The 460301-nt window shown below is 71.0% G+C and carries 400 protein-coding genes, 2 tRNA genes and 10 pseudogenes (2 of these 412 running past the window's edge); 172 read left to right on the forward strand and 240 right to left on the reverse strand.

Annotated features, from left to right (window positions below):
* The 3 genes in view from H4W31_RS00980 to ligD are tightly spaced (at most 31 nt apart) and all read left to right on the forward strand, a layout consistent with a single transcriptional unit that may run on beyond the window.
* Positions 1–1789, forward strand: the 3' portion of a protein-coding gene (locus H4W31_RS00980; protein ID WP_192764900.1) for an AfsR/SARP family transcriptional regulator. Its footprint begins 1445 nt before the window's first position; only the last 1789 of its 3234 coding nucleotides appear in the window; its start codon lies off the left edge, out of view; it ends in the stop codon at positions 1787–1789.
* Between the two features lie 9 nt (positions 1790–1798).
* Positions 1799–2299: a GNAT family N-acetyltransferase gene (locus tag H4W31_RS00985; protein WP_192764901.1), complete on the forward strand. Its 501-nt coding sequence runs from the start codon at positions 1799–1801 to the stop codon at positions 2297–2299.
* 31 nt (positions 2300–2330) lie between these two features.
* Positions 2331–3293, forward strand: a complete 963-nt coding sequence (gene ligD, locus H4W31_RS00990) for a non-homologous end-joining DNA ligase (protein WP_192764902.1) — start codon at positions 2331–2333, stop codon at positions 3291–3293.
* Positions 3294–3311: 18 nt separating this feature from the next.
* On the opposite strand, the gene H4W31_RS00995 is transcribed toward ligD, so the two are convergent.
* A complete protein-coding gene (locus H4W31_RS00995) occupies positions 3312–4025 on the reverse strand; it encodes a class I SAM-dependent methyltransferase (protein WP_192764903.1) in 714 nt (237 codons plus the stop codon).
* Positions 4026–4077: 52 nt separating this feature from the next.
* Positions 4078–5304, reverse strand: a complete 1227-nt coding sequence (locus H4W31_RS01000) for a DUF418 domain-containing protein (RefSeq protein WP_192764904.1) — start codon at positions 5302–5304, stop codon at positions 4078–4080.
* 96 nt (positions 5305–5400) lie between these two features.
* Here H4W31_RS01000 and H4W31_RS01005 point away from each other — a divergent pair, with 96 nt between their 5' ends.
* Entirely contained in the window at positions 5401–6027 is a 627-nt protein-coding gene (locus H4W31_RS01005; protein ID WP_192764905.1) for a TetR/AcrR family transcriptional regulator, read from the forward strand.
* Positions 6028–6173: 146 nt separating this feature from the next.
* Here the strand turns inward: H4W31_RS01005 and H4W31_RS01010 are convergent, their stop codons facing one another.
* From H4W31_RS01010 to H4W31_RS01030, 5 genes are all read right to left on the reverse strand, one after another.
* Positions 6174–7517 (reverse strand): extracellular catalytic domain type 1 short-chain-length polyhydroxyalkanoate depolymerase, encoded by a 1344-nt coding sequence (locus H4W31_RS01010; RefSeq protein ID WP_225945336.1) that lies wholly within the window; start codon positions 7515–7517, stop codon positions 6174–6176.
* Between the two features lie 208 nt (positions 7518–7725).
* A complete protein-coding gene (locus tag H4W31_RS01015) occupies positions 7726–8772 on the reverse strand; it encodes a LacI family DNA-binding transcriptional regulator (protein ID WP_192764907.1) in 1047 nt (348 codons plus the stop codon).
* Between the two features lie 92 nt (positions 8773–8864).
* Entirely contained in the window at positions 8865–9866 is a 1002-nt protein-coding gene (locus H4W31_RS01020) for an asparaginase (RefSeq protein WP_192764908.1), read from the reverse strand.
* Positions 9867–9980: 114 nt separating this feature from the next.
* Positions 9981–10754: a Clp protease N-terminal domain-containing protein gene (locus H4W31_RS01025; RefSeq protein WP_192764909.1), complete on the reverse strand. Its 774-nt coding sequence runs from the start codon at positions 10752–10754 to the stop codon at positions 9981–9983.
* Between the two features lie 81 nt (positions 10755–10835).
* Positions 10836–11252: a hypothetical protein gene (locus H4W31_RS01030; protein WP_192764910.1), complete on the reverse strand. Its 417-nt coding sequence runs from the start codon at positions 11250–11252 to the stop codon at positions 10836–10838.
* Between the two features lie 404 nt (positions 11253–11656).
* Between H4W31_RS01030 and alaS the strand changes: the two genes are divergently transcribed.
* A complete protein-coding gene (alaS, locus tag H4W31_RS01035) occupies positions 11657–14323 on the forward strand; it encodes an alanine--tRNA ligase (RefSeq protein ID WP_192764911.1) in 2667 nt (888 codons plus the stop codon).
* 84 nt (positions 14324–14407) lie between these two features.
* Here the strand turns inward: alaS and H4W31_RS01040 are convergent, their stop codons facing one another.
* Both H4W31_RS01040 and H4W31_RS01045 read right to left on the reverse strand, forming a co-directional pair.
* Positions 14408–16030: an ABC transporter permease gene (locus tag H4W31_RS01040; protein WP_192764912.1), complete on the reverse strand. Its 1623-nt coding sequence runs from the start codon at positions 16028–16030 to the stop codon at positions 14408–14410.
* Positions 16027–16920, reverse strand: coding sequence for an ABC transporter ATP-binding protein (locus H4W31_RS01045; RefSeq protein ID WP_192764913.1), 894 nt, complete (start codon positions 16918–16920; stop codon positions 16027–16029). The genes H4W31_RS01040 and H4W31_RS01045 overlap by 4 nt, the downstream gene beginning before the upstream one ends.
* Before the next feature lie 226 nt (positions 16921–17146).
* On the opposite strand from H4W31_RS01045, the gene H4W31_RS01050 reads away from it, so the two are divergent.
* Together H4W31_RS01050 and H4W31_RS01055 are read left to right on the forward strand one after the other, a co-directional pair.
* A complete protein-coding gene (locus H4W31_RS01050) occupies positions 17147–18484 on the forward strand; it encodes a sensor histidine kinase (protein ID WP_318782963.1) in 1338 nt (445 codons plus the stop codon).
* On the forward strand, positions 18463–19131 hold the full coding sequence (locus H4W31_RS01055) for a response regulator transcription factor (protein WP_192764915.1): 669 nt from the start codon (positions 18463–18465) through the stop codon (positions 19129–19131). The genes H4W31_RS01050 and H4W31_RS01055 overlap by 22 nt, the downstream gene beginning before the upstream one ends.
* Positions 19132–19149: 18 nt before the next feature.
* Here the strand turns inward: H4W31_RS01055 and H4W31_RS01060 are convergent, their stop codons facing one another.
* Together H4W31_RS01060 and H4W31_RS01065 are read right to left on the reverse strand one after the other, a co-directional pair.
* Positions 19150–19788, reverse strand: a complete 639-nt coding sequence (locus H4W31_RS01060) for a hemerythrin domain-containing protein (RefSeq protein WP_225945337.1) — start codon at positions 19786–19788, stop codon at positions 19150–19152.
* Between the two features lie 50 nt (positions 19789–19838).
* Complete coding sequence (locus H4W31_RS01065) at positions 19839–20186, reverse strand: DoxX family protein (RefSeq protein WP_192764917.1); 348 nt, start codon at positions 20184–20186, stop codon at positions 19839–19841.
* 109 nt (positions 20187–20295) lie between these two features.
* Here H4W31_RS01065 and H4W31_RS01070 point away from each other — a divergent pair, with 109 nt between their 5' ends.
* Together H4W31_RS01070 and H4W31_RS01075 are read left to right on the forward strand one after the other, a co-directional pair.
* Positions 20296–20757 (forward strand): MarR family winged helix-turn-helix transcriptional regulator, encoded by a 462-nt coding sequence (locus tag H4W31_RS01070; RefSeq protein ID WP_192764918.1) that lies wholly within the window; start codon positions 20296–20298, stop codon positions 20755–20757.
* 33 nt (positions 20758–20790) lie between these two features.
* Positions 20791–21252, forward strand: coding sequence for a pyridoxamine 5'-phosphate oxidase family protein (locus tag H4W31_RS01075; RefSeq protein ID WP_192764919.1), 462 nt, complete (start codon positions 20791–20793; stop codon positions 21250–21252).
* On the opposite strand, the gene H4W31_RS01080 is transcribed toward H4W31_RS01075, so the two are convergent.
* Both H4W31_RS01080 and H4W31_RS01085 read right to left on the reverse strand, forming a co-directional pair.
* Entirely contained in the window at positions 21249–21761 is a 513-nt protein-coding gene (locus H4W31_RS01080) for a hypothetical protein (RefSeq protein WP_192764920.1), read from the reverse strand. The genes H4W31_RS01075 and H4W31_RS01080 overlap by 4 nt on opposite strands.
* Positions 21762–21776: 15 nt before the next feature.
* Positions 21777–22133, reverse strand: coding sequence for a nuclear transport factor 2 family protein (locus H4W31_RS01085; RefSeq protein WP_192764921.1), 357 nt, complete (start codon positions 22131–22133; stop codon positions 21777–21779).
* 167 nt (positions 22134–22300) lie between these two features.
* On the opposite strand from H4W31_RS01085, the gene H4W31_RS01090 reads away from it, so the two are divergent.
* On the forward strand, positions 22301–23140 hold the full coding sequence (locus tag H4W31_RS01090) for an SDR family NAD(P)-dependent oxidoreductase (protein ID WP_192764922.1): 840 nt from the start codon (positions 22301–22303) through the stop codon (positions 23138–23140).
* A 92-nt stretch (positions 23141–23232) separates the two neighbouring features.
* On the opposite strand, the gene H4W31_RS01095 is transcribed toward H4W31_RS01090, so the two are convergent.
* On the reverse strand, positions 23233–24081 hold the full coding sequence (locus H4W31_RS01095; protein WP_192764923.1) for a hypothetical protein: 849 nt from the start codon (positions 24079–24081) through the stop codon (positions 23233–23235).
* Between the two features lie 76 nt (positions 24082–24157).
* Complete coding sequence (locus tag H4W31_RS01100) at positions 24158–24646, reverse strand: hypothetical protein (RefSeq protein WP_192764924.1); 489 nt, start codon at positions 24644–24646, stop codon at positions 24158–24160.
* Positions 24647–24943: 297 nt separating this feature from the next.
* On the opposite strand from H4W31_RS01100, the gene H4W31_RS01105 reads away from it, so the two are divergent.
* Positions 24944–25603, forward strand: coding sequence for an alpha/beta hydrolase (locus tag H4W31_RS01105; RefSeq protein WP_192764925.1), 660 nt, complete (start codon positions 24944–24946; stop codon positions 25601–25603).
* Between the two features lie 136 nt (positions 25604–25739).
* Here H4W31_RS01105 and H4W31_RS01110 read toward each other — a convergent pair whose 3' ends face one another.
* The 4 genes and pseudogenes from H4W31_RS01110 to H4W31_RS44995 all read right to left on the reverse strand — a co-directional run.
* A complete protein-coding gene (locus tag H4W31_RS01110; protein ID WP_192764926.1) occupies positions 25740–26858 on the reverse strand; it encodes a nucleotide disphospho-sugar-binding domain-containing protein in 1119 nt (372 codons plus the stop codon).
* Positions 26859–26862: 4 nt separating this feature from the next.
* On the reverse strand, positions 26863–28404 hold the full coding sequence (locus H4W31_RS01115; RefSeq protein ID WP_192764927.1) for a DUF6297 family protein: 1542 nt from the start codon (positions 28402–28404) through the stop codon (positions 26863–26865).
* Positions 28397–28603, reverse strand: coding sequence for an AAA family ATPase (locus H4W31_RS44990; RefSeq protein ID WP_450091429.1), 207 nt, complete (start codon positions 28601–28603; stop codon positions 28397–28399). The genes H4W31_RS01115 and H4W31_RS44990 overlap by 8 nt, the downstream gene beginning before the upstream one ends.
* A 9-nt stretch (positions 28604–28612) precedes the next feature.
* A pseudogene (locus H4W31_RS44995) lies at positions 28613–28966 on the reverse strand (ABC transporter ATP-binding protein); the annotation flags it as partial.
* 159 nt (positions 28967–29125) lie between these two features.
* On the opposite strand from H4W31_RS44995, the gene H4W31_RS01125 reads away from it, so the two are divergent.
* The 4 genes from H4W31_RS01125 to H4W31_RS01140 all read left to right on the forward strand — a co-directional run bounded on the left by H4W31_RS01125 (position 29126) and on the right by H4W31_RS01140 (position 32534).
* Positions 29126–29461, forward strand: coding sequence for a PadR family transcriptional regulator (locus H4W31_RS01125; protein WP_192764929.1), 336 nt, complete (start codon positions 29126–29128; stop codon positions 29459–29461).
* Positions 29458–30366 (forward strand): ATP-binding cassette domain-containing protein, encoded by a 909-nt coding sequence (locus tag H4W31_RS01130; RefSeq protein ID WP_225945338.1) that lies wholly within the window; start codon positions 29458–29460, stop codon positions 30364–30366. Before H4W31_RS01125 ends, H4W31_RS01130 begins: the two co-directional genes overlap by 4 nt.
* A 73-nt stretch (positions 30367–30439) precedes the next feature.
* The gene (locus H4W31_RS01135) at positions 30440–31123 is read left to right on the forward strand and encodes an ABC-2 transporter permease (protein ID WP_192764930.1); all 684 of its coding nucleotides are present in this window, start codon (positions 30440–30442) and stop codon (positions 31121–31123) included.
* A gap of 241 nt (positions 31124–31364) precedes the next feature.
* Positions 31365–32534 (forward strand): MFS transporter, encoded by a 1170-nt coding sequence (locus H4W31_RS01140; RefSeq protein ID WP_192764931.1) that lies wholly within the window; start codon positions 31365–31367, stop codon positions 32532–32534.
* Positions 32535–32700: 166 nt separating this feature from the next.
* Here H4W31_RS01140 and H4W31_RS01145 read toward each other — a convergent pair whose 3' ends face one another.
* From H4W31_RS01145 to H4W31_RS01175, 7 genes are all read right to left on the reverse strand, one after another.
* A complete protein-coding gene (locus H4W31_RS01145; protein ID WP_192764932.1) occupies positions 32701–33651 on the reverse strand; it encodes a hypothetical protein in 951 nt (316 codons plus the stop codon).
* 105 nt (positions 33652–33756) lie between these two features.
* A complete protein-coding gene (locus H4W31_RS01150; protein WP_192764933.1) occupies positions 33757–35787 on the reverse strand; it encodes an amylo-alpha-1,6-glucosidase in 2031 nt (676 codons plus the stop codon).
* Positions 35788–35792: 5 nt separating this feature from the next.
* Complete coding sequence (locus tag H4W31_RS01155) at positions 35793–36239, reverse strand: SCP2 sterol-binding domain-containing protein (protein ID WP_192764934.1); 447 nt, start codon at positions 36237–36239, stop codon at positions 35793–35795.
* A gap of 4 nt (positions 36240–36243) precedes the next feature.
* Positions 36244–38307: an amylo-alpha-1,6-glucosidase gene (locus H4W31_RS01160; protein ID WP_192764935.1), complete on the reverse strand. Its 2064-nt coding sequence runs from the start codon at positions 38305–38307 to the stop codon at positions 36244–36246.
* A complete protein-coding gene (locus tag H4W31_RS01165; RefSeq protein ID WP_192764936.1) occupies positions 38304–38675 on the reverse strand; it encodes an SCP2 sterol-binding domain-containing protein in 372 nt (123 codons plus the stop codon). The genes H4W31_RS01160 and H4W31_RS01165 overlap by 4 nt, the downstream gene beginning before the upstream one ends.
* 190 nt (positions 38676–38865) lie before the next feature.
* Positions 38866–39282, reverse strand: a complete 417-nt coding sequence (locus H4W31_RS01170) for a CBS domain-containing protein (RefSeq protein WP_192764937.1) — start codon at positions 39280–39282, stop codon at positions 38866–38868.
* Positions 39283–39433: 151 nt separating this feature from the next.
* Entirely contained in the window at positions 39434–39940 is a 507-nt protein-coding gene (locus H4W31_RS01175; protein WP_192764938.1) for a MarR family winged helix-turn-helix transcriptional regulator, read from the reverse strand.
* A gap of 36 nt (positions 39941–39976) precedes the next feature.
* Between H4W31_RS01175 and H4W31_RS01180 the strand changes: the two genes are divergently transcribed.
* Entirely contained in the window at positions 39977–41275 is a 1299-nt protein-coding gene (locus H4W31_RS01180) for a glycosyltransferase (protein WP_192764939.1), read from the forward strand.
* A gap of 37 nt (positions 41276–41312) precedes the next feature.
* Here H4W31_RS01180 and H4W31_RS01185 read toward each other — a convergent pair whose 3' ends face one another.
* From H4W31_RS01185 to H4W31_RS01195, 3 genes are all read right to left on the reverse strand, one after another.
* On the reverse strand, positions 41313–42341 hold the full coding sequence (locus H4W31_RS01185; protein WP_192764940.1) for an aspartate-semialdehyde dehydrogenase: 1029 nt from the start codon (positions 42339–42341) through the stop codon (positions 41313–41315).
* An 86-nt stretch (positions 42342–42427) separates the two neighbouring features.
* Positions 42428–43768, reverse strand: coding sequence for a M16 family metallopeptidase (locus tag H4W31_RS01190; RefSeq protein ID WP_192771757.1), 1341 nt, complete (start codon positions 43766–43768; stop codon positions 42428–42430).
* Between the two features lie 26 nt (positions 43769–43794).
* Complete coding sequence (locus tag H4W31_RS01195) at positions 43795–45090, reverse strand: M16 family metallopeptidase (protein ID WP_192764941.1); 1296 nt, start codon at positions 45088–45090, stop codon at positions 43795–43797.
* A 318-nt stretch (positions 45091–45408) separates the two neighbouring features.
* Here H4W31_RS01195 and H4W31_RS01200 point away from each other — a divergent pair, with 318 nt between their 5' ends.
* The gene (locus tag H4W31_RS01200) at positions 45409–49113 is read left to right on the forward strand and encodes a M12 family metallo-peptidase (RefSeq protein WP_225945339.1); all 3705 of its coding nucleotides are present in this window, start codon (positions 45409–45411) and stop codon (positions 49111–49113) included.
* 251 nt (positions 49114–49364) lie between these two features.
* Here H4W31_RS01200 and H4W31_RS01205 read toward each other — a convergent pair whose 3' ends face one another.
* From H4W31_RS01205 to H4W31_RS01220, 4 genes are all read right to left on the reverse strand, one after another.
* Complete coding sequence (locus tag H4W31_RS01205; protein WP_192764942.1) at positions 49365–50237, reverse strand: hypothetical protein; 873 nt, start codon at positions 50235–50237, stop codon at positions 49365–49367.
* The gene (locus tag H4W31_RS01210) at positions 50230–50808 is read right to left on the reverse strand and encodes an RNA polymerase sigma factor (protein ID WP_404825550.1); all 579 of its coding nucleotides are present in this window, start codon (positions 50806–50808) and stop codon (positions 50230–50232) included. The genes H4W31_RS01205 and H4W31_RS01210 overlap by 8 nt, the downstream gene beginning before the upstream one ends.
* A 261-nt stretch (positions 50809–51069) precedes the next feature.
* The gene (locus H4W31_RS01215; RefSeq protein WP_192764944.1) at positions 51070–51318 is read right to left on the reverse strand and encodes a flavin reductase; all 249 of its coding nucleotides are present in this window, start codon (positions 51316–51318) and stop codon (positions 51070–51072) included.
* Positions 51315–51698 (reverse strand): hypothetical protein, encoded by a 384-nt coding sequence (locus H4W31_RS01220; RefSeq protein WP_192764945.1) that lies wholly within the window; start codon positions 51696–51698, stop codon positions 51315–51317. Before H4W31_RS01220 ends, H4W31_RS01215 begins: the two co-directional genes overlap by 4 nt.
* Before the next feature lie 251 nt (positions 51699–51949).
* Here H4W31_RS01220 and H4W31_RS01225 point away from each other — a divergent pair, with 251 nt between their 5' ends.
* The 7 genes from H4W31_RS01225 to H4W31_RS01255 all read left to right on the forward strand — a co-directional run bounded on the left by H4W31_RS01225 (position 51950) and on the right by H4W31_RS01255 (position 58342).
* On the forward strand, positions 51950–52819 hold the full coding sequence (locus tag H4W31_RS01225; RefSeq protein ID WP_192764946.1) for a helix-turn-helix domain-containing protein: 870 nt from the start codon (positions 51950–51952) through the stop codon (positions 52817–52819).
* The gene (locus tag H4W31_RS01230; protein WP_192764947.1) at positions 52812–53012 is read left to right on the forward strand and encodes a DUF397 domain-containing protein; all 201 of its coding nucleotides are present in this window, start codon (positions 52812–52814) and stop codon (positions 53010–53012) included. Before H4W31_RS01225 ends, H4W31_RS01230 begins: the two co-directional genes overlap by 8 nt.
* Positions 53013–53208: 196 nt before the next feature.
* Entirely contained in the window at positions 53209–53355 is a 147-nt protein-coding gene (locus H4W31_RS01235) for a tryptophan-rich sensory protein (protein WP_264084056.1), read from the forward strand.
* A 274-nt stretch (positions 53356–53629) separates the two neighbouring features.
* Positions 53630–54724 (forward strand): 3-deoxy-7-phosphoheptulonate synthase, encoded by a 1095-nt coding sequence (locus H4W31_RS01240; protein ID WP_192764948.1) that lies wholly within the window; start codon positions 53630–53632, stop codon positions 54722–54724.
* Positions 54725–55024: 300 nt separating this feature from the next.
* Complete coding sequence (locus H4W31_RS01245; protein ID WP_192764949.1) at positions 55025–57457, forward strand: penicillin-binding protein; 2433 nt, start codon at positions 55025–55027, stop codon at positions 57455–57457.
* Positions 57458–57859: 402 nt separating this feature from the next.
* Positions 57860–58081 carry a hypothetical protein gene (locus tag H4W31_RS01250; RefSeq protein ID WP_192771759.1) on the forward strand — a complete coding sequence of 74 codons (222 nt, stop codon included), beginning with the start codon at positions 57860–57862 and terminating at the stop codon, positions 58079–58081.
* Between the two features lie 66 nt (positions 58082–58147).
* Positions 58148–58342, forward strand: a complete 195-nt coding sequence (locus H4W31_RS01255) for a hypothetical protein (RefSeq protein ID WP_192764950.1) — start codon at positions 58148–58150, stop codon at positions 58340–58342.
* 131 nt (positions 58343–58473) lie between these two features.
* Here H4W31_RS01255 and H4W31_RS01260 read toward each other — a convergent pair whose 3' ends face one another.
* The 3 genes from H4W31_RS01260 to H4W31_RS01270 all read right to left on the reverse strand — a co-directional run bounded on the left by H4W31_RS01260 (position 58474) and on the right by H4W31_RS01270 (position 59821).
* A complete protein-coding gene (locus tag H4W31_RS01260) occupies positions 58474–58992 on the reverse strand; it encodes a DUF1360 domain-containing protein (protein WP_192764951.1) in 519 nt (172 codons plus the stop codon).
* 131 nt (positions 58993–59123) lie between these two features.
* On the reverse strand, positions 59124–59459 hold the full coding sequence (locus tag H4W31_RS01265; RefSeq protein ID WP_192764952.1) for an SRPBCC family protein: 336 nt from the start codon (positions 59457–59459) through the stop codon (positions 59124–59126).
* On the reverse strand, positions 59459–59821 hold the full coding sequence (locus H4W31_RS01270; protein WP_225945340.1) for a DUF6158 family protein: 363 nt from the start codon (positions 59819–59821) through the stop codon (positions 59459–59461). The genes H4W31_RS01265 and H4W31_RS01270 overlap by 1 nt, the downstream gene beginning before the upstream one ends.
* A 135-nt stretch (positions 59822–59956) precedes the next feature.
* Here H4W31_RS01270 and H4W31_RS01275 point away from each other — a divergent pair, with 135 nt between their 5' ends.
* Both H4W31_RS01275 and H4W31_RS01280 read left to right on the forward strand, forming a co-directional pair.
* Positions 59957–60379 carry a hypothetical protein gene (locus tag H4W31_RS01275; protein WP_192764953.1) on the forward strand — a complete coding sequence of 141 codons (423 nt, stop codon included), beginning with the start codon at positions 59957–59959 and terminating at the stop codon, positions 60377–60379.
* A 2-nt stretch (positions 60380–60381) separates the two neighbouring features.
* Positions 60382–60699 (forward strand): DUF3817 domain-containing protein, encoded by a 318-nt coding sequence (locus tag H4W31_RS01280; protein WP_192764954.1) that lies wholly within the window; start codon positions 60382–60384, stop codon positions 60697–60699.
* A gap of 189 nt (positions 60700–60888) precedes the next feature.
* Here H4W31_RS01280 and H4W31_RS01285 read toward each other — a convergent pair whose 3' ends face one another.
* Positions 60889–61077, reverse strand: a complete 189-nt coding sequence (locus tag H4W31_RS01285) for a DUF397 domain-containing protein (protein ID WP_192764955.1) — start codon at positions 61075–61077, stop codon at positions 60889–60891.
* A gap of 335 nt (positions 61078–61412) precedes the next feature.
* On the opposite strand from H4W31_RS01285, the gene H4W31_RS01290 reads away from it, so the two are divergent.
* Entirely contained in the window at positions 61413–62276 is an 864-nt protein-coding gene (locus H4W31_RS01290; RefSeq protein WP_192764956.1) for a helix-turn-helix domain-containing protein, read from the forward strand.
* A 95-nt stretch (positions 62277–62371) separates the two neighbouring features.
* On the opposite strand, the gene H4W31_RS01295 is transcribed toward H4W31_RS01290, so the two are convergent.
* The gene (locus tag H4W31_RS01295) at positions 62372–62878 is read right to left on the reverse strand and encodes a DUF6232 family protein (protein WP_192764957.1); all 507 of its coding nucleotides are present in this window, start codon (positions 62876–62878) and stop codon (positions 62372–62374) included.
* A gap of 677 nt (positions 62879–63555) precedes the next feature.
* Between H4W31_RS01295 and H4W31_RS01300 the strand changes: the two genes are divergently transcribed.
* Entirely contained in the window at positions 63556–64521 is a 966-nt protein-coding gene (locus H4W31_RS01300; RefSeq protein WP_192764958.1) for a C40 family peptidase, read from the forward strand.
* A 14-nt stretch (positions 64522–64535) separates the two neighbouring features.
* Here H4W31_RS01300 and H4W31_RS01305 read toward each other — a convergent pair whose 3' ends face one another.
* Positions 64536–65573 (reverse strand): D-alanine--D-alanine ligase family protein, encoded by a 1038-nt coding sequence (locus H4W31_RS01305; RefSeq protein WP_192764959.1) that lies wholly within the window; start codon positions 65571–65573, stop codon positions 64536–64538.
* Entirely contained in the window at positions 65566–66744 is a 1179-nt protein-coding gene (alr, locus tag H4W31_RS01310; RefSeq protein WP_318782968.1) for an alanine racemase, read from the reverse strand. Before alr ends, H4W31_RS01305 begins: the two co-directional genes overlap by 8 nt.
* A gap of 89 nt (positions 66745–66833) precedes the next feature.
* Here alr and H4W31_RS01315 point away from each other — a divergent pair, with 89 nt between their 5' ends.
* Positions 66834–67574, forward strand: a complete 741-nt coding sequence (locus tag H4W31_RS01315; protein WP_192764960.1) for a hypothetical protein — start codon at positions 66834–66836, stop codon at positions 67572–67574.
* Positions 67575–67631: 57 nt separating this feature from the next.
* Here the strand turns inward: H4W31_RS01315 and H4W31_RS01320 are convergent, their stop codons facing one another.
* Genes H4W31_RS01320 through H4W31_RS01330 form a run of 3 tightly spaced genes read right to left on the reverse strand, consistent with a single transcriptional unit; the run spans position 67632 to position 69690 of the window.
* Positions 67632–68429, reverse strand: coding sequence for an ABC transporter permease (locus tag H4W31_RS01320; protein ID WP_192764961.1), 798 nt, complete (start codon positions 68427–68429; stop codon positions 67632–67634).
* Positions 68426–69217 carry an ABC transporter ATP-binding protein gene (locus H4W31_RS01325; RefSeq protein WP_192764962.1) on the reverse strand — a complete coding sequence of 264 codons (792 nt, stop codon included), beginning with the start codon at positions 69215–69217 and terminating at the stop codon, positions 68426–68428. The genes H4W31_RS01320 and H4W31_RS01325 overlap by 4 nt, the downstream gene beginning before the upstream one ends.
* Positions 69214–69690, reverse strand: coding sequence for a hypothetical protein (locus H4W31_RS01330; protein WP_225945342.1), 477 nt, complete (start codon positions 69688–69690; stop codon positions 69214–69216). The genes H4W31_RS01325 and H4W31_RS01330 overlap by 4 nt, the downstream gene beginning before the upstream one ends.
* Positions 69691–69880: 190 nt before the next feature.
* Here H4W31_RS01330 and H4W31_RS44075 point away from each other — a divergent pair, with 190 nt between their 5' ends.
* Together H4W31_RS44075 and H4W31_RS01340 are read left to right on the forward strand one after the other, a co-directional pair.
* Entirely contained in the window at positions 69881–70288 is a 408-nt protein-coding gene (locus H4W31_RS44075) for a GntR family transcriptional regulator (RefSeq protein ID WP_318782969.1), read from the forward strand.
* Positions 70288–71406 carry a DUF1648 domain-containing protein gene (locus H4W31_RS01340; protein WP_192764963.1) on the forward strand — a complete coding sequence of 373 codons (1119 nt, stop codon included), beginning with the start codon at positions 70288–70290 and terminating at the stop codon, positions 71404–71406. The genes H4W31_RS44075 and H4W31_RS01340 overlap by 1 nt, the downstream gene beginning before the upstream one ends.
* A 20-nt stretch (positions 71407–71426) precedes the next feature.
* Here the strand turns inward: H4W31_RS01340 and H4W31_RS01345 are convergent, their stop codons facing one another.
* The 5 genes from H4W31_RS01345 to H4W31_RS01365 form a co-directional block, all read right to left on the reverse strand.
* Entirely contained in the window at positions 71427–71633 is a 207-nt protein-coding gene (locus H4W31_RS01345; RefSeq protein ID WP_192764964.1) for a DUF397 domain-containing protein, read from the reverse strand.
* 13 nt (positions 71634–71646) lie between these two features.
* A complete protein-coding gene (locus H4W31_RS01350; RefSeq protein WP_192764965.1) occupies positions 71647–72501 on the reverse strand; it encodes a helix-turn-helix domain-containing protein in 855 nt (284 codons plus the stop codon).
* A gap of 207 nt (positions 72502–72708) precedes the next feature.
* Entirely contained in the window at positions 72709–73707 is a 999-nt protein-coding gene (locus H4W31_RS01355; RefSeq protein ID WP_225945344.1) for a sigma-70 family RNA polymerase sigma factor, read from the reverse strand.
* Positions 73708–74203: 496 nt separating this feature from the next.
* On the reverse strand, positions 74204–75262 hold the full coding sequence (gene murQ / locus H4W31_RS01360; RefSeq protein WP_192764967.1) for an N-acetylmuramic acid 6-phosphate etherase: 1059 nt from the start codon (positions 75260–75262) through the stop codon (positions 74204–74206).
* A 161-nt stretch (positions 75263–75423) separates the two neighbouring features.
* On the reverse strand, positions 75424–76332 hold the full coding sequence (locus tag H4W31_RS01365; protein ID WP_192764968.1) for a MurR/RpiR family transcriptional regulator: 909 nt from the start codon (positions 76330–76332) through the stop codon (positions 75424–75426).
* A gap of 314 nt (positions 76333–76646) precedes the next feature.
* Between H4W31_RS01365 and H4W31_RS01370 the strand changes: the two genes are divergently transcribed.
* On the forward strand, positions 76647–77357 hold the full coding sequence (locus tag H4W31_RS01370; protein WP_192764969.1) for an SDR family NAD(P)-dependent oxidoreductase: 711 nt from the start codon (positions 76647–76649) through the stop codon (positions 77355–77357).
* Positions 77358–77499: 142 nt separating this feature from the next.
* On the opposite strand, the pseudogene H4W31_RS01375 reads toward H4W31_RS01370, so the two are convergent.
* Positions 77500–78180, reverse strand: a pseudogene (locus tag H4W31_RS01375) (dTMP kinase); the annotation flags it as partial.
* Positions 78181–78422: 242 nt separating this feature from the next.
* Between H4W31_RS01375 and H4W31_RS01380 the strand changes: the two are divergent.
* Genes H4W31_RS01380 through H4W31_RS01395 form a run of 4 tightly spaced genes read left to right on the forward strand, consistent with a single transcriptional unit; the run spans position 78423 to position 80244 of the window.
* On the forward strand, positions 78423–79010 hold the full coding sequence (locus H4W31_RS01380) for a nucleotidyltransferase family protein (RefSeq protein ID WP_192764970.1): 588 nt from the start codon (positions 78423–78425) through the stop codon (positions 79008–79010).
* 27 nt (positions 79011–79037) lie between these two features.
* A complete protein-coding gene (locus H4W31_RS01385; RefSeq protein WP_192764971.1) occupies positions 79038–79316 on the forward strand; it encodes a hypothetical protein in 279 nt (92 codons plus the stop codon).
* Between the two features lie 10 nt (positions 79317–79326).
* Positions 79327–80100 carry a metallophosphoesterase family protein gene (locus H4W31_RS01390; protein ID WP_192764972.1) on the forward strand — a complete coding sequence of 258 codons (774 nt, stop codon included), beginning with the start codon at positions 79327–79329 and terminating at the stop codon, positions 80098–80100.
* Positions 80101–80103: 3 nt separating this feature from the next.
* Positions 80104–80244, forward strand: a complete 141-nt coding sequence (locus H4W31_RS01395; RefSeq protein WP_192764973.1) for a GPGG-motif small membrane protein — start codon at positions 80104–80106, stop codon at positions 80242–80244.
* Between the two features lie 164 nt (positions 80245–80408).
* On the opposite strand, the gene H4W31_RS01400 is transcribed toward H4W31_RS01395, so the two are convergent.
* Positions 80409–81194, reverse strand: coding sequence for a M23 family metallopeptidase (locus H4W31_RS01400; protein WP_192764974.1), 786 nt, complete (start codon positions 81192–81194; stop codon positions 80409–80411).
* Positions 81195–81322: 128 nt separating this feature from the next.
* On the opposite strand from H4W31_RS01400, the gene H4W31_RS01405 reads away from it, so the two are divergent.
* The 6 genes from H4W31_RS01405 to H4W31_RS01430 all read left to right on the forward strand — a co-directional run bounded on the left by H4W31_RS01405 (position 81323) and on the right by H4W31_RS01430 (position 88651).
* Complete coding sequence (locus tag H4W31_RS01405) at positions 81323–82078, forward strand: HD domain-containing protein (RefSeq protein ID WP_192771763.1); 756 nt, start codon at positions 81323–81325, stop codon at positions 82076–82078.
* Positions 82079–82319: 241 nt separating this feature from the next.
* Entirely contained in the window at positions 82320–83663 is a 1344-nt protein-coding gene (locus H4W31_RS01410; protein ID WP_192764975.1) for an ABC transporter substrate-binding protein, read from the forward strand.
* A 71-nt stretch (positions 83664–83734) separates the two neighbouring features.
* Complete coding sequence (locus tag H4W31_RS01415) at positions 83735–84805, forward strand: carbohydrate ABC transporter permease (protein WP_192764976.1); 1071 nt, start codon at positions 83735–83737, stop codon at positions 84803–84805.
* 2 nt (positions 84806–84807) lie between these two features.
* Positions 84808–85776: a carbohydrate ABC transporter permease gene (locus H4W31_RS01420; RefSeq protein ID WP_404825551.1), complete on the forward strand. Its 969-nt coding sequence runs from the start codon at positions 84808–84810 to the stop codon at positions 85774–85776.
* A gap of 75 nt (positions 85777–85851) precedes the next feature.
* A complete protein-coding gene (locus H4W31_RS01425) occupies positions 85852–86877 on the forward strand; it encodes a LacI family DNA-binding transcriptional regulator (protein WP_192764978.1) in 1026 nt (341 codons plus the stop codon).
* Between the two features lie 52 nt (positions 86878–86929).
* Positions 86930–88651 (forward strand): glycoside hydrolase family 13 protein, encoded by a 1722-nt coding sequence (locus tag H4W31_RS01430; RefSeq protein ID WP_192764979.1) that lies wholly within the window; start codon positions 86930–86932, stop codon positions 88649–88651.
* 118 nt (positions 88652–88769) lie between these two features.
* Here the strand turns inward: H4W31_RS01430 and H4W31_RS01435 are convergent, their stop codons facing one another.
* The gene (locus H4W31_RS01435; protein ID WP_192764980.1) at positions 88770–90239 is read right to left on the reverse strand and encodes an MFS transporter; all 1470 of its coding nucleotides are present in this window, start codon (positions 90237–90239) and stop codon (positions 88770–88772) included.
* A gap of 158 nt (positions 90240–90397) precedes the next feature.
* Positions 90398–91273 carry an NAD(P)-dependent oxidoreductase gene (locus tag H4W31_RS01440; RefSeq protein ID WP_192764981.1) on the reverse strand — a complete coding sequence of 292 codons (876 nt, stop codon included), beginning with the start codon at positions 91271–91273 and terminating at the stop codon, positions 90398–90400.
* Between the two features lie 120 nt (positions 91274–91393).
* Between H4W31_RS01440 and H4W31_RS01445 the strand changes: the two genes are divergently transcribed.
* The 4 genes from H4W31_RS01445 to H4W31_RS01460 are packed head-to-tail and all read left to right on the forward strand — an operon-like array spanning position 91394 to position 93085.
* On the forward strand, positions 91394–91798 hold the full coding sequence (locus H4W31_RS01445; protein ID WP_192764982.1) for a winged helix-turn-helix transcriptional regulator: 405 nt from the start codon (positions 91394–91396) through the stop codon (positions 91796–91798).
* A gap of 31 nt (positions 91799–91829) precedes the next feature.
* Complete coding sequence (locus tag H4W31_RS01450) at positions 91830–92162, forward strand: PadR family transcriptional regulator (RefSeq protein WP_225945345.1); 333 nt, start codon at positions 91830–91832, stop codon at positions 92160–92162.
* The gene (locus H4W31_RS01455; RefSeq protein ID WP_192764983.1) at positions 92159–92800 is read left to right on the forward strand and encodes a hypothetical protein; all 642 of its coding nucleotides are present in this window, start codon (positions 92159–92161) and stop codon (positions 92798–92800) included. The genes H4W31_RS01450 and H4W31_RS01455 overlap by 4 nt, the downstream gene beginning before the upstream one ends.
* A 3-nt stretch (positions 92801–92803) precedes the next feature.
* Complete coding sequence (locus H4W31_RS01460) at positions 92804–93085, forward strand: hypothetical protein (RefSeq protein WP_192764984.1); 282 nt, start codon at positions 92804–92806, stop codon at positions 93083–93085.
* 29 nt (positions 93086–93114) lie between these two features.
* Here the strand turns inward: H4W31_RS01460 and H4W31_RS01465 are convergent, their stop codons facing one another.
* The 4 genes from H4W31_RS01465 to H4W31_RS01480 all read right to left on the reverse strand — a co-directional run bounded on the left by H4W31_RS01465 (position 93115) and on the right by H4W31_RS01480 (position 97282).
* Positions 93115–93360, reverse strand: coding sequence for a DUF6458 family protein (locus tag H4W31_RS01465; RefSeq protein WP_192764985.1), 246 nt, complete (start codon positions 93358–93360; stop codon positions 93115–93117).
* Positions 93361–93567: 207 nt separating this feature from the next.
* Positions 93568–95190 carry an amidase family protein gene (locus tag H4W31_RS01470; protein ID WP_318782970.1) on the reverse strand — a complete coding sequence of 541 codons (1623 nt, stop codon included), beginning with the start codon at positions 95188–95190 and terminating at the stop codon, positions 93568–93570.
* 199 nt (positions 95191–95389) lie between these two features.
* Positions 95390–95674 (reverse strand): hypothetical protein, encoded by a 285-nt coding sequence (locus H4W31_RS01475; RefSeq protein WP_192764986.1) that lies wholly within the window; start codon positions 95672–95674, stop codon positions 95390–95392.
* 99 nt (positions 95675–95773) lie between these two features.
* Positions 95774–97282, reverse strand: coding sequence for a hypothetical protein (locus H4W31_RS01480; protein WP_192764987.1), 1509 nt, complete (start codon positions 97280–97282; stop codon positions 95774–95776).
* A 372-nt stretch (positions 97283–97654) separates the two neighbouring features.
* On the opposite strand from H4W31_RS01480, the gene H4W31_RS01485 reads away from it, so the two are divergent.
* Positions 97655–98332: a hypothetical protein gene (locus H4W31_RS01485; RefSeq protein WP_192764988.1), complete on the forward strand. Its 678-nt coding sequence runs from the start codon at positions 97655–97657 to the stop codon at positions 98330–98332.
* Positions 98333–98605: 273 nt separating this feature from the next.
* Positions 98606–98794: pseudogene (locus H4W31_RS42380) on the forward strand (alpha/beta hydrolase); the annotation flags it as partial.
* Positions 98795–98900: 106 nt separating this feature from the next.
* Here H4W31_RS42380 and H4W31_RS01490 read toward each other — a convergent pair.
* From H4W31_RS01490 to H4W31_RS01510, 6 genes and pseudogenes are all read right to left on the reverse strand, one after another.
* Positions 98901–99254, reverse strand: a complete 354-nt coding sequence (locus tag H4W31_RS01490) for a hypothetical protein (RefSeq protein WP_192764989.1) — start codon at positions 99252–99254, stop codon at positions 98901–98903.
* Positions 99255–99435: 181 nt separating this feature from the next.
* Positions 99436–99570 (reverse strand): annotated as a pseudogene (locus H4W31_RS42385) (IS701 family transposase); the annotation flags it as partial.
* 260 nt (positions 99571–99830) lie between these two features.
* The gene (locus tag H4W31_RS01495; protein ID WP_225945346.1) at positions 99831–100034 is read right to left on the reverse strand and encodes a helix-hairpin-helix domain-containing protein; all 204 of its coding nucleotides are present in this window, start codon (positions 100032–100034) and stop codon (positions 99831–99833) included.
* A 96-nt stretch (positions 100035–100130) separates the two neighbouring features.
* A complete protein-coding gene (locus tag H4W31_RS01500; protein WP_192764991.1) occupies positions 100131–100373 on the reverse strand; it encodes a hypothetical protein in 243 nt (80 codons plus the stop codon).
* Positions 100374–100648: 275 nt separating this feature from the next.
* Entirely contained in the window at positions 100649–101857 is a 1209-nt protein-coding gene (locus tag H4W31_RS01505) for a helix-turn-helix domain-containing protein (RefSeq protein ID WP_192764992.1), read from the reverse strand.
* Between the two features lie 337 nt (positions 101858–102194).
* The gene (locus H4W31_RS01510) at positions 102195–102851 is read right to left on the reverse strand and encodes a hypothetical protein (RefSeq protein WP_192764993.1); all 657 of its coding nucleotides are present in this window, start codon (positions 102849–102851) and stop codon (positions 102195–102197) included.
* A gap of 410 nt (positions 102852–103261) precedes the next feature.
* Here H4W31_RS01510 and H4W31_RS01515 point away from each other — a divergent pair, with 410 nt between their 5' ends.
* Both H4W31_RS01515 and H4W31_RS01520 read left to right on the forward strand, forming a co-directional pair.
* Positions 103262–103408, forward strand: coding sequence for a hypothetical protein (locus tag H4W31_RS01515; protein WP_318782971.1), 147 nt, complete (start codon positions 103262–103264; stop codon positions 103406–103408).
* Positions 103409–103465: 57 nt separating this feature from the next.
* Entirely contained in the window at positions 103466–104107 is a 642-nt protein-coding gene (locus tag H4W31_RS01520; RefSeq protein ID WP_192764995.1) for a hypothetical protein, read from the forward strand.
* Between the two features lie 31 nt (positions 104108–104138).
* Here H4W31_RS01520 and H4W31_RS01525 read toward each other — a convergent pair whose 3' ends face one another.
* The gene (locus H4W31_RS01525; protein ID WP_192764996.1) at positions 104139–105203 is read right to left on the reverse strand and encodes a tetratricopeptide repeat protein; all 1065 of its coding nucleotides are present in this window, start codon (positions 105201–105203) and stop codon (positions 104139–104141) included.
* Positions 105204–105507: 304 nt separating this feature from the next.
* On the opposite strand from H4W31_RS01525, the gene H4W31_RS01530 reads away from it, so the two are divergent.
* Complete coding sequence (locus H4W31_RS01530; protein WP_404825680.1) at positions 105508–108003, forward strand: acylase; 2496 nt, start codon at positions 105508–105510, stop codon at positions 108001–108003.
* Positions 108004–108097: 94 nt separating this feature from the next.
* Here the strand turns inward: H4W31_RS01530 and xylB are convergent, their stop codons facing one another.
* Together xylB and xylA are read right to left on the reverse strand one after the other, a co-directional pair.
* Positions 108098–109513, reverse strand: coding sequence for a xylulokinase (gene xylB, locus H4W31_RS01535; protein ID WP_192764998.1), 1416 nt, complete (start codon positions 109511–109513; stop codon positions 108098–108100).
* A 183-nt stretch (positions 109514–109696) separates the two neighbouring features.
* The gene (gene xylA / locus H4W31_RS01540) at positions 109697–110884 is read right to left on the reverse strand and encodes a xylose isomerase (protein ID WP_192764999.1); all 1188 of its coding nucleotides are present in this window, start codon (positions 110882–110884) and stop codon (positions 109697–109699) included.
* 133 nt (positions 110885–111017) lie between these two features.
* Here xylA and H4W31_RS01545 point away from each other — a divergent pair, with 133 nt between their 5' ends.
* Positions 111018–112229 (forward strand): ROK family transcriptional regulator, encoded by a 1212-nt coding sequence (locus H4W31_RS01545; RefSeq protein ID WP_192771766.1) that lies wholly within the window; start codon positions 111018–111020, stop codon positions 112227–112229.
* A gap of 291 nt (positions 112230–112520) precedes the next feature.
* On the opposite strand, the gene H4W31_RS01550 is transcribed toward H4W31_RS01545, so the two are convergent.
* A complete protein-coding gene (locus H4W31_RS01550) occupies positions 112521–112997 on the reverse strand; it encodes a MarR family winged helix-turn-helix transcriptional regulator (RefSeq protein ID WP_192765000.1) in 477 nt (158 codons plus the stop codon).
* A 50-nt stretch (positions 112998–113047) separates the two neighbouring features.
* On the opposite strand from H4W31_RS01550, the gene H4W31_RS01555 reads away from it, so the two are divergent.
* On the forward strand, positions 113048–114220 hold the full coding sequence (locus H4W31_RS01555) for a PP2C family protein-serine/threonine phosphatase (RefSeq protein ID WP_318782972.1): 1173 nt from the start codon (positions 113048–113050) through the stop codon (positions 114218–114220).
* A 31-nt stretch (positions 114221–114251) separates the two neighbouring features.
* Here H4W31_RS01555 and H4W31_RS01560 read toward each other — a convergent pair whose 3' ends face one another.
* The 3 genes from H4W31_RS01560 to H4W31_RS01570 all read right to left on the reverse strand — a co-directional run bounded on the left by H4W31_RS01560 (position 114252) and on the right by H4W31_RS01570 (position 118959).
* Positions 114252–115736, reverse strand: a complete 1485-nt coding sequence (locus H4W31_RS01560; RefSeq protein ID WP_404825552.1) for a sugar transferase — start codon at positions 115734–115736, stop codon at positions 114252–114254.
* Between the two features lie 219 nt (positions 115737–115955).
* Positions 115956–117671 carry a VWA domain-containing protein gene (locus H4W31_RS01565; RefSeq protein ID WP_192771769.1) on the reverse strand — a complete coding sequence of 572 codons (1716 nt, stop codon included), beginning with the start codon at positions 117669–117671 and terminating at the stop codon, positions 115956–115958.
* 235 nt (positions 117672–117906) lie between these two features.
* Complete coding sequence (locus H4W31_RS01570; RefSeq protein ID WP_192765001.1) at positions 117907–118959, reverse strand: lactonase family protein; 1053 nt, start codon at positions 118957–118959, stop codon at positions 117907–117909.
* A 220-nt stretch (positions 118960–119179) separates the two neighbouring features.
* On the opposite strand from H4W31_RS01570, the gene H4W31_RS01575 reads away from it, so the two are divergent.
* The 4 genes from H4W31_RS01575 to H4W31_RS44080 all read left to right on the forward strand — a co-directional run bounded on the left by H4W31_RS01575 (position 119180) and on the right by H4W31_RS44080 (position 122874).
* On the forward strand, positions 119180–119893 hold the full coding sequence (locus H4W31_RS01575) for a GntR family transcriptional regulator (protein WP_318782973.1): 714 nt from the start codon (positions 119180–119182) through the stop codon (positions 119891–119893).
* A 2-nt stretch (positions 119894–119895) separates the two neighbouring features.
* On the forward strand, positions 119896–120645 hold the full coding sequence (locus H4W31_RS01580; RefSeq protein WP_192765003.1) for a (Fe-S)-binding protein: 750 nt from the start codon (positions 119896–119898) through the stop codon (positions 120643–120645).
* A 73-nt stretch (positions 120646–120718) separates the two neighbouring features.
* A complete protein-coding gene (locus H4W31_RS01585) occupies positions 120719–122191 on the forward strand; it encodes a lactate utilization protein B (protein ID WP_192765004.1) in 1473 nt (490 codons plus the stop codon).
* Complete coding sequence (locus H4W31_RS44080; RefSeq protein ID WP_192765005.1) at positions 122188–122874, forward strand: LutC/YkgG family protein; 687 nt, start codon at positions 122188–122190, stop codon at positions 122872–122874. Before H4W31_RS01585 ends, H4W31_RS44080 begins: the two co-directional genes overlap by 4 nt.
* A gap of 41 nt (positions 122875–122915) precedes the next feature.
* Here H4W31_RS44080 and H4W31_RS01595 read toward each other — a convergent pair whose 3' ends face one another.
* The 5 genes and pseudogenes from H4W31_RS01595 to H4W31_RS01615 all read right to left on the reverse strand — a co-directional run bounded on the left by H4W31_RS01595 (position 122916) and on the right by H4W31_RS01615 (position 128901).
* Positions 122916–123518, reverse strand: coding sequence for a GTP-binding protein (locus tag H4W31_RS01595; protein ID WP_192765006.1), 603 nt, complete (start codon positions 123516–123518; stop codon positions 122916–122918).
* Entirely contained in the window at positions 123499–123888 is a 390-nt protein-coding gene (locus H4W31_RS01600) for a DUF742 domain-containing protein (RefSeq protein ID WP_192765007.1), read from the reverse strand. The genes H4W31_RS01595 and H4W31_RS01600 overlap by 20 nt, the downstream gene beginning before the upstream one ends.
* A complete protein-coding gene (locus H4W31_RS01605) occupies positions 123878–124300 on the reverse strand; it encodes a roadblock/LC7 domain-containing protein (protein WP_192765008.1) in 423 nt (140 codons plus the stop codon). Before H4W31_RS01605 ends, H4W31_RS01600 begins: the two co-directional genes overlap by 11 nt.
* Before the next feature lie 438 nt (positions 124301–124738).
* Positions 124739–127255 (reverse strand): annotated as a pseudogene (locus H4W31_RS42395) (nitrate- and nitrite sensing domain-containing protein); the annotation flags it as partial.
* Positions 127256–127632: 377 nt separating this feature from the next.
* Complete coding sequence (locus H4W31_RS01615) at positions 127633–128901, reverse strand: MFS transporter (RefSeq protein WP_192765009.1); 1269 nt, start codon at positions 128899–128901, stop codon at positions 127633–127635.
* 318 nt (positions 128902–129219) lie between these two features.
* Here H4W31_RS01615 and H4W31_RS01620 point away from each other — a divergent pair, with 318 nt between their 5' ends.
* From H4W31_RS01620 to H4W31_RS01640, 5 genes are all read left to right on the forward strand, one after another.
* Positions 129220–129813, forward strand: coding sequence for a hypothetical protein (locus tag H4W31_RS01620; RefSeq protein ID WP_192765010.1), 594 nt, complete (start codon positions 129220–129222; stop codon positions 129811–129813).
* A 13-nt stretch (positions 129814–129826) separates the two neighbouring features.
* Positions 129827–131176: a hypothetical protein gene (locus H4W31_RS01625; protein WP_192765011.1), complete on the forward strand. Its 1350-nt coding sequence runs from the start codon at positions 129827–129829 to the stop codon at positions 131174–131176.
* Positions 131177–131398: 222 nt separating this feature from the next.
* Complete coding sequence (locus H4W31_RS01630) at positions 131399–133030, forward strand: sodium:solute symporter family protein (protein WP_192771770.1); 1632 nt, start codon at positions 131399–131401, stop codon at positions 133028–133030.
* A 151-nt stretch (positions 133031–133181) separates the two neighbouring features.
* Positions 133182–133475: a hypothetical protein gene (locus H4W31_RS01635; RefSeq protein WP_192765012.1), complete on the forward strand. Its 294-nt coding sequence runs from the start codon at positions 133182–133184 to the stop codon at positions 133473–133475.
* A gap of 225 nt (positions 133476–133700) precedes the next feature.
* Positions 133701–134069, forward strand: a complete 369-nt coding sequence (locus H4W31_RS01640) for a hypothetical protein (protein ID WP_192765013.1) — start codon at positions 133701–133703, stop codon at positions 134067–134069.
* A 191-nt stretch (positions 134070–134260) separates the two neighbouring features.
* Here the strand turns inward: H4W31_RS01640 and H4W31_RS01645 are convergent, their stop codons facing one another.
* The gene (locus tag H4W31_RS01645) at positions 134261–136018 is read right to left on the reverse strand and encodes a glycoside hydrolase family 6 protein (RefSeq protein WP_192765014.1); all 1758 of its coding nucleotides are present in this window, start codon (positions 136016–136018) and stop codon (positions 134261–134263) included.
* An 833-nt stretch (positions 136019–136851) separates the two neighbouring features.
* Here H4W31_RS01645 and H4W31_RS01650 point away from each other — a divergent pair.
* The 4 genes from H4W31_RS01650 to H4W31_RS01665 all read left to right on the forward strand — a co-directional run bounded on the left by H4W31_RS01650 (position 136852) and on the right by H4W31_RS01665 (position 140684).
* The gene (locus tag H4W31_RS01650; RefSeq protein WP_192765015.1) at positions 136852–138036 is read left to right on the forward strand and encodes a hypothetical protein; all 1185 of its coding nucleotides are present in this window, start codon (positions 136852–136854) and stop codon (positions 138034–138036) included.
* Complete coding sequence (locus H4W31_RS01655) at positions 138020–138796, forward strand: class F sortase (RefSeq protein WP_192765016.1); 777 nt, start codon at positions 138020–138022, stop codon at positions 138794–138796. Before H4W31_RS01650 ends, H4W31_RS01655 begins: the two co-directional genes overlap by 17 nt.
* Positions 138797–139171: 375 nt before the next feature.
* Complete coding sequence (locus H4W31_RS01660; protein WP_192765017.1) at positions 139172–139930, forward strand: hypothetical protein; 759 nt, start codon at positions 139172–139174, stop codon at positions 139928–139930.
* Between the two features lies 1 nt (position 139931).
* Entirely contained in the window at positions 139932–140684 is a 753-nt protein-coding gene (locus H4W31_RS01665; RefSeq protein WP_192771771.1) for a class F sortase, read from the forward strand.
* A gap of 58 nt (positions 140685–140742) precedes the next feature.
* On the opposite strand, the gene H4W31_RS01670 is transcribed toward H4W31_RS01665, so the two are convergent.
* Positions 140743–145842, reverse strand: coding sequence for an NAD-glutamate dehydrogenase (locus H4W31_RS01670; protein ID WP_192765018.1), 5100 nt, complete (start codon positions 145840–145842; stop codon positions 140743–140745).
* Between the two features lie 389 nt (positions 145843–146231).
* Here H4W31_RS01670 and H4W31_RS01675 point away from each other — a divergent pair, with 389 nt between their 5' ends.
* Entirely contained in the window at positions 146232–148202 is a 1971-nt protein-coding gene (locus H4W31_RS01675) for a penicillin-binding transpeptidase domain-containing protein (RefSeq protein WP_192765019.1), read from the forward strand.
* A gap of 120 nt (positions 148203–148322) precedes the next feature.
* On the opposite strand, the gene H4W31_RS01680 is transcribed toward H4W31_RS01675, so the two are convergent.
* The 7 genes and pseudogenes from H4W31_RS01680 to H4W31_RS01710 form a co-directional block, all read right to left on the reverse strand.
* Positions 148323–148556, reverse strand: coding sequence for a TM2 domain-containing protein (locus tag H4W31_RS01680; protein ID WP_192765020.1), 234 nt, complete (start codon positions 148554–148556; stop codon positions 148323–148325).
* A 149-nt stretch (positions 148557–148705) separates the two neighbouring features.
* Complete coding sequence (locus H4W31_RS01685) at positions 148706–149281, reverse strand: TetR/AcrR family transcriptional regulator (protein ID WP_192765021.1); 576 nt, start codon at positions 149279–149281, stop codon at positions 148706–148708.
* A gap of 904 nt (positions 149282–150185) precedes the next feature.
* Positions 150186–151181: pseudogene (locus H4W31_RS42400) on the reverse strand (arginase family protein); the annotation flags it as partial.
* Positions 151182–151246: 65 nt separating this feature from the next.
* Positions 151247–152182: a tetratricopeptide repeat protein gene (locus H4W31_RS01695; protein ID WP_192765023.1), complete on the reverse strand. Its 936-nt coding sequence runs from the start codon at positions 152180–152182 to the stop codon at positions 151247–151249.
* A gap of 135 nt (positions 152183–152317) precedes the next feature.
* On the reverse strand, positions 152318–154006 hold the full coding sequence (locus tag H4W31_RS01700; protein ID WP_192765024.1) for an acyl-CoA mutase large subunit family protein: 1689 nt from the start codon (positions 154004–154006) through the stop codon (positions 152318–152320).
* Between the two features lie 180 nt (positions 154007–154186).
* Positions 154187–154627, reverse strand: a complete 441-nt coding sequence (locus H4W31_RS01705) for an Asp23/Gls24 family envelope stress response protein (RefSeq protein ID WP_192765025.1) — start codon at positions 154625–154627, stop codon at positions 154187–154189.
* A gap of 102 nt (positions 154628–154729) precedes the next feature.
* Entirely contained in the window at positions 154730–155605 is an 876-nt protein-coding gene (locus H4W31_RS01710) for a helix-turn-helix transcriptional regulator (protein ID WP_192765026.1), read from the reverse strand.
* 127 nt (positions 155606–155732) lie between these two features.
* Here H4W31_RS01710 and H4W31_RS01715 point away from each other — a divergent pair, with 127 nt between their 5' ends.
* The gene (locus tag H4W31_RS01715) at positions 155733–156185 is read left to right on the forward strand and encodes a DUF2000 domain-containing protein (protein WP_192765027.1); all 453 of its coding nucleotides are present in this window, start codon (positions 155733–155735) and stop codon (positions 156183–156185) included.
* Between the two features lie 56 nt (positions 156186–156241).
* Here H4W31_RS01715 and meaB read toward each other — a convergent pair whose 3' ends face one another.
* Together meaB and H4W31_RS01725 are read right to left on the reverse strand one after the other, a co-directional pair.
* Entirely contained in the window at positions 156242–157270 is a 1029-nt protein-coding gene (gene meaB / locus H4W31_RS01720) for a methylmalonyl Co-A mutase-associated GTPase MeaB (protein ID WP_318782975.1), read from the reverse strand.
* Positions 157267–158466 carry an acetyl-CoA C-acetyltransferase gene (locus H4W31_RS01725; protein WP_192765028.1) on the reverse strand — a complete coding sequence of 400 codons (1200 nt, stop codon included), beginning with the start codon at positions 158464–158466 and terminating at the stop codon, positions 157267–157269. Before H4W31_RS01725 ends, meaB begins: the two co-directional genes overlap by 4 nt.
* 63 nt (positions 158467–158529) lie before the next feature.
* Here H4W31_RS01725 and mce point away from each other — a divergent pair, with 63 nt between their 5' ends.
* On the forward strand, positions 158530–159006 hold the full coding sequence (mce, locus tag H4W31_RS01730; RefSeq protein ID WP_192765029.1) for a methylmalonyl-CoA epimerase: 477 nt from the start codon (positions 158530–158532) through the stop codon (positions 159004–159006).
* Positions 159007–159034: 28 nt separating this feature from the next.
* Here mce and H4W31_RS01735 read toward each other — a convergent pair whose 3' ends face one another.
* Positions 159035–159985: a phytanoyl-CoA dioxygenase family protein gene (locus H4W31_RS01735; protein ID WP_318782976.1), complete on the reverse strand. Its 951-nt coding sequence runs from the start codon at positions 159983–159985 to the stop codon at positions 159035–159037.
* Between the two features lie 136 nt (positions 159986–160121).
* On the opposite strand from H4W31_RS01735, the gene H4W31_RS01740 reads away from it, so the two are divergent.
* The 5 genes from H4W31_RS01740 (at position 160122) to H4W31_RS01760 (ending at position 167986) form a co-directional block, all read left to right on the forward strand.
* Positions 160122–161222 carry a TIGR03621 family F420-dependent LLM class oxidoreductase gene (locus H4W31_RS01740; protein WP_192765030.1) on the forward strand — a complete coding sequence of 367 codons (1101 nt, stop codon included), beginning with the start codon at positions 160122–160124 and terminating at the stop codon, positions 161220–161222.
* A gap of 155 nt (positions 161223–161377) precedes the next feature.
* A complete protein-coding gene (locus H4W31_RS01745) occupies positions 161378–162640 on the forward strand; it encodes a coiled-coil domain-containing protein (protein WP_192765031.1) in 1263 nt (420 codons plus the stop codon).
* A 192-nt stretch (positions 162641–162832) separates the two neighbouring features.
* A complete protein-coding gene (locus H4W31_RS01750; RefSeq protein ID WP_192765032.1) occupies positions 162833–165016 on the forward strand; it encodes a hypothetical protein in 2184 nt (727 codons plus the stop codon).
* A 296-nt stretch (positions 165017–165312) separates the two neighbouring features.
* Entirely contained in the window at positions 165313–166374 is a 1062-nt protein-coding gene (locus H4W31_RS01755) for an AI-2E family transporter (RefSeq protein WP_318783699.1), read from the forward strand.
* Between the two features lie 259 nt (positions 166375–166633).
* Positions 166634–167986, forward strand: coding sequence for a glycoside hydrolase family protein (locus H4W31_RS01760; RefSeq protein WP_192765033.1), 1353 nt, complete (start codon positions 166634–166636; stop codon positions 167984–167986).
* A gap of 51 nt (positions 167987–168037) precedes the next feature.
* On the opposite strand, the gene H4W31_RS01765 is transcribed toward H4W31_RS01760, so the two are convergent.
* The 5 genes from H4W31_RS01765 to H4W31_RS01785 all read right to left on the reverse strand — a co-directional run bounded on the left by H4W31_RS01765 (position 168038) and on the right by H4W31_RS01785 (position 173516).
* Positions 168038–169390 (reverse strand): Coenzyme F420 hydrogenase/dehydrogenase, beta subunit C-terminal domain, encoded by a 1353-nt coding sequence (locus tag H4W31_RS01765; RefSeq protein WP_192765034.1) that lies wholly within the window; start codon positions 169388–169390, stop codon positions 168038–168040.
* Positions 169390–170703: a polysaccharide pyruvyl transferase family protein gene (locus tag H4W31_RS01770; RefSeq protein WP_192765035.1), complete on the reverse strand. Its 1314-nt coding sequence runs from the start codon at positions 170701–170703 to the stop codon at positions 169390–169392. Before H4W31_RS01770 ends, H4W31_RS01765 begins: the two co-directional genes overlap by 1 nt.
* A gap of 73 nt (positions 170704–170776) precedes the next feature.
* Positions 170777–171412 carry a PIG-L deacetylase family protein gene (locus H4W31_RS01775; RefSeq protein WP_192765036.1) on the reverse strand — a complete coding sequence of 212 codons (636 nt, stop codon included), beginning with the start codon at positions 171410–171412 and terminating at the stop codon, positions 170777–170779.
* Entirely contained in the window at positions 171412–172287 is an 876-nt protein-coding gene (locus tag H4W31_RS01780; protein WP_192765037.1) for a glycosyltransferase family protein, read from the reverse strand. Before H4W31_RS01780 ends, H4W31_RS01775 begins: the two co-directional genes overlap by 1 nt.
* On the reverse strand, positions 172287–173516 hold the full coding sequence (locus H4W31_RS01785; protein ID WP_192765038.1) for a class I SAM-dependent methyltransferase: 1230 nt from the start codon (positions 173514–173516) through the stop codon (positions 172287–172289). Before H4W31_RS01785 ends, H4W31_RS01780 begins: the two co-directional genes overlap by 1 nt.
* 178 nt (positions 173517–173694) lie before the next feature.
* Between H4W31_RS01785 and H4W31_RS01790 the strand changes: the two genes are divergently transcribed.
* From H4W31_RS01790 to H4W31_RS01805, 4 genes are read left to right on the forward strand one after another with little or no spacing between them, the layout of a single operon-like run.
* Complete coding sequence (locus H4W31_RS01790) at positions 173695–174726, forward strand: NAD-dependent epimerase/dehydratase family protein (RefSeq protein ID WP_192765039.1); 1032 nt, start codon at positions 173695–173697, stop codon at positions 174724–174726.
* The gene (locus H4W31_RS01795; RefSeq protein WP_192765040.1) at positions 174723–175943 is read left to right on the forward strand and encodes a class I SAM-dependent methyltransferase; all 1221 of its coding nucleotides are present in this window, start codon (positions 174723–174725) and stop codon (positions 175941–175943) included. Before H4W31_RS01790 ends, H4W31_RS01795 begins: the two co-directional genes overlap by 4 nt.
* Positions 175944–175956: 13 nt before the next feature.
* Positions 175957–176871, forward strand: a complete 915-nt coding sequence (locus H4W31_RS01800; RefSeq protein ID WP_192765041.1) for a glycosyltransferase family 2 protein — start codon at positions 175957–175959, stop codon at positions 176869–176871.
* On the forward strand, positions 176872–178479 hold the full coding sequence (locus H4W31_RS01805; protein ID WP_192765042.1) for a lipopolysaccharide biosynthesis protein: 1608 nt from the start codon (positions 176872–176874) through the stop codon (positions 178477–178479).
* A 12-nt stretch (positions 178480–178491) separates the two neighbouring features.
* Here H4W31_RS01805 and H4W31_RS01810 read toward each other — a convergent pair whose 3' ends face one another.
* The 5 genes and pseudogenes from H4W31_RS01810 to H4W31_RS01825 all read right to left on the reverse strand — a co-directional run bounded on the left by H4W31_RS01810 (position 178492) and on the right by H4W31_RS01825 (position 185471).
* The gene (locus tag H4W31_RS01810; protein WP_192765043.1) at positions 178492–178677 is read right to left on the reverse strand and encodes a DUF397 domain-containing protein; all 186 of its coding nucleotides are present in this window, start codon (positions 178675–178677) and stop codon (positions 178492–178494) included.
* Positions 178668–179471 carry a helix-turn-helix domain-containing protein gene (locus tag H4W31_RS01815; protein WP_192765044.1) on the reverse strand — a complete coding sequence of 268 codons (804 nt, stop codon included), beginning with the start codon at positions 179469–179471 and terminating at the stop codon, positions 178668–178670. The genes H4W31_RS01810 and H4W31_RS01815 overlap by 10 nt, the downstream gene beginning before the upstream one ends.
* Positions 179472–179549: 78 nt before the next feature.
* A complete protein-coding gene (locus H4W31_RS44655) occupies positions 179550–181022 on the reverse strand; it encodes a PKD domain-containing protein (RefSeq protein WP_404825681.1) in 1473 nt (490 codons plus the stop codon).
* A 366-nt stretch (positions 181023–181388) separates the two neighbouring features.
* A pseudogene (locus tag H4W31_RS44660) lies at positions 181389–182396 on the reverse strand (PQQ-dependent sugar dehydrogenase); the annotation flags it as partial.
* A 282-nt stretch (positions 182397–182678) separates the two neighbouring features.
* Positions 182679–185471: a PQQ-dependent sugar dehydrogenase gene (locus H4W31_RS01825; RefSeq protein ID WP_318782977.1), complete on the reverse strand. Its 2793-nt coding sequence runs from the start codon at positions 185469–185471 to the stop codon at positions 182679–182681.
* 489 nt (positions 185472–185960) lie between these two features.
* Between H4W31_RS01825 and H4W31_RS42405 the strand changes: the two genes are divergently transcribed.
* The 6 genes from H4W31_RS42405 (at position 185961) to H4W31_RS01855 (ending at position 192726) form a co-directional block, all read left to right on the forward strand.
* Complete coding sequence (locus tag H4W31_RS42405; RefSeq protein WP_225945351.1) at positions 185961–187322, forward strand: glycosyltransferase family 4 protein; 1362 nt, start codon at positions 185961–185963, stop codon at positions 187320–187322.
* Positions 187323–187364: 42 nt separating this feature from the next.
* Positions 187365–188468: a hypothetical protein gene (locus H4W31_RS01835; protein ID WP_192765046.1), complete on the forward strand. Its 1104-nt coding sequence runs from the start codon at positions 187365–187367 to the stop codon at positions 188466–188468.
* 53 nt (positions 188469–188521) lie between these two features.
* On the forward strand, positions 188522–189925 hold the full coding sequence (locus H4W31_RS44085) for an O-antigen ligase family protein (RefSeq protein ID WP_192765047.1): 1404 nt from the start codon (positions 188522–188524) through the stop codon (positions 189923–189925).
* A gap of 136 nt (positions 189926–190061) precedes the next feature.
* Positions 190062–190913, forward strand: coding sequence for a glycosyltransferase family 2 protein (locus tag H4W31_RS01845; protein WP_192765048.1), 852 nt, complete (start codon positions 190062–190064; stop codon positions 190911–190913).
* The gene (locus H4W31_RS01850) at positions 190907–191746 is read left to right on the forward strand and encodes a glycosyltransferase (protein WP_318782978.1); all 840 of its coding nucleotides are present in this window, start codon (positions 190907–190909) and stop codon (positions 191744–191746) included. The genes H4W31_RS01845 and H4W31_RS01850 overlap by 7 nt, the downstream gene beginning before the upstream one ends.
* Complete coding sequence (locus H4W31_RS01855; protein ID WP_192765049.1) at positions 191743–192726, forward strand: glycosyltransferase family 2 protein; 984 nt, start codon at positions 191743–191745, stop codon at positions 192724–192726. The genes H4W31_RS01850 and H4W31_RS01855 overlap by 4 nt, the downstream gene beginning before the upstream one ends.
* Positions 192727–192771: 45 nt before the next feature.
* On the opposite strand, the gene H4W31_RS01860 is transcribed toward H4W31_RS01855, so the two are convergent.
* The 5 genes from H4W31_RS01860 to H4W31_RS01880 all read right to left on the reverse strand — a co-directional run bounded on the left by H4W31_RS01860 (position 192772) and on the right by H4W31_RS01880 (position 207315).
* Entirely contained in the window at positions 192772–193590 is an 819-nt protein-coding gene (locus H4W31_RS01860) for an alpha/beta hydrolase (RefSeq protein WP_192765050.1), read from the reverse strand.
* 172 nt (positions 193591–193762) lie between these two features.
* A complete protein-coding gene (locus tag H4W31_RS01865; protein WP_192765051.1) occupies positions 193763–194089 on the reverse strand; it encodes a hypothetical protein in 327 nt (108 codons plus the stop codon).
* A gap of 1 nt (position 194090) precedes the next feature.
* Positions 194091–194984 carry a COG1361 family protein gene (locus tag H4W31_RS01870; protein WP_192765052.1) on the reverse strand — a complete coding sequence of 298 codons (894 nt, stop codon included), beginning with the start codon at positions 194982–194984 and terminating at the stop codon, positions 194091–194093.
* A complete protein-coding gene (locus tag H4W31_RS01875) occupies positions 194984–195673 on the reverse strand; it encodes a DUF11 domain-containing protein (RefSeq protein WP_192765053.1) in 690 nt (229 codons plus the stop codon). Before H4W31_RS01875 ends, H4W31_RS01870 begins: the two co-directional genes overlap by 1 nt.
* 17 nt (positions 195674–195690) lie before the next feature.
* The gene (locus H4W31_RS01880) at positions 195691–207315 is read right to left on the reverse strand and encodes a DUF7927 domain-containing protein (protein WP_192765054.1); all 11625 of its coding nucleotides are present in this window, start codon (positions 207313–207315) and stop codon (positions 195691–195693) included.
* Between the two features lie 417 nt (positions 207316–207732).
* Here H4W31_RS01880 and H4W31_RS01885 point away from each other — a divergent pair, with 417 nt between their 5' ends.
* The 5 genes from H4W31_RS01885 to H4W31_RS01905 all read left to right on the forward strand — a co-directional run bounded on the left by H4W31_RS01885 (position 207733) and on the right by H4W31_RS01905 (position 213536).
* A complete protein-coding gene (locus tag H4W31_RS01885; RefSeq protein ID WP_192765055.1) occupies positions 207733–208851 on the forward strand; it encodes an Ig-like domain-containing protein in 1119 nt (372 codons plus the stop codon).
* Positions 208852–208887: 36 nt separating this feature from the next.
* Positions 208888–210012 carry an Ig-like domain-containing protein gene (locus H4W31_RS01890; RefSeq protein WP_192765056.1) on the forward strand — a complete coding sequence of 375 codons (1125 nt, stop codon included), beginning with the start codon at positions 208888–208890 and terminating at the stop codon, positions 210010–210012.
* A gap of 38 nt (positions 210013–210050) precedes the next feature.
* Positions 210051–211163, forward strand: coding sequence for an Ig-like domain-containing protein (locus tag H4W31_RS44090; protein WP_192765057.1), 1113 nt, complete (start codon positions 210051–210053; stop codon positions 211161–211163).
* A 45-nt stretch (positions 211164–211208) separates the two neighbouring features.
* Positions 211209–212309, forward strand: coding sequence for an Ig-like domain-containing protein (locus tag H4W31_RS01900; RefSeq protein WP_192765058.1), 1101 nt, complete (start codon positions 211209–211211; stop codon positions 212307–212309).
* Between the two features lie 135 nt (positions 212310–212444).
* The gene (locus tag H4W31_RS01905) at positions 212445–213536 is read left to right on the forward strand and encodes an FG-GAP repeat domain-containing protein (RefSeq protein WP_192765059.1); all 1092 of its coding nucleotides are present in this window, start codon (positions 212445–212447) and stop codon (positions 213534–213536) included.
* A 6-nt stretch (positions 213537–213542) separates the two neighbouring features.
* Here H4W31_RS01905 and H4W31_RS01910 read toward each other — a convergent pair whose 3' ends face one another.
* Both H4W31_RS01910 and H4W31_RS01915 read right to left on the reverse strand, forming a co-directional pair.
* Positions 213543–215237 carry a 3-hydroxyacyl-CoA dehydrogenase family protein gene (locus H4W31_RS01910; RefSeq protein WP_318782979.1) on the reverse strand — a complete coding sequence of 565 codons (1695 nt, stop codon included), beginning with the start codon at positions 215235–215237 and terminating at the stop codon, positions 213543–213545.
* Positions 215238–215394: 157 nt separating this feature from the next.
* A complete protein-coding gene (locus H4W31_RS01915) occupies positions 215395–216444 on the reverse strand; it encodes an alpha/beta hydrolase (RefSeq protein WP_192765060.1) in 1050 nt (349 codons plus the stop codon).
* 225 nt (positions 216445–216669) lie between these two features.
* Between H4W31_RS01915 and H4W31_RS01920 the strand changes: the two genes are divergently transcribed.
* Positions 216670–217797 carry an ice-binding family protein gene (locus H4W31_RS01920; RefSeq protein ID WP_318782980.1) on the forward strand — a complete coding sequence of 376 codons (1128 nt, stop codon included), beginning with the start codon at positions 216670–216672 and terminating at the stop codon, positions 217795–217797.
* A gap of 77 nt (positions 217798–217874) precedes the next feature.
* On the opposite strand, the gene H4W31_RS01925 is transcribed toward H4W31_RS01920, so the two are convergent.
* The gene (locus tag H4W31_RS01925) at positions 217875–218402 is read right to left on the reverse strand and encodes an FHA domain-containing protein (protein WP_192765061.1); all 528 of its coding nucleotides are present in this window, start codon (positions 218400–218402) and stop codon (positions 217875–217877) included.
* Between the two features lie 242 nt (positions 218403–218644).
* Here H4W31_RS01925 and H4W31_RS01930 point away from each other — a divergent pair, with 242 nt between their 5' ends.
* Both H4W31_RS01930 and H4W31_RS01935 read left to right on the forward strand, forming a co-directional pair.
* Positions 218645–220141 (forward strand): aldehyde dehydrogenase family protein, encoded by a 1497-nt coding sequence (locus H4W31_RS01930; RefSeq protein ID WP_192765062.1) that lies wholly within the window; start codon positions 218645–218647, stop codon positions 220139–220141.
* Between the two features lie 79 nt (positions 220142–220220).
* A complete protein-coding gene (locus tag H4W31_RS01935) occupies positions 220221–220883 on the forward strand; it encodes a class I SAM-dependent methyltransferase (protein ID WP_192765063.1) in 663 nt (220 codons plus the stop codon).
* A 75-nt stretch (positions 220884–220958) separates the two neighbouring features.
* Here the strand turns inward: H4W31_RS01935 and H4W31_RS01940 are convergent, their stop codons facing one another.
* The 4 genes from H4W31_RS01940 to H4W31_RS01955 form a co-directional block, all read right to left on the reverse strand.
* A complete protein-coding gene (locus H4W31_RS01940) occupies positions 220959–221822 on the reverse strand; it encodes a MauE/DoxX family redox-associated membrane protein (protein ID WP_192765064.1) in 864 nt (287 codons plus the stop codon).
* Between the two features lie 85 nt (positions 221823–221907).
* Positions 221908–222510 carry a cell wall protein gene (locus H4W31_RS01945; protein WP_192765065.1) on the reverse strand — a complete coding sequence of 201 codons (603 nt, stop codon included), beginning with the start codon at positions 222508–222510 and terminating at the stop codon, positions 221908–221910.
* A gap of 13 nt (positions 222511–222523) precedes the next feature.
* Positions 222524–222934: an RlpA-like double-psi beta-barrel domain-containing protein gene (locus tag H4W31_RS01950; protein ID WP_192765066.1), complete on the reverse strand. Its 411-nt coding sequence runs from the start codon at positions 222932–222934 to the stop codon at positions 222524–222526.
* Between the two features lie 140 nt (positions 222935–223074).
* Positions 223075–224043, reverse strand: a complete 969-nt coding sequence (locus H4W31_RS01955) for a helix-turn-helix transcriptional regulator (RefSeq protein ID WP_192765067.1) — start codon at positions 224041–224043, stop codon at positions 223075–223077.
* 63 nt (positions 224044–224106) lie between these two features.
* Between H4W31_RS01955 and H4W31_RS01960 the strand changes: the two genes are divergently transcribed.
* Together H4W31_RS01960 and H4W31_RS01965 are read left to right on the forward strand one after the other, a co-directional pair.
* Positions 224107–225228, forward strand: a complete 1122-nt coding sequence (locus tag H4W31_RS01960; RefSeq protein WP_192765068.1) for an epoxide hydrolase family protein — start codon at positions 224107–224109, stop codon at positions 225226–225228.
* The gene (locus H4W31_RS01965) at positions 225228–226358 is read left to right on the forward strand and encodes a winged helix DNA-binding domain-containing protein (RefSeq protein ID WP_192765069.1); all 1131 of its coding nucleotides are present in this window, start codon (positions 225228–225230) and stop codon (positions 226356–226358) included. Before H4W31_RS01960 ends, H4W31_RS01965 begins: the two co-directional genes overlap by 1 nt.
* A gap of 69 nt (positions 226359–226427) precedes the next feature.
* Here the strand turns inward: H4W31_RS01965 and H4W31_RS01970 are convergent, their stop codons facing one another.
* Positions 226428–228023 carry a hypothetical protein gene (locus H4W31_RS01970; RefSeq protein ID WP_192765070.1) on the reverse strand — a complete coding sequence of 532 codons (1596 nt, stop codon included), beginning with the start codon at positions 228021–228023 and terminating at the stop codon, positions 226428–226430.
* A 200-nt stretch (positions 228024–228223) separates the two neighbouring features.
* On the reverse strand, positions 228224–228883 hold the full coding sequence (nucS, locus tag H4W31_RS01975; protein WP_192765071.1) for an endonuclease NucS: 660 nt from the start codon (positions 228881–228883) through the stop codon (positions 228224–228226).
* A gap of 73 nt (positions 228884–228956) precedes the next feature.
* Between nucS and H4W31_RS01980 the strand changes: the two genes are divergently transcribed.
* The 5 genes from H4W31_RS01980 to H4W31_RS02000 all read left to right on the forward strand — a co-directional run bounded on the left by H4W31_RS01980 (position 228957) and on the right by H4W31_RS02000 (position 232759).
* On the forward strand, positions 228957–229589 hold the full coding sequence (locus tag H4W31_RS01980) for a DUF4126 domain-containing protein (protein WP_192765072.1): 633 nt from the start codon (positions 228957–228959) through the stop codon (positions 229587–229589).
* A 76-nt stretch (positions 229590–229665) separates the two neighbouring features.
* Positions 229666–230637 carry a polysaccharide deacetylase family protein gene (locus tag H4W31_RS01985; RefSeq protein ID WP_318782981.1) on the forward strand — a complete coding sequence of 324 codons (972 nt, stop codon included), beginning with the start codon at positions 229666–229668 and terminating at the stop codon, positions 230635–230637.
* A 51-nt stretch (positions 230638–230688) separates the two neighbouring features.
* The gene (locus tag H4W31_RS01990) at positions 230689–231537 is read left to right on the forward strand and encodes an ABC transporter ATP-binding protein (protein ID WP_192765073.1); all 849 of its coding nucleotides are present in this window, start codon (positions 230689–230691) and stop codon (positions 231535–231537) included.
* Positions 231534–232382, forward strand: a complete 849-nt coding sequence (locus H4W31_RS01995) for an ABC transporter permease (RefSeq protein WP_192765074.1) — start codon at positions 231534–231536, stop codon at positions 232380–232382. The genes H4W31_RS01990 and H4W31_RS01995 overlap by 4 nt, the downstream gene beginning before the upstream one ends.
* A gap of 227 nt (positions 232383–232609) precedes the next feature.
* Positions 232610–232759 (forward strand): hypothetical protein, encoded by a 150-nt coding sequence (locus H4W31_RS02000; protein WP_192765075.1) that lies wholly within the window; start codon positions 232610–232612, stop codon positions 232757–232759.
* Positions 232760–233047: 288 nt separating this feature from the next.
* On the opposite strand, the gene H4W31_RS02005 is transcribed toward H4W31_RS02000, so the two are convergent.
* The 3 genes from H4W31_RS02005 to H4W31_RS42420 are packed head-to-tail and all read right to left on the reverse strand — an operon-like array spanning position 233048 to position 235355.
* Positions 233048–234313 (reverse strand): glycosyltransferase, encoded by a 1266-nt coding sequence (locus H4W31_RS02005; protein ID WP_192765076.1) that lies wholly within the window; start codon positions 234311–234313, stop codon positions 233048–233050.
* Positions 234314–234321: 8 nt separating this feature from the next.
* Positions 234322–234954 carry a tetratricopeptide repeat protein gene (locus tag H4W31_RS02010; RefSeq protein WP_192765077.1) on the reverse strand — a complete coding sequence of 211 codons (633 nt, stop codon included), beginning with the start codon at positions 234952–234954 and terminating at the stop codon, positions 234322–234324.
* Positions 234951–235355, reverse strand: coding sequence for a hypothetical protein (locus H4W31_RS42420; protein ID WP_225945354.1), 405 nt, complete (start codon positions 235353–235355; stop codon positions 234951–234953). The genes H4W31_RS02010 and H4W31_RS42420 overlap by 4 nt, the downstream gene beginning before the upstream one ends.
* On the opposite strand from H4W31_RS42420, the gene H4W31_RS42425 reads away from it, so the two are divergent.
* Positions 235341–237623, forward strand: a complete 2283-nt coding sequence (locus H4W31_RS42425; protein ID WP_225945355.1) for a hypothetical protein — start codon at positions 235341–235343, stop codon at positions 237621–237623. The genes H4W31_RS42420 and H4W31_RS42425 overlap by 15 nt on opposite strands.
* A gap of 211 nt (positions 237624–237834) precedes the next feature.
* Here H4W31_RS42425 and H4W31_RS02020 read toward each other — a convergent pair whose 3' ends face one another.
* A complete protein-coding gene (locus H4W31_RS02020; RefSeq protein WP_192772821.1) occupies positions 237835–238131 on the reverse strand; it encodes a hypothetical protein in 297 nt (98 codons plus the stop codon).
* Between H4W31_RS02020 and H4W31_RS02025 the strand changes: the two genes are divergently transcribed.
* Entirely contained in the window at positions 238043–238303 is a 261-nt protein-coding gene (locus H4W31_RS02025) for a DUF397 domain-containing protein (protein ID WP_192765078.1), read from the forward strand. The genes H4W31_RS02020 and H4W31_RS02025 overlap by 89 nt on opposite strands.
* Here the strand turns inward: H4W31_RS02025 and H4W31_RS02030 are convergent.
* From H4W31_RS02030 to H4W31_RS02050, 5 genes are all read right to left on the reverse strand, one after another.
* The gene (locus tag H4W31_RS02030) at positions 238277–239458 is read right to left on the reverse strand and encodes an RNA polymerase sigma factor (RefSeq protein WP_192765079.1); all 1182 of its coding nucleotides are present in this window, start codon (positions 239456–239458) and stop codon (positions 238277–238279) included. The genes H4W31_RS02025 and H4W31_RS02030 overlap by 27 nt on opposite strands.
* Before the next feature lie 74 nt (positions 239459–239532).
* On the reverse strand, positions 239533–239883 hold the full coding sequence (locus tag H4W31_RS02035) for a YciI family protein (RefSeq protein WP_192765080.1): 351 nt from the start codon (positions 239881–239883) through the stop codon (positions 239533–239535).
* Positions 239883–240620 carry an SRPBCC family protein gene (locus H4W31_RS02040; protein WP_192765081.1) on the reverse strand — a complete coding sequence of 246 codons (738 nt, stop codon included), beginning with the start codon at positions 240618–240620 and terminating at the stop codon, positions 239883–239885. The genes H4W31_RS02035 and H4W31_RS02040 overlap by 1 nt, the downstream gene beginning before the upstream one ends.
* 113 nt (positions 240621–240733) lie before the next feature.
* Positions 240734–241582: a 3-hydroxyacyl-CoA dehydrogenase family protein gene (locus H4W31_RS02045; protein ID WP_192765082.1), complete on the reverse strand. Its 849-nt coding sequence runs from the start codon at positions 241580–241582 to the stop codon at positions 240734–240736.
* 131 nt (positions 241583–241713) lie between these two features.
* A complete protein-coding gene (locus H4W31_RS02050) occupies positions 241714–242277 on the reverse strand; it encodes an NADPH-dependent FMN reductase (RefSeq protein WP_192765083.1) in 564 nt (187 codons plus the stop codon).
* 106 nt (positions 242278–242383) lie between these two features.
* Between H4W31_RS02050 and H4W31_RS02055 the strand changes: the two genes are divergently transcribed.
* On the forward strand, positions 242384–242872 hold the full coding sequence (locus tag H4W31_RS02055) for a MarR family winged helix-turn-helix transcriptional regulator (RefSeq protein WP_192765084.1): 489 nt from the start codon (positions 242384–242386) through the stop codon (positions 242870–242872).
* A 20-nt stretch (positions 242873–242892) separates the two neighbouring features.
* On the opposite strand, the gene murA is transcribed toward H4W31_RS02055, so the two are convergent.
* On the reverse strand, positions 242893–244443 hold the full coding sequence (gene murA / locus H4W31_RS02060) for a UDP-N-acetylglucosamine 1-carboxyvinyltransferase (RefSeq protein WP_225945356.1): 1551 nt from the start codon (positions 244441–244443) through the stop codon (positions 242893–242895).
* On the opposite strand from murA, the gene H4W31_RS02065 reads away from it, so the two are divergent.
* Both H4W31_RS02065 and H4W31_RS02070 read left to right on the forward strand, forming a co-directional pair.
* Positions 244442–245014, forward strand: coding sequence for a cob(I)yrinic acid a,c-diamide adenosyltransferase (locus tag H4W31_RS02065; protein WP_192765085.1), 573 nt, complete (start codon positions 244442–244444; stop codon positions 245012–245014). The genes murA and H4W31_RS02065 overlap by 2 nt on opposite strands.
* Before the next feature lie 6 nt (positions 245015–245020).
* On the forward strand, positions 245021–245425 hold the full coding sequence (locus H4W31_RS02070; RefSeq protein ID WP_192765086.1) for a VOC family protein: 405 nt from the start codon (positions 245021–245023) through the stop codon (positions 245423–245425).
* Here H4W31_RS02070 and H4W31_RS02075 read toward each other — a convergent pair.
* The 3 genes from H4W31_RS02075 to H4W31_RS02085 all read right to left on the reverse strand — a co-directional run bounded on the left by H4W31_RS02075 (position 245402) and on the right by H4W31_RS02085 (position 247876).
* Positions 245402–245755 (reverse strand): hypothetical protein, encoded by a 354-nt coding sequence (locus tag H4W31_RS02075; protein WP_192765087.1) that lies wholly within the window; start codon positions 245753–245755, stop codon positions 245402–245404. The two genes, H4W31_RS02070 and H4W31_RS02075, sit on opposite strands and share 24 nt — an antisense overlap.
* 103 nt (positions 245756–245858) lie before the next feature.
* Positions 245859–246569 (reverse strand): response regulator, encoded by a 711-nt coding sequence (locus H4W31_RS02080; RefSeq protein WP_192765088.1) that lies wholly within the window; start codon positions 246567–246569, stop codon positions 245859–245861.
* Positions 246566–247876 (reverse strand): sensor histidine kinase, encoded by a 1311-nt coding sequence (locus H4W31_RS02085; protein WP_192765089.1) that lies wholly within the window; start codon positions 247874–247876, stop codon positions 246566–246568. Before H4W31_RS02085 ends, H4W31_RS02080 begins: the two co-directional genes overlap by 4 nt.
* 129 nt (positions 247877–248005) lie before the next feature.
* On the opposite strand from H4W31_RS02085, the gene H4W31_RS02090 reads away from it, so the two are divergent.
* The gene (locus tag H4W31_RS02090) at positions 248006–248686 is read left to right on the forward strand and encodes a class I SAM-dependent methyltransferase (protein WP_225945358.1); all 681 of its coding nucleotides are present in this window, start codon (positions 248006–248008) and stop codon (positions 248684–248686) included.
* A 14-nt stretch (positions 248687–248700) separates the two neighbouring features.
* Here the strand turns inward: H4W31_RS02090 and H4W31_RS02095 are convergent, their stop codons facing one another.
* The 18 genes from H4W31_RS02095 to H4W31_RS02180 all read right to left on the reverse strand — a co-directional run bounded on the left by H4W31_RS02095 (position 248701) and on the right by H4W31_RS02180 (position 266571).
* Positions 248701–249141 (reverse strand): DUF2550 domain-containing protein, encoded by a 441-nt coding sequence (locus H4W31_RS02095; RefSeq protein WP_192765090.1) that lies wholly within the window; start codon positions 249139–249141, stop codon positions 248701–248703.
* Positions 249142–249152: 11 nt separating this feature from the next.
* Positions 249153–249434, reverse strand: a complete 282-nt coding sequence (locus H4W31_RS02100; protein ID WP_192765091.1) for a F0F1 ATP synthase subunit epsilon — start codon at positions 249432–249434, stop codon at positions 249153–249155.
* 90 nt (positions 249435–249524) lie between these two features.
* The gene (locus tag H4W31_RS02105; RefSeq protein ID WP_192771783.1) at positions 249525–250670 is read right to left on the reverse strand and encodes an LCP family protein; all 1146 of its coding nucleotides are present in this window, start codon (positions 250668–250670) and stop codon (positions 249525–249527) included.
* A 379-nt stretch (positions 250671–251049) separates the two neighbouring features.
* Positions 251050–252135: an LCP family protein gene (locus tag H4W31_RS02110; RefSeq protein WP_318782982.1), complete on the reverse strand. Its 1086-nt coding sequence runs from the start codon at positions 252133–252135 to the stop codon at positions 251050–251052.
* Positions 252136–252555: 420 nt separating this feature from the next.
* The gene (gene atpD / locus H4W31_RS02115; RefSeq protein ID WP_192765093.1) at positions 252556–253992 is read right to left on the reverse strand and encodes a F0F1 ATP synthase subunit beta; all 1437 of its coding nucleotides are present in this window, start codon (positions 253990–253992) and stop codon (positions 252556–252558) included.
* Positions 253992–254924, reverse strand: coding sequence for a F0F1 ATP synthase subunit gamma (locus H4W31_RS02120; protein WP_192765094.1), 933 nt, complete (start codon positions 254922–254924; stop codon positions 253992–253994). The genes atpD and H4W31_RS02120 overlap by 1 nt, the downstream gene beginning before the upstream one ends.
* 9 nt (positions 254925–254933) lie before the next feature.
* Entirely contained in the window at positions 254934–256589 is a 1656-nt protein-coding gene (atpA, locus tag H4W31_RS02125) for a F0F1 ATP synthase subunit alpha (protein WP_192765095.1), read from the reverse strand.
* An 84-nt stretch (positions 256590–256673) separates the two neighbouring features.
* Entirely contained in the window at positions 256674–257495 is an 822-nt protein-coding gene (locus H4W31_RS02130; protein ID WP_192765096.1) for a F0F1 ATP synthase subunit delta, read from the reverse strand.
* Positions 257495–258070: a F0F1 ATP synthase subunit B gene (locus tag H4W31_RS02135; protein ID WP_192765097.1), complete on the reverse strand. Its 576-nt coding sequence runs from the start codon at positions 258068–258070 to the stop codon at positions 257495–257497. The genes H4W31_RS02130 and H4W31_RS02135 overlap by 1 nt, the downstream gene beginning before the upstream one ends.
* A gap of 26 nt (positions 258071–258096) precedes the next feature.
* Complete coding sequence (locus H4W31_RS02140; protein WP_192771784.1) at positions 258097–258330, reverse strand: ATP synthase subunit c family protein; 234 nt, start codon at positions 258328–258330, stop codon at positions 258097–258099.
* Between the two features lie 71 nt (positions 258331–258401).
* On the reverse strand, positions 258402–259202 hold the full coding sequence (gene atpB, locus H4W31_RS02145) for a F0F1 ATP synthase subunit A (RefSeq protein WP_192765098.1): 801 nt from the start codon (positions 259200–259202) through the stop codon (positions 258402–258404).
* 11 nt (positions 259203–259213) lie between these two features.
* Positions 259214–259444, reverse strand: coding sequence for an AtpZ/AtpI family protein (locus tag H4W31_RS02150; protein ID WP_192765099.1), 231 nt, complete (start codon positions 259442–259444; stop codon positions 259214–259216).
* A gap of 207 nt (positions 259445–259651) precedes the next feature.
* Complete coding sequence (locus tag H4W31_RS02155; protein WP_404825553.1) at positions 259652–260179, reverse strand: hypothetical protein; 528 nt, start codon at positions 260177–260179, stop codon at positions 259652–259654.
* The gene (locus H4W31_RS02160) at positions 260172–261470 is read right to left on the reverse strand and encodes a serine hydroxymethyltransferase (protein WP_192765100.1); all 1299 of its coding nucleotides are present in this window, start codon (positions 261468–261470) and stop codon (positions 260172–260174) included. Before H4W31_RS02160 ends, H4W31_RS02155 begins: the two co-directional genes overlap by 8 nt.
* Before the next feature lie 125 nt (positions 261471–261595).
* Positions 261596–263947, reverse strand: a complete 2352-nt coding sequence (locus H4W31_RS02165; RefSeq protein WP_192765101.1) for a transglycosylase domain-containing protein — start codon at positions 263945–263947, stop codon at positions 261596–261598.
* Between the two features lie 194 nt (positions 263948–264141).
* Entirely contained in the window at positions 264142–264774 is a 633-nt protein-coding gene (locus H4W31_RS02170) for an arsenate reductase/protein-tyrosine-phosphatase family protein (RefSeq protein ID WP_192765102.1), read from the reverse strand.
* Position 264775: 1 nt separating this feature from the next.
* Complete coding sequence (locus tag H4W31_RS02175) at positions 264776–265420, reverse strand: L-threonylcarbamoyladenylate synthase (protein WP_192771786.1); 645 nt, start codon at positions 265418–265420, stop codon at positions 264776–264778.
* Positions 265421–265527: 107 nt separating this feature from the next.
* Entirely contained in the window at positions 265528–266571 is a 1044-nt protein-coding gene (locus tag H4W31_RS02180; RefSeq protein ID WP_404825682.1) for a N5-glutamine methyltransferase family protein, read from the reverse strand.
* Positions 266572–266793: 222 nt separating this feature from the next.
* On the opposite strand from H4W31_RS02180, the gene H4W31_RS02185 reads away from it, so the two are divergent.
* Positions 266794–268353: a GGDEF domain-containing protein gene (locus H4W31_RS02185; protein WP_192765104.1), complete on the forward strand. Its 1560-nt coding sequence runs from the start codon at positions 266794–266796 to the stop codon at positions 268351–268353.
* 50 nt (positions 268354–268403) lie between these two features.
* Here H4W31_RS02185 and prfA read toward each other — a convergent pair whose 3' ends face one another.
* Positions 268404–269492, reverse strand: coding sequence for a peptide chain release factor 1 (gene prfA, locus H4W31_RS02190; protein WP_192765105.1), 1089 nt, complete (start codon positions 269490–269492; stop codon positions 268404–268406).
* A 199-nt stretch (positions 269493–269691) separates the two neighbouring features.
* Entirely contained in the window at positions 269692–269916 is a 225-nt protein-coding gene (rpmE, locus tag H4W31_RS02195) for a 50S ribosomal protein L31 (protein WP_192765106.1), read from the reverse strand.
* A 229-nt stretch (positions 269917–270145) separates the two neighbouring features.
* Here rpmE and H4W31_RS02200 point away from each other — a divergent pair, with 229 nt between their 5' ends.
* Genes H4W31_RS02200 through H4W31_RS02210 form a run of 3 tightly spaced genes read left to right on the forward strand, consistent with a single transcriptional unit; the run spans position 270146 to position 272351 of the window.
* Positions 270146–271297 carry an RNA ligase gene (locus H4W31_RS02200; RefSeq protein ID WP_318782983.1) on the forward strand — a complete coding sequence of 384 codons (1152 nt, stop codon included), beginning with the start codon at positions 270146–270148 and terminating at the stop codon, positions 271295–271297.
* The gene (locus tag H4W31_RS02205; protein WP_192765107.1) at positions 271294–271452 is read left to right on the forward strand and encodes a hypothetical protein; all 159 of its coding nucleotides are present in this window, start codon (positions 271294–271296) and stop codon (positions 271450–271452) included. Before H4W31_RS02200 ends, H4W31_RS02205 begins: the two co-directional genes overlap by 4 nt.
* Positions 271449–272351: a phosphatase domain-containing protein gene (locus H4W31_RS02210; protein WP_192765108.1), complete on the forward strand. Its 903-nt coding sequence runs from the start codon at positions 271449–271451 to the stop codon at positions 272349–272351. Before H4W31_RS02205 ends, H4W31_RS02210 begins: the two co-directional genes overlap by 4 nt.
* Before the next feature lie 75 nt (positions 272352–272426).
* On the opposite strand, the gene H4W31_RS02215 is transcribed toward H4W31_RS02210, so the two are convergent.
* Both H4W31_RS02215 and H4W31_RS02220 read right to left on the reverse strand, forming a co-directional pair.
* The gene (locus H4W31_RS02215; RefSeq protein WP_192765109.1) at positions 272427–275894 is read right to left on the reverse strand and encodes a phosphodiester glycosidase family protein; all 3468 of its coding nucleotides are present in this window, start codon (positions 275892–275894) and stop codon (positions 272427–272429) included.
* 82 nt (positions 275895–275976) lie between these two features.
* Complete coding sequence (locus H4W31_RS02220; RefSeq protein ID WP_192765110.1) at positions 275977–276318, reverse strand: winged helix-turn-helix transcriptional regulator; 342 nt, start codon at positions 276316–276318, stop codon at positions 275977–275979.
* A gap of 117 nt (positions 276319–276435) precedes the next feature.
* Here H4W31_RS02220 and H4W31_RS02225 point away from each other — a divergent pair, with 117 nt between their 5' ends.
* Positions 276436–277317 (forward strand): NAD(P)-dependent oxidoreductase, encoded by an 882-nt coding sequence (locus H4W31_RS02225; RefSeq protein ID WP_192765111.1) that lies wholly within the window; start codon positions 276436–276438, stop codon positions 277315–277317.
* Positions 277318–277429: 112 nt separating this feature from the next.
* Here the strand turns inward: H4W31_RS02225 and rho are convergent, their stop codons facing one another.
* The 11 genes from rho to argS form a co-directional block, all read right to left on the reverse strand.
* Entirely contained in the window at positions 277430–279517 is a 2088-nt protein-coding gene (rho, locus tag H4W31_RS02230) for a transcription termination factor Rho (protein WP_192765112.1), read from the reverse strand.
* 298 nt (positions 279518–279815) lie between these two features.
* Positions 279816–280763 (reverse strand): homoserine kinase, encoded by a 948-nt coding sequence (gene thrB / locus H4W31_RS02235; RefSeq protein ID WP_192765113.1) that lies wholly within the window; start codon positions 280761–280763, stop codon positions 279816–279818.
* A 10-nt stretch (positions 280764–280773) separates the two neighbouring features.
* The gene (locus H4W31_RS02240) at positions 280774–280983 is read right to left on the reverse strand and encodes a hypothetical protein (RefSeq protein ID WP_192765114.1); all 210 of its coding nucleotides are present in this window, start codon (positions 280981–280983) and stop codon (positions 280774–280776) included.
* A gap of 13 nt (positions 280984–280996) precedes the next feature.
* Entirely contained in the window at positions 280997–281863 is an 867-nt protein-coding gene (locus H4W31_RS02245) for an SPFH domain-containing protein (protein WP_192765115.1), read from the reverse strand.
* Positions 281864–281998: 135 nt separating this feature from the next.
* Positions 281999–282652 (reverse strand): phosphodiesterase, encoded by a 654-nt coding sequence (locus H4W31_RS02250; protein ID WP_192765116.1) that lies wholly within the window; start codon positions 282650–282652, stop codon positions 281999–282001.
* Between the two features lie 109 nt (positions 282653–282761).
* Entirely contained in the window at positions 282762–284006 is a 1245-nt protein-coding gene (locus H4W31_RS02255) for an MFS transporter (protein ID WP_192765117.1), read from the reverse strand.
* A 128-nt stretch (positions 284007–284134) separates the two neighbouring features.
* Positions 284135–287425, reverse strand: coding sequence for an efflux RND transporter permease subunit (locus H4W31_RS02260; protein WP_192765118.1), 3291 nt, complete (start codon positions 287423–287425; stop codon positions 284135–284137).
* A 366-nt stretch (positions 287426–287791) separates the two neighbouring features.
* Positions 287792–288841 (reverse strand): threonine synthase, encoded by a 1050-nt coding sequence (gene thrC / locus H4W31_RS02265; RefSeq protein ID WP_192765119.1) that lies wholly within the window; start codon positions 288839–288841, stop codon positions 287792–287794.
* Positions 288842–289016: 175 nt separating this feature from the next.
* On the reverse strand, positions 289017–290363 hold the full coding sequence (locus H4W31_RS02270) for a homoserine dehydrogenase (protein ID WP_192765120.1): 1347 nt from the start codon (positions 290361–290363) through the stop codon (positions 289017–289019).
* 112 nt (positions 290364–290475) lie between these two features.
* On the reverse strand, positions 290476–291861 hold the full coding sequence (gene lysA, locus H4W31_RS02275) for a diaminopimelate decarboxylase (RefSeq protein WP_192765121.1): 1386 nt from the start codon (positions 291859–291861) through the stop codon (positions 290476–290478).
* A gap of 149 nt (positions 291862–292010) precedes the next feature.
* The gene (gene argS / locus H4W31_RS02280; RefSeq protein WP_192765122.1) at positions 292011–293669 is read right to left on the reverse strand and encodes an arginine--tRNA ligase; all 1659 of its coding nucleotides are present in this window, start codon (positions 293667–293669) and stop codon (positions 292011–292013) included.
* Between the two features lie 95 nt (positions 293670–293764).
* Between argS and H4W31_RS02285 the strand changes: the two genes are divergently transcribed.
* From H4W31_RS02285 to H4W31_RS02300, 4 genes are all read left to right on the forward strand, one after another.
* The gene (locus H4W31_RS02285) at positions 293765–294673 is read left to right on the forward strand and encodes a DUF3105 domain-containing protein (protein WP_192765123.1); all 909 of its coding nucleotides are present in this window, start codon (positions 293765–293767) and stop codon (positions 294671–294673) included.
* Positions 294674–294678: 5 nt separating this feature from the next.
* Positions 294679–295350, forward strand: coding sequence for a DUF305 domain-containing protein (locus tag H4W31_RS02290; protein WP_225945360.1), 672 nt, complete (start codon positions 294679–294681; stop codon positions 295348–295350).
* A gap of 189 nt (positions 295351–295539) precedes the next feature.
* The gene (locus tag H4W31_RS02295) at positions 295540–296226 is read left to right on the forward strand and encodes a winged helix-turn-helix domain-containing protein (protein WP_192765124.1); all 687 of its coding nucleotides are present in this window, start codon (positions 295540–295542) and stop codon (positions 296224–296226) included.
* A 114-nt stretch (positions 296227–296340) separates the two neighbouring features.
* Positions 296341–296415, forward strand: a tRNA-Arg gene (locus tag H4W31_RS02300).
* A 139-nt stretch (positions 296416–296554) separates the two neighbouring features.
* Here the strand turns inward: H4W31_RS02300 and H4W31_RS02305 are convergent.
* Positions 296555–297046, reverse strand: a complete 492-nt coding sequence (locus H4W31_RS02305) for a hypothetical protein (protein WP_192765125.1) — start codon at positions 297044–297046, stop codon at positions 296555–296557.
* A 403-nt stretch (positions 297047–297449) separates the two neighbouring features.
* Between H4W31_RS02305 and H4W31_RS02310 the strand changes: the two genes are divergently transcribed.
* On the forward strand, positions 297450–298475 hold the full coding sequence (locus H4W31_RS02310; RefSeq protein ID WP_318782984.1) for an RNA polymerase subunit sigma-70: 1026 nt from the start codon (positions 297450–297452) through the stop codon (positions 298473–298475).
* Between the two features lie 208 nt (positions 298476–298683).
* Here H4W31_RS02310 and H4W31_RS02315 read toward each other — a convergent pair whose 3' ends face one another.
* Entirely contained in the window at positions 298684–299268 is a 585-nt protein-coding gene (locus H4W31_RS02315) for a dihydrofolate reductase family protein (protein WP_192765126.1), read from the reverse strand.
* A gap of 710 nt (positions 299269–299978) precedes the next feature.
* Here H4W31_RS02315 and H4W31_RS02320 point away from each other — a divergent pair.
* Complete coding sequence (locus tag H4W31_RS02320; RefSeq protein WP_192765127.1) at positions 299979–300479, forward strand: hypothetical protein; 501 nt, start codon at positions 299979–299981, stop codon at positions 300477–300479.
* Positions 300480–300529: 50 nt separating this feature from the next.
* Here the strand turns inward: H4W31_RS02320 and H4W31_RS02325 are convergent, their stop codons facing one another.
* Together H4W31_RS02325 and H4W31_RS02330 are read right to left on the reverse strand one after the other, a co-directional pair.
* Entirely contained in the window at positions 300530–301666 is a 1137-nt protein-coding gene (locus H4W31_RS02325; protein ID WP_192765128.1) for a trypsin-like serine peptidase, read from the reverse strand.
* A 214-nt stretch (positions 301667–301880) separates the two neighbouring features.
* On the reverse strand, positions 301881–302906 hold the full coding sequence (locus tag H4W31_RS02330; protein ID WP_225945361.1) for a DMT family transporter: 1026 nt from the start codon (positions 302904–302906) through the stop codon (positions 301881–301883).
* Between the two features lie 61 nt (positions 302907–302967).
* On the opposite strand from H4W31_RS02330, the gene H4W31_RS02335 reads away from it, so the two are divergent.
* On the forward strand, positions 302968–303906 hold the full coding sequence (locus H4W31_RS02335; RefSeq protein ID WP_192765129.1) for a LysR family transcriptional regulator: 939 nt from the start codon (positions 302968–302970) through the stop codon (positions 303904–303906).
* A gap of 48 nt (positions 303907–303954) precedes the next feature.
* Here the strand turns inward: H4W31_RS02335 and H4W31_RS02340 are convergent, their stop codons facing one another.
* The gene (locus H4W31_RS02340; protein WP_192765130.1) at positions 303955–307077 is read right to left on the reverse strand and encodes an AfsR/SARP family transcriptional regulator; all 3123 of its coding nucleotides are present in this window, start codon (positions 307075–307077) and stop codon (positions 303955–303957) included.
* A gap of 144 nt (positions 307078–307221) precedes the next feature.
* Here H4W31_RS02340 and H4W31_RS02345 point away from each other — a divergent pair, with 144 nt between their 5' ends.
* Both H4W31_RS02345 and H4W31_RS02350 read left to right on the forward strand, forming a co-directional pair.
* Positions 307222–308118: an NAD(P)-dependent oxidoreductase gene (locus H4W31_RS02345; protein WP_192765131.1), complete on the forward strand. Its 897-nt coding sequence runs from the start codon at positions 307222–307224 to the stop codon at positions 308116–308118.
* Between the two features lie 176 nt (positions 308119–308294).
* A complete protein-coding gene (locus tag H4W31_RS02350) occupies positions 308295–308954 on the forward strand; it encodes an acVLRF1 family peptidyl-tRNA hydrolase (RefSeq protein ID WP_192765132.1) in 660 nt (219 codons plus the stop codon).
* Between the two features lie 28 nt (positions 308955–308982).
* Here H4W31_RS02350 and H4W31_RS02355 read toward each other — a convergent pair whose 3' ends face one another.
* Positions 308983–309582 carry a TetR/AcrR family transcriptional regulator gene (locus H4W31_RS02355; RefSeq protein WP_192765133.1) on the reverse strand — a complete coding sequence of 200 codons (600 nt, stop codon included), beginning with the start codon at positions 309580–309582 and terminating at the stop codon, positions 308983–308985.
* Positions 309583–309695: 113 nt separating this feature from the next.
* Here H4W31_RS02355 and H4W31_RS02360 point away from each other — a divergent pair, with 113 nt between their 5' ends.
* The gene (locus H4W31_RS02360; RefSeq protein WP_192765134.1) at positions 309696–310910 is read left to right on the forward strand and encodes a macrolide family glycosyltransferase; all 1215 of its coding nucleotides are present in this window, start codon (positions 309696–309698) and stop codon (positions 310908–310910) included.
* Positions 310911–310985: 75 nt separating this feature from the next.
* On the opposite strand, the gene H4W31_RS02365 is transcribed toward H4W31_RS02360, so the two are convergent.
* Positions 310986–311831 (reverse strand): DUF4097 family beta strand repeat-containing protein, encoded by an 846-nt coding sequence (locus H4W31_RS02365; RefSeq protein WP_192765135.1) that lies wholly within the window; start codon positions 311829–311831, stop codon positions 310986–310988.
* A 100-nt stretch (positions 311832–311931) separates the two neighbouring features.
* Complete coding sequence (locus H4W31_RS02370) at positions 311932–312456, reverse strand: hypothetical protein (protein WP_192765136.1); 525 nt, start codon at positions 312454–312456, stop codon at positions 311932–311934.
* Positions 312457–312771: 315 nt separating this feature from the next.
* Between H4W31_RS02370 and abc-f the strand changes: the two genes are divergently transcribed.
* Complete coding sequence (gene abc-f, locus H4W31_RS02375; RefSeq protein WP_192765137.1) at positions 312772–314409, forward strand: ribosomal protection-like ABC-F family protein; 1638 nt, start codon at positions 312772–312774, stop codon at positions 314407–314409.
* Positions 314410–314553: 144 nt separating this feature from the next.
* Here the strand turns inward: abc-f and H4W31_RS02380 are convergent, their stop codons facing one another.
* Complete coding sequence (locus tag H4W31_RS02380) at positions 314554–315267, reverse strand: type 1 glutamine amidotransferase domain-containing protein (protein ID WP_192765138.1); 714 nt, start codon at positions 315265–315267, stop codon at positions 314554–314556.
* Positions 315268–315458: 191 nt separating this feature from the next.
* On the opposite strand from H4W31_RS02380, the gene H4W31_RS02385 reads away from it, so the two are divergent.
* Positions 315459–316037 (forward strand): CGNR zinc finger domain-containing protein, encoded by a 579-nt coding sequence (locus tag H4W31_RS02385; RefSeq protein WP_192765139.1) that lies wholly within the window; start codon positions 315459–315461, stop codon positions 316035–316037.
* Between the two features lie 93 nt (positions 316038–316130).
* Positions 316131–317297: a hypothetical protein gene (locus H4W31_RS02390; RefSeq protein ID WP_192765140.1), complete on the forward strand. Its 1167-nt coding sequence runs from the start codon at positions 316131–316133 to the stop codon at positions 317295–317297.
* Between the two features lie 25 nt (positions 317298–317322).
* Here H4W31_RS02390 and H4W31_RS02395 read toward each other — a convergent pair whose 3' ends face one another.
* From H4W31_RS02395 to H4W31_RS02405, 3 genes are all read right to left on the reverse strand, one after another.
* Entirely contained in the window at positions 317323–319929 is a 2607-nt protein-coding gene (locus tag H4W31_RS02395; protein WP_192765141.1) for a hypothetical protein, read from the reverse strand.
* Positions 319930–320153: 224 nt separating this feature from the next.
* Positions 320154–323258, reverse strand: coding sequence for a tetratricopeptide repeat protein (locus H4W31_RS02400; RefSeq protein WP_192765142.1), 3105 nt, complete (start codon positions 323256–323258; stop codon positions 320154–320156).
* A gap of 6 nt (positions 323259–323264) precedes the next feature.
* Positions 323265–323561, reverse strand: coding sequence for a trypco2 family protein (locus H4W31_RS02405; RefSeq protein WP_192765143.1), 297 nt, complete (start codon positions 323559–323561; stop codon positions 323265–323267).
* Positions 323562–323845: 284 nt separating this feature from the next.
* Between H4W31_RS02405 and H4W31_RS02410 the strand changes: the two genes are divergently transcribed.
* Together H4W31_RS02410 and H4W31_RS02415 are read left to right on the forward strand one after the other, a co-directional pair.
* Complete coding sequence (locus tag H4W31_RS02410; RefSeq protein WP_192765144.1) at positions 323846–324997, forward strand: hypothetical protein; 1152 nt, start codon at positions 323846–323848, stop codon at positions 324995–324997.
* A 91-nt stretch (positions 324998–325088) separates the two neighbouring features.
* Positions 325089–326102, forward strand: a complete 1014-nt coding sequence (locus tag H4W31_RS02415) for a UDP-N-acetylmuramate dehydrogenase (RefSeq protein WP_192765145.1) — start codon at positions 325089–325091, stop codon at positions 326100–326102.
* A gap of 57 nt (positions 326103–326159) precedes the next feature.
* On the opposite strand, the gene H4W31_RS02420 is transcribed toward H4W31_RS02415, so the two are convergent.
* Positions 326160–326990 (reverse strand): helix-turn-helix transcriptional regulator, encoded by an 831-nt coding sequence (locus tag H4W31_RS02420; RefSeq protein ID WP_192765146.1) that lies wholly within the window; start codon positions 326988–326990, stop codon positions 326160–326162.
* Between the two features lie 104 nt (positions 326991–327094).
* Here H4W31_RS02420 and H4W31_RS02425 point away from each other — a divergent pair, with 104 nt between their 5' ends.
* Both H4W31_RS02425 and H4W31_RS02430 read left to right on the forward strand, forming a co-directional pair.
* Entirely contained in the window at positions 327095–327811 is a 717-nt protein-coding gene (locus H4W31_RS02425; protein WP_192765147.1) for an SDR family oxidoreductase, read from the forward strand.
* A gap of 176 nt (positions 327812–327987) precedes the next feature.
* The gene (locus H4W31_RS02430) at positions 327988–328875 is read left to right on the forward strand and encodes an oxidoreductase (protein WP_192765148.1); all 888 of its coding nucleotides are present in this window, start codon (positions 327988–327990) and stop codon (positions 328873–328875) included.
* A 24-nt stretch (positions 328876–328899) separates the two neighbouring features.
* On the opposite strand, the gene H4W31_RS02435 is transcribed toward H4W31_RS02430, so the two are convergent.
* On the reverse strand, positions 328900–329565 hold the full coding sequence (locus H4W31_RS02435; protein ID WP_192765149.1) for a helix-turn-helix transcriptional regulator: 666 nt from the start codon (positions 329563–329565) through the stop codon (positions 328900–328902).
* A 166-nt stretch (positions 329566–329731) separates the two neighbouring features.
* Between H4W31_RS02435 and H4W31_RS02440 the strand changes: the two genes are divergently transcribed.
* The 4 genes from H4W31_RS02440 to H4W31_RS02455 all read left to right on the forward strand — a co-directional run bounded on the left by H4W31_RS02440 (position 329732) and on the right by H4W31_RS02455 (position 334119).
* Positions 329732–330625, forward strand: coding sequence for an oxidoreductase (locus tag H4W31_RS02440; RefSeq protein ID WP_192765150.1), 894 nt, complete (start codon positions 329732–329734; stop codon positions 330623–330625).
* A gap of 145 nt (positions 330626–330770) precedes the next feature.
* Entirely contained in the window at positions 330771–332699 is a 1929-nt protein-coding gene (locus tag H4W31_RS02445; protein WP_192765151.1) for a zinc metalloprotease, read from the forward strand.
* A gap of 150 nt (positions 332700–332849) precedes the next feature.
* The gene (locus tag H4W31_RS02450) at positions 332850–333647 is read left to right on the forward strand and encodes a TIGR02452 family protein (protein WP_192765152.1); all 798 of its coding nucleotides are present in this window, start codon (positions 332850–332852) and stop codon (positions 333645–333647) included.
* Between the two features lie 112 nt (positions 333648–333759).
* A complete protein-coding gene (locus H4W31_RS02455; protein ID WP_192765153.1) occupies positions 333760–334119 on the forward strand; it encodes an immunity 51 family protein in 360 nt (119 codons plus the stop codon).
* A 52-nt stretch (positions 334120–334171) separates the two neighbouring features.
* Here the strand turns inward: H4W31_RS02455 and H4W31_RS02460 are convergent, their stop codons facing one another.
* From H4W31_RS02460 to H4W31_RS02490, 7 genes are all read right to left on the reverse strand, one after another.
* Positions 334172–334846: an NAD-dependent epimerase/dehydratase family protein gene (locus H4W31_RS02460; protein ID WP_192765154.1), complete on the reverse strand. Its 675-nt coding sequence runs from the start codon at positions 334844–334846 to the stop codon at positions 334172–334174.
* A 164-nt stretch (positions 334847–335010) separates the two neighbouring features.
* Complete coding sequence (locus H4W31_RS02465) at positions 335011–336057, reverse strand: aldo/keto reductase family protein (RefSeq protein ID WP_192765155.1); 1047 nt, start codon at positions 336055–336057, stop codon at positions 335011–335013.
* 94 nt (positions 336058–336151) lie between these two features.
* Positions 336152–336961: an ABC transporter permease gene (locus H4W31_RS02470; protein ID WP_318782986.1), complete on the reverse strand. Its 810-nt coding sequence runs from the start codon at positions 336959–336961 to the stop codon at positions 336152–336154.
* 29 nt (positions 336962–336990) lie between these two features.
* Positions 336991–337899: an ABC transporter permease gene (locus tag H4W31_RS02475; RefSeq protein ID WP_318782987.1), complete on the reverse strand. Its 909-nt coding sequence runs from the start codon at positions 337897–337899 to the stop codon at positions 336991–336993.
* Positions 337900–337915: 16 nt separating this feature from the next.
* Complete coding sequence (locus H4W31_RS02480; RefSeq protein WP_318782988.1) at positions 337916–339226, reverse strand: ABC transporter ATP-binding protein; 1311 nt, start codon at positions 339224–339226, stop codon at positions 337916–337918.
* Positions 339227–339228: 2 nt separating this feature from the next.
* Positions 339229–340422, reverse strand: a complete 1194-nt coding sequence (locus H4W31_RS02485) for a polyamine ABC transporter substrate-binding protein (RefSeq protein ID WP_192765157.1) — start codon at positions 340420–340422, stop codon at positions 339229–339231.
* Between the two features lie 239 nt (positions 340423–340661).
* Positions 340662–341030 (reverse strand): DUF3499 domain-containing protein, encoded by a 369-nt coding sequence (locus tag H4W31_RS02490; protein ID WP_192765158.1) that lies wholly within the window; start codon positions 341028–341030, stop codon positions 340662–340664.
* A 185-nt stretch (positions 341031–341215) separates the two neighbouring features.
* On the opposite strand from H4W31_RS02490, the gene H4W31_RS02495 reads away from it, so the two are divergent.
* On the forward strand, positions 341216–341665 hold the full coding sequence (locus H4W31_RS02495; RefSeq protein ID WP_192771793.1) for a metallopeptidase family protein: 450 nt from the start codon (positions 341216–341218) through the stop codon (positions 341663–341665).
* Between the two features lie 33 nt (positions 341666–341698).
* Here H4W31_RS02495 and H4W31_RS02500 read toward each other — a convergent pair whose 3' ends face one another.
* From H4W31_RS02500 to H4W31_RS02510, 3 genes are all read right to left on the reverse strand, one after another.
* Positions 341699–341956, reverse strand: coding sequence for a WhiB family transcriptional regulator (locus tag H4W31_RS02500; RefSeq protein ID WP_192765159.1), 258 nt, complete (start codon positions 341954–341956; stop codon positions 341699–341701).
* A gap of 348 nt (positions 341957–342304) precedes the next feature.
* Positions 342305–344860, reverse strand: coding sequence for a bifunctional FO biosynthesis protein CofGH (locus tag H4W31_RS02505; protein ID WP_192765160.1), 2556 nt, complete (start codon positions 344858–344860; stop codon positions 342305–342307).
* A gap of 124 nt (positions 344861–344984) precedes the next feature.
* Positions 344985–346052, reverse strand: a complete 1068-nt coding sequence (locus tag H4W31_RS02510; RefSeq protein WP_192765161.1) for a polyadenylate binding domain-containing protein — start codon at positions 346050–346052, stop codon at positions 344985–344987.
* A gap of 99 nt (positions 346053–346151) precedes the next feature.
* Here H4W31_RS02510 and cofD point away from each other — a divergent pair, with 99 nt between their 5' ends.
* Together cofD and H4W31_RS02520 are read left to right on the forward strand one after the other, a co-directional pair.
* Positions 346152–347123, forward strand: a complete 972-nt coding sequence (gene cofD / locus H4W31_RS02515; protein WP_192765162.1) for a 2-phospho-L-lactate transferase — start codon at positions 346152–346154, stop codon at positions 347121–347123.
* Entirely contained in the window at positions 347120–348274 is a 1155-nt protein-coding gene (locus tag H4W31_RS02520) for a coenzyme F420-0:L-glutamate ligase (RefSeq protein ID WP_192765163.1), read from the forward strand. The genes cofD and H4W31_RS02520 overlap by 4 nt, the downstream gene beginning before the upstream one ends.
* 47 nt (positions 348275–348321) lie before the next feature.
* Here the strand turns inward: H4W31_RS02520 and H4W31_RS02525 are convergent, their stop codons facing one another.
* Both H4W31_RS02525 and H4W31_RS02530 read right to left on the reverse strand, forming a co-directional pair.
* Complete coding sequence (locus tag H4W31_RS02525; protein ID WP_192765164.1) at positions 348322–349341, reverse strand: ArsR/SmtB family transcription factor; 1020 nt, start codon at positions 349339–349341, stop codon at positions 348322–348324.
* Positions 349342–349584: 243 nt separating this feature from the next.
* Complete coding sequence (locus H4W31_RS02530) at positions 349585–350682, reverse strand: hypothetical protein (protein WP_192765165.1); 1098 nt, start codon at positions 350680–350682, stop codon at positions 349585–349587.
* 35 nt (positions 350683–350717) lie between these two features.
* Here H4W31_RS02530 and H4W31_RS02535 point away from each other — a divergent pair, with 35 nt between their 5' ends.
* On the forward strand, positions 350718–351287 hold the full coding sequence (locus H4W31_RS02535; RefSeq protein WP_192765166.1) for an NUDIX hydrolase: 570 nt from the start codon (positions 350718–350720) through the stop codon (positions 351285–351287).
* On the opposite strand, the gene H4W31_RS02540 is transcribed toward H4W31_RS02535, so the two are convergent.
* Both H4W31_RS02540 and H4W31_RS02545 read right to left on the reverse strand, forming a co-directional pair.
* Complete coding sequence (locus H4W31_RS02540; protein WP_192765167.1) at positions 351256–352356, reverse strand: mannose-1-phosphate guanylyltransferase; 1101 nt, start codon at positions 352354–352356, stop codon at positions 351256–351258. The genes H4W31_RS02535 and H4W31_RS02540 overlap by 32 nt on opposite strands.
* 111 nt (positions 352357–352467) lie before the next feature.
* Entirely contained in the window at positions 352468–353613 is a 1146-nt protein-coding gene (locus H4W31_RS02545) for a glycosyltransferase family 4 protein (protein WP_192765168.1), read from the reverse strand.
* 234 nt (positions 353614–353847) lie between these two features.
* Here H4W31_RS02545 and H4W31_RS02550 point away from each other — a divergent pair, with 234 nt between their 5' ends.
* The gene (locus H4W31_RS02550) at positions 353848–354555 is read left to right on the forward strand and encodes a TIGR03089 family protein (protein ID WP_192765169.1); all 708 of its coding nucleotides are present in this window, start codon (positions 353848–353850) and stop codon (positions 354553–354555) included.
* Between the two features lie 85 nt (positions 354556–354640).
* Here the strand turns inward: H4W31_RS02550 and H4W31_RS02555 are convergent, their stop codons facing one another.
* A complete protein-coding gene (locus H4W31_RS02555) occupies positions 354641–356644 on the reverse strand; it encodes an acetoacetate--CoA ligase (protein WP_192765170.1) in 2004 nt (667 codons plus the stop codon).
* Positions 356645–356862: 218 nt separating this feature from the next.
* On the reverse strand, positions 356863–357330 hold the full coding sequence (locus H4W31_RS02560) for an acyl-CoA thioesterase (protein ID WP_225946051.1): 468 nt from the start codon (positions 357328–357330) through the stop codon (positions 356863–356865).
* 310 nt (positions 357331–357640) lie between these two features.
* Here H4W31_RS02560 and H4W31_RS02565 point away from each other — a divergent pair, with 310 nt between their 5' ends.
* Both H4W31_RS02565 and H4W31_RS02570 read left to right on the forward strand, forming a co-directional pair.
* Positions 357641–358312 (forward strand): hypothetical protein, encoded by a 672-nt coding sequence (locus H4W31_RS02565; protein WP_192765172.1) that lies wholly within the window; start codon positions 357641–357643, stop codon positions 358310–358312.
* Positions 358313–358421: 109 nt separating this feature from the next.
* On the forward strand, positions 358422–359408 hold the full coding sequence (locus tag H4W31_RS02570) for a hypothetical protein (RefSeq protein ID WP_192765173.1): 987 nt from the start codon (positions 358422–358424) through the stop codon (positions 359406–359408).
* Positions 359409–359582: 174 nt separating this feature from the next.
* Here H4W31_RS02570 and H4W31_RS42430 read toward each other — a convergent pair whose 3' ends face one another.
* Entirely contained in the window at positions 359583–359831 is a 249-nt protein-coding gene (locus tag H4W31_RS42430) for a MerR family DNA-binding transcriptional regulator (protein ID WP_318782989.1), read from the reverse strand.
* Between H4W31_RS42430 and H4W31_RS44095 the strand changes: the two genes are divergently transcribed.
* The gene (locus tag H4W31_RS44095) at positions 359760–359933 is read left to right on the forward strand and encodes an aldo/keto reductase (RefSeq protein ID WP_404825554.1); all 174 of its coding nucleotides are present in this window, start codon (positions 359760–359762) and stop codon (positions 359931–359933) included. The two genes, H4W31_RS42430 and H4W31_RS44095, sit on opposite strands and share 72 nt — an antisense overlap.
* Here H4W31_RS44095 and H4W31_RS02585 read toward each other — a convergent pair.
* Positions 359930–361132 (reverse strand): MFS transporter, encoded by a 1203-nt coding sequence (locus tag H4W31_RS02585; protein WP_192765174.1) that lies wholly within the window; start codon positions 361130–361132, stop codon positions 359930–359932. The genes H4W31_RS44095 and H4W31_RS02585 overlap by 4 nt on opposite strands.
* Positions 361133–361228: 96 nt before the next feature.
* On the opposite strand from H4W31_RS02585, the gene H4W31_RS02590 reads away from it, so the two are divergent.
* Entirely contained in the window at positions 361229–361834 is a 606-nt protein-coding gene (locus tag H4W31_RS02590) for a TetR/AcrR family transcriptional regulator (protein ID WP_192765175.1), read from the forward strand.
* A 250-nt stretch (positions 361835–362084) separates the two neighbouring features.
* Here the strand turns inward: H4W31_RS02590 and H4W31_RS43630 are convergent, their stop codons facing one another.
* From H4W31_RS43630 to H4W31_RS02605, 4 genes are all read right to left on the reverse strand, one after another.
* The gene (locus tag H4W31_RS43630) at positions 362085–362219 is read right to left on the reverse strand and encodes a hypothetical protein (RefSeq protein ID WP_264084058.1); all 135 of its coding nucleotides are present in this window, start codon (positions 362217–362219) and stop codon (positions 362085–362087) included.
* Positions 362201–362644, reverse strand: a complete 444-nt coding sequence (locus H4W31_RS02595; protein WP_225945363.1) for a Uma2 family endonuclease — start codon at positions 362642–362644, stop codon at positions 362201–362203. Before H4W31_RS02595 ends, H4W31_RS43630 begins: the two co-directional genes overlap by 19 nt.
* Positions 362645–362711: 67 nt before the next feature.
* Entirely contained in the window at positions 362712–363875 is a 1164-nt protein-coding gene (locus H4W31_RS02600; RefSeq protein ID WP_192765176.1) for an acyl-CoA dehydrogenase family protein, read from the reverse strand.
* 390 nt (positions 363876–364265) lie between these two features.
* Positions 364266–364712: a winged helix-turn-helix transcriptional regulator gene (locus H4W31_RS02605; protein WP_192765177.1), complete on the reverse strand. Its 447-nt coding sequence runs from the start codon at positions 364710–364712 to the stop codon at positions 364266–364268.
* Positions 364713–364827: 115 nt separating this feature from the next.
* Here H4W31_RS02605 and H4W31_RS02610 point away from each other — a divergent pair, with 115 nt between their 5' ends.
* Positions 364828–365550 carry a DsbA family oxidoreductase gene (locus H4W31_RS02610; RefSeq protein ID WP_192765178.1) on the forward strand — a complete coding sequence of 241 codons (723 nt, stop codon included), beginning with the start codon at positions 364828–364830 and terminating at the stop codon, positions 365548–365550.
* Between the two features lie 259 nt (positions 365551–365809).
* Here H4W31_RS02610 and H4W31_RS02615 read toward each other — a convergent pair whose 3' ends face one another.
* The 4 genes from H4W31_RS02615 to H4W31_RS02630 all read right to left on the reverse strand — a co-directional run bounded on the left by H4W31_RS02615 (position 365810) and on the right by H4W31_RS02630 (position 370991).
* Positions 365810–367231: a hypothetical protein gene (locus H4W31_RS02615; protein ID WP_192765179.1), complete on the reverse strand. Its 1422-nt coding sequence runs from the start codon at positions 367229–367231 to the stop codon at positions 365810–365812.
* Positions 367228–367758: a SigE family RNA polymerase sigma factor gene (locus H4W31_RS02620; RefSeq protein ID WP_192765180.1), complete on the reverse strand. Its 531-nt coding sequence runs from the start codon at positions 367756–367758 to the stop codon at positions 367228–367230. Before H4W31_RS02620 ends, H4W31_RS02615 begins: the two co-directional genes overlap by 4 nt.
* A 179-nt stretch (positions 367759–367937) precedes the next feature.
* Complete coding sequence (locus H4W31_RS02625) at positions 367938–368117, reverse strand: DUF397 domain-containing protein (protein WP_192771794.1); 180 nt, start codon at positions 368115–368117, stop codon at positions 367938–367940.
* 24 nt (positions 368118–368141) lie between these two features.
* Entirely contained in the window at positions 368142–370991 is a 2850-nt protein-coding gene (locus H4W31_RS02630) for a M14 family zinc carboxypeptidase (protein WP_192765181.1), read from the reverse strand.
* Positions 370992–371441: 450 nt separating this feature from the next.
* Here H4W31_RS02630 and H4W31_RS02635 point away from each other — a divergent pair, with 450 nt between their 5' ends.
* Positions 371442–372869: a UDP-glucose dehydrogenase family protein gene (locus H4W31_RS02635; protein WP_192765182.1), complete on the forward strand. Its 1428-nt coding sequence runs from the start codon at positions 371442–371444 to the stop codon at positions 372867–372869.
* Positions 372870–373084: 215 nt separating this feature from the next.
* Entirely contained in the window at positions 373085–378193 is a 5109-nt protein-coding gene (locus tag H4W31_RS02640) for an SCO7613 C-terminal domain-containing membrane protein (RefSeq protein ID WP_192765183.1), read from the forward strand.
* A 72-nt stretch (positions 378194–378265) separates the two neighbouring features.
* Here the strand turns inward: H4W31_RS02640 and purE are convergent, their stop codons facing one another.
* The 6 genes from purE to mca form a co-directional block, all read right to left on the reverse strand.
* Positions 378266–378757: a 5-(carboxyamino)imidazole ribonucleotide mutase gene (purE, locus tag H4W31_RS02645; RefSeq protein ID WP_318783700.1), complete on the reverse strand. Its 492-nt coding sequence runs from the start codon at positions 378755–378757 to the stop codon at positions 378266–378268.
* Between the two features lie 5 nt (positions 378758–378762).
* Complete coding sequence (locus H4W31_RS02650; RefSeq protein WP_192765184.1) at positions 378763–379938, reverse strand: 5-(carboxyamino)imidazole ribonucleotide synthase; 1176 nt, start codon at positions 379936–379938, stop codon at positions 378763–378765.
* A 13-nt stretch (positions 379939–379951) separates the two neighbouring features.
* Positions 379952–381952 (reverse strand): thioredoxin domain-containing protein, encoded by a 2001-nt coding sequence (locus H4W31_RS02655; protein WP_192765185.1) that lies wholly within the window; start codon positions 381950–381952, stop codon positions 379952–379954.
* A gap of 115 nt (positions 381953–382067) precedes the next feature.
* Positions 382068–384659 carry a putative bifunctional diguanylate cyclase/phosphodiesterase gene (locus tag H4W31_RS02660; protein WP_450091430.1) on the reverse strand — a complete coding sequence of 864 codons (2592 nt, stop codon included), beginning with the start codon at positions 384657–384659 and terminating at the stop codon, positions 382068–382070.
* Positions 384660–384848: 189 nt separating this feature from the next.
* Positions 384849–385151 (reverse strand): hypothetical protein, encoded by a 303-nt coding sequence (locus H4W31_RS02665; protein WP_192765186.1) that lies wholly within the window; start codon positions 385149–385151, stop codon positions 384849–384851.
* 57 nt (positions 385152–385208) lie between these two features.
* Positions 385209–386090: a mycothiol conjugate amidase Mca gene (gene mca / locus H4W31_RS02670; RefSeq protein WP_192765187.1), complete on the reverse strand. Its 882-nt coding sequence runs from the start codon at positions 386088–386090 to the stop codon at positions 385209–385211.
* Positions 386091–386289: 199 nt separating this feature from the next.
* Between mca and H4W31_RS02675 the strand changes: the two genes are divergently transcribed.
* The gene (locus tag H4W31_RS02675; protein ID WP_318782990.1) at positions 386290–386724 is read left to right on the forward strand and encodes a DUF4307 domain-containing protein; all 435 of its coding nucleotides are present in this window, start codon (positions 386290–386292) and stop codon (positions 386722–386724) included.
* A gap of 200 nt (positions 386725–386924) precedes the next feature.
* Complete coding sequence (greA, locus tag H4W31_RS02680) at positions 386925–387422, forward strand: transcription elongation factor GreA (protein ID WP_192765189.1); 498 nt, start codon at positions 386925–386927, stop codon at positions 387420–387422.
* Positions 387423–387524: 102 nt separating this feature from the next.
* On the opposite strand, the gene ilvA is transcribed toward greA, so the two are convergent.
* Positions 387525–388745, reverse strand: a complete 1221-nt coding sequence (ilvA, locus tag H4W31_RS02685) for a threonine ammonia-lyase (RefSeq protein WP_192765190.1) — start codon at positions 388743–388745, stop codon at positions 387525–387527.
* Between the two features lie 200 nt (positions 388746–388945).
* Between ilvA and H4W31_RS02690 the strand changes: the two genes are divergently transcribed.
* The gene (locus H4W31_RS02690; RefSeq protein ID WP_192765191.1) at positions 388946–390985 is read left to right on the forward strand and encodes a hypothetical protein; all 2040 of its coding nucleotides are present in this window, start codon (positions 388946–388948) and stop codon (positions 390983–390985) included.
* A gap of 65 nt (positions 390986–391050) precedes the next feature.
* Here the strand turns inward: H4W31_RS02690 and H4W31_RS02695 are convergent, their stop codons facing one another.
* The gene (locus H4W31_RS02695; protein ID WP_192765192.1) at positions 391051–392451 is read right to left on the reverse strand and encodes an amidase; all 1401 of its coding nucleotides are present in this window, start codon (positions 392449–392451) and stop codon (positions 391051–391053) included.
* A gap of 119 nt (positions 392452–392570) precedes the next feature.
* Positions 392571–393713, reverse strand: a complete 1143-nt coding sequence (locus tag H4W31_RS02700; protein WP_192765193.1) for a cystathionine gamma-synthase — start codon at positions 393711–393713, stop codon at positions 392571–392573.
* A gap of 23 nt (positions 393714–393736) precedes the next feature.
* Between H4W31_RS02700 and H4W31_RS02705 the strand changes: the two genes are divergently transcribed.
* The 3 genes from H4W31_RS02705 to H4W31_RS02715 all read left to right on the forward strand — a co-directional run bounded on the left by H4W31_RS02705 (position 393737) and on the right by H4W31_RS02715 (position 396487).
* Complete coding sequence (locus H4W31_RS02705) at positions 393737–394156, forward strand: HIT family protein (protein ID WP_192765194.1); 420 nt, start codon at positions 393737–393739, stop codon at positions 394154–394156.
* A gap of 154 nt (positions 394157–394310) precedes the next feature.
* Positions 394311–394973 carry a peptide-methionine (S)-S-oxide reductase MsrA gene (gene msrA / locus H4W31_RS02710; RefSeq protein WP_192765195.1) on the forward strand — a complete coding sequence of 221 codons (663 nt, stop codon included), beginning with the start codon at positions 394311–394313 and terminating at the stop codon, positions 394971–394973.
* 461 nt (positions 394974–395434) lie between these two features.
* Positions 395435–396487: a ribonuclease Z gene (locus tag H4W31_RS02715; RefSeq protein WP_192765196.1), complete on the forward strand. Its 1053-nt coding sequence runs from the start codon at positions 395435–395437 to the stop codon at positions 396485–396487.
* Here H4W31_RS02715 and H4W31_RS02720 read toward each other — a convergent pair.
* On the reverse strand, positions 396447–396776 hold the full coding sequence (locus H4W31_RS02720; protein ID WP_225946062.1) for an MmcQ/YjbR family DNA-binding protein: 330 nt from the start codon (positions 396774–396776) through the stop codon (positions 396447–396449). The two genes, H4W31_RS02715 and H4W31_RS02720, sit on opposite strands and share 41 nt — an antisense overlap.
* Positions 396777–396802: 26 nt before the next feature.
* On the opposite strand from H4W31_RS02720, the gene H4W31_RS02725 reads away from it, so the two are divergent.
* Together H4W31_RS02725 and H4W31_RS02730 are read left to right on the forward strand one after the other, a co-directional pair.
* Complete coding sequence (locus H4W31_RS02725) at positions 396803–397330, forward strand: GNAT family N-acetyltransferase (RefSeq protein ID WP_192765198.1); 528 nt, start codon at positions 396803–396805, stop codon at positions 397328–397330.
* A gap of 207 nt (positions 397331–397537) precedes the next feature.
* Positions 397538–398494 (forward strand): S1C family serine protease, encoded by a 957-nt coding sequence (locus H4W31_RS02730; protein ID WP_192765199.1) that lies wholly within the window; start codon positions 397538–397540, stop codon positions 398492–398494.
* 79 nt (positions 398495–398573) lie between these two features.
* On the opposite strand, the gene H4W31_RS02735 is transcribed toward H4W31_RS02730, so the two are convergent.
* Complete coding sequence (locus H4W31_RS02735) at positions 398574–399950, reverse strand: cystathionine beta-synthase (RefSeq protein WP_192765200.1); 1377 nt, start codon at positions 399948–399950, stop codon at positions 398574–398576.
* Between the two features lie 216 nt (positions 399951–400166).
* Positions 400167–400523 carry a YkvA family protein gene (locus H4W31_RS02740; protein WP_192765201.1) on the reverse strand — a complete coding sequence of 119 codons (357 nt, stop codon included), beginning with the start codon at positions 400521–400523 and terminating at the stop codon, positions 400167–400169.
* 276 nt (positions 400524–400799) lie between these two features.
* Here H4W31_RS02740 and H4W31_RS02745 point away from each other — a divergent pair, with 276 nt between their 5' ends.
* A complete protein-coding gene (locus H4W31_RS02745; RefSeq protein WP_404825684.1) occupies positions 400800–401903 on the forward strand; it encodes an SGNH/GDSL hydrolase family protein in 1104 nt (367 codons plus the stop codon).
* Positions 401900–402730, forward strand: a complete 831-nt coding sequence (locus H4W31_RS02750) for an SGNH/GDSL hydrolase family protein (RefSeq protein WP_192765202.1) — start codon at positions 401900–401902, stop codon at positions 402728–402730. Before H4W31_RS02745 ends, H4W31_RS02750 begins: the two co-directional genes overlap by 4 nt.
* Positions 402731–402741: 11 nt before the next feature.
* Here H4W31_RS02750 and H4W31_RS02755 read toward each other — a convergent pair whose 3' ends face one another.
* Positions 402742–403416, reverse strand: coding sequence for an NAD(P)-dependent oxidoreductase (locus tag H4W31_RS02755; RefSeq protein ID WP_192765203.1), 675 nt, complete (start codon positions 403414–403416; stop codon positions 402742–402744).
* Between the two features lie 123 nt (positions 403417–403539).
* On the opposite strand from H4W31_RS02755, the gene H4W31_RS02760 reads away from it, so the two are divergent.
* Positions 403540–404199, forward strand: a complete 660-nt coding sequence (locus H4W31_RS02760) for a TetR/AcrR family transcriptional regulator (protein ID WP_192765204.1) — start codon at positions 403540–403542, stop codon at positions 404197–404199.
* Positions 404200–404230: 31 nt separating this feature from the next.
* Positions 404231–405493: an acetyl-CoA C-acetyltransferase gene (locus tag H4W31_RS02765; RefSeq protein WP_192765205.1), complete on the forward strand. Its 1263-nt coding sequence runs from the start codon at positions 404231–404233 to the stop codon at positions 405491–405493.
* Between the two features lie 22 nt (positions 405494–405515).
* Here H4W31_RS02765 and H4W31_RS02770 read toward each other — a convergent pair whose 3' ends face one another.
* The 4 genes from H4W31_RS02770 to H4W31_RS02785 all read right to left on the reverse strand — a co-directional run bounded on the left by H4W31_RS02770 (position 405516) and on the right by H4W31_RS02785 (position 407883).
* Positions 405516–405857: a hypothetical protein gene (locus H4W31_RS02770; RefSeq protein ID WP_192765206.1), complete on the reverse strand. Its 342-nt coding sequence runs from the start codon at positions 405855–405857 to the stop codon at positions 405516–405518.
* Positions 405858–405891: 34 nt separating this feature from the next.
* Positions 405892–406647: a Bax inhibitor-1/YccA family protein gene (locus H4W31_RS02775; protein ID WP_192765207.1), complete on the reverse strand. Its 756-nt coding sequence runs from the start codon at positions 406645–406647 to the stop codon at positions 405892–405894.
* A 197-nt stretch (positions 406648–406844) separates the two neighbouring features.
* Positions 406845–407669 carry a Bax inhibitor-1/YccA family protein gene (locus H4W31_RS02780; protein ID WP_192765208.1) on the reverse strand — a complete coding sequence of 275 codons (825 nt, stop codon included), beginning with the start codon at positions 407667–407669 and terminating at the stop codon, positions 406845–406847.
* A 133-nt stretch (positions 407670–407802) separates the two neighbouring features.
* Positions 407803–407883: transfer RNA gene (locus H4W31_RS02785), tRNA-Leu, on the reverse strand.
* Positions 407884–407983: 100 nt separating this feature from the next.
* Here H4W31_RS02785 and H4W31_RS02790 point away from each other — a divergent pair.
* Complete coding sequence (locus H4W31_RS02790) at positions 407984–409828, forward strand: hypothetical protein (protein ID WP_318782991.1); 1845 nt, start codon at positions 407984–407986, stop codon at positions 409826–409828.
* Here the strand turns inward: H4W31_RS02790 and H4W31_RS02795 are convergent.
* The 10 genes from H4W31_RS02795 to H4W31_RS02840 form a co-directional block, all read right to left on the reverse strand.
* Positions 409825–411168 (reverse strand): NAD(P)/FAD-dependent oxidoreductase, encoded by a 1344-nt coding sequence (locus tag H4W31_RS02795; RefSeq protein WP_192765209.1) that lies wholly within the window; start codon positions 411166–411168, stop codon positions 409825–409827. The two genes, H4W31_RS02790 and H4W31_RS02795, sit on opposite strands and share 4 nt — an antisense overlap.
* 126 nt (positions 411169–411294) lie before the next feature.
* Positions 411295–411834 carry a hypothetical protein gene (locus H4W31_RS02800; RefSeq protein ID WP_192771799.1) on the reverse strand — a complete coding sequence of 180 codons (540 nt, stop codon included), beginning with the start codon at positions 411832–411834 and terminating at the stop codon, positions 411295–411297.
* A 40-nt stretch (positions 411835–411874) separates the two neighbouring features.
* Positions 411875–413350, reverse strand: coding sequence for a DUF58 domain-containing protein (locus H4W31_RS02805; RefSeq protein WP_192765210.1), 1476 nt, complete (start codon positions 413348–413350; stop codon positions 411875–411877).
* Positions 413347–414360: an AAA family ATPase gene (locus tag H4W31_RS02810; RefSeq protein WP_192765211.1), complete on the reverse strand. Its 1014-nt coding sequence runs from the start codon at positions 414358–414360 to the stop codon at positions 413347–413349. Before H4W31_RS02810 ends, H4W31_RS02805 begins: the two co-directional genes overlap by 4 nt.
* The gene (locus H4W31_RS02815) at positions 414357–414956 is read right to left on the reverse strand and encodes a hypothetical protein (protein WP_192765212.1); all 600 of its coding nucleotides are present in this window, start codon (positions 414954–414956) and stop codon (positions 414357–414359) included. Before H4W31_RS02815 ends, H4W31_RS02810 begins: the two co-directional genes overlap by 4 nt.
* A 49-nt stretch (positions 414957–415005) precedes the next feature.
* A complete protein-coding gene (locus H4W31_RS02820) occupies positions 415006–415689 on the reverse strand; it encodes a DUF4129 domain-containing protein (protein WP_404825685.1) in 684 nt (227 codons plus the stop codon).
* 103 nt (positions 415690–415792) lie between these two features.
* On the reverse strand, positions 415793–416515 hold the full coding sequence (locus tag H4W31_RS02825) for a uracil-DNA glycosylase (protein ID WP_192771800.1): 723 nt from the start codon (positions 416513–416515) through the stop codon (positions 415793–415795).
* 10 nt (positions 416516–416525) lie between these two features.
* Positions 416526–417221 (reverse strand): dienelactone hydrolase family protein, encoded by a 696-nt coding sequence (locus H4W31_RS02830; protein WP_192765214.1) that lies wholly within the window; start codon positions 417219–417221, stop codon positions 416526–416528.
* 210 nt (positions 417222–417431) lie between these two features.
* Positions 417432–418481, reverse strand: a complete 1050-nt coding sequence (locus tag H4W31_RS02835) for an HAAS signaling domain-containing protein (RefSeq protein WP_192765215.1) — start codon at positions 418479–418481, stop codon at positions 417432–417434.
* Positions 418478–418807, reverse strand: coding sequence for a PadR family transcriptional regulator (locus tag H4W31_RS02840; protein WP_192765216.1), 330 nt, complete (start codon positions 418805–418807; stop codon positions 418478–418480). The genes H4W31_RS02835 and H4W31_RS02840 overlap by 4 nt, the downstream gene beginning before the upstream one ends.
* A 75-nt stretch (positions 418808–418882) precedes the next feature.
* Between H4W31_RS02840 and H4W31_RS02845 the strand changes: the two genes are divergently transcribed.
* Positions 418883–419314 (forward strand): hypothetical protein, encoded by a 432-nt coding sequence (locus H4W31_RS02845; protein ID WP_192765217.1) that lies wholly within the window; start codon positions 418883–418885, stop codon positions 419312–419314.
* A gap of 72 nt (positions 419315–419386) precedes the next feature.
* Here H4W31_RS02845 and H4W31_RS02850 read toward each other — a convergent pair whose 3' ends face one another.
* A complete protein-coding gene (locus tag H4W31_RS02850) occupies positions 419387–422473 on the reverse strand; it encodes an AfsR/SARP family transcriptional regulator (RefSeq protein WP_192765218.1) in 3087 nt (1028 codons plus the stop codon).
* A 614-nt stretch (positions 422474–423087) separates the two neighbouring features.
* Between H4W31_RS02850 and H4W31_RS02855 the strand changes: the two are divergent.
* From H4W31_RS02855 to H4W31_RS02870, 4 genes and pseudogenes are all read left to right on the forward strand, one after another.
* Positions 423088–423726: pseudogene (locus H4W31_RS02855) on the forward strand (hypothetical protein); the annotation flags it as partial.
* 1280 nt (positions 423727–425006) lie between these two features.
* Positions 425007–425549, forward strand: a complete 543-nt coding sequence (locus H4W31_RS02860; RefSeq protein WP_192765219.1) for a DUF3558 family protein — start codon at positions 425007–425009, stop codon at positions 425547–425549.
* A 17-nt stretch (positions 425550–425566) separates the two neighbouring features.
* Positions 425567–426499, forward strand: a complete 933-nt coding sequence (locus H4W31_RS02865) for a hypothetical protein (RefSeq protein ID WP_192765220.1) — start codon at positions 425567–425569, stop codon at positions 426497–426499.
* Between the two features lie 46 nt (positions 426500–426545).
* Positions 426546–427505, forward strand: coding sequence for an SDR family oxidoreductase (locus tag H4W31_RS02870; protein WP_192765221.1), 960 nt, complete (start codon positions 426546–426548; stop codon positions 427503–427505).
* 58 nt (positions 427506–427563) lie between these two features.
* Here the strand turns inward: H4W31_RS02870 and H4W31_RS02875 are convergent, their stop codons facing one another.
* From H4W31_RS02875 to eno, 5 genes are all read right to left on the reverse strand, one after another.
* Positions 427564–428541: a Ppx/GppA phosphatase family protein gene (locus tag H4W31_RS02875; protein WP_192765222.1), complete on the reverse strand. Its 978-nt coding sequence runs from the start codon at positions 428539–428541 to the stop codon at positions 427564–427566.
* Between the two features lie 91 nt (positions 428542–428632).
* Positions 428633–429190: an amino-acid N-acetyltransferase gene (locus H4W31_RS02880; protein ID WP_192765223.1), complete on the reverse strand. Its 558-nt coding sequence runs from the start codon at positions 429188–429190 to the stop codon at positions 428633–428635.
* A complete protein-coding gene (locus tag H4W31_RS02885) occupies positions 429187–429753 on the reverse strand; it encodes a DUF501 domain-containing protein (protein WP_192765224.1) in 567 nt (188 codons plus the stop codon). The genes H4W31_RS02880 and H4W31_RS02885 overlap by 4 nt, the downstream gene beginning before the upstream one ends.
* Positions 429750–430430: an FtsB family cell division protein gene (locus H4W31_RS02890; protein WP_192765225.1), complete on the reverse strand. Its 681-nt coding sequence runs from the start codon at positions 430428–430430 to the stop codon at positions 429750–429752. The genes H4W31_RS02885 and H4W31_RS02890 overlap by 4 nt, the downstream gene beginning before the upstream one ends.
* Before the next feature lie 30 nt (positions 430431–430460).
* On the reverse strand, positions 430461–431744 hold the full coding sequence (gene eno / locus H4W31_RS02895; RefSeq protein WP_192765226.1) for a phosphopyruvate hydratase: 1284 nt from the start codon (positions 431742–431744) through the stop codon (positions 430461–430463).
* Between the two features lie 343 nt (positions 431745–432087).
* Here eno and H4W31_RS02900 point away from each other — a divergent pair, with 343 nt between their 5' ends.
* On the forward strand, positions 432088–432792 hold the full coding sequence (locus H4W31_RS02900; RefSeq protein WP_192765227.1) for a hypothetical protein: 705 nt from the start codon (positions 432088–432090) through the stop codon (positions 432790–432792).
* A 425-nt stretch (positions 432793–433217) separates the two neighbouring features.
* Here the strand turns inward: H4W31_RS02900 and H4W31_RS02905 are convergent, their stop codons facing one another.
* Positions 433218–434840 carry a DUF885 domain-containing protein gene (locus tag H4W31_RS02905; protein ID WP_192765228.1) on the reverse strand — a complete coding sequence of 541 codons (1623 nt, stop codon included), beginning with the start codon at positions 434838–434840 and terminating at the stop codon, positions 433218–433220.
* A 9-nt stretch (positions 434841–434849) separates the two neighbouring features.
* Entirely contained in the window at positions 434850–436337 is a 1488-nt protein-coding gene (gene pdxR, locus H4W31_RS02910; protein ID WP_225945364.1) for a MocR-like pyridoxine biosynthesis transcription factor PdxR, read from the reverse strand.
* Here pdxR and H4W31_RS02915 point away from each other — a divergent pair.
* Positions 436330–437271 (forward strand): annotated as a pseudogene (locus H4W31_RS02915) (DMT family transporter); the annotation flags it as partial. The gene pdxR and the pseudogene H4W31_RS02915 overlap by 8 nt on opposite strands.
* A 43-nt stretch (positions 437272–437314) precedes the next feature.
* On the opposite strand, the gene H4W31_RS42435 reads toward H4W31_RS02915, so the two are convergent.
* From H4W31_RS42435 to mfd, 3 genes are all read right to left on the reverse strand, one after another.
* Positions 437315–438295 carry a nucleoside triphosphate pyrophosphohydrolase gene (locus tag H4W31_RS42435; protein ID WP_225945365.1) on the reverse strand — a complete coding sequence of 327 codons (981 nt, stop codon included), beginning with the start codon at positions 438293–438295 and terminating at the stop codon, positions 437315–437317.
* Between the two features lie 42 nt (positions 438296–438337).
* Positions 438338–439108 (reverse strand): hypothetical protein, encoded by a 771-nt coding sequence (locus H4W31_RS02920; protein WP_192765230.1) that lies wholly within the window; start codon positions 439106–439108, stop codon positions 438338–438340.
* A 215-nt stretch (positions 439109–439323) separates the two neighbouring features.
* Positions 439324–442935, reverse strand: coding sequence for a transcription-repair coupling factor (gene mfd / locus H4W31_RS02925; RefSeq protein WP_192771802.1), 3612 nt, complete (start codon positions 442933–442935; stop codon positions 439324–439326).
* A 429-nt stretch (positions 442936–443364) separates the two neighbouring features.
* Here mfd and H4W31_RS02930 point away from each other — a divergent pair, with 429 nt between their 5' ends.
* Positions 443365–444162 carry a TetR/AcrR family transcriptional regulator gene (locus H4W31_RS02930; RefSeq protein WP_192765231.1) on the forward strand — a complete coding sequence of 266 codons (798 nt, stop codon included), beginning with the start codon at positions 443365–443367 and terminating at the stop codon, positions 444160–444162.
* A gap of 41 nt (positions 444163–444203) precedes the next feature.
* Here H4W31_RS02930 and H4W31_RS02935 read toward each other — a convergent pair whose 3' ends face one another.
* Positions 444204–445259: a S66 family peptidase gene (locus H4W31_RS02935; protein WP_192765232.1), complete on the reverse strand. Its 1056-nt coding sequence runs from the start codon at positions 445257–445259 to the stop codon at positions 444204–444206.
* 99 nt (positions 445260–445358) lie between these two features.
* Here H4W31_RS02935 and H4W31_RS02940 point away from each other — a divergent pair, with 99 nt between their 5' ends.
* The 3 genes from H4W31_RS02940 to H4W31_RS02950 all read left to right on the forward strand — a co-directional run bounded on the left by H4W31_RS02940 (position 445359) and on the right by H4W31_RS02950 (position 449866).
* Positions 445359–446234, forward strand: a complete 876-nt coding sequence (locus tag H4W31_RS02940) for a hypothetical protein (protein WP_192765233.1) — start codon at positions 445359–445361, stop codon at positions 446232–446234.
* Between the two features lie 259 nt (positions 446235–446493).
* Entirely contained in the window at positions 446494–449280 is a 2787-nt protein-coding gene (gene ppc / locus H4W31_RS02945) for a phosphoenolpyruvate carboxylase (protein WP_192765234.1), read from the forward strand.
* 133 nt (positions 449281–449413) lie between these two features.
* A complete protein-coding gene (locus H4W31_RS02950) occupies positions 449414–449866 on the forward strand; it encodes a GNAT family N-acetyltransferase (protein ID WP_225945367.1) in 453 nt (150 codons plus the stop codon).
* A 66-nt stretch (positions 449867–449932) separates the two neighbouring features.
* On the opposite strand, the gene H4W31_RS02955 is transcribed toward H4W31_RS02950, so the two are convergent.
* The 5 genes and pseudogenes from H4W31_RS02955 to H4W31_RS02975 form a co-directional block, all read right to left on the reverse strand.
* Positions 449933–450412: a hypothetical protein gene (locus tag H4W31_RS02955; RefSeq protein WP_192765235.1), complete on the reverse strand. Its 480-nt coding sequence runs from the start codon at positions 450410–450412 to the stop codon at positions 449933–449935.
* Positions 450413–450562: 150 nt separating this feature from the next.
* Complete coding sequence (locus H4W31_RS02960) at positions 450563–451273, reverse strand: ABC transporter permease (RefSeq protein WP_192765236.1); 711 nt, start codon at positions 451271–451273, stop codon at positions 450563–450565.
* Positions 451274–451338: 65 nt separating this feature from the next.
* Positions 451339–452250, reverse strand: coding sequence for an ABC transporter ATP-binding protein (locus H4W31_RS02965; protein WP_192765237.1), 912 nt, complete (start codon positions 452248–452250; stop codon positions 451339–451341).
* 52 nt (positions 452251–452302) lie between these two features.
* Positions 452303–453187, reverse strand: a complete 885-nt coding sequence (locus H4W31_RS02970; protein WP_192765238.1) for an ABC transporter permease subunit — start codon at positions 453185–453187, stop codon at positions 452303–452305.
* A gap of 74 nt (positions 453188–453261) precedes the next feature.
* Positions 453262–454164, reverse strand: a pseudogene (locus H4W31_RS02975) (ABC transporter ATP-binding protein); the annotation flags it as partial.
* A 311-nt stretch (positions 454165–454475) separates the two neighbouring features.
* Between H4W31_RS02975 and cysC the strand changes: the two are divergent.
* From cysC to H4W31_RS03000, 5 genes are all read left to right on the forward strand, one after another.
* Positions 454476–456005 (forward strand): adenylyl-sulfate kinase, encoded by a 1530-nt coding sequence (gene cysC, locus H4W31_RS02980; RefSeq protein WP_192765240.1) that lies wholly within the window; start codon positions 454476–454478, stop codon positions 456003–456005.
* Positions 456006–456157: 152 nt separating this feature from the next.
* Positions 456158–458200, forward strand: coding sequence for a beta-galactosidase (locus H4W31_RS02985; RefSeq protein ID WP_318782994.1), 2043 nt, complete (start codon positions 456158–456160; stop codon positions 458198–458200).
* Complete coding sequence (locus H4W31_RS02990) at positions 458200–458979, forward strand: DeoR/GlpR family DNA-binding transcription regulator (protein ID WP_192765241.1); 780 nt, start codon at positions 458200–458202, stop codon at positions 458977–458979. Before H4W31_RS02985 ends, H4W31_RS02990 begins: the two co-directional genes overlap by 1 nt.
* 19 nt (positions 458980–458998) lie before the next feature.
* Entirely contained in the window at positions 458999–460078 is a 1080-nt protein-coding gene (galT, locus tag H4W31_RS02995; protein ID WP_192765242.1) for a galactose-1-phosphate uridylyltransferase, read from the forward strand.
* Positions 460079–460122: 44 nt separating this feature from the next.
* Positions 460123–460301, forward strand: the start of a protein-coding gene (locus tag H4W31_RS03000) for a serine hydrolase domain-containing protein (protein ID WP_192765243.1). The gene runs 1003 nt beyond the window's last position; 179 of the gene's 1182 nt are visible here — the first part of the coding sequence; the start codon lies at positions 460123–460125; the stop codon falls past the right edge of the window.

Here is a 460301-nt window from a genome sequence, read left to right on the forward strand (position 1 = left end):
GGACACGCTGGCCGGTCTGGTCGCGCTGCACGGTGCACGCCGGCTCGCCCTGGAACCGCTGCCACCGGCCGACGCCGTCGGGCTGCTCCGGCTCCTGGTCGGTCCCCGCGCCGAGGCCGAGCCGCAGGCCGTCACGGAGCTGGCCGAGCAGTGCGCCCGGCTGCCACTCGCGCTCCGGGTCGCCGCCGAACTCGCCGGCAGCCGGCCGGACGACCTGCTCGCGGATCTGGTCGGAGAGCTGGCCGACCATCGTCGGCGGGTACGGCTGCTGGACACCGGCGGGGATCCGCGCGGGGCGGTCCGTACCGTCTTCTCCTGGTCGTACCGGCATCTCGCGCCGGCCGACGCGGTGCTGTTCCGCCGGCTCGGCCTGCATCCGGGTGCCGACATCGGCACGTACGCCGCCGCGGCGCTCGCCGGCCTGGACGTGACCCGGGCGGAGCGGATACTCGCGGTGCTGGCCAGGGCGCATCTGATCCAGTCGACCGGGCGGTCCCGGTGGGTGATGCACGACCTGCTGCGGGCGTACGCGGCCGAGGTGTGCGGCGCCGAGGATCCGGAGCCGGAACGGGCGGTGGCGCTGACCCGGCTCCTCGACCACTACCTGGCGACCGCCGCGACGGCGATGGACGCGCTCTATCCGGCCGAGCGGCACCACCGGCCCGAGGTTCGCCGACCGGAGGCGGACGAACGGGTGCCGGTCCCGCCGATCGACGACCGTGACGCGGCGCGGAACTGGCTGGACACCGAACGGGCGGCACTGGTGGCGGTCTGCGGGTTCGCGGCGACCCAGGGCTGGCCGGGGCACGTGGTCTCGCTGGCCAACACCCTCTACCGCTATCTGGAGAGCGGCCACCACCTGGACGCGTTGGACATCCACACGCAGGCGCTGCACGCCGCCCGGCGCTCCGGCGACGAGGCAGGACAGGCACACGCCCTGACCAGCCTCGGCGCCGTACACCGGCTGCGCGGGCGGTACGCGGACGCGATCGAACACCACGAACGGGCGCTGGTGATGCACCACCGCGGTGGCGACCGGTACGGCCAGGCGCGGACCCGGTCCAACCTCGGCATCGTGTACGAGCGGCTGGGTCAGCGGGATCCGGCGATCGAGCACCAGCGCGAGGCCCTCGACCTCTACGGGCGACTCGGTGACCGGTACGGCGAGGCCGGCGCGCTGACCAACCTCGGCAACGTCTACAGCGAGTTGGGCCGGTACGACGAGGCGGCGGAACTCCTCAGCCGGTCACTGGACCTGTTCCGGGTGCTCGGTGACCGGGTCGGCGAGGCGATCGGGCTGTGCAACCTCGGCGACGTGCAACGCGAGTTGGGCCGGTACGACGAGGCGGCGGCCACCCTCCGGCGCTCCCTTGGCCTGTTCCGGGAGGCCGGGCACCGCAACGGCGAGGCGACCGCGCTGTCCAACCTGGGCCGGGTGCAGACCGGGCTGGGCCGGTACGACCTCGCCGCCGAGGAGTTGGGGCAGGCGCTGGCCTGGTTCCAGGAGACCGGCCACCGGTACGGGGAGGCGAGCGTCCTCAACAGTCTCGGCGACGCGCTGTACGCCGGCGACCACCTCGCCGAGGCGGGCGTCCGGTACCGGGCGGCGCTGGCGATCGCCGTCGAGACGGGCGACCGCGACGAGCAGGCCCGGGCGCACCTGGGACTCGCCCAGGTGGATCGCGCCGGGACCGCCGCCCCGCCCGGCCCACCCGGCCCGGCGGGTTGGCCGGGGCAGCCGCCGCTGAGCGGTGATTTCGGCTTGTCCGCCCCGGGGCGTCGCCACTAACCTCGCGACGTGCTGATTCGGAGCTTTGCCGAGGCCGACTGGCCCGAGGTGTGGCCGATCGTCCGGGAGGTCGTCCGGGCGGCGGACACGTTCACCTACGACCCACGGATGACCGCCGAGCAGGCACGCGAGATCTGGGTCGAGGCCGGCCCCGGGCTCACGGTCGTCGCGGTCGAGGACGGCCGGGTCTGCGGTACGGCCAAGATGGGCCCGAACCGTCCCGGTCCGGGCGCACACGTCTCGACCGCCAGCTTCATGGTCGCCGCCGACGCCCGGGGCCGGGGCGTGGGCGGCGCGCTGTGCCGGTTCGCGCTGGACTGGGCCGGGTCGCACGGGTACGCGGGCATGCAGTTCAACGCCGTCGCCGAGTCCAACCACCGCGCGGTCGGCCTCTACGAGCGGCTCGGCTTCGAGGTGGTCGGAACGGTTCCGGGTGCCTTCGCACATCCGACCCTGGGCCGGGTGGGCCTGCACGTGATGTACCGGGAACTGGAGAATCTTCGCGGTTGACCTCGGACCGGAGCACCGGGAAGGTGGTCGGATGACGGGTAAGGACGAGGTACGGGACGGCGTACCGCTGACCAACCTCGATCAACCGCTGTTCGACGGTGCCGATGCCACCAAGCGAGACCTGGTGGACTATCTGGACGCGGTCCACGACCGGCTGATCGGTCAACTGCGGGACCGGCCGCTCTCGGTGATCCGGGTGCTCCGGGGCCAGGCGCCGTTCATGCAGAAGAACGTGCCGAAGTACACCCCGGACTGGATATCGACGGTGCCGGTCTGGGCGGAGGCCTCGAAACGCGAGGTGTCGTACGCCCTCTGCAACGACCGGCGCACCCTGCTGTGGTTCGGCAACCAGCGCGCCGTCGAGTACCACCCCACGCTGGCCCAGATCGAGCAGCGGGAACATCCGACCCACCTGGTCCTCGATCTCGATCCGCCGGACTCCGACGCGTTCCCGCTGGTCGTCCGGGCGGCCCACCTCGTCCGTCAGGCCCTGACCGAGGCCGGGTTGACCGGTGTGGTCAAGACCAGCGGGGCGAAGGGCGTGCACATCTTCGTTCCCGTCGACCGGTCGGCGCCGATCGACGACATCGCCGCGGCCACCCGCGCACTCGCGGCCCGGGCGGAACGGCTCGATCCGGCGCTGGCGACCACCGCCTTCATCCGGGAGGACCGGGACGGGAAGGTCTTCCTCGACTCGACCCGGGCCGGCGGCGCGACGGTGGTGTCGACGTACAGCCCACGGATCAGGGCGGGGACGCCGGTGTCCTTCCCGGTGGACTGGGCCGATCTGGACCGGGTCACCCCGGGCGACTTCACCCTGCGTACCGTGCCGGGTCTGCTCGGCGACGGCGATCCGTGGGCCGACCGGATGCCCGCGCCGCAGCGGCTGGACGCCGACCTGATCGAACAGGGGCGGGCGATCCCGATCGCCCGGGTGCAGGCGATGCACGAGGGCAAGCGGCGGGCACGGGCCCGCCGCGAGGCGGCCGGCTGATCCACCGCTCCGCCCCGCTCACTCCGGCAGGTAGTAGGAGCTGACCGCGGGCTGACCGGTGTAGTTGGGTCCGGCGCGGTCGTCGGCACCGACATAGCGGTACGGCAACGCGCCCGTACCCGGTCCGGTCCGGCTGATCCGCCGCCGCCGCGCGTCGACGGTGAAGCCCGCCGCGCGCAGCTGAGCGTTCAGCCGGCGCCCGGCGGGTCGACCGTCGGCCAGCCGTACGGCCCGCAGGTCGAGATCGGCGACGAACCGGCCACCCTCGGCGAGCCAGCCGGCAACCCGGGTCAGCAGGCCGAGCTTGTCACCGACGTAGTGCAGCCCGTGCACGCAGGTGATCAGGTCGAATCGGCGCGTCGGTGCCCAGCCGCCGACCGGGGCGCAGATCAGTTGCGGCGGCGGGCCGGTACGGGGCGGCGGGTCGAAGTAGTCGACCAGGTCCACTCCGACGAGACTCACCCGGTCGCCCAGACCGGCCCGGTGCAGCCGCTCGGCGCTCTGCTGCAGGGCGCGGGCGCTGCCGCAGCACAGGTCGAGCCAGCCGATCGGAATCTCGCCCGCTGCTCCGGAGCCGGCTGGATCGAGTCGGGCGACGAGCCAGTCGAGCGGGTTGAACCCCAACTCCCGGGTGTAGCTGTTGACGCCGTCGAGCTGGCGTTCCCGGTTCATCGCCGAGTTGGCCACCACGGCCGACGACTCCAGCGTCTCGTCGTCGAGCAGTCCTCCCATGTCGCCGTACTCTTCCAGGTGCCCGCGCCCGCCAGCTGGCCCGGTACGACGGTCAGTTCGGGTCCCGGCGCCAGGCGGGGACTTCGGCGTTGGTGACGGCGCGGAGGCAGAACTCGGCGGGGCCGTAGCGGTACCTGCCGAGCCACACCGCGCTGACCAGCAACTGGGCCAGGAAGATCGCGACCGCGATGAGGACGGCGCCCAGCGGCGAGACGTGGCCGATCAGTCCGAAACCCCAGCCGGTGAAGATGATCGCGCAGATCAGTGACTGGCCGAGGTAGTTGCTCAGGGCCATCCGTCCGGCCGGCGCGAGTACGGCGACGAGGCGCTGACCGGACCGGCTGTGGAAGACCTGGAGCAGGGTGGCGATGTAGGCGGCGCCGAGCAGTGGTGCGGTCAGCGCGGTGACGGCCACGGCGAACATGTTCAGCTCGGTGGTGCCGCCGGTGGCGGCCAGCACCAGTCCACCGGTGAGACCGATCGGGTATCCCACGAGTTGCAGGGTCCGCAGGGCCCGGGGGTAGCGGGCGGCGTCGACGAGTACCCGGTGTTTGCCGGCGGCCAGGCCGACCAGGAACGCCGCCATCGCGAGCGGACCCTGGACCACGGCGAGAGCGCCCAGCATCTGCGGCATCGCGCGGAGGTGCTCGGCGATCACCGAGCCGGGGGTGTCCCGCAGGACCTCGGTGGACTGTTGGCCGGCGGCGATCGAAGCCGCCGCGTCCGGGGCGAAGACGCTACCGGAGAGCGCGGACATCAGCAGGAAGGTTGCGACGATCCCGGTCAGCACCCCGGCGGCGATCAGGGCGGTACGGGGGCGGATGCCGCGCACGGCCAGCAGGATCAGCCCGAGTACGGCGTACGTGGTGAGGATGTCGCCGTGGAACAGCAGTACGGCGTGCGCGGCGCCCAGTACGAAGAGGCCAGCCAGCCGGCGCAGGAACCGGGGTACGAAGGCCGCCCCCTGCCGGGCCGCGGAGTCGAACTGCAGCGTGAAGCTGTATCCGAACAGGAACGAGAAGAGCAGGTAGAACTTCATCTCGAACAGCATCGCCACGCCCCAGCGCACAACCTGGTCGAGCCCGCTGGAGAAGGCCGGGTCCTCGATGCCGTGCCACGGATACGCCGTGGCGAAGAAGGCGATGTTGATGATCAGGATGCCGAACAGCGCGAAGCTGCGCAGCGCGTCGACGTCGCCGAGGCGACGGTCGGTGGAAGCGGGCGAGGTGTCGGGAACGGTTGGTCGGACGGCGGCGGAGGCGTGCGCGAAGCTGCTCATGCCGGTGACTATACGAACGTCTTATACATCTGTCTATGACGTTCGTATAAGACGCTTGTATTGGACGTATGTATAGCAGCTGGCTACGATCACCGGATGGGTCACCGGGAACAGCTCCTCGAAGGCGCCAAACGCTGCCTGTACGAGCGCGGGTACGCCCGCACCACCGCGCGGGACATCGTCGCCGCGTCCGGCACCAACCTGGCCTCCATCGGCTACCACTTCGGATCGAAGGACGCCCTGCTCACCGCCGCGATGATCGAGGCCATGGACGAGTGGGGCGACGAGCTCGGGCGGGCCATCGTGGTCGACCCGGGCGCCACTCCGCCGGATCGACTGGCGGCGATCTGGACGGGCGTGGCCGAATCGGTGACCAACCACCGGCCACTGTGGGCCGCGTCGATCGACCTGCTGACCCAGATGGACCACCAGCCGGAGCTGCGGGAACGCCTTGCCGCCGCGATCGAGGCCGGACGGGTCAGCTTCACCTCGCTCGTCCTGGCCGGTGTCGAAGCCCCCGCCGACGCAGGTGGCGGGAACGGCGCCGGCGCCAACGGCAGTGCCGGCAAAACCCCGGCGGACGGCTCGGCGTCGGCGGTCGGCTCGCTGGTGATGGCCGTGATCACCGGCCTGACCGTGCAGTGCCTGCTCGATCCGGAGCGTGCCCCGTCCGGCTCGGACCTGGTCGCGGCGATCCGCACGATCGAGGAAGCTGCCGGGTAGCAGACCCGGCCGCGCCCGTACCCCGGAAAGCGGGCGGCGGGTTGCCGGCGGGGGATCAGCCGCCGGCAACCCGCTCGTCCCTCGCGGCCCGGCCCGTTCCCCGCGAGGGGGTTACTGCTGGCCGCGCCCGGACGTCCCGGGCGGGATCAGGTGAGGGTGCAGTTCGCGCCGTTCAGGGTGAACGAGGAGGGCCGGCCGGTGTTGCCGCTGTGGTTGGCCTGGAAGCCGATCCCGACCGAGGCGTTCGGGCCGATCGTGCCGTTGTAGCTGGCGTTACGGGCCGTCACGGCGCCGCTCGTGGGGCTGTAGGAGGCGTTCCATCCGGAGGTGATGGTCTGCCCGGACGGCAGCGTGAAGGACAGCGTCCAACCGTTGATGGCGCTGGTACCCCGATTCGTGATGGTGATCGCGGCGGTCAGGCCGGAGCTCCAGGCGTTGACGGTGTAGCCGACCGTGCAGCCACCGGCGGCCGGCGGGGTGGTGGTCGGCGGCGGCGGGGTCGTGGTCGGCGGGTTCCCGGTCGGCGGGGTGGTCGGCGGACGCGGGGTGGTGGTCGGCGGGTTCGTCGGAGAGTCGGTGTTCAGCCCGAAGAACCGGATCGCCTCGGCCGCGTTGACCGGCAGGTTGTGCGGTACGCCCTGCATGCTGATCGCCTCGACCGGCGCGGTACCGCCGCTGCCGCCGTAGCGGGTACGGGTGTAGCCGGACTGGGGCGTGTCGGTGAAGGTGGGCGTCTGGCTCAGCCCGTGGACGTTGGTCCACTGCTTGATCTCTTCACCGAAGTTCGGATACCGCAGGGTCTCGTCGTTCGTGCCGTGCCACAACTGCATCCGGGGCCGGCTGCCGCTGTACCCCGGATAGGCCCCCCGGACCAGGTCGCCCCACTGTTGCGCGGTCCGGATCACCTGGCCGTTGGCGCACTCGCTGTTCCAGGTCGAGCCTCCGGTGGTGGCGAAGCAGCTGTGCGGTACGCCCGCGAAGGCGGCACCGGCGGCGAATACGTCGGGATAGTTGCCGAGCAGGACGTTGGTCATCATGGCGCCGGAGGAGACGCCGGTGGCGAAGACCCGCGCCGGGTCGGTGTTGTACCGCTGCTGCACGTAACGGACCATCGACAGGATCGACACCGGGTCGCTGCCGCCGTCGCGGCGCAGCGCCTGCGGCGAGTAGACGTCGAAGCACTGGCCGCTGCGGGTCGCCGAGGGATAGATGACGATGTACCCGTACCGGTCCGCCAGCGAGGCGAACTGGGTGCCGGAATAGAAAGCCGGACCGGTGCCGGTGCAGTAGTGCACCGCTACCAGGATCGCGGGCCGCGCCGCGACCCGGTCCGGCACGTAGAGGTGCATCCGCAGATTGCTGGGGTTGGTGCCGAAGCTGGTCACCTCGGTGAGCGTCGCCGCCGAGGCCGGCGTGGCCACCGTGAGGCCCACCAGGGCCAGGGCCGCCGCGACCCCCGCCGCGCCGAGCACTTGTCCGAGCCGTCTCATTCCGATCCCCTTCCGATTCATCGGTACCCGGCGACGACAGCAGTCGTCGGGCGAGCCGGACACCGAAACATTCCGAAGTATCAATGGAAATATTTCGGCGCGCAATACATAGACGGGTTCTGATTTATCGGCGATCCGGCCAGCCGGGTGGGACTCGCTCCCCGGCACGGGGTTCTCGCAGCTCAAATGGGGACGCCACGGCTGGCGGTCAGCCGTGCCGGCCCGGCGGTGCGGTGCTCTCGCGTACGACGAGTTCGGTGGTCAACTCGATCCGGGGCTGCTCCAACGGCCGACCCTCCGCGAGATCGATGATCATCCGCGCGGCGGTCGCCCCCATCTGCTCCAGCGGCTGCCGCACGGTGGTCATCGGCGGGCCGGACCAACGGGTGAAGGAGAGATCGTCGAAGCCGACCACGCTCAACTCGTCCGGGATCCGTACCCCCGCCCGCCGGGCCGCCTCGTAGACGCCGAACGCCTGGAGGTCGTTGGCCGTGAAGATCGCCGTAGGCGGGTCCGGCAGGTCGAGCAGCTCGCGGCCGTCGGCCAGGCCACCCTCGACGTACAGCCGGCTGATCCGGACCAGGTCGGGATCCACCGGTACGCCGGCCGCGTCCATCGCCGCCCGGTAACCGTCCAACCGGGCCCGGCAGCACGGCCACTGCGTCGGACCACTGAGCATGGCGATCCGCCGGTGGCCGAGGTCGAGCAGATGGCGGGTGGCGGCCAGCCCACCGTTCCAGTTCGTCGCACCGACGGACGGGGTCTGGTGCAGCGGTTCACCGGTCGGATCCACCACGACGAGCGGAATCGACCGGGTGGCGAGCTGCGACTGCTGGGCGACGGTCAGCTCGGAGAAGACCGCGATCACCCCGGTCGGGCGCCGGGTCAGCACCTGCTCGGTCCAGGCCCGGCCCGGCGTCAGCCGACCCTGCATCTCGGTGAGTACGACGGCCAGGTCATGCTCCCGGGCCACCTTCTCCACACCCCGGATGATCTCCAACGCCCAGAGGCTCTCCAGGGCGTGGAAGACCAACTCCAGGATGGCGACCGAACTGGACGCGCCCGGCCGGCGGTACTCGTGCTCCCGGAGGATCTCCTCGACCCGCCTGCGGGTCTCCAGGGCCACCCCCGTCTGCCCGTTGATGACCCGGGAGACCGTCGGCGCGGACACTCCCGCCAGCCGGGCGATCTTGGCAACCGTGAGCACCCGGCCACGCCCGCCGCTCCGGGCGGGCTGCGAATCGGTGCCGGTCATCGCCGCAGCCTACGCGAAACATCGACGACGGTACCGGCCCGGAAACCGTTGTCCGGGGGTCAGCGCCCGGCGTGCTTCCCGCAGCGGCTGTCTCAGCCGTCCCCGCCGCCGGGGCGGCCGAGCCGGTCGAACCACTCCCGGGCCGCCACCACTCCGCCGTCCGTGCCGAGGGCCACCATCAGCGCCACCCGCGCCTTCTCCGGAGCCAGGCCACGCGCCCCGATCGCGCCGACCTTCGCGGCCAGCCCGGCCGGCGCCGGCAGCTCCGACAACCCGACCGGACGGGTACGGCACCGCGAGGCGACCACCACCGGGATGTCCCCATCGGTCAGGTCGCCGATCGCCACGAAGAGGTCGACCGGGACGTTGCCCAGCCCCGTGCCCTCCAGCACGACGCCCCGGGCACCGGCGTCGACGGCGGCGGTGAGCAGCACCGGATTCATCCCCGGGTAGGTCTTGATCAGGGCGACGTCGGACTCCGGTTCGCCGCCCGCCGCCGGGGGCCGGGGCGGCGGCGTACCCAGCATCTCGACCCGGGTACCGACGACCCGGCCGAGTACGCCGTCCGGCGCCGAGGAGAAGGCCCGCACGGTGGTGGCGTCCACCATGCTGACCCAGCGGGCGGCGTGCAGTTCGTCGTCCACACAGACCACGGCACCGGCTCCGGCCAGCGCCGGATCCGCGGCGGCGGCGATGGAGGAGGCCAGGTTGCGGGGGCCGTCGGTGGAGAGTTCGTCCCAGTGCCGGAGCGCACCGGTCAGCACGATCCCGCCCCGGGACGCGGCGGGGCCGGCCATCAGGTCGACGAGGAAGGCCGTCTCCGCCAGGGTGTCGGTGCCGTAGCTGATCACCACACCGTCGTACCCGTCGTCCGAGATCGCGGCACGGGCGCGTCGGCCCAACCCCAGCATCGTCGCCGACGAGACGTCCCAGCCCGGCTCGGCCAGTACGTCCTCGACCACCACCTCGGCGGCGAGCAGGTCCGGGGGAAGAGCGGCGAGCAGCTCCGCGCCGGACGCCACCGCCGCCCGACCCGGGCGGGTCGAGTAGGCGATGGTGTCCTTGGCCGCCAGCAGCAATACACGGCTGACCATCTCTGGCTTCTACTCCGATCTGGGATGGGACCGACCGGCTACGGCAGGTCGGTCAGCAACGGCAGCACGAACAGCAGCAGGAACGTCAACGTCGCCACGATGGCCGGCCCCGGATCAGTCCTCACCGGTCACGCCGGCCCGTTCCTCCAGCCGCTCGATCCGCGCGACGATCGGCTGGACCTCCCGGGCGACGGCGGCGGCCAACATGCTCGCGAGTTCCGTCGGCGTCCCGGCGGCACCGGCCGGCGGCTGGGCCTGTGCCTGGGCCCGCAGGTGAACGTAGCCGGCCAGCGCCGCCGCGACCGCCCGTCGGGTCAGCCGGAGTTCGGCTCCCCGGGACCGGAGCAACTGCCCGGCGACCCCGTCGGGCTCGGCGATCAACCCGAGCAGCAGGTGCTCACAGCCGACGTAGTTGTGGCCGAACGTGGTCGCCTCGGTGACCGCGAGTTCCAGCGCGTTGGCCGCCGGGCCGCTGAAGTGCTGGGACGGGCTGTCGGCGGCGACACCGGGTTCGGCCGCCGGCTGGCCGGCGAGGTCGCCGGCCAGCCGCTCGGTCTCGATCTCCTCCACCCGGAGCACGTGCAGGGCCAGGTTGCCGCCCTCGGCCAGGATGCCGTCGAGCAGGTGTGCCGTGCCGACACCCGCCGACCCGTCCGCCCGGGAACGCTCGATGCCGAGCCGGACCGCCGTCCGGGCTCTCGGCGTGAAGTGCGGCAGCCGGGCGAGCAGGTCGGCATCGTCGAGTTCACCGAGGGCGGTCTCCCGAATGGCGGTCACCCGGCGTACGGCCTGTTCGAGCGCGCGTTGGCAGACCGCCGAGACCGGTACGCCGTAGGCCCGCACCGCCTCGGCCAGCTCGTCGGGCAGATAGACGTTGATCTTTGGCATCACGGTCCTCCACGGCTCGATCCCAGCAGGAATACCTCCACTATAACCCCGCTGGGGTTATTGGGTACCCCCTAGGGCCGATCAGCGCAGGTCCGCCTCGTCGTCGGCCACCGGACCGCCCAGTTCCCCGGTCCCGTACGGGTCGAGGACGCCCAGCACCCGCCGGCCCCAGCGCTCGTGTGCGGCCTGCCGGCTGACCCCCGCCGCCCGCGCGATCAGCTCCCAGGTCACCCCCCAGCGCCGTAGGCCGACGACGCTGGGCAGCGGGTCGACCCCGGCGGACAGGATGATCCGGAAGTGCAGCAGTTGCGCCGCCACCTCACGCTGCCGACCCGCCTCGCCGTCCTGCTCCGCGAGCCACTCTGGACTTCCCGGCACGGGCCGCCCGCCGATCAGCAGGTCGGCCTGCCGACTCGCCTCGTTGACGGCGGCGTCGACGGACGCCGCGACGGCCCCGGCCACGTCGGTGGCGAGCGCGGTCTCCACGAATTGTTCCATGCTTGTCAGGGTAACCTTGACAAAATTCCCCGTCAAGGTTGGCTTGACAGCTCGCCGTCGTACCCAGGAAATTGCCTACCGCCGTCCGCCGGGCCGTGCGCTAAGGTCGTTCCACGGACCGGGGCCGAGCGACGCCGAGCAGCGGAGCGGGCCGCCAGGTTGGTCGAAACGATCGGGAGCGGGCGAATGGCCACGGTAGGGCGGCGAGCTAGCCACGCCGAGCTGGGGAACGAGGACAGCGTCCTCGCCTGACCCCCTCGGCCCAGCTCGGCGTACGCCATTAGGCCCGCCCATCCGTCTACCGCGCGAACGAGCTCTGGACGGACACCGCGAGGACCCGGCACGACCATCGGCCGTGCGGGTTCCGGTGCGCGTTCGCCACCCCGCCCGACAAGGCCAGTGCCATGCGATCTTCCGACATCCGCCGGACCTTCCTCGACTACTTCACCGACCGCGGCCACACCCGTACGCCGTCCAGCCCGCTGATCCCCGATGACCCGGGGCTGCTGCTCACCATCGCCGGGATGAACCAGTTCAAGCCGTACTACCTCGGCGAGCGCCAGCCGCCGCAACCGCGCCTGACCAGCGTGCAGAAGTGTGTCCGTACCTCCGACATCGACAACGTCGGGCGGACCACCCGGCACGCCACCTTCTTCGAGATGCTCGGCAACTTCTCGTTCGACGACTACTTCAAGGCCGACACCATCGCGTACGCCTGGGAGCTGTTCACCCGGCACTATCAGCTCGACCCCGACCGGATCTGGATCACGGTCTTCTCCGACGACGACGAGTCGGTACGACTGTGGCGCCGGATCGGCGTCCCGGAGTCCCGGATCCAGCGACTCGGGATGCGGGACAACTACTGGTCGATGGGCGTACCCGGCCCGTCCGGCCCGTCCTCCGAACTCTGCTACGACCGTGGTCCGAAGTTCGGCCCCGAGGGCGGTCCGGCGGTGAACGACGAGCGGTACGTCGAACTCTGGAACCTGGTGTTCATGCAGCACCTGCGGGGCGAGGGCGACGGCAAGGAGGACTTCCCGATCCTCGGTGACCTGCCCACCCGCAACATCGACACCGGGCTCGGCCTCGACCGGCTCGCCGCGATCCTCCAGGGCGTCGACACGATCTGCGAGACCGACCTGCTCGCGCCGACCCTCGACGTCGCCCAGGAACTCGCCGGACGGCAGTTCCCCGGTCACGACGGCAGCCCGGAGTCGGTGTCCTTCCAGGTCGTCACCGAGCACGCCCGGTCCGCCGCGTTCCTGCTCGCCGACGGCGTACTACCCGGCAACGAGGGGCGTGGCTACGTGCTGCGCCGGCTGCTGCGCCGGGTGGTCCGGCACGCGCGCACCCTCGGCATCGAGACGCCGGTGCTGGCGGCGGTGACCGGCAGCGTGGTGGAGAACCTCGGCGGAACCTGGCCCGAACTCGTCGCCGGACGCGCGCTCATCGAGGCGGTCACCACGCACGAGGAGGAGAGCTTCGGCGGCACCCTGCGCCAGGGCGGGCGCCTGCTCGACGCGGCGATCGGTCGGGTCCGCGGCACCGACACGACCCGGCTGTCCGGCGAGACGGCGTTCGAACTGCACGACACGTACGGCTTCCCGATCGACCTCACCATCGACGCGGCGCGGGCGGCCGGGCTCACCGTCGACGAGGAGCGGTACGCGGTGCTGCTGGACGAACAGCGCCGCCGGGCCAGGGGCGGTGGCCGGGGCCGGACGGCGGACCAGGAACGCCGCCTGGACACCTACCGGCGGTTGCTGACCCGGCACGGGCGTACCGACTTCGCCGGCTACACCGGGACCCTCGTCGAGACCGAACTCCTCGCCGTACTGCGGGACGGCCGGCCGGTGGAGACGGCAGGCGTCGGCGACCGGGTTGAACTGGTACTCGGCCGCAGCCCGTTCTACGCCGAGTCCGGTGGACAGGTGGGCGACCACGGCAGCGTCCGCACCGCCGACGGAACGATCGTCGAGATCACCGACACCCGGTACGGGGTCGACGGTCTCCACGTACACGAGGGTCTGGTGCGGGACGGTGAGGTCCGGCCCGGCCTGCGGGTCGAGGCCGGGGTCGACGGCGAGCGGCGGGCGGCCGTCGCCCGGTCCCACTCGGCCACCCACGTGCTGCACGCCATGCTGCGGCGGGTGCTGGGCGGCCACGCCCGGCAGCAGGGCTCCCTCGTCGCCCCCGGACGGCTGCGGTTCGACTTCGCCCACTTCTCCCCGGTCGACGAATCCGCACTCGACGTCATCGGCACCCTGGTCAACGACTACCTGCTGGACGATCCCGAGGTACGGGTCTGGCAGGCGAGCCGGGCCGAGGCCGAGGCGGCGGGCGCGACCGCCTTCTTCGGCGACCGGTACGGCGAGCAGGTCCGGATCGTCGACATCGGCGACGCCTCCCGGGAGCTGTGCGGTGGCACCCACGTCGGGCACGGTACCCAGGCCGGACCGGTCCGGATCGTCGGCGAATCCTCCGTCGGCGCCGGACTCCGCCGGATCGAGGCGCTCACCGGCCGGGACGCGCTCCGGTACGCCGACACCGAACGGCGGCTGCTCGCCGAGGTCGGTCGGCTCGTCGGTGCCCGACCGGACAACCTGCTCGTCACCCTCGCCCGGCGACTCGACGCGCTGGCCGAGGCGGAGGAGGCGCTACGCCGACACCGCCGGCACGAACTCGACACGATCGCCGGATCGCTGCTCGGACTCCGTCGGGCGGTCGGCACCGGCTGGCTGGTCAGCGCGCTCCGCGACGACCTGACCGGGCCCGAACTGCGGTCGGTCGTGCTCGACGTCCTGGCGCGCTGCCCGGTCGACGAGCCGACGGTCGTCGTACTCGCGGTCGCGGGCGAGGGGAAGGCGCAGCTCGTCGCCGGGCTCAGTTCCGCGTCGCTGAACCGGGGCGGCCGGGCCCGGGACGTACTCGTCGAGGCGGGTCGGGTGATCGGCGGCGGGGCCGGCGGCACCGGCAACCTGGCCAGTGCGGGCGGCCGGCACACCCACCGCATCCACGAGGCCCTGACCCAGGCCGAATCCGCGGCCGGAGAACTCCTGACCCGGCCCTGACGCGGCCACGATCACGTGAAGTCCGGCCGACCGGAGCCGGACTTCACGTGGTCGGTGGACTCCGGGCCGCCGCCCGGGTGGCGTTCAGCGGCGGGCGTGCCGGAGGGTGGTGACCAGGAAGGCGACGCCGAGCAGGGCCAGGGCGAGGGTGCCCACCAGGAGTGGCGCGGGCCCGACGGGGCGGTTGTCGACGCGTACCGCGCCCATGAAGTCGAGCGCGGCGATGCCGTTCAGCACCACGTACCAGAGCGCGAGGTAGCCGGCCTGGAAGAGCCGGTGGGTACGGCTCGACACCCCGGCCGCCAGCGCCAGCGCGGGTACGAAGAGCAGTCCGGCTGCCCACGCCGCCAGCCCGGCGGTGTCCTGGGCGAGCAGCATCCGGAGCATCGGCACGAGCCCGGTCAGCCCGGCGATGGCCACCCCGGCCCCCCATTCCGCCAGCATCCGCCGTCGGGCTCCGGGATAGGCGCCGAGCAGGGCGTCCACCCCGTACTCGTGGCGTTGGGTGCCCAGCCGGGACCAGAGCAGGACCGGCCAGATCCAGGCCAGCGGCAGGACCACCGCCGGTACGGCCGCGATCGGCGCGACCATCCCGGCCGCGCCGAGCAGTGCGGCGCCGAGCCACCACCACCGTGACCCGGACCGGCGCAGTACCCGCACCTCTCCGCCGAGAAGTCGACCGAACCCGCCCACGGCGGCGGGTTCCCGACCGTGGGGCACGTCCCGCGAGGGGGCCAACCAGGACGGCACCGCCGCGACCCTCGACGTCCGGGGCACCGCCACCGCCAGCGGGCCGGGCACACCCACCGCCAGCGGGCCGGCCGCCCCGGCGGCGGGGCGCAGTCGGGTACGCGCCGGATCGAACCGGCCGAACCACAGCACCGGCAGCACCGCTATCCCGGCCGCGACCAGTACCAGCAGCAGTCGCTGCGCGACGAACCCGCCGTCGGGCTCCAGGCCGGACCACTCGAACGTCCGCAGTGGATGGTCGAGGTACATCAGTCCCAGGCTGAACTCCCCGTTCTCCGACCCGGTCCGTGCGGCGGCGAGATCGGCACGCAGGGACCGGGCCACCCACTGCACACCGAGGCCGCCCAGCGGGGCGTCCGGCCCCTGACCGACGATCATCCCGACCATGGCCGCGAAGAACCAGACGATGTTGCCGAAGCCGCCGCGCAGCGGGCGTACCGAGTCGAACAGCAGCGCGATCGCGGCGGTCACCGCCAGCACGGGCACGGCGAGCAGGCCGAACGGCATCAGCAACGCGACCGGGTCCACCGCACGGACCTCGCCCCGGGCGAGCTGCATCACCAGTCCGGTCGCCGCGAGCACTCCCGCCATCGAGGTCAGCACCAGAAAATTGCTGAGGAACTTGCCGAACAGGTAGCCGGAGCCGCGCAGCGGGGTCGCGGCGAGAAGTTGGCCCACGCCGGTGCGCTCGTCCCGGGCGACGGTGCCGCGTACCACGTAGAAGCCGGTGACCGCCAACCAGAGCGCCCCGGCCAGCGCGGTCACCATGCCGACGTAGGCGCTGTTGTAGACGCTCCGGTACTCGCCGGTGTTCACGACCACCCAACGCGCGTCGACCTCCGGCACCGCCAGGTAGCCCAGGCCGACGGCGGCCGCCAGCACCACCGCGTACGCCGGTCGGCGTACCCGCTCCCGGAAGTCGGCCACGGCGATGGCGACCGGTGCACGTACCGTCATCGGGACACCGTCCACGGCGCACCACCGGTCGGCTGGTGGATCGCGTCGAGATAGGCGTCCTCCAGATCGGGCGGCACCACACTGGCACCCGGGCCGGGTGAGTCCGGCGCCAGCACCCGGACCCGTACCCCGGACGGCGTCCGCACCATCCGGCTGACCACGTGCCGCGCCTGGATCCGGGCGACCTCGGCGGGATCGATCAGCAGTTCCCACACCCGTCCCGCACTCGCCCGGAGCAGTTCCTCCGGGCTGCCCCGGCGGCGGATCCGCCCCTGGGCGACGATGGCGATGTCGGCGGCCACCGACTCGACGTCCGAGACGATGTGCGTGGAGAGTACGACCACCCGGTCGGTCGCCAGCTCGCCGAGCAGGTTACGGAACCGCACCCGCTCCTCGGGGTCCAGTCCGGCGGTCGGCTCGTCGACGATCAGCACCCGTGGATCGGCCAGCAGGGTCTGGGCGATGCCGACCCGGCGCAGCATTCCGCCGGAATACTTCCCCAACGGCCGTTTTCCGGCCCCGGTCAGGTTGACCAGCTCCAGCAGCTCGTCGATCCGGGCCCGGCTGGTCCGCGCCGACAGCCCCTTGGCGGCGGCGAGACAGCCCAGGAACTCCCGGGCCGTCAGGTTCGGATAGACCCCGAAGTCCTGCGGCAGGTAGCCGAGACACCGTCGCAGCGGGTCCGGTCGGGCCAGTACGTCGACGCCGTCGAACGTGACCTGCCCGCTGCTCGGCCGGGTCACGGTGGCGGCGATCCGGATCAGCGAGGACTTGCCCGCCCCGTTCGGCCCCAGCAATCCCAGCACGCCGGCGCCGAGTCGCAGCGTCACTCCGTCGACCGCCCGATGGCCGCCCCGGTAGATCTTCACGATGTCGCGCAGTTCGAACACGTCCCCGCTCCCCCATTCTTTCGGCCCCGGTCCGGACCGGCTTCCGGGCTCGGTCCCGGCGATCCGGACCGGGGTCCGGGCTCGGTTCCCGGCCGGACGAGCAGAGCATCGGCACCGGCTGGCGGGCACGGGGTGCAGGCACCGGAATCGGGGTAGGGCTGGGCATACCTCAGGACTATCTCCAGCCGGATGGGCCGGACCCAATGGGCCGGTTAGCGTGGTGACCGTGTCCCGGCGAAACCCTCGTACGCTGCTGGAATCGGTGACCCGACGCCGGTTTCTGCTGACCGGCTGGCCCTGGCGGGCGCTGGCGTACCTGCTGACCACCCCGCCGGTCGCGCTCGCCTGCGCGGTGCCGCTCGGGCTGCTGGGGCTGCCGTGGCTGTTCCTGCTGAGCCGGGGCACCGGGCTGGCCCGGCTGCCACTCGGCGTGCTGGCGTTCCTGCTGCTGCTCGGGGCCGTACTGCTCGGCGGGTTCGGGCCGCTGCTCGCGGTGCCGTTGGGCGGGCTGGAGCGGGCCCGGCTGCGGCTGGTCGACTCCCGCCCGGTCGCCGCCGGACACCGCACGCCGCCCGCCCGGGACCCGTGGTCCTGGTTCCGGACCCGTTACACCGAGCCGGCCACCTGGTTGGCGCTCGGCTACGCCGCCCTGTTGGCGACGGTGCTGCTGGTCCTCTCCGGCGCCGCCCTGGCGCTGCTGCTCCTGGTCGGTGTGCTCATCGCCGCTCCGCTGCTGGTGGTGAGCGGCGAGGGCGCGGTCTCCATCGGCGTTACCCAGGTCGCCACGGTCGGGGAGGCGCTGCCGTACACGCTGCTCGGACTGGTGCTGCTGGTCGTCGTGCCGTACCCGATGGCGTTGCTGGCCGGCACGCACGGCCTGCTGGCCCGGACGCTGCTGGCGGGCGGTACGCACGCGCGGCTGCGCACCGAACTGGTCGAGGTCTCCCGGTCCCGGGCCCGGCTGGTGGACGCCTTCGAGGCCGAGCGCCGCCGGATCGAGCGTGACCTGCACGACGGGGCCCAGCAACGGCTGGTCAGCCTCACCCTGCAACTCGGACTGGCCCGGGTGGAGATCCCCGCCGACTCCCCCGGTGCGGCGGCGGTGGCGGACGCCCACGAGCAGGCCAAGGTGTTCATGATGGAGCTGCGGGAGCTGATCCGGAACATCCATCCGAAGGTGCTCACCGATCGCGGCCTGCCGGCGGCGGTACGCGACCTGGCCGACCAGTCGGCGGTGCCGGTGACCGTCGACGCCGAGTTGCCCGGCCGGCTGCCGAACGCGGTGGAGGCGACGGCGTACTTCGTCGTCGCGGAGGCGCTGACCAACATCGCCAAGCACAGCGGCGGCACCGCCGCGCGGGTCTGGGCACGCCAGCGGGACGACCTGCTGACTCTGGAGGTCCGCGACGACGGGCGGGGCGGCGCCGATCCGGGCCGGGGCACCGGGTTGACCGGGTTGGCGGACCGGGTCGCGGTGATCGACGGCAGAATGCTGTTGTCCAGCCCGCCGGGCGGGCCGACCCTGCTACGCGTGGAGCTGCCGTGCAGCCGCAACGACCCGTGATCCGGGTGGTCCTCGCCGAGGACGGTGTGCTGCTCCGCGAAGGGCTCGTCGGCCTCCTCGGCCGGTTCGGTTTCGAGGTCGTGGCCGCCGTCGGGGACGCCGAAGCCCTCGGCAGGGCGGTCGCCGAACACGCCCCGGACCTGGTGCTGACCGACATCCGGATGCCGCCGGACTTCACCGACGAGGGGCTGCGGGCCGCCGTGGAGCTGCGCCGTGCCCATCCCGGGCTGGCCGTGGTCGCGCTGAGCCAGTACGTCGAGCAGAGCTACGCCGCCGACCTGCTCGACTCGGACGGTGGCCGCCGGGTGGGCTACCTGTTGAAGGACCGGGTGGTCGACGTGCCGGAGTTCGTCGGCGCGCTGCGTCAGGTCGTGGACGGCGGCACGATCGTCGACCCCGAGGTGGTACGCCGGCTGCTCCGCCGGCAGCGGGATCCACTGGCCCGGCTCTCCGCCCGGGAGCGCGAGGTGCTGGCGCTGGTCGCCGAGGGCCGCTCGAACGCCGCCATCGCCCGGGTGCTGGTGGTCTCCGAGGCGGCGGTGGGCAAGCACGTCGGCAACATTCTCGCCAAGCTCGACCTGCCACCGACCGAGGACACCAACCGCCGGGTGCTGGCCGTGCTGGCGTACCTCACCGGCCAGCGCTGACCTGCCGGCGGCGTCGGCTCAGAGCTGGCCGGGGTAGAAGCCGTGCCGGGACAGTGGGCCGATGAGCTGCTGTTCCTCGTAGGCGAAGTGCGACAGCAGGGTGTCGGTGAGCAGGTCGATCGCCTCGGTGATCGGGCCGTAGTCCGTGGGGTTGCGGGCGAGGTGCACGAGCGCGTCGTCGACCCCCTCCAGCACCTCGTGGATCGCCAGGTGTTCCTCGTGCAGCCGGTCCAGCACGGCCGACAGGTCGCGCTGGCTGCGCCGCAGGTGCGGGAAGATCCCCTCGCTCTCCATCGTGTGGTGGTTCGTCAGGGAGCGGCACTGCGCCTGGCAGACCCCGCCGAGGGTCCAGTCGTTGGCCCGGATCGTCATCATGTTGATCTGGCTGCGGGCGTCGCCGAGCTTCGCCGTACCCTCCGTCACCTGCTGGAGGATGTCCCGCACCTGGGCCAGCTCCGCCCGGTAGTGGTCATGTACGTCGACCAGGTGCCGGCCGGCGTACAGGCCGTGCCGGGTGAAGCTGACCTCCGGGGCCGGCTCGGCCGCCATCGGCCGGGTCGCCTCGTCCAGCACGCTCTTCGGGCTGTGCCGCTCGGTCGGGGCGGCGCTCGGCACGATGCCGGTACGCCGGGTCAGCCAGTCGTTCTCGGTGGTCATGTCCTGCCTTTGCGATCTTCCTGGAGGGGTGATCATCCTCCTACCACGGTCTAGGCGAGAATCCGCAGCACCAGGGCGGCGACGGCGAGCAGCAGCAGCGGGAGCGGCGCGTTCACGCCCTTGGCGTCGCCGGCCCGCAGGTGTGCGGCGACGGCCCCGAGGAAGTAGAGGACGACTCCGATCGCGGCGGCGATGCCGAGCGGCGCGAGCCAGATGCCGGCGACGAGCCCGACGGCTCCGGCGATCTCCAGGGCGGCCAGCGGCGGGAACCAGCTCAGCGGCACGTTGGCCCGTTGCAGGCTGGTGGTGATCCGCTCGTCCCGGGTCAGCTTGCCTCGGCCGGACATCAGGAGTACGGCCGCGAGCAGCGCCGCGACGATGATGTACCCGGTGAACATCGGGATCTCCTTCGGGGGTGGAGTGCGAGGGCCCGGCAACGGTACCAGATAGTCGTGAAGCCTCAACTGTTTAATCGTACCGACTATTTGCTACTGGTAGCATCCTGGCATGAGCCGAGGCAGGAGGCGGTCCGGGGAGACCGAGCGAACCGGCTTCCTGCTCGCCCGGCACGGCGGAATCGCCAACGCACGGTTGCGTCAGGCCCTCGGCCTGGCCGGGCTCAGCCCCCGGCACGGGATGACGCTGACCCGGCTCGCCGAGACCGGTTCGATGACCCAGCAGAGCCTGCTCGACATCCTCGGTGTCGACGCCAGCGTCCTGGTCACGCTGCTGAACGAGCTGGAGGACGAGGGCCTCGTCCAACGGCGCCGGGACCCGACGGACCGGCGCCGGCACATCGTCGAAATCACTCCCGCCGGTTCGGCCGCACTGGATAAGGTGGACGCCGCCGTCGACCAGGTCGAGCGCGACCTGTTCACGGCACTCAGCACCGAGCAGGTCGACCAGCTGCACGAACTGCTCACCCGGGTACGCACCTCGGTCAACGACCCGGCGTGCACGGAGGACTGACCACCCCGGGCACCGGATCAGCAGGAGGCGCGCATGGCAAGCTGGCGGAACATCGAGCAGGACGCTCCGGACTTCGCCAAGCGGGTCCAGGAACGGTTCGGGGCCGGCACCAACAAGACCATCGCCACGCTCCGCCGGGACGGATCGCCCCGGATCAGCGCCTCGGAACTCGAGTTCAGCGACGGGGAGATCACCCTCGGCATGATGGGCGGTTCGATGAAGCTGCTCGACGTCCGGCGTGATCCCCGGATCGCCGTACACAGCCCGACTCTCGAGCCGCCCGCGGACGACCCGACAAGCTGGCCGGGGGACGCGAAGCTCGCCGGTACGGTCGTCGCGATCGACCCGCCGGCCGACAGCCCGCACGAGGGCGCCGGGTTCTTCCGGATCGACATCACCGAACTGGTGCTCACCTACGTCGGCACCCCCGCCGACCACCTGGTGATCGAGTCGTGGCATCCCGACTCCGGCTGGCGACGCCGGACCCGCCTCTAGTACTGCTCCCGGCCCCGCAGGTCGGCGGCGATGTCACTCGCCAGCCTGTGGAGATCCTCGCGGAAGGCCGGGTCGGCCACCCCGCCGAGGTCGTATTCGAGGCGGTCGAGCAGCCGCAGTAGGCGACCGACGGCCTCGGAGTCGGCGTCGGGGTCGGCGTCGGCCAACTGCGCCAGGGTGCCCAACAGGCGGTGACCGCCCTCCGCCACCGACAGCGTGCCGTCGATGATCCGGGCACAGACGCAGGCCGTGGCCACCTGGGCGGCGCGGCCCGGTTCCGGCTCCGGGATGCCGACCTCGTCGAGCATGTCGCGGAGCATCCGCTCGGCGGCGTACGGCGCCAGGGAGCGTGTCGACGCGATGGCGAGCGCCACCGTCGCCTCCCCGTCCAGATCGGCCGCCAGCAGGTCACAGGCGAGCATCACCGCCTCGGCGGGGTCGACATCGTCGACGACCAGCTGGGCGTAGGCCAGTTCCGCACGCCGGTGCAGATCGGATCCCCGCTCCACGTTCCACGCTCCCCGTCAGGTGGCGAGATACGTCCCGTGTCCCCGTACGACGAGCGGGCCGTCGAAGACGAGGACCTCGTTGACCAGGCCACCCCTCTGGTTCCGGTAGTTGATGACCACCGTATCGACCCCGACGTAGGTGGCCAGCACCTCGAAGCGCAGATCCGGAAAGCGCCGGAGCCCTTCGGTCCAGTACGCCCGCAGCGCCGCCTTGCCCCGCACCACACCGTCGGAGCCCTCCACGAGCTGGGCCGCGACCGGGGAGGTGAAGACGACGTCGTCGGCATAGTGCGCCAACAGGCTCTCCAGGTCGTGGGCGTTCCAGTCCCTGACCCAGCCGTCGACGAAACCCTGGATGGCTGTGCTGTCCATGCTCCGATCATTCACCTGTCGGTCGCGCTTCGTCGTCCCCCACGGTCGGTGGCCGGACCGGCCGTCGGTCGGGGCCGCCGTCAGTGGCCGGATCGGCGTACCCCAGCGAGCCGCCGGTCCCGGTCCACCTCAGAGTGGGGTACGGCGCACCCCGGTACGTTGGGCTGATGCCGGATTTCCCTGTCATCGCAGTCGATCCCGGGGTCGGCGTCGACGAACGATCCTCCGATCCGGACCGGGGTCTGTCCTATGTGGTGACCGGCGGCGGCCGGGGCATCGGCCGGGCCGTGGTCGAACGTCTCCTCGGCGACACCGGTCACGTCGTGGTGATCGAGCGGGACCCCGCCGCGCTCGGCTGGCTGGCCGACCATCCCGCCGCCCACCGGCTGGTCGGGGTGACCGGCGACGCCGCCGACGAGGCCGTCACCGGGTACGCCGCCGATGCGGCGGGCACCGCTGGGCGGTTCAGCGGCTGGGTCAACAACGCCGCCGTCTTCCGGGACGCCTCGATCCACGACACACCGGCCCGGCAGGTGCTGGACCTGATCGCGGCCAACCTCGACGCGACGGTCGTCGGCTGCGGTACGGCGATCCGCCGTTTCCTCGCCGCCGGAACACCGGGCGCGATCGTCAACGTCTCCTCGCACCAGGCCCAGCGGCCGGTGCCGGGCTGCCTGCCGTACGCGACGGCGAAGGCGGCCATCGAGGGGCTGACCCGGGCACTCGCCGTGGAGTACGGCCGGTACGGCATCCGGGTCAACGCGGTCGCCCTGGGCTCGATCGAGACCGAGCGCTACGCCGACCTCCTGGCTCGGCAGGACCCGGCCGGTGCCGAACGGATCGAACACGACATGCGGCTGCTCCATCCGGTGGGCCGGGCGGGCCGACCCGCCGAGGTGGCCGCCACGATCGCGCACCTGCTCTCCGCCGAGGCGAGCTTCGTCAGCGGAGTCGTCCTGCCGGTGGACGGCGGCCGATCCGCACTGGGCCAGGATCCCGAGGCGTAATGTCCCGCCGGGACCCCGAGGCGGGGTGTCCCGCCGGGGATCGCGAGGCATAGCGTCCCGCCGGGGATCCCTGGGCGTAGTGCACCGCCGGGTCAGCCGGCGCGGGCCGCCCGCCAGCGCCGTACGGGTCGCGACCGCCGGACCGCCTGACTCGGCGTACCGGTCGACGAACCACTCGACGATCCGCCCGGCTTCCGTGCCGACGGCAGCCAGCGTCGTACCTGCGCCGTCCGGCTGGCGGCGGCGAACGCCTCCTCCCGGAGACTGCGGGCCGCAGCGGCGGCGACCTCGGCATCCCGCCACGTCGACCGCTCCCGCTCCGCCGCCACCGCGTGTGCGGCCAGCAGACTGTCCCGGGCCGCCCGGCGGAGCACGATCTCCTGCTCGGCCGGGTGCCGCCGGGGATCCCAGCCGTTGCGGTTCGCCAGCGCGTCGCTCAGTTGCAGCACCGACAGTTCCTGCCGGGTGGCTGCCGCCATCGCCGCGCGGTGCAGGTAGCGCTCCCGGTCGGCGTACTCGGCCGGGGTGCGCGGCGTACGCGGCTCGGGAAGTACCCCGGCGGCGGAGACCCGGCGCGCGGCGGCATCCGCGACCTCGTACGCCTGCCAGGCCGTCTCGGCCTGCTCCTGGGCCGCCACCCACTCGTCACGGCGTCGACGCGCGGTGACGGCCGACCGCTCGGCGGCCACCGTCACCTCCTCGGCATAGCGGTTGAGTTCGGCCGCCCGGACCGCCAGCCGCTCCCGGCGTCCCTCGGCGTCCCGGACCGCCACGTCGTAGCCGGTCCCGGCCTGGCGACCGGTCATCTCCCGGCCCGTGTCGTCCCGCCGTGGGCGCACGACGAGCGCGATACCTCCGGCCAGGGCGAGCCCGACCAGTACGAGCCAGATCGTGGTGGATTGGGGAATGTTGATCAGGGAGCTGTACAGCACCTTCTCCATCAGGAAACCTCACAGGGTGGCCGATGCGAACAGGGTCGACGGATCCGGACCGGACACGGTCAGGCGCGACCGGTCCTCACCCCAGTGGCGGTGCGCGCGGTCCGGTCGCTCGGGCGTACGCGTCGCGGGCCGGCCGCGGTTCCGCCCCGGTGCCGGGCCGGACCTCTGACGCCACCGGCTGCTGGAGCAGGGCGACAGCCACGGCCACGACCGCCGTGGTATCCGCGCTCTCCGTGGCCGGCGACTCGCCAGTGGCGGTAGCCGCCCGGCCGTCGAGCACGGTCGGATCTCCGGAACCCGCCGTCAGGTCCCCGGCGGCGTCGGTCGGCGCTCCGTCCGCCACCGCCGCCCGGTCTGTGGCGGACGCCTGGTCATCCACATCGGACGATGTCGCGGCGACCGCGGCCGCGTCGGACCGGAACTCGGTCGCTCCGGTCGCGCCCGGCAGGCCCGCGCGGGCCGCGCCGCCGCCCAGCAGCAACGCCATCAGCACCAACGCGGTCACGAACCGCACCGACCGGCACGCCACCCACCAGACGGGGCGGACCAGTGCGACGGGAACCACGACACCCAACCTACTCCTGGTCGGCCGGAACCGCTCGGCAAGCCCGACCACCTCCCCCGGCCGCCAGCCCCTGCGCGGCCCGTGCCGTCACCAAGCTCCGCGTCGCCTTTTGACGCCACCAGCCCCCGCGTGGCAGTGCCGTCGGCGGGGACCGGGCGGGCGTGACGCCGCCGGGGACGCGCGGGCATCCCCGGCCACCCGGACGGGCGTCCCCGGCCACCGGGCGGGCGTTACGCCCTCAGCGGAGTCGGCCCCGGGGGCTGGGCAGGCCCGTCGCGGGGCGCCCATGCTGAAGCCATGACGGAGCGGGGAATCGTACTGTGGCTGCCGGGTGGCGGCTGGCGCGGATGGTCGGCCGAGGACGGCTCGGCACTGGCCGGGCACGGACTGACCGTGGTGCAGGGCCGCTACCGACTGACCGACGAGGCCCGGTGGCCGGCACAACTGGCCGACATCCGGGCAGCCGCGCGGGAACCACTGGCACGGGCGCGGGCGGCGGGCCTGCCCTTCCTGGTGGCCGGCGACTCGGCCGGTGGTCACCTGGCGCTCCACCTCGGGCTGCGTGGCGTGGCCGAGCCCGGTGACGTGGACGCCGTACTGGCGTACTGGCCGCCGGTCGATCCACTGGCCGAGGACTGGCTCCTCGCTCTCCCGGCCCGGGCCGGGGACAATCCGTGGGTACCGCTGCTCGGCCACCCGCCGACGGCGGGCGACCCGACGACGGTGGACGCCATCCCGACCACCCACGTCGGCAACCGCGTACCGGTGCTGCTGGTGCACGGCGCCCAGGACGCGGCGGTGCCGGCGAGCCAGAGCGTGGCACTGGCCTCGGCCCTGCTCCGGGCGGGACATCCGGTGCAGGCGCTGGTCACCCACGGCGGTCACGCGCTGCCGTTGGACCGGCCGGACATCCGGGCCGTCACCGCCGCCTTCCTCGACGCCCACCTGCCCGGCTGAGACATCCCCACGGCCGAGCATCGCCCGGCCGAGCATCCGCCCCGGGTGAGACATCCGCCCGGGTGAGACATCCGCCCGGGTGAGACATCCGCCGGGGTGGGCATCCACCGACACCGGCCGCAGGGACGGCCGACGGTCAGCGGACCAGCGCTTCGAGCCGGGGCACCAGGTCCGCCGGGTCGGGCATCGCCGCCATCTCCCGACGTACCTCGTCGGCCGCGACCGCCAGCGCGCGGTCGGTGACCAGCCGGTCCAGCACTGCCGGGGTGATGTCCCGCTCGGCCACGGCGAGCCCGGCACCCCGGGCCGCCACCAGGGCGGCGTTGTGCCGGCGGTCGCCCGGTCCGGGCAGCGCGAGCTGCGGTACGCCGGCGGCCAGCGCGCCGAGCACCGTACCGGCCCCGCCGTGGTGTACCACCCCCGCGCAGTTCGGCAGCGCCGCGTTGATCGGAATCCAGCCGACCGTACGGACGTTGTCCGGCAGCGCCCCTCGACGGAGTACCCGACGGTCGGGGCGGACCAGTACGAACTCGGCGTCCACCCCGGCGGCGGCCCGGACGACGGCCGTCATCACGTCGCCGCCACCCGGCCCGGTGACCGTGCTGCGGCTGACCAGGATCCGGGGCCGGTCGCCGGGCTCGCGCAGCCAGTCCGGCAGCTCCCCGACCCCGCGCAACGGCACCGCGCGCATCGGATCGCCGATCCGCTCACCCACCACGCTGGGCGGGGCGATCGTCAGGGTGGCGGCGTTCGGTCGCAGGTCCCCGATTCCGCTGCGGTGCTGGGCCCGGACCAGCCGCGCGGCCGTGACCCGAACCAGCTCGGCACCGTCGAAGAGCGAGTTCTCGTGCAGCACCGCCGGTACGGCGCGACGGGCGGCGGCGAGCGCTCCGGCCACCGCCAGCGGCTCGTACACGACGAGGTCCGGCTGCCACCGGTCGGCCAGGGTGACCACGCCGTGGGTCAACTGGTCGTTGGCCGCGCCGAAGAGCAGCGCCACGCCCCGCGTACCGGCCCGGCCGGCCAACTCGGCCCGGGCGATCAACGGATGTCGCAGCATGACCCGGCGGGCGATGCGGTCGAACCGGAGCGCCGGGGCGACGTCGGCGACCGGCAGCCCGGTCCGGCGCACGTCGAGCCCGTCGCCGCCGGTGGCGAGCAGCACCTCGTGGCCTGCCGCGCGCAGTGCCTCGGCGAGCGGCACCATCGGGAACACGTGTCCGAGCAACGGCGCTGACGCGAAGAGCACCCGCATACGCTCAGCCTAGTGACCTTCGCGACCTCCGGCGCGCTCCCGCCACCGCGATGAACCCGGCGAGGCCGAGCAGCGACCCGGCCACCTGCGCCGGAACCGCTCCGGCCGGATTTCCGGCCGCGATGGCGAGCAGCGTCGGCAGTGTGCACAGCAGGCCGAGGTCCCATCCGGTGACCACCCGGTGCAGCGGTCCGGTCGGCATCATTCCCATCGGGGTGACCACCGGCGGCAGGTCGTGCCGGACCGCGCCGCGTCGGGCCGCCCGCAGCGCGCCGACGGCCAGCGCCGGCCCGGCCACGGCGCCGAGCAGCAACCAGTGCCCGGCGCCACCGGGCACCCGGCCGGCGACCAGCGCGAGCGAGCCGGCACCCCACGCCGTACCGATGACGACCGGCAGGATCGCCCGCGCGACCAGCAGCCCGCGCCCAGGCAGGCCGAGCAGCCGGGTCAGCGCGGGCAGGTCGCGGTCCCGCCGGGCGTTGTCGGTCACCGCGCCCACCGCGAGGAGTCCGGACAGCAGCCAGGCTCCGGCCAGCAGCGGCCCCGGGCCGATGACCCCGGCCAGCAGCGCGGGCGGCAGCGTCGCGACCGCGACCAGGGCCAGCCGGTCCGGCGACCGGCGCAGGGTCAGGACATCGTGCGCGAGTACGGCGAGCCGGGCCGGCAACCGGGGCAGTCCGGTACGTCCCGGCGAGCGGCGGGCCCATCGGCGCTCCTCGGCGACCCGGGCAGCGGTGCCGAGATCGAGCGTGACGACGCCGGACGAGAGCGTGCCGGCGAAGGCACCACCGTCAGCGAGGCCGGCCAGGCGTACCCGGTCGAGCCGGACGAGCGCGAGGGCGGCGATTCCGGCGGCCAGTGCCCCGGCGGCGATCAGCCAGTCGGTCGAGGCCCCGCCGGCCACCGCCTGCGGCCAGGCCCACGGCCCGGACCAGATTCCGACCACGATCCGGGCCGACGGGTCGAGTACGGCCAGTGCCGCCGCGGCGGCGCCGAGCAGCAGCGCGGACCGGTCGAGCAGCGCGGCCGACCCCTCGGTGAAGGTCTGCGCCAACGTGGCGAGCCCACCGACGAGGAGGCCGCCGATCCCGCCGGTCAGCACGACGAGCAGTCCCATCGGCGCGACCAGGGCCCAGGCCACGAACGCGCCGTGCAGCAGCCCGACGACCGTGGCCAGGCCGAGCACCGCGACCGCGGTGGGCCAGAGCAGGCCGCGCCGGCCGGTCGGACTGGGCAGCAGCCAGGACAGCCGGGCCGGTCCGGCGGCCAGCGGCCCGAACCGGGCTGCCCCGGCGAGGGCGGCGGCGTACCAGAGCAGCCCGAGGGCGAGCAGGGTGCCCGGCGCCGGACGGCCGAGTGGACCCACGGCGAACACGGCGGACATCCTGGGCAGGCTGCCGGCCAGAATCCCCCCACCGACCAGCAGGGCGAGCAGCAGCAGGTACGCCTGCTGGGCGTGGTCACCGGCGCGCGCCCGGCCCCGGGTACGCAGGTAGCCGCGAGCCGGCCCGGCAGAACTGGCGCCGCCCTGCCCGGCCCTAACCATGCCAGTCCGGTACGTCCAGCGGCTGCGCGCCGGCCGCGGCGATGAGCGTGGGGTCGTGGCTGGCCAGTACGACGGCTCCGGCCCGGCGGGCGTACTCGCGCAGCAGGGCGCCAACGGCCGTACGACCGGCCTCGTCGAGGTGGCGTTCGGGCTCGTCGAGCAGCAGCAGTCGACTGGGGCGGGCCAGTACCAGCGCCAGGGCGAGCCGCTGCCGCTGACCGGTGGAGAGCCGGCCCGGGAGCACGGAGGCGAACCGGGCGACGCCGAGCCGGGCGGCCAGCGCACCCGCCTCGAACCAGCCGGGCGGCACCGGACGGTTGACGAGTTGGACGAACTCCAGGTGTTCTCCGGCGGTCAGGTTCGGGTACCAGGCGGCGGTCTCCAGCAGGCTCGCCACCGTACGCCGGAACGCCGGGGACCGCTCGTCGGCCGGTGCGCCCTGGACGAGGATCCGGCCGCCCAGTGGCCGGCTCAGTCCGGCGAGGCAGCGCAGCAGAGTGGACTTGCCGACGCCGTTCGGCCCGGTGACCGCGAGGACGTCCCCGGCGTCCACGGCCAGCCGCAGCCCCCGGATCAGTACCCGGTCGCGGTAGCCGACGTCCAGTTCCTCGGTCCGCAGGATCATTCCGTGCTCCCCGTTTCCCCGCTCGCAACTCGTCGCAGGGTACGCCGGCCATCTAGATTGCTGCACCATCTAGATGGTTGTGCTAGCTTCTTCGCCGTGGATCAGGAACGTCGTGGCCAATGGCTACGCGGAGTGCTGGACCTGTGCGTACTGGCCCTGCTGCAACGCCGGGAGTCGTACGGGTACGAACTGGCCCAGTCGCTGGACGCGGCGGGCATCGGCCCGATCCAGGGCGGGACCCTCTATCCGGTGCTGCTGCGCCTGCAACGCACCGGTCAGGTCACCGCGCAGTGGCGGGAGGGGGCCGCCGGGCCGGCCCGCAAGTACTACCAGATCACCCCGGCCGGCAGCGAGACGCTACGCCGGACCACCGTCGACTGGGACGCCTTCGCCAGCGGTGTGGGGACGGTCCTGCGGGAGGTGCGGACATGATGAATCACGATGGATGGCTTCACGCGCTCACCGGTGAACTGCACCGGCGCGGCCTCGATCCGGAGCTGTCCCGGCACGTGGTCGCCGAGGCGGCCACCCACCTGCGGGACAGTGGCGAGGCGCCGCTGCGGGTCTTCGGCCCGCCCGAGACGTACGCGGCGGCGGTCGCCGAGAGCGTCGGAGTGCCCCGGCCACAGCCCGCGACGGCCTGGTCGCACCCGTCCGCCGGGGCCGCCGGAACCGCCGCGCCGGGTCGGGCCCACGGAACCGCCCGGCCACGCCAGCACCCGCCCGGACCGGTCCGGCTGGACGTACGCGGGATCAGCAAGCGGTACCGTCGGCGTCCGGTGCTGACCGGCGTGGACCTGACCGTACGGGCCGGCGAGATCGCCGCCGTGGTGGGCGCCAACGGCGCGGGGAAGAGCACCTTCCTCCGGATCTGCGCCGGCCTGATCAGCCCCGACCAGGGGCAGGTACGGGTGCACGGCACCCTCGGCTACTGCCCGCAGTCCGGTGGCACCAACGACTACCTCTATCCGGACGAGCACTTCGTGCTGGTCGGGGCGGGACGCGGGCTGCCCCGCGCCACGGCTCGGGCGGCCGGTCGGGAGCACGCGGCGGCGCTGGACTGGGATCCGGCCGGCCGTACCCAGGCCCGGCAGCTGTCCGGCGGCACCCGGCAGAAGCTCAACCTGGTGATGGCCTCCCTCGGCGAGCCGGACGTGCTGCTGCTCGACGAGCCGTACCAGGGCTTCGACCGGGGCACCTATCTGGACTTCTGGCAACAACTCTGGCAGTGGCGCTCGGCCGGCAAGGCGATAGTCGTGGTGACCCACCTGCTCAACCAACTCGACCGGGTCGACAACGTACTCGACCTGACCCCGACCCGGGAGATGTCGGCATGACCGAGCGCAGCGAGGGCATCAGTCAGCTCAGCCAACCAGGTCATGGGGGCGACGAGCGCAGCGAGGAGCAGCCATGACCAAGATCCTCACGGTGGCGGAACTGGCCCTGCGGGAGATCCTGCGCCGCCGCTCGGTACTGGTGATCCTGACCCTGTTGCCGCTGGCCTTCTACTTCAGTCGGCGCGGCGACCATCTCGGCCAGTCGATCCGGTTCGTCTGTCTGGGGATCGGCTGGGCGCTGAGCACCGCCGCCCTGTTCGCCGGCAGTGCCGCCCGGGGCATCGAACCGCGCCTGCGGTTGTCCGGCTACCGGCCGCACCATCTGCATCTCGGCCGGTTGCTCGCGCTCTGGACGATCGGCATCGGGCTCTCCGTGCCGTACTTCGCGCTGATCCGGTTCGACCAGCACGAGGTCCGGTACGGCGCCATCGCGCTGATCATGGTGCTGACCGTCGCCGTCGCCGCGCCGTTCGGGCTGGCCCTGAGCGCCGTCCTGCCCCGCGAACTCGAGGGCACCCTGGTGCTGCTGACCGTGGTCGGGCTACAGATGATCATGGATCCGGCGGGTACCGCGTCCCGGCTGCTCCCGTTCTGGTTCAGCCGGGAGATCGGCACGTACGCGATCGACCACACCGACGACGGGTACCTGACCCGGGGGCTGCTGCACGGCATCGTGCTGACCCTCGCGCTCACCGCGCTGGTGGCGGTGGCCTCCGGCATCCGGTTGCGTCAGCGCTCCCACCTGAGGTTCATGTAAGGAAGGGGCCCTTCCTATCGCTTTTTGTAGATGAAGGGCCCCTTCCTAACACCACGGCCGAGCGTCGTAGAGTCGTTCGGGTGATCTCACTGGAGGCGACCGCGACGGCGTACGCCCAATGGATCACGCCCTCCCTGCCGATCTACGGCAACGACCACGAGCGCGCCGACTTCGCTCCCTGACCGGCCCGGCACTCCTCCGCCACCGGCCCGTCCATCCCATCCCTCGGGAGCGATCCGTCATGTCGTCGACCGTCGACACCTCCGCACTCGTCGTACTGAAAACTCCACAAACCGCCCGGGTCCTGGCTGCCAGCCTGCTCGGGCGGATCCCGCTCGGCGCGGCACCGCTGGCCCTGCTGGTCTTCGCCCGGGAGACCATGACGCTGACCATGGCCGGGCTGCTGGTCGGCGCGTACACCGCCGGGATGGCGTTCGGTCAGCCCATGCTGGCCCGCCTCGCCGACCGCTGGCGCCAGCCGCCGGTGCTGTGGATCGCCGTCGCCGTCTCCACGGCCGGGTTCGCGCTGGTCGCCTCGCCACTGCCCGGTCCGCTGACCGTCTTCGCCGCCGTGCTGGCCGGGATCGGCGCGCCGCCGTTCGAGGCGTGTCTGCGGGTGCTGTGGCGGGACCTGCTGCCCGAGCGGCAGGTGCACACGGCGTACACATTGGACACCGCGACTCAGGAGATCATCTTCGTCGCCGGGCCGGTGCTCACCCTGGGCGCCGTCGCCCTGCTCGGCCCGGCCGGCGGGTTGGCCGCCGCCGCGCTCTGCCAGGCGGTCGGCACGGCCTGGTTCGGCACCGCACCGGCGGTCCGTCGATGGCGCGGTGTTCCGGCGGTACGTCACTGGGCCGGCCCGCTCCAGGCCGGCCCCCTGCGGGTGATCCTCGGCGCGCTGGTGTTGATCGGTGCCGGTGTCGGCAGCGTGGCGGTGGCCGCGACCGGCTACGCCGAGGCGTCCGGCGGGCGGTCCTGGGCCGGCTGGCTGCTGGCCGCGCAGGCGGTCGGGGCGCTCACCGGCGGCCTGCTCTACGTCCGGTCACCCACACTGCGCCGGTACGGCACCCTGCCCCGCGCGGCCGCGATACTGGCCGTCGGCTACCTGCCGCTGCTGTCGACCCCGGAACCGCCGGTCATGCTGGCGCTGATGGCGATCAGCGGACTGGCCCTGCCGCCGCTGCTGACCATCACCTTCGTCGGTATCGACGGTGTCGCGCCGAGCGGTACCGCCGCCGAGGCCTTCGCCTGGGCCGCGACCGCCTTCTCGGTGGGCAGCGCGCTCGGCGCGGCGCTCACCGGTCCGCTGCTCGACGGGACCGGCAACGTGACCGCCGGATTCGTGCTCGCGCCCGGCGCGATCGGGCTGGCCTACGGCATCCTGGCGCTGGCCGCGCGGCGCTCGGCATAGCCCCGTCTCCGGGCCGGCCGGCACACAGACCGGCCGTCCGGGCCGGCACACAGACCGGCCGTCCGGGCCGGCACGCGGACCGGCCGTCCGGGCCGGCACGCGGACCGGCCGTCCGGGCCGGCACGCGGACCGGCCGTCCGGGCCACCGCCCAGACCCGGCGTCCGGTCATTCGAGCGCCATGGCCAGCCGGTCCACGCTCAGCGCGCTGATCAGCAGCCGCTCCTTGCGGTTGCCGATCAGTCGCCGGGTCCAGTCGACGAAACCACCGTCACCGAACTCGATCCGCTCCCCGTGCAGCACCACGGCGATCTTGAAGCACCATCCGGTGTAGTAGCTCCGGCTGCCGGACCGGTCCGGATCGTCGCGTACCACCACCTTCGGCCGGTCGGCCAGGGCGGCGCGGGCCGCCTCGGCGACCGGTGCCGCCGCCGGGTCCAGCACCGTCATCGCGACCTCGATCGTGCTGAACCCGGCGGCCTCCAACGCCGTACAGAGGATGTTCAACTGCTCGCCGCAGTACCGCCGCTCGAAGCCCAGGCTGCCGGTGTCCCGGCCGGCGGTGACCAGGGCCAGGAGGCTGAAGTGGGCAAACCGGCCGGCACCGGCGAACCGCTGCGCCCGGATCACCCGTTGCAGCGTCGCCAGCCGCACCGGCGGCGCGGACCGACCGTCCCGGGCCAGCGACTCCCGGCGCCGGACCGCCGCCTCCAGCGCCAGCCCGTTGGTCGGATCGGCCGCCACCTCGCTGCCCCGGACCGTGGCCAGCACGTTGTTCTGGTTCACCCCGGCGACGGCCGAGTGGGTGCCCAGCGGCGCGACCGGGGCCAGGGCGAGCAACTCGTACGCCTCCGGGATCGCCGACAGCAGCAGGTCCTCGGCCCGGCGCAGTCGGCGGAACCCGGCCTCGGCCGGTGCGACGAACCTGTCCTCGGTGTAGCGGCGCAGCACGTCGGCCGGGGTCAGGAAGCCGGCCCGGGTCCGGAACGCGGCCAGCAGCAGCGTGACCAGATCCGAGCCGGACAGCCGTACGCCCAGGGTGTTGAGGATTTCGGCGCCGCCGGCCTGGCGCAGTACCCGGGCCAGAGCCGCGCCCTCGACCATCTCAGGATCCGCCATCGCATATCGCTATCACGGCGGATCGCCGACCACCAGCGGCATTTCCGTTCCGGAGAACTGCCGGCGCGGGCCTTCGACATCTCCGGCGAGCGTCCGAGGGCGGGCTCAGCCGTGCCGAAGATGCTCCCGGCCCCGGCCGAACGCGTCGGTACGACCCCACCGCCCCGGGATGTCGATCAGCTCGATCCGGCCCAGTTCCTCCGGTATCGCCGGATCGATTGTCAGGTGGTCCTCGTGCGGTCGCAGGCCGAGCAGGGTACGCAGCAGCACCAGCGGCGTACCGGCGGACGAGCAGTACGGGCTGCACGCCCGGGGGTACTGCACCGGGTACCTGGTCCGGGCCCGGTCGTAGCCGGCGAACGCCTCCGGCAGCCGGCCACCGAAGTAGCCCGACGCCTCGATCATCGTCATCGCCAGCCGGGCCGCCTCCTCCTCGAAGCCGTACCGGCGCAGTCCGAGCGCGATGATGGAGTTGTCGAACGGCCAGATCGCCCCGGTGTGGTAGCCGAGCGGGTTGTACCGGGCGTGGTCCCGGCTCAGCGTGCGTACTCCCCAGCCGGAGAAGAGCCGGTTCCCGAGCAGGTGCCCGGCCACCTGCCCAGCGCGGGAGTCGTCGACGATTCCGCTCCACAGTAGATGCCCCATGTTCGAGGCGAGGGTGTCGACCTGGCCGCCCTCGGCGTCGAGCGCGAGCGCGTAGAACTGGCCGTCGTCGACCCAGAAGTCCCGGTTGAACCGGACCCGGAGGTCGGCCGCCTCCTGCCGCAACCGGTCCGCGTACGCCGGGTCGTTCCAGAACGTCCGGGCCAGCCGGGCACCGCGCATCCGCGCGTCGTACGCGTAACCCTGTAGCTCGCAGGTGGCCCGGGGATTGCCGGGCAGCCGACCGTCGGCGTACGAGATCGCGTCCGAGGAGTCCTTCCAGCCCTGGTTGTCCAGCCCGCGCGGGCTGCGCCGCTCGTACCAGAGGTAGCCGTCCCCGGTCAGGTCGCCGTACGTGTCCAGCCAGGCGAGCGCCGACCGGGCCTCGAACTCCAGCATCCGTACCGTATCGACGTCACCGGTCCACCGCTCGTACTCGTCGAGCAGGATCACGAACAGCGCGGTGGTGTCCGCCGCGCCGTAGTACGTCGTGTGCGGCCGTTCCTCGAACCCGCCCAGCTCGCCGTAGCGGATCTCGTGCAGGATCTTGCCGGGCTCCTCGTCGCGGAAGTCGTCGATCCGGCCGCCCTGGAGCAGCGAGAGCACCCACAGCGTGCTGCGGGCGATCTCCGGGAGGAACGGCAGGGTCTGCAACCCGGTGATCATGCTGTGCCGGCCGAACAGCGTCATGTACCAGGGCAGTCCGGTCGCGGTCAGCTTCACCTGGCTGGTCAGCCCGACGTACTGCAATGCGGCCAGGTCGATCAGGCTCCGCTGGTACGAGTCCTCCAGTGCCTCCGAGTCGCAGGTGAGCCTGGGTGCCCTGGCCAGCCAGTCGCCGAGTTCCCGCCGCTTCACGGGCCGGTTCTGGGTGTAGCCGCGCAGGTTCTCCCGGACGTCCCGACCGCCGGCTCCCCGGATGACGCCGATCGCCTGGAGCGTGGTGGACCACTGGCCGTGCGCCCCGAGTTCGATCCGGAAGGTGAGCCCGCCCTCATCGACCTCGGCGGGCTCGCTGGACGAGACGATCGTCTCGGCCACGTGCCGGTTCCGCTGGTAGCAGAGCCGCAGCCGGCCGTCCTCGACCGTCGTCACCGCGCGCCCCCGCCTCGGCCGGGCCTCCCTGGCGTCGAACAGGTCGGCGAAGTCGCAGTCGATCTCCATCCGGATCGTCAGCACCACCGACTCGTCCCGGTGGTTGAGTACGGTCAGCCGCTCCTCGAACGAGCCGCTGAGCGACCGGTGCCGGATCACGGACGTCTTCGCGTCCACATAGTGGGTCGGCTCGCCGGGGACCAGGAAGAACCGCGACTCGAAGTACTGGAGGTCGTCGATGGAGAGCGCATGCAGCCGCTCGCCGTCGAGGGTGAGCACCCACTTGGAGAGCAGGCGGGTGTCCCAGGCGAAGAGTCCGGCCGGATAGTCCGGCGACGGGTCGACGTCGCCACGCGTGTCGCTGAGCATGAACGTGTTGCCGTCCAGGATGCTCACCATCTGCTTCACGGTCGGAACTCCCGCCCTCCGGGCCGTACCCGGTTGTCGGGCCGTACCCGGCCCTGGAGTTCGTTCCGGCGGCGCAGTCGTTCCCGGATCCGGTCCCGTGGGTCCTGGGTGCCCGGCGGCGCCGGAAAGGCCCGCCGGAACATCAGCAGCAGCGGCAGATTCCCCTGCACGGTCACGTCGTTGCGGTTGTACGCCGCGACCACCTGCGCCTCGCCGACCGCCAACCGGTCGAACAGCTCCTGGCCGGTGGCCACCACGCAGTCCGCCTCGCGGTTCTCGTGCGACACCAGGACGTTGCCCCGGTTGATCGAGACGAACCAGTGGTTCACCCCGCCGTCCGCCCCCTCCAGGTCGAACCGGATGGTGCCTCTGGCCTTCACCGGCAGGAGGTCCGGTCCGCGCTCTTCGAGGGCGGAGAAGAACTTGGCCGTCGGATCCGCCATCGGATCAGTCCGTCCAGCGCCGGGCCGTGCCGGTGTGCTCGGCGCGGCCCCGGCCGAAGGCGTCGATCAGGCCCCACCGGCCCGGGATGTCCAGCAGTTCCATCCGGCCCATTCCCTCCGGCATCGCCGGGTCGACGACCAGGTGCTCACCGTGCGGCTCCAGGCCGAGCAGCGTCCGGATCAGCAGCATCGGGGTCCCGGTCGACCAGGCCTGCGGGCTACAGGCCGTCGGGTACTGCACCGGATACTTCGTCAACGCCCGGTCGTAGCCGGCGAACGCCTCCGGCAGCCGCCCGTCGAAGTACCGTCCCGCGTCGACCATCGCCTCGGCGATCCGGCCGGACTCCTGCCGGAAGCCGTACCGACGCAGCCCCCAGGCGATCAACGAGTTGTCGAACGGCCAGACCGTGCCGACGTGGTAGCCGATCGGGTTGTAGCGCCCCTCCCCCTGGGCCAGGGTGCGTACCCCCCAGCCGGAGAAGAGCCGCGGTCCGAGCAGGTGCTCGGCCACACTCGCGGCCTTGTCGTCGTCGACGATCCCGCTCCAGAGCAGATGCCCCATGTTCGACGAGAGGGCGTCCACCTGGCCGCCCTCGGTGTCCAGGGCCAGCGCGTAGTACCCGCCGTCGGCTACCCAGAAATCCCGGTTGAACCGCTCCTTGAGCCCCGCCGCCTCCCGCTCCAGCCGGTCGGCGTAGTTCGGGTCGTTCCACACCAGCCGGGCCAGCCGGGCCCCGCGCATCTTCGCGTCGTACGCGTAGCCCTGTAGCTCACAGGTCGCCCGGGGGTACGACGGCAGCCGTCCGTCGGAGTACGAGATCGCGTCCCAGGAGTCCTTCCAGCACTGGTTCTCCAGGCCGTTGCGCAGGTTCCGCCGCTCGAACCAGACGTAACCGTTGCCCAGCAGGTCCCCGTACCGGTCGATCCAGGCCAGCGCGGCCCGTGCCTCGTGTTCCAGGTCGGAGACCAGCCCGACGTCCCCGGTCCAGCGCTCGTACTCGTCGAGCAGGATCACGAAGAGCGCGGTGGAGTCGGCGGAGCCGTAGTACGGCGAGTGGGGCTGCTCCTCGAACGCCGTGGACTCGCCGTACCGGACCTCGTGCATGATCTTCCCCGGCTCACGGTCCCGGAAGTCGTCGAGGGTTATCCCCTGGCTCATCGCGAGATACCGCAGCGTCGGCGCGGCGAGTTCCGGGGTGAACGGCAGGGACTGGAGGCAGGTGATCAGGCTGTCCCGGCCGAACAGGGTCATGAACCAGGGCAGACCGGCGGCCGGCAGCCGGTCCGAGGTGGCCAGCGGCGAGTACCGCAACGCGGCCAGGTCGATCAGACTGCGCTCGTACGTCTCCGTCAGCGGTTCGTTGTCGCTGGTGAGCTTCGGTGCGCGGGCGATCCAGTCATTCAGGTCCTGGCGCATCTCGTCGCTCGTCCGGCTCCGGTGGCGCTGGATGCTGAGCCGGATGTCCCGGCCACCGGCGCCCTCCACCAGGGTTTCCACCCGCAGCTTCGTCTCCCACTGCTGGTGCGCCTCGATCCGCAGCGCGAAGGTCAGCCCGTTCTCGTCGTACTCGGCGGGCGCGGTGGAGGTGATGATCGATTCGCGGCGGAAGGTCTCCCGCTGGTAGCAGAGCCGCAGCCGTCCCTCCTCCACCATCGCGGTGGTGGAGCCGACCTTCTCCTTCACGTCCTTGATCTCGAACAGGTCGGCGAAGTCGCTCTCCACGTTCAGCCGGACCATCACCTCGACCTGCTTGTCCTCGTGGTTGAGGATGGTCAACTCCTCCAGGAAGCTGCCGCCGACCGTACGGTGCCGGATGATCGAGAGCTTCGCGTCGACGTAGTGCGTCGGTTCGCCCGGTACGAGGAAGAACTGCGACTCGTAGTACTGGAGGTCGTCGACGGAGAGGGCGTTCAGCCGTTCCCCGTTGACGGTCAGCTCCCACTTCGACAGGAACCGGGTGTCGAACGAGAACAGCCCGGTCGGGAAGGTCGGCGACGGGTCGATGTCTCCCCGGCTGTCGCTGACCACGAAGGTGTTTCCGTCGAGGATGCTGACCAGGGACTTCATCGACGCCCCCGATCCCGTGCCCAGTGCCGGGGCTCGTGCGCGCCGGGCGGCCCGGGTACGAGGTGGTTCAGATAGCTGTACAAGGTCAGCTTCCCCTCCACGGTGAGCCGGTTGCGCAGCAGCGAGGCGAACGGGTTCGCCCGCCCGCTGGCGATCTCGTTGAAGACGTCCCGGGCGGCCCGGACCGTGCAGTCCGCCGACCGGTCGGTCTGGGTCGCGCTCACGCTTCCCGCGCTCAGCACCAGGAGCCAGGTCTCGACCTCACGCCCCTGCTCCAACTCGAACCGCACCGTCCCACGGATCTTGCCGAGCAGCGGGTCGGGCGGCCGGTGGTTGAGCCCCTCGAAGAACTCGGTGGTCGGATCCATTGCCCCGCCCTCCTCCCGCCGGCCCGGTCGGGCCCGGTCCTGCTGTCCGGAGCGTCCCTCACCAACAGGTGTTCCGGCCTCACCCTGGGCGGGTGAAATCGACCGGCTCGCGCCCGACGCGGTGGCGCCGTGGCCGAGGAACGCGACGGGCCCGGGAACGCCGACGGCGTCACCCGGGCCCGGGACCGAGTCAGTTGTTGGGTTCGTCCGCGCTGATGTCGGCGAGTACGGACTGCGGCTCCCGCTCGACCGCGAGGTCACCCAACGACACCAGGCCGATCAATTTGCCGTCTTCGACCACCGGTAGGCGCCGTACGCCGTACGTCCGCATCAGGTCGGCCGCCGCCACCGCGTCGTCGTACTGCGTCACGGTGACCACGTCCTGGGTCAGGATCTGGTTGAGGGTGGCGTTGGACGCGTCCATCTCCTCGGCCACCCCACGGACCGTGATGTCTCGGTCGGTGACGATACCGATCACGCTGTCCCCATTGGTGACGATCACGTCGCCGATGGCGCTGTCCCGCATCACCCGAGCGGCGGCGGTGAGCGTATCGCCGCCGTCCATGGTCACCAGACGGGTCGTCATGAACTCTCCGACGGTCGTCATCCTGCCTCCCTCTCCTGTCGGCCGCCGCGGTCTACCCGGCTGACATCGGGATAACCCGAACGAGAGGTAAAGACCGCCCGGAGGCGGAGAGCGTCCAGAGGCGGAGAGCGTCGTCCACCATCTCCACCCTCCTGCGCACGGTCGCCCCAACCTACTCCGGACCGGTCGGAGCGGGTGCCGGCCTCCGGTCGGCGAGATCGGCGAGTACCCGTTCGGCCAGGTCGCAGAGGGTGGCGATCTCGGCGGGACGCAGTGCGCCGAACCAGTCCGCGACCGCCGCATGGTCACCGTCGTCCCGGTTCCGCCAGTACTCCCCGTTCGCCTCGGTGGCGACGAGTCGACGGCGGCGCCGGTCGGCCGGATCGGACTCCACCCGGAGCAGGCCCTTGCGGGTGAGCGCGGCGACCAGTTGGGCGACGTTCTGATGGGTGCTGCCCAGTGCGGCGGCCGCCTCGGTCAGGGTCGGTCGGCCGAGCGCGAGGACGGCGGTGAGCAGCGCGGCCTGTTGGGTGGTGAGCCCGTCGGGGCGGAGCCGCTCGTCCATCAGGTAGCGCAGTCGCTGGCCGAGCAGCAGCACCAGCCGGAACGCCCGGACCGGCGGCTCCAGATCCGTGCTGCCGGCTCCGACGTCGAACAGGGGCTTCCCCGACGATGACATGGGCAATATATTACTCATCCAGAGAAGCCCAATATATTGCAGAACTCGGAGGGCATCGGCGTGATCTGCCTGCTTCCGCACTGTGCCTACCTGTCCCAGACCTCCCGGATGCTGGAGATCCATCGCGCGCTCACCGCCCGGGGCGTACCGGTCCGGGTCGCCACCCACGGCGGTACCCACGAACGCGTGCTCGCCCGGGCCGGAGTCGCGTACGACGTGATCGGTCCACCGATGAGCGCCGAGCGCTGTGCCCGCTTCGTACGCGAACAGCCCAGCTCCGGACCGGTGTGGCAGAGCGCCTACAGCGACGACGAACTCCGGGCGTACGTCCGCGCCGAGGTCGACTACTTCCGGGAACACCGGATCTCGGTCGCGGTCACCGGCTTCACCCTCAGCACCGTGCTCTCCACCGGGGCGGCCGGAATCCGACTGGTCACCGAGCACTCCGCCAGTTGGGTACCGCCGGTCCTCGAACGCGGCCTGCTCCCGGTCCCGACCCGGCCGGTCGTACCGGCACTCCGGTTCCTGCCCGGCCCGGTCGTTCGGCGGCTGCTGGGCGCCGCCCCGCCCCGGGTCAACTTCTACTGCGCCGGATTCAACCGGGTCGCCGCCGAACTGGGCCTACCGCCGGTGCCGAGCCTGGCCGCGCTGCTGCTCGGCGATCTCACCCTGGTCACCGAGGCGCCCGAGGTGCTCGGCGTACCGGCGGCGGAGATCGCCGACTGGTCTCCGGCGGGCCGCCGGGGCTACCGGCCGGAGACCCGGCTGCGCTGCACCGGCCCGCTCTTCGCCCACCTCGACATCCCGGTGCCGTCCCGGGTGGACCAGTTCCTGAACCGCCCCGGGCCGGTGGTCTACCTGGCCATCACCTCCAGCCCGGCCGAACTGGTCCGCGCGGTGGTCCGCGCCCTCGGCGTGCTGGATGCCCGGGTGCTGGTCGCCGCGACCGTGCACGACCTCGGCGATCTCGAAGGCCCCCGGGTCATGGTCGGCGGCGTGCTGCCCAGCCACCTGATCATGCCCCGGGTGGATCTCGCGATCACCGCAGGTGGGCAGGGCAGCGTGCAGACCGCGATGGCCGGCGGCACCCCGCTGCTCGGCCTGCCGCTCCAACTCGAACAGGAACTCAACATCAGCCTGGTCGAGCGCCTCGGCGCGGCACGCCGGGTGGCGCTGCGGCACGCCGGCACCGCCGAACTCGCCGACACCGCCCGCGCGATGCTGGCCGATCAGCGATACCGCAAGGCGGCGGAACGCATCCGGGACCGCTACGCCGGCATCGACGGCCCGGCCAACGCCGCCGAGGCCATCATCGAGTACGCCGGAGCCCGCTGAGTCGCACCGTTCCCCGATCCCGCCCACCGCCCACGGCCTACCGCCGAAGCTCGCCGGCCACCAGTTCGGCGATCTGTACCGCGTTCAGCGCCGCCCCCTTGCGGAGATTGTCGTTGGAGCAGAAGAACGACAGCCCGTGTTCCACCGTCTCGTCGGCGCGGACCCGGCCGACGTACGTCGGATCCTGGCCGGCCGCCAGCAGCGGGGTCGGTACGTCCGCCAGCGCCACCCCCGGCGCCCCGGCCCACAGCTCACGGGCCCGCTCCGGGCTCACCGACCGGGCGAACCGGGCGTTGACCTGCAACGAGTGCCCGGTGAACACCGGCACCCGGACACAGGTCCCGGAGACCCGCAGATCCGGAATCTCCAGGATCTTGCGGCTCTCGTTGCGGAGCTTCTGTTCCTCGTCGGTCTCGCCCGAGCCGTCGTCGACGATCGACCCGGCCAGCGGAAGGACGTTGAAGGCGATCGGTGCGGTGTACACCCGGGGGGCGGGGAACTCCACCGCCCGGCCGTCGAAGGCGAGCGCGCTGGCGCCGTCGGCCACCTTGCGGACCTGCTCGTCCAGCTCGGCCACCCCGGCCAGGCCGGACCCGGACACCGCCTGATAGGTCGTCACCACCATGCCGACCAGTCCGGCCTCGGCGTGCAACGGCCGCAGCACCGGCATCGCGGCCATCGTGGTGCAGTTGGGGTTGGCGATGATGCCCCGGGGACGTACGGCCGCCGCGTGCGGGTTGACCTCGGCGACCACCAGCGGCACCTCGGGGTCCATCCGCCAGGCCGACGAGTTGTCGATCACCACGGCGCCGGCCGCGGCGACCCGGGGGGCGAGGTCCCGGCTCGTGCCCTTTCCAGCCGAGAAGAGCGCGATGTCCAGGTCGCCGTAGTCAGCGGTCTCGGCGTCCTCCACCACGACCTCGCCGTCCCGCCACGGCAGCGCCCGACCCGCCGACCGCGCCGAGGCGAACAGCCGGAGCCGCTCGACCGGAAACTGGCGCTCGGCAAGTATCTGCCGCATCACGCCACCGACCTGGCCGGTGGCCCCCACAATGCCGATCCTCATACCCGCGAGGCTACCCAGCCTCCCGGACCGTCCCGCAACGAGATTCCCGGGTACCGGCCACCGTCCCTGCCGATCCGCGCGATCGGTCAGCGGGGAGCGTCGACGACCTCGCCGAGACCGGTGGCGGTCAACTCGTCCCGGATCATCGCCGCGTCGCCCTCGATCACCAAAGTCAGCCCCTGCGGATGCAGATGCGTCGCGGCCGCCGCCGACACCTCCGGCTCCTCGGCCGACAGGAACTGCTCGTGCAACGTCGCGTGGTAGTCGTCCGGCAGGTCGTGCACCACCAGCGTGGCCAGGGCGTTGGCGATGGCCCGGGGAGTCTGCAGGTCCACCGAGAGCTGCCCGGCCCGCCATGCGCGGGCGACCGCCAGCTCCGCCTCGGTCACTCCGCCGTCCTGGGTACGGGTGATCTCGCCGACCGCGTCCACCAGGGCCGGCGCGGTCACCGCGGTCTGCACCCCGGAGCTGACCACGAACCGCCCGAACCGCCGCGAGTGACCGAACTCGGACCTGATCCCGTACGTGTAGCCGCGTACCTCGCGGATCAGGTGGTTCAGTCGCGAGGTGAACGCACCGCCGAGAACCGTGGCGGCGAGCGTCATCGGTACGTAGTCAGGGTGCCCCCGGTGCGGTCCGACGTGCCCGAGCCGCAGGGTGGACTGCACCGAGCCGGGCCGGTCGACCAGGATGATCCGCCGCTGCGCGGGTACCTGCACGGCGAGGGTGCCACCGGCCGGCTCAGCCACCCCGGAGGTGCCGGCGAACGCCGTCGTACCGAGCACGTCGAGATCGATCCGGTCGAGGTCGCCGACGACGAGCAGGGTGCCCGGTCGGGTCAGCCAGTCGGCCTGGTAACCGGTCACGTCGTCCACGGTGATCGCGGCGACCGACTCGGGGTCACCGTCCATCGGCCGGCCGAACCGCTGATCGGCCCCGAACAGGTCGGCGCGGAGCGCCGCGTCGGCCCGTGGCCCCGGGTTGGCCCAGTACATCCGCAGCGCGGTGACCTCGTCGTCGCGTACCCGGATGACGTCGGCCGGATCGAACCGTGGGGTCCGGACGGCCTCCGTCAGCATCTCCACCGCGGCCGGCAGCCGGTCCACCGAGACCTGGACGCTGACCTGGAAGACGTCCCAGTCCGCGGCGATGGCGAGTTCGGTGCCCAGACCCTCCAACGCCAGCGCGTAGGCCGTGGAGTCGCGTCGGGTAGTCCCCTCCTCCAGCGCCTTCGCCACCACACCGGACAGTCCCTCCCGGCCGAGCGGCTCCCGTCCGGCGCCCGCTTCGAGCAGCAGCGCCGCGACGGCGAGATTCTGCCCGGGCAGGTGGGCGGCGACCACGTTCCCGCCGGCCACGGCCCGCCGGACAACCCGTGGGAAGAGGAACGGCCGGGCGATCCCGGTCGGCGGCCGCTCGGTGACCAGGACCGGACTTCCGTCGCGCTGCTCGCTCACGCCGTTCCCTCTTTCTCCGGCAGGTAGGTCAGGGTCGCCCGGTCCTCGGGACCGAGCAGCTCGGCGGCCAACTGGGTCACCTGGTCGGCGGTGACCGCGAGCCAGCCCGACAGCCGGTCCCCGGCCCGGCCCGGGTCACCGAGCTGGGTGGCGTGCCGGCCGAGAATGTCGGCCCGGCCGTCGACCGAGGCGAGCTGCCGCCACCAGGCGGTGGTGAGCAGCGCCCGGGCCCGGTCCAGCTCGGCGTCGGCCACCCCGTCGGCGACCTCGTCCAGCACCTCGGTCAGTCCCGCCTCCACCTGCTCGGCGGTGACACCGTCCCGGGCGGTGGCGGTGACGATCAACGGCGCGGGCGCGTGCGCCAGGTCGATCCCGAACGCGCTGATGCTGTCCGGCTGGACGAGCCGCGCGCCGTCGGCGAGCCGTTGGTAGAGCCGGCTGCCCCGGCCGCTGCCCAGGATCGTGGCCAGTACGGTCACCGCGTCGTAGCCCGGGCCGCCGAACGGATGGGTCCGGTGCGCCAGGTAGACCCTCGGCGCCGGTACGTCGGTGGTCACGGTCTCGCGGACCGGTACGCCGGTCGCCGGCACCACCCGCCCGTCCGGTGCCGCCGGGATGTCCGGCCGGGGCGGCAGACCGCCGAAGTACCGCTCGGCCAGCCCGAACACCTCCTGGGGCGAGGCGTCCCCGACCACGGTCAGCACCGCGTTGTTCGGCGCGTAGTAGGTGGTGTGGAACGCCTGGAAGGTGGCCAGGTCGGCGGCGTCCAGATCGGCCATCGAACCGATGGTCGCGTGGTGGTACGGATGCCCCGGTGGATAGAGCAGCGGAAGCAGCCGGAGCCACGCGTCGCCGTACGGCACGTTCTCGTACCGCTGGCGCCGCTCGTTCTTCACCACCTCGCGCTGGTTGTCCAGCGTCTCCTGGGTCAGCGCCGGCACCAGGCCACCCATCCGGTCCGCCTCCAGCCAGATGGCGAGGGCCAGGTGCTCGGACGGCAGCGTCTCGAAGTAGTTGGTCCGGTCCGGGTTGGTGGTGGCGTTCAGCGACCCGCCGGACCCCTGGACCAACCGCATGTGCTCGGTCTTGGCCACGTTGACCGAGCCCTCGAACATCAGGTGCTCGAACAGGTGGGCGAATCCCGTCTGGCCCTCGGGTTCGTGCCGTGAGCCGACGTCGTACCAGAGGTTGACCGCGACGACGGAGGCGCTGCGGTCCTCGCTGACCACCACGCGCAGGCCGTTGTCCAGCCGGGCGGTCTCGATCGGCCAGGGGTAACCGGTCTCGGGCATGGGCACGACGCTATCCGATCGACCGTCCGCGCCGGGGGTAACCCCGCCGGTCGGAGCGCCGGTTGTCATCCCCATGGCCGCCCGGCTCGACCGTCGTCCATCTCGGCAGGTGGCCCGGGAGGTCGCCGCGCCGACCCGGGGAGTCGGCACAGTGGCCGGTGTCAGATCCGCGATCAGCGGGGCGAAGAGGCTATCCACAGCCCCGTCCGGGCGCATATCGTTCGCCAGACCCCCGCAATTGATCAATGGTTTGCCTGGGTGACAGAGACGCGCCCGCGAGATCGGCCGGCGCGCAGGAGCAGTCCCAAGGAGACAGAGTTGACCATTCCCTCGTTACCCGCCGCCGAGGGCGGCCGGGTGGCGCCGCGCCGCCGCCTGGCCGCCATCGCGGTCGCCGCGCTGGCAGCCGGCGTACTGCCGGTGCTGACCACCCCCACACCCGCCGCCGCCGCACCCCCGTCCGGCAACTACTGGGCCAAGCTGGGCGAGAACTCGGCCGCCAGGGCCGCCGGTCCCACCGACATCCGGGCCAGCCGGTACACCGGTTACACCCTCGACCGGGCCGGCCTGGCCTCGGCGCTGGACCGGGCGCCACAGGAACGGATCGCGGCCGCCGACGCCGACGCGCTCGTCGTGTCGCTGCCCACTCCGGACGGCGAATTCCAGCGCTTCGAGCTGGTGGACTCGCCGGTGATGGCGCCCGGCCTCGCCGCCCGGCACCCGGAGATCCGGACGTACGCCGGCAAGGGGCTGGACGATCCGACCGCGAGGGTCCGGGCCGACCTCACCCCGCTGGGCTTCCACGCCTCGGTCCGCTCCGAGCACGGCGTCTGGTACGTCGACCCGTACAGCCGGCAGGACCAGAGCCGGTACGCCAGCTACTACGTCAAGGACAGCGTCAACCCGGACGCCCCGTTCGCGGAGCGTGAGGACGTCGCCAGTACCGCCGAGGCGCTCGCCGACGACGTCGGGTCCGCCCCGTCGACCACGGCCGGCGGAGACGTCCAACTGCGGACGTACCGGCTCGCCCTGGTGACCGACCCGTCCTACGCCACCTACTTCGGCCCGGAGAACGTCACCGCGGCCAAGGTGACGTTGGTGAACCGGGTCACCCAGATCTACGAGGACGAGACCGCGATCCGGCTGGTACTGGTCGACGAGACCGACAAGACCAACCTGAACACCTCGGCCGAGGCGATCGGCGCGAACGGCCCGTGCGGTATCGCCCCCTGTTACACGGCGGCACAGCTCACCTCCTGCGGCAGCGGCACGCTGAGCCGCAACCAGATCGTGCTCGGCCAGCTCGTCGGCGCCGGAAACTACGACGTCGGGCACATCGGCCTCGGCGTCAACGGCGGCGGGATCGCCGGGCTGGGCGTGGTCGGCGGGGCCAACAAGGCACGCGGCTGCACCGGCCTGCCGACCCCGGTCGGTGACTTCTTCGCCGTCGACTACGTGGCGCACGAGATCGGGCACCAGTTCGCCGGCAACCACACCTTCAACGGCACCCAGTGGAACTGCTCCGGCGGAAACCGCAGCGCCGCCAACTCGTACGAGCCGGGCAGCGGTTCGTCGATCATGGCGTACGCCGGGATCTGTCAGCAGGACAACCTGCAACCGCACAGCGACCCGTACTGGTCGCAGCGCAGCTACACCGAGATCACCAGTTACATCACGTCGAACCGTCCCGCGATCAACGAGGTGCAGAACGTCTCGCTGCGCGACTTCGACACCGCCGGTGACTCGTTCACGATCAGCTACGCGGGCGGGGAGTCCGCGCCGATCGTCCGGGGCGGCAACTACACCACCGGTGGGATCAAGGCCGCCATCGAGGCGATCCCGGGCTGGCCGGCCGGCGCCATGGTCGGCGTCGCGGCGTTCGGCGGCACCGGAGTACTCGACGACACCGGTTTCCAGGTCACCTTCGCCAGTGGACCGGTCGCGGCCACCAACGTCGGCGCGCTCGCCGTCACCGCCGGCACCGGCGCGTCCGGCTTCGTCGGCGAGACGGCCAAGGGCGGCGCGGTGGACAACGGTGGCTGGAAGGTCGAGGAGACCGCCAACCACGCCCCGGTGGTCACCGTTCCGGCCGCGTACACCATCCCGGTCCGTACGCCGTTCGCGCTGACCGGTGGCGCCACCGACGCGGACGGCGACACGCTGACGTACCTGTGGGAGCAGAACGACCGAGGGGCCGCCGCCGGAACCGCGCTGGTCAGCAACAGCAAGGTCAACGGTCCGCTGTTCCGCCAGTTCGGCACGGCGGCGATCGTCAGCCCGACCGACACCCTGGAGTACCACTCCCCCGGGTTGAACGCGGTGACCACCAACCCCACCCGGGTCTTCCCCGACCTGGTGCAGATCGCGAGGAACAACACCAACGCCAGGACCGGGACCTGCCCGGCCGCGCCGCCGGTTCCGCCGACCGGCGGAGCCAGCAACGTCCCGCCGGAGGTCGTCGACTGCTACTCGGAGTTCCTGCCCACCGCCGCCTGGACCGGCTTCACCGGTGACCGGACCCTGCACTTCCGGCTCACCGCCCGGGACGCCCGCCCCGGCGGCGGCGGCATCGGCAGCGCCGACACGGCACTGACCCTCGCCCCGGCCGCCGGCCCGTTCCTGGTCACCTCGCAGTCCTCCGGCGAGGCCGTCACCGGCGGCACCGCGCTACCGGTGAGCTGGGACGTGGCCGGCACCGACGCCGCACCGATCGGCGTCAGCGAGGTGAAGATCTCGCTCTCCGTCGACGGCGGAAACACCTTCCCGCACGTGCTGGCCGAACGGACCGCCAACGACGGCACCGAGACGGTGAGCCTGCCGAACGTCGGCGCGAAGGCGGCCCGGATCAAGGTGGAGGCGGTCGGCAACGTCTTCTTCGACCTGAACGACGCCGACTTCGCGCTCCGGGCCGGGCCGGAGGTCACCCTCGACCCACCGGCCCAGGTCGTGACGGTCCAGTACAGCGACCCCGTGGTACCGGAGGTCCAGGTCCGGGCGACCGACCCGGACGGCACCGCGGCCGGGCTCACCGCGACCGCCACCGGGCTTCCCACCGGCCTGGTCCTGGGCGGCGGCAAGGCACCGGACGAACCGGACACGGCCCCCGGTACCGCCGTCTGGGGCATCGTCGGGAACAACCGGGCGACCCCTGGCGACTACCCGGTGACGGTGACCGTCTCCGACGCCGACGGACTGACCGGGACCGTCTCGTTCCTGATCCGGGTCGTGCCGGAGCAGGCCGAGGTGACGTACACCGGCGACAGCCTGACGTCCGGCAAGACCGCCGCCGGCACGCCCGTCCTGCTCCAGGCCACCCTCCGGGAGGTCTCGCCGTACACCGGGCCCGAACCGTGGCCGGGTGACGTCGGCACCGCGACGGTGACCTTCGCGGCCGGCAGTCGCACGCTCTGCACGGACGTGCCGGCCCCGCTCGGTACGCCCGACTTCGCCGCCGTGGCCAGCTGTACGGCGACCCTGCCGACCGGCGGCCACGACGTCACCGTCACGCTCGGCGGCAACTACGCGGGCAGCACCTCGGCCCGGGTCGAGGTGGCCCGGCCGGACACCCGGGTGGTGCTCGGCGGCGGTTCGGTGACCCCGACCCGGTCCGCCGGGGCGTACCCGGTGGATCCGAAGTCCCGGGCCGACTTCACGGTGCTCGTCGCGCAGACCCCACTCGGCGGCACCGGTACGGCGACCCTGTCGTTCCGCTCCGAGGGCCGGAAGTACGAGATCCGCGGCGTCGGCCTCGACTCGTTCGGCGTACGGTCCAGCGGCGGCACCGACCGGCTGGACCTGCGTACCCGGGCCGGCCTGTACGACGTCACCGATCCCCGCCGCACGGTAACGGTGGCCACCGGACTCACCCTCCGGGTCACCGGCACCGACCGTGGCCTGCTCAGTGGGAAGGACGGCATCGGGGTCACCCTGACCGAGGGTGACCGGCTACTCCTCTCCACCGACTGGACCGGGCTGACCACGCAGGAGATCAACCTGACCGGCGGGACCCTCCTGGTCCTGTGAGTTATGGGAAGGGCCTCTCCCCGTCGGGTACGTGGTGGTTCTAGGGGTCGTTGCAACACGGTGGTTAGCCGGTGACGGCTAGGACTTTAGCGAGGCGCTCGGCTGGGCTGTCCCAGCCGAGCGTTTCTCTTGTTCCGGGTCGAGATCCGGTTGCGTCCTCGGTCGGGTATCCGTCACGGCCATGGCAGTCGCTCGCCAGGCAGCGTCAGTTGCCGGGGAGGCCGGACGGACGGTCCGGCCTCCCGGGTGCGTCAGTTGCCTTCGCCGGCGCCACCGCATTGGCCGAGGACCCAGCCAGCGCCACGGTGGCAGTTGGCGGGCGGGGAGGGTGCGGTGCCGTCCGGGGACGCCCAGATGACGATGCTGTTGTTCGTGCCGTAGGCGGCGTCGTAGATCTTCCACGTCCCGGGGACCTGGTCGGCCGGGGCGTCCAGAGACTTCCAGCCGACGCGGTACAGGAGAGTTTTGCCCTGCGCTGCGACGATCTTGCGGACCTCGGCGACGGTCTTGCCGCGCAGCGCGTCGGTCTCGGCGTCGCCGCCGGACGGGGTGCCGACCTCGTCTTGCTCGCCCGGCAGTGGAGTGCGGCCGAACGTGATCCGGGCGTACGTCTTGAAGTCGAGCGGAACCTTGACGCCGACGGTGCAGGAGCCGTTGGATGTGCAGTGGCCGGGGTCTTCGATGTAGGACAGCTTTCCGGACTCGCCGACCTCCTCGAAGACGACTTTGCCGACGTCCTCCGGCTGGACCGGGGCAAGGGTGATCTTGATGTCCAAGCCGCGACGCTTGAGCTCAGCCTCGTACCGGGCTGGGTCCGCGGCCGGATCCTTGATCGTGATGACCAGGTACCCGGCGTTCTCGGTGATCGACAATGCGTAGGCTGGCGGCGGTCCGCCGACGGGTGACGAGGACGGCAACGCAGCGAAGACGGCGAAGGCGGCCGCGGCAAGCCCGGCGACGACCGCGACGGCGACGAGCCCACGCTGTCGGGTGCGGACCCGCGCGGGCCGGCCCGCGGTGGCCATGATGCCGTGCATAAGGGTCTCGTCCGGGCTGGTCCGCAGGTGAACGGTAGGGGCAAGCAGACGGATCAGGTCGTCCTGCTTTTCGTCGACGTCATGCATCGGAACTCCTCAGCGGCGTGGTGACAGCGGTCAGGGTGAGCGCGTCGGCAAGACGCTTACGGGCCCGGTGCAACCGGATACGGGCCGCGTTGACGGAGCAGTCGAGCGTGACGGCGAGGTCCTCGGCGCTCAGGCCTTCCCAGGCAACGAGCCGCAACACCTCCCGATCACCCTCCGTCAGGGCGGCGAACGCCGCCCCGAGCGACGCCGGAACGTCCGGCTGCACCACTGTCGCCTGCGACAGCTCCTGCCGCAGCCGCTCCGCCAGGTCGGCCCGCCGACGATCCGCCCGATGCTGGTTGGCCATCACGTTGCGGGCCACCCCGAACAGCCACGGGCGAGCCCGATCAGGGGGAATCTCATCGATCCGCCGCCACGCCACGAGAAACGTGTCGGCGACAACATCGGCGGCGTCCTGCGGCCGGTCCACCCGGCGCAACGCGTATCCAAGCAGGTCCTGATAGCAACTGCGATAGAGGTCTTCGAACCGAGTGGCGCTGGAAGGTGCTCGTGCCAAGGCGTGGCTCCCGGGTCTCGGAGGGCGGTTGTCACCAGATACGTGTCCGCCCACGGCCGATCATTTCAACGCCCACTTCTCTGGCGCCGTGTCTTCGCACGCCGCCGTCCGTCCCGCCTCGCCGGAGTCCGTCGACCCGTCGAAATGACGGCGGTAGCGGACCTCGGTCAGCGGAAAAAGCCTCGAGCGCTGCCCGTCATGGTCGATGCGCCGGCACGCCAGATCTCGGCGATACCGCAGGAACCTGCCCCGAGCTGCCATGACCACGGGGAGGTCGGCAGCTCGGGGCAGGCATCGGGTGATGAGGGAGGTCAGTCAGCGGCGGCGGGGTACCCAGTGGAGGAACCGGCCGACGAGCAGCGTGGGGGGTACCTCGGGCAGCTCTTGCAGGGCGCGGGCAAGGTGGCTACCGAGGTACACCATCAGGCCCACCCGACTACCTCGGAAGCCGATCAGCAGCGCCAGCCGCCCGTCCGGGCACGGCCAGTCGAGGCCGCAGGCCCGGCACCGGTAGGAGGGACGCACCGGCACGTGCCGCCGCCAACGCTCCTCGCGGCCGATCATCTCGGCGCCGGTCGGGCTTCCTCGGCTCGGCCTGCCCGCGCGGCCTGCCCGGCTGTCAACGCACCGGCCCGGCCGATCTGGTGTCGCCCCGACGCCGAGTTCCACAGTGGATCGCGAACGTTACGCGCTCGGACCCGAGCCGGCGGCGGACTGTCCGCCGTTACGACCATGGGTGCCGAGGCGCGGACGGCCGCCTGGTACGTGGCCGGGGTGAGCGGCGGCACCTTCGGCGCGTACGGCATCGGGAGCAGTTCGATCGAGTCCGGGCACCGCCAGCGGAAGCCGCACCGGCAGTAGCGCCAGAGGCGGCGCCAGTCCCGCCGATGCCGCAACCGTGTGCCGACCAGGAAGTCGATCAACAACCGGTAGAGCCTCCTCATCACATGCCTCCTCGGGTAGTTGGCGGGAGCCGATCCCAGCGGAGTTGGGACCGGCTCCCGATGCGAGTTCCACCCGGGCGCTTGGCGGTCACCGAGCAGTCCTGCTGCTGCCACTCTCGGTGCCCCCACAACAGACATGCAACGGTCTAAGCTGATGCATCCCTCGCTAGTCGTTCCTTTTTCACTATTCATCGGAAACAGTCCCAGATTCGGTCGACTGATTGCTTCAATTTGAGACAGGAGGTCCGGCGATGACGGATGCGGGGTCGTCCATACCGCGCAGGCAACTCGGCCGAATCCTGCGGCAGGCTCGCGAACAGGCCGGGCTCTCCCTGGAGGCCGCCGGCTCCGACCTCGAATGGTCGCGCTCCACGATGTACCGGATCGAGGGTGGCCAGGCCGCCGTGAAGGCCCGGGACGTCGAGGCGATGTGCCGGCTCTACGGCACCTCCGCCGAAATGACCGAGGCGCTGAAGAAGCTCGCCGCCGAAACCAAGGCGAAGGGGTGGTGGCACGCCTACGGCGACACCCTGCCGGCCTGGTTCGAGCTGTACGTCGGCCTGGAAGCGGCTGCCTCACGCCTACGTCACTGGCAGCCCGCCGCACTGCCCGGGTTGCTCCAGACCAGGGAGTACGCCGAACACCTTCTGCGGTCGCACCCGGACATCCCGCCCCGCGAGGTCGGGCGGCTGGTCGAGGTCCGGATGGAACGCCAGAAGATTCTGACCCGGCACAAGCCCGAGCCACCGCGCCTGGAGGTCATCGTGGACGAGGGCGTGCTGCGCCGGCAGGCCCCCGGGATGGGTCGTCAACTCGCCCACCTCCAGGACCAGGCGACAGCCGGGGTGGCGAGCTTCCGGGTCGTCCCGCGATCCGTGGCGCCGAGCTTCGCCCTGACCGGCGGGCAGTTCATCATCCTGGAGTTCCCCCCGCTCGGGATCAGGACTCCCGAACCCACCACTGTCTACAGCGAGCTACTCACGGGCGCTCTCTACCTCGACAAGCCGGCGGAAGTTGCGACGTACGCTAAGGCATGGCGGGCGCTCGAAGAGGTGGCACTCGATCTGTCTCGGTCGGCCGACCTGATAGCGATGATCGGCAAGGAGATGAGCGATGACTGACCAGTCCGGCGCCGAATGGCGCAAGTCCCGCCGGAGCAACGGCTCGGGCGGCGAGTGCGTGGAAGTCGCCGGCAACCTGTCCGGCGTCGTTCTGGTACGCGACACCAAGGACCGCGACGGTGGCACATTGACGTTCGCCCCCACCCCCTGGCGAGCCTTCGTCGACTTCGCGAAGCAGATCCCGACCGGCTGACCCCGCCGACCCACTCGCCCCGCCCGCTCCGGGCACACCGTCGAGGGATGACCGGCGCCCGATCGGGTACGAGATTGGGATGAACAGCGCAGCCGGTTCCGGCGCACGTACGGGCTCAATCTCGCCCTGAACGCAGGCTGGAACGCACTCGATCTTCCGGGCCCGCCGACCACGGCTCGCCCTGGCCGAGCTGATCATGCTGAACGCGGCCAACGTGCTCCTGCTGCGCCGGGCCTGGCGGGCCGACCGGATGGCCGGGGTGGCCCTGCTGCCGTACCTCGGCTGGACCGGCTTCGCCACCGGGCTGAACGCCGCGATCGCCGCCCGGAACCCGGGTCGCTGACCCCGCCTGGTCCGGGTTTGCGGGCGTACCAGGAAATGGGCAGCGGCATCCGGTCCGGCCCGGCGTCGGGTATGGTTCTCTGCGTGACGCGCTCGTATCGATGGTTTAGTCAGCCGGCTTCGGAGCCGGTGACTCGGCCATGACCTGACGTCACCAAGATCCAGCAGAGCCGGCTGAAGCAGGGACATCGTCCCTGCTTTTTTCGTGGAAACAGCCGGCTCGGCTCCCGGGCGCCGGCCCCGGGGTGGCGGTCGGCAGAGAGGGAGCCTCGACGATGACCACCACCGGAATGGGTCGGGTAAGCGACCAGCGCATCGACCGGGTCGTGCCGCTGACCACACCGGCCCTGCTCAACCACGAACTGCCGCTCGAGGAAGCGCTGACCACGGCCGTGCTCGACGGTCGACGATCCGTCGCCCGGGTACTGGACCGGGAGGATGATCGGCTTCTCGTCGTGGTCGGCCCCTGCTCCGTCCATGATCCGGCGGCGGCACTCGAGTACGCCGAGCGGCTGCGGGTGGCGGCGGACCGGCACGCCGACGATCTGCTGGTCGTGATGCGGGTCTACTTCGAGAAACCCCGTTCGACCGTCGGCTGGAAGGGCCTGATCAACGATCCCGGGCTGGACGGTTCGGGCGACGTGAACGCCGGGCTGAAGGCCGCCCGCGCGCTGCTGCTGGACGTGCTCCGGCTCGGCCTGCCGGTCGGCTGTGAGTTCCTGGACCCGATCACCCCGCAGTACATCGCCGACACGGTCGCCTGGGGTGCGATCGGCGCCCGTACGGTGGAGAGCCAGGTGCACCGCCAGCTCTCGTCCGGCCTCTCCATGCCGATCGGGATGAAGAACCGCCCGGACGGCAGCGTGGGTACGGCGGTCGACGCGATCCGGGCCTCCGGGGTGCCGCACGTGTTTCCCGGTATCGACTTCTCCGGGGCGCCGGCCATCATGCACACCCGGGGCAACGCGGACTGCCACCTGGTCCTGCGTGGCGGCCGGGGCGAGCCGAACTACGACGCCGACTCGGTGGCGGAGTCGCTGGCCCTGCTCCGGGCGGCCGGGCTGCCCGAGCGGCTGGTGATCGACGCGAGCCACGACAACAGCGGCAAGGACCACCGCCGCCAGCCGGTGGTCGCCACCGAGGTCGGCCGGCAGTTGGCGGACGGCCAGCGGGGCATCGTCGGGGTGATGCTGGAGTCGTTCCTGGTGCCCGGTCGGCAGGACCTCGACCCGACCCGACCCCTGGTGTACGGGCAGTCGGTCACCGACGCCTGCCTCGGCTGGCCGGAAACCGAGCAGGTACTGGCGGACCTGGCCAGCTCGGTCCAGGCCCGACGGGTGTCGACGGCGGCCGGTACGGCGCTGGGCTGACCTCCCGCGAACCCTCCGTCGTCCGGCCGGGACGGCGACAACCCGCTGCCGCCATCCCGCGCACCGTCCGTCGTCCGGCCGGCGGCTGGCCGCTGCCGCCGCCCGCCGGCCGGACAACGGGGTCGGCGGGCTGGTGGGGCGCCGGGTGTGACGCAACAGTCATGTCGATGTCGGGCGACGACGCAACCGTGCGGTCGGGCGCCGCGTCTGGATCAATAGGGTAAAAGACGCGCGTACGGTTGTGCTCGCGCCCGCCCTCGCCCGCGACCTGTCCGCCCCACCCCGAGGTAATAACTGATCATGCCGAAGTCCCGTCCAGTGCGTCTGATCAAGGCCGCCACCCTGCTCACCTGTGCCCTGCTCGCCGGAGTGGTCGTCGCCGGGGCGGCCTTCCCGGCGCTGGCCATGTCCGGGTTGGCGGCCAAGGCCGGGGCCGACTCGTTCCAGGACCTGCCCTCCGAACTCACGGTGCCGCGGGTACCGGAGGCGAGCCAGGTGTACGCCGCCGACGGCAGGACGCTGATGGCGACGTTCTTCGACGAGAACCGGCAGGACGTACCGCTCGCGGACATCTCGCCTGCGATGCGCAAGGCGATGGTGGCGGCCGAGGACCACGCGTTCTACCAGCACAACGGGGTCGATCTCAAGGGCTTCATGCGGGCGCTGGTCTCCAACTTCACCGGCAACTCCCGGCAGGGCGCCTCGACCCTCACCATGCAGCTGGTCCGGATGTCGATCACGTACGGGGCGACGGATCCGAACGAGGTGGTGGCGGCGAGCGAGGACACCAACGGGCGGAAGCTGCGCGAGATGCGTCTCGCGGCGGCCCTGGAGAGCAAGCTCAGCAAGGACCAGATCCTGGAGCGCTACCTGAACATGGCGCCGTTCGGTCACGGCACCTACGGGGTGGCCGCGGCGAGCCGCTTCTACTTCGGCAAGGAGCCGCGCGCCCTGACCGTGCCGGAGGCCGCGATGATCGCCGGCCTGGTCAAGTCGCCGAGCTACTACGACGCGCTGGACAGCGAGGGCAAGGGCTTCGACCTGACGGTGGAGCGTCGCGACTGGGTGATCGGCCAGATGCAGGAGACCGGCGCCATCACCGCGCAGGAGAAGGCGGCGGCGCTGGCCGTACCGCTCAAGGTCGTGGGGAAGCGGCCGACCAACGGCTGCACCAGTGCGGTGCACAACGACTGGGGCTTCTTCTGCGACTTCTTCTACCGCTGGTGGATGGATCAGCCGGCGTTCGGCGCCACCTCGTACGACCGGGAGCGGCGGCTCAAGGGCGGTGGCTACCGGATCATCACCACCCTCACCCCGACCGTCCAGCAGGCGGCGCACAAGAACGTCGAGCAGTACCTGCCGACCGGGAAGAAGAACGCCCTGATGGTGGCCGCCGTCGAGCCGGGAACCGGACGGGTGCGCGCACTGGCAGCGAACCGGACGTTCGGGCTGGACGCCGCGGCGAATCCGAAGAACCCGATCTCCAGTAACCCGAAGCAGGCGGACGCCGGAATGCGGGCGACCTATCCGCGTACCACCAACCCGCTGCTCACCGGCGGTGGCGACATCGACGGCTACCAGGCCGGCTCGACGTTCAAGATGTTCACCATGGTGGCCGCGCTGGAGCAGGGCTACCCGCTCAGCTACGAGATCAACGCCCCGCAGCGGTACCAGTCGAAGTACACCGCCGCGGCCGGCACCGAATCGGCCTGCGCCGGTACCGAGCGGTGGTGCCCGAGCAACGACAACACCTCGATGGCCGGCAAGCACGACATGTGGACGGCCTTCGGCCGCTCGGTGAACACCTACTTCGTGCCGCTGGAGGAGCGGGTCGGCGCGGCCAAGGTCGTCGACGCCGCCGAGCGGCTCGGCATCCGGTTCCGGGCCGACAACGACGCGGCCACCGCGAAGGATCCGGCGGCGGCCGACGGATGGGGCTCGTTCACCCTCGGTGTCTCGGCGACGACCCCGCTCGACCTGGCCAACGCGTACGCCACGCTGGCGGCGGACGGCCGGCACTGCGAGCCGATCCCGGTGCAGGAGGTCCGTGACCACGACGGCAAGGTGCTCGCCGACGTGGTCAAGCCGAAGTGCGACCGGGCGGTGGATCCCGAGGTCGCCAGGGCCGCGCTCGACGCCGCACGGTGCCCGGTCGGCGACCAGTCCGCGTACGGCAAGTGCCACGGGGCCACGGAGGCGGACGCGTACCGGGTGATCGACCACCCGGTAGCCGGCAAGACCGGCACCACGGACGGCGACCGGACGGCGTCGCTGGTGACGACCACCACCACCCTCTCGGTCGCCGGCATCATGGCCAACCCGGACTGGCCGGAGACCACCGCGAACATGGACCACGACGTCGTCAACCCCGCCGTGTACGAGACGTTGGCGGACGCGATGAAGTCGAAGCCGAAGAAGGACTTCCCGAAGCCGAAGGACGGGCTGGTGTACGGCCAGCAGCGCTCGGTACCGTCGGTCGCCTGCAAGTCCGTCGACGATGCCCGCGCGGTGCTCCGGAACGCCGGCTTCGAGGTCGACGTCGACGAGAACCGGGTCGCCTCGAACTGCCCCGCCGGTACGGTCGCCCGGACCGATCCGGACGGCAGGACCGTCTCCGGCGGTGTGGTGGTGCTCCGGCTCAGCAGCGGTCAGTCCTCGACGGGGACCACGAACAACGGACCGGCGTCGACCGAGGGCGGCGCCGCCTCGGGGCAGTCCGGCCGACGCCGCTGACCACCCGCCCTGCTGGACAGCCGCTGACGACCCTCCCCGGAAAGCCGCTGACGACTCCCGGAAAGTTGTGCGCCGCCCATGGCTGGGCCATGGGCGGCGCGGGTGTCGGTGTGCAGGTCGCCTCTCGGCGAGTGGCACGACGCGGCTCCAGCCGAACGGTATTCCGCGAAGGCAATTAGGTGAGGCCCGGGGACACTGGACACACCGACAGTCGTTTCAACCTCGGACCCCGGTCCGGTGTTCCGGCCACCGTCGTGACGCACGTCACCCGGCCAACCCGGCCCTGACCCCGTCGAACAGGTGGGATCAGGGCCGGGCCGCGACCGAGCGGGTGGCCGAGGTGGCGAACCGGACGGCACGCCGGAGCACGCCGTGTTTGGCCCATTCGGGACCGGGTAGCCGATCTCCGTGACCGACGCCCGTGACGACCAGGCCAGCCCGGAACTCGACGGGCTGCTCGACGACCTCTACTTCGGCCAGGAGCGGGTCACCCAGGCGGAGATTCAGCGCCGGGCGGTCGCCGCCGAGGTACCCGCCGAACTGCTGACCCGGATCACCGCACTTCCCGAGGGCGAGTACGCGGTGGACGAGGTCGCCGAGCTGCTCGGCGGCACGCCCGGCTGAGCGCCGAGACGGTGGGGGGATCGCCGAGACGGTGGGGGGATCGCCGAGACGGTGGGGGGAGAGACGATGACCGAGCACGACGAGCGGGACCGCGCCAGGCTGGCGCCCCTCGGCCAGGCGCCCGGGGACACCGAGCCGGAGGACGAGCCGAACTTCGCGGCCGAGCACGACAAAACGGCGGTAGCCGAGGACATCATCACCGGTACGGACACCGACCGGGAGCCGGAGTCCCCGCGAGGCTGGTCCGGCATGCAGCGCTGAGCCGACCGGCGACGATTGCCGTGGCCCGAGCCCCGGTCCGCCGTCCCCGGGTACCGGTGTAGCCGGTCACCACCGGCCGGCTACAGCCCGCCGGGCTACAGCCAGCCCGTCTGCTGCCACAGCCCGCCGGGCTACGGCTTGGCGGCGGCCCGTTGGGCGACGGCGTATCCCATCTGGAGGAAGTCCGACGCGGCGACGGCGGTGAACGCGGTCGCCACCAGCCGGGTCAACCGGGGAGCCAGCACGAGCCCGCCGGTCAGCCCGGTGGCGACCCAGACGGCCAGACAGAACGGACAACTGAGCAGTTCACCGACGGCGTGCCGGGTGGAACTGCCCTGGTCGCGTACCTGTTCCATCACCTCGCCGCTGCCGATCGGCCGGTCGTACTGGGTGAACGGCGCCCGGAGCGGGCTGGTCACCGCGTCCTTGGACAGCAGCCGGCTCAGCTTGTGGGTGGCGATCGACAGCAGTACGACGTCGGCGGTGCTGGGTTTCTCCGGTGCCCGGCGCCCGGTCGTCTTCGCCGCCACCGCCAGGGCTGCCGCCACCCCCGCATAGGTGCCCATCGCCGCCAGGTAGCCGCCGAGGGGCCGATGCTCGTCCGGTGCGTACGCCTGTCGAAGTCGCGCGACCCTGTCCCGTACCTTCATTCCGCCTCGCTCCGCCCGCCGTCCAGTCGTCCCTGTGCCGTCGTTCCCGTCGATCCGCGGGGTCCTCTCCGTCCGCAGGACGTCGCCTCCCGTTCGTACCGCTGCGGTTGCTTCTTCCGCCCGTACCCGATTCAGCTGGCGCTGAGGTTGTCCGCGACCTCGCGGGCCAGGCTCGCCAACGACTCGTCGGCGATCTCGGCCAGTCGCCGGTCCGGCGGGTCCGCCTCCAGCTCCAGTCGTACGGTCGCACCGCCGGCATCGATCGCCGACACCTGCAACCGGGCCGACCAGTTGGGGCTGCCGGCGGTACGCCACCGGGCCCGCCACTGCGCGGCCGTCAACTCCGCCCCCGGTACGCCGTCCTGGCGCAGTGGCGAGGGCAGCCAGGCCGAGACCCGGTTCGGGTCGGTGGCAGTGTTGAACACCACCTCGGGTGGGGCGGAGATGCCCCGCTCGGCTCGGGCCATCACCAGGCGCCGTCCCGCAGCCGGCTCGGATCGACCTCCCGACCCGGATGCCGGGTGAGGTACTCGGTCTCGAGTTCGGCGGTGCGCCGCAGGTGGTTGCCGAGCGCGGTGTCGGCGGCGTGCCGGAGCGTGTCCAGCCTGGTCCGGTGCAGGCTGTGCATCTCCCGGATCAGGTCCTCGTCGCTCAGCTCGACCGGGTCGACCCCGAGGATCTCGTCCTCGGCGACCGCGAAGTCGGCAGCGGTGCCGCCGTGCCGTACCGGGTCACCGTCCCACTGTCCGACCCGCTGTTCGGGGCTGGCGTCGATCGGCACTCCGGCACCCGTCGGGGAGAACTCGTCGTGGCGTACTGATTCGTTCATCGTCGCCCCCGGAATCTCGTTTGGGTTGGCGACTAGACGGTTGCCCAAACCCCGTACCGCCAAACGTCGGCGGGGAGCGCGACACTACGACGCCGCGTCGGAGATCCGCCCGGGGCTGCCGGTACTCTCGTGGGCATGAAACGGCTGTGCACACCGACGTGGATCGTGCGTCACGTGCTCACCGTCGTACTCGTCGTCGGCTTTCTCGCCCTCGGCTGGTGGCAGGCCAGTCGGGCGCTCGCGGGCAACACCCTGAGCTGGGCGTACGCCTTCGAGTGGCCGATCTTCGCCGGGTTCACCATCTTCCTCTGGGTACGCGAGGCCCGGTACACGCTGCGCGGTGGGCCGAGCCCAGCCGCGCAGCCGGATCCGTCGGCGGACCGGCCGACCACCCCCGGGGTACGCCGACCGGTGCGCTCGGCCCGCCAACGGCTGGCGGCGGAGGTCGGGGAGGACCCGGCACTGACCGAGTACAACAACTACCTGGCGTGGCTGAACGCCAATCCGGGCGCTCGACCCGCCGACTATCCCGGCTCGGCCGGCAGCAGGAAGGACTGAACGTGGGCGCAGCCCTGACCCGATACCGTGTGGTCGCCAACATCGTCGGTGCCGTGTTGATCGTGCTCGTCGTGGTGGGCATGCCGCTCAAGTACATCTGGGACAACCCGGTCATCGTCGAGACGATCGGCCCGGCGCACGGCTTCCTCTACATGGTCTTCCTGTTGGCCGCGTTCGACCTGGGTCGTCGGGCGCACTGGCCGCTGAGCCGGATGGTGCTGGTCATGCTGGCCGGGACGGTCCCGTTCGTCTCGTTCTACGCAGAGCGGACGGTCACCCGGCAGGCTCGGCAGCCGGATCCCCAGCCGGTGGCCGGCTGAACCCGGGTGCCGAGCGGCCGGGCCGGCTTAGCCCGGGTGCCGAGCGGCGGGCTGGCCGGAACCGTACGGCCAGGCCCGCCCGTCAGCAATTCAAATTTCTCGTGATTTCCGCCGCCGAAAGAACCGTGGCGGGGACGCTCGCTGCCCGGTCGTCCCGAATGGCAGCAGGTTGCCGCAGGTCGTGGCGGGTTATCGGCCGGCGTGGAGCGTGTCCACAAATGCCCGCCAGGCTGCGGCGTTGAAGGTCACGAACTGCTCCGGGTTGACCGAGTCACGAACGGCCACGCCAACTCGGACCTGAGCCACCTCGACACAATGCTGCGATTCGCATCGAGTGCTCTTCCGCCAGATGAGCTCGGCGGAACCAGTCTGCGACATGCGCCCTCCTCGGCACTTATTCTCTGCGGCAGGCGCCGCGAAAACTTCTCTGCGGCAGGCGCCGCGACAACGCCAAGAGGCTACCCGCCGACTTCCTTTCCGAACAGCCCGGGGAATCGTAATTTGTGAGTTCCGTTGTTAATGGACACAAGCGGTGATCATGCCGTCGCGGGAAGCGTCGACGCTGGTGGATCATCGCCGCTCCGTGTAACCTGCTCGAAGGTCTGGCGATCTGGCAGGTAGCCGGTAGCCAGGTGGCAGGTTGACGGGGCCGGAATCAGCCGAATTGACCCCTCACTCCGCCGCCGGGGCGCCATTTGAAGGGAGCGTTCCGGATGACCGCCGCGTACGGCCCGACGGTGGGCCGCCGCAAGCTCCGCTCGGCGATTCGGCGGGCCCGTGAGGCTTCCGGGCTCACCCAGGAGCAGGTTGCCGTCGCGATGGACTGGTCGCTCTCCAAGCTGATCCGCATCGAGGCGGGATATGTCGCCATTTCCACCAACGACGTCAAGGCATTGCTCAATCACTATCAGGTGAACGATCCGAAGCGGGTCGAGGAGCTGGTGCAACTGGCGCGGGTGTCCCGGCAACGCAGCTGGTGGTCGCAATATCGGGAGACGATTCGACCCGCCTACTACTCGTACATCGGACTCGAGGCGGAGTCGTCGGAACTGTACTTCTACCAGTCGGTCGGCATGCCCGGTCTATTCCAGACGGAGGCGTACGCGCAGGCGGTCCTGCGCGCGGTCATTCCGAAACTGGAGGATTCGGCCGAGGCGCAGACTTCGGTCGCGCTTCGGCTCCGACGCCAACGGGAGGTACTCGACCGTCCCGATCCACCGGGCATCGTCGTGGTACTCGACGAGGCGGCACTTCACCGGCAGACCGGCGGGCCGGCGGTCATCCGGGAACAGCTCCTGCACCTGGTCGCCCTCGCCGACTCGGGCCAGATCACCGTCCAGGTGCTGCCGTTCACCTCCACCGTCTACACCCCGCTCGGCCAGTTCGTGATCGTGCGCTTTCCCCGGGGGGAGGACGCCGACGTCGTCTACCTGGAGAGCACCGGGCTGGAGGACGTCATCGACGATCCGGAGGCGGTGACCGCGCATCTGCGGACCTTCATCGGACTGCGGGAGGCCGCCCTGACCGCGGCCGAGTCGCTCCGGCGGATCTCGGAGATCGCCGCCGCTCTCGCCTGACCGTGCCGATGGCGGGATCGGGTGGCCCCGGGGTCGGCTCGACCCGCGACGGGCCGGTCCGGCAGCGCCAGCGGGGCCACCGGACCGGACCGGCGCTAGGACATCGGCTCGTAGGGGGTGTCCGAGGCCGGCGGATAGGCCATTCCACCGAGCCGGGCCGCCTCCCGGGCCCGGATCAACGCCCGGGTCACCTGTCCGAACTGCCGCTCGTGGTCGGAGCTGAACAGCATGACCATGGTTCCCTTGTACCGCCCCCACAGCTCGTACGCCGGAGGCCGCCAGCGGTGCCCGACCACCGCGAGGCCCACCGGCACGAACGCCGCGAGGCCGAGTCCCGCGTACGTCGCGGCGGGCAGCCGGTAGAGGTCACCGGTGTAGCCCAGGGCGACCCCGATGCCGATCAGCACCGCCGCGGTGACCGCCACCGCGCGCAGCGTCAGTCGGTCGTGCGGTCCTCGGGCCGTCTTGAGTTGCGTGAGTCCGGCGATCGTGAAGCGCCGGCCGGCGACGATGAATGCCTCACTGGTGACCCGTACGCCGGGTTGCCGATACAGATCGACCGGAGGACGCGTCCGGGTCGCCTCGGATACCTCGAATGACACATCTGGCAGGTGGACAGTGGGGCGAGTAGGCTCCATTCTTGCCTCCAACGGCTCCTGAGGCGGGCTGGCGTGGAAGGTTCGTAGAGACCGGCATCTGGTGGCAGCCGGATGCCGGTCGTCGTGCACACGGTGTCGATCTGCGAATCGCTCGCGATTACGGCTCGTTCATTGCACGCGGCCTCGCCCCCCTGTTGGCAACTACGCCCCGTTTCCTGCGTCGCTCCCCCCGGGAAGCCTTCCGGCTCCGCACCCATTGTGCGAAGCGCATGCCAGCAAGTGGAAGGGGCGCAGACAGCCACCTGGCAGATTTCCAGGCGGCAACCAGACCATTGGCAGTCTTCTGCCCGATCTCGTGGCGGTTTGCCCGCTGTCGACCCCGGCCGGTATCCGCCAAGACCGACCAAAGGGGCGAAGCGTGAGGCACGATCTCGACCACACCCATCCGATCGGCGAAGATCACGCTTCGATCCATCCTCGACACGAGCAGTGATCTCGACATTAGGGCTATCACTCGCTACTGCCGCACATCGCCCCGTGGCCACTGTCGGTAATCCCCGCCCCGGGCTACCTTGAGTCCGCCGGCCTGGTCGTCAGTCATCCCTCCGGGTGGCGCCGGTTGGTGTCGTCGCGGGCTACGCGGTGCGCGACGGCGTTGCGAAAGAAGGGCTCTGCACACGTTGTCTTCGGTGCGGATCCTGCTGCGGACCCTCGTCGTGGCCGGCCTATCGGCGGTGCTCGTCGCCCCGATGTCGGCGGCCCGGGCCGAACCCTCGGCCAGCGAGCTCACGCAGCAGATCAACAAGGCCTCGACCGAATTGGAAAAGGTCGTCGAGTCGTACAACAAACTCAACGAGGAGATCAAGGCCAGCAAGACGGCCGTCGCCGCCCTCAGTGCCCGGCTCGGCCCCCTGGAACAGCAGGCAGGGCAGGCCCGCACGGAGGCGGCCGAGCTCGCCAGCCGGGCGTACAAGTCCGGTGGTGGGTTGACCGCCGCCAACGTACTGCTCAGCCGGGGCGACGGTAGCAGTCTGGTGAACCGGCTCAGCGCCCTCGAACAGTTGGCCCGCGACCGTGATCGGCAGATCGCCGGGTTCGACGCGACACAGCGCCAGTACGTCGACGAGAAGTCCCGACTCGACGCCACACTGGCCCGGCAGACCGCCCAGGCGAAGCAGGTGGCCGCCGGAAAGAAGCGGATCGAGGGCGAGCTGTCCAAGCTCTACCAGATGCGCCGCGCGGCGTACGGCTCGGAGACCTCGTCCGGCAGCAAGTACAGCGGCAAGATCCCGGCGGTCTCCGGCAAGGCCGGTGTGGCCGTCCGGTACGCGTACAACGCGATCGGCAAGCCGTACGTGTACTCGGCCGAGGGGCCGAACGGTTACGACTGCTCCGGCCTCACCCTGGCCGCGTGGCGAGCGGCCGGGAAGTCACTGCCGCACAACGCCGCGATGCAGTGGGACAAGGTCGCGCACATCAGCCGAGGTTCGCTGCAACCGGGAGACCTGGTCTTCTACCGGAGCCTCGGCCACGTCGGCCTCTTCGTGGGCGGTGGCAAGATAATCCACTCCTCACGGGCGGGCGAACCCGTGAAGCTCGTCAGTGTGGACGTGATGCCCCCGTACGGGTACGGCCGGGTCCGCTAGGCGCTCAGCCTGACCTACCGGGTCGTCGCGCCGACACCCACCTCTCGCCCGCCGGACCGCTCGGTCCGGCGGGCGAGTGCGTTGGCCACCAGCACGTCCAGCAACGCCGGATAGTTCAGCCCGGCCGCCTGCCAGATCCGCGGGTACTGCGAGACCTGGGTGAAGCCCGGAAACGTGTTGATCTCGTTCAGCACCGGCGTCACGCCGTCCCGGAGGAAGAAGTCGATCCGGGCCAGCCCGGCGCAGCCGAGTGCCCGGAACGCCCGTACCGCGAGGTCGGCCAGCTCGGCCGTGACGGTGTCGTCCAGCCGGGCCGGGATCTCGAAAATCGTGTCGGGATCGTCGTACTTCGCGTCGAAGTCGAAGAACGAGCGTTCGCCGGCGACCTTGATCTCCAGCGGCGGACCGACCTCGAGCCGGCCGTCCGGGTGTTCGAGCACCGCAAGGTCGATCTCGCGACCGGGCACCGCCGCCTCGACCAGCACCTTCGGGTCGCTCGCCCGGGCCCATTCCAGCGCGGCCGGCAGGTCCTCCCAGCGCGTCACCCGGGTGACGCCGATGCTGGAGCCGGCCCGCGCGGGCTTCACGAAGACCGGCAGGCCGAGCCGGTGCAGATCCGCCTCGGCCGGTACGCCGTCCAGGTCCGTCGATCGCGACACCACGGCGTCGGCCACCGGTACGCCCTCGGCGGCGAGCAGCTTCTTGGTGAACTCCTTGTCCATCCCGGCGGCACTGGCCAGTACGCCGTTGCCGACGTACGGCACGCCGGTCAGTTCCAGTACGGACTGGAGCGTGCCGTCCTCGCCGTACGGGCCGTGCAGGGTCGGAAAGATCACGTCCACCGTACGGAGCCGGTCCACCGCCTCGAAGACGCTGACCGGTGCCTCGGTGCCGAAGACCCACTGTCCCGTCCTGGTGATCAGCACCGGCTCCGGCCGGTAGCGGGCCGGGTCCAGGTTCGCCAGCACGCTCGACGCGGACCGACGGGACACCTGGTGCTCGCCGCTGCGACCGCCGGAGATCACCGCCACCCTGATCGGTGAATCAGACATTTACCCGCTCCCGTCCGCTGTGCCGCTCCGATCGCACCGGCAGGTACCGCCGGGCCACCCGGGCGCCGATGCCCGTGAAGATCTCGTGGGGGTTCGTTCCGGCCCACCGCGCCCAGTCGGCGACGGTGGGCTCGCCCCGGTCGCCGCAGCCGAACAGCAGGACCTCGTCGCCGGTCCGGACCGGCAGGTCACCGACGTCGACGACGATCTGGTCCATGGTCACCCGGCCGGCGATCGGACACCGTCGACCGCCGATCCAGACCTCCGCCTGGCCCGCGGTGGCCCGGGGGATCCCGTCGGCGTACCCGATCGGCACCAGCGCCAGCGTGGTCCCGGTGGCGGTGGTGTAGTCGTGGCCATAGGAGACTCCGGCGCCGGCCGGTACCTGCTTGGTCAGGATGACCCGGGACCGCAGGGTCATCGCGGGCCGGATTCCGGCGACGCGGTCCGGCAGCGGCTCCGACCCGTACAGGGCGATGCCGACCCGGACCAGGTCGAAGTGCGCCTGGGGCAGGCCGACCAGTCCGGCCGAGTTCGCCAGGTGCACCACGTCGGGGCTCAGCCCGGCGGCCCGGGCCCACGCCAGCGCCCGGCCGAACCGGCGCAGCGCGGCCGTGTCCCGGGGATCGCCGGCCAGTTCCCCGCCGGCCAGGTGGGACCAGACGCCCCGGACCCGGATCCGCCCGGCGACCTCGAAGCGCCGCGCCAGGCGTACCAACTCGGGCCAGTCACCGTCGGTCGCGCCGTTGCGGGACAGCCCGGTGTCCACCTTCAGGTGTACGTCGGCCCGCGCCCCGGCCCGAGCGGCCCCGTCGGCGACTCCGCGCAGATGTCCGGTGGAGGCCACCGAGAGGTCGATCCGGGCCGCGACCACCGGGGCGAAGTCCTCGTCCTCGCCGTGCAGCCAACTCAACACCGGCGCGTCGATCCCGGCGGCGCGCAACGCCAGCGCCTCGGTCCGGGAGGTCACCCCCAGCCACCGGGCCCCGGCGGCCAGCGCGGTACGCGCCACCGGCAGGAACCCGTGCCCGAACGCGTCCGCCTTGACCACCGCCAGCAGCTCGGCACCGGTCAGACCGGCCAGGACCCGGGTGTTGTGCGCGATGGCGTCAAGATCGACAATCGCCTCGGCCAGCGGCGGCGAGTCGGCTTCTCCCCCGAGATCGATCACGTTGCGTGAGCCTAGGAGGTACCTGTGTGAATCTCGTGAAGCCGGGGTGCGGGAACGATGGAACCACCGGCAGCGGCTAACCTGCCTGGATGACCCCGTCGGAGTCCAGGGAACTGGCCGCTGTGGTGCTCGACCGCCTCGCCCCACGGCTGCCCGAGGCCGCCGCGCCGGACGCCGGCACACCGGGTACGCCGATCCGGCGGCTCTACGAACTGGTGGCGGACCGGCTGCGTACGCTCGGTGAACAGGACGCCCTGGCCGAACTGGTCCGGGACCCCCGAAACGACTCACTGGTGAAACGCCTGCTCGCCAGCGCGGCGACCGAGGACCCGACGTACGCCGGGGAACTCGCCGCCGCCGTCCAGGCGCTGCCCGCCACTGCCGTCCCCGAAGCAGCCCCACCGGCCGCCGGACCGCAGGGGCCCGACGGGCTGCCGACGCGGGGCGGGAAGGCGTCGCGGGCTGAAAAGGCGTCGCGGGCTGAAAAGGCGTCGCAGGCCGCCGCCGACCGGGCGGACGGCCGGCGGCCCCGCCGGTACGGCCCCTGGATCGGGGTGGTGGCGGTGGTCGTGCTCCTGCTGCTCGGCGCCATCGTCGCCCGGTCGGTCGTGGGCGGCCTGGACGGAGCCGGCGGGCTGACCGCCGACTCCGACTGTGCGGAGTACCGGCAGGCGCCACCGGAGGAGCGGGTGGCGGCGATCCGGCAGATCGGGCTGGCCAAGGGAATCTCCGGAGTGGACAGTCCGCTGGTGATGACGGCGGTGGACCAGCTCTGCGAGGCCCAGCCGTCGGCGAAGCTGGGCGACCTGGTCGCCCGGTTCGACGGCTGAGCCCCGACTCGCGCAGAGCCCGGTTCCGGCGCCCCGCCGGCTACCGGAGGGACCGGTTCAGGTGATGTCGCGGCGCATCGGGACGGCGATCGCGAGCACCGCGGCGACGACGGCGTACCCGAGGAGCAGCAGCCCTCCGCCCAGCGGTGACATCAGCTGGACCGGCGTGGTGCCGAGCCCCTCGGCCGCCGCATCGACGATGTAACTGAATCCGGTGAGCGAGGCGGTCGCTCCGGCGGGCAGGAACGGGTAGAGCCGGCTCACCCCGGGGATGATCGCGAGCAGTGGTTCGAGCAGGTAGAAGAACCCGCCGACCACGGCCAGCGCCGCCGTCTGGTTACGGATCAACGCACCGATCCCGACGCCGATCAGGGTGTACGCCGCCATGTTGAGGGCCAGTCGGGCGAACAGTTCGAGGATCAGTCCGGTGGACAGGCCGGGAACCACGCCCTGGGTCGCCGCACCGAGGAAGAACGCCGCCGCGCCGGAGCCGGTGAGCACCAGGCCGTACACCAGACCGGCGAGACCGTAGGTGACCAGTTTCGACAGCAGTACCTGCCAGCGTCGGGGCGCGAACAGGAAGGTGAAGTCGATCGTCCCGTGCCGGTGCTCGGCGGGGACGGCCAGCGCGCCCAGCAGCGCCGGAATGAACATCGTGTATCCGACCATGCCGAGGATGGCCCGTACCCCGGTCTCGGTGTCGATTCCCGGCATGGGTGGGTCGAAGTTCTCCGGGCCGACCAGGGTCAGCAGGCCGATCAGGCCGCCCCCGCACGCCACGGCGATCACCAGTGCCACCGGCCAGAGCCGGGCGGCCAGCAGCCGACGGAACTCGGCCCTGATCAAGCGGATCATCGCGCACCCTCCATACGGTCGGCGGCCGCCCTGCCGGTGGTCAGTCGATCGGTCGGCGGCCGGTCTGCCGCCGCCCTGCTGGAGGTCAGACGGAGAAAGAGCTGTTCCAGGCTGGCGGTCTCGCCGACCAGTTCGGTGAGCCGGCCGGCGACCACCTTCCGACCGTCCCGGATCACCACCACGTCGTCCACGATCTGCTGGACCTCGCTGAGCACGTGACTGGAGATGAGGACGGTGCGTCCCTCCCGGGCCAGCTCCCGCAGGAAGTCGCGCAGCCAGGCGATGCCCTCGGGATCGAGGCCGTTGCCCGGCTCGTCGAGCAGCAGTACCCGGGGATCACCGAGCAGCGCGGTGGCGAGATTGAGTCGCTGCCGCATCCCGGTCGAGAACGTCCTCGTCCTGCGGTGCGCCACCCGACCCAGGTCGAGCAGGTGGAGCACCTCCTCGACCCGGCTGTCCGGGTAGCCGCCCATCGCGGCGTACGTCCGCAGGTGGTTCCGGGCGGTGTGGCCCGGGTGGAAGGCGGACGCGTCGAAGACGGCGCCGACCGTACCGGACGGCCGGGGCAGGTCCCGGTAGCGCCGGCCGCCGATCCTCGCGCTGCCGGAGGTCGGGTTGACCAGTCCGAGGATCATCCGCATCGTGGTCGTCTTGCCCGCCCCGTTGGGTCCGAGGAACCCGGTGACGGCGCCGGGCCGGATGGTGAAGCTCAGGTCCTGCACGGCGGTGACCGTGTCGAACCGCTTGGTCAGGTTGGACACCTCGATCGAGAGCAGCTCGCCGGTCATGCCCGCTCTCCCGTCCTCGGGCCCGGCGCGGTGCCGGCCCGCCCGGTCGCCCTGCCGGCCCACTCTGTCGCCGGACCGTTCTGCCCTGGCGGCGCGCCATCCTGCTCCGTCGCCGCGATGCTCTGCGCGATGGTCCGGACCAGTCGCGCCGCGTCCCGGGTCGAGAAGACGACCTCGTCGAACCCGCCGTCCACGGTGGCGCTGTCGAGCCACAGGTGCAGTCCGGGAATGCCTCGGCGGGCGTACACCAGTTGCCGGGGGCCGGTGAGCAGTCCCCAGACGCCGATCTTGACAACCCCGCTGACCAGGTACCCCCGGCGCATGCCACGGGCCAGTCGCAACGGTCGGTCCGCGTACGCGACCTGGCGTACGGACCGCAGCGGCACGGTCAGCGTCCGACGACCGAGCCAGAACCGTTCCATGCCCTGGAACTCGAAGGTCAGTACCTCGTTGGAGATCCTCATCGTCGCCATCAGCTCACCTACGTTCGCCTCGGTGGTGCGCGATCGCGCCCCACGACGTTCCGCTTCCGGATCATCCGATCCGAGCGCGGCCATCTGTTCTATAAGTTGTATAGCAGACGACCAAGCCGATGGCGAGCCATCTACGGCAAGCTTGCCGAACCGGCCCATCTGTTCTATAACTTGTGGAACAGGTGGAGGGGTGGCCGACGTGATAATCGAGGTGGACCCGAACAGCGAGGTCCCGATCTACCAGCAGCTTCGTGATCGCGTGGTCGAGGCCATCGCCACCGGAGCACTCCGCGAGGGCAGTCCGTTGCCCTCCACCCGGGCCCTGGCCACCGACTTCGGCATCAACTTCCACACCGTCAACAAGGGGTACGACCTGCTACGCCAGCAGCGACTGCTCCGGATCAACCGCAAGTCCGGCGCGGTCGTGCTCCGGGACGGCAGCTCGGGTCCGCCCGCTCCGGAGTTCGCCGAGGAGTGGACCAGTCGGGCCAGGACACTGCTCGCCGAGGCCACCGCCCACGGCCTGGCCCGGGAAGAAGTGCTCGACATCTGCCGCAAGGTCCTCGAGACGTTCGGCGAGGGACAGGAGGAGTCGTGATGCTGACAGCCGTCGGATCGACCGCAGGTCTGCTGATGGTCGCCATCTCCGCCTGGGTGATGCCCTCGATCCAGCGACCGACGCTGCCGTTCGGCGTCCGGGTGCCCGCCCAGCGGGCCACAGACGCCGCGATCGTCGAACAGATCCGCGCCTTCCGGGCCCAGGTCACGGTGAGCGCCCTGCTCGGTCTGCTCGTCAGCGTCGTCCTCATCGCCACCGTCGGCACCGACGTCGACGAGACCGCCACGGCACTCGTCGCCGCCGTACCGATGGCGGCGCTACTGCTCCTGGTCGGGGCGTTCTACCTGCGGGCTCGCGGGACGATCCTGCGGGTCAAGGCCGACGACGGCTGGTACAGCGGGGTCGCCCAGCGGGTCGCCGTGGACACCTCGCTGCGTACCGGACCGGAACGGCTGCCCTGGGAGTGGGCGGTGGTGGCCATGCTGACCCCACTGGTCACGCTCGCCGCCGGAATCGCCCTCTACCCGGACATGCCGGCCCAGGTACCGATGCGGACCAACGGATCCACAGTGGAGGCGTGGCAGGCGAAGTCGCCGTGGGTGATCGTACTGCCGGTCGGCATCCAACTGCTCACCACGGCCCTCCTGATCGCCCTGCTCGCCTGGTCGTTCCGGTCCCGGGCCGATCTGGAGCCCTCGGCACCGAAGCGCTCGGCGGCGCAGCACCGGCTCTTCCTCCGCCGCATCTCCCGCGCCGTGCTGGTGCTGGCCACCTGCATGAACGCCGCGATCCTGTTCGCCGTGGTGCCGGTGTGGCAGGGTCGGGTGCCGGGCCCCTGGGCGACCACCGGCCTGATCCTGTTCTCCCTGCTCGGCGCCGGCTACCTGGTCGTCGTCACGGTGCGTACCGGCCAGGGCGGCAGCCGGATCGCCACCGACCGGGACGCGGCGGCGGAACGACCGGACAGCGCGCACACCGACGACGACCGGCACTGGCGGTTCGCGGGCTTCTGCTACGTCAACCGCGACGACCCGGCCATTCTGGTCCAGAAGCGCGTCGGCGTCGGCTGGACGCTGAACCTCGGCAACCCCCGGAGCATCGCCATCGTGGCGAGCGTGCTGGCCCTGGTGGCGGTCGGCGCGTTCCTGGCCCCCTGACGGCCGCGGCAGCCGGCCGGTCAGGTCCGACGCCGGGTGTCCGTCCCGAGGCCCGCGAGGAAGGTCACCCAGGCGGTCGGGGCGAACCGGAGTACGGCACCGGCCGTGTCCTTCGAGTCCCGTACCCCTACCCCGGGAGCAAGCCGGGCCACCTCGACACAGTTGCCTCCCTCGCCACCGGAGTGGCTGCTCTTCCACCAGATCGACGCACTTTCTTCCGGCAACATCCCGCCCGGTCCCTCATTTCCAGGAGGCCGCCGTCTCTCTGAGCAGCCGCGCCGATTCTTTCCGCGACAACGCTGCCGCAACCAGGTGGTCGAAAGCAAGCGCGAACGAGGCGATCTGGGCCGGCTCGTCGATGTAGAGCGCGCCGGTGCGGTGTTCGGTGTAGACCAACCCCGGTTCGGTGGGCTCGGTGAAGCCGAGCAGCACGAACGGCCGCCCGAAAGCGGTGTACGCCGGACTGCTGAACCGCACCACCCGCAGCTCGACGTTCGACCGCTCGGCCAGCGTGGCGAGGTAGCCGAGCTGCTCGCGCATCGTGCTGCCGTCGCCGACCCGGCAGCGCAGCACCGCCTCGCCGAGGACCACCCGCAGCCGTACCGGGCCGGGTTCGGTGAGCCGGCGTTGCCGGGCCAGCCGGAGTTCGACCTGCCGGGTCAGTTCCTCGGCCGGGGCGAGCGGCTGGGTGGCCCGGATCAGCGCGGCGGCGTACGCCTCGGTCTGCAACAGGCCGGGCACCAGATGCGTCTCGGCGGTACGGATCTCGGTCGCCTCGGACTCCAGTCCGACGTAGACCTCGAACCAGTCCGGGATCGCACCGCCGTACGTCACCCACCAGCCGCGCTGGGTCGACTGCTTGGCCAGCGTCGCCAGCACGTCGCGGGTGCGCTCGTCGGCCACGCCGTAGATGTCGAGCAGCCCGAGCACGTCCCGGGGGTGGGTGGAGTGCTTGCCCGCCTCGATCCGGGAGATCTTGGCATCCGAGCACTTCATCCGCTGCGCCACCTGCAGGAGGGTGAGCTGCTCCCGCTCGCGCAGCCGGCGAAGCTCGATGCCGAGCCGGCGGCGCCGCGCGGTCGGACTGATCGGCACAGAAGCCTCCCCAGGGGCACTCTCGGATGCGATACCCGCACCGCCGGGTCGGCGGTCCCGGCGACTGGCCCACCTTAGTTAGTTCTCGCCGCCACGGAAGCCGGAGGAGACGGTAGTGGCCGGCGCCCCGCTGGGGACGCCGGCCACTGTCCGGTCGATCAGAAAGCTCGCGCTCCTACATATTCAGGAGGCCACGAGGTGGGGCGGTCAGGCCGCTGCCAGTCCTTCGGCTCGGGCCAGCTCGCGCAGCCGGCCCAGGGCCTGGATCTCCAACTGCCGGATCCGCTCCCGGGAGAGCGAGAACCGGGACGCCACCTCGGTGAGCGAGTGCTCCCGACCGTCCTCCAGGCCGTACCGGGCCCGCATGATGCCGGCCGAACGGTCGTCGAGGTGGTTGAGCAGCCCCTCGATGCGCTGCCGCTCCAGGCCGGTCAGCACGATCTCCTCGGGCGACGGTGCGTCGCTGTCGGCGACCAGGTCACCGAGGTTGGTGTCCCCGTCGTCCCCGACCGGGGTGTCCAGCGACACCGTGTCCTGCGACCAGCGGACCAGCTCGTGGACCCGCTCCACCGGTACGCCCAACGCTGCCGCGATCTGCTCCGGCTCCGGGTCGGAACCCAGTTCACGGGTGAGCTGGCGGGCCACGTTGCGCATCCGGTTGACGTCTTCGACCAGGTGCACCGGCAGCCGTACGGTGCGCTCCTGCTGGGCGATGGCCCGGCTGATCGCCTGGCGGATCCACCAGGTGGCGTACGTCGAGAACTTGTAGCCGCGCTCGTAGTCGAACTTCTCGACCGCCCGGACCAGGCCGGTGTTGCCCTCCTGAATCAGGTCGAGCATCGGCATGCCGGACCGGACGTACCGGCGGGCGATCGACACCACCAGCCGGAGGTTCGCCCGGATGAACAGGTCCTTGGCCCGCTCGCCCTCGACCACCAGCCGCTCAAGCTCCGCGTGGCCCACGCCAACCGGCAGCTTGTCCTCGTCGATGAGATGTTCGGCGTAGAGGCCTGCCTCGATGGCTTTGGAGAGGTCGACCTCCGCGGCGGCGTCGAGCAGCGGTGTGCGGGAGATCTCGTGCAGGTACACGCCGACCAGGTCGCGCTCCTCGGCGACCTCGTCGGTTCGCATCACGATCTTCTTCTCCACGTTCCCCACGGTCCCCTCGTCGTTCCTCCCGGTGGCCCGGGTTCCTGCTCCTGCCATCCCCACGTCCATCAGCCCTCCCCGTAACTTCCGCTGTGCGCCGCGGTGCTGACACCTACACAACAGTTGAGACGCGTTGGGGATTCCATCTCGTGGGTCGAAAGTGTCACGAATGCCTGAGTAGTTGCTGAAAGCACGATCGACGTTTGCTGTCAGTCGTCCCTATCGGGGCATGTCGGAGCCGGCGACGCTGCAGCTACGGGGGCCTGCATCGGCTATCGCACCATCACCACACAACGACACACAGCGATCCAGGTCACTGGGTTGCTGCGATTCTCGTCACGCTGCGATATACGCAGGCCACGCCGAGTCGGTTCATCCCGCCGCCACGGAAGGGTTACCCCCTCCGGCTGGGTAACAATCCGCAGCCCGGCTAAAGTCCCCGCCGCTCGGGCAGGGCGAAACGATCTCCGTCGGGCCGCTCCGGGCGGTCCTGCACGGCTCCGGGGCTCGACGGCCAACTCGTCCCGGCGAATGGCCGAACCTGAGCCGGCTCTCAGCTGGCGAGCAGCGCGATGGCACCCCGGACCTGGTTGGCCGAGCGTTCCAGCGCGGCCCTGGCGTCCGCGACGGCCGCACCGGACAGCAACGACACCAGGGCGGCTTTCAGGTCACCGTCGGCCTCGGTCAATGCCCGCTGGGCGACCTCTTCGGCGCAACCGGTCGCTTCCACCAGAATCGAGATCATTCGGCCCCGCAACTTCGCGTTGGTGGCCACCATGTCAATCATCAGGTTTGAGTAGACCCGACCGAGCCGCACCATCACGGCCGTGGAAAAGCCGTTCAGGACCAGTTTCTGGGCCGTCGCGGCCTTCATCCGCGTGGAGCCGGTAACCACCTCGGGTCCGGTGTCCACCCCGATGAACACCGTCACCGATCGCGCCGCCGCGGCACTCGGATCGGCGCAGAACAGCACGGTATCGGCGCCCAGGTCGGTTGCGGCCCGGAGCGCGCCCAGCACGTACGGCGTACGTCCGCTGGCGGCCAGTCCGACCACCAGGTCGCCGGCCCGTACGCACTCGCGTGCCTCCGCGGCACCGCCGGCCTCGTCGTCCTCGGCATCCTCGACGGCCCGCCACATCGCCTCCGGCCCACCGGCGAGGTGGGCGCAGAACCAGCGGTCCGGCGCGTTGAAGGTGGGCGCCAGTTCGGCTGCGTCGAGCACGCCCAGCCGCCCCGAGGTACCGGCGCCGAAGTAGTGCACCCGACCTCCGCCGCGCAACGCCGTCACGGCCAGTTCGACCGCGACGGCGATCTCGTCGAGCACCGTGGCGACGGCGGCGGGAACCCGTCGGTCGTCGTCGTTGATCACCTTCAGCACGTCCCGGGTGGACATCAGGTCCAGTTCCGAACTGCGCGGATTCCGGCGCTCGGTCGGCGAACTGACCCGTACCACGGCGCGCGGATCCTGGTCACGGCCGCCCCGGTGGCCGGCGACCGGTCCCGGGTCGTCCGGCCGGTAGGCCGGCTCGGCCAGCGGGTAAGGCGACCCCGCGTCGGATTCCAAACGCGGGGTGGCGGCGAGCGAACCGGGCTCGACCCGTTCGGCCGTCATGTCCGCCCCCCACCGCGTCGACAACCGCCGAACCACTCGCTCATGCCCCCGCCCCACTCCGCCTGTTCATGCCCCCACGGCTCCGCTCGGTGATCGCCTGCGGCAGCGCCGCGCCGAGCCAGCCTGTCCGCCCGCTCATGCCCCTGCCCCGCTCCATCCGGTCATGACCGCCGCCCCTTGACCCGGTGCGGCTGCACCGCCTCGGCGGTGACTTCGAGCGCCTTCTTCGCCCTGGCCCGGTTGCGGGCCGCGACCCCGACGAAGAGGCAGTCGACCACCGTCAGCTGGGCCAGGCGGCTGGCCATCGCGCCGGACCGGTACGTCGTCTCCCGAGCCGCCGTGGTGAGCACGAAGTCGGCGACCTCGGTGATCGGCGAACGCGGGAAGTTCGTCAGCGCGACCGTGGTCGCCCCGCGCGCCCGCGCCTGTTCCAGCACCTCGACGGCGTCCAGCGTCGTACCGGTGTGCGAGATGCCCACCGCGACGTCGCCCTTGCCGAGCAGGGCCGCCGAGGTCAGTGCGACGTGCACGTCCGGGAAGTAGAACGCGGTCCGGCCGATCCGGTGCAGTTTCTGCTGGAAGTCGGAGGCTACGAAGCCACTCGCCGCGGCGCCGTAGATGTCGATCCGGCTGGCGCCATTGATCGCCTCGACCACCTGTTCGCAGACGGCCGGGTCGAGCTGCTCGGCCGTCTCCTCGACCGCGCGCGCGTCGCTGAACGCGATCGTCGCGATGATCTGCGCCATGTCGGCGCCGGGTGGGATGTCACCGCCGACGACCCGGGCGTCCGGCGGCTCGACCCGGCGGGCGGCCTCGGCCGCGAGCCGGATGCGCAGCTGCGGGTAGCCGTCCATGCCGACCGAACGGCAGAACCGGATGACGGTGGCCTCGGACGTCTCGGCCGCGGTCGCCAGATCGGTGATCGTACGGCGAGCCGCATCGGCGGGATCCGCCACGACGAGTCTCGCCACCCGTTGTTCGGCGGGCGACAACGACGGCAGCAGGCCGCTGATATGGACAATCAGCCCAGCCGTCTCATGACTCGCAGAAACCTTCGCAGACTTCACCACGGATGAAACTTACTTTCACGGAGGCGGGAGCGTCAACCGTGACGCGCTACACCTGCGAAAGTACGCCCAACGGGTGGGATATTGCGGCCGGTTAATCCGGCCGAGCGTGCCATTCCCACGACACGTTCGTCGCGGCGGAGGCGCCGAGACGCCGGACCGGACGGCGAGCGGGTGAATCGTCATCCATCGATAGGTCTGCCCAGGTCGACTTTACCACCGGCCGGTACACCGCCCGGCCGCCGGCAACTCGCGGTACGTCCTCGCCGTCGCGGCGACGGGACGGCGGGACCGGTGGTACCGATAGCGTGGCAGCCATGGCGGATCGAAGTGTGCTCATCACCGGTGGCCTGGGCGGCCTCGGCGGCGCGGTCACCGACGCGTTCGTCGCCGCCGGTTGGCGGGTGGTCCTGCCCGTACGGTCGGGTGCCACCGACCTCGGGTCGACGTCCGGCGGCACGGCGCAGGGCCCCGGGGTGCTCCGGTTGGCCGCCGATCTCACCGATCCTGAGCAGGTCGCCAGGACGGTCGACGCCGCCGCGAACGACGCCGACGCCCCGCTGCGGGCGGTGGTCAACCTGGCCGGCGGGTACGCCTCCGGCGGCCGGATACACGAAACCCCGGTCGCCGACTTCGAGCAGATGCTCGTCCGCAACCTGCGCCCGACGTACCTGGTCACCCGGGAGGCGTTGCCGTACCTGGTGGACGCGGGCGGCGGGGCGGTGGTCTGCGTCTCGTCCCGGGCGGCACTCGCGCCGTTCCCGGGTGCCGCCGGTTACGTCACGGCGAAGGCGGCCGTGCTCGCCTTCGCCTCGGCGGTCGCCGTCGAGTACCGGCAGTCCGGGGTCCGGTGCAACACGGTCGTCCCGAGCGTCATCGACACGCCGGCCAACCGGGCGGCTGCGCCCAACGCGGATCACTCACGTTGGGTGGCACCGGCGGAGATCGCCGGGGTGATTCGCTTTCTGGCCAGCGACGAGTCGGCGCCGACGAGCGGCGCGACCATACCGGTGTACGGCCGGGCCTGACCGCCCCCGCGTCCGCCGTCCTCGCCTCGGCCTGCGCGGACGGGCCGATGACCGGGTCCGGGGTACCGAGCGGGTCGGCGGCGACCGGCTCGTCCTGCCGGGGCGGTGCGGTCGGGTCGGTCGGGGTCGCCTCCGGCCGGTGGGGAACGGGCCGGCGGGTCGGTGTGGGATCCGGCGGGGTCACCTCGGCCGGCAGCCACTGCCGCAGCCCGGCCTGGATCGCCCGGGTCACCTCGTCCGGGCCGCGGTTGGCGTCGACGACCACGAACCCGGCGAACTCCGGCAGCGACCGGTACGCCGCCACCCCGGCGGCCAGGAAGTCGATGTTCTCGTGGTCGGTGCCCCGGGCCTCGATCCGCCGGTACGCCTCACCCGGCTCCACCGCGAGCAGAAACGTGACATCGGGCGGCGGAAAGAGCCGGTAGAGCACCCGGGCCAGCCCTTCCCAGCGCCGCCCGCCGCCGTGTGCCCGGATGCTGGCGTACTGGCAGACGGCGTACCGGTCCATCACGGCGACCCGCGAATGCAACCGGGACCGGAGCAGGGCCCGCGCGATGGCCATCCAGCGCAGCGCCGACTCGGCGAAGAGCATCCCGTCGCGGCCCAACAGGCGCTGCGCGTCCCGTCGGCCCAACTTGCGCGCCAGCCGGCTGAACCAGCGTCGTCCGCCGGCATTCTGCCAGTAGGTGGCCGGCACACCGGCCGAGGTCAGCGCGTCCGCCAACCGGTGCGCCTGGGTGGTCTTGCCCGAACCGTCGATCCCGACCAGGGCCACGGAACGCAGCCGTCCCCCGCCATGCCGCTCCTGCAGAGTTGGGGCCACGCTCAGCAACGGTACCTGGCGGGCGCCGCCCTCCGGCGGCGATAGCGCCGCCGGTACGCCCTTTCCGCCGTTGTGCCGGGCCTTCACGCAGGCCAGCCCGGGCCACCCGGAGGGAAGTAGCCGGATGTCCGGTTCCGTCCCCTGCCCCCGCTCCCCACCAGGTGTGAACGAACGAGGTGCCGGGTACCGGTAAATCCGGACCCACCGCCCAGATGCCCGACACCACCGACATGGGAGACCCGATGGATCACCGAGGCGACGAGACCCTCCTAGCCACCCTTAAACGGGTCGCCGCCGTCCTCAAGCAGTCCGAGATTCCGTTCGCCCTGGGCGGCAGTTTCGCCGTCTACGCCCACGGCGGCCATTCCAGCGACCACGACGTGGACTTCCTCATCCGGGAGCAGGACACCGAGCGCGCCCTGGAGGCGTTGGTCGAGGCCGGCTTCACCGCCGACCGCCCGCCGGAGGACTGGCTCGTCAAGGTCTGGGACAACGACCGGCTGGTGGACCTCATCCACCGGCCGATCGAGACCCCGGTGACCGACGAGACCTTCCGGGACACGGTCGTCCGGCCGGTCGACGCCATCCACATGCCGGTGCTCTCGGCGACCCACCTGATGGTGCACAAACTGCTGAGCTTCTCGCAGCACTACTGCGACTTCGCCCGAGGACTGCCCCTCGCCCGGTCGCTGCGCGAGCAGATCGACTGGGACCGGGTACGCAAGGAGACTGCGCATTCCCCCTATGCCGAGGCCTTCCTGGTACTGCTGGACCGGCTGGACGTGGTGTCCTACCGCCCGGTCGGCGAGGAGAAGGAGGTAACGGCGTGACGACGACGAACGCGGCGAGGAGGCGGCATGGGCCAGCGTGACGCGGAAGCGGGCACCGATCCGCCGGACGACTATCTGGAGGCGGCGATCCAGCGCCTGCTCACCGAGAACACCGAGATCGCCGAGCAGGGCATCACGGTGACCCGCCGGGACCACTCGGTGGTGCTCTGCGGCGAGGTGGAGAGCGCACAACGACGCGAGGAGATCCTCCGGCTGGTCCTGGAGCGCTTCCCGCAGGTGCCGGTGACGGTCGACATCGGACTGATCCGGACCCAGGCACCGACCGAGGTGGAGGAGTTGCGGTGAGGGAGACGACATGGTGATCCGGATCGCGGCCGTCGGCGACGTGCACCTGGACCAGGACGTGGTCGGACGGTTCCGGCCGGCGCTGGAGCAGTTGCCGGACAGCGCCGACGTACTGCTGCTGGCCGGTGACCTGACCCGGCACGGCACCGAGTCCGAGGCCCGGTGCGTGGCGACCGAGTTCGGTGGCCTGGGAGTGCCGGTGGTGGCGGTGCTGGGCAACCACGACTACCACTGCGACCAGGTACCGGCGGTGATCCGGATCCTGGAGGACGCCGGGATCCTGGTACTGGAGGGCACGAACGTGGTGCTGGACTGCACCGGGGTACGGCTCGGCATCGCCGGCGCCAAGGGGTTCGGCGGAGGCTTCGCCGGACGCTGTGCCAGCGAGTTCGGCGAGCCGGAGATGAAGGACTTCGTCCGGACCACCAGCGCCATCTCCGAGCAGCTCGGCGTGGCGCTACGGGAGATGGACTGCGACGTACGGGTGGCGCTGACGCACTACGCGCCGGTACCCGACACCCTGGTCGGCGAGCCGCCGGAGATCTATCCGTTCCTCGGGTCGTACCTGCTCGGTCAGGCCATCGACTCGGCGCCGACCGAGCTGGCCGTGCACGGGCACGCGCACGCGGGCAGCGAGCGGGGCACCACTCCGGGCGGGGTCCGGGTTCGCAACGTCGCCCACCCAGTGATCAAGCAGGCGTACAGCGTGTTTCACCTGCATGAGCCGTACGCCACAGCCACCGGCGGCAAGGTTTCCGCGATCAGCGGCTCGGGTAGTTCCTGAGACATGGAATTTTTGCTCTGGATTCTCGCGGTAGTACTCGTGGTCGCCGGCGTGTTCGCACTGTTCCGGCGGCAGATCCTCTGGGGCGTCGTGCTCATCGTCGTAGGGCTGATCGTCGGCCCCTTCGGCGTCAGCATCTTCTAGCTGGCCCGTCCAGCGGGCCGGTTCGATCAGCGCTCAGAGACAGCACCAACCTCTCCTCATCAGCCCACCGGGGTCGTCGGACCCGGGTCTTCGTCCTCCCCCTGAAGACCCGGACCCGACGACCCCGGTTTCACGTGTGTGCGGGGCCTACCGGCCGTACCCGCTCAGCAGCGGGGTACGCCCGGGATGTAGCCGTCGTAGCCGGTCAGGACGTACGTGTCGGAGATGAACCGCCCGGTGCCGATCCGGTCCCAGATGTTGCTGGTGCCGTAGGTGCCGGTCACGGTCGTACCGGCGGTCTGGCAGTGGATCGTGACGCCGGCTCCGTCGGCCACCGTGCCGACCGAGGCGTAGGTGGTGCCGGGGCCGGAGCGGACCGTGAGCGCGGTACCCGCGGTGTTCACCGTGCCCGAGCCGGTGCCGGTGCCCCCGCCGGAGCAGGCGTTGTCGCTGGTGTAGGTCCGGGTGCCCCAGTAGAGCGCCAGCGTCCCGTTGAACCGGACCTGGACCGCGCTGCCACCCGACCGCTGCTCGTAGTGCAGGTGCGGGCCGGTGGACCCGCCGGTCGTGCCGACGTACCCGATGACGGTGCCGTAGTCGACGGTCCGGCCGACGGCGGTGTTGAAGCCGTTCAGGTGGGCGTAGTACGTCGTGAAGCCGCCACCGTGGTTGATCCGGACGTACTTGCCGTAGCTGGTGCCGCCGAGGTCGGCGACCACGTCGACGGTGCCCGGCGCGCTGGCCACCACCGGGTCGCCCTGGTCGTCGGTCCGGTTGAAGTCGACGGCGTTGGTCGGGCTGTGGTTGGTCCGGGTCTGGCCGGACCAGGACTGGCCGCAGGGGAACGGAACCTTGAACGTTGGCGCGGCGGCGGCCGGCGAGGCCGGCACGAGCACCACGGCGGCCAGGAGCAGGCCGCTTCCGACGAGGGCAAACAGGCGCGAACGCATACAGGGACCTCCATGGCGAAAGTTTTCCATGTGTCGATTAATCCTGGCAGAAAACTTCAAACATGGAAAGGGCGCGTCCGGGCGCCACGGAGCCCTCCGGTTGGGGCGATCCGGTATACCTGGACGTCATGGCCTCGCCGACGTACCTGATGACCATGCCGTTGCACGCCGTGACCGAGGTGTACGGCGAAGCCGGCCTCCGGGACCGGTTCGGGCTGGAGACGGCGCGCTTCGATCCGGTGGAGCGGGACCGCCTGGCGGCGGCGCTGGACCTGGCCGGCACGCTGCACCGCGACGACCGCCGGGTACGCGAGCCGTACGTCAACCACCTGCTCCGGGTCGCGATCCGGATCATCTGCTACTACCACGTCACCGACGTGGACGTGATCGTCGCAGCCCTGCTGCACGACGCCGTGGAGGACCATCCGGCGGAACTGGCCGGGCTGCCCGCCGACACCTCCGGCCCGGTCGCCACCCCGGCCGCGCTGGCCGCCGTCGCGCAGCGGTTCAACCCCCGGGTCGCCCGACTCGTCGCGGCGGTGACCAATCCGGAGTACGACCCCGACCGCGACCGGAACGAGCAGTACCGGGCGCACCTGGCGGAGAGCCTCGACCGGGAGCCGTGGGCCCGGGTGATCAAGGTTTCCGACTTCACCGACAACGGCGTGGGGGTCATCCACACCACCGGCGACAAGGTGCACCGCTCGGCCCGGAAGTACCGGCCCCTGGTGCCGCTCTTCCGCGACCTGGTCAGCCGGCCGGACACGCCGTTGTCGGCCGAGGTGCGGACGCACATCTTCGGTCAACTCGACCTCGCCGAAGAGCGCTTCGCGGCCATTCTCGACGACCCGCAGGACGTGCCGGCGAGCCGGCCGGTGGGATAGCCGACCGCCTCCGCGACCAGGTTCCGGCGGGCCGCACGCCCGGCCGTCCGGGAGTTCCACAGGTGGATGCTGGCCGGCCGCGCCCAACGCCCGACCACCGCCGGGTTTCCGAATCGTTACGGCCTCGTGGCTCTGCGGGTCTGGACGCCTCTCCTTGCAAGCGCTTACATGTGGGAACGCCCACAGTCCGGCACGGGAGCCCCTCAGGGCGACCGGCACGCCGGCTCGAAAGGAGGACGGCATGGCGGTCAAGTCCAGACCACGCCAGGCCCTCGTTATCGCCAGCGTGTTGACCCTGGCACTCGGCGCCACCGCCTGTTCCGGCGAGAGCGACAGCGGGCTCGACCCGGACTCTCCGGAGTGCGCCCCGTACACGAACTACCAGGGTCACGATGGTGAGTCGGTCTCCATCTACGCGTCGATCCGGGACAAGGAGGCGGACCTGCTCCGCGAGTCCTGGAAGCAGTTCGAGGACTGCACCGGCATCGAGATCGATTACGACGGCAGCGGCGAGTTCGAGGCGCAGCTCCAGGTCCAGGTGGACGGCGGCAACCCGCCCGACCTGGCCTTCATCCCCCAGCCCGGTCTGCTGGCCCGGTTCGCCCAGGCGAACAAGCTCAAGCCGATGACGCCGGAGCTGAAGACCATCGCCGACGGCAACTACCCGGCGGACTGGCTCAAGTACGCCACCGTCGGCGGGCAGCTCTACGGCACCCCGCTCGGCGCCAACGTGAAGTCCTTCGTCTGGTACTCGCCGAAGATGTTCACCGAGAAGGGCTACCAGGTGCCCACCACCTGGCAGGACCTGATGACGCTCAGCGACAAGATCGCCGCCACCAACCAGAAGCCCTGGTGCGTCGGAATCGAGTCGGGTGAGGCCACCGGTTGGCCCGCGACCGACTGGGTCGAGGACCTGATGCTGCGTACGCAGACGCCGGAGGTCTACGACCAGTGGACCACCCACGGCATCCCGTTCAACGACCCCCGGGTGGCCCAGGCCTTCGAGCAGGTCGGCTCGGTGCTGAAGAACCCGAAGTACGTCAACGGCGGCTACGGTGACGTGAAGAGCCTGACCACCACCCCGTTCCAGGAGGGTGGCCTGCCGATCCTGCAGGGCCAGTGCACGCTGCACCGGCAGGCGAACATCTACGGCAACTACCTGCCGGCCGGCACCAAGGTCGCCCCGGACGGCGACATGTACGCCTTCTACCTGCCGACGATCGACCCGAGCAAGGGCAAGCCGGTGCTGGTTGCCGGCGAGTTCACCGTGGCGTTCACCGACACGGAGGCGACCAACGCGGTTCGCAGCTACCTCGCCTCCGGTGAGTACGCCAACTCACGGGCCAAGCTCGGCAACTGGATCACGCCGAACAACAAGCTGGACGTGAGCACCGTGACTCAGGAGGTCGACAAGCTCTCGATGCAGCTCCTGCTCGACAAGAGCGCGGTCTTCCGGTTCGACGGCTCCGACCTGATGCCCGCCGCCGTCGGCTCGGGCACCATGTGGAAGGGCATGGTCGACTGGATCAACGGTAAGGACACCAAGAGCACCCTCGACTTCATCGAAGGCTCCTGGCCGAAGTAGACACCCCCGGCGGTCCGGCCCCATCCAGGGGCCGGACCGCCGGCTTCCGCCCTATCGGCCTGGAGGCGCTGATGGAGTTCGCCGACGAGGCACCGAAGCTACTGATGCTGCTGTACGGCCTGATCGCGTTCGCGGTCGTGGTCGGCGGCCTGCTGGTGCTGCTGGACGTCGTACCCGCGTGGTTCGCCCGACGCCGCGAGGCCGCCCTGCTCGCGGCGGCAACGACCGGCGGGGCGGGAACCGCCGCGCCACCGCCGGCGCGTCGCCGCTCGGTGGCCAACCGCCGGGAGGGTGGTCTCGGGCTGTTCTTCCTGCTGCCCACCCTGCTGCTGCTGGCCGTCGGGCTGATCGTCCCGGCCATCCGGACCTTCCTGCTGTCCTTCATGGACGGAGGTAGCCGGAACTGGGTCGGGTTCAGCAACTACACCTGGATGTTCAGCCAGGACGAGATCTTCAGCGTGCTGACCAACACCCTCGTCTGGGTGATCCTGGTCCCGCTGGTGGCCACCGCGATCGGCCTGATCTACGCGGTCCTGGTCGACCGGGCCCGGTTCGAGTCGGTGGCCAAGGCCCTGATCTTCATGCCGATGGCCATCTCGTTCGTCGGCGCCAGCATCATCTGGAAGTTCGTCTACGCCTACCGGTCCGGCGAGTACGACCAGATCGGCCTGCTCAACCACGTCTGGAAGATGCTCGGCGGCGAGCCCCAGCAGTGGCTCTCCAACCCGCCGCTGAACACCCTGCTGCTGATCGTGATCATGATCTGGATCCAGGCCGGCTTCGCCATGGTGGTGCTCTCGGCGGCGATCAAGGCCATCCCGGGCGACGTCATCGAGGCCGCCCGGCTCGACGGGGTCAACCCCTGGCAGATGTTCTGGCAGATCACGATGCCGAGCATCCGGCCGGCGCTGATCGTCGTCGTGGTCACCGTCTCGATCGCCACGCTCAAGGTCTTCGACATCGTCCGGACCACGACCAACGGCAACTACGACACCGGTGTGATCGCCAACGAGATGTACAACCAGGCCTTCCGGTTCGGCCAGACCGGACAGGGCTCGGCCCTGGCCGTCTTCCTCTTCGTGCTGGTGATCCCGATCGTGATCTACCAGGTCCACAACCTGCGCAAGCAGCGGGAGGTATGAAGATGACCACCACGACCCCGCCCGCGCTGGCCAGTCCGCCCGTCAAGCCGACCGGACCGGAGACCCGGGCCGCCCGGGTACGTCGACGCCTGAACAACCCCGTCGCGACCGGCATCTCGATCGTCATCGCGGTGATCTGGACGATCCCCACCTTCGGCCTCTTCGTCTCCTCGTTCCGGCCCGAGGACGAGATCAAGACCACCGGCTGGTGGACGGCGTTCACCGACCCGCAGTTCACCCTCCAGAACTACCAGGAGGTGCTGTTCGGCCGGTCCGCGTCCTCGGGGCAGCTCGCCGGCTACTTCATCAACTCGATGGTGATCACCATCCCGTCGGTGCTGTTCCCGCTGGCCTTCGCCGCGCTCGCCGCGTACGCGCTGTCGTGGATCAACTTCCGGGGCCGGGACTGGGTCTACATCGGAATCTTCGCGTTGCAGATCGTGCCGCTGCAGATGGCCCTGGTGCCACTGCTCAGCTTCTTCTCCGAGGGGGCGAGCGTGGCCGGTATCCCGCTCACCCCGGCCTGGAACCTGGAGGACGAGGGGAAGTTCGTCCAGGTCTGGTTCGCGCACACCTGCTTCGCCCTACCGTGCGCCGTCTTCCTGCTGCACAACTTCATCTCGCAGCTTCCGAAGGACCTGATGGAGGCGGCCCGGGTCGACGGGGCCACCCACCCGAAGATCTTCCGCTCCATCGTGCTGCCGCTGATCGTGCCGGCGCTGGCCGCGTTCGGCATCTTCCAGTTCCTCTGGGTCTGGAACGACCTGCTGGTGGCGCTGATCTTCGCCGGTGGCGGCAGCGAGACGGCCCCGCTGACCGTACGGCTCGCCGAGCTGGCCGGTACCCGGGCCAACGAGTGGCAGCGGCTGACCTCCGGCGCGTTCATCTCGATCGTCGTACCGCTGATCGTGTTCCTCTCCCTGCAGCGTTACTTCGTGCGTGGCCTGCTGGCCGGCGGCGTCAAGGGCTGACCGGACCCCGGCACCAGCCCCGCCCCGGCGCCCGGCACCCACGGCCGGTGGGTACGCCCGGAACAGGATGGCACCGTGACCAGAATCGAGGACGTCGCCCGGCTGGCGGGGGTCTCCACCGCCACCGTCTCCCGGGCGCTGCGGGGGCTGCCGACGGTGTCCGAGGCGACCCGGACCCGGGTGCTGCTCGCCGCCGAGCAACTCGACTACAGCGCCTCCCCGAGCGCGTCCCGGCTGGCCGGCGGCAAGACCGGCACGGTCGCGGTGATCGTTCCCCGGATCACGCCCTGGTTCGTCGGCGCCGTGGTCGAGGCCGCCGAGGAGGTGCTGCACCGCGCCGGGTACGAGCTGCTGCTCTACAACATCGGCGGCCGGGAGCACGCCCGGCAGCGCCTGCTGCACCGGGCCAACCTGCCCAAGCGGGTCGACGCGGTGATGCTGGTCGCCACGCCGATGGGCCCCGACGACCTGGCGACGATCGCCAGCCTGGCGCTGCCGGGCGTCACCGTCGGCTCGGGCACGGTGGTGCCGGGCTGGCCGAGCGTCCGGATCGACGACCAGGCGGCCGGGCGGACCGCCACCGAACACCTGCTGGGCCTCGGCCACCGCCGGATCGCCTGCGTCTGGGGCGATCCCGCCGACGAGTACGCGCATCCCGCCCACCTGGAGCGGCGGCGCGGCTACCAGGAGGCGCTGAACGCCCTCGGGGTAGTGCCCGAACCCCGGCTCAGCGTGGCGAACAGGCCGGACGCCGAGGGCGGGCGCCGGGCGACCGAGGAACTGCTCTCCCGGGGCGACCCGCCGACCGCGATCTTCGCCAGTTGCGACGAGATGGCCATGGGGGCGGTGAACGCCCTTCGGACCGCCGGCGTACGGGTGCCGCAGGAGATCAGCGTGGTCGGCATCGACAACCACGACCTGGCCGGCGCGTTCGGGCTGAGCACCGTGGCCCAGCCCGCCGCCGAGCAGGGCCAGCTCGCCGCCGGTACGTTGCTGGGTCCACTGGCCGGCCGGTCCCGGACCGACGGCGAGCCGACCCCGGTGATTCTGCCCACCTGGCTCGTCGCGCGTGACTCGACCGGTCCGCCTCGGGAAGACTGAAGGTCAACCGGTCCGCGCACGACGGGAGAGCACCCTGAACACGCCCGACACGATGTCCGAGTCCGCCCTGCCCGCCGCCACCTCCACCGGCACCGAACCGGACGTCGCCCACCAGGCCGACCCGCCGGACCCCTGGTGGCGGCACGCGGTCATCTACCAGATCTATCCCCGCTCGTTCGCCGACTCCGACGGCGACGGCATCGGCGACCTGCCCGGGATCATCGCCCGGCTGGACCATCTGGTCGAACTCGGGGTCGACGCGGTCTGGCTGTCCCCGTTCTATCCGTCGCCACAGGCGGACGCGGGCTACGACGTGGCCGACTACCGCGACGTGGACCCGATCTTCGGCCGGCTGGCGGACGCCGACCAACTCCTGGCGGCGGCCCGCTCGCGCGGACTGCGGGTCATCGTGGACCTGGTGCCCAACCACACCTCGTCGGCCCATCCGTGGTTCGGCGCCGCGCTGGCCGCCGGTCCCGGTGGCCAGGCGCGGGCCCGCTACGTCTTCCGGGACGGCCGTGGCCCGGCCGGCGTCGAACCGCCGAACGACTGGCAGAGCGTCTTCGGCGGGCCGGCCTGGACCCGGGTGACCGAACCGGACGGCCGGCCGGGGCAGTGGTACCTGCACCTGTTCGACACCGGCCAGCCGGACCTCAACTGGGACCACCCGGAGGTACGCGCCGAGTTCGTCGACATCCTGCGGTACTGGCTCGACCGGGGCGTGGACGGCTTCCGGGTCGACGTCGCGCACGGCCTGATCAAGCAGGCCGACCTGGCCGACTGGAAGCCGCAGATCGAGCCCGTCTCCGGCCCCGGTACCGAGGGCCCCCGCCCACCGATGTGGGACCAGGACGGCGTACACGAGATCTACCGGGACTGGCGACGGGTGCTGGACTCCTATCCGGGCGAACGCATCCTGGTCGCCGAGGCGTGGGTGCAGCCCGCCGAGCGGCTGGCCGCGTACGTCCGCCCGGACGAGATGCACCAGGCGTTCAACTTCGAGTACCTGGAGGCGTCCTGGAGCGCCCCGGCCCAGTACGCGGTGATCACCCGTTCGTTGGCCGCCTCGGCGGCGGTCGGCGCCCCCACCACCTGGGTGCTCTCCAACCACGACGTGCTGCGGCACGCGACCCGGCTGGCGCTGCCGATCGGTACTCCCCGGCCCCGTGGCATCGGCGTCGACGATCCGCAGCCGGACCCGGTACTGGGGCTGCGCCGGGCCCGTGCCGCCACCCTGCTGATGCTCTCGCTGCCCGGATCCGCCTATCTCTACCAGGGCGAGGAGCTGGGCCTGCCGGAGCACACCACGCTGCCCGACGAGGCCCGCCAGGACCCGACTTGGGAACGCGGCGGCCACACCGAGCGGGGCCGCGACGGCTGCCGGGTGCCGATCCCGTGGGAGGCGGACGCGCCGTCGTACGGCTTCGGGCCGACTGACGCCAGCTGGCTGCCGCAACCGACCCTCTGGGCCGAGTACGCCCTGGACCGGCAGCGCGGGGTGGCCGGCTCGACGTACGAGGTGTACCGGACCAGCCTGCGGCTGCGCCGCGAGCTGCGACTCGGCACCGGCAGCGTGTACTGGCTGGAGAGCCCGGACGGGGTGCTCTACTTCCGCAACGGCGAGCTGCGGGTGCTGACCAACTTCGGTGCCGAGCCGGTCGAACTGCCCGACGGTGCCGAGCTGGTGCACGCCAGCGGGCCGCTCGACGGCGCCGGCCGGGTACCCACCGACGCCACCGTCTGGCTGCGGATCGACGAGCCCGGGGCGGGCTGAACGGCACGCTTCCCGGCACCGGGATGGTGGACCGGTGCCGGCCGCGGCACGGCGCCGGACCCGGTGCCGGCCGCGGCGCTCTGGCTACGCTCGCAGAACCGGCGGCGGGACGTAGGGCTCAGCCTCGATGGTCGCCCCGCTCCGGGGCCACCTCGGCGACCCGCTCGTCCATCACCTCGCCGGCCCGCTCGGTGAGCAGCTCGTGCACCTCGCGGATGTCGCGGGGCGCGGTACGCGAGGCGAGCCAGTACATGATGCCGGTGGGGATGAAGAAGAGCTGGAACGCGGCCAGCCCGACGGCGAAGTTCATCGGCGGCGGGAACGCCGACCGCAGCGCCTGGGCGGCCACCCCGATCAGCCCGTTGCCGGCCGCCCGACCCACCCCGTTGACCAGGTTGCCGAGGCTGTAGACGGTGCCCCGGTGCTCCGGCGGGTTGACGTCGGCGATCAGCGCGAACCAGTTCGGCGAGTTCGCCGAGGTCAGGCCGAGCGCCAGCAACGCGGCGAGCAGGCCGAACCCGACCGTGGGCTCGGAGAACACGCTGCCGAACACGGCTCCGGCCACCGCGCTCGCGCCGGCACCGTCCGGCACGTCGATCCGGATCGGCACGAAGAACAGCACCGCGTAGAACGGCACCGCGGCGAGGATGCCGATCGCCGCGACCATGGCCCGACCCCGGGGCGTACGTCGTTGTGCCGCGTCGCCGATCAGCCCGCCGACGATGGAGAGCACCCCGCCGAGTTGGAACAGCACGGCGAAGATGCTGCCCACCATGATGGCGGTGGCCGACGAGTACCCCTGGTCCTCGGCGCGCTCCCGGAACAGCGCCGGCAGCCAGACCAGCGACCCGAACGCCACCTGGGCGGTGAGTCCCTGCAGGATGAGCCAGCGGTTGGTCCGGCGGTCGAGGATGGTCGGCAGGTCGGCCCGGCTGATCCGGTAGTCGTAGTCCCCGCCGACCGCGAGGGCGCCCCTCAACTCGGTTTCGCTCTGGCCCCGCCGGATGTCGTAGGTCAGCAGGTACGCCAGCGTCGCGACCAGGCCGACGGCGCTGAGCAGCAGGAACGGCCGGCGCCAGTCGTGGGCGCCGATTACCCCGCCGACCAGGGTGCCGGCGAGCGTGCCGATGCCCTGGGACAGTCCCCAGAAGCTCAGCACCACACCCCGGCGGCGTGGCGTGACCAGGTCGGTGACCACCGAGAAGCCGACCGAGCCCACCGCGCCCAGCCCGATCGCGGCCAGCACCTGCGCGCCGAAGAATGCCAGGTACGTCGGGGCGAAGGCGCTGCCGGCGGTACCGGCGGCCCAGAGCAGCGTGCCGATCATGAGCAGCGGCTTGCGGTTGGTGCGGTCCCCGAAGTACGCCCAGCCGACCGAGGCGACCGCGCTGACCAGGAAACTCGTCGCGGTGACCGCGCCGATCGCCCCTCGGCCGACGTCGAGGGCCGGCGCGATGGAGTCGTAGAGCGGCGGCACCAGCCCGATCGCCACGTTGTCGAGCGAGGCGAGCACGACGAAGACCGTGACGCTGTAGAACCGGTGGACCGGTCCCCCGCCCCGGACGGCTCGCGGACCACCGATCGTCATTCCCGGCACTCAACCAGGATCAGGTAACGGTGCGATGACGGCGCGTCCGGGGTGGCGTACCCGGATATGCCTGACATTCCGCGCGGCCGCTGGCCGCTGCCTCGGTAGACCGGACCGGGTGTGGCGGGCTGGTGGACCCGGCCCGCCGCACCGCCGGGTCAGCCGGGTTGCCGGATGCTCTCGACGATTCGGGCGAAGCCGTCGGTTCCGTGCCCGGCGTCGATCTGGCGCCGGATGAGCCGCTGGACCATGTCGACCACCTCGGTGCTGATCCCCTGGTCGGAACTGGCCGCCACGATGTCGCCGAGATCGGAGAACTCCAGGCTCTGCTGCCCGGCAACCGTGTAGTCGCCGCCGTCGACGACCGTGGCGATCTCCTGGAAGGCGCCGGTCATCGCGGTCAGCCACGGCGCGGCCATCGCGGCGAACTCACCGGCCGTCATGCCCGCCGGCGCGACCATGGCGGCGCCGTGGACGAACCCGGCGAACATGACGTACATCCCGGCGAGCAGGGCCAGGTCGTAGAGCGAGGCCAGCCCGGCGTCCGTACCGTGGTAGCTGCTCGCTCCCCACTGGTCGAACAGCGGCTTGTACTGCTCGAATGCGACCGCCGAGCCGCTGTAGAGGATCGACGATCCGGGCTGGCCGATCATCGCCGGGACGGCCATGATCCCGCCGTCCAGGTACTCCACCCCGGCGTCGGCGGCCCAGGCGGCCAACTCGCGCGCCTGCGCCGGTGACGTCGTGGTCAGGTTGACCAGGACTCGGCCGGTCAACTCGGCGGCGAGCGGGTCGAGCACCTCGTGCACCGACGCGTGGTCCAACAGGCAGGCGATGACCAGCCGGCTGGCCCGTACCGCCTCACCCGCCGTGTCGACGGAGACCGCGCCCTGGCCGACGAGATCGCCCGCCTTCCCCGCCGAGCGGTTCCAGACCGTTGTCGGATGTCCGGCCTTGAGCAGGGCCGCCGCGAGCGCGCTACCCATCGCACCCAGGCCGAGAACACTCACCTCAACATCGTCGTACGTCGTCATGTCGCTGGCTCCCCTCGTGATTGTGCTTCGGTGCGATCCTTCCCGGGTACGGATAAAGTTGACCAGTACCGACTATTTAGTGCGGTACTTACCTTTCTGTAAGTAGGCCCTGGAGGGCAGATGGCAACGACAGCGCGGCGCGGCCCCTACTTCTGCGGAATCGACGCGGCCATGGACGTCGTCGCCGGGAAGTGGAAGTCGCTGATCCTCTGGGAGTTGGACCACTGGGGCACCCGTCGGTTCGCCGAGTTGCGGCGCGGCCTGCCCGGCGTCAGCGAGAAGATGCTGATCCAGCACCTGCGGGAGATGGAAGAGGACGGGCTCGTCCATCGTGAGGTGTACCGCGAGGTGCCGCCGAAGGTGGAGTACTCGCTGACCGAGCACGGCGTCTCGCTCAATGCCGCGCTGGCCTCGCTGGGCAACTGGGGGACCGAGCGCATCCGGCGGATCGGCGCCGAGAAGGTCTCGGTCGACGTGGCCGGGACGGCTCCCCGGGAACCGGTCGGCGCGACACCCGCTAGCTAGAAGTCTAGTTAGGGCTTGGTAGAGTACGACCATGCCTGCCCCCCGGATGACACTGCCGACCCAGGCGGTGCTGCGTACCCTGCTGGCGCACCCGTCGCACGAGTTCTACGGGCTGGAGCTCTGCGCCGCCGCCGGACTCGCCAGTGGGACCATCCATCCCATCCTGGCGAGACTGGAGACCCTCGGCTGGCTGGCGTCCCGGTGGGAGGAGCTGGATCCGCACGAGGCCGGCCGCCCCCGTCGCCGGTACTACTCGCTCACCTCCGACGGAGCCGTCCAGGCCAACCGGGCACTGGCCCAGGCCGACGCGCGCGTCGCCAAACTCGGGTTCCTCCGGCCAGGGCTGGCCGGAGGACAGCCGTGACCGCGCGGGAGCACCGCCCGGCGGGGTCGATCGAGATCGCGCTCGGCACCGCCCTGCGGGACGCCGACACCGCCGACGACGTCGTACTCCGGGTGCTGTCCGGCCTCCGCGCGGCCGGTGACCGGCGATTCACCCCGACGACGTCCCGGACATCGCTCGACCCGCCGCTGCCGCGACGTTTCCCGGGGCGCAACCCGGGCTCACACAGCAGTTGGGCGGCGCAGCCGCTTGTCCCGGCGGTCCGCGAGGCGTCGTCCATCGCCCAGAACACCAGCAGCTACCTGCGGGGATGGCACCTCGGCAACGAGGCGGTCCGGGCCGCCCGGCCAGCTGCGGTGATGGCGGTGGCCGCCCCGACCCAGCCCGCCGCCCCAGCCCGGTCCGCTCCCCCGGTCTCGCCCAGCGGGATGCTCCGGCTGCTCGCCGAACGGCGCCGCGCCACCGCCCTCCGGCTGGTCGAGGTCGTCGTGCAGATTCTCCCCGCCCGGGAACGCCCCCGCTACCACGAGGAGTTCCGGGCCGAGTTGAGCCGGCTGGACGGCCTGCGCCAGCTCGGTTACGCCGCCCGGCTGGTGCTGTCGATGTTCGCCCTGCGTCGTGCGCTCCGGCAGCCGGCGGACACCGTCGATTCGGAGTAGGGGATGCCGCTGCGCAGGGCGGGTACGGCCGCGGTGGGCGGAGGGCTGCTCACCGGCCTGGCGATGCTCGACTGGCCGGCGCTGGTGACACTCCTCGCGGTCAGCGCCATGGCCATGGCCGCCACCTGCTGGGTGGTGGCCGACCAGGACCGCCCGAAACGGCTCGCGCTGCTGATCCGCACCTGGCGTGGACATCCGCCCCGGCCGCTGACCGCCCGGTCGACACCGAGGTCGACCGCCGTCGTACCGGCCAGGAAGCCCGGCCGAACGGCGGACGGCCGATAGCGCCCCGGTCCACGCCGTACCTTGGTCGGCTACAGCGGCGGCTGCACGTCGCGTCGCTCCTCGACCCGGCGGTACGTTGTCGGCTCGGTGGTCGTGGTCGTCACCGCACGGCGACGGTTGCCCCAGATCACGGTGGTCATGATCAGGCCGAGCACACCGGCCCCCATCAGGATCCATCCGACCACGTCCAGGTCCAGGCCAGCGACGGTGGCGTTCAGCGCGAAGGTGAGGATCGCGCCGAGGGCGATCAGGAAGATGCTGGTACCGATACCCATGACAGGCCTCCTAACAGGGGTGTTGGCTGTCAGGGTGCTGCTACCCAGACGCCGGTCCGGCCAATCCACACCCGTACGCGGAGCGACCGAATTCGGGCCTGGCTGCGCAGTCGTCCCCACCGGTAGGAGCGGCGGCTCCGGACCCGTCAGAACGGGCCCGGAGCCGTCGTACCATGCCGTCGGCGCGCTACTGCGCCTCGAACGGCGTCATGGCGCGCAACTCGGGTCGCGGTCTCCGAAGTCGGCACACCGGAACAGCGACGGGTTCACCTGCGACGGCGGGCGCCACCTGCGCGACGCCTGCTCGTAGTCGTACGCCAGGGCGAGCAGTTGGGCCTCGGTGTAGGCGGTACCCAGGAAGGACATCCCGACCGGTCGGCCGTTCGCCGGGTCGTACCCGATCGGCACCGCGACCGACGGATACTGGGCGCGGGCGCCGATCCCGGCGGATCCGCTGCCGACGAAGACGATCGCGTCCAGGTTCTCGGCGGTCAGCGCCGAGTCGATCCGCTCCCGCGACCCGGCGATGCCGGTGTCCCGGTTCGTCTCGTACTCCGCCTTCGCCGCCGGGTCGGTCAGGTCGACCTCGTTCGAGGCGACGAGCTGGGTCTGGCCGAACTTGATCGTGCCCTCGTCGACGTGCGCGAGGTTGTAGCGGACCACGTCGTCGAGGGTGTCCATCGGCGCGTTGCGCGGCAGCCGGGCCAGGTACGCGTTCAGGTCCCGCTTGAACTCGTACGTCAGGATGCTCGGCGGCAGGCCGCCGGTGTTCACGGTGACCGGTACGACGGTGGCGCCCCGGGCCCGCAGCACGTCCAGCGCCTCGGTGAACAGCACCCCCTGGTTGCCGGTCGGGGTGCTGGCCACACCGATCCGCTTGCCCCGCAACGCGGTGTCGGAGAGCAGCTTGGTGTAGTCGGTGCCGACCACACCCGAGCTGGTACCGGTGACCGGGTCCTCCGGGTCGATCCCGGTCAGCGCGGTGAGCAGCGCGGCGGCGTCGTATACGGTCCGGGTCATCGGGCCAGCGGTGTCCTGGCTGGCCGCGATCGGCACCACCCCGGTCCGGCTGACCAGCCCGACCGTCGGCTTCACCCCGACCAGGGAATTCGCCGCCGAGGGACTGAGGATCGAGCCGGACGTCTCGGTGCCGATGGTGACCGTGGCGAGCGCCGCCGCGGCGGCCGATCCGGAACCGGAACTGGACCCGCTCGGCGTCTGGCTGACGTCGTACGGGTTGAGCACCTGGCCGCCGAGTCCGCTGTAGCCGGACGGCATTCCGTTGGTGGTGAAGTTGGCGAACTCGGTCAGGTTGGTCTTGCCGAGGATGATCGCGCCGGCCGCCTTCAGCCGGGTGACCAGGAAGGCGTCCTTCGCCGGGTACGAGTTCTCCAGCGCCAGCGCGCCGGCGGTGGTCGGCAGGCCCTTGAGGTCGATGTTGTCCTTGATCAGCACCGGGATGCCGTGCATCGGCCCTCGGGGGCGGCCCCTACGGCGGTCCTGGTCGGCCTGCTTGGCCTGCGCGACGACGTCCCGGGTGACCACCCGGACGGCGTTCAGCCCCGGCCCGTTGGTGTTCAGCGTCCGGATCCGCTCCAGGTACGCCTCGACGAGTTCCTCGGAGGTGATCCGGCGGGCGGTCAGCGCCTCCCGGATCTGAGGAATGCCTGCGCGCTCCAGATCGAGCGGGAACGAACGGTCCCGTCCGGTCGCCTCGGAGGGGGCACCGAGGGTGGTGGTGACGAGTGCGGCGATGCTGACCAGGACGGTGGTGAGTACGACGATCCGGGACGCGAAACGCGGCCGGGGTGGCACAACGGAATGATGCACCTGTACGCCCTTCCAGAAGGCCGCGTCCGGACGCGGGGACGCCCGGACACGGAGGGGGATCTCGGAAGCACACGGCTCGGGTGTTGAGATTACGATACGAATCGATTCCAGCCCGGTAAAACGATCTTCGTGGCGACGTGTCGTCCCGTCGGGTTCGCGTTCCGATCACCGGGCTCCGGCCGCCAGCCCGATCAAGAACTCAGGCGGTGTGCGCCACCCACTGCTCGGCGGACGTGTCGTAGCGGGCCAGTGTGTCCGGCCGGACGGCCTCGAACGGCACCCACTCCTCGTCCTGCTCCGGAGTCCAGTCCTCGACCCACTGGGCGGAGATCGGGCTGAACCGCCATCCCATCAGCACCCGCTCGTCCGTGACGTCCAGGACCCGGCCGAGGAACGTCCGACCGTCCACGAAGGTGAACCTGACCTCGTCATCGTCGTCCATGCAGTGCACCAGGAACGCGCGCAGCTCAAGCGGGGCGGACACCGCCCCAGGCTATGCGACCGTTCCGTTCTGCATCCGGCAGCGGGACGGCTCGGGACAAGGTCCGGCGCGGTGACTCTCGGCCGTTGTCAACGGGCCGGCTCAGCGGTTGAGGGTCCGGGTCAGCCCGGCGACGACCGCCGTGGTCAGCACCCAGCCGACGACCACCAGCAGCGCGGCGACGTACTCCGTCAGACCCGACGGTTTCCAGGCGTTGTCGTGGCCCAGGTTGACGATCGGGAGGAGTAGGTCGAGGGCCTGGAGCGCCGCATTCCGGGCCGGCGCCTCCGCCGGATTCCGGGGTACGGAGGGTTGCAGGAGGAAGCTGACCGTCCCGAGTGCCCAGAATGCGACCAGCCAGATGCCGGCCAGCCAGGCGCGGTAGCCGTACCCGACGAGCCCGTCCACCAGGTAGCCCAGCAGGCGTCCCGGGATGCGGAGCGTCGCGCGCCGCCGACGCTGTCGTTCCAGCAGCACCCGGCGAGCCTCCACGTCCTGCCCACCCCGACGGTACTGCTCGGCGAGTTGCTCGTACGGCTGCGGCGTGTACCCCTCGGGGCTGCGGCGCAACCAGTCCAGCCGTTGCCGGACGCTGACCGGTGCCGGCGGGGACGGCTGGTGCGGATCGGCCGGGCTTCGGGCGATCAGCAGCCGGTAGGTGCAGCCGACCAGTTCGAGTTCGGACGGCCAGGTCTGCGGATTGTCGAAGATCGTATCCGCCTGCAAGCCGGAGAGGCGAACTCTCCCGATCGGCGTGGTGGCGAAGGTCAGCCACAGGCTGCCGACCCGTGCCCCGCCGAGATGCAGGGCGTACGACTTCGTCCCGTGGAGTTCGGCATTGTTGAAGTTGAGTTGGCTGCCGATCTGCGCGTGGATGAGCAGCACTCCACCGTCGGCCACGAACCCGAACCGCGCGGTCAGGTTGCCGGCCACCGTCAACCGGTCGCCGCTCAACGCCGCCCCGCCGGTGTGCCGCAGCCTGGCTCCGTCGAGGTCCACACTGCCGCCGACCGTCGTACCGCCGAGCCAGACCTGCCCCTCGGTGGTGAACCCCCGTCGGGCGTGCAGGTTCCCGATCACCGTCATCCGAGCCGCGGCCAGGGCCGTACCCGGTTCCAGCGTCGTACTGGTGGGTTCGCTGGTTGCCTCGACCGGGTTGACGACGTGGGAGCCGTCCAGGGTGACCGTGCCGCCGACCCGGGCGTCGCACAGGTCGACCGGCCTGGCGACCTTACATCTGACGAGAGCCAGGTCGCCCCGGAGTTCCAGCAACCGGGCGCGCAGACCGGGCAGGGTGCAGTCGGTGAGCAGCAGGTTGACCACCCGCGCCTCGGTCAGATCCGGTACGTCGCTGAAGGTGGACGAACTGATCTCCACCGGAACGGTGACCTCGACGTGCCGCAGGTCGAGCCGGCCGACGATCTCGGCGGACCGTAACCGCAGTGCGGCGCGCGGAGCCGTACCCCGGTCAGCCGGGCCGGCAAGCAGTTCCGCCAGCACCGACGCGCGGACCGGATGCGACGTACCGCTCAGGTCGACTTCGGCGCCTCGGTGGAATGCCGCCTGTACGTGCCGTTCGGCGGCGTTCCACCGGGAAGAGGTTTTCCACACGACAGCGAGGATCGCAGAGGATCACCACTCGTGGGTAACGTGCCGCTTCCGCGACCGGCTGTGCAGCCTGGGCGCTCCTCGTCGCCGCAACGACCTGGTGGGCCCACTCTCGTGGCAGGCGTGCTGCCGGCAACATCTACGGCACGGCCATCACCGAGGACTTGCGCCGCCGGTTGATCCGGCGGTACCCGGTGCGACCCGTGTGTGGGTCGTAGCGGACACCCCTGGGCACCGAACGAACACCCACAAACCACATCCACCCATCGCCGTCCGACCGTCCGGTCACGGCTGATGTCGCCTGCCCGACATACGGCAGATACACCCCGGCGCGATCACCCACGATGACCGAGCCAACACCCCCAGGGAGCAAACGTGACCTATCAGCCGCCATCGAGCGACCCGACCCACCCGGTGCCGTACACCCCTGGCCCCGAGGTCGAGCAGCCGATCAGCTCGTCCGGTGCACACGCGCCGCCGGTCCCAAAGACGCGGGGCCTGCTGACGTGGCTCGCCGGAGGGGCCGCCGCAGTCGTCATCCTCAGCATCGGGATCGGAATCGGCGCCAACCTCGACAACGGCCAGACCGTCCAGCCCGGCGCAGCAGCGGCCAGCACGCCGACGGCGAAGCCCGCCACGCCTGCCCCGACGGCGACCACCGCCGCACCAACCCCGACGAAGACGACCGCCGCTCCGAAGCCGACCAAGGTGACCTACCGCCCGCTGTCCGAACGGCAGTGGAAGCTCGTGGCGAAGAACCCCGACAACTACATCGGGAAGACGTACATCGTGTACGGGGTCGTGAGCCAGTTCGACGCCGCGACCGGAACGAACGCGTTCCTCGCCAACGTCGCCGGCAAGAACCTGGCCGAGGACTACGAGTACGACACAAACACGATGCTCAGCGGCGACGCGGGCAAGCTGACGAACCTGGTCGAGGACGACGAGTTCCGGGCCACGGTGAGGGTCATCGGGTCGCACAGCTACGACACGCAGATCGGCGGGAACACGACAGTCCCCTTGCTGGCTATCGCCTCGATCAAGATCCTGTGAGCGGCCAACGCACATCGAGGTCGCCGTGTCGACGATCAACGAGTTTCGCAAGCAGGTCGTGAGACGCCAGAAGGAACAGGGCCATGGCTGACCAGATCGCCCTTGTCCACCACCCGGTGGTGAGTATCCGGTTAGCGAGTTCATCCGCGCAGACCAAGGTGCTGCCCGCCGTTGCCGCTCACTGGCGTCAGCACCTGGTTGTCGGTCCGACCGTGGACGCCATAACCGCCCTGGCCCCCGGCGTAGACCGGCTTCCAGGTCAAGTCACGACGAGCGGCATTGCACCGGCTTGCCAAAGCAGCGCCAGACACACGACCCGTGATCGTCGCCAAGTCGCTCGGCACGCATGCCGCTGGCCTGGCGGCTGAGCGACATCTACCGGCCATCTGGCTGACGACGCTTCTGTACGACGCCGAGATCACCGATGGGATCACCCGCAACCCCGCGCCGGGAGTTCTTGTCCCAACTCGCCTGATCGCCCGATGTGTCAGGCCGATGAGATCATTGAATCCACAGGCCAAAAGGGCGATCCACCGCCGCGCACTCTGCGGCGGTGGATCGTTCGTGATCAGCCGCAGGGTCTGGCCAGATTCCCGTCGAGGTAGCCCTCGTAGATCCAGCCCCAGTTGGTGAGGGTCCACCAGTTGCCCGTCGACAGGTTCATCCAGCTGCACGTCTTGTAGATCGTGGTGCCGTAGGGGACGTAGTCGGTGACGCGACACGCGGCGGCCGGGCCATTGTGTACCGCTGCCCGGGGGGACTTGAGCACCCGTGCGGGAACCTCGACGTTTGAGCTTCCACGGACGCTCGGACACGTCGCCGCCACGGCCGCCGAGGCGGCTGGGGCCTGCACGGTCCATGCACCGATCACGATGAGCAGCGCGGTGAGGACCGCCGCCGCCCGGTTCAACGCCCGTCTCATGGTGCCTCCCAAGATTGGTTCGAATGATGTGTCCACCATGGGCGACCATGATTGAAGGATCGTTGAGAGAATCTGGAATCGACGCCGGGACTCGTTGTGCTTGACCCGATTCGACGGACAGAGCCGGAAAGTTGATCACGCTACCTTGCTGATCGGTCTACCGGTGTATGCCTTCGACCGCGAACCCGACGTTGTCCGGGACGCCGGCGGCGGCCAGACGTTCCAGGCGGTCGCACCAGGATGTCTCGGGTAGGTAGAGCCGGCGGTCGATCATCGCCCGCCCCGCAGGTGGAACGTAGGCCAAAAACACCCCGACCAGCAGGTCTTACGTTCCACACCCGACGGCAGCCCTTCCACGAACTGCCCGGCCGTCCGACGGGGCTCCACCCGTATGGACCGGTCAGCGACACGCGTCACCGCCTCGTCCAGGATGACCCGTCACCCGGCGGGGTCTACGCTGTGGCACGCGGCCACCGCAGGATCTTCGGTTGTCCTCACAAACCATCGATGATCAACGCGGTGGTCGTCTCCATACCCGCGCCACACCCAACGCCGAAGCCAAGTGAGGTTGGAGTACTAACCCAGACTCAGGTTGTGCTCTTCGAGCGCGCTCTGGATGATTTCGAGCGCTTTCGGGCCCATGCCGTGCAGCTTGGCCAGCTCAGCACGCGGCACCCCGGCTAGCTCACGCAGAGCCGTGTACCCAGCGTTGTTCAAGGTCCGCGTCGCTGGCGCACCGATCTTCGGCAGGGTGCCGAGGGAGGAATCCACGCTCCTCATAATGTCCGGTCCGGGCCATCACTGCACCGTCATCCCGTGGCGTGTCGCGATCTGCCGCCGCCACGCCCAACGCCGAAGCCAAGTGACGTTGGAGTATTAGGCGGGGTCCGTGCCGCGTTTCCAGTCGGATGCCAGCCGCTCGTACGCCACCCGGCCGGCGAAGCAGTAGCCGGTGTGGTCCGGTGGGTTCCCACACGACCGGCAGCGCTGGTTGACCACCTGATGACGGAGCAGAACCGATCGCATCTCGGCTCGCTCGACCTCGTCCGGGATCGGCGCGGCTCCGGGGTCACGCAGCGGAAAGACGTCGGGAACCTGTTCGTGGTCACCTGGGAACATCTCGCTCCTTCGTCGTGGCGATCCTGCCCAGCCGGCGTCCGGCACCGACACGATGGCGCCACTCGGGCCGTCGGTACGTGGCGCCCCGGACCTCCGGTCGCGGAGCGCCACTCTCCACCTGAACCGCCCGGCTCATCGCCCTGGTCAGGGCAATCGCAGACGGGCGGCCGGATACGGCGCGCGGCCAGCCGTTGCCGATGGAGGTCGTGATGCCGCATCCGGTTGGTCACCGAACGTAGATGCGACGGAGAAGAGGAAAGGTAGGGTTCGTACCCCTACGGCGCCAGACCCACTTTCAGGGCCAGATCATGAGCAGGGCGGCGCTGCGCGGCGGGGCTACCCAGCAACTCCAACACCATCGACCGCGCGTACCCGTTGTACCGGATCGTTTCCGGCGCCGTCTCGTACGCCAGATCGAGCGTGCCCATGGTCGCCTGCCGGTCATTGCGCAGATGATGCCCACGGGCCACCTCGATCAGATGGCGGGCCCGGCGCGGCCTGGAGGGAATGGCGCGGGCGTCCGTCCGGTCCGCCTGTCGGAGCGCGTGGCCGCCCTTGCGTAGCTCGACTTCCACCGTCACCGCGTGCGGCCCCATGATGACCGCACTGAAGCTGGACCAGCGCTGGTAGAAGTCCTCGGGGAGCCGCTTCGCCACCCCACCAGCGATATCCAGGTGGTGCCACGCCTTTCCCGCCTCGCCTGCACGGGCGGCGGTGTGCGACGCCTCCACCTGCAACGCTCCCCATGATGCCAACAGGTCGTCCGAGGCGTCGGGAAGCTTGGGTTCGATCGCCCGCATCGCATCCAGGGTGACGGCCATGGCGGTGTCCCAGTCACCGGACTCGCGATGGGCGGCCGCCGCGAACCATGTCGCGCAGGCCAGGGCCAGCGGATCACCGGACTCCTGCGCGGCGAGCATCGCCCGGTCCACGGTCCGCAAGACCAGCTCGCCAGACGGCTGGTAGGCCAGGAACATCTGCGTCAATCCGAGCGCCTCGGTCAGGAGGGCGTACGCCTGCTGGCGATCGGTACTGACGCGGGCCGCGTGCTGGGCGTCGTGGATCAGCCCTGGCAGCAGCGCACCGATCACGGTCCGATGGTCCGGGGCGGCGTGCCGGGCGCGCCACGCGTTGTCCAGTCGGGCCCGGATGTGCGACAGCGGCTGCGGCTCGGTGTCCAGGCCAATCGGCCACCGGTTCAGCGCCTCCCGCACCGCTGGGAGGTACGCGTGTCCCGGCCCGACGGACACCGAGACCGGCTCGTCGGACCCGGTCAGCGTCGCCAGGTCGACACGTAGCGCCTTCGCGATCTGGCTGAGCATCTGGAGTCGCGGTGGCAGGAGTCGATTATTCTCGACAGCCTTGACCCACTCAGCCGACCGGCCAACGAGTCCTCCGAGGATCGCTCGCGTCTTCCCGGTCCGCTCGCGGTGCAACCGGATCCGTTGGCCGGCGGTGAGCGTCGGCAGGTTCTTTCCGTCCATCAACCGCTCCCAGGTAGCTGGGCGGCGGCCAGACTCGCACGCGTCCGAGCTGCCACTTCGGACCGTACACGGGAGGAGTCCACTCAGTCACCGGACCTGCCAGGGGACGGTCTCGTCGGCTCGGATTACGGGCCTTGCCCGAGACGCCAGCGGGCCTACACCTCCGAGACTCTCTCTAGTGCGTTGGCCATTAACGTTCGGGGTGTTTGAACCGGTTCGCCGGGTCGAGGGTCGATAGCTATCGACATCTACCTGAGTCTGGGAGGGTGGCGGTGGCGGTGCGGGTACGGGCACGGCAACTGTCCGATGCCAGCAACCTATGTGGCCAAGGCAGCAGCTACCGGATGTTCCCCCAGTCTGAGGGCCATTGATCCGCTGGACGCTTGCGGTAGAAGTCCAGATAGTTCTCCAGTTCGCCGGTGAGCCCGTTCTGGCCGTCATCCAGGAGGTCGGCGATTCGGTCCTCGACCCAGCACCGGTACGCGAACTGCTCGAACGTCGGCGCACACCAGGAAACCTCGTCAGCTTCCAGATGGTTGTCGTCGAACTCCAGGCCGTAGGCATGCACCACGAACGTCTGGTCCGGCCGCAGGTACAGGTACCACGTGACGCAGTCCTGCTGGTCCCTCAGGAACCGCAGGAGCCAGGCATCGCGTTCCCATGGACTCGGGAGGAGCGGTTTCGACGCCAACGACAGGTCGCCCCAGCAACTGGACGAGTTTATGAGGAGATGTCGGAGCGGTTGGTGGGTGTGGAAGGTGACGAAGTCCTGCGGGAGGGCCAGGCCGACAGCGGCGAGGGCCTGGCCGAGCTCCGTGACCAGCGCTTCCCCGTTCGGATCTGAATGCCTTGGTTCGTCGAGCCAGTCAAACTGTCCCGTGAATCGCGCCGGGTCCAGCGGAGGCACGGTGGAATACTCGCGCCGAACAAGGTCAAAACCACACCACACGGCGGGGAAGGTCAGCGGGAGCGGCTCGCCATCAACCGCGTTCATTGCTAGAACCTAGACCACCGCACCTGAGGACGTGGTCCCGGCCGGTCGTCGGAGCCACGTCCCTGGGTCATGTCGCCGTCAGGCCGTCTCCTCGCAGGGACCGGAGCAGGTGAAGTACTCCGGCCGCACCAACGTCACCGAGGCAGCCTGAGCCAACACCAGCAACCTATGTGGCCAACGCACTAGGAAGCTGGCATATTTCGCAGACACGTACTGACCGTTGACCCGGGCAAACATTGGACGGCGGGTTCGGCAACGACGACCAGCGTAGGCGTTCCGACGTCCACCGTCTCTTGCTTGACGGGCCCATGGAGGTATTGCCCTCGGGGCAGCTGTGGTGGGAATGTCCGGACGTGCCGAGACGACCACTCCGGATCATGGGAGCAGCGGAGATCGCTGAGTATCTCGGTGTGTCCCGTCAATGGGTCGAGGTGCTGAGCAAGCGGCGTGACTTCCCGGAACCCGCAGTGGTTCTGAAGGCCGGACGGATCTGGCGGACCGAGGACGTCGAGCGGTGGGCGGTGAGCCGTCGACCGGACAGTCGAGAAGAGGGCTAGCCAGCCAAGCTCTCCACTCACACACTCCTCTTGCCGAAGCGTGTTGTACTCATGTCCATGAATCGGCGGCGGGTACAGGCGGGCGCCGCCGCACTCGTACTCGTGCTCGGCCTCTCCGCGTACGCCGGATGGCGCTGGTGGCACAACCGGCCGCCGTACGGCCCGGAGGTGCTGGCCGCGACCGCGACGCTGGAGTTCGTGAACAACGAGGTCGCCTCGGCCGCCCTCGGGCAGGAGACCGCGCCGCGCGCCGACACCGGCGATCAACTGGCGTTGGGCCGGGTCACCTGGCAGCCCCCCGCCGAGTTCCAGCGGGACTCGACGCTCTGGATCGTTCTCCTGGACAAGCGCACCCAGCTCAAGCCCACGGCCTTCGGGGTCTCCTCGCCACGCCAGGACAAGGTGGGGATCGGCTCGCACGGGTACCTGCAAAAGGCGGCCGACCGCCATCCCTGGTTGCGCGGCGTCGCCGGCCACGAGGTCCACGGCGGGTGGCAGAGCGGTGGAAGCTCTCTGTTCGTGGCAGCGGCCGACGCAACGCCACTGACGTTCGTCGCCCTCTTTCCCGCCAACGAACAACCGCACCAGCCCGAGCTGCCATTCGCCGCAGCCCCGATAGCGATCTCGGACCTACTGGTCGCCCTGATCAGCATGGGACCCGACGGCCAGTTCTACTGGGCGCACCGACTCCTGGGCTGAGAGATCCGACCGGCAGTCGGCCGCCGCTGCGTCACTCGGAATTGCGGATGGTCGGCCACTCCGTCGGGATGAAGTCGTCGGGCGCGTTCAGGACGCTGATCATCCGCTGCCGGATGCTCTCGTGCATCACCGGTCCCCAGGGAAACTTCGTCGGGTACTGCACGATGTTGGCGAAGACGTTCGCCGGTCCGTCGTTCTGCTCCAGGTACTGGATCGCGGCCTGGGTGCAGACGTAGTCGGCGTAGGCCAGCGCCTGGTGGGCGGTGGTCATCAACGCCTCGGTGCCGGGCTGGTGCCGGAGGTACGGCTCGAACCACGGCAGGTCGACACCGGGCATCGGGGTCGGCTGGAACTGTAGGTCGTTGGAGAGCGCGATGGGCAGCGGATCGTCCTTGATGCCGTTGGCCTGGGCGAGCATCTGCGCGCCGGCCAGGACGCCGCCGGGCTCGGCCAGGTCGAGCAACCGCTGCCGGCCGATGACCACATGCTGATTTTTTTGCATGTACCTGTCGAGGCCCAGCGGATCGTCCGGAAAGTCGAACGCGATCTCGGCCAACGCCTCGACCCGATCCGTACGGCCACGGTTGTTGTAGTAGGTGATCATCCAGCTCATCGCCTTCGGGGCGTACTGCGGGTCGCTGGTGGCCCTCGCCTGCGCCATGGCGTCGCGAGCCTTGTCGTGGTCGCCCGCTCGCTCGTGGTTCAGGGCGATGTGGAACCAGGCGACCGCGCTGTAGCCGAGCCGGTACGGCTCCAGCAGAGCGTGCCACAACGGCATCGCCAGCTCGTAGTTTTCCATCCGGGTCCAGTGACCGGCGAGGAGCAGCTTCGCCGCGGGTGTGTAGATCGGATGGTCGCCGTCGGCGGCGATCCGCAACGCGTCCACGCCGCCTTCGAGCTGGCGGTGCGTGTACGGCACCGCCTTGGCCAGGGCGAGGAGAAATGCCGCCTCAATCCGGTATGGAGCCCCGGGAGCAGCCTCCGTGAGCCCTTGAAGCTGGAGGACGGCCGGCTTCGGCTCTCCAGTCAGCAACAACTCGAACGCGTCTCGGCACACCGCCGCGCGCCGGAGACGTTCGGCATCGGTCTCGTCCATGGGGTACCTCCTCGGCAGTCAGAGCAGCCGTAAGGAAGCTACACCGTGCCGCGACCCGATTACCTAACGTATCTCCATGGTCTTTCACCAAGGGCGCCACGACATCGCAAAACTCGCCACATTCCGGCCCGATTGTGGCCCTGATTCCACCCGCCGACCAAGGTCATGCATCCACAGGATGACATCTGCGGGACGATGCCCGATCGATGGCACCGCGCCTAGCCTTCAAGCCATGACAGGTGAAGACAACATAGGGCGCGTCCTCGTGCCGCGGGACGACGTACGCGGAAGACAGCTCATCCGCATCGGCACCGCCACGGTCGCCGCCGTCGTGCTTCTTGTTGGTCTCGTGCCGGGCGTCGCGCCAGCCGACGACGCGACGACCACGACGACTCGCGGGTACTCGGCGGAGATCCGGCGCGCGTCGTACGGTGTGCCGCACATTACCGCCGCCAACTTCGCCAGCCTGGGCTTTGGCGTGGGCAACGTGCAGGCCGAGGACAATATCTGCCTGATCGCCGAGCAGGTGGCCACCGTCGATGCCGTCCGGTCACGGCACTTCGGTGCCGACGAGCCGAACGTGCGAAGTGACCTTTTCTTCCAGAAGGCGACGGAGGACAGGGTCGTCGAACGGATGCTCGCCGGCACCCCTGACGGGGTGGAGGCACCGTCCCGGCAGGCCCGCGACCTCGTTCGTGGCTTCGCCGCCGGCTACAACAACTACCTCCGCAAGACCGGAGTGGCGAACCTGACCGACCCGCAGTGTCGGGCGAAGCCGTGGGTCCGACAGATCGGCGCGCTCGACCTCTGGCGGACCATCTGGGCCAACATGATCCGGTCCGGCTCCCTCGGCGCGCTCGACCTGATCGTCGAGGCGACACCACCGGCAGCGGGCACGGCTCGAAGCGCGGCGCCGAGCACAACGGAGATCGCCGCAGCGCTGTCGCGGGCGATCCGCCCAGCGGGCGCGGGCGGTGACGGTGGCACCGGCACCGGCACCGGCACCGGCACCGATTCCACGCTGGGCAGCAACGCCTACGGGTTGGGTGCCGAGGCGACGACGAGCGGTGCCGGGATGCTACTTGCCAATCCGCACTTCCCGTGGGACGGGCCCGACCGGTTCTACCGGATGCACCTGAAGATCCCAGGCGTGTACGACGTGGAAGGCGCGGCGCTGATCGGCAACCCGATCGTCCAGATCGGCCACAACGCCACGGTGGGCTGGAGTCATACGGTCTCCACTGCCGCGCGGTCCGTGTTGCACGAGCTGACGCTCGTACCCGGTGACCCGACGTCGTACCTCTACGACGGCCGTCCCCGGAAGATGACCCGACGCACCGTGACGGTCCAGGTGCCGACGCCGGGCGGCGGCACCGAGCCGGTGACCCGGACCATGTACGACACGCTGTTCGGCCCGGTGGTCTCCGTCCCCGACGCCCTGCCGTGGACGACCACGACGGCGTACGCGATGACCGACGTCAACGCCGACAACAGCCGTGCGGTGGACGGGTGGCTGCAGATGGGCCGGGCCCGGACGGTACGCGAGCTGAGGAAGGTCCTCGACCGGTACCAGTTCCTACCCTGGGTCAACGTCATCGCCGCCGACGCCAAGGGCGAGGCGTTGTACGGCGACCACTCGGTCATTCCACGGGTCACCGACGATCTCGCCGCCACCTGCATCCCGGACCGGTTCAAGCAGATGTACGCGTCCAGCGGTGACGCGGTGCTCGACGGATCGACCTCGAGGTGCGGGCTGGGCACCGACCCCGACGCCGCCGTGCCCGGGATCCTCGGCCCGGCACACCTGCCGGTGCTGCTCCGCACCGACTATGTCGCGAACTCGAACGACAGCTACTGGCTGACCAACCCGGAACAGCCGTTGACCGGTTACCCGCGAATCATCGGCGCCGAGCAGACGCCACGCAGCCTGCGTACCCGGCTTGGCCTGCTCCAGGTGCAGCAGCGGATCGCCGGTACCGACGGCCTGCCGGGCACCGGGTTCAGCGTCGAGAACCTCTGGCAGGTCCAGTTTGGCAACCGGGTCTACGGCGGCGAACTGGTCAGGGACGATCTCGTCGCGCTGTGCACGGCGAAGCCGCGCGCCACGGCGTCGAACGGTGCCACCGTCGACCTCACCGCCGCCTGCGCGGCGCTGCGCGCCTGGGACCTCCGCGTCGACCTGGACAGCCGGGGCAGCCACCTGTTCATCGAGTTCGCGCGGAGCGGTCCCATCCTGTTCCAGGACAGGTTCCTGGTGACCGATCCGGTCAACACACCGCGGATCCTCGCCACCGATGATCCGCGGGTGCTGACCAGCCTGGCCAACGCCGTACAGAGGCTGGAAGGCATCCCACTGGACGCCCCGCTCGGCGCCGTGCAGACCGAACCGCGCGGCACCGAACAGCTTCCGATCCACGGCGGCCCCGGTGGCGCCGGAATCTTCAACGCCATCAGCGCCTCGTTCACGCCCGGTGTCGGCTACCCCAAAATCGTGCACGGCTCGTCGTTCGTCATGGCCGTCGAGTTCGGCAGGAACGGCCCGTCCGGGCGACAGATTCTGACGTACTCCCAGTCGGCAAACCCGAACTCGCCGTACTACGCCGACCAGACCCGGCTCTACTCCCGCAAGGGCTGGGACACCATCAGGTACACCGACGCGCAGGTCGCAGCCGACCCGAATCTGCGCACGTACCGGGTCCGGGAGGGCGAACGCGACTGCGTGAACGGCGGATGGCGGGCATTCGCGCAGCCAGCGTTCACATCACAGCGGACCTGCGTCGCGTACTTCCGGCGCGCATAGTCCGCGAGGACAACCCGCGAGGAGAACAACCGCCTGACCGCCCGGCCACGCCACACCCAGCCGGGCGGTCGGGCGGCTCGGCGATCGCTGACCCTCAGCCAGTCGGGCGATCGGTGATCAGGTCACGCGCTCCGGCGTACTGCTCGCGGATCTGCGGGACGGCCGTGCCGGCGTACTCCTGGGGCTGGCTGGCGGACCACGTGGGTGGCTGCGACCCACTCTGGATGACCCAGGCGGCCTGCCGGGCGGCCCCGTCCGCGACGTACTCCCCCGGCTCGGGCACCAGCACCGGGCAGCCGAAGACCTCCGGGGCGATCCGGCGTACCGCCTCGGACCGGGCCCCGCCGCCGACCAGGATGACCCGGTTCGCGGTCGCGCCCTGGGCCAGCAGCGCGTCCAGCCCGTCGGCGAGCGCGCAGAGCATCCCCTCCACCGCCGCCCGAGCGAAGTGTGCCGGCGTCGAAGTACGCAGCGTCAACCCGTGCACCGCACCCGTCGCCCGCGGACGATTAGGTGTCCGCTCCCCCTCCAGATACGGGACCATCACCAGTCCACCAGCACCGGCCGGCGCCGACAACGCCAGCTTCGCCAACTCGTCGAGCCCGACACCCAACATCGACGCCGCAGCATCCAACACCCGAGCCGCATTCAACGTCGCCACCAACGGCAGGAACCGCCCGGTCGCATCCGCGAACCCGGCCACCGCCCCCGAGGAGTCTGCCGCCGGAGCATCCGCAACGCTGAACACGGTCCCCGAGGTCCCGATCGAGACGATCACATCGCCCGGCAACGCCCCGACCCCCAACGCCGCAGCAGCGTTGTCGCCGGTTCCCGGGCCCAACGGTGCCCCGTTCGGCAACTGCCCCGCCCGCTCCGCCGGACCCACCACCGCCGGCACCACCAACGACCGCCCGAACGCCCGCTCCAGAAGATCCGGCCGGTACTCACCCGTCGCCGGTGACCAGTAGCCGGTCCCGCTCGCGTCCCCCCGGTCGGTACGCAGCGCGTCCAGCCCCGCCGCCCCACCCAGCCGCCAGGTCAACCAGTCGTGCGGCAGGCACACCGCCGCCACCCGCCCAGCGTTCTCCGGCTCGTTCCGCGCCAACCAGCGCAGCTTCGTCACCGTAAAACTGGCCACCGGCACACTGCCGACCGCCTCCGCCCAGGCCTGCCGCCCAACCTCACCGCCCCCAAGCTCCTCGATCAACTCCAGAGCGGCCCCCGCCGACCGGGTGTCATTCCACAACAACGCCGGACGGACAACCTGCCCGCCCTCATCCAGACACACCATCCCGTGCTGCTGCCCGCCAACCGAGGCAGCCGCCACGTCGTCCAGCCCACCGGCCTCGCCGATCGCCGCCTGCAACGCATCCCACCACGCCTGCGGATCGACCTCGGTCCCGTCCGGGTGCCCCGCCCGGCCGCTGCGGACCAGCGTGCCGGTCTCCGCGTCCCGGATCACCACCTTGCACGACTGGGTCGACGAGTCGACTCCGGCGACGAGCGTCATTTCTCCGGTTCTCCTTCTTCCAGCGCAGCGACGGAAGGTTAGGAAGGGGCCCTTCTTCTACAAAAAGCGATAGGAAGGGGCCCTTCCTTACCTCAGCGACCAGGTCGGGTTGGGGGCCGGATCGCCCGCGTCGGGATCAAGCCTGACCGCCCAGAGCGGGTGATCCGGCCCCCAACCCCCACCTCAGCGAGCGCCGAGCAGATGCTCCAGGGCAAGCTGGTTGAGCCGAACAAACCCGAACCCACGCCCGGCGACAGCGTCCACGTCCAGGTCCTCGAACGCACTCCGGTCCGCGAGCAGATCGGCGTACGTCTCGCCCTCGCTCAACGTCGGCGCGGACAACTCGCCGACCTTGCTGGCGGCCAACGCCTCCTGCACCTCGGGGTCGGCCCGGAACGCCGCCGCCCGCTCCTTCAGCAGCAGGTACGTCCGCATGTTCGCCGCGGCCGACGCCCACACCCCGGCGTAGTCCTCGGTACGGGACGGCTTGTAGTCGAAGTGCCGGGGCCCGGTGTACGCCGGTCCGCCCTGCGGTCCACCGTTCTCCAGCAGGTCGACCAGGGCGAACGCGTTCATCACGTCGCCGTGCCCGAAGACCAGGTCCTGGTCGTACTTGATGCCACGCTGACCATTGAGGTCGAGGTGGAACAGCTTGCCCGACCAGAGTGCCTGGGCGATCCCGTGCGCGTAGTTGAGCCCGGCCATCTGCTCGTGCCCGACCTCGGGGTTGAGGCCGACCATCTCCGGGTGCTCCAGCTCGTTGATGAACGCGAGCGCGTGCCCGACCGTCGGCAGCAGGATGTCGCCACGGGGCTCGTTCGGCTTCGGCTCGATCGCGAACCGAAGCCCGTACCCCCGGTCGAGGACGTACTGGGAGAGCAGGTTGACCGCCTCGCGGTAGCGGTCGAGCGCGGCCCGGATGTCCTTGGCGACGTCGTACTCGGCGCCTTCCCGGCCGCCCCACATCACGAACGTGCTCGCGCCCAGCTCGGCGGCGAGGTCGATGTTGCGGAGCACCTTGCGCAGCGCGAACCGGCGTACGTCCCGGTCGTTGCTGGTGAAGCCGCCGTCCTTGAAGACCGGGTGGGTGAAGAGGTTGGTGGTGACCATCGGTACGACGAGACCGGTCTCGTCCAGCGCCTTGCGGAACCGGGCGATGTGGTGGTCCCGGGCCGTGTTGTCGGAGCCGAACGGGATCAGGTCGTCGTCGTGGAAGGTGATGCCGTACGCGCCCAGCTCGGCGAGCCGGTTGACCGCCTCGACCGGGTCGAGGTCGGCCCGGGTCGCCTCGCCGAACGGGTCACGGGCGGTCCAGCCGACGGTCCAGAGACCGAAGGAGAACTTGTCGGCAGGGGTTGGTTGGGCTGCCATGGTGACCTCCAGGAGACCGACTCGACGTGAAGAACATCCCGGGTTACATGCCGGCAACCCGGCCGATTTGTTTATCGGTTGAATTATTTGACCACGGTATGGCATTGTCAATACCGTGGCGCAACCCGCGGCGATGCCGGTCGGCGCGGCGAGTGTCGCCGTCCGGCAGGCCAGTCTGCGCGAGCACAACCTGGCGCTGGTGCTCCGGCACATCGCCACCGCCGCCCGGCCGCCGTCCCGCGCCGACCTGGCTACCATCACCGGGCTGACCCGGGCCACCGTCTCCGCGCTGGTCGACGATCTGATCACCGGGCGGCTGCTCAGCGAGGTCGTCCGGACCCCACGGTCCGGCGCCGGCCGCCCCGCGCTGGGTCTGACCCTGGCCGGTCACGGTCCGGTCGGCCTCGGTCTGGAGATCAACGTCGACTATCTCGCGGCCGTCCTGGTCGACCTTCCCGGAGCGGTACGGCACCGCGCGGTGCGCCGGATCGACCTTCGACCGGTACCGCCCGCCGAGGCACTCGCACTCGTCGCCGAGCTGATCACCGAGGCGGGCACCGAGGCCGACCGGCAGGACCTGGTGCTCGCCGGTACGGCACTCGCGGTGCCCGGACTGGTCAGTGCCACCGGAGTCGTCCGACTCGCCCCGAACCTCGGCTGGCGGGACGTGGACGTACCGGCCCTGCTCGGTGGGCATCCGATGCTAAGCGGACGCGGACTGAGCGTGGACAACGAGGCGAACCTCGCCGCCCTCGGCGAACTGCACGCCGGACCGCCCGACTCGGCCAACTTCATCTACATCTCCGGCGAGGTCGGCATCGGCGCCGGGATCGTGCTGCACGGCACCCTGTTCCGGGGCGCCCGAGGCTGGAGCGGCGAACTCGGCCACGTGCCCGTACATCCGGACGGCCGGCCCTGCCGCTGCGGCGGGCTCGGCTGTCTGGAGCAGTACGCCGGTCAGGAGGCCATTCTGGCCGGCGCCGGCCTGACCGACGGCCCCACCCCGCTCGCCCGGCTGATCGAGGCCGCCGGCCGCGACGAGCCGACCGCCCGCCGCGCACTGGTCGAGGCGGCCACCGCGCTCGGGGTCGCCATCGCCGGGGTGATCAACCTGCTGGACGTGGACACCGTGGTCCTCGGCGGCGTCTACGCGCCACTCGCCGGTTGGCTGGGCCCGCCGGTCGAGGCCGAGATCCGCCGCCGGGTGCTGACCGCCGCCTGGTCGCCGGTCACCGTACGCCCGGCACTGCTCGGCGGGGACGGCGCGGCGGTCGGTGCCGCCGGCTCGGTGGTCCGTACGGTGCTGGAGCAGCCCGCCCGCTGGCTGGCCCGCCCACTCCGCTGACCCGCCCCACTCCTGCCGTCCCACTCCTCCCGCCCGGCCCGGCCGTCCGGACGGCTGTTTCGCGCCCCGGGCCAGCCGTAGCGACGCGGCCGAAGCCGGCTCGCTATTGTTGCCGACGGACAACTATCTCCAATCCGCAACCATCTCTGGGCGACAGGAGTGCCAGCGCCGATGTGCACCGCTCGAGCACACGGAGGACGGGTCGTAGACGACGGCCCGGACCGGCGCGCCGACGGCGCCACGGCACGGGCGACGGTTCGGCCACGCCGCCGGCCGGACCGGCCCGGTCGGTCAGGCGGTCTTCTCGGTGGTCTCGACGTTGGCCCGGAAGGCCTGGTCGAATTCGGCGAGCCCGCGCAGCAGCGCCTGTCGTCCGGCCGGAGTCATCCCGGCGAGGGTGGCGGCCAGCCGCTCCCGGCGGTCAGCCCGGATCTCGTCCAACAGCCGGCCGCCTACCGTGGTGAGATGCAGGGAGATCTCCCGGCGGTCGGCACGACCCGGTTCGCGTTCCAGGAGCCCGGCGGCGACCAGCCGGTCACAGAGCCGACTCGCCGAGGAGAGCAGCATGCCGAGGATGCCGGCCAGACCCCGGAGGTTGATCCCGTCGAACTGTTCGACCACCATCAGCGCCCGCAGTTGGGAACTGGACAGCCGTCCGGTCGAACGCTCCCGAGCCGCATCCCAGACCGACAGCAGTGCCGCCGCGGCGGTGTCCACCGCCGTGGCGAGCGTCGCATCCGGTCCGCCAGGACCGCCGGATTCAGCCATGGTGATCCCGACACTACCGCCGCCGCCCAGACGGCCGCATCGGTGAGCGGGTGGATCGGGCGACCGGAACGACCGATCCGGGCGGCGGCACGCGGATGACCGACCGGTTGCTCGGGGTACGTCGCTGCCTGGCCGCCGCCCCGGCGGATCTCCTTCTCGAACGTCTCGGTACGGAGCTGGCCAGGACGTACGGGACGACGGAGACGGAACTTCTCCAGGTGGACTACCGGCTCGCCGCACTGGTGCCGTTGAGCGGCGCCGAGCCGGTGATCGGTGCCGGCACCCCGGCCTGGCGGTGCTTCGACCACCAGTCGGAGGTGGTCCAGGGCGGCGCCCTGCACGTTCCGGTCACGATGCGGGGGGATCGGCTCGGCGTACTCCGGCTGGCACCGGTCCCCGACGACCCGGAGCGGCGGGGCGAGCTGGCCGAGGTGGCCACGACGCTGGCGCACGAGCTGGTGGCGGTACGGCCGGGGACCGACCGGTACGCGGTGGGGGCCCGGACCCGCCGACTGACCCTGGCCGCCGAGATGCAGTGGGAGCTACTGCCCGGCCGGAGCCGGATCCGCCCGTCGTTCAGCCTGGCCGGGCAGCTCGAACCGGCGTACGCGGTGCGCGGCGACAGCTTCGACTGGGCGGACGACGGCCAGCGGGTGTGGCTGTCGACGGTCAACGGCATGGGCGAGGGCGTGACCGCCTCGATGCTCACCTGCCTCGGCACCAACGCCCTGCGCAACGCCCGGCGGGCCGGGCTCGAACTGGCCGACCAGGCGTCCCTGGCCGACCAGGCGATCTACTCCTACCACCAGGGCATCCAGCACCTGTCCGCGCTGCTGTTGGAGCTGGACCTGCAAACCGGAGTGGTGACCGCGGTGGACGCCGGCTCGCCCCGGCTGCTCGTACTCCGGGGCTCCGAGGTCATCGAGCAGCCGCTGGACGACCAGTTCCCGCTCGGCATGTTCGACGGCACCCTCTACCAGTCCCAGCGGTTCGAGCTGTCGGTCGGCGACCGGCTCTTCGTGGTCAGCGACGGCGTCCCCGAGGCGGCCTCCCAGACCGCCCGGTACGGCGAGACGGCACTGCACCGGTCCGTCCGCCGGACCAGGTCGATGGCGCCGCTGGAGGCGGTACGGTCGCTGCTGGGCGACCTGCGGGCGTTCGTCGGCAGCGACCTGGTGGACGACGCGGTGGTCGTGTGCCTGGACTGGACCGGCAGGGTCTGAACCGCGCGGGGTGGCTACCCGCCCGCCGACCTCAGTACGCGCCCCGGGTGCGGACCACCGCGCCGACCGTCTTCCACAGGATGGTCAGGTCGGCGGCCAGCGACCAGTTCTCCACGTAGTAGAGATCGAGCCGGATGCCGTCCTCCCAGCTCAGGTCCGATCGGCCGCTGATCTGCCAGAGTCCGGTGATGCCCGGCTTCACCAGCAGTCGGCGGGCGACGTCGCCGTCGTACCGGGCGACCTCGGAGGGCAGCGGTGGGCGTGGTCCGACCAGGCTCATGTGTCCGAAGAGGACGTTGGCGAGCTGCGGCAACTCGTCGAGGGACCATTTGCGCAGCACGCGACCGACCCGGGTGACCCGGGGATCCTTACGGATCTTGAACATCAGCCCGTCGGTCTCGTTCTTCGCGGCCAGCTCGGCGAGGAGCGCGTCGGCGTTGACCACCATGGTCCGGAACTTGTAGACGCCGAACTCCCGACCGCCCCGACCGACCCGGATCTGCCGGAAGATCACCGGCCCTCTGCTGTTCAGCTTGATGGCCAACGCGATGACGGCCAGCAGCGGCAGCAGCGCTGTCAGCGCCGTGAACGACAGCGCACGGTCCACGAAGCTCTTGATGAGTTTTCGGGCGCCCCGGAACTCCGGCGCCTCGACGTGGATGAGCGGCAGCCCGGCGACCGGTTGGGTGTGGATCCGTGGGCCGGCGACGTCGGTCAGCGCCGGGGCCAGCACCAGGTCGATGCCGGTCCCCTCCAACTGCCAGCCGAGTCGGCGCAGCCTGGTGGCGGTCAGCTCGTTGCTGGCGGTCACCGCGACCGTGTCGGCGTTGATCGCGGCGGCGGCGTCCAGGATCGCCCGGAACGACCCCAGCACCGGTACGTCGCCGAGCCGTTGCGGCACCGGGGCGAGCAGTGCGTCCGGAATGCACGCCCCCACCACCTGGTACCCGGCGTACGGCTCGCGGCGCAGCGTGTGCACCAGCTCCAGCACGTGTGCGGTGTCGCCGACCGCCAGCACCCGGCGGGACCAACCGGCACCCCGGGAACGGGACCAGTGCAGTCGCTTGCGGGCCGCGAAGCGGGCGATCACCAGTCCGACCGTGCCGACCGCGAACGAGATGCCGAGGAAACCACGGGAGACCCCGACGTCGGCGAGGTAGCCGGCGATCGCGACCCCACCGGCGAGCCGGAGACTGGCCGCGCTGACCCGTCGGTACTCGTCGGCGCCGTAACCGAGCACCCGGTGGTCGTAGCAGCGCAGTGCCTTGAGCGAGGCCAGCCAGGCGAGCACCAGTACCGGGCCGACGATCACGTACGGGATGTCGGATCCGCGTGGCTCGTCACCACCGAACCGGGCGAAGTAGCCGCCGATCACCGCCAGCACCAGGATGACCGTGTCGAGGATCAGGATGGTCCGGATGTAGCCCCGCTGCCGCGCCCGGGACAGGGGCGCGGCCGTCCCCGAGGTGGGTTCCGGAGGCATCGTGGTAGGGCTCAGCAGAGTCGCCGATGTCACCGGCCCTCCCTCGCTCCAGGGGGTAACCCGTCAGCCGCTCGATCTGCTGATCAAGCGGTCCGGGGGCACTTCGACATCTTCGCGTACCGGCGAGACTACTGAGCGCTTCCGACGGATTACCGTCAATTGTTTGCGTCGCCGGTCGTAAACCTGCTCACCTCAGACCCCTCCGACGCGGGTCGGAGGGGTCTCGGCACGGGGACGGCGGGGCCGTCCCGGTCAGCGGGGAGCCGTCGGCCGGAGCGCGATCGCCCGGAGGAAGATGTCGCCGATCTTCGCCGGGTCCTCGGTGACGAAGACGCCGCCGCCGGTCACCTTGGTGATCGAGTCCAGCTCGGCCTTGTCCACCTCGTTGCCGATACCGATGATCACGACCTGGACCGGGCGCTCGGGATCCTCGATCCGTTTCAACTCGGCGAGCAGCGCGGCCTGGCTGATGCCGTTGTCGTCGTCGTTCTTGCCGTCGGTCAGCATCAACACCGAGTTGACCCGGCCGGGCTCCCAGTCCTCCTGCACCGCCTTGTAGCCGGCGAGGGCCGTGTCGAACAGACCGGTGTCGCCGCCGCGCTTCGGCTTGATGGTGGCCAGGCCGTTCTCCAACCTGCCGCGCGAACTGGACAGTGGCCCGATCGGCACCAGGGAGCGGTAGTCCCGGGTGCCGACCAACTCCGTGGAGAAGACCCAGAGGCCGAGCGCCCAGGAGTCGTCGAAGAGCGCGAGCCCGCGCTTGGCCGTCTCCAGGGTGACCGTCATCCGGGTGGCGTTGTTGGCGGTCGGCACCTTCGCGTTCATCGAACCGGAGACGTCGATGATCGCGAGCAACCGGCCGGACTGGGTGGCGACCGACCAACTGGACAGGACCTGCTCGATCGCCGCCGCGTTCTTGATGCCGGCCGCCGTACCTCCGGGGTTCGGTCCGCTGCTCGGCGTCGGCGTGCTACCCGCCGGGCTCGGCGCGCCGCGCGGGGCCACGAAGCCGTCCCCCCAGGTGCCGTCCGGGCCCCGCAGTCCCTGCCCGGCCAGCCGGTTGTGGAAACCGGCACTGTCCAGGGCGGTGAACAACTGCTGGGCGGCGGCGACCTTGTCCGGCTCTGTGCCGGGCATCACGGCGAACGGGTAGTCGAGCGACAGCGGCGCGGGTTCGAGATAGAGCGCGGCGAGCGGGATCGGCGGCTTCTTCTTGTTGAACTCGATGACGTCCTCTTCGGAGAGCGCCGCGGCGCCGAGGCTGGACGCCATGGACGCCGGGTCGGTCGCCCGGGGGAACCGGGCGATCAGCTCGTCGCGGACGGCCGCCCGGCCGGTGGCCAGCGCCCGCAGCGCCGCCGTGGTCGCCTGTGTCGCCTGGGCTCCGGACGACTGCGCGGCGCCGGCCAGCGAGAGCAGTCCGGCCAGGCCCGCCGCGTCCCGGCTCGGCTCGACGATGCCGGTACGGAGCTGGGTCCCGGTGGTGATGGTCTTGAGCAGATCGGTCCAACCGAGCTGCTTCTGTGGCCAGCCGACGGTGGCGGCGATCGGCTCCGGCATGGCCACCACGACCGGGCTACGGGCGATCGACGCTCCGTTCTGCGGCTCGAAGGCCGGCGCCTGCTGACGCAGTCGGAGCAGCCAGCTGGAGGAGTCCGGCAGCCACACGTTGGGCAGCGTCGCGCCGCCACTGGCCTGACCGACCCCGGACAACGACACGCCGTGCTGGCCGGCGATCGCGGCGGCCACGTCCACCGCCTCGGCCGCGGTGACCTCGACGGCGACGCAGAGACCGTCGACCTCCGCACCGTCGGTCACCAACTGGGCGGCGGTCGCCTGGACCGCCGGAGCGATCTCGGGTGCCGCGGCGAGCGACAGCTTCAGCTCGCCGGTGCAGTTCGGACCGGCCCACTGCTGGTAGCCGAACCACCCGCCGACGGAGACGACAAGGACGAGCGCCATCGCCATAACGATGGCGCCGGTCCCTCGGATACTGCTACGCATGCGATGGCGGCCAGGCACCTGACCATCTTGCGGGCTTCTGCGAAGTCGTGCCAGGGGCGAGTGGGGGAATGTTACCTAGCCGGCAGAGTCTTTATGAAGAAACTTTACCGGGGGTGCCCGTTCGACGACTGACTGTCGAGTAGATCGCCCAGGAAGGCCGGTTCAGCCCATCGAGCGGGTAAAATGATCTTATAGATATTTATGGAAGAATTAAGGGCCTCTCCCCGAGTACGCACGTCGGACTGGCCACCTCGACCTGGATGGTCGCCGCCGCCGAGGGCTCTCCGGTCCCCGGGTCGAGCGGGAACACCGCGACCACATCGGCCCGCTCCTCCGCCACGTAGAGGTGCCCGCCGAGCAACGCCAGATGCCGCGGCCAGTCCCCGACGCCGGAAACCTCCGTCACGTAGCGTGGCAGTTCGCCGTCGAGGGCGTACGCCGTGACGGTGCCGACCCCCCGGTTACTGAGGTACAGGAAGCGGCCGTCCGGGCCGACGGCGATCTCCGACGGTTGGACGTGCCCGGGTCGTCGACTGGCCTCGACCCGCCCCCGCTCGGTCAGCCCGTCGGCGCCGTCCCAGCCGTACGCCGTCACCGAGGCGTCCAGCTCGCCGGCCACGAAGAACCGTCGACCGTCGGGGTGCCGGGCCAGGTGCCGAGGGCCGGTGGCGGGTTGGGTGCGTACCCGGGCGGTCTGCCGCAACCGCCCCTCGGGATCCCGCTCGTACCGGTAGATGGAGTCGGTGCCGAGGTCGACCGCGAGCAGGCCGGCACCGGCCGGATCGGGCGAGACCATGTGCGCGTGCGCCCGCTCCTGCCGGTCCGGTACGACACCGTGCCCCTCGTGCGTGACCAGGTCCGTACGCTCCTGCGGCGCCCCCGTCGCGTCCAGCGGATGTACGGCGACGCTACCGCTGCCGTAGTTGGCCACGAACAGGAACTCCCCGGCCGGGTCGACGGCGACGTGACAGGGGCTCTCGCCACCGGTGGACCGGACCCCGAGCGCGGTCAGCGCACCATCGGTGTGGATCGTCCAGGCGCTCACGGTGCCGTCGGCCAACTCGTTGACCGCGTACAGCACGGGCAGCCGGGGATGCCGGGCCAGGAACGACGGCGACGGCGTGCTGGCGACCACGCCGAGGACGGTGAGCCCACCGCCCACCGCGTCCCGGCGCGCCGCGACGATGCCGGTCCCGCGCCCTCCGCTCTCCGCCGTGTAGCAGCCGATATGCACGATGCCGGTGCCGGACATCCGTCGCCCCATCCCCGGCCCACCCCATGGTCGAGCCGCTCCGCCCACGATCAAACCAGAGCGCGCCGGAGGTTGCCGGCCGTTGCCGCCGGTCGGTCCGCCCCGTCCCGCGAAGGTGCCGCCCGCGCCGTCCACAACGGCGCCACCCGATCGACGGCCTGACCGGCCCGGCCGTACGGGATCTTCCCGCTGCACGGTGTTTCCTATAGGATCTTCGATCGTGAACGGTCTGCTGCGTCCGGCCCGCCGGACGACGCTCGCCGACGACGTCTACGAGTCGGTACGGGCGCTGGTGATGGACCACGCCGTGGCGCCGGGCGAACGGATCAACATCGACGCGCTGGCCCGCCGCCTGGAGGTCTCCCCCACCCCGGTCCGCGAGGCGCTCGCCCGGCTGGAGTCCGACGGCCTGGTCCGGAAACGGCCACTGGCCGGCTACACCGCGGCACCGCTGCTCACCCGGGTCGAGTTCGACGAACTGGTGGAGATGCGGCTGATCCTCGAAACGGCGGCGGTACGCCGGCTCGCCGAACGGGTCGCGGGACAGCTGGTTGGCGAACGCGGCGGACCGCCCGACGGGCTGGCCGACGAGTTGACGCAGCTCCGTCGGGAGGCCGAACTGCCCGACCCGGTACCCGGAACCGAGGGCTTCGCCGCGATCGCCGCGTTCACCGCCCAGGACGCGCGGTTCCACCACCTGCTCGCCGAGCGGTCCGGCAACCGGATGCTGCATGGGGCGGTGGTCCGGCTCCGGGCCCACCTGCACCTCTTCCGGCTGCACTTCCCGACCGCCCACCACGGGACCAGCGGCCGAGAACACCTACAGATCGTCGACGCGGTGGCGACCGGGAAGCCGGACGCCGCCGGCGCGGCGATGCGCGGTCACCTGCTCGCCGCCGCCGACCGGCACCTGCCGTTCTTCGAAAGGTCCTGACCGTGCGCATCGCCCTCTTCGTGACCTGCGTCAACGACCTGGTGTTCCCCGGCACCGGCCGGGCCGTCGTACGCATCCTGGAACGGCTCGGCCACACCGTCGAGTTTCCGCTCGAACAATCCTGCTGCGGGCAGATGCACGCCAACAGCGGGTACCGGGCCGAGTCGCTGCCGCTGGTCCGTGGCTTCGTCGACACCTTCACCGGGTACGACGCCGTGGTCGCCCCGTCCGGCTCGTGCGTGGCGATGGTGCGGGACTCGTACCCCCGGTTGGCCGAGTCCGATCCGGGGCTGGCGGCGGCGGTCACCGACCTCGCGCCCCGGGTCTACGAACTCTCCGAACTGCTGGTGGACGTGCTCGGGGTGACCGACGTCGGCGCCTCCTTCCCGCACCGGGTCACCTACCACCCGACCTGTCACGGCCTGCGGATGCTGCGGCTCGGCGACCGGCCACTGCGCCTGCTGCGGGCGGTACGCGGGCTGGACCTGGTCGACCTGCCCGGCGCGCAGGAGTGCTGCGGCTTCGGCGGCACCTTCGCGGTCAAGAACGCCGACGTCTCCGCCGCGATGCTCACCGACAAGTGCACCGCCGTCTGCGACACCGGCGCGGCGTACGTGGCGGCGGCGGACAACTCCTGCCTGGCGCACATCGGCGGTGGCCTGAGCCGCCGCAACCGGTCGAGCCCGGCACCCGGCGTACGCGCCATCCACTACGCGGAGATCCTCGCCGGTACCGGGCAGGAACGGTCGTGACCGAGCGGAGCGAGGTCATCAGCCGGCCCGGTCGACCAGGGCGTGGCCCCGACGAGCGCACCGAGGAGCGGTAATGACCGGTGGTACGGGGAACATCGTCGCGCCGCTGCCGTTCCCGACGGCGGCCCGACGCGAGCTGGCCGACGGGCAGCTCCGGGCCAACCTGCGCCGGGCGACCCACACCATCCGGGACAAGCGGCTCCGGGTGGTCGGCGAGGTACCCGACTGGGAGGCGCTGCGGCGCTCCGGTGCGGCGATCAAGGACGACGTGCTGGCCCGGATGCCGGAACTGCTGGAACAGTTCGAGGCGGCCGCCATCGCGGCGGGCGCGACGGTGCACTGGGCCCGGGACTCGACCGAGGCGTGCGCGGTGGTCACCGGACTCGTCCAGCAGACCGGCAGCACCGAGGTGGTCAAGGTCAAGTCGATGGCCACCCAGGAGATCGGCCTCAACGAGGCACTCGCCGAGGCCGGCATCGCGGCGGTGGAGACCGACCTCGCCGAACTGATCGTGCAACTCGCCGACGACACCCCGTCGCACATCCTGGTGCCGGCGATCCACTACAACCGCCGGCAGATCCGGGACATCTTCGCCAGCCGGATGCCCGGAGTGGACGTCGCCTCGCTCACCGACGAACCGGCCGCACTCGCCGAGGCGGCCCGCCGGCACCTGCGGGCGAAGTTCCTCAGCGCCCGGGTGGCGATCTCCGGCGCCAACTTCGCGATCGCCGAGACCGGCACCCTCGCGGTCGTCGAGTCCGAGGGCAACGGACGGATGTGCCTCACCCTGCCGGAGACACTGATCTCCGTGGTCGGGGTGGAGAAGCTGCTGCCGACCTTCCGCGACCTGGAGGTCTTCCTGCAACTGCTGCCCCGCTCCTCGACCGGTGAGCGGATGAACCCGTACACGTCGTTGTGGACCGGGGTGACGCCGGGGGACGGGCCGCAGACCTTACACATCGTGCTGGTGGACAACGGTCGTACCGAGACGCTCGCCGATCCGGTCGGCCGGCAGGCGCTGCGCTGCATCCGCTGCTCGGCCTGCCTGAACGTGTGCCCGGTCTACGAACGAGTCGGCGGGCACGCGTACGGGTCGGTCTACCCGGGACCGATCGGCGCGATCCTGTCGCCGCAGATGACCGGCCCGGACGCCGGTGCCAACCGCACCCTGCCGTACGCCTCGACGCTCTGCGGCGCCTGCTTCGACGCCTGCCCGGTACGGATCGACATCCCGCAGGTCCTGGTCCACCTGCGCCAGCGCGGGGTGGATGCCCGCCGGGGCCGACCGTCGGCGGAACGCACCGCGATGCAGGCGATGTCCTGGGTGATGCGGGACCGTCGGCGGTACGCGGCGGCGCTGCGGGCCGCCCGCCGGGGCTCGGCCCCGCTCCGCTGGGTCACCGGGCGACGGGGACAGGTACGCCGACTGCCGTGGCCGCTGTCGGCCTGGACCGCGAGCCGGGACGCCCCGCTACCGGCCGCCGAGACGTTCCGGGACTGGTGGGCCGGCCGGGACCGGAGCACCCACGGAGGAGGACGATCGTGACCTCTGCCAGCCGTACCGGCGGCGCGGCGGCGGGCCAGGGTTCCGCCCGGGACGAGGTGCTCGCCCGGATCCGGGCCGCCCGGCCGACCGAGCCGGTACGGGTCCCCCGCGACTACCACACCGCCCCGGCCACCGGTACGCCCGACGCCGGGCAGGCCGATCGGGACCGGGTGGAACTGCTGATCGACCGCCTGGTCGACTATCGGGCCACGGTACGACGCTGCACGCCGGACGGGGTGACCGAGGCGCTGGCCGAGCTGCTGGGCGAGGTGCCGACGGTCGTCGTACCGGCAGGGGTTCCGGAGGGTTGGCTGTCGGCGTACCCGGGTGGGATCCGCCGGGACGGTGACCCGGACCCGCTGACCGTGGCCGACCTCGACGCGCCGGGGCTAGCCGTGCTCACCGGCTGCGCGGTGGCGATCGCGGAGACCGGAACGCTGATCCTGGACGGCGGCCCGGACCAGGGGCGCCGGCTGCTGAGCCTGGTCCCCGACCACCACCTCTGCGTGGTACGCACCGACCAGGTGGTCGGCGGGCTGCCGGAGGCACTCGCCCGGCTCGCCGATCCCACCCGGCCACTCACCCTGGTCTCCGGGCCGTCGGCGACCAGCGACATCGAACTCGACCGGGTGGAGGGCGTGCACGGCCCTCGGCGGCTGGAGGTGCTGATCGTCGACGGCTGACCCCCCGACGAATGCCGGCGGGGCCGCCCGTCAGCCGCCCGTCAGCCGGCCGTCACCCGCTCGCCGCGCCGCTGCGCGACATGCTCGACGAGGGCGACCAGCACCACCTTGCCGGACTGCCGCTCCCGGGCGTCGAAGAGTACGACGGGCACCTCCGGGTCCAGGTCGAGCGCGGTACGCACCGCGTCGATGCCGAATCGTTTGGCGCCGTCGAAGCAGTTGACCGCGACCACGAACGGGATTCCCCGGCGTTCGAAGTAGTCCACCGACGGGAAGCAGTCGGCGAGCCGGCGGGTGTCGGCGAGCACCACCGCACCGAGCGCGCCGAACGCCAACTCGTCCCAGAGGAACCAGAAGCGGTCCTGCCCGGGGGTGCCGAACAGGTAGACCTGGAGATCCTCGTTGATGGTGATCCGGCCGAAGTCCATCGCGACCGTGGTGGTCTGCTTGCCCTCCACGCCGTACAGGTCGTCGTAGCCGACTCCGGCGTCGGTCAGCACCTCCTCGGTCTGCAGGGGACGGATCTCGCTGACCGAACCGACCAGGGTCGTCTTGCCGACCCCGAACCCACCGGCGATCAGGATCTTCAGCGCGATCGGAATCCGCCGTCTCGCCGTCTCCTGGTCAGAGCGCCCGGAGTCCATTGACCACCGCCTTGAGAATGTCGTCGTCTGGGAACTGGCGCGACGCGGGCGGCTCGTACATCGAGATCCGGTCGCTGGCGAGCAGGTCGCCGAGCAGCACGCGTACCACGCCCACCGGCAGGTTGAGGTCCGCGGCCAGGTCAGCCACGGAGATCGGCTGCTGTGCCATCGAGATGATCGCCTGATGCTCCGGCTGTGGCGGCGACTGCTCGCCGCCATTGCCGGGTGGGCCGGCCACCACGAAGGCCATCAGGTCGAATCCACCCGCCACCGGCTGGACCCGACCTCCGGTCATCGTGTACGGACGAACCACCGGCCCGGCATCGTCGTCCAGCCAGTCGTGGTGGGGCCCCGGCGCCTCACTCCGCATCTGCCGGCGCCCTCGGTGATCGGCTCGCCGCCGTCAGGTTCTGCCCGACCCGGGTCACCAGCATCGCCATCTCGTACGCGATGACCCCGATGTCGGAGGCGGCACTGGCCAGTACCGCCAGGCAGGCGCCCTGGCCGGCGGCGGTGACGAAGAGGAAGGCCGACTCCATCTCGATCACGGTCTGTCGGACCGGACCGGCCTCGAAGTGCCGGCTCGCCCCCTTCGCCAGGCTCTGGAAGCCGGCGGCCATCGCCGCCATGTGCTCCGCGCCCTCCTGGCTCAGGTCCTGTGAGGCGGCCATCAGCAGCCCGTCCGCCGAGAGCAGCACGGCCTGCTGCGCGGACGGTACGCGCTCCACGAGATCGTCGAGCAGCCAATTGAGATCCGCGCCCGGCCTCGTCGTGTGCACCACTCACCCGTCCCCTTCAGAATTTGTGGAACCCGGATCGGTGACCCGGGTGGAGGTATCAGAGGTACCGCCGGCCGGCGCGGGCGGGTCGGCATCGCGACGCCCCCGCGCCGTACCCGCCTGGAGCGCCGACATCACGGCCCGGATCTGCTCCGGTGTGCGCGGCGGCGGCTCGTCCGGCAACTGGTCGACGACCGGGCTCACCCCGTTGCCCGCCGTACCCCCGGCGGTCCGCTCGCGAGCGGTCCGGTCCCGGCCGGTGCGGTCCGAGGCGGCGCCCGGACCGTTCCGCAACTGCGGCGCGAGGCTGGTCTGCCGGACTCGCCGGGGCAGGCCGTCCTCGCCCACCGGTGCCGCCGCCGGGCGCACCGGGCCACCCGCCGTAACGACCGGGATGACCACGGTGTCGTCGGTCATCCCCGTCCCGGCGGCACCGCCGTCGGTGGTCCTGGCACCGCCCGCCGCCGACTGCTCGACACCGCTGCCCAGTGGCTTCCTGACCGGCCTGGCCGACGGTTGCGTGGCGGCGACGCCCTCGGCACCACTGCCGGTGACATCGGCCGCCCCGCCCCCGGACGTCTCGACAGGGGACTCCCCCGGTCGAGGTGCACCAGGATCGACGGCACCCGGCCGGGGTGCAGCAGGATCGACGGCACCCGGCCTGAGTGCGGCAGGATCGGCAGCACCCGGCCGGCGTGCGGCGGGATCGGCGGCGGTGGGCCGTACGGCGCCGGCACCGGCCTTGGCGCTGGCGGCGACCAGGGCCTCCAGGGCCGCGCCGGCCTTTCGCCGGGGCCCGAGCCCGGATCCCGACCCGGACCCGGACCGCGGCGTCGGCGTTGCCTGCGAGGCCGAGGTCGGCGCCGCCGAAGTTGGCGCCGCCGAAGTTGGCCGTGCCGGGCCGGCCCCGGACGTCGGACCGGCCGGCGTCGGCACTGTCACCGGCCCGGGCGCCGCCGGACCGGTCGGCGCCGGATCGGGTCGCCTCGGCTCCGCGCCGGATCCACCCCCGTCCGCCGCCGCGTCGTCCGCCGCCGCGCCGGACCGGCCGGTGGGCAGGGCTGGCGTACCGGTGTCGGGCACCACGAGGTCACCGGGAATCCGGACGACCGCGGTCACCCCGCCGTACGGGGAGACCCGCAGTTCCACCTGGACGCCGTGCCGGGCTCCGAGCAGCGCCACCACGAACAGGCCGAGTCGGGCGCTGTTCGCCGGATCGAAGTCCGGCGGGTCGACCAGCCGGCGGTTGGCCTGCTCGATGGCCTCGGCGGTCATGCCCAGGCCACGATCCTCGATCTCGATCACGTAGCCGTTCGCCACCTCGTGCCCGGTGATATGTACCCGGGTGTGTGGCGGCGAGAACGACGTCGCGTTCTCGATCAGCTCGGCCAGCAGGTGGATGACGTCACCGACCGCCCGACCGGCGGTGGCGGCCGGCGGCACGCTGACCAGGTCGACCCGCGCGTAGTCCTCCACCTCCGAGATCGCACCCCGGATGACGTCCACCATGGACACCGGGTTGCGCCAGCCACGCCCGGGTGCCGCGCCGGCGAGTACGACCAGGTCCTCGGCGTGCCGCCGCATCCGGGTGGCCATGTGGTCGAGCCGGAAGAGGTCGGCCAGTTCGTCCGGCTGGGCGACCCGCCGCTCCATCCGGTCCAGCAGCGCGAGTTGGCGGTGCAGCAGGGTCTGGCTGCGCCGGGCGATGTTGAGGAAGACGTCCCGGAGACCACGCCGCAGCGCGGCCTCGTCGATCGCCGAGGCGATGGCGGTCTGCTGTACCTCGCTGAACGCCTGGCCGACCTGGCCGATCTCGTCCTTGCCGTAGTCGAGCGGCGGCGCCTCGCGCGCGACGTCCACATCCTCGCCCTTACGCAGGCGCCCGACGACGTCGGGTAGCCGGTCGTTGGCCATCACCAGCGCGTCGGCGCGCAGGCTGGTCAGCCGCCGGACCAGGGACCGGCCGATCCGCAGCGCGATGACCGCCGAGATCAGTACGGCGGCGAATCCGAGCAGCCCGGCCAGGCCCAGCCGGACCAGGATGCCGAGCGCGACCGGCCTGCTCCGCTCGGTCAGCCCCTCGGCTCCGGCGAGTTCGAACTCCCGCAGTTCCCGCTGGACCTGTTCGTAGCTGCTCTGCCAGGCCTGGCCGGTGACCGGCAGGGCGACACTGGTGCCGCCCCGGCCGATCAGGTCGTCCTCCATCCGACGCAGCCGGACGAACGAGTCGCCCTCGGTGAGGCGCTGGTAATCGGCCCGGTCGGCGTCCGGAAGGTCCGCGATCACCTCGGCGTAGAGGAACCGGTGGGTGCCGATGATCTGCACGATCTGGGCGTGCTCCCCCGGGCCGAATCGCCCGGCGCTGAAGACTCCGGCGAGCAGCGCGTCGGCCTGGGCGAGAACCTCGCGGGCCCGGCCGAGTTCGGTCAGGCTCCGCGCCTCCCGGTTCAGGGTGTCGTCGGGCAGCGTGTTCAGCGCGGCGAACGTCCGGAACGCCGCGTCGATGACGCCGCTGTAGAGCCCCAACGCCCCACTGGCATCGACCGAGCGTCGGTCGATGAACACCCGCCCGGACGGCAGCGCCTCCACGGCGGTGAGCAGTTGGTCGACCCGGGCGTCGAGCAACTCACTGGTGCTGTCCCGGAGATCGCCGCTCGACGTACGGCGGCGGAATTCGGCGATCGCCTGGTCGGTACGGGCGCGCTGGTCGGTCAGGGCCGGGGTGCTGTTCCGGTCGGTCAGTTGGAGCACCGAGAGTCGCCGCTCCTGCTGCAACTCCACGACGAGGGCCTCACCCGGCCGACCGACCTCGTCGAGGAGGGTCCGCGCGGCGAGCAGGCTCGACGCGGGCGCCACGGTGAGCGTGGTCGCAAAGATCCAGAGCGCCAGTAGCGCGACGATCGGCACGGCGACCAGCGCGACGATCTTCGAGCGGATCGGCCAGTTCTGGGTTTCCATCAGACCTCGCCGGAATGGATGCGTCAGGGACGACACCCGAACCGGCCACCCGCGGCTCCGGCCAGGATCCGAGGGTCACGGGCGCGCGTGCCTTCGGCAGGATACGTAATCGAGGGCGCGCGCACTACTGGACGACGGGTCGTCGAGTAGATCGTATCGGTCAGATAAATTGATAACTGTCTTTCTTAATTGCGCTCCGACGTCCTTCGACGCGTCTTTCGCCGATCCACAGTGCCGGGTGGGCGCCATGGATCCGGCCACGTCACGAGACCGCATCCGGGTCCGCGGTGCTGGCAGGGCCTCCTGCGGTTGGCGGGAGCCGGCGGCGGGTGGGACCGGCACCGGCGCCGGTCCCACCGCCCCAAGCCGCCGTCCGGCTACGACACCTTCGCGGCCGGTGCCGCCGGTTGCCGGACCGACCGGTCCGGACCCGTACCCGCGACCCGGCGCCACCCGAACGCGAGTACCAGGTACGGAACGGCGAACACGGCGAAGATCACACCGTGTCCGGCGAACACCGAGGCGAGGGCGTAGCCGCCGAACACACCGAGCGTGACGACCTCGCTGCCCAACCCGGCCAGCGAGGTGACCGTGGCCCGGGTCGACCCGGTGATGCTCTCCTGAAGCCGTACGTCGGCGACCAGGCTCGCCATCTGGAGGGCGCAGAACGCCACCGCGATCAGCACGAATCCCCCGGCCCGGCCACTGAGCGCCCCGGCCGCCAGTACGACGGCCGCGAAGGCGATCGTCGCGGCGAACCGGCCGGTCGACAACCGCTGCCCGACCGGGGTCAGCAGACCGCCGACCATGGTCCCCGCCCAGACCAGCAGCACCAGCAGCGGTACGGCCGACGGCGCGACGACGTCCGCGGCCAGCAGTGGCATGTACTCCTCCAGCGCACCCCAGATCGCGGCCATCGCCGGCAGGAACAACAGCGCCCGCCGTACGGAGCCGTCGGTCCTGGCCTCGGCGAGCCCGGCCCGCAGGATCGACAGGTAGCCCGAGGACTCGGACCCGTCGTCTCCGGTCCCGCCGGCCGGCGCCGCCACAGCCGTCCCGGCCCGGTGTTCCGGTAGCGCCAGGCCCACCGCCGCGCAGAGCAGCGAGGCGAGCACACTTGCCACGCCCACCGCCGGATAGCCACCGCTGGCGAACACCGGGGTCGCGACCGCGGTGGCGAGCAGCGTGCCGAGCAGGCCGAACGTGCTGGCCCGGCCGATGATCCGGCCGTACCGGTCGGCCAGGCCGAGTCGGTCGAGTTCCTCGTACAGCAACGCCTCGGAGGCACCGGACTGGAGGGCGCTGCGGGCTCCCCAGAGCACGAACCCGAGCGCGAAGACCCAGTACGAGGGCGCCGCGACCCACAGTCCGAACCCGACGGCGCCGAGCAGTGGCGCACCGGCGAGCAGCAGCCGTCGGGACACCGCGTCGGCCCAGACGCCGGAGGGCACCTCCAGCAGGAGGCCGGTCACCGACCAGATGACGAACAGCGAGGAGATCTCGCCGACGGAGAGCCCGGTGTCGGTGAAGAGCAACGCGTACACCGGGTAGAGCAGGACGAAGTCGTCCAGGAACGCGTACAGGTAGAAGGTGACGGTCAAGCGCCGCGCGAGGCTCGCCGCCGCGCGTGGTGAGGAATTGAGCATGAGGCCTTCCCACGGGGACGATTCGGACATGGGTCGCGAAGGTCCCGGTGGCCCCCGACAGCGGATGCTGCCGTGGCGGCCTCTGGTCCAGACTTAATGTCGGTGTGTCATACGGCTCAGTTTAGGCGTTCGACCGGCCTCGCAGGGGCCCACCGAAGCGGTCCCGCGCTCCGCCCCCGTCCCGACTGCACCGATTCCTGATCGTTGCGGCATCTTGCGACGGGTTACCACCGGTTCCCACCAACGGACACGAAAGTGCGCCGGATCGGGATTGCTGATCAGGGCTGAACGGGAATAGCAGTTGACGAAGGAGGAGCCATGTCGCCCATAGAAGTCGTCCTGATCGTCCTTGTGGTCCTCGCCGTCGCGGCCGCCGTACCCGCCATCTGGGTAGCCAGCCGTCGACGGGCCCTGCAAACCCGGTTCGGCCCGGAGTACGACCGGGTGCTCTCCGAGCAGCAGACCCGCTCGGCAGCCGAACGCGAACTGCGGGAGCGCGAACGCCGCCACGCGGAGTTGACCCTGACTCCGCTCTCGGCCGACTCCCGCAGCCGGTACCAGGCCGCCTGGGAGGAGATCCAGGTCCGCTTCGTCGACTCTCCGGCCGAGGCGGTCGGTGCGGCGGACGAACTGGTCACCCGGCTGATCGCCGAGCGCGGTTACCCCACCGGGGAGTACAACGACCAACTCGCCCACCTGTCCGTCGAGCACGCCCGCACGCTGACCCACTACCGGGACGCCCACGAGATCCATCTGCGCAACGAGCGAGGCGAGGCCAGCACCGAGCAGCTTCGCCAGGCCGTCGTGCACTACCGGGAACTCTTCGCCGACCTCCTCGGTGAGGACCCCGTACGCCAGCAGACCTCGGACGAGCCCCGTCCGGACACCCCGCAGGACGTATCGAGTCGGTGAGGAGAGACTTGCCATGCGCCAGCAGGACCGCCAGATCAACGACGACACCCCCGATGTGATCAAGTCCGAGCCGGTGCCCGTACCCGGGCCGGGTAACGTCGAGTCCCCGCCGCCGGACGACCCCGATTACCGACACCGGGCCGGGTACCCGGGCACCGGCGTCGCCGACCACGGTCCGGAGGACGCGCTGGACGAGCGCGGCTCCTACGGCAACGACCTCGCCACCTCCGGTCCGGGTCCGCAGTCCGACGAACCGGCGACGGACGCGCGTGCCCGCGAGGAGCGACGCGGCGACGACCGGCTACCCGAGGAGCGTGCCGAGGACGAGGCGTTGGACGACGACGCGCTCGACGACCGCACCCCGGCCGACCGGACGGCGGATCCCGACGGCGACGACGACCGGGGCTCGAGCGACCGGGGAGACCTGGCCGACGCCAGCCAGGCCGACTCCGGCACCGACCCGCGCGGCGACGCCGACGACCCGGCCGCCGACGGCTCCGATCGGACCGACACCCGGGACCGGCCGGACTTCCACGAGCCCGCACCGCTGCCGACCTCCTTCGGCGCTCCGACGGTCGGTGGCGCGGTGGCGGCGGCCGCGATGGCCGGCAGTCACCGCGACGCCCGGGAGGAGGACACCGTCCGGTCCGGCGACGGTCCGGCCGAGGACCGGATCGACGGCGTCGGCGACGAGCCGAAGCGCGACTACCACGCCACCCGGGGCGGCGACGAGGACCGGAGTCTGGGCGCGGCCGACGCGACGGCCAGCGAGCGGACCGGCGGACCGGCCGTGGACCGGGATTCAGGGGACCGGGATCCGGTGGACCGGAGTTCGATCGACGGCATCGGTTCGGTGGATCCGGTGGCGGTCGGCACGAGCCATCCGGTCAACCCCGACGTCCTCAGCGCGGGCAACCCCGACGCGATCGCCGGGGCGGGTCGCGGACCGGACGCCGGAGGCACGACGGATACCGGGAGCACGACGGAACCCGGGAGCGTGACGGGGATCGGGAGCGCTACGGACGCGAGCACCGACGACGACACCGGAAGCACGCCGGACGGCGAGATGCTGCCCGGCGCGGCGCCGGCCGAACCCATCGTCGCCATCCTCGATCCGGACACCGTCCAGGGCTTCCGTGACCGCTGGCGGGAGGTCCAGCTGCGTTTCGTCGACGACCCGCCCGGCGCCACCGCCGACGCCCACCAACTGGTCGAGGAGTCCGTCGAGGCGGTCACCGCCGCCCTGACGCGGCAACGCGAGGACCTCGGCGGCTGGCAGCGCGACGGTGCGACCGACACCGAGCAGTTACGCATGGTGGTTCGCCGGCACCGGGACTTCCTGGACCGCCTGCTCGGCCATTAGCACTACCAGCGCTCAGAAAACCTTCGACGGCTCCCCGACGCGCCCGCCCCGCGGGTCGGGGAGCCGCCGCCGTTCCGGCGCTGAGCGGCCGCCACCGCCCCAGGCGTGAAAACTCCTCGCCTCGGGTAGTAGGGCCTCGCCCGGCGGCGGGTCCACCGGGCGCGGCCCGATCGACGCGTACGGACGAAGGTGGACAGTGTGGACGGCGGCCTGCGGCTGAACATGGATGCGCTGGACTACGTGATCCTGGCGCTGTACTTCGTCACCGTTCTCGGAGTCGGAATCGCGGCCCGCCGCGCCATCCGGACCAGCGTCGACTTCTTCCTCTCCGGGCGGTCGTTGCCGGCCTGGGTGACCGGACTCGCCTTCGTCTCGGCCAACCTCGGGGCGTTGGAGATCATCGGCATGGCCGCCAACGGCGCCCAGTACGGCCTGATGACCCTGCACTACTACTGGATCGGCGCCATCCCGGCGATGGTCTTCCTCGGCATCGTGATGATGCCCTTCTACTACGGCTCCAAGGTACGCAGCGTGCCGGAGTACCTACGACTGCGCTTCAACCGGCCCGCCCACCTGCTCAACGCGCTCAGCTTCGCGATCGCCCAGGTGCTGATCGCCGGGGTCAACCTCTACGCGCTCGCACTGATCATGCAGGCCCTGCTCGGTTGGCCGCTCTGGACGTCCATCGTGGTCGGTGCGCTGATCGTGCTGGCGTACATCACGGTCGGCGGGCTCACCTCGGCGATCTACAACGAGGTGTTGCAGTTCTTCGTGATCCTCGCCGGCCTGATCCCGATCACCGTCATCGGACTGGCCAAGGTCGGTGGGGTGGACGGGCTCTGGGACGCGGTCCGCGGCTCCGACCTGGGCGAGGCGGGCCTGCACACCTGGGCCGACACCGGCGGCGCCGACAATCCGCTGGGCGCGAGCTGGATCGGCATCGTCTTCGGCCTCGGTTTCGTCCTCTCGTTCGGCTACTGGACGACCAACTTCGCCGAGGTCCAGCGGGCGATCTCGGCGAAGAACATGAGCGCCGCGCGCCGTACGCCGATCATCGCCGCGTACCCGAAGATGTTCATCCCGCTGGTCACCGTCATCCCCGGCCTGATCGCGGTGGTGACCGTCAAGGGCCTGGGCGCCGAGACCGGCGACCTGACCTACAACAACGCGATTCCACTGCTCATGCGGGACCTGCTGCCGACCGGGGTGCTCGGGGTGGCGGTGACCGGCCTGCTGGCGTCCTTCATGGCCGGAATGGCGGCCAACGTCAGTGGCTTCAACACCGTCTTCACCTACGACATCTGGCAGGCGTACGTCCGGCGCGACCGGCCGGACGGGTACTACCTGCGGGTCGGTCGGATCGCCACCATCGCCGGGGTGGTGGTCGGGATCGGCACGGCGTTCATCGCCGCCAGCTTCAACAACATCATGAACTACATCCAGGTGCTCTTCTCGCTGTTCAACGCGCCGCTCTTCGCCACCTTCATCATCGGGATGTTCTGGAAGCGGATGACCGCCTGGGCCGGCTTCTGGTCGCTGTTGACCGGCACCGCCGGGGCACTGGCCACCTACCTGCTGTACGAGGCCGGTGTGCTGCCGTTCGACTCCGACCTGGAGGAGAGCTTCTGGGGCTCCGGGATCGCGTTCGTCCTGGTCGCGATCGTCGCCGCGATCCTCACCCCGTTCGGCCCAGCCAAGCCGGACGACGAGCTGCGTGGCCTGGTCTACGGGCTGGGCGGCACGGACGCCAAGGGCGACATGCTGGCCGGCGACGCCCGCTGGTACCGCTCGCCGATCCTGCTCGGCGGGATCGCGGTGGTCCTGGCCGCACTGTTCTACCTGCCGGTGCTGTGAGGTCCACGGTCGCGCCGGCCCGCGCGTCGGCGCTCCGGCACAGGCGCTTCCTCGGCGCGGCGCGGAACATCGAGAACGGCGGCTCGCTGACCACACCGACCGTGCCGGCACCTCGGATCGCCGACACCGCTAGCGAGAAGGGACGACCCCGATGGAAGAGCAGAACCGCCCCCCGGACGAGGCACCGACGAACGAGACACCGGTGGACGAGGCCGAGCAGGAGCGGCGGTCGGCCGCCGCGCGGCTGTTCGACATCCGCCGGGTGATCGGAGGGCTCTTCGTCGTGTACGGCGTGATCGTCGGCCTGGTCGGCATCTTCGACGGTCCGGCGGCGATCGAGAAGGCCCAGGGAATCAGGATCAACCTCTGGGCCGGTCTGGCCATGCTCGCCCTCGGCCTCGGTTTCCTGACCTGGCAGTGGCTGCGCCCGGTCGACCGCGACTGAGCCACGCGCCCTCGGGCGGTCGATCGCGACTGAGCACGCGCACCCGGGGCGGTCGGTCGCAACTGCGCCACGGTCACCCGGGCGCGCTGGGCGGGAAGCGCGGCTGCTCCGGCCACGGTCCGGTGCGCAGGCATGGCCTCGGTGGTCCGGGGTAGTCGATCCGGAAGACCGACACCCGCACGGGACCGACAGCCGGATGCCGTACCCGGACAGGAGGGCAGCAAGATGACGGACCGCGATCCGTTACCGAATCGGCCGCTTGAGGAGAGTCCCGAGGTGGCCGCGGCCGTCGACGACGACACGGCCGTACCCCAGTTGGCCTCCGATGGCGGCCGGAGCGCCGAGAGCCCGGACTTCATCGACGCCGAGGACGTCACCGGCGAGTACCCGGCGACCGACGACCTCCTCGGCGATCCGTACGGCGCCGGCGCCGGCAGCGCGGGCGACACCCGTACCGGGGCGGAGCAGCCGTGGGAACCGGCCGACCTCGCGATGGCACAGGGGCGGGACCCGACACCGGAGAACCTCGAACGGGCCCGCGAGGAACTGGACCGCGACGGTACGCCCGCCACGGTGGAGAAGACCGTGCCCTGATCGCCGCCCCCGGGGCTCGGGTACTCAGTGGGGCTCGGGTACGCACCCGAGGCGTGCGCGGGGACCGTCCGAACCCGACACACCGGTTCCGTTCCCCGGAGCGAAGGACGACCGACGGTCCCCAGTCGACGCATGTGCGCGCCGGCCGGGGACCGCTGGTGGTGTAGCCGTGGTGGTGCGGGTTCAGCCGATCAGAGCGCCGGGTAGGCGTTCTGCATGAGCTGGGTGAGCTGGGCGGGGAACCAGGCACCGGAGATCGGAGCACCGGACAACGCGCCACTCATGTTGTTGTTGTTACGCGGGTTGCCGCCGTAGGTCGGGTCACACATCCGGTCGAAGCCCTTGCCCTCTTCGTTCTCGATGAGGGTGCTGGAGCCGTCCGACTCGCCCGGAGGCTTGATCCAGACGTACGCGTCGATTCCGGTGGCGGGCGCCGCACGGGGCCGCTCGCCAAGACCGGCACCGCTCTGGTTGCACCAGTTGCCGAGGTGGATCCGGCGGTCGATGCGGGAGCCGTTCACCTGCTGGTTGACGTCACCCGAGGTGACCGCACCGGTCGGCCGGGCCGAGCCGCCCCAACCGTTCCGGGAGGTGTCGATCAGCATGCCGATGTTGGAGTCGAAGCCCTGCCCGACCAGCTCCGTACGGAGTGCCTGGGCGAATCGCTGCTCGTCCACGTACCGGTTGTAGTCGATCCAGGTCGACAGCCGGTTCGCCTCGGTCACGTTGAGGTAGGGCTCCAAGGTGGCCGAGTAGTTGGCGGTGTTGGCGATGAAGCCGTGCACGTTGGCCTGGGTGCTGCCCTCGGCCCGGGAGGCCTCGGCGAAGATCTGCGCCGACGCCCGGAAGTTGTCGTCCCACCCGATCCAGCCGTGGTGGCCGGCGTCGATGTAGTTGTAGACGTTCGGGATCGCACCGAGCTTCGACAGGGCGTAACCGACACCCTTGACGTAGTTGCCGTTGGCCTTCATCGTGTCGCAGTTCGCGGTCGCCGTCTCACGCGGGGCGACGTTGGTCACCAGGTTCGGCAGCGAGTCGATCTCGATGATGGTGATGATCCGCAGGCTGCTGTACGCGGCGTCGTCCAGGATCGCGGCGATCGGGTCGATGTACGCCGTCTTGTACCTGGGGAGCTCGGTCGCCTGGAGTTCACCGTTGGAGGCCAGCGCGGCACAGTCCCGGCCGGGCAGGTTGTAGATGACGAACTGGATGTAGCCGGCACCCTGCGCGAGAGCCTCGTCCAGGTGGTCCCGAACGCCCATCGGGCCGTTCGAGCTGCTGTCCGGGTCGCCCTCGATCGCGGCGATCCGGTCGATCCAGACACCGGTCGGGTTGTTGGAGATCCGGTTGCCGCCGGAGACGCTCTCCGCCTTGGCCTTCCACTCCGGGTTCACGTAACCCCGGGAACCCTGGTACGGGTTGTTGACCCGGGCGCTGGGGCCGGGTCCACCGGTCGGCGGCGTGGTCGGTCCCGTGGTCGGTCCCGTCGTCGGCCCGGTGGTCGGCGGCGTGGTCGGTGCGGTCCCGTTGCAGTTGACCCCGTTGATGCTGAAGGAGGTCGGCGCCGGGTTGCTGCCACTCCACGAGCCGTTGAAGCCGATGCCGGTGGAGGCGCCGGTGGCGAGGTTGCCGTTGTACGACAGGTTCGTCGCGGTCACCTGGCTGCCGGACTGGGTCCAGTTGGCCGACCAGCCCTGGGTCACCCGCTGGCCGCTGTTCGGGAAGGTGAAGCGGAGGGTCCAGCCGTTGATCGCGTCACCGACGTTCCGGATGGTGATGTTGGCGCTGAAGCCACCCTGCCACTGGTTGCTGCCGTACGTGACGCTACACCCGGGGGCGGCGTACGCCGATGTCGCTGGGAGGGTGACCAGGCCGGCGGCCACGAGGGTGCTCGCGCCGGCCAACGCCACGACCTTCTGCCGAGCGGACATTCTAGTCCGTAAATTCATGCCAGTGATCTCCTTGGGCCAGCCGGTCACGATGGGCGGAACCGGCGCGGCGACCGTGCGGACGTGTCGCTTGGTGGGTACGTCCGTCGACGCCTTGGGGGACTGCGGTATTGCCCGACCCGGACGGGCGGAAGCGGTGGTGGTGCCGGCCCCAGGTGGCGGCCGTATTGACGCCGTCCGGAAAACCGGATGCCCTCGACGTCTGCTGCGCGGTGTGGCTCCCCCAGCACAGTGGATGAATTCTTGCATGGGAGCGCTTCCACCACAACACCCCCGCACTGATGGATGACGATACCTGGCGCCGCCGCGCGCCGGTCGACCACTCGGCCCGTACCTGATCGGCACCGCGTGCACCGGACACGTCCGTACTGGTGGGAACGGGGATTCGCTACCGCCACCCCGGCGGCGGCCACCGGACCGGCGATCACCCTCCGGCCGCGCGGCACCGGGCAACGCCGCCCGACGCCGGTCACCGACGCGGGCGTGTGCACTGTGGACATTCCCGTCGAACGACGGGGCCGGTTGTCCAGGGACGAACCGGACGAGCGGTGCCGACCCGCCGAGTTCCACACCTTCGCGGAGAAACTGCGGCCGAGCACCCGGAACCGGCAAGCACCCCCAGAAAGAGGGATCCCGTACGGGGAGCGCCCGCCAGCGCATTGAGTGCGGTAGGGCCGGTACCCGCCAGGTTCCCAGTTACCACGTACGCCCACCATCTCGGCCCGTTCGGGGAAAAGCCGAAAGAATCCGATGAAACCTCACAAATTCGCTAATCTCGGTCGTGGCTCGTCTTTCCCGGCGAGCCGCGACAAGAGGGAAGGATGACGAAAGTCATGTCCAAGAAGTTCCTCGGCAAGGTGATCGCTGGAGCCGCTCTGGGCGGCGCGTCCCTACTGGTCTGGGCCCCCTCGACCGCCCTCGCGGACGGCGGGTACCACCCGGACGGATACCAGAAGCACGACTCGGGTCGTGTCTTCGCGAAGCCAGAAGTGGCGAAGCCAGGGCAGGAGGTCAAATTCATCGAGGTCTGCTCCGAGCCACAGCAGCACGCGTGGTTGTGGTCCAAGGTCACCGGCAAGGTGGATCTGGCACCCAAGGATCACAAGGAAGGCTACGAAGCCGACAAGAAGGCCGAAGAGAGCAAGGGCGGCTGGGACGACGGCGGCAAGAAGCCCGAGGAGAGCCCGGAGCACGCCGCGAAGCCCGGCGACCCCGGGAGCCACGAGAGCAGCGGCGAAGAGTACAAGAAAGAGCGCGAGTACCAGGAGTTCCTGAAGTACAAGGAGCAACAGGAGTACCTCGAGTACCGCCGCTACAAGGAGAAGTCGGCCCCGGCCGAGAACGGGGCGCCGCGGACCGAGGGTGCTCCGTCAGCCGAGGAAGGGGCACCGGCCGCGCCCGGCCCGTCCGCGGGCGCGGTTCCGGCTCCGCCGTCGCCGTCCGCGAACGGCCAGCTTCCCCAGCCCGCCGACGGTTACCAGCCGCCGGCCGGAGGGCCGGCACCCGGCGGTGTCGGCGGCAGCATGGCGGACGACGGCAAGGCATACGAAGAGGGCAAGCAGGGTTGGGACGACGGCAAGAAGGCCGAAGAGGGCAAGGACGGCTGGACCGACAAGAAGGCCGAAGAAGGCAAGCAGGGCTGGGACGACAGCAAGAAGGCCGAAGAGAGCAAGCCCGGCTGGGACGAGAAGAAGGCCGAAGAGCACAAGCAGGGCTGGGACGACAAGAAGGCCGAAGAAGGCAAGGACGGCTGGACCGACGAGAAGGCCGGCTACGAGTACTGGGCCGGTGTCACCATCCCGTGGGACGCCAAGCCGGGGACGTACGAGCTGAAGGGCTCCTGCGGCGAGGGCGAACTGATCATCACGCCCAAGGGCTGGGTCGACGGCGGTGACGGCGGAGCCACCTCCGGCAACAGCGACAACCTCGCGGTGGCCGGCGTGGGCATGCTCGGCATGGCCGCACTCGGCGGGCTGGTACTGATGCGTCAGCGCCGTACCGATGAATCGCACGCCTGACTCGGCGGTGGGCGGGGCCGGCGGCCGTCACGGGGGACCGTGGCGCGCCGCCGGCATCAGCCTGGTCGCCCTGCTGGCGCTGGTCGGCGCCGGCCTGATCGGCGCCGCCCTGAACGCCCCGGAACCGACGGCCCCGCCGCAGCCCAGCGCCGCCGCCGCACCGCAGGGCTCCGACGACGAACCCACCACCACCGACGCACCGCCGAGCGGATCGGCCTCCTCGTCAACGCCTCCGCCGCCCGGTTGGGAACTTCCCGACGTCGCCGCGGCGACACCCGGGCCGGCACCGACCACGACGTCGCTGGACCGGTCCGAACCGACCAGAATCGCCATTCCGAAGATCAGCGTCGGTGCGACGATCATGCCCCTCGGCATCACGACCGAGGGCATGGTGCAGGTGCCCCCACTGGCGAAGGCGCAACTCGCCGGGTGGTACCAACTCGGTCCGACGCCCGGGGAGGTCGGCAACGCCGTGATCGTCGGCCACGTCGACTCGAAGGAGATCGGCCCGGCGGTCTTCTTCCGGCTGGGTGCCCTGCTTCCCGGCGACACGATCGAGGTGACCCGCAAGGACGGCAGGATCGCCACCTTCGTCGTCGAGGGCGTGAAGTCGTACCCGAAGACCGCGTTCCCGACGGACCTCGTCTACGGCCCGACCGACGTACCGGGGCTCCGGCTGATCACCTGCGGCGGCGACTTCGACGAGCGGATCGGCTCCTATCCCGACAACATCGTCGCCTTCGCCAGGCTTGCCACCTGAGCAGGCGTGGCACGGCCCGGTCCCGGGGGGACGGCGAGTCTTCGCCGTCCCCCCGGTACGTCCGCTCCGACCGTCCCCGTCCGCCGCAGACGTGCCTGGGACACGGGTCCGGGCAATGGGCCCGGACGTCGCCGACGGGGTCTGACCGCTCGTCCGGGCACCGACCCGTCCCGGGGCGCCCGAAGGGTGTGTACGGCGTCGACCCGCCCCGGGAAGACGGCAAGGGTCCGGCATCGGCGATAGCCGTTCTATCACCTCAATACGAACTTTCAGAAGAAATACTCGTAATCGCGACATGGTCTACCAAACTAGCTAGCGTCGGTCGTAGCTCGACTGGCCGTCGGGCGAACCAACGGGGAAGGAGTACCTCGAGTTATGAGTAGCAACTTGCTGGGAAAGGTGTTGGCCGGCGCCGGGCTCGGCGCCGCCTCCTTATTGATCTGTGCGCCCGGAACCGCCCTGGCCGACGACTACCGGCCGGGACACGAGGACAACAAGGGCCACATCTACACCGAGCCGAAGGGGGTGAAGCCGGGACACAAGTTCAAGATCTTCCTCAAGTGCGAGCACCCGGTGGAGCGGCCCTGGGTCTCGTCGAGGATCACTGGCAAGATCTGGCTCAAGCCCGTGAAGGAACATGACGAGCGGGAGGGACGCCCACAGGCGCCGGATGACAACGGCTCCGAGGATCCCGGCCAGCCCTCGCAGCCGCCGCAGACCGGGCAGCCGTCGTTGCCGCCGGACGGCGAGCAGCCCGGGCAGCCGGAAGACGGCCAGCCCATGCTGCCGGAGGACGGCCTGCCGCAGGACGGGGCCGACGAGCAGACCGAGGACGGGGCCGGCGGGCAGCCGCAGGGCGGCGAGGGTGGCCAGGCGGCCGCGTACGGCGACGAACACGAGTACTGGGCCTGGGCCAAGGTCGGCTCGAAGACCAAGCCCGGCCACTACGAGGCCAAGGGATCGTGTGGCCACGGCACGATCGTGGTCCTGCCCAGGGGCTGGGTCCCCGGTGGTGACGGCGGCGCCAGCACCGACACCAGCCGTACCGTCGCCGGTGCGGGCATGCTGGGAGCGGCCGCGATCGGTGGCTTCCTGATGATTCGCCGACGTCGTACCGATGGCTCAGTCGCCTGACGTGCCGACCAGGAGCGCCAGCGGCCGGCACGGGAAACCGTGGCGTGCCGCTGGCGGCGTCCTGGTCGCACTGCTCGCCCTCAGCGGAGCCGCCCTCGTCGGCACCGGCCTCAATCCGGCACCGGCACAGCCGCCGCAGCCCGCCGACGTCGAGCCCGAGGTGTACCCGGAGCCGGACTGGGCGGCCGAGCCGGCACCGCAGTGGGAGTCCGCGTCGCCGACCCCGTCGACAACCGCCGCTCCGACCGGTACGCCGCCGAGCGCCCGGGCGTCGACCACACCCGCGCCGGTGGGGATGCCGCGATCGGAACCGACGAAGATCACGATTCCGAGGATCAAGGTGGACGCGAAGATCATGTCGGTGGGGCTGAACGGCGACGGCACCGTGCAGGTGCCCTCGCTCAAGCAGGCTCGGCTCGCCGGCTGGTACAAGGTCGGTGCGAGCCCCGGCGAGATCGGCAACGCGGTCATCGTCGGACACGTCGACTCGGCCGCGATCGGACCGGCGGTCTTCTTCAAGCTCGGCGCGCTCACCCGGGGCGACGAGGTACGGGTGACCCGGAAGGACGGCAAGGTCGCCCGGTTCCGGGTCGACACCGTGAAGTCGTACCCGAAGACGTCGTTCCCGTCCGAGGTGGTCTACGGCACCGCGGACACCGCCAAGCTCCAGGTGGTGACCTGCGGTGGAAGGTTCGACAAGAAGGAAGGCAGCTACACCAACAACATCGTGGTGTCGGCGAGCCGGATCCCGTGACCGGTGGAGCCCGGCCAGCCCGACGAGATCGGGCCGGCCAGGGCTCCACCGGTACGTCTCAGCTGGCCGCCGACGTACGCACCAGGGTGCGGATCTGTCGCAGCAGTACGGAGAGCGCCGCCAGGTCGGCCCGGGACTCGTCGAACTCCCCCATCGCCTTACGGGTCCGGGTGATCGAGATGGAGTTGGACCGCTCCCACTCCTCGACCCGCTGGTCCGGCGCCAGATCGGTCGAGGTCCCGCTGAGCACCTCGGCGGTGAGCGCGGCCAGGGCGGCGTAGAGGTCGTACCGCAACGCCATCCGGGCGAGCGTCTGCCAGCGGTCCTCCCTCGGCAGCAGCGAGATCTTCGACAGCAGCGAGTCGACCCGGAACCGGTCGGAGAGTACGAAGTAGACCGCCGCGACCTCGCTGACGTCCCGACCGGTCGTGGTCGCCGTCTCGACGATGTCGAGCAACCCGAAGCTGTACATCAACCGGGTCGCCTGCTCGGCCAGCTCCCGGGGCAGCCCCCGGCCGATCGACGCCTCGACGTGCGCCTCCAGCGCCCGCCGCTCGCTGCCGTAGAACAGGTTGCCCAGCTCGGGCAGGAGTCGGGACACCCCGTCGCGCAGCCGGGCGGTCTCGGCCGGCACGTCGATCGGGGAGCGACGGTTGGTCACCAACCACCGGACCGCGCGGTCCAGCAGCCGGCGGGTGTCCAGGTAGATCGCGGTCTGCACCTCGGTCGGCACCCGGTTGTCCAGCGCCTCGATCTCGGCCCAGACCTCGCGCAGCCCGAACACCTCGCGGACCACCACGTACGCCCGGATCACGTCCGCCGGGGTCGCGCCGCTCTCCTCCACCACCCGGTAGATGAACGAGATGCCGCCCCGGTTCACCGCCTCGTTGACCAGCATCGTGGTGACGATGTCCCGGTGCAGGCGGTGCTCCGACATCCGGTCGGCGTACCGCTCGCGCAGCGGGGTCGGGAAGTAGCCGGCCAGCACCTCGAAGGTCCAGCCCTCGTCGGGCAGGCCGTCGGCCAGGATCTCCCGCTCCAGCACGATCTTGACGTACGCGAGCAGCACCGCGAACTCCGGCGCGGTCAGCCCCGACTCGGTCCGGGTCGCCAGTTCCTCGTCCGGCGGCAGCGCCTCCAACTCCCGGTTGAGGTGACCGGCCCGCTCGAAGTCGCAGATCATCCGCCGGTGCACCGGCAACAGGGACGCCGCCTGGGCCATCGCGTTGCCGATCGCCCGCGCCTGGTCGTAGTTGTCCCGGAGCACCAGGTGGGTGACCTCGTCGGTCATCTCCGCCAGCAGGGCGTCCCGGTCCGGAACGGACAACTCGCCGTCGGCCACCGCCGCACCGAGCAGGATCTTGATGTTGACCTCGTGGTCCGAGGTGTCCACCCCGGCCGCGTTGTCGATGAAGTCGGTGAAGATCCGGCCGCCCGCGAGGGCGTACTCGATCCGGCCGACCTGGGTGAAGCCCAGGTTGCCGCCCTCGCCGACGACCTTGCAGCGCAGGTCCTTGCCGTCCACCCGGATGGCGTCGTTGGACTTGTCGCCGACCTCGGAGTTGGCCTCCGACGACGCCTTGACGTAGGTGCCGATCCCACCGTTCCAGAACAGGTCGACCGGAGCGCTCAGGATCGCCTTCATCAACTCCTGTGGGGACATCGACTCGGCATCCGCGTCGAGGTCGAGCGCCGCGCGGACCTGCGGGCTGATCGGGATCGACTTCGCGGTACGCGGGTAGATCCCGCCGCCCTCCGAAATCAGCTCGGCGTTGTAGTCCGCCCACGAGGATCGCGGCTGGTCGAACAGCCGCCGCCGCTCCACGAAGGAGGACGCGGCATCGGGAGTCGGGTCCAGGATGATGTGCCGGTGGTCGAAGGCGGCCACCAGCCGGATGTGCTCGGAGAGCAGCATCCCGTTGCCGAACACGTCGCCGGACATGTCGCCGACCCCGGCCACGGTGAAGTCCTGGGTCTGGGTGTCGATCCCCATGTCCCGGAAGTGCCGCTTCACCGACTCCCAGGCGCCCCGGGCGGTGATGCCCATCTTCTTGTGGTCGTAGCCCGCGGAGCCACCGGAGGCGAACGCGTCGGCCAGCCAGAAGCCCTGGGACACCGAGATCTCGTTGGCGATGTCGGAGAAGCTGGCGGTGCCCTTGTCGGCCGCCACCACCAGGTACGGGTCGTCGGCGTCGTGCCGGACCACGTCGTGCGGCGGCACGATCTGCCCGCCGACCAGGTTGTCGGTCACGTCCAGCAGGGCCGAGATGAAGCCCTTGTAGCACTCCACCGCCTCGTCCCGGTCCCCCGGCTTCTGCTTGAGCACGAAGCCGCCCTTGGCGCCCACCGGCACGATCACCGCGTTCTTCACCATCTGCGCCTTGACCAGGCCCAGCACCTCGGTACGGAAGTCCTCCCGCCGGTCGGACCAGCGGATGCCGCCCCGGGCCACCGGCCCGAACCGCAGGTGTACGCCCTCGAAGCGCGGCGAGTAGACGAAGATCTCGTACTTCGGCCGGGGCGCCGGCAGGTCCGGGATCGCCTGCGGGTCCAGCTTGAACGCGACGTACGACTTCGGCCGCCCGTCCATCCGGCGCTGGTAGAAGCTGGTCCGCAGGGTGGCCTGGATCAGCGTCAGGTACGACCGCAGGATCCGGTCCTGGTCGAGGCTGCTCACCTCGTCAAGCTGCTGCCCGATGCTGGTCACCAGCTCCTTGCTGCGCAGCACGCGCTCCTCGGCGCTGCGCCCCGGCGACGGCGAGAACCGCACCTCGAAGAGTTCCACCAGCGAGGCGGCGATCTCGGGATAGGCGATGAAGGTGGACTCCATGTAGTCCTGCGAGAAGACCGTGCCGGCCTGGCGCAGATACTTCGCGTACGCCCGCAGCACCACCACCTGCCGCCAGGTGAGCCCGCCGCGCAGTACCAGTTCGTTGAAGCCGTCGACCTCGGCCTCGCCGCGCCAGGTGGCGGAGAAGGCGTTCTCCACGTGCGGGCGGACCTCGGCCAGGTCCCGGGCGCCGTCCGGCAGCTCCAGACCGAAGTCGTAGAGGTAGATCCGCCCGTCGATCCGGTCCACCTCGTACGGGTGCTCGTCAACGACCCGTACGCCGAGGGAGTGCAGCACCGGCAGTACGGCGGAGAGCACCATCGGCTCGCCGTACCGGTAGACCTTGAACCGGACGTCCTCGACGGTGGTGGCCGGTGCGGCGGCGCCCGGACGGACCGCCTGCTGCTTGCGGAACATGTGCATTTCGAGCTGGCCCGGCTCTTCGAGCAGTTCGAGCTTGGCGAGGTCCTTCATCGCCTCGTACGGGGTGTGCCCGTCCTTGTAGCCCTCCGGGAACGCGTCTGCGTACCGGCTGAAGAGCCGCTTGGCCTGCTCGTCGCCGAGCTTGCGCTCCAGCACCAGCCGGTAGTCGTCGTCCCACAGCCGGGTGGCGTCGGCGAGTTCCTCGGCGAGCAGGTCCGCGTCGATCTCGCTCGGCGGGTTGGCCGGGTCGGTCCGGACGATGAAGTGCACCCGGGCGAGCATCGACTCGGTGACCCGGGTGGTGTAGTCGACCCCGATCCCGTTCAGTTCGCGGAGCAGGATCTCCTGCATGCGGAGCCGGTTCTGGGTGGTGAACCGGTCCCGGGGCAGGTAGATCAGGCAGGAAATGAACCGGCCGTACCCGTCGCGGCGCAGGAAGACCCGCAGCTGGCGGCGGCCCGCCATCCGGAGCACCCCGACGACCGCGTGGTAGAGGTCGTCGGTCTTGATCTGGAACAGCTCGTCCCGGGGGTACGTCTCCAGGATCTGCAACAGGTCCTTGCCGGAGTGGCTGCGCGGGCTCAGCCCGGAGCGGTCCAGCACCTCGGCGACCTTCCGCCGGACCACCGGCAGCTCGCGGACGCTGGTCCGGTACGCCGCCGTGGCGAGCAGGCCGAGAAAGCGGCGCTCGCCCACCACCTCACCGTCGGAGTTGAAGAGCTTCAAGCCGATGTAGTCCAGGTACGCCGACCGGTGCACGGTGGCCCGGGAGTTCGCCTTGGTGATGATGAGCAGGCGCTTCTCCGTCACCTTCTGGTGCGCCTCCGGCGTCATCGAGGAGAGCGCCCTCGGCATCGTCGAGTCCTGCCGCAGAATGCCCAGCCCGGTGCCGAGGACCGCCTCCAGCGCCTTCTCACCGGGGCTGTCTTCGGTCGCGGGGCTCGCAAGCTCACTCCTCGCGCTCCCGCCATCAGCATCGACCAGGCGGTACTCGCGGTAGCCGAGGAAGGTGAAGTGCTCGTGCGCGAGCCAGCGCAGCAGTTCCACCGAGTCCGTGATGTCCTTCTCCGGCACCGGTGGGCGATTGTCCGAGGTCCGGTCGGCGGCCAACTCGTCGGCGAGCGCGAGGGCCCGTTGCCGCATTTTCGGCCAGTCTTCCACCGCCTCGCGTACGTCGGTGAGCACCCGCTGCAACTCGGCCCGCAATCGGTCCCGGTCCGCCGCGCCGCGTACCGGATCGATCTCTATCCGCATCCAACTTTCGACGATGTCGCCGTCGATCGCGTCGTCCGGTTCGACGTCGGCGGCGACCTCGGTCAACTTGCCGAGTGGCTCGCGGCGGACCACCACCAGCGGATGCACCAGCATGTGTACGTCGAGGTGGTGACCGGTGAGCAGGGCGGTAATCGAATCCACCAAGAAGGGCATATCGTCTGTAACTATCTCAATGACGGTATGCTGCTGGTCCGGGACCGGCTCGTGGATCCGCAGCCGCAACTCGCCCGGCACCCGCTGTTCGGCCAGCTCACGGTGGGCCCGCGCGGCGGTCAGCATCTCCTCGGCGGTGAAACCGATCAGCTCCTCGTCCGGCGCGAACCGCCAGAACCGGTCGACCAGGGTGGCCGCGTCGTGGTCGTCGCCGGCCAGCGTGACCGCCTGGGCGACCAACCGCTCGGCGTTCGGCACCGGCTCGTCGAGATCCGCGTCCTCCACGTCGTCCGCCAGCGCCTCCGGTGGCAGCCCAAGGTCGTAGAGGGTGTCGATGCTGGCTCCCGGTACACCGGTCACGCCGGAGGCGAGTCGAGAGCCCACCCCGTCGTCGTCGACCGCCGTGTAGCTGTCATCTCGGTCGGCATACGCCGGCCGGAGATCGGGTTCCGGTTTGATCGCCGGACGCCGGTCCATCGTGCCACTCCCCTCGACCCACCACGCCGTGGGTCACTCTCCGCCAGACTAGGCCCTGCCGATACGCGCCCCTATCGGCGGACCGTCAGCCGGACTTCGGATCCGGACTTTGTCCTTTCACCTGTTGCGGGTACTTGACACGCCCGTCCGGGAGTACCCACGCTTCCCCGGCCTTCACCCGTTCCGCCGCACCGGGAACCGGTACACCGCGTTCCGCCGTACTCCGCCCGACATCGCCGGAACCAGCGCAGAAATGCACCAAAAGGGACGTACGGGCCCGAGCCGTCATTCCCGGCACCGGGGCGCCCGCCGAACCGGTCCGCGTACTACCGTCAGGCTGCCGCCGGAGGAGTTCACGGCGGTGCGCCGAGCTGGAAGGTAACCGCAGCATGGGCTCTCCGTATCCATCCGTCCGCTCCCGTGGCCGACGGCCAGTCCCCCGCCGGATCGCGGGAACGGTCGCCGGGCTACTGCTCGCCACCGGAACCCTGGTCGGCTGTTCCGACTCGGACGGCCCGGACCGGGCCGTGGACGCCTTCCTGGCCGGCTGGCGGGGCGGCGATCTCAACAAGGTCGGCTTCCGCAACCCGGCCGGCGAGCGGGTACCGGCGAACGACGTGGCCGCCGAACTCAAGGAACTCACCGGCGAGCTGGCCAAGACGCCCCCGGCGCTCCGCCGCGAGGGCGAGGCGAAGATCACAGAAGGCGCCGCGACCGTGACGGTCCGGGTGGACTGGACGTTGCCTGGTGACACGCACTGGACGTACCCCTCGGAGATCCACCTCAAGCGTGGCAAAGATGACGATTGGCAGGTCATCTGGGAACCGAAGGTGATCGAGCCCAGGCTCACCAGCGGCGACCGGCTGGCCCTGCGCCGGCTCCCGGCCAAGCGGGCCCAGGTGGTCGACGGCGCGGGCAACGGCATCGTGGTGCCCCGGCCGGTGGTCGTGGTGGGCGTGCAGCCCAGCGAGGTGTCCGACGTACCGGCCCTGGTCCGGGACCTGGACCGGGCGTTCAAGGCGATCCGTCCACCGATCACCCCGGCGATCGACCTCACCGACCTGCCGAAACGGTTGGAAGAGGCGAAACCGGACGCCTTCGTCGACGTGGTCAGTCTGCGACGGGACGCGTACCTCCAGATCAAGCCCCGGATCTACGACCTGCCCGGTACGAAGTTCCGGGACGAGCAGCGGGAGCTTGCCCCGTACCGGGGCTTCGCCGCCGCCCTGCTCGGCTCGGTCGACCCCGTGCAGGCGGCCGACATGGAGGCCAACCCCGGGTTGTTCGAGAACGGTGACCTGATCGGCCACGGTGGACTCCAGGGCCGCTACGACAAGCAGCTACGGGGTGGCGTCGGGCTGAGCGTGATCATCACCACCAAGCGGCCGGACGACTCCGTGACGCCGACCGGCACCGAGACGTTCCGCCAGGAGCCGCAGGCCGGTGCCCCGCTGAAGACCACCCTCGACGTAGCGGCGCAGAGCGCCGCCGACCGCGCCGTCGAGTCGGAGAAGCATCGCAGCGCCGTGGTCGCGGTGCGGATCAGCGACGGTGCGGTGCTCGCGGCGGCCAACGGCGCCAGCGCGGAGAACCTCGCCTTCGACGCCCAGGTGCCGCCGGGCTCGACCTTCAAGATGGTCAGCACGCTCGGCCTGCTCGACGCGGGCGCGGTCACCCTGGACGCCCCGGTCGCCTGCCCGAAGACGTTCACCGTGGACGGGCGTTCGTTCAAGAATTCCGACTCGTTCGCGCTCGGCACGGTGCCGTTCCGGACCGACTTCGCCAAGTCCTGCAACACGGCCTTCGCCGCCCTCGCGCCCAAGCTGGGCCCGGACGGGCTGGCCAACGCGGGCCGGAGCCTCGGCCTGGAGAGCAGCTGGCAGCTCGGGATCGACGCGTTCACGGGCAAGGTCTCGGCCGGCGGCTCGGCCGCCGAACGGGCCGCCGCCGCCTTCGGCCAGGGCACCACACTGGTCAGCCCGCTGAGCATGGCGGCGGCCACGGCCGCGGTGGCCCGAGGTCAGTGGCAGCAGCCGAAACTGGTCCTGGAGCCGGCTCCGGACCAGGCCGCGGCACCCGGTCCGCAACTGAAGGCCGGCTCGGTCGAACCGCTGCGCGCGATGATGCGCGAGGTGGTCACCTCGGGGACCGGTTCGGCGTTGAAGGACGTTCCCGGCAAACCGGTGTACGGCAAGACCGGCACGGCGGAGTACGACGACAATCCGGCGCACACCCATGCCTGGTTCGTCGGCTGGCAGGGGGACATAGCGTTCGCGGTCTTCGTCGAAAAGGGCGGATCGAGTACGGCCACCGCCGTACCGATCGCTGAGCGCTTCCTACGCAATCTGGCCGCCCGCTAAGGGTGGCGTTGGCTGTTGGGTGAGCGCGTTCGGGCTCCGGAGCGGGCTCGGGGCGGCCGACGGGAAAAGTAACCCGTCGGCCGCCCCATTGGCACCGCTTCACCAGCAGTGGACCGCTGGTCAGCGGGCCAACGCGAGGCCTTCCTTGTCGGTGAACTTGCCGATCAGGATCATGATGAAGTCGATCAGCACCCAGATGCCGAGCCCACCGAAGGTGAGGATCATCAGAACGCCGGTGCCGATCTTGCCGACGTAGAACCGGTGTACACCGAACCCGCCGAGGAAGAAGCAGAGCAGCACCGCGACGAGCCAGGAGCGCTGCCCGACCGCGGGACCGGCAGTGGTTGTGGACATGTTTATTCCCTTCAGGACACACAGGCTGATTGCACCGCGCCGAAGACGGCGCGAATCGTCCACGCCAAGGGGGTTGTGCGGCGTGAACGGCGATCGCGCACATTACCGCAACAGCCATCCGTGCGTTGTCCCCTGGATCCGGGGTCCGATCAGGTGCGTTGCGGGGAATCGGGCCGGGGCAGGCTCGCGACGAACATCGCGATCAGTCGCTCGTACGTCTCGTCCAGGTTCTCCGGTAGGCCGAAGCCGCCGCCGGCCTCGATCGAGGCGAACCCGTGCGCGATCGACCGGGCGCACCTCGTGGCGTGGATCGCCGCCGAGTCGGTGAGCCCGTATCCGCGCAGCGTGGCGAGAAAGACCTGCAACAGCCGGTTGCCGGCGGCGGCCATCGCCGGGTCGTGCAACGGGTCGGGGGGCAGCGCGGCATAGCGGGCGGGATGTTCCCGGACGTAGTCGCGGTAGCCGCGCATCAGCACCGCCACCGCCTCGTCGCCGCTACGACCCATCGCCGCCGCCGCGAACCGCTCGGTCATCTCGTCCAACACCCGCACGCCCACCAGCGTCCGCAACTCGGCAAGACCCGCCACATGCTTGTAGAGCGAGGGTGGCGCGACCCCGGTACGCCCGGCGACGGCCGCCAGGGTCAGCGCCTCCGCGCCCTGCTCGTCGATGACGGCCAGCGCGGCCGTGACGACCGCTGTGGTGGATAATCCGGCCCTAGGCACCGCTTCGCCCGACCCGGACTGGACCACGGCGGATGCTCAACACGTCGCGCAGACCCTCGCGACGCATCGACCGGCTAGTTACCATAGCCATAAAGCTATTCACCGTAACGCTGCCCTGTCAAACGCCGCGCCCGCCGACCCTCCGAACGGTTCGATCGAAAGGGGTGCCGGCCGGTCAGGCAATCTCGGCGGTCGACCCTGTACCGGAACCCGGGGGCGGGGTCTCCGGCTTCCCACTGCCCAGCGCCGAGCCGTCGCTCGGCAGCACACCGGCCGGCGGAGTCTCGGCAGGCCGGAGGTCGGCGGCCGGCGACGAGGCACGTCGCAGCCGTCCCGGACCCGCCGACGCGGGTGGGCCGACCGCCTCGGACCAGCGGGCGGACAGGTCGCGGGGCTCGGGCCCCCGGGAGCCGACGCCGGTCGGCCCGTTGAACGCGTACGGGTCCGGGGCGGACCGGGCCGCCGACGAGTCCGTACCGGCCGACGGCTCCGGCGCCGACGTCCCGACACCCGGCTCCGCCGTCCCGGTACCCGGCGTCGCCGAATCCACCCGGTCAAACGACCCGGCCCCGTCGAACGACTCGACGCGGTCGGGCGACTCAACTCCATCGAACGACTCAACGCGGACTGGCGACTCAACTCCATCGAACGACTCGACTCCGTCGAACGACTCCACCCCGTCGGACGACTCAACGCGGTCGGCTGTGGGTGGGACGCCTCGGTCAAGCCCGGATCCGACCGCCGGCTCCGAGGTCTCCCCCGACACCGAGTTCTCCTCCGGCACCGGTACCGGTACCGCGCCCAGGGCGGCCGCCGCCGACGACGGCTGGGCGAAGGCAGGCAACCCGAGCGGCGGGACACCACGCGGCCCGGTCGTGGGCCCGATGGGCAGCCTGACCAACGGGACCGCCCGAGGCCCGGGCACCGCCGACGGGCCACGCTCGACTCCGGCGGACCGGCTCGGTACCAGCCGGGGCGGGACCGCCTCCGGGGCGGTGACCGGAGCCAGGCCGGCGATCAACGTACCGACGATCTCGGCGGCGTACGAGCCGGCCGGGTCGTAGTCGGGGTCGAAGACGGTGACCTCCACACCCAGGCAGTGCGGGGTGTCGACCAGGCCCGCCAGCAGCAGTTCCAACTCGGCGAACGCGATCCCGCCCGGGTCCGGCGCGTCGACCGCCGGCATCACCGCCGGGTCGAGTACGTCGACGTCGATGTGCACCCAGTAGCCGGCGCAGTCGGTCAACTGGTCATGGGCCCACTGGGCGGTCCGGGCCGCCCCCTCGACCCGCAACGCCGGCACCGGCCGGGTCACGATCCCGGCCGCCTGGAGGTCGAGTCGGTACTCGTCGTGGGCCCGGATGCCGAGCACCACCACGTCGATGTCCCGGAAGTACGGCCGGCGCCCCTCGATCGCGGCCAGGTCGGCCTGTCCCCGCCCGGTGACCAGGGCCAGGTCCTCGCCGGCAGCCGCTCCGACGTACGAGGCGTTGCCGGGGTGCCGGAAGTCGGAATGGCCGTCCACGAAGACGAGGCCGATCCGACCGCCGACCGACTCGCCGAGCCGGTGCATGGCGAGCGCCGAACCGAGCAGGATGGAGCAGTCCCCGCCGAGCACCAGCGGGAACTCGCCCCGGTCGATGATGCCGCCGATCCGGTCGGCCAACTCCATCGAGTAGTCCGCGATCGAGCCGGCGTGACACACCCCGTCCCCGGGACGCCAGTCGCCCGGGTCGTACCGGGGCGGGGTGAGGCAGCCGGCGTCCCGGGCTCCCAGCCGGGTGATCAGTTCGTGGTCGCGCAGCGCACCCGGTGCCTTGGCACAGCCCGGCACCGACGTGGAGGTCGGCGGACGCAGGCCCAGGTTGGACGGGGCGTCCAGGACGGCGATCCGGCGCATAGTGTGCTCCCGTCCGGTATCGCGGCTGCCAGGCCGGCATGCGCGCTGCTCGTACTCACATTGTTCTAGAAGAGCGCGCGCGAGAGCGCCCGCCGGGCGCCGGCCACCGCAGGATCGTCCGGACCGGCGATGCTGAACAGGGACACCAGGTGCTGCCGGGTCGCCTCCCGGTCATCACCGGCGGTCCGCCGGACCAGTTCGACCAACCGGGCGTACGCCTGCTCCGCCTGACCGCTGAGCACCTCGATGTCCGCGGCCAGTAGCTGCGCCGCGAGGTCGTCGGGCGCCGAGTCTGCCGCGGCGAGCGCCGCCGCCGGGTCCGCGCCGCTCACCCGGCGGGCCAGCGCGACGTGCGCCAGGCCGGCCTCGGCCGCGGCGTCCGCCGGAGCATCCGACAGGATCTTCTTGTACGCCCGCTCGGCGGCGTCCAGGTCGCCGGTGATCAGTGCCTCGTCGGCCTCGGTGAGCCGGGGGTCCTCCGGTGCCTCCACCGACACGCCACCGGCCTTGAGTACGGCGCCGATCCACTGCCGCAGCTGCGCCTCGGGTACCACGCCGGAGAAGGCGTCGACCGGCTGGCCGCCGACGACCGCGTAGACCATCGGGATGCCCTGCACCCGGAACATCTGCGCGAGGCGCTGGTTGGCATCGACATCGACCTTGGCGAGCACCCATGCGCCCTCGCCCTCGACGGCCAGCCGCTCCAGGACCGGGGAGAGTTGCTTGCAGGGCTCGCACCACTCGGCCCAGAAGTCGATCACCACAGGGGTGGTCAGGGAACGTTCCAGCACCTCGGACTGGAAAGTGGCCTCGGTGACGTCGATCACCGAGACTCCACCCGCGCCCGCGGGAGGTGTGCTGGCCGGCATCGTGCCGGGCGTGGCATGGCTGGCCGGCGGGGCGGAGGGTGCCGGCGTGGCGGGCGTCTGGGCGGCGCGCAGCGCGCCGAGGTCTACCGCGCCGCGGGTGAAGATCGACGAGGTGATCCGTGGGTCGCTCATGGTTGTCTAGTCTCGCACGCGACGCTGGCATCCCAGCCCAACCGCCACCGGCCGACAGTGCCGACCGGGTCACCCGGCCCGGTGCCGGCCGTCACCGGGCCGGCCGCCGCACCGGAACCCCGGCCGGCTACCGGGTCAGAACCGGGCCGGTTCCCGGTAGACGCCCCATTCGTCGCGCAGTGCGTCACAGATCTCTCCCAGGGTCGCTTCGGCGCGTACGGCGTCCAGCATCGGCGGGATGAGGTTCTCCCCGGTCCGGGCGAGTTCGACCATCCGGGCGAGGGCGGCGGTCACGGCGCCCGTGTTCCGCTCGGTCTTGCGTTCGGCCAACAGCCGCCGCTGCTCCACCTCGACCTCGTGCGAGACCCGCATGATCTCCAACTCCTTGGCGATCGTGCCCGTGTGGCAGTTCACTCCGACGATCCGCTTGTCGCCCTTCTCCAGCGCCTGCTGGTAGACGAAGGCCGACTCGGCGATCTGGCCGGTGAACCAGCCGTCCTCGATGCCGCGCAGGATGCCGGAGGTCATCGGGCCGATCGCGTGCGGCCCTTCCCCGCCCAGCTGCCGGATCCGGCCGAAGATCTCCTCCGCCTCGGCTTCGAGCTTGTCGGTGAGTGCCTCGACGTACCAGGAGCCACCGAGCGGGTCGGCCACATTGGTGACTCCGGTCTCCTCCATCAGCACCTGCTGGGTCCGCAGCGCGATCTCGGCGGACGAGTCGCTGGGCAGTGCCAGGGTCTCGTCCAGCGCGTTGGTGTGCAGCGAGTTGGTGCCGCCGAGCACCGCGGCGAGCGCCTCGACCGCCGTGCGTACAACGTTGTTGACCGGCTGTTGGGCGGTCAGCGACACCCCGGCGGTCTGGGTGTGGAAGCGCAGCCAGAGCGCCCGCTCGTCGGTGGCGCCGTAGACCTCGCGCAGCCAGCGGGCCCAGATCCGGCGGGCGGCCCGGAACTTGGCGATCTCCTCGAAGAAGTCGACGTGCGAGTCGAAGAAGAAGCTCAGGCCGGGCGCGAAGCGGTTCACGTCCAGGCCCCGGGACAGCCCCAGCTCGACGTAGCCGAACCCGTCCGCGAGGGTGTACGCCAACTCCTGCGCGGCGGTCGAGCCGGCCTCCCGGATGTGGTAGCCGGAGACCGACAGCGGCTTGTACCGGGGGATTTCCCGCGCGCAGTACTCCATCAGGTCGCCGATCAGCCGCAGGTGCGGCTCGGGGTCGAAGAGCCACTCCTTCTGGGCGATGTACTCCTTGAAGATGTCCGTCTGGAGCGTGCCGTCCAGTGTGGAGATGTCCGCGCCCTGCCGCTCGGCGGCGACCAGGTACATGCAGAAGACCGGCACCGCCGGGCCGGAGATGGTCATCGAGGTGGTCACCCCGGCGAGGTCGATGCCGTCGAACAGGGTCTCCATGTCGGCGGCCGAGTCGATGGCCACACCGCAGTGCCCGACCTCGCCGAGCGCCTGCGTGTCGTCGGAGTCGCGGCCCATCAGGGTCGGCATGTCGAACGCGACGGAGAGCCCGCCACCGCCCGCGCCGAGGATCATCTTGTAGCGCTCGTTGGTCTGCCGGGCGTTGCCGAACCCGGCGAACTGCCGGATCGTCCAGGTCCGCCCCCGGTAGCCGGTCGGATACAACCCCCGGGTGTACGGATACTCGCCCGGCCAGCCGATCCGCTCGAAGCCGGGATGGGCGGTGCCGGGCTGGGGGCCGTACACCGGTTCGACGGGCAGGCCGGAGAGCGTGGTGAAGTCCGCGTCCCGCTTGCGTGCCGCGTCGTACCGGGCCTGCCAGCGCTCTCGGCCAGCGGCGATTTCGTCGGCGTTCATGGGAGGGGCCTCCTTGCGATCCTCGACTGCGCATCGAGTGTAGAGGTCCTGCCTGAACGATCGCTAAGGCGAACCGTGATCAGAGGATCTTCCGGGATCGGGCTGGGGCGATTCCGAGCGAAAGATCCCTGATCACGGTGATTGGCGGCCGCCCCACCCTCGGCCGCGCCGCCGGGACGGTCAGGCTCCGGCGGCCGGCGGTGCGTTCAGCTCGATGTCGTCGACCTTGACGTTCACCTCGGCGACCTGGAGGCCGTAGTTCTCGACCGCCTCGATCACCTTGGCCCGGACCGCCTCGGTCACCTCGTGTACGACGTGGCCCGCCTCGATCACCAGGACCACCTTGATGGTCGCGCTGGTCCCCTTCACCTCGGCCGAGACGCCTCGCCCGGCGTCGCCCACCTCGTCCAGCCCGACCTTGTCCAGCACGCTGTTGAAGAACCGTGCCACGTCGCCACCCAGATCGGCGACACCCGGCACCGAACGGGCCGCCGTACCCGCGATCTTCTCCACGACCTCTTCGGACACCTCGGTGACGCCCCTCGGCGCGGCGGCCGGCGCGGCCGGCGCCGCCGGCGCGGTGCTCTCCGGAGTCTGGGCGGAATCGTTAACGTCGGTCATTCTTCGTCTCTCCCCTGGTCTCGACGGCCTGGCACGGCGCCGTCAGCGTTGACGGAGCCTACTCGCCGCGGGCAAACCAACGACGGAACTGACACATTCTCGCTATTCCGCCGGCCATGTTCTCGCCCCGTCCGCCGGTTCGGCGGCCACGGTCGCGACGCCGAAGCGCTCCGAAATGGTCACCGGGCGCGCCGGGTCGGCGAACCGGGCCGGCCCGACCCCGAGCTGCCGCCGGAAGTGCCGGGTGAGATGGGACTGGTCGTAGAAGCCGGCCGCCAGCGCCACCTCGGCCGGCGGCATCCCGGCCAGCAGCAGTCCCCGGGCCAGCTCGACCCGGCGACCGGTCAGGTACCGGTGTGGCGGCAGGCCGTACCGCCGGCTGAAGGAGCGGACGAGGTGGGTCGGATGCGCCCGCAGCAGCTCGGCCGCCTCCCGCAGCGCGACACCATCGACCGTCCGCTCGTCCAGCAACGCCCGGAGCCGGTCGGCGAGGGCCCCGGACCCCCGGGCCGCCGGATCGGTGCCGCCCCGCCGCCGCAGATGCCCGTACAGCCGCTCCCGGACGAACGCCAGTCGGCTCTCCGCCTCGAAGGCGTCCCCCGGATGCACCAGCGCCCGGTGCAGCCGGTCCACCCGGTCCCGCAGCTCCGGATCACGCAGACTCGGCCCGTCCACCGCCGACCCGGTCAGCTCGACGCCGAGCACCGACGTGTCGAGGTAGAGGACCCGCTTCCGGAAACCGTGCCGGGTCGCCGCCCGCCCGTCGTGCGCCACGTGCGGCGGCAGCACCGTCACCGCCCCACCCAGCGCACCGTGCTCGGTCCGGTCCAGGTCGTACCGGATGGCCCCGTCGTCGACGATCAGCAGCGCCCAGGCGTCATGGGTGTGCACCGGATAGGCGTGGTCGACGAAGGCCGCGTGGAAGACCTCGGCGATCCCCGCCACCGCCGGCCGCCAGGCCACCACCCGGGTACGCACGCAAAGAACGTACAAGACCCGCCCCGCTCACCCCCGCATGCTCCCAGGTGCAAGGAAGGGCCCCCTGTTATCGCTTTCTGTAGAAGAAGGGCCCCTTCCTAACCACTCACAAGCCGAGGAGTTCGAGATGAACGTTTCCGTTCCCACCGTCGGGCCGGAGACGGCGCGGGTGCGGTTCGACACCAAGATCGCCGTACTGCTCCGGGCCGACCTGGCCGGCTGGCAGCGGCTCAACGTCACCGCGTTCCTGACCAGCGGCCTCGCCGGAGCCGAGCCGGACCTGCTGGGTGCCGAGTACCTGGATGCCGACGGCACCGGTTACCTGCCGATGTTCCGGCAGCCCGTGCTGGTCTTCGCCGCTGACCGGGACACCGTCGTCGCCGCCCACCGGCGTGCCGTCGAACGCGGGATGCGGATCGCCATCTTCACCGAGGAACTCTTCCGGACCGGCAACGACCGGGACAACCGGGCGGCGGTACGGGCCGTCGGGCGGGACAAGCTCGAAGTGGTGGGACTCGCCGTACACGGACCGAAGAACGCGGTCGACAAGCTCATGAAGGGAGCCGTGCTGCACCCCTGAGCCGGATCGCGGTCGAACCCGATCTGGCTGATCGTCGCCCGACTGCTCCAGAGCAGTCAGCCGGCGTGGTGGCCGAGTTCGTCGAGCAGTTCGGCAGCGGCGGCGTACGGGTCCAGCACGCCGTCGGCCACCCGGGCGGCGAGCCCCGCGAGCGGCGTACCGGCGCGCAGCGAGCCCATCCGGTCCCGGAGGGTGCCGAGCGCGATCGCCTCGACCTCGGCGGCGGCCCGCGCCTCCCGGCGGTGCCGCAGCTCACCGTGTTCGACCAGCCAGCCACGGTGCTTCTCGATCGCCGTGACGAGGTCGTCGATCCCCTCGCCCCGGGTGGCCACCGCGCGCACCACCCGTGGCCGCCACGTCCCGGGACCGCGTTCGCCCAGCGCGATCATGCCCTGGATGTCCCGGACGGTGGCGTCCGCGCCGTCCCGGTCGGCCTTGTTCACGAGGAACACGTCGGCGATCTCCAGGATGCCGGCCTTCACCGCCTGGATCGCGTCGCCCATTCCCGGCGCGAGCAGCACCAGCGTGGTGTCGGCCAGCGAGGCGACCTCCACCTCGGCCTGGCCGACCCCCACGGTCTCCACCAGTACGACGTCGCAGCCGGCACCCTCCAGCACCCGGACCGCCTGCGGGGTGGCCGCCGCCAGCCCGCCCAGATGGCCCCGGCTGGACATCGACCTGATGTAGACGCCGGAATCGGTGGCGTGGTCCTGCATCCGGACCCGGTCGCCGAGGATCGCCCCGCCGGTGAACGGGCTGGACGGATCGACGGCGAGTACCCCGACCCGGTGGTCGCGGGCCCGCAGCGCGCGGACGAGTTCGTTGGTGGTGGTCGACTTGCCCACCCCGGGTGACCCGGTCAGGCCGATCACCTGGGCTCGGCCGGTGTGCGGGGCGAGGGCGGCCGCGACCTGCGGAAGCAGTTCGTCGCCGGACTCGACCAGGGTGATCAACCGGGCCACCGCCCGGGCATCGCCCTCCTGCGCCCGCGCGACCAGCGCCGGCACGTCCCGGCTGCGCCGCACCGAGCCGGCCGGAGCGCCACCGGTCCGTACGGCCGGGCCGGGGGAACGCGGTGCCGTCACTCCTGCCCGCCACCCTGCCGGGGTACGTGGACGATCAGCGCGTCGCCCTGGCCGCCGCCACCGCAGAGTGCCGCCGCCCCGGTGCCGCCGCCCCGGCGACGCAGTTCCATTGCCAGGGTGAGCACCAGCCGGGCCCCGGACATCCCGATCGGGTGCCCGAGCGCGATCGCTCCGCCGTTCACGTTCACGATCTCGGGGCTCACCCCGAGTTCCCGGGTCGACTTGATGCCGACCTGGGCGAACGCCTCGTTGATCTCGATCAGGTCCAGGTCCGCCACGGAGAGGCCGGCCTTGCGCAGCGCCTGGTCGATGGCGTTGGACGGCTGCGAGTGCAGCGAGTTGTCCGGGCCGGCGACGTTGCCGTGCGCGCCGATCTCGGCGAGCCAGGTCAGGCCGAGTTCCCTGGCCTTGGCCTCGCTCATCACCACCACCGCGCAGGCACCGTCGGAGATCGGCGACGACGTGCCCGCCGTGATCGTCCCGTCCGGGGTGAACGCGGGACGCAGCCGGGCCAGCGACTCGACGGTGGTGTCCGGACGGATGCCCTCGTCCTCGCTGATCACCAGCGGGTCGCCCTTACGCTGCGGGACCGTCACCGGGACGATCTCCTCGACGAACGCGCCGTTCTTCTGCGCGACGGCCGCCCGCTGGTGGCTGGCCACGGCGAAGGCGTCCTGCTCGGTCCGGCTGATCCCGTGCCGGGCGTTGTGCCGTTCCGTCGACTCGCCCATCGCGCAGCAGTCCCAGGGGTCGGTCAGGCCGTCCAGCGCCATGTGGTCGGAGACCACCACGTCGCCGTACTTGTAGCCGGCGCGCTGGCCGAGCAGCAGGTGCGGGGCGCTGGTCATCGACTCCATCCCGCCGGCCACCACGATGTCGAACTCGCCGGCCCGGATGAGCTGGTCGGCCAGGGCGATCGCGTCGAGGCCGGAGAGGCAGACCTTGTTGATGGTCAGCGCCGGTACGGACATCGGGATGCCCGCCGCGACCGCCGCCTGCCGGGCCGGGATCTGACCGGCGCCGGCCTGCAGCACCTGCCCCATGATCACGTACTGCACCTGGTCGGCGGGGACGCCGGACCGCTCCAGGGCGGCTTGGATGGCGATCCCACCCAGTTTCGTCGCCGAAAAGTCCTTGAGGTTACCCAGCAGCCGCCCCATCGGGGTACGGGCGCCGCTGACGATCACGGATGCCATCGAACTGTCGCCTCCGGGGGCCCTGGCGAAACGCCTTAACGTCGGTTAGGTCAGACTAGCGTGATGGACGACGACGCCTCGGTCTGGCCCGCTGCCGACAATGTCACAGGCGCGGGCATCGGACTGCTCGGTATCGATCATGTCGGAGTGGCCGTTTCCGACCTCGACCTGGCGATCGAGTTCTACCAGCGCGTCTTCGGAATGCGCTGTGTGCACACCGAGACGAACCTTGAGCAGGGCGTCCGCGAGGCGATGCTGAGCGTCGGCCCGACACCGGACGGCGGCTGCGTACAACTGCTGGCGCCGCTGACCCCGGAGTCGGCGATCGCCAAGTTCCTGGACCGGAACGGGCCGGGCGTCCAGCAGGTGGCGTACACGGTGGCGGACGTCGACGCCGCCTGCGCCGCACTCCGCGACCGGGGCGTACGCGTGCTCTACGAGACGCCGAGACGTGGTACCGCCGGGTCCCGGATCAACTTCGTACATCCCCGGGACGCCGGCGGAGTGCTGGTGGAACTGGTCGAGCCCGCCGCCGGATGAACCGGCCGGAGGGCAGCGCTTCCGGCGGTCAGGCCGGCACGGTGTCGTACGACTCGATCAGGTCGGCCGGCAGTGGCGCCAGGTCGGTCGCCCGCCGGAAGTCCCCGAGGGTGGTGCCGGTGCACTCCGAGTCGACGTTGCGGGCGCCGGCCCGAGCCTGGACGTCCCGCAGGTTGACCGCCCGGAAGTCGATGGAGAACCGGGTCCGGCCCGAGGTGTTCGGCACGGTGCTGTGCAACTGGGCCCCGGAGAAGAGCAGTACGCCGCCGGGTGGCGTGACCACCCGCAGGTCCGGCTCGGGTTCGAGGTCCCGCTCGATCGCGGGCTGCCTGCGGGTCTCGGCGTGCACCTGCTGGGCCGCGCTGGTCCGCCCGTGCGCCACCCACTCGGCGTAGTTGTAGTCCCGGGAACTGTTCGGGATCCCGGTGTCGAAGTACCTCGGGTGGAAGGCCATCACGTTCGACTCCGCCACGTCGTACACCGGCATCCAGAAGTTCAACTGCGACATCGGCGCGGAGAACCAGGTGTCCCGATGGGACTCGAACTGCAGGGTCAGGCCGGCGTTGAGGTACTCGCTGGTCATCGTGCGCAGCCGGGGCACGTCGAAGTACGTCTGCGCCGGATCGGCCCCGAGGTCGGAGAGCATGCCGCGGACGAGTTCGGCGCTGCGCGGATGGTTGATGAAGCGCGGCTTGAGGTCGGCCAGCACCCGTACGTAGTCCGGTCCGGCCAGGTGGTGCTGGGCCTCGGGCGGGAAGTGGGGTACGAACGCCGTCTCGACCATCTGCCGGGCGAAGGCGACCAGCGCCATCGAGTGCGGCGTCGGCGAGTAGACGAACAGGTCCCCGGCGAAGAGCCTCTGCCGACGCTCGTCGTCGGACATCGGTGAGTCGAAGTGCAGCACCGTCACTGCGGCCTCCTGCGGTAGCTCCCGGTAGGTCTGCGCGCAGCGGTCACGGTAGGTCTGCGCAGCGGTCACGGTAGGCCGGGTCCGTCGGCCCCGGAAGCGGCCGTGCGGTCCGGTCGGTACCCGTGTCGCGAATCCGACTTCACGAAGCGCGACGAGTCGGTCACGATCGGCCGCCCCCGGAGGCCGGGGCACATAGAGTCGGGCGATGCCCCCGCACCCGCCCTCGGGACGCCGGACGACGCCCGCCACCCCCGGCACCGCAAGCCCGTCCGCACCCGGGACGCCGACCGGACCCGGGACGCCGCCCGCACCCGGGCAGCAGTCCGGACCCGGAGGGCCGTCCGCCGAGCGGTCGGGGTCGACGTGGCCGTTCCGGTTCACCGCGTCCATGCCCGGGCTGGACGGACCGGTGGCCCGCTGGCGCGACGAGATCCGCCGGATCGAGGACCTCGGCTTCAGCTCGGTCTCGGTCTCCGACCACTTCACCGGCGGCTGGGCGATGGATCCGCTGGTGGCGATGACCGTCGCCGCCGAGGCCACCAGCCGGCTCCGGGTGTCGACGATGGTCTTCTGCAACGACTTCCGGCATCCCGTACTGCTGCACAAGTCACTGGCCAACCTCGACGTCTTCTCCGGCGGCCGGGTCGAGGTCGGTCTCGGCGCCGGCTGGCTGCGCGACGACCACGACGCGGCCGGCCTGCCGTTCGACCCGCCCGGGGTACGCGTCGAGCGGCTGGCCGAGTCGATCGAGGTGCTCGTCGGCCTGTTCGGGGAGAAGCCGGTCAGTTTCGCCGGCCAGCACTATCAGGTCGCCGAACTGGACGGGCTGCCCAAGCCGGTGCAGCGGCCCCATCCGCCGCTGCTGGTGGGTGGCGGCAGCCGCCGGATCCTCGAACTGGCCGGCCGGCACGCGGACATCGTCGGCATCAACCCGCGGCTCGCCCCGGACGTCGATCCGCTCGCCGCCGTGGCCGAGATGAGCCCGGAGCGCTTCGCCCGGAAGGTCGCCTGGGCCCGGGACGCCGCGGTGGCCGCCGGTCGCGATCCGGGCACGCTGGAGTTCCAGCTGCGGATGTTCGACGTACGGGTGGTCCACCGTGGCGTCGAGTACCGGGCCAGTTCCAGTCACGCCCGGCTCGCCGACGCGGCCGCGCTGGCCTCCTCGCCGTCGGTGCTGCACGGCAGCGTCGACGAGTGCGTCGACCGGCTCCTCGCCCTCCGGGAGCGGTACGGCGTCAACTACCTACACCTGGGAGGAAACCTGGATGCCGCCGCGCCGATCGTGGCCCGGCTCGCCGGGCGATGAGCCGGGCACCATGGGCGGCGCACGACGGTCACGGCTCGTTGGCGACATTGGAAAAGGTACGGCCGTCCGGCGGGTTGAGTTGACCTTGTGATCGGCACGCGATAGAACGGGCCGGCTCTTGCGAAGGACCCCGGGGAGTCTGCAAGTATGTCCCAATGCCCCAGCAGCAGTCCTCCCCTCTCGCGTTCTTCGACAACGCGAACTCGCAGCCAGACTTCACAGTCGCTCTGCGCGGCTACGACCGTGAGCAGGTCAACAGTCATCTCGGCCGGCTGACAGCGGCACTGAACCAGTCCGAACAGGGCAGGGCCGAGGCCGAACAGCGGATGAACGACGCGCAGCGTCGGCTCCGCCAGGCCGAGCAGCGCCTCGCATCGGTCGAGCAGAAACTCACCGACACCAACAAGCAACTCGAAGAGAACAACCGCCCCACCCTCTCCGGCCTGGGCACCCGGGTCGAGCAGATCCTCCGGCTCGCCGAGGAACAGGCCAACGACCACCGCAGTGAGGCCAAGCGCGAGTCGGAGGGCATCCTCTCGGCCGCTCGGCTGGAAGCTCGGGAGATCACCGACAAGGCCCGCGCCGAGGCCGCCGCGATGAAGGCCTCGGCCGAGCGGGAGGCGGGCAGCGTCCGTACCGCCGCCGAGCGGGAGGCCGCCGAGGTCCGGGTGCAGGCCCGCCGCGAGGCGGACACCCTGCGCGCCGACGCCGAGCGCGAGACCAAGCAGCTCCGTACGGTGACCGCGCACGAGGTCGCCGAGCTGAAGTCCACGGTCGAGCGGGAGGTCGCCACCCTGCGGGCCACCGCCGAGCGGGAGATCACCCAGCAGCGTGCCAAGGCTGCCCGGGAGGCCGAGGAGAAGCGCGCCGAGGCCACCAAGCTCCTCACCGACGCCCGGGACAAGCGGGACAAGGACCTGCAGGCCCTGGAGTTGCAGTTGGCGGAGCGCCGGGAGAAGGCCGAGCGCGAGGAGTCCGAGCGGCACGCCGCCCAGGTGGCCCAGACCCAGAAGCTGGTCGGCGAGGCCGAGCAGCGCGCCCGGGCCGCACAGGACCGTGCCAAGGAGATCGAGCAGCGCGCCGAGGCCCGTCGGGTGGAGTCGGAGCGGTCCGCCGCCGAGACCATCGACAAGGCCAAGAACCTGTCCGACAAGACCCTGAACGAGGCCCGTGCGGAGTCGCACCGGGTGCTCAGCGAGGCCCGTACCGAGGCGGACCTGACCACGCAGGCGGCTCGCCGGGAGGTCGAGGACCTCACCCGGCAGAAGGACGCCGTCACCTCGCAGCTCGGTCAGATGCTCTCGGGCCTGGCCGGCATCGTTCCCGGTGTGGGTGCGGCGGCCAAGGCCCCCGAGCCCGCCAAGCCGGCCGAGAAGGACGAGTCGGAGGAGCGGGTCACCGCCGACGCAGCCGGCTGAGCCGTCGAGGGTCGCGGGTCGGACTGCGGGGCAGCAGCACGACCGGGGCCGTACCGGATTTTCCGGTACGGCCCTGAGTGCTGTCCGCCAGTAGGTCCGGTAGGTCGGGCATTGTCAGTACCCGTGAGCTTCGTCCCATCAGCGGCACCGGGTATCGCCGCAGAACTGGGCGGCCCGTGTGAGGATGGGAGCATGTCGCACGGCGAGGAACTGTTTGCCCTGAACGGAGACGTGGCTACGGAGCCGAGCTTCGAGCCGGCCTTTCGGGGCTACGATAAGGGGCAGGTGGACCGGTATGTCGCCCGCGCGGAGAACGACATCGCCACCCTGGCTGCCCAGCGGGAGCATGCGTACAGCCAGATTCACAATCTGGCCGGCCAGGTCGAGGTGTTGCAGCGTGACCTCGTGGCGGTGCGCCGACAGACCGGCGTGGTGGACCGGGCCTCCTTCCGGCACCTGGGTCCGGTGGTCGAACAGATCCTGACCCTTGCCGAGGAGCAGGCGGAGTCCATCGCGCGGGACGCATCGCACGAGATCGAGGGCCGCAAGGCCGAGGCCGACCAGGTCCTCGAGGACGCCCGCCAGCAGGCGGCCGACGCGCTTCGCGACTTCGAACTCGCCCTCACCGCCCGACGGGCGGAGGAGGAGAAGGTCAACACGGCCCGGCGGGGCGAGGCGGACGCCGCCGTCGCCGCCGCCGCACAGGAGGCCACCCGGCTCCGCGAGGCCGGCCAGGCGGCACACGCCAAGGCCCAGCAGGAGAGTTCCGAGCTGCGCAACCGGGCCGCCGAGGAGGCGAACCGGCTGCGCGACGCCAGCCAGGCGGCCCACGCCAAGGCGCTACAGGAGGCGAAGCAGCTCCGGGACACCGCCGAGCAGGAGGCGACCCGGCTGACCGAGCAGACCGCGCGGGAGGCCCAGGAGCTGACCGAGCGGACCGACCGGGAGACCCAGCAGGTCGTCGAGCGGGCCCGGCAGGAGTCCGCGCGACTCCGGCACGCCGCCCAGCACGAGGCCAACCGGTTGCGCGACGCCGCCCAGCAGGAGGCCACCCGGCTGCGCGAGGCCGGCCAGGCGGCACACGTCAAGGCCCAGCAGGAGGCCCAGCGGCTCACCGACGCGGCGGCGCAGGAAGCCGACCGGGTCGTCGAGCTCGCCAAGCACGAGGCCACCCGGCTCCGCGAGGCCGGCGAGGGGCTGCACGCGAAGGCCAAGCACGAGGCGACCCAGCTGCGCGAGGCCGGCCAGGCGGCACACGCCAAGGCCCAGCAGGAGGCGAAGCGGATCAACGAGGAGACCGCCGAGTTCGTCCGGCGCTCCCGGGCCGACGTCGAGGACTACGCCCAGAAGATCCGAGCGGAGACGCAGGAGGAACTGGGCGCCTGGCGGGCCGGGGTCGAGCAGGAGGTGAACCGGCGTACCACCGCCGCGGAGCAGGAGATCGCCGCCCAGCGGACCGCCGCCGAGGAGGAACTGGCCGCCGGTCGGGCCGCGCTGGAGGAGGAACTGGCCGCCTACCGGGCCGGAGCCGACCGCGAGTACGCCCAACGGAAGTCCGAACTGGAGCAGCAGTTCCAGCAGCGGCAGGCGGAGCTGGAGCAGTCGTACGAGGAACGGCGCGCGGAGATCGAGGGCGGCGCGGACGAGGTACGCCAACAGGCTGACGAGTACGCCGCCGAGGTCCGGGCGAAGGCGGACGAGAAGGCCGCCGAGATCCGCCGGGAGGCCGAGGAGCGCCTCGCCACGTTGCACCGGGAGGCGGAGGAGCAGGCCGCCACCTCCCGCCGCCAGTTCGAGGAGTACATGGCGACCGCGCAGCAGCACCTGGCCACCACCCAGCAGCACCTGGCCAGCACCCAGCAGGAGGCGGTCGCCGGACGGCAGCAGTTGGCCGAGGTCATGCAGGAGATCGCGGCGGCGCAGCAGGCGCTCGCCGACATCCGGCAGGAGACGGTGGCCTCCCGGCAGGAATCCGACCGGATCCAGCGGCAGTTGGCCACGGCGCGCGAGCAGCTGGCCGGCGAGCAGGACCGGCTGACCGGTACGGAGCAGTCGGCCCAGCATGTCGAGCAGCAGTTGGCCCAGGCCGAGGCCGACATGCAGCAGCTCGTCGAGGCCGCCGCCGAACAGAGCGCCACGGAGAAGCGGTCCGATGGTGGCCGGGCCGCCCCGAGCCGGGTGACCGAGCCGGTGACTGGCGGCGCGGACGGCGGGCTGGACGGCGAACCGACGGTGGCCGCGGTGCCGGGTACCGGTGGGCGGGAGCCGGTGCCCACCAAGATCACGAGTACCGGTGACTCCGGCAAGCGGAGCGGCAAACCGACCGTCGAGGACCAGGGTACGAAGTCGAACAAGGTCAGCGTCGACTCGGACTGATCCGGAGCCGGCCGCCCCGAGACGTACGTTTGCGCCCGCCCGCTAACCTCTGCCGAGGCGATCGGTCGGGGAGGTCCGGGGTGGACGGCGAGCAGCCAGCGGTGCACGGTCAGCGGCGCACCGGCGGGAACGACGAGCCGGACGCCGCGCCGGGCCGGGCCGGTACCGCGACGGACCCCGGCGGAAGGCGTCCACCGTCGACCGGCCACCCGACCGACGACGACCTGACCGACGGCGGCACGACCGACGACGCGACCGGTCCGACCCCGGCTAAGGCGCCGGCGCCGGTCCAGCCGGTGACCGCCGGTGCCGGTCAGTTCGGGCAGCCCGGGCGGCCGCTGCGGCTCAGCCCGTTCCTGGTCGGGCTCACCGGCGGGCTGGGCGTGCTGCTGGCGTACGCGCTGTTTCTCGCGGTACGCAACGCGGGCTCGGTGCTGGTCCTGGTCTTCATTGCCCTTTTCCTGGCGATCGGGCTGCACCCGGCGGTGGTCAGGCTGCGCTCCTGGGGGCTGCCCCGGGGGCTCGCCGTGGCGGCGGTGACGCTGACCCTGCTCGCGATCATCACCGGCGCGGTGTTCGCGCTGGTCCCGCCGATAGCCAGCCAGACCGGTCAGTTGATCGAACAGGTACCCGACTACGTCACTCAACTGCGTCGCAACGACACCGTCAACGACCTGATCGTCCAGTACGACCTCGCGGGCCGGATCAACTCGGCCGCCACCACGGAGAACATCACCCGGGCCCTGGGCGGGGTCTTCGGGGCCGCCGGGTTCATCTTCGGCACGCTCTTCAACATCGTCACCGTGATCGTCCTGACCATCTACTTCATGGCCACCTTCGACCGGCTCCGCGATCTCGGGTACGGCCTGGTCCCCGCCACCCGACGGGACCGGGTCCGGCTGATCGGGGACGCGATCCTCGCCAAGGTCGGCGCGTACATGGTGGGGGCACTGGCCATCGCGCTGCTGGCCGGGGTGAGCACGTTCGTCTTCGCGATCGTCGTCGGCCTGGCGTACCCGTTCGCGCTCGCCGTGGTGGTGGCGATCTGCGACCTCATTCCGCAGATCGGCGCGACCATCGGGGCGGTGGTGATCAGCCTGGTGGGCTTCGCCGCCGACGTGCCGACCGGAATCGCCTGCGCGGTCTTCTTCCTGATCTACCAGCAGGTGGAGAACTATCTGGTCTATCCCCGGGTGATGCGCCGGTCCGTCCAGGTGAACGACGTGGCGGCGATCGTCGCGGCGCTGCTCGGGGTGGCGTTGTTCGGGGTGATCGGCGCGCTGGTCGCCATTCCGGCGGTGGCGGCGATCCAGTTGGTGCTGCGCGAGGTGGTTCTGCCCCGGCAGCAGCAGCGCTGAGCGTGGTCCGCAACTTGTGTCCGCAATCCGTCTGAATCGAGAATAGTAACCCCTTCGACACGGCTTGTAGTATTCGTTCACGGCCAACAGATCGGAACGATCCGAATCACACCCATCCTGACCAGGGAAGTGTTCGAATCGTAGCGATCACGCCGACCGCACCGGGTCGGTGCGGAGCGGCCGAATCGGCGGTGGGCAGACCTCGTTGCACACGAGCTGTGGCCCATGCCTGTGTGTAACGCGCCCGTGGGGGGTAGCCGTGACCGACACCAACGCCGCACCGCCGATCGAGCCACCGGATCTCGCCCGCCAGCCGGGCCGTATCCGACGTCACGCCCTGCTGATCGGAGCCTTCAGCCTCACCCTCGTCGTCCTCGCCGCCAGCGGCTACCTCGTGCTCACCCTCGCGGGCGCGCCGGTCCGGGCCGCACCGCTGGTCCTGGACCAGCCCGCCGGAGTCCTCTGGGGCCAGACCGTCAACCGGCCGATCGAGGTCGCGGCCAACAACGTCACCATCCGACGGGTGAAGGTACGCACCGGCGGCGGCGCCGCGATCCTGATCAGGTCCGGCGTCATCGGTACCCTGATCGAGGACACCGAGATCCAGTGCACCTCGGCCGGAACCGACGGGGTGGCACCGGGCGGCTATTCGGCGTTGCGGGTCCGGGTCAACGGCTGCCGCCAGGCCTTCCGGCAGACCGATCGTCTGACGGCCACCATCGTGGAGTCCGAACAGGATGGCAAGCCGTACCCGGGCGGCGAGCTGAGCAGCCCGATCGGGCCGGTTCCGGCACCACCCGACGACCCCGCCGCCGACCAGATGCGGGACGAGCCGCCGTACGCGCCCGCGGCGGCGCCACCGACTCCGATCACGTACTGGCCCGGTGCGACCAACACCGGGGTGCCGGTCGGAACGGTACTGCGCAACTCGGGCTCGCTGAGCCTGCGTACCGCCGGGCAGATCGTGACCGGGCTGAACATCGTCGGCTGCATCACCGTGGCCGCGGCGAACGTGCAGATCCTGAGGTCGAAGATCACCTGCAACAGCCCCACCTACGCGATCCGGACGTTGGCCGGGACGACCAACCTGCTGATCCAGGATGTCGAGATCAACAGCATGGCGACGAACTCCGCCTCGATCTGTTGCAACGACTACACCCTGCGGCGGGGGAACGTCTACAACATGATCGACGGGCCCCGGCTCAGCAGCAACACCCGGATCTTCGACTCGTACCTGCACAGCCTGGCCCGGGTCCCCGGCTCGCACAACGACGTACTCCAGAGCACCGGCGGCAACAACATCATCGTCCGGCACAACACGCTGCTGTCGTACAACCCGGTCACGAAGGATCCGTTCAACTCCTGCGTCACGATCGGCTCGGAGACCAGTCCCACGCTGACCAACATGACCGTCGAGGACAACTACTGCAACGGCGGAAACTACTCGATCGGGATCAGTCCCCGGCTGATCGGCTCCAACATCATCTTCCGGCGGAACAAGTACGGCCGCGACTTCCGGTACGGCGTGGTCTCCGGCTTCAATCGTCCCGGGGTGCTCTGGGACAAACCCACCAACGTCTGGTTCGACACCGGACTGCCGGTGATCCCCTGACCTGGTCCCGTCGATCCCGGCGGTCGGCCGGCTGTTCCGGCCGTCGGCCCGCTACTCCGGCGGTCGGCCGGCTGGTTCGGCGGCGGTCCCGGACCTGACCTGCGCCGGTGGCCGGTACGGGTCCAGCGCGGCCGGTTCACGCAGCCGCTTGCGCCCGATCCGGCGCAGTGTGCCGATCGTCGACCGCAGCTTCTCGCCGATCGACAGGTGCCGCCACCAGATGCCGGCCATCGGCAGGTGCCGGAGCCGGGGCGCCATCAGACCGGCCAGCCGCAGCGTCGTCAGCCGTCCCCACACCGCTCCCCTGGCCCGGAGAAGGTTCGGCTGCGACGCGGGCAGGATCCCGGCGGCCACCGGGGTCAGTACCAGCACACCCGCCGCGATGGCGGCCTCGACCAGCCGTACGCCCCGCTCGGTGCGGGCCAGCACCAGCGACTGCCCCGGGTCGTCGCCGGTCGGCCGGTACCACGGATCGCCGACCGCGACGTCGGCGAACTCACCCGTGTGGTCGGCGCAGAGGTAGCAGCGCCACTGCCGGTGCTTCTGCAGGATGTCGCCCCAGGACTCGGCATAGCTGAGTTCCCGCTGCCGGCCCGGCGGGTCGTCGGTCAGCCGGGCCCGCGCCTGGCCGGGCCAGCCGGCACCGCGATAGTGCACCGACTCCAGCCGCGCCGGGTCCGGGACGCCGAGCCGGGTCAGCATCTCCAGCGTGCCCCGGGTGGTCGGGGTGCCGGCGCAGAAGATCGCGATGGTGAGGCCGAGCCGGCGGTCGAGTTCCGGCCGGACCTGCCGGGCCATCCGTACCGCCGCGACGTCGCAGGGCTTGCCGACGAAGACACACGGCGCCCCGGCCGTCTCGATCAGGTCCAGCCGGTCGCAGGGGCTGGCCGGCGCGTACCGCGAACCGGCGTTCGCCAGCAGCTCGGCCGGGGTCCGGGACAGCCGGGTCTCGTTCAGGTACGGCACGTCGGCCCGCGCACCGATGTGCAGCACCCCGGCCATGCCCCCGCCGGTCAGGCAGTACCCGGCCAGTGCGGTCGCCACCCCGCCGCTGGAGCCGGCGTACCGGATCTCCGGATCGGCGGCGTACCCCTCCCAGATCGCCCGGACCGGGCCCCAGGCGCCCCGCAGCTCGGCGATTTCGCCGGGTTCCGGCCGGGCGCTCTCGTGCGCCAGCCGGGCCCCGGGGCAGCAGGCCAGCGCCGCTGCCGCGCCGCCTCCGGCCGCCGCGCCAGAGTCACCGGCCCGGGTCGCGGCGCGCAGCGGCGTGATCGGCAGCGGCCGTCGGCCGTGATCGAGTACGTCGACCATCCGCACCTCGTCCGGGGCCAGGTAGGCGCAGACCCCGCACCCTGTGCAGAGCTTGCCGGACGCGACGTCGTGCACGGTCCGGGGCCGGACCATCACCGCGCTCCGACGGCGCCGCGCCGGTCCCGTTCGGCCCGGGCCACCGCGACGAACTCGTCCATCTGGGCGGCGGCGCGTTCCACCGCGGCCGGGGTCTGCACCGCCAACTCGGCGGCTGAGGTCGCCCGGCCCGTCCACGACTCCCAGAGTGCGCCGAGCAGGTCGTCGTCGGGCAGCCGGCGGGCGTCGGCGACGTGCCGGCGCTGCCCCACACTTGTGAACACCCCGCGCGCCTTGTCGCTGTACGCGACCACCGCCGCCGGCACCCCGGAGGAGAGCGCCGCGATGGTGGCGTGCATCCGCATCCCGCACAACCAACTGGTCCGGGCGATCACCCACTTCGTCTGGTGCGGGTCCAGACCGGAGGGCGAGAGTGCGACCCGGTCGCCGTACCGCACGGCGAGCGCGGCGTACAACCGCTCGCTGGCCACCCGGTCGTCGTCGGTGCCGTTCGGGGTGAGGACGTGCGGCACGATGATCACCCGGGTGTCAGACTGGTCGAGCAGCCGTTCGCAGAGCCGGGCGGCGACCCGGTGGGTGTCACCAGCGAGTCCGAACTGGGTACGGCCCTCCGCTCGGGCGATCAGCCCGCTCACGTTGACTCCGGCCACCGGCCCCGGCGCGGCCTCGAACCACCCGGTCAACCGCTGGTACGCCGGCTCGTCCGGCACCCTCGGCTCCAGCCCGAAGGCGACGTCCACGCCCTGCCGGTGGCGCCTCGGATCGAGGTCGGGGCCGAGCAGGTCGGCGAGGGCGGCGAAGCTCTCCGGATCCCGCGCCCAGGCCATCGTGGCGCCCCGGGCCAGTGCCGCCGCCTCCGCCCGGAGCCGGGCCGACCGGAACGGCCCGTACGTCTGCGGCAGCAGCACCAGCGGGCGGCGACGGAGCAGCGCCAACCGCTTCGGCCAGGCCACGGTCCGGAACCGGTGCTCGCCGTAGATGTCGCTGAAGCTGTCCCCGCCGCTGACGTCGAGCACCACGTCGGCCGCGTCGATCCGGGCCAGCCCGGCGTTGCCGAGCCCGCCCAGCGCCGCGCTGATCCGCATGTTCAGGTACGACTCCGGCCGGTGGTACCGGCGCGAGTGGCGGGCACCGGCCAACGAGATCGGCACCGGGGAGCCCGCCACGAAGGCGTGCCCCCGGCGTTGCCCCCAGCCGTCATCGAAGACCGTGACGTCGGCGGCCGGCTCCCGGGCCAGCAGCCCGCTCAGGGTCGCGGCCCGCAGCGCGCCGACGCCCAGGTTCAGGTTCGCACCGGGCACCCCGAACAGACAGGCCGACAGCGCGGGCCGGGAAAGGTTTCCGGTCATGGCGTCTCCTCGCTGCGCTCGTCAGCACCATGACTGACCAACTGAGCCGGCTGATTCCCTCGCTGGCGCTCGGTCATGGCTCGATCACCGCTTTCTCACACCGGAACGCCTCGGCGTACCGGGACCGGCACTCCATCCCCCGCAGCCGGGCCAGGCCGAGGAACACCTCGTCGTCCCACCAGTCCCGGGCCTTCTGGGACGGGTAGCCCGCGTGCAGCAACTCGACCTTCCGGCGCGCCCGCTCCTCGGTCAGCGGCAGGTAGACGTTGCGCCGCCCCAGGTCCCCGTCCCACTTGGGGATCTCGTAGTACAACACCGTCGCGTCCCGGAACGACGTGGGCACGAGCGCGGCGAGTGTGTGGTGGTCCTGGTGGGCGTCGTCCGGGGTGGGCGCCAGCACCAGGTCTGCCGCGAGCGTCGAGGCGGCGGCGTCGACGATCTGCTTCGCCTCCCCCCACCTGGCCGGTACCCGGCCGTCCGGCAGGTCGTGCAGGGCGAAGCTCAGCCGTGCGTGCGGCAGGAAGGCCCCGGCCGCCGCCCGCGCCTCGGCCTGCCGATCCGGTGTTCCGGTGAGCAGCACGTAGTGCACCCGCAGTCCGGGTACGTCGCCCAGGGCGAGCAGCAGTCCTCCGGCGCCGATCTCGATGTCGTCCGGATGTGCCCCGAGCAGCACCACGGACCGTGCCGCGCCCAGTCGCAACGGCATCATCAGCCGGTCAGCCCCAGGTCCCGGGGTGCACCGGCAGGGCCGGACGCGCGGGTCCCGGCGAGTACCGGCTCCAGGGCCGGCCTACGTCCTCGGCTCCGGTTGGCGTCCCAGAGCATCCACGGGCAGCGGGCCGAATGGTAGAGCTGCTCCAACTCGGCCCGGTCCTTGAAGGTGTCGGCGGCCCGCCAGAAGCCGGTGTAGCGCTGGGCGATCAGCCGCTGGTCCGGCAGCAGCCGGTCGAAGCCGTGCGGGACCAGGTCCTCACCGTCGCGCAGCACGGAGAAGATCTCCGGACGCAGGATGAAGTAGCCGCCGTTCTCCCACTGCATCAGCTCGCGGATCGGGCGTACCCGGGTGACCTGGTCGGCGGAGTCGATGTCGATCACGTGGTGGGTCGACTGCACCGGTACGGCGAGCAGGCTCGCCACCGCGTCGGTGTACCGGAACCGGTCGATCATCTCCGGCAGCGGCGCGTCGGTGAGGGTGTCCGCGTAGTTGGCCAGGAACATCGGCTCGTCCTCGACGTACTTGCGGACCCGCATCAGCCGCTCGCCGATGCTGGCGCCGAGGCCGGTGTCGATGAAGGTGATGTTCCAGTCGGTGATGTCAGCGGAGAACAGCCGTACGTCCCGACCGTCCATCGAGAGGCTGAAGTCGTTCGAGAGCGTCTCGTCGTACCGGAGGAAGTAGTCCTTGACCGCGACGGCGCCGTAGCCGAGGCAGAGGATGAAGTCTGTGTGCCCGAAGTGCGCGTAGTACCGCATCACGTGCCAGAGCAGGGGCCGGTCACCGATCATCGCCATCGGCTTGGGTGCGGACGCCGCGTCCTCGCGCATCCGCATGCCGAGGCCGCCGCAGAACAGGACCACCTTCATCAGACCACCTCGAGAGCCGGGATCGGAAAGACCAGCCGGCCACCCCAGTGCCGTATGTAGGCCAGCTGGGCGGAGATCTCGGTACGCAGGTTCCACGGCAGCACGAGGACGTAGTCGGGACGGTCCTCGGCGATCCGCTCCGGAGGATGGATCGGGATGTGCGTACCCGGAAGGAAGCGGCCCTGCTTGTGCGGACTCCGGTCGACCGTGTACTCCAGCAGGTCGGACCGGATCGCACAGTGGTTGAGCAGGGTGTTGCCCTTGCCCGGGGCGCCGTAGCCGACCACCCGCCGGCCCTGGGCCCGGGCGGTGAGCAGGAAGTCGAGCAGTTCCCGCTTGATGTCGAAGACCGCGTCGGCGAAGCCGAGGTGTCCGGCCAGGCTGTGCAGCCCGGCCTCGGTCTCGGCGTCCAGTACGGACTTGACGTTGCCGGACGGCTCCCCCGCGGCGGCGGCCGGTCGGGCGTGCACCCGCAGCGACCCGCCGTGCGAGGAGAGTTCGTCCACGTCGATCACGATCAGGCCGGCGGTGGCCAGCGCACGCTGGGCGGTACGCAGGGTGAGGTACTGGTAGTGCTCGTGGTAGATGGTGTCGTACTGCCGGCGTTCGATCAGCCGCAGCAGGTGCGGGATCTCGCAGGTGACCAGGCCGGTCGGCTTGACCAGCGCGGCCAGTCCGGCGGTGAAGTCGACGATGTCGGGTACGTGCGCGTACACGTTGTTGGCCGCGACCAGGTCGGCCCGGCCGTACCGGTCGGCCAGTTCGGCACCACTGGCCGCGCCCAGGAACCGGATCTCGGTCCGGATCCCCCGGCCCCGGGCCACCTCGGCGATGTTGCCGGCCGGCTCCACCCCGAGCACCGGCACGCCCCGGGCGACGAAGTGCTGCAACAGGTAGCCGTCGTTGCTCGCCACCTCGGTCACCAGGCTCTGCGGCCCCAGGTCGAGCGCTTCGGCCATGGCGTCGGCGTACCGCTTGGCGTGCGCCACCCAGGAGTCGGAATAGGACGAGAAATAGGCGTAGTCGGAGAATATCTCCTCACCGGACACGTACGCCGGAAGTTGCACGAGCAGACAGTTCGCACAGATGCGTACGTGCAACGGATAGAAAGTTTCGGCCGAATCGAGTCGATCCGCGGGCAGATAACTCTCGCAGAGTGGAGACATCCCCAGGTCGACAAACGTTTCGGTCAATGCCGCGGTACACAGCCGGCATTTGGCAACGGTCATGCCCCACCCACCCCGATATGATCGGAATACCGGCGCGGCGCCCGCCCGCCTGCGCGCCACGCTAACCAGGGCTCCGGTACACCGGGAGTGGTTCAGTAAAAAGTCCGACAATAGCCCGCCCGGCCAGTGGGCCACCCATAAACTCGCCTTCTCACCCGGCGACGACGGGAGCTTTGCCGTGCGTGTTCTCGTAACCGGCCATCATGGTTACCTCGGCGGCGTACTCACCCCGATGCTGCGCGCGGCCGGACACGACGTGACCGGCCTGGACACCGATTACTACCTGGACTGTCTACTTGGTCCGCCGCCACCGGACGTACCCACGATCCGACTCGACCTGCGGGACGTCGGGCCCGAGCACCTCGCCGGATTCGACGCGGTGTGCCATCTCGCCGCCCTCTGCAACGATCCGATCGGCAACCTCAACCCGGAACTGACCTACGAGATCAACCACCGGGCGACGCTCCGGCTGGCCAGGGCCGCCAAGGCCGCCGGGGTCACCCGGTTCCTCTTCTCCTCCTCGTGCAGCCTCTACGGGGCCGGCACCGACGACCGGCCGTTGGACGAGGAGGCCGGCTTCGCGCCGGTCACCCCGTACGGCGAGTCGAAGATCCGCGCCGAGCAGGACCTCGCCGGGCTCGCCGACGACGACTTCTCCCCGGTGTTCCTGCGCAACGCCACCGCGTACGGCTTCTCGCCCCGGCTCCGGGGTGACCTGGTGGTCAACGACCTCACCGCACACGCACTGCTCACCGGCGAGGTCCGGCTGCTCTCCGACGGCTCCGCCTGGCGTCCGCTGGTGCACGCCGAGGACATCTGCGCGGCCTTCCTGGCGCTGCTGGAGGCGCCCCGGGAGCAGGTGCACGGCCAGGCGTACAACATCGGGGTCAGTACCGAGAACTACCTGATCCGCGACGTCGCCGAGCTGGTCGCCGAGGTGGTGCCCGGATCGCGGGTCACCTTCGCCGGTGGCGCGTCGCCGGACGCCCGCAACTACCGGGTCAGCTGTGACCTGGTGACGGCGCGGGTGCCGGGCTTCCGTCCCCGCTGGACTGTGCGCAAGGGGATCGAGGAGCTGGTCGAGGCGTACCAGCGGCACGGGCTGACCATCGAGGCGTTCCGGAGCGAGCGGCACCAGCGACTGCGTCAGATCCGGGCGCTCACCGACGCCGGCCGGCTCGACACCGAGCTGCGCTGGAGTACCCGGTGACCGATGCCGGTACACCGGCCGGGGTACGGCGGTCGGTCCACCGCTGTGCCGCCTGCGGACGTCACGACCTGGTCCCCTTCGCCGACCTGGGCGAGATCCCGGTGTTCTGCGGTGTGCACTGGGCGAGTCGGGCCGAGGCACTGGCCAGCCCGCTCGGGCGGATGTGGCTGGCGTACTGCCCGGAATGCGGGTACGTGCGCAACCTCGCGTTCGATCCGGACGTTCTGGTCTACGACACCACCATGGACACCAACCTGCACCACTCGCCCGCGTTCGGAGCCTTCTCGGCGGAACTGGTCAAGCACCTCGCTGAGCGGTACCCGCTGCGCGGCGGCACCGTCCTCGACATCGGCTGCGGCCAGGGCGAGTTCCTCCGTGAGCTGTGTTCCGTGGCGAACTGCCGGGGTCTCGGCTACGACGCGATGTACGCCGGCACGGTCGGCCCCGACCCGTCGGGCGCGGTCTTCCACAGCGGGCCGGCGCCACTGAACGACGGCACCCCGGCGTTCGACCTCGTCACCTCCCGGCACTGGTTCGAGCACCTCGACGACCCGTTCGGCTTCCTCGTCCGGCTGCGCGAACTCGCCGGGACCAGACCGGTGTACGGCTACCTCGAGGTGCCGGACGCCGCCTACGACCTGGCCACCGCCGGCTGGGAGGTGATCTATCCGCACGTCTCCTACTTCGACGGGTACTCGCTGTGCCGGATCGCCCAGCGGGCCGGCTGGCGGGTGACGGACACCGGGCGGCTCTTCTCCGGCATGTTCCGGTTCGTGGAGATCTCGGTCAACGCTCCCGGACCGGTACCCGGGAGCGGGTTGTCCGGGGCGGCGCTGCCCGGCCTCGCGGACCGGGAGCGGCAGCTCACCTCGATCGCCGGCTTCGCCGGGCGGCACGCCGCCGAGCGGAAGCGCTGGCGCGACACCATCGACCGGCTGATCGCCGACGGCGACCGGCCGGTGCTCTGGGGTGCCGGCTCGCGCGGGGTGCAGTTCCTGCACCTGGCCGACCCGGACCGCCGGCTGGCGGCGGTGGTGGACGTCAACCCGCGCAAGTGGGGCCGGTACCTGCCGGTGACCGGGCACGAGGTGACCGCCCCGGCGACCCTCGTCGGTTCGGACACCCGCTCGGTCATCATCACGAACCCGGCCTACCGCGACGAGATCGACGCCGCCCTTCGCCAGCTCGGCGTGACTGCCACGCTGCTGGTCGCCTGAGCGGAGGGAACTGATGGAGCCAGCGCCCCGGGTGACTCTGGGCGTCCCCCTCTACAACGCCGAGCGCTATCTCGAAGACTGCCTCGACGCGCTGCTCGCCCAGGACTACCCCGACTTCGAGATCATCATCAGCGACAACGCGTCGACCGACCGGACCTGGGAGATCTGCGAGGCGTACGCGGCGCGGGACGCCCGGATCCGGCTCTACCGCAACCCGCGCAACTTCGGCGGCCACGTCAACTACGCCCGGGTGGTCGAGCTGGCCCGGGGCGAGTTGTTCAAGTGGGTGGCGTACGACGACGTCTGCCTGCCGGCGTACCTGCGCACCTGCGTGGCTGCCCTGGACGCCGCCGGCCCACAGGCTGTGCTCTCCTATCCCCGTACCGTGCTGATCGACGAGGCCGGCGAGGTGATCGGCCCGTACGCCGACCGGCTGGACCTGCGTGATCGGCGACCGTGGCGCCGGGTCGCCGGAGTGGCGAGGAACATCAACCTCTGCCACGCGCACTTCGGCGTCTTCCGGATGTCCGCGCTGCGCCGGACCGGCATGATCCGCCCTTTCCTCTCCTCGGACTACACGCTGATCGCCGAGGTGGCCCGGCTCGGCGAGATCCACGAGGTCGACCAGCCGCTGTTCCTGCGCCGCATGCACGGCGGCTCCACCCGGCAGGCCGAGGGCGCGACGGCGGCCTCGGCGCTGGCCTGGTACGGACAGGCGGGGCGGCGGGTCCGGGCACCCCGGATGCGGATGCTCGCCGAGACGCTCCGGATGCTCTCCACCGGCTCCGAGCCGCTGGGCACCCGGATCAGCTCCGCGGCGGCCTTCCTCGCCACCTGGTGGGCCCGCCGGGTCCGGGTCCGGCTCGGGCGGCTGCGCCGCAGCGTGGTCCGCCGGATCCGGGCCAGTACGGCAAAGGGCAACGCCTGAATGGCTGACATCCCACCAGGCACCGCAGCGGGGACGGGCGCGGTCGCGACGGACCCGACGCCGGGATCGACTGATCCGGAGCAGGCCCGGACGGGCGGCGCCGGACGGCTGCACTCCGCGATCGGCTGGTCGTACGTCCTCACCGCCGGTCGGATCGGCTCGTCGATCCTGGTCACCTTCCTGCTCGCCCGGCTGCTCGGGCCGAGCGAGTTCGGGTTGGTGGCGATGGCCACGGTCTTCATCACCGTGGCACAGACCCTGATCCAGCAGGGGCTGGTCTCCGCGATCGTGCAGCGCGACAAGCTGACGCCGGAGCACCTGGACGGCGCCTTCGTCGTACTGGTGCTGGCCGGTCTGGTGATCGGCGGGCTCACCGCCGCCGCGAGCCCGCTGTGGGCGCTGGCCAACCGGGCGCCGGAGCTGACCACCATCTGCGTGGCGCTCTCCCCGCTGGTACTGCTCCAGGGGCTCTCCATCGTGCCCGAGGCGGTGCTGCGCCGGGAACTGCGGTTCCGCGCGGTCGCCATCCGTACCCTGCTCGCCTCGCTGCTCAGCGGCGCTGTCGGGGTGGGACTGGCGCTGGCCGGAGCCGGCATCTGGGCCCTGGTCGCGCAGCAGCTGGTCAACGCCGTGGTCGGCCTGGTGGTGCTCTGGGCGGTCTGTCCGTGGCGGCCGAGCCGGCGGCCCCGGCTGTCCGGGATCCGGGACCTGCTGGTCTTCTCCGCCCACTCGGCGAACGCCGGCCTGGGCCTGATGCTCAGCTCCAAGGCGGACGTCATCTTCACCGGCCTCTTCTTCGGACCGGTGGCGACCGGCATCTACCGGCTGGCCGCCCGGCTGCCGGACATGCTGGTCGACGTGACGGTCCGCTCGCTGCAACAGGTGGCGCTTCCCTCGCTGTCCCGGTTGCAGCGGGACCGGGCCGCGCTCGCCGCGCACCTGAACCAGCTCCAGCACCTCGGCGCGCTGGCCGGGCTGCCGGTACTGGGCGTGCTGGCGGCGACCGCGGATCCGCTGGTCACCCTGCTGGGTCCGCAGTGGGCCGGGACCGAGGTTCCGCTGCGGCTGCTCTGCCTCTTCGGCGCCGTCAACGTGTACGGCGTGCTTCTCGGCCCGGCGTTGCAGGCGATCGGTCAGCCGGGCAAGCTCGCCGCGATCCTGTGGACCCGGGGAGTGCTCGGGGTGGCGACGCTCGCCGCCGTCGGCACCCTGCTGACCGGATACAGCGACCTGGCCGAGGCGACCGCGGTGGCGCTGGCCGGGATCGGCATGCAGGTCATCGTCACCGCGCTCGCGGTCTGGGTCACCGTACGTCGGGCGGCGCAGGCGTCGATCGCCAGCTTCCTCGTGCCGACGCTGCCGGCCGTACTGGCCGCGATCACCGCCGCGCTGGTGCCGCTGGCGTACGGCTGGATCGGTCTGTCCGTCGGGCCGCTGGTCGGCCTGCTGGTGCTCGGCGGTACGGCGGGACTGATCGCCGGGGTGCTGCTCTGGGTCACCGACGCCCGACTACGCCGACTGGTACTGACCCGGATCCCCGAACGCCTACGGAACCGGATACCGCTGCGCCGCTCCCGGTCCACCCGGAGCGGCCCCAGCGAGGGGTAGCGGAAAGCCCCGTCAGCCCCTGACGTTGGCCACGAACGCCCGCCAGGTGGCCGGGCCGAAGGTCAGGGTGCCGCCGGCCCGGTCCTTGCTGTCCCGGACCAGCACCCGGCCGGGCAGGTTGTCCGCCACCTCTACGCAGGTGCCCTGGTTGGAGTTGCTGCGGGTGCTCGTGCGCCACCGCGCGCCTGTCACGTCCATCTCTCCGCCACCTCCCGGAACTTCTCCATCGACTGCTGCGGGGGCAGTGCCTCACTCAGTATCGCCTCCCAGCGTCGGCGTAGCAGCTCCACTTCCTCGGGCCGGACGGTCACCTGCCCCCGCAGGGGGTTGTCGAGGTAGGCGATCTCCTCGTCGCTCGGCATGGCGGCGATGACGAACTGCCCGTCCAGCCCGGGATAGGCCCCCACGCCGACCGGCACGACGTGCAGCCGAAGCCGTGGGTGCTCCGCGCCGAGCCGGGCCAGCTCCAGGCACTGCTCGCGCATCACCTTCGCGCCGCCGATCGGCCGGCGCAGCGCCTCCTCGTCCAGTACCGCCACGATCTGGGGCGGATCGTCGACGTCCAGGATCCGTCGCCGTTCCAGTCGGGCGGCCACCCGCTTCTCCACCTCGGCCGTCCGCAACGCGGGGTTGCTCGTAAACACCGCGCGGGCGTACTCCTCGGTCTGCAACAGGCCCGGCACGTACGCGTGCTCGTACCAGCGGAGCAGGACCGCATCGCGCTCCATCGCGGCCCGCTCGCGTACCCAGGGCGGCTCGTCGTCCAGTCCGGACAGCTCCGTCCACAACCGCTCGAAGAGTCCGCCGGTTTTGAACGCCTTGTCGATCGCGCGCAGGTAGTCGAGCTTGGGCAGCCGGGTTCCCACCTCCACGGCACTGACGTGCGAGCCGGAAAAGTTGATCAGTTTGCCCATCTCGTCCTGGTTCAGGCCCGCCGCCAGCCGGATCCGCCGTAACTCCCGAAGCAGGAACTCGCTGAACGGATTTCCCATCGGTCCTCCCACGTCCTGATCGAACACGTCGGCACCCGATCGTAGCGAGTTGATCTACACAGCGTGAGCTATGACTCGTCAACCCGCCGCCGGTGGGGTGAAGATGATCGCCTTGTTGTTCGCCAGCACGAGCTGGTTGTAGGAGTACTGCACCGCGCCGGTACCGGTCGCGTTCTCGATGCCGACGGTCGCCGAGTTGCCCAGCTCCCGCCCGGAGTTCAGCGCGGCGTAGTTGAAGATGATCTGCCCCCACTCGGAGATGACCACCTCGAAACTGATCCGGGCGGCCGGCGCACCGGACAGACCCATGTCGCGCCACTCGACCACGAACTGGCGGTCCGGCGCGGCGCCCACCACAGCGGTCCGGACCCGCGACTCGGGATGCATCACCAGGTCGTCCCAGAACGGGTAGAGCGTGGCGTTCGGTGCCGCCGCGTTCGGCAGCGGCCGGTTCGCCGGCCAGGATCCCCGCGAATCCACAAACGACAGTGTCCCGTTGGTGTCCACCCACGCCCTGGAGTAGTTCTGCCCGTAGAACGGGACCGGGAACGGCAGCGACACCGAGGCGCTGTCGTTGTCGCCGGTCAGTGGCAGCTCGGTCGGACCGGCCGGCACGAAGGGCACGGCGGTCTGGGTCCGGCAGGTGTAGCCGTAACTGTCCGCGCAGCTACCGGGCGCGCCGTCGTAGGTCGCGGTGTAGGTCCGCGCGGTGGCGGGTGCCGTGATCACGTGAGTCGCTGCGCCGCCGTCCGACCAGTTCTCGAAGGTGTACGTCGCCGGCCCCAGGCTCTGTGGTCCGGGCGCGCTGAGCGTGTTCGTAGACCCGACGATCACCTGGGTGCTGTTCGGCGTGGTGAAGTTCCGGCCGTTCATGTTGAGCCGCAGCCCGGCGGGCTTGGTCGCCAACGCGATGTTCACGGTCTTCGGGTCGAGCCGGAGCGTGGTGCTGCCGGTCAGCCCGCCACTGTCCCGGGCGGTCAGGGTCAGCTCCAGATAGGACGGATACTCGTGGTCCGGAGCCGGGAACGATCCGGAGGCCGCCCCGGTCCACTCCCGCACGGGATGGCTGTGACAGTTGTCCGGCGTGCTGCAGTGCTGCTGGACCAGTTGCCAGGAGAGCCCGGAGGCCGGCAGCGTGCCCTGTTGCGGATCGGTGGCCCGGCCGCTGAAGGTGACGGTCTCGCCGACCGACCAGCGCAGCGCCGTCGTCGGGGTCTCGATGATCGGCACCGGCGCGGCGGTGCCCACCCTGATCTGCACCGTCGCGGTGTCGCTCAGTCCGGCGAAGTCGACCACCCGCAACCGGGCGGTGTAGGTGCCCATCGACGGGTAGCGGTGACTGGCGGTCAGTCCGGTGGCGTCGACGGTGCCGTCGTCGGTGAAGTCCCACTGGTACTCCAGGATGTCGCCAGCGTCCGGGTCGCTCGATCCGACGGCGTCGAAGGAGACCGTCAACGGCGCGTTCCCGCTGGTCGGGGTCGCGTCGAGCACCGCGTTCGGCAACTGGTTGCCCGAGCTGTAGTGGAACCGCCGGACCGTTCCGCCGGTCATGTCCACGTAGTACAGGTCGTTCTCCGGCCCGATCCGCAGGTCGACGGCGCCGGCGGCGGACGCGAACGGCACGATCCGGGCCGGGTCGGGCAACCCGTTCGCGCCCGTCCGCATCGCCCAGATGCAGCCCCGGGAGTAGTCGGCGAAGAACAGGGCACCCGCGTACGTCGCCGGATAGCTGCCACCGCTGGTCGGGTAGAACGCCACGCCGGACGGGGACGAGCCACCGGTACGGCAACCGTCGCCGGGCGCCACGACCTGGCTGTGCTGGTAGGTGTAGTACGGCGGCGTCACCGTACCGGCGGGTGCGGCGTAGAGGCTCTCGCAGAGCGTCAGGTTCGCCGCGTTGTAGCCACCCTGCGGGGCGTTCCCCTCGTAGCAGGGCCAGCCGTAGTTCCGGACCGGCCCCACCGCGGGGTCGACGATCCGGTTTATCTCCTCCCAGGTACGCCATCCGACGTCGCCGACCCACACCTCGTTGGTGCCCGGACGGAACGTCCAGCGGAACGGGTTACGCAGCCCGTACGTCAGGATCCGTCGGCTGTTCGGGTCGGCGCTCGCGGCCAGCGGGTTGTCCGGCAGCGCGGCTCCGGTGGTGGGATTGACCCGGATCAGGGTGCCGGAGAGGCCGGTCGGGTCGCCCGGGGTACGGATGTCCTGGGAGCGCAGTGCGCCGCCCTCGGCGGTCGGCGGCGTCACCGCCGAGCCGGCCGGGGCGGGCGGGTCGCCGCACGGGTTGGCCGGGCTGCCGGCCTGGCCGTAGTCGGTGAAGGTGGCGGACGCACCCTCGCCGCCGGCGACGTACAGCGCGCCGTCCGCACCGAACGCGAGGTCACCGATCGAGTGGCTGTCGATCTGGTGACACCAGTCGTGCAGCAGCACCTGCTCCGGGCCCGTCATCACGTTGCCGCTGGCCCGCAGCCGGGAGACCCGGGCGCTGGCCCGGCAGTTCCCGATCACCGGGCAGGCGTCGCGGTAGGTGGGGGCACTGCCGCCGATCACCCCGTCGTAGGTGTAGCTGACGTAGACGTACGGGTCGGCGGGAAAATTCGGGGCCAGGGCCAGCCCGATCAGGCCGAGGTCGGTGAAGTCGTACACGTTGGTCCGCAGGTCTGCGAAGACCGTCGCGGAGCTGTCGGCGAGGCTGTCGAAGACCTTGACAAGTCCGCTCTTCTCCGCCACGAAGACCCGCCCGTCGGAGGCGAAGACGAGTTTGGTCGGCCGGGTCAGTCCGGTGAACACCACCTGCTGGGTGAAGCCCGCCGGTACGGCCGCGGCGGGCCGGGGGCCGAGCGTCGGCAATCCGACCATGATCGGCGCGCCCAGCACGAATGCCAGGATGAATGCCCAGACACGTTCCCCCACGCGCGACATGACGGTCTCCCTCCGAGGGCGGAGCGACCGGGTCCGGCGCTAGTTGCCCGCACCTAGGATCACCACTCATGCCGTAACTGGCTGTCACGAGGTTGACCAACGGCGCTGGCCGACCGGATTGTCTTAACGGCCGATCAGCATCCCTGGTCAGCCGTTTGCACAGCCGGTCACGCGGGCCGGATTACCGCCTTCGAGGAACGTGCGGAGCAGCCTCGTACGGCCGAACTCGGCCACGTTGCGCAACTCCCAGTCGAACCGATGCCGGGCCCTCTCGACCCTGGGTCACGGGCGGAAGACGATCGACGTCCCGTTGACCAGCACGGGCTGGTTGACCGAGAACGGCAACGCGACGGTGCCGGCGGCGTTCTCGATGCCGACCGTCGCCGAGTCGCCCCGCTCCCGACCGCCGGTGTCCAGATCCCGGTAGTCGAAGACGATCTCCCCGTTCTCCGCCAGTGCCGCCGCGAAGCTCAGCCGCGCGGACGTGGAGCCGTACAGGCCGACGTTGCGCCACTCGACCACGAACCGCCGCTCCGGCGCCGTACCGGTGACCGCGGTCCGGACGCTCGAATCCGCCCGAACGTACAGGTCGTCCCAGAACGGGTACACGGCGGCGTTCGGCCGCTCGGCGTCCGGCAGTCCCCCGTTGACCGGCTGCGCGCTGACCGGGTCCACGAACGACACGAATCCGTTGGCCGACACCCAGGCCCGGGAGTACGCCTGGCCGAACAACCGGACCGGGAACGGCAGCGCCACCTCGGAGACCGCGTCGTCCCCGGTCAGCGACAGCACCCCGCCGTCCGCCGTCGGCCAGGGTCGACCGGTCTCGGTCGTACAGGTGTAGCCGGAGGCGGCACCGCAGCCGGCGGCACCGGCGTACGTCGCCGTGTAGCCGGTGGCGGTGGCCGGTGCCGTGACGACGTGCGTCGCCGCACCCCCGTCGGACCAGTCGGCGAACGAGTACGGCACCCCACCGACCTGCTGCTTCCCCGGCGCGCTGACCGTGTTCGTCGACCCGACGATCACCGTACGGGTGAACGGGGCGGTTCCGGTGATAGCGCCGACGCTGAGCTGCAGCCCGGGCGGGTTGGTGGCGAACGTCAGGTCGACGGTGTACGGGTCGAGCCGCCGTACGACGGTGTTCGCCAGCCCCTGCGCGTCCGTCGCGGTCAGCTCCAGCTCCAGATACGACGGATACTCGTGATCCGGCGCCACGAACGAGCCCTCGGCCACGCCCGACCACTCGCGTACCGGATGGGTGTGGCAGTTGTCGACCGACTCGCAGTGCTGCATCCGCAGCCGCCAGGACAGCGCGGACGCCGGCAGGGTGCCCTGCTGCGGATCGGTGGCGTGACCGCTGAAGGTCAGCGTCTCGCCCACCCGCCACTGGGTACCCGGTCCGGGGGTGTCCAGCACGGCCGTCGGAGCGCCGTTGCCGGGCTGGATCCGCACCGTGCCGCTCGCCGAGACGTCCAGGGTGTCGGTGACGGTCAGCGTCGCGGTGTAGCTGCCGTTCTCCGGGTAGCGGAAGCTGGTCGTCGGGGTGGTGGCGTCGACCGTGCCGTCGCTGGTGAAATCCCACGCGTAGCGGAGCCGGCCCGCGTCGGCCGGGTCCGGATCGGTCGAGCCGGTGCCGTCGAACGCGACGGTGAGCGGCGCGGGCCCGCTGGTCGGCGTCGCGCTGATCACCGCGGTCGGCGGCTGGTTGCCGGGGAAGTACCGGATCCGCCGCACGGTGCCGCCGGCCATGTCGGCGTAGTAGAGCTCGCCGCCCGGCCCGACGGCCAGGTCCACCGGCCCGGCGGCGGCCTGACCGAACGTCTGGATGTTCGCCGGGTTCGGCAGTCCGCCGGCCGTACCCGGGCGCATCGCCCAGATGCAGCCGCGCGAGTAGTCGGCGAAGAACAGCGCTCCGGCGTACGCCGCCGGATAGCTGCCGCCGCTGCCGGGATAGAACGCCAGTCCGGATACGGCGTCCCCGCCCGAGCCGCAGGTCTCCCCGGGCACCACCGCCGCGCCGTGGTTGTAGGTGTAGTAGGGCGCGGTCTGCCCGGCACCGGTGTAGAGGGTCTCGCAGAGGTTCAGGTTGGCGTTGTCGTAGCTGGCCATCCGGCCGGCGCCCTCGTAACAGGGCCAGCCGAGGTTGGTGACGGCGGCGGTCGGGTCGACCACCCGGTCGATCTCCTCCCAGCCGTTCCAGCCGACGTCGCCCAGCCACACCTCGTTGGTCCCCGGCCGGATCGTGAACCGGTACGGGTTACGGGTTCCGTGCGCGACGATCCGGCGGGCGTTGAGGTCCGCCGAAGCGATCAGCGGGTTGCCGGCGGCGGCCGCCCCGGTCGCCGGGTCGAGCCGCAGCACCGCGCCGTCCAGGTTGGTCGGGTCGGCGGTGGTCCGGACGTCCTGGGACCGCAGCGCGCCGCCCTGGGCGCCCGGGGGCGTCATGGTGCCGCCCGGCGGGTCGCCGCACGGATTCGCCGGGCGGCCCAGCTGGCCGTAGTCGACGGCGCTGAAGCTGGCGCCGTCGCCGGCACTGGCGTAGAGCATGCCGTCGGCGCCGAAACGCAGGTCGCCGACGGAGTGGCTCGGGTACTGCTGGCACCAGTCCTGAATCAGCACCTGCTCGGTGCCGGTCATCACGTCACCGCCGGCCCGCAGCCGGGAGAGCCGGCCGGTGACCAGACAGCGGCCGTTGTTGGCGTCGGCGCAGACGTCGTTCCACACCGGCGCGGTCTGCCCCGGCGGTGCGTCGTAGGTGTAGAGCACGTAGACCCAGGGATTGGCCGGGAAGTCGGCCGGCAGCGCCAGTCCGAGCAGGCCACGGTCCCACTGGTTGTGCACGATCCTGGACAGGTCGGCGAAGACCGTCGGGGTCGGGTCGGCCAGGTCGGCGAAGACCTTCACCCGGCCGCCCTTCTCGGCCACGAACACCCGGCCGTCCGGGGCGAACTCGATGTTCGTCGGCTCGGTCAGCCCGCTGAAGACGACCTGCTCCTGGAAGCCCGTCGGCAGGGTCACCGCCGCCGCCGGCTCACCCCGAAGTGGACTCAGTACGCTGACCAGGAGTGTCAGCACCAGACTCGTCCCTATGCCACGACGCAGGCGCACGACGCACCCTCCCCACTGTCCCGGATGCCGCAGTCCGCAACCGTACCGTCGGCCGCCCCGTCGGCACAGGGTAGGTTTCCGGGCAAGCGTTGCGGGCTTCCCGCGTCAAATCGCGTTTCCGGGCGAAGATCAATAAATCGGTTCGCTCCCGACAGCTATCGCAACGCTCTCTCGCCTGTATAAGTGAATTCGCCCCCATCGGACGCCGACCCACCGGTGAATGAGCGAAGGAACAATCGTCCGATCGGTCGTTACCTTGTAAGTAAGTCGACACATCCGCCATTCTTCGGTCCTTGCCCCCGCCGGGCTGGTAGAGCAGTGTCTTTGTAGGACGCCGGTCGGTAGCGGGATACCTCGGTGTGTGAGCTTTGCTTCCTTTGGGTCGCGGCGATATTTCCAATTCGCCGCGACTCTCCATCGAAAACGTCGTCCGAGCTGCGCGGATGGGAGTTAGAGATGGCCGATCGACGCCCTCATGTGGTCATCGTGGTGGTCAATCTGCCGGCCGAGCGGGATCGCCGGGTGATCCGGGAGTGCCAGGCCCTGGAGGCAGCCGGCTACCGGGCCTCGGTGATCTGCCCACGCGGCCCGAGGCCGCTGACGGTGCTGCCGGGCACCACGGCCACCACGATCCTCTCGTTTCCCCAGCCGCTGGCCGGAAAGGGCGTACTCTCCTTCGCCGCCGAGTTCGCCTGGGCACTGATCGCCGTGACCGCCCGGCTGCTCGGCCTGATGCTCCGTACCCGGGTGGACGCCGTGCAGGCGTGCAACCCGCCGGACGTCTTCTGGGTGGTCGGGCTGCTGATGCGGGCCCTGGGCCGGCCGTTCGTCTTCGACCACCACGATCTCAGCCCGGAACTGTACGAGTGCAAGGCCGGCGAGCCCCGAACGAGTGTGCTGTGGATGCTCCGGCTGTTCGAACGGCTCTCCTGGCGCTGCGCCACCGCCGTGGTCGCGACCAACGAGTCGTTCCGCGAGCTGGCGATGAACCGGGGCGGATGTCACCCGGACAAGGTGGTGGTGGTCCGCAACGGCCCGGCGCTCGCCGAGGTCCACCGGGACCGGCCCTCCCCGGCGGAACCGCTGGCCGACACCGGCAACGGCAACGCCTCCGGCAACAGCAACGGTTCCGGCAACAGCAGCGGCAACGGCTCCGACAACCGCAACGGCAACGGCAACGGCTCCGGCGACCCGCGACAGAAGGTCGTCTACGTCGGCGTGATCAACCCGCAGGACAACGTCGAGGCCGCCGTACTGGCCGCCGAGCGGTTGGTGGGGCTGCGCGGCACCGACGACTGGGAGCTGGTGGTCGCCGGGGACGGCGAGAGCATGTCGGAGCTGCGCCGGCTGGCCATCCAGCGGGGGATCGAGGACGTCGTACGGTTCACCGGCTGGCTGGAGGCCGACGAGGTCGACGAGTTGCTCTGCTCGGCGTCGATCGCGATCCAGCCGGACCTGCCGAGCCGGATGGCCGAGATGTACACCATGGCCAAGACCGTGGAGTACGTGGCCCGGGGCGTACCGGTCGTCGCCGTGGACCTGCTGGAGACCCGGCGTACCGCCGACTCGGCCGCGAGCTACGTGTTGACCGGCAGCCCGGACGAGTTCGCCAAGGCCATCGACCAGTTGCTCAGCGACGAGCATGCCAGGGCGGCGATGAGCGTCACGGGTCGACAGCGCTTCATCGATGAGCTCGCCTGGGATCACCAGGTGAAGTCGTACATCCGACTGTGGGATCGATTGCTCCGCCCGTCGCCGAACGGCTACAACCAAGTTTCATCGGGTAACGGGGCCGATGCCGCGCGCCTGCCAATCTGACGCATTTCCTCAGCATTTCCGCGCATCCGAAGGGGCCGTCCGATGGACCTTCTCGACCTGCTGAAGCTCATGTTTCGGCGGTGGTACGTCTCGGCCCCGGTCGTCGTCGTGACGCTCGGTGCGGCGCTCGCCTTCGGCCTGGCGATCCAGCCGGAGTACAAGACCGAGGTCGCCATCCTGCTCGTGCCGCCGACCACCTCGGCCGCGGCTCCGGAGCCCGACGCCACCCCGCGCCCGGGAAACCCCTGGCTGCGGATCGGTGAGAACGCGATGGCCCAGGCGGTGCAGATCTCGATCTCGGCGCACGACGCCCGTACGAAGATCGCCACGGCCGGCGGTGATCCCGACTACGAGGTCGGGCTGGTCACCCGCAGCTCGATCCTGACCGTCGCCGTCGTGGCGGCGGACGAGGAGAGCGCCCGGAAGACCGTGCAGGCGGTGACCCAGTTGATCCACGACGAGGTCGCCGGGCAGCAGGCACAGTACGAGCCGAATCCGGGCGAACAGATCACCACCGAGGTGCTCGATCCCGGCCTGAACATCGTGCAGTCCCGGTCCAACGTGCTGCGGGCGCAGGTAGTGATCGCGGCCATCGGCGCGCTGCTGGCCGCCGTGTCGGCCGTCGTCTACGACGCGGTGGCCCGGCGCCGCGCCACCGCCCGGCTCGGGCAGCGGCGGGACGGCCGCGCCCCGGTGGCCTGGAACGGGAACGCCGGCCAGGCGATGGTCGGTGCGCCACGTCCCGCGGCGACCCCCACCGTGGCCCCGGCGCCCGCCGCCCGGTCGGCACCACCGGCCGGAGGAGCCGCCCGGGACGCCACCCAGCCCCTGTCGATGAGCGCCGCCCGCGCCAGGGCCGGATTCGGCCCGCCCGATCGGCACGGGGCGCACTCCGTCGGCGACGAGGGCACCGGGCCCGAGCCGGAGCAGCACGACGGTGGGCCTCCGGGCAACGACCGGAACGCCGGCCACACCGCCAACGGGCACGGCGGGCCGCACACCGCCGAGGATCGGGGCCCGGGCCGGACCGTCGAGCGGGCGGGTCCCGGCGGCCCGGCCCGGCCGGAACTCCGGCCCGGCCCGCATTCCGACGAGACCATCCTGCTGACCACCGTCCGCAACCCCGCCGACGATTCGTCCCAATGATCACCGGGAACCCCACGAGCGCCGGCTGACGGCGCACGGACGAGACGAGCGACGTGCCGACCTACCTATCCGCGCGGCGGTCCGACACGGTGTACGACGGCATCGCCCCCGCCGTACGCCACTTCCCGGATGCGACGGCCGCGGTCATCGCGTCGATCATGCTCGCCTACCTGCTCCCCTTCCGGCTGGTCTTTCCGCCGCTCAGTGACCTGGGCAAGCCGGGGCTGATGGTGGGGTTCGGGCTGCTGGTCTGGTGGGCGCTGAGTCGGCTGCACCCCACCCTGCTCACCCGGGGACAGCAGCCGATGCGCTGGGCGATGGCGATCTACCTGGTCAGCCTCTTCCTGTCGTACGTCGCCGGGCAGGGTCGGGGCATGCCACCGCTGGAGGCGAACGGCGCCGAACGGACCCTGCTGATGGCGCTGGCCGGTGCCGGGATCCTGCTCGCCGCGGCGGACGGGGTACTGACCCGGGAACGCGTCGACAAGGTGCTCCGGTGGTTCTGCTGGGGCTGCTCGTTCATGGCCTTCGTCGCGCTGACCCAGTTCATGTTCCGGATCGACCTGACGACGTACATGAAGCTGCCCCCGTTGCTGACCTTCCACAAGGAGGTCGTCGGGTTCCGCGACCGGGGCGGGGACGGGCTGGTCCGGGTCGCCGGCACCGCCGGGCACTACATCGAGTTCAGCGTGCTGATGGTGATCGGGCTGGTGGTGGCGATCCACTTCGCCCGGTTCTCGACGACCCGGCGGGACCGACAGATCTACGGGGCGCTGGCGATGTTCCAGGCCGGGGTCATCCCGATCTCGCTGTCCCGGACCGGCGTACTCGCCCTGGGCGCCGCCATCCTGTTGTTCATCCTGGTCTGGCCGCTGCGTACCACCTTCAACGTGCTGGTGGTCGGCTGCTTTCTCACCGCGTTGATCCAGGTCGTCCGCCCGGGTCTGCTGGCCGCGATCAAGTCGCTGCTGCTGGCCGGGGAGAACGATCCGAGCGTGCAGGCCCGGGTGGAGGACTACGACTACGTCACGCCGTTCATCCAGGAACGTCCGTGGCTGGGGCGTGGCATCGGCACCTTCCTGCCCGAGCTGTACCAGCTCCTCGACAACCAGTGGCTGACCACCCTGGTCCAGGGCGGCATCATCGGGGTGGTCGGGCTCGCCGCCTTCTTCCTCTCCGGTGTCGTGGTCGCGGGGCGGATCCGCCGGTTCGCCCCGACGGAGCGGGACCGGGACCTCGCGTCGGTGCTCGCGGTGGCGATCGGTGTCGCCGGGGTCTCCGGCTTCACCTTCGACTCGATGTACTTCACGACGTTCTTCATCACGGTGCACGTCCTGCTCGGCCTGACCGGGGCGCTGTGGCGGCTCACCAGGGCGGAACGCACCAACCGGATCGAGTCGGGCCGGCCTGGCCGGCCGACCGACGAATCCGGGCGGGCCATGGCGGAGACGTCATGACGGGGCGGAGACGTCGTGACCGGGGCGGAGACGTCGTGACCGGGGCGGAGACGTCGTGACGGGGCGGAGCGAGGCGGCGTCATCGTGACCGGGCGGAGCGGGAGGACGGCATGACCGAGCGGAGGTGGACGGTCGGATGACCGGCGACGGCGGCATCGACATCCTCATGATCACGTACGACCGACCGGAGTACGTCCGGTTGTCGCTGCCCCACCTGCTCCGTACCTGCCCTGCGGAGGCGAGGGTCTGGCTCTGGCACAACGGCACCGACCAGCCGACCCTGGACGCGGTCGAGGAGTTCCGCCAGCACCCACGGGTGCACCGGTTCCGGCACAGCCCGACCAACGCGGGACTGACCGAGCCCACCAACTGGCTGTGGCAGCTCGCGACCGGGAGTTACCTGAGCAAGGTGGACGACGACTGCCTGCCCGATCCGGACTGGCTGAGGATCCTGCGCCGGGCGCACCGGGACGTACCGGAGTTCGGTGTGATCGGCACCTGGCGCTTTCCCGACGAGGACGTCGACGACGACCTGGTCACGGCCAAGCTGGCCGACTATTCCGGCGGACACCGCCTGTTCCGAAACCACTGGGTGCAGGGCAGCGGGTACCTGCTCCGGCGCGAGACCCTGGACCAGGTCGGTCCGCTCACCGGAGGGGAGACCTTCACCGCCTGGTGCCTGCGCGCGGCCCGGCTCGGCTGGGTGAACGGCTGGTACCACCCGTTCCTGCCCGAGGACCACATGGACGACCCGCGCAGCCCGCACACCATCTACCGCACCGACGCGGACTTCATGGCCCGCCGGCCGCTCTCGGCCCGCCGTACCGGGGTGACCACCGTCGCGGAGTGGACGGCCCAGATGCGGCACTCGGCCCGGGTGGTCCAGGCGGCCCCGTTGGACCTGCGGGAATATCAGGGCTGGCGGCTGCGCCGACGCAACGCCACCCGGCGGATCCGGCTCGCGTTGACCGGGCGGGCACCGTGGTGACCAGCGTGGTCGTCGCCGCGCACAACGAGGCGGCGCTGCTCGGCCGGACCCTGCGGACGCTGTTGGCCGACGCCGAACCGGGCGAGTTCGAGGTGGTCGTGGTGGCCAACGGCTGTACCGACACGACCGCGGAGGTGGCCGGCTCGGTGCCCGGGGTCACCGTGCTGGAACTGGCCGCGCCGTCGAAGCCGGCCGCGCTCAACGCGGGTGACCGGGCGGCGCGGGGCTTTCCCCGGATCTACCTCGACGCCGACATCGAGCTGAGCACGACCGGCGCCCGCGCCCTCGCCGCCGCGCTCTCCGGGCCGGGTGTGCTGGCCGCCGCGCCGCGCCGCCGGCTGGACACCACCGGACGTCCCCTGCTGGTACGCGCCTACTACGCGATCAACGGCCGGCACCCGGCCTACCGCAACGCCCTGTTCGGTCGGGGTGCCATCGCGCTCGCCGAGGCGGGCCGGCGGCGGTTCGGGCCGTTCCCGGACGTCATCGCCGACGATCTCTTCCTCGACTCGCTCTTCGGGGAAGCCGAGAAACGGGAGGTGACCGAGGTGTCGACGCTGGTGGCCACGCCACGGCGGACCGCCGACCTGCTGCGCCGACTCGGCCGGGTCCGGGCCGGCAACGCCACCCTGCGCGCCACCGACGAGCAGGTCCGGCGGGCCCGCCGGACGTCCTGGCTGGTCGACGTCGTGCTGCCCCGGCCGTGGCTGATCCCCGCCGGGATCTGTTACGCCGCACTGACCGTACTGGCCGCGACGGCGGCCCGGCGGCCGGCCGCCCGTGGCCAGTGGGGACGGGACGAGTCCAGCCGGACGACGGGAGTGGCGCCGTGAATCCGGTGGTGAGCGTGGTCGTGGTGTCCTACGAGACCCGCGAGTTGATCCTGACCGCCCTGGCCACCCTGCGGAAGGCCTGCCCGGCCGAGCCGTACGAGGTGATCGTGGTCGACAACGCCTCGAAGGACGGCTCGGCGGCGGCGGTGGCGGCGGAGTTTCCGGAGGCCCGGGTCGTCCGGCTGGCCGACAACGTCGGCTTCGGCCGGGCCGTCAACGTCGGCGCGGCCCAGGCCCGGGGCGACTGGCTGCTGTTGCTGAACCCGGACACCGAGCCGGTCGGCAACGTCATCGGGGAGTTGCTGGAGTTCACCCGCGCCCATCCGGGTCACGGCATCTACGCCGGTCGTACCCTCGGGGTCGATGGCACCGACGACGGCCACTCGGTGTTCGGGCCGCCCTCGCTGTGGACCTTTACCTGCTTCGCCACCGGGTTGTCCAAGCTGTTTCCCCGGTCGCGGGTGTTCAACCGGGAGGCGCTGCCCTGGTTGGACCGGTCGACGCCGGTACGGGTGCCCGCCGCGTCCGGCTGCCTGCTGCTGGTCCGGCGCTCGCTCTTCGCCCAGCTCGACGGCTTCACCCCGGACTACTTCATGTACAACGAGGATCTCGACCTCTGCCTGCGGGCCACCGCGATCGGCGCCAGTCCGATGCTGGTGCCGACGGCCCGGGTGGTGCATGTGGGCGGTGCCGCGTCGACCAGTGCCGGCAAGCGGGTCATGCTGCTGCGGGGTCAGGTGACCTTCCTCCGGCTGCGCTGGTCCCGGTCCCGGGCGGCGGCGGGTCGGGCGCTGCTGCTGATCGGCATCGCGATCCGCGCTGTGGCCGCCCGGCTGAGCGGCCGGGCCGGCTACTGGCGGGAGGTGTGGCGGCAACGGCACGCCTGGCTGACCGGCTGGCCTCCGGCTGCCGAACTCGCCCCGGTGCAGGTCACCGAGCCGGTCCCACCGCCCGGCGGCCAGCCCGCCGCACCGCTGTGAACGGAGTCCGACCCACCGCATCGTAAAGAGCAGGTGGCGCGGTGGTCAGCCCGCGTCGGCGGGCCCGCCCGGGGTCGATCCAGGCGTCGGCAGGTCTGCGAAGGCAGCCACCGTCCGATCGGCGTACGCGCTGGCGTCGCCGGTCTCCATCGGACCGTCCCAGGTGGACGGCAGCGGTACCGGCGCTGCCGGATTGACCCGCCGGACCACCTCGTCGAGTACGGTCTCGGCGTCGCCGACCCAGAGGTGCTTGGCATCGGGTACCCCGACCACCTCTGCCTGCGGCACGGCCGCGAACCGGCGGCGGGCCTCGTCGGGCCGAAGGTAGTCGTCGAACTCGGGTACCAGCGCGGTCAGTGGCTTGCCGGACTCGGCCCACCGGGCCAGGTCGTCATCGGACGTGGTGCGAAGCGGCGGGGAGAGCAGGATCGCCCCGACGATTCCTGGATCGCAGCCGTGCCGCAGCGTCAGGTCGGTGCCGAAGGACCAGCCGAGCAGCCAGATGTTCGGCAGTTCGGCGAACTCGACGTACTCGATGGCCGCCGCCACGTCGAACCGTTCGGCGTTGCCGGCGTCGAAGGTCCCCTCGCTGGTGCCGCGCACGCTGCTGGTGCCCCTGGTGTTGAACCGCAGCACCGCGAGGTCGGCCAGCGCGGGCAGCCGCCAGGCCGCCTTGCGGAACACGTGGCTGTCCATCATCCCGCCGTGGGTGGGCAATGGGTGCAGGCAGACCAGGGTGGCTACCGGGTCCCGGTCGGCCGGCAGCGCCAGCTCGCCAACCAGGCGCAGGCCGTCGGCGGTGTGCAGCTCGATGTCCTCGCGGCGACCGGGCAGGATGCTGGAGGCGCGGATGGCGGGGCTCACCGGTCCAGTCTTCCCTGGAACGGCGGATCTTGTTGGCCGGGCCGGGGACACCGTGACGAAGATCCCTGAATGGCGTGCCGTCGGGACCTCCGGCCCGCCGGCAGGAAGATGTCCCGGCCAACCAGGTTCACCGGGACAATCGGGCATATCTGGCAGATAACTCGCTGAGATGTCAGCCGTAGCGGGGTGCGTTGCGCGAACGCTCCACCGCCGGGCCGCGCCGGTCACGGGCCCGCCAGCAGCCGGTGTGCCAGTGCCGACGATCCGTCAGATCCCCCCGGCCGTCGGCGGGCCAGGCCACCAGGTGGGCCACCCCCGGGCGGATCTCGTGCGCACAGCCGGGGCAGCGGTACGTCTTGGTCGCCGCGCCGCCCGGGATGGCCCGTACCTGCCACTCCCCGTCCCGCCAGCTCTGCACGGATTCGACGCCACGACGCACCCGGTCGCCATCCACTGGGGCGGCGTCGTCGGGGCGCGGGCGGTTGCGACGCGGACTCACGTCAGCAAGGGTACGGGCGGCTCCGCATCCGGCGCCGGAGCAGTAGCCAGCCCAGCAGCAGCACGAGGACGAGTGCCACTCCGGACCCGATCAGGCGCACCGGCAGGATGACGATCGTGGCCGTCGCCTCCCGGGTCACCCCGTCCGGGCCGGCCGCCGCGACGGTGACCCGGCAGACGCAGAACAGCGGAGGATCGGCCCACCGGGTGCTGATCTCTCGGTCGGCGCCCCGTAACAGGGTGAAATCGGGAAACGGGACAGTTTCCCCCGCAACCTGGGCCTGAAGCCTGCCGTCCCCGACGAACTCGCGGCGCACGGTGCCCGCATTGCGTACCGTCGCCGTGAGGGCGAGCGGACCGTTCACGGCGAAACCCGGCGCGCGAAGGCCGGTGACGTCGACCGACTCGACGGCCTGGCCGGGCACCGTGACGTACACCGGTGCGCCGACGCTCCGACGCACGCCGACGCCGGCCCCACCGGGCCGGGGCGGCACCGAGAAGATCATCGCGACCTGGTGCTCGCCGGGTTCGGCAGTGGCCGGCAGGGCGATGTGCAGGCTCACCTGCCGGGCCGCTCCGCCTTCCAGCCGGAAACTGTCCGGCCGCGCGGTGACCCACTCGACGGCCGAGTGGGGCGCGTCGGGCCGGAACCGGAGTTCTCCGTCGCGTCCGGCCGTGAAGCTCGCCTTTCGGACGAGGATGTCGATCGGGGCCCGACCATGGTTGGTAACCGTGAACTGCCTCGGCCGTTCGATCTGGTCCGCTGGCACGATCACCCGGGTCGGGCTGACCGTCAGCGCGAAGTCCGAAGGCTCCGACGGTTGGCCTGACGCCGGGGCGGCCGATGCCAGCGTGAGCATGACCGGGAGGACGATCCGCGCCACCCTGGTGCGCATCAGTCGACGCTGAGCGCGCTGGCGACGGGCTCGGCCGGGTCGGAGCGGGGCGCGGGCACCTCCCGGTGCTCCAGCCGGCGCCGGCGCCGACGCCGGGCGATGACGACGATCGCGGCCAGCCCGCCGACGACGGCCAGTGCCCCTGCGGCGATGCCATACCAGATTCCGTCGGAGCCGGACCGGTCGACGCGGGTGACGGCGGCACCCGCCGGGAGGAGGTCGGAGTGCGTCGCGCAGACCAGCGGCTTGGCGCCCCCCTTCACGGTTGCGCAGGCCACGGTGGCCAGTCGAAGCACCTCGTCGGGGGTCTGGCCGACCCGGGCGACGGTGGTGAGGGTGGATTCCTTGCCCGCCTTCAGGTTGACCGACCAGGTGACGCTGCCGGCGCGGGCGGTACCGTCCCGGTCGGCGGAGACGAGGGTCAGGCCGGCGGGCAGGCTCTGGGAGATCTGGAGCGATCTGGTCTCGGTGGTGCCGAGATTGCGGACCCTGACCTTGTACGTCAGTTCGTCGCCCGCCGCGACGGCGGTCCGGCCGTTGTCCACCGCGATGCTGAGCAGTGGCTGTTTCGCGTCGGCCGTCGCCGAAGGTTTCGGTGCCACCTCACCTTTGGGCGGCGACATTGCGGCTACCGGCGCCGCGATCGCCCAGGCGACGAGCGCGGTCGCAAGGACAGCGATGCTTGGCATGATGCTCCTTATGACGGCTACTGGGTGATTGCCACGTACTCCAACGTCGCGGAGTACGAGTCGGCAACGGTGGACATTGGAATGACGGCCTGGTAGTCGCTGCTGATCGCGTCTCCTCCGGGCGCGGATGGCGTCGACTGACGGTGCACGATGACCGGGGTCACCGCCGACAGGGGCTGGAAGACCTGGGTGCCGCTCCCCCGTACCCGTAGGTTCTCGATCGGAATGGTGTAGGGGTTGTCGGGATCGGCCGGCACGAAAGCGGGCACCAGCGCCTGGACCGCCACCACATAGCCGGTAGGGCTGTTCGTGGTGACCGTCATGGTGACCGCGTCTTCCACGACGATCACGGAGTCGGGATGAACCCCGATGGCGAATCCGGGTATCAGCGAGGTCAGGGTGAGGAACTGCCCCACCACGGAGGTCTCGGTGACACACCGCAGATCGTCGTTGCCGGCCGGGCAGTTGTTGCCGAGCACGCTGGAGCTGACGCTGTTGACAACCAACCCGTCGCCGGTGACGGGTTGGTTGACGGTGACGGTGTAGACGATCGCGGCGGTCGCGCCGACGACCAGGTCGCCGGTCCAGGTCAGGTTGGACGCGGCGTAGCTCACCGTGCCGGTGGTGGTCGTGGCGTCGGCGTTGTAACTGGCGTCGTCGAGCACCCCGGCGAGCGAGTCGGTCACCGTGGCGCCGGTGTACGGCGTCTGGCCGGCGTTCGTGATCAGGACGCTGTACTGGACGACCCCGCCGGCCACCACCTCGGCGGTGTTGGCGGTCTTGGTGATGATCAGCTCCGGGACGAGGACGTTGACCGTCACCTCGCACGCCGGGCCACCGGGGCAGTTGGCGCCCACGGTGTCGGAGGTGACGGTGTTGACGAGGGTCGTGTCGCCGGATGCCGGGAAGTCGACCGTGACCGAGTAGGTGATGACAGCCGTGACCCCGACCGGTAGGTCTCCGGTCCAGGTCAGCACCGGGGCGTCGTAGCTGACCGTACCGACGGTCGCCTCGGCGTCGTCGTTGAAGTCGGCTTCGTCCAGGACCTCGCTGAGCAGGTCGTCGAACGTCGCCCCGGTGTACGGCGTCTGCCCGGTGTTGGCCACCGTGACCGTGTAGGTGACCTGGTCCCCGACCGCGGCCGTGACGGTGTCGGCGGTCTTGGCGATGCTCAGCCCGGGAATGAGGATCGCCACCGTGGCGGCGCAACGCGGATCGGTGCCGCCCACCGGGCAGTTGCTGCCCTGGGCGGCGGAGGTGACGACGTTGTTGAGAATCCGTCCACCGGTCTGCGCACCGTTGACCGTCACGGTGTAGGAGATCTCGACGGCGGCACCGACCGGCAGGTCACCGCGCCAGACCAGGTTGGGTGCCGTGTACAGCAGCGTGCCGGTGGCGGCGGTGGCGTCGGCGTTGTAGGTGGCGTTCGCGAGCAGCCCACTGAGCGAGTCGGTGACGGTGGTGTCGACGTACGGCGTCTCGCCGGTGTTCGTCGCGGTGACGGTGTAGGTGACGGTGTCGCCCGGGGTGGTGTTCGGACTGTCGGCGGTCTTCACGATGGTGAGCCCGGGAACGAGCACGTTGACGGTCAACGTGCAGGCCGGTCCCGGCGAGGCGGGCGGGCAGTTGCTGCCCGGTGCGGTGGTGGTGACGGTGTTGGTGATGACCCGGTCGCCGAGGTCCGGATTGTTGACGGTCACCGTGCCGGTGATGGTGACGACTCCGCCGACCGGGATGTCACCGGTCCAGGTCACGTTGGGGCCGACCACGCTGAGGGTGCCGGAGCTGGCGACCTGGTCGCCGTTGGGCCGCGCGTCGTCGATGATGCCCAGCAGGCTGCTGTTGATCTGGATTCCGGTGTAGGCGGTCGGGCCGATATTGGTGATGGTGCCGGTACGCCGGATCACCTGCCCCGGGACGGCGGTGGTCACGTCGGCCACGTTGGTGATCGAGAGCGCCGGGATGAGCACGGTGACGGTGACGGCACAGGCCGGGTCCGTGCCGGCGGGTGGGCAGTTGCCGCCCACGGTGGTGGAGCTGACCGCGTTGGTCAGGATCTGGTCGCCGGTGGCGGGACTGTCGATCGCGACCGAATAGGTGATCACGGCCGAGGCGCCCACCTCGAGGTCTCCGGTCCAGGTCAGCACCGGATCGGTGTACGACACGACGCCCACGGTCGCGGCGGCCGTCTGGTAGCTGGCGTCGTCGAGTACCTCGGTGAGGTCGTCGGTCAGGCTGGCCCCGGTGTACGGGGTCTGACCGCTGTTGGTGACGGTGATGGTGTACCCGAGGGTGCTGCCCGGCGTGGTGGTGGCCGAGTCGGCATGCTTCGCGATGCTCAGTGCCGGCAGCAGCACGCTGACGGTCGCCGCACAGTCGGGGTCGCTGCCACCGGCCGGGCAGTTGCTGCCCGGCGTGCTGGAGGTGACGACGTTACTGAGGACCCGACCGCCGGTCTGCGGATCGTCGGCGGTGACCGTGTAGCTGATGGTGGCCGTCGCCCCGATCGCCAGGTCACCGGTCCAGGTGATCACCGGGTCGGCGTAGGAGACCACGCCGACATCGGCATCGGCGTCACCGTTGTAGGTCGCGTCCAGCAGCAGGCCGGCGAGGCTGTCGGCGACGGTGGCGCCGGTGTACGGGGTCTCGCCGGTGTTGGTGACCGTGATCGTGTAGCCGACGGTGCCGCCCGGCACCACGGTGGCGGTGTCCGCGGTCTTGAGCACCGCCAGGGCCGGGACGAGGACGGTGACCGTGGCGGTGCACGCCGGATCGGTACCGCCCGCCGGGCAGTTGTTACCGGGTACGGCCGAACTGACCACCGAGGTCATGATCCTGTTACCGGTAACCGGATTGTTCACCGTGAACGATCCGGTGACGACGAGAACCTCGCCGACCCCGAGGTTGCCGGTCCAGCGGATCGAGGCGATGCCCGGGATGAGGGCCAGGGTGCCCACGCTGGCCGTGGCATCGCCGTTGTAGGTGCCGTCGTCGACTGCCCCGGCGAAGCTGGCGTCGATGACGATGTCGGTGTACGGCGTCGCGCCGGTGTTCTCCACCCGGGTGCTGAACTGGATCTGCGCCCCCGGCACCGTGGTGGGGGCGTTGGCCGAGTTCGCGATGGTCAGTTCCGACACCGTCACGACGGCCGTACAGGCGGGGTTGGTGTTGCCGGCGGCACAGGTGTTGCCGGCGGCCGTGGAGCTGACCGTGCTGGTCAGGAGGTGGTTGCCCGCGTCCGGGGTGTTGACGGTGACCGAGTAGGTGATCGTCGCCGATGATCCGGGCGCGAGGGATCCCGTCCAGACCAGGTCCGTGCCGGTCAGCACGACGACGCCGACACTCGGGGTCGCGTCGCCGTTGTAGGTCGCGTCGTCCAGGAGGCCGGCCAGCGCGTTCGTCACGGCGACACCGGACTGTGCGGTCTGCCCGGTGTTGACCATGTTGACGGTGTAGGTCACCGTGCCGCCGGCGGTCGTGCTGACGGCGCCGGCGGTGATGCCGATGCTCAGGGCCGGCGTGAGTACGGCCACCGTCAGACCGCAGCCGGGGTTGGGACTGGCCGGCGGGCAACTGTTGCCGACCTCGGCCGACGAGACCCGGTTCGCCAGCAACTTGTCGCCCGGGTCCGGCGTCAGCACGGTCATCGGGTAGGTGATGACGGCGCTCGCCCCCACCCCGAGGTCCCCGGTCCAGGTCAGCGTCGACGCCCCGAAGGACAGCGAGCCGGTCGTGGCGGTGGCGGTTCCGTCGACATAGGTCGCGTCGTCCAGCGCACCGGCCATGTCGTCGGCGACCACCGCTCCCAGGTACGGCGCGGTGCCGGTGTTGCTGATCGTGATGGTGTAGTTGACCGTGCCGCCAGGGACCGTGGTCGGCCTGTCGGCGGTCTTGACGATGCTCATCGCCGGTAGCAGGACGTCCACGCTCGCGGTACACCGTGGATCGGTTCCGCCGGTCGGGCAGTTGTTGCCCGGGATCGTCGAGCTGGCCGTGCTGGAGAGCACCTTGTTTCCCGGATCCGGGTTCTTCACCCGGAAGTCGCTGGCGACCGTGATCGTCGCGCCCACCGGAATGTCCCCGGTCCAGACCAGACCGGCGGGGGTGATCGCGATGGTTCCCGAGGAGACCTCGTCGTGGATGGGGTCGGCGTCGTCGATCATGTCGCTGCCGCCGAACGCGACACTGACCCCGAAGAACGGGGTACTGCCGCCGTTGACCATGGTGGTCGTGAAGCGGACCACGCCACCGGGGGTGACATTGGCGCGGTCGGCGGTGTTGGCGATGGTCAGTGCCGAAACGGTCACCGTCGCGGTGCACCGCAGATCTGTGCTCTCGTCGGAGCAGTTGCTGTCCAGGGAGCCGGATTCCACGGTGTTGACCAGCACGGCGTTACCGGCGAGGGCGTCCACCGTCACGCTGTAGGTGAGCACGACCGAACCGTTCGCCGGGAGGTCACCCGTCCACTCCAGCAGCGGCTCGTCGTAGCTGAAGGTGCCACCGCCGTTCGACGAGGCGTCGTTGTTGTAGCTGGCATCGCTGAGGACGTCGGCCAGATCGTCGTTGAGTTCCGCGCCCAGGTACGGGATGCCGCCGGAGTTCTCGACGACGATCGTGTACGTCACCACCGAGCCGGCGACGGTGGACGCCACATCAGCGGTCTTGGTGTACGAGAGCGTGGTTTCACCGACGACCGCGACGGTGACGACGCACCGGGGGTCGGTGCCGCCCACCGGACAGTTGTTGAGGGCGGCGCCCGAGGTGATCGTGCTGACCAGTGACGAGTCTCCCTCGACGGGGTTGTCAATGGTCACGGTGAAGACGAGCGTGACGGTCGCGCCGACCGCCAGGTCGCCGCTCCAGGTGAGCACCGGCGCGGTGTAGCTCGCCGTGCCACCGCCGGTGACCACCGTGTCGTCGTTGAACGTCGCGTCGTCGATGACCTCGCTGAGATCGTCCGCGACGCTGATCGCGGTGTAGTCGAGCTGGCCGGAGTTGGTGATGGTCACCGTGTAGGTCAGGGTGCTGCCCGGCGTCACCGCCGTTGAGTCGGCCGTGGAGACGATGGTCAACCCGGGTGTCAGGACCGCCACGGTGGAGGTGCAGCCGACCGCCTGACCCGCCGCCGAGCAGGAACTACCGACCGCGGTGGAGCTGACCGTACTGATCATGGTCTTGTCGCCGGGATCGGGGTCCCGGACGGTGACGGTGTAGTCGATCGTCGCCACCGCGCCGACCGCCAGGCTGCCGGTCCAGGTCAGCGTGGTGCCGGCGAAGCCGACCGAACCGGCGCTGGCCACCGCGTCGGCGTTGTAGGTCGCGTCGTCCAACACCCCCGCCAGCTCGTTGGTGACGCTGATGGCCGAGTACGGCGACGTCCCCGAGTTGGTCATCGTCACGGTGTAGCCGACGATCTGACCGGGGGCGGCGGCCGAGGTGTCCGCGACGGTGGTGATGCCGAGTCCCGGGATAAGCACCGCGACGCTGATCGAGCACTGCGGGTCCGCGCTGCCGGATGGGCAGTTGTTGCCCGGCACCGTCGAAACCGACGAGCCCGTGAGCAGGCCGTCACCTGTGTACGGATCGACAACGGTGACGCTGCCGCTCAGGTTGACCGTCCCGCCGACGGGGATGTCACCAGTCCAGAGCGAGCCGGTGGATCCGATGGTCAGGATGCCCGACGACGCGGTCTGGTCCCCGTTTCCGATGACCTCGTCGATCATTTCCGACCCATCGAAGGCCACGCTGATGCCGGTGTAGGGGACCTGACCAGTGTTGGTGTAGGTCGTGTCGAACCGGAGCACGCCACCCGGCGTCACCGTGGCCGCGTCCGCCGTGGTGACGATCTCCAGCCTGGCCACCGGCACGGCTACCACGCACCGGGTGTCGCTGCCGCCGGCCGGACAGTTGCTGCCGGCGGCTGCCGAGACGACCTGGTTGGTCAGGATCAGGTCGCCCCCGACCGGGTCGTCCACCGTCACCGAATAGGTGATCGTCACCGTGGCCCCGAGCGCCAACGGACCGGTCCAGCTCAGGTTGGGGCTGGTGAAGCTGGCCGAGCCGGCGGAGGCCGACACGTCGTTGTTGTAGGTGGCGTCGTCGAGCACCCCGGCGAGCGCGTCGGTGACACTCAAACTCGGATACGCGGTCTGGCCGGAGTTGGTGATGGTGACGGTGTAGCCGACCACGGCGCCCGGCGCCGTGCTGGCGACGCCGGACGTCACCGCGATCACCAGGCCCGGCACCAGGACCTGGACCGTCGCCGAGCAACGCGGGTCGGTTCCGCCGGCCGGACAGTTGTTGCCGGGGGTGGTGGAGACCACGGTGTTGCTCAACAACTTGTCGCCGGGGTCCGGGTTCAGAATCGTCATCGAGTAGGTGACCGACACGGTGGCGCCGACGGCCAGGTTACCGACCCAGCTCAGCACCGGAGCCGCATACGACACGCTGCCGGCCGATGCGACCGCGTCGTTGTTGTAGGTGGCGTCGTTCAGCGCATTGGCCAGGGAGTCGGTGAAGTTCGCGCCGACGTACGCGGTCTGGCCGCTGTTCGTCACGGTGATCGTGTAGGTCACCGTGCCGCCCGGCGTCGTGGTGGCCGTGTCGGCGGTCTTCTCGATCGCCAGGCCCGGGGTCAGCACCGTGACGGTGGCCGTACACGCCGGGTCGGTCCCGCCGGTCGGGCAGTTGTTGTTGGCCGCCGTCGAGGTGACCGTCGAGGTCAGCAGCTGCGAACCAGGGTTGGGATTCAGCACCGTCACGGAGAACCGGACGGTGGCGGTCGCGCCGGCTGCCAGCGCGCCGGTCCAGGTCAGCACCGAGCTGGCGACGCCGACCGTGCCGCTGTCCGCCGTCGCATCCCCGTTGTAGGTGGCGTCGTCGAGCACATCGGTCAGCGACTCGGTGACGGTCGCCGCCGGATAGGCGCTCTCTCCGGTGTTCGCGATCGTGATCGTGTAACTGACGGTGCCGCCCGGCGTCGTGGTGGACGCGCTCGGGGTGTTGCTGATGGTCAGTCCGGGCAGCAGCACGCCGACCACTGCCGTACACCGGAGGTCGGTGCTGCCCGTCGCACAGTTGGCACCCACCGTCGGGGACACCACAGTGTTGGTCAGCGACCGGTCCCCACTATCGGGAACGGCGACCGTGACCGAGTACGTGATGGTCGCGGTCGCACCCACGGCGAGGTTGCCGGTCCAGGAGAGGGTCGGGCTGCTGTAGCTGACCACTCCGGAGGTGGCGCTGGCGTTGGCGTCGTAGACGGCGTCGTCGAGCACTCCGGCCAGCGAGTCGGTGAAGGTCGCCCCGACGTAGGCCGACTGGCCGGTGTTGGTCACCACGATCTGGTAGGCCACCACGTTCCCGGGCGTCGTGCTCGGCGTGTTCGCCGTCTTGACCAGCGTCAACCCGGGAATGACGATGGTCACCGTCGCGGTGCACCGCGGATCGGTGCTGCCGCCGGCGCAGTTGTTGCCGACGGCTGTGGACGAGACCACGCTGGTCAGGACCCGATCATCACCGGCCGGATCATTCAGTGTCACGCTGAAGGTGATCGTGACCGTGCCACCGACCGCGACGTTTCCAGTCCAGGTCAGCGTCGAACTGGTGAAGCTGAGCACGCCACTGCTGGTGGTCGCATCGCCGTTCCAGACCGCTCCGTCGAGCACCTCCAACAGGGCAGTGGTCACGCTGATTCCGGTGTACGCGGTCTGCCCGGTGTTCGTGACGGTCACCGTGTAACCCACCGTCGAGCCCGGGGTCGCGGTTGACGTACTCGCCACGTTGGTCAGGACCAGTCCCGGCACCAGAACGGTGACCACGGCAGTGCAGCGGACGTCGGTGCCACCGGATGGACAGTTGTTGCCCAGGGTGGTGGAGACCACCGTGTTCGTCATGGTCCGGTTGCCGGGGTCGGGGCTCCGGACGGTCACCGAATAGCTGACGGTCACGCTCGCGCCGACGGCAAGATTGCCGCTCCAGACGAGATTGGGCGAGGTGAAGGAGAGCGTCCCGGCTGTCGCCGTCGCGTCGACGTTGTACGTCGCATCATCCAGCACGCTGGTCAGCGCGTCGGTGAAACCCGCCCCGGTGTACGCCGCCTGACCGGTGTTGGTCACGGTGACGGTGTAACGCACCACGTCACCGGGCGTCGCGGTGGCCGCGTCCGCCGTCTTCACGAAGGCCAGGGCGGCGATCGGCACGGTCGTCGTACACCGGATGTCCAGGCTGCCCGACGCGCAGTTGGTGCCCAACGTCGCGGAGGTGACCGTGTTGGTCAGAAGCTGGTTTCCGGTGACCGTGCCGTTGACGGTGACCGAGTAGGTGATGGTCGCGACCGCGCCGGCGGCGAGATCACCCGTCCAGCTCAGGGTCGAGCCGGCGAACGACACCGCTCCGGAGGTCGTCGTCGCGTCGCCGTTGTAGGCCGCGTCGTCCAGGACAGCAGCGAGCGGATCGGTCAGCGCGACGCCGGTGAACGCCACCGACGAGGTGTTGTTGACCGTGATCGAGTAGTGCACGGTCTGCCCGGCGGCCACGCTGGAGAGGTCAGCGCTCTTCGTCACGATCAGCGGTCCGGCCGCGATCACCAGGTTGACGGCCTCGGTCGCCTCCTGACCGGCGGCGTCGACCACCCGTACGGTGAAGGGGTAAGTGCCTGCCGTGGTCGGTGTGCCGGAGAGCAGCCCGGTGCCGGCGTCGAGGGTCAGCCCCGGCGGCAGACTGCCTACGGAGACCGACCAGACGAACGGCGCGGTGCCCCCGGTGACGGTCAGCGGAACGCTGTAGGGGACGCCCACCTGGCCCGGGGGTGGCGGCGGGAAGCTCAGCGTGGGTGAGGCGGTGATCCCGAGCGCGACCGTCCGGGTGGCGCTCTGCGCGAACGAGTCCACCACCCGAACGGTGAAGGAGTAGTTGCCGGCCAGCGTCGGGGTACCGGAGAGCTGCCCGGTACCCGTGTTGAGGGTCAGACCCGGCGGGAGGCTGCCTGCGGTGATCGACCAGGTGAACGGCGCGGTGCCGCCGGTCACGGTGAGCGGGATGCTGTAGCCGATGCCGACCTGGCCCTGTGGTGGCGCCGGAAAGGTCAGCGTCGGCGCCGGCGCGATGACCACAGTCAGCGCCTGGGTGGCGGACTCGCCGCTGGCGTCGAGCACCTGGACGGTGAACGCGAAGGTTCCCGCGGTGGTCGGGGTGCCGGAAAGTAGCCCGGTGCCGGCGTTGAGGGTCACTCCGGCCGGCAGGGTCCCGGCACTGATCGACCAGACGAACGGCGCGGTGCCGCCGTTGACCGTGAGCGGGACACTGTACGCCGCGCCCACCTCGCCGAGCGGCGGTGCCGGGTTCGACAGCGTGGGCGAGACGTTCGGGATCACCGGCGTGGACTGGGCCGACGGTGATCCGGTCCCACCGGCGTTCGTCGCCGCCACCGTGAAGGTGTACGTGATGCCGGGGGTCAGCCCGGTCACCGTACGGGTGGTTCCGGTGCCGGTGAAGGTCTGCGGCGTCTGCGCCACGCCCCCGACGTACGGGGTGACCACGTACGAGAGGATCGGGCTGCCGCCGTTGCTGGGCGCGGTCCAGGTCAGCGTGGCCGACGAGTCCCCCGCACTCGCCGCGGTGATCGTCGGCGTGCCGGGCAGCACGAACGGCACCACCGCGTTCGAGGCGGGACTGGCCGAACCGGTGCCGATGGCGTTCACCGCCGCGACCGTGAAGGTGTAGGAGGCGCCGACGGTCAGGCCGGTGAGCGTACGGGTGGTGGTGGAGGCGTCGTACGAGATCGGGGTCTGGGCCACCCCGTTCCTGGTGGGCGTGATGATGTAGCCGGTGATCGGGCTGCCGTTGCTCGACGGCGCCGTCCAGCTGACGGTGGCGCTGGACAGGCCGGCGGTCGCGGTGGGGGCCACCGGGGTGGCCGGGCGGTCGGTGTAGACATAGTTGGCGGCGGCGGCGACGCCCCGGGTGACGACGGTGACGGTCACCGTGGCAGCGCTGCCGCGGGCAGGCATCGAGGAGATGGCGAGGGTCCCGTCGCCGTTGACGGTGAAACAACCGGCCGCCGGCCCGGACTGGCACGGCAGCAGCGTCACGGGCGTTCCGGCCCGCTGCTCGGCCGTGGTCCCGATCTCGATGGCGGTGGCGCCGGCGAGGTTGGTGCCCCCCACTGTCACGGGGATGCCTCCGGCGATTGTGCTCGACGCCGGGGTGACGGTGATCCCGCTGGGCGTGGCCGGGACCGTCCCGATGACCGTCGTTGTGGAGATGCCGGGGTTGGCATCGATCGAGGACGCGGTCGCCGTCGAGCCGGTCTGGATGAGGGCGGGGGTCACGCCGGTGCCGGTGACGATGCCGACCACCGTGATCGGGGTCAGGGTGGATCCGTTCGAGAACGGGGCGTTGCTGTTGGTACACGTGATCCGCTGCCCGACCGGTGCCGCGCAGGTCCAACCCGACCCGAACGCGCCGACCGGCACCACCCCGGTCGGTAGCGTCTCGGTCACCGACACCGGGGCGGTCTCGTCGGCCCCGGCGTCCACTCCCGCGACTACCGAATAGGTCACCGGATCACCGGGCTGCGGCGTCGGACCGGTGTAGCTGGTCTGTGTCACGTTCAGGTCCGGCACCGGGTTGAAGGTGACCACCCTGACGTTGTCGACCTCGTGGTTGTCCACGACCGACCCGGTGGAGCCCACCCAGCCGAAGGCGAGCTGGCGCGGCACCCCGTTGCTGTTCAACCAGGTCGCCGAGGGGTACAGACCGGGGGCGACCGCGGGTAGTGGACCTTCCAGGCTTCGCGCGGCCTGGCCGACGGGCGTGAACCGCACCAGATACCGGCCGGCCGCGACCACCAGCCCGGAGGCAGTGGTGAAGGACGACGTCGTCGGGTTGATGACCACCTCGACCGGTACGACCGACGCCGCGCGGGTGGCGGCCCGTAACGGGACCACCGGTGAGGAGGCGTTGGTGGCGGTGCTGTTCAGCCCGCAGTACCCGACCGTGCCCCGGCCCGGTCCCCGGACGACCACCTGGCCGGGGATCCTGGCACCGGACGAGATGAACGGCGGATCGACGCAGCCACTGCCCTGGTACGTGCTGGTGCTGTAGTTCCCGTACACGTCGAACCCGATGCCCAGGTACCCGTTCGCGAGGCCGTTCAGGCTTCTGGTGCCCGAGTACCCCAGGTCGCCACCGGACTGGCCGAGGGGGGCCGGCGCGGTCGGATTGGCGGGGTCGACCGCAGCCAGGGCGAAGGCCATCCCGTCCGCGCCGAAGGTGGCGCTGCCCCACTGGTAGAGGTTGAACGTGACGTCCAGGCCCATCGAGGTGGGGACGCTCGCCGCACCGAAGACACCGCCGGTCTTGCCGGCAGCGGTGTCCGTGAGGCGCAGCTTGCCCGTGCCCTGTGGATCGGTGGCCCCCGCGCAACTGCGCAGCGGCCCCGTGGCGGCGTTGCCCGCTGCGGTCAGGCAGGCGGCGTTCGTCCCGGCCGTCGGGAGGGGCGGGAGGGTCACGGAGCCGAGACCGTCGGGCGTGTTGTTGTGGAAGGGCTGGTCGAACAGGGTCGTGCCGACCGCTGATGCCACGACCGGGTGTAGGACGGCCACCAGCGTCGTCAGCAACGAGACGATGACACCGTGCACGACGCCGCGTCGCCACCTGCGGCGGCCTGCTGACCCAGCTCCCGAGTTCACAAGATCACGTCGGATGATCGCGCCTGGCCAGCGGGCGTCTTGTGCAGCCGTCATCACGGTTTCGATGCCGCTGCGGCGGCGCCCGCACCGAAACCGAACAGAAGTCGCAACAGACACTCCCACCCCTAACATCCCAAACAGGATACGACGGATGAAAGCTCCAGATAGGGCATACGGGATCTAGACGGGCATAACGCTCCATCTACCCACACGAGAAGTGGATCGAACACGCCCCTTGACCTGCGATAACTTCGAAAAGTAGCTGTCGGATCACGGTCAGGATCGGACCGATCTCCCCAAAAAGGTCTAGCGTCCGCAAATAGGGCCAGCGAGATGGCCAGATCCAATCGTCCCTTGGGGGCCGAGATGTGGAACAAGCGATGTGCCGCAGCCGTCGTGCTGATCACCATGGCCTCGGTGGGCGCAGTGGCGCCGGGGGCCCAGGCCGGTTACCGCGGCGACTCGCTGTACGGCGACTACAACGCCGACGGATTCCTCGACACGGCCGTCCTCGGTGTCGTCGAACCCAATCTGTGCTCCACGATCGTCACGTTCGGCGCGGCGCCAGGCGTCTTCGTACCCCCGATCGCCTACACCTATCCGAAGCCCGGCGGCGGCACCGTCTTCACGGACTGCCCCGACATCGGCGTGGCGATCAACCTGGACGCCGACCCGAACGACGAACTCTGGGTCGGTTGGACGCCCGGTCCACCACCCCCGGCGACCTTCAGCCAGGTGGTGCTGCAACCCCCGACGTTCACCCCGGCCGCCACCTATATATCCCAGATCGTCCAGCCCAGCTTCATCGACAAGGGCAGGTTCAGCGCCGGCGGCCGGTACAGCCCCTACCTGGTCGGGACGGGCGGGGTGCAGAACTTCACCACCCTGGACGGCGTCACCTGGCGCCCCGGGCCGATCGACTACTGCTCGGAGGACGCCCCGACCGTCCAACTGGCCGACTGGACCCGCAACGGCACCGACGGCACCCTGGTCGCCTACACCAGAGGCTGCGACGACAACAGCAACGGCGTCGTGCGGATCCGCGAGGACGGCAGCATCCAGCAACTGGAGATCGACCTCACCGGCCGGACAACCTGGACAGCCCGGGTGGTCAACGCCAACGCTGACCGGTTCCCCGACGTGCGGACCACGAACCAGCTCACCGGGGCGGTCTCGACCTTCATCAACGACGCCACCAACGCCCCCGGACTGCTGATCCGGGCCCCGAAGGCGAACACCGACAGCGTCCAACTGGCCGTCAGCCGGGCGATCGCGATCGACGTACTGGCCAACGACTTCGCGACCCGGGACGCCCGAGTGGTCGTCACGGTGCAGCCCCGGTACGGCACCACCCAGGTGCTCTCCGACCGTCGAGTGGTCTACCGGCCGAATCCGACCCACGGCCGCACCGACAGGTTCACCTACCAACTCGTTGATGAGGGCAGGCGGAGCAGCGCGAACGTCACCATCAGATTCCCGGCCTGAAGTCCGCCGGGCCGCTTCGAAACACGAGGAGACGCCATGTGGCGCAAGCGGACAAGCATCGTGATCGTGATGGTGATCGTGGCCGCGATGAGCGGCACCGGGCTGATGGCGCCCTCCCCCGTCCTGGCGGGTGGCCGGGGCGAACCGATCTTCGGTGACGTGAACGGCGACGGCACCGTCGACCGGCTGACGCTCGGCATCGTCCAGCCGGACCTCTGCTCCGTGATCACCGAGTACGGCCGTCCTGGAGGGGGCTATGCGCCCCCGGTGGCCGCGGTCTACCTGCGCCCCGGCGGCAGTGGGCTCGGCACCCGGTGCCCGGAGTTGGGCGTGGCCGTCGACCTGGACACCGACCACCAGCAGGAGCTGGTGGTGGGCTGGTTTCCCGGGCCCCCGCCGACCATCGAATACAACCTGCTGGTCCTGAACAACAACTTCCAGCCGTCGTTCGGCCTCGTGCAGGCACTCTTCTCGCCCTACTTCATCGGCACCGCCGACTTCAACGCTGACGGACGGCAGGACGTCTACACGGTCACCGACCAGGGCCAGGGCATCGAGACCTACCTGAACCTGGGCGACGGCACGCTGGCGGCCGGCCCGGTGCAGTGGTGTGCCCGGCCCGTCGAGTACGCACTGCGGGACTTCGACCTGGACGGCGCGATGGACGTCGTCAGCAGCTACCTCGAGCGCTGCCTGTCGGCCTTCACCAGCGGGGTGGCGGTGGTCCTGGACGACGGCGCGGCCCAGGTGTTGCAGCACGACCCGAACGGCCTGGACACCTGGGTAACCCGGGTGGTAAATGCGAACGGCGACCGGATCCCGGACATCCGTACGGTGTCCCGGTTGACCGGGATCACCGACTACTTCATCGGCACCGCCAGCGGGCGGTTCGTCCTGTCGCCGAAGGCGAACAACGACACCGTCTCGATCACCGGCACCAGGGCGATAACCATCAACGTGAAGGCCAACGACCAGGCGACCAGCCAGGCGGTTGTCACCATCACCGTTCCACCGAGGTACGGGACCGCCCGGGTCATCAGCGGCGGCCGAATCGTCTACACCCCTCGGGCAAACCACGGCCTGACCGACGGGTTCACCTACCAACTGACCGAGGGCACTCGTCGGAGCAGCGCGGTCGTCCGAATCCGGTGGACCGGATAGCCCAACCCGCCGGGGTCAACGAGCCTGAGGAGCGGGCCGTGAAGGGAAGACGTGTCGCTGGAATCGCCGTGGCGGCGGCCGCCGCCACAGCCTGCGTGCTGGTCCTGGGATCGTCGATCGCCCTGGCAGGCAGGCCCGGGGAGCCGATCGTCGCTGATGTGAACGGGGACGGTCTGCCAGACCGGGCCGAGCTCGGCGCCGTCGTGGGAACCGGGACCGCCTGCCGGGTGGTCGTCAGGCTGGGTCTGGCCGGCGGCGGCCTCGGCCAACCGCAGGCGTACAGCTTCCTGTTCCTACCCGCCGCCGAGCCCAACTGCCCGGACATGGGGGTGGGGCTCGACCTCGACGGGGACGGCGCCGACGAGCTCGCGGTGGCCTGGTACGCCGGGCCGCCCACCACGATGACATACACGCTGCTGGTGCTCGACAACTTCCGGGTCGCACGCGGGTTCGACACCATCTACCAGCCCAGCTACATCGGAACCGCCGACTTCAACGGTGACCGGCGGCAGGACATCTACGAGTGGACCGACCAGGGTGAGGGGTTCGCCACCTACCTGAACACCGGCACCGGGCTGCTCGTGCCCGGTCCGGTGCGGTACTGTGCCGGACCGCTCACACCCCACCTCGCCAACTTCAACGGCAACGCGGCGATGGATGTCGTGATCGCGTACATCGAAGGGTGCGGCGGCTACTTCAGCGGCGTGGTCGTGGTGCTCGACGACGGCAGCCAGGTCAACCTGCAGCACGACCTGGACGGCTTGACGAGTTGGACTGTCGACGTAATCGACACCAACCACGACGGGCTTCCCGACGTGACCACCTATAACCAGGTCACCGGCATGATCACCACCTTCATCAGTGTCGGCAACGGGACCTTCGTCAGATCGCCCGTCGCGATCCGGGACTACCCCACCGTCAGCGGGGTCAAGGCGACCGGCATCCAGGTGCTCGCCAACGACTACGCCACCGACCGGGCGAAGGTCACCATCTGGGCACCGCCCCGGTGGGGCACGGTCAAGGTCACCACCAACCGGACCATCATCTACACCCCGAACCCGGTCCATGGCAGGACCGACGTGTTCATCTACCGGCTCACCCAGGACGGCAGAACCAGCAACGCCGCGGTCAGCCTCAAGATCATCGATTGAGCCGGCGGCGCCAGGCCGTACTGCCCGTACCCCCGAAGGAACGCCATGTGGAGAAGACGGATCGCTGCGGTCGCCGCCTCGGCGACGGTTATCGCGACGGGCGCGGTGGCCCCGGCCGCCTGGGCCGACGGGCCAGGAGAGCCGCTGTACGGCTACCTGAACGCCGACACACTGCCCGACCTCGCCTGGCTCGGCACCGCCCCACCGCGCAACTGTGCGGTACGGGTGCGGTTCGGCCGACCCGGCGGCGGCTACCTCGCCCCTCGTGAGTACACCTACCGGGGACCGGGTGGCGGCGGGCCCGGCGCCTGCCCCGACCTGGGGGTGGCCGTGGATCTCGACGACTCGGGAACGGCGGAGTTGGTGTTGGGCTGGTACGCCGGTCATCCCGGGAGGTCCGGCGACGATCTGCTGGTGCTGCGGAACTTCGCCCTGTCGGCCGGTCTCCAGGCCCTCCAGCGGCCCAATTTCCTCGGGCTGGCCGACTTCGACGGCGACCGGCGGCAGGACATCTACGAATGGACCGACCAGGGTGAGGGGTTCGCGACGTACCTCAACGACGGCACCGGGACGTTGCGCCCGGGCCCGGTGAGGTACTGCGCCGGTTCCCTCCAGTACAAGTTGGCCGACTTCGACCTCGACGGGGCGACGGACATGGCCATCGTCTATGTCGACAGGTGCGCCGACGGCGCACACGGCGTGGCGGTGGTGTTCGACGACGGAACGGTGACCGAGCTCCCGGGCGTGCCGGGCGGGGAGTGGAGCTGGACCATCAACGTGCTGGACGCGGACCACAACGGCGTTCCCGACGTGCTCACCTACTACCACCCGACCGGACTACACAACACCTTCCTCGGGGTCGGCGACGGCACGTTCGTCTCGTCACCGCTGGCGGTCCAGGACGCCGTCACGGTCAGCGGCACCGTTCCGACCAGCCTTCCGCTGCTGGCCAACGACTGGGTCAGCCGCCGGGCGAGGCTGAGCATCGTCACCCCGCCCATGTTCGGCACCCTACGGGTGACCGCCGGCCGGTCCGTCGTCTACACCCCGACCAGCGCACCCGGGGTGGCTGACCGGTTCGTCTATCAGGTCACCCAGGACGACCGGAGCAGCAACGCCACGGTCATTGTCAAGATCGCTCCGTGATCCGGTACGCGAACCCGTCGTCCAGACACCCAGTGTCGGATCACAGTCAGCACACATTAGATGACAATCAGTACGATCTACTTTCCAGCAGAGAGCCAGTCAGTCGGGGCGGCTGGCCCGGGCCGAGGAGGCACCATGTGGGGTCGGCGCATCGCCACCGTCGTCGTCGCGCTGACCGTGACGACGATCGGGATGACCGCACCCGCGGCCCAGGCCGGCTGGCAGGACGAGCCGATCGTCGCCGACGTGAACGGCGACGGGATCGCGGACCGGAACACCCTGGGTTTCCTGCCCGGCCCAGACCAGTGCGGAGTACTGGTCGAGATGGGTCTGCCCGGTGGCGGCTACCGTCCGGCGCAGTCCTATCCGTACCTGTCGGCGCTCTACTGCCCGGACATGGGCGTGGGCCTCAACCTCGACAACGACCCCGCACTCGAACTCGCCGTCACCTGGTTCGCCGGTCCACCCCCGTCGGTCAGCGAAACCCTGCTGGTACTGGACGACTTCGCGGTTTCGGGCGGCTTCGACACCATCTTCCAGCCCAGCTACATCGGCACCGCCGACTTCGACGGCGACGGACGCCAGGACATCTACGAATGGACCGACCAGGGTCACGGGTTCAGCACCTACCTCAACACCGGCACCGGCGCACTCGTGCCCGGCCCGGTGAAATACTGCTCCGGGCGACCGCAGTACCAGCTCGCCGACTTCGACCGGGACGGCGCGATGGACGTGGTGATCGCCTACGCCGAAGGCTGCGGCAGCTACTTCACCGGCGTGGTCGTGGTGCTCGACGACGGCACGGTGGTGGATTTGCAGGGTGACGTCGGCGGCGACGACTACTGGACGGTCGCCGCCACGGACGTGAACGGCGACACGATCATGGACGTGGTCACCACCAGCGACCTGACCGGCGCCCAGACGATCTTCATCGGTACCGGCACCGGCACCTTCGTTCCAGCCCCGAGGGCGATCCGGGACAATTCCCGGGTCAGCGGAGTCAGGGCAACCGGCATCCCGGTGCTGGCCAACGACTTCGCCACGGGCAGGACGAAGCTCACCATCGTCACCCCGCCGACGCACGGCACCGTCCAGGTCACCACCGGGCGGACCGTCATCTACCGGCCGTACCCGAACCAGCAGGCCCGATCCGACCGGTTCGTCTACCGGCTCACCGAGGGTGGCCGGAGCAGCAACGCCGGGGTCAGCCTGCGTATCGCCCACTGAGTCGGGTCACCGGTCGGGGTGCTCCCGGAAGCCGCGACCGGTGCCACGACCCAGATAGCCGGCGGTCACCAACTGCTCCAGCAACGGCGCCGGGGCGAAGCCGGGCTCCCGGAGTTCCCCGTAGAGCCTGCACTCGATGGCCAGCGCAACGTCCAGACCGATCGAGTCCAGCATCTCGAACGGGCCCGCCGGATAGCCGCAACCCAGCTTCATCGCATGGTCGATGTCGTCCGCCGTCGCGTACGACGCCTCCAGCATCCGCACCGCGTCGTTCAGGTACGGGAAGAGCAGTGCGTTGACGATGAACCCGGCCCGGTCGTCGCAGACCACCCCGGTCCGGCCCAGCCCGGCGCAGAACGCCCGAGCGGTCGCGGTGGCCTCCGCCGACGTACGGATGGTGCTGACGATCTCCACCAGCGGTAGGGCCGGCGCCGGGCCGGAGAAGTGCAACCCGAACACGTCCGCCGGGCGCCGGGTGGCCATCGCGAGTTCGATGACGGGAAGTACGGAGGTCGTGGTGGCGAGCAGCGCTCCCGGCCTACAGACTTCGTCCAGCTCGCCGAAGAGGGCCCGCTTCGCGCTCAACTCCTCGGCCACCGCCTCGACGACCAGGTCGACATCGGCCAACTCGTCCAACCCGCCGGGCTTGTCCGCCTCCCGGGACACCGCGACCACGTCGTACCCGGCCTCGGTGAAAACCTCGACGATCGCGGCGGCTCTGTCGCCCGAACCGACCACCCCGACCTTGGCGACCGGGCGGGCGGCGTCGACAGGCGCCGCCGACGGGGTCTGCTCGTCGGGTACGACGGTCGACGATCCGGGCCCGGCGTACCGGTAGAAGCCCTGACCGGACTTGCGGCCGAGCAGTCCCGCCGTGACCATCTGCCGGAGCAGCGGCACCGGGGCGTGCCGGCGATTCCGGCCACCCCGCCGGTACATGGTGTCCAAGATCTCGTACGCCGTGTCCAGACCGATCAGGTCCAGCAGTGCGAGCGGCCCCATCGGCAGCCCGCAGCCCGACTTCATCGCCGCGTCGATGTCCTCGCGGCTCGCGTACCGCGACTCGACCATCGCGATCGCCTGATTCAGGTAGCCGAAGAGCAGCGCGTTGGCGATGAAACCAGCCCGGTCGGCGATGGTCACGCCAACCTTGCCGAGCCGGGCACAGAGCCCCTCCACGGCATCGACCACCTCGGGTGCGGTCGTGACCGTCCGGACCACCTCGACCAGCTTCATCACCGGCGCGGGATTGAAGAAGTGCATCCCGATCACCTGGCTCGGCCGGCCGGTGGCGACGGCGATGTCGGTGACGCTCAACGAGGAGGTGTTGGTGGCCAGGATCGCGGCCGGTTTACAGATCCGGTCGAGTTCGCCGAAGAGCCGCCGCTTCAGGTCGAGCTGTTCCGGTACCGCCTCGATCACCAGGTCGACCTCGCCGAGCGCGGCCAGCCCGACGGCGAAGTCGATCCGGCCCAGCAACGCGTCCCGGTCGTCGGCGGTCAGCCGGCTCCGGGCCACGGCCCGCTCGGTGGAGCGGGTGAGCGTCGCCTGACCACGCTCCAGGGCGGCCGGAGTGATCTCGACGGCGACCACGTCGACACCGCTGCGGGCGAACACCTCGACGATGCCGGCGCCCATCGTGCCCAGCCCGACCACGCCGACACTCGAAACGGTGCCGTCGCCGGTGAACTCGCGTGCCACTGCTGGCCTCCCGCTTCGTCGCGAACGGCCGGCTGAACGGCCGCTAAGGAACCTGCGAGCGAGTCTGCCATGCGCCCCCTCGGCAACTCGGCCCCGCCCTGCGCACGGTTAGGAGGGGGCCCTTCTTCTACAGAAAACGATAAGAAGGGGCCCTTCCTTACACCAGGTCCAGCAGGGCGGCGACGAACTCGGCCGGACGCTCGATGTTCGGCGAATGGCCGCAGCCGGGAAGAACGATCTCCCGGTAACTGCCGCCGGCGGCCGCGTAGCGGTCCAGCACCGCGCGGGTCTGCCCGATCATCGGCTGGGGCGGGCACGCTTCCGCGCCGGGCCAGCCCGGGACGACACCGAGCTGACCGAGGTACGCCAGGTCGAAGAGGGAGGTGTCCGAGACGATCACGTCGGCGTCGCCGCGTACCCAGGTGATCGGCGGTTTGGTCGACACGGCGACCAGCTCGTCGGCGATCCGGAAGTGCTTCGGGGCCAAGGTGTTGAGCACGCCCCGGTCCCCCGGCGCCATGCCCGGCCAGTTCCCGGTCTGTTCGCTGTTGCCTGGGTAGTTGTCGTCGCCGGTCGCGGTGGAGAGCACGGAGTCGAGCAGCAGTTCCTCGTCCTCGCCCAGCGATGCCGGATCGGCCACGTAGGCGGTACGCAGCACGTTGCGCGGGCTGGTCCGTGCGTCGGTACCCCGCTCGGCGGCGGCCAGCCGGCGGACGAAGTCGGCGCCCGCCGTTCCGCCTCCGGTGCCGGCGAAGTCGGGCGTGGTCGGGGTGCCGGCCAGATCCCGGGTGCCACCGAACCCGTACGGCGAGACCGGCGCCGCCAGCAGCAGCCCGGCCACCCGGTCGGGGTGGCCGATCAGGAGGGACATCGCCACTCCCCCGCCCAGCGAGTGCCCGACCAGCACCGGCCGGGGGTCCGCCGTGCCGAACAGCGCCGGCTCGTCGAGCAGCGCGGCGACGTCGTCGGCGAAGACGCGCAGGCCACGGGTCGCATCCACCGGCGCGACCTGGGTGCCGCCGTACCCGCGCAGGTCGGGGGCGACCAGGCGCAGGGTGGCCGGCAGTCGGCGGATCAGCGGCTGCCAGAAGTCGGCGGACGAGCAGTTGCCGTGGATCAACAGCACCGGGATGCCGTCCTCGGGACCGGCCACCAGCACCCGCTGCCGGATGCCGTTGGCAAGGATCTCGTGTCGTCGGATCTCCATCCGGGCGATCATGCCAGCCGACCCAGACCCGGGCCATGTGGCCGCTCGCCACATCCCGACGCCGACCGAAGGTATCAATAAACAGGGGCGTTTTAGGGGTTAGGATCACTCATATCCCGGGACGTGCGATTATAGGAATATAGTCCGTATTGCTAGACATCGAGCTTCCCGAGGAAACCCATGGCAGCCTTTGGCCTCACGGGCACCTCCCCCAGGATGGCCCGGGTGACTTCCGCCCTGACGCTGATATTTGCGACGACCGCGCTGATCGGCGTGGTCGGGTCGCCCAGCGCGAACGCGGCCACGTTGCCGGTAGAACTGGGCGCCGCCGCGGACTTCGCGGTTCTCGCCGGCACGACGGTCACGAACACCGGGTTCACCGAGGTCGACGGCGATATCGGCGTGAGCCCGGGCACCGCGGTGACCGGATTTCCTCCTGGTGAGCTGACCGGAGCCATATACAGCGGCGACGACGGCCCCGCAGTGGCGGCACAAAGTGATCTGGCCCTCGCCTACGGCGACGCCGCAGGGCGCACCCCCACCGGCACCGTCTCGGGGGATCTCGGCGGAACCACCAGGACCACCGGCGTGTACAACTCCGCCTCGGGTACGTTCGGAATCGCCGGAACGCTGACCCTCGACGCCGAGGGCGACCCGAACGCCGTCTTCATCTTCAAGGCCGTCTCCACGCTCATCACGGCCGCCGACAGTGAGGTGAACCTGGTCAACGGTGCCCAGTCGTGCAACGTCTTCTGGCAGGTCGGTAGTTCCGCGACACTCGGAGCCAACTCCACGCTTCGGGGTGACGTCCTCGCTTTCACCTCGATCACCGTCGGTGCGGGAATTGAGGTCGACGGCCGAACGCTGGCGATCAATGGCGCGGTCACCCTCGACACCGACTCGATAACCGCATCGACCTGCGCTGAACCGGGTGAGTTGTCGATCAGCGCGCCGGAGACGGCCGACCTGGGCACTGCCAGGCCCGGCGGAACGGTTTCGGCGAACTTGGGCCCGGTAACGGTGACGGATGAACGCCTACTGTCGGAGGCGGCGTGGACCGCGACGGCGGTCGCGACGGGCTTCGTCCTCGACGGCTCGAGCCACACCATCTCCAATGTCAACGTCTCCTACTGGTCGGGTACGGCGAGCTCGACCACCGGTATCGGCGACTTCGACTCGGGCCAGCCGACAGCGGACGACGCGGAGATCATCAATGTCCCGCGTACCGCGTACAGCCTCACGGACGGCATCGGCAACAACGCTGCGACCTGGGACCCGGTCGTTACAGTCCAGATTCCCCTGTCGGCCGTCGCGGGCGAATACACCGGAACGGTGACCTTCTCCGTCTCGTGAAAGCTGCCGCAGTTCCCCTGCCGCAGTGCCTCAGCCGGCGGCCCGCCTCGAACGCGCCGGCGGGCTGGCGTCTCCTCCTACTGGAAGGCGAGATAGGCCCAGGTCACCCAGCCGGCGAGTGCCACGCAGCCGCCGATCATCAACAGCATCCGGCGGGAGCGCTGGGGCGGACCCATCAGCTGGGTCGGCGCGGTCAGCGCGCTGACCGCCGGCCCTGGAGCACGGGCCGGGGCCGGGGTGGGCGGCACCAGCGCCTGGTAGCGCAGCGTCGTCAACTGGTAGGTCGCCGCGGCACCGGGATCGAAGAATCGCAGTTCCACGTGCCCGAGCCGGAGCCGGTCCCCGTCGTGCAGCTCGGTAAGGCCGGAGAGCCGCCGGTCGTTCAGCCAGGTTCCATTGGTCGATCCGGTGTCGGTCAGCAGCACCCGGCCGTCGACGAGTTCGACGGTGGCGTGCCGGCGGCTGACCTTGGGATCGTCCAACAGCACGTCGACGCCGTCCTCCCGGCCGATCTGGCGCAGTCCCGGCCGGAGCCGGAAGCTCGCGCCCTGCAACGGTCCGCTGGTCACCGTCAGTAGCGGTAACAGATCCAGCTCGTCGGACATGGATCGCCCCCATCGGCGTTGCCCCGAGCCGACGCGGCAACGCCGGCCCCCGAACCGACGCGGCAACGCCGGCCCCCGCAGGTCAGCTTCCCATCCGCTCCCGGCCGGACTCCACGTCCTGCCGGACCGTGTCGCCGTGTCCGGGTAGGGGATCCAGCCTCGCCGCTTCGGCGGATGAACGGCGCCGATCATGCTCATTCACGCACCTACCCGCGAGTAATATTCGGGTTTAGACTCGCGGCATGACGACCGTGAACGCACCCGGTGTGCCCGCGATCGAGGACGGCGAGCTGACCTCGACCAATCCCGCGACCGGGGAGCTGGCGGGCCGGTTCCCGATCGCGGACCCGGACGACGTCGCCCGGATGGTCGGGCGGGCCCGGCTGGCGGCGAAATGGTGGGCCGGGCTCGGCTTCGCCGGTCGCCGAACCCGGCTGCTGCGCTGGCGGTCGCTGCTCGCCAACCGGATCACCGAACTCGCCGCACTGTCCCATCTGGAGACCGGCAAACCGATCGCCGACGCTGTCGTCGAGGCCGTGAGCGCGATCGACCACCTCGACTGGGCGGCCCGGAACGCGAAGCGGGTGCTCGGACCCCGCCGGGTACGCGGCCGGCTCGTCATCGCCGAGTTCTCCGCCCACCTCGAATACCAGCCGTACGGCGTCGTCGCGATGATCGCGCCCTGGAACTATCCCGTGCTGACCCCGGTCGGCGCGTTCGGGTACGCCCTGGCCGCCGGAAACGCCGTGATACTCAAGCCCAGCGAGTACACCCCGGCGGTCGGGCAGTGGCTGGTCGACACCTTCGCCGAGGTGGTGCCGGAACACCCCGTCCTCCAGGCGGTACACGGTCTCGGCGACGTCGGCGCCACACTGTGCCGCTCCGGCGTCGACAAGGTCGCCTTCACCGGCTCCACCGCCACGGCCAAGAAGGTGATGGCCACCTGCGCCGAGACCCTCACCCCGGTCGTCCTGGAGGCCGGCGGCAAGGACGCGATGATCGTCGACTCCGACGCCGACCTCGACTCCGCCGCCGAAGCCTGCGTCTGGGGCGCCCTCACCAACGCCGGCCAGACCTGCATCGGCATCGAACGCGCGTACGTGGTCGAGCCGGTCTACGACGCCTTCGTGGCCAAGGTGGTGGCGAAGGCGTCCCGGCTGACCGTCGGAGCCGAGGACACCGACCTCGGCCCGATCACCATGCCGGGCCAGATCGAGGTGATCCGACGGCACATCGACGACGCGATCGCGCGCGGCGGACGGGCCGTACTCGGTGGACCGGATGCCGTGCAGCCGCCGTACGTCCGGCCGACCATCCTGGTGGACGTACCCGAGGACGCCGCTGCGGTGCGCGAGGAGACCTTCGGGCCAACCCTCACGATCGCCCGGGTCGCCGACGCGGACGAGGCCGTCACCCGGACCAACGCGGTGTCGTACGGCCTGGGCGCGTCCGTCTTCGGCCGGCGCCGCGCCGTCGAGATCGCCGGCCGGATCCGCTCCGGAATGGCCGCTGTCAACTCCAGCCTCACCTTCGTCGGAATGTCGACACTCCCGTTCGGCGGTATCGGCGACTCCGGCTTCGGCCGCATCCACGGCGCGGACGGACTGCGCGAGTTCGGGCGGAGCAAGGCGGTGACCAGACGGCGCGGACCCTCGGTGCTGCCCTCGATGACGTTCGAACGGACGTCCGCGCAGGTCGAGCGCATCATCAAGGCAGCGAAAATTATGTACGGGCGGTGAGCGCGAACTGACCGATCGTAGGGACAAAAGGACGACTAAGACATCCCTGGTCGCCTCCCGCATCGGTAGCGTTCGCCAAATGGGGCTGCACGCGTTGCGATTTCGCCTGGTTGACAGCGAAAATTCCTGGGGCGCCAAGCGGCGGCAGCGCCGAGCCGGCTGGCTCGCCGAAACCTTTCCAGATCTGGCGCAGATGTCCGTGATCGATCTCGGCGGCCGGGTGAGTACCTGGGCGCAGAGCGCGGTACGGCCGAAGCACGTACACGTGGTGAACCTGGAGGACGCCCCGGCCGACGTACCGGAGTGGGCGGAGGTCGACCGCGGCGACGCGTGCGCGCTGCCCCGGCACATCGCCAGCCGCCGCTACGACCTGGTCTTCTCCAACTCGGTGCTGGAGCACGTGGGTGGGCACGAGCGCCGGCTACGGTTCGCCGAGACGGTGCACGCGCTAGCCGACGCACACTGGGTGCAGACCCCGTACCGCTACTTCCCGATCGAGCCACACTGGATCGCCCCCGGGATGCAGTTCACCCCGGTCCGGCTGCGGGTGGCGGTGGCCCGCCGATGGCCGCTGGCGCACACCCGCCCCGACTGCCGGGAGAAGGCGATCCAACAGGTGCTCTGGACCGAGCTGGTGGACCGGTCACAGATGCGGCACTACTTCCCACACTCGCAGATCCGGGCCGAGCGGCTGGCCGGTCTGATCAAGTCACTGATCGCCGTCCAGACCGGCCGCGCCTGACCAAGGTGTAAGGAAGGGCCCCTTCTTATCGTTTTCTGTAGAAGAAGGGGCCCTTCCTAACACCTCTGCGCGGGGTCAGCCGGCGTACGCCGGATCCGCCCGGCTCGCCGGATCTGCCAGGCTCAGCAGCGTGGCGCCGGTCGAGTCGTCCACCAGGGCGACCCGGACCCGTTCCGGTGCCGCCCCGGCCGCCGGTACGGCGAAGATCGCGGTCGCCGGTCGTCCCTGGTAGCGGGCCGAGTAGCAGACCATCCGCCAGGACTGCTCCAGCCAGTGTTCCCGGACGTCCGAGGTGAGCAACGCGGCGACCTGCCGGTACGCCCCACTGAGCTGGAGTTGTTGGACGCTGGCCAGCAACGGGACGCCGGAGCCGCCCCGCAGTGGATGGGTGAGCCGGGCCCGGAGCCGGCGCAGTGGCAGCAGCCAGGCCGCGTCGAACTCGGGCGACAGGGCGACCAGTACCGCCACCTCGGCGAGGAGCAGCGCGATCGAGGCGGCCGGTTGGTCGACCAGGGCCGGCAGCCAGTGCCCACCGCCGGCGGCGACGGCACCGAACAGACCGGCCAGGGCCAGCCCTCCGGCACGGACGATGCTCCGCCCGGTGACCGGGGTGGCCTTGGCGCTCAGGCAGCCGCACGACGAGCCGGGCGCGGTGCGGCGGGCGTACCAGAGATAGCCGACGAAGCCGGCGGCGAGCGCGGTGGCCGCGACCGGCTCGGCCACCGGGGCCGGCGGGACCACCAGCAGGATCCCGAGCGCCAGTTCGACACCGCCGAGGAGCCGGTACGCCGGCACCGCCCGGTCGGCACCGAGCAGCGTGCCGAGCGCCGACGTGCCGACCAGGTCGGCCGCGCGCCGGTCGAACAGTTTGATCCGGGCGGACCAGATCAGTACGACGCCGATCAGCAGGGACTGGAGTGCCGCCATCGACTGGAGCATTGTGCCCTCCTCTCTTCCCGGGAGAGGTGTTAGGAAGGGCCCCCGCTACAACAGAAAACGATAGGAAGGGGCCCTTCCTTACACCTCAGTTGGCGGCGTAGACCGTGGCGATGCTGATCTCGTTGGTGTCGGGATGCCAGGCACCGATGATCTGTACGTGCCCGCCGACCCGGAGCAGCGAGACGTCGGAGATGGCCGGGGTGCCGTTGTAGACGGCGGCGGTCGTGCCGGGTACGACGTGCCCGATCAGCCGCCTCCCGTGGTGGTCGAGGTGCAGCACGTTGCGGCCGACCGACGCGATGTGCGCGGTCAGATTGACGATGTTGGCCCAGAGCGAGTCGGCGGCGAGCGTGCCGTCGGGGAGCCGGACGCCCCGGACGTACATGCCGTCGCCCTTTTCGAGCCGGTCGAAGGTGGTCGGCTGGAACTTCCAGATGCTCGTACCGTTGGTGACCTGGATGCGGTGCAGTGCGCCGTCCGAGCCGGCGAGCAGCACCACGCTGCCGTTGATCGTGGTGACCCGGCCCTCGGCGAAGTTCGGGTCGGGTTGGCCGGGTACGACCTTGACCGGTTCGGCGGCGAAGGCGGCCTCCGGGGCCAGTGAGCCGAGTGCGGTCGCGCCGGCGATGCCGGCCCCACCGAGTACGGCGGTGCTGAGCAGTCGGCGTCGGTCCATGGTGTTCGCCATCGTGGAGCCCTCCCTAGACCGAGTCGACCGAGCAGGGCCGCAGCCCCGTGGAGAGGCTGGCGATCGCGCTGTACGCCGCCGGGGTCAGGTCGATGATCCGGTTCGTTCCGCAGGACGAGCCGCAGCAGGCGCGCTCGCCGCAGAAGAGATCGGTCTGCGGTCCACAGTCGGCGATCGAGGTGCCGACCCGTGCACCGTTGCAGAGGTTCGTGGTGTAGTGCACGAACCCACAGGTCCGCCGGCTGAGGCTGGTGCCGCAGGTATCCGGTCGGGTGATCGCGAGACAGGCTGCCGAGGCGTTCGGCCAGGCGTGCTGGTAGTTGCCGGAGGTGCAGGTTCCGCAGGCGCCTCGGCCGGTCGACGCGCACGGGCCCCAGGCACTGCCGCAACAGAACCAGGACACCTCTCCGGTCACAGCTGCCATGATCGGTCCTCCCTTCGAGGATTAAGGGAAACGACGTTGATCAATATTGACGCCAATTATTACGGCGGAAAACCACGGAGTCAATCAAGTCTCTGAAAGTTTTCTTCAGGCGTCCGGCTCGTCGCCGAGGACCCCGGAGGTCACGATGAGCTGGTATCGGTGGCCCGGCTGGCCCGGGCTCCCAACGCACGGAGGTAGTCGATCAGCTCCGGCGGCTCGTGCACCTCGAACTCGCAACCGAGGGTGGCCAGCCGCAACGCCAGCCACTCCAGCGTGTCGGTGTGGCTGCGCAGCCGGCAACTGTGCTCGTCGATCGGTTCCAGATCGCCGGGCGCGTCGCCGACCCGACCCGCGACCTGCGCGATCGGCACGTGCAGCGTCGCCACCGCCCGGTACGTCGGGGTGAACGCGTAGAGCTTCCGGGTGACGAACTCGGCGGCGTCGTCGGCCGGCAGTTCGCGGGGCGGCACCCGGACACCGGTACGGCGCGGCTCGGTGATCCGGTCGACCCGGAAGATCCGCCAGTCCGCCCGGTCGGTGTCGTAGGCCACGAGATACCAGCGGCGACCGGCCGAGACCAGCCGGTTCGGCTCCACGAGGCGGGCGCTGTCGCCGCCAGAGTGCGACCGGTACCCGAAGCGCAGCCGCTCATGACCCGCGATCGCCGCCGCCAGCACGGTCAGGGTCTCCGGGTCCACGGTCGGCCGGCCCCAGGTCAGCATCGGTACGGTGGCCGCGCTCAGCGCACCGACCCGGTACCGTAGCCGGGACGGCAGCACCTGTTCGAGCTTGGCGAGCGCCCGTACCGACGCCTCCTCGATTCCGGCGACCGCGTGCCCGGCGGCCGTACGCAGCCCGACCGCGATCGCCACCGCCTCCTCGTCGTCGAGCAGCAGGGGCGGCATCGCGGCGCCGGCGACCAGCCGATATCCCCCGATCGCCCCCATCGACGCCTCGACCGGATAGCCGAGCCCCCGCAGCCGCTCGACGTCGCGCCGGACGGTGCGCAGGCTGACCTGGAGGCGCTCGGCCAGCTCACTGCCGGGCCACTCGCGCGGGGTCTGGAGCAGGGAGAGCAGCGTGAGCAGTCGCCCTGGGGTGTCGGTCATCCCAGCCAGGATGCCAGCCATGTGTGACAGGATCTGACCTATATAGGTTCTAGCGTTCCCGGCATGACGCCATTTCACATCGACGTGCCCCAGACGGACCTCGACGACCTGCGCGACCGGCTGGCCCGGACCCGCTGGCCCCGGCCGCTGCCCGGCGACGGCTGGACCCGTGGCGTCCCGGTCGACTACCTGCGGGACCTCGCCGACTACTGGCGAGGCGGGTACGACTGGCGCGTGCACGAGGCCCGGCTCAACGAGTTTCCCCAGTTCCGTACCGAGATCGACGGACAGGACATCCACTTCCTGCACGTACGCTCGCCGGAGCCGGACGCCCTGCCGCTGATCCTCACCCACGGCTGGCCGAACTCGATCGTCGAGTTCACGAACCTGATCGGCCCGCTGACCGACCCCCGGGCGTACGGCGGCGACCCCGGCCAGGCGTTCCACGTGGTCGCCCCGTCCGTGCCCGGGTTCGGATTCTCCGCGCCACCGGCCCAGACCGGCTGGACCGTCGGACGGGTGGCCCGGATCTGGGCCGGGCTGATGAGCCGGCTCGGCTACGAGCACTACGGCACCATGGGCGGCGACCTCGGCGCGTACGTCGCCCCGGAGGTCGCCATCGCCGACCCGGACCGGGTGGTCGGGGTGTACGTGATCGGCGGACTCGGCTTTCCCACCGAGTCCGACGTGCCGGAGCTGACCGAGGCCGAGCAGGCCGCCTTCGCGAGCCTCCAGCAGGCGGACTGGATGAACGGCGTCGACCACCACGCCCTGCTCCGCGCCGCCCCGCAGACCTTCGCCTACGGGTGGCAGGACTCTCCGGCGGCGGCACTGGCCTGGATGATGCAGAAGTTCCACGAGTTCAACACCGACCCGAGGCCGGTGGAGCAGGTTCTCGACCGTGACCTCATCCTCACCAACCTGAGCCTCTACTGGTTCACCGGGACGTTCGGATCCTCCTCCTGGTTCATGTACGACAGCACCGCCTTCGCGTGGCCGCAGGGGCAGACCGCCGCGCCGACAGGCGTCTACAGTGGCCCGCCCGGAATCCGCCGGCTCGCCGAGCGGCACAACACGATCCTGCACTGGCCGGAGAGCAACTCCGCCGGCCACCATTTCGTGGCCATGGAGCAGCCGGACGCGTTCGCCGCCGATCTCCGTACCTTCTTCGCTAAGGTCCGCTGATGCGTCAACTGTCGTTCGCGCAGGTGTGCGCCCGGCGTCTGGACCGGCAGGGGCTGGTCTCACCGCTGCCCGGGGCCGCGGCCGTGGCAGCCCGGCTCGGCGGGGTGCACGCCCAGGTGCTCTCCGCCGCCGAACTCTCGATCGGGCTGCGCACCCGCGACAGCACCCGGGTCGACGTACGGGAGGCGCTGTGGGCCGAACGCAGCCTGGTCAAGACGCGCGGCCCCCGCTTCACCGTGCACCTGTTGGCCACCGAGGACCTGCCGATCTGGACCGGCGCCCTGTCGGCCCTGCCGATCCAGCCGCACAAGCTGCTCACCGAGGAGCAGGCCGAGCAGGTCGTCGCGGCGATCGCGGACGCGCTCCGCGACGCCGAGCTGACCACCGACGAGTTGACCGAGGCGGTCGTGGCGCGTACCGGAGCGTGGGCGGGTGACCGGGTGATGGACGCGTTCCAGGACAAGTGGCCGCGCTGGATCGAGGGGATGTCGCTCGCCACCCGGCGTGGTGCGATGTGCTTCGGCCCGAACCGGGGTCGCCAGATCACGTACACCAACCCGACCCGGTGGCTGCCCGGGTTCCAGCCCGCCGAGGCCCGAACGGCACTCGCCGAGGTCGTCCGGCGTTACCTGTACGCGTACGGCCCGGCCACACCGGCACACTTCGCCCAGTGGCTGGCCGCGCCGAGGCGCTGGGCGACGGAGCTGTTCGACTCGCTCGGGGCAGAGCTGGAGCAGGTCTCGGTGGCCGGCACCGCCGCCTGGGTGGTGGCGGGCGACACCGCCGCCCCGACCGGGTTGCCGGACGGGGTACGGCTGTTGCCGTACTTCGACGCGTACTCGGTCGGCTGCTTTCCGCGCGAGCACGTCTTTCCCGGCCGGGCCGCCGAGCGGGCGTTGGCGGGCGGCCAGGCCGGCAACTATCCGGTGCTGCTCGTCGACGGGGTGGTGGCCGGAGTCTGGCACCAACGCCGCTCCGGCCGCCGCATCGACGTCACGGTGGAGCCCTTGGGCCGGCTCACCGCCCCGCAACGACGCAACCTCGACGACCAGGTACACCGTATCGGCGAAATCCTCGAAGCCACCCCGCGACTCACCATCGGCGAAGTGACCGTCGGCCCACACGCCTGACTGCAAGGAAGGGCCCCTTCTTATCGCATTCTGTAGATGCGGGGGCCCTTCCTAACACTTCACTCCGGTTCAGGAGGCGGCGGGCGGCGGCCCGAACGGTGTCGCCGGGTACGGCGGCTCGGCTCTCGGGACCGGCGGCTCGGTGTTCGGCAGTGGGGGCCGGCCGAAGCGGTGGCCGAGCCAACCGGCGGCGGCGATGCCGACCAAGGCGCAGGCCGAGCCGAGGAGTGCCGCGTTCCGGTAGCCGATCGCGCCGTTCGCCCAGGCGACGAACGGCGCGAGCCAGCCGACACCGCTCGCCAGTCCGATCAGGATGATCAGCAGTAGCCAGCGGACCGGCAGCGCCCGTCCGGCGAAGACGAGGATTCCGACCGCACCGGTCAGCGCCATCAGCGGCCCCAGCACGACCAGAAGTCGGCCGAGGACGGCGATCACCTCGTCGCTGCCCATCCCCGGGATGCCGACGAGTCCGCCCACGCAACCCAGGACCAGCGGGATCCCGAACCAGATGACGGTGACCCTCCCCCGCCGGGCCGCCAGCCAACCACCCAGGCCCATCACCGCCAGCGCGACCAGCAGCGCGAGCACGATCTCCCGGGCGAGCGCGCCGGGATCGATTCCCGACGGGTCGGCCCGGCGGGCCGCCCCGCCGTAGCCGTCGAACCCGACCCGGGTCCACCGACCATCCGGGTCGCGAACGGCGACACCGTCCCGACCGTTGGCCACCACGACGACGTGACCGGCACTCGTCGGATGCACGATCAACGCCTGGGAGGAGAGGTAGACCTCCAGGTCACCGAGGTCGTCGTAGGACCGGATGAGATAGCGGCGTACCTCGTCCGGCACCTCCCAACTCGTACGCCAGGTGGTGCCGGTGTCGGTGCTCTCCTCGACCCGCAGTTGTCCCGACACGACGCGATAGCAGTGCGCCGGTTCACCCGGCACGCAGCCCTGGCCCGTCCCGACCGGTAGCCCGGACCGCTCGGCCTCCAGGGCCGTCTCCTCGGCCGGCTCCAACCGCCGCCAGCCACGACCGTCCCGCTCGCTGAGCCACCATGTCTCGGGCTGCCGGTCACCGGCGTGGTAGGCGTTGGCCTGGCCCACCACGATCTGGTTCCGCCAGACCGTGACCGCGACCGTGTCCGGATAGCTCGGCGCGCTGGTGGCCACCACCGCGAGTACGGCGCCCGGCAGCAACACGAGCACGCCGAACCGACGTACCGCCCGGCGCGTGGCCGGACGTCGCCGGGCCCGGGTCCACACCCAGCCGGCGATGCCGAGCATCGGCAGGGCGGCGAGGTCGGTCCGGTCGGCCAGGATCACCGACGGCCCGGTGAGCCCGCTCCACAGCGCGGAGGCCGCGGTCGCCCCGGCAGCGGTCGCCTTGACCACGGTGAAGGCGAGCCCGGTGACGCCGAGACTGGCGAGCGCCACCGAGGTTCCGGGCAGCCTCGGGGCGAGCACGGCGAGCACGGTGGCGAGCAACGGCGCCACGACGAGCAGGCCGGCGAAGTCACTGAGCTTCCCGGTGACCAGTCCCGGGTACGCGGCCTTGAGTAGGTGGTCGTTGACCACGAGCACGACGATCGCCAGCACGGTCACCGGATGACCGAACCAGGCGAGCATCACCGGTGGGGTGGGCCGGGTGCGGCTGTCGTCGTCCATTCTGACGACGATTCCGCCCCGGCATCACGGTCCCGGCACCGCCGCATCGCGATCTTGTGCCGATCGGGACACCGCCAGGTCGCGGAAAGGCGACAATCCGGTACGACGCTTCGGCCCGACAACCATCCGGGCCGGACCGAGCGTCAGCAGCCCCGCGCGACGCCGATCAGAGGAGCGTCAGCTGTCCCGCGCGACTCCGCTCAGAAGAGGGTCATCTCGTCCCGGACGATGCCACGCAGCCGGTCGTAGTTGACCGCCACGCACCGGATCCCCCGGTCGGCGGCGAGCACCCGGGCCTGTGGCTTGATCTCCTGCGCGGCGAAGACGCCGTGGACCGGCGTGAGCAGCGGATCACGGTTGAGCAACTCCAGGTAGCGGGTGAGCTGCTCCACCCCGTCGATCTCGCCTCGCCGTTTGATCTCCACGGCCACCGCCGCCCCGGCACCGTCCCGGCAGAGCAGGTCGACCGGCCCGATCGCGGTCGGGTACTCCCGACGGACCAGCGTGAAGCCGGCGCCCAGCTCGGTGGGGTTGGCGGCCAGCAACTCCTGGAGGTGCGCCTCCACACCGTCCTTACGCAACCCGGGATCGACACCCAACTCGTACGACGAGTCCTGGAAGATCTCCTCCAGGGTGATCCGCAGTTCCTCACCGGCCTTGTTGACCACCCGCCACACGCCGGGAGCCTCCTCCAGCCGGCAGGGCGGGCTCATCCAGTTGAGTGGCTTGTAGGCCCGGTCGTCGGCATGGATCGAGACCGATCCGTCGGCCTTGACCATCAGCAACCGGGTCGCCAGCGGCAGGTGTGCCGAAAGCCGTCCGACGTAGTCCACGGAGCACCGCGCTATCACCAACCGCACCCGACGAGGGTAGCGGAGCGGCCGGAGTACGCCCGACGGGCCATGCTGGCGAGTCGGTGCCATCCTGGAACCCGTGCTGGAAGCCCTCACCGGAACCGGTCTCGCCGCATCGGCCGGACTGAACGCCTACATTCCCCTGCTCACCATGGCTCTGCTCGCCCGGTTCACCGAACTCGTCAATCTGCCGAGCGGCTGGAACTGGCTCTCCAACGGCTGGACGATCGCGATTCTGGCGGTGCTGCTGGCCGTCGAGGTGGTCGCCGACAAGGTGCCGGTGGTCGACCACGTCAACGACGTGGTGCAGACGGTCGTCCGGCCGACGGCGGGCGGACTCGCGTTCGGCGCGGGATCCGGCTCGGAAACGGTGACGGTCAGTGACCCCGGCCAGTTCTTCGGATCCCACCAGTGGGTGCCGATCGCGATCGGGGTGATCATCGCGCTCGGCGTACACGGGGTGAAGGCCGCCGCCCGGCCGGTGATCAACGCCGGTACGGCCGGCTTCGGCGCCCCGGTGGCGAGCACCGCCGAGGACGCGACGAGCGTGTTCGTCTCCCTGGCGGCAATTCTGCTTCCGGTGCTGGTACTGGTCTTCCTGCTCGGGGTGCCGTTCCTCGTGATGTGGGTCGTCCGGCGACGTCGGCGCCGCCGGCAGCAGCGGCGGGCCGCCCGGCTCGGCCAAACCGAGACCATGGTGGACCAGTACTGACCGCTCCCCGCTGGTCCGGACGTGTTCCGGCACAGCGGGACCACGGCACTGGACCGGGACTGGCATGCTCGGCCAGGTGTTCGCGAAGGTATTTCGGATCGGCCTGATCTCCGTCGCCGCTGCCGCGCTCGTCGGAGCCCTCGTCCTGGTGGTGGCCGTCGTACGCGGCGGCGCCACCTCGGCCACCCCGGAGGCGGGGACGGTGCCGTCCTGGGCCGGCGGCCCGGCCGGACCGGCGGACGGCACCCCGGGGGCCGGTTCGGCGACGGCCACGGCACCGCACCCGACCGGGCCGGCGACACCGTCGACCGCCCCGACCCGGACGTCCTCGCCGTCGGCGAACGAGCGGCCCGGGGCGACCCGGCCCGGTACCCGTCCACCGGTGGTCGGGCACGGTCCCCGCTCCGGGAACCTGGTCGCGCTCACCTTCGACGCCGACATGACCGACTCGATGCTCGCCAACCTGCGCAACGGGCGGGTGCGGTCGTACGCCAACCTGCGGATCATCGAGCTGCTGGAACGGGAACGGATCCCGGCGACGTTCTTCCTGACCGGCAAGTGGGTGGAGCGCTATCCGGACCTGACCCGGCGGCTGGCCGGCAATTCCCGCTTCGAGCTGGCCAACCACACGTACGGGCACCTGGCGTTCACCCCGAACTGCTACGGCCTGCCCCGGGTGCCGAGCAGCCGGATGACCGAGGACGTGGCGCGGACCTTCCGGCTGATCGAGCCGTACGGCGGCCGGCAGACCCGCTACTTCCGCTTTCCCGGCCTGTGCCACGACGGTGCCTCGTTGTCCGCCCTCGCGCCGCTGGGGGTAACCGTGGTCGACGGAGACGTGGTCAGCGGGGACCCGTTCGCCACCGCCTGGCGGCCGATCGTGAACGCGGTGCTGTCGAAGGTCAAGCCCGGCTCGGTCGTCGTCCTGCACGTGACCGAGGCGAACGCGGCAATGACCGACGAGGCGCTGCCGCACATCCTGCGCGGGCTGCGCGAGCGCGGGCTCTCCCCGGCGCCCCTCTCCGAGGTGCTGTCCGGCGCCAGGTGATCCACCGGCCCCGCCGGCCGGTCCCACCGGTCCGTCACGCATAGTGTTCCCATGGATGATTCGCTCGCGATCTCCGTTCGAGGGTTACGCAAGGCGTACGGCGAGACCACAGCGGTAGACGGCGTCGACCTGGCGGTGTCCCGGGGCGAGGTTTTCGCCCTGCTCGGCCCGAACGGGGCCGGAAAGACCACCACGATCGAAATCCTCGAGGGCTACCGCCGCCGGGACGCGGGCGAGGTCAGTGTGCTCGGCATCGACCCGGATCGCGCCGACGACCAGTGGCGGACCCGGGTCGGCATCGTCCTCCAGGGCACCGGCGAGTTCGACGACCTCACCGTGGCCGAGGTGGTGCACCACTTCGCCGGCTTCTACCCCGAGCCGGATGACCCGGACAAGGTCATCGACCGGGTCGGCCTGGCCGACAAGGCGAAGGCCCGGACCCACGCCCTGTCCGGCGGGCAGAAGCGGCGGCTGGACGTGGCGCTGGGCATCATCGGCCGCCCCGAACTGCTGTTCCTGGACGAGCCGACCACCGGCTTCGACCCGGAGGCCCGCCGCGAGTTCTGGGAGCTGATCCGCGACCTGGCCGCCGCCGGCACCACCATCGTGCTGACCACGCACTACCTCGACGAGGCCGAGGCGCTCGCCGACCGGGTCGGCGTGATCACCGGCGGCCGGCTGGTCGAGGTGGCCGCCCCGGCCCGACTCGGCAACCGGGAGAACGCGTTGACCACCGTCTCCTGGCGTACCCCGGAGGGCGGGGTGGAACGCGCGGAGAGCGCGACGCCGACGGCGCTGGTCGCCGAGTTGGCCGCGCGGTTCGGCGGCGAGGTACCGGGGCTGACCGTGACCCGGCCCACCCTGGAAGACGTCTACCTGCAGATGATCGGGCACCGATGACCACAGCATCGCGCACTCTCGACAGCCCGGCGACGACGGTCACCGGCCGCCGCCTCGGCCCGGCCACCCTCGCCCTCCGCCAGGGTCGCCTGGAACTCCGGCAGTTCCTGCGCAGCCGCGAGTCGGTCGTCTTCACGATGGCGTTCCCGGTCGTCCTACTCCTGATCTTCGCCTCGGTCTTCCGCGACGAAATCGGCGGCGGCGTACGGTTCACCCAGTACTTCGTGACCGGGATGATCGCCTCCGGTCTGGTAGCGGTCGGCTTCCAGAACCTGGCGATCCAGATCCCGGGTGAGCGGGACCGGGGCATCCTCAAGCGGCTGCGCGGCACCCCGATGCCGCAGTGGGTCTACTTCGCCGGCAAGGTGATCATGGTCGGGGTGATCGCCCTGGCCGAGACCGCACTACTGCTCGGCACCGCGACCCTCTTCTTCGATCTCCAACTGCCGACGACCGCCGCCAAGTGGTTCACCTTCGGCTGGGTCTCGCTGCTCGGCATCACCGCCTGCACCCTCCTCGGCATCGCCTTCTCCTCCCTCGCCCAGACCGGCCGAGGCGCCTCGGCCACCGCCACCCCGGTCGCCCTGATCCTCCAGTTCATCTCCGGCGTCTTCATCGTCTTCACCCAACTGCCGAGCTGGATGCAGCAGGTGGCGGCGCTCTTCCCCCTCAAGTGGATGTGCCAGGGCCTTCGCTCGGTCTTCCTCCCCTCCTCCTTCGCCGCCCAGGAACCAGCCGGCTCCTTCGAACTGGGCCGGGTCGCCCTCGTCCTGTCCATCTGGTGCGTCCTCGGCCTCGTCCTCTGCCTGACCACCTTCCGCTGGACCACCCGCCGCGACGGCTGAAGTGCACGGAAGGGCCTCATGCGGGTCTTGGTGCGTAGCCGGCACTTGGGTAGCAGGTTGGCCAAGCCCCCAGGTGATCATTTCGTACCGCAGGAGCGTGACCGGCAGCCTGTTCTTCGATGCCAGTCGGGGCGGCAGTGTGCCTGATTCGGCTCGCCCGCTCCAGCAGCAACTACCGCGTTTACTCCACGAGCACCACGCTGCGGTGACTCGCCTCCCGCATCGACATGGACGCCGACGCGGCCAGACAGGGACTCATCCTGCTCCAGCAGTTGCGCCCCGCACTGACCACGCAGCAGGGTGAGCCGGTCGACCCAGCGCACGTACGGGTGACGCTTGGGATCCTGCTGCTCCTGCATCACATCGAGCTCGAGTAACCGGCGCTTGCCCTGCCGGGCCTGCGATCCGGTTCGGCTTGCCACCGAACGACCCGCAACCATCTGCGCCGTGCTCGTCCATTGCCCCACCGGCTCCTCGGAAGCGAGATCACACCCTGGCATTGCCGATGTCGGCGGAGGCGCCAGTGACGTAGCAACGCACACCCACCCGGCCGGACACAGCGCCGCGAGGGTGATGGGCGACGTGCCGTGGCGCCTCCGGCAGGGCAGCACCGGCGCGGCCGGGTGTCTCGTAAACCGGGACGCTGGCTGCACCCCGCCCGATAGTCATATGTTCAGCAGGCCGCCGTTGCGTAGGGCGTCGTCCTTGATCGCGATGAGATTCGCGGAGACGTACGGGATGTTATGCGTCTGGTGCCATTCGCTCGGGAAGTACGTGACCAACCGCGACGCCTGGAATCGGCATTTGATTTCAGGCACGAACCGAGAATAGTTGGCGTCCGTGAAATACCAGAACGAGTTTTCGTTGTAGAACGCCACATGCGTCGGATCCTGGTAGGCACCCCGACCGTCGGTGCTAGGTGTCAGCGACAACAGCATCCCGTTCGGCGCAAGCAGCCGGTACAACTCGTTGAACAGTGCAATTTTGTCCGGAATGTGTTCCAGGAAATCCACAGCCCGAATGACTCCGACGCTGTTGTCCGGCAGATCGACACCCTTCGTTACATCGCAGACCATGTCGACGCCCGACCCATCGTGGTAGTCCAGACCGAGATATCCTTCCGGCTTGCTGTGGGCCGCACCCAGGTCGAGCGCCAGGAGTCCCTGCCGCCGTGACCAGGTCAGCACATTTTGTTGAATGTTCCGGTCGTAGATCTCCACCGTACGCTGCTGGATACGGGCGTTGAGATCCGGAACGCGCTGCGTGTTCTTGGCATGCATGCGCTGCAGGTACAGGCATTTCTCAATGTGATGAAACTCGCTCACCTGATAGATCCGGGCCATCAGATCGGCGTCGTCCGCGACGTCGAACGACTCGTCGTATCCGCCGACCTTCTCGTAGATGTCCCGACGGAAGGCCCGCACATGGTTCGGTGCGTACCAGATGTAGCTCACATTGTGCGGCGTCGGCGGCAACGCCCGGCATACCAGCACCTCGCGGCCGTCCACCTTATCGTCGTAGTGCCGCCAGCCGAATGAACTCGCGAAGCGGTCTTCGCAGCGGCTGCCGTCCTCCTGGATCTGCGCGGTGTCGCTGTAGACGAACCCCACCTCCGGGTTGGAGTCGAAGGCGTCGACGATCTCTTGCAGACAGTCGCTGCTGAGCAGATCGTCGTCGTCAAGCTCGACCAGGATGTCCCCGGCAGCCTCGGCGCAGGCGTACCCCTTCACAGCGCCAACGCCGTTCAGGTTGTCCTGGACAATGAGCCGGATCCGATCGTCGTGCCTCTCAGGCCGCCAACGAGACCCCTGGTTGAGAACGACTACCCATTCCCAGTCGGTGAAGGTCTGCGCGACCAGTGATCGGAAACATTCGTCGATGAAACGGGTGCGGTTGCTCCCCGTGAAGACCGTTACGCGCGGTGTACGCATTGAACCGATCACCTACCCGCCGGACCCGAGGACCGAGTGGTCGGGACCCCGCGGTACTTCGCCGGAACGGCTGAGGTGAGCCCCTTGTCCAGCCGGATCGCCGCCTTGAAGGCGTCCCGCGCTGCCGCGTTGTCACCGGATTGGGACAGCAGCATGCCCAGCCGGAGGTAGGCGGTTGACGACTTGTTGTCGATCGACACGACCTTGCGGTAGATGTCCATCGACGTCGTCGGGGCTTTACTTTCCAGTGCAATCGCCTTGTTGTAAAGGGCCGGCTTGTAGTTGGCGTCGGCCGCCAATGCCTTATCGTAGTTGCTGATCGCCTCGTCTGCCTGGTTGCGCGACTGGGCGATGAAGCCCAGATTGAACCAGGCGAACTTGTTGTTGGCTTCGACGGCCAGCAGCTTCTCGAAGGTGGCCTTCGCCGCGTCGAAGTTGCCGGCCTGGCCCTGCTCGACACCGAGCTTCAGCAGATCCGCCGGCGCGGTTCCGGTGTTGGTGCCGCCATTCGTCTTGTCGCTTTTGCTGTCACCGGAGTTGCTCGTCTGCGGCTTGTCAGCAGGCTTCTCGCTGCATGCCGCGACTCCGGTCAGCAGGACCGCACCACAGGCGAGTGACCCGAATATCTGACGCATGCTCATTTCTCCTCCTTGACGGTAGCGGGGCGCTCCGACTTGCTGTTCGGCCGGCTGGCCTTGCTACTGTTGGCCGTCCCCCGGCCCGACTTGTTGGCCGGAGCCGTTAACGCCACCGGCGTGGCGGGCGAGATGCAGGACACCCAGATGTCGGCGCCTCCGCCGGTAAAGGTGAACTGGTAGCCACTGATCGAGAGCGGCTGGATCAGCACCGGGTTGACGCCCGCGCCCGAGAGCTGGTACCCGGTTCCGACAGCAATGTCTCCGGGCACACACCCGAAATTAACGGGGGTGTCCGCAATCACGGTAAGCGGGCCCTGAATGTAGGCGGCCTGGATTCCGTTGCCCGCCAATCCCTGCGCGCCCTGGGCGCCCGCGTCGCCCTGCGGTCCTTGTACGCCCTGCAAACCCAGCGCACCTTGGGCGCCCTGGGCACCTTGAGTACCCGTGTCGCCCTGGGCCCCCTGGAAACCTTGCGCACCCTGAATTCCCTGGGCTCCTATGTCGCCTTGAGGACCTTGAGTGCCCACGTCGCCCTGGGCACCTTGAACGCCCACGTCGCCCTGGGCGCCCTGGAAACCTTGAACGCCCTGGGCACCCACGTCGCCCTGCGCACCCTGAATTCCCTGGGCACCTTGAACACCCACGGCACCCTGAACGCCCGCATCGCCCTGAGCACCCTGAGCACCCTGAACACCCGCATCGCCCTCGGCGCCCTGGAAACCTTGGAAACCTTGAACGCCCACGTCGCCCTGGGCGCCCTGCGCACCCTGAACTCCCTGGGCACCTTGAACACCCACGTCGCCCTGGACACCTTGGGCGCCCTGGGCACCTTGAACACCCACATCGCCTTGGGTGCCCTGGGCACCTTGCGCACCTTCAACGCCCCCGTCACCCTGGGCGCCCTGGAAACCTTGGAAACCTTGAACGCCCACGTCGCCCTGGGCGCCCTGGGCACCTTGAGCACCTTGAACGCCCTCGCCCACGTCGCCCTGCGCACCCTGAATTCCCTGGGCACCTTGAACACCCACGGCACCCTGAACGCCCGCATCGCCCTGAGCACCTTGGAAACCTTGAACGCCCTGGGCTCCTATATCGCCCTGGGCACCTTGAGTACCCACGCCGCCCTCGGCACCTTGAGCGCCCACGTCGCCCTGGGCACCTTGAGCGCCCACGTCGCCCTGGGCACCTTGAGCGCCCACGGCACCCTGGGCACCTTGAACGCCCTCGCCCACCTCGCCCTGCGCACCCTGAACTCCCTGAGCACCTTGAACACCCACGGCACCCTGAACGCCCGCATCGCCCTGAGCACCTTGGAAACCTTGAACGCCCTGGGCTCCTATATCGCCCTGGGCACCTTGAGTACCCACGCCGCCCTCGGCACCTTGAACGCCTTCAACGCCCTGGACACCTTGAGCACCCACGTCGCCTTGAGCACCTTGAGCACCTTGAGCACCTTGAGCACCTTGAGCACCTTGAACGCCCTCGCCCACGTCACCCTGCGCACCCTGAACTCCCTGAGCACCTTGAACACCCACGGCACCCTGAACGCCCGCATCGCCCTGAGCACCTTGGAAACCTTGAGCACCTTGAACGCCCTGGGCTCCTATATCGCCCTGAGCACCTTGAGTACCCACGCCACCCTCGGCACCTTGAACGCCCTGGACACCTTGAGCGCCCACGTCGCCCTGGACACCCTGGGTACCTTGCGCACCTTGAACGCCCTCGCCCACCTCGCCCTGCGCACCCTGAACTCCCTGAGCACCTTGAACACCCACGGCACCCTGAACGCCCGCATCGCCCTGAGCACCTTGGAAACCTTGAACGCCCTGGGCTCCTATATCGCCCTGGGCACCTTGAGCACCCACGTCGCCCTGGGCACCTTGAGCACCTTGAACGCCCTCGCCCACGTCACCCTGCGCACCCTGAATTCCCTGAGCACCCTGAATTCCCTGAGCACCTTGAATACCCACGGCACCCTGAACGCCCGCATCGCCCTGAGCACCTTGGAAACCTTGAACGCCCTGGGCTCCTATATCGCCCTGGGCACCTTGAGTACCCACGCCGCCCTCGGCACCTTGAGCACCTTCAACGCCCTGGACACCTTGAACGCCTTCAACGCCCTGCACACCTTGAACGCCCACGTCGCCCTGGGCACCCTGGGCACCTTGAGCACCTTGAGCGCCCTCGGCACCCTGAACGCCCGCATCGCCCTGAGCACCTTGGAAACCTTGAACACCCTCGCCCACGCCGCCCCGCGCACCCTGAATTCCCCGCGCACCCTGAATTCCCTGGGCACCCTGAATTCCCTGGGCGCCCTGAATTCCCTGGGCACCCTGGGCGCCCTGGGCACCTTGAGCGCCCTGGGCGCCATGCGAGCCGTGCGGGTAGTCCGATTTCGGCGGCCCGCCCTCGTGGTGCCCATCCCACGGGCCCTGCCAGCCCTGGGGGCCGTAGTCCGGGGTCCTTCCTGGGTAGCCGTCCCACGAATCGTCAGGTCCACCGCCGTCGTCGCGGACAGTCGACCAGGACAACGGCCACCCGCCGTACTGGCCGAGCGGGCCGGGCGTACCGATGTGCACGCCCTGGGCAGACGATTTCGCTTCCACCGGTTGCGCTGCGGCTGCGGGCCCACCCGTCATCCCGACTGCCAGCAGGACAGAGCTCAGCCCTGAAGCGGCGCGGCCTTGCTTCAGCCCTCGCCGCAGCCGTCGGTTGTTGCTCATGACCCCTCCAGAGAGCCGCCCCAGATGCACCCAGAGCTACTTACCAGTGACACAAAGTCACTTCATGGGCGATTTGTAGCGTATCCGACCATTTCCTGCAATGAGGAGGTTTTAGCTTCCGCTAGGCGAATCTCAAATAAAGTGGATTTTCTTCGTGCAATTAGACAAACACGTTTGTCAAATTACACACCGCCCGCCCGTTCTGCTCGACGGTCGCCCCCAGCCAGTCGAGGCCGCTCTCCGTACCGTGGTGGAGTTCCTCGACCGTGACCACCACATCGCCGCCGGGCGGCAGGTAATCGCCGCGCCGGAGCTTGACGACCCGGGGCAACAAACCCCGGGGTACGCCGGGCGGCAGCACCGCCAGGATGTTGCGAACGCGGCGCCAGTCCTGCGGCGTCAGCGGGTTAGCCCTCCCTGGCCCCACCTGGCGGACCTCGTCCCGCTCCACCAACACCGGCGGCAACTGTGTCGAGGTGGCGGATGACCTGGCTGACCGCGTACTGGTCCGGGACTCGAAGGACCGGCCGGGACCGGTGCTGACGTTCGGGCCGACTGCCTGGACGGCGTTCGTGACCGAGGTGTCCCGGGTACGGCAGCGGTCAGGAGAGCGGGCCGGTTTCCCGTAGCCGGTCGGTCAGGAACTCCTGTTCGGCGGCGTTGTCGCTGAGCGCCAGCGCCGTCCGGTACGCCTCGGCGGCCTCCGCGTACCGGCCCAGCCGGCGTAGCAGATCCGCCCTGGTCGCCGGCAGATAGCGATAACCTGCCAGCCGGCCGTCGCGCTCGATCGCCTCGACCTCGGCCAGTGCCGCCGCCGGTCCGTCCACCATGGACACCGCCACCGCCCGGTTGAGCGCGACCACGGGCGACGGCCAGATCCGCAGCAGTTCGTCATAGAGGGTACGGATCTGCGGCCAGTCGGTCTCCGGATAGCTCGGCGCCTGCGCGTGCAGTGCGGCGATCGCCGCCTGCAGGGTGAACCGACCGGGTGGGCCGGCCCGGAGCGCGGCCACCACCAGCCGATCCGCCTCGGCGATCAGCTCTCGGTCCCACGCCGACCGGTCCTGTTCCTCGATCCGTAGCAGCCGACCATCGGCATCGGTCCGAGTGGCCCGCCGCGCCTGGTGCACCAGCAGCAGGGCCAGCAGCCCGGCGACCTCGCGGTCGGCCGGCAACAGCAGCCGGAGCATCCGGGCCAGGTCGAGAGCCCGGTCGGTGAGTTCGTCGCGTACCAGATTCTCGCCGGACCAGGCGGTGTGCCCGGCGGTGTAGAGCAGGTGGACCACGGTGAGCGCCGCGCCGACCCGATCGGGCAGCTCGGCGCTCGACGGGACCCGGTACGGGATCCGGGCCGCGCTGATCTTCTTCTTGGCCCGGGTCAGCCGGGCGGCCATCGTCGGCTCGGGGACCAGGAACGCGTACGCGATGTCCGGTGTGGCGAGCCCACACACCAGTCGCAGGGTCAGCGCCACCCGTGCCTCCAGGGCAAGTGCCGGATGGCAGCAGGTGAAGACCAGGCGGAGTCGGTCGTCGGGAATCGTGTCCGGCTGATCCATCTCGGCCTCCTCCTCCGGCCCGAGCAGCAACGGCAGTTTGGCGTCGAGCGTCTGGCGTCGGCGCATCGCGTTCAGCGCGGTACGTCGGGCCGCCGTGGTCAGCCAGGCCCCGGGCCGATCGGGTACGCCGTCGCGTGGCCAGGTCCGCAACGCCTGGACGTACGCCTCCTGCACGGCCTCCTCGGCGGCGTCGAGATCGCGGGTCACCCGCACCGTCGCGGCGAGCACCCAGGCCCACTCGCGGCGGTGCGCGTCAGCGACGCTCTGGGCGACCGTGCGTCCGCCTGTGCCTCCGACCGTGCTCAGTTCGGCTCCAGGAGCTCGAAGCCGATCAGCGGCCGGACCTCCACACCGCCGCTGACGACCGGCGTCAGCCGGGCCAGCGCCAGCGCGTGGTCGAGATCCCGCGCCTCGATCACGAAGACGCCGGCCAGCGCCTCCTTGGTCTCGATGAACGGACCGTCGGTCAGCAGGTCGCCCCGGATCGCGGTCGCCGTGGTCGACGGTTCCAGCGCCAACCCGGCGACGATCCGGCCACCCAGTTCGGCGATCCGCCCCGGCAACTCCTCGTGCGCCCGCATGACCTCCGGCGGGATGTCTGCCACGCCGCCAGGGGTCTCGCGCTCGAAGATCAGCACCGCGTACTGGGGCATCAGGCCACCGCCCCGGACGGGGCCAGTGCGGCGGTCAGCCACGCCTGCCAGGTGGACGCCTCCGCCGCCTCGTCCACGCCCTCGGCGAACAGGTGGTGCGCCACCCCGACCGGCCAGCCCCAGGCGTCCCGGCCGTAGAACCGGTAGAGCGCGTCGGCACCGCGTACCCCGAGAAAGGCGTACGTGGCGTAGTCGACCGTGCCCTCGATCGGCGTCAGGCCGGCCGGCGTCAGCCGGACCCGGTCGCCGACGGCGACGTCCGGGCCGACGCCCAGGGCCCGGCGCAGCGCGGCGAAGCCGCCCCGCGCGGAGGTCTCCGGCCCGCCCGCGGAGACGTAGGCCGCGTCGTGGCCGGCGAAATGCCGCAGGTACTCCCCGAACGTGTGCTGGTAGAACGCCGTGTGCTGCCGGCAGGCGTCCAACTCACGCTCGTAGTCCCCGGCGATCACCCCACGGTGTACGTAGCGCAGGTAGGACCCCGTGCCACGCGGCTCGACCCGGTAGTCGAGTTCGTTGACGCCGTCCCCGTCCACCGCCCGGGTCACGAACCGGTTCGGCGGATCCCAGACCGTGACCGTGCCGCCGGAGCCGCTCAGCCCCCGCTCGGCCCCGCCGACCCGTGGCTCGTAGTCGATTTTCCAGAGCCAGCCGGAGGTGTGCGCGGTGAACGCCTCCCACACCTCCGACGGGCTCGCGGACAACTCGCTCTCCCAGCGCACCTCGAACTGCCTACCCATCTCAGCTGCCTCCATCGCTGTCGCTGAGCCTCGCGGCTCTCTCTACCTCACCGACAAGCGACATCCGACGGAATCGACAGCGGCCCGGAAATTTTTCTCCGGCGGTGGATGGGTCAGTACGAGTAGAAGCCCTTGCCGGTCTTCCGGCCCAGGTCACCGGCGGCGGCCATCCGTTGCAGCAGCTCCGGTGGGAAGAACTTCTCGTCGGCGGTGTCGGCGTAGATGTTCTTGGTGGCGTTCAACAGCACGTCGATGCCGGTCAGGTCGGTGGTGGCCAGCGGACCCATGGCATGGCCGAAGCCCAGCTTGCAGGCGGTGTCCAGGTCCTCCGGCGAGATCACCCCGGACTCGACGAGCTTGATGGCCTCCATCACCAGTGCGGTGATCAGCCGGGTGGTGACGAAGCCGGCGATGTCCCGGTTGACCACCACGCAGGTCTTGCCGATCTCCTCGGCGAAGGCCCGGGCGGTCGCCAGCGTCCCGTCGCTGGTCTTGTAGCCGCGTACCAGCTCACAGAGCTTCATCATCGGTACGGGCGAGAAGAAGTGCGTACCCACGACCGACTCCGGCCGCTCGGTCACCGCCGCGATCTGGGTGACCGGGATGGCCGAGGTGTTGGTCGCCAGCACCGTACCGGGGGCGCAGATCTTGTCCAGGGCCCGGAACACCTCGTGCTTGAGTTCCAGCTTCTCGAAGACCGCCTCGACCACGATGTCGGCGTCGCCGACCGCCTCCAGCTCGGTGGTCGGGGTGATCCGGGCGAGCGTCGCCTCGACGTCGCCGGCCTCGATGGTGCCCTTGGCCGCGAACTTCTCCAACGAGGTACGGATCCCGGACATGCCGCGCCGGGTGGCGGCGTCGTCGATGTCGCGGAGCGTCACCTGCCAGCCCGCCCGCGCGGCGACCTGGGCGATGCCCGAACCCATCAGACCGGCCCCGACGACCGCGAGTCGACCCGCCATGTGCTCACTCCCTCGGCTGGATTGTGTCCGTCCCGAGCACCATAACGGTCGTCCTCAGCATCGACCGACGCCGGCCGCGAGGGCATGCTCGCGGCCGGCGTCGGTGCTGTGGATCGGTGAACGTACCCGGATCAGCTCGCGGCACGCAGCGGAGCGAGCGCCGTGCTCCAGGCCACCGTCTGGTCGAGCGTGGTGTTCAGGGCGTCCCGGTGGAAGTCGTTGGGCTTGAAGACGCTGAAGTTCTCGAAGTCGGTGTGCAGCGACAGCGCCACCTGGGACCGTACGTCGGCCATCATCAGCTCGCCGGCGATCAGGCGCAGGTGCTCCACCGCGCGGGCGCCGCCGACCGAGCCGTAGCTGACGAAGCCGACGGCCTTGTTGTTCCACTCGGCGAACAGGAAGTCGATCGCGTTCTTCAGGGCACCGGAGGTGGAGTGGTTGTACTCCGGCGTCACGATCACGAACCCGTCGAACGAGGCGATCTTGGCGGCCCACTCCAGCGTGTGCGGCTGGGAGTACTGCCCCATCGACGGCGGAATGGCCTCGTCGAGGTGCGGCAGCTTGTAGTCGAGCAGGTCGATCAGCTCGTAGTCCGCGTCGCTGCGCTGCGTGGCGATATCGAGCACCCAGCGGGCCACCTGCTCGCCGTTGCGGCCGGGACGAGTGCTGCCAAGAATGATGCCAATCCTGGTCATTTCTGTAATTTCCCCTCTGAAGTTCGCAGCACTCACGTGCTTGCTCGGTCAAGCAAATATTCGGATTGTTGCTTTGTCAAGCAACTGCCGTGTTAGTGTGTTCTCCATGACAGCCGCGCCAACCCCGCTGAGCAGCGACGAGGAGGCGTTCGTCCGGGCCCTGGGCCGGGCGATCATCGTCGTTCCCCGGGCCCTGGACGCCGAGCTGATGCGCGAGCAGCGCATCTCGATGAACGAGTACGCGGCCCTCATGCACCTCTCCGAGGCGCCCGACCGGCGGATGCGGATGAGCGAACTGGCGAGCGCCTGCGACCTCTCGCTGAGCGGGATGACCCGGATCGTCACCCGGCTGGAGCAGCAGCGCTTCGTCGAACGGATCAGATGCCCCGAGGACGCCCGAGGCTGGAACGCGGTCCTCACCGACGCCGGGCTGACCCGGCTGGAGCAGGCGTACCCGGCGCACCTCGCCAGCGTCCGCCGGCACATCGTCGACCACGCCGCCGGGCTGGACCTGCCCCGGATCACCGAGGCCCTGCGACGCTTCGCCACCACGGGCGTGTGCGCGGAACACGCTACCGACAGCTCGACCGCCTGAGCCGGCCCGCCGCCCGCCGGTCATAGCGTGAAGGCCGGCTCTTCCGGCGCGGTCGCCCGCTCCACCTCGACCCCCAGCGTCCGCAGGTCGGCGATGAAGTCCGGATAGCCGCGGTCCACGTGGTGCACGTGCGAGACCTCGGTGACGCCGTCGGCGCAGAGACCGGCGATCACCAGTCCGGCACCGGCCCGGATGTCGGTGGCCCGGACCGGGGCGCTGGAGAGCCGTTCCCGACCCCGGACCACCGCGTGGTGCCCGTCCGTCTTGATGTCCGCGCCCAGCCGGGCCATCTCGTTCACGAACATGAACCGGCCGTCGAAGATGTTCTCGGTGACCAGCGAGGCCCCCTCGCTCACCGAGGCCAACGCGATCGCCATCGGCAACAGGTCGGTGGCGAACCCGGGGAACGGCAGCGTCACCACGTCGACCGCCGACGGCCGCCGGTCCAGTTGCACCCGGAACGCGTCGGCCCGGGTCTCCACCAGGCAGCCGGCGGAGACCAGCTTGTCCAGCGCGATCTCCAGGAAGGCCGGACTCGCACCGGTCACCGTCACGTCGCCCTGGGTCATCGCCGCCGCGAACGCCCAGGTACCGGCGACGATCCGGTCCCCCACCGTGGCATGGCGGACCGGATGCAGCTCGGCTACGCCCTCGATCCGCAGGGTGGAGGTGCCGGCGCCCTCGATCCGGGCCCCCATCTGGGACAGCATCGTGCAGATGTCCACGATCTCCGGTTCCCGGGCGGCGTTGTCGATCTCGGTGACGCCCCGGGCCAGCACCGCCGCCATCACCAGGTTCTCGGTGGCACCGACGCTGGGGAAGTCGAGCCAGATCGTCGCGCCGCGCAGGCCGTTCGGCGCCGACGCGATGACGAAGCCGTGCTCGCCGGAGATCTCCGCACCCATCCGGGCCAACCCGGCGACGTGCATGTCCAGCCCCCGGGAGCCGATGGCGTCCCCGCCGGGGTGGGCGACCCGGACGTACCCGCGCCGGGCCAGCAGCGGCCCGAGCACGCAGATCGACGCCCGGAGCCGGCGTACCAGGTCGTAGTCCGCCTCCGTACCGGGCGCGTCCGGCACCTCGATGGTGACCGAACAGGACCGGGCCACGCCCTCGGGACCACCTGCCGCCGCGACCCCGGCGCGCTCGGCGGACGGAACCGGTTCGTCATCGGCGAACGAGACCTGGCAGCCGAGTCGGCGCAGCACCTCGCCCATGATCGCGATATCGGTGATCCGGGGAACGTTGGTGATCACACTCCGCCCCGGCGCCAGCAGGGCCGCGGCCATCAGCTTCAGCGCGGAATTCTTGGCACCCACGACGTGCACCTGGCCGGCCAGCCGGGCACCGCCGCTCACCCTGATCACATCCACGTCGCAGATCGTAGAGTCGTCGGCCCCACCCGGCCCGGCGCCGCTGGTCCAGCCGCCGTCCGGCCCCACCGCCGACTCCGACCCCGTCGCCTCCGACCCCGCCGCCTCCGCCGCCGGCCCCGAGCCCGGCGCGCTTTCCGGGTCCGCACCGGGCCGCGCGGGCGCGATCGACGTCGACATCCGTACGCTGTGCGTCATGGCCGTCCACCTCACCCGCATCTACACCAGGGCCGGCGACGCCGGCACGACCAGGCTGAGCAACAACGAGAAGGTCGCCAAGACGGATCCGCGGATCGCCGCGTACGCCGACGTCGACGAGTGCAACGCGGCCATCGGAGTGGCGCTGGCGCTCGGCCAACTCGACGAGGGCCTCCGGTCGGTGCTGGGCACGATCCAGAACGACCTCTTCGACGTCGGCGCCGACCTGTCCAACCCGGTCGAGCCGGAGCCGGCGTACCCGCCGTTGCGGGTCACCGAGGAGTACGTGCTCCGGCTGGAGGGCTGGTGCGACGAGTACAACGCGGAGCTGGCCAAACTCGACTCCTTCATTCTTCCCGGCGGGACCCCCGGAGCGGCGCTGCTGCACGTGGCGCGCACGATCGCCCGGCGTGCGGAGCGCTCGGCATGGGCGCTGCTCAGTGCCGAACCAGATCGAACCAGTACCCTTCCGGCAAAGTATCTCAACCGTCTCTCGGATCTGCTGTTCATCCTGGGAAGAACGGCGAATCCGGACGGCGACGTGCTATGGGTCCCCGGCGCTAACCGGTAGCCCCCGGTGGGCGGGTTGCACCATGTCGAGGTCTGGGTACCCGACCTCGGCCGCGCCGAACGTAGCTGGGGCTGGCTCCTCGGCGAGCTGGGCTGGACCCCGGAGCAGAGCTGGCCGGCCGGGCGCTCCTGGCGACTCGGGCCGACGTACCTGGTGCTGGAGGAGTCCACCGCGCTGTCGTCCCGGCGGCACGACCGGCTCGCCCCGGGCCTCAATCACCTGGCCTTCCACGCCGGCCCGCCGGCCGCGGTGGACCGGCTGGTCGCCGGGTCGTCGGCGTACGGCTGGTCGCTGCTCTTCGCCGACCGCCACCCGTACGCCGGTGGGCCGGACAACTACGCCGGTTACCTGACCGACGAGTCCGGATTCGAGGTGGAACTCTGCGCCTCAGTCCCCACTCCCGGGGACTGACCGTCCGGTGGTTCCCCGGCCGACCGGAAAGGGTCGCCGGGTTCCCGGACCGGCCGGCCGGTGCGGTTGCCCCAACGGTGAGCCGCTCCTGCGCCGGAGGCGCCGCCGACGCAGCGGGGCGGGTACGGGCACCGGCGTGGGAACGGATGGGCTGGGCGGCGGGCCGCTGGCGTCGTACCCGATGACAGCGGACCGGGCCCGGAGCCGGCGCCCGAGCCACAGCCCGGCCAGCAGCCCCACCTCGACGGCCAGCAACGCCCCGGCGGCCAGGTACAGCCAGCCGGGCAGCAGTCCGCTGAGACGGTCGACGAGCACGACGACGGGGTCCACCGGTCAACCGTGCCGGGCGGGGCGGGCGCTCAGCCTCGTACCGTCAGCCACCCGGGCTCCGTCGACTGGCCGGCCGGCACCCTAGGGGCCGGACGGGCCGGGTTCAGGGTCGCCCCTCGGCGTCGTGCGGGTCGATCGGCTGGAAGGCGTCGTCGACCAGGCCGAGGCGGTGCGCGACCACCGCGGCCTGGACCCGGTTGCGGAGCCCGAGCTTGTCCATCGCGGCCGAGACGTGCGTCTTGACCGTGGTGATGCCCAGGTGCATCCGCGCGGCGATCTCGGCGTTGGAGAGCCCGGCCCCGACCAGGGCCAGCACCTCGCGCTCCCGGCCGCTGAGCAGCCGCCGCCCCGAGGGGCGCAGGTTGTCGACCTCCCGCTCGGCCTCCCGGGTGTGCGCCAGCAACGCACGGTTGACGATCCGGGCCAGTACCGCCGGGGCCAGCAGTGGTTCGCCCCGGGCCGCCCGCCCCACGGCCTCCACCAGGTCCTCCGGGGCACCGTCCTTGACCAGGTAGCCGATCGCACCGGCACCGAGCGCCCCATAGATGTTGGCGTCGTCGGCGAAGGTGGTGAGCACCAGTACCCGGGTGGCCGGATGCTGGTCGAGGATCCTCCGGGTCGCCTCGATGCCGTCCATCCGGGGCATCCGCAGATCCATCAGTACGACGTCCGGGCGCAGCCGTTCGGCCAGCCGGACCGCCTCGCGGCCGTCACCCGCCTCGCCGACGATGTCGAACCCGCCGGCGGTACGCAGCAGCAGCGTGACACCGGCCCGGACCAGGGCCTGGTCGTCCACCACGAGTACCCGGATCATCGCCCGGACCGCCCGGCACGCTCGGCACGCTCGGCCTCGACCGGCCGGTTGAGGACCTTCTCCCGGAGCTGGCCGGTGGCGGTCTTCTCCCTGTTCTGGCCGGGTTGGCCGGACGTCTTCTCCGCGATCGGGCCGGTGGCCGCCTTCTCCCTGATCGGCAGGTGCGCGGCCAGGCGCCAGCCGCCGCTGCCGGTAGGGCCGGCGAGCAGCGTCCCGCCGAGCAGCCGGACCCGTTCCCGCATTCCCGCCAGTCCGTGCCCGGACGGCGGCAGCAGGGACGGCCGGGGGTGCTCCGGCCCGGTGTCGAGCACCTCGACCAGCAGCCCCGTGCCATCGGGCCGGATGTCCACCGAGGCGGTCGCGCCGGGGCCGGCGTGCTTGAGGGTGTTGGTCAGCCCCTCCTGGACCACCCGGGCGGCGGTGGTCCGCACCACCAGCGGGGCGTCGCCGACATCGGGGGCCAGGTTCATCTCGACCGCCACGCCGGCCGCCCGGACCCGCTGCTCCGCGTCGGTGATCAGCTGCTCGGGCTCGATCGGCGGTCCGCCCGCGGTCACCGCGTCGGGATCACGCAGCACCTCCAGCAACGCCCGCAGCTCGTCGAGCACCTGGCCGGCGGTGACCCGCAGGTCACCGAGCGCGTGCACGGCGTCGTCCACCCGGCCGGTACGGCGGGCGGCGTACTGGGCCGCGCCCGCCTGTAGCGCGATGGCCCCCACGTGGTGCGCGACGATGTCGTGCAGGTCCCGGGCGATGGCGGCGCGCTCGGCCAGCCGCGCGGCCCGGGTCTGGATCTCCTGCTGTGCCTCCACGTCGCGGGCCCGCTCCTCGGCCAACTGGGCCACCCGGCGTACCCCGCTGAGGTAGCGGGCGAGGGCGACCGGGGCGATGACGAAGCCGGCGAACCCGGCGAGCTGGATGAACCCCTGCTGTCCGGGCAGCAGCCCGTCGCTGCCGGGCCCGACCAGATGGACCAGTGAGGCGGCGTACGCCAGCCCCAGCGCCGCGCCGACGAACGGCCACCTGGCGGTGAAGGCGACGAGGCCCACCGCGACCAGCGCCCCGAACTGGGCGACGTCCCCGGCCCACGGCGCGGTCCAGTTGGCGACCGCCAGCAGCAGACACTCGACCACCAGCACCGGCCAGGGCCATCGGCGGGCACCGACCAGGATCAGCCCGGCGGTCACCGTGACCGCGAGCGCGAGCGGGCGGGTCTCTACCACCGGCCAGCCGAGCTTGGTCAGTCCCAAGCCACCGCCGACCAGCCCGAGCAGCACATCCGGCCACCAACTTCGCTGATCCCGCACGATCGCAACGATACGGAGCGGATCCGCGACCGGCGAACTGGCCATTCGCCGGGCCGCCTCCTCCAACTGGCCGATACACCGACCGGCAGGACGACATCGAAAGAAGATCAGCTCGCCTAGCTTCGGTCCGTGCCTACCGAAATGATCTCGTTTTTGACCCAGTTGGCCCGCAGCCCTCGGGCAGTCGGCGCGATCGCGCCCAGCGGAATCCCACTGGCCGAACGGATCACCGCGACGATCCCCCGGACCGGCGAGCCGTTGGTGGTCGAACTCGGGCCCGGCACCGGAGCCTTCACCCGAGTGATCCAGCGCCGCCTGGCCGGCCAGGGCAGGCATCTCGCCCTGGAGATCAACCCGATCTTCGCCGACCGTCTGGCCCGGGACCATCCCGCGGTCGACGTGCTCCAGGCCGATGCCGGGAACCTGGCCGACCTGCTCAGCGAGCGGAACCTTCCCCGTGCCGAGGCGATCGTCAGCGGTCTGCCCTGGGCGGTGTTCACCGCGGAACGGCAGCGGGAGATCCTCGGTGCCGTCGTCGCGGCTCTCGCCGACGACGGCGCGTTCACCACGTTCGCGTACCAGCACGCCCGGTGGGCACCCCCGGCGCGCCGGCTGCACCGGACCCTGCGCGAGCTGTTCGAGGAGGTCGTCGTCGGCGGAACGGTGTGGGCGAACCTACCTCCGGCGGTGGTCTACCACTGTCGCCGACCGGTCCGGAAGCCCCTGCTGGAGGAGGCCGGTACGGCGAAGGTCGCCCGTCAGCCGTCGTCGGTCCGGCCGCTGAACCTGCCCCACCCGGTCCAGTCCTGACGCTTGAGGGGTCTTCAGTCCCGGAGCATCAAATGCGAAACCGCCCCGGGAGGGGCGGATTCAAGCCAGGAGAGGAAGCCGGTGACCGTGGACTTCGCCATCGCGATCTCCACGGGCGCCTGGTGGCTCACACATCGCAGGATCACCCAGTCCGCCGGCATGATCAGTCGTTCCTGACCCTCGGGGAGTCGCCGTCGTTCCACCGCTAGCCCGCGCCGGGTCAGCACCCGTTTCGGCCCGAACGAGAGGCTGAACATCCGGTACCACCGGAGTTCGGTCTCGGCGAACCGGGCGAAGCCCGGCGACCAGCCCCGCCCGTCGAGCATGGTCGAGACCCGCACGCTGAGTCGGATGATGCCGCCGGACCGGGCGACCAGGGCCCGCCGGAGGAAGAGCGCCCCGACCGCGAGGAGGAATACCAGAACGCCGATCCCGATCCAACGCAGAACCAGCATCGACGTCTCGGTCAGCGCGTCGCGGACTCGGTTACCGGGCTGGCGCTCTCGGCCAGGACCGTGACACCGTCGCCGGTCACCGACAGGAATCCGCCGGTCACCTCGTAGGTGAGCTGCTCGCCACCGGCCAGCTTGATGCGTACCTGGCCGGGCTCGGCGAGCTGACCCAGCAGCGGCGCGTGTCCCGGCAGCACTCCGAGCTCACCTTCGGTCGTCCGCGCGACGACCATCTCGGCGTCACCCGTCCAGATCTTCTCCTCGACGGATACGAGCTCGACCTGAAGCTGTGCCACGCTGTCTCCTTGCTGCGGCGGCGGGATTGGGGCAAGTCTAATCCGGCTCCCGCCGCCGCACCCAGCCGGGTGGCCCAGTTCGCGATCAGGTCACTTGACCTTGTTCAGCAACTCCGGGTTCGAGATCACGAAGGTGTCGACGGTGCCGGCCCGGAGCGCCTCGAAGAACTCGGCGGCGATCGGTTGGAACCGCTCACCCTTGTAGTCGCTGCCGGTGCCGACGCCACCGCCGGGCAGCTTGATCATCTGGATCGAGTCCGACCGCAGGTTGCGCAGCGCGAAGCCGAAGTCGATCAACTTGTGCCCCCGACCGCTGAAGATCAAGGACTTCCCCGCCGCCCGCAGTACGGAGTCCATCTTGATCGGGTTGGTCACCACGTCCTTGCTCAGCGCCTGGTCGGCCATTGCCCGGACGAACTGCTGCTGGTGCCGCTGGCGGCCGTAGTCGCCGTCGACGACCCCGCTGCTCGGGTAGCGCTGCCGGACGTAGTCCAGCGCCTGCCAGCCCTTCAGGTGCCGGGTGCCCTTCTTGTACTGGGCCTGCGGGCCGACGTAACCCTGGCCGACGGACTTGTGCGTCCGGTGTGAGCCGTCCGGCCGACGGTGCTCCGACTTCACGTTCTGGTCGATGTACATCGTGACGCCACCCATGGCGTCGACGATCTTCAGGAATCCGCCGAAGTTGATGATCCCGCCGGCGTCGAACCGCTTGATCCCGGTCACCTTGGAGACCGTCAGGGAGAGCAGTTCGAAGCCCTGCGCCGCGTCCGGGAGCTTCTTGCCGGGCACCCGGCTGCCAAACGCCATCGCGGCGTTCAGCTTCGTCTTCTCGCCCGAGAAGTCGGCCTTGGGGAAGCGGGGGATGTCGACCAGCAGGTCCCGGGGCATCGAGAAGAGGTACGCCGAGTCGAGCGCCTGGTTCACGTGCAGCACCATGATCGAGTCAGCCAGTGGCGGCGTCTCCGGCTGCCGTGGGTCGATGCCGACCAGCAGGATGTTCAGCGGTCCCTTGATGTCCGACTTCTTCTCCGTGGCCGCCGCTCCGGCAGCCTCGTCGCCGAAGAGGTCCTCCTGGGCCACCGCGCCCTCGTAGCGGGCGAGCATCGCCTCGAAGCCGACCAGCACCGCCCCGCTGAGCAGCACCAGCACCGCCCCGAAGATGGTGCAGAGCCGGGCCCAGGTCGGCACGTTGGACTTCCGGCGGCGGCCCTCCTTGACCGGCCGCCCGGTGCCCAGATAGCCGACCTCCGAGTCGCCGCCGACCGCCCCGGCACCACCGGACCGCCCTCTTCCGGCTCGGCCCGCACGCTTGTTGGACCGGCCAGCATCCTCGCCGTCCTCGATCACCAGCATCTCCATCCGTAGCGCCCATCCGAGCGTCGCGTCCGTGAATAAGGACGGACCCGCCGGGGCGGAACGTTGCAGAGATCAAGGACGAGTTCCGTGAACGTTGGATGGATCGGCGATGAAATCCGCCGGTCGACACCGACGGGTGCCGACGCTTCCCGCAAGGTTGCCAGGTCAGCCGTACTGCACGCGGGTGCCCGCGTTCCGGGCACAGCGACGGACGGTGGGCCGTGGGCCGTAGATCAACGGTCGGCAGTCCGCGATCGGCTCACTTGACCTTGTTCAGCAGCTCCGGGTGGGAGATCACGAAGGTGTCGATGGTGCCGTCCTGCAGGGCATCGAAGAAGTCCGCCGCGACCGGCTTGAACGCCTCGCCCTTGTAGTCGCCGTCCTCGACCACGCCGCCGCCCGGCAGTTTGATCATCTGGATCGAGTCCGACCGCAGCCCCCGCATGGCGAAGCCGAAGTCGATGAGGTCGTGCCCCCGACCGTTGAAGATCAGCGCCTTACCGGCCGCCCGCAGGACGGCGTCGAGCTTGATCGGATTGGTCACCACGTCCTTGCTCAGCGCCTGGTCGGCCATTGCCCGGACGAACTGCTGCTGGTGGCGCTGCCGGTCGTAGTCGCCGTTCGGCAGGCCGTACCGCTGCCGGACGTAGTCCAGCGCCTGCCAGCCCTTCAGGTGGGCGTTGCCCTTCTTGTACTGCGCCTGCGGGCCGAGATAGCCGTTCCCACCGGGCTTGAGCGTACGGGCGTTGCCGTTCGGCTGCTTGTGCTCCGACTTGACGTTGGAGTCGATGTACATGTCGACGCCACCCATCGCGTCGACGATCTTCTGAAAGCCGCTGAAGTTGATGATCGCTCCGGCGTCGAACCGCTCGATCCCGGTCAGCTTGCTGACGGTGAGCGAGAGCAACTCGAACCCACGGTTGGCGTCCGGCAGCTTGGCCCCCGGCACCTTGCTGCCGTGCGACATGGCGGCGTTCAGCTTCTCGGTCCCACCCGAGTAGTCGGCCTTGGGGAAGGCCGGGATCTGCACCAGGAGATCCCGGGGCATCGAGAAGAGGTACGCCGAGTCGAGCGTCTCGTTGACGTGCAGCACCATGATCGAGTCGGCCAACGGCGACCACTCCGGCGTACGCGGGTCGATCCCCACCAGCAGGATGTTCAACGGGCCCTTGATGTCCGACTTCTTCTCCGGCAGTGCCCCGGCGGCCTCGTCGCCGAAGAGGTCGCCCTCCTGCACGGCACCGGAGTAGCGGGCGAGAACCGCCTCGAACCCGACCAGCGCGGTTCCGCTGACGAAGACCAGCACCGCCCCGAAGATGGTGCAGATCCGGGCCCAGCGCGGCACCCGTGACCTGCGTCGCTGCCGCCGGCCCGGACCGGCCTGGTCGGCACCCGGGCGGTCCGATCCCGGCGGCCCGCCACCCGGACGACTCGGATCCGCGTGCCTGCGGCGCGCTCTCCTGCTCGGCCGGTCAGCGCCCTTGCCGCCTCCACCCACCAGACATCTCCGTTCGTAGCGCCCTGTGAAGTTCGTAGCGCCCTGTCGTGCAGAAGGACGGGCCCACGGGGCACAGACGTTGCAGAAAACGCTGGATATGCGGACCGCCAACGACGGTACCCGGCCAATCCGGGTAACCAAAGCACCGGAACCAGGTAAAAATCGGTGAAATCGGCTCGGATGTCCTCCCGGCGGCACCCGCGCGGAAACGACAGAACCGCACCGGCCGATGCCGGTGCGGTTCTGTGCCGTTACGTGCCGGGCGAACTAGTCCTTCATCAGCTCGCGGGCGTTGCGCTCCAGGTCGTCCAGGCCACCGCACATGAAGAAGGCCTGCTCGGGGAAGTGGTCGAACTCACCCTCGGCGATCTTCTTGAACGCCTCGACGGTGTCCTTGACCGGCACGTACGAGCCCTTGATCCCGGTGAAGACCTCGGCCGCGTACGTGTTCTGCGACAGGAACCGCTCGATCCGACGGGCCCGGCCGACGGTGAGCTTGTCCTCTTCCGAGAGCTCCTCGATACCGAGGATGGCGATGATGTCCTGCAGGTCCTTGTAGCGCTGCAGGATCCGCTTCACCTCGGAGGCGACCGCGAAGTGCTCGGCGCCGACGAACTCCGGCGCGAGGATCCGGGACGAGGACGCCAGCGGGTCCACCGCCGGGTAGATGCCCTTGTCGGAGATCGACCGCTCCAGGTTGGTGGTGGCGTCGAGGTGGGCGAAGGTGGTGGCCGGCGCCGGGTCGGTGTAGTCGTCCGCCGGCACGTAGATCGCCTGCATCGAGGTGATCGCCTGGCCCTTGACCGAGGTGATCCGCTCCTGCAACTCGCCCATCTCGTCGGCCAGGGTCGGCTGGTAACCCACCGCGCTCGGCATCCGGCCGAGCAGGGTGGAGACCTCCGAACCGGCCTGGGTGAACCGGAAGATGTTGTCGATGAACAGCAGCACCTCCTGCTTGTTCACGTCCCGGAAGTACTCCGCCATGGTCAGCGCCGAGAGGGCGACCCGCAGCCGGGTGCCCGGCGGCTCGTCCATCTGGCCGTAGACCAGCGCGGTCTTGTCGATCACGCCGGACTCGGTCATCTCGTGGATCAGGTCGTTGCCCTCACGGGTCCGCTCACCCACCCCGGCGAACACCGAGGTGCCACCGAAGTTGTTGGCGACCCGGGTGATCATCTCCTGGATCAGCACCGTCTTGCCCACGCCGGCACCGCCGAAGAGGCCGATCTTGCCACCCTTGACGTACGGGGCGAGCAGGTCGAGCACCTTGATGCCGGTCTCCAGCATCTCGGTCTTCGGCTCCAGGTCCGCGAAGGCGGGCGCCTTGCGGTGGATCCCCCAGTGGTCGGCCGCCTCGAACTTCTCGCCCTCCTTGAGGTTGAGCACCTCGCCGATGGCGTTGAAGACGTGGCCCTTGGTGGCGTCACCGACCGGCACCATGATCGGCGAACCGGTGTCGCGTACCTCGGTGCCGCGGACCAGACCGTCGGTCGGCTGCATCGAGATGGTCCGGACCATGTTGCCGCCCAGGTGCTGGGCGACCTCCAGGGTCAGGGTCTTCTGGCCACCGGAGAGATTCACGTCCACCTTGAGGGCGTTGAAGATCTCCGGCATGGCGTCGCGCGGGAACTCGGCGTCGACGACCGGGCCGATGACCCGGACCACGCGGCCCGTCGCGGTCTTGGTCTCTACTGGAGCAGTCATCACACTTCACTTCCCGACGCGGCGAGCGCGTTGGCGCCGCCGACGATCTCACTGATCTCCTGGGTGATCCCGGCCTGACGTGCCGAGTTCATCTCGCGCGTGTAAGTCTCGATCATCTCTTCGGCGTTGTCCGTCGCGCTCTTCATCGCCCGACGGCGGGCCGCCGACTCGCTGGCCGCCGACTCGATCAACGCCGCGTAGATCCGCGTGTTGATGTACTTCGGCAGCAGCGCGTCGAGCAGTGCGTCCGCCTCCGGCTCGAACTCGTACGCCGGCAGCAACCCCTCGGAGCGCGGCCGGTCCTCGACCTCCATCGGGCCGATGATCCGGGCCACCGGAGTCTGCGACATCAGCGACTTGAACTGCGTGTAGACGATGTGCAGTTCGTCGACGCCGAGTACGCCGTCGATCCCCGGGTCGCCGCCCTCGACGTCATCCGCGCCGGAGGTGAACGCCTTGATCAGCGTCTCACCGACCTGCTTGGCGTCGGCGAACGACGGCTGCTCCGAGAAACCGGTCCAGCTCGCCTCGATCTTCCGCTGGCGGAACTTGTAGAACGTCACGCCCTTACGGCCGATGACGTACAGCACCGGCTCCTTGCCGTCGGCCTTGAGCCGCGCGATCAGCGACTCCGCGGCCTTGATCGCGTTGGAGCTGTAGCCACCGGCGAGGCCGCGGTCACTGGTGACCACGACCACGCCGGCCCGGCGGACCTTCGGCCGCGCGGTGAGCAGCGGGTGGTCGATGGCCGCGTTGGACGCCAGCGCCGTGAGCACGCCGGTGATGGCCTGGGCGTACGGCTGTGACGCCGCGACCCGGGACTGGGCCTTGGCGAGTCGGCTCGTCGCGACGAGCTCCATCGCCTTGGTGATCTTCTTCATCGACTTCGCCGAGCGGATCCGTTGACGAAGAACACGTACCTGGGCAGCCACCGGTCAGCCCTACTGCTTCTCGGCCGAGGCGGACTCGCCGCCCTCGCGGTACCGGGTGACCTTCTCGCGGTCCTGCTCGCCCTCCATCGGCCGGGCAGCCGCGTCGTTGACCCGCACCTCGTCTTCCTTGCCAAGGAACATCTGCTTAAACCGCTCAACGGCCTCGTTCAGGGCGTTGACGATGTCGTCGTCCCAGTTGTTGTCCGCGATCGACTGCAACGTCGGCTTGTACTGGTGGCGGAGGAACTCCAGGAACTCGTTCTCGAACCGGCGGACCTCACCGATCGCGATGTCGTCCAGCTTGCCCTCGGTGCCGATCCAGACCGCGACGACCTGCTCGTGCACCGGCAGCGGCGCGTAGTTCGTCTGCTTCAGCAGCTCGACAAGCCGGGCGCCCCGGCTGAGCTGGTCCTGCGAGGCCCGGTCCAGGTCCGAGGCCAGCGCGGCGAACGCCTCCAGCTCGCGGTACTGGGCCAGGTCCAGGCGGAGCCGGCCGGCCACCTTCCGCATCGGCTTCACCTGGGCGGCGCCGCCGACCCGGGAGACCGAGGTACCGACGTTGATCGCCGGCCGGACACCCTGGTTGAACAGGTCCGTTTCCAGGAAGATCTGGCCGTCGGTGATCGAGATCACGTTCGTCGGGATGAACGCCGAGATGTCGTTGCCCTTGGTCTCGATGATCGGCAGGCCGGTCATCGAGCCGCCGCCCATCTCGTCCGAGAGCTTCGCGCAGCGCTCCAGCAGCCGGGAGTGCAGGTAGAAGACGTCACCCGGGTACGCCTCACGGCCCGGCGGGCGACGCAGCAGCAGCGAGACCGCCCGGTACGCCTCCGCCTGCTTGGTCAGGTCGTCGAAGACGATCAGGACGTGCTTGCCGGCGTACATCCAGTGCTGGCCGATGGCCGAGCCGGTGTACGGGGCGATGTACTTGAAGCCGGCCGGGTCCGAGGCCGGCGAGGCGACGATGGTGGTGTACTCCATCGCGCCGTGCTCCTCCAGCAGCCCCTTCACCGAGGCGATGGTGGAGCCCTTCTGGCCGATCGCGACGTAGATGCAGCGGACCTGCTTGGCCGGGTCGCCGGAGCGCCAGTTGTCCCGCTGGTTCAGGATCGTGTCCAGCGCGACGGTGGTCTTGCCGGTCCGCCGGTCACCGATGATCAGCTGCCGCTGACCCCGGCCGATCGCGGTCATCGCGTCGATGGCCTTGATCCCGGTCTGCAACGCCTCGCTGACGCTCTGCCGGGCCATCACGTTCGGAGCCTGCAGCTCCAGCTCGCGGTAGCCCTCGTTGGCGAGGTCACCCAGACCGTCGATCGGGTTGCCGAGCGCGTCGACGACGCGGCCGAGGAACGCGTCGCCGACCGGCGCCGAGAGCACCCGGCCGGTCCGCTTGACCCGCTGGCCCTCCTCGATGCCGGAGTAGTCGCCGAGCACCACGACGCCGATGTCCCGGACGTCGAGGTTCAGCGCCAGTCCGAGAGTGCCGTCCTCGAACTCCAGCAGCTCGTTGGTCATGGTCGAGGGCAGGCCCTCGACGTGGGCGATGCCGTCACCGGCGTCGGCGACGGTGCCGACCTCCTCACGGGAGACGTCGGGCGAATAGGAGGAGACGTAGCGCTCCAGCGCGCCGCGGATCTCCTCCGACGAGATGGTCAGCTCGGCCATCCTCTTCTTCCTCTATTCAGGGCCCGGTTAACCGGAACGGCGGTGAATGTCTGCTCGGCGCTCGGCGCGGGCGTCAGGATGTGCTCAACGCTTCGCGAGCGCGTTTCGGGTGTCGGTGAGGCGGCGCAGGATCGTGCCGTCGTAGAGATCGGATCCGATCTGGACGCTCAGCCCGCCGAGTACCGCCGGATCCACCGTCTGCTTGACGGTGACGTCTCGACCGTATAGCTCGGCGAGCTTGCTCCCCAGCCGTTGCTCTTCCTGCTCGGTGAGCGGGGCCGCGACGGTGACGTAGGCCACCTGACGGTCCCGCCGATCGGCGGCCAGCTCCACCAGTCGGGTCAGTGCCCCGGTGAAGGAGCGCCCACCGAACCCGGCGAGCGCCACCTCGACCAGCCGGATGGTCACCGCGCTGGCCTTGCCGGACAGCAGCGAGCCGGTCAGCTCGGCCCGCTGCGCGATCGGCGCGATCGGGTCGGAGAGCACGTTGCTCAGCTCCGGGTCCGCGGCGACGACCTGCCCGAAGCGGAACAGCTCGTCCTCCACCTCGCCCAGGTCCCCGGCGCGGTCGGCGCTGGCCAGCAGCGCCTCCACACCCAGCCGCTCGGTGGCTTGGAGCAGCTCGGACGGCGTCGACCAACGGCCGGTCACCAGAACGCCGAGCAGTTCCTTGGCGTCCGCACCGATCTTGCTTCCGAGCATGGTGTCGAGCAGGCCGGCCCGGTCCTCACCACTGCGGGCCGGGTCGGACAGGGCCCGACGCAACCGCGGCTCGCGCCGCAGCACCCCGGACACCAGGCCGATCTCGTCACCGGTGGTGGCGATCCGGGACGCCTCGGCGTCCCGGGCGTACGCGTCGAGACGCTGCCCCGCGGCCGCGTACGACTCCCGGCTGGCGGCCTGCATCAGCTCGCCCGCACGGCGGAGCCGTTGGCCGAACCGTTGCCGGCACCGACGGTCTCCAGGTCGGCCAGGAACCGCTCGACCGTGCCCTTGCGACGGGCCTCGTCGGCCAGCGACTCACCGACGATCCGGCTGGCCAGGTCGACCGCGATCGTGCCGACCTCGGTACGCAGTTCGCGCACGATGGTCGCCCGTTCCGCCGCGAGCTGGTCCTTGCCGGCCGCGATGATCCGGTCCGACTCCTCCCGGGCCTTGGCGAGGACGTCCGACCGGATGCCCTCGGCGTCGGCCCGCGCATCGTCGCGGATCTTCGCCGCGTCGGTACGCGCCTCGGCGAGCTGGGCGCGGTACTGCTCCAGCACCTGGTTGGCCTCGGCCTGGGCGGCCTCGGCGCGCTTGATACCGCCCTCGATCGCGTCGACCCGGGCCTGGAAGGTCTGCTCCATGCGCGGGAAGACGTACTTCATCAGCATGAAGCAGAGGATGGCGAAGGCCACCGAGCCGACCACGATCTCCTGCCACAGCGGGATGATCGGGTTGTGCTCGGTAGCGCCCTCCGCGGCGAGAATGGCGAACATCGGAACCTCCCGTTCGAGGGGTACGGCTAGTTACCGAAGGCGTAGCCGAAGGCGATGCCGAGCAGGGCCAGCAGCTCGATGACGGCGAAGCCGATCCAGACGTACGGCAGGGTCAGCCGGGACGACTCGGGCTGGCGGGCGGTCGAGTTGATGTAGGCGGCGAAGACCAGGCCGACACCGATACCCGGGCCGATGGCCGCGAGGCCGTAGCCGATGGCGCTGAGGCTGCCGGTAATTTCGACGGCGGCAAGGGACGTCATCATTGGTTGGTTCCTCCTGAAATCACGCGTGACGGTTCACGCGGGACGACAACGGTGTGCGGTTGTGTAGGTCAGTGTTCGTCGGCGAGCGCACCCTGCACGTAGCTCGCGGTCAGCACGGTGAAGATGTAGGCCTGCAGGACGATCACCAGTGCCTCAAGGAAGGTGATCGCGATCGACACCGCCCAGGAGAGCAGCGAGATCGGCTTGAGGAAGAGCGAGTCGGCGTTCAGCAGGACGAAGCCGCCCAGCGTGAAGACCAGCAGGATGATGTGTCCGGCGAACAGGTTCGCGAACAACCGCAGCGCCAGCGACACCGGCCGGGCGACGAACGTCGAGAAGAGTTCGATCGGGATCAGCAGCGGCTGCATGAACAACGGCGCCGGCGGCATCAGGGAATGCTTGAAGAACTTGCCGAAACCGTGGTGCCGGATGCCGACCCAGATGAACATCACGTAGCTGATGATCGCCAGAATCGCCGGGAACGCGATGTGTGCCATCGGCGAGATCTGGACGAACGGAATGATCTGCCACAGGTTGTTCACGAAGATGAAAACAAACAGCGTGGTGAGGTACGGCGCGAAGGCGACACCGCGGTGGCCGATCATGTCGACCGCGATGTTGTTCCGGACGAAGCCGTAGATCGACTCGGCGATCCACTGCTTCTTCGTCGGCACCAGCTTCGGGTTCCGGTAGGTCACCAGGAAGAAGATGATGGTCGCCGCGACGCCCAACCAGATCAGTACCGTGAACTTCGTGATCCAGTAGGAGTTGTGCTCTCCCCACGGATAGATGCTCGGCAGGAAGAAGTCCTCCACGCTGGGTGGAAACGGTACTTCGCCCTCCGCGAGGACGACCGACTGTCCGATCACCGCGTCCCTTCCTACCTAGGGGTGCCGAGCCGGCGGATGACCAGGTAGACGCCCCCGGCCCCGCCGAGCAGGAACCCGATCCCGGTGGCGAGGCCATCGGTTTCGAGCCACTGGTCGACCAACCAACCGATGAATCCCCACACCGACAGACCTCCAATGAGGTATGCCAGCGCAGTCCAGCCCTCGCCGGCCTCGGGCGTGCCCGAGTCACCTGCGGGTTGGGGGGTTTGGTCACCGGTCATGACGGCCGAACGATATCAGCCGGGGATACGAGGCTGTGCCACACCCCCCGCACAACGTGGTTGTGTGGGCCTCTTGGCGGGCGCGTCGTCTGTGGGCACGCTACTCCCGTTCCGCCCACGGGAAAATGACCGATCACTGACAGTTTTCTGTGTAGTCCCGTGCACGGGACTTACCGCAGGTCCGAAGCGGTCAGGAAGTGGGGCGCGTCAGCGTTGGACGGCGCGGCGCAGCCGGGCCTGGTGCACCGTGGTGACCCACCAGATGTTCGCCCCGGTCCAGGCGATCACCCCGGCCACCACCGCCCAGCCGAACGTTGCCAGGCCGGCCCAGCCGCTGTCGTCGACGCCGGCCATCACCACGCCGATCACGGTGAACTTGGCGACGTACATCGCCACGCCGAAGGGGAGCACGAGACTGGAGTGGACCGAGTCGGCCCAGGCGATCACCAGGGTCGACGACAGGTAGCTCACGGTGACCAGACCCACCCCGGCCGCCGCGCCGGCCGCGCCGGCACCGCCGCCGACCAGTCCGCCGAGCACGGTGGCGAGGACCAGCAGGCCCAGCGAGGCGCCGAGAACCGCCGGCAGGTGCGCCAACCGCCAGTGCCGGTCCGGATCCACCGCCCCGGCGCCGTCGGCCGCCTCGGTGGCCCCGGCACCCTGCTGCGGCGACACCGCCGGCTCGGTCTCGGCGCGCTCCGCCACCTCGACCGACCGGTCCGCCGGCTCAGCCACGGGGGTACGCCGGGAAGGCGGCCACCAGGTCGGCGACCTCGACGGCGAGGCCGGCGAGCACGTCCGAACCACCGGGGGCGGTCGGATCGGTCCGCACCGCACGCGAGATGAACCCGGCGACCCGGCGCATCTCCTCCGCACCCATGCCCTGGGTGGTGACGCTCGGGGTGCCGACCCGGATACCCGAGGCGGTCATCGGCTTCAGCGGGTCGTACGGGATCGCGTTCTTGTTCAGGGTGATCGCGGCGGCGTCGCAGCGCGCCTCGGCGTCCCGGCCGGTCACACCGACCTCCCGCAGGTCGATCAGGGCGAGGTGGGTGTCGGTGCCGCCGGAGACCGGGCGCATTCCCTCCGCCGCGAGTGCGGCGGCGAGCGCCTGCGCGTTGTGAACCACCTGGGCAGCGTACGCCTGGTACGCGGGCGACGCCGCTTCGCGCAGCGCGACCGCCTTGGCCGCGACCGAGTGCATCATCGGCCCGCCCTGGGTGAACGGGAAGACCGCCTTGTCGATCCGGTCGGCGAGTGACCCGCGGCACAGGATGATGCCACCACGCGGCCCCCGCAGCACCTTGTGGGTGGTGGCGCAGACCACGTCGGCGTACGGCACCGGTGACGGGACCGCCCGGCCCGCAACCAGCCCGATGAAGTGCGCGGCGTCCACCATCAGGTACGCGTCGACCTCGTCCGCGATCTCCCGGAACCGGGCGAAGTCGATCAGCCGGGGATAGGCGGTCGCCCCACAGATGATCATCTTGGGCCGGTGCGCCAGGGCCAGGTCCCGTACCTCGTCGTAGTCGATCAGCTCGGTGTCCCGGCGCACCTGGTACCCGACCGGGGCGAACCACTTGCCGGAGAAGTTGACCCGGCTGCCGTGGGTCAGGTGGCCGCCGTGCGGAAGGTCCATCGCCAGCACCGTGTCGCCGGGCTGCACCAGCGCGGCGTACGCGGCCAGGTTGGCACTCGCCCCGGAGTGCGGTTGCAGGTTGGCGTGCTCGGCGCCGAACAGCTCCTTCGCCCGGTCGATGCCGATCTGCTCGGCCCGGTCCACCTCGGCACACCCGCCGTAGTAGCGGCGCCCCGGATAGCCCTCGGCGTACTTGTTGCTCAGCGTCGAGCCGAGCGCCGCCAGCACCGCCGGTGAGGTCAGGTTCTCGCTGGCGATCAACTGCAACCCGCCGCGCACCCGGTCGAGTTCGCCGAGCACCACCGCCGCGATCTCCGGGTCGGTCTCGGCCAGCTCGTCGAAGTCCGGCCCCCAGAAGGGCGTCGACGTTCCGCTCTGCTCGCTCATGCCGGACACGTCCCCTCGTCACCTTCGCCGTCGGGCCGGGTCCGAGTTTAGGGGCGTACCCGGGTCACGGCCGGCCGACCTGCCGGCGGCCGGCACCGGCGGGTGGCGCGGACCGCCCGACGGGCTCAGGGCCGCAGGACGAGACCCGGCAGGGTCGGCTCCGGCAGGACGGGACGGGGCACGACCGGGCCGGGCGGCGTCCGGACCGGCGGGGTCGTCGGCGGCTTCACCGGCGGGTTCGTCGGAACCGGCGGGGTGGGACGGGGAACGACGAAGACCGGCGGGGTCGGGACCGGCGTGCTACCGGGGGCCGGGGCGGTCGGGGCCGGAGCCGGCACGGACGGAACCGGAACGACCGGCCGGGGGCCCAGGTCACCCGCGCTCTCCCCGAAGGCGATCTCCCGGCCGGGCGGGGTGAAGTCCCGCCGTGGCTTGCCCCGCAACGCCGAGGCCATGGTGGTGGCCACGGCGGCGATGACGTTGCGCTGCACCGCCGCGCCGACCGCGTCGCTCGGGTCGTCCGGGTTCGCGGCGATGGCCGCCGCCGCGATTTGCGGGGTGAAGGCGACGAACGTCTCGCTGGTGTACCCCTCCGCGCTGCCGGTCTTGCCGGCCACCGGCTGCGCGCCGAGGATCCTGGTCACCTCGGGCGCGCTGCCGCCGTCACACTGCTGGTACGCCGACTGGTTGCCGACCGGGCAGCGGGCCGCGTCCGTCGCCGCCCGGGCCACCTCGGGCCGGAGCATCCGGCCACAGCTCGGCGCGCCGGCCGGTACCGCCCGACCGGCGGCGTCGACGACGGAGAGCACCGGCAACGGCTTGCAGTACGTCCCGTCGGCGGCCAACGTCGCGTACGCGTTGGCCAGGTCGAGCGGGGTGGTGGCGGCGACGCCGAGGGTGAACGCGCCCCAGCCGCGCGCCCCGTACGTCGCCAGTCGGGCGTCGCCCTCGGCCCGGAACACGATGCCCAGCCGCTCGGCCATCTTCACCGCCTCGTCCGCGCCGACCCGCTGCTCCAGCGCCACGAAGTAGGTGTTCACCGAGCGCCCGAAGCCGGTCCACATGTTGCGGTAGCCGTCCATCCAGGCCGGGTTGGCGTTGGCCGGACACCAGTAACCGGCACAGCTGTTCGGCCCGCTGACCGGATAACTGGTCAACAGCCGGGACGGCGCGACGTAACCCGAGCTGAGCGGCATCCCGGACTCCAGCGCGGCGAGCATGGTGAACATCTTGAACGTCGAACCGGCCTGGTAGCCGTCGATGTCCCCGCCGCCGGCGACCAACTGGTTGACCGTGTTCGGATAGTTCTCCTGCCCAGGGGGATTCGGGTCGAGCCCGTACCGCCGGTTCACCGCGAGCGCCAGGACCCGACCGCTGCCGGGCTGGACCACCGCCATCGGCATGGCCCGGCGGTCGGAGTAGGCGTACACCTTGAGGGTCTCTTGCAGCGCGGTTGCCTGGATGGCCGGGTCGAGCGAGCTGACGATCCGGTAACCGCCCCGGCGGAGCGCCTGCTGCCGCTGGTCGACCGTGTGTCCGAAGGCCGGGTTGGCGGTCCACCAACGCCGGAAGTAGTCGCAGAAGAAGCCCCAGTCGGAACGCCCGTCGACGATGTCGGCACAGTCGTTCGGTTCGGCGCCGGGCCGCAGCACCAACCGCTCCGCCTGGGTCCGGGTCGCCGTCTCCGCCGAGATCGCCCCCGTGCCGGCCAGCTGGCGCAGCACGTACCAGCGGCGGGCCAGCGCCGCTTCCTCGTCGCCGCCGATCGGGCTGTCCGTCTCCGGCGACCGCACCAGACCGGCGAGCAGGGCGGACTCGGCCAGGTTCAGTTGCCGGGCCGGCTTCGAGAAGTACCGCTGGCTGGCGGCGGCGATGCCGTACGCCCCGGCACCGAAGTAGGCGATGTTCAGGTAGCGGCTCAGGATCTCGTCCTTGGACAGCCGCCGTTCCAGCGCCAGCGCGTACCGCATCTCCTGGAGCTTGCGCCCCGGGGTGGTGGCGACGGCCTCGGCGCGCTGTTCGTCGGTCAGGCTGGGATCGCTCTTGAGCACGTTGCGGACGTACTGCATGGTCAGCGTCGAGGCGCCCTGCCGCACCTCCCCGCCCACCTTGTTGGCGACGAACGCGCGGAGCACGCCGCGTACGTCGACACCGCCGTGCTCGTAGAACCGGGAGTCCTCGGCCGCCACCGTGGCCTGCCGCATCACCAGGGACACCTGCGCCAGCGGCACGTTGGTCCGGTTCTCGTCGTAGAACGAGGTGATCAGCGTCCGGCCGTCAGCGGCGTAGAGGTAGGAGCGCTGGGCGGTCGCCGGGGTACGCAGGTCCTGAGGCAGGTCCTCGTACCGCGCCCCGGCCGACTTCAGCCCCACCGCCAGCAGCACGTACGCCGGCAGCGCCGCCGCCGCCAGAATGGTGCCGGCGAGCACTCCGGCCAGAAAGAGGGTCCAGAGTTGATTCAGCCGCAGCCGGAGCATGCGGTACCTCCCGGGCGAAACGGCGCAACCCGGACGAGCACGTCGGGTTCAGGACTCAGTCAGCCTGACGCCATATTCGGCCCACCGCCTCCGATTTGCCCTAATCCGCACCAAATTCACGAATGAGGGACGGTGCGGGCAGGTGTTAGGCGGGGGCCCTTCTTCTACCGAAAGCGATAGGAAGGGGCCCTTCCTTACGGCAGCAGGACGGCCGCGAGGGGCCGTACCGCCTCCTCGATCTCGTCGGCGACGCGGCTGAAGCACTGGTCGCCACGGCCCCACGGATCGTCGAGATCGTCGGTGGGGAGCGGGGAGGACGAGCCCCGGCGGGCCTTCTCCACGGCGGCCACCAGGGCGACGCCTCGGGCGTAGAGGGTGTCCGGGTCCGGCGTGTCGGTGACCGGCGGCAGCGTCGAGATGTCCAGGCCGGCCAGGAGGCGGCCGAACTCGCCCAGCACGAACGTGCGGCCGGCCGCGTCCGGGCGCAACGCCACCACGTACTCCTGCTGGTCGGCGGTGGCGGTCAACACCAGATCGGCCGCGTCGATGTGCTCGGATCGGAGCTTGCGGGCGCCGAACTCGTCGGCGTCGCCGCCCCGGGACCGCACCTGACGGGCGGCCGGCGGGTTCATCTCCTCACCGGCGTGCCAGGCACCGGTACCGGCGCTGTGGCTGTGCACCAGGTGGTCCGCCGCCCCGGCGTCAATCGCCGTACCGGCCGAGCGCCGCGCCAGCCGTTCCCGTACCGCCAGCGAGAGCAGCCGTTCCGCCATCGGGGACCGGCAGATGTTGCCCATGCAGACGTGCAGCACCGTGAACGGCGGCACGTCAGTACTCCTCGCTCTGGATCTCCGGTACCACGTCGCGCAGCTTCTCCAGCGGGATCGCGCCCTGGCGCAGCAACCGGGGCACCTCGCCGGTCACGTCGACGATGGTGCTCGGCACCGGCTCGGGGCAGACCCCCGCCTCTAGGTACGCCCGCACCGCGTAGCCCAGGTGCTCCCGGGCCTCCTCGGCGGTGACCGCCGGAGGCTGCCCGGTCTTGTTCGCCGACGAGACGGCCATCGGCCCGGTCTCGCGGAGCACCTCCAGGGCGACCGGATGCAGCGGCATCCGTACCGCCACCGTGCCGGCGGTCTCGCCGATGTCCCACTGCAGGCTGGGCGAGTGCTCGACCACGATGGTCAGCGCACCGGGCCAGAACGCGTCGGCCAGCTCGCGGGCGGCGGTCGGCAGCATGAAGACGAGCCCGTCGAGGGTGCGCCGGGAACCCACCAGCACCGGCGGAGGATGCTGCCGGTCCCGCCCCTTCGCGTTCAGCAGCGCCTTGACGGCATAGGGCGTGAAGGCGTCCGCGCCGACCCCGTAGACCGTGTCGGTCGGCATGACGACCAGCTCGCCATTCTTGACCGCCTCGATCGCCGCGGCAATGCCTCGGTCACGGTCAGCGAGTGACCGGCAGTCGTAGAGCATCACGAGGAGCCAGTCTGCCACGCCGGAGCGCCCATCGTGGCACGGGTACTTGGCCGCCGTTCCCGGCCGCCCCGCCCGGTGGCTCCGCCGGCCGACATCGGGGCGGGTCAGGGCGTGGCGCCGGCCCGGTGGGCGGTGGCGAACCGGGGCCGGCCGACCAGGTCCGGATGGTCGGCGACATCGACGAACCGGCCGTCGGCACGCAGCAGGTCGGGAACGACCGTGCCATGCGTGTCGTCGTGCTCGATGCCCAGGGCGCCACCCGGACGCAGCAGCCGGGCCGCCCGGTCCAGCACGAGCCGGATCACCGCGAGCCCGTCCGGGCCGCCGAAGACCGCGTCCGCCGGATCGTGGCCGGCCACCTCCGGGGGTACGACGGTGCCGTCCGGGACGTACGGCGGGTTGCAGAGCAGCACGTCCACCCGGCCGGCGAGGTCGTCGAGCAGACCCGGGTCCGCGACGTCACCGGCGACGACCTCGATCGGCGGGCTGCCCGCCCCGGCCTGCTCGTCGGCGTTGCGGCGCAACCAGGCCAGCGCGGCGGCGGCCCGCTCGACCGCGAACACCCGTGCTCCCGGCACCTCGTCGGCGACGGAGAGCGCGATCGCGCCCGTGCCGCTGCACAGGTCGACCACGATCGCCGTCCGCCGCTGCCCGATGCCGGCAACCGCCGGACCGAGGCGGGCGTCGGGCGCCGAGGCCGGACCGGACCGGTCGTCGGGCGGCGGGCCGGACCGGTCGTCGGGTGCCGGGACCGGACCGGGGCGGGCGTCGGCTACCGGGGCCACCGGGCCGGTCTCGCCGGCCAGGTCTCCCCCGCCCGGCTCGACCCGGCCGACCCGACGGGCCTGCACGATGCCCCAGCCGGCGAGCAGTTCGGTTTCCGGGCGCGGCACGAACACGCCGGGCCCGACCGCGAGTTCGAGGTGCCGGAACGCCGCCGTGCCGAGCAGGTGCTGCAACGGCTCGTGCCGGGACCGCCGGTCGACGAGATCACGGAGTCGGGCGAGTTGTCCGGGGGTGAGCGGGTCGGCCAGGGCCAGCTCACCGCGCCGTACCCCGAGGACGTACGCCACCAGCAGCTCCGCCTCGGTCCGGGCCGGGCCGACCCCGGATCGGGCCAGTTCGGTCGCCGCGAACGTGGCCGCGATCGATGGCCGGGTCCGTTCTGTCCCTTCATCGGGATGCTGGGGAATGCGTGTCACGACATAATCATGAAACGTCGGCCGGGGATCATGCTGTTACGGGTGCGTTTCCGCTCCGGAACGGCGGGGTGCGCCGACCGGTCGGACGACCGGAACGGACGTCCCGCCGGGTCGACGGGACCGCTGTAGGGACTTACGGGGCCGCTGGCGAGGCGATGGAGGTTGTGCGTGAGTTGGCTCGACCGGGTCGGAGACCGGGCCGAGGAGTTGATGCACGCCCACGCCCTCATGGAGAGCAGCCGGTCCGCCGAGGCGTGTCTGATCCTCGAGCAGGTCATCAACACCACCGACGACCCCTACTCCCGGGCGGACGCGCTGTTGCAGCGGCTCTCCGCCATCCTCAACCTGGGTCGTACGGCCGAGTACACCAGGGCGGTCGAGCAGGCGTTCGACGCGGCCCGGGACCTGCCGGACCCGTACCTGCACGGGCACCTGCACGCCCTCGCCGCGCTGGCGGCGCACAACCAGGGCGCGCTGGACCGCTGCGTCACCCACCTGGTGCGGGGCTCCCGGGCGCTGGGCTCGGTGGAGGACCCGGACCGGGAGACCGCCTGGGGCTGGCACGACCTGGCGATGGCCTACTCGTACCTCAGCTTCCACGGGTACGCCCTCGGGGCCATCGAGCGGGCCCGTCGGCTGGGGCTCACCTCGGGGATTCCGGAGGAGACCTTCGCCGCCCCGGGCATCCGGCTCCGCAACGCCGTCGCGCTGGACCATCACGGGGACAGCGACGGCTGCCTGCGGGTACTCCGGGACGTCGGCGGTGACCTGGAACGCTTCGTCCGGGCCGGTACGGCCGGACAACTGCGCCCGAGCAGCCGGGCGGCGTACGGGTACGCGCTGGCCCGCCGGGCCGCCCTCGGCGCGGCGGCCGACCGGCCGGAGGTGCCGGAACTCGATCCGGCGTGGTTGCTGGCCAACGGCGGGGACAGCACCCGTACCCGGGACATGCGTCAACTCGGCGGGGCGTGCCTGGCCATCGCCGCCGGCCGTCCGGCGGAGGCGATAACCCGGCTCGAATCGATCCAGATCTCGGCGGAGACGCTGGGCGCGGCGGAACACGCCCGGCTCTCCAGCCTGGCGTACGCGGGGATCGGCGACCACGCCGCCGCGCACCGGGCCGACCGGTACGCGTTCCGGTTGGCGACCCAGCGCAACGACCGGCTCCGGGACGTCTACGTGGACGGCATCGCGGCGCGGATCGAGCACGAGGAGATGCGCCGGGAGGCCGCCCGGTACGAGGGCGAGGCGCTGACCGATCCGCTCACCGGGCTGCCGAACCGGCGCCGGCTGGAGCGGTACGTGGCCGGGATGGTCAGCCGGGGCGAACCGGCGGTGATCGGCGTGGTCGACCTGGACGGCTTCAAGGCGGTGAACACGGCGCACGGGCACCACTCCGGTGACCTGGTGTTGCAGCGGATCGCCGGGGTGATCAACCGGGTGATGCGCCGGGGTGACTTCGTGGCCCGGTACGGCGGTGACGAGTTCGTCGTGGTGCTGCCCGGCGCCGGGATGGCCGAGGCCGGCGAGGTGGGCCGGCGGATCGGTGCGGCGGTCGCCGCCGAGGACTGGGAGTCGCTGGTCCCGGGCACCCCGGTCGGGGTGAGCGTCGGCTTCGCCGAGGTACGGGCCTCGGGCACCGGCCTACGGGACGCGCTGGGCACCGCGTTCGAACTCGCCGACCGGGAGATGCTGCGGGCCAAGGCCCGGATCCACGCGGCCCCCTGACGCCCGCCCTTCCACCCCGGCCGGGGTCGACCGGCGGCGGGACGGTTCGGTCAGCGACGGGACAGTTCGGTCTCCCCGGCCAGCCGTGCCGACCGGTCCGCCTCGGCCAGCGCGTCGAGTACGCCGTCCAGGTCACCGGCCAGCGCCAGGTCCAGGTTGTACGCCGTGTACCCGATCCGATGGTCGGTGATCCGGTTCTGCGGGAAGTTGTACGTCCGGATCCGCTCGGACCGGTCGACGGTGCGTACCTGCGACCGTCGGGCGTCCGAGGCCGCCGCGTCGGCCTGCTCCTGCGCGTTGGCGAGCAGTCGGGCGCGCAGGATCCGCATCGCCTGCTCCCGGTTCTGCAACTGGGACTTCTCGTTCTGGCAGGAGACCACGATCCCGGTCGGCAGGTGGGTGATCCGGACCGCCGAGTCGGTGGTGTTGACCGACTGGCCACCCGGTCCCGACGAGCGGAACACGTCGATCCGCAGTTCGTTGGGGTCGATCGTGACGTCGACGTCCTCGGCCTCGGGCAGCACGAGTACGCCGGCCGCGCTGGTGTGGATCCGGCCCTGGGACTCGGTGACCGGCACCCGCTGCACCCGGTGCACCCCGCCCTCCCACTTCAGCCGGGACCAGACCCCGTTGCCGCCCTCCGGCACACCCCGGGCCTTCACCGCGAGCGAGACGTCCTTGACTCCGCCGAGGTCGGAGTCCTGCGCGTCGAGCACCTCGGTCGCCCAGCCGTGCCGCTCGGCGTACCGCAGGTACATCCGGAGCAGGTCACCGGCGAACAGCGCCGACTCCTCGCCGCCCTCGCCCGCCTTGATCTCCAGGATCACGTCCTTGGCGTCGTGCGGGTCACGCGGGATCAGCAGTTCGGCCAGCCGGGCTTCCAGCGCCGGCAGGACCGTGGCGAGCGACTCCGCCTCGGTCGCGAACGACGGGTCCTCGGCGGCCAACTCGCGGGCCGCGGTCAGGTCTGCGCGGGCCTGCTCCAGCTCACCGGCGGCCTTGTGCAGCGGGGTCAACTCGGCGAACCGTCGGCCCACCCGCCGGGCGGTGTTCTGGTCGCCGTGGATCGCCGGATCGGCGAGCCGTCGTTCCAGCTCCGCGTACTCGTCGAGGAGGCTGGCCAGCCGGTCGCCGCTCATGCTCGTACTCCTTCTGCTGGTACCGCATCGCGCACCGCCGCCGGAGTGCCGGGCAGGCTCGCGGCTCGGGCGTACGAACGACGCAGGCCGACGGTGCCGCCGTACGGCGTCCCCGCGGTGGGCACAGCGCCGGTGAGATGGCGCACGTGTGACGGCGCCCGCCCCCGGTACGGACCGGAGGCGGGCGCCGTCGACGCTGCTACTTGGCCTTCTTCGCCTGAACCTTGGCGTACTTCTGCTGGAACTTCGCGACCCGGCCGGCGGTGTCGAGCACGCGCTGCTTGCCGGTGTAGAACGGGTGGCAGGCGCTGCAGGTCTCGACGTGGATCGAGCCGCCCTTGGCGGTGCTGCGGGTCGTGAACGTGCTGCCGCACGAGCAGGTCACCTCGGTCGTGACGTACTCGGGGTGGATGCTGGGCTTCATGTCGCCTCGGTCCTTTCATCGATGGTCGCCGGGTCGCCGTCGGCATCCGTCACCCGCGATAGGCCTATCGCTGCGAGGTGACGGACTCAGGCGTGAACCGGAACCGTTGGCCGACTGACCAGTGTGCCATGGCTGTGGGGCCGGCCCGAAATCGGGCTGCACACTCGATCCGTGACGGATAACGTCACTCCTCCCTCTCGCATTCCCGCCCCGCCGGAAGGCACACCCCGTGATCCCCGCTGCCGCCCATCCCGCCACCGTGGCCCCGGCCGCCGCTGCCGTCACCCGACTCGCCGACATCCTCGATCCGGCGGCGCTGGAAATCGCCATCGCGGACGGCCACGTACGGATGCAGCGCCATCCGGACCGGACGCTGTCGATCTACAACTACACCGAATCGTGCGTCTACGCCCGTAACTGGACGCCGGTGACGCTGGCCTGTCGGGGTCTGATCGTGGACGACGCCTCCGGGGTGGTGCTGGCCCGGCCGTACCCGAAGTTCTTCAACCACGACCAGCCGGGCGCACCGGACCTCCGGATGGACGCACCGGCGGACATCACCGACAAGAGCGACGGCTCGCTCGGCGTCCTGTACCCGGACGGGGACGGCTTCGCGGTCGCCACCCGGGGATCGTTCGACTCCGACCAGGCCCGGCACGCGACCGCCGTGCTGCGCGGCCGCTACCCCGACTTCGCCCCGCCGCCCGGTCACACCGTGCTGGTCGAGATCATCTACCCGGCCAACCGGATCGTGCTCGACTACGGCGACCTGGACGACCTGGTGCTGCTCGGCATGGTGGAGATCGCGACCGGCCGCAGCACCGGACCCGGGGCGGTGCCCGACTGGCCCGGACCGGTGGTCGAGCGACTGCCGCACCGCACCCTCGCGGAGGCGCTTGTCGCCCCGGTACGCGACGGCCGGGAGGGCCTGGTCGTGCACTGGCCGGACACCGACGCCCGAGTCAAGATCAAGTACCCGGAGTACGTCCGGCTGCACCGCCTGACGTTCGGGCTGAACGCCCGGGTCGTCTGGGAGTTCCTGGTCACCGGGCAGGATCTCGGCACCTGGGTGGCGCCGCTGCCCGACGAGTTCCACCGCTGGGTCGACTCGGTCGTGGCCGAGCTGACCGCGACGGTCGAGGCCCGGACCGCGAAGATCGAGACGGCGTACCGTGAGATCGTGGCCGAGCTGCCCGAGGGATGGACCCGTCGCGACTTCGCCGAGCGCGCCGGCCGGCACCCCGAGCGCGCCTACCTCTTCCTGCGCCTCGACGGCAAGGACTACCGCCCGCTGCTCTGGCAGCGGATCCGCCCCTCAGCCGACTGGACCCCCGCCTCACGTGGCGACGGCGCGACCGCGCGAACCGAGGAGGCGGCGTGACTGAGCGCAGCGAGGTCACCGGCCAGCTCAGTGGACAAGGTCACGACGACGACGAGCGAAGCGAGGAGACGGGCGTGACTGAGCGCAGCGAGGTCACCGGCCAGCTCAGTGGACAAGGTCACGACGACGACGAGCGAAGCGAGGAGACGGCGTGACCCGACTGATCGTCACCCGTGGGCTGCCCGCGTCCGGCAAGACGACCTTCGCCCGGAAGCTACAGCCCGGCGTGGTCCGGGTGAACCGCGACGACCTGCGCCGGATGCTGCACGGCGAGCGGCTGTTCACCCAGTGGGCCGAGGGCCAGGTGACCGTCGTGCAGCGGGCACAGGTCGAGGCGCTGCTGCGGGCCCGGGCCGATGTCTGCGTCGACGACACCAACCTGCGGTCCCGGACCCTGCGGGACTGGGCCGCGCTCGCCGCCCGGTTCGGGGCGAGCTTCGAGGTGCACGACTTCACCGACGTACCGGTGGACGAGTGTGTGCGGCGCGACGCCGAGCGGCCGGAGCAGGACCGGGTCGGCGAGGAGGCCATCCGGCGGTTGCACGACCGCTATCTCGCCGGTCGTAAGCTGCCGCTACCGCTGCCGACCATCGAGCCGGGCGGGCCGGCGACCGTCTACACGCCACCGCCGTCGGCCGACGCACCGGAGATCGTACTGGTGGACATCGACGGCACGGTCGCGCTGATGGCCGGACGCAGCCCGTACGACATGAGCCGGGTCGGCGAGGACCAGCCCAACCACGCCGTCATCGCGGCGGTCCGGGCGATGCACTCCGCCGGCTACGGCGTGGTCTTCTGCACCGGGCGGGACGCGTCCTGCCGGGAGCAGACCACGGCGTGGCTGGACCAGCACGTCGGTCTCCCCTACCTGGCCCTGCACATGCGGGCGGTCGGCGACGCCCGGCGGGACTCCGTCGTCAAGCGGGAGATTTTCGACCGGGAGATCCGCGACCGGTACCGGGTGGTCGGGGTCTTCGACGACCGGATGCAGGTGGTCCAGATGTGGCGCGAACTCGGCCTGACCGTCTTCCAGGTCGCCGAGGGCGACTTCTGACCCGCAGCATCCCCGCAACTGCATGCTTCTGGGAAGTTCGGCTCGTCACGCCTGACCGGCCGAACTCCCCGGGGATCACGTGAGGTTCCGGGTGAGCGGGACGGTGGCCCGGGCCGAGACTCCGTTGACCGTGACAGTGAGCTGCACCGATCCGGTCGACCGCAGCCCGGTCAGCCGGCCGGTGTCCGGGTCGAACCAGGCGGCGTGCCACGGTCGCAGGCCCCACAGCGATCCGATGTGGAGGTTCGCCGAACCGGACCAGTCGGCGCTCAGCGGCGCGGCGACCGGCACCTGACGACCACCGGGCTGGGTGACCGTGGCGGTCACCGGCAACGCCGTGCCGCCCGGCAGGGCCGGTGGGGCGGTCAGGGCCAGAGTGTCCACATGGGCCCGGGTCTGCGCGCTCACCCACCGGGGCCCGTCCGCCAGCGGGTTCCGCCGGGCGGCCGCCGCCTCCGCCGGGCTCACCGGATCGACGCCGAACATCGTCCAGCCGGTGAACCCGCCCAGGTGTGGGGCGGTCGACGGGTTCTTTCCGGTGTTGCCGTTGATCAGGTACGGCACGCCGTCGACCCGGTCGGCGTGGAAGGTGCCGACGTGCGCGCCGACGAACAGCGCTCCCTTGCCGGTGTCCTGCTGGAAGTCGGCCAGCCAGCGTTCCAGCAGCGCCGCCTCCTTACGGTCACCGAGTTGGCTCGCCCTGGCCGGTGTCGGGTCCCGGGGCGCGTGGTGCTCCAGCACCACCACCGAGCCGACAGCCGGGTTCCGGGCCGCCTCGTCCAGCGCCGTACGCAGCGCCCGGACCTGGGCGAACCCGCTACCGCGCAGGCTGCCGGCCGAGGTGTCCAGGGTGACGAACCGGGTCCGGGTACCGCCACCGGCCGGGGCATGGTCGAAGACCCGGGAGGTGTTCCCGAACACCGACCGGAAGTTCGTGATCGGGGCGCCCATGATCTCGTGGTTGCCCGGCACGTAGTAGTAGGGCAGCGCGCCGCCGAGTTCCTCGTCCAGGATCCGCTTCGCCAGCGCGAAGTCGGCCGGGTACGCGGTGTCCACGAAGTCGCCGTTGATCACCAGGAAGTCCGGCCGGGCGGCCCTGACCTCGCGCAGCGTACGACGGGCCTGGGCGACCAGGTCGCTGTCCGGGTCGGCGGCGACGAACTGGGCGTCGGAGAGCACCGCGAACCGCCAGGGTGCCCGGTCCACGGTGCCGTCGGTGAGCACGATCCGGTCGGTCCGGAGCGGCTCGGCCGGCGGGGTCACCTCGGACGGCACCAACGCCTCGATGTCGTCGATGGCCACCTCCCCGGTGTACGCCGCCGCCGCATCGGTCTCCGCCACGTAGAACCGCCGGATCCGCAGCGGGTACACGACTCCGGCCGGCACCGCCATCTCGACGTACCGCCAGCCGGTCCAGTCCAGGTACGGGCCGCGCAGTACGTGCTGCTGGTCCAGTGCGTCGTGCAGGTGCAGGCTCGGCCACTCGCCGTTGCCGGAGCTGTGGATCCACATGCCGAACGCCTGCGGCTGGCCGGCGACCGGGATGTAGGCGGGCGGGTCGGCGTACGCGGCCCGGGTGCCGGTGGACTGGCCGAAGTCGTACGCCAGCTTCAGGCCGGTGCCGGTGCGGCCCGGCACCGGGCTGGCCGATCCGGTGGCGCGGGCCGCGCTGAACCGCCACGAGGCGGCGTCGTCGAACATCGCCACCGGTACCCGGGTGAGCCCGACGGTCACCGGTACGACGGTGCTGGTCCCGCCGACCCGCACGGTGACCAGTCCGGCGCCGCTGTCGACCAGGGCCCGGACCGACAGGCTGCCGTCGTCGAGCGGAGTGATCTCCAGCAGTTCCCGGTCGTACTCCAGCCGCACGTCGGCCGGCTCGATCGGCGCGGTGTTGCCCTCGGCGTCGTAGCCGACCACGCCGAACGTGCCGGTGCCGTCGGCACCGGGAAGCCCGACCTTGTCCACGGTGCCGTCGATCCGGGCCAGCGGCCCGAGCACGGTCAGCCCCAGTTCGCCCGCTGCCCGGCCCCGGGCGGCGGTGACGGTGGCCGCACCGGGCAGCCGGGCCCGGAACACCCCGGCGGAGTCGACGGTGCCCCGGGTCGCCGGTCCGACCCGCCAGCTCGGCCTGCCGGTCGCCGGTCCGTAGGTCTCGTCGTGGCCGGCCGCGCTCAACCGGCGGGTCAGCCCGGGAAAGACCCGGTCCGGACGGCCGCCGCGCACCGGGCCGATCCCCGGCGCCGTTCTCGGGTCGAGCACGGTCTTCAGCCAGTACGCGGTCAGCCGGCCACTCCCGGTCGGGGCGAACAGCGCCAGACCGTTCGGCACCGGACGCTCCGAGCCGTCGGAGGGGGCGTTCTCCACCCGTACCGCCGGCCCGCCGGGTTCCCGGGCGAGCAGGGTGGACGAGCCGCCGCCGTCCAGGTTGAGCGCGTTGTGCGCACCGAGTCCGGCCATCATCGCGCCGAGTTCGGTCAGCGTCACGCCCCGGCTGTCGGCCTGCCGACCGTCCACAGTGAGCAGATACATCTTCCGGCCGTCGGCGGAGAACCCGACCGCCGTACGGGGCTCGGAGTTGACGTCGCCGATGTCCTGCGCCACCCCGTCCCGGACCAGCACCCGGTTGCCGCCGACAGCGGCGCGCAGGGTGCTTCCGTCGGCGGGCTTGGGCGCGTACGCGATGTCGACCGGGTCACCGGGGCGCAGCGCGGCGAGCGCGTCGGCGCCGGCCTCCCGGCCGAGCAGGATCGTCGTACCGGCCGGGATCGGGCCGCTGCCGGCGGCGCTGGCCACCGTGCCGACCCGACCGCCGAGTACGGTCACCTCGGTCACCCGGCCGGCTCCCTCGACCGCCCGGTTCCGGGCGTACGACCCCCAGAGCGGAGTGAAGACGCCGACGCCACCCGGGGCGACCATGTTGTTGAACTGGGTCAGCGGGACCGGCCCGCCCGGCAGGGTGGCGGTGCCGTCGAAGTGCACCTGGACGACCCGGCCCACCCCCTCGGCGGTCACCCCGGCCGCCTCGACGTGCCCGGCGACCGGCGACTGGATCAGCCGGCCGCCCTGAATGCCGATGCCCTGGGCGGCGCCCGAGTTGTTGATGTCGAAGAAGTCGCCGTTGACCGCGGCCACCGCACCGGCCCGGTCGACCGCCTTACGCAGCGGTTCCGCCTTCGCCACCTCGCCGGAGTTGACGTAGTCCACGCTGAGCCCGCCGGTCAGGTCGGCGGTGAGCGCGTCGGCCCGGATCCAGCCGTTCGCGTCGAACCGGTCGTACGAGGTCAGGTCGAGTCCGGGCGCGACGGGTCGGGTCCGGCTGTCGGTCTCGATCCCGTCGTCGGCGGCGGTGACCGCGACCGGGCTGGACGACGGGGATCCGGTCGAGGAGGCGCGCGGACCCTCGTCGACGGCGGTGCCGGTGGCGGGAGCCGGGGCCGGAGCGGCCGACACCGGGGCGGCCGGGACCGGGCCGACGACGGTCAGGGACGGCACCAGGAGCAGCAGACCGGCGAGGCGGGCGGATCGGCGGCGGATGACCATGCCCGGTAGTCAACCCGACGACGTATAGAAGTTTCAATACCTGGCATCTGAACCGAAGGAAAATTCCATCACCCGACTGCGGCTACGCGTCCGGGCCACCGCCGAGGACGTGCTGCCGGCCCCAGGCACCCAGTGGCGCCAGCGCCTCGTTCAGCGACACACCGAGCGGGGTCAACGAGTACTCGACGCGCGGCGGCACCTCGTCGTACGCCTCCCGGTGCACGATGCCGTCCGCCTCCAGCTCCCGAAGATGGGAGGCGAGCACCTTCTCGGTCACGCCAGGTATCAGCCTGCGTAGTTCACCGAAGCGGCACACCTGTTCGTCGAGCGCCCAGAGGATCAGCACCTTCCACTTCCCGCCGACCACGTCCATCGCCGCGTCGATTCCGCAGACGTACGCCCCTGGCCGTCGCGTACCCAGCATCGCCCATCCCCTCCTGGTCGGTACGCACGCCGCGAGGTAACCACCCACTTCGAGGTAACCACCCACTCCGAAGTGCGTACTTGTTCGCGTCCATCCGCGACGGCAAGTCTAGTGAGCGTGGAAACGAACACCGCTCCGAAAACCTCTCTCACCCTCCTCGGGCTCGGCGGTATGGGTGCCGCGCTCGCCCGTGCCTGGCTGGGCGCCGGGCATCCGCTGACCGTATGGAACCGCACCGCCCGCCGGACCGCACCACTGGCCGCCGAGGGCGCGACGGTCGCCGGTACGGCCGCCGAGGCGGTGGCCGCGAACAGTCTCGTGGTGACCTGCCTGCTCGACGACGCCTCGGTCCGCGAGGCACTGGACGACGCCGACCTGACCGGCAGGGACCTGGTCAACCTCACCACCAGCACTCCGGGCCAGGCCCGCGCGCTCGCCCAGTGGACCCGGGAGCGCGGCGGGCGCTTCCTGGACGGCGGGATCATGGCGATTCCGCCGATGATCGGCGTTCCCGATTCCGGCGGTTACGTCTTCTACAGCGGGTCCCGTTCCTTCTTCGACGACCATCAGCGCACCCTGGCCGTACCCGCCGGCACGCGGTTCGTGGGTAGCGATGTCGGCTTCGCCGCCCTGCACGACGTGGCGTTGCTGAGCGCGATGAGCGGGATGTCCTCCGGGGTCGCGCACGCCTTCGCGCTGATCCACCGGGAGGAGATCGCGCCGAAGGACTTCGCCCCGCTGCTCGTCGACTGGCTGACCGCGATGGCCGCGCTGGTGCCGCTGACCGCCGCCCAGTTGGAGAGCGGCGACTACACCGTGGGGGCGGACTCCAATCTCGCCATGCTGGTGGCGGGCAACGCGACCCTGCTCCGCACGGCCGAGGAGCAGGGAGTCAGCGCCGAACTGATGACCCCGTACATGGATCTGATGGCGCGCCGACTCGCCGACGGGCACGGCGACGAGAGCGACACCGGCGTGATCGACCTGCTCGTCCGCTGATCGAGCCGATCGTCGGCCGATCGGGCCGGCACAGTGACCGAGGGGCCCGGCCGAAATCGGCCGGGCCCCTCGTGGGTCGTTCACTCGAATCGCGCCGCTCCGGCGCCCCGGGTCACTCCCCGGGGGTGGACTTCGCGATCTGCATCAGGAACTCGATGTTGGTCCGGGACTGCTTGAGCCGGTCCAGCAGCAGGTCCAGTGCGGCCTGCGAGTCCAACGAGTGCAGCACCTTGCGCAACTTGTGGATGATGGCCAGCTCTTCCGGCGCGAGCAGGATCTCTTCCTTACGCGTGCTGGAGAGGTGGATGTCGATGGCCGGGAAGGTCCGCTTGTCGGCGATCTTCCGGTCCAGCTTCAACTCCGCGTTGCCGGTCCCCTTGAACTCCTCGAAGATCACCGTGTCCATCACGGACCCGGTCTCCACCAGCGCGGTGGCGAGGATGGTCAGCGAGCCGCCGTTCTCGATGTTCCGCGCCGCGCCGAGGAAACGCTTCGGCGGGTACAGCGCGGTGGAATCGATACCGCCGGACATGATCCGACCACTGGCCGGTGCGGCCAGGTTGTACGACCGACCGAGCCGGGTCACCGAGTCGAGCAGTACGACCACGTCGTGGCCCAGCTCGACCAGGCGCTTGGCCCGCTCGATCGCCAGCTCCGCGACGGTGGTGTGGTCCTGCGGCGGACGGTCGAAGGTGGCCGCGACAACCTCGCCCTTGACCGAGCGCTGCATGTCGGTGACCTCTTCGGGCCGCTCGTCGACCAGTACGACCATCAGGTGGCACTCGGGGTTGTTGGTCGTGATCGCGTTGGCGATCGCCTGCAACACCATGGTCTTACCCGCCTTCGGCGGAGACATGATGAGCGCCCGCTGGCCCTTGCCGATCGGCGTCACCAGGTCCATGACCCGGGTGGTGAGGATGTGCGGCTCGGTCTCCAACCGCAGCCGCTCCTGCGGGTAGAGCGGGGTGAGCTTGTAGAACTCGGGCCGCCGCTTCGCCTCCTCCGGGTCCATCCCGTTGATCGTGTCGAGCCGGACGAGCGGGTTGTACTTGTCCCGCCGCTGCTCGCCGTCCCGGGAGGCCCGGACCGCGCCGGTGACAGCGTCACCGCGGCGCAGGCCGTACTTCTTGACCTGGGACATCGACACGTAGACGTCGTTGGGACCGGCCAGGTAGCCGGTGGTCCGGACGAACGCGTAGTTGTCGAGCACGTCGATGATGCCGGCCACCGGAACGAGTACGTCGTCCTCGTTGACCTGCGGCTCCCGCGTGCTGCCGCCGCCGCTGTCGCCGTTGTCCGGACGGTCGTTGCGACCCCGGCGCCGGTCCCGGAACCGGCTGCGCCGGCTGCGCCGTCCACCGCTGTCGTCGTCGTCGCCGTCGTTGTCCCGGTCCACCGGACGCTGACCCCGGTCGCCACGCGACTCGCCGCGCTCGCCCCGGTCGTTGCCGCGCTCGCCCCGGTCGTTACGGTCCCGGCCGTTCCGGGAGTCACCACGGTCGGCCCGCTCACCACGGTCGCCACCGTCGGTCCGCTCGGCACCCTCGGCACGGTCGCCGCGCTCGGCCCGCTCACCACGGTCGGCCCGCTCACCACGGTCGCCGCGCTCACCACGGTCGCCGCGCTCAGCGCGGTCGCCGCGATCGGCGCGGTCGGTCCGCTCGCCCCGCTCGGCGCGGTCGGTCCGCTCGGCGCGCTCCGGACGCTCGGCCCGCTCGGCCCGCTCCGGACGCTCGGTCCGCTCCACCGGGGGCGCCTCGGTCTCCACCTCGGCGGTGGCGGCAGCGGTCCGGCTGGATCGCCGCGACGTACGCGTCCGCCCTTCGCCGGCAGCGGCAGCGGCCGGTGCCTGCTCTGCGGCAGCCCGGCGCTCACCGTCCGGTCGGTCGCTCTCGCGCACCTCGGCCCGTACCTCGTCGCGAGCCGGCGCAGCTGCGGCCGACACCTCGGCGCGGGGACGTGGCGCACCGCCACTGGCGGCACTGGTGGTGCCGGACTGCCGCTCGGAAATCGCGGCAATCAGCTCGCCCTTGCGCATCCGGGCCGTACCGGAGATGCCGAGCGACGCGGCCAGGCTCTGCAACTCTGGCAGCAGCATCGCCGACAGCCCGGTTCCGGTCCGCCGACGGCGGGTAGAACCTGCGGTGGCTTCGCCAGCGACGTTGGAAACATCCGACGTCACGTCGGTGGTGTCGCTCAATGGATTCCTTCCCTCGATAAGGCCGGGGCTGCCCGTGGCCTGAAGAACCAACCGGCCGGGCGGCCTCGGTGCACCCGCCTCGCATGACGCGTAGCGGGAGTCTGTAACACAGCAGCCGGTTGGTTTCCCGACTCACCAACATCGGTGAGCAGGTCTCGCCGCCTGCGGCGACCTGTGGAAACTGCGGTGCGGCGTGAACCTAGGCAGGGGTGAGACGGGCTGACCGCCGAAAGCTTCGGGGGTGCACCGACCCGCAGGAGTCGCATTGCTTCGCGGCTGTGCTAGGTCTAGAGCGTAATCAACTCTTCCGACCTGCGGCAACAGGGTCCCGCTCGGCGTGTCCCAGTCTACCCCTATAGACCCGCGCCCCGGCTACGTCTATGGGCAACCTTTGCGAGGTCCAGTGCATTCCCGGCGTGAATTCCTCGTCGAGCCTGGTCAACGCCAGAACCGACGGGCCCGCCCCACTGACCACAGCCGCCACACCGGCCGCACGCAACTCAGCCAGAAGCGCCGCAGTACCGGGCATTCCGCCCGCCCGGTACTGCTGGTGCAACCGATCCTCGGTCGCCGCGAAGAGCAGGGTCGGGTCGGCGGTCAGGGCGTGGACCAGCAGGGCGGCCCGGCCGGCGTTGCGGGCCGCGTCGCCGTGCGGGACCGTCGCCGGCAGTGCCGCCCTGGCCACGGCGGTCAAACCCCGCTCCTGCGGTACGAAGACGGTGGGCTCGACATCCGGGGCGACCGGCAGCGTCACCGCCCGGCCCGGGTCGTCCGGCTCCGCCCAGGCGATGGTGAACCCGCCGAGCAGGCAGGGCGCGACGTTGTCCGGGTGCCCCTCCAGCCCGGCCGCCAGCCGCAGCGCCGCGGCGTCGTCGAGGTCCCGCTCCCCATCGGTGACCAGGGCCCGGGCCAGCAGCACCCCGGCGACGATCGCCGCCGACGAGGAGCCCAGGCCGCGAGCCTGCGGGATCCGGTTGACGCATTCGACGGCCAGCCCGGACGGCTGGCCACCGAGCGCGTCGAAGCCGGCCCGCATGGCCCGGACGACCAGGTGCTCGTCCCCGTCCGGCAGCTCGCCCGCGCCCTGCCCGGTGACCTCGACCCGGCAGCCGTCCGAGGTGATCCGGGCGCCGACGTCGTCGTACAGCGCCAGCGCCAGGCCGAGCGTGTCGAAGCCGGGGCCGAGGTTGGCGCTGGTCGCCGGCACCCGGACCCGGACCGGCTCGGAAAGGAAGGAGGGCCGCATCCGGCTCATGCTAGGTGGCCTCGTCCGGCGCGGACTCCGGCGCCTCCCCCGGACCGGAGTCCCGGGCCGGTCTCGGGGTCCGGCCGGCCGAACGCAGGGCCAGCCGCAGCGCGTACTCGATCTGGGCGTTGACGCTGCGGAGATCGTCCGACGCCCACCTGGCGATCGCGTCGTAGACCTGCGGATCGATCCGGAGCAGGAGTTTCTTGCGTTCGGCCATTGGTACGCGGGCCTTAGCTGTAGAGGGAGCCGGCGTTCACCACCGGCTGGGCGGCACGGTCACCGCAGAGTACGACCAGCAGGTTCGACACCATCTGGGCCTTCCGTTCCTCGTCCAGCTCCACCACGTCCTCCTCGCGCAGCCGCTCCAGCGCGTTCGAGACCATGCCCACCGCACCCTCGACGATCTTGAACCGGGCACCGACGATCGCACTCGCCTGCTGCCGGGCCAGCATCGCGTGGGCGATCTCGGGCGCGTACGCCAGGTGCGTGGTACGCGATTCGAGCACCTCCACGCCGGCCAACTGGACCCGTTCGCGCAGCTCGTGTGTCAACTCCTCGCTGACGACCGTGCTGTCCCGCAGACTCGCCCGGCCGGAGTCGTGTGCCTCGTACGGATAGCTGGTCGCCAGGTGCCGGACGGCCGCCTCGGACTGCACGGCGACGTACTCGACGTGGTCGTCGACGGCGAAGGCGGCCTTGTAGGCGTCGACCACCTGCCACACGACGACGGCCGCGATCTCCACCGGATTGCCGTCGGCGTCCGAGACCTTGAGTCGGGCGGTCTCGAAGTTACGCACCCGCAGCGTGACCTTCTTCCGGTCGGTCAGCGGCCAGGTCCAGTGCAGCCCGGCCGTCCGGATGGTGCCGACGTACCGGCCGAAGAACTGCACCACCTGCGCCTCGTTCGGGTTCACCACGGTGAACCCGGTGGCCGCCAGCACGGCGAGTACGACGTAGACGACGCCGACGACGATGATCCGGGGATGCACCCCGGACTCGTCGAGCACGGGCTGGATGATCGCGATCCCGGCGGCGGCCAGGATCAGTAGAACTCCGATCGGAATGAACCCCGAGATCCGGAAGGCGGCTCGCTCCATGACATCTCCCTGCTAGCGATGTGATATCACGAGGATATCCGACGCCCGCCACCGGAGGAAGAGGCGGGTCGCCCAGTGGGGATTCGCGGGTGGCTTACCTGAGATGCCGCAGCTTTCGGGCCCGACCGGTCGGGATCACGGCAGGCGGGTCTGGTCGCCGGCGGCTCCCCGGCTCCGCTGCGAGAACGGGTAGCTCACCCTCCGCAACCGCTGGAGCAGGCCGGGCGGGCGCAGCGCCGAGGCACGGCTGCCGTCCGGATCGAAGGCCAGCGCCGCGTCCACCTCGGCGGGCAGCCGCGCACCGAAGACGACCCGCCCGAACCGCCGCCACGGACCGGTGACGCCGACGGCGAAGAGGTCCAGGCAGGCGGCGTCCCGGTCGGCGAGCGACGCCACCTCGGCCAGGGTACGGCCGAGCGGCCGGGGCGAGCGCGCGGTGACGTACACCCGGCGGCCGTCTATCCGGTACGCCAACAGGCTGCCGTACGGGCCGGCGAAGTCGTACCTCGGCATCGGCAGGTGCCGCAACACCCGCCGCTGACTGCTCGCGGAGAGCAGCAGGTCGAACGGGCCGGTGTCGCCGTGCAGCCGGAGGGCGAGCCCCAACAGGTCGGGCCAGCCGTCCGGGGTGGGCAGGCCACGGGAGAGCCGCAGCGTCGCGGCGCGGCGACCGGCGCTGCCCGCCAGCCGGACCGCCAGCGGCCCCCACAACTCGACCTGACCGGTGAAGGAGAGGCCGCGCGGATGCAGCAGCCGACCGCCGCGCCACCTGGCCAGGCGACCGGCCACTCGGGCATCCGGCACCACGTCGATGGCCCGGAGTACCCCGGCGACCCCGAAGTATCGGCGCCCCGCCCCGGTTTTTCCGATACTTCCCGGCGCCGGCCCACGCCTGCGGTCAGCCCGGCTGGGCGGCGGTCTCCGGGCCCTGCTCGCCGGACAGGTCGAGCCGCCGGGTCGCCACCCACCAGCCGACGGCGTAGACCAGGGTGGTCAGCCCGCAGCCGGCCAGCACCACCCGCTGGTCGACGTGGTCCACCACACCGGCCACCACCAGTTGGCTGACCGCGATGGCCACGGTCGCCAGCATCATGTCGGTGGCGAAGACCCGTCCCCGCAACCGGTCCGGCACCTCGCCCTGCAACGCGTAGTTCGACATCACCCAGTTGCTGCCGCCGGCGAAGTGCGCGACGAAGACCAGTACCAGGACCAGCGGGAACCAGTTCGTCAGCGACACACCGAGATAACCCAACCCGTACGTCGACATCGACAGCGCGAGGCCGGGCAGCAGCCAGGACCGGTGGTTCAGCACCCGACGCATCAGCAGCGGCCCGATCAGCACACCCGCACCGCGTACCGCGAAGAGCAGGCCGGTGCCCAGCGCACCGACCCCGTACAGGCCGGCCAGCAGCGGAAACACGGTCAGCACGCCGTTGCCGAGGCCGACCGCGCTCTTCACGGTCACCAGGGCCAGCACCCGGGGACGGCGCCCGATGTACTGCAACGCCTCCCGGATCGCCGTCCACGGGCGCGGCACCGGCAGGTCCAGGTCGCGCGGCGCCTGCAACGGGCGGCGGATCAGGCAGGTCAGGCCGGAGGCCACCGCCAGGCCGACCGAGGCCACCCAGAAACAGGCGTACGGCCCCACCGCGGCGGTCAGCACCCCGCCGAGCGACGCCCCGACGATGCTCATCGTGCCCCACGCCGAGCCGGCGACCGCGTTCGCGGCGGGCAGGTCGTCCGGGTCGACCACGTTCGGCAGGGCCGCCGATGCCGCCGGCGAGTAGAACGCCTTCGCGACCGCCACCGCCCCGATCGCGACCAGCGCCAACCAGGCGGTGCCGGCGCTGCGTACCCCGAGCAGCAGGACGATCGCGGCCAGCGCGGTCAGGTTCGACGCGATCAGGATCTTCTTGCGGTCCAGCCGGTCGGCGACGGTCCCGGCGTACGGCAGCAGCAGGGCGAGAATCCCGTTGTCGACGGCGAGCACCAGTGCTCCCCACACACCGCTGCCGGTCAGCTTCGGCAGCAGCACCAGCAGCGGCACCATGACGAACCAGTCGGCTCCGAACACCACGAGTTCGGCACTGAACAGACGGCGGAAATCCCGGTTGTGGGTAAGGACGGAAAGGGGTGACGACACGTGTCGGCACCTTACCTGCCGGCGGCCCGGACCCCTGGTGGGGACGGTGTCGGGCCAGGCCGGTACCCGGCCTGGCCCGATCCGTTCAGTTTTCTCCGGCGCCCCTTACGGGTCTGGCGTCAGCCCGGTCAGTCCTCCGTCGGCGGCAGCGGCGACCGGCGGCTCTTCGGCAGCCGCAGCACCTCGAACTGGTCGGTGCCGTCGATCAACGCGCCGGACGGCGTCGGACGCCCGCCGACCGGGCCCCCCTGCGGTCCGACCGGTACGGCGGTCGTACCCGCCGCCACGCCGGCCGGTGCCGGCGTACCCGGAGCCGCCCCGGCGCCGAACCCGCCCGGCTCGCCCGAGCCGGTCCCGTCGGCGGACCCGCCGCGACGGCGACGCATCCGCTCCTTGGTGTTCTCGACCATCGTGTAGAGCGTCGGCACCAGCACCAGGGTGAGCAGCGTCGAGCTGATCAGGCCACCGATGACCACCACGGCCAGCGGCTGCGAGATGAACCCGCCCTCACCGGTCAACCCGAGAGCCATCGGCAGCAGGGCGAAGATGGTCGCGATCGCGGTCATCAGGATCGGCCGCAGCCGGCGTCGGCCGCCCTCGACCACCGCCTCGATCACGCCCATCCCCTGGGCCCGGTACTGGTTGACCAGGTCCATCAACACGATCGCGTTGGTCACCACGATGCCGACCAGCATCAGCACACCGATCAGGGCCGGTACGCCCAACGGCGTACCGGTGGCCAGCAGCAGGCCGATCGCACCGGTCGCGGCGAACGGGATGGAGACCAGCAGGATCAGCGGCTGGATCAGGCTCCGGAAGGTGGCCACCATGATCACGAAGACGATGGCGATCGCGGCGAGCACCGCGAGGCCGAGGTCGGCGAAGGCCTCCGCCTGGTCGGCGCTGACCCCGCCCACCGCGAACGTCGCCCCGGGCACCTCGATCGCGTCGAGGCGCTCCTGCAGTGCGGCGGTGGTGGCACCCAGGTTCGACGCGGTCGACGTACCGGTGACGGTGGCGCTGCGCTCCCCGTCGATCCGGGTCACCGCCAGCGGCCCCTGCACCTCGGTCACGTCGGCGATGTCGTCCAGCTTGATCGCACCGGTCGGCCCCACCGGCAGGGCCCGCAACGCGTCCACGCCGGCCGGCGGCTGCCCGGAACGCAGCACCACGTCCTGCTGCTCGCCACCGAAGGTGACCTTGCCGAGCGGGCTGCCCCGGAACTGCTGCGCGACGAGCTGACCGACGGCCGCGTCGGAGAGCCCGAACCGGGCGGCGGCGGCCCGGTTGACCTTGACGTCGATCCGCGGCGCGCTCTCCGCCAGGCTGCTCTGCACGTCCGCCACGTCCGGGGTCTCCGACATGGCCCGCTGTACCTGCTCGGTCGCCCGTGCCAGCGCGTCGACGTCGGCGGCCCGCACGATCACCTGGAGCTGGTTGACGGAACCGCCACCCGGCCCGCCGGCTCCACCGAAGCTGACCTCGCCGGCCCCGCTGAGCTTGTCGAACTCCGTCCGCAACGTCTCCTTCAACGCGGCGGCGTCGGCGTCGGCGCCGAGCGCGACGGAGAAGTTGGCGCTGTTGACGCTGCCGCCCCCGCCGAACGGGTTGGCACCGCCGCCCACCGTCACCTGGTACGAGTCGATCCCCTCGGTACGCTCCAGCACCGTCTCGACCTGCTTGGCCGCCGCGTCGGTGGCACCCAGGCTGCTGCCGACCGGCAGTTCCTGGCTGATGCTGAGGGTGTCCTGTCCGGAGTCGTCGAGGAAGTTGGTCTCCAGCCGGGTGGCGAGCCCGAAGGTGCCGAAGAGCACGACCAGGCCGAGGGCGACGGTCAGCCAGCGCCGCTGGGTCGCGAACCGGATCACCGGCAGGTAGCCGCGCTGGAGTGGGCTGCGCAGCTCCTTCTCCTCGGCCGCCCGCCGCAGGTCCTCGCTGTTCGCGCCGCCATTGGCCGGCCGGAGGAACCAGTAGGCCAGCACCGGGATGATGGTCAGCGACACCAGCAGTGAGGCGAGCAGCGCCACCGTCACGGTGATCGCGAACGGCGCGAAGAGCTGCCCGACGAACCCGCCGACCAGCACGATCGGGGTGAAGACGGCGACCGTGGTGAGGGTGGACGCGGTGACCGCGCCGGCGACCTCCCGTACACCGCCGATGATGGCGTCGCGTTTCTCCTCGCCGTACCCGAGATGTCGTTTGATGTTCTCCAGGACCACGATCGAGTCGTCGACCACCCGGCCCACCGCGATGGTCAGCGCGCCGAGGGTGAGCAGGTTGAGCGAGTACTCGCCGATCCAGAGCGCGATCAGCGCCACCAGCACGGAGAGCGGGATGGAGACCGCGGTGACCAGGGTGGACCGGACCGAGAGCAGGAAGACCAGGATCACCAGTACCGCCATGACCAGGCCCAGCAGGCCCTCGGTGGTCAGGCTCTCGATGGACTTCTCCACGAACGGCGCCTGGTCGAAGACGATGCTCAGGGTGGCGCCGGAGGCGGTGGAGAGATCGGCCAGCCGGTCCCGGATCTCGTGCGAGATGCGTACCGCGTTGCCGTCCGGCGAGGCGGTGACCATGATGCCGAGGCTGTTGGTGCCGTTGGTCCGGGTGAACGAGGTCGGCGCGGCGAGCTGCTGCTCGACGGTCGCGATGTCACCGAGCCGGACCGGTTGGCCGCCGGGCCGGGCCGGCGGCAGGAAGATGCCGGCGAGCTCCTCGACCGAGGCGATCCGGCCACCGATCTGGACCGTGCGGGTCTGGTCGTTCTCGGTGACCGCACCGGCCGGGATCGTCACGCCGTTGGCCTGGAGGGCGGTGCCGATGGCGGTCGGCGAGACGCCGGCCACCGCGAGCTTCGCCGGGTTCGGGGTGATCACCACCTGCTGGTCGCGCGCCCCGGTCACCTCGACCGTGCGGACCCCGTCGATGGACTCCAGTTCGGGTACGACAGTGTCGGTGAGCTGGTCCGCGAGGGCGCGCTCGTCACCGCTCCCGGCCGCCGCGAGCACGACCGCGGGCAGGTCGTCGGTGCTGCCGGCGATCACCTGCGGCTCGACGCCCTCCGGAAGCTGGATCCGGTTCAGCGCGGTCTGCATCTTGTTGACCGCGTCGTCGAGGTCGGTGCCGAACTCGTACTCCACCTGGAGGGTCGCGCTGCCCTCCTGGGAGGTCGAGGTGACCTTGTCCAGGCCGGCGATGCCCTGGATGCTGTTCTCGATCGGCTCGGCGACCTGCTCCTCGACAACCTCCGGCCCGGCGCCCGGGTACGGCGCGATGATGAAGGCCGCCGGGAACTCCAGCGAGGGCAGAAGCTGCTGCTTCAGCGACGGCACCGCGTACGCGCCGAATGCCGTGATCACGATCGCGATGAGCGCGACGAGCCCTCGGTTGGCGAGACTGAGTCTGGCGAGGAACGACATCAGCGGCTCACTCCTGTGTATCGAGTTGGCGCGAGGGGTGTGATCGCGCGAGTTCTCAGGTCAGCGCGGCAGGAGGAAGTCTGCCTGACCCGGATCCCCGCCCAGGAATCGGGGCGCTGGGCGCAGCCTGCGGGTTGGCCGGTTCGGAGTGCAACCCCTGCTCAGCACCCTCTCAGCTCGCCATACCGTCCCGCCGACCGAACAGGCGACGCCGATCCCGGTCCGGCTGCCGGCCGGCCCGGTCGGGAAGGGGCGGGAAGGGGCCGGGGAAGGTCGGACCGTTCGCCTGGGATAACCGTTCCAGCCTTCTACAGAGGAGCGCAGTTCTGACGATGCCGGGCGGCCGGCTCCGGCTGGCCGCCCGGATCAGGCCAGGTCGAGTGCGCGCGCGGCGGTCGGCACGTCGTTGCGGATGGTGATCGGCGAGGGCGCGGTCGAGATGGCCCACTCCGGGTCCTTGAGACCGTGCCCGGTCACCGTGCAGACCACCGTCGACCCGCTGGGCACCATTCCGGCGGCGGCCTGCTGCAACAGTCCGGCGACGCTGGCCGCGCTGGCCAGTTCGACGAAGACGCCCACCTCGCGGGCGAGCAGCCGGTACGCCGACAGGATCTCCCGGTCGGTCACCGCCGCGATCAGTCCGCCGGAGGCGTCCCGGGCGTCGATCGCCTTCGTCCAGCTCGCCGGGTTCCCGATCCGGATTGCGGTGGCGATGGTGGAGGGCTCGCGGACCGCCGTACCGGTGACGATCGGGGCGGCGCCGGAGGCCTGGAAGCCGTACATCTTCGGGCGGCGGGTGGCGTTGCCGGCCTCGGTCTCCTCTTCGTAGCCCATCCAGTACGCGGTGATGTTGCCGGCGTTGCCGACCGGCAGGCAGTGGATGTCGGGGGCGTCGCCGAGGGCCGCGACGATCTCGAACGCCGCCGTCTTCTGGCCGTGCAGCCGGTCGATGTTGACCGAGTTGACCAGCGCCACCGGGTAGTCCTGGGCCAGTTTGGCGGCGAGCGCCAGACAGTCGTCGAAGTTGCCGTCGATCTGGAGCAGCCGGGCGCCGTGCACCAGTGCCTGGGCCATCTTGCCCAGCGCGATCTTGCCCTGCGGCACGAGTACGGCGCAGGTGAGTCCGGCCCGGGCCGCGTAGGCCGCCGCCGAGGCGCTGGTGTTGCCGGTGGAGGCGCAGATGATCGCCTTGTTGCCGGCCTCGACCGCCTTGGAGACCGCCAGCGTCATGCCCCGGTCCTTGAACGAACCGGTGGGGTTGGCGCCCTCCACCTTGAGATAGACGTCACAGCCGAGCCGCGCGGAGAGCACCGGCGCCGGCAGCAGCGGGGTGTTCCCCTCGTGCAGGGTGATCACCGGCGTGGCCGCGCTGACCGGCAGCCGGTTCCGGTACGCCTCGATCAAGCCCCGCCACATATCTCTCTCCTCAGCACCTGCGGTCCCCGCCCGGTCCGGTCGACGGCGGCGGGTCAGCTCCACGGTGACCCAGGGTCGCCGATCGGCTGCACCCGCACCAGCCGCTAACCACCTGGCGGGACGACCGGACCAAGCACTGGGCCGGCACCGGACTCCGGCAACGGGCGGTCCGCCGCTACCGGCTGCCGCCCTCGACCCGGAGCACGCTGGCGATCGAGCGAACGATCTCCAACCCGCGCAGCTCCTCGACCGTTGCGGCGAGCGCGGCGTCCGGGGCAACATGGGTCACGATCACCAGGATCGCGTCGCCGCCCCGACCCACCGGGCCGGTACCGTCCGCCGGACCCGCCGACGCGGACGCCTGCCGTACGGTCGCGATCGAAACGTCGTGCCGGGCGAACACCCCGGCGACCGCCGCCAGTACGCCGGGACGGTCGGCCACGTCGAGGCTGATGTGGTAGCGGGTGACCGCCTCCCCCATCGGCCGGATCGGCAGCGCCGCGTACGACGACTCGCTGGGGGTACGGACCCCGGCCAGGTGGTTGCGGGCGGCCGCGACCACGTCCCCGAGCACCGCGCTCGCGGTCGGCGCCCCGCCGGCACCCCGACCGTAGAACATGAGCTGACCTGCGGCGGCGGCCTCGACGAAGACCGCGTTGAAGGCGTCGCCGACACTGGCCAGCGGATGGCTGACCGGGATCATCGCCGGATGTACCCGGACGCTGACCGACTCCGTTCCGCGCGAGTCCGGACCCCGGGAGGCGATGCAGAGCAGCTTGATGGTGCAGCCCATCGCCTTGGCGCTGGCCATGTCGGCCGCGGTGACCTCGGTGATCCCCTCCCGGTGGACGTCGGCGGCGGTCACCCGGGTGTGGAAGGCGAGCGAGGCCAGGATCGCGGCCTTGGCGGCGGCGTCGAAGCCCTCCACGTCGGCGGTCGGATCCGCCTCCGCGTAGCCCAGCTCGGTCGCCTCGTCCAGCGCCTCGGTGAAGCCGGCGCCGGTGGCGTCCATCGCCGAGAGGATGAAGTTGGTGGTGCCGTTGACGATGCCGGTGACGCGGCTGATGGTGTCGCCGTGCAGCGACTCGCGCAGCGAGCGGAGCAGCGGGATCGCCCCGGCCACCGCCGCCTCGTAGTAGAGGTCGGCCCCGCCCTCGGCGGCGGCGTCGTGCAGGGTGCCGCCGTCCTCGGCCAGCAGTGCCTTGTTGGCGGTCACCACGCTCTTGCCGGCCCGCATCGCCTCGACCAGCCAGGTCCGGGCCGGTTCGATCCCGCCGACCACCTCGATCACCAGGTCGACGTCGTCCCGCTTGACCAGGCCGAGCGCGTCGGTGGTGAACAGGTCCGGATCGACCGGCAGGGTCCCCCGGTCCCGGGTGATCCGGCGTACGGCGATGCCGGCGAGCTCCAACGGCGCACCGACCCGCGCGGTCAGGTCGGCGGCCTGCTCGTGCAACAGCCGTACCACCTCGGCACCGACGGTGCCGCAGCCGAGCAGGGCCAGACGGACTGGTTTCGTCATCGGCCTCGTGGCGTCCAGACCCGGCCGCCCAGGGGCGGGAGCTCGGACGCCACTGCCTCCCTTCGGGAAATCGTCGTACCGGCGATGCGTGCCCGTCAGAGCCGCGAAGACGTCAGCCCACGTCCAGGGCCAGCAGGTCGTCCTCGGTCTCCCGCCGGACGATCACCCGCGCGCGGCCGTCCCGGACCGCCACGACGGGAGGTCGTGGGACATGGTTGTAGTTGCTGGCCATGCTCCGGCAGTAGGCACCCGTTCCCGGAACGGCGAGAAGATCTCCGGGCTGCACGTCGGCGGGCAGGAATTCATCCTTCACCACCACGTCCCCGGCTTCGCAATGCTTTCCCACCACCCGGGCGAGAATCGCCTCGGCCGTCGATGCCCGGGAGGCGATGGTCGCCGAGTACGACGCGCCGTACAGCGCGGTCCGGATGTTGTCGCTCATCCCGCCGTCGACGCTGACGTAGGTACGGATCCCGTCCACGTCCTTGACCGTGCCGACCTCGTAGAGGGTGAACACCGCCGGGCCGATGATCGCCCGGCCCGGCTCGATCGACAGCCTCGGACCGGCCAGTTGCAGCGCGGCGCACTCGTCATCGACGATCTTGTTCAGCCGCTTGGCCAGGTCGTGCGGTGCCGCCGGGTCGTCCTGGGTCGTGTAGGCGATGCCGAACCCGCCGCCCAGGTCCAGTTCCGGCAGCTCGACCCCGCGCGCGTCCCGGATCTGCGCCTGGAGCGCCAGCACCCGCCGGGCGGAGACCTCGAACCCGCTGGTGTCGAAGATCTGCGAACCGATGTGCGAGTGCAGTCCGCGCAGCTCCAGCACGCCCTCGTCGAGGATCTTGAAAGCGGCGGCCGCCGCCGCACCGCCGGCGAGCGAGAAGCCGAACTTCTGGTCCTCGTGTGCGGTCGCGATGAACTCGTGGGTGTGCGCCTCGACGCCCACCGTGACCCGGATCATCACCTGCGGCCGTACGTCGCGCTCCCGGGCCAGCGCGGTCAGCCGGTCGATCTCCTGGAACGAGTCGACGACGATCCGGCCCACCCCGGCGTCGAGTGCCCGGGCGAGTTCGGCCGGCGACTTGTTGTTGCCGTGGAACCCGATCCGTTCGGCCGGCATGCCGGCGGACAACGCCACCGCCAGTTCTCCGCCGGAGCAGACGTCGAGGTGCAGGCCCTCCTCGGCGATCACCCGGACGACCGCCCGGCAGGTGAACGCCTTTCCGGCGTAGTAGATGTCCTCGTCCGGGAACGCCGCCCGGAACTCCCGGCACCGCTCCCGCAGGTCGTCGGTGTCCAGGACGTACGCCGGGGTGCCGAACTCCGCCGCCAGCTCGCGGACGCCGAGACCGGCGACCACGAGCGCGCCGTCGGCGTCCCGGGTCACGTTGCGCGGCCACAGGTGCGGCACCAGGGCGTTGACGTCTTCCGGGGTACGCAGCCAGGCCGGTCCTCGGACCCCGAGGTCGCCGTGCAGCGCCCCCGCTTCGTGAGCCCGCATCACTTCTCCTTCGCCGCGCCCACGCGCGGTAGCTCGCTCTTCCCGGCGGCGCCTGTCCCGGTGACATCCGTCCCCGTCGCACCCGTCCCGGTCACATCCGTCCGGTCACACCCGTTCCGGCCACATCTGTCACGGCGAATCCGCTCCGGTCACATCCGCTCCGGTGCGGAGACGCCGAGCAGGGCCAGGCCGTTGGCCAGGACGACCCGGGACGCCTCGACCAGCCACAACCGGGCCCGGGTCAGGTCGGTCGCCGGTTCGTCACCCACCGGCAGGACCCGGCAGGCGTCGTAGAACCGGTGGTACGTGCCGGCCAGCTCCTCCAGGTAGCGGGCGATCCGGTGCGGCTCGCGCAGCTCGGCCGCCGTCGCGACCACACCGGGGAACTCGCCGAGCGTCTTGATCAGCTCGTTCTCCTTGGCGTGGCTGAGCAGCCCCGGATCGAAGTCGTCCCCCCGGGTCACCCCGAGGTCGACCGCGTACCGCAGCAGCGAGGCGATCCGGGCGTGCGCGTACCGCACGTAGTGCACCGGGTTGTCGTTCGAGTTCTTGGTGATCTCGTCGACGTCCAGGGTCAGCGGCGAGTCCGTCGACGAGCGCGCCAGCGAGTAGCGGGCCGCGTCGACGCCGACCGCGTCGACGATGTCGTCGAGCGTGATGATGTTGCCGGCCCGCTTGGAGAGCCGTACCGGGACGCCGTTGCGGACCAGGTTGACCAGCTGGCCGATCAGAATCTCGATGTTGAAGTCCGGGTCGTCCCCGGCACAGGCGGCGATCGCCCGGAGCCGGTTGACGTAGCCGTGGTGGTCGGCACCGAGCAGGTAGACGCACTTGTCGAAGCCGCGCTCCCGCTTGTTGATGTAGTACGCCGAGTCGGCGGCGAAGTACGTCAGCTCGCCGTTGCTCCGGATAAGCACCCGGTCCTTGTCGTCACCGAAGTCGGTGGTACGCAGCCAGATGGCGCCGTCGGCGTCGTAGACGTGGCCCTGCTCGCGCAGCCGGCCGAGCGCGTGCTCCACCGCACCGCTGCCGTGCAGGGTGCGCTCGGAGAACCAGACGTCGAAGTGCACACCGAACCGCTCCAGGCTGGCCCGCATCTCGTCCAGCATCAGCTGGTAGCCACGGTCCTGGAAGACGGTCAGTGCCTCGTCGGCCGGCAGGTCGAGCAGGTCGGCCCGCTCGGCGACGATCCGGGTGGCGATCTCCGCGACGTACTCGCCCGGGTAGCCGTCCTCCGGGGCCGGCTCGCCCCGGGCCGCCGCGTACAGCGACCGGCCGAAGCGCTCGATCTGGGCACCGGCGTCGTTGACGTAGTGCTCGCTGGTCACCTCGGCACCGGCCGCGGCGAGGATCCGGCGCAGCGAGTCGCCGACCGCCGCCCACCGGGTGTGCCCGAGGTGGATCGGGCCGGTCGGGTTCGCCGAGACGAACTCCAGGTTCACTCGCTGTCCGGTGAGCCGGTCGCTGCTCCCGTACGCCTGACCGGCCTGGACCACCTGGCGGGCGAGCTGCCCGGCGGCGGCCGGGTCGAGTCGGAGGTTGAGGAAGCCCGGTCCGGCGATCTCTACCGATTTGACCCCTGGTGTCCGGCCCAGCTCCTCGGCGAGGGCGGCGGCCAGTTCCCGGGGCGGCACGCCGACCCGCTTGCTCAACTGCAAGGCGATGGTCGAGGCGTAGTCGCCGTGCTCGGGATTGCGCGGTCGCTCCAGCGCCACCGACTCCGGCAGTACGGAGGGATCGAGACCACGCCGGGTGAAGACGGCGTGGGCGGCGGCGAGGACGGCCTCGGCGAGGTTGGCGGGAGTCACCGAAACATGTTACCGGGGGTAGACTCGGTCACTCGGTGGCGACCCTGCGCGTGTACGGCCCGCCATCCCCTGACCGACCGACCTGACGAGGGACCATGAGCATCAGCACCTCGGGCGGCGAACAGCGCCGTCCGTCCGTGGTCAGCACCGGCAAGAAGGCGCCGGCCGGCGGCAAACCCGCCGAGGACGGCAAGGCGGCCGGGACCAAGCCCGCTGAGGGTAAAGCGGCCGGGGCCAAGCCCGCGGGGACGGCCGCGAAGACCAACCCGGCCGGCCGGGTGCCGGCCAACCGGCCCGGCGGCGGAGGTGGCAAGAAGCCGCAGCAGCGCCGGCCGGTCACTCCGGTCCGGGTCAGCCAGGGCCGCTCGTGGGGCTCGATCGGTCTCTTCGTCGCCGTCGGTGTGGTCACCGCCGCGATCATCGGGTACGGCGCCTACGCGGTGATCCAGAACGGCAAGAGCTGGGAGGACAAGGCCTCCGCCATCGACGGCATCACCAACTTCCGCGAGAGCGACCCCTCGGTGGTGGATCCGTTCCCCGGCAAGCAGTCGCACGAGCCCGGTCCCCTGACCTACAAGATCACCCCGCCGGTCGGCAGCAGCCACAACAACGCCTGGCAGAACTGCATGGGCGACGTCTACGACGCCCCGATCGCCAACGAGCACGCGGTGCACAGTCTGGAGCACGGCGCGGTCTGGGTCACCTACAAGTCGGATCTGCCCGCCGACCAGGTGGAGCAGTTGGCCGCCAAGGTCCGTGGCAACGAGTTCATGCTCATGAGCCCGGTACAGAACCTGGACCGGCCGATCTCGCTCCAGGCCTGGGGCTACCAGCTCAAGCTGGACACCGCCGGCGACGGCCGGATCGACGACTTCATCGGGGCGCTGCGGCAGAACGCCTCGATGGAGCCCGGCGCACCCTGCTCCGGCGGCATCACCGCCACCGGCACCGCCCCGCGGGACAACGTGCAGGGCGACCAGCCGCAGGCCCCGGTGGGCGGCTGATCAATTTGACCATCGGGTCGGGGGCGCTGGCGACCGCCGGCGCCCCGGCGGACGGGACCATCGAGCGCGGTCCGGGCCGGCGTGGCGTCGGCACGGCCGCGCTGGCGCTCGCGATCCTGCTGGGACTGCTGCTCGGCTTCGCCAGCGGCCTGCTCGCCCCGGGCCTGTTCCGGCCCGGTGACGGCTCGCCGGAGGCCGGGTTCGCCCGGGACATGTCGTCGCACCACGCCCAGGCCGTGGAGATGTCGATCCTGGCCCACGAGAAGTCCACCGATCCGGACGTAAGGACCCTGTCCGCCGACATCGCCCTCACCCAGCAGGCCCAGATCGGCACGATGCAGGCCTGGCTAAAGACCTGGAAACTGAACCCGACCGGCAGCCAACCGCGAATGGCCTGGATGCCGGACGCCGCCGGGGCGGTGAAGAACGGGCTGATGCCGGGAATGGCCACCGACGCCCAGCGGGCCGAGCTGCGCGCCGCCACCGGGCGCGACTTCGACGTCCTCTTCCTGCGGCTGATGCTCGACCATCACCTCGGCGGCATCCACATGGCCGAGGGCATCCTCGATCTCTCCGACGACGCGCAGGTGACCGCGCTGGCCAAGTCGATGGTCGCCGGGCAGAAGAAGGAGATCGAGTTGATCCAGTCCCTGCTCGGCAGGTTCGGGGCCCGGTAGTTCCCGCACCCGCACACCCGTACCGCCCTTCCGGCGGCCGTCCACCCCGGACGGCCGCCGTTCCGGTTCCGGACGCTCCGACCGGTGGGCCATCCATCCGTTAAGAGCAGGATGGCCTAGTTGCCCGGTTTGACGAGCTTTCTCCGCACATAACGTGACCAGTCACGAACTGTCGTCGTTGTCCTAGACATGGCGGTTGCTCTTCGGGACGGACGTCGGTCGGTCACCAGTTGGTGCCGTCGGCACACCATCGGCGGCGACGGTGCGGTGGCGGCCGTACGTCGCGGACAACGGTCGGGCGAGGCACGAGTCCTCAGCCGGGACCAGGAACTCGACCTGATCGAGACGATCCGCGGTTGCTATCCGGACCAACTCGGGCTGGACGACGCACTCTGGACCCGACAGAGCGTCGCCATCCTCGCCCAGCGCCGGTACGGCCTGCGCCTCGAGGACGGCGACGTCAGCGGCTACCTGCGGGCCTGGGGCCTCGGCCCGCGTGAACCCACCGACCGGGCCTGCGGCCTCTGCGTCGACGCCGTGGTCGACTGGCTGGAACGCCAGTACCCGTCGGTCGTACGCTCCGCCCAGGAGCACGGGGCGGAACTGTGCTGGATCGGCCGGACCCGGCTGCACGGGGTGGTACCGGCCGCCGACGTCCTCTCCGCCGTCTCCGTACGCGGCCGGATGCGGTTCATCGTCGCCACCCCGAACGTCGACCCGGCACTCCCCCGGGACTTCCTGCTCCGGCTCAGTGGCCCGGACGGCCGCGCCGTACAGATCGTGGTCGACGGCTCCTGGACCCGGGCCGAGTGGCCTCGGAAACTCCCCCCGCGCATCGTGCTGCACGCCCTGCCGAGCTGCGGCCGGAACGGGTAGCCGAGCGGAGTGCCCAGCCCCCGCCACTGCGAAGCGCACGGCCCGGTACGCCGACACGACGGATACCGATTCGGTTCCGCGTACCCTTGTTTGCTACTCTTTCGTGGTCGCTGAGCCCCCGTAGCTCAGGGGATAGAGCACCGCCCTCCGGAGGCGGTGGCGCAGGTTCGAATCCTGCCGGGGGCACCAACCGTGACCAGCACAGAAACGCCCCTGACCAGGCGAAACCCCGGTCAGGGGCGTCTTTCGTATGTCCGGCTGTGTCCGGCCGTAACTGGCCGTTGGCGGGTGTCTGTGCCGAATACGTGCCGAGGTTCCGGGCCGGGGGTCAGTCGTCGGGGCAGCCGGGACCGTGCACGCCGCGGACCGTCCGGGACGCCCTGGTACCCGAGTGGTCCCTGCTGCTGTACATGTGGGCGCTGAGGTAGACGCACCTCTTCGCCGCGCTACGCATGCTCACCGGCCCCGCGTAGTAGAGGTAGCCGTTCGGCGAGTGGTTGGAGACCAGGACGGACGGGCGTGGGCAGCCGCTGTAGTCGCACAGCCCGATTTCCAGGTACATGTCGTTGCGGGTGGTCCCGTCGTGCCACCGCACCTTCTCCAGTGATGCGCAGTTGGTGCCGCCGTTGGCGCTGCTGTAGTAGAGCCGGATAGTGGCGTAGTGCGTGCCGCCGGTACCGGCGCCGCTGGTCCGTACGTTGTACGTATCGATCCGCGTGCCGGAGCAGACCTCGTGTGCGCTCGCAGCCGGCGCGCTGGCGACAGCGCCAGCGACCGCAGCGACCAGGACCACGCCGAGCGTGGCGAGCAACCTCTTCATCGATGGGCACTCCGTTCTGGTGAGATGGGCGCGGCTTACGAAGCTGACGGTATGGGCGGGAGTATTCACGGTGTGTCAGGTGAACAACCCACACGCGTCTCGCTCGGTCGTCTGGCACAAACACACCCGGCGCAGGGTCCGGTGTGGAAGTTGCACCAGGTGCGTCCGTCACACGACGAGTACTCCCCGGGCCAGGGTCGTGCCGCCAGCGCTCGGGGAGCTGTGAGTGCCGAATACGTACCGAAGTTGCACAACTGTGAAAGGCGGAAGCGCAGGTTCTAGCAGGTCAAATGCCCCGGGGGCAGGACCGACGCTGCCGCCCTGACGAACGGCCCGGTGTCAGCGGCTTCACCGATCAGAATTCTTCCGCCACGTCGTCGGTTCTGGTAGCCCCCTCGCACCGGTGGAAGGATTGCTGACCATGACCGACGCTAGACCGCTGGGCGCTGACGAGGCCTCGTTCATCGCGGTGGTTCGCTCAGGCGATACGGCGCGGTTTGCGCTCATCACGGAGCGCCACCGGCGTGAGCTGCAGGTGCACTGCTACCGGATGCTTGCGAACTACGAGGACGCCCAGGACATGACGCAGGAGACGTTCCTGCGAGCGTGGAACAAGCGGGAGTCGTTCAAGGGCCACGCTGCGCTGCGGACCTGGCTGTACCGGATCGCGACGAACGTCTGCCTTGACTTCCTGGAGAAGCGCAATGACCGCACACCCGTACCGTCCGGGCTGCCGGACTCCGGCTCCGAGGTGCTGTACCTGCAGCCGTACCCCGACCGGATGCTCCCCGAGGACCCGCAGGAATCTGTGGTGGCGCGGGAGACGATCGAGCTGGCGTTCATCGTCGCCGTCCAGCACCTGCCGCCGCGGCAGCGGGCGGTGTTCATCCTGCGCGACGTCGTCGGCTGGCCGGCGTCGAAGGCCGCCGACGCCCTCGATCTGACCATCGCATCGTTGACCAGCGCGCTGCAGCGGGCGCGCGTGACGATGCGCGAGCAGCTGCCCGACCGCCGCCTCGACTGGCGGAGCCCCGCCGCCCACGAGCTGTCGAATGACGAGCGCGGCGTGGTGAAGTCATACATCGACGCCCATGAGCGCAACGACCTCGACGGGCTGATGTCCCTGCTCCGCGACGACCTGCGCTTCGTGATGCTGCCCGAGGCGGGCACCTCGGTCATCACGGCCAAGGACGCGGTGGACGGCTGGGTCTCCGGTGGGCTCTTCCAGCCCGGCTACGACGACTGGCGCTGTATCGCCACGACGGTCAACCGCATGCCCGCCGCCGCGCTCTATCTCCGCACCCCTGACGACCCGGAGTACCGGTTGTTCAACATCGCGGTCCTGCACATCGTCGACGGGAAGATCGCCGAGCTCACCGGATTCGACGCCACCGACAAACCATGGCTGGACCTGCCCCCAAAACTGTGATCAGACAAGTCCCCGTCGTCGACGAGTCCCGCGCCACGGGCCGGCGTCACCGAAGTCACCGCGGAATGAGCACCCCGACCAGCTGAACACCAACGCGACAACGCGAACACCACCGCCCCGCCGGCAACGCCGGCGGGGCATCTTGATGCCCGAAGAACGTCAGGAAGGATTTCGACCCGGCCTCACGAACCGTGCAACTGGCCCGTGCTCATCGCCTCGTCTCGTATCGGGTCAGCAGTACACCGCCGGGAAATGTCCGCGTCTCCACGAGGTTCAGCTTCACCCAGCTGTCCAGCGCGGTGAAGAACGGCGTGCCGCCGCCCACCAGGACCGGGTAGGTGACCAGCACGTACTCGTCGATCAGCCCGGCCCTCATGGCCGCCCCGGCGAGCGTCGCGCCGACGATGTCCATCGGGCCGCCTTCCTCTGTCTTGAGCCGGGTGATCTCGGCGACCGCGTCGCCGGTGACCAGGCGGGTGTTCCAGTCGACCTTGTCGATCGTCGAGGAGAACACCACCTTCGGCATGTCCCGCCACCGGTGGGCGAACTCGATCTCCGCCCGGGTAGCGCCGGGCTGCTGGTCGGCGGTCGGCCACTGGGAACTCATCGCCTCCCACAGCTTGCGCCCATACAGCGCCAGGCCCGTCGCCCCCACCCGGTCGGACCACCACTGGAACAGTTCGTCGCTCGACGACGAGTCCGGTCCCTCACCCCCACTCCAGCCGAGGTCGTCGCCGGGCGCGGCGATGTAGCCGTCCAGGGTCACATTCATGCCGAAGGTCAGTTTCCGCATCGTGCCAGCCTCTCGTAGGTCGATCTCATACGTACAGACGGGCGCGGCGCGAAAACCTCATCGGTGCGCGCTGCCGGCAGACACAAGATCACCGCGCAGACATGGCCAGCCAACCGCAACGGCGAAGACGGCCATGAGACGTACGCCGATCCGACATGCGGACACTCCGACGACTCTCTCGCAAGATCTGATGCGTCCTGGCCGACAGGGAGGGCATGGTGCGGGCGCCGGCAACGGGCCGGCCGTCAGCGCACGAAGCACCGTTCGGAACCGCCAACCTGCAACCGCCTTGGCAGCTCGAACACGAGGTCAGCCCGCGCATCGGCGCAGCTCAACCCAGGCAACGTCACGGTCAAGCCGTGCAGGTTGTCTCTAGCCGGGGCACCAGTTCAGAGCAGTACAGAAACGCCCCGACCCGGCGCCAACCCGGTCAGGGGCGATTTTCGTATCTCCGGTCGGGTCCGATGATCTACGGCCACCGGTGGCCAGTCGCGGCAGATACGCGGTCACGTTCCGCCTGGCCTGAGCGGTCCGCCACCCCTCGCGCCAACTGCCCTGCGCGGGTGGTGTCGCCTCAGCCCTGGGGGCCGGTCGGGAAGCTGGGGTCAGGCTCACCGCCTCGTTGCCCAAGACGATGCCGCTCTGCGACGATAACGACGTGGCGAGGCGCTCTGCCGTGTCCCCACGGTGCTTTCCCGATTGGAGTGCTCATGCCGAGCAGCAGATCAGTGGTGATCGCAGCGTTGATCCTCACCGCTATGTCGGCGTGCACCCGTACTTCAGGGGAAACCTGCTATTTGATTGATGTCCCGAGGGGAATCGGCATCACCGTCGACGCGGCGATCGCGGAGCGGGTTGACACGGCGGAGATGACCGTGTGTTGGAACGGTTCCTGCCAGACCCCACCGGTCGTCCTGCGGCCGAGTTCCGGCTCCGTCGACGAGGATTGCACCGGAAGCGGACCTGATGCCGTCTGTGCCGCACGCGCGGAGCCCACCGGCGAGAAGGCGGGCTTCGCAAATCTCCCCGACATGCCGTCCAGCCCGGTCGAGGTGACCGTGACCCTGACCGATCAGGCGGGCGACCGGATTGTCGATCGGACGTTGACGCTCGATCCGAAGATGGTTGATTCTCCGGGTGAGTGTGGCGGAATGAGGCCGCAGGGCCAGATCGCGGTCAACGCCGACGGAACGGCGCAGGTAGTCGGCTGAATTGTGGACGCAGGGCCCGCAGACGATGCGACGGGCCCTGCGAACCGCTGTCACCAGTTGTCGTTGACGTACCTGATCAGGGCGGTGGCGACAAGGCCGTGGTTGGATGAGTTGAGCCAGTTGTCGATGAAGTTGTCATTCGTGTCTACGGCGCGATGACTGTTGGTGCCCATGATCTGAGGGCTCGTTCCGACGTTGATCGCCATAGGCCCGCCGCTCGCCCCATGACCCATGTCACACGCCATCCGAAGGCGGTTGTCGAGAGGGTTCCCGTTGGCGGCATCGGCCGTGTTGCCCTCGCAGTACATCATGTAATCGCCCTGACTGAAGTCGGAGTCGGGCCTGTTGTATCCATCCGACGGGTACCCGAACGAGCGGGCGTTGCTGAAACCCGTCTCGCCGAGGAACCGGTAGCCCCAGGCCCCCACGGTGTCGCTGAGGCTGAGCGATTGACCGGACCCGGGCGTCACGATCACGATCCCCATGTCCGCACCCTGCCTCCGGTCCGAGCTGCCGCTGGTCCACTCGTTGTGTGCGATGAGATTGACGCCCTGGAAATAGCCGTACGGGATGTCCGAGCCACTGTCGGCCGGAATGAAGATGTAGTTGGTGAACCATCCCGGACCAGCTGGTCCATGAAGGCAGTGCGCTGCCGTCCATACCGCGTTGGGGCTATCGGTGACAATGGACGTCGCGCTGCAGCTGTACCACGCCGTCTCCGCCTGATTCGAGAAGAACAGCCGGCCCACCGCACTCGTCGGCCATGCGGTGACATTGGAAACACGTTGGGAGCGACTGACCGCCGCCGGTGCCGCGAAGGGCGCGGCGGGTGAGCGGGCGTCCGTGAAGCCCTTGGGGGCCACTGGAGCAGCCGAAGCCGTCGATTCCGCCCCGCCCGGTTCCAGAATGGTTCCCTTTCCGGTCTCCGGCTGACTTCCCGGCCGGACGTTCGGAGCCGGGGCAGGATTCGCGGCCGCTTGCCTCAGACGCTCGGGCGTCCAGAACACGCGGAGTTGATCCGGAGTCTTTCGGATGGCGTGGGTGGTGATGGTCGGGCCCGCCGGGTCCTCCTTCGGCGCCGCCGAGGCCGTGATGGGAACGGACAGTGTTCCGGCAACTGTCACGACTGCCACGAGGACGGGGAAGACGACGCGTCTTTTGGTGTTTCGGCTGAGCAACTGCGACATGACTCTCCGATCTGGAGGTAGTGCGCCCACGGAAGGCAGAGCGTCACGTCGCCCGGCGCCCCCCGCGCTCGCCAATCGTCCGGTCCGTCCAGTCTCAGCGGCCAGGAATGCCCAAAGCAATCGAAATATTTGCATGTGTGATACTCATCACCCAGGGGGACTGAATCGATTCGCTAAGAAGATGTTCGATGGATGTCGCAGTAGCTGTCCTCGGTTACCGCGCTGCCGCCGCCGGGTCACCGGAGCCGTCCCGTGCCGGATCCAGCGCCTCCCGGGCATCGGGGGCGGGCTCATCGGACAGCGGGTCCCGGGCCTGGCGCGGGGTACGACTCGGTCGAACCTGTAGGACGGCGACCGAGGAGAGCACCAGGGCGGCACCGAGGAGTTGTACCGGGCTGAGGGACTCGCCGAGGGTGAGCGCGGCCAGTGCCGTGGTCACCACCGGTTCGAAGGTCGACAGGATGGCGGCGGTCGACGGACCGGTCCGCTTCAAGCCGGCGAAGAAGGTCAGCATCGCCACGACGGTGGAGACGACGGCGATACAGCTCAGCCAGAACCATCCCGGCACCCCGAAGTCCAGGTCGACATCGCCACTGAACAGGGCACGTACGCCGAGGGTGCCGGCGGCCCCGGTCATCACCAACGCGGAGAGCACCACCGGTGGCAGCCGGTGCACGACGGTGTCCGCGACGAGAATGTAGATCGTGTAGGTGATCGCGGAACCGAAGGCCAGCGACGCCCCGAGCGGATGGAAGCTCACGCCACCGGCGCCGAGCAGGACCAGCAGCGTTCCGCCCGACGCGGCCACCAGTACGGCGGACCGACGGCGGGTGAGCCGGTCCCGGCCGAGCAGCACCGCCGCCACGGTCACCAGGGCCGGGTAGGTGTAGAGGATCAGGGACAGCAGCGAGGCATCCATCAGTTGCAGCGCCGAGAAGAACAGGCTCGCCTGCGCCGCGTACCCGACCGCGCCCAGTCCGATCGCGGTGGCCAGCACCCGGCCCCGCCCCGCCGGTGCCCGACCGGTCGGTTCGGCTCGGTGTGGATCCGGCCCTACCCGGCGTAGCCCCGGCCGCAGCAGCAGGACCATCCCCAGCAGCGCCGCCGCCAGGCTGAAGCGCACCAGCAGCAGAGCACCGGGCGAGACGCCGGCGTCGTAGGCGAGCTTGCCGAAGATCGCCATAGCGCCGAAACACGCCGCGGAGACGAGACAGAGTGCCGGACCCATGTCGTCGAGCATCGGGCACCGAACCGTTCGGGTCTAGCGATGATTCGTGGAGGTTATTCGTTAGGATTCCCGGATGGTTGCGTTGGATCTTCGCCGCCTGCGCTTCCTTCGGGAGTTCGAGGAGCGGGGCACCCTCGGCGCGGTCGCCACGGCGTTGAGTTACAGCCCGTCGACGGTCTCCCAGCAGCTGGCCCTGCTGGAGAAGGAGGTCGGTACCCGGTTGTTCGTCAAGGCCGGGCGCGGCGTACGGCTCACCGACGCCGGGCACCTGCTGGCCCGGCATGCCCGGGTGCTGCTGTCGGCCGCCGAGGCGGCCGAAGCGGACCTGGCCGCGCTGGGCGGTGACATCCGGGGCACCGTACGGGCCGGCGGACTGCAATCGGCCGCCCGTCGGCTACTGGTACCGGCCGTGGCCCGGATGAAGGCCGACCATCCGGAGGTACGCACGGAGATCTTCGAACTCGAACTGGAACAGGCGCTGCCGGGTCTGCGGTTGGGCGCGGTCGACCTGGCGATCGGTGACGAGTACGACGGGCACCCCCGTCCCCGCCCGGGCGGGCTGCGCTTCACGGTCCTGCTCGAAGAGCCGCTGAAGGTGGTGCTGCCAGCAACGCATCCACTGGCCGGGCCGGGCGGACCCGTCGCGGTCGCGGAGTTGCGGTCCGAGGTGTGGACCGCCTCCGCCGAGGGCACCGGGCACCACGCCATGGTCGTCGGGACCTGCCGGGCCCTCGGCGGGTACGAGCCCGACCTGCGCCACCGCTCTGGCGACGCCGACGTACAGTTCGAACTCGTCCGTGCCGCGGCGGCCGTCGCGTTGATGCCGGCGCTGACCCTACCGGCCGACGATCCCGCTCTCGCCATCCGCGATGTCGCCGAGGCGACCCTGCGCCGCCGCCTGGTCGCCGTCACCCGGGACACCCCGCCGGCTCCGGCACTGACCGCCTTCCTGGCCGCCGTGACCGTCCATGCGCACAGGTTCAACCACGTCGAGTCCGCACCGGGCGGCTGAGGGCGGACGTACCGGCCTGCGGCCCGGTCGCGGGGCGTACCCGGGTTCTTAGCTCCACACCGCGCCCAGGGCCGTCGTCTCGTCGGCGGCGCCGGCCGAGAACTCTTCCGCGAACGCCTGCCGGCCCAGGGCATCGAGGGTGCCGGCCGTGATGCGCTCGACGTCGCCGCGTTCGGCCTCCGGCATCGGCGCACCGGTGGATTCGCGGAGCCCGGCCGCGGCACCCAGCAGTTGGGCGGCCTGCACCGGCCGGCCGGCGAGCGCCTGGGCGCCGGCCAGTCCCTCGTAGGCGAGAGCGATCGCCCGGGGGTCACCGCCGGCCCGTGCGACGGCGAGGCCGTCCCGGTGCAGGGCGAGGGCGGCGTACGGGTCGCCGCGCTGTTCGGCGATGAAGCCGCGTTCGGCCAGGAGCAGTGCGGGTCCCGGACCGAAGTCGACCTGACGATGCCATTGCAGCAGGTTGCGCAGGTGCTCGTCGGCGTCGTCGAGTCTGCCCTCCCGTCGGGCTCCGAGGGCGAGCCCGATCTCGGCGTGCACCCGGCCGGCCGGGTAGCCGTGTTCGTCGGCCAGCCGCATCGCCTCCTCGTGGAGTCTTCTGGCCCGTTCGAGGTCGCCGACGAGCAGGGCGACTCTGCCGAGCCCGGTGAGCCGGTCGGCGGCGTCGGTCCAGCAGCCCAGTTCCTCGGCCAGGCGGTGGCCGTCCCGGTGCAGGCGGGCGGCCCGCTCGTAGTCGCCGGTGATCTCGGCGAGTGCCGCCAGCGGATAGCTCGCCCGTAGCTCCCCCCAGCGGTCGCCCAGGTCCCGGAAGACCGCATGACTCTGCTCACCGCTGCTGCGCAGTACGGCGAGGTCACCCCGCATCAGGGCGTGCATGGCCACGCTGCTCTGAGCCGCGGCGATCCCCCAGCGGTCGCCGGCTCCCTGGGCGATCGACAGAGCCCGGGCCACCCAACTCTCGCTGCGGGCCAGGTCCTCGCCGGTGTCGAGGAACGCCATGCCGAGGAACCAGGCAGCTCGACCGAGACCGGCCCGATCCCCGTCGTCCGGAGCGGCCGGCAGGATCACCGTGGGCGCGCTGGCGGTGTCGCCGTCTCCGGCGAGAAGGGCGTAGCCCGCACGCCAGAGTTCGGTCGGGGTGTCCTCGGCAATCTCCAGCACCGCCGCCAGCGACCGTCGCGCCTCGGTGCGCCGTCCACGCAGGAACCAGTACCAGGTCAGGGCGGAGGCCAGCCGCACCGCACCGCCCGCATCCCGCTCCCGTACGGCATGCTCCAGGGCGGTACGCAGGTTGGCGGTCTCGTCGTCGAGATGTCCCAGCCACCGCCGCTGCTCGGGGCCGTGCAGGTGAGCGGCGGCCAGTTCGGCCCGCTCGGTGTAGTAGTCCCGGTGGCGTCGGTTGACGAGGTCGGACTCGCCCGACTCCGCAAGGCGCTCCAGCGCGTACGCGGCGACCGATTCGAGCAGCCGGTAGCGAGGTCCGTCGACCACCGAGACGAGCGAACGGTCCACCAGCCGGACCAACGGGTCGAGTGTGCCGCCGCCGAGGCCGCAGACCGCCTCCGCCGCCGCCAGGGTGCAGCCGTCGGCGTGTACCGCCAGCCGGCGGAGCACCACGCGTTCGTCCTCCTCGAGCAGCTCCCAGCTCCAGTCGATCACCGCGCGCAGGGTCCGCTGACGCGACGGGGAACCACGGTGCCCGCTGCCCAGCACCTGGAACCGGTCGTCCAGACGGCCGGCCAGTTCGTGCACGCCGAGCGCCCGTACCCTGGTGGCGGCCAACTCCAGGGCGAGGGGGATCCGGTCCAGGCGGCGGCAGATCGTCGCCACCGCCTCGGAGTTCTCCTCCGTCACCACGAAGCCGGGTACGGCTGCGCCGGCACGCGCTGCGAACAGACGCTCGGCGTCGGTCTGCGGCAGTGGTGGAACCGTCCACACCGTCTCCCCTGCCAGTCCGAGCGGCTCCCTGCTGGTGGCGAGGATGCGCAGCCCCGGGCAGGAGGCGAGCAGCCGGCGGGTGAGGGCGGCGGCCGATTCGACGATGTGCTCGCAGTTGTCGAGCAGGAGGAGAAGCCGGCGAGAACGTAGCGCGTCCTCGATGCCCACCACGCCGTCCTCGCGGATCCCCAGGGCGGCGCCCACCTGCTCCTCCGCCGGTGAGGATCCCGCGAACTCGACGAGCCGGACGCCGTCCGGGCAGGAGGCCGGCACCTTTCCCGCCGTCTCCACCGCCAGCCGGGTCTTCCCGACTCCGCCGGGTCCGGTCAGGGTCACCAGCCGGCTGACGTCCAGCAATCCGCGTACGGCGGCGACCGCCTGATGCCTGCCGACCAGGTCGGTGAGCGGGGCCGGCAGACCGGCTCGCGCCCCGCTGGACGACGGCGGCCGAGCGGTGCTGACCGGCGTCCGAGCGGTGCTGACCCGCTCCAGCGCCGGGTCCTGTTCGAGGATCGCCTGGTGGAGAGCGGCCAGTTCCGCGCCGGGATCCACCCCCAGCTCCTCGGCCAGCCGTACGCGAAGCTCGGTGTAGGCGGCCAGCGCCTCGGCCTGCCGACCGGCGAGGTACAGCGCGCGCATCCGCATGGCGCTCAGCCGTTCACGCAGCGGATGGCGAGCCACCAACTCGCCCAGCTCACCGATCAGCGCGTGGTGCTCCCCCAGTTCCAGGCGGGTCTCGGCCAGGGTTTCCAGCGCGGTCAGCCGCTGCTCCGCAAGCCGCTGGGCCGCGATCCGGACGAACTCGGCGTCGCCGAGTCCGGCGTACGCCTCTCCCCTCCACAGCGCCAGCGCGTCCGCCAGCAGGTCCGCCCTGGCACGTGGATCGGCGGTCCCGTACGCGGCGGCCGTCATCTCGGCGAACCGTCCGGCGTCCACGTCACCGGAACCGACGCGGAGCAGGTATCCCGGCGGCCGGGACACCACCAACGTCTCCGCACCGGGCTCGGCCTGCGCCAGCGCCCCGCGCAGCCGGGAGATCTTCGTCTGCAGGGCGCCCGCCGGGTTGCCCGGGAGCCGGTCGCCCCACAGATCGTCCACGAGCCGGTCGGTGGAGACGGGCTGTCCGGCGTGCACGAGCAGATCGGCCAGCAGGGCCCGGACCTTCGCCTCCGGTACGTCCACCGGCCTGCCGTCCGTGGTCAGGACGGCGAGCGGTCCCAGCACCGAGAAGTACACGGCGACACGCTAGTCCACCGCCCGGCGGGGTCCGTCCGAGACCGACAGCCCACCGACAGGACTCCGACAGGGCTCGACGGCACATTGGTCACACACCGCAGGGCACCGGCCCCGCGGGATCCCGGAAGACAAGGAACCTCCCGCATGTCCAGCAACGAAAATCAGGAACTTTCCGAGGTCTCGGTGATCGGCCTGGGGCAGATGGGCGCCCGGCTGGCCCAGGCGTTCCTCGCCGCCGGCCATCGCACGACTGTCTGGAACCGCACCGCCGCGAAGGCCGACGCCCTCGTCGCGCAGGGTGCCGTCGGCGCGGCCACCCCGGCCGAGGCGGTCGCGGCCAGCCGGCTGGTGGTCGTCTGCCTGCCCGACTACGACACCGTGCACGACCTGCTCGTGCCGGCCGGCGAGCACCTTGCGGGCCGGGTCCTGGTGAACCTCACCTCCGGCACCCCGGAGGCGGCCCGGCAGCTGGCCGGCTGGGCCGACGGACAGGGCGCCGGCTATCTGGACGGGGCCGCCATGAGCGGGACCCGGCTGGTCGGGCGCGCGGAGGCGCTGTTCGTCTTCAGTGGCTCCGCGCAGGCCTTCGCGACGCACCGGGCGGTGCTGGCGAGCCTGGGCAACCCGGTACACCTCGGCACCGACCCGGCGCTTGCCTCGCTGTACGACACGGCGCTGTTCGGCCTGGCCTGGGGCGCACTGGCGGGCTTCTACCACGCCGTCGCCCTGGTCGGCACGGAAGGCGTCGACCCGACGGTGTTCGCCGCCGTGGCAACCGGTCACATGCCGTTCGTCACCTCGCTCATGTCCGATCACGCGCGCCAGATCGAGGACGGCCGCTACCCGGACGACGACGGCACCGTGGAGGTGCACGCGGCGGCGATGGACCATCTCGTCCAGGCCAGCGGCGTCCAGGGGCTGCGCACGGACGTACCGGAGGTCGTCAAGGCCCTGTTGGTGCGCGCCGGCGCCGGCGGCCACGGCAGTGACGGCATCGCGAGCGTCGTCGAGGCCATCAGGAAGGGCGGACAGGATGTCTGACAGTTCTCCAGCGTGTTGGGGCTGCTGAAGCCGGGAGACGCCCAGGGCTGACCGGCGGAACACCGCGCGAAGACCCTTGCCGATGGGCACACCCGCTGCGATCCCCCGTAGCGTCGGGGAGGCGGCGTGTGAACATGGGTCGTGCAGACCGCCGTTCCCCGACGGGTGGAGTTCACGTGGTGAAGGCGCGGCCCGCCGCCGGTGGCGGACGCTGGGTGGAGATCTCACCCGAGCGGATCCATGGCTGGATCGACGGCTTCTACGGGCGGCACGACGGCGCGACCGAGCAGGGACTGATGCTGACCGGCCTGAGCAACGGCGACACCGCCACGCTGTATCCGCCGCCCGGGCTCGCCGACGTACCGGATGTGGACACGCTGCTGGCCCGCGTCGTCCGGCCGCCCCGGATCGCCGTACTGCTGGCTCGCAAGGGCGCGGTCGCCGCCGGTGTCGCGGACGGTACGACCATCGCCGTCTCCAAGGTCGAGCGCTTCTACGTGCAGGGTCGTACCGCGGCGGGTGGCTCGTCGCAGCAGCGCTTCGCCCGTCGGCGCGCCAACCAGGCCGATGCTGCCACCGCCCGGGCCACGAACATCGCCGTACGGGTCCTGCTGCCGTACGCCCCCGGTGTGCCGGCCGACCCGGACGACGCGGTCAGCGCCCTGGTCTGCGGCGGCGACCGGTCGATGATCGACGCGGTACTGGCCGACCGACGGCTGTCCGCACTGGCGCCACTGCGTCATCCGCACCTGCTCGACTCCGCCGAGCCGAGGCTCGCCGTGCTGGAGGCCGCGGTGGTCGACGCCCGACGGATCCGGGTCCACCTGATGCCGTAGACGTCTCCGCTGCCGTGGACGTGCGCGCTCACGCCCTGGCGATGCCGAAGGCGGCCAGGGCGAGGTCCACGACGTCGTCGGCGTACTCCTGGCTGAGGGGACCGGTCCGGAACATCCACCGGTAGTACATCGGCCCGAAGAGCAGCTCGACGGCCTGGTCGAGGTCGACGTCGGCGCGTACCTGGTCGGCCAGTTGCGCGGCGCGCAGCCGGTCCTTCACGGCGTCGAGCTGCGGTCGTAGCAGCCGGTCGCGGACCTGTTCGGCGAGCGCCTCGTCGCTCAGGGTCTCGATGCTGAGGGCGCGGGAGGTGGCGGACAGGCGCGGGTCGGCCAGTTCCGCGACGGTGGGTCGGATGATCGCGTACAGATCGGTGCGAATGTCGCCCGTGTCGGGCATCGACGCGTCGACGGCGAGCGCGGCGTCGGACAGCGCGTCGAGGATCACGGCGCCCTTGCCGGACCACCACCGGTAGATCGTCTGTTTGCCCACCCCCGCCCGGGCGGCGATCGCCTCGATCGTCAGCTCGTTGTATCCGGTCTCGCCCAGCAACTCGACGGCGGCGGTGAGGATGGCGCGGCGGGAACGCTCGCTGCGCCGGGTGGGATCGGGCCCGCTCGGAGAAGGCATGGCGTGGACCCTACACCGCTGACGAGACGAGCCGACTCGTCTTGACAGTGGCGGCCGGGACGAGCAAACTACCGGGACGAGACGTTGCGTCTCGTTACGGAAGGAAGTCCCCCATGAAGCACTCCGCACACATCGCGATGGTCAGCATCCCGGCCCACGGGCACGTCAATCCCAGCCTGGAGGTGATCCGTACCCTGGTCGGACGCGGCCACCGGGTCACGTACGCCAATGCGCCGTCCTTCGGCGACGTCGTACGGGGCACGGGCGCCGAACTGAAGCCGTACGAGTCGACCCTGCCGGGGCCGGACGAGAGCTGGAGCAACGATCCGATCGACGGGCTGACCATCTTTCTCGACGACGCGATCGCCATGCTGCCCCAGCTCCGCGCCGCCTACGCCGACGACCGGCCCGACCTCTTCCTCTACGACATCGCCGGCGCACCCGCCCGGCTGCTCGGGGAGGAGTGGGATGTGCCGGCCGTCCAACTCTCGCCCAGCTTCGTCGCCTGGACCGGCTACGAGGAGGAGATGGCACCTGCGATCGAGGCGATGCGCGCCGATCCGCGCGGGGCCGACTACTACCGCCGGTTCACGCAATGGCTCACCGCCAACGGATCCACCGTCACCGACAGCATCGCCTTCCAGGGCCGCCCCACCCGCTGCCTCGCCCTCATCCCCGGCGTGATGCAGCCGCACGCCGACCGGGTCGACCCGGCCGTCTACAGCTTCGTCGGCCCGATCATCGGCGACCGCTCCGCCCAGGGCACCTGGACCCGGCCCGCGTCGGCGGGAAAGGTGCTGCTGGTCTCCCTCGGATCCGAGTTCACCGACCATCCCGACTTCTACCGGCGCTGCGTGGCGGCCTTCGGCGGGCTGGCCGACTGGCACACGGTGCTACAGGTCGGCCGGCACGTCGATCCCGCCGCGCTCGGTCAGCTACCGCCCAATGTGGAGGCTCACCCGTGGGTGCCCCAGCTCGCCATCCTGGAGCAGGCCGACGCCTTTCTCACCCACGCGGGCATGGGCGGCAGCGGCGAGGGACTCTACTGCGGCACGCCCATGATCGTCGCGCCGCAGGCGGCGGACCAGTTCGACAACGCCGACCGGCTCACCGCGCTCGGCGTGGCCCGGCGGGTCGACGTCGCCACCGTCACCGCCCAGGAGCTGACGGAGATCCTGCTCGACCTCGACACCGATCCCGAGGTACGGCGGCGGTCGGCCCAGATCAGACAGGAACTGCGCGAGCACGGCGGTGCGGACCGGGCCGCGGACCTGATCGAGGCCGAGTTGGCGCACCCGACACAACCGTTGCAAGCGGTACACACCTGACGTCGCCGGAACGCGGTGGGCGGCGCGGGGTACGGCCCGCCCGCCGCCGACCACGACCGCCCAGGACCGGTTCGATCAGGCGCGGCGGATCATGATGTCGCCCCAGGAGGTGCTCGCACGGACCTCGATCGTGTCCTCGCTCTCCGCCGGACTGTCGGTCGCGTCGAGTGCGTTGTGCACCCGGCCGTGCCGGGAACTGACCTCGAGCCACGCGGCGGTACCCCGCCGGACGCCGACCTCGATGGCGCCGTAGGAGGTCTGGAGGCCGACCGAGCCGCGCACCGCCTCCCCGATCCGGACGCTGCCGTAGGCGGTACGCGCGGCCACCGAGGCCAACGCCCGGTCGACGGTGATGTCGCCGTACGCGGTCTTGACCCGGACGTCCCCGCTGCTCTGCCCGATCCAGCAGTCACCGGAGGAGTTCTTGATCTCGATGGCCCCGTCGACCTCGCCGATGCGCACCTTGCCCGAGGAGGCCGTGACCCGGGCCGCACCGTCAACGCGTTCCACCACGACCTCGCCGTGACTGGTGTCGATCTCCAACGGCCCGGTCCGGTCGAGCCGGATCGCGCCTCCGGTGTGGAAGCGGCACTCGCCGAGTCGCCCCTCGCTCCGGAACGACGCCCAGGACGCCTCGGCCTGCACACTCGACCCGCTCGGCACCTCGATCACCACGTCGAGCGAGGGGCCCGTGCCGAAGAAGCCGTGCCGACGCCAGCTCTTCGGGGCCCGGATCATCAGCCGACCGGCGACGTACTCGACCGTGGTCTGCTCCGCGGCGCTCACGTCGGACTTGCTCGACTCGTTGCGGGGGCGGACCTCGACCACGGTGTCGGCCCGGTCGGTCGCGATGATCCAGGCGTCACCGACGGGCAGGTCGACCAGGACAGCGACAGGTTCTGGTGTGTCGAAAACAGGCATGGTGGTCTCCCGGAGTTGTCGTCGATGGGCCGTTGCTGCGGGAACGGCGGTAAGAGGGCGGGCCGACCAGGCTGTCGGTGAGGGCGGCGAAACGAGGTCGTTAACGTGCCCAGCCGGTGAAGTGCTGACCGGATCTTCCTTCGGCACGGCGTACCGGCCGGTGATCGGTGTCGCCAGCCGCGACGGCACCGGCGGCGGCGCGTACGAGCCAGGCGTTGACCGAGAGGCCGGCCCGGCCGGCGGCCTCCTCGACGCTGGCCTTCAGATGATCGGGGAGGCGGAGATTGATCCGTGAGGTGCCGCCGTCGTCGCCCTCGGGCACCAGCAGTGCGGCCGGTGGCGCCGCCGGGCGGACGTCCGCGTCCGCTTCGTCGACGTGTGGGCTGGCCGGGGTCACCACGAAGGCGGGCTCGCGCCCCCGGAGCCGCACGTGGACCGAGCCCGGGGCGAGTTCACGGGTGATCTCGTCGGCCGCGTCCGAGAGCGCGTTGAGCAGCGTGAGCCGGGTCGCCGCCTCCAACTGCGTAAAGAGCCGCTCGGCCAGCGCCCGGCCGTCCGGATCGGCCCCTTCCGCGGCCACGGCGAACTCGTTGCGCAGGTTCTCGACGTACGGCCTCAGGTCCATGGTGCCATCATGGCACCAGTTGGCTCAGGCTGCAATGTTCCTGGCTCAGCTCAGCGACGCCCCGTGCGGCGCCGGTGACCGGCGACCCGTTCCACAAGGTGCCGGAAGAAGCCGCTGTTAGCATGGGCGGTCAGTGATCGGGAACAGGGAGATCAGACGTGGCAGGTGACGACGACATCTCCGGGTGACACCGGAGTGATCGGCCACCGGCAGGCGCGAGGCAGCGCCACCGCCGTGGCCCTTCCGTCGTTCCATCGGTCCCTGTTCCCCTGCCGGGCGGCCTGACCCGCCCGCATCACACCCGAGGACTGTCGCATGTCCGATGCGTCCATCTCCTGCGTCAACCTGTCCTTCTCCTGGCCGGACGACACCCCGGTCTTCCAGGAGCTGTCCTTCTCGCTGGGCGACGGCCGTACCGGCCTCGTCGCGCCGAACGGTGCCGGCAAGAGCACCCTGCTCAGGCTGATCGCCGGTGAGCTGCGTCCCAGCGGCGGGACCGTCTCCGTCCAGGGCGTGCTCGGCTACCTCCCGCAGAACCTGTCCCTGGTCGGCGACCTGACCGTGGCCGAGGTCCTCGGAATCGCTCCGGTGCTCCGGGCGCTGGCGGCCATCGAGTCCGGCGACGCCGCCGAAGAGCACTTCGGCACGATCGGCAACGACTGGGACATCGAGGAGCGTACCCGCGCCGAGCTGGACCGACTCGGCCTCGGCGAGCTCTCCCTCACCCGAGCCCTGCACACCCTCAGCGGCGGGCAGGTCATCTCCCTCGGCCTGGCGGCACAGCTGCTCAAGCGGCCCGACGTCCTGCTGCTCGACGAACCGACCAACAATCTCGACCTTGACGCACGGCACAAGCTCTACGGCGTACTGGAGGACTGGAACGGCTGCCTGCTGCTGGTCAGCCACGACCGGGCGCTGCTCGACCGGATGGACCGGATTCTCGAACTCGACCGGGGCGAGGTCCGCTCGCACGGCGGCAACTTCACCGAGTACGTCGAGGCGGCCCGCGCCGCGCAGGAGGTCGCCGAGAAGAACGTCCGCAACGCCGAGCAGGAGGTCAAGCGGGAGAAGCGGGAGATGCAGCAGGCCCGCGAGCGGGCGGCGCGACGGGCCAGCAACGCCCAACGCAACCTCAAGAACGCCGGCCTGCCGAAGATCTTCGCCGGAACGATGAAGCGGGGCGCCCAGGAGTCGGCCGGCAAGGCCAACGAGACGCATGCCGCCCGGGTCAGCGGGGCCAGGGCACGACTCGACGAGGCGGGCCGCGCCCTGCGCGACGAGCAGAAGATCGTGCTGGAGCTGCCGGACACCAGGGTCCCGGCCGGACGTACGGTCTTCCTCGGCGAACGGATGCAGGTCCGCTACGGCGAGCGGGCGCTCTTCGCCGACGGCGGCGCCGACCTGACGATCCGGGGACCCGAGCGGATCGCGTTGACCGGCCCCAACGGCGCCGGCAAGTCCAGCCTGCTCCGGGTGGTCAGCGGCGAACTGACCCCCCAGGACGGGCAGATCAGGCGGGCCGACGGCCGGATCGCCTATCTGTCCCAGCGGCTCGACCTGCTGGACCTCGACCGCAGCGTGGCGGAGAACCTGGCCGGGTTCGCGCCCGGGATGCCGTCGGCAGAGCGGATGAACCTGCTCGCCCGCTTCCTGTTCCGGGGCTCCCGGATCCACCTCCCGGTCGGGGTGCTCTCCGGCGGGGAGCGGCTGCGCGCCACGCTGGCCTGCATCCTGTACGCCGAGCCCGCACCCCAGCTCCTCCTGCTGGACGAGCCGACCAACAATCTGGACCTGGTCAGCGTCGGTCAGTTGGAGAGCGCACTGAACGCGTACGAGGGCGCGTTCGTGGTGGTCAGCCACGACGAGCGGTTCCTCGCCGGGATCGGGGTCGACCGCTGGCTACGGCTCGGAAACGGCCGACTGCTGGAGACGGGCGCACCCGAGGGCGACTGAGGTGGGAAGGCGGCCACCCATGCCGAGGCGGGAGGGACCGTTGTCCGTGTCCCTCCCGCTCCGCCGCCCGCTGACCGGTCCGCCGCCGTCGACCGGTCCGCCGTTGTCGACCGATCCGGAGCGCGGGCGGGTCGGTACGGCGGCTCAGACGCGGGCGGCCAGCTCCCGCAGGACCGCTTCCGCCGCGGCTTCCCCCGATCCGGGGTTCTGGCCGGTGACCAGGTTGCCGTCGACGACGACGTACGACGACCAGGCCGGGCCCGACTCGAACTGCGCGCCCGCCGTACGCAGCCGCTCCTCGAGCAGCCAGGGTGCGTTGGCGGCCAGCCCGACCTGCGTCTCCTCCTCGTCGGTGAAGGCGGTGAGCCGGCGTCCCTTGAACAGCCAACTGCCGTCCGGGTTGCCGGCCGAGAAGAAGCTGGCCGGGCCGTGACAGAGCGACGCCACCACCTTGGCGGGATCGGGCAGCAACGCGGCCAGCACCCGGGCCACGTCGGGGTTCACCGCCAGGTCCTGCATCGGGCCGTGACCACCCGGGATGAACACGCCGTCGAAGCGGCCGGGGTCCACGTCCTCCAGCCGCACGGGCGACGTCAGGAGGTCCTGGGTCCTGGTCAGGTAGGCACGGAGTTCGGCTACCTTCTCGGCGTCGTCCCCGTTCGCCGACGGCGCCAGGCTGCCCTCGTCCGCGACCGGGGTCAGACCGCCGGGGGTGGCGATCGTGACATCGACGCCCGCCTCGGTGAGGATCCGGTGCGGTACGACGAACTCCTCGGCCCAGAACCCGGTGGGGCGCTGACTGCCGTCCTTCTGACTCCACGTCCTGGCCGCGGTCAGGATCATGAGGATCGATGACATGACGTTCTCCTTTGGCGGAGCTCCCAGCGGGCCGGGGACCTGGCCGGCGGAAGCTCCGGTAGCGATGTAACGACCGTAGCACCTTTGCAAATAACGGCATCTCGGCTGGAAGCTCAGGCGTGATGGGTTAACGCAGTTAGATCACTACGAGGGGGTGTACACTGGCCTCTGCCGGGAGGAGGTGTGCACCCATGGAGCCGATCGCGGCGGAGGCCTGCCCACCGAGCCTGTGCGAGAGCTCGGATCTGATCCTGAGCTTCGTCAACACCCGGGACGTCGACAGCGGCCCGCCCGGACCGCCGGGGAACCGCGCCGGGCTGGCCGAGTGGCTGGCCAGGGTGGGCCGACCGGATCGGGATCTGGTGGTCACCAACGCCGACACGGTCGCGGCGGACGAGTTGCGGAGCACCTTCGTGACGATCTTCCGCGCACACGCGGGCTGCGCCGACAGCGACACGTCGGTATCCGAGGCCGAGGCGTACCTGCATCGCATCGCGGAGCGGTATCCGTTGACCGCGAAAATCAGCAGCGACGGTTGCACCCTCGTACCGGCCCAGACGGGTGTGCCGGGGGCGTTCGGGGCGCTCTTCGCCGCCGCCGCCGACCTCGCCGGCCGAGGCGGCTGGTCCCGGCTCAAGGTCTGCAAGAACCCCACCTGCCACACCGGATTCTTCGACAAGACCCGAAACTCGTCCGGCCTGTACTGCAGCACCGCCTGTGGCTCACAGATGTCGATGCGCGCCTACCGCAGCCGGCGCAAGAACGGGTGAACCCGGGGGCGGCCAGGTGACACCCCTGCGACCTGCGGGTACGGCATCGACGAATCGTTGAAGAGATCAACTGCCGCCGGTACTGTGCGGGAGGTGACGGCGGACGCGGCCATACCTGGAGCGCCGGCGGCGGGGCGGACGGTCGAGCGGGTGGACCACGCCTTCGCCCTGGTCGAGAGCTGGCTGTTCAGCGGGGCGATGACCGAACTGCTCGACCTCTTCGACGGGCACACCGACCGCGGCGACTGGCGCCGGCTCGACGAGGAACTGCCCGAATGGCTCGACCCGCTGCTGTCCCGGACCGATCCGTCCGCCGAGAGCCTGTCGGAGCAGCAGGTGGAGGTCCTCCGCCGGGCGCTCGCCATCGAGCAGACGGCCGCCGGACACTTCAATTTCCGGACGAGTGACGGCTCGACCTACCGGGAACGCGCACAGGCGGCGCACGCGGACTTCAGCCCGGAGACCCGCGCCGAGGTCCTACGGCTGACCGACGCGCTCGGCCTGGTGAGCCCACGTCCACCGCGATCACGTCGCTACGCCAGGACGCTCGTGCTCGGCGGCGGCTACCGATCGGCACTGTTCCGCGCCCGGTACGCGGCACAGCTACAGGCGTCCGGAGTCGTCCTCGGTGAGGTCGACTTCCTCGGCAGTCCCCGGTTCCTTCTCGACGAACCGCCGGAACGGCCGGTCGTCGAGCCGTACGCCCCGGGCGCCGCCGACGAGTTCGACCTGATGATCGGGGCCGTCCGGACCGAGTTCGGGCTGGAGCCGGCGGAAGTGACGTTCCTGTGCGGCTGCTCCTCCGCCGAACACACCTGCCCGAACTGGTCCGCCGGCAGCCTGCCCCGGGCCGACCAGACGCCACCCGCCTTCACCCACGAACGGCGGGTCGCACTCGCCGACGCCGACGGGCAGGCGGTCGGCTCGGTGTACTCCGCGAGTACGGGACGCCCGCCGCTGCGCCCGGACACGGCCGACACCCTGCGCCTGTGGGCCCGGTACGCACAGCCGCGACTCGGGCAACGGGTCCTCGTGGTGACGACCCAGGTGTTCGTACCGTTCCAGGCGTTCGACGGGATCCGACGGCTGTACCTGCCGCACGGCGTCGACCTCGACACCGTGGGGTACGGCGCGGAGTGGAAGGACCGGCCGCAGACCGCCGAGTACCTGCTCCAGGAGACCCTGTCGGCGATCCGGTCCGCCCGCCGACTGCTGGTCGACGCGGCCGAGGTGCTGGTCAAGGAGGGGTCGGGGACCTAGCGCGGAACGTCGCCCGCGTCGATCGTCACCATCCGACGGTGGAGTCCCAGAGTCTCGTGGCGACATGTGACACGTCGCCGCGCCGGAACCGGGTCGGCGTACGTCGCTTCGGGTTGACGTAGCCGGCGCACCACTCGTCGAAGCGGCCGCCGCTCGTCTCGTTGAGCGTGTTGCGGACCACCTCCACCTCGAGCACATCGAGGATCCCCGTGTCGAAGCCGTTGTCGACGAGGTAGCGACCGCACGCGGCCAGGTCGAGCCGGGCGGCACCCGAGCCGAGGTGGGGCGGGGTGTCCGGGTGCACCTTCTTCGCCCCGGCCGCCGGATGCGAGAGGTCGTTGCTGAGGAAGGCGTAGTGGATGGCGATCCTGGTCATGTCCGCGAAGTTGAGCCTGCCCAGGTGCTCCAGGGTCAGCATCTGACGGAACTGCTCCGGAATGCTGGGCACCAGCTTGCGGACGTCGTCCGCCACCTTGTCCGGGCAGCTGAGCTGCATCGTGGCCCAGAGCATCAGCGTCCGCATGGCCATCGCCGCGGTCGACGCCGCGGCGGTGTTCGGGTAGTTCAGCTCGTCCCGGCGCAGCAGACCGGCCCGGACCACGCCCTCGATGTCGTACAGCCGGGCGACCGCGAGGTTGATGTAGGTGTAGGAGGTGGTGGCGAGGTCCCGGATGTACTCGGCGTGCCGCTGACGCTGGGCGGCGGTGCGTCGACGCCCCATCGGCACGATGAGTTCGGTCTCCGCACTGCGTACGAAGACGCCGCCGGCCTGGAGCAGGGAGAGTTGGAGGCCGGTCAGGGCGGCGACGATGCGGTGCACCGTCCGCTCCGGACTGGCCATCACGTCCCGCAGCGCCCGCGTCCCGTACGCCACCGACTCGTGGGCGGCGCGCTGCGCCACGTCGAAGTTCGCGTGTTTACTGTCGGCGAGCGGGCGGGCCCGGAGGATCCGGGCGACGACACCGCTCAGATCATCCTTGATCCTGCCGTTCACGGATCCCCGCAACGCGACCTGTACCTGCTCCATCCGCAGCCGCATCGGCGCCGGCGCGTGCTCGTTCGCGACGACCCAGCCGAGTTCGGCGAAGGAGCCCCCGACAATGACGCTCTCGTAGACGTCCGGTCGCTTGGCGAGCGCGTCACCTGCGCCGACGAGCAGCCGCCAGCGGGCCTCGGCCGGATCCAGGTCCAGCTCCCCTCCGCCGCCCTGGCTCGACGTCAGGGCGGTGACCGCGGCCGGCATGTCGGCGGCCAGTCGCTTGAGGATCTGCTCCGGTGGCTCGTGGCCGTCCTTGAGGTAGCTGTTGACGCTCGTCACGAGCTTGTTGACGTCCCGCCAGCCCGCCGGGCGGTCGGACCGGCTCGGCACGGCCCGGCCCTGTCGCCGGTCCGTCGACAGATCGGTCAACAGCCGTTCCAGATAGGTGAGTGTGCTGTGGGACCGCTGGCGACGATCGCCGCCCGTCGGCGCCCGGCCGCGCAGTATCCGCTGCAACTCCAGCATCTCGCTGGTATCGCGCTGGCGCTCCAGCAGCTCTCCGGCCTGGCGCACCAACTCCGCGATCTCGGTCTCGACCCGGCGTGGGATGGCGGAGGAGTTGTCGCGCACGTCGGCGACTGCCAGGTCGAGCAGGACCGCGAGCCGCCGGAAGGCCACCGGATCCGCCTCGACCGGATGTCGCTCCGGATCGCCCCGTACGCCCCGGAAGTCGCGGAAGTCGCGGGCCTTGCTGGCGAAGGTCCGGAACACCGCCCGGAAGTCGGCGAACCCGACTCCGAGGTCGTCATCGGGTCCCTCCCCGTGCTGTCCGGCGAGGATGTCGTAGTCCAGGCAGAGCCGTCGCAGCTCGTGCAGTTCCGGCGGGTCGCACCAATGTGGAAGTACGGCGGCGGCCACCGCCCGGACAGCCTCGTCCGCCTGGCTGGAGACGTCGAGCTGCACGCTGGCGTAGCTGCCCAGCGCGGCGCCGGTGGCCATCGTCACCGCCAGTCTCGTGACCTCCCGGGTGGCCGCCGGACCGGCGGCACTGGAAGCGGAGGTGTCGAAGAGTCCCATCTTGCCGACGGCCTCGCGCAGCCACTGGCGCATGTCGTGCTCGAGGCGGCTGTGTTTGGGCTCTCCCCAGCTGGCGGTGGCGTTCAGGAGGCGTTCGACCGCCGCGTCGACCAACTTCCCGGCGGCCCGGTCGGGAAAGAGCTCGACGCCGTCGAGGTAGACGTGGTGGAGGACGCCGGCACGGGCCGGACGATCGTCGCCCCAGCCCACCGCACGGGCCAGGTGCGGATCCGGCTCCACGCACCGTGGCGACCCGGTCGCCCGCCAGTGCTCGACCCACTCCGGATCGATGGAGAGTCCCCACGAGACCAGGAAGGCCCCGAAGTCGGCGGCGGCCGCCGATCCCCTGGCCGCCGGTTTCCGGGGACGCAGCCAGTCCACCAGTTGCCGACGCAGCTCGGACGGTGCGCAGAGCTGACCGTCGCCGGTTTCCAGGTGCCCGCCGACCGCGCGCATCGCGGTCTGGTCGAGACGCTGGCCGAGGAGTTCGGCGTCGACGCCGTTGCGCAGGTCGTCCCAGAGCCGTAACACGGCGCGGAGCACCGGCACCGGTCCGCCGTCGGAGACGTCCGCCATGTCTGTCTCCTTTCCGCCGAACAGCGTGCACGCGGTTATGGACAAGACGGGGAGAAGCCCGCACCAGAATCATAACCAACGTCAATTTCATGGCGAACCCGCTCAAGGCTGAGCAGGCATCATTCGTTCCGTCGAAATGGCTGCTCGTTGGGCGAGCGGTCGGCACATTCGTGTGGCCACGGACGCCGTACCCGTCGGAATCGGTGCACGACCGCGATCGCGGATCAACCGATCCGCCGCCTGCCGCCGACCCGGTCGAGGGCCTTGATCTCCTGGTCAACCCGGTCCGCCTGAGCCGTTCGGCCGACCTCACGCAAACGGTCCGAATGGCTGTTCAACGCCTTGCGGAAGTCGGCCCGGAACACCTCCGGACGTTCGCCGTCCAATCTCCGGTAGATATTCACCGCTCCCTCGATGTCAAAGAGCGCCTCGTCGCCACGGCCGATCTCGGCAAGACAGTTGGAACGGTTGGTGAGGGCGGCGGCAAGACCCGACCGTGACGTCTCGGAACGCTCGATCAGCCGGCGGTAGAGGGCGATCGCGTCGGAGCTGTCCTGCAGGGCGTACTCGGGTCGCCCGACCTCGATCAGGCGGATCGCCCGGTTGCTGAGGGTCGCGGCGTGCTCGGGCAGGAACTCGTCCGGGCGTTCCTCCGCCAGCCGGCGGAAGACGGCCTCGGCCTGGTCGATCGCGGCCAGCGCGTCCGGACCCCGATCCAGGTAACCGAGGGTGACCGAGAGATTGTTCAGGGCCCGGGCCAGTTCGACCTCGGCGTCGGGAAGTCCCCGCCGGATCGACACCGTCTCCTCGATCGCCGCCAGTGCCTCGTCGTGGCGGCCCAGCTCGGCCAGGCAGTTCGACAGGTTGTTGAGGGCCCGCGCGAGTTCGGCCGGGTCACCCGGCGGCTCGGCGGCGAGCTGCCGACGGATGCGTACCGCGTCGGTGATGGCCACCAGTGCCTCGTCCCGGCGGCCGAGTTCGGCAAGGCAGTACGACAGGTCGTTCAGCGAAGCGGCGAGGTCCTGGCGGAACCGCGGGTGCCGACCGGCCAGCCGACGCTGGATCGCCACCGCCTCCTCGACGGCGGACAACGCGTCCTCGTGCCGGGACGCGTGCCGCAGTCTGAGCGCGAGATGGTTCAGCGATCGGGCCAGTTGGTTCGACGCGGTACGCCTTGCCGCGCTTCCGACGACCGCGCGCCACCCCGTGCCGCCGATCGCCGACGACCGTCCCCGGCGCAGCTCGACGAGTCGCTCGGCGACCCGCACCGCGAGGTCCGCGTGCAGCTGCGTGCTGGGCGCGATCGACCGGTGCAGGTCGAGCAGCAGGTCGAGGTCGTCCCGGTGTACGTCGACGAGCTGTTCGAGCGCCGCGAGCAGGGGACCCGGCTCGGCGGTCCGGGTGGCCACCGTGACCGCCGCCCGGGCCAACGCCCCCGCGTGCTCGACCACCACGTCGGCGATCCGTTCCCCGAGGTCAGGCTGGTGCACGGCGGCGCGGGTGAGCACGGTCAACGCCCGTTCGCCCTGCTCGGTGTCGACTCCGGACAGCACCGCGGAGAGCACCTCGTGGGACACCCGGAGGACGGCACCGACCAGGTGCTCGGCCAGCAGGTCGGGCTGGAGCGGGCTCCACCACTGGGCCGCGTCCGGGTACAGCGACCGCAGCCACGCGGCGACCTCCCTGGGCCGGGCCGGTTCCAGCTCCGGCACCCGGGCGAGCACCGCCGCCGCGGCCTGCTCGTCGGCCGCCGGAACCAGGCAGGCCGTGGCGACCACGATCCGCGCCAGGCCGGGCCGGAGCCCCAGCCCCTGTTGGGCGAGGGTCCGGTGCCAGTAACGCTCCTCGTGCAGCGTGAGCAGAACCTCCACCGACTCTCCGGAGTGCCGCTCCGAGGCCGGTTGAGCGGTTTCCAACAGCCTCGCCAAGGCGACCATCTGCACCCCGAGCACCGCGGGTGCGCTCGGGAACGGCGGCGCCTCGATCCTCGACGCGTACCGGGCCCACGGGATGTCCTGGTAGTCCGGAAGCCCCGAGAGCCGGCGGGCGAACGCGGACAGCGCCGTACCGAAGGTCTCCCGGCTCGCCGCCGGGTCGGCGTCCAGCTTCGGCAGGTGCTCGCTGCCGGCGGTGGCCACGAAATCCCACGCGGCCTGCTCCGGCTTGCGCCATTCGCCGTCGCTGCGGGCCAGCAGCAGAACGCGGAGACGCCGGCCCGGCCTCCGGCCGCTGAGTACGGGCGTCAACGCCTCCAACTCCCTGATCCGACCCTCGGCATAGTCGACCACCAGCAGCAGGTCGATGCTGACCGACCGCAGCCAGTCGAGCGTCTCCGGCGTCGGGGACGAGGTGTTCAGCACCACCACCGCCCACTCGCGACGCCTCATCCGGGCCGCGAAGTGCCTCGCCAGTCGGGTCTTGCCCTGCCCACCCGGGCCGGTCAGCAGGAACGCCGAGATCACCTCGGTCCGCCCGCACCACTCGTCGAGTCGACCGAGAAGCTCCTCGCGGCCGTGGAAGGCGACCACCTCCGCGTCGGCGCGCAGCAGCGAGGCGGGCGACTCGGGAACCCGTACCAGCACCTGGAGGCCGTCCAGTTCCGCGGGCTCCAGGCCCGGTACGACGTCCGGATCCCCGGGCCACAGCTGTGCGCGGAACTCCGGGTCGCCAAGGAACGCCGTGACCGGGACCGCACTCACCCGGCGGCTGTCGAACCCGTCCTCGTCGTACGCGACCACGCCCACCAGGATCTGGTTGCAGTACAGGCCTGCGCCGGACATGCCGGACCACGGCGACTGCTTCGACGACAGGCTCGGCTTCGGCGGCGACTCGACCGCCACGTCCAACCGGCCCAGTTTCATCAGGCCCAACGGCTGTGCGTGGCCCCGCAGGTGCTCGGTCTCCCGGGCCTCGTCCGGCTGGACCCGTACCCGGGGAAAGCCGACGGCCTCGACCTCGGCCCCGCCCCGGTCGCAGACGAGGCGGCCCCAGCGCACCGGGGGCAGTCCCCGAGGGTCCACGAACCCGGGATCGGTGATCCGCAGTAGCGCCGCGTCGACCGTCGCCTCCTTCCGGTGCCACACCACCTCGGCCCGCCACAGCCGCCGATCGCCCAGCAGCCGTACCCGCACCGCCGGTTGGTCGGCGGCCTCGTCGTCGGTGCCGGTCGCGCCGGCACCGTCGGCGGCCGGACGCCGCGCGGTCGCGGGGAAGACCACATGCGCCGCCGTCAGCACCACGCCGGCCGACAGCAGCGTGCCGGAGCCGCACTCCCAGTCGATGCCGTCCCGCGTGGCGTAGACCTCGCAGATCCGCTCACGCACCACCATCGGTGATCAGTGGTCCGGCAGTCCGCTCGCCCGGTCGCTGACCCTCGGAGACTTTCCGGTCGTCCTGAGCACCGGGGTCAGGGTCACCGTGACCCGATGGGTGTCCTCCCGCCCGATGCCGCCCTCGACGCCGATCGGCACCAGGAAGGTCAACCCCGCCTTGGCTTTGCCGGAACGGCTGGCCACCACCGTGAACTCGACCTCGACCGGGCCCACCTCGAACTGCAGGTCCTCGGTCCTGCCGTTCTCCTGCGCGATGGTGATTTCCTCCCGGATCACCTGTACCGCCTCAGCCAGCGTCACCCACTCCACCACGGATCACCTCATCGCGAAGACGTTGCCCCAGAGCGTATGGAGCGACCGGGGCACCGGCATCCGCCGAAAAGGCACGAGTGGTACCCATCGAACACGTTGCGCCGGACGATTGACCGCAGCCTCGACCAGCTATGGCCATTGACCGGGTCCGGGATGACGCAATGCGTGGGCCAATAGCTCAGGCCATTGACAGAATTGCTGGACCGCGCCACTGTCCGCAATGACCCGCCGGCTCATTGAAGAGATCAAATCCCGGCGGTACTGTGCTGGGCGTGACGGCGGACACAGCCATACCCCACGCCCCGGTGGCGCGGCATCCGGTTGGTCGGGCGACCCGCGCGTTCACCTTGGTCGAGGGCTGGTTGTTCAGCGAACCGATGGCCGAACTGCTCGAAATATTCGCCGAACACGATGCCCGGAGCAACCTGCTCCATCTGCACGAGAGCCTGCCGGAGTGGCTCGACCCGCTCCAGCAGGACGCCGGCTCGTCCGTCGCCGGCCTCTCGGGCAGCCAGACCGAGACACTCCGCCGGACCCTGGCGATCGAGCGGGTGGCCGCCGCGCATTTCAACTTCCGTACCCACGACCAGGCCCACTATCGCGAACGGTCGCAGGCGGTCGACGGGGATTTCAGCCCGGAGACCCGGGCCGACGTCCTGCGGCTGACGGATGCGCTCGGCCTCGGCAGCACGCATCCACCACGGTTCACCCGATACCAGAAGACACTCGTGCTGGGCGGCGGCTACCGGTCGCCACTGCTGCGCGCCCGGTACGCCGCGCAGTTGCAGGCGGCCGGGGTGGCGCTCGGCGAGGTCAGCTTTCTCGGCAGTCCACGCTTCCTCATCGACCAACCGCCCGAGCGTCCGGCCACCGAGCAGTACGCGCCCGGCGCCACCGACGAGTTCGACCTGATGGTGGGTGCCGTCCGGGCCGAATTCGGGCTGGACGTGGCCGAGGCGACCTTCCTGTGCGGCTGCCCGTCGGCCGAGCAGGAGTGCCCGAACTGGCGCGGCGGCAACCTGGACCACGCCGCCGGGACACCACCGGCGTTCACCCACGAGCGACGGGCCGAACTCGTCGGTGTCGAAGGCCAGGCGGTCGGCTCGGTACTCTCCGCGAGCACGGGGCGCCCGCCGTTGCGGCCGGACACCGCTGACACGCTCGGCCTGTGGGCCCGCTGCGAACGGCCTCGGCCGGGCCAGCGGGTGCTGGTGGTGACGACCCAGGTGTTCGTACCCTTTCAGGCGTTCGACGGGATCCGGCGCCTCTACCTACCGTACGGCGTCGACATCGACACCGTGGGGTTCGGCGCGGACTGGGGCGACCGGCCCCGGACCGCCGAGTACCTGCTCCAGGAGAGCCTGTCGGCGATCCGGTCCGCGCGCCGGCTGCTGGTCGACGCCGCCGAGGCGCTGAGGCCCTAGCGTGTCTCACGGACTTGCTGGTGGGCTGCGGCGGGCCCAAGATCCCGGATGCCCGGCAGCGCACCCGGACCGCTGGGTAAGCTACCCAGCCGTGACCATCACGTTTGCTGACCTGACCACGATGCGGATCGGCGGGCCGGTAGGGCAGTTGCACGTCGCAACGAGCACCCCGCACGCCATCGAGCTGCTGAAAAGCGCGGATGCGGCGGAAGATCCGCTGCTGGTGATGGGCGGCGGCTCCAACCTCGTGGTCGGCGACGTGGGGTGGCACGGCACGGTCGTCAAGATGGAGTCGGCGGAGTTCGAGATCGACGGCGACCGGCTCACCGCGGCCGCCGGGATCGAGTGGGACCAGGTCGTCCGCGCCGCCGTCGCGGAAGGGCTGGCCGGCATCGAGGCGCTTTCCGGGATTCCCGGCTCGGTCGGTGGGACACCGGTACAGAACGTCGGGGCGTACGGAACGCTGACCTCCGACGTTCTCGAATCACTCTCGGTGTACGACCGACAGACCGGCCTGGTGGAGCGATGGCTCCCCGAGCAGTGCGGGTTCGGCAGTCACCGGCAGTCGGTCTTCAAGCACAGCGACCGCTGGGTCGTACTGGACGTGACGCTGCGGTTGCGGCGCAGCACGCAGTCGAATCCCATCACCTTCCCCGCCATCACCGATAGGCTGGGAATCAGCGTCGGCGGCACGGCACCGCTGGCCGAGGTACGCGAGGCCATCATCGCGCAGCGTCGCGAGAAGCGGATGGTGTTGGATCCGGACGACCACGACACCTGGAGCGTCGGGTCGTTCTTCATCAACCCCGTGCTCGCCGAGGTGCCGAAGCGGGCCAGCGAATGTCCCAGCCAGCCGGACATCAAGGGGACGAAGCTCCACGCGGCGTGGCTGATCCGACACTCCGGGTTCCAGCCCGGCTACGGCGTGGACTGGGGTAACGGGACCGTCGCCCTGTCGAGCCGGCACCCGCTCGCGGTGACCAACCGGGGCGGCGCCACGACGGCCGACGTCATGAAGTTCGCCGCGCACATCCGCGACGGGGTGGCGGCCCGCTTCGACATCCGGCTGAACCCGGAGTGCGATCTCATCCACTGCTCGTACTGAGCCGAGGTCACGCCCTCCGACCGGTACGCCCCGCGATGCCGGCAGACCCCCGTGCGGTCAGAGTCGCTGGATTCCGACCACCGAGAGCAGTCGGAGTGCCTCGTGCGAGGGCGTACCGGGGGCCGCGGTGTAGAGGATCAGGCGCTGGTCGTGGTCGCTGATCTCCAGCGTCTGGCAGTCGAGTTCCAGTTCGCCCACCACCGGATGCGGGATCCGCTTGGTCGAACTGGGCCGGGGCGGGTCGACCGGGTATTCGTTCCAGCGTCGGACGAAGGCGGGGCCGGTCCCGCACAGCCGGCTGATCAGCCTGTTGACCCCCGGGTCGTCGGGATAGCGGGCCGCCGCCGTACGCAGGTCGGCGAGGCACTGCCGGGCGAACTGGTCCACCTGGGGGTCGTCGAAGTCGGCGTGCGGGCCGCCGAAGAGCTGCCAGATGAGGTTGCGGTCCTCGACGGGCCAGACGGTGGGGTCGATCAGCAGTGCGGTCGCCATGGAGTTCCAGGCCAGCAGGTTGTAGACCGCGTCGATCACGAAGGCGGGTGTGTCGTCCAGCCGGTCGATGAGGTGCAGGATCCCGGCCGGGACATCGCGCGGGGGTCCCGGCGGGATGTCCACGCGCAGCCCGGTGAGCTGGTAGAGGTGCTCGCGCTCGCTGTCGGTCAGCCGCAGTGCCCGGGCCAGGGCCACCAGCACCTGCCGGGACGGCTGCGGTCCCCGGGCCTGTTCGAGCCGGGCGTAGTAGTCGACCGAGATGCAGGCGAGCTGGGCGACCTCCTCGCGACGCAGTCCCGGCGTGCGTCGGCGTCGGCCGGCGGTGACACCGACGTCGGCCGGCTGCACCCGGGAGCGCCGGGCGCGGAGGAAGTCGGCCAGGTGTCGGCGGTTCATCCGCACATGGTGCCTCGACTCCGCCGACCTAACCAGGGACCCGTCAGTCCGTGGCTGGCACCGACCCCTTATGCCGCTCCGGGAACTGCCGGACGCTTGCCGCCATGGACGACACGAAGATCGCTCTCGTAACGGGAGCGAACAAGGGCATCGGATTCGAAGTCGCCCGGCTGCTGGGTCGGGCCGGCGTCACCGTACTGCTCGGTGCCCGGGATCCCGGTCGGGGCGCCGAGGCCGCCGAACGGCTCCGCGCCGACGGTCTGCCGGCCACACCGGTACGCCTCGACGTGACCGATCCGGCGTCGGTGACCGAGGCGGCGAAACGAATCGAGGACGGGTACGGCCGGCTGGACATCCTGGTCAACAACGCCGGCATCATGACGGGTTGGGGCCGGCCGAGCGAGCTCTCCGTCGACGATCTCCGGCAGGCGTACGAGACGAACGTCTTCGGCGTCGTGGCGGTGACCAATGCGATGCTGCCGTTGCTGCGACGGGGTTCCGCCGCACGGATCGTGAACGTGTCGAGTTCGATGGGTTCGCTGACCCGGATGGCCGCGCCCGAGAGCGGGATCCCGATGATGACGTACAGCTCCTCGAAGGCGGCCCTGAACGGGCTGACCGTGGCGTACGCCGCCGAACTGCGGGAGGCGGACATCAAGGTCAACTCGGCGGACCCCGGGTACTGCGCCACCGACCTGAACCAGCACACCGGGCCACGGGACCCGGCCGACGGCGCGGCCGTGGTGGTCCGGCTCGCCCTGCTCGATCCGGACGGCCCCAGCGGGACGTTCGAGGGCGACACCGGCCCGGTGCCCTGGTAGGCCGACGAACCGGGGGTCACCCCGGCGGCGCCGGGCGGCCCGTCCCGGCGCCGCGGACCCCGTCCGCTCCGGGCGACATGTCTACGCTCGTAGACAACGGATTCTCCCCAGTCTGCGGCGGTCTACGTAGCAGAGTCGAGCACTGGAGGACGAGGTGCGACGGGGGATGGAGAATCATGGCCAAGACATGGCTGGTCACCGGAAGTTCCCGAGGTCTGGGGTGGGCGCTGAGTCAGGAGATCCTGGCCCGGGGTGACAACCTGCTCGCCACCGCCCGGCAACCCGAACAGCTCGACGAACTGGTCAAGCGGTTCGGCGACCAGATCCGGCCGTTCGCCCTCGACGTCACCGACCCGGCCGCCGCCCGGAAGGCGGTCGAGGCGGCCGTGCAGGCGTTCGGCAAGCTGGACGTCGTCGCGAACAACGCCGGGTACGCCAACAGTTCCGCGATCGAGGAGACCCCGGACGACGACTTCCGGGCACAGGTCGAGACGAACTTCTTCGGCGTCGTCAACGTCACCCGGGCGGCGCTGCCGATCATCCGGACCCAGCGCTCGGGGCACTTCCTCCAGTTCTCCTCGGTCGGCGGGCGGGTCGGCGGAACACCCGGGCTGGGCGCCTACCAGTCCGCCAAGTTCGCCGTCGAAGGCTTCTCCGAGGTGCTCTACAACGAGGTCAAGCCGTTCGGGATCAAGGTCACGATCATCGAGCCCGGCGCCTTCCGTACCGACTGGGGTGGCGCGTCCATGAAGCTGGGGATTGTCGGCGAGGACTACCAGCGGACCGTCGGCCGGCTGCACGGCCTCCGGCAGGAGATGGACGGGCAGCAGGCCGGCGATCCGGTCCGCGCGGCGAAGGTCATCGCCGACGTCGTCGCCCTGGCGGCACCGCCGCTGCGGCTGCTGCTCGGCTCCGACGCCCTCCGCCTCACCGAGGAGGCCTCGCAGTCGCGGGCCCGGGAGCTCACCGCCTGGGCCGACGTGAGCCGGAGTACCGACTACGACGGCAGCACCGACTTCGCCCGGACACCCGTCGCGGCCATGCTCGCGCCGCGCACCCGGTAGCGGGCCGCCGACGGGTACGACCGGTCAGCGGTTCAGGCCCAGTTTCCCGACCTGTACACCGGCCTGGAACCGGGAGTCCGATCCGAGTTGCCGCATCAGTTCGGCCACCCGGCGCCGGTAGGTCCGCAGCGGCATGCCGAGCCGCCGCGCCGCGGCCTCGTCGGTGAGGCCGGAGGCGAGCCCACGCAGGATCAGCCGGTCCGCCGGGTCGAGCCGCGGCCCGCTCCCCCGCAGCCAGGCGTCCACCGGCTCGGCCGCGTCCCAGGCGACCCGGAACAACGCCCGTACCCCGTCGATCAGGCCGGCCGCGGTGGTCACGCTGAAGGTCCGCTCCGCACCGTCGGATGGACCGGCCAGGATCATCACCCGACGGTCGATGATGATCGTCTCGTGTGGCAGCGGTGCCGGCGAGATGCGTACCCGGACACCCTGTGCCTCGGCGTCGCGCAGGTGGGTACGGTGTTCCTCCGTGTCGAGCGCGGCCGAGGTGTAGAGCTTCCGCACGACGAGGCCGTCGGCCACCTGCCGGCGTACCCCGGACGTGATCGCCATCCGCGCGGTCGTCCGGGACCAGGTCTCCAGGTCGGTCGCGGCGCAGGTGAACTCGGTACGCGCGCCGATGAAGAGATGACCGGCCCGCCGGACGAGTTCCTCCTCGCCGCGTACGGTCACCACCTGCTCGTCCGCCATCCGCCCAGTCTGGCTCCGCCGTCCGGGCCGCGACAACCCGCCCCGGCCGCGACCCGACGCCGAACCGGGAGCGGACCGACGCCGAACCGGAAGCCGGACCGGTGGTCAACTGGCCACTTGTTGCCAATCCCGGCAGCCGGCACTCGGCGGCGCCAGGCTCGGTGTCATGACGACGAACACCCCGACCCCGGCCGCCAGCTTCCTGCTCGGCGGCGACCTGCGGATCAACCGGCTCGGCTTCGGCGCGATGCGGCTCGCCGCGAACTCGCTGCACGGGCCGACCCGGGATCCCCGGACCGGCATCGCCGTGCTCCGCCGAGCCGTCGAGCTCGGGGTCGACCACATCGACACGGCCGGCTTCTACGGGCGCGGCGACGTGCACGCCCACGAGTTGATCCGCCAGGCGCTGTACCCGTACCCGGAGGATCTGGTGATCGCCACCAAGGTCGGCCCGCTTCGGGACGCGACCGGGATGCCCTCCGGGGAGGCCGACGCCGGCCAGCTCCGGGGCCTGGTCGAGGAGGACCTGCGCCGGCTCGGCCTGGAGCGACTCGACCTGGTCTACCTCCGGGTGGGCGGCCTGGGCCCGGTCGGCGGGGAGTCGATCGCGCAGCGGTACGGCGTGCTCGCGGCGCTCCGGGAGGAGGGGCTGATCCGGCACCTCGGGATCAGTAACGTCGACGCGGCCCAGTACGCCGAAGCCGAGGCCATCGCACCGGTGACCGCGGTGCAGAACCACTTCCACCTCCAGCACCGGGACGACGCCGAACTGCTCGCCCGGTGCACGGCGCTGGGCAGCGCCTACGTGCCCTTCTTCCCGCTCGGCGGCGGCAACCGTCCGCTCGACCCGAGCCGGTACCGTCGGATCGCGGAGCGCCACGGCGCGACCGCCGCCCAGGTGGCCCTGGCCTGGCTGCTCGCCCGGTCTCCGGTCATGCTCGCCATCCCCGGCACCGGTTCGCCGGACCATCTCGAAGAGAACATGGCGGCGGCGACGCTCCGGCTGTCCGAAGCGGACCTGGCCGAACTGTCGATGGAAGAAAGTGACGTTCGCGGATAGCTACCGCCCTGCCCGGGACGTACGCTCGGCGACGCAGGCCCCCGGACGGGTACGCCCGTCCGGGGGTCGCGCCGCCGGCCGGCGCCCCCGTGGGTCGCCGGCCCGGCGCGACAGAGGAATCTCCCCGGACGGCGGAAGGGTACGCATGAGAACGAGACGCACCATCCTGGTGGCTGCCGCCACAGCGGTGCTCACCGTGCTGGCGCTGGCACCGGCGAGCCCGGCCGCGGCAGCCCGTTACTCGAACCTGGATCCCGGCGGGCAGCCACGGCTGACCGAGCGGGTCCCGGTCAACGTGGTCTTTCTCGGCTACTCGCCGTCCCAGGTGCCCCGGTCGACGTTCAGCGCCGGGCTGCCGGCCGACTACGAACCGGTGGTGCGGTCCCGGCAGTTGTACATGACGCAGGAGAAACTGGGCCTGCACTACGACTACGACTACCGGATCAGTTACACCGACGAGCGCTACGAGGACAGGTTCTTCGGCGAGCTGAAGCGGTTGGCCCGGCCGGCGCCGCTGAGCGAGTACCAGACGCTCTACAACGCCCAGCAGGGCAACGTCCTCGACGTCACCGAGAACCACCACATCGACGCGCCGAGCGTGGAGCGCTGGCTGGCGAAGAACCCGCCCGCCGGGGTCGACACCCGACGGAACACGGTCTTCCTGATCAACTGGTACGGCCGGCCGGACTTCCGGTTCCACGTCTACACGAAGACGGACGAGCCCGATCCGGACACCGGATACAACTTCGGGACCGAGCGCGAGAGCCGCAAGATCATCGCGTGGGGCGGGACCACCGCCAACGACGAGGAGAACGGGCTCGGCTCCACCCACCGGATCTGGTTCCACGACCTCTCGGCCGGGCCGGAATCCTGGACCTCCAACTGGAACGTCGACGACCCGGATCTCGACGGCAACGGCGTCGAGGACTACCGGATGCCACCGACCTGGGAATACACCCCGGGCGGCTACCGGGCGGCGAGCGCACTCGCCGGGGACCTCAGCAAGATCACCCGGTACGTCGCGTTGAACCTCCTCTTCACCACCTCGCCGCTGTACCCGGCGGAACTGCCGACGGCGGAGCCGCCGCGCTCGATCAACCTCGACAGCAACGTCTACGAGGGCTGGCCGGGCGTGGACGCCTCCACCAAGTACATCGACCGGGACCTGCTCCTCGACGAACTCCGGGAGCTGCGCTGGCGCAACCGGCTGGACTACGACAGCCAGGACCTGCCGTTCACCGGCGACGCCGAACGCTGCTACCGGCTGGCGCTGGAGACCGACGAGTCCTGCTACCCGGAGACCGGCTACCCGGGGTTCGCCAACTTCTACCTACAGAACCAGCGTGAGCTGGCGCGTACCCAGGACGACCAGGGCAAGGTCGACTACGAGATGCCGATCTTCAGCTACGCCGTACCGGAGGGAACTCCTGTCCCGGCCCTCGGCTTCGCCGACGACAACTGGGTCGACGGCACCCAGTCGTACGTCTTCGCGTTCATCTCACCGGAGATCGTCGAGTCCGGGTACGGGCTGACCACGACCCTCATCCACGAGGTGGGCCACCACATCGGGATGAGTCACCCGCACGACGGCTACGACAGCGCGTCCGAAGTGGACTACGTACCGGCCGACGAGTTCTATTTCGTCAACGCTGGTGACCAGACCAACTCGATGATGAGTTACATCGATCTGAACTGGGATTTCAGCCAATTCGACCATGACAACAGCGACCGGTTCCTGACCGCCGCCTACAACGAGGCCGCCAACCGGCTCGCCGCGGACGTCCTCGACGCACCCCGGGCACACCGGGCGTACGACGAGTTGGCGGCGGCGGACCGGCTGCTCGGGCGGGCCAAGGCGGCCCTGGCCAACCACCAGTACCGGTCGGCACAGACGTACGCCGAGCAGGCTTACTCAGCGGTGGTCGACGGCGCCCGGGAGGTGGGCGTACCGGCCGACAAGGCCGCCAAGCAGCTGTCCCAGGAGGCGAAGGCCGCCCGGACCAGCGTGGAGACGAACCAGCCGCACGAGTTCATCGACAGCCTCGACCCGGACGGGCCGCGCGCCCAGTCCTGACCGTAGGCGCCGTCGGGTGGGGGCGGAGATCTCCGTCCCCACCCGACGACCGTCCCCGCCGTCCGCGCCCCGAGCCGAGCAGCACCCGCTCGTCCACCCCGGCACGATATCGGGTCGAGACCGCCGGGCCGATCACGCATGATTGCCGTCGTGAGCAGACGGCTGAGGGCGATCGCCCAGGAGACGGTCGCGGCCGTGGAGCGTGGTTCCTACCGTACGGAGCGGGGCACGGAGGTGGCTCTCGCCGACGAGGTGACCGCAGCAGTGGCCGGCACCCGGCTGTACCTGCCGGACGAGGTCCTGCCGCCACCCTCGCCGGTCGGAGCCCCGCCCGTGGTGGAGGTGACCAACGAGACGACCCTGGCGGCGACCCGCCGGCTCGGCGGTGACCCGGCCTGTCTGGTGTTCGCCTCGGCCCGGAACCCGGGCGGCGGGTTCCTCAACGGGGCCCAGGCCCAGGAGGAGAGCGTGGCCCGGGGCTCGGCCCTGTACCCGTGCCTGCGCGCCGCCGGGGACTTCTACGCCCGGCACCGCGCCGATCCGTACCTCGGCTACAGCGACCGGATCATTTACTCCCCGTCGGTACCGGTGTTCCGGGACGACGGTGGCGCTGCCCTGGCGGCGCCGTACCCGACCTCGTTCCTGACCTCGGCGGCGCCGAACCGGTCGGCGATGCTGCGCAACCAGCCCGAACACCTTGCCGACATCCCGGCAATCCTGCGCCGCCGGGCCGCCCGGGTGCTCGCGGTCGCCGCCGCGCACGGACACCGGACCCTCGTCCTCGGGGCGTGGGGTTGCGGCGTCTTCGGCAACGAGCCGGCGACCGTGGCGGACGCGTTCGCCGACGCCCTGCGGCAGAGCCCGTGGTTCGCCCGCGTGGTCTTCGCCGTGTTCGACCGGCAGTCCGGCACCCCGACCTACGCCGCGTTCCGGGGAACGTTCGGCTGACCGGGGCCGGGTCACGCCCGGTGCCGCCGACGCGGGACAGGCCGGCGCCACCGCCGGATCACCGCCCGTCCGGCGGAGCCGGTCCGTCGGTGGCCCGCCCTAGGATCCACCCGTGACCGAAGCAGACGACTCCCTGAGCCCGCTGAGGCTCTTCGAGTACGACCACAACCCGGGCAACTACTGCCTGCTGCTCAGCGACGTCCACATGGTGAAGGTGTCGGACGTCTTCGAGGAGTGCGGCTACCTCGGCAACGGCTACGACTGGTCCGGCGTGGCACGTTCGGCGGTACGGACACACGCCCCGGAACTCGCCGACCGGCTGCGGTACGACCCCGAGGCCGGCACCTTCGTGGCCTACGGAACGGACCCGGCGGCCCTACGACAACTCGGCGTCCTGCTCCGGAACGCCTTCCAGGACGGGGCGACCCTCGCCACCCTGATCCGGACCGGCGACGCCGACTGGTTCGACTGAGCGACCCACGCTCGCCGGCTCGACCGGGCGGATCCGCTCCGGCGGCCCGGACTCAGGAGTGGGGCCCCGGACCGAACCCGGTCAGGTCCCGGTTCTCCAGTACGTGTCGGGGAAAGCCGTGCTCGGCGACGCTCAGCATGGCGATCCCCAACTGCTCGGTCGTGGTGACGCTACGCGGAAAGAGCCGTCGGAGCAGTCCGCCGAGCGGTGTGATGAGCGCGTAGAGGAGCCGGTACAACCGGGTCTTCGACCGGACGCCGTGCAGTGGCTGGATGAAGCCGGGCCGGAACGCGTACGCGTTGGGCAGCAGCGCGATCAGCGCGTTCTCGGTACGGCCCTTGACCCGGGCCCACATGGTGCGCCCCTGTTCCGTGCCGTCGGTGCCCTGCCCCGACACGTACACGAAGGTCAGCTCCGGATTGACCTCGGCCAGGGTCCGGGCGGCGGCCAGGGCGAAGTCGTAAGTGACCCGGGTGTAGTCAGGTTCGTTCATCCCGACCGAGGAGACGCCGAGACAGTAGAAGCAGGCGTCGTAGCCGGCGAACTCGTCCGCCAGGTCGGTGAAGTCGAGAAAATCCTTCCGGACCAGCTCCCGCAGCTTCGCGTCCCGCCGCCCGGTCGGGGTACGCAGGACCGAGAGGACGGCCTCGACCCTCGGGTCCAGCAGGCACTCCCGGAGCACGCCCTGCCCCACCATGCCGGTCGCGCCGAACAGGATGACCTTCATGTCGTGCCTTCCCGGACGTCGGGTCCGCGCCGGTCAACCGACCGTCGGTGTCGAGGGTACGACCCCGACGGTCGAGATCCGGCTCCGGCGCACCGGACCGGCGGCGGAGTCGTCCGGTGCACCTGTCCGAGCGCGGACCCGATGCCCTCGTCCTCCCGCCGGGGTCAGCCGGGCTGTCCCGCCGTCGACTCCGAGCGCGCCCAGTCGGGCTTGACGGCCATCATCCGGGCGGTCTTCGTGGCGTCCGTCTCGACCAGGTCGCCCAGCGTGTCGTCGATCCGGCGCATCGCCTCGTCGTCCAGCCGGACGCCGGCCGCCGCCGCGTTCTCGGTGACCTGCTCCGGCCGGGACGCGCCGATCAGCGCGGTGCTGACCCCGGGCCGCCGCAACGTCCAGGCGACCGCGAGTTGGGCCATCGACAGCCCGGCCTCGGCGGCGACGGGACGGAGTTCCTGCACCCGGCGGAGCAGTTCGTCGCCGAGCACCCGCCGGATGAACATCGGCGCACGACCGCCGCTGGCCGCCCGGGAGCCGACCGGCGGCGCCTGACCCGGCTGGTACTTGCCGGTCAGCACGCCCTGGGACAGCGGTTGGAAGGCAATCTGACCGATCCCCTCCCCGTCGCACAACGGCACGATCTCGGGCTCGATGACCCGCCAGAGCATGTTGTACTGCGGCTGGTTGGACACGATCCGGTTGCGCAGCCCGAGCTGGTCGGCGAGGTCGAGGGCTTCCCGGATCTGGGCCGCCGTCCACTCCGAGACGCCGAGGTAGAGCACCTTGCCCTGGCGTACCAGGTCGTCGAAGGCGATCAGCGTCTCGTCCAGCGGCGTCTGGTCGTCGAACCGGTGCGCCTGGTACAGGTCGACGTAGTCGGTGCCGAGCCGGCGCAGCGAGGCGTTGCAGGACTCCAGGATGTGCTTGCGGGACAGGCCCTGGTCGTTGGGCCCGTCACCGGTCCGCAGGCACACCTTGGTGGCGATCTCCACCGATTCCCGACGTACGCCGCGCAGCGCCTGGCCGAGCAGTTCCTCGGCGGCGCCCCGGGCGTAGACGTCGGCGGTGTCGAAGGTGGTGATGCCCGCGTCCAGCGCGGCCCGTACGCAGCTCAGCGCCGCCGCCCTGGCCACCAGTTCACCGTGGGTGAGCCAGTTCCCGTAGGTGATCTCGCTGACGAGCAGGCCGCTGCGGCCGAGATGACGATGCTCCATGGCGACCCACCCTAACCACCGGGCACGCTCGACCACCGGGCACGCTCAACCAGCGGACACGCGCGACCTGACCGGTGCACCCCGGCGTCGGGCCCTACTCCGACTCCGACGCCGCCGGTTCCCGCCCCCGCAGCCGTACCGCGAGCAGCATCAGCAGCGCGACCGCGAACATCGCGGTGCCGACGACGTTCACCTGGGGCGGGATCCCCCGCTGGTTGGCTCCCCAGACGTACATCGGGAAGGTGACCGTGGTGCCGGAGTTGAAGTTCGTGATGACGAAGTCGTCGAAGGAGAGCGAGAAGGCGAGCAGCGCGGCGGCCACGATGCCGGGCAGCACCAACGGCAGGGTGATCCGGCGGAACGCCTGCCACTGGCTGGCGTAGAGGTCCATCGCCGCCTCCTCCAGCCGGGTGTCCATTCCGGACAGCCGGGCCCGGACGGTCACCACCACGAACGAGACGCAGAACATCACGTGCGCGAGGACCACGGTCCAGAAGCCCTGCGGTACACCGGCGGCCACCAGCAGGGCGAGCAGCGAGGTGCCCAGCACCACCTCCGGGGTGGCCATCGGCGCCAGGACCAGCAGGTTGACCGCCGACCGTCCCCGGAACCGGTGTCGGACCAGGGCGAACGCCATCAGCGTACCGAGCACTGTGGACACGACCGTGGCGACGAAGCCGATCTGCACGCTCCGTACCACCGCGTCGCACATGCCGGCACTGCCGCACGGGTCCCGCCAGTTGTCGAGGGTGAACTCGTGAAAGTCGTACGACAGCCGGCTCGACGGCCGGTTGAACGACAGTCCCGCCACCACCACGACCGGCAGCAGCAGATAGCCGAGTACGCAGGCGGCGACGGCCAGCGGCCAGTGGTCGGCCACCCAGCGCCCGATCCGGCCCCGCACGGCTGTCCCACCTCCTCGACGCCGCACGGCTATCCCACCTCCTCGGCGCCGGCCCGCCGGACGTACCCGACGACCATCGCGAGGATCGCGCCGAGCAGCAGTACGGAGAGCGCGCCCCCCTGCGGGTAGTCCAGCCGGACCAGGAACGCGGAGTCGATGACATTGCCGATCATGTACTCGTTCGGGGTGCCGAGCAGTTCGGCGCTGATGTAGTCACCGCTCGCCGGGATGAAGGTCAGCAGGGTGCCGGCCACCACCCCCGGCATCGACAGCGGCAGCATGACCCGCCGGAGCACCTGACTCGGGCCGGCGTACAGGTCCTGTGCGGCCGACAGCAGCCGGCGGTCCAGCCGCTGGAGGCTGGCGTAGATCGGCAGCACCATGAACGGCAGGTAGCAGTAGGTCAGGCTGGTCACCACCGCCACCGGTGAGGCGAGTAGCCGGCCGTCCGGGCCCAGCACGTGCAGGTCACGGAGCAGTCCGACCAGGGCGCCGCCGTCGGACAGCACGGCCTTCCAGGCCAGGGTCCGGACCAGGAAACTCGTGAACATCGGCGCGACCACGCAGACCAGCAGCAGGTTCTGCCAGCGCCCGGCGCGCAGCGCGAGGACGTACGCCAGCGGGTAGCCGAGCAGCAACGCCAGGGCGGTGGCGAGCGCGGCGTAGCCGAAGGACCGGCCCAGTTGCGGCCAGTACCCGGCCAGCGCATCCGGATAGTTGCCGAACGACCAGGTCATCGCGTAGCCGTCGGTCAGCGAGCCGGCCGGGTCGTAGAGGCTGGTGGCACCGAGTTGGACCGCCGGGAGCAGGAAGAAGACCACCAGCCAGAGCCCGCCGGGCAGAACCAGGAGGTACGGCAGTGCCCGGCGCCGCCGTACCCCGGACGCCGGCACCGGCGCGACCTGATCCGGTACGTCGAGCCGGGCCGGCCCGGTCACCGCGGCCCCGCCCGGTTCACGACCGGCTCGCTTCCACCGAACCGGCTCCGGTCGCCGCATCGGCGTCGGCGTTGGTGTCGGCGCTGCTGTCGGCGTTGGTGTCGACACTGCTGTCGGCGTTGGTGTCGACACTGCTGTCGGCGTTGGTGTCGGTGCTGCTGTGGGTGAGGAGGAAGGCGTGCCTCGGGTGCCAGTGCGCGACCACGGCACTGCCCACCGGGACCCGTGGCGCCTCGCCGTCGGCGGCGACGAAGACCGACAACTCGACGCCCCGACCGGTCCGGACCAGGTACTGCGTGCTCACCCCGAGATAGGCGGCGTCGCTGACCGTACCGTCGATCCACTGGTGGCCGTCCGGCACCTGATCCGCCGTCCCGGCCAGCCGCACCTTCTCCGGCCGTACCCCGAGCAGCGCCGCGCCGGCGAGGGTACGGGCCCGGTCCGCCGGCACCGAGAAGCGCCGGCCGTACGCCTCGACCAGGACGTCGTCGCCGCCGCGTCCGAGCACCGTGCCGGCGAGCAGGTTCGACCGGCCCAGGAAGTTGGCCACGAAGGCGGTCGCCGGGAACTCGTACAGTTCCGCCGGCGGGCCGAGCTGTTCGATCCGGCCGGCGTTCATCACCGCGACGGTGTCGGCCAGCGTCATGGCCTCCTCCTGGTCGTGGGTCACGTGTACGAAGGTGACGCCCACCTCGGTCTGGATCCGCTTGAGTTCGAGCTGCATCCGGCGGCGCAGCGCCAGGTCGAGCGCGCCGAGTGGCTCGTCCAGCAGCAGCACCCGGGGCCGGTTGACCAGTGCCCGGGCCAGGGCCACCCGCTGCTGCTGACCGCCGGAGAGCCGGGCCGGCCGCTGCCGGTCGTACCCGTCGAGCTGCACCAGCGCCAGCATCCGGCGCACCTGCCCGGCCACGTCCGGTACGCCCCGGCGACGCAGCCCGAACGCGACGTTCTCGAAGACGTCGAGGTGTGGAAAGAGCGCGTAGCTCTGGAACACGGTATTCACCGGCCGCCGGTACGGCCGCAGCCCGGTGATGTCCTCCCCGCCGAGCAGTACCCGGCCGCCGGTCGGCTCCTCCAGCCCGGCCACCATCCGCAGAGTGGTGGTCTTGCCGCAGCCCGAGGGGCCCAGCAGGGCGAAGAACGACCCGGCCGGCACGCTCAGGTCGAGCCGGTCCACGGCGGTGACGCCGCCCTCCCCCGACGACGCGGAGCGCCGACCTGCCGGACCGAAGCGCCGCCCCGCCGAGCCGAGGCGCCGTCCCGCCGGACCGAACCGCTTGGTGAGGCCGGCCAGCCGCAGCTTCCCGGCCGACTCCTCGCTCGCCACCCCTACCCCCCGATGACCTGCTGGAACTTCGACTCGTACTCCCGCTCCCGGGCCTCGTCGAGGGGCATGAACACCTTCGACCTGGCCAGCAGCGCCTGATCGGGGAAGATCAGCGGGTTGGTCGCCAACTCCGGGTCGATCTTCTCCATCTCCGCCTGCGCACCCTGTACCGGGCAGATGTAGTTGACGTACGCCGCGACCTGGGCCGCGACCGCCGGCTCATAGTAGTAGTCCATCAGCGCCTCGGCGTTCGCCCGGTGGCTCGCCCGGTTCGGCACCAGCATGTTGTCGGAGTAGAGCATCGCGCCGGAATCCGGGGCCACGAAACGGATCCGCTGGTCCTCGGCGGCGAGTTGGATGACGTCGCCCGACCAGGCGATACAGGCCGCCACGTCGCCCTTGGCGAGTTCCGGGGCGTAGTCGTTGCCGGTGAACCGACGGATCTGTCCGCTCTCGACGGCCCTTCTGAGCTTGTCCAGCGCCTGGTCGAACTGGTCGGCGGTGAAGTTCGCCGGATCGTGTCCGCCCGCCTGGAGCAGCAGCCCCATGGTGTCCCGCATCTCGCTCAACGCGGTCACCCTGCCCTTGAGGTCGGGCCGGGTGAGCAGTTCGTCGACGGTACGGACCTCCCTGGTCACGTTGCCGTTGTAGGCCAGTCCGGCCAGGCCCGACTGCCACGGGATGGCGAGCACGTTCTCCCGGTCGTACGGGCGGTCGCGCAGCGACGGGAGCAGGTTCCGGCCGACGTTCGGCAGCCTCGCCCCGTCGAGTCGCTGTACCCAGCCGAGCCCGATCACCCGGGCCGCCATCCAGTCGCTGAGCACGATGATGTCCCGGCCGATGGGCTGGCAGGAGCTGAGCTGGGGCCGTACCTTGCCGAAGAACTCGTTGTTGTCGTTGATGTCCTCGGTGTACGTCACCTGGATGCCGGTCCGCGCCTGGAACTTGTCGAGGCTGGGCCGCTTCGACCCGTCCTCGTCGTCCACGTCCAGGTACTGCGGCCAGTTGGAGAAGATCAGCTCCTTCTCGGCTCCGGAGAGATCCTCACTGACGCAGCTCGCCTCGGTCTGCCGGGCGCCCTTCGTCCCGCAGCTCCCCAGAGCGGCCGTCATCGCGAGCAGGGCCGCCGAGCCGGCCGCGCCGCGCAGCAGGGCACGCCGGGGCAGCCTCGGCAGGGGATGCGGACGGTCGCGCATGGCAGGGCTCCTCCGGGGTCGTGCCGACGGGCAGGGCAGGCAAGGTCGGCCCGCTGGCCGGAGGCGTCGCGGGAGATCCGATCAGACGCCGATCTTGGCATGCGACCGTCCGGGCACGACGACGCCCCCGTACCGGAGAGCACGGGGGCGTTTCTCACCGGCCTGAGGGTGTTAGGAAGGGCCCCTTCCTATGCAAAAAGCGATAGGAAGGGGCCCTTCCTTACAGCTACAGCTACAGGTCAGTGGCTGGGTGGGATGACGCGGAGGTGGCCACGGCGACCGGTCTGCTGGCCGGTGTTGGGGTCGACCCCGGCCTCGTCCGGGCGGGGCGGGGCCGGGCGGGCGGCCTCCCGGACCGCCTCGGCCAGCGCCACCAGGTCGTCGGTGGTCGGCGGTGGGGGCTCGAACTCCCCCTCGTGCCGGACCACGTCCCAGCCGCGCGGGGCCGTCAGGCTCCGGGCGTGCGGCTCACAGAGGTCGTACGTGTGCGGCTCAGCGAAGGCCGCGAGCGGCCCCACCACGGCTGTCGACTCGGTGTAGACATAGGTCAGCGTGGCTACGGCCTGTCGGGGGCAGCCGTTGCGGGAGCAACGCCGTGGTGACCTCACGGCGGCACGGTATCTCCATTACCGGCTCCGCCGCTCCGCTTGGGCTTCCGACACGCCGGTAGTGGTGATCACAATTCGGGCTCCCGCCTGGCGACACGGCCGAATCCACGAACCGATCTTGATCGCGCCGGGTCTACCCTGTCGTCGTGGGCGGGACGTTCACCACGAGTGAAGCGGGGTTCGAGATGACCAGTCCGGAGAATCGCCGGCCCGACCCCGGGCGCCGGTCCCGCCGGGATCGGCACGGGCGCGGGCTGCGCGGCCGGCTCGTCCCGGCCACGGTTCCGCTCGCCCGGACGAAGTCGGAGATCTTCGACGATCTGGTGCTGGACACCGTGGAGACCCTGGAACGGCGGTTCGCCAAGGAGCTGGCCGGGGTCGAGTTCGCGGTCGAGGACGTGCCGCCGGACCTGAACGTCTACGACTCGGACGTCCTGGAGGACGGCGAGGTGCCCCTCGCCCGCCTGCTGCCCGGTCGGCCCGGCCGGCAGGAGGTGCCGCCGAGGATCGTGCTCTACCGCCGCCCCCTGGAGTTCCGGGCGATAGACCGCGAGGACCTCGCCGACCTGGTACACGACGTGATCATCGAGCAGGTCGCGAACCTGCTCGGCGTCGATCCCGATGAGCTGGCCTGACCCGGGCGGCCCCCACCACCCGGGCGCGGCCGGTCAGGCGACGCGACGCTTCAACTTGCGCCGTTCGCGTTCGGACAACCCGCCCCAGATCCCGAACCGTTCGTCATGTCCGAGCGCGTATTCCAGGCACTCGGTCTTGACCTCACACCGGGAGCAGATCCGCTTCGCCTCGCGGGTCGAGCCGCCCTTCTCGGGAAAAAACGCCTCCGGATCGGTCTGCGAGCACAGCGCGCGCTCTTGCCACTCCGGAGCATTTCCGAGCAGGTCGGCCACCTCGAGTCGGCCGTCCATCCAGTTGCCTCCTTATCGCGCACCGGCGTGGCAGCCGGCGCAACCCCCCACGCGGAAGGCGTGTTTGTCCGTCCGGTAGCGATTTGATGCGCTCCGTACGAACGACCCCACTGAAATTACACGTGTGTTATACGTGCGTCGTCAAGCCGAACCTGCTAAGTGGAGTCACCCCTGCCGCGTGCCCGGACGACTGTGGAGTCATCGCGGTCTCGCAACCTGCCCTATCGATTCAGACCCGGCAGGGGTAACGCCCCGCTCGGCGAGTTGCGTCAGATATCGGCGTTTCGCGGCCGGCGCGCCCCGTGGCGTCCCGCGAACGGGTGTACCCGTGGATCGGGCCCGGAGGGGTCAACCGGTGTGCCCGTAGACCGTGGTACGCCGTCGGGCCTGCCGTCCGGCCGCCGTCGCGATCCGCTCCAGCTGGGCGACGGTACGCGCCGAACCATGGTCCGATCCCGCCATCCGGGAGATCGTCTCCTCCATCAACGTGCCGCCGAGGTCGTTGCAGCCGCCCCGGAGCAGTTCCGCCGTTCCGGAGTCGCCGAGCTTGACCCAGGAGCACTGGATGTTCGCGATCCGCCCGTGCAGCAGCAGCCGGGCCATGGCGTGCACGATTCGGTTTTCCCGCCAGGTGGGACCCGGTCGGGCGATCCCGGCGAGGTAGATCGGGGCGTTCGTGTGTACGAACGGCAGGCCGACGAACTCGGTGAACCCGCCGGTACGGTCCTGCAGCCCGGCCAGCACCCGGAAGTGTCCCAGCCACTGTCGGGGGTGGTCGACGTGGCCGTACATCATCGTGGAGCTGGACCGGATGCCCAGCTCGTGCGCGGTGCCGACCACCTCGACCCAGGTGGCGGCCGGCAGTTTGCCCTTGGTGAGCACCCAGCGCACCTCGTCGTCGAGGATCTCCGCCGCCGTGCCGGGGATGGTGTCCAGGCCGGCGTCGCGCAGCTCGGTGAGCCAGTCCCGGACCGGTACGCCCGCCTTGGCGGCACCGGTGACGATCTCCATCGGCGAGAAGGCGTGCACGTGCATGCCCGGCACCCGGGCCTTGATCCCCCGGACCAGCTCCGCGTACGCCGAGACCGGCAGTTTGGGGTCGATCCCGCCCTGCATGCAGACCTCGGTGGCGCCGGCCGCCCAGGCCTCCTCGGCCCGGTCCGCGACCTGCCGGGCGGAGAGCCGGTACGCGTCGGCGTCCCGCTCCCGCTGGGCGAACGCGCAGAACCGGCAGCCCACGTAGCAGACGTTGGAGAAGTTGATATTGCGGTTCACCACGTACGTCACGTCGTCGCCGACCGCCGCCCGGCGGACGTCGTCGGCGATCCGGCACACCTCGTCCAGGTCCGCCCCGTCGGCGCCGAACAGCGCCAGCGCCGCCGCCTCGTGCCGGGGCTCCAGCAGCGCGGCCGGGTCGTCGCCGGCCAGCCGCAGTCCGGCGCGCAGGTCGGAGTCGCCGCCGGCCGGCACCCCGCCCGGGACCAGCGTCCGCTCGCCGAGCGCCGCAGCGGGCACCGCGCCGGGAATCCGGGCACCGACCTCGGCCCAGTCGCCGTAGACCTGGTCGAAGTCGCCGCGCCGGTCACCGGTCCGCCCGGTGGTGTCGATCGTGGCGTGCAGGTCGACCCGACCCCCCGGCACGAAGGCGTCGTCCGGCTCCTGCCAGGGACGACCGGTGGGACGGGCGTCGGCGACCCCGAGCCCGGTGACCGGGTCGGCGAGCGCGGCCACGTGGGCGGCGAGCCGGGGGTCCAGCCACGGATCGCCGCGCCGGACGTACTCGGGGTAGATCGTCAACCGCTCCTGGAGGGTGAACCCGGCCGCCTCGGACCGGGCCGCCAACTCGTCCAGATGCGGCCAGGGACGCTCCGGGTTGACGTGGTCCGGGGTCACCGGCGACACGCCGCCCCAGTCGTCGATGCCGGCCCGCAGCAGGAGGTCGAACTCCCCCTCGATCAGGTTCGGCGGCGCCTGGATCCGGGCTCCCGGGCCGAGCAGGATCCGGGACACCGCCACCGTGGCCGCCAGGTCGTGCAGTTCCGCGTCGGGCATCCCGCGCATCGCGGTGTCCGGCTTGGCCCGGAAGTTCTGCACGATGACTTCCTGGATGTGGCCGTACTCCCGGGCACTGCGCCGGATCGCGAAGATCGAGTCGACCCGCTCGGCGAGCGTCTCACCGATGCCGATCAGGATGCCGGTGGTGAAGGGCACGGCCACCCGCCCGGCGTCGGCGAGCACCCGCAGCCGTACCGCGGGTTCCTTGTCCGGCGAGCCGTAGTGCGGCCCGCCGGGCTCGGACCAGAGCCGGGTGGCGGTGGTCTCCAGCATCATGCCCATGCTCGGCGCGACCGGCTTGAGCCGTTGCAGCTCCGCCCAGGAGAGCACGCCGGGGTTCAGGTGCGGCAGCAGGCCGGTCTCCTCGAGTACCGCGATCGCGCACGCCCGCAGGTAGTCCAGGGTCGAGTCGAAGCCACGCTCGGTCAGCCACTGCCGGGCCTGCGGCCAGCGCTCCTCCGGCCGGTCGCCGAGGGTGAACAACGCCTCCTTGCAGCCCTGCGCCGCACCCGCCGCCGCGATCGCCAGCACCTCGTCCCGCTCCAGGTAGGCGGCGGGCAGCCGGTGCGGCACGGTCGCGAAGGTGCAGTAGTGGCAGCGGTCCTGACAGAGCCGGGTCAGTGGGATGAAGACCTTCTTGGAGAAGGTGACCACCCCGGGCCGCCCGGCATCGACCAACCCGGCGTCCCGCAGCCGGCCGGCGATGGCCAGCAACTCGTCGAGGAACTCGCCGCGCGCGGCGAGCAGCGCCGCCGCCTCGTCCGGGTCGAGGGCCCGGCCGTCCGCCGCCCGGCGCAACGCCCGGCGCAGACTCGCGGTGGTCGGCGCCCCGTCAGTCCCATCAGCCACTCGTGCAGCCTAGGCCGTGGAACCGGCCGGACGGCGCCCGGCGGCCCCTGGTCCGGGCCCGGACCGGGTGGCAACGGTCACAGCCCTCGGGAGGATGGACCCGCGTCCATCCTCCCGATCCGGCTCAGTGCTGGCGCGGCTGGGTCGGGTCGTCGTCCCGGTCGGCCGGCGGCGGCTGGATGCCCGCCGACGGCTGCTGGCTGGCCGGATTGATCCGCTGGGTGCGGTCGGCGGTGCGCTGCGGGATCACCTGGGTCCGGCCCTCCTCCTCTTCCTCGTCCGGCTCGGGGGCGACCGACGGGGCGGGGCCGGCCGACGGCGGCGCCGAGACGGGCCCGGCGGGCGTGCCTGCGGACCCCGGCGCCCCGAACGGAGCGGCCGGCGGCGCGGACGCGGGCGGAGCCGAGGCGGGCGGGGCGGAGGCGGGCGGGGCCGAGGCCGGGATACCGGAGACCGGTTGGCCGTAGGCGGCCGGCTGGGCGTAGCCGGTGGGCTGCGGGTAGCCGGCCGGCTGGCCGAAGTCGGTGGGCTGGCCGTAGACCGTCGGCTGGCCGTAGACGTTCGGGTCGCCACCCTGACCCTGCGGGTAGCCGGCCGGCGGGTAGCCCGGCTGGCCGTACGGCTGCTGACCGTACGGCGGCTGGCCGTAGGGCGGCTGACCGTACGACTGGGGCTGGCCGTAGAGACCCGGCTGCGGCTTCGGCTTGGGTACGTAGAAGAGCGTCCGCCACACCCGGAAGACCACGAAGGCCGCGGCGGCGAGCAGGGCGAAGGCTCCGCCCATCAGCAGAAGTCCGGTGAACGCCCGCCGGAACTCCGTGTCGGCCAGCAGGCTGAAGATCCCGGCGAGGAGGGTCACCAGGCCGAACAGCGCCGAGAAGGCGTACTCGCCGAGCGCCACGAGGGTGATCACCCGGGCGCGACCGACCACCGGCTGGATGTGCGTCGCGAGCAGCACGGCGAGCACCGGAAGGGCGGTCTGCTCGATGCCCACGAAGCCGTAGAAGGCGCTCAGGGACCGGTCGCCGAATTCGGAACCCTCCCAGCCACCGAAGAACAACTCGATCATCCCGGCGAACAGGAACAGCGCGTTGGCGCCGAGCAGCACGAACGCGATCAACTCGCGTAACGGCTTGGTTGTCTGGCTGGCCTGCGGCGCGTCGGTCGGCGCGGGCCCGGGCTGGCTGGTCAAAATTCCCCCTCAGGCAGTTTACGGACGGTGGCGACGCCTGAGCCTAGTCGGCGAACCCGCCCGCCGCCCGCGCGGAGCGGATGGGCGAGGATGGTGACCATGCGCATCGTGGTATTGACCGGGGGCATCGGCGGCGCTCGCTTCCTGACCGGCGTACGCGCGTACGCCGGTCAGGTCGGCGCCGAGGTGACCGCGGTGGTCAACGTCGGTGACGACGTACTGCTGCACGGGCTGAAGATCTGTCCGGACCTGGACAGCGTCATGTACACCCTCGGTGGTGGGGCGGACCGGGAACGGGGCTGGGGACGGGCCGGCGAGACCTGGACGGTCAAGGAGGAGCTGGCCGCGTACGGCGCGGAGCCGACCTGGTTCGGTCTCGGTGACCGGGACGTGGCGACCCACCTGGTCCGCAGTTCGATGCTGGGCGCCGGCTATCCGCTCTCGGCGGTGACCGAGGCGCTCTGCGCACGCTGGCAACCGGGCGTACGCCTGCTGCCCGCCACCGACGACCGCCTGGAGACCCACGTCGTGGTGAGCGGACCCGACGACGGTACGACCGACGCCCCCGACGCCCAGCGCGCCATCCACTTCCAGGAGTGGTGGGTACGCCACCGGGGCGCACTGCCGACCCACCGCTTCGTCTTCGTCGGCGCCGAGGCGGCCAAGCCGGCGGCGGGGGTGCTGGACGCGCTGGCCGAGGCGGATGTCGTGCTGCTCGCCCCGAGCAATCCGGTGGTGAGCGTCGCGCCGATCCTCGCCGTGCCGGGGATCCGGGAGGCGCTGGTCGCCGGCACCGCGCCGGTGATCGGAATCTCCCCGATCATCGGTGGTGCCCCGGTACGCGGCATGGCCGACCGCTGCCTGGCGGTGCTCGGGGTGCCGTGCACCGCGGCCGGGGTGGGCGGGCTCTACGGTCCCCGCTCGGCCGGTGGCATCCTGGACTCCTGGCTGGTGGACACCGCCGACGCCGGTGCCGAGGTCCCGGGCCTGACCGTGCGGGCGGCACCGCTGTGGATGACCGACGAGGCGGCGACCGCGACGATGGTCCGGACCGCGATGGAGCTGGCATGAGACTAGAGGTGTTACCGGTGCTCGGCCTCGGCGACATCACCGAGGGCGACGACCTGGCGGCGCTGATCGCCATGGCCGCGCCCTGGTTGCGCGATGGCGACGTGCTGGTGGTGACCAGCAAGATCGTGTCAAAGGCGGAGGGCCGGATGGTCGACGTACCGGTCGACGGTCCGGAGCGGGAGGTGGCCCGGTCCGAGATCCTCGCCGGGGAGACCGCCCGGCCGGTGGCCCGGCGTGGCGCGACCCGGATCGTCCAGACGCACCACGGTTTCGTGATGGCCTCCGCCGGGATCGACGCCTCCAACGTGGACCGTTCACGGCTGGTACTGCTGCCCAAGGACCCGGACGCGTCCGCCCGGGGGCTACGGGCCGCGATCCGCGAACAGCACGGCGCCGACGTGGTGGTCATCATCTCGGACACGATGGGCCGTCCATGGCGCAACGGCCTCACCGACGTGGCGCTCGGTGTCGCCGGCATGCCGGCGGTCCGCGACCACCGGGGCGAGGTCGACCCGTACGGCAACCGGATGAGCATCACCCAGATGGCGGTGGTGGACGAGTTGGCCGGTGCGGGCGAACTGGTGAAGGGCAAGTGCGACCAGGTGCCGGTCGCGGTGATCCGTGGCTACCTCTACGGCGCCGACCCGGACGACGGCGACGGCGCGGCGGCCCTGGTCCGGGATGCCGCGCAGGACCTCTTCTCGTTGGGCACCGCCGAGGCCCGGGCCGAGGGGCTCCGCGCCGCCGCCACCCTCGGCGAGTCGACCGGCACGCACGGCCGCCGGGTCGCCGGGCCGGACGAGCCGGCCGGGACGGGCGATCTGGCGGCGGTGAACCGGGCGATCGGCACGGTGGCCGGGGTAATCACCCCGGGCACGGTCTTCACCCCGGTCAGCGACGAGCGGGTACGGGCCCGGCTCGCCGGTGCGACGCCGGCCGTACCGTCCGACGCCACCGCGATGGTCGACTGCTGGCCGCCCGGTCCACCCGACTCCGCCGCGTTCATCCGGTTCGGTGCCGACCTGCACCGGCTGCGTGCCGCGCTGGCCGCCGAGGGCCTGGACTCGACCCTGCTGCTGGCCCCCGCCGAGGGCGTCGGAGCGACCCTGGTGGTCACCCCGCCGCCCGGCCCGGCCGTCCTACCAGCCTGACCGGTCCGGCCCGGTCGGCCGCCGTGCCTGGTGGCGGGCGGTGGTGGTCAGACGTCCAGCATGGCCCGGCCGAGCGGGGTCAGGATGTGCAGCACGGTGTTCCGGTCCCGGTGGCTGACCAGCAGCCCCGCGTTGCGTAGTACGGAGGTGTGCTGGCTCGCGGCGGCCGGCGAGATGTGCAGCCGGCGGGCCACCTCCCCGGTGGAGCAGCCGTCGCCCACCACCTCCAGAACCCTCGCCCGGGTACGCCCGAGCAGTGCCGCGAGCGCCGCCTGCCCGCCACTCGATCCGAGCGTCGGGACCGGACCGCCGCCCTCGCCCGGGGCCGGGGTGAGGCCGCCCAGCCGGTCGACCGGATAGACCAGGACCGGGGGCAGTTCGGGGTCGACGAGGGTCACCGGGATACGGGCGCAGAAGAACGACGGCACCAGGAGCAGTCCGCGCCCGTCGAGGTGCAGTTCCCGGTCGACCGGATAGTCGGCCACCTCGAGCACCCCGGAGTCCCACCGCATCGCCGGGCGCAGGCTGGCCAGCAGTCCTTCGGCACCACCGTCGAGCAGCGCCCGGGCCCGGCGGCTCCGGTCCGCCTCCACCGCCGCCTGGATCCGCGCCCAGTACGGCTCGATCGCCGTCACCTGGTACGCCCGCATCGAATCGGCCAGGTGCCGCAGCACCTCGCCGTCGCCCCGGGCCAGCGCGCTCGCCGAACTGGGCAGTGGCAGCGGATTCTCCCCGGCCAGGACGGTCAGGTCCCGCTCCAGCAGGGTGATCGGCGTGGACGCGATGGTGTCCAGCCCCGCCTCCAGCCCGTGCAGGCTCTGGTACGGGGTCAGAAAGTCGGGAAAGTAGCCCCGGGGCGGGTTGAGTGCGAGCAGCAGACGCAGTTGGCCCAGCGCGCTGTTTCGGCGGAGCCCACCGGACACGTCACGCCGCCAGCCGGCCATCACCGGATCCCGGCTACGCCCCTGCAACAGGTGGAGGCTGAGGACAAGCTCCCAGACCTGGTCGGCGGCAGGGGCGACGCGGGTCCGGGCGATGTCCTCGCTGGAGAAGAAGATTCTCAGCATGGCACGCACTCCCGAGTCGCCGGAGAAGGGTGTCCGGCAACCCGTGGAACTCTACCCCGGTGCCATCTATCTCTGTCTTTCAGCCAGAGCTGAAAGACCTCGACGGCCAGCGGACCCACCGGGCATGCTCACTGTGCCGATACCGGGGCTACTGGCGTCATCGACGCTGGACCGGCCCTGCGGCGTGCCGGGGCAGGGGAGGAACGCGGCGCCCGGACGGTCCCAACGAGGGTTCGCGGCCCTTCATCCGCGAAGGGTTCCGTCCGGGTAGTCGCTTTCCGCACCATGCCGATCCTCTGCCCCGATCCAGAGGGCCACCCGGTGATCCTCGTCGGTCACGTAGTAGCGGGATCCGTCCAGTTCGGCCAGACCCTCCACATTGTGCAGTGGGGCGAGGTCCGAGACCAGCTCACCGGCCAGCACCCGGCCCTCCTGACCGGCGGTCCACCGGAACCGCACGTGCCGACTGGTGACGTCTCCCCCGGTGGGATGCGCGTCGAGCAGCACCGATCCCTTGCCGAGTGCGTCGATCGAACCGATCACGGCGTCGTACGAGCCGTCGTCCCGGGACGAGAGCGCCCGGAATCCGGTGAGTTCGCCGGGGCGGGTCACCCCGGTCACCGCGTACGCCCCGACGACCCGGGGCCAGCTCCGCCGGTCGAACATCCCGGCCACGTCCGCCAGCTCGACGACGATCGGTTCGCCCCGGTCGGTGACCGGAAAGCGCAGCCCGAGGAGCAGGGTGCCGGCCGGGGTGAAGGCCGCCGCCTCCACGTTCACCGGCAGGTCGTCGTCGGCCAACCGACTCACCCAGGTCTTCGCCCGCGCGGTCCCCCGGTCCCGGGTGGCGACGATGAACCGGTGCCGGATCTGCTCATTGGGGGGCAGCACGGTTATCCCGGCGGCCACGATCGCGTCGTTCACGGCCCGGTGCAGCCGGAACTGGTTGCGGACCACGTGCAGCCGGGGCACCGGGGTCACCGCGTCGGCCTCACGGAACCGGGCCACGAAGGCACGGCGTGGACGCAGCGGACCGCGCTTCGAGCCGAAGTGCGAGCCGAGCACGTAGATCCACTCGTCGTACCGGGCCAGCGCCTCGCCGTCCTCGGTCCGGCCGTTCTCCTCCCCGGCGTGCATCGGCAGGTGGTGGGTCACCCACGCGCCGTCGTACCGCTCGATCAGCAGGGCCAGGCAGTGTTCGACCGACCCCTCGTCGAGCACCGTCCAGAAGGCCCGCCGTGCGCCGTGCGCGGCGAGCAGCGCGGGCGACCGTACCGGCAGCAGGTCGCTCGCCTCGTTGCCGGCGACACCGAGTTCCACCGTACGCAGCGGGCGGGTCATGGGATCATGGTACGAGTGTCGCCTAGGGTGGCCGTGTGCTGGACGCCCTGTACGCCGACACGTTGGCCCTGCTCACCGCCTGGCGACCACCCACCACCGGTGCGGCCGACGCCCTGGACCGGACCCTCCGGCTGCTCCGCGACGGCGGGCCGGTGGCGATGACCCGGGAGCACCGCCCCGGCCACATCACGGCCAGCACGCTGGTGCTGGACTCGACCGGCAGCCGGGTACTCCTCTGCCTGCACGGCCGCTTCCGGCAGTGGGTGCAGCTCGGCGGGCACTGCGAGGCCACCGACCCGACCCTGGCCGGCGCGGCGCTGCGGGAGGCGACGGAGGAGTCCGGCATCGACGGGCTCTGGCTGGAGCCGGTACCGATCGACCTGGACATCCATCCGGTGCCCTGTGCCGGCGGCTCCTGGCACCACGATGTACGGTTCGCCGCGATCGCCCCGGCGGAGGCGGTCGAGCGGGTCAGCGCCGAGTCGGTCGAACTCGGCTGGTTTCCGCCCGACGCGCTGCCCGAGCCGCTGGCGGGCGCCACCGAGCAACTGGTGGCGCCGGCACTGGCGGCGTTCAGACGTAGTTCTCTTCGCCCCGCTCCTTGAGCTCGTCGACCAGCTTCTTGACGTCCTGGGCCCGGTCGCGGGGACAGACCAGCACCGCGTCCGGGGTGTCCACCACGATCAGGTCCCGGACGCCCAGCGCGGCGACCAGCCGGCCGGACTGCGGCACCACCACCAGACGCTCGCAGTCCCGGAGCAGCACACCGGGCTTCGGCTCGACCTGCTCGGCACCGAGCACCACGTTGCCGCTCTCGTCGGCCGGCAACACCTCGCCGAGCGTGTCGAAGTCGCCGACGTCGTTCCAGCCGAAGTCTCCCGGTACGGTGGCGACCCGCCCTGCCATCGCGGCGCCCTCCATCACGGCGTAGTCGACGGAGATCTTGGGCAGCGTGGGCCAGACGGTGCCGAGCACCTCCTCGCGCTCGGGCGTGTCCCAGGACTGCGCGATGGTGGTCAGCCCGGCGTGCAGCACGGGCTGCTGCCGCGCCAGCTCGGCCAGGAAGACGTCGACCCGCCAGACGAACATGCTCGCGTTCCACAGGTGCCGCCCGGAGCGCAGGTACGCCTCGGCGACGTCGGCCGCCGGCTTCTCCTTGAACTCCTCGACCCGGCGCAACGGGCCCGAGCCGAGCAGTTCGCCGCACTGGAGATAGCCGTACCCGGTCTCGGCCCGGGTGGGTTTGATGCCCACCGTCATCAGCAGGCCCTGCTCGGCACCGCCGACCGCCTCCCGCACCGTCGCGGCCCAACCGTCCGGGTCGCCGATCAGATGGTCCGCCGCGAACGAACCCATCACCGCTTCCGGCTCGCGCAGCGCGATGACCGCGGCGGCGAGCGCGATCGCCGCGCAGGAGTCCCGGGGCGAGGGCTCGACCAGGATGTTCTCCTCTGGCAGGCCGGTCAGCTGGCGGGCGACCGCGGCCACGTGCGCGGCGCCGGTGACCACCATGGTCCGCTCCGGAGTGGTCAGCGGCCCGAGCCGGTTGACCGTGGCCTGCAACAGCGAGTCGCCGGTACCGGTGAGCGGATGGAGAAACTTGGGATGACCGGCACGGGACAGCGGCCACAGACGTGTACCGCTACCGCCCGCCGGGATTACGGCGAAGAGCATCAGCACATCATGCCGGACACGTGTGCCCGATCACTCCGGCTTGTCGCGACGGTACGCGATCAAACCGGTACGGACGGCAGCGACATCCCCGCTGACCTGGCCTCGCGCTGATCATGCGCGGGCCCGGGTCCACGCCGCGATGTGCACCTCGGCGCTCGACTCCCAGGTGAACTCCTTGGCCCGGTCGAAGCCCGCCTTCGCCAGCGAGAGCCGCCGCGACTCGTCGTCCAGCAGCGCGCCGAGATCCGTCGCGATCTGCTGCGGGTCCTCGCTGGTGTACGCGACCGCGTCGCCGCCCACCTCCGGCAACGACAGTCGCGGCGTGGTCAGCACCGGTGTGGCGCAGGCCATCGCCTCCAGGATCGGCAGGCCGAACCCCTCGCCGTAGGACGGATACGCGGCGACCAGCGCACCGCCGAGGAAGCCGGGCAGGTCGGCGTAGCGCAGGTAGCCGGGGCGCAGCAGCCGCAGGTGCGCCGGTACGTCGGCGACGGCCCGGTCGATCTCGTCGTCGTGACCCTGGCCGCCAGCGAGGACCAGGGCCGGCGGGGCGGGCCGGTCCTTCACCGCCAGCACCCAGCCACGGATGAGGTTCGGCACGTTCTTGCGCGGCTCCTTGGACCCGAGGAACGCCACGTAGCTGTTCGCGCCCAGGCCGAGCCGGGCGCGTACCCGCGCCTTCTCTTCGTCGCTCGGCGCGTGGAAGGCCGCCTGGTCCACCCCGTGGTACGCCACGTCGATCCGGGTCGGATCGGCGTCCAGCAACCGGATCAACTCGTCCCGGGTCGCCTTGCTGGGCACGATCACCCGGTCCGCCCGACGCAGCGACGTCTTGATCGCGCTGCGGAAGAAGGTCCGCCGGGTCTTGTCGTAGTGCTCGGGCTCGGTGAAGAAGGTGGCGTCGTGCACGGTGACCGTCACCGGACAGCCGGCCCGGAGCGGGCAGGTGTAGAACGGCGAGTGCAGCACGTGCGCGCCGACCTGCTGGGCGAGCAGCGGAAGCCCGGTCTGCTCCCAGGCGAGCCGGGCCGGTCGGTGCGCCACCGCCGCCGGTGCCGGGATCACCTCCGCGCCCGGCAGCATCCGGGCGTACCGCTCACCGTCGGTGCGCAGCGCGACCACGACCAACTCCAGGCCCGGGCCGATGACCTTGCCCAGGGCGCCGAGGAGTCCGTCGACGTATCTACCAACGCCGCCCCGGTCGGCGGGCACGCTGGTGGCGTCAATGAGCACGCGGGGCGGACGACCGGCGGTCACTGTGGCGACTCCTCGAAAGGTGTGGTGTGGGGAACAACACTGCGATCCAAGCCTACGCCGCGCCCGCCCGAGCGCGTCGACTGCGACCCGTCGGGCAACTGTCTTTCCGGTGACTCAAACGGTTCACGGGTGTTGGTCGTCACAGTGGGTGCCGAACCCACTCGAATCGGGTACCGACCACCGCCGATGTGGCGTGAATGTCGCCGGCCGCCCGGGTCGGTATCGTTCCGGACGATGACCGAGAACATTGCCGGGATCTTCGCCGCCGCGATCGCCGCCGACCCGACCCGACCCCTGCTGACCTGGTACGACGACGCGACCGGTGACCGTACCGAACTTTCCGGGGCGACCCTGGCCAACTGGGTCGCCAAGACCGCCAACCTGCTGGTCGACTCGGCCGGGCTGGCGCCGGGCGACTCCGCCGGGGTGCTGCTGCCGGCACACTGGCAGACCGCTGCCGTCCTGCTCGGCTGCTGGTCGGCCGGGCTGGAGGTGACCGGCGGCCAACCCGGTGACCCGGCGAGCCGCCCGGTCGACGTGCTCTTCGCCGCCGTCGACCGGATCACCGAGGCGGCGGCCTGGCCGACCGGTGACCGGTACGCCCTCGCGCTCGCCCCGCTCGCCGCCCCGGTACGCGACCTGCCGCCCGGGTACGCCGACTACGTGATCGAGGTACGCGGGCACGGCGACCACTTCACTCCGGAGCCGCAGGGGGGCCCTCAGGACGCCCTGCTCGCCGCTCGGGCCGCCCAGCGGGCCACCGAGTTGGGCATCGGTGCCGGCGACCGGGTACTGGTCGACGCGGACCGCTACCCGGACCCGGTGGACTGGCTGCTCGCCCCGCTGCACGCCGGAGCCAGCCTGGTGCTCTGCGGACACCTCGACCACGGTCGACTTCCCGACCGGGCGGCCACGGAAAAGGTCACCGTGCAACTCACCTGATCCACGCCCACCTGACCGGCACGGGCAATTCACCCGATCGTCACCGGCGACCGACCTGGACCTCGGCCTGCACGACCGGACGCCGTTACCCGGCTCCGCCACGCTCCCGGGCGAACCGCTCGAACGCGAGCAGCGACTCCGGGTTCGCCAACGCCCCGGTGGCGGCGGCCGAGTCCACCGGGGACCCGGTGAGGATCTTCTTCACCGGCACCTCCAGCTTCTTGGCCGACAGGGTCCGGGGTACCGCGCCGACCTGGTGGATCTCGTCGGGCACGTGCCGGGGCGACAACCCGGTACGCAGCTCGCGGGCGATCTTCGCGGTCAGCGCCCGATCCAACTCCAACCCCTCGGCCAGCACCACGAAGAGCAGCAGCTCACCGGCACCGCCCTCGCTGTCCTCCAGGTGCACCACCACCGAGTCGGTCACCTCGGGCAGCCCCTCCACCACGGAGTAGAACTCGGCGGTGCCGAGCCGTACCCCGCCCCGGTTCAGGGTGGCGTCGGATCGGCCGGTGATCACGCAGCCGCCCCGCTCGTTGATCGTGATCCAGTCCCCGTGCCGCCACACGCCCGGATAGACGTCGAAGTACGCCTCCCGGTAGCGGACGCCGTCCGGGTCGTTCCAGAATCCCACCGGCATGCTGGGCATCGGCGCGGTGATCACCAGCTCGCCGAGCTGATCGACCACCGGCGAGCCGTCCGCCGACCGGGCCTCGACCCGGGCACCGAGACAACGGCAGGCGATCTCGCCGGCCCGTACCGGCAGCAGCGGCACCCCGCCGACGAAACCGGTGCAGACGTCGGTGCCACCGGAGATCGAGTCCAGTCGCAGGTCGGCGCCGACCGTGTCGTACACCCAGCGGAAGCCCTCGACCGGCAGCGGCGCACCGGTCGAACCGACCCCGCGCAGCGCGGACAGATCGACCAGGTCCGCCGGGCGCAGCTCGGCCTTGCGGCAGGCCAGCAGGAACGGCGCCGAGGTCCCGAAGTAGCTGGTCCCGGTGTCGGCGGCGAGCCGCCACAGCGTGCCGAGATCGGGCCGGGCCGGCTGACCCGGCTTGGCGGCCACCGCCGGGTTCCCGTCGAACAGCACGATCGCCGCACCCACCGCCGGCCCGCTGACCAGGAAGTTCCACATCATCCAGCCGGTGGTGGTGAACCAGAAGAACCGGTCCGCCGGGCCGAGGTCGTGGTGCAGCGCGAGCATCTTGAGGTGCTCGAGCAGGATGCCGCCGTGCCCGTGCACGATCGGCTTCGGCAGCCCGGTGGTGCCCGAGGAGTAGAGCACGTACAGCGGGTGGTCGAACGGCACCGGCGCGAAGGTCAGCGGCTCGTCAGTACCGGCCGCCAGGTCCGCCCAGCCCAGGGTGCCGTCCGGCGGCGCGGCGTCCGGCTCCAGATAGGGCAGCACCACCGTGTGTACGACCGACGGCAACGCGGCCCGGATCGCCGCCACCTCGGTACGGCGGTCGACCGGCTTGTCGCCGTACCGGTAGCCGTCCACCGCCACCAGCACGGTCGGCTCGATCTGCCGCCAGCGGTCCAGCACGCTCCGGGTGCCGAACTCGGGCGCACAGGAGGAGAAGATCGCGCCGAGGCTGGTGGTGGCGAGCATCAGCACGAACGTCTCGGGGATGTTCGGGGCGTACGCCGCGACCCGGTCACCGGTGCCGACCCCGAGCCGGACCAGACCGGCCCGGACCCGGCGTACCTGGTCCCGTAGTTCGGCCGCGGTCAGGGTGACCGGCGCGCGGGTCTGGCTGTGCCCGAGCACCACCGGCGCGTCGTCCGCCAGCCCCGGCATCCGGAGCACGTGCTCGGCATAGTTCAGGGTGGCGCCGGGAAACCAGCGGGTCCCCGGCATCTCGGCATCGACGAGCGTCGCGGTCGGCTCGGCGTACGCCTTGACCTCGAAGTAGTCCCAGATCGACCGCCAGAACCCGTCAAGGTCGGTCACCGACCAGCGCCACAGCGCGGCGTAGTCGTCGAATTCGAGTCCCCGATTGGTACGCAACCAGTGCAGGTAGGCGCCGATCCGGGACCGGTCGCGTACGTCGGCCGGTGGGCTCCAGAGCACCTCGCCAACCATCGTCCCGCTCCTCCCTCCCCCGCCAGCACGCCGCTGTGCCGGCCCGGTCGCCATCCTGCCGTACCCCGATCCGCAATTCTGCGCCCGGCGCCCGCCCTCGGACGCGTGCCCCACCCACATGCCGCACCCCCACACCATGTGGACCCGGATGTAAGGAAGGGCCCCTTCCTATCGTTTTCTGTAGAAGAAGGGCCCCTTCCTAACACCCAAGCGGAGGCTCAGCCGGCGACGGAGGGGTCGCCCACGGCACGGTGGTCCTGGATGGCCCGGCGCTTGGCCAGCCGGTGCGCCCGACGGATCTCCGCCTCGCGGAACCGCCGTTCGTCCTGCGGGGTCTCCGGCAGCACCGGTCGGACCGGACGCGGGTTCCCGGCCACGTCCACCCCGACGAAGACCAGGTACGCCGTGGCCACCACGATCGGATCGTCCTCGGCGCTGTCCCAACGCTCGGCGACCACCCGGACCCCGACCTCCATCGAGGTCTGCCCGGTCCAGTTGACCTGGGCGTGCGCGTGCACCAGGTCACCGACCCGGACCGGTTCGGCGAAGACGATCTCGTCGATCGCGGCCGTCACCGCCGTACCGCCGGAGTGTCGGGCGGCCGAGGCTCCGGCGACGTCGTCGACGAACTTCATCAGTACGCCACCGTGCACGGTTCCGTAGAGGTTCACATCCACCGCCGTCATGATCCGACTCAGCGTCACCCGCGAGTACGAGGTCGGTTTGCCGGTCGGCGGGGCGGACTGCTCGGTCACGGCATCTCCTGGCTGCGCTCGGTCATGGCCTCTCCTCGCTGCGCTCGTCGGCACCAATGACTCCCATGACTGGGCGGGCCGATGCCCCCGCTGCGCTCGGTCATCCGGCAACGGTACGGCGCTGGCCAGGGGCCCCGCCCCGTCCCGTGACGCTGGTTACTCGGCGGTGACGGGCTGCAAGATCGAATCGCCCGGCGGTGCGCAGGCTGCTCGATCCCGCCGAAGGCGGTACGGTGCGCGGATGCGACATCTCTGGAGTTTTCTCGCCGGAGTGGTGGCGGCGCCACTTTCCTGGGCACTGATCGCGCTCGGTCAGGACGGCTCGGCCCGCACCGTCACCCGTTGGGTGGAACTCGGTACGTACAACACGGCCAACCTGATCCAGGCCACCGTCTATCTCGCAGTGGCGGGTGTCCTGCTCGGCCTGCTCGGGACGCTACGGGTGTCGCCGCTCGGCCCGCTGGTCGCCGGCCTGCTGCTCGTCGCCCCGTACGTCGGGCTGTTCGTCGACCCCTTCACCGTGCGCGACGCGGTGCCGACGAACTGGAAGGTGTTCGGCGACCCGCTGCCACTGCTCCAGGTCCTGGACAACGGCACGATGTTCCTGATCGGCGTGCTGCTGTTGATGGCGACGTTCAGTGTGCAGCGGTGGCGACAGTGGCCTCGTACGGTCACCGCTCCGGTTCCGGCCGAGTCCGGTGTGGACGAGCCGACCCCGACGGACTGGTCGGTGCTGAACAACCCGCCGGAGCACGACATCCACCCGCCGACCCTGGGCTACCCGGAGCCGGACACCGCTCCGCTGCCGCCGCTGCCACGCCGCGACGCCGGTTCACCGACCGGGTCGCCGTGGTCGGCCCCGCCCCGGAGCAGCGCGAAGCGCGACGATTCGGCGGACAGTCCGTCCCTGTGACGATGTCCGGGGCGGGTCGTTCGGTCGATCCGCCCCGGACCGACACGGGGACGCCGACGTTGCCCGATCCGGGTACGGTGCCGTGAAGTGACCGGCTGAGGAGGTTGGGATGCGGCACCTTGGATCGCTGGCTCTGGGGATAGTGAGCGCACCGATACTCTGGGTGTTGACCGGGCTCGGCTGGGCCAAACTCAACCTCGGGCTGAACGGCGATTCGACCGGCGAGGCGCTCCTCGGATTCGTCGTCCTGATCGTCGCCGCCGCCCTGCTCGCCGCGCTGTTGCTGCCCCGGTGGTCTCCGCTCGGCCCGGCCGCCGCCGGCGGACTGTTCATGATCATGGCGCTCTGGGCCCTGATCGACATCAGCTCGATCATCGAGGCGATGCCACGGGACTTCCTCGGCACCGAGTTCGCCCTGACGATTCCGGTCGGAGCGCTCTCCGTGCTGATCAGCGTCCCGCTACTGGCGACCGTCGCCCTTCCGCACCGTTGGCGGGGCAACCGTCCGGCGGTGGCCGGCTATCCGGGAGCCGCCGGACAGCCCGGATACCCGCCCTTCGCACCGCCCGGCCAGGCCCCGCCGCCCGGCCAGATGCCCCCGCCCGGCCAGATGCCCCCGCCCGGCCAGTACCCGCCAGCCGGCCAGTACCCGCCGGGTGCCCCCGTACCTCCCGGAGGCCAGTTCCCGCCCGGCGGTCCGGCCGGCCATCCGCCGAACTTCGGCCCAGCGGGCAGCCCCAACTACGGACCCTCGGCAACCCCGGGCTACGCGCCGGCGGGCCCGCCGAACTTCGGCCCCTCGGTACCGCCGAACTTCGGCCCGACGGTGCCGTCGCACAACACCCCACCCGGTACGCCGTACTACGGCCCGCCCGCGACACCGGGACAGCCCCGGATGCCGGGACCGCAGGCGCCGGGCTCGCCGATCTCGGGCCCGCCGGTGCCCGGGCCGCCGATCTTCTCCCCGCTGCCGCCGCCGCCGGGCCGGGCCGACCATCCGGGTACGGACGAGACCACCCAGTTCACCGGTGAGCCGGACGACGACGGTACGGACGGCGCGACCCGCCGACTCGGCGACGACACCCGTCCGAGGTAGCAGCCGAAGCAGCCGACAGTCGACAGCCGTCCGGGTAGCGGGCAGGACAGTCGACAGCCGTCCGAGGTGGGAGAAGGACGCCGTCAGCCGCCGAGGATGTCCTCGTACACCCCGACCTTGTAGTTGATCAGGTCGAGTGAGCGGGTGAACTGGGCGATCTGGCCCGTCACCCGCTCACGATGCTGACGCATCAGGGTGAGTCGCTCCGCCTCGTTGCCGGCGCCCGCCCTGACCAGTTCCGTGTAGCCACGGATCGCCGGCAGGGGCATCCCGGAGGCACGCAGGATCACGCAGACCGTCAGCCAGTCCACGTCGTGCTCGGTGTAGAGGCCCCCCGTCGCGGCGTACCGGGTGCGCCAGGATCCCCTCACGCTCGTAGAACCGCAGCGTGTACGCGCTCAGACCGGGGGCAACCCCGACCACGACGACAGCATCCGGATCATCCACGCCGCCCTCGACCGGGGCGTCAACTTCGTCGACACCGCCGACATGTACTCCGGTGGCGAGTCGGAGGAGATTGGTTAGCGCAGGTTCTTGTTGGTGCGGGCGGTCCAGACCGCGAGTGCGGCTGCCAGGGCGCAGGCACCGCCGAGCCACAGAACAGTCTGGAGGGTGAGCGAGTCGACGATGACACCGCCGGTCAGCGCGCCGAGGCCGATCGAGAGGTTGAACACCGCCACCCACAGGGCGGAGGCCGCTTCCACGGCTTGTGGCGCCGTCTTGATCATCCATGTTTGCAGGCTGACCGACACGCCGCCGAAGGCCAGGCCCCAGGCGATCAACAGTACGGCCCCGCCGACTGGTCCCCGGCCCAGCACCAGGTAGAGCGGCATCGCGGCGGCCAGGGATACGGTGATGGCCAGCACGGTCCGGTGCGGATTGCGCGCCAGCGCGGCGCCGGCGACGAAGTTGCCGACCATGCCCGCCAGCCCGAATCCGAACAGCAACGGGCCGACGAGTCGTTCATCGATACCCGAGAGCTCCTGCAGCGCCGGGCTCACGAAGGTGTAAGCCGAGAAATGGCCGGTCACGATGAGGAATGTCGCAAGGATGCCGACGCGTACACCTGGGTTGCCGAGCTGTTCGGCCAGCAGCCGCAGACGGACGGGCTGGGACGCGGCCAACGGCGGCAGCAGGGCCAGCAGAGCGAGCAGCGCGACGCACGCCAGGGCGCTCAGCGTCGCGAAGGCGATGCGCCAGCCCGAGAATTCGCCGAGCAGCGTGCCGAGCGGGACACCGAACACGTTCGCGGCTCCGACGCCGCCAAAGATGATCGCGGTGGCCCGTGACACGTTCGCGGGCGCCACGAGTCGGACGGCCAGACCGCTGGCAACCGCCCAGAAACCTCCGATCGCCACCCCGACCAGCACCCGGGAGGCGACCAGAATGGCGAAGCTCGGCGCCAGGGCCGAGGCCACATTGGCGAGCATCATCAGCCCCATCAAGCCGAGCAGAAGCAGCCGCCGGTTCATTCCGCCGACGAGCATCGGAACCAGCGGGGCCGCGACCGCGGCGACCAGGCTGGGCACCGTCACCATCAGCCCGGCGGTCCCCTCGGAGACCGACAGCGCCGATCCCACGGCGGTCAGCAGCCCGATTGGTAGTTGCTCAGCAGTCACCAGCAGAAACGTTCCCAAGGCCACTGCGGTGACCGCCAGCCAGTGACTACTCGGCGAGGTCTGTTGGTCGCTCACCTGGGCGGCGGCCTCTTCTGTGGTCGTCACCGATACCTCCTCCACTCATTCAGGAACGATCGCTCCCATAGGCCAGTGGACCCTAGTATGGGAACGATCGATCCACAAGTCTGGTAGAGTGGCGGCATGGGACGCCCCCGAGAGTTCGACGAGCAGGACGCCGTCATCAGGGCGACCGATCTGTTCTGGCGTCGCGGTTACAACGCCACCTCGGTACGTGATCTGGGTGCCGATCTCAGACTCACTCCCAGCAGCATGTACCGGACGTTCACCGACAAGCACACGCTGTTCCTGCGCGCGCTCGACCACTACCGGGCTACCGAGTCCGCTCAGGCTGAGCAACGGTTGGACGCCGCCGGCCGTCCGGTCCGCCAAGCACTGCGGGACTGGATGCTGTGGCTGGTCTCCTGCCCGTCCGACGGCGAGTCCGGTCGAGGCTGCTTCGTGGTCAACACCGCCACCGAACTCGGCACCACCGACGCTCAGGTCCGTCAGCGGACCGAGGCCGCTTTCGAGGTCACCCGGCAGGCACTGCGATCGCTTCTGCACAAAGGCCGCCACAATGGCGAGCTGCCCATCGGCCTCGACATCGACGCCGCCGTGGAACTGCTGTTCACCACGGTGCTCGGGTTGCGGGTACGAGAACGCGCCGGCCACGACTCCGCACGTCTGGCCACCGCGATCGACGCCGTGATCCAGGCCCTGGGGTCCACCTCCACACAACCTTCCTGACCACCAACACCAAGGGCCCAGCATCACCAAACCGAAACACCCTCGCCTGGCCAGATCCGTCCGATACTCCCGCCGAGCCCGTCCCCACACCCGCACTCGTTGCCGGCGAGAGCCCGCTCTGACCTCGACTGGAGAACCGGACGGTGTCTGGCGGTCACCCGTACTGACCGATCCGGCCCGGCGACGCCGCCCGGCGGCGGAGCGTGCCGCCGCCTGACGTCCTACCGTTGCCGGAGCCGGGTGCTGTCGGTCAACGGGCGAGGTGGTGGTCTGCCGGCGCGGTGTGCAGGAGCCACGTCAGCGGCATCTTCGCGGCCACCTCGTAGGTCTTGTCGGCGCCGAGCACCTGCAGCGTGACGGTCTGCGCTACGTCCCGTTCGACCATCCAGTATCGCGGGATCCGGCACGCTCGTACTCTCGGCGCCTGACCACCTCGTCCATCGCCTCGGAGCCGGGCGACACGATCTCGACCGCGAGAACCAGGTCGGTGAGCGCCAGCCAGACGCTCCGGGGCTGGGGGCGGGGCCACAGCGTCAGATCGGGGATCCGGCCGCCGTCACCGTCCGGGCCCGGGATCCGGACGCCGGCAGCCTGTAGCACCTGCTCGGCCGGCCAGCCGGCCATGGCGAGCCAGACGAGGAGGCGACTGGCGATCGCGGCATGCTCGGAATCGGGCGGGGACGTGATCGACAGCGCTCCCTCGGGACTCAACTCATAGCGGTGGCCGTGCTGGTCGGCGGCATTCATCGCTGCCAGGTCGTCGAGCGTGACGACGGCAGAAAGCTGCCTGCCGAACGCCTCAGCACTCATGCGGCCATCGTATGCACCGGCCAGCCACGCAGCGAGCATCACGTGGGCGTGGCCGCACTGCCGCAGCTCAGTCCTTGAGGAGTTGGCGGGCCACCACGATCCGCTGGACCTGGTTGGTGCCCTCGTAGATCTGGGTGATCTTGGCGTCCCGCATCATCCGCTCCACCGGGTAGTCCCGGGTGTAGCCGTACCCGCCGAGCAACTGCACCGCGTCGGTGGTGATCTCCATGGCGGCGTCCGAGGCGAAGCACTTCGCCGCCGCGCCGAAGTAGGTCAGGTCGGGGTCGTTCCGCTCCGACCTGGCCGCCGCCGCGTACGTCAACTGGCGGGCCGCCTCCAGCTTCATGCCCATGTCCGCGAGCATGAACTGGATCCCCTGGAACTCGGCGACCGCCTTGCCGAACTGCTTGCGCTCCTTGACGTACCCCTTGGCGTAGTCCAGCGCGCCCTGGGCGATCCCGATCGCCTGGGCCGCGATGGTGACCCGGGTGTGGTCCAGGGTCCGCATCGCGGTGCCGAAGCCGGTACCCGGGTCGCCGATCATCCGGTCCGCCGGGATCCGCACGCTGTCGAGGTAGACCTCGCGGGTGGGCGAACCCTTGATCCCGAGCTTCTTCTCCGGCGCGCCGAAGCTGACCCCCGAGTCCGACTTCTCCACCACGAAGGCGGAGATGCCCCGGGACCGGGCCGAGGGGTCGGTCACTGCGAAGACCGTGTAGTACTCGGAGACCCCGGCGTTGGTGATCCACCGCTTGACGCCGTCCAGGACGTAGTGGTCGCCGTCCCGGACCGCCCGGGTCGTCATCGACGCGGCGTCGCTGCCCGCCTCCGGCTCGGACAGGCAGTACGAGAACATCCCCTCGCCCTGGGCCACCCGCGGCAGGTAGCGCCGCTTCAACTCCTCGGAGCCGGCGAGCAGCAGCGGCAGGGTGCCGAGCTTGTTCACGGCCGGGATCAGCGAGGAGGCGGCGCAGGCGCGGGCGACCTCCTCGATCACGATCGCGGTGGCCAGCGCGTCGGCACCGGCGCCGCCGTACTCCTCGGGGATGTGCGGGGCGTGGAAGTCCGCGGCCCGCAGCGCCTCGTACGACGCCTTGGGGAACTCGGCGGTCTCGTCGGCCTCGGCGGCGTGCGGAGCGACCTTGGCGTCGCAGACCGCCCGGACGGCCTCCCGGATCGCCTCGTGCTCCTCCGGCATCAGGTATGCGTCGAACGACGACTCACTGGTCATCGCGGCCCTCCCCGTTCCTCGTACCCCGGCGGCACCCGCCTCGTACCTGACAATACTCGTCAGTAACATTTGCGGGAAACCCCGCGTGCAGCGGGATATCTCACCCGGCCAGTTCCCCCCACCGCCACCGGGTGAGCCCTCGATGGAGGTCGGACGGTACGTCGAAGCTCACGTAGCCGGTCGGGGCTCAGCCGCACCCGCTCGCTCGTAGCGGTCAGGTCGGCGTACTCACCGCAGTTCGACGCGGTCATCCGTGGGACGGCCTGGCACTGGCCATGATTCCCATCCCGCTGCTGTGGTGGTCTCAACCGGCGGCAACGTGAAATACCAGGATCCGGGGCGTCAGCGGCCGACCCGAGTTCGGGTACCGGGTCGCCATGGATCGGATGGCTACCTCTCGTCCGCCTGCCTTGCGTTGGCGCTGTCGTACGCGGCCTGGTGGCGGCGGATCTCGCCATGGTGATCGGCGGACCAGGCCGCCAGGGCCAGCACGGTCGACAGTAGCGAGGTGCCGAGTTCGGTGAGGGTGTACTCGACGCGGGGCGGGACTTCGGGGTAGGAGGTTCGGGTGATGAGCCCCGTACGCCGGAGGTGCTTCAGGGTCAGCGTGAGCATCCGCTGGGAGATGCCGGGGATCGCGTCGGCCAGGTCCGAGTAGCGGATGGGGCCGTCGGCGAGGGTACCGATGATCAACACGCTCCACTTGTCGCCGACGAGGTCCAGGACCTCGCGGATGAAGTCGGCGTCCTCGTCGTTCCAGCGCGCACAGGGCCCTGGCACGGTCCGGACGTTCGCCCGGACGTTGGTTCGTCTCCTTCGAAGATCCTCTGCGCTCATCCCGCCACCTCGTTGTCATCGAACCGCTACGCACATGAATGTGCCTTTTGTGACCTCCCGATTCTAATGCATGATGGGGCTACGAACAGGAAGTGAGAAATGAGGGGAGGCTACGATGAAGATCGAGTTCTGGTCGGACATCGTCTGCCCGTACTGCGGGCTGATGGATCACCGGCTGCACCTCGCACTGGACCGTTTCCCGTACGGCGACCAGGTGGAGGTGATTCACCGGTCGATCCAGCTCCATCCCGACCTGCCGTGCGAGGGTGTCAGTCAACGGGAGTTGATCCAGCTGGCTGGGGCCCCCGCGACGACGGTGGACCGGGTCCTGCGGCCGATCGAGCGGGCCGCCGAAGCGGAGGGCCTGACGCCCTACCGCGCGGTCGATCGCACGCTCGGCCCGACCGACCTGGCCCACGAACTGCTCGCCTACGCCACCGACCAGGGCCGGGGTAACGAGATCTGGACAGCGATGTTCCGCGCGCACTTCGGGCACGCCCGCAAGCTGTGGACCGCCGCAGAGGTTCTCGACTTCGCCGCCGAGGTGGGCCTGGACCCTGCCGGGGCCGCCGAGGCTCTGGAGAGCCGCCGCTACCGGGCCCGGGTAGCGGCCGACCAGCGCGAGGCAAATCGCCTCGGCGCCCACGGCGCGCCGTTCCTCGTCTTCGACGGCCGCTTCGCCGTCCCCGGCGCCATCGGCACTGATGACCTGCTCGCGGTCATCACCAGGACGTGGACCGAAAGCCACCCCACGCCGCAGCCGCTGCCGGTGGTCGGCGGGACCGAAGGCATGTGCACCCCGGACGGCTGCGCGGTGCCCGACCCCGGCCACAGCTGATACCCGCTGACCCGCCGGGCCGACGGAATCCGACCCGGGATCCGGGCTCGCCAACCCAGGCCGGCCCGCCTCCGGAAGATCCGGAGGCGGGCCGGGACGGGCGAGCGGTCAGGCGACCGGGAACACGGACCCGGTCGGGCGACCAGGAACGCGGAACCGGTCAGATGACCAGGAACGCGGAACCGGTCAGATGACCAGGAACGCGGAACCGGTCAGGCGACCACGGAACGCAGCGGGATCCCCGCCGCGCGGCTGATCGTCAGGGGACGACGCGGGTACCGGCAGTGTCGCCCGGCAGCCCGGACATGCTCTCCTCGAACGGTGGTACGGGAGTGCTCGCCAGCACCGAACCGTCGGCGGAGTACGCCGTGACGGTCGCGGGCTGGTTCGGTGGCACCCTGGTCCTGCCGGCCTTCGACGAGTCCAGCGGCACCGCAACGGGTGTCCCACCGCCGATCGTGACCGAGGCGGTGACGGCGTCGACCGGAGCCACCACCATCACCTGGTCGGTCCGGGTATCCGAGCCCTCGGCGCGCAGCCGCCACCCGAGCGGACGCCGCTCGGCGCCCTCGGCCGGCAGCAACAGCCGCAACTCCGTCCGGGTGGACCTGTCGGCGCCGTTCCAACGCATGGCGTACGCGATGACCCCGCCGCCGGGCGGCTGCACGGTGAGCAGCACGGCGGTCTGGCCGCGCAACGTGGCCGACCAGTGCAGCCGTACGGCCACTCCGGTCGGCGGGAGGTGGCTGTCCTCGATCGCCGTCGAGATGAGGTCGGTCAAGAGGGTTCGGTCCACCGCCGGGCCCCGGGCCTCCTGCACCGCGGCATCGAGGACCGCGTCGGTCGACTCCCCCGGCATCCCGAACAGGGGCCCGTACGCGCCGCCGCCCAACCGCTCCTGGTGGACGAGGTCGCCGTCCCGGGTGACCCGGGTGATGAGGCCGGAGCGGAACTGCGTCGGCGGTAGGACCACCACCCCGACCCCGGGCCCGTCCGGAACGGCCAGTTGTCGAGGCTCGACCCTGCCGCTCGGCGAGTAGTACGGGTCCCCGACGATCGTCACGGTCGAGTCGGGCGGTCCGATCGCGATCCCGAATCCGCCCTCTTCCATGGTGGCCCGCATCACGGTCAGCACGGACGGATCGGTGTTCTGCTCGCCGCCGGCGGCTCTCATCTGTCGAGCGTCGGCACCGGTCGGTCCCTCGTACCAGAGGAAATGCCACTCGGTGCGGGAGCCGAGCCGGAGCGGGGCGAAGACGAGCGCGAGCCGCGGTCCGGGCCGGTCGCTGGCGTAGACGACCCGGATCTCCTTCCGGTCGGCCACCTCCCACCGGCCGATGCCCTGCGGATCGTCGAACCCGTCGACCTGGTCGCGCAGGGCGGTCAGCCACGCCCGGTTCCCGGCGAGCGAACCTCTGGTCGGTCCTTCGGCCAGTGCCGACGGGGGTGCGGCGGGCGCGACGTTGGGCGGCCAGCCCGGCAGCGGGACGACGTTGGCCGGGATCCCGAGGGCGACGGCGACAACCGCCGCCGCGACCGCGAGAGTTCCCAGCCGCCGCGTCCGGCGATGCCGTACCTCACGCTTGGCGAACCGGGGCCAGGGATCGGAGAGTACGCCGATGCCGTCCGCCTCCCGCTGCAACGTGTCCCGGAGCGTCGATTCCACAAGGTCGTCGGTCATGCTGGTTCTCCCTGCAGACGTACCGGTGGGGGCGGAGCGGCCGGGGTGAGCTGGCCTCGCAGTCGGGCCAGGCCCCGCGACGCCTGGCTTTTCACCGAACCTACCGAGCAGCCGAGAATGCGTGCGGTGTCCGCCTCGCTGAGGTCCTCGAAGTAGCGCAGCACGAGGATCGCCTGGGTACGGCGCGGCAGTTGCCGCAGCGCCAGAACGAGTTGTTGGCGCTGCTCCACCCGGGCGTACGCGTCGGGCACCGGTTCGGTGTCCGACGCCAGCAGCGGCACCTCGACCGGTCGGCGTCGACGGCGCCAGCTGATCGCGGTGTTGACCATCGCCCGGCGTACGTAGACCTCGGGCGCGTCCTTGCGCAGGATCCGACCCCAGTGCCGGTGGGTCTTCTCCAACGCCGACTGCACCAGGTCCTCGGCCGTGCCCCGGTCACCGGTCAGCAGGTAGGCCGTCCGGGTCAACGGCCCCCACTGCTGGCGCACGAACAGTCGAAACTGTTCCTCGTGTTCGCGTGTCGGCACGCCACCTCCAGGTCATCCGCAACGTGTCGCTGCTCGGATGTGAGGTAGACGCCGCCGGTCCCCGCCGAGGTTGAGTGTGGACGGGGTCGCGGTCACCCGGGAGGGCGCGGGATGCTGTCTCCGGGATCCCGGCTGTGCGTGTGGTGACGCGGGCTCAGGGGTTTCCCCGCCCGTACCCGTCAGTGTGCGGCGATGTCCCGGACGAAGGCCCGCCAGGCGGTCGGATCGAAGGTCAGCACCGGCCCCTGCCGGTCCTTGCTGTCCCGTACGCCGACCACACCCGGCGCCAACTCGTCCGCGACCTCGACACAGTTCCCGCCGTTGGAGTTGGAGGGGCCCCTTCCTATGCAAAAAGCGATAAGAAGGGGCCCTTCCTTTCAGCCTTACGCGACGACGGAGCGCAACGGAATACCGGCTGCGCGGAGTTCGCGTACCAGGTCGCGGAGGAACGGGTGCTCGTCCGACGACAGGCCCTGTGGGTTGGGGATGGTCAGGTAGGCCGAGCCGTTTGCCGTGTTGATCCGGGCGTCGGCGGTGTGCCGGGCGACGATCGCCCGGGTCCGGTCGAGGTCGGCGGCGGCCACCTGGACGCTGATCGGCCGCCATTCACCGCCCAGGTTCTCCGGCTGCGGCGCCGCCGCTGCCGAGGCCCGAGCCGACGGTACGGCCGGAGCCGTCGCCCGCGCCCCCGGTGACGCCGAGGCCGTACGCGGTGCCAGCAGTGCGTTGGCGACCAGGTGCAGGCCACTCTCGTTGTACGCCCGGAACAGCGGGTTGAACGCGAACAGCACCGCCCTGCCCGCGCCGGTGGGTTCGTCGACCAGCGCCACCGTGCCCTTGAGCGCGTCCGCGTGCACGGTGTAGCCGTTGAGCCAGAACCGGTCGTCGGCCGGGTACCGCAGCACGTTCGTCCCGGTCGTGCTCGGGCTCAGGATCGAGTCGTTGTTGTTGAACTCGAAGTCCTCGGCCGGCCGGCCCAGCCCCACCGGGCTGCTCCGGTCCACGTCGACCCGCAGGTGCGAGCCGATCACCGTGTAGTCGGCCGGCTTCGCCACCTCGGTCGTCGAGGTCAGTCCGGCCGCCCGGGCCATCCGGGTGCCCTGGTTACGCAGCCCGAGGTAGGTGCCGCCGCCGGCGACCCAGGCCCGCAGGTTGGCCTGCCCGGCGGCGGTGAGCCCACCGGTCGGGTTGCTGCCGTCCGGAACCAGCAGGACGCTCCGGCCGGTGAACGCCGACGTGTTGTCGTTGACGTCCGCCGTGGTCACCGGCTTGAGGTCCAGGCCCCACCGGTTGCCGAGCACGTACCGGGCCTCGCCGTGCGAGCCGGAGGTGGTGGAGATGCCGGTGCCGGCGTACAGGCCGACGTCGGGAAGGGCCAGCGCGGTCCCGCTTGCCGGGGTACGGCGAGCGGTCAGGGTCACCCCGAGCGACTCGGCCAGCTTGTCGCGGGTACCGGTCAGGCTGGCCGCCGGCAGGGTGACGACGCCGGTGGTCTGGTCCCGGCGCAGTTCGACGCCCGCGCCGAGGAGCGCGAAGGTGAGTTCGGCCGCCGCCGCGGAGTCGAGCGGGTACGCGTACGAGCCGTGCCTCGGCGCGCCGCCGTCCCGCCCGCCGTCGATGTCGCGGACCCGTTCCGCCTTCGGGGAGAGCCGGTCACCGGTGTAGACCGTCTGTACCCCCATCAGCAGCGGATTGCTCCAGGACGAGACGTCGTAGAAGTACGGGAACGGGACGTACGGGTCCTCGCCCATGATCGCCTGGATCCAGTGCTTCTGCGGCTGGTCCATCGGGATCCAGTAGGCGCCCTCCGGCACCGTCAGGTTCCGGGCCGACCGGCCGCCGAAGATCCGCGCGTTCGGCACCTTCACCGAACGGGTCAGCTCGTACACCTCGACGTCCATCCGGCGCAGCCGCTCGACGAGCTGCCGTACGTCACCGAGCTGCCGATCCGGCAGCAGGAAGTACGACCGGACGGTGATGTCCGGAACCGGGAACTGGACCTCGTTGGTCGGCTGGACCACCTCGTTGGGCTGCAACGCCCCGGCCCGGCCCTCGGCGAGGGCGTCGGACCAGATGTCGTAGTAGCCGGAGAGCACCTCACGCTTGTTGGCCGAGGCCCAGCCGATGGTGGCCCACTGGGTGTTGAACTGCTGCTGCACCCGGTCCGGGACCGCCGACGAACTGCCCTTCTCGTACGTCATCCCGGCGGCGCCGAAGCCGGTGGCCGGCACCGTGTCGCCGTACCCCATGAAGAACATGTCGTAGGTGTCGTAGTTGAAGTAGCACTCGGTGGTGACCGTCTCGGTGCAGGCGCCGTTGTAGCCGAAGCCGGCCGCGTTCGCCGCGCCGATCCGGTTGATCCAGTCGACCGACTCGTCGGAGATCTCGTGGTGGATCGGGTCGGCGTTCGGCGGGAAGAAGTACTCCCGGCCGCCCATCTCGTGCGCGTCGATGAAGACCTGCGGCGGGTACGTCCGGAGCAGTTCGACCTTGGCGTCGGTCTCCGGCTGGGTCCGGGCGAACCAGTCCCGGTTCAGGTCGAAGCCGTACTCGTTCTGCCGCCGGGTGGCGTCCCGGCCGTCCGGGTTCTGGGTCGGCACGATGATCGTGACGAGGTTGTCGTTGCGCTCCCGTACGTCGCAGGAGAGGCCGGCGGCCAGCTCGTACAGCGTCTTGAGCGCGGCGTCGCCCCCGGACTTCTCGCCGCCGTGCACGTTGCCGGTGACCCAGACGATCGCCGGGCCCTTGGCGGCGGTCTCGGCCGCCTTCCGCTCGGACAGCTTGCGCGGGTCGCGCAGCGCCCGGACGTCCTCGGCGATCTCGGCCAGCTCACCGCGGCGGAGGTGGCTGGAGTCCGAGACGATCGCGTACGGCATCGACTGGCCGAGGACGCTGTTGCCGAGGTTGCCGGTGATCACCCGGTCGGAGGCGCCGTCCACGGCCGTCAGGTAGGAACGGATCTCGTCGTCGGTGACGACCCGTTCCTGGCCGACCCCGAGCGGGAAGCCCAGATGGCTCTCCGGACTCGGTACGTCGGCCAGCCGGGCCGTCGGGTCCTGGCTGCACCCGTTCGGGCTGGACGGGCCGCCGGGGTGGGCACCGGCCGGCGTGCCGGACAGCAGCGACAGCGGGGCGAGCAGGATCGCGGCGGCGGCCACACCGCCCAGTCGCCGGGCCAGGACCGAGTTCGGAGGCTTCGGAGGGAAGTGCGGGGGGAACTTCGAAAGTGTCATCTGAAGTTCTTCCCTTCTCTTCAAAATCGGCGTATGGGAGATCGGAGCCTATGACCAGGCATTTCCGGCGGTCAAGATCTCGGAGGACGGCGATGCGGGTCGGTCACGAAGCACGCCTACCAGCAACAATCGGGGGAATAGCCTCGACGGCCGCCGCTGTCCGGGAGGACTGCCGACCCTCCTTCGCGGGCGGCCCGGTCGGGCGGCGCCGCGGACGACACGCTGGTGGTGGGCCGCTGTGAAGATGCCGACCGAAGATGCGCCGAGAAGCGCCGTCCGCGTAGGCTCAGCGCTTGTAGTCCCTCGCGCGGGCGGCCGACTCGCCGACCGCGCGGCCGTGACACCCAGGTGTACCAGGCCCACAATGTCCGACATCGGTGCTCTCCTCCAGCGCCGACCTCCCGACCGCGACGCAATGAAGCGCCGCCACTGCGAGCGGAGAACACAGGCGTGACGATCCCGTACCCCAGCACTCAGCCCCTGCCGACGATTCCGGCGGTGACCCCGCCCTCCGGGGCCGCCCGCCCGCGACTGACCTTCCTCGGGACCGGCTACCTGGGCGCGACGTACGCGATCTGCTTCGCCGAACTCGGCTACGAGGTGATCGGGTTCGACGTCGACGCGGAGAAGATCGCCAAGCTGGCCGGCGGCGAGGTGCCGTTCCACGAGCCGGGCCTGGACGAGCTGCTCAAGCGCAACCTGGCGGCCGGTCGGCTCCGGTTCAGCACCGACATCGCCGAGACCGCCGTCTTCGGCGACGTCCACTTCATCTGCGTCGGCACCCCGCAGCGGGCCGACGGGATGGGCGCCGACCTGTCGTACGTCGAGGCGGCGGTGACCGGGCTGTCCCAGCACCTGATCCGCAAGGCCCTGATCGTCGGCAAGTCCACCGTGCCGGTCGGCACCGCCGAGTGGATCGAGCAGCTCGTCGGCAAGCACGCCGAAGCCGATCTCGGCGTCGAGGTCGCCTGGAGCCCCGAGTTCCTCCAGGAGGGCTTCGCCGTCGAGGACGTGCTGCGCCCGAACCGGATCGTGGTGGGCGTCAAGACCGAGTGGGCCAACGGGATGCTCTACGCCTCGCACAAGGGCGTCTTCGACCTCGCCGCCACCGAGGACCGCGAGGTTCCGCTGGTGGTGACCGATTTCGCCACCGCCGAACTGGTCAAGGTGGCCGCCAACGCCTTCCTCGCCACCAAGATCTCGTTCATCAACGCGATGGCCGAGGTCTGCGAGGTCGCCGGCGGGGACGTTACCCAGCTCGCCCGGGCGATCGGCTACGACCCCCGGATCGGCAACCGCTTCCTCCAGGCCGGGGTCGGCTTCGGCGGCGGCTGCCTGCCCAAGGACATCCGGGCCTTCCAGGCTCGGGCCCAGGAACTCGGTGCCGGCGAGGCGCTGCGCTTCCTGCACGAGGTGGACCTGATCAACCTGCGGCGCCGGAGCCGGGTGCTCCAACTCGCCGCCGAACTGCTCGGCCGCCGCTACGGCCCGGCCGGTCCCGACCTTTCCGGCACCCGGGTCGCGGTGCTCGGTGCCACCTTCAAGCCCAACTCCGACGACGTCCGGGACGCCCCGTCACTCGCCGTGGCCGCCGCGTTGTCCAAGGCCGGTGCCGACGTACGCGTGTACGACCCGCAGGGCATGGGGAACGCCCGTCGGGAACGGCCCGAGCTGACGTACGAGGCCAGCATGAACGACGCCGTACGCGGCGCCGACCTGGTCTGCGTACTCACCGAGTGGGCCGACTTCCGCAACGCCGATCCGATCGCGCTGGGCGAGCTGGCCTCGGGTCGCCGAGTGGTCGACGGCCGCAACTGCCTCGACTCAGGACTGTGGACCCAGGCCGGCTGGGAGTACCGGGGCATGGGCCGCCCGTAGCCGTGCCGGACTCCTAGCGGAGTCGCCGCAACGCGACAATCATGAATTCGACGCCGACTTGCCGGCCGTGGACCCGAACAGGTCCACGGCCGGACTCTTAGGATCTCCTCAGTCGGGCTTCGCACGCGATCGGGGGCTGTTCAACGGTTGCCCGCCTTGGGCATGCTTCGGTGGAAGCCCGTGATGCGGCGTCAGCGCCGGCTGGAGGGGGTGCCGTGAGTACGTACCAGTGCTCCTCGTGTGGCCGGGAGATCGAGGCGGCTCCACGATGCCCGCACTGCGGGGCCGAGCAGCCGGAACGGCCGGACGACCTGGCCCGGATCGAACGGTCGATCGCGGAGATGAAGATCCGTGAGGCGGCGCTCGCCAAGGAACAGAAGACGATCGCCTCCCAGATGCAGGCGGCACTGTTCCAGCGGGACATCCTGGGGCACGCGGCGGACCAGCGGCGCAAGCAGAGCACCAAGCCACGCCGGGTGCTCCGCCGCAAGGCGGGCCGCCGGAGTCCGGCGGCGGCCGGCCCGATGACCCCGACCCCGCCGACCGTCACGCCCAGCTCGCCGCCGCCCCGGGTACCCCGGCAGCCGAAGAGCGGACGGGCGGACCGGACGACCCCACCGCCCCCGCCACCCCCGCCGCCACCGGGCGCGGAGCCCACCTGGGACGAGGACTCGACGGCCCGACCCGAGGCGTCGACCCGCGAGGTCCAGAACATCCTGCTCGGGCTCGGCGCACTGCTGCTCGGCATCGCGGCGGTGGTCTTCGCCGCCGTGGCCCTCAGTTCACTGGACGATTTCAGCCGGGTCGCCATCCTGGTGCTGGCGACCGTGCTGATGCTGGCCGTTCCGCCCCGGCTGGCCCGGCGCGGCCTGGTCGCCACCGCCGAGACCGTCGCGGCGGTCGGACTGCTCCTGGTGCCGTTGGTCGGGTACTCCCTCTGGACGGTCAACCGGTTCGGCGACAGCGGGGTGCCCGGATCACTCTTCGCGGGGCTGGTCTTCCTGCTCACCGCCGTCGTCGCGGCGGCGTACGCCGGGGCCACCGGCCTGAACGCCCCCCGGTACGCGGCGGTACTCGCCGTCCAGCCGATCCTGCCCCTGCTGGCGTACGCCTGGCTCAGTGGCCCGACCGGCTGGGCCGTGGTGCTGACTGCGGTGGCCGTCGGCAACCTCTACCTCAGCCGGCTGTTCACCGACGACGGTCGGTTGACCGGCTGGCCCGCCCGGTTCCGGTTCGGTCCCGCCGCCCGGGAGTTCGGCCCGGCCGGTTCCGAGCAGTTCCGCTCCACCGGCCCGGCGACCCGGACGACGGGTGCTCCCGAACGGCCTGTCCGGTCCGCCGACCGGGGCGAGCCGGACGGCTCCGAACCACCGGAGTCCGGCGCCGGCGGACCGGACCGACCGGAGACCTTTCCGGAGGAGGCGGACGCGGTCCTCCAGGTCGATCCGGAGCAGGGTGGTCCCGGCAACCGGGTCCGGACCCCCCGGGCCCGCCCGGCGCCGACCCCGTTCGTACGGGAGCTGACCTGGACGCTGCACGCCCTGGCCTTCACCGCCGCCGTGGTGTGCGCGGTCGCCGCGCTGGTCAGCGCCGACACCGTGCCGAGTGCGACCCGGGCCGGCACCGCGCTGTTGCTGGCCGCCGTCGTGGGCCTGGCCGGCGCGCTGGCCCTGCGCCAGCCACCGTTGCCGGACATCGGCGCCGCCATCCTGACCCTGGCCGTGATCGGTGCCGCCGGCCGGATCGCCGCCGTCGCGCTGCCCGGCCGGGCCCTGGTGGTGATCGCCGCCGTCATCGCGCTCACCGGACTCGGCGTACGGGCGGTGCCGGAGGCGGCCCGTCGCGGCCCGCAGCTGGCCTCGGCGGCCGCCCTGGTCGTGATCGGCGTGGTGGTGGCCGGCGGTGCGCTGCGCGCGGCGATGGCACCGATCCGGGCCGCCCTGCCGGTCTGGGAGGCCGACCTCGCCGACTACCCCGGCACGCTCGCCGCCGGGGTGGGCGCCACCTCCTGGCAGCTCGCCGTCACCGCCTTCCTGCTCACCATCGCCGCCGTGCTCGCCTCGCCACCCGAGATACGCCGCGAGTTCGCCGTGGTCGGTGCGGCCCTGACCGCGCTGGCGATGCCGGCCTCGCTCGGCCTGCCCTGGGCGGCGGCTCCCTGGCCGGCGGTACTGGTCGCGATCGGCATCGGTCTGGTCGGTCTCTCCGCCGAGACCCGGCGCGGCGCGCTGACCCACGCCGCCGCCGCGGCCGCGGTCGGGCTCGCCGGAGCCGCCGCCTCGGTGGTCCGCCCCGGCCTGACCGCCGCCGTCCTGTTCGCCCTCGCCGTCGCCGGAGCACTGATCGCGGCGGCGCCGGCCGCCCGGTTCGCCCCGCTGGGCCAGTCGGCCGGGCTGGTCGCCGACTGGGCGGCCGGCGGCGCCGCGTTCGCGTTCCCGGGCGCGGTGGCGGCGTTCGTCGCCGCGACGGTGCGGATCGAGGCGACGCCGACGGTGGACTCCGTCCAGGAGGCCACCGAACCGGTGCTCGCCGCCAGCTTCCTGGCCGTCTGCGCGGTCCTCTGCTACGCCGCCGTCACCCAGGTGGCCCACCGGCGCATCAGCCCGCCGCTGGCCCTCGGCACCGGACTCGGCGCGCTCGCGGTGACGGCGGCGGCCTTCGGCGCGCCCGGCGCCACCCTCGCCGACGCCTGGGTGGGTGGACTGCTCCTGGTCAGCGCGGTACTGCTGGTGCTGGCGCCGTCGATCGACGCCGGCCGGCGGGCCGACCGGTTGCTCGATGGCTCCGACATCGCCGCCGCCGCGGTCACGGCCGCGCTGGTCGGCACGCTGGCCAGGATCGCCGGGATCATCGGTGAGGGTGCCGAACTCGCCGCAGCCGCGTTCCTGATCCTGGTGGTCGCCGCCGGCATCCGGGCCATGCCGGCGGACTGGCGCCGGGGCCCGGTCCTCGGCATCGCGCTGACCGGTGGCATCGTCGCGCTGATCGCCGGCTGGACCGCGCTCAGCGGCGGGCTGCGGGTACTGGCCACTCCCGGCCGGCTCTGGGAAGCCAACCTCGCCGACTGGCCGGTCGGCGGGGCCGCCAGCGGCTGGCAGGCACCGGTCGCCCTGGTGCTGCTGGCCGGAGCCGCCGCGATCGCGCTGCCCCGCCCCTGGGCGTACGACGTGGCCGGCGTCTGTGTCGGGCTCGCCACCATCGGCACCCCGGCGGCGCTCGGGCTGCCCTGGTGGTCCCCGATCGTGGTCGGCGGCGCCGTCGCCACCGTCTACGGGGTGACCGCGGTCGTCGCCGCCGATCCCCGGGCCGGGCTGGCCCGGGCGACCGTCGCCGCCGCGGTCGCCGTACACGCCGTGGGGGCGAGCCTGGTCCGGCCGTGGACCACCGCGATCGCCCTGGGCGTCGTCGCCCTGATCGGTGTCGTCGTCGCCACCCTCGCCCGGGTGGTCGGCACCCTGTCCGGTCCGGCCGAGGAGGCCGAGTCCTGGACGCTGCCGCCACAGACCGCCCAGATCGGCGGGCTCGCCGCCGGTGGCGCCCTGTTCGCGCTCGCCGGCTCGCTCGCCGCGCTCGCCGCCTCACTGCACTGGTCCGCCGAGATCGTCGTCCTCGCCAACCTCGGCGCGGCGAGCCTCGGGGTGGCGGTGGTGGCGCTGGTCCGCCGACAGGTGCCGCAGTACCTGCCGTACGCCACCATCGGCATCGTCGGCGGCGCGACGGCGACCGCGATCGCGGCCCTGCTCGCCGGGCTGCCCTGGGGCGTGTACGCCGCCGCGGCCGTCCTGCTCGGCGTACTCGCCGAACTGGTCCGGGCGGTCACTCCGGCGCCGACGCCGCTCCGTGAGCCGATCCGGCGCTGGTCGGTGATGCTCGGCGGGGCGTTGCGCCGGCTGCCCGAGCCGGCCCGTACCGGCCGTTGGTCGGTCAGTCCCGCCGTCGGGGCGATGCTCGCCGCCACCCTGCCGACCGCGCTGGCCGTCGCCGCGCTCGCCCCGGCCCTGGTCACGGCGTTGGTCGAGCCGTACCAGACCCTCAACCACATCTGGGACGGTCCGCCGGCCTCGCTCGTCGACACCCGCAGCGATGTCGTCGACGGTGGCAGCAACGTCCTGGCGGCGCTGCTGCTGACCATCGCAGCCGGGCTGGCCGCGACCGGGTTCAGCGGGGGCCGGCCGGCCCGGGCGATTCCGGTGGTGCTGCCCGGGGCGGCGATCACGCTGCTCATCACCCCGATCTCGCTCGGCCTGGGCTGGCCGCACAGCACGATGGCCGCGCTCGCGGTCTTCACCCTGGCGATGCTCGGACTGGCGCTGACCCCGCCGCCGCCGGACGCCGAGGTGGCCCGCTCGCTGCGACTCACCCGGATCCTGGTCTTCGGGATCGGGATGGCGGCCGGCGGTGCCGGACTGGCCGGCGCGCTGGCGACCCGGCAACTGACCCTGTTCACCCTGGGCGCGGCGGTGGGCGTCGGTGCGGTCGCCGCGCTGGGCGGTCGGACCCAGAACGCCCGCATCCTCGGCTGGCTCTTCGCCTCCGTGATGGCGCAGACCTTCGTCTTCACCACCGGACTGGTGTTCGGCCTCGACCCGGCGTGGTCCGCGTTCGGGGTACTGGCGGTCGGCGCGGTCCTGCTGCTGGTCGCGGCGATGCTGCCCCGGCTGCGCCGCCCCGAGGCGATGCGCGAGGCGAACACCGTGGAGTGGAGCGGCTACGGGGCCGCGCTCATCGCCGCCGCGCTGGCGTACGACTCGCCCCGGCACATCGCCGCGCTGCTCGCCGCCTGGGGCGCGGTGCTCGGGATGGCGGCCGTACGGCCGTACCGGAACCCGACCGAGCGGCGCACCCTGTTCTGGTCGGCGGTCGGCTGCGAGATCGTCGCCTGGTGGCTGCTGATGGCGCTGGCCGACGTCGCCCTGCCGGAGGCGTACACGCTGCCGTTCGCAGCACTCGCGCTGCTGGTCGGCCTGCTGGAACTCCGGCACCGCTCGGACCTGAGCAGTTGGGTGGCGTACGGCCCGGCGCTGGTGGCGGCGTTCCTGCCGACGATGGTGATCGTGATGGCCGGCAACGACAGCGCGGTGCGTCAGGTGCTGCTGCTGCTCGGCGGGGTGGCGACGCTGATCTTCGGCTCCAACCGCCGGCAGCAGGCTCCGGTGATCATCGGTGCGGTCGTCACGGCACTCGCCGCGCTGCGGGCGCTGTTCACCTTCGGCCCGTGGCTGGTGCTGATCCCGGTCGGTCTGCTGCTGCTGGCGTTCGGCGCGAGCAACGAGAACCGCCGCCGTACCCAGGAGCGCTTCCGCGCCGTACGCGGCATGCGCTGAGGTGTCAGCAAGGCGCTGACGTGTTAGGAAGGGCCCCTTCTTCTACAAAAAGCGATAAGAAGGGGCCCTTCCTTACACCTGTTCCTGCAGTGCGGCGTCCTTCCGAGCGACCAGTTCCTCCAGCTCGGCCTGGTACGCCGACATCCGGTTCCGGAGCGTCTCGTCGGAGGCGGCGAGGATCCGCACCGCGAGCAGGCCGGCGTTGCGTCCGTTGCCGATCGAGACGGTCGCCACCGGGACGCCGGCCGGCATCTGCACGATCGAGAGCAGCGAGTCCAGGCCGTCGAGGTGCTTGAGGGCCACCGGAACGCCGATCACCGGCAGCGGGGTGGCCGCCGCGACCATGCCCGGCAGGGCCGCGGCACCGCCCGCACCAGCGATGATCACCCGGATGCCCCGATCGGCGGCGGTCTTCGCGTAGTCGATCATCTTGACCGGGGTGCGGTGCGCGGAGATGACACCTACCTCGTACCCGATCTCGAACTCGGCCAGGGCCTCGGCGGCAGCGCGCATCGTGGGCCAGTCCGAGTCACTCCCCATGATCACGCCGACCGTGGGTGCCACCTGCGTCACGCCTGTCCCTCCCGTAGCCACCACGCCGCCCGGACCGCCCGGGCGCGTACCTTCTCCAGGTCGTCGCCGAGCACCGTGACGTGCCCGACCTTCCGGCCCGGCCGGATCTGCTTGCCGTAGAGGTGGACCTTGACCCCCGGGTCCTCGGCGAAGAGGTGGTGCAGCCGTTCGTCGATCGACATGCCGCCGTCCGGACCGCCGAGCACGTTCGCCATCACCACCACCGGAGCGGTCAGCGCGGTGTCCCCCATCGGGTAGTCGAGGACCGCCCGCAGGTGCTGCTCGAACTGGGAGGTACGGGCGCCCTCGATCGTCCAGTGCCCCGAGTTGTGCGGTCGCATCGCCAGCTCGTTGACCACCAGGGCCGGCTCGCCGTCGGCGCCGATCACCTCGAACAGCTCCACTGCGAGCAGTCCGACCACGCCGAGCGAGGTGGCCAGGTCGATCGCGAGCTGCTGGGCCCGCAGCGCCACCTCCTCCGGCAGCCTCGGTGCCGGCGCCAGCACCTCCACACAGATCCCGTCCCGCTGCACGGTCTCCACCACCGGGTACGCCGCGACCTGGCCGAACGGCGAACGCGCGACCTGTACGGCCAGCTCACGACGCAGCGCGACCCGTTCCTCGGCGATCAGCTCGGTGCCGGCGGCGCGCAGGGTGCCGACCAGTTCGGCCGCCTCGGTCGGGCCCGAGACGACCCAGACGCCCCGGCCGTCGTACCCGCCCCGGGTCGCCTTGAGAATCACCGGCCAGCCCAGCTCGGTACCGAATTCGAGCAGCTCGTCCGGTTCGGTCACCGGGCGCCAGCGCGGAACCGGGGCGCCGAGTTCGGTCAGCCGCTCCCGCATCGCCCGCTTGTCCTGGGCGAAGAGCAGCGCCTCGGCCGGCGGATAGACCGCGACACCGTCCGCCGCCAGGGCCCGGATGTGCTCGGTCGGCACGTGCTCGTGGTCGAAGGTGACCACGTCACAGCCGGCCGAGAACTCCCGCAGCGCGGCGAGATCGGTGTGCTGGCCGTACCGGACGTCGGAGGCGACCAGCGCGGCACCGTCGGAGGGATCGAGCGCGAGAACGCGGAGCGACTGGCCGAGGGCGATCGCGGCCTGGTGGGTCATCCGGGCCAGTTGGCCGCCGCCCACCATGCCGACAACGGGCAGACCCGTGCGGGAATCCATAGCGGGCGCAAGCCTAACCTCCGCCGGCCCCGAGCTGCGCCAGCAGGTCGTCCGGGCTGGTCACCGGCCGGTCGCAGACGAACCCCCGGCAGACGTACGCGGTGGGAACGCCGCCGACCATCGGGCGGTCGGCGAGCAGGGGTACGCCGGACTGCCCCGGACTGCCGGCCACCACCACCGCGCCCGGTGGGGCGTTCCGGTGTGCCACCGCGAGCAGCGGGTCACCGGCCGGCTCGGCGGTGACCACCGCGATCTCGTACGGCCCGGAGAGCAGCGCCTCGCCCACCGCGGCGGCGTACCCGGTGAACCGGGCGTGCCGGGCGACGATCGGCACCACCGTGCCGAGTGCGGTCTCGGCGGCCTTGCGGTAGCTCGGCTCCCCGGTCAGCGCGGAGTACGTCACCAGCGCCGCGACCACCGCCGACAACCCGGACGGGGTGGCGTTGTCGGTCGGGTCGGCCGGTCGGCTGATCAACTCCTCGGCGTCGTCGGCGGTGTCGTAGAACCCGCCCTGGCCGGTGCCGAACCGGGCCAGCGCGGTGTCCAGCAGACCACCCGCGAGCCGCAGCCAGCGCCCGTCCCCGGTGAGCTGGTGTACGGCGCAGAACGCCTCGGCGACGCAGCCGTAGTCCTCCAGCACCCCCGCCGGCTCCCCGACCTGACCGTCCCGGGAGACCCGGCGCAGCCGCCCGTCGACGACATGCCGGTCGGCCAGCACCTCGGCGATGGTGACCGCCGTGGCGGCGGTGACCGGGTCGGCGGTGAGGGTTGCGTACTCGACCAGGGCGGTGACGGCCAGGCCGTTCCAGGCGGCGACGACCTTGTCGTCCCGGGCCGGCTGCGGTCGTCGGTCCCGCGCCTCGCGGAGCGCGAGCCGGACCCGCTGCCAGCGCTCCCGGATCTCCGGGTCGGCGTCGTCGATGTCCCGGGCCAGCCGCAGCACGCTCATGCCGTGTTCGAAGGTTCCGGTGGCGGTGACGTTGAACAGGTCGGCGGCCCAGGGGCCGTCATCGGGGCCGAGCGCCTCGACGAGCTGCGTCGGGGTCCAGGCGTAGGTGGCGCCCTCGACGCCCTCGGTGTCCGCGTCCAGCGCCGAGGCCAGGCCACCGGCGGAGGTGCCCAGGTCGTCCAGGAGGAAGGCGACGGTCTCGGCGGCGACCCGGCCGGCCAGCTCGTCGCCGGTCAGCCGCCAGAGCTGGGTGTAGACCCGGAGCAGCAGCGCGTTGTCGTAGAGCATCTTCTCGAAGTGCGGCACCGTCCAGTGGGCGTCCACCGAGTAGCGAGCGAAGCCGCCGGCGAGCTGGTCGTAGAGGCCACCCCGGGCCATCGCCTCGCAGCTGTGCCGGACGATCTCCAGGTCCCGGGCCGAACCGGTGCGCTGGTGGTGCCGGAGCAGGAAGAGCAGGTTCATGTGCGGGGGAAACTTCGGCGCACCGCCGAAGCCGCCGTTCACCTCGTCGTACTCCTGGCCGAGCTGGTCCGCGGCGGCGTCCAGTACGTCGGCGGTCAGCGGTGCGGTCGCGCCGCCGACGGCCTGGGCCCCGGCGAGCGCCTCCACCACGGCGGCGCCCTGGCGCAGCACCGCCTCCCGCTGCCCGGTCCAGGCTTCGGTGACCGACTGGAGCAGCTGGGTGAAGTTCTGCTTCGGAAAGTAGGTGCCGCAGAAGAACGGGGTGCCGTCCGGAGCCGCGAAGACCGTCATCGGCCAGCCACCCTGGCCGGTCATCGCCTGGGTGGCGGTCATGTAGACGGCGTCGACGTCCGGCCGCTCCTCACGGTCCACCTTGATCGCGACGAAGTTGTCGTTCACCAGCTGGCCGACGGCCACGTCCTCGAACGACTCGTGGGCCATCACGTGACACCAGTGGCAGGCCGCGTAGCCGACCGAGATCAGCACCGGTACGTCCCGACGGCGCGCCTCGGCGAACGCCTCGGCCGACCAGGGCCACCAGTCGACCGGATTGTCGGCGTGCTGGAGCAGGTACGGGCTGGTCGCACTGGCCAGTCGATTCACCCGACGACCATAACCTCCCCGACCCGCCACCGCCGGTACGACGGCGGCACAGTCCGGGGCGCCCCGCTACCGGCCAGCTGCCGGTGGACGCCTGCTTCATCGTCCGGCGGAGTCGTCAGGAGGCGCCGTCGGCCCGGAGCGGGAAGATCCGGACCTGCGCGGAGTCGAGCAGTGACCGGAGCACAGCGACGATCTTGTCCGAGGGCATCGGCCGGAAGAAGTGGTAACCCTGCGCGGCCGTACAGCCCAGCTCGGCGAGCGCGGCCCGCTGGTCGGCGGTCTCCACCCCCTCGGCGACCACCCGCAGACCCAACTCGCGTCCGAGGTCCACGGTGGTACGCACGATGGCCGCCGCCTCCGGCGAATCCGCCATCCGCATCACGAACGACCGGTCGACCTTGAGTTCGTCGACCGAGATCCGGGTCAGGAAGGTCAGCGACGAGAAGCCGGTGCCGAAGTCGTCGACGGCGCGTTGCACGCCCATCGCGCGCAGCGCGGAGAGCACCTCGTCGATGACCTCCAGCTCGCTCATCACCACCGTCTCGGTGATCTCCAGGACGAGCCGGCGGGCCGGTACCTGGTGCCGGCGCAGCGACTCGGCCACCTCGGCCGGCAGTCGCGGATCGAGCAGGCTACGGGCCGAGAGGTTGATCGAGATCGGTACGTCGAGACCATGTCGCGCCCAGTCGGCGGCAACCCCGAGGGCCTTGTCGACGACGTACCGGGTGAACGCGCCGAGCAGTTCGCTGCCCTCGATCGTCCGGACGAAGTCGACCGGATTCAGCCGGCCCCGGCGGGGATGCCGCCAACGGATCAACGCCTCCACCCCGGTCGGCTCCCCGGTGCAGAGGTCGACCGCCGGTTGGAGGGCCAGTTCGAGCTGGTCGTCGACGTCGAGCGCCTCCCGCAGCTCGGCGAGCAGGGCGAGCTTGTCGGTGCTGGCCGCGTCCCGGGCGCTGTCGTACGACGCCACGCTGCCGCCGCCCTGCTTCGCCTGGTACATCGCGATGTCGGCCCGGCGCAGCAACTCCGTCATGTCGGCCGTACCGGCGCCGGCCACCACCACTCCGACCGACACCTCGACCGACATCCGTACCCCGGCCACCTCGATCGGGGTGGCGAGCAGTTCGACGATCTCGCGGGCCCGCCGCAGCACGTTCGGCATCGGGGAGCGCTCGGCTCCGGTACCCGGCTCGGACAGCACGGCGGGCGACGGGATCAGCAGGGCGAACTCGTCGCCACCGAGCCGGCCGAGCAACTCGCCCGGCCGGACCAGGATGTCCAACCGGTCCGCCGTCGCCTGGAGCAGCTCGTCACCGGCCGCGTGCCCGAGGGTGTCGTTCACCTCTTTGAAGTGGTTGATGTCGAGCAGCAGCAGCGCCACCGGATGGTCGTGGCCGAGCTGGTGCAGCGCGACGTCGCCCTTGCTCAGCAACGCCGCCCGGTTGATCAGGTTGGTCAGCGCGTCGTGCACCGCCTCGTACGACGATCGCGCCGTCACCAGCCGCAGCTCGCGGTGCGTCGCCGCGTCGTGCAGCGCGGCCGCCAGCGCGTCGCCGAAGGCCGACAGGGCGTCATGTTCGCGCTGCTGGGGAGGTATCGCCCGGGGCAGCCGGACCCGCAACTCGCCAACCTGGACGGTGCCGACCATCAGCGAACGGACCAGCTCCTGGTCGGTCCGTTCGCCGGACTCGGGCCGATCGGTCCCGATCAGGTCGCGGTGTACCACCGGCCGACCCGGCTCGCCCCGGTAGCGCCGCCACCGGCCGTCGCCGCGCGGCACGTCCACCTCGACCCGCTCCGCCCCGAACAGGGACAGCGGGCCGGTCACCCCGGCCGTCGCGACCCCGTGCTCGTCCAGCTGGTTGAGCGCGCCGGTGGCCTCGGCAAGGGCCCGCCAGGCGCGGCGCTCGTCGTCGGCCCGCAACCGATGGCTGTACGTCTGTTGCAGCAGCCACAACACCGGCGGCAGGAGCAGCAGCCAGCGTAGGTCGTGCTCGACCACGGCCACGACGGCCAGCCCGACGAGCACGTTGCCGACGAACATCAGCAACTTGCCCTGGAGTGCCCGCAGCAACGCCGGGCCGAGCGGCACCGCGTGCTTGAGCGAGAGGGTGAGCCCGGCGACTCCGGTGGTGGTCAGCAGGTAGGTCAGCGATCCGGTGGCCAGCGCGGCGATCAGTTGTGGCGTCAGTGCGGTGCCGACCGGCGCGCTCAGCACGTCCGTGGCGGAGGCACCCAGCGCGACGAGCGCACCCAGGGTGGCGGCGGTGGCCAACGCCACGCCGGTCGCCAGCGCGGCGGTGGTGTGTACGACGTCGAGCGCGGACCGCTGGTCGACGAAGATGGTCATCAGGGCCCAGGCCAACCCCGCACCGACGAGGGCGGCGGCCGGCAGCCAACCGGGCGGCACCAGGGCCAGGCCGATGATGAAGGCCGCCTCGCCCCAGGTGACACTGACTATGCCGGCGCCGACCCGGAACCTGAGCCGGAAGAGCTGCGCGACCGCCACCACCGCAGTGGCGATGCCGAGTCGGGCCAGGGGCGGCAGCGGGTCGTCAGCCGGCAGTTCCGTGGTGATCAGGAACCCGGACGCGGCGCTGCCCAACGCGAGCGCCAGCGCGGTGAAGGTGAGCACGCGGACCCGGCGAGGTGCCGCCGTGACGCCGACCAGATCGCGGAGACGTTCCAGCCGGCGACCCGAGATCACGGATCGCCGCCGTTCGTCAGCCGCCGTTGCGCGACGTGTCCGGCCCGCGGATGGCGTTGGGCGTCGGGTCTGGTAATCATTCGGCGCCCCCTTCCGCGCACGGTGCGGGGACTTTTGGTCCCCCGGCGGAAGGCTAAGCCAATCCGATTCGGCGCAACAGAGGGCGCCGGGTCGGATTAGCGTGAATCATGGCGCGGAAGGGCTGTTCCGATCCAGCTGAGGGGTATTGGGAGCGCTTCCATCAGATTCCTCCGGCCCGGCCGCCCCGTCGGGCTCGGAACCGGTCGGATCCGCCTCGTCCGCCTCGTCGGCCCGCTGCTCCGGAAACCGGTCGGGCAGCCGGCGCAGCCGGGCGTTCATGTTGCGGATCAGCAGCACGGTGACGATGGCCAGCACAGTGATCATGAAGAGGCCCATCGGCCCCGCCAGGCCACCGGTCCGGGTGTCACCGAAGTTGTTCTCCGCGAGCACCTGTGCGGCGGTCAGCATGGCAGGAATCCTCCGATGTGCGGTCTGTCCACTCCCTTACGGTACGCCTGTCACCAGTCAGCGGGCATGCATGGTCTCGCGTACCCCGGCGAACAGGTCGGACTCGGGCATCGGGCTGTCGACCACCGAACGGGCCAGCTCGAAATCCTCGGTCGGCCAGGCCTGCCGCTGCAACTCCATCGGGACGTGGAACCAGAAGCCGTCCGGATCGACCTGGGTCGCGTGCGCCCGCAGCGCGTCGTCGCGGACCGGGAAGTAGGAGGAGCACTCGACCCGGGTGGTGATCCGGGGACCCTTGTCGACCCGACCCTCCCAGCGCTCCAGCCACTCCGCGTACGGCGACTCCTTGCCGAGCGCCAACATGCCCTCGTGCAGCGCGGTGATCTTGGCCTTGGAGAAACCGATGTCGTAGTAGAGCTTCAACGGCTGCCACGGGGTGCCCAGCTCGGGAAAGCGCTCGGGGTCACCCGCCGCGTCGAACGCCGCCACGCTGACCTTGTGGCACATGATGTGGTCGGGGTGCGGGTAGCCACCCTCCTCGTCGTACGTGGTCACCACATGCGGCCGGAACTCGCGCATCAGCCGGACCAGCGGACCGGCCGCCACCTCCACGTCCTGCAGCCCGAAACATCCCTCGGGCAACGGCGGCAGCGGATCCCCCTCGGGCAGCCCCGAGTCGACGAATCCCAGCCAGGCCTGATCGACGCCGAGGATGGCCCGCGCCGAGTCCATCTCCGCCCGGCGGATCTCGGCGATGTTGGCCCAGACGTCCGGCCGGTCGAGTTTCGGATTGAGGACGCTGCCCCGCTCGCCGCCCGTACACGTGACGACAAGGACCTGCACGCCTTCGGCGACGTATTTCGCCATGGTCGCCGCGCCCTTGCTCGACTCGTCGTCGGGATGGGCGTGGACGGCCATCAGACGTAGCTGCTCTGCCAACTCCGGTGTGCTCCCTCGTCGCGCCTGGCCGGACCGGCTCGACCTGGCGAACCGTCCGACCCTCTCGCCGACCCGCCGTCAGGTCGGCCGTTTTGGCCTTCTGAACGACCTGCCACACTCGGCCCGGCCGTCAACTGAGAAGATGGACTTACCCATTCTTGCCGATGCCACCGACATCAGTCCCAGGAGATCGCCGCCGGTGCCCGAGACGCCCGCCACATTCGCACCTGCCGCCCCGGTGTTCCCACCCGGCCGGTACGGCCACCGACGCGCGCCCCGACGGCGCCGACCCTGGGTCGCGGGCCTGCTGGTGGTCGCCCTGCTGGCGGTGATGGGCGCGGTCTCGTACCGGCTCTACCGGCAGTACGGCGACCCCAACTACGACGCCCAGGTGATCACCTACACCGAGATCACCGAGTCGCAGCTGGTACTCGACTTCCGGGTGACCGTACCGGCCGGCGGCTCGGCGATCTGTGTGGTCCGGGCCCGCTCCCGGGACGGCGCCGAGGTGGCCCGCGAGGAGTTGCGGGTGACCGCCGAGCCCGGACAGCGGCACCTGACCGCCCGGCACCGGCTCGTCACCACCGGCCGGGCGATCCTGGGCGAGGTCGTCCGCTGCCGACCCACCAGCTGAACCAGCCGGTAAGGAAGGGCCCCTTCTTATCGCTTTCTGTAGAAGAAGGGCCCCTTACTAACACCCCCACCGACGCGCCGACGCGCAAAGTTGCGCTCCGGGCACGGGGTGGCGATAAATCACGTGGCGTCCGGTGTGTAGCGCACTGGTAACTTGGTAATTCGTCCCTGTCCGCGCACGACTACCCGAGGAGATCGTCTGTGTCCACGACCGACCGCGCGGCGGCCACCTGGCTGTCCCAGGAGGCCTACGACCGGCTGCAGGCGGAGCTCAACGAGCTGATCGCCGGCCGAACTGCGATCGCCGCGGAGATCAACGCCCGGCGCGAAGAGGGTGACCTCAGGGAGAACGGCGGTTACCACGCCGCCCGGGAGGAACAGGGCAAGCAGGAGTTCCGGATCCGCCAACTCCAGGAGCTGCTCCGTACCGCCCAGGTGGGCGAGGCACCCAGCGCGGACGTGGTGGCACCGGGCTGCGTCGTCACGATCCACTTCGACGACGACACCGACGACACCGAGACCTTCCTGCTCGGCTCGCGGGAGATCGCGGCGACCACCGACCTGACCGTCTACAGCCCCGCGTCAGCCCTCGGCAAGTCGATCCTCGGCTCCCGCCCCGGCCAGACCGTCACCTACACGGCGCCCAGCGGCGCCGAAATCAAGGTCACGGTGGTCCGGTTCGAGCCGTACGGCGCCTGAGCCGGCCGGCGCCCGGAGCGCCCGCCTCGCGGCCGGAGGGCCGGCTGGCGAGCGCAGCCCAGGGAGCAGCACGACCGACCCGACGTTGAGGTCCCAGCCGGCTCAGCCCGGCTGGGCGACGTCCACCTGGTAGCCGCTGCCCCGCAGTGCGCTGATCAGCCGGTCGGAGTGCTCCGGGCCACGCGTCTCCACCGAGAGCGCCACCTCCACCTCGCCGAGCCGCAGGTGCGGGTTCTGCCGCTGGTGCACCACGTCGACCACGTTGCCCCGGTACTCGCCGATCAGGCCCAGCAGCGACGCCAACTGCCCGGGCCGGTCCGCGCAGCGGACACTGATCCGGAGGAACCGGCCCGCCGACGCCAGGCCGTGCTCGATGACCCGCAGCATCAGCAGCGGATCGATGTTGCCGCCGGAGAGCACCGCCACCACCGGCGCCTCCACCTGGACCGCACCGGCCAGCAACGCCGCCACGCCGGCCGCCCCGGCCGGTTCCACCACCTGCTTGCCCCGTTCGAGCAGCATCAGCAGGGCCCGTGAGATGTCGTCGTCCGAGACGGTCACGACCTCGTCGACCAGCTTGCTCACGTGCGCGAAGGTGAGTTCACCGGGGCGGCCAACCGCGATCCCGTCGGCGATGGTGGCGAACGCGGACAGCCGGACCGGCTCGCCCGCCAGCAACGAGGGTGGGAACGCCGCCGCGCCGGCGGCCTGCACCCCGATCACCCGTACGTCCGGCCGGAGCGCCTTCGCGGCCACCGCGATCCCGGAGATCAGGCCACCGCCACCGACCCCGGCCACGATCGTGCGTACCTCCGGGCACTGTTCCAGGATCTCCAGCGCCACCGTGCCCTGCCCGGCGATCACGTCCGGATGGTCGAACGGGTGGATGAAGACCGCTCCGGTACGGGTGGCGAAGTCCTCCGCCGCGACCAGGGACTCGTCGACGGTGTTGCCGACCAGTTCCACCCGGGCGCCGTACCCCTTGGTGGCCGCCACCTTCGGCAGTGGCGCACCCACCGGCATGAAGACCGTCGCGGTGGTGCCCAGCAGCCCGGCGGCGAGCGCCACGCCCTGGGCGTGGTTGCCGGCGCTCGCCGCCACCACCCCCCGGTCCCGCTCCTGTACCGAGAGCCGGGCGATCCGCACGTACGCGCCCCGCACCTTGTACGAACCGGCCCGCTGAACATGCTCGCCCTTGAGCCAGACCTCGCCGCCCAGCGCGGCGGAGAGCGGCCGGGACGGCTCCAGCGGAGTGATCCGGACAACCCCGGCGAGCAGTTCGCGGGCGGCGTTGACCTCGGCGAGTCCGACCAGCTCCGTCATGCCCAGATCGTCGCATCCCGCCCCGGACGCCCGACCGGCGGCAGCGCGCGGTGGTGCCCGAGGTCACCGGCCGGCGCGTTCCGTTGATGTTGTCGCCGTGGCCTACCGTCGTCCGCGTCACCCTCCCGATGCCCGTGTCGCTCTCCCACGCCCGTGCCGGAGGGTGGGTGGCTCGTCGACCACGAACGGAAAGTGGGGACATGTCTGCCGATCCCGGAGTTGACCCGCTGCCCTCGCCCAATGCCGATCGTCAGCCGCCCGGGACGTCCGAGCCGGTTGAGCCGCCCGAGCCGCCCGAGCCGGTTGAGCCGGTTGAGCCGGTTGAGCCGGTTGAGCCACTGACCGGAACCGAGCTGAGGCAGCTTCGTCGCGCGGAGACCACCAGCCGGCTCCTGACCCACGCCAGGTGGCTCGTCCCGGCCGGCGGCCTGACCCTGGCGGTCATTGTCACGGTCACCGCCCCCGTCGTGCCGTGTACGCCGGCCGCGCCGTGTGGGCCGGACCCGCTCAGCAACCTGGTGTTCGGGCTGCTCTGGACCGCACCGCTGCTGGGCCTCGTGCACCTCTGGTCCGCCACCGTCTGGGCTGCCGTGCTGTCGACCTTGATGATCTCGTACGACGTCAGCGAGCCCGGGAACCTGCCGCTCTGGGTCAACCTGCTGCTGGTGGCGTACCCGATCGGGTGTGGGCTGCTCGCGGCCCGGATGCCGACCGGCCGCAGTGCGGTGGTCCGGGAGTGGCAGGGACGGACGGCGCGGTCGACTCTCCCGGCTCCGATCCGCCTGCCGTGGCCGTCGCTCGCCCCGCTGGTGGTGGCGGTCGTCCTGATCGTCGCCGGCCTGCTGCTGACCGGCTGGAGCGTGCACCGTCAGGCCCTGGCCGACGATCAGCAACGGGCGGCCGAGATCGTCCCCGCGACCGTTCGGTCCCATCCGGCCCCGGACGCGCTCGAACTCGGGTTCACCGACGGCCGCCCCGAAATGACCCTGCAGGTCTTCGACGCCACCGACTATCCGGTCGGCTCGACGGTGTCGATCGCGCTCGACGACGCCGGCCTCCGGCAGCTCCTGAGCGAACCCTACGACGCGACCCCGTGGCTGGCCCTCGCCTCGTTGCTCGGCGTACTCGGGATCGGCTTCGGCGCTCGGGGCGCCGCGCGGCTGGTCGCCTGGCGCCGGTTCTTCCGGCACCCCCAGCCGACCACCGCGGTACGCGTCCGCCGGACCCGCCGACAGGTGTACGTCTACCCGGGCCTGGGCGCCCCGACCTGGCCACTCGCCACGATCAAGGTCCGGGATGACGCCCCCGGAAGGCCCCACCCCGCCGAGCCGGAACCGGCGCTGCTCTACGGCACGCCGGTGTCCGGACAGTGGTGCACCGTGGTCATGGGCGGGGTGGCCCTCTCACCGAGCCGCCCGCTGCGCGGCTTCACAGCCGCCGGACGAGAAGCGGAGGGTGGCCGCCGCCCCGCGATCAGCCTCTTCGCGGCAGCCCCGACGCCGGCTCAACCCGCGAACGCCCAGACGCCGGACCAGTTCCCGGCAGCCCGGACGCCGGACCAACCCGCGAACGCCCAGACGCCGGACCAGTTCCCGGCGGCCCAGACGCCGGACCAACTCGCGGCAGCCCGGACGCCGTCCCGGAGAGTCCGACCGGTCGACTGGCCGACGCTGAGTCCGCTGGGAATCGCGCTGTTCGTGGTGTTGCTGCTCAGCGGCATAGTCGCCGGCATTCAGCTCCGTACGGAGTTCCTGACCGCGCTCGCCGACGCCGTCTGCTCGGCCGACGGCTGCGCTCCGGTCGCCATGGCCGCCGCCGGCTGGGCCGTCGGCGGGCTTCCTCTGCTGCTCGTCGGCGCGGTCTTCGCTCTCCTCGGACCCACCCGGCTCACCCTGGGCACGGCGGCCCTCGCATTGTCGATAATGACCTTCGGCATCAGCGTGATGTTCACGGGCGACGGCGAGACGCCACTGCGGGAGCTGGACCCCGACTTCGCACTGTTCGGCCCGGGATTCGCGGCCACGATGGGAGGGCTGCTGCTCGGCGCCCTGCTCGGACGGGCCCTTCCCGAGCATCTCAGGCCGCACCGCTGGGCTCGTCCCAGCCCCGCCCCGGACGGCGCAGCCGACGCCGGCACCTGGTTCGACTGGGTCCGCAGGAGCAAACTGCTGCCGCTGCTCCTGATGGCCGCGCTACAACTCCCCGCCCTACTCGTCGCGCTGATCTGGGCAGCCGGGTGATCCGGACGGCCGCGCCCCGGCCCGGATCACCAGCGTGATCGGTTCGGTGGGGCGCGGCCGACGGATCAGCTTGCCGGAGTCGGCACCTTGGGCCAGCCGGGTGCGTGGCGTCGCCACGGCGCCGTCAGCTCGAACTGTCCGGCCACCCCGAGCAGCAGCAGTTCCGACCCGGGTGGGCCGACCAGTTGCACCCCGACCGGCAGGCCGTCCGGACGCAGCCCGACCGGGACCACCAGCGACGGCAGCCCGGCGATGTTCCACGGCGCGGCGTACGGGGCGTACCGGATGCAGGTCAGCAGGTTGGACTGCCAGGACCGACCGGCCCAGCCCAGCGCTGCCGGCGGGGCGCTGGCCAGTGCGGGGGTGAGCAGCAGGTCCACCGAGTGGTCGCTGAAGAAGCCGATCGACCGCTCCCGCCACGCCGTCCGGTCCTTCTCCTGGACCAGCCCCCGCCGCTCCGCCCAGCCGCCCAACGCCGCGTGCCGCCGGGTACGCCGTTGCAGTGTCCCCGGGTCCAGCCCGGCCGCCGCCACCTCCGTGGCCGCCGACGCGAGCCAGGTCGCGACGCCGCGCAGGCCGAGCGAGGTCGGGTAGACCGGGTCGACCGAGACCGCGTCGTGTCCGGCCGCCGCGAGCAGTCGGGAACCGGCCGCCACCGCGTCCCGGTTCGCCTGGTCGGGGCGGACGCCGGAGACCGGCGAACGCAGCGACACGGCGACCCGCAGCCGCTCCGGCGGCACCAGCTTGTCCGGGCGACGGCCGGCGAGTACGGCGAAGCCGACGGCGGCGTCGGCCACGGTGGTGGCCAGGATGCCGTGCTCGGTCAGTCCGTACCAGTCGTTCGCGCCGAGTTGGCAGGGCACCACGCCCCGGCCGGGCTTGAGTCCGACCAGCCCGCAGCAGGCGGCCGGGATCCGGATCGAGCCGAGGCCGTCGTTGCACTGTGCGATCGGCACCATTCCCGAGGCCACCGCGGCGGCGGCACCGCCCGACGATCCACCCGGGGTGCGATCGGTACGCCACGGGTTGCGGGTCACCGCCGTCTCGTCGTCGGTGAACGCGAACAGCCCCAGCTCGGGCATCCGGGTCACGCCGACGATGATCGCGCCCGCGCCGCGCAGCCGCCGGACCACCTCGTGGTCGTCCTCGGCGACCGGGCTACGGGCGGCCTCCGACCCGTTCCAGGTCGGCAGCCCGGCCACGGCGGTGTTCTCCTTGACCGCGATCGGCACCCCGGCCAGCGGAAGGTTGGCCAGGTCGTCCTGCTCGTCGACCTTCTCCGCCTCGACGATCGACTCGCCACCCCGCACCACCCGGAACGCCGACAGTTCGCGGTCCGTCCGGTCGACGTGGTCGAGGTGATCAGCTACCACCTGGGTGGCGGAGGCGTCACCACGGCGGACCGCCCGGGCGATCTGCTTCGCGGTCGCGCCCACCCAGGTCGGCATGATGTCCTGCACGGCCACCTCCCCATCGGCTTGTCCGCAGGGCTGTCCAGGCGGGCGGGGCGGTCCCACCCTGCGCGTCGGCCCGGACGCGCCGCGCCATCGGCGCGGCCCGTCCGGTACGCACGTCCGAACAGCGGTCAGCCGAGCGCCTGCTCCAGATCTGCGAGTAGGTCGTCGGCGGTCTCGATGCCGACAGACAGTCGCACGAGATCGGCGGGAACTTCAAGCGCCGAGCCGGCGGCACTTGCATGCGTCATTCGGCCCGGATGTTCGATCAGGGATTCGACCCCACCCAACGACTCGGCGAGAACGAAGAGTTTCGCCCGGTTGCAGATCTGTACCGCCTGCTCAGCCCCGCCAGCGGCGCGGAACGAGATCATTCCGCCGAACCGGCGCATCTGCTTCGCCGCGATTTCGTGCCCCGGATGTTCCGGCAGCCCCGGATAGAGGACCTCGGCGACCGCCCGGTGCCCATTGAGGTAGTCGGCGATCCGCTCGGCGTTGTCGCAGTGCCGGTCCATCCGTACCCCGAGGGTCTTCACGCCGCGCAGGGTCAGCCAGGCGTCGAACGGGCCGTTCACCGCGCCCATGGCGTTCTGGTGGTAACGGAGTTCCTCGCCCAGCCCGCTGCTGGCCGCGACCAGGGCGCCGCCGACCACGTCGGAGTGCCCACCGACGTACTTGGTGGTGGAGTGCACGACCACGTCGGCGCCGAGCGCGATCGGCTGCTGGAGGTACGGCGAGGCGAAGGTGTTGTCGACGACAAGCAGGGCGCCGATGTCCTTCGCCACCGAGGCCAGCCCGGCGATGTCGGCGATCCCGAGCAGCGGGTTGGTCGGCGTCTCCACCCAGATGACCTTGGTCTGGCCCGGCCGGACGGCGGCCCGTACCGCGTCGACGTCGGAGATCCGGGCCGGGGTCCAGGTCAGCCCCCACTGCTGCGCCACCCGGGCGAAGAGCCGGAACGTGCCGCCGTACGCGTCGTCTGGGATCACCACGTGGTCACCAGGCCGGCAGACGGTACGCAGCAGGGTGTCCTCGGCGGCCAGCCCACTGGCGAAGGTGAGCCCGACCGGACCGCCCTCCAGCGCCGCGAGGCACTCCTGCAGGGCGTCCCGGGTGGGATTGGCGGAGCGGCTGTACTCGTACCCCAGCCGGGGTGCGCCGACGGCGTCCTGCGCGTACGTGCTGGTCTGGTATATCGGCGGCACCACGGACCCCGTCCGGGGCTCCGGTTCCTGGCCGGCGTGGATGGCGAGTGTCTCGAACCCGTGACTCATTTGGATGAGGCTAGTCTGCCCTGGTGGCGGGCTGCGTGTTCTGTGGGATCGTGGCGGGTTCGGTGCCGGCGTTCCGGGCGGTCGACTCCCCCGACGGGGTGGCCTTCCTCGACACCCGCCCGGTGTTCAAGGGGCACCTGCTGGTGGTGCCCCGCGAGCACCACGAGGTGCTGGGCGAGCTGCCGGCCGCCGCCCTGCCGGGGTACTTCGGGTTGGTCCAGCGGCTCGCCGTCGCCGTCGAGGCCGGTCTGGACGCCGGCGGCACCTTCGTGGCGATGAACAACCGGGTGTCGCAATCGGTGCCGCACCTGCACACCCACATCGTGCCCCGAACCAAGGGCGACGGCCTGCGCGGCTTCTTCTGGCCCCGGACGAAGTACGCCTCCGACGACGAGGCCCGGTCGTACGCCGACCGGATCGCCGCCGCCCTCGCCGAGGCCTAGCGAGCCTCTACCGCCGAAGGACCGGGGACGGCCCGGACCGGCATCCGGCGGGATTCCGCGTTGTCGAGCGGCTCGGTCTGCTGGCGGCGGTTCCGGGTAAGGATCTGTTGCCGCGCCGCGTTACATCCGGCAGAGGTACGAGAGGAGTTCCACCGTGTTCCTACGGCGAATGAAGGCCGAGCTGCCCACCCCCGACCAGGCGCTGCCCGGCCGGCTGATCGCGATGCCGATCTCCGACCGGCACGAGGTACTCGGCACGCCGCTGAAGGGCCCGTGGCCCGAGGGTGCGCAGGTCGCCGTCTTCGGGATGGGCTGTTTCTGGGGAGCCGAGCGACTGTTCTGGACCCTGCCCGGGGTGATTTCCACCTCGGCGGGCTACGCGGGCGGTTACACCCCGAACGCGACGTACGAAGAGGTCTGTTCCGGCGGGACCGGGCATGCCGAGGTCGTCCAGGTGGTCTACGACCCCTCGAAGATCAGCTATGAGGACCTGCTGAAGGTGTTCTGGGAGAACCACGACCCGACCCAGGGCATGCGGCAGGCCGGCGACGTCGGTACCCAGTACCGGTCGACGATCTACACGACGACCGACGAGCAGTTGGCGACCGCGCAGGCGTCCCGGGACGCGTTCGCTCCGGTGGTGGCGCGGGCCGGCAAGGGCGAGATCACCACGGAGATCGACAAGCTCGGGAAGTACTACTACGCCGAGGACTACCACCAGCAGTACCTGGCGCCGACGAAGAACCCGAACGGCTACTGCACGCACGGGCCCAATGGCATGACCTGCCCGGTCGGGGTGGCCCGCACCGAGGGGTAGCTGCCACCCAGCCGTACCGAGACACGTAGCAGTGCTGCCGCGCCGGGCCTTCCGGCGCGGCGGTTCGCTGTTCCCGCCCAGCGGGAAGTCGCCTTGGTGCCCCTCGCCCGGTCGCGCGGCTGGCAGCTCGTTGAGTGTGCGCAAAAACCGTTGCCGCTGGCGGCCGGGGATGGATAGCGTGGCCGTACACGCGAAGGGAGGTGGTCCGAGCTTTGTATAGCAATGGGACTCGTGAGGTGGCTGTCCGCTAGCCGCTGTCCTTGACAGTTTCGGTGTCCGCCGCAAGCGGGCAGTTGCAAATCGTCGAGACCGTGTGGCAGCGGTGCGGCGAATCCACGACAGCCACCCGACCCCCGGGGCGTCCGGCCATAGTCCAGCCGGCGTCCGCGTGACAATGCTCACGCGGACACCCCGGGGGTCGCCTTTTCCACCGGGAAGGCATCGCACCGGAAGGACCCGCCGTGTCGGTACGGGAACTGACGGTGCTGGGCACGGCCAGTCAGGTGCCGACCCGGCATCGCAACCACAACGGGTACGTGCTGCGCTGGGACCGGGAGGTCATCCTCTTCGACCCCGGCGAGGGTACCCAGCGGCAGATGCTGCTGGCCGGAGTCGCCGCCAGCGACCTGACTCGGATCTGTGTCACCCATTTCCACGGCGACCACTGCCTCGGCCTGCCCGGCGTGATCCAGCGACTCTCCCTCGACCGGGTCGCACATCCGGTCGACGCCCACTTTCCGGCCGGCGACGGCGAGTACTTCGCCCGGCTGCGGCACGCCAGTTCGTTCTACGAGACCGCCGAGCTCCACGAACGCCCGGTACTGGCGGACGGCCAGGCCTTCGAGACCGCCGCCGGCCGGTTGGAGGCACGCCGACTCCGGCATCCGGTCGAGACGTACGGCTATCGGCTGGTGGAGCCGGACGACCGCCGGATGCTGCCGGACCGGCTGGCGGCGTACGGGATTCGTGGGCCCGCCGTCGGAGAGCTGGCCCGGACCGGCCACCTCGACCTGCCCGGAGGTCGCGTGCTGTTGGCCGAGGTGAGCGCGCCGCGCCCCGGCCAGCGGTTCGCCTTCGTGATGGACACCGGTCTCTGCGACGCGGTGTTCGCCCTGGCGGAGCGGGCCGACCTGCTGGTGATCGAGTCGACCTTCCTGACCGAGGACGCCGCGCTCGCCGCCGAGGTCGGCCACCTGACGGCGGCGCAGGCCGGGCGGGTGGCGGCCGAGTCGGGGGTACGTCGACTCGTGCTCACCCACTTTTCCCAGCGCTACGGCCCGGCAACCCGCCCGAAGCCGGTCGCCGGAGCACCGGTTTCCGGCACCGGGCCGGCGGTGGCCGGTACGGTGCCGGCGGCGGCGAGGGCGGCGGTCTCGACAGCGGAGCGTTTCGCCGCCGAGGCCCGGGAGCACTTCGACGGTGAGATCGTGGTGGCCGAGGACCTGATCCGGGTGCCCGTACCGGCTCGGTCGGTCAGCGGGGCAGCGACGCCGCCAGCCGCTTCGGCGCCCTGATCCGCCAGGACTCCGCCAGCAGTTCGCTCAACTCGACGGGATCGATGGTGTCGAGCGCGACCACCACCATCGGGTAGTTGACGTAGTGCGCCGGCACGGTGAAGGTCTGCGGAGCCGCCGTGACCAGCGCCTCCCGCTCGTTCGTGAAGATCGCGATCCGCTCGCCGCCCTCCAGCAGCCGGACGAACAGCTTGCCGCGAATCTTGCAGGTCGGTGTCCCATATGAGGTGCCCTGTTCCACCTCGGGCAGCACCGACACCAGATCACACACTCTGTCCCAGGTGACCATATCGGCCACGTTACTACTATCGACAAGTGACGCTCACCCTGCGCCCGGCGGTCGCCGGTGATCTGATGGCCATCGGAGATCTTCACCACCGTTCGCGGTCGGCGGCCTACCGGGAGTTCATTCCGGCGTACGCGTTGGCCTCGGTCACCGGGGAGATGATGGGCCGGTACTGGACGGAGCGCTGGACGTACGAGCGGGACAGCCATCTGTTGACGGTGGCGGAGCGGGACCGCCGGCTGGTCGGCTTCACCTACCTCGGGCCGCACGACCCGGAGGGGCCCGGCTCGGCCGGCCCGGACGTCGGCGAGTTGAACGCCATCCACCTGGATCCGGCGGAACAGGGGCGCGGCGTGGGTCGGGCGCTGATGGTCGACGCCCTGGCGAAACTGCACGCCCAGGGCTGGCGGCGGGCGGTGCTCTGGGTGCTCGCCGAAAACGCCCATGCCCGGGACTTCTACGTCCGGGGCGGCTGGGTACCGGACGGTGTCGAGCGGGAGGGCGACATCGGCCCGGTGCTGACCCGGCAGATCCGGCACGTCCGCGACCTTCCCTGACAACTCCCGGACCTCCCGCAATCCCACCCGTCCGACCTCCCGGAGTTCGCTGACCTTCCGCCTGTTCGCTCTGCTCGCTTTGTTCGCTCTGCTCGCTTTGTTCGCTCTGCTCGCCTTGTTCGCTGTGGGCGCTCTGTTCGCTGTGGGCGAAGCAGCCACGCCGGCCCGTCGGGCATCGACCGGCCTCGTCGCGGCGTTGTCCGGCACATGAGCACCGAACAACTCGAACCGGAGCGCGCCGAGTCGGCCGCTCTGGACGCGTACTCGCAGGTGGTCACCACCGTGGCGGCGCGGGTGCTGCCGAGCGTGGCGGCGCTGGCCGTACGGAGCCCGCGCGGCGCCGGGGCCGGCTCGGCGGTGACCTTCACCGACGACGGATTCCTGCTCACCAGCGCACACGTGGTGGAGGGCGCCGGCGGCGGCGTCGCGACCTTCGGTGACGGTGCGGAGGCCCGGTTCGACGTCGTCGGCGCCGACCCGCTCTCCGACCTGGCGGTCCTCCGGGTCCGGGCCACCGCCGCCCCGCCGGCCGAACTCGGCGACGCCGACCCGCTCCGGATCGGGCAACTCGTCGTCGCGGTCGGCAACCCGCTCGGGCTCGCCGGTTCGGTCACCGCGGGCGTGGTCTCCGGGCTGGGTCGGTCGCTGCCGGCCCGGGACGGTCGGGTCGTCCGGCTGATCGAGGATGTGATCCAGACCGATGCGGCGCTGAATCCGGGCAACTCCGGCGGCGCCCTCGCCGACTCTGCCGGCCGGGTGGTCGGGATCAACACGGCCGTCGCCGGCTACGGCCTCGGTCTGGCGGTGCCGATCAACTCCACCACCCGTCAGATCATCGGCGACCTGGTCAGCAACGGGCGGGTCCGCCGGGCCTGGCTGGGTGTCGCCGGAGTGCCCGTACCGCTGCCGCCGGCCGTCGCGGAACGGACCGGGCAGCAGCGCGGACTACGGGTGGTCGAGGTGGTTCCGGACAGCCCGGCCGGGATCGCCGGGATCTACCTCGGGGATGTGATCATCTCGGCCGGCGGTCGACAGGTGGCCAACGGGCAGAGTCTCCAGCGGCTCATGCTCGGCCCGGCGATCGGCACCCGACTGCCGATGACCCTGCTCCGCCGGTCCGCGTTCGTCGACGTCATCGCCGTACCCACCGAGCTCGCCCGCTGACGTCCGCTCGTCTCGCCGGACGGTTAGGAAGGGCCCCTTCTTCTACAAAAAACGATAAGAAGGGGCCCTTCCTTACATCTCAGCGGGGGCGGGCGCCGAGGTGGGCGAGGAGGTCCTGGCGGGTGAGGACGCCCTTCGGCTTGCCGTCCACCAGGACGAGGGCGGCGTCGGACTTCTCCAACAGGCCGACCGCCTCGCTCACCGGCTGGCCGCCGCCGATCATCGGCAGCGGCGGGCCCATGTGTCGCTCGATGGTGTCGTGCAGTTCGGCCTCGCCGGTGAAGAGCGCGTCCAGCAGGTCCCGCTCGGCGATCGAACCGGCCACCTCGCCGGTCACCACCGGTGGCTCGGCCTTGAGCACCGGCAGCTGCGACACGGCGTACTCGCGCATGTAGTCGACGGCGTCCCGGACCGTCTCGGTGGGATGTACGTGGATCAGCTCCGGGATGCCGTTCGGCTTGCTGGCCAGCGCGTCCGCCACGGTCGCCTCGCTGGCGCTGGTGGCCATGAAGCCGTACCGGGCCATCCACTCGTCATCGAAGATCTTGGAGAGGTAGCCACGACCGCCGTCGGGCAGCAGCACCACGACGACGTCGTCCGGCCCGGCCTGGCGGGCCACCTCGAGGGCGGCCGCCACCGCCATCCCGCAGGAGCCGCCGACCAGCAGCCCCTCCTCGCGGGCGAGTCGCCGGGTCAGTTCGAAGGACTCCTTGTCCGAGACCTTCACGATCTCGTCGCAGATGCTCCGGTCGTACGTCTCCGGCCAGAAGTCCTCACCGACGCCCTCGACCAGGTACGGCCGGCCGGTCCCGCCGGAGTAGACCGAGCCCTCGGGGTCGGCGCCGATGATCCGTACCGCCCCGCCGGAGGCCTCCTTGAGGTAGCGGCCGGTGCCGGAGATGGTGCCCCCGGTGCCCACCCCGGCGACGAAGTGGGTGATCCGGCCGCCGGTCTGCTCCCACAACTCCGGTCCGGTGGTCTCGTAGTGCGAGCGCGGGTTCGCCGGATTGGAGTACTGGTTGGGCTTCCAGGCGCCCGGGATCTCCCGGGTCAGCCGATCCGAGACGTTGTAGTACGAGCGGGGGTCCTCCGGGGCGACCGCCGTGGGGCAGACCACGACCTCCGCGCCGTACGCCCGCAGCACGTTCTGCTTGTCCTCGCTGACCTTGTCCGGGCAGACGAAGACGCACTTGTAGCCCTTGAGCTGGGCCACCAGCGCCAGCCCCACGCCGGTGTTGCCGCTGGTCGGCTCGACGATCGTGCCGCCCGGCTTCAGCAGGCCCGCCTGCTCCGCCTCCTCGACCATCCGCAGCGCGATGCGGTCCTTGACCGAGCCACCGGGGTTGAAGTACTCCACCTTGGCGAGCACGGTCGCCGAGATGCCTGTGGTGACCTGCCGCAGCCGGACCAGGGGTGTGTCACCGATCAGTTCGATGACGTTGTCGTAGTAGCGCACGTCGCTGTGCCCTTCTCCAGTGCTCGCCGCCCGGCCGGCACTTGCCGGGCACAGAGTCGGTGCTGGTGGCGTGCGGTCGGGGCGACCGATGGCGTGTTCACGGTCAGCCTACGTGCCCCCGGTCGGGCAGGTGGGCGGGGTTCCTCAGCCCACCCGGCGACCCTGGATCGGCCGGCGGGGCGGGCCGAGGGTCGCGGCGGCCGGACGGTGTGCGGATCAGGTCACCACGCCGCCGGGGATCACGGATTCCCGACGTGCCTCCCAGGCTAGGTAGCGCTCCGTCTCGGCCAGTACGGCGCCGGCCAGCCAGGTGACCATGAGCGCGTCGTCGGCGAGGCCGAAGAGCATCAGCATGAGTTCGGGTGCGAAGTCGATCGGGGACAGCACGTACGCCGTCGCCGCCGTCATCATCGCCAGCCGCAGTCCGCCGTCGTACTCGCCCCGGGTGGTCGCCCGGATCATGCGGGGCAGGGCGGCGAGCCGCTTGCCCAGCGGCGGCCCACCCCGGGAGCCCGCGGTCAACGCCTGGAACAACGCCTTGAAGGCAGCAGTGCGCTTCAGTGTCTTGTCCATCTCCGCGCCTCCTCTGTCGATTCATCATGCATCCGTACGCAAACCGCCGCTCGGCGCGGAGCCGGCGGGGGTCCGACCCGGATCGGCAACTGACCCCGGGAAGAGGCGGGACGGCGACAGCGCGGGGTGTGCGACCGAGATAATCTCAAAGGTCGCGGGGTAGGGCATGACAGGCGGGGGGCCTTGATGAGTCCGGCCGGATCGGTGCGACGGAAACAGTCGTCGTGGCGGAAGCAGTCGCGAAAGCAGCCGCCGCGTTGGGCAGGGTCGTCGTGGCTGACGCAGTCGCCACGGCGCGATCCGTCGTGGCAGCGGGAGCAGTCGTGGCTGATCGCCCGGCGGGTCGCGAAGGCCGCGGCCGTGGGAGTGGGGCTGACCGCGATCACCACCGTCGCCGCGACCGGGCTGCTGGTCGGGCAGGCCCGACAGGCCCGGCGGATCATCCCGTTGGCCGAGGCACCGCCGCCGCGCGGCGACGGCGTCTACGGCGCCAGATTTCCCGGCCGCCCGATCACGATGGTGATCCTGGGCGACTCGTCCGCCGCCGGCTACGGGGTGCACCGCCCCCGGGAAACGCCCGGCGCGCTGCTCGCCACCGGCACCTCCCGCCGGTTGCGCCGTCCGGTACGGCTGTACCGGTTCGCCGTGGTGGGCTGCCTCTCGGCCGGGTTGCGCCCGCAGATCGACGCGGCCCTGGAGCGGGAGCCCGATCTGGCGGTGATCCTGATCGGCGGCAACGACGTGACGAACCGTACGCCGCCGTCGGTGGCGGTCCGCTATCTCGTCGACGCGGTACGCGAACTCCGGGCCGCCGGTGCCGAGGTGGTCGTGGGCACCTGCCCGGACCTCGGCGCGATCCAGCCGATCAAGCCGCCGCTGCGTTGGCTCGCCCGGCGGTGGAGCCGGCAACTGGCCGCCGCGCAGACGGTCGCGGTGGTCGAGGCCGGCGGCCAGACGGTGTCCCTGGGTGACCTGCTCGGTCCCCGGTTCGCCGCCGAACCGACCCGGATGTTCGCCTGGGACCACTTCCACCCGTCCGCCGAGGGGTACGCGATCGCGGCGGCGGCGCTGCTGCCGACCGTACTGGCGGCGCTCGGGGCCGGGCCGGAGCGCCGGCCGGCGCAGACCGGGGACCAGGGCGTCCGCTCGCTTCCGGAGGCGGCTCACGAGGCGGCCCGGCATGCTGGCACCGAGGTCCGGGCCGTCCGGGTCGGCGGCCACGAACACGGGCCGGGCGGGCGGTGGGCGCAGTTGCGCCGCCGTGGGGCCTGGTTCGGCCACCCCCGTTCGGGTGACACTGAGAGCCCGGAAGAGACCGGGACACCGGCACCGACAACGCTGGACGGGGCAGCAACCTCCACAGTAGAGGAACGCGCATGACGGGACTAGACACGACCGGAGCGGTGATGTCCGGCATGGCCACCCGGCTCGCCAGGACAGCCGCGGTCACGCTGGCCGCCGGGGCGATCGGCGGAGTCGCGCTGCTGGTCGGCGAGGTCTTCCTGGCCCGTAACCGGCAGTACGCCCAGCCCGAACTGGGGCTGGCGCTGCGCTCCACCGTCGGTCGTACCGGCGCGCCGCCGCTCCGGCTGGTCCTGCTCGGCGACTCGGCGGCGCTCGGTGTCGGGGTGGACCGGGCCGACGACACGGTCGGTGGCCAACTGGCCCGGCTGCTCTCCGAGGGAGCGGGTCCGGCGGCCGGGGGCGAACGCCAGGTGTGGCTCTCCAGCGTCGGCGTCTCGGGGTCCCGCTCCACGGACCTGGCCACCCAGGTGGCCCGGGCGCTGCTCGGCGAGCGCCCGGACGTCGCGGTGATCCTGATCGGCGCGAACGACGTCACCGGGCTCCGCCGGCCCGGCGAGGCAGCGGCGTACCTCGGTGCGGCGGTACGCCGGCTCCGCGACGCCCAGGTCCGGGTCGTGGTCGGCACCTGTCCGGATCTCGGCGCGGTCCGGGCCATCGCGCCGCCGCTGCGCCAGCTCGCCGGCTGGCTCGGCCGGCACGCCGCCCGGGCCCAGTCCGTCGCGGTGGTCGAGGCCGGTGGCACCGTGGTCGATCTCGCCGCCGAGACCGGTGCGGTGTTCCGGGCCGACGTCGGAACGCTCTGCCACGACGGCTACCACCCGTCGGCCGACGGCTACCGGGTCTGGGCGCACGCGCTGCTGCCCGCCGTGGCCAGGGCCGCCGCCGGCACCCGACAGCGGTAACCGCGGTCGGTTCAGGTGGCGATTCCGACGGCCTGCCGGACCGACTCGGGCTGGTCGAGCGCCCGGAGCATGTAGTGCGCCACGTCGGCGCGCGGTATCCGGGCTCCCCGGCGCAGATTCTGCCCGTACGCCGTGCGGTAGGTCCCGGTCAGCGGCTTGTCGGTGAGTCTCGGCGGCCGTACCACCGTCCAGTCCAGGTCACTGTCCCGGAGCAGGTCCTCCATCACCGCGAGGTCAGCGTAGGGCCTGCGCAGGATGATCTTGATCATCGGGCTCAGCAGGTTCCGCATCAGGAACCCCTCACCCGGGTCGCGCCGGGGTGGATGGGGCCGGCCCACTGAGGGCACGGTCGAGATCGGCGCGGCGCTGACCACCACGATCCGGCGTACGTCCCGGGCCCGCATCGCCGCGATCATCGCCCCGGTGCCCCGCGACGTCACCCCGGACTCGGCGATCGAACGTGCGCCGAGTCCGGACAGGACCGCGTCGGCCTTGTCGACGGCGTCGGCGAGCACCGCCGGGTCGGGAGCGGTGAGGTCGGCCGCGACCAGCCGTACGCCGCCCTGCTCCGCACGCAGCGCCGCCGGGTTCCGGACCACCGCCGTGACGTCGTGACCAGCCGAGACGGCCTGCCGCAGGAGATGACGGCCGATGCCGCCGGTGGCCGCGAAGATGGTGAGTTTCATGGCACTCCCAGTTGGTTAGTAAGTGCTTACTCACCATCTAGAATAGTGAGTGCTCACCAACTGTCAACCGGGCCGATAACGTGCTCGGTGAAGATCGGAACGAAGCCGAGTGGAAGGCGATCCATGAGTCGAGCCGAGACGACCCGGGAGCGCATCCTGGCCGCCGCGTCCACGGTGATCCGGGAGCAGGGCCTCGCGCACACCACCACGAAGGAGATCGCCCGGGTCGCCGGCTACTCCGAAGCCACCCTCTACAAGCACTTCCAGGGCAAGGAGGACCTCTTCCTGGCGGTACTGCGGATCCGGCTCGCCCCGTTCATCGGGCTGATGGTCCGGCTGCCCGAGAAGGCCGGCACCGGGACCGTACCGGCGCACCTGACGGAGCTCGGCCACGAGATGCTCCGGGTGTACGAGGACTCCGGTCAGCTCGCCATGGCCCTGTTCGCCGAACCCGTGCTGCTCGAACGACAGCGCGCGGCGTTCAGCCGGATGGGCGGCGGACCGCAGCACGCGAACGCCCTGTTCGCCGAGTACCTCCGGCGGGAGCGGCAACTCGGCCGGATCGCCCCGACGGCGAACCCGGTGGCGCTGGCCAACCTCTTCCTCGGCGCGTGCTTCCACCGGGCCTTCCTCGTCGCCTTCCTGGGTCCGACCGGTCGCGACCAGCTCCTCGAGCACGATCCGGACCGGTTCGTCGAGGAACTGGTCGCGGCGATCCCGTACGGCCCCACCCCGCCGGCCGGGGAACGATCCGAAACGGCCTCGCACCTCGCCCCCTGGTGACCCCGGGACCGGATCGGGTTAACGTTTATTCATGTCGACCGCGTCCCCCCGCGAAGCCGTTATCGTCGCGACCGCCCGTTCCCCGATCGGCCGAGCGCACAAGGGGTCCCTCCGGGAACTCCGCGCCGACGACCTTGCCGCCACCATCGTCCAGGCGGCGCTGGACAAGGTGCCGCAACTCGACCCGACGCAGATCGACGACCTCTACCTCGGTTGCGGTCTGCCCGGCGGCGAACAGGGCTTCAACCTGGCCCGCGTGGTAACCACCCTGCTCGGCCTGGACACCGTCCCCGGCGCCACCCTCACCCGGTACTGCGCCTCGTCCCTCCAGACCACCCGGATGGCGCTGCACGCGATCCGGGCCGGCGAGGGCGACATCTTCGTCTCGGCCGGGGTCGAGTGCGTCTCCCGGTACGTCCGGGGCAACTCCGACGGTCTTCCGCCGCAGGCACAGGAGCTGGTCGGCGGCGGTTGGCAGAACCCGAGGTTCGACGCGGCACGGGCCCGGTCGGCGACCCGGGCCAAGGGCGGCGCCCCGGTCTGGGAGAACCCCCGGCTCCAGGGCGGACTGCCGGACATCTACCTGACGATGGGCCAGACCGCGGAGAACCTGGCCGAGGCGTACGACGTCAGCCGGGCCGACATGGACGAGTTCGGCGTACGCAGCCAGAACCTCGCCGAGAAGGCCATCGCCGACGGCTTCTGGGCTCGGGAGATCACCCCGGTCACGCTGCCCTCCGGCGAGTGGGTCGACTCCGACGACGGCCCCCGGGCGGGCGTGACCCTGGACGGGGTGACCGGGCTCAAGCCGGTGTTCCGGCCCGACGGTCGGGTCACCGCCGGCAACTGCTGCCCGCTCAACGACGGTGCCGCCGCCGTGATCGTGATGAGCGCGGAGCGGGCCCGCGAGCTGGAGATCACTCCGTTGGCCCGGATCGTCTCCACCGGGGTGACCGCGCTGTCCCCGGAGATCATGGGACTCGGTCCGGTCGAGGCGTCCCGGCAGGCGCTCCGCCGGGCCGGCATGACCATCGACGACGTCGACCTGGTCGAGATCAACGAGGCGTTCGCGGCCCAGGTGATCCCGTCGTACCGGCAGCTCGACATTCCGCTGGACAAGCTCAACGTGATGGGCGGCGCGATCGCCGTCGGCCACCCGTTCGGGATGACCGGCGCCCGGATCACCGGCACCCTGCTGAACGCGCTGGACTGGCACGACAAGTCCATCGGGCTGGAGACCATGTGCGTGGGCGGCGGCCAGGGCATGGCGATGGTGCTGGAGCGGCTGAGCTGAGCCGCTGACCGACGGGCGGGGGTCAGAGGGCCTGGCGGGTCGCGGTCACCTCGGCCTCGGCGTCGGTCAGCACCCCGGCCGGTGGGCCGGCGGCGATCAGGTCCGCCGCCACCACCCGGAGCTGGTCGGGCAGGGCCAGGTCGTTCTCCAGCCGGGGTACGGTCCGGCGCCGCTCGCCGGCCGCGTCCGCCGCCAGGTTGGCGAGCTGCTGGACGAGCCGGTGCAGCAGGTCGGCGCGGGCCGAGTTGCCGGCGGCGGCCGGCGCGACCCAGCGCGGCGCGGTCCAGTGACCCACCTGCCGGACCAGCAGGTCCACCTGGCGGGCCAGTGACTCGGCCGGGCGTCCCGGTCCGGCTGCGTTCATCGCGGCAGAGTCTACGTTCAGCGGTCCGTGAGCCTCAGCGCCTGATGTAGCTGATCAGGCGGAGGATCTGCCAGTAGAGGAAGATCAGGCCGACCAGCAACCCGAACGCGCAGTACCAGGCGTACCGGGTCGGCAGGCCGGCCCTGGCCCCGCGCTCCACCAGGTCGAAGTCGAGGATGAAGGTCAACGCGCCCACCGTGATGCAGACCAGGGCGAAGACGTACGGCAGCCAGCCGACCTTGCTGGTGGTGCTGTAGATCTCCAGCGCCTGCCGGCCGGCGATCAGGTACACGGCGAAGTTGACCAGACTCAGCACCACCACCCCGATCAGCGCGCCGACCACCATCCGGGTGAACCGGGGGGTGGCGCGGAGTACCCGGAGCCCGTACAGCACCGCCATTCCGGCGAAGACGCCGAAGGTGCCGACCACGGCCTGCACCACGATGCCGGGATAGATCGCCTCGAAACCCCGGCTCGCGACGCCGAGCAGCACGCCCTGAAGGATGGCGTAGACGCCGATGACGACGGGGTTGGTGATCCGGCGGATCGAGATCACCAGGGCCAGGACCAGCCCGGCCAGCGCCGAGCCGATCGCCGCCACGCCGGCCCAGTCCTCGGTCAGGAAGGTCCAGGCGATCGCGCCGGTGGCGCCGGTGAGCAGGAGCAGCCCGATGGTGCGGACCACCACGTCGTCGACCGTCATCGCCCGGGCGGCGGCGGCGCCGAGTACCTGGCGTTCGACCCGGGCGGTGTCGTCCAGGCGGCTCAACACCGGGTTGGAACTTTCCACGCCCCACCCTAACAACTCGGACATTTCCGTCCGCAGTACTCGGGCCCGTGCGACCGGCGGGGAGCCCGGCGGACGACCGACGCCCGCCCCCGGAATCCGGGGACGGGCGTCGGGTCGGACCGGGGCGGTGCCGGGTGGCGCCGGGAACGTCAGCTCAGGTCGTCGCGGCCGGGCTCAGTGCCCGACTGAGGCTGGGCTCAGTCGTCACCCTGAAAGAAGCTGAGCAGTCGCAGGATCTCGATGTAGAGCCAGACCAGGCTGACCAGGATGCCGAACGCGGCGATCCAGGAGTAACGGCGGGGCAGCCCCATCCGCACCCCCTCCTCCACCTCGTGGAAGCTGAGGATGAAGCTGAGCGACGCGATCACGATGCAGATCAGGCTGAACCCGATGGCCACCGGGCCACCGCTGCGCAGTCCGGTGTCGATGTCGGTGGTCAGCGTGATCACGAAGTTGATCAGCATGACCGCGAAGACGCCGACCATCGCCGCCACGACGCCCCGGATGAACTTCGGCGTCGCCCGGATGGCCTTGACCTTGTAGAGCCCGGCCATCAGGAAGAAGACCCCGAAGGTGGCGATCACCGCCTGCAGGACGATGCCGTCGTACCCGGCGATCGACTCGAAGAACTTGCTGACCATGCCGACGAAGACGCCCTCGATCACCGCGTAGGCGATCACGAGCGCCGGGTTCGCCATCCGCATGAACGAGATGACCAGGCCGAGCACCAGCCCGACGACGGCAGCGCCGATCCAGGCCGCGCCGACGAGCTCGTTCGGCACGAGCACCCAGGCCGCCGCGGCGGACAGCCCGGTGATGCCGAGCAGAGTGACGGTCTTGACGACGACGTCGTCGATGGACATTGGCTGTACGGTGGGCGGCGCGGCCGGGTAGCCATCCGCCGTCGGGTACGGCTGCCCGTAACCGGGCTGTCCGTATGCGCCGGCCGGGGCGTACCCGGCGGCCCGCTCCCGCTCGGCCGCCTGGCCGAGTCGGGCCAGCACCGGGTTGGACGTCTTCACTGTGTCAAGCCTCCTGGAAGGTCGGTGCACGGTGACCGTGCCCTATCCAGGGTAATGGTCGCTGGCGATGTTGTGGAGATCCACGTCACTTGGCACCCGTGGCGGGGCGCTCGGCACCCGTGGCGAGGGGGTGTGCCCGGGGCGGGGATCGAACCCGCACGCCTTGCGGCAGCCGCTTTTAAGGCGGCCGTGTCTGCCATTCCACCACCCGGGCAGGGCGGCACCGGACGCGATCGTCCCTGGTGCCTGCCACGGTAGCGGGTGAACCCCCACCGGGCGCACCCCGTTCTCGGATCGGCACTAGGGTCACTGTCGTGACCAGCACAGCCCGCGCGGCGCAGGACGCCGACTCCGGCCCGGCCACGACAGGCACCGTCTCGGAGCAGAACGGATCCCGGTGGGAACGCGGGGTCGTCGCGCTCCGTCGGCACCGCACCGACCTGGCGATCGGCCTGCTCTTCCTCCTCCTCGCCGGCTGGCTGACCGCCGGAATGTGGCCGGATCCCGGTGCCCGGATCCTCTCCCTGAACCCCGAGGACCAGGCGCTGTACGAGTGGTTCCTGGCCGTCGACTCCCGGGTCCTGCACGGGGACTTCGCCCTGCTCAGTGACCGGCTCAACGCCCCGACCGGGGTGAACCTGATGGCCAACACCACGGTCATCGCCCTCGGCATGCTGTTCGCGCCGATCACCCTGGTCGCCGGTGCGCCCGCCACCTTCGCGCTGCTCGTCGCCGGCAACCTCGCCGGCACCGCCATCGCCTGGCACCTCTTCTTCACCCGGGTGCTGGGCGTCCGGCGGCTCGCCGCCGCGCTGGGCGCCGGGCTCTGCGGCTTCGGGCCGGGGATGCTCTCGCAGAGCAACAGCCACCTGCACATGACCGCCCAGTGGCTGGTGCCGGTGCTGGTCTGGCTGGTCGTCCGGCTGGTCCGGGCCGCCGATCCGCAGGGCCGGCCCGACCGGCCCGGTGTCGATCGTCGCCGCGTCGTGACCTCGGCGGTCGGGCTGGCCGCCACCGTCTCGGTGCAGGTCTTCATCGGCGAGGAGGTGCTGTTCCTCACCGCCGTCGCCATGATCATCCTGAGCCTGGCGTACGCCGCCGCGAACTGGTCGCTGGCCCGTCGGGTACTGCCCGGGTTCCTCGCCGGGATGCTGCTCGCCGTCGCACTGGCCGGCGTCGTGCTGGCGTACCCGCTCTGGTTCCAGTTCGCCGGGCCGCAGAGCGTACCCAACGGGATGTTCAGCCCGCACTACTTCTACGCCGACCTGGCCAGTTGGCCGGCGATCTCGCCGCTGTCCGTAGCCGGCTCCGCCGAGTCCGCCAAACTGACCACCGGAGCGGCCGAGTACAACACCTTCCTCGGCTGGCCGCTCCTGCTCGCCACGGTCGTCGCCGCCGGCTGGCTGATCCGGCGGCCGGTCGTCATCGCCTGCGTCGCGGCCGGACTCGGGATGGCGGCGCTGTCGCTCGGCCCGACGGTGGTGGTCAACCGGGAGGCGACCGATCTCAGCGGCCCGTACGCGCTGCTGCTCGGGGTGCCCGTGGTCGACGGCGCGCTGCCGATGCGGTTCGCCCTCGCGCTGTTGCCGCTGATCGCCACGGTGCTGGTGCTCGCCCTGGACCGGGGACTGGCCGCGAGTCGGCCACCCATCCGGATCCTGGTACCGGTCGCGGCGGTCCTCGCCCTGCTGCCGATCTTCCCGACCCAGATGGCGACCGCCGCCCGGCCCCCGGTGCCGGAGTACATCAGCGCCGGCCACTGGCGCGACTGTGTCGAGCCCGGTGGCGTGCTCGTGCCCGTACCGCTGCCCACCCCCAAGGAGCCCTGGCCGATGCGCTGGGCCGCCGAGGCGGACGCGTCGTTCTCGATTCCGGAGGGCTTCTTCATCGGTCCGTACGCGGCCGGCGGCAAGGCGTCGATGGGCACCTACAAGCAGCCGACCTCGCAACTGCTGACGGACGTGACGACCAGCGGCGTCGTACCGGCGATCGGTCCCGAGCAGCGCGAGCGGGCCCAGCAGGACGTCAGGTTCTGGCGGGCGTCCTGCGTCGTACTCTCCGACGACGCCGTACACGTGGAGAGCCTGCGGATCACCCTGGAGGCACTCTTCGGCCCGTCCACCCGGGTCGCGGACGCCTGGACCTGGCGGGTCGGCTAGACCGGGCGGTGGTCGCCCGGCCGGCTGCCCGCCGCGGACGCCTCGACGAACTCCTCCCGGGGGTCGTGCAACTGGCCCAGCGCGACGACCTCGCGGCGGAGGAAGAAGGCGAGGCTCCAGTCCACCACCACCCGCACCTTGCGGTTGAGCGACGGGATCCGGCTCATGTGGTACGTCCGGTGCATGAACCAGGCCGGCAGCCCGGTGAGCTTGATCCCGTAGACCTGGGCGACGCCCTTGTGCAGTCCGAGGCTGGCGACGCTGCCCGCGTGCTTGTGCTTGTAGTCCACCGGAACCCGGCCCCGGATCACCGCCCGGATGTTGTCGGCCATCCGCGTCGCCTGCCGCACCGCGTGCTGGGCGCTCGGCGAGCAGTACGTCCCCGGCGGACCGGTGAGGTCGGGCACGGCGGCGCAGTCGCCGGCACTCCAGGCTCCCTCGACGATCTGCTCACCGTCGACCACCTGGAGCGTCGGAACGCAGGTCACCCGCCCCCGCTCGTCCCGGGGCAGGTCGGTCCGGGCCAGCATCGGGGAGGGCTTCACCCCGGCCGTCCAGACGATGGTGTCGGCCCGGAAGCTGTCGCCGTCGGAGAGCCGGACCAGTCCGTCCACGCAGGATTCCAGCCGGGTCTCCAGCCGGATGTCCATCTTGCGCTTCAACAGCTGGGCGACCGTGTACGCGCCCATGTCCCGGTCCACCTCGGGCAGCACCCGCAGGGTCGCCTCCACCAGCACCCAGCGCATGTCGTCGGCCTTCAGCTCCGGGTAGTACTTCAGCGCGTCCCGGGCCATGTCCTCCATCTCGGCCAGCGCCTCGATGCCGGCGTAGCCACCGCCGACGAAGACGAAGGTCAGCGCGCAGCGCCGGGTGTCCGGGTCGGTGGTGGCGGCCGCCACGTCGAGCCGGTCCAGCACGTGGTTGCGGAGGAAGATCGCCTCGCCGATGGTCTTGAAGCCGATGCCCCGCTCCGCCAGTCCGGGGATCGGCAGGGTCCGGGACACCGAACCGGGCGCCACCACGATGTGGTCGTACGCGATCTCGCGGGCCGGACCGATGATCGGCTGCACCGTCGCGGTCTTCCGGGCGTGCTCGACCCGGGTGACCGTACCGGCGACGATGGTGCAGCGGCGCAGCTCGCGCCGCAGCGGCACCACGGCGTGTCGGGGGGAGATGTTGCCGGCCGCCGCCTCCGGCAGGAACGGTTGGTACGTCATGTGCGGCTGCGGGTCGACCACGATGACCTCGGCCTCACGTGACCGGAGCTTCTTCGACAGGCGCAGGGCCGCGTACAGCCCGACGTGACCGGCACCTACCACAAGGATCCGCTGCGGATTCACGCCTCCATCCTTCCCCCACCGGCCTTCCGATGCGGGCCAGATGCCCCCTTCTGTGATTGACGACGCCAGGTGACCCGCGTTACCCAGTTTGCGCCGATCTTCGGCTGACCGCCGCCGAACGCCCCGTCACCTGCGCCGGAACATCCAGCCGAGCAGGAAGGCGGCGAGCACGGCCAGGGCGAGACCGCCGAGCAGCGCGACGACGAAACTCCGGTCGCCCCACTGCCCGTCCACGGCGAGCAGCGGCACCGCCAGTACCGCCGAGGCGAGCGCCACCCCGAGCGCCCGGGACACCCACCGGGCCAGGACCTCGGGAGCCACCACCGCGTCGTACGACAGCAGGGCGGCCAGCGCCGCGAGGCTGTGCGTCAGGTAGAGGAAGGTGGCCAGGCCGAGCAGCCGCCACAGCTCCACCGGCTCGTCGTACCAGCCGGTGGCGACCACCCAGGCCCCGGCGGCGGCCAGCAGGACCACGGTGGTCCAGGACCGGCGCGGTACGACCGCCGGCAGCAGCGCCGCGACCGTCAGCACGCCGAGCAGCCGGACGTCCGACGGCATCGCCGGGTACGCCAGCAGCAGGGAGACGAACGCGCAGAGGAACACCCCGACCCGTACCAGCAGGGGTGCCAGGGTGATCCGACCGATCGCCGCGTACAGCCGCATCATCCGGGTCACCACCGGACTCCTCCGTTCGCCGACACGGGACTCACCGCAGCGCGGGCCGGGGTGCGGAGGCGAGCCGGGCCACGTCCCGGAGCACCAGGTCGAGACTGCCGGCGCCGGCCCAGGTGACCACCGGTACGCCGTGCTCGCGGAGCTGGCCGATGGTGTTGTCCCGGTCCAGTCGCCAGAGCCGGTGCGCCACGTCGGTCCACTGGCCCCGGGCCGGCGGGGTGGCCGACGGGGGCAGCGTGTCCACCGCCACCACGAACCTGCCGGACCGGGCCAACCGGGCCAGCATCTTCGCCGACCTGCCGTCCACCAGCGGGGTGAAGACCACCACCAGGGCGTTGGAGGAGAGCAGCTGCGGGCCGAAGACCTGGTCGTACGGCTCGTGCGGCGACTGCTCCACCCGGACGTCGAGCAGCCATTCCAGCAGGGTCAGGTACTGCCGGCGGCCGGTTGCCGGGCGCAGCCGACGGGCGGACGGGCCGTATTCGAGCAGCGACACCCGGTCGCCACGGTGCAGGTAGTGCTCGGCGATCGCGGCGGCGGCCCGGACGCAGGTGTCCAGCACCGAGGCGCTGCCCCGGATGCCACCCGAGCGACCGGCCTCGGCCAGTACGTCGAGCAGCAGCACCACCTCCGCGTCCCGGTCGGAGAGCATCGCGGCGACGTGCAGTTGCCGGGCCCGCAGCGAGACCCGCCAGTCGATCCGGCGCAGCCGGTCGCCGGGCCCGAAGATCCGGACCCCGGCCAGCTCGCCGCCCTCGCCGGGGCGACGGGACCGGTGTCCACCGACCAGTCCGGCCGCCCGGGGCATGGCCTGGTCGGCGTCGAACGGCTCGGTGACCGGATAGACCGGCACCGCGCGGGCGTCGCTGAGCAGCGTCTGGCTCACCAGCAGCCCGTCGCAGGCGGCGGCCCGGACGGCGACCGGGCCGACCGAGTGCCGGCCCCAGCGCAGCGTCTCGCCACGCAGTTCGAGGTCGGAGATGGTGCCGGCCGGCACCGTGAAGCCGTACGGGCGGTCGGTGGCGCTCCGCCGGGCCGGTTGCTCCGGCTCCGGCGTACCGCCCCTGGCCGGGGTGTCGACCACGACGGTGTCCGGTTCGACGTCCCCGGCGCTGAAGGCCACCCGGTCGATCCGGAGCCACTTCGACACCACGGCACGGATCATGACCAGGTCGTAGCCGACCTCGTCCCGGTTACCCACGCCGATCGCGCCGACCAGCGGGCTCCCCTCGACCAGGTTGTTGTCGTCGACCGCGATCGCCAGCTCCGGCGCGAGCGAGGGACGCCGCCGGAGCGCGTACACGGTGCCGAGCGCGAACGGCGTGGCCAGCACGACGAGATCGACCCGCCCGAGCAGTGCTCCGGCCACCAGGAACAGCCCGGTCAGCAGTACCGCCCGGCGCAGCGCCGGGGTCGGGGTCCAGGTCGGCGCCGCCTCGTCGGGTACGCCGGTCGACCCGGCCCTGCGCTGCCCGGGTACGGCGGGCCGCACGTACGGTTCGGTCATGGCGATAGCGCCCCGGCGGGTCGGGCGGCGTAACTGGGCAGCGCGCCGCTGGCCGGCGCGGGCGTGGAGTCCAGGACCTCGTTCACCACGAACGACGGGTCGACGCGGCGCAGCCACATCTCGGGCCGCAGCGTGATCCGGTGTGCCAGCACCGGCACCGCCACCGCCTTGACGTCCTCGGGGATCACGTAGTCGCGGTTCGCGAACGCGGCCTTCGCCCGGGCCAGCAGCAGCAGGCCGAGCGAGCCCCGGGGCGAGGCCCCGACCAGCACCGAGGCGTGCTCCCGGGTGGCCGCCGTCAGCGCGACGATGTAGCGGCCGATCGAGTCCTCCACCACCACGTTCTCCAGGGCCGCCTGCATCGCCCGGAGCAGGTTGGCGTCGACCACCGGTTTCAGCTCCGCCTCCTCCTGGCGGCGGTTCATCCGGCGGCGCAGCACGTCCCACTCCTCGTCGGCGGTGGGGTAGCCGAACGAGACCCGGAGCAGGAAGCGGTCGAGCTGTGCCTCCGGCAGCGGGTACGTGCCCTCGTACTCGATCGGGTTGGCGGTGGCGATCACATGGAACGGCGGGTCCAGCCGGTAGGTGACACCCTCCACCGAGACCTGCTTCTCCTGCATCGCCTCCAGCAGTGCCGCCTGGGTCTTCGGCGGGGTGCGGTTGATCTCGTCGGCGAGCAGCAGGTTGGTGAAGACCGGCCCGGCCCGGAAGGTGAAGTCGGCGGTGCGCTGGTCGTAGAGGAAGGAGCCGGTGACGTCGGCGGGGAGCAGGTCCGGGGTGAACTGCAACCGGCGGAAGTCGAGCCCGAGCGCCTGCGCGAACGAGCGGGCGGTCAGCGTCTTGCCGAGTCCCGGCAGGTCCTCCAGCAGTACGTGCCCGCCGGCCAGGATTCCGGCCAGCACCAGTTCCAGGGCGTCCCGCTTGCCCACCACCACCGTGCCGACCTGGTCCAGCACCGCGTGCGCGAGCCGCCCCACGTCGAAGGTGGTGACCTGGTCCGCGTCTTTCATAGCTTCTCCAATTGGGCGACGTACGCCGCGAGGTCGCGCGGCGGCGGAGTGCGCTTGGCAGGCGTACCGAGAAATTGCCACAGGGGCTCGCCGAGCAGCGCGCGGGCCCGGCCCGGATCGCTGGACCGGGTGATGCCGTGCCGCTGCCGGAGCCGTTCGTCGGCGAGTTCGGCGAGCACCGGCAGCACCGCCCGGTTGAACCGCTCCGGCTCCCCCTGCGACCAGCCGAGCTTGGCCTCCCACCGGTTGACCGAGCTGCCCAGGGCGTCCTCGACGGTCCAGTTGTAGTTGCCGTCCTCCTCGCCCCGCTCGGGGTCCCGGACGTACCGGACCCGGGTGGTCGGCGGTGGCGTGAGCGCCCGGGCGACCCGACGGATCAGCAGCAGGGCCAGGAAGCCGGCGAAGGTCGCGGCGGGCGACACTCCGACCCCGACCATCCGGAGCCCGAGTACGACGGCGGCGGCGAGCGCCCCGGCGACGAACGCGCTCCGCAGCCAGGCCCGTACGCCGCTGCCGCGTCGGGCTGCCGGAGGCTGCTGCTCCTGCTCCTCCTCGTGTTCGAGCAGGTCGTAGATGCTGGCGCTGGACTCGCTCATCCGAGCCTGCCCCGGGCCCGGTACCGGACGGAACGCTCGCTGCCGGCGGTCATGGGGCCACCTGCGTACTGGTGAGTTCGGTGCGCAGCCGTTGCAGCGCGGAACGGGCCTGGGTGCGCATCCGCTCGTCCACCGTGTGCGTGGCGTACCGCGCCTCCCGGTAGACCTCGGCGAACGCCGCCAGTACGTCGGCGCTGACCGGTCGGTCGGCGCCGAGCAGCCGAGTCACCAGTTCGGTCGGGGTGTCCCCGGGCCGGCGTTCGACGCCGGCCGCCGCGGCGGCCTGTTCCAGCCGGACCCAGCAGGCGATCACCGCCTTGCGCGGGTCGGCGTCGCTGTCGGAGAGGTCGACCAGGCCGGCATCGAGCGCGGCGACCACTTCTTCGGCGGTCTCCGTCGCGGATCGGACCGACCGGCGACCGGTGCCCCTGGCCAGCCCCTTGCGGCGCCGCAGCAGGTCGCGGACCAGCGCCCAGAGCACCACACCGAGCACGACCAGCACCACCGCGCCGCAGAGCAGCGCGCCGACCATCGGAATCCAGTCCGGCAGGGTCGGCCCGGTTTCGGGCGCGGCGCTCGGCTGGCCCGCCACGGCCGACGGCGCCGCCTGCTGCTCGGGCAGGGTCGGCAGGATGTCGCTCGGCGGCTCGATCCGCTCGAACCCGATCGACGAGTGGGCCGCCGCGAGGGCGGCCAGGCCCAGTAGTCCGGCGACGGCGGCCAGCGGCCACATCGTCCGCAGCAGCGCGGCGGTCAGCGTGGATCGGGCCGGCTGCTCCCCCGGACGGGCACGACCGGAGTGCCCGTCGGTCATCGCCACCGCCCCTTCGAGCCGTCTAGCGGAGTTCGTCCAGCCCGGCCAGGCGCCTCGCCCGGGTGAACACCTCGTCCAGCATTGCCGGTGTGAGCCGTCCGGTAAAGGTGTTCTGCTGGCTGACGTGGTAGCAGCCGAGAACCTGCGGTACGGCGTCTCCGGACCAGTGTGCCCCATGGCCGAACCGGGGTCGCGGGGTGGGCGGGCGGACGCCGTACACGTGCCGGAGCGTCGGCCACCACGCCGCCCAGGCGAAGGCGCCCAGGGTGACCACGACGCGCAGGGTGGGCCTGATCAGTTCGATCTCCCGGTGCAGCCAGGGCGCGCAGGTGTCCCGCTCGACCGGGGTGGGTTTGTTGTCCGGCGGCGCGCAGCGGACCGCGGCGGCGATCCGGGTGTGCCGCAGGCTCAGCCCGTCGTCGGACGCCACGCTGGTCGGCTGGTTGGCCAGCCCGGCCCGGTGCAGCGCGGCGAAGAGCACGTCCCCGGACCGGTCGCCGGTGAAGATCCGCCCGGTCCGGTTGCCGCCGTGCGCGGCCGGCGCCAGGCCGAGGATCGCGATCCGGGCGTCGGCGGGGCCGAAGCCGGGTACCGGCCGGCCCCAGTACTCCTGGTCCCGGAAGGCGGCGCGCCGGACCTCGGCGACCTCCTCCCGCCAGGCGACCAGGCGGGGGCAGGCGAAGCAGTCGGAGACCTCCGCGTCCAGCTCGGCCAGACCGCTCGCCCGCGGTGCGCGGGCGAGCACGTCCTGCGGGTTACGCGGCTGCGCCAAGCCGGGTCCGGAAGAGTTCGAGGGTACGGGCCCAGGCGCTGGCCGCCGCCTGCTGGTCGAAGACCTCCGGGCGGTCGTCGTTGAAGAAGGCGTGCCGGGTGCCGGGGTAGTCGTGCAGAGCGCACTCGCCGCCGGCCGCCTCGATCGCCCGCTGAGCCGCCTTGACCCCGTCGGCGGCCGAGGTGCCGTCCTCCTCGGAGCAGTGGATGACGGCGGTCTTGCCGGCGTAGTTCGCCCAGTCCGGGCTCATCCGCTCCCAGGGCAGCACCGGGTAGAACCCGGCGGTCGCGACGATGCGCTCGGAGAGCGTCGCCGACCAGAGCGCCAGGCTGCCGCCGGCACAGAAGCCCACGCAGCCGACCTTGCCGACCACCTCCGGCCGCTCCGCCAGGTAGTCGGCGGCCCCGGCGATGTCCCGGGCGGCCTGGTCCATCGCCAGACCCATGATCAGCTTGCCGGCGTGGTCCGGTTCGGTGGTGGAGGTGCCGTGGTAGAGGTCGGGGGCCAGCGCCACGAAGCCGGCCTCGGCGAACCGGTCGGCGACCGAGGTGATGTGTGGCACCAGTCCCCACCACTCCTGGATGACGATGACGGCCGGCCCGGTCGTGCCGGCGGCGGGTACCGCGAGGTATCCCTCACTCGTTCCGCCGTTACTGCGGTAACTCACCATCTCGCCCATCGGTGGCCCTCCTGTCGGTCAGTCATCGTTGGCTGGTCGCACAGTCTTTCCGACCGATGTCCGGTGGTCGGGTCTTGCGTGCCGGGTGTGCGGGTAGCCTGCCACGCTCGACCGGAGAGACGGAAGGCAACGGCGACGTGGCGTACACCTCCTGTTGTGGAGGTGTACGCCACGTCGTTGCCGTTCGCCCCGCCCCCGGGGCCGGTCGGATCAGCCGGTGGGGGTCGGAGTGGGAGTCGGAACGGCTCCGGACGCAGTCGGTGCGGGCGGACCGCTCGGGTTGGTCGACGGCGTCGCGTCGGGCGTCGGGCCCACGCTCTCCGTCGGCTCGGCGGACGCGGTGGGCACAAGAGTCGGCGGTGCGGTCGGACGCACCTGGAACGGGGCACCCTGCGGGCAGTACGGGTACGGCTGCCGCATCGGGTCGACATAGTCCGGACCGGGCTGCAACCGCTGCTGCGCCTCCTCACACCACGGGTTGCCGAGCCGGATCGGCTCACCGTTCTGGTCGAAGAGCCGTACGTCCGTCAGCAGTCGGCCCTCGCTGTCGTAGACGTAGACGTCCTGCACCCCGGAGTACTGGTCGGTGTAGACCGGCGAGTAGCCGTTGTAGCCGTCGGTGGCCCGGCCGTCGGCCTCGAAGAATCCGACCAGGCCGAAGCAGACCAGCAGCACCGTGCCGAGGTGCAGGATCCAGCGGGGTCGCTGACCCAACCGGTCGGTACGCCGGCCGAGCCAGATCGACCCGGTGACGGTCACCGCCAGCAGCAGGATCGCGGCCAGGCCGCTGCCGCCGAGCCGGGGCAGCAGGCCGAACGGGGCACCGGTCAGCAGCACGGTGATCAGCATGGCGGCCAGGTAGCCCCGGAGCACCCACCAGGCGGGGCGCAGCAGGAGGAGGTACTCGCTGAGCCGCTCGTACCCGATCGGTGGACCGAGCCGCGAGTCCATAGTGCGCAACCGGTCGCGGCCCTTGCGTACGGCATCTGCGATCCGCCGATCCAGGTTGACGGCGCTGGCCGGCGCGGCCACCCCGGCGGCGGTACGCAGCTCGACCGCGTACAGCTGGGGCGGGCCGAGTCGCTCGACCAGCGAGCCTCCCCCCTCGGCGGCCACCTCGGCCAGGTGTTCCGAAAGGTCTTCGAGGAGTTCGTCGCGGACCGCCGGCGACAGGTCACCGAGCGCCTCACGGACCTGGTGCACGTACCGGGCGATCTCCTGCTCGGTCACGACGGTCGTGCCCCCGCTCTGCTCGGTCATGCCGCCACTCCCTCGTCGAGCAGCTTCTCCATCGTGTCGGCGAACGAGCGCCACACCTTGCCCGACCGGACGAGCTGGTCACGTCCGGCCGCGTTCAGCGCGTAGTACTTGCGGTGCGGCCCCGATTCGCTGGGTACGACGTACGTGGTCAGCAGGCCGCCCTGGAAGAGCCGGCGCAGGGTGCCGTAGACCGAGGCGTCACCGATCTCCTCGAGGCCGGCGGCGCGCAGGCGGCGCATGATGTCGTAGCCGTAGCCGTCCTCGTCCTTCAACACGGCGAGGACCGCGAGGTCCAGCACACCTTTGAGCAACTGGGTGGTGTCCACTCGGCGATACTACTGTTTAATCCGTAGTACCGTCAACAATGCACTAGCGTGGCGCACCGGGGTTACGGTGGCGCCGTGCCTGCCGAGACCGACGTACTGCGCTGCCTCACCGCGGCGACCGGGCTGTACCGGGGCCGGGGTGACGGCCCCGAGGGCGGCCCGTTCCTGGCCCGGATGGCGGTGAGCACCGGCCTGAACGGGCGTGCCGCCATTTTGGACTACGAGGCGACCACCGACCGGGACGGCCTGCGGCACGTCGAGCACAGCGTGCTGCTGCTGGGCGGCGGCGGCCGGCTCGAACTGCACGTCGCCAGCCTCGAACTGCCCGGGATGGTGCGCTTCACCCAGCAGACTCCCGGGCACTTCACCGCGTACGAGGGTCCGCTGGTGGCCCGGATCGTGCTGCGTACGCCCCGGCCCGGGGAGATCAGTTACGCCTGGTGGTGGTCCCGGGACGAGGGCGAGCCCCGGGAGCAGTCCCGGGCCGACCTGCGCCGCAGCGGCTGAGCCGGGGTCCCCCGTCAGCCGGGACGGGGCGACGAACCGCCGGTCTGGTTCGGCGGTCCGTCCCGGCGTTGGTCAAACAGCCCGGACGGGGGTTGCCAGGCGGGTGAGGTGCCGCTCGACGTCGAGCCGTTCGGGCACGTTCATCCTGCGGAAGATGGCGAGTGCCCGCTCCCAGTGTCGGCGCGCCTCGATCGGGTCGTGCGGTTCCATCTGGGCGGCGATTCCGACCAGTGCCCGTCCCTGCTCGTACGGGTGACTGATCCGGGTGGCCAACGTCAACGCATCGCGGTGGAACTGCACGGCCTCCACGGAACGTCCCTGGGCGGCGAGGGTCAGACCGATGCCGTTGAGAGCGGCCGCCTCGCTGTACGGCTCGCCGTGATGTTCTGCGGCGGTCAGCGCCAGTTGGTGGTGCCTGCGGGCGTCGTCCAGCTGTCGCAGCCCGCAGAGTGCCGCTCCCAACTCGTTGAGCGCGAACGATATCCCGAATCGGTTTCCCGTCCGTTCCCTGAGGCGCAGCGAGGCCCTCAGGTAGCGCACCGCTAGATGGTGCTGGCCGAGGCGTGACCTGACCGCGCCGATGTTGGCGAGGGCCAGGGCGACGTTGAACGTGCTCCCGGCAAGGTGTGCCATGAACAGGTGTTGCCGGTGTATCCGGAGGGCTTCCTCGTATCGCCCGAGAAACATCAGTGACAGGCCGACGCTGGGTAGGGCAGGCAGCACGTCCTGGCCTGACGATCGACGGTCGTGCAGAGAGCGCTGGTGGAGGTCGACCGAGTCGGTCAGTTTGCCGAGGTGCCAGTAGACGATCGCCAGATTCGACCTGCTGATGTTCGCTCCGTGCCGGTCGCCGATCCTCTCCCGCACCTCGATCGCCGTTTCCAGGTCCCGCTGTGCCTGCTGGCAGTCGCCGCTGCGGATATGGGAATACGCACGGTAGTTGTACATCGTTCCGATCGCCGCCTCGTCGTCCAACTGACGCGCCGCCTCAAGCCCGTAGCGGTGGGTGTCGAGGATGTCGTCGTTGTACCCGCGAACGAAATAGAAGCGCCAGGCCACCCGAGCCAGCCGCCACGCCTGGTGCGGATGACCGTTCTCCGCCGCCAGGCGGACCAGGGCACGCAGGGTCTCCCGCTCCACATCCGGCCATTCCAGGTCCGCCCTCAGCAGGGACAGCAGATCCGGACGCAGTGGTTGATCGAGACCGAGTGTCGCCGCCATCGATGACGTCTCCATCGCCCGGGTCGCGGCGAGGCAGGCGTGCAGGTAGTAGTCGAGGATCCGGCCGATCGCCGACCGGCACTCGCTTGGCTCGTCCGTGGACGTCGCGAGTTCGCGTGCGTAGTCGCGGACCAGATCATGGAGCCGGAACCGGCCGGCGACCGGTTCCTCCACCAGATGATGGTTGACCAGGGCCGCCACAGCGGTTTCCGCATCTGACAGCGGCACGTCCGCCAAGGCGGCTGCGGTGTCCAGACCGAAGTGCTCTCCCGGATGCAGGCCGAGCAACCGGAACATCCGGCGTACCGGTTCGTGGAGCGGCTCGTACGAGAGGCTGAAGGCGCTGGCGACGGTATGGTCCTCCGCGGATAGTTCGCTGAGTACCGGGGTAGCCCGGTCGAGCCGTTGGGCCAGGTCCACCACTCGCCAACCGGGTCGGTGGGCGAGGCGGGCGCCCACGAGACGGATCGCCAGCGGAAGATAGCCGCAACGACGTACCACCACGGCTGCCGCCTCCGGCTCGGCGCCGACCCGATCCCGGCCGGCGACCCTCGCCAGCAGCTCGATCGCCTCGTTCCGATCGAGGACCGGTAACGACGTCGGCGGGGCATCGCCGCTGGCGAGCAGTCGTCGGCGGCTGGTCACCAGCACGAGCGTGCCGGGTGCCGCCGGAAGCAGCGGGGCCAACTGTTCACTGCTGCCCGCGTTGTCGAGCACGAGCACCGTCCGCCGGGCGGCGAGTTCCGATCGCCACAGCGCGATCCGGTGGTCGGGTTCGGTCGGGATCCGGCCGGCGGGCACGCCGAGCTGCCGCAGCAGGGTGACCAGCGCCGTCGCCGGATCCACCTGACCGCCCGCGCTGTGTCCCTGCAGGTCGACGAAGAGCTGCGCGTCGGGATAGCGGTCGGCGAGCTGGGTGGCTACCTGTACGGCCAACGCGGTCTTACCGATTCCGGCCATCCCGTCGATCACCCGCACCACCGCAGCGCCGGCGTTCGCTCCCTCCACGGCGGCCACCAGCCCACGTACGGCCTCGGCCCGACCGGTGAAGTCGACGGCCGGCCGGGGCAGCCAACTGACTGGAAGCGCAGCCTGGTCGTCCTCGTCCCTTGGGAGAGCTGGCTTCCCGGGTCCGGATCCCGGCCGACCGGGCACCCGGGGCGCGATGACCGCCCACGGACGCTCCAGGGCGGGATCGCGGTTCAGTACCGCCTGATGGAGCTGACGTAACTCAGCACCGGGCTCGATGCCGAGCTGCTCGACCAGCACCGAACGGGCCGCACTGTAGGCGGCCAGGGCACCCGGCACGTCCCCTTCCCGGCACAGCGCCCGCATCAACAGCGCATGGCCCCGCTCCCGCAACGGATGAGCCAGCAGATGGTCCCGCAACAACGCCACGGCCAGCCCGGGCCGCCCGGTCGCGAGGCACAACTCAGCCCGCTGCTCAACCAGACCAAGCCGCATCTCCCGTACGGTCTCGGCCCGCGCCGACAACACCGGTCCCAGCGGCAGACCGGCCAGCATCTGCCCCCGCCACCGCTCCTCAGCCCGGCCCAGCAGCTCACCGGCCTCGGGGAAGTCCTCACCGGCGAGCGCCACAGCCGCCCGCTGACACTCCGCCACGAACCCGATCAGGTCCACAGCCTCCGACGGCAGCCGAAGCTCATACCCGGATCCACGTCGGACCAGCAGACCCCGCCCCGCTTCCACCCGATCGAACATCCGCCGCAGGTTGGCCGCATAACCCCGGGTATTCGCCACCGCGGACGTCGGTGGCCTCTGCGGCCACAACTCATCGATCAGCTCGTCCACCCCGACCAACCGACCCGGCCGCATCGCCAGCATCGCCAACACCACCTGCTGCTTGGGCGGGCCGAGCAGCAACGGCATCCCGTCGGCGATGATCTCCAGGGGACCAAGAAGCGAAACCTGGAACATTCAACCCCCGGTCAACAGGACAACGAATCCACCGCCACCGACACAGCCTATCGACCCTCTTGACAAGCCGTCAGCGCCCCGGATGTCCCCAGATCGTCTCAGGCGAGTTCGTCGATGCTGCAGCACACGGCCCCGGTACGGCGTCGTGCTGGCCCGGCGAGCAAAGGATCCTGGTTGGACTTCGACCCACACTGTTCGCACCCTTGCCGAAGCCGGTGATCATCTGATCGGGCTGCCGGATGCCGCCCGCGCAGGCGCCTCGAACCGTGACGGCTGTCCTCGATCAGAAATTAGCAATTCCGACGATATCGAAAATATATCGCAAACATATCGATCTCATGTTGGCTGCTCGAATAATCTTCCCCGCAGCTTCGGCCAATCAATCGGATTTGGGGGAACCAAAAATCGATTACTCCAGATAGTTGCAATTCATATTACAGAAAAGGCGATACGCGGAAGCAGGCGCAAGCTCCCATCCGCACGTCGACCCCACAGCTCCCACCGAGCTGCCATGTTGTTCCAGAAATTTGATCCGCACCCGACGTTCCAGAACTCTGCCTCTTCGCTTTTCTCGGCGCCAGTCTCACTTAAGAAGGAGTTTGATGTACCTGTTGATGCGTCTACCTGTGACCGCACGGCTGCTGACCCTGTCAGCTCTCACTGCGGGCACGGTTGCCGTTTCCGGCGCATTGTTCGTCGGTGTCGCCGCAGCGGCCCCGACGGATCCCATTGGCGATATCGATCCCTATGCGTCCATGGTCACCGAGGCGTCCTCGCAGCTCATGGAGGATCTCCTGGCGCTACAACCCGGATCGCAGAACGGGGGGATCTACGCCAACAAGGACGGCTACCACAACACCCGGGCGGGAAACGATACGGACGACTATTCCGTCCGGGACGTCGAGGACAAGGGTGGTCCAGCCGATAAAGCCGCAGCATACGACTGGACCTTCCCCGAGGCCCGAGGGTCGAGCCCCAACTACAGCAACATCGCCCGGTACTCCAATCGACTCCTCGCCTCCACCAGGGATCCGAACGACCCTCGCCTGGACGGATGGCGGGAATTTTTCGGCCAAGCCGACAACGACGGCGACGTGGAGGGCTGGGACTTCCGGTATGGCCGCGCGGCTTCATCTGACAACACGCACTTATGGCACATTCACCTTAGCGAGGACCGCGACAAGGTCACCAGGTTCGACAACAAGGAAGCACTGCTCAGTGTTCTTCGGGGGGAGACTACTCGAGAGTGGCGGAACAAGCCGGTCAGTCCGATTCTGGGGTACGACTCCGGGGCGTCGACCGTGCTGTACCGGTGGGGATCTACCGGTTCTTCGTTCAGTGGCCTGAGCACCGCGACGCACTCCTCTTTCGATCTGGACAACGTCGGTGACCGATTCGCCTCCGGTGACGTGAACGCAGACGGCAAGGACGACACCGTCATGGCCCACCAGAACCCCGACACCAGCTTCACGTTCAAGGTCTTCCTCAACGGAACCTCCACCCCGCAGAACTGGTACACCTCCGGCCCGATGAACCTCACCCCGGTCGGTAACCGACTCATCGTCGGCGACTTCAACGGCGACCGCAAACACGAGCCGATCCTCGCCTACGACTCCGGAACCGCAACCATCCTCTACCGCTGGTACTCCACCGGAGCATCATTCAGCAACCTCAGCACCGCCACCTACTCCTCCTTCGACCTCGACAACGTCGGCACAAGAATCGCCGCCGGCGACGTCAACGCAGACGGCAAAGACGACACCGTCATGGCCTACCAGAACACCGACACCAGCTTCACCTACAAAGTATTCCGCAGCGGCACCATCGCCCCGGAAAACTGGTACACCTCCGGCCCGATGAACCTCACCCCCGTCGGTAACCGACTCATCGTCGGCGACTTCAACGGCGACCGCAAACACGAGCCGATCCTCGCCTACGACTCCGGAACCGCAACCATCCTCTACCGCTGGTACTCCACCGGAGCATCATTCAGCAACCTCAGCACCGCCACCTACTCCTCCTTCGACCTCGACAACGTCGGCACCAGAATCGCCGCCGGCGACGTCAACGCAGACGGCAAAGACGACACCGTCATGGCCTACCAGAACACCGACACCAGCTTCACCTACAAAGTATTCCGCAGCGGCACCATCGCCCCGGAAAACTGGTACACCTCCGGCCCAATGAACCTCACCCCCGTCGGCGACCGACTAATCCTCGGCGCCTGGCTGTAACAACCACAAAGACACACCGACAACACAACCAGGTTCGGCCCCCACCACCCACAGGTGAGGGGCCGAACCCTTGTTACGCATCTCGACAGGATCGTCCGGCCGGACGGGATCGCCACGAGCCGGTGACACAGAGCAGGGACGCCGATCCGGTGATGGTCAAGGCGCGGCTGCCTTAGCCGGCCCGAAGTGGAAGGTGTGGCTGGCGGGGAGAGGTTCCGAGTGCCGGCGGTACTGTCGGGGCCATGGACCAACGTGACAGGGAGCCGGGAAGTCGGAGGCGACCGAAATGGCGCACGACCATGACTGCGGCCCTGGTCGCAGCGTCGGTGGTGGTCGGTGGTTGTGGCGGGGACCGCGACGAGCCGCGTACGGCCGAATCCGCCCCGGCTGCCACCGCGACGTCCCCCACTCACACGGCGACGCCGAGCACTGCCACTGCCGGCCCCGCCGCCACCCTCGCCGAACTGGCGCGGCAACCCTGCCGCGCCCTCGATCAGCAAGACAGCAGCAGACTCGGCATCATCATCGAAGGATCGGAGACGGACCTCGATGGCAAGTCCTGCCAATGGGGAGTCCTGGATGGACTGGTGGCCTTCACCCCGTACCCAACGGTTGACCAGACGACGGCCGCGGAGTTCCGGCACCTGAAACAGACCAAGATCGACGGTCGTCGGGCGGTCGCCGGCACCACTTCACGCGGGGGATGCACCACGCTCGTCGCGATCAGCGCCAAACAGTCGTTCCGGCTCATCGCAAGCCCGCTCGGCGAAGAGGCGGCCGGGTCGAAATCCTGTCCCCTCAACACCACCTTCGCGACAGCGATCCTCGCCCACCTGGGATGAGTTGACTGGAGGAGTCCTTGTCCGACGTCGAGGTCAGATACGGCGCGCCCGCGCCGAGAACGCCCGGCAACGACCGGGGATGGTCCCTCGACGAGGTACGCCGGGCCATCTACACCCTCTACCGACGGCTCTCCCCGGACACCGTCCACGAATTCTCGGCGAGCATCCCGGCCGAGGACGTCACCGTGCGGCGCGACGAGGACCTGATCTCCGGCACCCAACGGGTCGCCCATGCCCTGGTCGAGCACCTGCGCCTGCCCGACACCCGGATAACCGTCACCTTCACCCCGATGCCGCCCGGCCGGGCCGGTCGGGTGCTGCTAGGCACCGGACCGCAGTACTCCGTCGAGATCGACTCGACCTTCGTCGGTCGGCGCCGGGACATCGGCGCGGTCCTCGCGCACGAGGTGACGCACGTCTTCCTGGAGTACCACCACATGCGGTACGAGGACGAGATCCTGACCGACACCACCGCCGCCTACCTCGGCGTGGGCTGGCCGCTGCTCGACTCGCACCGCACCGCCGCCTACTACACCGAACGGCTCGGGTACCTCGGCTCACCCGCCTTCGGCTACGCCCTCGGCCGGCGGGCGGTCGCCTTCTCCGAGGACCCGCTGCCGTGGCTGACCAGTACGGACGCCCGGTCGGCGTACCGGAGTGGCTACGCCGTCGCCTACCAGGAGTGGACCCAGGCGCCGTTGGCGTCGGCCGATCCCGCCAGCCGGCGCCGGTACGACAAGGACCTGGCACAGGTACGCCGCCGGCTCGACCGTGGTGCCGCACGCCCGCACGCCGCCGCGAAGAGCGACCGGTACGCCTTCTCCGGCCGGTCACCGCTGCGGGTCACGTTCAACTGCCCGATCTGCAGCGTCCGGATCAGCCTGCCCGTCGCCAGTCGGGCCGAGATCTGCTGCCAGATGTGTGGAACCCTGCTCGACTGCGACACATAGGAGCAGCGGGTTCCCACCGTCGACGGATCAGCCGGAAGATGGAGCCATGCCACGTAGCGCACCCGACATCGACGTACCCGATCTTCGCGGCAAGCTCGCGGTCGTCACCGGAGCCAACAGCGGAATCGGGTTCGGTCTCAGTGGCCGGTTCGCCCGGGCGGGCGCGGAGGTCATCCTCGCGGTCCGTAACGAGCGGAAGGGCGCCGAGGCGATCGCCGAGATCCGTGCCCGGGTGCCCGACGCGGTCCTACACCTGCGGGAACTGGACCTCTCCTCGCTGGCCAGCGTGGCGGCGCTCGGCGCCGACCTGAACAGGGCCGGGCGGCCCGTCGACTTCCTGGCCAACAACGCCGGGATCATGGCCCCGCGTCGCCGGGCGGTCACCTCGGACGGGATCGAACTCCAGTTCGCCACCAACTATCTGGGGCACTTCGCCCTGACCGGCCACCTGCTGCCCCTGCTGCGGGCCGCCGGATCGGCCCGGGTGGTGTCGGTCAGCAGCCTCATGAGCCGCCTCGGACGGTTCGACTTCGACGACCTGCAGAGTGAACGTCGCTACCAGGGCGTGCTCGCGTACGGGGTCTCCAAGCTCGCCCAACTCGTCTTCGCCCGGGAACTCGACCGGCGCAGCGTGGCCGCCGGCTGGGGCATCCGCAGCAACGCCGCCCATCCCGGTGCGACCATCACGAATCTCCAGGTCACCGGACCCACCCACGGTGGACGGTCGGTACGGCTCAACCAGATCCGGAACCGGCTCCTCTACCTCGTGCCCGGGGTCTGGCAGGAGATCGACGCCGGCATCCTGCCCGCCCTCTACGCCGCCACCAGCCCCGACGCCGAGGGCGCCGGATTCTACGGTCCAGACGGGTTCGGCGAACTGCACGGCGGCCCGGCACCCGCGAAGGTTCCCGCCCGCGCGCTGGACGACGAGGCCGCGGCCCGGCTCTGGGAGGTCTCGGAGCGGCTCAGCGGCGTGACCTATCCGAAGGCGCACCAGCCGGCCTGAGTCGGGAAGGTGCGGACGGCACCGAACGGGGGTGTGCGTCCGCTGTGGCCACCCGTTGTTAGGCCGGCAGCAGGCTGTAGGCGATCCCGTCGAGGATGTCGTGCTCGCTGGCGATCACCGAGGACATCCCGGCCTGCCGCATGATGACCTGGAGCACCAGGGCCCCCGCGCCGATCACGTCGGCGCGGCCGGGGTGCATCACCGGGATGGTCAGTCGCTCGGCCGCCGACCGGGCCAGCAGGTCCGTGGTCACCTTCACCACATCGGCGTACGACACCCGGGCGTGATGGATCTGCTCGGGCCGGTACTCCGGCAGGCCCAGGGCGATCCCGGCGACCGTGGTGACCGATCCGGCCAGCCCGATCAGGGTGGCCGCCTCCCGTCCCGGCACCGCCGACAGTGCCCAGTCCACCACCGCCGTGATGTCGGCCTCGGCCGCCGCGACCTGCTCGGGCGTCGGCGGGTCGCCGGACAGGTGCCGCTCGGTCATCCGGACACAGCCGATGTCCACCGACACCGCCGCGTCAACCAGCGCCGTACCTCCGGTGGCCGGGCGGCGGCCGACGACGAACTCGGTCGACCCGCCACCGATGTCGACGACCAGGTACGGCTCCCGGACGTCGGCGTCCAGCCCGCGTACCGCCCCGGTGAAGGAGAGCCGGGCCTCCTCGTCGCCGGTCACCACCTCGGGCGCGACGCCGAGCGTGTCGAGCACCATCGCCCGGAACTCGTCGGCGTTCGACGCGTCCCGGGAGGCGGAGGTGGCGCACATCCGGACCTTCGTCACGCCCAGCGACTCGATCTCGGTCGCGTACCCGACCAGTGCCAGCCGGGTACGTTCGATCGCCTCCGGCGCCAGCCGGCCGGTCCGGTCGATGCCCTGGCCGAGCCGGACGATCTCCATCCGCCGGACCACGTCGACCAGTTCCGCCTGCGGCCCGGCGGACGCCTCGGGCAGGTCCGCCACGAGCAGCCGGATCGAGTTCGTGCCGCAGTCGATCGCGGCGACCCGCTTGGGAACCGTTTCCGTCGTCACGGACGCCAGACTACTGGCCCGGCCGAACCCGAAGGCCGGGTGTTAGGAAGGGGCCCTTCTTCGACAGAAAGCGATAGGAAGGGGCCCTTCCTTACAGGCGTAGGAGCATGCGGACGTTGCCGAGGGTGTTCGGCTTGACCCGTTCGAGGCCGAGGAACTCCGCGACCCCCTCGTCGTACGACCGGAGGAGCTGTTCGAAGACGGTCTGCGGGACCGGGGCACCGTCGATCTCGACGAACCCGAAGGAGGCGAAGAACCCGGTCTCGAAGGTGAGGCAGAAGACCCGGGAGACGCCCAGCTCACGGGCGGTCGCCAGCAGCTCCGTCACGATCCGCCAACCGATCTTGCGGCCCCGGTAGCCCGGGTGCACCGCCACGGTCCGGATCTCGGCCAGGTCCTCCCACATCACGTGCAGGGCCCCGCAGCCGACCACCGTCGCGTCGGTCGGGTCCACCGCGACCCAGAACTCCTGGACATCCTCGTAGAGCGTGACGGTCGCCTTGCTGAGCAGCCGGCGCTCGGGGCTGTAGGTGTCGATGAGTTCCCGGATCCCGCGTACGTCGGTCGTCCGGGCCCGCCGGACGACCAGCTCGGCCGGCACCGACTCCGGCACCCGCTCCGAACCCGACTCCCGTTCCGGACGGGTCATTCGGCCGGTTCCACGCAGGGGCCGGCGGCCCACCAGGGTTCGAGCAGTTCGAGCACCTCGTCACCGAAGGGGTTGACCCCGGGACCGGCGGCCAGCGCGTGCCCGAGGTGCACGTGCAGGCACTTCACCCGGCCCGGCATGCCACCGGCGGAGATCCCGTCGATCTCCGGCACCTGCCCGATCGCGTTCCGCCGGGCCAGGTAGTCCTGGTGCGCGGCCAGGTAGCGCTCGGCCAGTTCCGGGTCGGCGGCCAGCCGTTCGGCCATCTCCCGCATCACCCCGGCGGACTCCAGCCGGCTGCATCCGGCGACCGCCCGGGGACAGGTCAGGTAGAACAGCGTCGGGAAGGGCGTACCGTCGGCGAGCCGGGGGGTGGTCTCCACCACGTCCGGCAACCCGCACGGGCACCGGTGGGCCACCGCCCGGGTGCCACGCGGGGTACGCCCGAGCTGGGCGGCCACCGCGGCCAGGTCACCGGTGGTGGCCGGCTCCCGCACCGGTGCCGGCACCGCGTCGGCCGCCGCCCCCGTCCCGGGTACGTCGACCGCGTCGGGTCGGCTCACTGCCCGGCCCGTTCCGGCTCGTTCGCGGCCTGGATGCTCGACCAGAGGGTGTCGTACCAGGGATCCGGGGCGCGACCCTGCGTCGTCTCCGGAACGACACCGGCGTCCCGGGCGGCGCCCTCGCGATCGGTCAGCACCACGAGCGGCACCTCGCCGGGCAGCACCATGAAGAACCGCTCCCGTGCCTGGATCTTGACGTACTCCGGGTCGTCCCAGAGCGCGGCTTCCTGGGTCAGATCGCCGATCAGCTTCCGCTGCGCCTGCTGGGCCGCCTCAATCCGCGCGATGTCGGACTGCTGGTTGAGGTAGACCCGGACCGGATAGGTGTAGGCGAGGGCGAGCGCGACCAGGACTCCGGCCAGCACCGTCGCCCGCCCGGTGTACCGGCGGGGCTGCTGGGCGTAGGTGCGCTTGACCGTCCGGGCGGCACCGGTCCGCCGGGCCGCCCCGGGCCGGCTGCCCGACCGGGGTCCGTCCGCGCTCCGGCCGGCGCCAGTGGCCCGGGTGGAGCCGGACGCCCGGACACTTCCGGACGCCCGGACCGGGCCCTGTCTCGGTTCGGACCGGGCCCCCGGGTCGCGGGACGCGGCCCGGCCGGGCCGGGGCACCCCGGTCCGGCCGGTACGATCCGGCCGCCGGGCCGGGCCCTGGCCGCTCGGTGTACGGCGCTGCGTCATCGCCGTCGCACCTCCCCCCGAGGTTCTACGTCAGACCGAACGGTAACGCGGGAAGGCGCTGGTGCCGGCGTACCGCGCCGCGTCGGCCAGCTCCTCCTCGATCCGCAGCAGTTGGTTGTACTTCGCCACCCGGTCGGAGCGGGCCGGTGCCCCGGTCTTGATCTGGCCACAACCCATCGCGACCGCCAGGTCGGCGATGGTGGTGTCCTCGGTCTCGCCGGAGCGGTGGCTCATCATGCACTTGAAGCCGGCCCGGTGGGCCAGGTCGACCGCCTCGAAGGTCTCGGTCAGCGAGCCGATCTGGTTCACCTTGACCAGTACGGCGTTCGCGGACCGCTCCGCGATGCCCCGGGCGATCCGCTGGGGGTTGGTGACGAACAGGTCGTCGCCGACGATCTGGATCCGGTCGCCGATCGAGGCGGTCAGGTTCGCCCAGCCGGACCAGTCGTCCTCGGCCAGCGGGTCCTCGATGGACACGATCGGGTAGTCGTCGATCAGCTTGTGGTAGTAGGCGGTCATCTCGTCCGCCGACTTCGTGGCGCCCTCGAAGGTGTACGTGCCGTCGGAGAAGAACTCGGTGGCGGCCACGTCCATCGCGAAGACGATGTCGGTGCCGAGCCGGTAACCGGCCTTCTCGACCGCCTCGGCGATCAGGTCGAGCGCGGTGGAGTTGGTGGGCAGGTCGGGCGCGAAGCCGCCCTCGTCACCGAGCCCGGTGGCCAGGCCCTTCTTCTTCAGCACCGACTTGAGCGCGTGGTAGACCTCGGCACCGCAGCGCAGCGCCTCCCGGAACGAGGGCGCGCCGATCGGGGCGACCATGAACTCCTGCACGTCGACGTTGGAGTCGGCGTGCGCGCCACCGTTGAGGATGTTCATCATCGGTACCGGCAGCAGGTGCGCGTGCGGGCCGCCCAGGTAGCGGAAGAGGCTCAGCTCGGCGCTGCTCGCCGCCGCCTTGGCGACCGCCAGCGAGACCCCGAGGATGGCGTTGGCGCCGAGTTCCGACTTGGTGTCGGTGCCGTCGATGTCGAGCATCTTCTGGTCGATCAGCCGCTGCTCGCTGGCCTCGTAGCCGACCAACTGGTCGACGATCCGGTCCTCGATGTTGGCGACGGCCTTCTCGACGCCCTTGCCGTTGTAGCGGTCCTTATCACCGTCGCGCAGCTCGATCGCCTCGAAGGCTCCGGTGGACGCGCCGGACGGCACCGCGGCGCGGGCGACCGTACCGTCGTCCAGTCCGACCTCGACCTCGACGGTCGGGTTGCCGCGCGAGTCGAGAATCTCCCGAGCGACGATTCCCTCGATGGTGGCCACTGTCGTGCTCCTCAGTTGTCGATGTCGGTCCATCGGATGTCGATGGCGGTCCGGTCCGGGCCGCGACGGTGCGGCTGAGGCCTCCACGGCCAGCCTATCGGGCGGGTCCGGACCCCCGGGCGCCGCATGGCGGACCTGGACAACGTCCCGACGCCCCGCCGGATCATGTGTACCGGCACCGGTTCCGGCGGCGGGCCCGGGGTCCGGCTTCCGGCGGTTGGCCCGGCGACCAGCACGCACCGTGGTCGCGCGGCGCCTCGGGGGTCCGACATTTACGGATTTCCTTCGCAGTACGTGGGAACCGGTTTGCGAGACCTTGACCCGATCGACAAGGCTGTGGGCCATGCCGGTTGTGTCGATCTCACTCCGGGCACTCGCGGGGGCGATCATTTCCGTACTGACGATCTCCGGGTGCCAGACCCTGGACGGCGCCGGGCGCGTCATCAGCCGGGCCGATCTGGTCAACGATCTCGCCGCCCGGCTCGACCGGTCGAACGAGCTCACCTATTCGGCCGACTACCAGCTCCCGGGCGGCGAGAGCGCCTCGATCGTGCAGTCCCAGGACCCGTTGCGCGCCGCGTACACCTATCCGGGCGGCATGCTGACGGTCACCGCGGACGCCACCACCGCGTGCGACACCACCAGGAAGAAGCCGACCTGTACGGTCACCGCCCCGGCGGTGACGAACACCAAGCCGGCGATCGCCATCTTCACGGACATGAACAAGCGGGGTTTGGTCACCCCGCCGGTGGTGATCGGCCTGCTCACCGCCGCCGCCATCGACCCCAACGCGGTCATCCGGCAGCACGACACCACGGTCGCCGGGCGGCATGCCACCTGTGTCGAGGTCGAGCAGCTCAGCAACGCTCCCACCAGCAAATTCGATGCCTGCATCATCAGTGAGGGCGCGTTGGGCAGCTTCACCGGCGTGGTCGACGGCGCCCAACTCGACGTGGCGTTGAGCCGCTACCGGGACGCGGTAACGGGCTCCGCCTTCGACCTGCCGCCCGGCGCCGGAGTGGTCGACCGGCGGCCGACTCCGCAGTAGCCGGCGGACGCCTCGCTGCGCCGGATCGCCATCGCGGCGGCGGGCACCCTGCGCAGCCGCCGGCACCCTGCGCAGCCGCCGGCGGACGCCTCGGGCAGCCCTTCGACGCCTCGGGCAGCCCTTCGACGCCTCGGGCAGCCCGTCGACGCCGGCCCTGGTGGCGCCCGGAGCCGGCGCCGACGGGGCCTCTGACGGCGCGAGAACTCCACGCCGAGCCCGTTGCCGAACGCAGGAACGTTTTCCATTCGCAGGCTACCGAGCGGCCCGCCGATAACCAGCTGATTTGCCCGGAACCGGACGCGTACGACCCGCCGTGACCAGCGGCGCGACCGGACCTGACCGTGCCGCTCCGGGGCCGAGTCAGACCGGAGGCAAGATCAGACCAGGCCGAGTCAGACCAGGGGCAAGATCAGACCGGAGCCGAGTCAGATCAGGCCGAGCAGCACCGGGAGGTGCCGTGGTGGCGGAGAGCCGTGCGCGAGCATGGCGTCGTGCCACTGCCGGACCGGTACCCCGGCCGGCCGGCGCGCGGCGATCTCGGCGATCTGGCTGTAGCCCACGAAGTACGTGGAGAGCTGCGTCGAGGTGAGCAGCGCCCGCCGCCACTTCCCGGCCGCCTCGCCCTCCTCCTGGAAGCCCCGCTCCATCATCAGCGCGAGCCCGTCGGACTCGGACATCTCCTCGCAGTGCACGAGCTGGTCGAGCAGGGCGTTGATGGTCAGCCGGAGCTGCATCTTGAGCTGCTGCAACCGGACCGCCAGACCACCGAAGCCGCGTTCGGCCATCATTTGCTCGGCGTAGACGGCCCAGCCCTCGACGAACGGGCCGGAGTGGCCGAGCGCCCGGACCCGGCTGCTGCCCCGGTAGCGGCGGGCGTGCGCCAACTGGAGGAAGTGCCCCGGCATCGCCTCGTGCACGGTCAGATTGCGGATCATGTGGTCGTTGTACTCACGGTAGAACGACTCGGTCCGGGACGGCGACCAGTCGGCCGGGGTGGGCGCGATGCAGTAGTACGTCGGCACCTCGGCGGTCTCCAGCGGTCCCGGCGCGTCGCAGTAGGCGACCGCGACCCCGCGATCGTGCTCCGGCATCTCCTTGATCACGCACAGATCGTCGACCAGCGACACCAACTCGGCGTCGGCGACGAAGTCGGTCGCGTCGCCGAGGGTGAGCCGGGCCAGCGGCACGATCGAGGCGTCGTCCGGGTGCTCGTCGGCGAGCAGGTTCAGCGCCTGGCGTACCGCCCGGTCCGAGGCGGGACCACCGACCAGCTCGACAGCTGCCGTGCGGATCTCCTCGGTGACCCGGTCGAGATTCGCCCAGGCCCGGTCGAGCACCTCCCGGGCGGACAGCTCGGTGTCCAGGGTGTGCCAGAGCTGCGCCTCCCAGAGCCGGCGGCCCAACCTCGGGTCGCGCCCCGGGCCGGCGTCGTCGCGCAGGCCGGTACGCAGCCAGTCGGCGAACCCGGTCAGCTCGCGTACCGCCGCCCGGGCGGCCGGTTCGACCGTGCTCCGCAACCCGGGAGCCTCGGCCAGCAGCGCCGGCACCTGTGCGCGGACCAGTGCCGCCGCACCGTCGAACTGCCCGACCGCGGTCTCGGCGTGCACCCGGGGAATGTCACGGAGCACCGCCCGCGCGGTGGCCAGCGCGTCCGGTACGGCCGCCAGTCGCCCCGCGAGGCTGGTCAGCCGTACGTCGGCCGGGGCGAACGGCCGGTCGAGCAGCGCGTACAGCAACGGTCCGGGGTTGTGGGCCAGCGGATTCCACTCGTGGCCACGTACCTCGGTCAGTTCGAAGATCCCCCGGTCGACCGAGGCCGACAGCACGGCGTGGTCCACCTGCTCCGGCGGCTCCAACTCCTCGGCGTCCACCTCGGAGAGCGCGTGGGCGGCGTCCCGCAGCATCGCCACCTGCCCGGCCACCGCCTCCACGGACCGGTCCGGCAACTGGTCGTCGACGCCGTGGTCACCGACGGACGAGGCCAGGGTGGGATCGCTGGCCAGGAGCGCGTCGACGATCCGCTCGGCAAGGGGAACGAATGGCGGCATGCGGCAAACCTAGACGATCAGTTCCGCCAGCGTCGCCACCGCGCGGGTCAGTACGTCAGGCGGGTGCGTCGCGTACCCGAGAACCAGTCCGGGCGGGCCGCCGGGGGCGAGCCGCAGCCGGGACAGTGGCACCGGCCCCAGTCCGGCCCGTCGCGCGGCGTCGCCCAGCGACACGTCGTCTACGTGCTCCGGCAACTCCACCACCAGGTGCAGCCCGGCCGCCACGCCGGAGATCCTGGCGCTCGGCAGGTACCGGCGTACCGCCGCCGCCACCGCGTCCCGGCGCTGCCGGTGCACCCGACGGAGCCGGCGCAGGTGCCGGTCGTAGCCGCCGCCGGCCAGCAACTCGGCGAAGGCGAGCTGTTCCAGCACCGGACCGCCGAGGTCGGCCGCCGTCTTCGCGGCCCGGACCGCCGGCCGCAGCCCCGGCGGTACGGCCAGCCAGCCGAGCCGCAGGGCCGGGGCGAGGGCCTTGCTGGCCGAGCCGATGTGCGCCACCAGGTCCGGAGCGAGTCCCTGGAGGCAGCCGACGGGGTCGCGGTCGTACCGGAACTCGGCGTCGTAGTCGTCCTCGATGATCAGCCCGTCGACCTGACGGGCCCAGCCGAGCAGGGCGGCCCGGCGGTCCGGTGCCAGCACCACGCCGGTCGGGAACTGGTGGGCCGGGGTGACCAGCACCGCCCGCAGGCCGCTGCGGGCCAACGCGGCGACGTCCAGCCCGCCGTCGTCGACCGGGATCGGCACCAGCCGCAGGCCGTGCGCGACAAGGTGGCCCCGGATGCCCTCGCTGCCGGGGTCCTCCAGGCCGACGGCGTCCACTCCGACGGACCGGAGCGCCCCGGCGACCAGCCCGAACGCCTGGGCCGCACCGGTGGTGGCGATCAGGTCGAGCGGCCGGACCCGGGCGGCCCGGACCCGGCCGAGGTAGCCGGCGAGTTCGGCCCGGAGCCGGGGCGCACCCGCCGGATCGCCGTAGTCGAGGTCGGCGGCGCCGGCCCGGTCCAGCGCCCGCTCGTAGGCGCGGCGCCACGCCGTCCGGGGGAACATCCCCGGATCCGGTACGCCCGGCCGCAACGGCAGCACCCCACCCCGACCGGGCGGTACGTCCGCCGGGGCGGCGACGCGTCGACCGTCCCCGTCCCCATTCCCGTCCCCGTGCCGGGCGACCGGGGCCGGCTGCCGGCTCGGCCGAACCGGTTTTCCGGATGTCGCCCCGGCGGTCCTGCCCGCCGTCGCCGTCCCGTGCTGGCCGGGCGACACCGTCGTACCCGAGCCGCGCCGGGCCAGCAGTCGGCCCTCGGCGACCAGTTGCTCGTACGCCTCCACCACCACGCCCCGGGACAGCCGCAGGTCGGTGGCGAGATCCCGGCTCGACGGCAGTCTGCTGCCCGGGGCGAGCCGACCGTCCACGATCGCCGTACGCAGGGCGACGGTGAGCCGGTCGGCCAGGCCGGGACGGTCCCGGTCCAGCTCGACCAACGCCTCCAGGATGGCCAATTGGTCCTCCAAAAGCCGCCATGAATGGCCCTGTAACTCGAACCACTTGCACCATAGCGTCGGCCTGGTGAACATCTCGAACCCGCTCGCCCTACTGCTCTGTGCCGGCGGCATGGTGATCGTCGGCAGCTCGGTCTCGATCAGCCAACTCATCGTCGACTACCCGCACCTCACCGGGCAGGCCGCGCGGTACGCGCTCGCCGCTCTCGTGCTGTTCGCCATCGCCCGCGCCGCGCCGGGCTTCCTGACCGGCGACGCCGACCCGGCCCGTCCGCAGGGCACCGGCTGGCCGACCCGGCGCGAGTGGCTGATCCTGACCGCCCTCGCCGGCACCGGGCTGGTCGCGTTCAACGCCTGCATCCTGATCGCACTGCCGCACGCCGATCCGGCCGTGGTCGGCACCTTCATCGGGGCGTCACCACTCGGCCTCGCCCTGCTCGGCCCGCTGCTGCGGGGCCGCCGCCCGACCGTCCGGCTGGTGGCCGCGGCCGGACTCGTGGTCGCCGGTACGGCACTGGTGCAGGGGAACGGACGGACCGACGCGATCGGCGTACTGGCCTCGATCGGGGCACTCGGCGGCGAGGTCTCCTTCTCCCTGCTGGCCGCCGCCGTGCTGCCGAGGCTCGGGCCGGTACGGGTGGCCGCCTACAGCTGTGCGCTGGCCGTACCGCTGTCGCTGCTGGTGGCACTGCCGGCGGGCGAGTTGGCCCGGTGGCGCCTGCCCACCGTGGTGGAGGGAACCGTCCTCGGCTACCTCGCGGCGTTCATGACCGTGGTCGCGTTCCTCGCCTGGTTCACCGGGCTGCGTCGACTCGGGGTCGAACGGGCCGGCGTACTGGTCGGGCTGATGCCGGTGGCCACGCTCGTCACCGCGGCGGTGCAGGCCGGCCGCGTACCCGACCTCGGACAGAGCGCCGGTGTGCTGGTGGTGGCGATCGGGCTCGCCGCCGGGGTAAGCGCGAGCGGCGGAGCCGCCCTCAGGAGGGCGGAACGGAGTCGCCCTCGGCGGCCCGGACCGACGCGGCGTACTCCAGGGTCGCCTGCCGCAGGGCCGCCTCGGCGTCCAGCCCCGCCGCCCGCGCCCGGGCGACGGTCTCCAGCAGGCTCGCGCCGAGCCGCGCTGCGGGATCCAGCGCCGCCGACGGCTCCGGCGTCCGCAGTTCCAGCCCCGACCGCTCCACCCGGTGCAGGATCTTCGCCGCCAGCGCCAGCGCCGGCTGGGTGAGGGCGACGCCGTCCAGCACCGAGCCGCGCGGCTTCTCGGTCCGCTTGATCTGCTCCCAGTTCTCGGTGATCTCCTCGATGGTGCCGACCGGGGCACCCGCGAAGACGTGCGGATTGCGCCGGATCATCTTCGCGACCAGGCCACCGGCGACGTCGTCGATCGTCCACCGCTCGTCGTCGGGCAGGTTCTCGGCCAGCCGGGCGTGCAGCACCACCTGCAACAGCACGTCCCCGAGTTCCTCCCGGAGCGCGACGAGATCCCCGGCGGCGATGGCGTCGTACGCCTCGTAGCACTCCTCCAGCAGGAACTGGGCCAGGGTGGCGTGGGTCTGCGACAGCTTCCACGGATCCCCGCCCGGTGAGGCCAGCCGGTCCATCACGGCGACCGCGTCGAGCAGCCGGGCGCCGGGCGGATCCCAGGAGCCGTACATCAGCTCCAGTTCGGCCAGACCGGGCTCCCGGGCCAGCCGCAACCCCAGCTCCCGGGCCAGCGACTCGTCACCGGCCGGGCCGGCCAGCCAGACCGCCGTACCGTGCGCCGCCACCGCGTCCAGCAGGGCGGCCACCGGCGTACCGGTGACGGTGACCTCGGCGCCGCTCACCCGTACGGCCGTGGTCAGCTCGCTCTCGGCGCCGGCCAGCACCGGAGCGGCGCGTACGACGTCCCAGGCCGCCGCCGTCATCAGCCCGGCCGGCAGCCGGGGCGAGGTGACCAGCAGCACGATCCGGCTCATCGCGGTACGGGCGTCGCGGTAGGCGGGGCGTCCACCCGTCGCTCAGCGCGCGTCTGGTGCGGAACCGGTGGGTGACGGGGACGCGTCGACAACCGTGTCCAGCCCGCCTTGACCGACCGTGACACTCACCGCCGGCGTACCGCTCAGGAAGAGCACCGGGTACTCGAGGGGGCGGTACCGCGGGTTGACCGTGACCTTCTGGTCGGCCACCGCCTGGGTCAGCGTGTTACGCAGGGCCAGACCGCCGCGCAACTGCGGCTGGTCGAGCTGCTTCCCGGCTTCCTCGTCCTTCGCGTCCGGCGGCACCGCGCCGGTGCTCCGACCGAGGGCCACCAGGGACTGCAGCTCCTCCTTGGTCGGCTCCGCCTGGCCCTCGGGGATGCCCGCCACGCAGATCGCCAGATCGAGCGAGTGCTCGACATAGCGGGATCCCGGCGGCAGGCCCTGCTGCTTGGCCCACTCGTCGGCCGGCGGCCGCTCCGGCGAGGTGAAGTTCTTGCCGACGGCGAACCGCTCGCAGACCTCCGACATCACCAGCACGCGGACGACCTCGGAACGGGTCGGCGCCTTCACCTCGGCGCCCTCCGGCGGAGTGCCGGGCTCCGGCGGCGCCGTCGGCTCCGCGGTCGGGACGTGACCGCCCGGCGGAACCTTGCTCCGGGCGTCGTCGAGAACCTTGGTCACCTCGTCCTCGGTGATCTTCCGATCACCGACGTACGCGGCGACGGTCGAGTCGGACCGGCAGGCGGAGAGGACGGTGGTGCCGAGCACGGCGATCACCGCGATCGAAGCCAGACGACGGGCACGCTGCATGCTCGACACTCTCTCACGCACCCTTCGCCGCCACCGGCACCGGGTCGCCTGATCCGGTCTTCGCTTCGCGACTGCGGGGCTCGCAGACCCGGCTCACTCCTCGCGCTCGCCCAACACATCTTCGCTTCGCGACTGCGGGGCTCGCAGACCCGGCTCACTCCTCGCGCTCGCCCAACACACCTTCGCTTCACGACTGCGGGGCTCGCAGACCCGGCTCACTCCTCGCGCTCGCCCAACACGTCGCGCAGGAGTTGGGCGCACCAGTCCAACAGAGCCTGGTCCCGCACTGGATCGCCGCCGATCCGCCGGGTCATCGGCCGGGGCACGCTGACCTGGTCGGTCGCCGCCTTGTAGACCGCGTCCGGGTGGTACCGCTTCAGCCGCAGCTGCTTCGAGTCCGGCAGCGGCAACGGACCGAACCGGACGTACTTGCCCTGTACGGAGACGTCGGCCAGCCCGTACGCCCGGGCGAGCAGCCGGAACCGGGCCACCGCGACCAGGTTCGCGACCTGCTCGGGCGGCTCGCCGTACCGGTCGGTCATCTCGGCGACGACCTCGGTCAGCCGGGCGGCGTCCCGGGCCTCGGCGAGCTTGCGGTACATCTCCAGCCGCAGCCGCTCCACCCCGATGTAGTCGTGCGGCAGGTGTGCGTCGATCGGCAGGTCGACCTTGATGTCGACCTCCTCCTCCGGGGCCTCGCCCTTGAAGGTCTGCACCGCCTCCCCGACCATCCGGACGTAGAGGTCGAAACCGACCCCCTCGATGTGTCCGGACTGTTCGCCGCCGAGCAGGTTTCCGGCCCCTCGGATCTCCAGGTCCTTCATCGCCACGTACATCCCGGCGCCCAGCTCGGTGTGCTGGGCGATGGTGGCCAGCCGCTCGTGCGCGTGCTCGGTCAGCGGCTTCTCCGGCGGGTAGAGGAAGTACGCGTACGCCCGCTCCCGGCCCCGGCCGACCCGGCCCCGGATCTGGTGCAACTGGGCCAGCCCGAGCAGGTCGGCCCGCTCCACGATCAGCGTGTTGGCGTTCGGGATGTCGATCCCGGACTCCACGATCGTGGTGCAGACCAGGACGTCGTACTCCTTCTCCCAGAAGCCGACCATGACCTTCTCCAGGGCGTCCTCGCCCATCTGACCGTGCGCGACGGCAACCCGGGCCTCCGGCACCAGTTCCCGGATCCGCCGGGCCGCCCGGTCGATCGACTCCACCCGGTTGTGCAGGTAGAAGACCTGGCCGTCGCGGAGCAGCTCACGGTGGATCGAGGCGGCCACCTGCCGGTCGTCGTACCCGCCGACGAAGGTCAGCACCGGGTGCCGCTCCTCCGGCGGGGTGGCGATGGTCGACATCTCCCGGATGCCGGTGATCGCCATCTCCAGGGTCCGGGGGATCGGCGTCGCCGACATGGTCAGCACGTCGACGGCGGTACGCAGCGTCTTGAGGTGCTCCTTGTGCTCGACCCCGAACCGCTGCTCCTCGTCCACCACCACCATGCCGAGCTGCTTGAACCGGGTGGCCGCCTGGAGCAGCCGGTGGGTACCGATCACGATGTCCGCGCTGCCGTCGGCCGCCGCCTCCAGGGTCAGTTCGGCCTCCTTCGGCGTCTGGAACCGGGACAGTTGCCGGATCTGCACCGGGAACTGCCCCATCCGCTCGGCGAAGGTGTTGTAGTGCTGCTGGGCCAGCAACGTGGTCGGCACCAGGATGGCCACCTGCTTGCCGTCCTGCACCGCCTTGAACGCGGCCCGGACGGCAATCTCGGTCTTGCCGTACCCGACGTCGCCGCAGATCAGCCGGTCCATCGGGACCGACTGCTCCATGTCCCGCTTGACCTCCTCGATCGCGGCGAGCTGGTCCGGCGTCTCGGTGTACGGGAAGGCGTCCTCCAGCTCCCGCTGCCACGGGGTGTCCGGGGCGAACGCGTACCCCTTGGACGCCTTCCGGGCGGCGTAGAGCTGGACGAGCTGGGCGGCGATCTCCTTGACCGCCTTCCGGGCCCGGGCCTTGGCCTTCTGCCACTCCGCGCCGCCCATCTTGTGCAGCGTGGGCGACTCGCCGCCGACGTACCGGGAGAGCTGGTCGAGCTGGTCGGTGGGGACGAAGAGCCGGTCGCCGGGCTGCCCGCGCTTGCTCGCGGCGTACTCGATGACCAGGTACTCCCGCTCGGCGCCGTTCACCGTGCGCTGCACCAGCTCGACGTACCGGCCGATGCCGTGCTGCTCGTGCACGACGTAGTCGCCGGCCCGCAGCTCCAGCGGATCGATGGTGTTGCGCCGCCGGCTCGGCATCTTGCGCATGTCGCGGGTCGACGAGCCGCGGCCGCCGGTGATGTCGTTGCCGGTGACGACCGCGAACCGGGAGGCGGCGTCGAGGAAACCGTGGTTGAGCGAGCCGCAGGCGACCACCAGCTCGCCGGGCTCCGGCGGAGCCGGGACGGTCTCGGTCAGCGCGGCGCCGAGCCCGGCGTCCCGGAGCACCTCGACCGCGCGCTGGGCCGGGCCGTGGCCCTCGAAGACCAGCGCCACCCCCCAGCCGTCGCCGATCCAGCGCTTGAGGTCGTCGACCACCCGGTCGGTCTCGCCGTGGTAGAGCGGGACCGGCTGGGCGGCCAGCGCCACCGACTCGCCCGCGTCCGGGGTCACCGTGACCACCGACTCCGGCTCGACCTCCCACGGCTGCACGTCGGTCGGCCCGGCGGCCTCGACCAGGCCGAACGGGGACACCGACCACCAGGGCTGACCGAGGCCGGCGGCGGTCGTGCGTACCTCCGCCAGGGTCTTGAAGGCGGCGGCGCCGACGTCGATCGGGGCCTGGCCGCCGACGGCCGCCGCGGCCCAGCTCGCCTCCAGGAACTCCGCCGAGGTACGCACCAGGTCGTGCGCCCGGGTCCGGATCCGCTCCGGGTCGCAGAGCAGTACGTGGGTGCCGGTCGGCATGCAGTGCAGCAGCAGTTCGAGGGAGTCGATCCCGACCAGCGCCGGGGCCAGCGACTCCATCCCCTCGACCGGAATCCCCTCGGCCAGCTTGTCCAGGATCTCGGCCAGCTCCGGATGCTCCTCCGCCAGCTCGGCGGCCCGCCGGCGTACCGGGTCGGTGAGCAGGAGTTCCCGGCAGGGCGGGGCCCAGAGCGCCGGAACCGCCTCGATGGTCCGCTGGTCGGCGACGGCGAAGGTACGGATCTCCTCCACGTCGTCGCCCCAGAATTCGATCCGGGACGGGTGCTCGTCGGTGGGCGGGAAGACGTCGAGGATGCCGCCCCGGACGGCGTACTCCCCCCGCTTGGTGACCAGGTCGACCCGGGCGTACGCGAGGTCGGTCAACCGGCGCGCGGTCTCCTCCAGCCCGGCCTCGCCGCCGACGGCCAGCCGGACCGGCTCCAGGTCGCCCAGCCCCTTGAGCTGCGGCTGCAACATCGATCTGACCGGCGCCACGACCACCCGGACCGGACCGCTGTGCTCGGTCAGCTCCGGATGCGCCAACCGGCGCAGCACGGCGAGCCTGCGCCCGACGGTGTCCGACCGGGGCGAGAGCCGCTCGTGCGGCAGCGTCTCCCAGGCCGGATAGACCACGACCTGGTCGGGCGGCAGCAGGCTGCCCAGCGCGGCGGCCAGGTCGTCGGCCTCCCGGGTGGTGGCGGTCACGGCGAGCACGGGCCGACCCGCGCCGCCCTGGTCCTCGCCGGCCGCCACGGCGGCGACCATGAACGGCCGCAACGCCGGCGGCGCGGTGAGATCGAGTCCGTCCGCCTCCGGGCCAACGCCCCGGGCCAACGCCCGGGCCCGGGCCAACGCGGGGTCTCGAAGCGCGGCGGTCAGCAGACCGGCGAGCACGGTCATGATCACAACCTCTGGGTGGGCACACGGCAACTACCCCGCGCCCAGGCCGGGCGGGGGGTGTACGGGCGAAAGGAAGAGCCCCCGCATATCGCTTTTTGTATAGGAAGGGCCCCCGCTTAACACCTCACCCGAAGCCTATCCCCTGAGCCGGACAAGCCGGGCCGGCGGCCGACGGCCGGGGGCGGGCAGTCGGGGCCGGGCAGCGGCGGCCCGAGCAGGGGATGTGCGCCGGAGTCCCAGCTCCGGAGGTGTCGCGCCGACCGGGGCGGCCCGGTCGCAGGTGCCCCGGTGGGGACGATCAGCGCCACGCCCGGTGGCGGGCCGACCCGCGCCGGTCGCCGTCGAGAACCTGCCACCGGGGGCGCTATTCGCGTACGGGGTACGGAAACGTACGATCGGGCCGTACCCGGAGGAAGGCGAACGATGTCGGTGGAGCGCGGTGGCGGTGGAGATCCCGTCCGGACCCTGGCACTGCTCTGGAGCACCCAGCCGTCAGCGGGTCGACCGGGATCGACCGGCAGACCCGCCCGGGGCCGCCCACCCCGGCTGACCCTGGCACAGATCCGGCTCGCCGCCGTCGCGGTGGCCGATCGGGACGGGCTGGCCGCGATGTCGATGGCCCGGGTCGCCGAGGAGGTCGGGGTCGGCACGATGTCCCTCTACACGTACGTCCCGGGCCGGGCCGAACTGGTCGAGCTGATGGTGGACAGCGTGCTGAGCGAGCGGAACCTGCCCGGCCCGGACGACGTACGCCCCGCGGGCTGGCGGGCCCGGATCGGCCTCTACGCGGAGCGGACCCGGGCGATGTACCTGCGCCATCCGTGGCTGCGGGAGGTTTCCACCGTCCGCCCGCCACTCGGGCCGGGTCTGCTCGCCCAGCAGGAGTACCTGCTCGCGGCGCTGGCCGACACCGGCCTACCGGCCAGGCGGAGGGTCGCCGCCGCCGACGCGATCGTCACCTTCGTCGACGCCGCCGCCGGGCGGCAGGCGGAGAGCGACCAGGCCGAGCGGGCCACCGGGCAGTCCACCGACGACTGGTGGTCGGAACGGAACTCGTTCTGGGAGGACCATTTCGACGTCGAGCGGTACCCGGCGATGACCCGGACCTGGGAGGCCGACGGCTTCGTCGGCACCACCGAGGCGATGCTCGACGCCTACGAGTTCGGGTTGCGACTCCTGCTCGACGGCATCGAACGCACCATCGGGGCCAGCCAGCGGTGACGCGCCGACGGCCCACCCTGCCGTGGGCCGACAGCCGCCGGTCAGTATCGGACGGTGATCCGCTTCGCCGTCGCGTCGACCCGGACCTCGCCGCCGTACGGGACGATCAGCTGCGGGTCGGTGTGCCCGATCTCCAGGTCGAAGACGAGTACGGCGTCCGGGGCGTACGCGGCACAGGCCCGGCGTACGGCGTCCCGCTGCGCCCGCGCGTACGCCCGCTTCTGCTCCGGGCCGTACGGCTGGTCGCGGTCCCACGCCTTGGCCCGGCCGACCAGTACGGCGGGAAAGCCGCCGAGCAGCCCGCGCTCCCCCATGTCCCGCAGAATCCGGTACACCTCGACGTCCGACGGCAACTCCTCGGACGTCTCGATCAGCAGCACACACCCGGCGTACGCCCCGCTCGGGCCGATCCGGCCGGCCCGGAGCAGCCAGGACAGCACCTCCAGGTTGCCACCCCAGATCCGTCCCTCGACCAGCCGGCGCGGGCCGTACCAGGTCCAGCCGGAGGCCGGGTACATGGTCGGGGCCCGGTCGAGCGTGTCCGGGTCGCGCCAGTCGCCCGACTCGTCGGTGTACTCGGCGACCTCGGGCAGGTCGTGCCATCCGGTCTCGAACAGCGCGGTCCGCAGCGAGTCCAGGGTCACCGGGTGCATCGCCCCGCCCCGGCCCAGGTGCACCAGGACCGATCCGCCGTGGTACCCGACGATGCCCAGGTCGTACAGGTGGGCGAGCAGGTTGGTGTTGTCGGAGTAGCCGTAGAACGGCTTGGGGTTGGCCCGCAGCACGGCGTCGTCCAGGTGCGGGATGACGCTGATCTGGTCATCGCCGCCGATGCTGGCCAGTACCGCCGTGACCGACGGGTCCGCGAACGCCGCGCTGAGGTCGCGGGCCCGGTCCCGTGGGTCGGCGTCCATCACCCGGGTGGTCGGGTACTCGACCGGGATCAGGTCGAGTTCGGTGCGTAGCCGGTGCAGGCCGAGTTCGTACACCTCGGGAAAGATCGCCGGCAGGCCGGCGGACGGGGAGAGCACCGCGACCCGGTTCCCCGGGCGGGGCTTGGCCGGGTAGACCGGCCTCGGAACGGAAGGGTCGGGCATGCCGAAAGGTTAGTGCCGGGCCGGACGGGATCTCCACGGCTGGCCGTGTCGTCGTACCCTGAGCGTCCACACAACGGCCCGAGAGATGCCGGAGTTCTCGTGACCACTCCTCCGCCGCCCGGACCCGGGTGGCAGCCACCCGACTCCGGCCCACCCGCGTCCGGCCCACCGGCATCCGGCCCGCCCGGGCCGCCACCGCCGGGCTACGGACCACCGCCCGGCTACGGCACCGCGCCCGGCTACGGACCACCGCCGGGGTACGGACCACCGCCGGGCCACGGGGCCGCCCCGGGTTATGGACCGCCACCCGGATACGGACCGCCGCCGGGCTACGGGCCACCACCCGGGTACGGGCCACCGCCGGGAGCACCGGGTGGCCAGCCGACGGCACCTCCGCCGACCGCCAAGCGGATCCCCGAGGACCAGCCGTTCGTGGTACGCCCGAACGCGGTCAAGCGGGGCCTGCTGCTCGGTGCGGTCGCCCTGCTGCCACTCCTGCTGATCGCCTGCGGCGTCGGAGTCGCTCTGCTCGGTTCGGACACCTCCTCCTCCGGCGGCGGCGGTTCGGCGCTGGCCCCGCTCGCCTTCTTCGGCTGCATGCTGGCCGTGATCGCGGCGTCGCTCGGCTTCCAGTTGTGGCTCATCGCCTCGGGCGGACCGGTGATGGCGGTCGGCCCGGCCGGCATGTGGATCAAGAGCCGTCCCACCCGTGGCCAGGCGATCTGGCTGCCCTGGGAGGGCATCGCGCAGATCTCCCGGCGCCGCTGGAGCCTGGAGAAGATGGTGGTGGTCAAGGCCCGGGACCCCCGGGCGGACAGCAACCTCGGCGCCTTCACCGCCGTCGACGCCGGCCTGCTGAAACTCTTCTACGGCTCCGGCTTCACCGCCACGCTGAACTTCGCCGACAAGCCGGAGGCGGAGATCATGGCGGCGATCACCCACTTCAGCGCCGGGCGCTGCCCGATCACCTGGTGACCAACCCGTGCCGGTGACCGGCACCACCGCCGACCGGGCCGGACCACGTCCGGGTGAGCAAGCTAACGATCACCGGCGGACAGTTCGGCCTGCGTCGGGCACGATCGGCTGACCTGCGGCTACCTCCGGCCGGATACGCTCGACGAGTGTGCGGCGGGGATCGGTTCGGCGTGGACCACGTTCGCGTCGGCGGCCGGCCGCCGATAGCATCCACGGTGTCGGACAGCGCTGTCCTCCGTACTCGATCAAGGAGCGCACGGTGACCGACCAGCACGATCACGACGGCCCCGACGCGGCGCTGCGCGCTGACATCCGCCGGCTCGGCAAGCTCCTCGGTCAGACCCTCGCCCGGCAGGAGGGCCCGCCGCTGCTCGACCTGGTCGAGGAGGTCCGCGCCCTGGTCCGGCACGACGCCGAGGCCGCCGCCCAGCGGCTCGGCGCGATGGACGTGACCACCGGCACCAAGCTGGCCCGCGCCTTCTCCACCTACTTCCACCTGGCGAACATCACCGAGCAGGTGCACCGGTCCCGGGACCTGCGCCGGCAGCGGGCCGCGCACGGCGGCTGGCTGGACCAGGCCGCCCGGCTGATCCGCGAGCGGGGGGTGCCGCCGGAGGAGATCGCCTCGGCCGCGCGCCGGCTCGCCGTCCGTCCGGTCTTCACCGCCCACCCGACCGAGGCGGCCCGCCGGTCGATCCTGTCCAAGCTGCGTGCCGTCGCCGACGAACTCGACTCCGAGGCGGCCGCCGCCATCCTCTACGGCGCCAGCGACGAGGCCCCGGCCAACCGGCGGCTCGCCGAGCTGCTCGACCTGCTGTGGCAGACCGACGAGCTGCGGCTCGACCGGCCGGACCCTACCGACGAGGCCCGCAACGCCATCTACTACCTCCGGGACCTGTACGCCGAGGCGGCGCCGCAGGTGCTCGACGACCTCGCCGACACCCTGCGCGGGCTGGGCGTGGAAACCGCGCCGACGGCCCGGCCGCTCACCTTCGGCACCTGGATCGGCGGGGACCGGGACGGCAACCCCTTCGTCACCCCGCAGGTCACCCGGGACGTGCTGTTGATCCAGTACGAGCACGGCATCCAGGCGACCGAGGCGGCGATGGAGTCGCTGATCAACGAGATCTCGGTCTCCCGGCGACTGCGCGGGGTGTCCCTCGACCTCTCCGCCAGCCTCGCCAAGGACCTGGACGCGCTGCCCGAGGTCGCGGCCCGGTTCCGTCGGGTGAACGCCGAGGAGCCGTACCGGCTCAAGGCGCGGTGCGTCCGGGCGAAGCTGGCCAACACCCGGCGCCGCCTGGGCCAGGGCACCCCGCACGTTCCGGGTCGGGACTACCGGGGCTCCGCCGACCTGCTCGGCGACCTGGAACTGATGCGCGCCTCGCTGGCCCGCAACTCCGGTCAGCTCACCGCCGTCGGCCGGCTCGCCTCGGCGATCAGGACGGTCGCGGCGTTCGGCCCGCACCTGGCGACCATGGACATCCGGGAGCACGCCGAGGCGCACCACGCCGTACTCGCGCAGTTCTACACGGCCGTCGGCGAGGTGCCCGACTACGCGGCGCTGAGCCGTACCGAGCGGACCAAACTCCTCGCCGAGGAGCTGACCGGACGCCGACCGCTGTCCACCATGGACACGCCGCTGACCGAGGCGGCCCGGAAGACCTTCGACGTCTTCGGTACGGTCCGCGAGGTCCAGGAGCGGTTCGGCGTCGAGGTGATCGAGTCGTACATCATCTCGATGACGCTCGGCGTGGACGACGTACTCGCGGCGGTGGTGCTGGCCCGGGAGGCCGGACTGGTCGACGTGCACACCGGCCGGGCCCGGATCGGCTTCGTTCCGCTGCTGGAGACCCCGGCCGAACTCGACGCCGGTGGCGAGATGCTCGACGAACTGCTGTCGCTGCCGGCGTACCGGTCGCTGGTGGCGGCCCGGGGCGACGTGCAGGAGGTGATGCTCGGCTACTCCGACTCGAACAAGGAGGCGGGGATCACCACCTCACAGTGGTCGATCCACCGGGCCCAGCGCGCGCTGCGGGACGTGGCCGCCCGGCACAACGTACGGCTGCGGCTCTTCCACGGCCGGGGCGGTACGGTCGGCCGGGGCGGCGGGCCGACCCACGAGGCGATCCTGGCCCAGCCGTACGGCACCCTGGACGGCGAGATCAAGGTGACCGAGCAGGGTGAGGTCATCTCCGACAAGTACACCCTGCCGTCGCTGGCCCGGGAGAACCTGGAGCTGACCCTGGCCGCCGTGTTGCAGAGCACGCTGCTGCACACCACGCCGCGCCAGCCCGCCGAGGCACTGGACCGGTGGGACTCCACGATGGACGTCGTCTCCGGTGCCGCGTACCGCCGCTACCGGTCGCTGGTCGAGAACCCGGACCTGCCCGCGTACTTCTGGGCCTCCACCCCGACCGAACTGCTCGGCGCGCTCAACATCGGCTCCCGGCCGGCGAAACGCCCCAACACCGGTGCCGGACTCGCCGGGCTGCGCGCGATCCCGTGGGTCTTCGGCTGGACCCAGACCCGGCAGATCGTTCCCGGCTGGTTCGGTGTCGGGTCCGGGCTGGCCGCCGCCCGTGAGGCGGGAATGGCCGACGTCCTCTGCGAGATGCACCGGGCCTGGCACTTCTTCGGAACGTTCCTGTCGAACGTCGAGATGATGCTGAGCAAGACCGACCTCAACATCGCCCGGCGGTACGTCGAGACCCTGGTGCCGGAGCCGCTGCACCCGATCTTCCACATGATCGAGGCGGAGTACGAGCTGACCAAACGCGAGGTGCTGGCCATCACCTCGTCACCGGCGCTGCTGGAGAACTCGCCCGTGCTGCAACGTACGCTCGCCGTCCGGGACACCTACCTGGAGCCGCTGCACCACCTCCAGGTGGCCCTGCTGCGGCAGTACCGCGACTCGGGTGCCGCCGGCCGGGCCGTGGCCACCGCACCGGGCGGTCGGCGTGCCCCCGGCGACGGTACGGCGCTGGAGCGGGCCCTGCTCACCACCGTCAACGGCATCGCCGCGGGAATGCGCAACACCGGCTGACCGGCCGCGCCACCGACGTACCCGGTCCGACGCTCAGCGGGCGTGTCGGGTACGGACGCCGCGACCACGACGTCGTCGAGCACCTACCCTGCCAACCGGAGCGAACACCGACTTGGGGCGTACGGAGGAAGCGATGCGGGTGACGGTGCGCAGGGCGACCCCGGTGGACGCGCCGGCACTGGCGCGGCTGCGCTGGCGACGGGTAGAGGAACATGACGAGCCCGCCATGGACCGCGACGTGTTCCTGGAGATCTTCACGAGTTGGACGGTCGACCACCTCGCCACCCACCTGCCGTTCCTTGCCGAGGTGGACGGCCGGCTCGCCGGGATGACCTGGCTGATGCTCGCCGACCGGGCGCCGAGCCCCTGGAACCTCGACCGCCGCACCGGCGACGTGCAGGCGGTCTACGTCATACCGGAGCTGCGCAACCTCGGGGTGGGAAAGATGCTGATCGACACCGTGCTCGCCGAGGCCCGGCTCCGCGAACTGGAGTCGGTGACGGTGCACTCCAGCGACCGCGCGGTGCCGTTCTATCTGCGGGCCGGCTTCAAGGAGGGCCAGAACCGGCTCGAATGGCGCCCCTGAGTCCGCTCGGAAGCGGGGCGACCGGCATTGCGCTCGGTCGCCCCGGTCCGGTTGCCCCGGCAGCCGTTAGAAGGCGTCAACGACGTTGAAGTACGACCACACCGCCGGCGGCCCGCAGATGGCGCGCAGGCTGTACGCACCCACCGCCGGCAGTACCGGGCTGTACCCACGGATCAGCGGATCGGTGCACTCCAGGTAGATCTGGACCGCACCGGTGTAGACCTCGCAGTAGAACTCGATGGAGTAGCCCGGCGGGGCGTACCCGTAGTAGCAGTTGAACAGCGACACGGTGGCGGCCTTGGCGGAGGTACGGATCGCCGTCATCCGCGACAGGTCGGGCTTCGTCTTCTGGACGGTGAACATCTCCGTGTCCACCGGATGGGCCTTGCCGTTGGCGAGTTCGCCGGCCGGCGCCGGTGCCGGTGCCGGTGCCGCAGCGGCTGGCGCTCCGATGAAGGCGCACGCCGCCAACATGACCAGCGCGGTTACCGCCAGCCGTAGTGTGGTTGCGATGCCGGACCTCGATCCGGCGAACGGTCGACTCATGTGGCCAGCTCCTCGGTCAGGTTCCGATGGGGCGACTCCGCCATCGGGAAACCCGACTATGGCGCCCGGCACTGGACAGCATCTGGACCGCGACTGAAGGCTCGAATGGTCGCGGCCCCGCCCGCCGGCGGCTGATCGCGTTCGCGCCGGTCAGCTCGTCTCGCCCGCGACGCTGAACGAGCGCAGCCGGTCGATGGCGAGCACGGTGAAGCCGACCGTGAAGACAGCGGACATCACGATCGCCACCGGCAGCGACACCTTGCCCTCCAGCAACGTCGTCGGCGCGATCGTGTCGGCCACCGTCATCACGTAGTGCTGGATCGACAGCACAGTCGTACCGCTGACGACGTTGCCGAGCAGCCCCTCCCAGATCAGCACGTACACCAGGCCGAGCAGCACCGGGCGGCGGGTGATCAGGCTGAGCGCCAGGAAGAACGCCGAGTAGACCAGCGCGCCGATCGCGGTGGCCGCGGCCAGCCCCAGCCCGAACCGGATCGAGTTGGCCAGTACCCCGGCGACGTAGAGCGGAATGGCGGCGGTCAGGGCGGTGACCGCCGCCGCCACCCCGAGCTTGGGCAGCACGATCTGCCAGCGGGGCAGCGGCTTGGTCAGCACGTGCACCAGGGTTCCGTCGTCGATCTCGGAACCCAACACTCCGGTGCCGACGATCAGCGCGATGACCGGCAGCACCACCCCGAGGCCGAGCCCGTAGATGATCGGCGCGCCCCACTGGCCGGGTTCGACCCCGGCCGCCCGGGACAGCGCCGCCAGGAAGACCAGCAGCATCGGCAGGGGGAACAGCAGCAGGAACCGCCGACGGCCGAAGAGACCGCGTGCGGTGATCCAGGAGATAGTCGACACCAGTTACTCCTTAGTTCGCGACTGCGGGGCTCGCAAAACCGGCTCACTCCTCGCGCTCACGGACTTCACGCCTCCACAAGGTAGGAGAAGACACTCTCCAGGGACTCGTCCGAGGGCAGCAGTCGGCGTACCCGGATGCCCGAAGCCAGCGCGATCTTCGGCAGTGCCCGGGTGAAGCTGCCGTAGTCACCGGCCCGGACGGTCAGCCCGTCGCGGTCGATGTCCACGCCGTTGACCGACGGCTGCCCCATCAGCTCGACCGCCAGCCGCCGGTCGTCGCTGGACTGGACCGCGAAGACGTGCGGGCGGTTGGTCATCAGCCGCCGGATCGTCCGGAAGTCGCCGGAGGCCGCCAGCCGGCCCGAGACGATCACCTGGACCGTCCCGGAGACCTGCTCGACCTCCTCCAGGATGTGCGAGCTGAACAGGATGGTCCGGCCGGCACCGCCGAGCGAGTGCAGCAGCTCCATCATGTGCATCCGCTGTCTCGGGTCCATCCCGTTGAACGGCTCGTCGAGCAGGAGCACCTCGGGATCGTGCACGAGCGCGGCGGCGACCCGGGCCCGCTGGCGCATGCCCTTGGAGTAGGTACCGATCCGGCGGTCCTGGGCGTCGGCCAGCTCCACCAGGTCGATCGCCCGCTGCGCCGCCGCCTCCGGCTGGGGCAGACGGTGCAGCCGGGCGCTGGCCAGCACGAACTCGTACGCGCTGAGGAAGTCGTAGACGGCCTCACGCTCGGTGACCAGGCCGAGTCGGCGGTAGACGGCCGGGTTCCGCCAGGTGGGTTCACCGCCGAGCGTCACCGTGCCCCGCGAGGGGGCCAGGAACCCGGCCATCATGTGCAGCACGGTGGTCTTGCCGGCGCCGTTCGGTCCCAGCAGACCGGTGACCCCGGTGCCGAGACTCATCGTCACGTCGTTGACCGCCACCACGTTGCCGTACCAGCGGGACACCCCGCTGAGGTCCACGTTCGTCATGCTGAGTGACCTTTCATTCCCCACCGGCTTCTGGAACGCGCGCTTCCCACGCTCACTTGGCGGCGACCTTCCGGTAGCGGGCGAGCAGGAGGAGTACACAACCGGTTACCAGGGCGACCGTCACGATGGCGTACAGCGGGCCGTAGCCGCCGATGCCGGCCTCGCCGGTCGACTCGAACACCCAGTCCCCGAGCCCGCTGACCAGGCTGACCGGGCTGGCCAGGCCGGCCAGCTGATTCGCGGTCGCGTTCGGCATCAGGGCCAGCACCACCACGACCGGGGTGGTGAGCATGAAGGCACCCACGATCGCCCCGGCCGCGAGGGCGCGCCGCCGGATCAGCGACGAGATCAGCAGCGCCACGGCGCCGAAGACCACCGCGTGGACGGCCACATAGGCCAACGCACCCACGAAGTCACCGAACTCGCTCCACACCAGGCCGACCTCGCCCAGGGTGAAGGCGGCCCCGACGAACATCACCGTCATCGGTCCGGCCAGCAGCAGGAAGGTCGCGCAGACCAGGGACGCCAGCCGGGCCAGTGCGTAGTCGCCACGGCGCAGCGGGCGGGCGAAGTACAGCGGCAGCACACCACTGTGCAGGTCGCGGGAGGCGAGTTCCGGTGCGACGACGGCAGAGAAGAAGATGATCAGGACCGTCAGCACCTCGGGGAACTCGGCGTAGCCCAGTACCACCTCGCCGGTCTGGGCGCGTATCGCGGTCAGCACCACGGCGACGACTCCGACCACCCCGATCAGCAGCCACGGGAAGATCTTCGCCTTCGCGGTACGGCCGAGTCCGAAGGCGGCCCGCAGTCCGTGCAGGAACAGCGCACCGAAGATGTGCCGCCGGCCGAGCCGGGAACCGGCGTACCGCTGGTAGCCGATGTCGTGGATGACTCCGGTGGGCCGGGCGGCCTGCTGGGTGTCGAGCGTGGTCACTGGAGTCCTTCCCGGGTGGTGCCGGCGGCGGCCGGCTCGGCCGGCTGGCTCGGCTCGGCGGGCTCGGCAGGCTGGGTCGGTTCGGTGGCGAAAAGCTCCGCGACCCGGTGCCGTCGCTGGTCGAGCCGGTGCAACGGCAGGTCGAGTTCGGCGACGGCGGTCAGGATCAGGTCGTACGTCGCGTCGTCGAGCAGCGGTACGAGCAGCAGTTGACCGTCGGCGCGTACCGACAGGCCCGCCTCGGTCAGCCGGGCGGCCAACTCCTCGGTGCCCTCGCTGACCTCGATCGAGAGCACCTCGGTCACCGTGGTCATGTCGGAGAGCTGCGCGGAACGGAGCAGTCGACCGCCCTCGATCGCGACGAGGGCGTCACAGATCCGTTCGACCTCGCCGAGCAGGTGCGAACAGACCAGCACGGAGATGCCGAACTCGGTGCCGATCCGTTCGATCAGGGCGAGCATGGCATCCCGGCCGGCCGGGTCCAGTCCGTTGGTCGGCTCGTCGAGCAGCAGCAGATCCGGGTCGTGCACCAGGGCCTGGGCCAGCTTGACCCGCTGCTTCATCCCGGTCGAGTAACCGCCGATCTGCCGGTACCGCTCCTCGTAGAGGCCGACGTGCCGCAGCGTCTCGGAGGCCCGCTCCCGGGCGATCGTCCGGGGCAGCCCGCTCATCCGTCCCATGTGCGTGACGAACTCGGCTGCCGACAGGTCCGGCGGCAGACAGTCGTGTTCGGGCATGTAGCCGACCCGGGTCCGGACCTCGTGCCCGTCCACGGTCGGGTCGAGCCCGAGCACCCTGGCCTGCCCGCTGGTCGGGCCGAGCAGACCCAGCATGATCTTGATGAAGGTCGACTTGCCGGCCCCGTTGGCCCCGACCAGACCGACGATGCCGGGCTCCACGGTGACCGTCAGGTCGGACAGCGCGGTCACCTGGTTGCCGTACGTCTTGGTCAGCGACTGGGTCGCGATCAGTGTCACGCCGCCACCCTAGAGCCCCGGAGCCCGGCAGGGGGTCCGGGACAGACCCTGAGGGTTCCCCTGATCCTTGTGGCCCGTCACCCTGATCCGGCTCGGCCGGGCGGACAAAACCAGCCAACCTGGCGCCTCGGGCCACCGATTGGGTTCGACCGGTCATTCGACGCTTCCGAACTTCCCTCGGTTGGGTAATCTCCTCGTGGCCACCGATCAAACACGGTGCTGCCGATCGGGACGTCCAATCGGGAGTGGCGGTCTCGACCGATCGGCGGCAGGCTGAGAAACTGTGGGCCGGCCGGGTAGTTGGGGGTGCGATGAGCAACGGGTGGGTGCTGCCCGACGAGTTGCTGCGTGACGCTCCGGCGTACACGCCGCGCCCATTTGAGCTGGCCGACCTGGAGTTACTCCTCTCCGGTGCGTACGCCCCGCTCGATGGCTTCATGGGTCGCGCCGATCTGGCCTCGGTGGCCCGGCGCGGGCGGCTCGCCAACGCCACGCCCTGGCCGGTGCCGGTGACCCTGCAGATCCCGGGCGAGCTGACCAAGGGGCTCGACCTGGCCAATCCGGCGGAACGCGCACTGGTCCTCACCGACCCGGAGGGGGCGCCGACCGCGCTGCTGGAGGTCACCGACCTGTGGCCGAACCGTCAGGGCGGGTACGGCGTGGGCGGCACCGTCCGCCGGATCGGTGACGGCGGGCACGGCCCGTTCCAGCGGCTGCGCCGGGCGCCGGGCGAGGTACGCGAACTGCTGCCGCCGGGCCGGGTGCTCGGGGTGATCGCCGACCGCCCGCTGCACCGCCCGCAACTGGCGCAGATCGCCCACGCGGTCCGGACCCTCGCCGCCCACCTGCTCATCCTCGTTCCGGTCGCCGACAGCAACCCGGACGGGCTGGCACCGGAGGTGCTGGTACGCAGCGTATTCGGGGCGCGGGACCGGATGCCGCCGGCCACCATCGTCGCGGTGCCGATCGCCCGGCGCGGCGACGAGATCTGGGACGCGCTGCTCCGGGCCCGGGTGGCCCGCGCCTACGGGGTGACCCACGTCCTCTCCACCACCGAGATGCTCACCGGCGGCGGGCTGCGGATGCTGGTGCCCCGCGAGCTGGCCTACGACAACCGGGACGGCCAGTGGCGGTGGCGGGACGACATCCCGCCGCGCAACCGGCGGCTGGCACTGAGCCAGGAGGAGATCGACGACCTGCTCGACCGGGGCTTCCCGTTGCCGGAGTGGCACACTCCGCCGGCCGTGGCGAAGGAGCTGACCCGGGCCCGGCCACCCCGTCGGCACCGGGGCCTGGTGGTCCTCTTCACCGGGCTCTCCGGCTCGGGCAAGTCGACGATCGCCAGGGGCCTGGCCGACGCGCTGCGGGAGAGCGGCGACCGGACGGTCACCCTGCTCGACGGCGACGTGGTCCGGCGGGAACTCTCCGCGGGCCTCGGTTTCAGCCGGGCCGACCGCGATCTGAACGTACGCCGGATCGGCTGGGTCGCCGCTGAGGTGGCCCGGCACCGGGGCCTGGCGATCTGCTGCCCGATCGCGCCGTACGCCCGGGCCCGGTCGAATGCCCGGGAGATGGCGCGGGCGGCCGGCGCCGGGTTCCTGCTCGTCCACGTCGCCACCCCGCTGGCGGTCTGCGAGCAGCGGGACCGGAAGGGTCTGTACGCCAGGGCCCGGGCCGGTCAGCTCAGCGGAATGACCGGCATCGACGACCCGTACGAGGAGCCGACCGACGCCGATCTGGTGTTGGACACCACCGACGTGACGGTGGAGGAGTGCGTCCGTACGGTGCTGGCGCGGCTGACCGAGACCGGCTGGGTCGAACCCCGCCTCCAACCCGCCTGAGCGGTAAGGAAGGGCCCCTTCTTATCGCTTTCTGCATAGGAAGGGCCCCTTCCTAACACCCCACCTTCGGGACCTGGCACCTCTTACGCTGCCCCCGACCGAGCGCTAGTGTGCGTATCTGTTGGATTGCGTGCGAGCACGTTGGAGGCGGTGTGGGAAGTCTGGTGCCGGGCATCGACGGCCTGAGCTACGGCGGCGACTACAACCCCGAGCAGTGGCCCGAGCAGGTGTGGCCGGAGGACGTGGCGCTGATGCGGGAGGCCGGGGTCAACCTGGTCACCGTCGGCGTCTTCGCCTGGGCCTGGCTCGAACCGGCCCCCGGGCGGTACACCTTCGACCGGCTGGACCGGATCATGGACGGGCTGCACGCCGGTGGGATCCGGGTCTGCCTGGCCACCGCCACCGCCTCGCCACCGCCCTGGTTCTCGTACGCACATCCGGAGACGCTGCCGGTGGACGCCGACGGCCGACGGCTGACGTACGGCAGCCGGCAGGCGATCTGTGCCAGTTCCCCGGAGTACCGGCAGGCCGCACTGGCGCTGACCGAGCAACTCGTCCGGCGCTACTCCGACCATCCCGCGCTGGCCATCTGGCACGTGCACAACGAGTACGCCTGCCACAACGCGCACTGCTACTGCGACACCTCGGCAGCCGCGTTCCGGAGCTGGCTCCAGCACCGGTACGGCGACCTCGACGGTCTCAACGCGGCCTGGGGTACGGCGTTCTGGTCGCAGACGTACACCGACTGGGCGCAGGTGCAGCCGCCCCGGGCCACCCCGACCTCCTCGAACCCCGGACAGGTGCTGGACTTCAAGCGGTTCAGTTCGGACGAGCACCTGGCCTGCTTCACCGCCGAACGGGACCTGCTGCACCGGCTCTCCCCCGGCGTACCGGTGACCACCAACCTGATGACCGCGAGCTGCCTCAACCTGGACTACTGGGACTGGGGCCGGGAGCTGACCGGCCCGGACCGGCTGCTCTCCAACGACCACTATCTGCTCGGCGAGCATCCGCTGGAACTGCCGGCACAGATCGCCTTCGCCGCCGACCTGAGCCGGTCGCTGGCCGGTGGGCCGTGGCTGCTGATGGAGCACTCCACCAGCGCGGTCAACTGGCAGCCGCGCAACCTGGCGAAGCCGGCCGGGCAGCTGGTCCGGGACGCACTGGCGCACGTGGCCCGGGGCTCGGAGGGCGCGCTCTTCTTCCAGTGGCGGGCCAGCCGGGCCGGGTCGGAGAAGTGGCACTCGGCGATGCTGCCGCACGCCGGGACCGAGTCGAAGATCTGGCGCGAGGTGGTCCAGCTCGGCGGGCACCTGCGGGCGCTGGCCGAGATCGAGGGCTCCCGGACCGAGGCGGACGTCGCGGTACTGCTCGACTACGGCAGCGTCTGGGCCCAGGAGGCGGCCAACCAGCCCAGCACGGACATGGTGGCGTTCGACGAGATCCGGCGCTGGCACAGCGCGCTCTGGCGGGCCGGGATCACCGCCGACCTCGCCCTGCCCGGCGCCGACCTGAGCGGCTACCGGCTGGTGCTGGCCCCGGCGCTGTACGCGGTGGACGACGCCGGCATCGACAACCTCACCGGGTACGTCCGGTCCGGCGGCACCCTGGTCGTCGGCCCGTACAGCGGGCTGGTCGACGAGCGGGACCAGGTCCGGCCGGCACCCCTGCCGGGCGCCTTCGCGGAACTGCTCGGCATCCGGGTGGAGGAGTTCTTCCCGCTCCCCGCCGCCGCGACGGTACGCCTCGACGACGGCGCCTCGGCGGGCGTCTGGACCGAGGCGTTGGCCGCACCGGACGCCGAGGTGCTGGCCCGGTACGCCGACGGCCCCGTCACCGGGGGTCCCGCGATCACCCGCCGGACCGGTGCCGGCGGTCCGGCCTGGTATCTCGGCACCCGACTGGACGACACCGCGCTCGGCCGGCTGCTGACAACCGTGGCGGGCGCCGCCGGGGCCGGGCCCACCCGAGCGCCCGTACCCGGAGTCGAGGCGATCCGGCGGCGGCACCCGGACGGCCGGTCGTACCTTTTCCTGCTCAACCACGGCGACCGGCCGGCGGAGGTCGACGCGACCGGGGTCGACCTGCTCACCGGGGTCCGGTGGACCGGTCCGACCACGGTCGAACCGCACGGCGTCACCGTGCTCGCCGACCACCGGGCCGGCCCGGAGCCGTCCGCCGGGGCCAGACGCTGATGCTGGCCCCGCAGCGCCAGGAGGCGATCCTGAGCCGGGTCCGTACCGCCGGCGGAGTCCGGGTGACCGAACTGGCCGCCGAGTTCGGCGTCTCCGACATGACGATCCGGCGCGACCTGGAGGCGCTGGCCGAACGCGGCCTGCTGGCCAAGGTGCACGGCGGGGCGACCACGGCCCGGCCCGGCTCGACCGACGAGCCGGGTTTCGCGGCCAAGTCGGTCCGGCAGCGGGCCGAGAAGGCCGCCATCGCACAGGAGGCCGCCCGGCTGGTCACCCCGGGGATGGCGGTCGCGCTCTCCGCCGGTACGACCACCGCCGAACTCGCCCACCGGCTGACCGGGGTACCGGCGCTGACCGTGGTCACCAACTCGATCCCGGTCGCCGAGATCCTGCACCGGTCCGGACGTCCGGACCAGACGGTGGTGCTCACCGGCGGGGTACGCACCCCGTCCGACGCGCTGGTCGGGCCGGTGGCGGTCGCGGCGATCCGGTCGCTCCACCTGGACCTGGTCTTCCTCGGCGTACACGGGATGAGCGAACGGGCCGGCTTCAGCACGCCGAACCTGCTGGAGGCCGAGACGAACCGGGCGCTGCTGGCCGCGGGCGACCGGCTGGTGGTCCTCGCCGACCACACCAAGTGGGCGACCGTCGGGATCTCCTCGTTCGCCGAACTGGCCGAGGCGCACACCGTGGTCTCCGACGCCGACCTGCCCGAGCCGGCCCGGGAGGTCCTGGCGGCCCAGGTCACCGAACTACTGATCTGTGAACTGTCGGCATGAGCGAGTGGAACGGGGCGGCATGAGGCGTACGTCGGTGAAGCTCGCGGACGGGCGCGAGCTGATCTACTTCGACGAGCGGCCGGACGCGGTACGGGAGGGGCCGGACCGGCGGGACCTGCCGCTGCCGCCACCCGCCTCGCAACTGCGGTACGACCCGCTGGTCGACGAGTGGGTGGCGATCGCGGCGCACCGGCAGGGCCGGATCTTCCTGCCGCCCAGCGACCAGTGCCCGTTGTGTCCGTCCACTCCGGAGCGGTCGAGTGAGATCCCCTCGTACGACTACGACGTGGTGGTCTTCGAGAACCGCTTTCCGTCCTTCAGCGACCGCCCCGGGGATCCACCCGGACAGGTCACCCCGTACACCGCCGTCCGGCCCGGGACCGGGCGGTGCGAGGTGGTCTGCTTCACCGCCGACCATCACGCCTCGTTCGGCAGCCTCGCGCCGAGCCGGGTCCGTACGGTGCTGGAGGCGCTCGCCGACCGTACCGCCGCGCTCGCCGGGCTGCCCGGGGTGGAGCAGGTCTTCTGCTTCGAGAACCGTGGGGTGGAGATCGGGGTCACCCTGCACCATCCACACGGCCAGATCTACGCGTACCCGTTCCTGCCACCGCGCAGCCGGGCGATGCTGAACGCGGCCGAACGGCACGCGGAACGTACCGGCGGACGCAACCTGTACGCGGACGTCCTCGCCGCCGAACGGGCTGCCGGGGACCGGGTGGTGGCCGAGAACGAGCACTGGACGGCGTACGTACCGGCCGCCGCCCGCTGGCCGTTCGAGGTGCACCTGGCACCACACCGGCCGGTGCCCGACATCCCGGCGCTGGACGACGCCGAGCGGGACGCCTTCGGGCCGCTCTACCTGGACCTACTGCGTCGCCTCGACGCGCTCTTCGACCGGCCGCTGCCGTACATCTCGGCCTGGCACCAGGCGCCGGTGCACGCCGCGCCGGGCCTGGGGCACCTGCACCTGCAGGTGTTCAGCATCCGGCGGGCGGCGGACAAGCTGAAGTACCTGGCGGGGTCGGAGTCGGCGATGGGGGTCTTCATCAACGACATCGCGCCGGAGCGGGCGGCCCAGATGCTGCGGGACCTCGCCTAGGCCGATCCGCCCTCCCTGTCGGAGGCCGGTCCTAGGCTGCCGGCATGACCCACTCGACGGCTCCGGCCGGTGTGCACGGACTACCCACGGCGATGGCGGCCCGGGTGGCCGCGGGTGAGCTACCCGGCCTGGTCACCCTGGTCGCCCGGGGTGACGACGTCCGTGTCGACCCGATCGGCACGCTGAGGTTCGGCGGCGCCGCGCCGATGCGCCGCGACACGAT

The sequence above is a fragment of the Plantactinospora soyae genome, assembly GCF_014874095.1.
Taxonomy (GTDB): Bacteria; Actinomycetota; Actinomycetes; order Mycobacteriales; family Micromonosporaceae; genus Plantactinospora; species Plantactinospora soyae.

What these genes read in the sequence shown, in the direction of transcription:
- ligD (WP_192764902.1), top strand. Translation starts at nt 2,331, where the DNA reads ATGACGGGTAAGGACGAGGTACGGGACGGCGTACCGCTGACCAACCTC.
- H4W31_RS00995 (WP_192764903.1), bottom strand. Translation starts at nt 4,025, where the DNA reads ATGGGAGGACTGCTCGACGACGAGACGCTGGAGTCGTCGGCCGTGGTG.
- H4W31_RS01000 (WP_192764904.1), bottom strand. Translation starts at nt 5,304, where the DNA reads ATGAGCAGCTTCGCGCACGCCTCCGCCGCCGTCCGACCAACCGTTCCC.
- H4W31_RS01005 (WP_192764905.1), top strand. Translation starts at nt 5,401, where the DNA reads ATGGGTCACCGGGAACAGCTCCTCGAAGGCGCCAAACGCTGCCTGTAC.
- H4W31_RS01010 (WP_225945336.1), bottom strand. Translation starts at nt 7,517, where the DNA reads ATGAGACGGCTCGGACAAGTGCTCGGCGCGGCGGGGGTCGCGGCGGCC.
- H4W31_RS01015 (WP_192764907.1), bottom strand. Translation starts at nt 8,772, where the DNA reads ATGACCGGCACCGATTCGCAGCCCGCCCGGAGCGGCGGGCGTGGCCGG.
- H4W31_RS01020 (WP_192764908.1), bottom strand. Translation starts at nt 9,866, where the DNA reads ATGGTCAGCCGTGTATTGCTGCTGGCGGCCAAGGACACCATCGCCTAC.
- H4W31_RS01025 (WP_192764909.1), bottom strand. Translation starts at nt 10,754, where the DNA reads ATGCCAAAGATCAACGTCTATCTGCCCGACGAGCTGGCCGAGGCGGTG.
- H4W31_RS01030 (WP_192764910.1), bottom strand. Translation starts at nt 11,252, where the DNA reads ATGGAACAATTCGTGGAGACCGCGCTCGCCACCGACGTGGCCGGGGCC.
- alaS (WP_192764911.1), top strand. Translation starts at nt 11,657, where the DNA reads ATGCGATCTTCCGACATCCGCCGGACCTTCCTCGACTACTTCACCGAC.
- H4W31_RS01040 (WP_192764912.1), bottom strand. Translation starts at nt 16,030, where the DNA reads ATGACGGTACGTGCACCGGTCGCCATCGCCGTGGCCGACTTCCGGGAG.
- H4W31_RS01060 (WP_225945337.1), bottom strand. Translation starts at nt 19,788, where the DNA reads ATGACCACCGAGAACGACTGGCTGACCCGGCGTACCGGCATCGTGCCG.
- H4W31_RS01065 (WP_192764917.1), bottom strand. Translation starts at nt 20,186, where the DNA reads ATGTTCACCGGGTACATCATCGTCGCGGCGCTGCTCGCGGCCGTACTC.
- H4W31_RS01070 (WP_192764918.1), top strand. Translation starts at nt 20,296, where the DNA reads ATGAGCCGAGGCAGGAGGCGGTCCGGGGAGACCGAGCGAACCGGCTTC.
- H4W31_RS01075 (WP_192764919.1), top strand. Translation starts at nt 20,791, where the DNA reads ATGGCAAGCTGGCGGAACATCGAGCAGGACGCTCCGGACTTCGCCAAG.
- H4W31_RS01085 (WP_192764921.1), bottom strand. Translation starts at nt 22,133, where the DNA reads ATGGACAGCACAGCCATCCAGGGTTTCGTCGACGGCTGGGTCAGGGAC.
- H4W31_RS01090 (WP_192764922.1), top strand. Translation starts at nt 22,301, where the DNA reads ATGCCGGATTTCCCTGTCATCGCAGTCGATCCCGGGGTCGGCGTCGAC.
- H4W31_RS01095 (WP_192764923.1), bottom strand. Translation starts at nt 24,081, where the DNA reads ATGGAGAAGGTGCTGTACAGCTCCCTGATCAACATTCCCCAATCCACC.
- H4W31_RS01105 (WP_192764925.1), top strand. Translation starts at nt 24,944, where the DNA reads ATGACGGAGCGGGGAATCGTACTGTGGCTGCCGGGTGGCGGCTGGCGC.
- H4W31_RS01110 (WP_192764926.1), bottom strand. Translation starts at nt 26,858, where the DNA reads ATGCGGGTGCTCTTCGCGTCAGCGCCGTTGCTCGGACACGTGTTCCCG.
- H4W31_RS01115 (WP_192764927.1), bottom strand. Translation starts at nt 28,404, where the DNA reads ATGGTTAGGGCCGGGCAGGGCGGCGCCAGTTCTGCCGGGCCGGCTCGC.
- H4W31_RS01130 (WP_225945338.1), top strand. Translation starts at nt 29,458, where the DNA reads ATGATGAATCACGATGGATGGCTTCACGCGCTCACCGGTGAACTGCAC.
- H4W31_RS01135 (WP_192764930.1), top strand. Translation starts at nt 30,440, where the DNA reads ATGACCAAGATCCTCACGGTGGCGGAACTGGCCCTGCGGGAGATCCTG.
- H4W31_RS01140 (WP_192764931.1), top strand. Translation starts at nt 31,365, where the DNA reads ATGTCGTCGACCGTCGACACCTCCGCACTCGTCGTACTGAAAACTCCA.
- H4W31_RS01145 (WP_192764932.1), bottom strand. Translation starts at nt 33,651, where the DNA reads ATGGCGGATCCTGAGATGGTCGAGGGCGCGGCTCTGGCCCGGGTACTG.
- H4W31_RS01150 (WP_192764933.1), bottom strand. Translation starts at nt 35,787, where the DNA reads ATGGTGAGCATCCTGGACGGCAACACGTTCATGCTCAGCGACACGCGT.
- H4W31_RS01155 (WP_192764934.1), bottom strand. Translation starts at nt 36,239, where the DNA reads ATGGCGGATCCGACGGCCAAGTTCTTCTCCGCCCTCGAAGAGCGCGGA.
- H4W31_RS01160 (WP_192764935.1), bottom strand. Translation starts at nt 38,307, where the DNA reads ATGAAGTCCCTGGTCAGCATCCTCGACGGAAACACCTTCGTGGTCAGC.
- H4W31_RS01165 (WP_192764936.1), bottom strand. Translation starts at nt 38,675, where the DNA reads ATGGATCCGACCACCGAGTTCTTCGAGGGGCTCAACCACCGGCCGCCC.
- H4W31_RS01170 (WP_192764937.1), bottom strand. Translation starts at nt 39,282, where the DNA reads ATGACGACCGTCGGAGAGTTCATGACGACCCGTCTGGTGACCATGGAC.
- H4W31_RS01175 (WP_192764938.1), bottom strand. Translation starts at nt 39,940, where the DNA reads ATGTCATCGTCGGGGAAGCCCCTGTTCGACGTCGGAGCCGGCAGCACG.
- H4W31_RS01185 (WP_192764940.1), bottom strand. Translation starts at nt 42,341, where the DNA reads ATGAGGATCGGCATTGTGGGGGCCACCGGCCAGGTCGGTGGCGTGATG.
- H4W31_RS01195 (WP_192764941.1), bottom strand. Translation starts at nt 45,090, where the DNA reads ATGCCCGAGACCGGTTACCCCTGGCCGATCGAGACCGCCCGGCTGGAC.
- H4W31_RS01205 (WP_192764942.1), bottom strand. Translation starts at nt 50,237, where the DNA reads ATGCATGACGTCGACGAAAAGCAGGACGACCTGATCCGTCTGCTTGCC.
- H4W31_RS01215 (WP_192764944.1), bottom strand. Translation starts at nt 51,318, where the DNA reads ATGATCGGCCGCGAGGAGCGTTGGCGGCGGCACGTGCCGGTGCGTCCC.
- H4W31_RS01220 (WP_192764945.1), bottom strand. Translation starts at nt 51,698, where the DNA reads ATGAGGAGGCTCTACCGGTTGTTGATCGACTTCCTGGTCGGCACACGG.
- H4W31_RS01225 (WP_192764946.1), top strand. Translation starts at nt 51,950, where the DNA reads ATGACGGATGCGGGGTCGTCCATACCGCGCAGGCAACTCGGCCGAATC.
- H4W31_RS01230 (WP_192764947.1), top strand. Translation starts at nt 52,812, where the DNA reads ATGACTGACCAGTCCGGCGCCGAATGGCGCAAGTCCCGCCGGAGCAAC.
- H4W31_RS01235 (WP_264084056.1), top strand. Translation starts at nt 53,209, where the DNA reads ATGCTGAACGCGGCCAACGTGCTCCTGCTGCGCCGGGCCTGGCGGGCC.
- H4W31_RS01240 (WP_192764948.1), top strand. Translation starts at nt 53,630, where the DNA reads ATGACCACCACCGGAATGGGTCGGGTAAGCGACCAGCGCATCGACCGG.
- H4W31_RS01245 (WP_192764949.1), top strand. Translation starts at nt 55,025, where the DNA reads ATGCCGAAGTCCCGTCCAGTGCGTCTGATCAAGGCCGCCACCCTGCTC.
- H4W31_RS01255 (WP_192764950.1), top strand. Translation starts at nt 58,148, where the DNA reads ATGACCGAGCACGACGAGCGGGACCGCGCCAGGCTGGCGCCCCTCGGC.
- H4W31_RS01260 (WP_192764951.1), bottom strand. Translation starts at nt 58,992, where the DNA reads ATGAAGGTACGGGACAGGGTCGCGCGACTTCGACAGGCGTACGCACCG.
- H4W31_RS01265 (WP_192764952.1), bottom strand. Translation starts at nt 59,459, where the DNA reads ATGGCCCGAGCCGAGCGGGGCATCTCCGCCCCACCCGAGGTGGTGTTC.
- H4W31_RS01270 (WP_225945340.1), bottom strand. Translation starts at nt 59,821, where the DNA reads ATGAACGAATCAGTACGCCACGACGAGTTCTCCCCGACGGGTGCCGGA.
- H4W31_RS01275 (WP_192764953.1), top strand. Translation starts at nt 59,957, where the DNA reads ATGAAACGGCTGTGCACACCGACGTGGATCGTGCGTCACGTGCTCACC.
- H4W31_RS01285 (WP_192764955.1), bottom strand. Translation starts at nt 61,077, where the DNA reads ATGTCGCAGACTGGTTCCGCCGAGCTCATCTGGCGGAAGAGCACTCGA.
- H4W31_RS01290 (WP_192764956.1), top strand. Translation starts at nt 61,413, where the DNA reads ATGACCGCCGCGTACGGCCCGACGGTGGGCCGCCGCAAGCTCCGCTCG.
- H4W31_RS01305 (WP_192764959.1), bottom strand. Translation starts at nt 65,573, where the DNA reads ATGTCTGATTCACCGATCAGGGTGGCGGTGATCTCCGGCGGTCGCAGC.
- H4W31_RS01315 (WP_192764960.1), top strand. Translation starts at nt 66,834, where the DNA reads ATGACCCCGTCGGAGTCCAGGGAACTGGCCGCTGTGGTGCTCGACCGC.
- H4W31_RS01320 (WP_192764961.1), bottom strand. Translation starts at nt 68,429, where the DNA reads ATGATCCGCTTGATCAGGGCCGAGTTCCGTCGGCTGCTGGCCGCCCGG.
- H4W31_RS01325 (WP_192764962.1), bottom strand. Translation starts at nt 69,217, where the DNA reads ATGACCGGCGAGCTGCTCTCGATCGAGGTGTCCAACCTGACCAAGCGG.
- H4W31_RS01330 (WP_225945342.1), bottom strand. Translation starts at nt 69,690, where the DNA reads ATGGCGACGATGAGGATCTCCAACGAGGTACTGACCTTCGAGTTCCAG.
- H4W31_RS01340 (WP_192764963.1), top strand. Translation starts at nt 70,288, where the DNA reads ATGCTGACAGCCGTCGGATCGACCGCAGGTCTGCTGATGGTCGCCATC.
- H4W31_RS01345 (WP_192764964.1), bottom strand. Translation starts at nt 71,633, where the DNA reads ATGTTGCCGGAAGAAAGTGCGTCGATCTGGTGGAAGAGCAGCCACTCC.
- H4W31_RS01355 (WP_225945344.1), bottom strand. Translation starts at nt 73,707, where the DNA reads ATGGCAGGAGCAGGAACCCGGGCCACCGGGAGGAACGACGAGGGGACC.
- murQ (WP_192764967.1), bottom strand. Translation starts at nt 75,262, where the DNA reads ATGACGGCCGAACGGGTCGAGCCCGGTTCGCTCGCCGCCACCCCGCGT.
- H4W31_RS01370 (WP_192764969.1), top strand. Translation starts at nt 76,647, where the DNA reads ATGGCGGATCGAAGTGTGCTCATCACCGGTGGCCTGGGCGGCCTCGGC.
- H4W31_RS01380 (WP_192764970.1), top strand. Translation starts at nt 78,423, where the DNA reads ATGGATCACCGAGGCGACGAGACCCTCCTAGCCACCCTTAAACGGGTC.
- H4W31_RS01385 (WP_192764971.1), top strand. Translation starts at nt 79,038, where the DNA reads ATGGGCCAGCGTGACGCGGAAGCGGGCACCGATCCGCCGGACGACTAT.
- H4W31_RS01390 (WP_192764972.1), top strand. Translation starts at nt 79,327, where the DNA reads ATGGTGATCCGGATCGCGGCCGTCGGCGACGTGCACCTGGACCAGGAC.
- H4W31_RS01395 (WP_192764973.1), top strand. Translation starts at nt 80,104, where the DNA reads ATGGAATTTTTGCTCTGGATTCTCGCGGTAGTACTCGTGGTCGCCGGC.
- H4W31_RS01400 (WP_192764974.1), bottom strand. Translation starts at nt 81,194, where the DNA reads ATGCGTTCGCGCCTGTTTGCCCTCGTCGGAAGCGGCCTGCTCCTGGCC.
- H4W31_RS01405 (WP_192771763.1), top strand. Translation starts at nt 81,323, where the DNA reads ATGGCCTCGCCGACGTACCTGATGACCATGCCGTTGCACGCCGTGACC.
- H4W31_RS01410 (WP_192764975.1), top strand. Translation starts at nt 82,320, where the DNA reads ATGGCGGTCAAGTCCAGACCACGCCAGGCCCTCGTTATCGCCAGCGTG.
- H4W31_RS01415 (WP_192764976.1), top strand. Translation starts at nt 83,735, where the DNA reads ATGGAGTTCGCCGACGAGGCACCGAAGCTACTGATGCTGCTGTACGGC.
- H4W31_RS01420 (WP_404825551.1), top strand. Translation starts at nt 84,808, where the DNA reads ATGACCACCACGACCCCGCCCGCGCTGGCCAGTCCGCCCGTCAAGCCG.
- H4W31_RS01430 (WP_192764979.1), top strand. Translation starts at nt 86,930, where the DNA reads ATGTCCGAGTCCGCCCTGCCCGCCGCCACCTCCACCGGCACCGAACCG.
- H4W31_RS01435 (WP_192764980.1), bottom strand. Translation starts at nt 90,239, where the DNA reads ATGACGATCGGTGGTCCGCGAGCCGTCCGGGGCGGGGGACCGGTCCAC.
- H4W31_RS01440 (WP_192764981.1), bottom strand. Translation starts at nt 91,273, where the DNA reads ATGACGACGTACGACGATGTTGAGGTGAGTGTTCTCGGCCTGGGTGCG.
- H4W31_RS01445 (WP_192764982.1), top strand. Translation starts at nt 91,394, where the DNA reads ATGGCAACGACAGCGCGGCGCGGCCCCTACTTCTGCGGAATCGACGCG.
- H4W31_RS01450 (WP_225945345.1), top strand. Translation starts at nt 91,830, where the DNA reads ATGCCTGCCCCCCGGATGACACTGCCGACCCAGGCGGTGCTGCGTACC.
- H4W31_RS01460 (WP_192764984.1), top strand. Translation starts at nt 92,804, where the DNA reads ATGCCGCTGCGCAGGGCGGGTACGGCCGCGGTGGGCGGAGGGCTGCTC.
- H4W31_RS01465 (WP_192764985.1), bottom strand. Translation starts at nt 93,360, where the DNA reads ATGGGTATCGGTACCAGCATCTTCCTGATCGCCCTCGGCGCGATCCTC.
- H4W31_RS01490 (WP_192764989.1), bottom strand. Translation starts at nt 99,254, where the DNA reads ATGAGACGGGCGTTGAACCGGGCGGCGGCGGTCCTCACCGCGCTGCTC.
- H4W31_RS01495 (WP_225945346.1), bottom strand. Translation starts at nt 100,034, where the DNA reads ATGAGGAGCGTGGATTCCTCCCTCGGCACCCTGCCGAAGATCGGTGCG.
- H4W31_RS01500 (WP_192764991.1), bottom strand. Translation starts at nt 100,373, where the DNA reads ATGTTCCCAGGTGACCACGAACAGGTTCCCGACGTCTTTCCGCTGCGT.
- H4W31_RS01505 (WP_192764992.1), bottom strand. Translation starts at nt 101,857, where the DNA reads ATGGACGGAAAGAACCTGCCGACGCTCACCGCCGGCCAACGGATCCGG.
- H4W31_RS01510 (WP_192764993.1), bottom strand. Translation starts at nt 102,851, where the DNA reads ATGAACGCGGTTGATGGCGAGCCGCTCCCGCTGACCTTCCCCGCCGTG.
- H4W31_RS01520 (WP_192764995.1), top strand. Translation starts at nt 103,466, where the DNA reads ATGAATCGGCGGCGGGTACAGGCGGGCGCCGCCGCACTCGTACTCGTG.
- H4W31_RS01525 (WP_192764996.1), bottom strand. Translation starts at nt 105,203, where the DNA reads ATGGACGAGACCGATGCCGAACGTCTCCGGCGCGCGGCGGTGTGCCGA.
- xylB (WP_192764998.1), bottom strand. Translation starts at nt 109,513, where the DNA reads ATGACGCTCGTCGCCGGAGTCGACTCGTCGACCCAGTCGTGCAAGGTG.
- xylA (WP_192764999.1), bottom strand. Translation starts at nt 110,884, where the DNA reads ATGGCAGCCCAACCAACCCCTGCCGACAAGTTCTCCTTCGGTCTCTGG.
- H4W31_RS01545 (WP_192771766.1), top strand. Translation starts at nt 111,018, where the DNA reads ATGCCGGTCGGCGCGGCGAGTGTCGCCGTCCGGCAGGCCAGTCTGCGC.
- H4W31_RS01550 (WP_192765000.1), bottom strand. Translation starts at nt 112,997, where the DNA reads ATGGCTGAATCCGGCGGTCCTGGCGGACCGGATGCGACGCTCGCCACG.
- H4W31_RS01565 (WP_192771769.1), bottom strand. Translation starts at nt 117,671, where the DNA reads ATGGCGATGGCGCTCGTCCTTGTCGTCTCCGTCGGCGGGTGGTTCGGC.
- H4W31_RS01570 (WP_192765001.1), bottom strand. Translation starts at nt 118,959, where the DNA reads ATGTCCGGCACCGGCATCGTGCATATCGGCTGCTACACGGCGGAGAGC.
- H4W31_RS01585 (WP_192765004.1), top strand. Translation starts at nt 120,719, where the DNA reads ATGACCGGTGGTACGGGGAACATCGTCGCGCCGCTGCCGTTCCCGACG.
- H4W31_RS01595 (WP_192765006.1), bottom strand. Translation starts at nt 123,518, where the DNA reads ATGGACTCCGGGCGCTCTGACCAGGAGACGGCGAGACGGCGGATTCCG.
- H4W31_RS01600 (WP_192765007.1), bottom strand. Translation starts at nt 123,888, where the DNA reads ATGCGGAGTGAGGCGCCGGGGCCCCACCACGACTGGCTGGACGACGAT.
- H4W31_RS01615 (WP_192765009.1), bottom strand. Translation starts at nt 128,901, where the DNA reads ATGCTCAATTCCTCACCACGCGCGGCGGCGAGCCTCGCGCGGCGCTTG.
- H4W31_RS01620 (WP_192765010.1), top strand. Translation starts at nt 129,220, where the DNA reads ATGTCGCCCATAGAAGTCGTCCTGATCGTCCTTGTGGTCCTCGCCGTC.
- H4W31_RS01625 (WP_192765011.1), top strand. Translation starts at nt 129,827, where the DNA reads ATGCGCCAGCAGGACCGCCAGATCAACGACGACACCCCCGATGTGATC.
- H4W31_RS01630 (WP_192771770.1), top strand. Translation starts at nt 131,399, where the DNA reads ATGGATGCGCTGGACTACGTGATCCTGGCGCTGTACTTCGTCACCGTT.
- H4W31_RS01635 (WP_192765012.1), top strand. Translation starts at nt 133,182, where the DNA reads ATGGAAGAGCAGAACCGCCCCCCGGACGAGGCACCGACGAACGAGACA.
- H4W31_RS01640 (WP_192765013.1), top strand. Translation starts at nt 133,701, where the DNA reads ATGACGGACCGCGATCCGTTACCGAATCGGCCGCTTGAGGAGAGTCCC.
- H4W31_RS01645 (WP_192765014.1), bottom strand. Translation starts at nt 136,018, where the DNA reads ATGAATTTACGGACTAGAATGTCCGCTCGGCAGAAGGTCGTGGCGTTG.
- H4W31_RS01650 (WP_192765015.1), top strand. Translation starts at nt 136,852, where the DNA reads ATGTCCAAGAAGTTCCTCGGCAAGGTGATCGCTGGAGCCGCTCTGGGC.
- H4W31_RS01655 (WP_192765016.1), top strand. Translation starts at nt 138,020, where the DNA reads ATGAATCGCACGCCTGACTCGGCGGTGGGCGGGGCCGGCGGCCGTCAC.
- H4W31_RS01660 (WP_192765017.1), top strand. Translation starts at nt 139,172, where the DNA reads ATGAGTAGCAACTTGCTGGGAAAGGTGTTGGCCGGCGCCGGGCTCGGC.
- H4W31_RS01670 (WP_192765018.1), bottom strand. Translation starts at nt 145,842, where the DNA reads ATGGACCGGCGTCCGGCGATCAAACCGGAACCCGATCTCCGGCCGGCG.
- H4W31_RS01675 (WP_192765019.1), top strand. Translation starts at nt 146,232, where the DNA reads ATGGGCTCTCCGTATCCATCCGTCCGCTCCCGTGGCCGACGGCCAGTC.
- H4W31_RS01680 (WP_192765020.1), bottom strand. Translation starts at nt 148,556, where the DNA reads ATGTCCACAACCACTGCCGGTCCCGCGGTCGGGCAGCGCTCCTGGCTC.
- H4W31_RS01695 (WP_192765023.1), bottom strand. Translation starts at nt 152,182, where the DNA reads ATGAGCGACCCACGGATCACCTCGTCGATCTTCACCCGCGGCGCGGTA.
- H4W31_RS01700 (WP_192765024.1), bottom strand. Translation starts at nt 154,006, where the DNA reads ATGAACGCCGACGAAATCGCCGCTGGCCGAGAGCGCTGGCAGGCCCGG.
- H4W31_RS01705 (WP_192765025.1), bottom strand. Translation starts at nt 154,627, where the DNA reads ATGACCGACGTTAACGATTCCGCCCAGACTCCGGAGAGCACCGCGCCG.
- H4W31_RS01715 (WP_192765027.1), top strand. Translation starts at nt 155,733, where the DNA reads ATGAACGTTTCCGTTCCCACCGTCGGGCCGGAGACGGCGCGGGTGCGG.
- H4W31_RS01725 (WP_192765028.1), bottom strand. Translation starts at nt 158,466, where the DNA reads ATGGCATCCGTGATCGTCAGCGGCGCCCGTACCCCGATGGGGCGGCTG.
- mce (WP_192765029.1), top strand. Translation starts at nt 158,530, where the DNA reads ATGGACGACGACGCCTCGGTCTGGCCCGCTGCCGACAATGTCACAGGC.
- H4W31_RS01740 (WP_192765030.1), top strand. Translation starts at nt 160,122, where the DNA reads ATGCCCCCGCACCCGCCCTCGGGACGCCGGACGACGCCCGCCACCCCC.
- H4W31_RS01745 (WP_192765031.1), top strand. Translation starts at nt 161,378, where the DNA reads ATGCCCCAGCAGCAGTCCTCCCCTCTCGCGTTCTTCGACAACGCGAAC.
- H4W31_RS01750 (WP_192765032.1), top strand. Translation starts at nt 162,833, where the DNA reads ATGTCGCACGGCGAGGAACTGTTTGCCCTGAACGGAGACGTGGCTACG.
- H4W31_RS01765 (WP_192765034.1), bottom strand. Translation starts at nt 169,390, where the DNA reads ATGGTCCGGCCCCGGACCGTGCACGACGTCGCGTCCGGCAAGCTCTGC.
- H4W31_RS01770 (WP_192765035.1), bottom strand. Translation starts at nt 170,703, where the DNA reads ATGACCGGAAACCTTTCCCGGCCCGCGCTGTCGGCCTGTCTGTTCGGG.
- H4W31_RS01775 (WP_192765036.1), bottom strand. Translation starts at nt 171,412, where the DNA reads ATGATGCCGTTGCGACTGGGCGCGGCACGGTCCGTGGTGCTGCTCGGG.
- H4W31_RS01780 (WP_192765037.1), bottom strand. Translation starts at nt 172,287, where the DNA reads ATGAAGGTGGTCCTGTTCTGCGGCGGCCTCGGCATGCGGATGCGCGAG.
- H4W31_RS01785 (WP_192765038.1), bottom strand. Translation starts at nt 173,516, where the DNA reads ATGACCGTTGCCAAATGCCGGCTGTGTACCGCGGCATTGACCGAAACG.
- H4W31_RS01800 (WP_192765041.1), top strand. Translation starts at nt 175,957, where the DNA reads ATGGAGCCAGCGCCCCGGGTGACTCTGGGCGTCCCCCTCTACAACGCC.
- H4W31_RS01805 (WP_192765042.1), top strand. Translation starts at nt 176,872, where the DNA reads ATGGCTGACATCCCACCAGGCACCGCAGCGGGGACGGGCGCGGTCGCG.
- H4W31_RS01810 (WP_192765043.1), bottom strand. Translation starts at nt 178,677, where the DNA reads ATGGACGTGACAGGCGCGCGGTGGCGCACGAGCACCCGCAGCAACTCC.
- H4W31_RS01815 (WP_192765044.1), bottom strand. Translation starts at nt 179,471, where the DNA reads ATGGGAAATCCGTTCAGCGAGTTCCTGCTTCGGGAGTTACGGCGGATC.
- H4W31_RS44655 (WP_404825681.1), bottom strand. Translation starts at nt 181,022, where the DNA reads ATGACCGGCGGAACGGTCCGGCGGTTCCACTACAGCTCGGGCAACCAG.
- H4W31_RS42405 (WP_225945351.1), top strand. Translation starts at nt 185,961, where the DNA reads ATGGCCGATCGACGCCCTCATGTGGTCATCGTGGTGGTCAATCTGCCG.
- H4W31_RS01835 (WP_192765046.1), top strand. Translation starts at nt 187,365, where the DNA reads ATGGACCTTCTCGACCTGCTGAAGCTCATGTTTCGGCGGTGGTACGTC.
- H4W31_RS01845 (WP_192765048.1), top strand. Translation starts at nt 190,062, where the DNA reads ATGACCGGCGACGGCGGCATCGACATCCTCATGATCACGTACGACCGA.
- H4W31_RS01870 (WP_192765052.1), bottom strand. Translation starts at nt 194,984, where the DNA reads ATGCGCACCAGGGTGGCGCGGATCGTCCTCCCGGTCATGCTCACGCTG.
- H4W31_RS01875 (WP_192765053.1), bottom strand. Translation starts at nt 195,673, where the DNA reads ATGCCAAGCATCGCTGTCCTTGCGACCGCGCTCGTCGCCTGGGCGATC.
- H4W31_RS01885 (WP_192765055.1), top strand. Translation starts at nt 207,733, where the DNA reads ATGTGGAACAAGCGATGTGCCGCAGCCGTCGTGCTGATCACCATGGCC.
- H4W31_RS01890 (WP_192765056.1), top strand. Translation starts at nt 208,888, where the DNA reads ATGTGGCGCAAGCGGACAAGCATCGTGATCGTGATGGTGATCGTGGCC.
- H4W31_RS01900 (WP_192765058.1), top strand. Translation starts at nt 211,209, where the DNA reads ATGTGGAGAAGACGGATCGCTGCGGTCGCCGCCTCGGCGACGGTTATC.
- H4W31_RS01905 (WP_192765059.1), top strand. Translation starts at nt 212,445, where the DNA reads ATGTGGGGTCGGCGCATCGCCACCGTCGTCGTCGCGCTGACCGTGACG.
- H4W31_RS01915 (WP_192765060.1), bottom strand. Translation starts at nt 216,444, where the DNA reads ATGGAGATCCGACGACACGAGATCCTTGCCAACGGCATCCGGCAGCGG.
- H4W31_RS01925 (WP_192765061.1), bottom strand. Translation starts at nt 218,402, where the DNA reads ATGTCCGACGAGCTGGATCTGTTACCGCTACTGACGGTGACCAGCGGA.
- H4W31_RS01930 (WP_192765062.1), top strand. Translation starts at nt 218,645, where the DNA reads ATGACGACCGTGAACGCACCCGGTGTGCCCGCGATCGAGGACGGCGAG.
- H4W31_RS01935 (WP_192765063.1), top strand. Translation starts at nt 220,221, where the DNA reads ATGGGGCTGCACGCGTTGCGATTTCGCCTGGTTGACAGCGAAAATTCC.
- H4W31_RS01940 (WP_192765064.1), bottom strand. Translation starts at nt 221,822, where the DNA reads ATGCTCCAGTCGATGGCGGCACTCCAGTCCCTGCTGATCGGCGTCGTA.
- H4W31_RS01945 (WP_192765065.1), bottom strand. Translation starts at nt 222,510, where the DNA reads ATGGCGAACACCATGGACCGACGCCGACTGCTCAGCACCGCCGTACTC.
- H4W31_RS01950 (WP_192765066.1), bottom strand. Translation starts at nt 222,934, where the DNA reads ATGGCAGCTGTGACCGGAGAGGTGTCCTGGTTCTGTTGCGGCAGTGCC.
- H4W31_RS01955 (WP_192765067.1), bottom strand. Translation starts at nt 224,043, where the DNA reads ATGACCGACACCCCAGGGCGACTGCTCACGCTGCTCTCCCTGCTCCAG.
- H4W31_RS01960 (WP_192765068.1), top strand. Translation starts at nt 224,107, where the DNA reads ATGACGCCATTTCACATCGACGTGCCCCAGACGGACCTCGACGACCTG.
- H4W31_RS01965 (WP_192765069.1), top strand. Translation starts at nt 225,228, where the DNA reads ATGCGTCAACTGTCGTTCGCGCAGGTGTGCGCCCGGCGTCTGGACCGG.
- H4W31_RS01970 (WP_192765070.1), bottom strand. Translation starts at nt 228,023, where the DNA reads ATGGACGACGACAGCCGCACCCGGCCCACCCCACCGGTGATGCTCGCC.
- H4W31_RS01990 (WP_192765073.1), top strand. Translation starts at nt 230,689, where the DNA reads ATGGATGATTCGCTCGCGATCTCCGTTCGAGGGTTACGCAAGGCGTAC.
- H4W31_RS01995 (WP_192765074.1), top strand. Translation starts at nt 231,534, where the DNA reads ATGACCACAGCATCGCGCACTCTCGACAGCCCGGCGACGACGGTCACC.
- H4W31_RS02000 (WP_192765075.1), top strand. Translation starts at nt 232,610, where the DNA reads ATGGACGCCGACGCGGCCAGACAGGGACTCATCCTGCTCCAGCAGTTG.
- H4W31_RS02005 (WP_192765076.1), bottom strand. Translation starts at nt 234,313, where the DNA reads ATGCGTACACCGCGCGTAACGGTCTTCACGGGGAGCAACCGCACCCGT.
- H4W31_RS02010 (WP_192765077.1), bottom strand. Translation starts at nt 234,954, where the DNA reads ATGAGCATGCGTCAGATATTCGGGTCACTCGCCTGTGGTGCGGTCCTG.
- H4W31_RS02025 (WP_192765078.1), top strand. Translation starts at nt 238,043, where the DNA reads ATGTTGCGAACGCGGCGCCAGTCCTGCGGCGTCAGCGGGTTAGCCCTC.
- H4W31_RS02035 (WP_192765080.1), bottom strand. Translation starts at nt 239,883, where the DNA reads ATGCCCCAGTACGCGGTGCTGATCTTCGAGCGCGAGACCCCTGGCGGC.
- H4W31_RS02040 (WP_192765081.1), bottom strand. Translation starts at nt 240,620, where the DNA reads ATGGGTAGGCAGTTCGAGGTGCGCTGGGAGAGCGAGTTGTCCGCGAGC.
- H4W31_RS02045 (WP_192765082.1), bottom strand. Translation starts at nt 241,582, where the DNA reads ATGGCGGGTCGACTCGCGGTCGTCGGGGCCGGTCTGATGGGTTCGGGC.
- H4W31_RS02050 (WP_192765083.1), bottom strand. Translation starts at nt 242,277, where the DNA reads ATGACCAGGATTGGCATCATTCTTGGCAGCACTCGTCCCGGCCGCAAC.
- H4W31_RS02055 (WP_192765084.1), top strand. Translation starts at nt 242,384, where the DNA reads ATGACAGCCGCGCCAACCCCGCTGAGCAGCGACGAGGAGGCGTTCGTC.
- H4W31_RS02065 (WP_192765085.1), top strand. Translation starts at nt 244,442, where the DNA reads ATGGCCGTCCACCTCACCCGCATCTACACCAGGGCCGGCGACGCCGGC.
- murA (WP_225945356.1), bottom strand. Translation starts at nt 244,443, where the DNA reads ATGACGCACAGCGTACGGATGTCGACGTCGATCGCGCCCGCGCGGCCC.
- H4W31_RS02080 (WP_192765088.1), bottom strand. Translation starts at nt 246,569, where the DNA reads ATGATCCGGGTACTCGTGGTGGACGACCAGGCCCTGGTCCGGGCCGGT.
- H4W31_RS02095 (WP_192765090.1), bottom strand. Translation starts at nt 249,141, where the DNA reads ATGCTGGTTCTGCGTTGGATCGGGATCGGCGTTCTGGTATTCCTCCTC.
- atpD (WP_192765093.1), bottom strand. Translation starts at nt 253,992, where the DNA reads ATGACTGCTCCAGTAGAGACCAAGACCGCGACGGGCCGCGTGGTCCGG.
- atpA (WP_192765095.1), bottom strand. Translation starts at nt 256,589, where the DNA reads ATGGCCGAGCTGACCATCTCGTCGGAGGAGATCCGCGGCGCGCTGGAG.
- H4W31_RS02130 (WP_192765096.1), bottom strand. Translation starts at nt 257,495, where the DNA reads ATGCAGGCCGCCAGCCGGGAGTCGTACGCGGCCGCGGGGCAGCGTCTC.
- H4W31_RS02135 (WP_192765097.1), bottom strand. Translation starts at nt 258,070, where the DNA reads ATGTTCGCCATTCTCGCCGCGGAGGGCGCTACCGAGCACAACCCGATC.
- H4W31_RS02140 (WP_192771784.1), bottom strand. Translation starts at nt 258,330, where the DNA reads ATGACGTCCCTTGCCGCCGTCGAAATTACCGGCAGCCTCAGCGCCATC.
- H4W31_RS02150 (WP_192765099.1), bottom strand. Translation starts at nt 259,444, where the DNA reads ATGACCGGTGACCAAACCCCCCAACCCGCAGGTGACTCGGGCACGCCC.
- H4W31_RS02160 (WP_192765100.1), bottom strand. Translation starts at nt 261,470, where the DNA reads ATGAGCGAGCAGAGCGGAACGTCGACGCCCTTCTGGGGGCCGGACTTC.
- H4W31_RS02165 (WP_192765101.1), bottom strand. Translation starts at nt 263,947, where the DNA reads ATGCTCCGGCTGCGGCTGAATCAACTCTGGACCCTCTTTCTGGCCGGA.
- H4W31_RS02175 (WP_192771786.1), bottom strand. Translation starts at nt 265,420, where the DNA reads ATGCTCTACGACTGCCGGTCACTCGCTGACCGTGACCGAGGCATTGCC.
- prfA (WP_192765105.1), bottom strand. Translation starts at nt 269,492, where the DNA reads ATGAGCGGCGACCGGCTGGCCAGCCTCCTCGACGAGTACGCGGAGCTG.
- rpmE (WP_192765106.1), bottom strand. Translation starts at nt 269,916, where the DNA reads ATGAAGCCCAGCATCCACCCCGAGTACGTCACGACCGAGGTGACCTGC.
- H4W31_RS02215 (WP_192765109.1), bottom strand. Translation starts at nt 275,894, where the DNA reads ATGGTCATCCGCCGCCGATCCGCCCGCCTCGCCGGTCTGCTGCTCCTG.
- H4W31_RS02220 (WP_192765110.1), bottom strand. Translation starts at nt 276,318, where the DNA reads ATGCTGGGTACGCGACGGCCAGGGGCGTACGTCTGCGGAATCGACGCG.
- thrB (WP_192765113.1), bottom strand. Translation starts at nt 280,763, where the DNA reads ATGCGGCCCTCCTTCCTTTCCGAGCCGGTCCGGGTCCGGGTGCCGGCG.
- H4W31_RS02240 (WP_192765114.1), bottom strand. Translation starts at nt 280,983, where the DNA reads ATGGCCGAACGCAAGAAACTCCTGCTCCGGATCGATCCGCAGGTCTAC.
- H4W31_RS02245 (WP_192765115.1), bottom strand. Translation starts at nt 281,863, where the DNA reads ATGGAGCGAGCCGCCTTCCGGATCTCGGGGTTCATTCCGATCGGAGTT.
- H4W31_RS02260 (WP_192765118.1), bottom strand. Translation starts at nt 287,425, where the DNA reads ATGTCGTTCCTCGCCAGACTCAGTCTCGCCAACCGAGGGCTCGTCGCG.
- thrC (WP_192765119.1), bottom strand. Translation starts at nt 288,841, where the DNA reads ATGTGGCGGGGCTTGATCGAGGCGTACCGGAACCGGCTGCCGGTCAGC.
- H4W31_RS02270 (WP_192765120.1), bottom strand. Translation starts at nt 290,363, where the DNA reads ATGACGAAACCAGTCCGTCTGGCCCTGCTCGGCTGCGGCACCGTCGGT.
- lysA (WP_192765121.1), bottom strand. Translation starts at nt 291,861, where the DNA reads ATGCGGGCTCACGAAGCGGGGGCGCTGCACGGCGACCTCGGGGTCCGA.
- H4W31_RS02285 (WP_192765123.1), top strand. Translation starts at nt 293,765, where the DNA reads ATGAGCATCAGCACCTCGGGCGGCGAACAGCGCCGTCCGTCCGTGGTC.
- H4W31_RS02295 (WP_192765124.1), top strand. Translation starts at nt 295,540, where the DNA reads ATGGCGGTTGCTCTTCGGGACGGACGTCGGTCGGTCACCAGTTGGTGC.
- H4W31_RS02305 (WP_192765125.1), bottom strand. Translation starts at nt 297,046, where the DNA reads ATGAAGAGGTTGCTCGCCACGCTCGGCGTGGTCCTGGTCGCTGCGGTC.
- H4W31_RS02315 (WP_192765126.1), bottom strand. Translation starts at nt 299,268, where the DNA reads ATGCGGAAACTGACCTTCGGCATGAATGTGACCCTGGACGGCTACATC.
- H4W31_RS02320 (WP_192765127.1), top strand. Translation starts at nt 299,979, where the DNA reads ATGCCGAGCAGCAGATCAGTGGTGATCGCAGCGTTGATCCTCACCGCT.
- H4W31_RS02325 (WP_192765128.1), bottom strand. Translation starts at nt 301,666, where the DNA reads ATGTCGCAGTTGCTCAGCCGAAACACCAAAAGACGCGTCGTCTTCCCC.
- H4W31_RS02330 (WP_225945361.1), bottom strand. Translation starts at nt 302,906, where the DNA reads ATGCTCGACGACATGGGTCCGGCACTCTGTCTCGTCTCCGCGGCGTGT.
- H4W31_RS02335 (WP_192765129.1), top strand. Translation starts at nt 302,968, where the DNA reads ATGGTTGCGTTGGATCTTCGCCGCCTGCGCTTCCTTCGGGAGTTCGAG.
- H4W31_RS02345 (WP_192765131.1), top strand. Translation starts at nt 307,222, where the DNA reads ATGTCCAGCAACGAAAATCAGGAACTTTCCGAGGTCTCGGTGATCGGC.
- H4W31_RS02355 (WP_192765133.1), bottom strand. Translation starts at nt 309,582, where the DNA reads ATGCCTTCTCCGAGCGGGCCCGATCCCACCCGGCGCAGCGAGCGTTCC.
- H4W31_RS02360 (WP_192765134.1), top strand. Translation starts at nt 309,696, where the DNA reads ATGAAGCACTCCGCACACATCGCGATGGTCAGCATCCCGGCCCACGGG.
- H4W31_RS02365 (WP_192765135.1), bottom strand. Translation starts at nt 311,831, where the DNA reads ATGCCTGTTTTCGACACACCAGAACCTGTCGCTGTCCTGGTCGACCTG.
- H4W31_RS02370 (WP_192765136.1), bottom strand. Translation starts at nt 312,456, where the DNA reads ATGGACCTGAGGCCGTACGTCGAGAACCTGCGCAACGAGTTCGCCGTG.
- abc-f (WP_192765137.1), top strand. Translation starts at nt 312,772, where the DNA reads ATGTCCGATGCGTCCATCTCCTGCGTCAACCTGTCCTTCTCCTGGCCG.
- H4W31_RS02380 (WP_192765138.1), bottom strand. Translation starts at nt 315,267, where the DNA reads ATGTCATCGATCCTCATGATCCTGACCGCGGCCAGGACGTGGAGTCAG.
- H4W31_RS02385 (WP_192765139.1), top strand. Translation starts at nt 315,459, where the DNA reads ATGGAGCCGATCGCGGCGGAGGCCTGCCCACCGAGCCTGTGCGAGAGC.
- H4W31_RS02395 (WP_192765141.1), bottom strand. Translation starts at nt 319,929, where the DNA reads ATGGCGGACGTCTCCGACGGCGGACCGGTGCCGGTGCTCCGCGCCGTG.
- H4W31_RS02400 (WP_192765142.1), bottom strand. Translation starts at nt 323,258, where the DNA reads ATGGTGGTGCGTGAGCGGATCTGCGAGGTCTACGCCACGCGGGACGGC.
- H4W31_RS02420 (WP_192765146.1), bottom strand. Translation starts at nt 326,990, where the DNA reads ATGAACCGCCGACACCTGGCCGACTTCCTCCGCGCCCGGCGCTCCCGG.
- H4W31_RS02425 (WP_192765147.1), top strand. Translation starts at nt 327,095, where the DNA reads ATGGACGACACGAAGATCGCTCTCGTAACGGGAGCGAACAAGGGCATC.
- H4W31_RS02430 (WP_192765148.1), top strand. Translation starts at nt 327,988, where the DNA reads ATGGCCAAGACATGGCTGGTCACCGGAAGTTCCCGAGGTCTGGGGTGG.
- H4W31_RS02435 (WP_192765149.1), bottom strand. Translation starts at nt 329,565, where the DNA reads ATGGCGGACGAGCAGGTGGTGACCGTACGCGGCGAGGAGGAACTCGTC.
- H4W31_RS02440 (WP_192765150.1), top strand. Translation starts at nt 329,732, where the DNA reads ATGACGACGAACACCCCGACCCCGGCCGCCAGCTTCCTGCTCGGCGGC.
- H4W31_RS02445 (WP_192765151.1), top strand. Translation starts at nt 330,771, where the DNA reads ATGAGAACGAGACGCACCATCCTGGTGGCTGCCGCCACAGCGGTGCTC.
- H4W31_RS02460 (WP_192765154.1), bottom strand. Translation starts at nt 334,846, where the DNA reads ATGAAGGTCATCCTGTTCGGCGCGACCGGCATGGTGGGGCAGGGCGTG.
- H4W31_RS02465 (WP_192765155.1), bottom strand. Translation starts at nt 336,057, where the DNA reads ATGGAGCATCGTCATCTCGGCCGCAGCGGCCTGCTCGTCAGCGAGATC.
- H4W31_RS02485 (WP_192765157.1), bottom strand. Translation starts at nt 340,422, where the DNA reads ATGCGCGACCGTCCGCATCCCCTGCCGAGGCTGCCCCGGCGTGCCCTG.
- H4W31_RS02495 (WP_192771793.1), top strand. Translation starts at nt 341,216, where the DNA reads ATGACCAGTCCGGAGAATCGCCGGCCCGACCCCGGGCGCCGGTCCCGC.
- H4W31_RS02500 (WP_192765159.1), bottom strand. Translation starts at nt 341,956, where the DNA reads ATGGACGGCCGACTCGAGGTGGCCGACCTGCTCGGAAATGCTCCGGAG.
- cofD (WP_192765162.1), top strand. Translation starts at nt 346,152, where the DNA reads ATGCGCATCGTGGTATTGACCGGGGGCATCGGCGGCGCTCGCTTCCTG.
- H4W31_RS02520 (WP_192765163.1), top strand. Translation starts at nt 347,120, where the DNA reads ATGAGACTAGAGGTGTTACCGGTGCTCGGCCTCGGCGACATCACCGAG.
- H4W31_RS02525 (WP_192765164.1), bottom strand. Translation starts at nt 349,341, where the DNA reads ATGCTGAGAATCTTCTTCTCCAGCGAGGACATCGCCCGGACCCGCGTC.
- H4W31_RS02530 (WP_192765165.1), bottom strand. Translation starts at nt 350,682, where the DNA reads ATGACCCGCCCGCTGCGTACGGTGGAACTCGGTGTCGCCGGCAACGAG.
- H4W31_RS02540 (WP_192765167.1), bottom strand. Translation starts at nt 352,356, where the DNA reads ATGCTCTTCGCCGTAATCCCGGCGGGCGGTAGCGGTACACGTCTGTGG.
- H4W31_RS02550 (WP_192765169.1), top strand. Translation starts at nt 353,848, where the DNA reads ATGACCGAGAACATTGCCGGGATCTTCGCCGCCGCGATCGCCGCCGAC.
- H4W31_RS02555 (WP_192765170.1), bottom strand. Translation starts at nt 356,644, where the DNA reads ATGGTTGGCGAGGTGCTCTGGAGCCCACCGGCCGACGTACGCGACCGG.
- H4W31_RS02560 (WP_225946051.1), bottom strand. Translation starts at nt 357,330, where the DNA reads ATGACGGCGGTGGATGTGAACCTCTACGGAACCGTGCACGGTGGCGTA.
- H4W31_RS02565 (WP_192765172.1), top strand. Translation starts at nt 357,641, where the DNA reads ATGCGACATCTCTGGAGTTTTCTCGCCGGAGTGGTGGCGGCGCCACTT.
- H4W31_RS02570 (WP_192765173.1), top strand. Translation starts at nt 358,422, where the DNA reads ATGCGGCACCTTGGATCGCTGGCTCTGGGGATAGTGAGCGCACCGATA.
- H4W31_RS02590 (WP_192765175.1), top strand. Translation starts at nt 361,229, where the DNA reads ATGGGACGCCCCCGAGAGTTCGACGAGCAGGACGCCGTCATCAGGGCG.
- H4W31_RS43630 (WP_264084058.1), bottom strand. Translation starts at nt 362,219, where the DNA reads ATGGTCGAACGGGACGTAGCGCAGACCGTCACGCTGCAGGTGCTCGGC.
- H4W31_RS02595 (WP_225945363.1), bottom strand. Translation starts at nt 362,644, where the DNA reads ATGAGTGCTGAGGCGTTCGGCAGGCAGCTTTCTGCCGTCGTCACGCTC.
- H4W31_RS02600 (WP_192765176.1), bottom strand. Translation starts at nt 363,875, where the DNA reads ATGACCAGTGAGTCGTCGTTCGACGCATACCTGATGCCGGAGGAGCAC.
- H4W31_RS02605 (WP_192765177.1), bottom strand. Translation starts at nt 364,712, where the DNA reads ATGAGCGCAGAGGATCTTCGAAGGAGACGAACCAACGTCCGGGCGAAC.
- H4W31_RS02610 (WP_192765178.1), top strand. Translation starts at nt 364,828, where the DNA reads ATGAAGATCGAGTTCTGGTCGGACATCGTCTGCCCGTACTGCGGGCTG.
- H4W31_RS02615 (WP_192765179.1), bottom strand. Translation starts at nt 367,231, where the DNA reads ATGACCGACGACCTTGTGGAATCGACGCTCCGGGACACGTTGCAGCGG.
- H4W31_RS02630 (WP_192765181.1), bottom strand. Translation starts at nt 370,991, where the DNA reads ATGACACTTTCGAAGTTCCCCCCGCACTTCCCTCCGAAGCCTCCGAAC.
- H4W31_RS02650 (WP_192765184.1), bottom strand. Translation starts at nt 379,938, where the DNA reads ATGGATTCCCGCACGGGTCTGCCCGTTGTCGGCATGGTGGGCGGCGGC.
- H4W31_RS02665 (WP_192765186.1), bottom strand. Translation starts at nt 385,151, where the DNA reads ATGCTGACCGCCGCACAGGTGCTCGCGGAGAACAACTTCGGTGACACC.
- ilvA (WP_192765190.1), bottom strand. Translation starts at nt 388,745, where the DNA reads ATGACGGAGCTGGTCGGACTCGCCGAGGTCAACGCCGCCCGCGAACTG.
- H4W31_RS02690 (WP_192765191.1), top strand. Translation starts at nt 388,946, where the DNA reads ATGTCTGCCGATCCCGGAGTTGACCCGCTGCCCTCGCCCAATGCCGAT.
- H4W31_RS02700 (WP_192765193.1), bottom strand. Translation starts at nt 393,713, where the DNA reads ATGAGTCACGGGTTCGAGACACTCGCCATCCACGCCGGCCAGGAACCG.
- H4W31_RS02720 (WP_225946062.1), bottom strand. Translation starts at nt 396,776, where the DNA reads ATGGTCACCTGGGACAGAGTGTGTGATCTGGTGTCGGTGCTGCCCGAG.
- H4W31_RS02730 (WP_192765199.1), top strand. Translation starts at nt 397,538, where the DNA reads ATGAGCACCGAACAACTCGAACCGGAGCGCGCCGAGTCGGCCGCTCTG.
- H4W31_RS02740 (WP_192765201.1), bottom strand. Translation starts at nt 400,523, where the DNA reads ATGGACAAGACACTGAAGCGCACTGCTGCCTTCAAGGCGTTGTTCCAG.
- H4W31_RS02750 (WP_192765202.1), top strand. Translation starts at nt 401,900, where the DNA reads ATGACGGGACTAGACACGACCGGAGCGGTGATGTCCGGCATGGCCACC.
- H4W31_RS02755 (WP_192765203.1), bottom strand. Translation starts at nt 403,416, where the DNA reads ATGAAACTCACCATCTTCGCGGCCACCGGCGGCATCGGCCGTCATCTC.
- H4W31_RS02760 (WP_192765204.1), top strand. Translation starts at nt 403,540, where the DNA reads ATGAGTCGAGCCGAGACGACCCGGGAGCGCATCCTGGCCGCCGCGTCC.
- H4W31_RS02765 (WP_192765205.1), top strand. Translation starts at nt 404,231, where the DNA reads ATGTCGACCGCGTCCCCCCGCGAAGCCGTTATCGTCGCGACCGCCCGT.
- H4W31_RS02770 (WP_192765206.1), bottom strand. Translation starts at nt 405,857, where the DNA reads ATGAACGCAGCCGGACCGGGACGCCCGGCCGAGTCACTGGCCCGCCAG.
- H4W31_RS02800 (WP_192771799.1), bottom strand. Translation starts at nt 411,834, where the DNA reads ATGATGCGGCTGTACGCGGCGATCGGTCGGATCACCCTGGCACCCCTG.
- H4W31_RS02805 (WP_192765210.1), bottom strand. Translation starts at nt 413,350, where the DNA reads ATGACCGAACCGTACGTGCGGCCCGCCGTACCCGGGCAGCGCAGGGCC.
- H4W31_RS02810 (WP_192765211.1), bottom strand. Translation starts at nt 414,360, where the DNA reads ATGAAAGACGCGGACCAGGTCACCACCTTCGACGTGGGGCGGCTCGCG.
- H4W31_RS02815 (WP_192765212.1), bottom strand. Translation starts at nt 414,956, where the DNA reads ATGAGCGAGTCCAGCGCCAGCATCTACGACCTGCTCGAACACGAGGAG.
- H4W31_RS02820 (WP_404825685.1), bottom strand. Translation starts at nt 415,689, where the DNA reads ATGTGGCCGCTGGCCGCCGTCGCCGGACTACTGGGCCTGGCCGCCCTC.
- H4W31_RS02830 (WP_192765214.1), bottom strand. Translation starts at nt 417,221, where the DNA reads ATGGGCGAGATGGTGAGTTACCGCAGTAACGGCGGAACGAGTGAGGGA.
- H4W31_RS02835 (WP_192765215.1), bottom strand. Translation starts at nt 418,481, where the DNA reads ATGACCGAGCAGAGCGGGGGCACGACCGTCGTGACCGAGCAGGAGATC.
- H4W31_RS02850 (WP_192765218.1), bottom strand. Translation starts at nt 422,473, where the DNA reads ATGTTCCAGGTTTCGCTTCTTGGTCCCCTGGAGATCATCGCCGACGGG.
- H4W31_RS02860 (WP_192765219.1), top strand. Translation starts at nt 425,007, where the DNA reads ATGACTGCGGCCCTGGTCGCAGCGTCGGTGGTGGTCGGTGGTTGTGGC.
- H4W31_RS02870 (WP_192765221.1), top strand. Translation starts at nt 426,546, where the DNA reads ATGCCACGTAGCGCACCCGACATCGACGTACCCGATCTTCGCGGCAAG.
- H4W31_RS02880 (WP_192765223.1), bottom strand. Translation starts at nt 429,190, where the DNA reads ATGACCCGTCCGGAACGGGAGTCGGGTTCGGAGCGGGTGCCGGAGTCG.
- H4W31_RS02890 (WP_192765225.1), bottom strand. Translation starts at nt 430,430, where the DNA reads ATGACGCAGCGCCGTACACCGAGCGGCCAGGGCCCGGCCCGGCGGCCG.
- H4W31_RS02900 (WP_192765227.1), top strand. Translation starts at nt 432,088, where the DNA reads ATGCCGGTTGTGTCGATCTCACTCCGGGCACTCGCGGGGGCGATCATT.
- H4W31_RS02905 (WP_192765228.1), bottom strand. Translation starts at nt 434,840, where the DNA reads ATGCCGCCATTCGTTCCCCTTGCCGAGCGGATCGTCGACGCGCTCCTG.
- H4W31_RS42435 (WP_225945365.1), bottom strand. Translation starts at nt 438,295, where the DNA reads ATGAGCCGGATCGTGCTGCTGGTCACCTCGCCCCGGCTGCCGGCCGGG.
- H4W31_RS02920 (WP_192765230.1), bottom strand. Translation starts at nt 439,108, where the DNA reads ATGCAGCGTGCCCGTCGTCTGGCTTCGATCGCGGTGATCGCCGTGCTC.
- H4W31_RS02930 (WP_192765231.1), top strand. Translation starts at nt 443,365, where the DNA reads ATGTCGGTGGAGCGCGGTGGCGGTGGAGATCCCGTCCGGACCCTGGCA.
- H4W31_RS02935 (WP_192765232.1), bottom strand. Translation starts at nt 445,259, where the DNA reads ATGCCCGACCCTTCCGTTCCGAGGCCGGTCTACCCGGCCAAGCCCCGC.
- H4W31_RS02950 (WP_225945367.1), top strand. Translation starts at nt 449,414, where the DNA reads ATGCGGGTGACGGTGCGCAGGGCGACCCCGGTGGACGCGCCGGCACTG.
- H4W31_RS02955 (WP_192765235.1), bottom strand. Translation starts at nt 450,412, where the DNA reads ATGAGTCGACCGTTCGCCGGATCGAGGTCCGGCATCGCAACCACACTA.
- H4W31_RS02965 (WP_192765237.1), bottom strand. Translation starts at nt 452,250, where the DNA reads ATGACGAACGTGGACCTCAGCGGGGTGTCCCGCTGGTACGGCAACGTG.
- cysC (WP_192765240.1), top strand. Translation starts at nt 454,476, where the DNA reads ATGAGCAACGGGTGGGTGCTGCCCGACGAGTTGCTGCGTGACGCTCCG.
- H4W31_RS02990 (WP_192765241.1), top strand. Translation starts at nt 458,200, where the DNA reads ATGCTGGCCCCGCAGCGCCAGGAGGCGATCCTGAGCCGGGTCCGTACC.
- galT (WP_192765242.1), top strand. Translation starts at nt 458,999, where the DNA reads ATGAGGCGTACGTCGGTGAAGCTCGCGGACGGGCGCGAGCTGATCTAC.